Genomic DNA, 461,373 nt, shown 5'->3' with positions numbered 1-461,373 from the left:
CACAACACGTTCGGAATCGTCGATCGGTAGACCTCGGTATTGCTCGCGGCGGCGTAGGACGCGAAGTCGGCGGATACGAGCATCAGTACCCCTGCTGCCGCGGCCAGAAGGGGAACTGTGGCCGACCGGGTGACGAGGTACAAACTGCCGACGAGGGTCAGCAAGAACGCGTCGACGGTGAGGTATGCGGTTGCCGGCCACAGGGCCATGGCCTCCGAGAACGACCGGGTCGAGCCGTCGGAGATGACGAACACCCACGTGACGAGACCGAATCCGACGGCGACGATCAGGCACTCGTACAGTTCCTCCAGCCCGAACACCAGACCGTTCTCGTCGGCGGCCCGGGCGAACCCGATTGCGAGGATCGCGTAGCCCAGAAGGTAGGGCACGTCGGCGGCGGAGAACGTCGGCACCCGACCACCGTCGATCTTCATCACAGCTATCAGCGCGTCCCCGATGCCCCAGCTGCCGAAGCCGACGGCCATGTACTTCCACGTCCGCTTGTCCGGGCCGGGTTCACCCACGTAGCGATGCACGAAGGCGGCCACTGTGGCCGAGACCACGATTGCGTAGATCGCGTTCCGGGGTAATCCTTGCGGGGCAATTGCGTAGGCCACCACCGCAATCGCACCGAGGCCCAGGAAGCGCGTCCACAACATGGTGGGCCGATCCTTCCTAGGCCGCTCGGTGCGTACCCCGAACGTACGCAACAGCCGATCGAACCCGACGTTTGACCTCGATTCGTCACCGAATCATCCGTAGATGGGTCAATTAACGAACTATTTCAAACCTGACGATCGTTCGCCAGTCTCACATCGGGCCCCGCGTCTGTTCAGCCCTCCAAAGACGCATCCAAAGTGATGTCGACGCCGGTCAGCGCCTTGCTGACGGGACACGTTTCTTTTGCGGCCTGAGCAGCCTTCGCAAACCCGTCTGCGTCGAGACCGTCGACCTCGCCTCGAACGGTCAGCTTGATACCCGTCAACTTGAACCCGGGCTGGTCGGGACCGAGCGAGACGTCGGCGGTGACCTCGAGGCTCTGCGGGGTACCACCCGCCTCGGCGATCAGGGCCGACAGCTGCATCGCGTAGCAACTCGAGTGAGCAGCTGCGATCAGTTCCTCGGGGCTGGTGGTGCCGTCGGCATTCTCGGCGGCGCGCTTGGGAAACGACACATCGAAAGTCGCTGCGCCGGAACTGGACAGCTCGACCTGGCCGGAACCCTGCTCGAGAGTGCCGTTCCAAGCTGTGCGTGAGGTACGAGTTGGCATCGGACTTCAATCCTTTCGTTGTCGACCCTGTGTAGGACCGATACTCAGGCTAACGTCGGCGGCACGGCCGGGCCATCGAGTGCGGGAATCTCGACACGAAGGATGCAACAGATGAAGAAGTGCGTGTACGCACTCGCGATCGCGTCGACGGTGATCCTGGCGAGCGCAGTGGTGTCGACCCCGGTGGCGAGCGCCGATTCACTGCGAGACTTCTACGACGCGCCCGTCCCGACCATCGCCGCAGCGGCCCCCGGCGAGGTGGTGCGGACAAAACCGGTCACCTCACCCAAGGGATTCGGATTGGGCTTCGACATCGAACGCATTCTCTATCGGTCCAACGACACTCACGACGACCCCATGGTCGTGTCCGGGTACTCCATGACCCCCACCGCTCCGTGGCCTGGCCCCGGCCCGCGGCCGGTGATCGCCTACGCGCCCGGCACCTCCGGCATGGCCGAACGCTGCGCTGGATCGGCCGTTCTCGGCACCGTCGGGTCGTCCCCGGCCATCCTGCCGCTGCTCCTGGCCGGATACCGCGTCGTCGCAACCGACTACCAGGGGCTGGGCACGCCCGGCGGGCACACGTATCTGAACCGGCTCGCCTCGGGCCGCGCTCTGCTGGACGCAGCCAGAGCGGCAGACGCCGACCCAGCCACCCCGGTCGTGCTGTTCGGCTACTCCGAAGGCGGATTCGCGTCGGGCGCCGCTGCCGAACTCGCTGCCACGTACGCCCCGGACCTCGATATCGTCGGGGCGTATGTCGGTGCACCACCGGCAGATCCGAGGCTCAACATCGACAACCTGGACAACACGACTCTCGGCAGCGCCGTACTCTTCGCCGTCGACGGCATGATCAACTCCTACCCGGAACGAGCGGAGAGCATCCGCAGCTTCTTCGACTCCGACGGCGTCGCCGCGCTCGATGCCGCACAGAACTGGTGCACCACCGACCCCGCGGCCACCGAGATCGTGCACACCAGCGACCTCACCCGGGACGGCCGACCACTGATCGAGCAGCTGAGCAACCCAGCTTTCGTCGAGGTGACCGCAGCGAACACCGTCGGCCGCATCGCCCCCACCATGCCGGTGTACCTGTCGCATGCAGTCGAAGACGACACCGTGCCCATCGAGCAGAGTCGAACTCTGCGCGAGCGCTGGCAGGATCTGGGCGCCCAGGTCACGTACCGCGAGTACGAGTTTCCGGCCATCCCCTACAAGGGCGCGAACCACCTCCCCGGGTCTCTGGCCGCATACTCCGACGTCCTGCCCTGGATCGCCGACCTCGTGCGCTCGAGCTGATCTCAGGTGTGAAATCAGGGTGTTCACCGAGGCGTCGACCCCGGTGACGTTGATTCACTCCATCCATGCGCATCGTGCACGCCCTCTTGACCGTCGCAGCAGTCCTGACCGCATCGCCTACCTTGCCCGGTGGTGAGACCGCGTCGGATGTCGAGGTCGTCGCCCAGGAATTGGGCCTGCCGGGAGTGGCTTTTCGAGTGGTCTCCGAACGTGAGGTCATCGAGAACGTCGAATACGGGGTGGACGGACACGGTGCGCCGATCGATGACGGCACGCCGTTCGTCTGGGGTTCGGTGTCGAAGTCGGTGACGGCGGCGACGGTACACTCTCTCGCCTCGCAACATCGCCTCGATCTAGGTGGCACCGTGAATTCGGTTCTCCCGGAGAGCGATTCGATCCTTCCCGACGACGTCACGATCACCGACCTGATCCACCACACCAGCGGACTCCCCCACGACGTCGCCCGACTCGATGTGTGGGGACGAACCGACCGAGCACTCGACGTCGTACCCACCCTCGACGTCACCGCTGCCGAGCGCGGCACTTTCCGATACTCCAGCCTGAATTACCTACTGCTGCAGGCCATCGTCGAGAAGATCACTGCCGAACCGTTTGCGAACGTCGTGGCTCGTGAAACCGGGGTGCACACCGTGGGTGCCGTCGCGCCCGGACACGTTCCGTTCTTCGGATCACCCCGACGCGTCGACACCGGGATAGATGCCGCCGGACTCGGCTACGGCTACCTCGGTGGTTCGATCGACGAACTCTCGCGTTACGCAGCGCGGCAACTGACCGACCCGGCGTCGAACAGTCTCGATACGGTGCCGACCGGCTCGGGCACGGCATACGGAGACGGGTGGTACGTCGAAACGTTGCCCGACGGTACCGAGATGCGATGGCATTCCGGGGCGGTGCCCGGCTACTTCACGCACGTTGCGCTGATTCCCGAACGCCATCTGGCCGTGGTGTTCGCGGCCAACAGATACGGCGAACTGGAGGCCGAAAACCTGGCGTCGGCGGCCCGCTCACTCGTCCTCACCCGACTCGGGATCGACGAACCCCGCAGCACCGGCCTCGGCATGTACGAGATCGCGCTGATCGCGTCGAGCACACTCGCGGTGTTGCTGGCACTGTGCGCGGGCCGAATCCTGCTTCGCATCAGGACTGCCCCGGGTCGATGGGCACCTGCGCACATCCTGATGGCCGTCATTGCCGGCGGAACGCTGTACTTCGGGATGCCGATGCTCACCGGTACCCCCATCTCGACCCTTTCCCACTGGGCTCCGGATGTGACCCTGCTGTTCTGGATCGTGCTGGCCGAACTTGCGATCATCGCTGGTGCTCTCGCCGCCCGGGCCCTCCGTCAATGGACCACTGCACACGTCTGAGCGGTACAAAGGTTCATTCACCCACGGAACTGATCTGCGTGAATGGACCTCTGCATACGTCTGGGCGCTGCAGGGGTCCATTGACGCGAACGGGGCGGCGGGCAGACATACGACAACGGGCGACCCTCCGAAGAGGATCGCCCGTTGTGTGGAGCTGGTGGAACTTACTCGCTGTCGCTGTCTCCGGTGGCCTTGGCCAGATCGACCGGGACCTCGTCGGGGACGATGATGGCCTTCTTCTCACCGCGGAACGTGAACTTCGCGTCCTCGCCTGCGCCTTCGCCGTCCCAGTTCTCGACGTCGACCAGGATGATCTGGCCGGCTTCGATTTCGCCGAAGAGGATCTTCTCCGACAACTGGTCCTCGATCTCGCGCTGGATGGTGCGACGCAGTGGCCGCGCACCCAGGACGGGGTCGAATCCGCGCTTGGCGAGCAACGACTTCGCCTTCTCGGTGACCTCGATCGCCATGTCCTTGTTCTTGAGCGCACCTTCGACTCGGTTGAGCATGAGATCGACCATCTGGATGATCTCGTCCTTGGTGAGCTGGTGGAACACGACGATGTCGTCGATACGGTTCAGGAACTCGGGGCGGAAGTGCTTCTTCAGCTCGTCGTTGACCTTGAGCTTCATCCGCTCGTAGTTCGAGCCGGTGCCTTCACCCGAGGAGAAGCCGAGGCCCACTGCCTTCGAGATGTCCGAGGTACCGAGGTTCGAGGTGAAGATCAGCACGGTGTTCTTGAAGTCGACCGTGCGTCCCTGGCCGTCGGTGAGACGACCGTCTTCCAGCACCTGCAGGAGCGTGTTGTAGATCTCCTGGTGGGCCTTCTCGATCTCGTCGAACAGCACGACGGAGAACGGCTTGCGGCGAACCTTCTCGGTGAGCTGGCCACCCTCTTCGTAGCCGACGTATCCGGGAGGAGCACCGAACAGACGCGAGGCGGTGAAGCGGTCGTGGAACTCGCCCATGTCGATCTGGATCAGCGCGTCGTCCTCACCGAAGAGGAAGTTCGCGAGAGCCTTCGACAGCTCGGTCTTACCGACACCGGACGGGCCGGCGAAGATGAACGAGCCCGACGGACGCTTCGGGTCCTTCAGACCTGCACGGGTACGACGGATCGCCTTCGAGACGGCCTTGACTGCCTCGACCTGGCCGATGATCCGCTTGTGCAGCTCGTCCTCCATGCGAAGCAGACGAGTGGTCTCTTCCTCGGTGAGCTTGAAGACGGGGATGCCGGTCCAGTTGCCCAGAACCTCGGCGATCTGCTCGTCGTCCACCTCGGCGATGACGTCGAGATCACCGGAGCGCCACTGCTTCTCACGCTCGGCGCGCTGACCGACGAGGGTCTTCTCCTTGTCGCGCAGGTTCGCAGCCTTCTCGAAGTCCTGTGCGTCGATGGCCGATTCCTTCTCCCGGCGCGCGTCGGCGATCTTGTCGTCGAACTCGCGCAGGTCTGGCGGCGCGGTCATCCGGCGGATGCGCATCCGCGCGCCCGCCTCGTCGATGAGGTCGATTGCCTTGTCGGGCAAGAACCGATCGTTGATGTACCGGTCGGCCAACGTGGCGGCCGCGACGAGTGCACCGTCGGTGATCGAGACGCGGTGGTGTGCCTCGTAGCGATCGCGCAGACCCTTGAGGATCTCGATGGTGTGCTCGACGGTCGGCTCGCCGACCTGGACGGGCTGGAAACGACGCTCGAGTGCGGCATCCTTCTCGATGTACTTGCGGTACTCGTCGAGGGTGGTGGCACCGATCGTCTGCAGCTCACCACGAGCCAACTTCGGCTTGAGGATCGACGCGGCATCGATGGCACCTTCGGCAGCACCCGCGCCGACGAGCGTGTGCAGCTCGTCGATGAACAGGATGATGTCGCCACGGGTGTTGATCTCCTTGAGCACCTTCTTCAGGCGCTCCTCGAAGTCACCGCGGTAACGGCTGCCGGCCACGAGCGAGCCGAGGTCGAGGGTGTAGAGCTGCTTGTCCTTGAGCGTCTCGGGAACTTCGCCGTTGACGATGGCCTGAGCCAGTCCCTCGACGACGGCCGTCTTACCGACACCGGGCTCGCCGATCAGAACAGGGTTGTTCTTGGTACGACGCGAGAGCACCTGCATGACGCGCTCGATTTCCTTCGCGCGACCGATGACCGGGTCGAGCTTGCCTTCGAGTGCTGCCTGGGTGAGGTTGCGACCGAACTGATCGAGGACCAGTGACGTGGACGGGGTGCCCGCCTCGCCGCGGCCGCTGCCGCTCTCGGACGGCTCCTTGCCCTGGTAACCGGACAGCAGCTGAATGACCTGCTGGCGTACCCGGTTGAGGTCGGCTCCGAGCTTGACCAGAACCTGAGCTGCGACGCCTTCGCCTTCGCGGATCAGGCCGAGCAGGATGTGCTCGGTGCCGATGTAGTTGTGGCCGAGCTGCAGTGCTTCACGCAGACTGAGCTCGAGTACTTTCTTGGCGCGCGGGGTGAACGGGATGTGACCGGACGGAGCCTGCTGGCCCTGGCCGATGATCTCCTCGACCTGGCTGCGTACTCCTTCGAGGGAGATGCCCAGCGACTCGAGAGACTTGGCGGCGACGCCTTCGCCCTCGTGGATGAGGCCGAGCAGAATGTGCTCCGTGCCGATGTAGTTGTGGTTGAGCATCCGGGCTTCTTCTTGAGCCAGGACGACAACACGCCGCGCGCGATCGGTGAACCTCTCGAACATCGCTCTCCCTCACTTCTTGGTGGGTGGTAGCTCGCCCACCAGTTCTTCTAGCGCCGCAGTGTCCATACGCTGAGGTCGCTTGTGCATTTGAAGGTAAGACTGGTACTCACTGTAGTTGGCCGACGTTACGAACGCCGACCCTCCACCCCTGAAATGCTGCGCGACCGCCCGCAGATACGGACTGCCTTGCCTGCTTACTGTTCATAACGCAGGCACAATGCAAAACGTTTCCCATTCGATGTCCGCTGCTGGCGAACAGCGCTGTACCGACCGATCAGGCCTGGGAGGGCTTGACGATCGGAAACAGGATCGTTTCGCGGATGCCGAGGCCGGTCAGCGCCATCAACAGACGGTCGATGCCCATGCCCGTTCCGGTGGTCGGCGGCATGCCCTGCTCCATCGCGGCGAGGAAGTCCTCGTCCAGAACCATCGCCTCGTCGTCGCCCGCCGCAGCCTGACGAGCCTGGTCCTCGAAACGCTCGCGCTGGATGATCGGGTCGATCAACTCGGAGTATCCGGTCGCCAGCTCGAATCCGCGAACGTACAGGTCCCACTTCTCGGTGACGCCGGGCTTGCTCCGGTGCTGCCGCGTCAGCGGGGACGTCTCGACGGGGAAATCGCGAACGAACGTCGGCTCGGTCAACGCGTCACCCACCTGGTGTTCCCACAGCTCCTCGACCAGCTTGCCGTGGCCGTAGATCGGGACGCCGTCCTTGCGCGGCACGTCCAGCCCGACCTTGTCCGCGATCGCGAGCAGTTCGTCGACGGTGGTGTCGGGGGTGACGTCGAACCCGAGCGACTCCGACAACGACGGGTACATCTCCAGCGTCGTCCATTCTCCGCCGAGGTCGTAGGTGGTGCCGTCGGGCAACGTCACGACCGTGGATCCGAGCGCGGCCATGGCCACCTCTTGAACGAGCTCACGCGTCATTTTCGCCGAATCGTCGTACGTGCCGTAGGCCTCGTACGTCTCGAGCATCGCGAACTCCGGCGAGTGCGAGGAGTCGGCACCTTCGTTACGGAAGTTGCGGTTGATCTCGAATACCTTCTCTATGCCGCCGACGACGCATCGCTTGAGGAACAGCTCCGGCGCGATCCGCAGGTAGAGATCGGTGTCCATGGCATTGGAATGGGTGACGAACGGCCGGGCCGCGGCACCGCCGTGCAGCGTCTGCAGCATCGGTGTCTCGACTTCGAGGAAGCCGCGACGCTCGAGCGCGTTGCGTAGTTCGCGAACCACGGCGATGCGCTTGCGCGCAGTTTCACGCGAGGTCGGGTTGGTGATCAGATCCAGGTAACGCTGCCGGATGCGCGTCTCTTCGCTCAGTTCCTTGTGCGCGACGGGCAACGGCCGCAACGACTTCGACGCGATCTGCCACGCGTCTGCCATGACCGAGAGCTCGCCGCGACGGGAGCTGATCACCTCTCCGTGCACGAACACGAAGTCGCCGAGGTCGACATCGGCCTTCCATGCTGCGAGGGCGTCCTCGCCGACGCCGGCCAGGCTGATCATCGCCTGCAGCTGGGTACCGTCGCCCTCCTGCAGCGTGGCGAAGCACAGCTTGCCGGTGTTGCGGACGAAGATGACGCGGCCGACGACTCCCACGATGAGACCGGTGGTCGTGTCGGCCTCGAGCTCGGGAAACTCGGTGCGGATCTCGAGCAGAGAATGGGTGCGCGGAACCGACACCGGGTACGCCTCGACCCCGCGCTCGAGCAGCGCAGCGCGCTTGGCACGACGAATCCGTAGCTGCTCCGGGGTGTCGTCGGCGGGCTGGGTAGAAGCTGTATCACTCACGCGCAGATACTTTACAGTCCGAGCGTGTAACGACGGTCAGTGCGCTGCGACGGCCTCTGCCTCACGAACACAGTGCTTGGCCTGCGTCAACACTCCGAGCAGCCCGGCCGATTTGAGGGCCTGATAGCCGCCGACCAGATCGGTGGCCTTGTGCAGACCCAGCAATTTGAGCGACGCGGCCGCGAGCGAGGAGGTGTAGCCCTCGGAGCAGATGACGATCCACTCGACGTCGTGGTCGGTGGCGATCGCCAGCCGCGCGTCGCTGGTGGGATCCAGACGCCATTCGAGAACGTTGCGTTCGATGGCCAGCGCGCCGGGCAGCGTTCCCTCGACGGCACGCTGGGCCTGCGGGCGAATGTCGATCACGACGGCACCGCGGTCGACTGCGTCGCGCAGCTCGAAGACGGTGATGCGGTCGATGGTCTCGCGAGCGGATTCGAGCATGTCGACGATGGTCATGGTGTGGATGGTCATCGTGTGGCCTTCTCGGGTTCGTCGGTGAGCTCGCTGCGGGTGCGGCGCAGAGTCGCGCGCTCTGTCACTTCGTAGTAGGACATTGCCGTCAGTGGCGGTGAGTATGCGTGCACGCTGAGAGTGGGCCCGGCCGTGGTCGACGCCGGATCGTGCATCACGTCGTGCACCCATCCCAGCGGGAAGGCCGCCTGATCTCCAGCGTCGAGATGACGCTCCTTCAGTTCGGTTCCTGCCCAACGATATTCGAGCAGCGACCCACTCAGGACGGTCAGTGCACCGAGCGATCCGGCGTGATCGTGCAGTTCGGTGGATCTCTCGGGAACCCAGCTGATCAACCAGAGGTCCAGATCGTCGTCGGAGTGCAGTCGAGTGGCCCAGCGCTCGTCGGTAGGCCACAGCCCACCGCCGGGCAGCAGGTGGTCGAAACGACCTTCGAGGACGTCCGATGCGCCTTGGTCGGTGATCCGCAGCAGGTCGGGAGGACGCAGCCGCGTCGGCAACGTCGAGACCGATCGCGAGGACAATGCGGGTCGGGAGGGTGCAGAAAATACAGGTGTGGAAAGCATGAAGCTCTACTCCAGGGTGTGTGACGAACGAGGCAGCGGTCAGCCTCGACAACACTCCTGGGTGGCCATGCACGTCATCACGCCGACGATTCTGACACACGAACGCCCGATGCGCTACCCACTCACCGAAACATTCAGCGCGGACGCCGTTTTGCCATGTTTCGTTCGTAGACCAGTCGCAGCCCTTCGAGCGTCAGGTCCGGTTCGTGGTGCTCGATGGTGGTCGACTCGGGCAGGATCAGCGCCGCGATGTCTCCGGTGCCGATGACCGCGACGTCCGTACCCGTAACCTCCGGCACCTCGCGCCTGATCCGTCCGACGAGACCGTCCACCAGGCCCGCGAACCCGAAGATGGTGCCCGACTGGATGCATTCGACGGTGTTCTTGCCCAGCACCGACCGCGGTCGGATCATCTCCACCTCGCGCAGCGTGGCGGTGCGGGTCGACATCGCCCACGCCGACATTTCGAGTCCGGGCGCAATGGCACCGCCGAGGAATTCCCCTTTGGCGGATACTACGTCGACGCAGGTGGTGGTCCCGAAATCCACCACGATGCACGCCGAGTCGTACAGATCATGCGCGGCAAGGGTATTGACGATCCGATCGGCTCCGACTTCTTTCGGGTTGTCCACCAGCAGCGGAACGCCGGTCCGGACGCCGGGTTCGACGACCACGTGCACCACATGATCCCAGTAGCGCGTGAGCATGGTGCGCATCTCTCGAAGCACCGACGGCACCGTCGACAGCGCGGTGATGCCGGTGATCTGTTCCGAATCGGCTCCGAGCAACCCACGCAACATCAACGCCAGCTCGTCGGCCGTCACATGAGGGTCGGTTCGAATGCGCCAGTCCCGCAGCAGCTTCGAGTGATCACCGGTGCCGGTGAACAGCCCGACCACGGTGCTGGTGTTGCGCACATCGATCGCGAGGAGCATCGAATCAGACCAGCACGGAATCGGCCCGGAGATCGCGCGGCGTGATCAGACCCGAGCCCGCAGGCGCATGAGCCGGGTCGCTGCCGAGTTCGACCGGCCGGTTCTTCTCGTCGACGAACACGACCCGAGGCGCGTAGTCGGCGACTTCCTGCTCGTTCATCACTCCGTAGGCGATCAGAATGACCAGGTCACCTGGGTTCACCAAATGCGCTGCAGCTCCGTTGATTCCGATGACTCCGCTGCCGCGTTCACCGGTGATCACATAGGTTTCCAGCCGAGCCCCGTTGTCGATATCGACGATGGTGACCTGCTCGCCTTCGAGCAGATCGGCGGCCTCCATCAGATCCTCATCGACAGTCACCGAGCCCACGTAGTGCAGGTCTGCATGCGTGACGGTGGCGCGATGGATCTTGGACTTCATCATGGTACGAAACATCGTGTCACTCTCCACTTTTCGGATCGTCAGGACTGTTCTTTTCTGGTCGTTCCGCAGGCTCCACTCCTGCCTCCAAAAACCCGGTGCCGACTGCGACACCGACGTTGTCGATCAATCTCGTGGTACCGACCTTGGCCGCCACGAGCAGTCTGCCGTCTCCACGTTCGGGAGCCGGCCCGAGATGCGGGTCTCGTACCTCGAGGTAATCGACCTGAACCAGCGGTGCCTCGTCCAGAACGGCACGCGCAGTGGCGATGATGGCCTCGGTGCCGCCTGCCGCAGCGTGTGCCCCGGCCACCAGCGCGGCCGACAGCGCCATCGCCGCATCACGCTGCTCGGTATCGAGATACCGATTACGCGAGGACAGTGCAAGACCGTCCTGCTCGCGGACCGTCGGTACCCCGATGACGGCGACGTCGAAATTCAGATCTCGCACCATCTGCCGGATCAGAGTCAGCTGCTGGTAGTCCTTTTCCCCGAAGTACGCGCGATGGGGAGCCGCGATCTGCAACAGTTTGGCGACGACGGTGAGCATGCCCGCGAAATGCGTTGGCCTACTGCCGCCTTCGAGTTCTGCGCCGAGCGGTCCGGGATTGACGGTGGTGCGCGGTCCCGACGGATACATGTCCGATACCGACGGCGCGAAGACCAGCTCGACGCCCTCCTCGCGGAGCAGCGCGACATCGGCGTCGAGGGTTCGTGGGTAGGCATCGAGATCCTCGCCGACCCCGAACTGAAGGGGGTTGACGAAGATCGACACGATGACCACCGCACCGGTGAGCTTGGCCTGACGCACCAATTGCAGGTGACCGGCGTGCAGCGCGCCCATGGTCGGCACCAGCGCGACCTGCTTCCCGACACCCCGTAGGGCCTTGGACACCGACGTGATCACCGCGGGATCGTGGTGAACTGTCAACTGCCCCTTGGTGTAGCTACCCGCGAGGGTCATTGCTTCCCTTCCAGAAGTTCGATCAGGTCTGCCCTGGCACCGATGCGCTGCGCGGAACGAAGAGACAGCGCCCGATACCCGGCAGCGATGCGAGGATCGACGGTCCCCAGCACGTCGAGGTGCTTACCGACGGCGGCGGTATCGCCTCGGGCCACCGGGCCGGTGAGCGCCGATTGCCCGTTGCGCAGTGCATTGTCCAGCGCAGCTTCGAGCAATGGAGCCAGAACACGCTCGGGCACACCACGTTCGGTGTCGGAACCGGGAAAACCTGGTCCGGCCAACGCAACTCGAAGCGCTTCGACCGCGTCGACCACAAGGGTGACGAGGTGATTGCTACCGTGCGCGAGCGCAGCGTGGTAGAGCGCCCGATTGTTCTCGGCCACATGCACCGGCTCGCCGCCGATCTCGAGCACCAGAGCCTGCGCGACGGCGTATCCGATCTCGTCACTCGCGGTGATCCCGAAACACGCCGCCGTCATCCGGTCCGTGTCCTCGGCTCTGCCGCTGAACGTCATGGCCGGATGGATCGCGAGAGGCACGGCACCGAGGGCGGCCAGTGGTTCGAGGACCGAGACGCCGTTCGCACCGGAGGTGTGCACCACCAATTTGCCGGGCGCCACCGCTCCCGTTGCTGCCAGTCCGGCAACGATCGATGCCAGTTCACTGTCCGGCACAGCAAGAATGAGCAGTTCTGCGCGGCGAGCGACGTCGTCGACCGGCAGAACCTGCGACTCGGGCAAACGGTCGCGCACCCGAGCGAGCGACGCGTCCGACACAGCGGCAGCACCGACGACAACGTGACCGACGCGTTCGAGCGCCTCACCGAATGCAGTACCTACCCGCCCGGCCGAGACGACACCCACCGTCAATCGAGCTGGAGACAGACCACCAGTGAACCCTGATGAGGTCACCGAAAACTTCCTCTCGTTCGTTCCAGTCCCGCTCGGCGGGTACCAGACGTCCTGCAGGGAACAATAGCGACAGCGGCACCGACGGTGCCATGGAAAACCGGTGTGATCTGGTTCTCAGTCTGCGCGACGGCGACGACGCCGCGTGCCTGCGTCGGTGGTCGTCGTGTCGGCCGAGTCGCCGCCGGCCAGACCGGCCATGATCTCGGCGACGGAACGGCCGTTCGAGTGTGCGCCGGTGGCATCCTCGTCGGTCGCCTCTGCGCGCCTACGACCGCGCCGAGGCGAACTGGAAGTATCCACGGCCGAAGTCTCGTGGTCGCGATCGGCCGAGAAGAACGCATCCGCCGATTCACGCAACGCACTGCGGGACGCCGGGTAGGCGTCGCCGTCCTGGGCCGAGTCCGATCCGTACGCAGGACCGGAAACGTAGTCCGCTGCAGGCTCGGTCTCGGAATACTCGGGCTGATCAGGCTCGACGGGGGTCGAGAACTCGGGGGCCTGAACTTCGGGGGCCTGAAACTCGGGGGCCTGGTACTCCTCGGCCACGTCGTTCTCGGCCTCGTACGTTTCCGCGGCGGGCTGAGGTTCGTAGTCCTGCGCGTCCGGCTCCGCTGCCGGCGGACGCGTCTGCTCGAAGTTGTACGCCGTGAACGGCGAGCTGGGCGGAGTGACTCGCGCGGCCGGCCTCGGCGCGCCGTACGGACGCGGTCGCGCTGCTGGGCGCTCGAAAGCATCGACCTCGTCCACCGCTGTAGCCGTCGCGTCGTAGCTCGGCTCCTCGGTCTCGAACGAGTTCTCGGCGTACGAACCCTGCGCGGCGGTGGCCTGCGGCATCTCGTCCGGTCCTTCGGGGTACACCACCGACGTCTCGGCCGTGACCGGCTCGTCGTACGGAGTTCCGACACCGTTGCTGTTCCCACCACCGGGGATGTACAAGCCGGACGGCGCAGGCTGGTAGCTGTCGTATCGCCGACCGCCGAGTTCCTGCATTCTCATCGCCTCGGCCCGCAACGCGACGCGTTCGGTCGGCAGATTGCCGTCGAACAGCACCTGCAGGTTCTGGCGGAGCGCGGCGAGTTCGTTGCGCAATGCTGCGACTTCGTCGATCTCCATTCGCGATTCGCTACGAACCCGGGCCTCGACGCTCATCTCGTACTCGCGTCGCGCCGAAATTTCACGGGCCAACTGCAACTCGTAGACCGTCTGCAGATCCTTGGCCTTGGTCTGGTCCGCAGCCGATTCCCGGCGGTACTTGGTCATTGCGAAAGCACCGATCACGGCAGCCCACAGCGCCGAGAGAACACCGACCCTCATCCACTGCACACTCTCGGTGAACAACAGGAACACGCTGGCGACGATGCCGAACACGACGAGCGCCGCAAGAAACAGCTGGCTCGCACTACGCCTGTTTCGGCGCCCCTTCTTTGCGCGAGTCTGATCTGTCATGTTCACAAGGGTAACTGGCAACCCGTTCGCAAATAGTCATCCTCGGCCGATCGCTTACACAACCGAGGTAACAATCAAATGTTTCGTGCGTTACCGGGAACGCTCGCCGTCCCGATCTTTCGGGGTTCGGCAACACTGCTCGAGCCACACCGCTGCACCGACGACGGCCACTCCCGCAACCAGCGCCACCATCGCTCCGACCCGATCGGACGACGCGGCCCGCACCGTCGTGGCACGCGGCATCACATACACCAGAAATCCGACACACACCCCGACGACAGCCGTCCCCACCAGCATCGATGCCTTCGCCAGCACCAGTGCCCTGTACACCGTCAACGGATTCAGATCGTGCAGACCGGTGCCCACGCGGTGCTCCGCGATGCGATTGCGGACGATCACCGCGGTCACCACTTCCACCACCGCCACCAGATACAACGACGCCCCGGCGTACACCGGAATCGGCGGTAACGAACCGTAGAAAACCCGGACCAGCAGCCAGGTGCCGACCGAGGCGACCAGGAAAATACCCAAGACATCCCCGACCTTGGTGGGATTGGTCACCACAGGCGATCACCGATGCCGTCGAGACGTACGACTCCGGCACGCTCCTCCGCACTCAATCGCGACAGCAACTCGGTCACCGGCACATCCTCGTCACCGACGCGCAAGGTGGCGTCGGGTTCGACATCCAGCCACGGCAGCAGCACGAACGCCCGCTCGTGCGCGCGGGGATGCGGCAGTAGTAGTCGAGGGTCCTCGCTGATCACGTCGTCGCACACGATCACGTCGACGTCGAGGCTGCGTGGCCCCCATCGCTGTACTCGAACGCGATCCGCCGCTTCCTCGAGTTGCTGCCCCAGGCGCAACCAGTCCCAGGGGTCGTACGCGTCGTCCTCGGCCACCAGGGCCGCATTGAGAAAATCCTGCTGCTCGACGCCACCCCAGGGCGCAGATCGATACACGGCCGAACAGGCCACCAGTCGCGATCCCAATTCTGTTGTCACAGAACGCAAGTGACCGAGCGAGTCGCCGATGTTACTGCCGATCGACAGCACCGCACGCGTCACGTCCGCTCCCGGTACGCCACCACGGCCACGTCCTCGAACGACAGTGGGATGGGGGCAGACGGCTTGTGCAGCACTACTTCCACCGCGTCGACGCGGGAATCGTACGCCAGCACCACCTCGGCGATCTCGGCCGAGACCGTCTCGATCAGGTCCCTGGAAGGTCCCGAGATCACGGCCGCGGCACGTTCGGCCAGTTCGCCGTAGTGCAGCGTCTCGGTCAGATCATCGGTCTCGGCTGCGGGACGAAGACTCATCCACACGGTGATGTCGACGACGAAGTCCTGACCGTCACGCTTCTCGAAGTCGAAGACTCCATGATTACCGCGGACCGTCAGGCCACGTAGTTCGATGCGGTCGCCGCGACGCGTTCCGAGACCGTCGCGGCCACTGATCTCGCTCATGCCCGATCACCCTGCCATGCCTTGACGACGGCGACCGCGTCGAGTGACGCCTGGACGTCGTGCACCCGCACGCCCCAAGCGCCACCTGCGACAGCGAGTGCCGATACGACAGCCGTGGCGATCTCGCGTCCGTCCGGTGGTCGAGGCGAACCGTGTTCGTCGGCCAGAAGCGACCCGAGGAAGCGTTTGCGAGAAGCACCGACGAGTACCGGAAAACCGGCCGCCACCAGCTCGGGTAGGCCGCGAAGCAGTTGCCAGTTGTGCTGGGCGTTCTTGGCGAAGCCGAGACCGGGGTCGAGCACGAGCGCCGATTCGTCGACGCCCGCGGCCATCGCACGATCGACCTGTTCCAGTAGTTCGCTGCGTACGTCGGCAACCACGTCGTCGTACCGGTCGGCCGGACCGGAGTGCCGATACTCGGACCCGGCGGCCCGCCAGTGCATCAGGATCCACGGCAACCCGCCGTCCGCGACCACCCCGGCCATGGCCGAATCGGCTCGTCCGCCCGATACGTCGTTCACTATCGACACGCCTGCCTCGATGGCGGCCTCGGCGACCGAGGCGCGCATCGTATCGACACTGGTCACCACGCCTTCTGCGGCCAGCGCAGCGATCACCGGCACCACACGCTCGGCCTCGAGAATCGGATCGATCCGGTCGGCCCCTGGACGCGTCGATTCACCACCGATGTCCACGACGTCGACTCCGCGGCGATGCATCGCCAACCCGTGCTCGACGGCGGCGTCGACGTCGAGGTACCGACCGCCGTCGGAGAAGGAATCGGCAGTGACGTTGAGAACGCCCATGACGACGGGGGCCGACGGGATACTCCTCGCAGGACTCATCGGGTATCGACCGGTCGCGTCATTTCCGCAGAATCAGGTCCAGTGCTTCCGAACGCGATGCCGCGCTGGACTGCAGCAGACCGCGCACGGCCGAGGTGGTGGTGCTGGCCCCCGGCTTGCGAATTCCGCGCATCGCCATGCACAGGTGTTCGGCCTCGATGACGACGATCGCTCCGCGCGGGTCGAGCTTGCGCATCAAGGCGTCGGCGATCTGACTGGTCAGACGTTCCTGCACCTGAGGGCGCTTGGCGTACATGTCCACCACGCGCGCCAGTTTCGACAGGCCGGTGACCTTGCCGCTCTTGCCGGGGATGTATCCGACGTGTGCGACGCCATGGAACGAGACCAGGTGGTGCTCGCACGTGGAGTACATCGGGATGTCGCGGACGAGTACCAGTTCCTGATGACCCTCGTCGAACGTCGTGTTCAGCGCCGTGTCCGGGTCGGTGTAGAGCCCGGCGAAGATTTCGCGGTAGGAACGCGCGACGCGGGCCGGGGTGTCGAGCAGGCCGGGGCGATCGGGATCCTCGCCGACGGCGATCAACAACTCACGTACTGCGGCCTCGGCGCGAGGCTGGTCGAAGACTGCCCCGGTGGCGTAGGCAACCGTCTGCTCGACCGCGCGCTGGTCGACTGCCGGGACTTCTGCCGAGTCGCTGGTCGACTCGTCGGTCCGATTGACTGACACGTGAACGTACCTCCGTTTGGGCTTCACGAATGTGACGGCTGGGCCCACCTGCAACGGTCCGAAGAGAACAATTGCGGATGAGCCCAACACAGTTCGAACGACGTGCTGGGCCGACCGTCACGATCGACCCAGCAAGCCTAGTGACAGGCCTAGCGGTACGAACCCCCCGGCCCTTCCCAGCGGTGCGTCTGCGGACCTTCGTCGCCGTCGTCCTCGGCTCGCTCGTCGCGCCGCGAATCCTCGGACGAAGTGTCGCCGGAACGGTCGTCGCCGGGAAGCGGGTAGTTCTGCGACGGACCGGGCACCTGCCACGACGGGGCCGACGGCTCCTCGTGGGCGGAACCGTCCGGGTTCTCGCCGTACGGAGGCGCGTGTCGAGACGTCCGACCTTGATCCCGCGTATCCGGCCGGAACGGATCCGGCTGGTACTGCGGCGGTTGGTACGCCTGTTGGCCGGTCGGCGGTTGGTACGACGGCGGCTGCTGATACGTCGGGTGCTGTCGGTAGGTCGGCTGGCCCTGAGGAGGCTCGTACCGATTCTGTTCCGGCCGATCCGATTCCGGCTGCTCACGACTCGGCTGGTTCTGGGCCGGCGGAGTGGTCGGGCCTTGGTAGCGCGGGACCGACGGCTGATCGCGCGGCGGCCAGCCCGGAGCAGACCATCCTGCCGGAGCGCCGTAATCGGGCCGTGAACCCGAGTTGGGGGCCGGCCGTGGTTCCGGTCTGCGATAGCCCTCGGAGTAGCCGCCCTCGTTGGGAGCACCACCGTTGGGAGCACCACCGTTGGGAGCGCCACCGGTGGGAGCACCACCGTAATTGCCGTTGGGGCCACCGCCGTTGTAGCCGCCACCATGCACCGGGCCGCCGTTGCTCGGGGCACCGTTGCTCGGAATCCCGTTGGTCGGGACACCGTTCGTGGGAGCGCCGTTCGTGGGAGCGCCGTTCGTCGGGGCACCGTTGACCGGGCCGCCGTTGTATCCGTTGCTTCCGTTCGGGTAGCCGCCCTTGCTCAGCTGCGGCGAACCGGAGTAGCTGGGCTGCGGAACCTGTTGCGGCGGAAGCTGTTTCGGAGCCGGCGGTACCGGGGGCCACGGCTCGCCGCGCTCGGCAGCGAGTTCGCGCGGAGTCTTCACCGGCGGCTTGTCCGAGGGCTTGCGGTCACCGAAGTCGTTGAACAAGGTGATCCGCGGGCGCTTGGTGACGCTGTGGAAGATCTTCTCGAGGTCCTTGCGGGTGAGCGTCTCACGTTCGAGCAGCTCGGACGCGAGCGTGTCGAGCAGGTCGCGGTACTCGTTGAGGATGGCCCACGCTTCGGTGTGCGCAGCTTCGATGAGCTTGCGCACCTCCTCGTCGATCTCGCGGGCGACCTCGTGCGAGAAGTCGGACTGCTGGCCCATCGAACGGCCGAGGAACGGGTCGCCCTGTTCCTGCCCGTACCGAACGGCTCCGAGCTTGCTGCTCATGCCGTACTCGGTCACCATCGCGCGGGCGATCTTGGTGGCTTGGTCGATGTCGGATGACGCACCGGTGGTCGGCTCGTGGAAGACGAGCTCCTCCGCCGCGCGGCCGCCCATGGCCATCACGAGACGAGCGATCATTTCCGACCGCGTCATCAGGCCCTTGTCGTCCTCGGGCACCGTCATCGCATGGCCGCCGGTACGGCCGCGCGCGAGGATGGTGACCTTGTAGACCGGCTCGATATCGGGCATCGCCCACGCGGCGAGTGTGTGTCCACCCTCGTGGTACGCGGTGATCTTGCGCTCGTGCTCGCTGATGATGCGGCTCTTGCGACGCGGACCACCGACGACGCGGTCCACCGACTCCTCGAGGGAAGCCTCGGTGATGACGGTGCCGTTCTCACGCGCGGTGAGCAGTGCCGCTTCGTTGATGACGTTGGCCAGGTCTGCACCCGACATTCCGACGGTTCGCTTGGCGAGACCCTCGAGGTCGGCGTCCTGAGCAACGGGCTTGCCTGCCGAGTGCACCTTCAGGATTGCTCGACGGCCGGCCAGGTCGGGGGCACCGACCGGGATCTGCCGATCGAAGCGGCCCGGACGCAGCAGCGCGGGGTCGAGGATGTCGGGGCGGTTGGTCGCGGCGATGAGGATCACGCCGGTGCGCTCACCGAAGCCGTCCATCTCGACGAGCAACTGGTTGAGCGTCTGCTCGCGCTCGTCGTGCCCGCCGCCCATACCTGCACCGCGCTGGCGACCGACGGCGTCGATCTCGTCGACGAAGATGATGCAGGGGCTGTTCTGCTTGGCCTGTTCGAAGAGGTCGCGTACGCGGGATGCACCGACACCGACGAACATCTCGACGAAGTCCGAGCCCGAGATGGTGAAGAACGGGACGCCCGCCTCGCCTGCGACGGCGCGTGCGAGCAGCGTCTTACCGGTTCCGGGAGGGCCGTAGAGCAGCACGCCGCGCGGAATCTTGGCACCGAGCGCTTGGTAGCGCGCCGGGTTCTGCAGGAAATCCTTGATCTCGTACAGCTCTTCGACAGCCTCGTCCGCACCTGCTACGTCGGCGAAGGTGGTCTTGGGCATGTCTTTCGTCAGCTGCTTGGCCTTGGACTTGCCGAAGCCCATGACTCCGCCGCGACCGCCACCCTGCATGCGGCTCATCACGAAGATGATCACGCCGAGGATCAGCACCATCGGAAGGATCAGCAGCAGGAAGGAGCTGAACCAGCTTTCCTGGGTGACGGTGGTGTTGTAGCTGTCGAGGCCCTGTGAGTCGACCTTGTCGAAGATCTGCTCGGACGCCGAGTCCGGGTACTTCGCGATGATCTTCGTCTCGTTGTCGGTGGCGTCGGAGGCCTCTTTGAGTGTCAGCCGAACCTGTTGCTCACGGTCGTCGATCTGCGCGGACTCGACGTTGCGATCATCGAGCTGGGCGATCGCCACCGAGGTGTCGACCGTCTTCCAGTCCCGCGTGTCGTTACCGAAGTAACTGAAGGCATAGATCACCAACAGAATGCCGAAAACGATGGCAAGATTTCGTATTACTGTCTTCCGATTCATACAGCTTCAGCCGACTCGGCCGTGTCCTTTCAGTCCGCTCCCGCGCGCTGGCTGCTCCCTGCCCGCCGGATACTCCAGGCTAGCGCGAGACTCGGACATCTGACTCGCTCATACCTGGCGCTCTGCGTCCACGCACCTGTTTGCGTCGACGCTTCTTCCCCTCCAACGACCGCACTCCCCCGGCAGTTCCCCACCTCTTCGGCACCCTATCCGCATCGATGGACCATTGCATACGTGTCGGCGCGGCAATGGTCCATTCACGCGGGGCGGTTCACTCGAACCGGGTGGACCGAACGACTCGGCTCAGCTGTAGACCTTGGGGTCCAGCAGGCCGATGTACGGCAGATCTCGGTAGCGCTCGTTGTAGTCGAGGCCGTATCCCACGACGAACTCGTTGGGGATGTCGAAGCCCACGTTCGCGACCTCGACGTCGACCTTGATGGCGTCGGGCTTGCGCAGCAGCGTCACCACCGACAGCGAGGCAGGCGAGCGGGTCGCGAGGTTGCGCTTGAGCCAGCTCAGCGTCAGACCGGAGTCGATGATGTCCTCGACGATCAGCACGTGGCGTCCGGTGATGTCGCGGTCGAGGTCCTTGAGAATCCGGACGACGCCGGAGGACGACGTCGACGATCCGTAGGAGCTGACCGCCATGAACTCGAGCTGCGCCGGGATGGGCAGCGCCCGGGCGAAGTCGGTCATGAACATGATCGCGCCCTTGAGGACGCCGACCAGGAGCAGGTCGCCTTCCGGGGAGCCTTCGGGATACCGCTTGGCGATCTCTTCTGCGAGTTCCGCAGTGCGCGCTTTGATCTGTTCCTCGGAAATGAGAACCGATTCGATGTCGCCCTCGTACACGGGGTTTCCCTTCATTCGTTCTCCAGGCCGACGCTCAGCCTGCCACGTCGACGCGAGCACACCAACCTGGCGTCGGGCGTTCCTCCTGGCAGCGCAACCCCGCCCTGGCCAGTCCACCGTCCGACAAGGGCGTCGACGGCTCGGAGCTGTCGATCGGTCGACGACGTCACTCCCCGGCCGAGCAACCATCGGCGCAGCACTCGGCGGCGTACTGCGGGGGCTAGCGACTCGATCGCCGACACCTCGATGTCCGGCCCATCGGTGTCTGCAACGGACCCGGCAAGCGAGTCGAGCACGTCGCCGTCCTCACGCAACTGCTCGGCCGTCCGAGCCAGCGCAGCGGCGACGCCGCCGCCCAGCACGTCCTCGAGCAACGGCAACACCTCGTGGCGCAGCCGCACCCGAGTGAAATCGGTATCGGTGTTGTGCGGATCCTCGAACGGCTCCAGCCCCAGCTCGACGCATGCGGCCCGGGTGATCGCCCGCCTGACTCCGAGCAGCGGACGGCCCCACGGTGCGGCGAACGCCGTCATGCCCGCAATCGACCGCGGCCCCGATCCGCGGCCCAACCCGAGCAGCACCGTCTCGGCCTGATCGTCGAGAGTGTGCGCCACCAGCACCGACGCGTCGCCGCGGGCGAGATTCAACGCGTCGTACCTGGCTCTGCGGGCCGCTGCTTCCGTCCCTCCGGAACCGGTGACGTGCACCGGCAGAACCCGGGCATCGACCACACCCAACTCCAGCGCCCGTGCCGCCGCCGTCGCCGCGACCTCGGCCGAACCTTCCTGAAGTCCGTGGTCGACTATCAGCGCACGCACGTTCGGGGCCTCGGCCACGGTCGCGGCCGTCAAGGCGAGCGAATCCGCGCCACCGGACAAGGCAACGGCAACCGGACCGGGGTGCGCAGCGAGCCACGCCCGCACCGCATGCCGAATCTCCAGCAGGGCTGGGCCCTCGGGCAATCTGGGTCGTTCCGCGGGCTCCACTCCCTCGGGCAAGAGCACTAGCCCAGAACTCGCGCGATCCACGCGTCCGGGTTCTCGATCTCCGACAGCAGCGGCAGCGTGTCGGGACCCGTCCACACGGTGTTGAAGCGCTCCATCCCCACCGCGGCGACGACGTGATCGACGAATGCCTTGCCGCGGACGTACTGCGCCATCTTCACGTCCATCCCCAGCAATGCCCGGACGACGCGTTGGAGCGGGTTGACCTTGCGTCGTCGCCGTTGGTCGAATGCACCGCGAATCTGCGTCACGGTCGGCACGACGGCCGGCCCGACGGCGTCCATCACGTGGTCGGCGTGGCCTTCGAGCAGAGTACCGAGCACCAGGAGCCGATCGATGGCGTCGCGCTGCGGCTGGGGTTGGGTGGCGCGCAGCAGGCCGACGATGCCCGCGTCCTCCGATTTTGACGTTCCGCTCGGATTCTTGCGGGCCTTCAACGCACCGGTCAACCGATTGGCGACGTCCGACAGTGGCTCGTCGGTGCCGTCGGAGAGCACCCCCACGTTCTCGCGCATGTAGCCGCCGAGCCACGGCGCGGAGGAGAACTGCACTCGGTGCGTCACTTCGTGCAGGCACACCCACAGGCGAAAGTCGCTGGGCGAGACGCGCAGTGCGCGTTCGACGGCAATCACGTTCGGTGCGACCAGCAGCAGAGTTCCGTTCTCCCCGGTGAACGGATCGTATTGTCCCAGAATGGCACTGGAGAGAAACGCCAGCATCGCGCCCGCCTGAAGTCCTGCGGGTTTTCCGCCGAGGAGCCCCGACGGTGGCGTGTCGTCGTCGTCCCCGGTGAGGTGCTTCATCGACGACGCGGCCGCGGCGATCCAGCCTGCTCGATCGACCACCTGGGCGTCGGGCACCGGGAGTCCGTCGGCCAGACCGGTGGTCTCGCGAACCGGTCCCTCGGCTCGAATCGACGCGGCGGCAAGCTCTTCCACGGCCGCATCGGCGGTGTAGCGCGAGGTGGCCGGACCCGGCCGGGCCAGCTTTGCCCCGGCCTTGGCGGCTACCGACCAATCGACCGCACCGGCGAACCCGGACGTGCTCTCGTTCTCGTCGGCACTTGCCGCTGATGCTGACTTCACTGGCATCCACACAATCTCAAGGTCGATGCCACGGCATCGAGGGCGGGGCGACTGACCTCGGGTGGCCGGTCGTTCGACATCAGCGCGAAGGTCAGCACACGGCCGTCGACATCGACGACGTATCCCGCGAGAGCGCTTGCATTGGAGAGGGTTCCGGTTTTGGCCCGCACCCAACCCGCTCCGGTTCGATCCCCCGAGGCATACCGATCCGACAGCGTTCCGGTGGCCCCGGCGACGGGCAGGTAGTCGAGCATCGGACGCAATGTCGGCTGTTCGGTTCCGGCGGCCGAGGTCAGCACCTGATCGAGCAGTCGGGCCGGGATCTTGCCGTCCACCGACAGCCCACTGGCATCCTCCAGGGCCAACCCGGCCATGTCGAAACCTGCCGTGTAGAGAGTCTGTCCGATGGCCGCCACCGCGCCGGAAAAGCTTGCTGCCGTGTTCATGTCGATCGACAGTTCGCGGCCGACCGCCTCGGCGAGGACGTTGTCGGAGCGATAGATCATCTGCTGCAAGCGGTTTCGCAATGGGGCGGACTGCACCGACGCCAGCTGGTCGGCGCCCTCGGCGGCCGTACCCGTCGTCACCGCCGCCGGATCGACGCCCAGTCCTGCCGCCAGTGCGCGGCCCACGTCGAGCGCCGGAGTGGTGCTGCGGGGTGACTCGTCGACGAGCGGATCGGACCTTCCGCCGTCGAGCATGATCGGTTCGATCGGGGTGATGGAACCGGCGGCGATGTCGGCTGGAAACCAGCCCTGCGCCATGGTGTCGCCGGAGTAGATCGAGGTGTCGACGCTGATGCTGCGTACCGTCGTTCCGCTGCGGCGGATCTGCTCCACGAGATCGTCGATGCGGGCCGCACCTGGATAGAACCCGACGGTGCCGACCGGCAGTGCGGTGAGCGTGGGGTCTCCGCCCGCGATCAGCACGATGTTTCCTTCGCTGCTGCCCTGGACGACGCGAGTGGTGACGCGGTGGTCGGCGGGGAGCGCGAGCATCGCCGCGGCTGCGGTGAGCACCTTGGTCGTCGAGGCCGGAGTCATCGGTGCATCGGGGTTCCGGGACCACAGAACCTGGCCGGTCCGTGCGTCGGCGACGGTCCCGGTGAAGGTGCCGAGATCGGAATCGTCCACCACACCGGCCAGTGCGCCGGCCAGTCCCGCCGAGCTGGGCGACGGGGCGGACTCGGGAAACGCAGTGATCTTCGGGTTCGGCAGCACGGTGTCGGGCGGCGGCGCGATCGCGGTCTCCGCGCCGTCGGACACCGACGGGAGCACGAGCGCCGCGGTGGTCACGGCGAGGATCACCACGAACACAGCGCACAGCGTCAGGATCAACCGCTTCTTCCTGCGCCGCCGGCCCGCTGTGGGACCGAGGAACCGCCGTGTCAGCCCCGCCACCGTTCCTCCGTCATTGCCGTGGTCGTACCCATGATCGTCCAGTCAACAGTATCCTCGGGTCCGGTAGCCTTGCGCCGCCACCATCGAGACATTCGCAACCGCTCGGGCCCCTGCGGCTCGACGAAGACAGTAAGGACTGCACGTGCCGTTCGACGTCACCATCGAGATCCCCAAGGGGCAGCGCAACAAGTACGAGGTCGACCACGTCACCGGACGTGTACGCCTCGACCGCTACCTCTACACCGCGATGGCGTATCCAGCCGATTACGGTTTCATCGAGAACACGCTCGGCGAGGACGGCGATCCGCTGGACGCACTGGTGCTGCTGCCCGAGTCGGTCTACCCGGGTGTCATCGTCGAGGCGCGACCTGTCGCGATGTTCAAGATGGTCGACGAAGCGGGCGGCGACGACAAGGTGTTGTGCGTGCCTGCAGGTGACACCCGCTGGGATCACATCCAGGATCTGAGCGACGTATCGACGTTCGAACTCGACGCGATCAAGCATTTCTTCGTTCATTACAAGGATCTCGAACCCAACAAGCACGTCACCGGGGCAGACTGGGTGGGGCGCGCAGAGGCCGAGGCCGAAATCGCCGCATCGTTCAAGCGCTTGACGGACAATCCGGGTCACTGATCGTTTCGGCACTACACACTTCGTCTCGGCCGCGCGCCGACGAAACACAGTTTGGGGAGACCTATGACCGACAGCAGTTCCAACGGCGCCGCCGGTGATCGGCGCAATCTCGACTCGCGGGCGATCTCGGATCCGACGCAGTTCCCCGATCTGCCGGTGACGGTCGTTCTCGACCGAATTCCGGTGCCGATCCTCGCTGTCGATCCCAGCGGTGCGATCGTGTTCGCAAACGAGGCCTTCGACGATCTGTTCGGTCTCGACCGCACCGAACGCGTGGACTTCCACCTGCACGACATCTTTCCCGACCGGGCACCGGAGGGGGTCAACGTCGCCGACATGTTCCTGACGACGGTGGCCACCCGCGCGGATTCGCTGTGGCGGATGACCGACAAGACCGGTGACGTCGTTCAGGTACGCGCCAGCAAGTCGATCCTGCGCCGCACCGAGGACACCATCGTTCTCGTCGCGCTCGAGGACTTCACGGACCAGTTGTGGAACGACCCCAAGAGCGCCTTGCGCTGATCGTTCTCCCCGAACGAATGACGGTGTGTGTCGGCTGATCAATCGCCGGCATACACCGTCGTTCTGTTTCCACCCGCGTGCTTGGACTCGTACATTGCCGTGTCGGCATCGAGCAGCACGTTGCGCACCAGCTCGGCTGCGGCGTACGAGGACACGGCCGCTCGCCACCGATCGGCATCGAGTACGGCGACACCGATGCTGACCGTGACCGGCACGTCGTCACTCGCATCGTGCACCGCCTCGCGAATATCGTCTGCGAGGTGGTCGGCCGAGTCGCCGCAGACCGGTACCGCGATCGTGAACTCCTCGCCCCCGGTGCGCGCCACGCAGGGCCGTCCACCCGTCGCGGCGGTGAGGCGCCGGGCCGTTCGGCGTAGAACTCGGTCGCCCACGGCGTGACCGTAGGTGTCGTTGACCAGCTTGAACTGATCGAGATCGACCACCATCAGCGCCGCCGACTGCTCCTCGGTCAAACGGGCCATCATTCGGTCCAGCCGAAGTTCCAGGCCTCGCCTGTTGAGCAGGCCCGTCAGAGAGTCGGTATTGGCGAGGTCGAGCTGGCGCTGAATGACGGCTCTGAACGCCAGCACCGAGTTGACCACCAACACCGTCACCAGTGCCCGCGCGACGATCGACGCGGGATCGCCCGGCTGCTCGACGACGGCCAGCACGGCGAGCAGAAGAATCACGGCGTTGACGAATGCGGTATGAAATTTGAGGACGTTGCGCCGGGAGAAGTAGGCGATGTAGGTGCCGATCACCGAGAACAGGGCTGCACCGTACAAAGCCAAGCTCCGGTCGGCAAAGGTGAGCAGCATGACCGCGACGCCCACGTCGGCGTAGATCACGAACCACCCGGGCATGTGCGACGCATCGACCGAGCGCAGCCACCACCACGCTCCCACCGGCACGGTCGAGAGCAGCACGATCATGCAGATCACGACGGCCGTCGCGCCGACCGGGCCGTCGGCGGACAGCATGATGATCGAGCCGATCAACCCGAAGGACGGAACGAGAAATGCGATTCCTCTCGCAACGCGGCGTTCGAGCCGAACCGAACCCGATCCTGGTCCCCGGTCGGAGGACCGGGGAGGTCTGTCGTGATCGGTTGGCACCACATTCCCTCCGTCCGTTCGGGCAGTTCGAGCGTCCGGGTAAGGCATCGCCTGCGTCCCGATCGTCGCTGGGATCACGAGCACGGGACGAACTCGCGATCCGACGTTGTTCAGGTTCCTCGCGGCTCAGACGTTACCCGTGCGCTGATCGGGTAGGTCCGGCCTGACGGTTTCGTAATCGGTCAAGAATCGGTCCAACAGCCCGACCAGCGCCGATCTGTCGTCCCTGTCCCATTTCTCGATGACTCGCCCGAGCGCCTCGGTTCGGCGTTGCTGAATCGCCGCGGCAACTTCCTGGCCCGACTGCGTCACCGCGAGGACGAAGGCCCGACCGTCCCGTTCGTCGGGCAGCCGCTCGACGTGTCCCAGTTCGACGAGCTGAGCCACCTGCCTGCTCACCGTCGACGGATCCGAATTCACCATGGCGGCAAGCTCACTGGACCTCATGGGCCCGTCACGCAAGAGCCGGAACAGACAGACGTAGGCGGCACCCTCGACGCCACCCGACGACGAGATCTGCGCGATGTTGCGCTCGCGTAGACGCTGCAATCGAACCAGCTGGGTGCCCAACTCCTCGGCGAACTCGACCACGTCAGCTACCGGTGAACTGAGCCGGCCGCTTCTCGAACACGGAGGTGATCGCCTCGGTGAGATCGTGCGAGGCGAGGAAGGCGGCGTTCCAGGCCGCCACGTACCGCAGCGAGTCGTCGACGCTGGAGGACCGGGAGTGGTCCAGTACGGTCTTGATGCCCTGCACCACCAGTGGCGGATTGGCGGCGATGGCGGCCGCGCACTCACGGGCGGCGGCGAGGGTGGCATCGTGGTCCTCGAACACGTCGTTGACCAGGCCGATCTTCTCGGCGCGGGCCGCGTCGATGTCCTTGCCGGTCAACGCGAGCTCACGCAGGTGGCCGTCGCCGATGATCGCGGGGAGCCGGGCCAGAGAACCCATGTCGGCGACGATCGCGACCCGCACCTCGCGCACGCTGAACTTCGCGTCGGCGCTGGCGTATCGCACGTCGGCGGCGGTGATGAGGTCGACGCCACCGCCGATGCACCAGCCTTGGATCGCTGCAACGACGGGCTTGCGGCAGTCCGCGACGGCGTTGATCGCCTTCTGCATCGTCTTTATGGTGTCGTGGAAGGACGTTCGAGGACCGGCCAGCGCCTTGTCTGCCATGAGAGGACCGAACGTACCTGCCATCGCGGCCAGATCCAGTCCATAGGTGAAGTTCTTGCCGGAGCCGGCGAGCACTACTGCCCGAACCTCGGGATCGGCGTCGAGCTGCGCGAACAGCTCGGTGCTCTCGCTCCAGAAGTCGGGGCCCATTGCGTTGCCCTTGCCGGGCCCGAGAAGTGTCACTTGCGCGATGTGGTCCGCGATCTCGACCGAGAAGGCTTTCCAGGTACGTTCCGTCATGCGTGCGAGCCTAGCGGGATCGCCCGAGATTGCCGCACCGCATGTTACGGCGCGTAACGTCTGCGCTAAGTCCCTGCTCAGCTCTGGTACATCCGGCGCAGTCGGCCCACTATCGACACATGCTGATGCACCAGGGATTGGGACTTGAAACGTTCAACGACCTGCCGCGTCGCAAAGCGGTGCACGCACTGTACGAGTGCTGCTGCTCGGTGGCGTGGGCTTCACGGGTGGCCGACGGCCGCAGCTATCGCTCCCGCGCCGACCTGTTCTCCGCAGCCGATGCCGAACTGGCCGAGTTGTCGGACCAGGACGTCGATTCGCTCGCCGCTAATCTTCCGGAGCCCGGCAAAGTGTGCGCCGCCATGGATACAGATACGCGAGGAGCGCTGGGAACCGCCGCTCGCGCCTACGGCGAGCGATTCGGATTTCCGTACGTGGCCAGTGTGATGTTCGGACCCGAGGGGTTCGAGCCACGCGAGATCCTGGTGGATCTGGGACACCGACTCGACAACGACGACCGCACCGAGCGCAAGATCATGCGCAACGAGCTCGCGGAAATCAACCACATCCGACTGAACCGACTTCTCGGCCCCGAGGGTGGTTGGCCCCTGTTCTGAGCGAGATCAGCCGAACAGGCCGACGACGCGACCGATCAATCCACCGGCGATCAAAATGGCCAACAATGCGACCACGCAGATGATCACAATCGGCATCACTCGGCTGCGCTGCGGCGGTTCGTGGTTGGGTCCGCCGATACCTGCCTCGGCGGGCGGGGTGTCTCCTGGGGTGACGCCGCCACCCGCTTCGAGTCCTGCTGTGACGTCCGGATCCGGATTCTGAGCATTCATCTTGCGTGGTTACCCGGTGCGGTCGCCCTCAATCGAGATGTGCCCTAGCTATCGCTCCGGCGAACAATTCGGACACCGCGTCGGCGATGATTCCCTCGTCGATGTCCTCCGGATCCACCGAATGTTCGACGGCCAATCCGGAGATCAAGGCCGTCAGTGACGTCGCGACGCGTCGGGCATCGAACTTGTCGCCGACGCCCCACTGGTCCGCGCGTTCGGCGATGAGACGTTCGAGCTCACGCCGCAGCGCGCGACGGTCGGTGCGGTAACGCTCGGCGACGGCCGGGTCGCGTCCGGCCAGGATGCCGAACTCGACGGTGAGCAGCGGCCAGCGGGGTTCGGCGACCACCCACGAGGCGATCTCGTTGCCGCCTGCTCCTGCTGCGGCACCGGAGTCCAGATCGGAGATGTGGGCCAGCACGCGGGCCGCGAGGTCGAGTGAGCGTTTGGCGAGCAACTCGGCGAACAACGCCTGCTTGGACTCGAAGTTCGAATACACGGCCCCCTTGGTGAAGCCGGCGCGGTCCGCAATGTCAACGAGTTTGGCTGCGGCATAACCACGTTCGGTGAACTCGTCGGCAGCGGCGGCGAGCAATCGGTCTCGTACGTCGGCACGCTGCGGTCGTCGCTGCGACTGTGTCGACCCCCACTTTTCTTGCTCCTCGGCAATCACGATACCTAGAGTATTGAATACCTCGGGTATCGACAAGACTCACGGGAATCGACCCCGCAGATTTCACACCGTTCAGGAGTTCACCCATGCGCAAGATGTCTTTGCTCGCCGCCGCAGTCCTGGTGCTACAGCTCGGCTTCATCCTCAGCTACGTCTCGGCGTTCCATCAGCCGACGCCGCACGCGATCCCGATCGCGGTGGTGACCGAAGCCGGCCTCCCGGAAGGACTCGATCAGCAGACCGCCGATCGTCTGGACGCCATCGACGGTGCGCCGCTCGACGCACGCACCGCGGTCGACACCGCCGAGGTTCGCTCGCTGCTCCGCGACCGCGACATCATCGGGGCCTATGTCGTCGGCGCGAACGGAACGGACACGCTCATCACTGCCAGTGCGGCAGGCAGTTCCGAGGCCACCGCGTTGCAATCGATCTTCACCGAAGTGGACGCCGCGCAGGGCCGTCAGTTCGTGGTTCGCGACGAGATCCCGGTCGGGGTCCACGACAACCGAGGGTTGTCCGGTTTCTACCTCTCGGTCGGCTGGGTCGTCGGCGGCTATCTGCTGGCCGCGGCATTCGGATTGCTGATCGGGGCACCGTCCTCGCGCCGCGAAACCTGCGTGCACGTCGGCATTCTCGCGGTGTACTCCCTCGCATCCGGAGCGTTCGGAGCTTTCCTCACCACCCACGTTCTGGAAACCTTTGCCGGCCACTGGTTCCCACTCACCCTGCTGGGTACCGGCGTGGTCTTCGCCACCGGACTGGTCACCATGGGCCTGCGCGCACTGATCGGCGTCGCTGCGGTGCCTGCCGCGATCGTGCTGTTCGTGATCCTCGGAAACCCGAGCGCAGGAGGAGCTTTCGGAGCCGATGTGCTGCCGTCGCTCTACGCCTCGATCGGGCGCTGGATCACCCCGGGCATCGGCACCGAGGGCGTGCGCAGCATCGTGTACTTCTCCGGCACCGGGCTGGGGCAGCCGGCACTCGGACTCGCGCTCTACATCCTGGCCGGTACGGCACTCCTTGGTACCGCGGCACTGCGGCGTCGGCGGGCACACAACCCGGTGAGCTCACCCGAGACCAGTAAAGTGTGATCCCATGACTGCCACCTTCCCCCTGCCACTGCCAGATCTCGCCGTCCGCACTCTCGGAGGCGCAGTGGTGTGGGCGAACGACGAGACGTTCGCGGAGAAGGAGAATCTCGTCAGTCCGGGCCAAGCCGACTATTCGACGGCGACGTTCGGACACAAGGGTCAGATCTACGACGGTTGGGAGACGCGTCGGCGCCGCGAGGCCGGATACGACGAGGCCATCGTGCGTCTCGGGGCACCCGGCGTCGTATCGGCGATCGTCGTCGACACCTCGTGGTTCACGGGCAACTATCCGCCGGAGATCTCGATCGAGGCCGCCGAGGTCGAGGGGTTTGCCTCCCCGGACGAGCTACGCACGCAGACCGAGTGGACCACCATCGTCGCCCGTAGTCCGGTCAACGGTGACAGCGAGAACAGATTCCAGGTCGCCTCCGACGCTCGGTGGACGCACGTGAAGCTGTCGATCTATCCCGACGGCGGAGTTGCTCGCCTGCGAGTCCTCGGCCGCGGCAAGCCCGACCCCAAGTTCCTCGCGGCCGGGCCGGTCGACCTGGCCGCACTCGAGAACGGTGCCTACGTCTCGGCGTGTTCCAACATGTTCTACAGCTCCCCCAACAACCTCCTCTTCCCCGGTCCCCCGCGGTCGATGGGTGAGGGCTGGGAGACCTCACGTCGACGCAACGACGCGAACGACTGGGTCCAGGTGCAGCTGGCGGGCACCGGACTCGTCCGCCTCGCCGAGCTCGACACCACGTGCTTCCTCGGCAATGCGCCGGGTGCCGCATCGTTGCGCGGCCGGCTCGGTGACGGCGAATGGATCGAGCTGTTGCCGCGAACGACGCTGCAACCCGACACCCGGCATCGCTTCGTACTCGACCACGAGACTCCGGTCTCCGAGGTTCGGATGGACATCTTCCCCGACGGCGGCATGGCGCGATTGAGACTGTTCGGTGATCTGGACGCATCTGCGTAAACGGTCACGGGGCAATAGGGTTGGGTCATGTCCCGGCTACTTCATCCGAATGCAGCCCACGTGGCCGACACTCTGATTTCACGTGGTCATCACGGAGTGGTGGTGAACAGTCCGGAGGGCACCCACACTGCCGCCGATGCCGCTGCGGCACTGGGTGTCGAGGTGGGTGCGATCGTGAAGTCGATGGTGTTTCTACTCGACGACGAGCCGGTGCTGTTGCTCGTGTCCGGAGCGCACAATGTCCATCTCGAGCACACGGGTGAGCGTCTCGGTGGCAGGTTGGCACGGGCGGATCTCGACACGGCCAAACACGCGACCGGGCAGCCGATCGGTGGTATCGCACCGGTCGGCCACCCCACGAACCTGGACACCTTCGTCGACCAGGATCTGGCCGGTCACGCCGAGGTGTGGGCCGCGGCAGGCCACACCAACACGATTTTTCGGTCGACGTACACCGAGTTGTTGCGGATCACCGCGGGCTTGGCGATCGACGTCACCTGACCGTCTGGTCAGGATGCGAGCGTCGGGGCGATCGGTGCGCCGAGGACCGTGTCGACGACGTCGATGTCGAGTCTGGTCCCGCGGGATTCGAGCAGCGGCAGTACTGCGTTGTTGACCAGAACCGCCTGGCGAGCCACATCGCCGAGCACTGTCAACGTCACCCCGTCGGCGACGTCGGCCGCGGTGACGTCGGAGATCAGACTGGCCAATCCCGACGGTGTGCCGACGTAGCGGATGGACGACGGGCTGATCGGCGCGTCCAGTCCGGCGAACTCGCGACGAGCCGTCCGAGCCTCGGCCGCGATGTGGATCTCGAGGTCGAGGAACACGGCCGTGCTGTCGGCCGACTCGCCGCGCTCGACGGCTTCTGCGCGTAGCCGCGCGCGTTGCTGCTGCGCTTCCCGCAGGTCGGAGGCCTGGATTCGGACGATGTCCGCATCCGGAGCCACGGTCAGTTCGGACCAGATCGCATCGAATTCGACGGCGACGCGAGTGTGGTTGTGCGACATGAGTGGTGGTCCTGATTCTAGAAGTCGGAGAACGCATTCGGTCGGAGCGGAGCCGAAATCGAACACGAGCCGGACGCAGTGCGGCACAGATCCACGTATCTGTTGCACCAGTGGCGGTTGCCCAGCCACGCGACACTCACGGTCATGACGCCATGCTAACCGTCCGAGGGGGTGCACGGGGATCCAACCCCGGCCGCCCCATCGGCGAGGTCTGGGAACGGTCGCGGGTCGGGTACGGGGTTCCACCAGCCGGCGTCCTCCGCGTAGTGCCAGTTCGGTCCCGACTCGACCAGGGCGGCGAGTGCGTCGACGAGTCGATCCACATCGGCCGACGAGCTGCCGAGGCCGATGCTGGCTCGAACCGCGCCGTCTGCATGGCCCAGTCGGCGGAGCAGTGGATGCGCGCAGAACTTTCCGTCCCGCACTCCGATGCCGTGCTCGGCCGAGAGGTACGCGGCCACCTCACCCGGGTCGCGTCCGGCCACCGTGAAGGTGACGATGCCGACGGTGTCGGGCGCGTCGGCCCACACCTGCAGTAATTCGACACCGTCCAGAGCAGCCAGGCCGGCCCGCAGTCGGGACGACAATTCGTGCTCGTGTGCCTGCAGCTCGGCGTCGTCGAATCCCGCGATGGCCTCACAGGCTGCAGCCAGTGCGGCAACTCCGAGCACGTTGGGAGTGCCTGCCTCGTGCCGCTGAGGTGCTGGGGCCCACTCCGTGTGGTCGATGCTCACGCTGCGTACCGCGCCGCCACCGGCCAGGTGCGGCTCACCGGCGTCGAGCCAATCACGTGCGCCCACAAGCACTCCCGCACCGAACGGCGCGTACAGCTTGTGCCCGGAGAAGGCGAGGTAGTCCACGCCGAGGGCAGCGATGTCGATGCGGCGATGCGGAACCAGCTGAGCACCGTCCACCGCGATCCGCGCGCCGTGCCGATGTGCCAGAGCTGCGAGTTCCGCAATGGGAAGAACCTCGCCGGTGACGTTCGACGCACCCGTGATCGCCAGCAGTGCAGCAGGTTTCACGGCCAGCTCGGCGTCGAGTCGGTCGATGGTCTCGGCCAGTGTCGACGCGGCCACCACCACGCGGCGATCACGCCACGGCAGCAGGTTCGCGTGGTGCTCGATATCGAGCACCACGGTGTCGCCCGGCACACACGCGGCCAGCAGATTGAGCGAGTCGGTGGTGTTCCGCGTGAACACCACCACCGAATCCTTCTGCGCACCAACAAAATCGGCAACGGTCACCCGAGCCTTCTCGTAGGCAGCCGTCGAGACGCGCGAGGCGTAGCCGGCACCTCGATGCACGCTCGAGTAGAACGGCAGCAGTTCCGCGATCCGATCGGTCACTGCCGCCAGGGCCGGCGCGCTGGCCGCGTAGTCGAAGTTGGCGTAGGTGCACGTGCCACCCTGCACCAGGGGTACCTGCAGATCCGTGCCCGAAACAGGGGCAAAAGGAGCACAGGGGCGGGAAAGTACAGATGTCATGACAGATCAAGCCCTCACGTTCGAGGGACCCGCAACCGAAGAGTTCGTGAACGAGTCCGCGCTTGCCGCGCCGGTTTTCCGGCAACAGCCTGGTCGTCACCCGGAGCACCCCACCGCGGAGGAGGGTTGCCGACCAGCGAGCCGGGGCTTGATGCTGGTACTCGTGACCGTGGACAAAACCTTTGCAAACCCGCTGCGGTTTTGTCAACCCGGGACTCACACGTGTGCAGCAGTAGGATTTCCGCGGTGGGAACGCGCGCTCGTTCACCTGCTGGCAAACAGAACGTGAGATAACCAACGGCGCTGCTGCTCACCAGCACCACAGAGTCACTTGCCAACGAATCGATAAGGACGCCCGGTTGTCTGTGCATCAAGAGAACGATCTGCCGGGTTCGAGCGCGGACATCGCGCCTGCACCGGCGGCGTTTCTTCGCTCGTCTCTCGCTCCTCCCGCCCGGACGCTCATCGACGTTCTCCGCGACACCGCCCATCGTTTTCCCGACGCCCCCGCCATCGACGACGGTGCCGTGTCGGTCAGCTACTCCGAATTGTTGGACGACATCGCCGAGGGTGCCAAGTGGCTCGCCGATGCCGGCGTCCGGCGCGGCGATCGCGTCGGCATCCGCATGCCGTCGGGTTCTTTTTCGCTCTACGTGGCCATTCTGTCCATCCTCGCGGCCGGTGCTGCCTACGTTCCGGTCGACGCGGACGACCCCGAAGAGCGCGCCGAGCTGGTCTTCGGGGAGGCCAAGGTGACGGCCATCGTCACCGCAGGCGGTATCGCGGCCGGGACCGCCCCCAAGCAGGACATCCCTCAGGACGAACCCGAACACAATGCTGTGCCACCCACTCCCGAGGACGATGCATGGGTCATCTTCACCTCGGGTTCCACCGGCACACCCAAGGGCGTTGCGGTCAGTCATCGCAACGCGGCGGCGTTCGTCGACGCCGAGGCGCGCATGTTTCTGCAGAAGGATCCGCTGGGCCCCGGCGACCGCGTGCTCGCCGGCCTGTCGGTGGCGTTCGACGCGTCGTGCGAAGAGATGTGGCTGGCGTGGCGACACGGTGCCTGCCTTGTGCCCGCGCCGCGTTCGCTGGTGCGATCCGGTTTCGATCTCGGTCCGTGGCTCGTCTCCCGCGACATCAGTGTCGTCTCGACGGTGCCGACCCTCGCGTCGCTGTGGCCCGCGGTCGCACTGGAGGCGGTACGGCTGCTCATTTTCGGCGGTGAAGCATGCCCCCCGGAGCTGGCCGAACGACTCGCCGTCGAGGGCCGCGAGGTCTGGAACACCTACGGCCCCACCGAAGCAACGGTCGTCGCGTGCGCGGCCATCATGGACGGGAAGGGTCCCGTCCGCATTGGTCTGCCCCTCGACGGGTGGGACCTGGCCGTGGTAGACGCGTCGGGCGCTCCGGTACAGGTCGGTGACATCGGAGAACTCGTCATCGGCGGCGTCGGACTGGCGCGGTATCTCGATCCGGCCAAGGACGCCGAGAAGTACGCGCCCATGCCCTCACTCGGATGGGAGCGGGCGTATCGGAGCGGCGATCTGGTCAAGCTCGAGCTCGAGGGCCTGCTCTTTCAGGGCCGCGCCGACGATCAGATCAAGCTCGGTGGTCGACGCATCGAACTCGGCGAGATAGACAATGCGCTGCAAGCACTTCCGGGCGTCAGCGGTGCTGCTGCGGCCGTGCGCAAGACCGGTGCGGGAAACTCGGTTCTGGTCGGCTATCTCGCCAGCACCGACCCCGATTTCGATCTCGAGGCCGCCCGAACACTGTTGGCCGAGCAGCTTCCGTCGGCGCTCGTACCGCGCCTCGCGTTGGTCGACGAGATGCCCACGCGCACCTCGGGCAAAGTCGACCGCAATGCTCTGCCGTGGCCACTGCCCGGATTGGCGGGTGCGTCGGCGCTCGGCGGCACAGCAGGGTGGGTGGCGCAGCTGTGGACCAACATCCTCGGTGCTCAGGTATCGGACGAGAACGCCGATTTCTTCGCCAACGGCGGCGGATCGCTCTCGGCCGCGCAGCTGGTGACGGCGTTGCGTGAGCGGTTCCCCGAGGTCACCGTCGCGCAGTTGTACGACCATCCCCGATTGGGTTCGCTCGCACAGTATCTCGACGACCTGAAGCCAGTGGTCGAGGCCGTTCCACGTGAGGTGCCCCCGACGTCGCGCACCGCTCAGTGGGCGCAGATTCTGGCGACGGTTCCGTTGACCACCTTGACCGGGTTGCAGTGGGTCACCTGGCTGGGGCTGCTGTTCAACGTCATGTCGTGGTTCGGCGACGTGTCGTGGGCTCCGACGCTGTCGTGGTGGTGGATTCTGCTCGCATTCGTCCTGTTCATCACGCCGGTCGGGCGGATGGCGATTTCGGTGATCGGATCTCGCGTCCTGTTGGCCGGGTTGAAACCCGGTGCATACAAGCGCGGCGGGAGCATGCACATAAGACTCTGGGCGGCAACACGATTGACCGATGCCAGCGGTGCCTCCAATCTTTCGGGGGCGCCGTGGATGGTCTATTACGCGCGCGCTCTCGGTTCGAAGATCGGCAAAGGCGTCGACCTGCATACGCTGCCGCCGGTCACCGGCATGCTCGAGCTGGGCGACGGATGTTCCATCGAGCCCGAGGTGGATCTGTCAGGGCATTGGATCGACGGCGATCTCGTCTACATCGGCGGCATCGAGATCGGTGCCGGTGCCACTGTCGGTGCCCGCTCGACACTTCTGCCCGGAACCAAGGTCGGCAAGAACGCGGTCGTCACCGCCGGCTCTGCCGTCGTCGGACGAGTCAAGGCCGGGCAGATGTGGTCCGGTTCGCCGGCGCAGAAGGTCGGCAAGGCCGATCATCCGTGGCCCGCCGAGACACCTCCGCGCGCGACCCATTGGGTGTTCGCGTACGGCGTCGCATCCCTGTTCCTCTCGGGCATGGCACTGTTCTCCATCGGTGTCAGCCTGGTGCTCATGGGCTGGTGGATTCACACTGCCGACTCCGTGCTCGACGCCTTCCAACGTGGACTGGTGATGTTGCCCGTCGCCACTCTGGTGTCACTGGCGGTGTTCGCACTGATCACCGTTGTCGCAGTCCGGTTGCTCAGCATCGGACTCGTCGGCGGATACCACCCGGTGCGCAGCCGTATCGGCTGGCAGGTCTGGGCCACCGAACGGTTGATGGACTCGGCGCGCACGTTTCTCTTTCCGCTCTACGCATCGTTGCTGACACCGCACTGGCTCCGACTCCTCGGCGCGAAGATCGGCAAGGACGTCGAAGCGTCGACCGTGCTGATGATCCCCAAGTTCACCACCGTCGCCGACGGTGCCTTCCTGGCCGACGACACCATGGTCGCCAGCTACGAACTCGGCGGCGGCTGGATGCATCTGGGCGACGCCAAAGTGGGCAAGCGGGCGTTTCTCGGTAACTCCGGCATGACCGGGCCAGGGCGAACCGTTCCGAAGAACGGCTTGGTCGCGGTGCTGTCGGCGACGCCGGACAAGGCGAAGTCGGGCTCGTCGTGGCTCGGCAGCCCACCGGTGCGATTGCGTCGGGCGGCCGGTAGCGCGGACTCGTCGCGCACGTTCGATCCGCCCAGGAAGTTGAAGATCGCCCGTGCACTCGTCGAGACATGCCGGTTGATTCCCGTCGTCGTGACGTTCGGCATCGGGCTCGGGGTGCTGTTCGGGCTCACCGCCATCGCCGACTCCGTCGGCTACTGGTTGGCTGCGCTGCTCAGTGGCGTCGTGCTGCTCGTCGCCGGTTTCGTGGCTGCGGCAGTGTCGGCGTTGGCGAAGTGGTTGTGGGTGGGCCGGATCGGCAAGACCGACCACCCGCTGTGGAGCTCGTTCGTCTGGCGCAACGAGGTGGCCGACACGTTCGTCGAGACCGTCGCCGCGCCGTGGTTCGCACGCGCAGCCGAGGGCACCGCCGTGCTGAACATGTGGCTGCGGTGGCTCGGCGCGGACATCGGCCGCGGTGTCTGGTGCGAGACGTACTGGCTGCCGGAGGCCGATCTGGTGACGTTGGCCGACGGTGCGACGGTCAACCGAGGGTGCGTTGTGCAGACGCACCTGTTCCATGATCGGATCATGTCCATGGACACTGTCGATCTCGGCGCAGGCGCAACTTTGGGACCGCACTGTGTCGCATTGCCCGCTTCGGGTATAGGTGAAGGTGCGACGGTGGGGCCTGCCTCCCTGGTGATGCGCGGCGATACGGTTCCCGCGCATACTCGTTGGCAAGGCAATCCGATCGCGCCGTGGGCCAAGGGTGATCCCTTTCCGCGTATTCGCGACGACCGAAACGAGGGGTGATCGTGGGAGGCAGATTGGTGGCACCGGTGTTCGACGTCGATTCCAGCGACAACCCGATCGACACGTATCTTCCGCAGAACGGCAACCGCGGCTACCGCGTCTCACGCTACGAGCTCGGCCTCGAGTACAAGGTGGAGAGCAACCGGTTGACGGGCAAGGCGAAGATCACGGCGGTCACCACTGCGACGGTGTCGAAGTTCGCGTTCGATCTCGGCCCGGCAATGAACGTGACGAAGGTATCGGTCAACGGTTCGCGTTCGGTGAAGTTCACCCATCAACGCGGCAAGTTGAAGATCACGCCCGCCAAACCGATCGCCTCGGGTGCGGCATTGGTGGTGACGGTGGCGTACGGCGGAACTCCCAAGCCGATCAACGGTTTGTGGGGTGAGGTCGGCTGGGAAGAGCTCACCGAGGGATCGATCGTCGCCAGTCAGCCGAACGGTGCTGCGTCGTGGTTTCCGTGTGACGATCATCCGGTGTCCAAGGCCAGCTACGGCATCACCATCACCACCGATTCGCCGTACTACGCGGTGGCCAACGGAACGTTGGTACGCAAGCAAACTCGCGCCAGCCGCACCACCTGGGTGTACGAGCAGCCCGAGCCGATGGCCACGTATCTCGCGACCATCCAGATCGGTCCGTACGAGCATCGCATCGTCAGCCCGGGTCCGGTGCCGATGAAGGCGATCACTCCCCCGCGACTGCGCGCACAGTTCGACCACGATTTCGGCCGTCAACCGCAGATGATGGACACTTTCGTACGGCTGTACGGCCCTTACCCTTTCGCGTCTTACACCGTGGTGGTGACCGACGACGATCTCGAGATTCCGATCGAGGCGCAGGGGCTGTCGATCTTCGGGGCCAATCACTGTTCGGGTTCCCGGTACTACGAGCGTCTGGTGGCGCACGAGTTGGCGCACCAGTGGTTCGGCAATTCGCTGACCCTCGGCAAGTGGGCCGACATCTGGCTGCACGAGGGATTCGCGTGTTACTCGGAGTGGATCTGGGCCGAGAACTCCGGCGGCGCAACAGCTCACGACAAGGCCAAGCGAGCGCACACCATTCAGCGTGGTCTGGCCATGGATCTGCAGCTCACCGATCCTGGGCCCGAGCGCATCTTCGACGATCGCGTCTACAAGCGCGGTGCCCTGGCACTGCATGCGGTACGACGCACCATCGGCGACGAGCGCTTCTTCGGACTGATCCAGGAGTGGACCTCCAAGTACCGCTACTCCACCGTAGCGACCGCGGACTTCACCGACCTCGCCTCCCGCTTCGGTTGCCCCCGAACTCTGTGGGACGCATGGTTGATCGACAAGCAGTTGCCGTCGTTGCCGTAGGTCGCGCCCTCGAATCGGCCGGCGTCAGCGATACCCGAGCGACACCGTCAACCCAGCAACCGCGTAGCCGTACAGTGCCGTCGTTGCCAGTGCTTGACGCCAGAAGCCGTGCGGGAACGACGCCGCCCAGCGTCCCTTGCCGTCCAGTTGCAGATCGCAGGGGAAGTCGCTGATGGCCATGGCAGACGACGGCTGCTTGGAGTGCGCGAGGACGACCCCTGTGGTGAACGGCAGTCCCCGAACGAACAGGTGACCGCGCGCGTCCCCGACTCGATACCGCACCGCTGACTCGGCGACAACGCCTGTGTACCAACGTCGTTGGACATTCCAGCCGGTCGCGTGCGCGAGCCGAAGGTTGCGGTCGCCGCGCAGTGCCGTGTCCACGGTCTCGACGTCTGCAATCACTCCCCATCGCAGCATCGACATCCACTGACCGATCCGTCTCCAGCGACACACCAGCGCCCCGAACAGAACGATCGCGAACAAGTACGGCACCAGCTCGGGATACCTCGACCAGCAGGCAGCCGGCACGATCACGGCGATCAGAAACCAGTACGCCTCGCGTCTGTTCCACACGGTTGCACACGCGAGCACCGCCGTCGGCGGTACCCGATGCGGCGGGGCAATGCGCGCGGACTGCAGCATGATGCCGCTGATCCTAGAGCCGAACCGCCCCTACGCGCTCGGCAAGTGCGCAGACGACTTCGACCGCACCACCAGGCCACACAGTGCGGCCATCACCGCGCCGAATCCGAAGATGATGGGGTACGTGACCACGCCGGGCCAGGTCTCGGTGAGCGCCGACAGAACGGCAGGCACCGCGAAGCCCAGATACGTCAGTGAATAGAACACTGCGGTGAGGCCGGCGAGGTCGTCGGGGCCCGCAATGCGTTGCACCTCTTGCAGACCCGAGACCAGCGCCATGCCGTACCCACATCCGAGTACCGCTGCCGCGATCAGCGCTGCGGCAATGGTCAGCACCGACGCCGCCCACGCCGCGACAGCCATGCCGACCACCAACAGAGTCAGTGCAACCAGAGCGCCTCGCGCATTGGCGGGTGTGTCGATCCGTCGCCCGACGGCCTGGATCGCAAATCCGGAGCCGAGGGCGATCACCGCCATCGCCGCCGAGAGGGCCACGGGATAGCCGCCCCCGGGCTCGTCGGCCAACGCATCGGCCATCAGTGACGGCAACACCGCGTACGCGACGCTCGCCGCACCGAACACCCACGGTGCCAACGGCAGCACGACGAACAGGAACCGGCGGTGCGAAGCAGACGGGATCCTCAGGTCGTCGAGCAGCTTCTTGCTCTTCGATGCCACTGTCGCGGTGCGTGTTTCGGGAACGGAGAGCATGCCGACGCCGGCGACGATGCAGATGAGCACGTGCACGCTGTAGGCGAGGTGCGTCGGCCACGGTGCCCATTGCGCGAGCACACCGGCAACTCCGGCACCGAGGGCAAAGCCCGCCGTCAGCGACATCGCGGCTCGGCGCGCTCCGGCACCGGGCTTGGCGGTGGCATCGCGGCTGGAGAGTTCCTTGACCCAGCTGCCGCCCACGGCCATGCCGATTCCGAGTGCGATGCCGCTGAGCACACGGCCACCGAAGAGCATGAAGGCGTTGTCGGGTCCGAGTGCTATCAGAATGGAACCGGCCGCGGCAATTGCGGGGGCGGGCAACATGATCGGGCGTCGGCCGAGTCGATCGGACAGCGGCCCGCAGATCAGCATCGCCGGAATGATGCCCAGGACGTAGGCGAACAGGAACGTATCGACCACCACGGCCGAGAAGCCGTGATCGAGCCGGTACATCACCAACAACGGCGTGAACTCGTTACCGCCCCAGGCGACGGCGAACATGCCCGACGCCACCAGCAGCCAGCGTCGCGCAGTCAGCTCGATGTCTCGATCGTTCGTGAGCGTTTCACTCATCGTGCTCCCCCCTGTTTGCTCTGACTGACCTGTCCGGTCGTAGGCCGTGCACCCCGAGCATGTGTTGTTCGACGGCCCGCTCGAATCCGTCTGCGTCGCCGGCCTCGATCAGGTCGGTGAGTCGGCGATGGTCGTCGACGATGCGCGAGATCTGACCCGGATCGCGCGTCACCGAGGCTGCGGTCATCCGGCGCTGACGCTCGCGAAGTCCGTCGTAGAACGCGTCGAGCAAGGGATTGCCACCGGCTCGGACGACGGTGCGGTGAAAGTCGGCGTCGACTGCACTGAACTGGGCGGCGGTGCCGTCGACCGCCAACTTCTCCTGCAACTGCAGGTTCTCGCGCAGCGCGTTCACCACAGATGTCCGGGCGGTGACGTCGCCGATGAACGCGCGAACACTTCCTGCCTCCACGAGGCGACGCGCATCGACGACACTCTCCGCCTCACCCACCGCGATCGGCACCACCAGTGCCCCGCGCTTGGGGTACAGACGCATCCACCCCTCTACCTGAAGACGCAGAAACGCCTCGCGCACGGGCGTGCGACTGATCTCGAGCCGGGTTGCGATTTCACCCTCACTGACGAGCTCACCGCCGGGCAGATCACCCGAAACGATGAGCTCTTTGACCGTCGCATACGCCGTATCGGCGGCAGATTTCGTCTCGAGCACAACATAGATACTAGATGCACCTCAACTGTGCACCAATTCGGGACCCGAAAAAGTCCACTCGACGTGACATTGACTACCGAAAAGGCCACCGAACGTCACATTGACTCCCCAGGGGAAGAACGGTCAGGGCACCCAGTGGCGTGCGGCGATGTCGTCGATCACCGGATCCCCGTCCTGCGCCGACTCGAGTGCCTCCAGGTCGTCGCGCAGTGCGTTGAGCCGCGGGTCGTCGCCCTCGGCCTGCTCGGCGGCCGTTCCACCGTCGTCGGCGAGTTGTGCGAGCAGCTTCGCTCGCACCCGGTCCTTCAGGGAATCGCTCATTCGTCGTCACCTTTCTTGAACACGCGTCGGGCAGTGGGGATGAGCGCGATGAGTACGCCCAGCAGCACGATGATCGAGAAGATTTCCAGCAGCACAGCATTTCCTTCGGTTCAGGTCGGGGCGATTGCGCTGCCCCACGAGGTGTTGCGCACCACCGTGAAGGCGGCGAGAACAGCGATCAGGACGATCACCGTCGGACGGGTGAAGCGCGGGCGCGGCAGCGAACGGCCGGTCCAGCGCGCTCGAAGCCACAGCGCCCACACCCCGACCGCAACGATCGCAAGGACAACCGCAACGACATTGCTCGACGCGGCCGCTGCGACGTCTCCGCGGCTGAGGTCACCCAGAGCACGGGTGGCTCCGCATCCGGGGCACCACAGTCCGGTCAGTGCATGGAACGGGCAGGGAAGGTAGGTCGAGGTGCGAGGGTCGCGAACGTGCAGCAGCACTGCACCACCGGCAGCCGCAGCGGCCACACCGAGGGGTGCGGCGATGCTGCGCGATCGGGTCGGTGCCGTCATGCCCCTGAGCCTAGGAGTTTCAGGGCTCGACGACGATAGATGCCGTCATGTCCGGATGCGGCGTGCAGTGGTACGTGAAGGTGCCCGCGGTGTCGAAGGTATGCGTGAACTGGCCGGTCTCCATGAGTTGACTGCGAAACGAGTTGTCGTCGGCGACGACGTTGTGTGCCATGCCTTTGTCCGCGAACACCCACGTCACGGTCTCTCCCACGGAGATGGTCAGTGTCTTCGGCGAGTACATCCGATCGGCGACGGTGACCTGATTCTCGGCAACGGGTGCGGTGGACGCGGCCGGGGTGGTGGCGGTGGAGCAGGCAGTCAACGTGATCAGCAGTGCCGCGAACAATCCGAATGCCTTCATGACCTCGACGGTACCGAAAGGGCTCATTCCCTCCGGCCGAGGATGTACTGGGCCGTCAGGGCAATCGATCGGTCCGCGTCGCCGGTCAATTCCTGCAGCGCCTGCAGTGCTGCCGCTCCCGGGATGCTCGCCAATGCCTGCGTCACTCGCAGCCTCACGGCGACATCGTCTAGCCCGTCCATCAACGCCGCAACTGTCGACGCGTCGGATCCCAGCACCCCGAGTGCGTCTGCGGCGTCGACATCGTTCGTTCCGTCGTGCACCATCTCGATCAGCGTCGGGACGGCGTCGGCCACTCCCCGGGCCGCCAGCTCCACCGCAGCGACCCGCCTGACCTGCTCGTCGTCGTGGACCAGCGCCTCGCGCAACACGTCGGTGGCGTCGGGGTGGGCAATCTCGACGACGGTATCGACGGCCCGGCGGCGCACCTCGGGGTCCGCTGAGTGCAGGCCCTGGCGCAGCGGCCCCATCGCATCGCCACCCGTCTGTGCGAGAGCCCACCGAAGTGCGCCGGCCACGTTGGTTGCGGGTTCGCGCAGCACTGCCTCGGCCAGGGCCTCCGCCGGAATGGGTCGATCTCCGACGGACGCCAGCGCCGCCGACTGCCGCTTTCCCGCACTCACCGACTGCAGATCGCCGAGCATCGCGACCGTGCCGAGTACGTCCTCCCAATCGTCGGGTCGGGCACTGCCGATGCGACGCAGCCGGGTGAGCAATTCGGTGTCTCGCGCGATGCGTTCTTCGGCTCGGGCCGCGAGCTCGTCGACGAGTCCCGAGGCCGCGAAACTCGGATCGTCCAGCGCACGACCGACGTCGTGCAGCGACAGACCCAGCGAGCGCAGGGATTCGACGTGGAACAGGCGTCGAACATCCTCCGGGGAGTATTCGCGGTAACCGGTACTGCTCCGCGATGTCGGCTGCACCAGCCCGAGACGGTCGTAGTGCCGGAGCATGCGCGCACTGACCCCGGACCGCCGCGCCACCTCACCGATCAACATCGTCCTATCTCACCCTGCCGTGTCGACTACGCCAAGGGCATCGACACGCTTGGCCTCGAACACTGCGAACCCGGCATCCGGGTCTCGGAGCAGCGACTCGGTGGCCAGCGCGTGGGCACGAACAGCAACATCCTTGCTCGACGCGGCGCGCACCAGCATCGGCTCGATCACCGAACCCAGTGCGACCAGAGCGCGACTCAGGCTCCGCTGGACGTCGTGCCCACCTCGCCCGAGGTGCGTGCCCAGCATCGCGGCCAGCTGCTCTTCGCTTCCGGTCGGAACCAGAACCACCGCAGCTCGCCACGCGCTACGTGCGACTTCGTCGTCGGGGTCGGAGATCAACGCCTCGGTGATGACCTGCCACGCCGCCCGATCCTTGATCTTGGACAACGTATGCAACGCCTGGCTGCGAGCCTGGGCCCCGCCGGATCGCACTTCCTCGATCAACCGCGGAACCGTCGACGACGCGGGTAGCCGAATCAGCGCCCACGTCAACATTTCCCGAACCTGGAAATCCGGTTCGACGGCGCACCGCTGCAGCAGTGCGTCAAGGAACTGCAGATCCGGTGTCGTACCGAGGTCGAGCGCGGCCCGCAGCCGGGCCGACGGATTGCTGTGGTGCAGTGCCCCGTTTACCGAATTCATCGAGTTCATGCGGCCCAGCCAAGACCTTGTCACCGTGCCAAGGTCAACCCCGACTCAGCACGTCCGCAAGAGTTCGGTTCATCGTGTTCAGCGCGCGCACCGCACCCCGCAGTGGACCGGGCGCGTTGGTGGAGGTGAGCATGACATCCAGGACTGTCGTCTCGGTGACCTTCTCCGGCGGCTCGACGTGCTTGCCCGCCGCGGCCGCCTCGACGTGACGTACGGTCTCGCGCACCAGAGCCGCAGCATCGCGCAGAGCCCGGGCCGTGTCGTCCGACGGGGCCGTCTGCGCATCGGCGCGAGTGGCCAGCACGCCTGCTCGAGCCAATGCATGGGCAGATCGGCTACTGACGGCCAACACTCGAAGCAGTCGTTTCGCGCCTCGCCTGCTGCGGGTCGTCGGCCCCAGTACGAGTGGCTTTCCGGCCGTCACGACGTCCTTCAACGCGTTGTCGAGCGCGCGGGTCGACGCCACCAGGTCGGTCTCTTCTCCCGGCGCCACCACCGATTCGACACTGGCCTCGATCAACGCGTCCAACTGCTCGAGGTAGGTATCGACCTTGTCCACCATCGTCTTTCGAGTTCCGGTCGAGAAGATGAAGTACGCGGAGACGATACCGACCACACCGCCGACGGCGGTCTCGGTGATACGAAGCTCGAGCACCTCGATACTGAAGGTGCCCAACAGCCCGTAGAGCATCGCGAGCAGAATGGTGACGAAGAACGAGAGCAACGCGTACGCCACGGTCACCAGGTAGAACGCGAAGAAGACGCAAACGACGATCAACACCAGCTGCAGGGGTTGATTGTTGCCCACCAGTGCGGCGATCACCACTCCGGCCAGCACGCCTGCAATGGTTCCGAGAACGCGTTGGCCTGCGCGCGTGAGGATTTCGCCCCGAGTCGACGCCCCGGTGAACACCAGGAACGCCGTCAGCACCGCCCAGTACCAGCGGTCGGGCGAGACCAGTTCACCCAACACGGTCGCCGCGCTGGTGGCCACGGCAACCTGAATTGCGGCCTTGGTGCTGGGGTTCAGTCCGCTCGGCTCGTCCTTGGTCGCGGGCTCGGTCGATTCGGGCTCGGGGCTCGCGGCAACCGAGACTGCGTTGGTGGTGATGTGATGAATAGCGATGTGCGCCTGCACGGCTCGCTGCGCGGAGACCGTAGCGATGCCTGCGGGGGTCGACGGATCGGCACGTTCGGCGGCCGTTGCGGCCATCCGACGGGCGGCCCGAAGCTGTTCCGAGGACGGCGTGTTCTGCAGGACCGACCCGAGTGCCGTTGTTGCCTGGCCCAGCGCTTTGGGCCATGGCTTGGCCGGATCGAGAGCCCAGAGCGAGCTGACGAGTTGTTCGGTTGCGATCTGGGCGTCGAACACGCGGAGCGACAGATCGGTGCTGGTGACACTGAGCAACTGACCGGCGTCGTGTCGGTCGAGCCAGTCGTCGATCATCAGCGCGGTGTTGCCGAGCCGGTCGAGTCTGCGGCGCAACAGGTTCAAGTCACGGTCTTCTCGCCTCGACGCCGCCTCCAGCACCGATACCGACACCGCCCGCATGGCGAACAGCAACCGACGGACTTCCACGATCGGCCGATCCGGGAAGATCACCGCTCGCACGAACAGCGCAATCGCCAAACCGCCGAGGATCGCTGCGATGAGCATCGGCAGCTGCCCCGGGGTCGCGCGGAGAAACAGTGCGAAGAAGTACGAGATGAACGCCACCATCCCCAGCGCAGTGCCGCGAGGACCGAACCTGCGGACCCACACGGCCGCGAACAACACCGCAATGAAGCCGGCGTCGGCCACCTTGCCGAGCTCGGAGAGCAACGCCGCCAACGTCACTGCCGCCGAGGCAGGCAGCGCCATCAGCGCGGTAGTGATGAGCCGACTGTGCTGGTCTTTGTCCTTCACTGCCGCCGAAGCCTGCATCGCCACCACGGTTCCGAGCATCGCGACCGTCACCGGCTGCCCGATGGCGCGCGTGGTCAACACCAGCGTCACCATCGCCAGCAGCACCGTGAGCGTGGTCGCCGACGCACTGCGCAGCCGTACCTGTCCCGGATCCGAGGCATCGAGGATTCGGGCGAGGCGGTTCATTCCTCGATTCTGCGCTACGGCTCAGCCCCGTGCCGCCCGGATCGCCGGGGCCGACGAATGCGGTAGCAACCGACTCATGTCCGACGGCGTGATCACCTCTACGGTCGCCGATTCGTCCAACCGATACGGCTGCGTGGAGATGATGCCGGCGAGGTGTTTGCGCAGTCGCGACATCTCGGCCCGTACGGTGATCGCACGGCCGTCGTCGCCGAACAGATCTGCGGCCATCTGGGCGGCCGTTCGTCCGTGCCGATTCGTGGCGAGAAGGTACAGAATCTCGGCGTGCCGGGGCGTCGGCTCGTGGGTCCACTCCCCCACTTCGCTGCGGACCTCGATGCGAGGCTTCTGCGAATTGCGCAGGTCGATGCGAATTCTCGTCGACCCCACATCTGCGACGCCGGAAGTGGAGCCTGCGGAATAACTCTCGGGGGTGGGTCGCACCAGCCATCCACCGGGCAGGGGCTCGAAGTCGCACACGCCGAGGGTCGGCAACCAGAATCGGCCCGTCGCCAGATCTTCGGGAAGCAGGATGCGATTGCGCAGTGCCACCGATTCGACGGCCGCAACCCATCCGTTCGCGTCCACGGCCAGCGCCGGGGACTGCAACCGCGCGAGCATCGGTGCGGCCACCGAACGCAGTCGATCGAGGGTGGACCGATGAATCTCGCGTAGTTGGGACTCGGCCAACCGTGCGACGGCGTCGACCAGCGCGATGGTGGTGGGGTGCACCGTCTTGGCCGGACCGCTGACGTCGATGGCTCCCAGTACCTGACCGGTTCGCGGATCACGGATGGGTGCTCCGGCACACGTCCACGAATGATGGCTCCGCACATAGTGTTCGGCCGAGAAGATTTGCACCGCGCGCCGCGAGACCAGCGCAGTGCCGATGGCATTCGTGCCCACCGAGTCCTCCGCCCAGTTGGCCCCCTCGACGAATCCGAGATCGTCGGCGCGGTCGAGGACGGCCGTCGATCCGCTCCGCCACAACACGCGGCCGTGACGATCGGCGACGACGAGGATGTTGTCGCCGTCCTGCACCACCGATTCCAGGCCGCGGGCCAGATCGTCCAGGATGTCGAACAACCCCGATTCTCGACGGCTGAGCTCGAGATCGGAAACGTCCATCTGCGTCTCGGCGGGGTTGCCCAGTTCGGGGTCGATGCCCAGGGTCTGCAACCGCCGCCACGAGTCACCGATGACCTCGCGGGGACGCGCGGGCGACTTGCCGCCGGTCATGGTCGCGTCGTACACGGCAGTGAGAATCTGCGCGTAGCGGCGCGGGTCTTCGCCGGCCGCCAGCGCAGGTTCAGGACCTGTCGACTGCGTCATCACAGTCAATTGTGCTCCAGCTCACAGATCGACATCAACGGGGGTTACCGATAGACCAGCCCACCGTCGATCAACGGTGCCTGGCCCGTCATGTAGTCCGAGTCGGGTCCAGCGAGATACGAAACGAACGCTGCCACGTCCTCGGGCGTCTGCGCCCGACCGAGAGCGATACCGCCGACGAACTTGTCGTAGGTTTCGCCCTCCGCGGCGCCGGTCAGCTCGGCGAACCGTTTGTCGATGGTCACCCACATGTCGGTGCCCACCACTCCGGGGCAGTACGCGTTGACGGTGATGCCCTCAGCGGCATATTCCTTGGCCGCAGCCTGGGTCAGTGCCCGAACCGCGAATTTTGTTGCGCTGTAGACCCCGAGCATCGCGAATCCGTCGTGACCCGCGATGGACGACGCGTTGATGATCTTGCCCTTCTGACCGAGAGACTTGAATCTCGCTGCGGCAGCTTGGATTCCCCACAGCACACCGTCGACGTTGACGGCCCAGATCGTCGCGACGTCCTCGGGCCGAACATCGTCGAGCGGGGCCACTTGCGCAATTCCCGCATTGTTGACGATGACGTCGAAGCCGCCGAGCTCGCTGTGCGCGTGGTCGACGGCCGCGAACACCTGGTCGCGATCACTGACGTCGGCCACGAATGTCGTTGCCTTCGAGCCAGTTCGACGCACCTCGTCGGCCACGCCGGCAATCTTGTCCTCGTTCAGGTCCGCCAGGGCGATGTCGTGACCGTCGTTCGCCAACCGCAACGCGATGGCCCGGCCGATGCCCTGACCCGCTCCGGTCACCAACACCGCGCTCATGCGGATGCTCCAGTCGAAGGATCGACCAAAACCTTCATCTTCGTGCCTGCGTGCAGCGCCTCGAACCCGTCGTCGATGACGCCGTCGAGCGCAATCTTGTCCACCCAGCCAGTCGTGTCGTAGTGGCCCTGGCTCATCAGATCGATGACGGCCTCGTAGTCGGCGGAGGTGTAGCACAGCGAGCCCTGAATTCGGGATTCGTTCATCACCAGCTTCTGCAGCGGCGTGGTCAGAGGCTTTTCGTAGATAGCGACGCTGATCAGCGGCTTACGCGCACCGATACAACCGAGCGCGGCCTCGACGGCAGGTTGCACGCCGGCTGCGTCGTAGATGGCGTCGGCACCCTTGCCGTCGGTGAGGTCGGCAATGTAGGCCGGGATGTCGAGAGCTGTCGGATCGAGGGTCTTCGCTCCGAGGGCCTCGATCGATGCTCGACGCGTCGGCGACGGTTCGACCACGTAGACGTTGTCGAGTCCTTTGCCGCGCAGCGCGAACCACAGTCCGATGCCGATGGGCCCTGCTCCGAACACCATCGCGGTGTCCTCGGTCTTCGGATCTCCCAGTGTCGCAGCGTGATAGGCGACCGACATCGGTTCGACGAGCGCACCGAGTTCGAGCGAGACGTTGTCGGGCAAGGCGTGAATCATGTCAGTGGGGACCACGGTGTATTCGGCCATTCCGCCGTCGGACATCAGTCCGTGGAAGCCGATCTGCGCGCAGATGTTGTAGTTGCCCGCCCGGCACGGCCCGCAGTGTCCGCACCGATAGAGCGGCTCGATGGCGACGCGGTCGCCGACCGCGATGCCGGTCACGCCCGCGCCGAGCTCGGTGACGGTTCCCGAGAACTCGTGCCCGAGGATCAGCGGCATCTCCTGACCGGTCAGCGGATGCGGCGAGGTGGGGATGAAGATGGGGCCGGCGTAGTACTCGTGCAGGTCGGTTCCGCAGATTCCGTTGAACCCGATCTTGATCTTGACCTGCCCTTCACCGGGATGAGGCTCGGGGACGTCGGTGATCTCCACCTTGTTGGGTCCGTAGTACATAGCTGCGCGCATCGGTTTTCACTCCTGACTGGATTGGATGCACTCAGGTTTATGTGACCCGGAGCACAACCGCCAGGGTTGCACCACGTTGCACTGCGCCGGCCGCAGTGCAACCTCCCGCAACCCTGACGGTCGGGTGTGATTCAGCTCATAGTGACGGCGTCACCTTCGCCTCGAACGAAACGAGCAGCACATGACCGCTACCGCAGACCGCCCACTGAGCAAGCCGAAAATCACTCCACCACAGGGTAACTGGCTCGTGTTCGGAGTTGCCAACCTCGCCGTCGTGGTGGCCGTGTCGCTTGCGACGTGGTATCTGCTGGCCGACCCGACCACCAGTCCGTGGAACTTCTATCCCCTCCCCTTCAACGCCGCGCTGTTCTGGGCAATTCTGTTCATCGTGTTCATCGGATTCGATTGCGAATTCGCCGGATTCGACTCACTGAAGCAACCGATACGCGGGCTCACCATCCTGGCCTCGACGGCAGTGTTCGCCGTGGCCGTCACCTGGATCCTCGGTAGCGGCCTCGGGTCGTTGTATCCCGATTTCGCCGGCTCTCGGGAGGGCGGACTCGGCTATTTCGCCGGTGCGCTGTTCGTGCTGTTCGGTTTCGGAACCTGGGTGATGGTGGTCCTGAACTGGCAGCACTGGCCGTGGACCGTACTGCGTATGAAGCAACCGCTGATCGGGCTGTGCGAGATCGCCTTCGTTGCCGTCCCGACTCTCGCGCTGTACTTCGTGTTCGGACTGCCGTCGGTCTCGCTCTCGGCCACCGATCCACTGATGTCCGTCGACACCGCACTGGGCTGGTTCTACTCGATCGTCGTCTCGGTGATCCTCACCGGCCAGACCCTCGACAACTGGCCGTGGAAACTGGCCGGTGGCGGCGGACGGACCGCCCTGGCGGCAACGGTCGGCAACGCGGTTCTCGGCACCGCGATCTACTTCCTGATGGTTCCCCTGGCGAAGCTCCTGGTCGGGTCCGACGCCACCGCCGAGCTCGGCTCCGTCATCAAGCAGTTCCCGGCGCAGATCGGCGTGTGCTGGGCCTTCTGGATGATTTTCTGGGCCAACGGCTTCGGTAATCGCTTCCCCGCGGCGGGGCGCGCGGTGCTGACCTTCGCCTTGGCCATCGGCACGTTCCTGGCCTACTACTACGTCGTCGCGGAGCACATACTGCACGAGCCCACCGTCGCCGCCGGGATCTCCGGGAACGCACTGGGATTCATCGACTGGCTGGTGCTCTGGACCTTGATCTACGTCGTCGGATTCCAGTCGTTGGGGTTGAAGAAGCTCTCGCCCGCCTGAGACGAACAGCCGAGACACGACCGGCGATCGACGTCGGTCGTGTTTATGCTCCGAGAACAACAGATGAGCCGATCTCTGGCCTCGCGAGCTCTATCGACACCCCCCTTCCGTCACTAGTGTCGTGGATCACAGCACTAGCGAGGGGATCCACACATGACGGTCATCGGGTACTTCCCGTGGCGTTCTTCGGCCGAAAGAGCAGATCGACCGTGCGTTCGCGACGACCACTCCGAATTGACGTACGCCCAATTCGCAGGGCGCGTAGATGTTTTCGCGTCACAGTTGGCCGCACACGGGGTCCGCACGAGCGACGTGATTGCCGTGATACTTCCCAACCGAGTCGAACTGATCATCGCGATCATGGCCGCGTGGCGTATCGGTGCGGTCGCAACTCCGGTGAACCCCACCTTGACGCCGTCCGAGGCCCATCATCAGATCACGGACTCGCGTGCGGTCATCGCGATCACCGACAGCGGCAGTCCGCGCGTCGACGGCATCGCCTGCCTCACCGTCGACGACATCTCGGCCGACGAACTCGGCTCCACCACATCATCGTTCGATGATCTCGGCTCGGTCGAACCCGGGTCCGACGACCTTGCGCTGCTGATCTATACCTCCGGATCCACGGGGCGTCCGAAAGGCGTCGAGCTGACCCACGCCAATCTGCAGTACATGGCGTCGGCGATGGCAACACATCTCGATCTGACCGCCGACGATCATTGCCTGCTCGTCCTGCCGCTCTTCCACGTCAATGCCATCTGCGTCAGCGTTCTCGCTCCATTGATCGCCGGAGGCCAGGTCAGCATCACCGGACGGTTCAGTCCAACGAGATTCTTCGAGGACGTGAAAGAGCTTCGCCCGACCTATTTCTCGGCCGTCCCCACGATCTACGCGTTGCTGGCCGCGCAGCCACCGGACCTCGAATCGGACTTCTCGTCCGTCCGATTCGGCGTGTGCGGGGCCGCACCGATCTCCAAGGAACTACTCGACCGCGCCGAGTCGAGATTCGGTTTCGCCCTCGTCGAGGGGTACGGCCTCACCGAGGGGACCTGCGCATCGGCGTGCAATCCTCCCACCGGACTCCGAAAGTTGGGAACCGTCGGTCCGGCACTGCCGGGCCAGAGCATCGCCATCGTCGACGAGGACGGCCACCACCTGCCCGTCGGAACCGTCGGTGAGGTGCTGATCTCGGGCCCGAATGTCATGCGCGGCTACTTCGGTCGCCCGGAGGAGACCGAACGGACCGTCGTCGACGGATGGCTGCACACCGGCGACGTCGGACACCTCGACGTCGATGGCTACCTCACCCTCGTCGATCGCATCAAGGACATGATCATTCGCGGTGGGGAGAACATCTATCCGAAGGAAATCGAGAATGCCCTCGCCACACATTCCGATGTGCTCGAAGTTGCCGTCGTGGGCGCACCGGACGAGGTGTACGGCGAAGTCCCCGTCGCGTACGTGGTGACCTACCCGGCCGCAACCGTCGGATCCGCCGATCTTCTGGACCATCTCCGTGATCTCGTCGCGAAAGTCAAACTGCCCGTTGCGATTCACCTCGTCGACGCGCTCCCGAAGAACCCCGTCGGCAAGATCGACAAACCCCGTCTGCGCACCGAACTCCGCTCCGCCGCCGCACCCGTCGGCTGACATTTCCAGCTCCGAACATCTCACTCACCAGCGTCCGATGCCGGTGAGGCGATCACCCGTACCCACACCACCCACACAGGAGTAACGACATGGGATTCAAAGAAGGAAACTTCCCGCCGGTCGACCCGGCCACCTTCCTCGATCTACCGTTCCGCGACCGACTGCGGACGATGTCGACCCACTGGGCCGACCACGGCTTCGGAACCCCGAAGATGGTGCACACCATCTACATTCTCAAACTCGCGGTCCTCTACCTCGCCATCGGCGTATCGATAGCCACCTTGACCTCCGGGCACAATCCTCTCGACTTCTCAGCGTGGTGGAACGAACCGATCGTGTACCAGAAGATCCTGCTGTGGACGCTACTCCTCGAAACGCTCGGCCTGGGCGGATCCTGGGGCCCGCTTGCCGGTCACTTCGAGCCGATGATGGGCGGCGCGCTCTTCTGGTTGCGCCCCAACACGATTCGCCTGCCACCGTGGCCGGGAAAGGTGCCCTTCACCTCCGGTGACAGCCGGACGGTCTTCGATGTCATCGTCTACGCCGCGATCGTGGGCAACATCGTTGCCGCACTGATCCTTCCCGGCGTGCACAGCAGCTCGATCGACTCTGCGATCGCGGACAACAACGGCCTGGTGCGGCCCGCACTGATGATCATCCTCGCCGCCCTTCTCGTCGTGATCGGGTTGCGCGACAAGGTCATCTTCATCGCCGCCCGCGGTGAGCAGTATTTCCCAGCCGTGCTGTTCTTCGGGCTACTGCCGTTCGTCGACATGATCATCGCCCTCAAACTGCTGATGGTCTCGGTGTGGGTCGGTGCCGGAATCTCCAAGCTCGGCCACCATTTCTCGATGGTCATTCCGCCGATGCTCTCGAACACCCCGTGGATCACCTCGACCCGTCTCAAGCGCGCGCATTACCGCAACTTCCCGGACGACCTTCGCCCGTCCACCATGGCCGGCGGCATCGGCCACGTCCTCGGAACGTTGGTCGAGGTCGCGACTCCGCTGGTCCTGCTCTTCACCACCAATGCCGTCGTCGCTCTCGCTGCCGCCGCACTGATGGTCGCGTTCCACCTGTTCATCACCTCGACGTTCCCGCTCGCCGTCCCGCTGGAATGGAATCTGTTCTTCGCGTTCGCGGCGGTGTTCCTCTTCCTCGGATTCCCGAACGCCGACGGTTTCGCCGTATGGAACTTCTCCTCTCCGGTGCTGCTGGCCGTCATCGTCGTTGCGCTCGTGTTCTTCCCGATCGTCGGCAACCTCCGACCCGATCTGGTCTCGTTCCTGCCCTCGATGCGTCAGTACGCCGGCAACTGGGCGTCGGCGACGTGGGCGTTCGCTCCCGGTTGCGAGGACAAGATCGACGAGTTCATCAAGCGGCCGAGCCAGAACACTCGCACTCAACTGCTGGCGACCTATCCGGCCGATGTCGCCGACGTGGTGATGCACCAGCTGCTCGGCTGGCGTTCGATGCACAGCCAGGGTCGCGCACTGTTCTCTCTGATGATGAATCACCTCGGCGAGGACATCGACACCTACACGTTGCGTGACGCCGAGTTCTCGTGCAATTCGATCGTGGCGTTCAACTTCGGTGACGGCCATCTGCACGACGCCAAGCTGATCGCGGCGATTCAACGCCGATGCAATTTCGCGCCGGGAGAATTTCTCGTGGTCTGGATCGAGTCGCAGCCCATTCACAAGAACTACCAGCAATATCAGGTCATCGATGCGGCTCTGGGAGTCATCGAACGCGGTACGTACAAGGTCTCCGATGCCATCGAGGAGCAGCCGTGGTTGCCGAACGGCCCGATTCCGGTGACTGTGACGTGGACACTGGACATCGACGCGAACCGCGCCGCCACCGATGCCGGCACCGTGAAGGAACCGAAGATGCGCGAGAACACCGCACGCCCCGCAGGCGACTCCGTCGTCGCGCCCACTCCGCAACGCGGCGAGCAGGTATGACCACAGCCGTGGTCGTCGGCAGCGGGCCGAACGGGCTCGCTGCCGCGGTACGCCTCGCTCGCGCCGGGGTCGATGTTCATGTTCTCGAGGCCGCGGACACCATCGGCGGGGGAACGCGCAGCGCCGAGATGACAATGCCGGGTGTGACCCACGATCTGTGTTCGGCGTTCCATCCGATGGGTGCGGGTTCGCCGTATCTGCGCACGCTCGACCTCGAGCGTTACGGTCTGCGGTGGCGACTGGCGGACATCGACTGCGCGCATCCGCTCGACAACGGTGATGCAGGATCGATCCACCGGTCGATAGAGGCAACGGCCGACGGTCTGGGTGTCGACGGGGTGCGCTGGAACCGGATGTTCGGGGACCTGGCCCGTAATTTCGACGTCCTCGCTGCCGACTTGATGCGCCCGATTGCGAACGTGCCGCGGCACCCGCTGGCCCTTGCGGCCTTCGGTCCACGCGCACTGCTACCGGCCACCGTGTCGGCGAAGTGGTGGCGAACGGACAAGGCGAGAGCGATGTTCGGCGGGCTGGCGGCTCACGCCTACTACCGATTGGACCGACCGGCAACGTCGGCCGTTGGGTTGATGCTCGCGGCCTCGGGTCATCGCTACGGCTGGCCGGTGGCCGAGGGCGGTTCCGGGGCGATAACGCAGGCGTTGGCGTCGATGCTGGCCGATCACGGCGGCAAGATCGACACCGGCGTTCGGGTACGGACGGCCTCGGACATTCCCCGATCCGACGTGGTCCTGCTCGATACGTCACCGCGCGGCGCTCTCGACATCTACGGCGATGAGGTGCCCTCTCGTATCGCGCGCTCCTACCGCAAGTTTCGTCGTGCTCCGGCCGCGTTCAAGATCGATTTCGCGATCGACGGACACGTACCGTGGACGAACGCCGCGTGCGGGCGCGCCGGCACCGTTCACCTAGGAGGTTCCTTCGAGCAGATCGCGGCGAGCGAGAAGGCGATCAATCTGGGCGTCATGCCGGATCGGCCGTTCGTGTTGGTAGGCCAGCAGTACGTGGCCGACCCGACGCGATCTGCCGGGTCGATCAATCCGCTGTACGCGTACGCCCATGTGCCCAACGGATTCACCGGCAACGCGACCGAGGCGATCATCGCCCAGATCGAACGATTCGCACCTGGATTCCGGGATATCGTCGTCGCCACCGTCGTCACCTCCCCGACCGAACTGGAGGCGTCGAATCCGAACTACCTCGGCGGCGACATCATCGGGGGCGCGAACACCGAACTTCAGGTGGTACTTCGACCTCGAGTTGCGTTGGATCCCTACAGTATCGGAGTTCCCGGCGTGTATCTGTGTTCCGCGTCGACTCCCCCGGGTGCCGGCGCACACGGAATGTGTGGATACAACGCAGCGGAGTCCGCGTTGCGACACCTACGGCGGCAGAAGAAGGACGTGGGGTGACGAACCTCGAACCCGAGGACCGTCGGGCGGTTGCCCGCAGCCGGCTTGCTCATGTGCCTGCGACGGCCCACGAGGACGTTCTCGCCGCCGTCGCACAGGTCGCACGGTCGCTGTCGGCGCGAGAACTCGACATGGTCCGGGCGATGACCTCGCTCATGGCGCACGATATCGATCATCTGGACGACGACCCCGTCCTCGTGCAGCTTCTCGAGGCCTCTGTCCACGGCAACATCTCGACGATCGTGCATGTACTGGCCAACGACATTCCGGTCGACCGCCTGCAGCCGACCACCGCAGCCGTCGAGTACGCACTGCGCCTTGCTCAACGCGATGTTCCGTCGAATTCGCTGGTGCGGGCCTATCACCTGGGCCAGAACGAAATGATGAGTATCTGCTTCGAGGAAGTGAAGAAGAACTCGAACGATTCGGAGCTCGATTTCGCTGTCCTGAAACATATTTCGGACGTCGTCTACAACTACATCGACTGGATAACGCTGTTCGTCTTCGACGCCTACGAGACCGAACGCATTCGGTGGATCGGTGCCAAGGGAACCGTTCATTCGTCGACCATTCACACACTGCTGGCCGACCGGAGCGGAACCACAACGACGTTCGAGGCCCACACCGGTTACCTGCTGAACCAGAATCATCTCGGTGTCGTCGTGTGGAGCGATGGATCGGACTCGACGACGACCCTCGGATCGATCGACGTCATTTCCCGCCGCGCCGCCGCGGCGATGCGCTCCGCAGGTCCGCCGATCGTCACCGCGATCGATCGCCGAACCGCGTGGGCCTGGATCCCCCTGGGTACCCGCACGCCGACGGTCGATACGGCCGAACTCGCCGCGGCCCTTCGCCTCGACCAGTCCACCCGCATGGCCGTCGGGCTACCGGGCAAGGGCGTCGACGGGTTCCGCCGGACCCACGAGCAGGCACGCGCCGCCTACTCCATCGCGTCGATACCCGGGACACCGGTGCGTGAGGTTCTCGGCTACGGCGACAAGAATGTGGCCATCGTGTCGCTGCTCGCCCAGGATCTCGATTCGGCCCGGTACTGGGTCTGGGAGACGCTGGGCACGCTCGCGGACGACACGCCCAACGCGGCCGTGCTGAGAGACACCCTGCATGCATATTTCGCGCACGACGAGAGTCATCTGCACGCCGCCCAGGAACTCAACGTCCACCGCAACACGGTGAAGTATCGGGTGACCAAAGCTCTCGAACTACACACGACCAGCGGGGACAAGCTCGATCTCGCGCTGGCACTGCAGGTGTGTCAGTTTCTGGGAGCCCTGGTCCTCAGGCCCAGTCAGACGTAGGCAGGTCACCCGAGCTCTCTTCTCGACGCGGTCGATACCTCGGCGCGCTGCAACCCACTGCAACTCTCGACTTCGCCACGGCGCGGGAGTGTGCTGGGTCACACAACGAGCACACTTTCGCCACGAGGAGTTTTCATGACGCAGACCATCGAACCGGTCGACATCACCCGCACACACACCCCGCAGGAACGGGTCGACGCCTGGCTGTCGAAGTTCGAGGACGCACTGGTCGCACGAGACATCCCCCGCGTTGCCGGCATGTTCGCCATCAGCAGCTTCTGGCGTGACCTCGTCACCTTCACCTGGAATCTCAAGACGGTGGAGGGCCGGGACGGCGTTTCCGACATGCTCTCCGAGCGGCTCGACGACACCGATCCGACGGGCTTTCACACCACGGAAGTACCCGACGAGGCGGACGGCGTCGTCTCGGCGTGGATCGAGTTCGAGACCGCAACGAGCCGAGGTAAAGGGCACTTGCGCCTGACGGTCGATGCCGACACCGGCGACGACGTGGCCTGGACTCTGCTGACGACCATGCAGGAGCTCAAGGGCCATGAGGAGCGTCAAGGCAAGTCCCGTATCAAAGGCGCGGTGCACGGCTCGAACGCCGATACCCAGAACTGGGCGGAGAAGAAGGAGATCGAGGAGAACGAGCTCGGCTACAGCGTGCAGCCGTACGCCCTCGTGATCGGTGGCGGTCAGGGCGGTATCGCTCTCGGCGCCCGGTTCCGGCAGTTGGGGGTGCCTGCGATCGTCGTCGATCGCGCCGAACGCCCCGGCGATCAGTGGCGTGGACGCTACAAGTCGCTGTGCCTGCACGACCCGGTCTGGTACGACCACCTCCCCTACCTGCCGTTCCCGCCGAACTGGCCGGTGTTCGCGCCGAAGGACAAGATCGGCGACTGGCTCGAGATGTACACCAAGGTCATGGAAGTTCCGTACTGGAGCAAGACCACCGCGAAGTCCGCCACCTACGACGAGGTGGCGAAGGAGTGGACGGTCGTCGTCGACCGCGACGGTGAGGAAGTGATCCTGCGGCCCAAGCAGTTGGTGATGGCCACCGGGATGTCCGGCAAGAAGAACGTCCCGAACTTCCCCGGCATGGACGAGTTCGAGGGCGAGCAGCACCATTCCAGCGAACACCCCGGTCCCGACGCATATGTCGGCAAGCGCGTAGTGGTCGTCGGTTCCAACAACTCCGCGCACGACATCTGCAAGGCACTGTACGAGACGGGCGTCGACGTGACGATGCTGCAGCGCTCGTCCACACACATCGTCAAGTCCGATTCGCTGTGTGAGATCGCCCTCGGGGATCTGTACTCCGAGCGGGCCGTCGAGTCCGGAATGACTACGGGCAAAGCTGATCTCACGTTCGCGTCGCTGCCGTACCGGATCATGCACGAGTTCCAGATCCCGGTGTATCAGCAGATCGCGGAGCAGGACAAGGACTTCTACGATCGCCTCGAGAAGGCCGGCTTCCAACACGACTTCGGTGACGACGGTTCGGGACTGTTCATGAAGTACCTGCGCCGCGGCTCGGGCTACTACATCGACGTCGGTGCCTCGGAGCTGGTCGCGGACGGCAAGATCAAACTCGTTGCCGGACAGGTGGAGCGGATCAGCAAGACCGGCGTCGTCCTCGAAGACGGTACCGAGCTGCCGGCCGACCTCATCGTCTACGCCACCGGCTACGGCTCGATGAACGGCTGGGTCGCCGACCTGATCGATCAGGAGACCGCGGACAAGGTCGGCAAATGCTGGGGCCTCGGGTCGGACACCACCAAGGATCCCGGCCCCTGGGAGGGCGAGCAGCGCAACATGTGGAAGCCGACGCAGCAGGAGAACTTCTGGTTCCACGGCGGCAATCTGCATCAGTCGCGACACTATTCGCTCTACCTCGCGCTCCAGATCAAGGCGCGCTACGAGGGTATCGATACCCCGGTCTACGGGCTGCAGGAAGTGCATCACCTTCGGTGACCCATGTGCGCGGAACCTCGTAGCAGAGTACGAGGTTCCGTGCACATGCGGCGCAGCCGCTCAGGTGCTCAGCGTATCCCGTCCCACACCGCGCGAGTCGCCGGCCGCGGGTCCAGAACGACTCCCGGCTCGTCCCCGAACATCATCACCGCACGGTCGGTGCCGTACGAGTCCCATCCGGGAGAGCCGTCGCGCACGAATTCGACCCAGGCACGGTGCATCTCGTCGGCAACCTTCTGCGGCGGATTCGGGCCGGTGATTCGTGCGGTCTCGGGCTTGTGCAGCATGTCGAACACGAACGGTATCTCGAGTGCATGGCAGGCCCCGAGCGCGCCGTCGAACAGTGATGAGCGCCAGGTGAATTCGTAGACGAAGGCGTTACCGGAGCGGGCCTCGACCAGTCGCGTGGCCGGGATACGAAAGAACCAGTCGGTCATGACGGCGATCATCAGCTCGCCGGCCGAGGCGTCGGGCAGCTGTTCGCGGTACCGGTCCAGCGCCGACGGGTCGGCTCGGTACCCGGCGAGGACCATCTTCACGTAGTCCTCGGTGAGGTGCGGGACAATCCCGGCCGGGACGATGAAGAACGCATGTTCCTCGCTGGTGGTTCCGATCAGCACGTCCACCTGTGCGCTCGCGCCATCACTGATGATTCGCGAAAACGGCAGCGCCGGAACGATATCACCGTCGATGTACGGCTCGAATGCCATCACGTTCAGGGCGAGCTCACCCCAGGCTCCGGTCGGAGCCTCGGCCGTGATTCGATCGGACAGTTCACGCTGAGCATCGACCAAGGCATCCACCGGCACCGACCCCAGGCTGTCGACCGTCGCCTCGACGCCGAGCGAGGCCGCCAACGCAGCGGATACCTTGGCGGCAGTCTCGGCGGTGATGACGTGGTGGCCGGCTCCGCTCTGCAGAATCGCCCGTTGGAAGAGTCCCTCGGCACGAGGCATCGACATCAGGGTGCCGACGCTCATCGCGCCGGCCGACTCTCCCGCGATGGTCACCCTGGCCGGGTCGCCGCCGTAGGCAGCGATGTGGTCGCGTACCCATTCGAGGGCCGCGACCTGATCGAGCATCCCGCGGTTGGCCGGGGCACCGTCGATCAGTGCGAAACCGTCGACGCCGAGTCGGTAGTTGATCACCACGGCCACGACGCCGTCGCGCGCGAAGGCGGATCCGTCGTACGTGGGAATGGCGTTGCTGCCGTTGACGAATGCGCCACCGTGGATCCAGACGAACACCGGTGCCGAGCCGCCGGCATCGGGGGTGAAGACGTTGACGTTCAGGCAGTCCTCGCCGGGCACCACCGGCTCACTGAGGATCTCGCTGGTCGGCGGACGGTAGCCCACCTTGGGAACGGTCGCCCCCAACTCGAGCGCGTCGCGCACTCCGTCCCACGTGGGCGGCGGCGACGGAGCCTGAAATCGGCGGGGTCCGAACGGAGCCTCGGCGTACGGCACTCCGAGGAACGAGGTGACGCCTGCGCCGGTCCGACCGCGAACTTGGCCCTGAGGTGTATCGACGGTGATCGTGTCCATACGTCCTTATTACCCTGTTCGCTTCGCCTTGTCGGTCGGACCGGCAACTTCGGTGCTCAGACCAGACGTGCCTCGGGCGAGCCCGTCTTGCCCGCGTCACGCTCGACGGAATCACCGAGGGCCTCGTCGATCTTCGCGAGCACGTCGGCGTCGAGGGTGACCTCGGAGGCCTTGATGTTCTCGGCGATCTGCTCCGGCCGCGAGGCACCGACGAGCGCGGCGGCGATGTTGTCGTTGGCCAACACCCATGCAACGGCCAACTGCGCCATGGTGATTCCCAGATCGTCGGCTATCGGCTTCAGCTGCTGCACCCGGGTGAGCGTCTGATCGTCGAGGTAGCGCGCGATCATCTTGTCGCCGCCCTTGTCGTCCTTGGCGCGCGAACCGTCGGGCAGAGGTTGACCGGGAAGGTACTTACCGGTGAGCACACCCTGGGCAATGGGCGACCAGACGATCTGCGAGATGCCCAGTTCCTTCGACGCCGGAATCACCTGATCCTCGATGACACGCCAGAGAGCCGAATACTGCGGCTGATTCGAGATGATCGAGAAGCCGTTCTGGCGGGCGAGTTCCTGCCCGGCGCGGAGCTGGTCGGCGGTCCATTCCGAGACGCCGATGTAGAGCGCCTTTCCCTGGCGGACGACGTCACCGAAGGCGGCGATGGTCTCTTCGAGCGGGGTCTCGACGTCGTAGCGATGAGCCTGGTAGAGGTCCACGTAATCGGTGCCGAGCCGACGCAGCGAGGCGTCGATGCCTTCGAGAATGTGTTTGCGGGAGAGTCCGGTGTCGTTGGGGCCCTTGGGTCCGACGGGGAAGTAGACCTTCGTGAAAATCTCGAGCGATTCCCGACGCTCGCCTTTCAACGCGTCGCCCAGCACCGTCTCGGCAGCTCCGTTGGCATAGACGTCGGCCGTATCGAACGTGGTGATGCCCGCATCGAGAGCCGCGCGTACGCACTGGGTGGCGATATCGTTCTCCACCTGTGATCCGTGCGTCAACCAGTTGCCGTAGGTGATCTCCGAGATCTTGAGTCCACTGTTTCCGAGGTATCTGTAAGCCATGCAGAAAACGGTACTCCGGTGATCAATTCAGTAGTGGCCGACGACCGAGGGCCCACATCCCGACGCCGGCGAGCACCACCGTCGTGAAGGCAACTCCCGTCGAGAGCCACAGGTCGATGCTGGGAGAGAACGTGCTCGTGTCGATCGACGTCAACGGTGTGTAGGCAGTCCAGCCGTAGGTGACGACCATCGGGACCGTGATCGCCACCGGAACCGCGAGGCCTAGCGTCAAGGTCGTGGGGGTCGAGGTCGTGGGGGTCGAGGGGGTGCACGAGACGTACAGGTAGGCCGCAGCTGCGGGGAAAACCACCAGACTAGCCACGTAGTGCACGTTGTCCAGCGGCGGGTACTCGAACAGTGCGGTCACACAGACCAGTGCCAGAGCAGTGATGCCGATCCACGAACGCCCCCAACGCATTCCGAGTGCCACACCGACTGACACGGCGAGTGCCGTGACGGCCACCAGCCCGAGTACCCAAACTCCCTCCGACACATCGATACCCACACCGGAAGTGGTGTTCGAGGTGAGCAGGACGGCGGTCCCGGCGAGAACGAGCCTGCCACCGCGGCCCGGCAGCAGAGCAGCGGCCGCGAACAGTACGGGTACGACGAGGATTCCGAAGTACCAACGACCGACGAACCCGTATTCGCTCTCAAACACGCTGAGCCCGAACAGTACATCGAGCAGAAGGCCACCGATCGAGACCAGCAGTATCGCCCCGACCGTACGGATGTTCCGCTCGGGTGACGAACAGTCGTCACCGCGGTCGACACGAGCTGCCAAGAACACCGTCAGCACCACGAGGGCGCAGAGGACCGGTACGACCACCGGAGTGCCGAGATCGGACTCGGGGAGGTAGTCGGCGTAGCGACGCGGGACACTCGCGTAGTGCAGAGCCTCGACCGCGCCTGCACTGAGCAGGCCCAGAAGGAACGACCCGATCAGCAGCGCTTGTCGAACTCGTGCACCGTTCGCCCGTACTGCAGTGCATCCCAGAAGAACTCCGCCTGCCACCACCTCGGCGAGGTCGGAGGGCATCAGCAGTGCCGTCACCCCGGCGACAACGGCAGCGGCGATGGACAGGCCGGCCAGAATACTGCGCCGACGAACGAGCATCGCCAGACCCGACGCCAGAATCACTGCTGCCGCAACTCCCCCTCCACCGCTGGAGAGCAGCACGCCGCCGACGCTGGTGTCGCCGAAAATGTCGACCCCGTCGGATTGCGACAGCAAACCGGCCAGCAGTCCGGAGAGCAGTAGTGCGAGCACAGCCATTGCCGAATTATGCACGGCCACCGCGGTAGTGACGGGAGGCTGCGAGGATCTTCTCCAGAGTCTCCGCGAAAGAGCGTAATTCGTCCTCACCCACCGCGGCACCCACGGCGTCCGACCACGCGTGTTGAGCATCTCTCAGTGCGGCGACTGTCTCGCGCCCCTTGGAGGTGGGTTCGAGTAGCTTGGCCCGCCTGTGGTGAGGGTTGTCGACGTAGACCGCCCAGCCTTTGTCCACCAACAGATTTGCCGTCCGCTGCACGCTCTGCCGTGCCAATCCCAACCCGACGCGTCGCGCGATATCAGCGACCGACAATGGCTCGTCCAGGGTGGCCCCCAGAACCTGCCACCAGGCCGGAGTCAGGCCCGTCGGCTCGGTGATGTCCTGTGCGGCAGCGAGAAATTCGCCGTTGAGCTCGAAAACGGGCAGCACTACCGCCGTCAGCGCATCACCCTCCGGGCTGCGGTCGGTCATGCCCCCGCCAGCTGGTCGTAGTACTTTCGCTCGCCTGTCGTGTACAGGCCGTACCAGGCATCGACGACGGGTTGCGGAAACACGTTCAGCCGCTCGAATACCAGCTTGGCGAACTCGATGGGTGCCGTCGCGCCGGCAGTGATGACCGTACCGTCGGACACCGCTTTGTCGTCTCGGTAGTGCTCGGCTCCGCTGTATTGCTCTGCAGCAGTGAGAAATTCGGCAGCATTAGACGTATGTGGCCGGTCGTTGAGCAGTCCGGTCCGAGCCAGCCCGTAGGTGGCACCGCAGATCGCCGCCACCGGGGTCCCCGCCGCAACGAGTGCGGCGGCAAGCTCGAGTACCGTGTCGTGCCCGGACTCCCAACTGCCCGCTCCCGGCAGAATCAACGCGTCGAGTGTCGGCAGATCCGCCAAGCCGACGTCCGGCGTGATGCGCAATCCTCCCATCGTCGTCACAGCCTCCCCCGTCTCCGAGGCGACGATCAGCCGGTTGGCTTCCGGGTCTTGTTCACGGGCCATGGCCAGGCCGGCGGTGAGGTACCCGTATTCCCAGTCGGCCATGGTGTCGGTGGCGTAGAGCGCAATGGTGGTCATCGGAACGTCCTCGCATCGATTGACAGTATGCTGTCAATCATCACCCCATTGACAGCAGGCTGTCAATACCCGGCAGCACCCGAGTGGCTCGCGCGCGCGGATTCACCTCGTCCAGATAGATCCGGCACGCCGCGTGATAGCGCTGGTCGAAGGCCATACCCGCGGCCACTTCACCCCCGAGCGCATCCGCATCCCGGGCTGTACCGCGAGCCCGTGCGACGTCCATCGGGGTGTCGACGAAGACCGTGTAGTCCCAGTAGTCAGGCAGCGGCGGCCGGTGCAGAAACGTTCCGTCCACCACGACGATCGTGTCGGTAGGCACCGGCTCAGGCGGATCTTCCACCGGCTCATCGGACGCCAGATCGATGATCCGACGCCGGATTTCGCCGCTTCCGGTCGGGCCCAACGGGATCAGCACCTGCGTACACAGCGCGTCGAAGTCGTATGCGTCCTGGTAGTAACCGACAGCCGACGCTCGCCCCTGCCGATACCGATAGGCGCGCCGGTGATGGAAACCGTCCATGGTCACATGAATCGCAGGACGCCCCTGCGTTGCAACAGCACTCACCAGCCACCGCGCACAGGTCGACTTTCCCGATGCCGTCACCCCGTCGATCGCCACACGTAGCGGGTGCCCCAGATCTAGAGAGATCACGTCCCGCACCATGTCATCACCGATGCCCATCCGACGAGGGTAGGCCGAGGGAAGTACTCAACCAAATGGTTGACTATGCACGTCACGCGGCTTACCCTCGGCTTCATCGAGAAAGCGAGGAGCCGATGGAGGATCACACGGAGCAACTCGACAAGACGTTCGCGGCCTTGGCCGACCCCACTCGACGCGACATGGTGGCACGGCTCGCCGCCTCGGATGCGAGTGTCAGCGAATTGGCGGAGCCGTACGCCATGAGCCTGCAGGCCGTATCCAAGCACGTGAAGGTGCTCGAGGAGGCCGGCCTGGTCACCCGCAGCAAAGATGCCCAGCGTCGGCCGGTGCATCTGGACGCGGAGGTGTTCGGGCTGATGACGAAATGGATCGAGCGGTACCGACAGGAAGCAGAACAACGCTATCGACGCCTCGACGCCCTGCTGGACGGCATCGCAGACGACAAGACCACCGAGACGAAAGAGGTGTCATGACTGTGCACGAAACCGAGATCCTCGCAGACGAGAAAGTACCCACGATCGAGATCGTTCGAGAGTTCGATGCAGCACCGGAGCAGGTGTTCCGCGCTCACATCGATCCCGAGCTGTATCGGCAATGGGTGGGGCCCAGATCGTTGACCACGCGAATTCTGAAGTGGGAGGGACGCACCGGAGGGTCCTGGGCCTTTGCCAACGATCGGGGCGGCGAGGAGATCGCAGCCTTCTTCGGCAGTTTCCACGAGGTCAGGGACAACGAGCGGATCGTGTGGACGTTCACCTACGAGGGCCAACCCGATTCGGTCGCCCTCGAGACCCTCACCTTCGAGCGGCGCGACGGCGGGGGCACGCTCTTGAAAGTTCTCAGTGTGATGTCGGACTTCGCAACTCGCGACGGGATGCTGTCCAGTGGCATGGATGTCGGGGTGAAAGAGGGTTACGACAAACTCGACGAACTGCTCGGGCAACGAACAGGGCCGGCCCAGCAGCACCTACAGGACGCGGCGATGTTCACCGCGCTGGTCGAGTCCGCCTCGCCCGAGGACTGGTCACGCCCCAGCCCGGTATCGGACTGGGCCGCAATCGATGTCGTGAAGCACCTGATCGAGTGGTCTCGCGGCTTTCTCGCCGGCGGCGCGGGAATCGAGTTCGAGACCCTGGACATCGACGCCGACCCGAAAGCCGCATGGAGGCACCACGTCGCCGACATCCAGGCAATTCTCGACGACCCTTCCGACCGCGTGTTGAGCAACCCGCACACGGGAGACATGCCGGTGGACGAGGCGATCGCGATGTTCTACACCGCCGACATCTGGATGCACTCCTGGGACCTTGCGAAAGCCCTCGGCCTGGAACACGACTTGGGCCAAGATCGCTGCGCTGCGGCCCTCGACGCCATGCGACCGATGGAGCAGATGCTACGGGACAGCGGACAGTACGGACCCTCCGTCCCCGTCGGCGAGGACGCTTCCCCGCAGGACAAGCTGATGGCCTTCATCGGCCGTGACCCGGCATGGTCTCGCGTAGGTTAGCCACCTGAGCGCAAGCGGGGTGAATTAGCCATCCATCAACCGGCCGACTTTACGGCGGTCGGTCAACGTGGACACCTTGCGCAAAGCTAAAAATAGCCGGTCGTCTCCGAACGCCCAGCAGACGGGTAATTTTCGATGTACTTACTGATGCTATATCACTGGGAAGTATCACCGAGAGGTGTTCCCGCCCGCAGGCAGAGGCGTTCGAAACCGAGGACCGTTTTGTATGCTTTATGTCCAGTGAGTCCACCAGAGTCTTGATCACGCCCAGTCCGAAATCTTCCTGGGCAAACCGACTCGCAGGGAATCCTAATCCAATGCCTCAAAGACTTTGTGTTGGCGCAGAACTTCTACTGATCCCGCAGGTGGCGTACAGGCTGAGGCCGACGAGATCAGGTCACGGTTGTCGCGCAGATTGGCTACGAGACGGGAATCAACTCGATTGTTTGAAGGCTCGTCGTCGTCAATCCGAATGGTCCTGTCGGCGTTCGTGTCTGAGACACCCGGCCCAAGAACAAATGCCACGAGCTCACCGATCAACATCCTGCATCCCACCCCCCTGCTTTGCTTCGCCCGTCGAGGCGCTTGCTTCTTCACCGTCGTCCGCAGGCTGGTCCTGCGGGATCCGACTACCACTACCATAGACACACAGAGTATAAAACCACGCAAAACGTGTGATTCTTATCACAAATATTGCAACACTCAGTAGAGCCAAACTCAGCCCTGCGGCGAGGAGTGCGGTCCAAACCTCATCTGACCTCACCTTCATCCGGACATCATCATCCTTGGTCGCAAGCCCCACTACCAGCATCGACACCTCCCAAACTAGGAGTGCTGCGCCAGCCAGGCTCAGGCCACAGGCTGTGACAGAGACATTCAAAGTATTTTTCGCCCTGGCAGTGAAAACTGTAACAGCAGTCGTCAGCATAAGCGGGAATGCAATAGAGAAAGCCAAAAGGTTGCTAGTAACAACCTTGTCGTCAAGCAATGCCTGCTTCGCGACCGCGCTCACGCCCACCACTACAACCAACCAAAGGACTGCCAAGAGATCCGATCCATACGGCTTTTCGTATATGTTGAAACGGACTTCTTTCGCGTGGCCTAGGGAGTCAGCCGTTAGCTGAGAAGATCTTAGATAGAGATGCGCGCGAGATAGACCAAGGGTTGGCAAACGCACATAAGGAGACTGCCCGAGCATCGCCGGATGGCTCGAACGCTGTTCGGTCGATTTGTCTTCGTTAACGACTGTAGTTGAACCGATGTAAGAACCCGACGGGATGCTCATTTCCAAATGGAAGCTAGAACACCTATGGGCCCTTGACAAGGGAATTACTATGAATCCTGACGGTTCCAAAAAGCTTCGCCAGACGCGGTTAAATGATACCTTCTTCGAATCGGACCCTCGAGAAGGCAGAAGCTGCCTAGTGTTCAGTACGTAATCGTAAGAAATGTCATAATATTCCTGCCGTTGAACGCGAAGGACAATAGCATATCGTTTGATACATGTACCTGCCATAAATTTGGCTGACGCATGAGCGCCGGGATGAATACTAGCCTGCGAAAAACAGGCCTCTAACGCCGCTTTGCAATCGTCTAACTGTTTTTCGGTCTGCAACAAACTTAACGGAGTCATAAACTTGGACACTAAGGTGCTGAACTTAGTCACAAAGTCTTTACCCCAATCGCTAAACTCTTCTGGCAACTCATACGCCTCGCGATACAAGACGATGATTGCTGCCAGATAGCGAGTTTGAGACTCGTGATAGCTCAGCGATTCGACCGAATCTTCACCCTTGACCGAAATCGTCATTCCATCATATATATGACCTTTTTCCGGGTGTAGGACAGGAAGATATACGAGATCCTGCTGATCTTTCACATCACCATTGCGATCTCGCGCGAAATTACTTAAGTCCGTGCTAGCTCGACTATGGCGAACCACTTGGCGGACCGATTTCGATGTGATGGTGCGTTCTACCTTCAATTCTTCCACTACACGGCCACGGTGCGTATCCGGATTGACAACCATGGAAACGAATTCCACCACTGCCGGCCGCGGCCACGTCGACGAAATACTAAGGGCATCATCAAGCTGTTTACTTACCAGTCTGTACTTTTCGTCCTTCGGCAATATCTGTGCAGATATCTGCGGCGCGGATTTTTTCAAGCGAACCCGGGCGGCGATCTGAACGATCCAAGCTATCATCAATATTTTACTAGCGGTATCAGAGACAACCCCCGAGACAGCGAAGTAGCTCCACACAGCAGTTCCCGCCGCTAACAGGCCGCCGAAGTAGTTCGTCACCTGACGCCCGCGGGAGTGTGAACCGAGCAGCCATGCCAGGACCACAGACAACCATAGTATTAGGAGTGATCCCATAGTCCCCAACAGCCAAGAGAACAGGTCACCTAGGCTACTGTCTGGCGGAAAAATAAAATCTTGTAAGTCCTTTCTTATGAAAATTATTGTAGCTCCGCCTATGGCGCATAACGCGCTTTTTCTAAGAGAACTGTAGTTCATTCGGCACCCCCAGCCAGAAGTATCCTCGTTCAAGAGTCACGAGCAGTTGACGAATCTGATCACAAACCAGTCAATCCTGCCAGGTTCTCCGAAAATACAGCGAAAAATCATTTGTTCGGTGTACCTACAGCTGGGGGTGACGAGGATTGAATGTTGCACCTGGAGCGGCGGCTTAGTCCGGCCTAGCTGCACGCCGATCCATCACTGCAGAGGCGAAAGCCCGATTTCGCGGGCAACAATGCAGTAGGTCCGGTCACGAGGCCAGAGTTTTCGCATGATCACTAACAAATCCACGAAGATAGAGCAACTAGCGGTTCAGCTACAGTACGGGTGCAACAAGAACCGTCACCGTTGAATCGGGCGGCCTTGCTCGGTTGCCTCGCACAATCCTTGAAGACACTAGGCGCACAATTTGTTCACGAATCACGCTGTCATCGGTGTGACGGCGCAAGTGTTTCAGGTCGGGTAGTGAACGTTCAGAGGTATTTGCGCAGCTCCATCTTTGCGATCGACATCTTGTGTACCTCGTCCGGACCGTCGGCCAGACGCAAGGTGCGAATGTGGGCGTACATCATCGCGAGCGGGAAATCGTTGCTCACTCCGCCGCCGCCGTGCACCTGTATGGCACGGTCGATGATCTTCAGTGCCATCTCGGGTGCAGCAACCTTGATGGCGGCGATCTCGGTGCGCGCTTCCTTGTTCCCGACGGTGTCCATCAGGTACGCGGCTTTGAACGTGAGCAGTCTCGTCTTCTCGATCTCGATCCGCGCCTCGGCGATCCAGTCCTGGATGTTCGAGCGCATCGCCACCGGCTTACCGAACGTCACTCGCGATACTGCACGGCGACAGAGCAATTCGAGCGCCCGCTCGGCGACGCCGATGGTGCGCATCGCGTGGTGGATACGGCCGGGCCCCAAGCGAGCCTGACTGATGGCGAAGCCCTCGCCCGGGCCCTTCAACACGTCCTTTGCCGGCACCCGCACGTCCTCGAAGAGCACCTCGGCGTGACCTTCGCGGTCGATGTAGCCGAACACCGGCAGATTACGCAGGACGGTGACACCGGGTGCGTCGATGGGTACCACCAGCATCGACTGTTGACGGTGGGTAGCCGCCTCGGGATCCGTCTTGCCCATGACGATGAGAACCTTGCAGTTCTTGTGCATTGCGTTCGACGTCCACCACTTGCGCCCGTTGAGGATGAAGTCGTCCCCGTCGCGGTCCATCTTCATGGCGATGTTCGTGGCGTCGGAACTGGCCACGTCGGGCTCGGTCATCGCGAAGGCTGAGCGAATGGTGCCGTCCAGCAACGGCTTCAGGTACTTCTCTTTGTGCTCGTCGGTGCCGAATAGCGTGAACACCTCCATGTTGCCGGTGTCCGGTGCGTTGCAGTTGCATGCCTCGGGAGCGAGCAGGCTGCGGCCCATGATCTCGGCGAGCGGGGCGTACTCGAGGTTGGTCAGACCGGGGCCCCATTCGGGGTGCGGGTGGAACAGATTCCACAGTCCACGCGAGCGCGCTTCCTTCTTCAGATCCTCGATGATCGGCGGCTGAAAGTGCGGGTCACCGGAGTCGAGCATCTGCTGCTCGTACACTGCCTCGGCCGGGTAGATGTGAGAGTCCATGAACTCCAACAGATCCGACTCGTATTTCTTCGCACGGTCGGAGGTCTCGAAAAATGCCACGGTGGGCCCCTATCGGTTGTTGTCGAGCAAGCTGTCCTGGTAGCGACGCATGCCGCGCAACCACCGGTCGTAGTCGGCACTCTTGTTGCGGTACATGTCCAGTACGTTCTCGTGCGGCAGGATGAGGAACTGCTCGCGGTCCATCGCGTCGAGCACCACATCGGCAACGTCGAGGGGTTCGAGTACGGCACCGGCGCTCAGAACCGCCGCAGTTGCGGCTGCTCCCAACGCATCTCCCGACTCGCGTCCCTCGTACAGCAGTTTGGTGTTGACCCCCATGGGGCACAGGCAACTGACACGAATGCCTCGGTTGCCGTAGGTGACGTTCATCCATTCGGCGAATCCGACGGCCGCGTGCTTGGTCGTCGCGTATGTGGCCGAACCGATCTGGGTGAGCAGACCTGCTGCAGAGGCGGTGCTGACGAAATACCCCTCACCGCGCTCGAGCCAACCCGGCACCACAAGCTGCGCAGCGCGTATGTGTGCGCGTACGTTCACATCGAACGAGAGGTCCCAGTCCTGTTCGGTGGCGTCGAGTCCGGGTGCGCCACTGATGCCTGCGTTGGCGAAGTAGAGATCGACCGGACCGAACGAGGCCTCGGCCTGTGCGATCAGCCGCTCGATATCCGCGATGTTCGACGCGTCCGCAGCGACTGCGACGGCCGTCCCCGGCCGGTCTCGTTCGATGGCGTCGACCACTGCTCGAGCCGTCTTCCCGTCGAGGTCGGAGACGACGACGCGTGCGCCGTGCTCCGAGAGTCGAGCAGCGATGGCCCCGCCGATTCCGCCACCACCGCCGGTGACGATGGCAACCTTGCCTTCAACCTTCATTCCCCAGGTATAGTTGAAGTCAGATTCAAGTTCAACCCTGGTTCGGCGAACGGGCAGCTCAGGCGGGGTGTCATGCCCTCGGCCGCGTCGGATCGGTGATCCATCCCGACCACGAGCCCGGATACAACGCAGCGTCGATACCAGCCAACTCCAAGGCGAGAATCTGGTGTGCGGCGGTCACCCCGGATCCGCAATAGACAGCGACGTCTTTCCCTTCCGGCACAAGTCCACCGAATGTGCCATCGAGTACCTCGGGATCCAGGAACTTTCCGTCCGAATCGACGTTGTCGGTCGTCGGTCGGTTGATCGCGCCCGGGATGTGACCGGCCACGGGATCCACCGGCTCCACCTCGCCGCGGAATCGTTCGGGTGCCCGGGCGTCGAGCAGTACGTTGTCCCGGGCAAAATCGAGTACGTCGTCGACGTCGAGGACTCGTGCCAGGGATGGCCGGGCGGTGAACGATCCGGCTGCCACGATCGACGGTTCGGTGCCGATCGGGAATCCGGCGGCCACCCACTGAGCCAGACCGCCATCGAGGACTCGTACGTCTGCATGGCCGTAGTAGCGCAACAGCCACCAGCCGCGCGCGGCCGCGGTCGCCGGTCCTCCGTCGTAGACGACGACCGACGAGCCGTCGCTGACGCCGGCGCCGCGCATCGCTGCAACGAAGGTCTCCTCGTCGGGCAATGGGTGACGGCCGCGGTGATTCGGGTCGTTCCTGCTGGCTCCACTTCCGTGATCCGGCGGGGCGGCCAGATCGGCATCGAGGTCGACGAATTGGGCGTGCGGGATGTGCCCGGCCTCGTAACCTGCTCTGTCGCTCCCGGTCTGGAGCGTGAACCGGATGTCGAGGACGACGGGGGCCCGTCCCATCTCGAAGAGATCGTGCAGTTCGGCGGCAGAGATCAGCGGCGAAGGGCTCATAAGGATCCGACGCTAACAGCCCCGCACGGGGAATAGCTCGGGGTTGGTGCAGGTTGTGCGCAGGCGTGACCGAAACTGCATCCACAACTCAGCATCTGTCCACTACAGGGCTCTTCGAGCCGTTCGAGGTCAAGTCGCTGAAGCTGCGCAACCGCTTCGCCATGGCTCCGATGACGCGCGCCTTCTCGCCCGACGGCATCCCCGGCCCGGATGTGGCCGAGTACTACCGCAAGCGCGCCGCCGGTGGCACCGGCCTCATCATCACCGAGGGCACCTACATCCCCGACCCCGCCGCAGGTCCTCACACCCGCGTCCCACGGATCTACGGCGACGCCAGCCTCGAAGGCTGGAAGGGCGTCGTCGACGCGGTGCACGCCGAGGGCAGCGCGATCATCCCGCAGCTGTGGCACCTCGGCGTCGAGCGGGGCACCGAGCCTCGCCTGTTCCCCGACGTCACCACAGTCAGCCCGTCCGGAATCGCCCTCGACGGCTCCTCGGTCGGTAGAGCCTTCACCGACGCCGACCTCGACGAACTCACCTCTCAGTGGGTACAGGCTGCGGTCAACGCACAGAACACCGGCTTCGACGGCCTCGAACTGCACGGCGCTCACGGCTACCTGCTCGACGAGTTCCTCTGGGCTACAACCAATGTGCGCGACGACGAGTTCGGTGGCTCGCTCGAAGCCCGCACCCGTTTCCCCGCACAGGTCGTTGCTGCGATTCGTGCGGCCGTCGGCGAGGACTTCGCCATCGTGTACCGATTCTCGCAGTGGAAGAGCAATCACTTCGACGCTCGGATCGCGCAGAACCCCGAAGAACTCGGGCGCGTCCTGACGCCACTGGTCGACGCCGGAGTGGATGTGCTGCACGCGTCGACCCGACGCCACTGGGATCCGGCGTTCCCGGAGCTGGACGGTAACGACGGCAAGCTCGGCTTGGCCGGTTGGACCCGCAAGCTCACCGGAGTTCCGACGATCACCGTCGGATCGGTCGGCCTCGACTCGGTGTTCACGTCGGCATGGTCGGAGGATGCCGCGTCGGGTGTGACCGGATTGGACGCTCTCGTCGGCCAATTCCAGGACGGCGAGTTCGATCTGGTGGCCGTCGGGCGCGCGTTGCTGTCCGATCCGGAGTGGGTGAACAAGGTGGGCGACGGCCGCGTCGACGAGCGCATCGAATTCACGCGCGATCACATTCAGCACTTGGTCTGACCGAGCGGGCACGGGTCTGACGGAGCAGGCACAGGGATTCACGGCAGCATCGCCTAGAACGGCGGTGCTGCCGTGTCGTCTGTCTCGGGCTGTTCGTTGTCGGGTGGGTCGGGGTAGGCGATGATGCCGGATCGTCTGGGTTTGGTGGGGATGTGTGGCCTCAGGTCGTTTTCGAGGATGGGTACGGCTGTTCCGTTGGCGGGCAGGGTGATTCGGGTGGTCTTGGAGGTGGAGGTCCACAGGATGGCGCCGCCGGGGAGCATGACGGCTGTCCAGTAGCCGGCGGTTTTTACGGTGTGGTGGAACTCGCAGAGACATTGGAGGTTGTTGACGGTGGTCCAGCCGCCGCCGAGGGGGTTGGCGTGATCGAACGGGGTGATGTGGTCGAGTTGGCAGCGGTCGGCGGGGCGGTGGCAGTCGGGGAAGCGGCACTCTCGGTCGCGGAGGCGTACGGCGGCAGTGGTGAGGGTGTCGGGTCGGTAGATCAGGGCTCGGTCGGTCAGGGGGTCGCGCGCGACCGATTTTCCGAGGGTGGGGTCGGCGGCGATGGCGGCTTCGAGTGCCGCGGCCAGCGATGCGTTGCCGAGATAGAGGCCCGAGGGTGTGTGGATGGTTCGGTTGTTGCGCCGGATTACGGAGGACAGATCGAGGGCAGAGCTGTGCCGTGTGCCCCTGCCGACTGGGGTGTGGGTGCAGAACAGGGCCGCAGCGGAGGTCAGCGATCCCGCGCGACGCTGGCGTTGGTCGTTGCTGTCGGCAGCAGCACCTGTTCCTGGTCCCGGGCCTTCGGCTGACGTCGGACGCGATGTTGCGGAGCCGGATGCCGTTGTGGAGCCGGATGGCGTTGTGGAAGAGCGTGATTCCGAACAGCTCGGTGCGACATCAGGTGCCGGCGATGTCAGTTCCGCAGGTGATCGTGAATCCGACGCGGGTTCAGACGACGCAGCTGCCTCACGGTCGGTGTCCGACGTTGCCTCCGCTAACGGGTCGGACACCGGCGCCCCTGAGCGTGTTGCTGCATGCTTCCGGACAGGATCGGCGGCGTCCGGGTCGGGGGTTGCCAACGGGTCGGTCGCAGGTACGGGCGTGGACTCGTCGTTCTCCTCGGCATCGTCGAGCTCATCTGTCTGTGCCTCTGGTGCCGGTGCCGAGGTGTTCCCAGGCGCAGAAGCAGGAGCAGGAGCAGGAGCAGACGAACTGGACGAATTCGGTTCGGTCGAGGAATCAGCCTCTCTATCCCAATCCGTGGCCGACCCCGTTCCCTCGCCAGCATCAGCATCAGCAGCCGAATCCACGTCTGCGCCTGTGTCCGCGTTGGCGTCTCTGTCCCAGTCGGCGTCGGCGTGCGCATCTGTTTTCGTCTCGGGTCCTGTTGCAGCCCCAGCCTTCTCACTGTCCGGGCGTCGTTCCCATTCCCCGGTTTCCGGGTTCTGCACAGCCAGTCCCAGCTTCTCTGCGAGGGTGACAGCTTCGGTGAGCAGGATCTGCCACTGACTGTTGCGTGCGAGTTCCCGCGCGAGATCCGGGTCGATCGAACCGTGGCCGGCCAGGTATGCCGGGTTGGCGAGCAGTCCGATGAGGGTGGCGATATCGACGGTGATCATCGTCAACGGCACCCGACGATCCGGCAATGCTGCATCTTTTTTCGGGCAGTCATCACGTCGGCACAGGCATGCCAGGCGGGGTTCGCCGTGCATGCGCGCCATGAACGCATCACACAGGCGCTCTTTCTTGCCGCGAGGGTCCTTCGGGCAGAGGGTGTCGGCCATCTCCTCGAGCAACTGCCATGCGGCGGCAGCCTCGGGGGCGGTCAGTTCCGCTCGAATCCGCGCCAACTCACCGGCCGGGCTGTAGGAAACATGGCGGAACCGTTTCGCGAACTCCCGTAGTGCTGCTGCTTCCTCCGGCGCGACCCGCAGCAGGATGTCCCAGATCTCCTTCTCCAGCGGACCGGGCGAATGACGGCGGGCCGCCTCGACGATCTCGTCCTCGACGGACTTCACGATCTCGTCGGAGAGGTTGTCGAGGATTCGGCACACCGTCCGTACCCGCGGGAGGTCGATCTCCCCGGACTCGAATGCGGACCGCAGCAATGGAAGTCGGGTATGCAGGGCGACGCCCACGGAGACGTACGATTCGGCGACCGTCGCCGAACATCCCAACGCCACTGCCATCTCGGTGCGCCCGTACCGGCTGTAGTGCTTGTGCTCGGTGTCGTGGGTGATCCAGCTCCGATGGATGTCATAGCAGGCGAAAATCTTGCGAGCGGCCTGACGATTTTCTGCACACGCAGCAGCGGTCAACGCCTCCAGCGACACGGTCGGTACTGCACCCATTTTTCACCCCCCGGTGAGCAATATTTCAGAACATGCGTTCGAACTGAAAGAAGACTATCTCGACCCACCGACAAGAACGCACAGGCCGCAAAAAGGTCGGCTGGCCTGCCACTATTCGACGAATCGTTCTACACTCCGACCCATGACCGAGCCCGATTCCACCCCGGCCGAGCTGGCCGAGTTGCGTGCCCAGGCCAGCAGCGGCGATCAGGATGCACTCGACCAGTTGGTCGAACTCGCAGGCTCTCGAAACGACCTCGACGAACTGCGCTCCCTCGCCGACGCAGGCAGTACCGATGCCGTCGACATCCTGGTCGAACTTGCCGGTGAACGCGGTGATCGCGTCGAGCTGCACAGGCTGGCGGCCGCAGGCAGCCAGGACGCCGCGGACATCCTGGACGAGCTCGACAGCTAGCCGGGTGTGGGCCGCTCCCCCAGTTGCAGGGTGAGTCGGTGCGCCGCGTCGAGGAGCATCTTGCCCAGCTCCCGTCGTCGATCGTCGCGGAATCGTGTCTCGACACCGGTCAAGCTCAGCGCCCATGCCGGCTTGTCGGCGCGATCGAAAACGGCGGCACCGAGCCCCCAGCTACCCTCCACGAGCAACGCCGGGTTGACGGCGAATCCCGTGGAGCGGGTATTCGCTATCCGCCTGCGAATCTCCACGGCCGAGTGACTCTCTCCCCACTCCGGCACCAGGTTCACGGCATCGAGATACTCGTCGACCTCCCGATCCGGTAGGTGCGCAAGAATGGCCAACCCTGCGGACGCCACTCCGAGCGGCAGCCGGATTCCCTCGTACAGCACATGCGAGCGCAGCGGAAAACTTCCCTCCACTCGAAGCAGGCACACCGTCTCCGAACCCCGGCGGGCCGACAAAAACGCACTCTCACCACTCTCGGTTGCCAACGCCTGCACAACTTTTCGCGCCTGGTCGGTGATGTCGTACCGCAGGGCCGCCATGGACCCCAGCAGGTAGATCTCCGGCCCCAGCGACCAGCGGCCGGTCGCAGTGTCACGATCGACGAATCCCTGTTCGGCGAGCGTGGACAGCAGGCGATGGGTGGTGGGTCGCGCGATACCGGCCGCCCGCGCGAGGGCAGTGGTGGAGGCACCGGACGGCTCCTCGGCTCCCGCTGCCCTCAGCAACGAACAGATCTTCCCGATCACACTCGCGTTGGCATCCGATGACGTCACCCGAGGATCGTACGTCCATTCAGTGGACACCATGCCTCAATCCGTTCACCGACCGAGCAATCAGAGCCGTTCTTGCCACAACGAAGTGCAGCTCAGGTTCACTGAAGTCATCGTTTGCTCAACGAACACATCAGGAGTTCTTGTGACAGGAAAGACCTACGCGTCCGCTGCCGACGCGGTCGCGGACATCGGCCGTGGGGCGACCATCGCGGTCGGCGGCTTCGGGCTGTGCGGTATCCCGGACGCTCTCATCGAGGCCATCGCGAACACCGACGCCGACGAGCTGGAGGTGTTCTCCAACAACTGCGGCGTCGACGGCTACGGACTCGGAATCCTGCTGGCAGCGGGACGTATTCGCCGGGTCACCGCCTCGTACGTCGGAGAGAACAAGGAGTTCGCCCGGCAGTACCTCGCCGGCGAACTCGAGGTCGAACTGACCCCTCAGGGCACCCTCGCCGAACGACTTCGCGCCGGCGGCAACGGCGTTCCCGCATTCTTCACCCCCGCCGGGGTCGGCAGCCCTATCGCCGACGGCGGAATGCCGTGGCGCTACAACGCCGACGGCTCGGTATCCATCGCATCGCCGCCCAAGGAAACGCGAGTGTTCGGCGACAAGCGGTACGTACTCGAAGAGTCGATCAATGCCGACTTCGCTCTGGTGCACGCCGAAACAGGTGATACGGCAGGCAATCTCGTGTTCGACAAGACCGCGATGAACTTCAATCCTCTCGCTGCGATGGCCGGCAAGATCACCATCGCGCAGGTCGAGAACCTCGTGGAGCCGGGCGAGATCGACCCAGCCCACGTACATCTGCCCGGCGTGTTCGTCCAACGCGTCGTACACACCGGGCCACAGGACAAGCGCATCGAAAAGCGCACCGTCAGTTCAGGAGTGCGAGCATGAGTGCAGGATGGACCCGCGATCAGATGGCCGAACGCGCCGCAGCGGAGATGATCGACGGCGAATACGTCAACCTCGGCATCGGACTGCCGACGCTCATCCCGGGATACCTGACCGACGACGTCAAGGTGACCCTGCACTCCGAGAACGGCATCCTGGGCACCGGACCCTACCCCACCGAGGACAAGGTCGACGCCAACCTCATCAATGCGGGCAAGGAGACCGTCACCGTCAATCCCGGTGCAGCATACTTCGATTCGTCGCTGAGCTTCGGAATGATCCGCGGCGGCCACATCGACACGGCGGTGCTCGGCGGCATGCAGGTCTCCAGAACCGGTGACCTCGCCAACTGGATGGTGCCCGGCAAGATGGTCAAGGGCATGGGCGGCGCGATGGACCTCGTACACGGTGCCCGACGCGTCATTGTCGTCATGGAACACACCGACCGCGACGGCAATCCCAAGATTCTCGACGCCTGCACTCTGCCTCTCACCGGCCAGGGCGTCGTCGATCGCATCATCACCAACCTCGCCGTCATCGACGTCGTCGGCGACGGCACCCTCGAGCTGGTGGAACTGGCACCGGGCGTGACCGCCGAGCAGGTCACCGCCGCAACCGGATCGACTCTGAAAAGCTGAACGAACGACTGTTGGCCCGAAACACTGTGGGCCCGAACATCCGAAGACGTTCGGGCCCACAGTGTTACGTGCTAGTCCGGAATCATGTCGAACGTATCCGGATTCGGTCCGGTACGACCCTGCTCACCCTTGTCGAGAGCCGTGATGGCGTCGACATCGGCGGAGCTGAGCTCGAAGTCGAAGATCTCGAAGTTGGCCTTGACCCTCTCCGGCGTCACCGACTTCGGGAAGATGATGTTGCCGCGCTGAATGTGCCAGCGGAGCACCACCTGCGCAACGGATTTGCCTGCCGCATCGGCGATTCGCTGCAGTTCCGCGTCGTCGAGGACGTTGCCCTGAGCGATCGGCGACCACGCTTCGGTGGGGATGGCGTGCTCACGGCCGTAGGCCCATACGTCGTTGTTGACGAAGTACGGGTGCACCTCGATCTGGTTCACCGCAGGGACCGTATCGGTCTCCTGCGCAAGGCGATCGAGGTGGGCGGGCTGGAAGTTGGAGACACCGATGTTGCGGGCGCGGCCGTCGGCTGCGAACTCCTCCAACGTCTTCCACGTGGATACGAAATCACCGTCGTAGCGAGTGGGTAGGGGCCAGTGGATGAGGAAGAGGTCCACGTAGTCGGTTCCGAGGTCGCTGAGCGTCTTGTCGAATGCCTTGCGCGCGTCGTCGGGCCGGTGAAAGCCGTTGTTGAGCTTGCTGGTGACGAAGACCGATTCGCGATCGATTCCGGAGTTACGGATGCCCTCGCCGACCTGCTTCTCGTTGCCGTACATCTCGGCGGTGTCGATGTGTCGGTAGCCGATCTCGAGCGCCGTTTCGACGGCCTTCGCGGTCTCCTCCGGGTCGATCTGGAAGACGCCGAAGCCGAGCTGGGGAATCTGCTTGCCGTTTCTGAGCGTGACGTTGGGTACCTGAGTCATATCGCCGGGGTGCCCGCCCACTCTCGCCTTCAAACCGGGTGAAATGATGCGTGCGTGATAGTGCAGCGCATCCGGCGCATCGTAGACGGAGTTGCCGAGAAGTTCGGCCGGTCCACCTCCGCTCTGATTGCCCCCGAGCGCCACTTCGACCCCGCGCACCCGTGGTTTCTCACCGCGCCCGAGCGGGGCAACGACGACACCCGTATTTCGGCGTGGACCGAGGGCAACCGCGTCGAAAATCTGGTGCACGGCAAGACCTACTTCGCTGCACTCGCAGGAGCCCTCGAGCAGACCGAGCGCGACGATCTGGTGCTCTTCACCGATTGGCGCGGCGACCCGGAGCAGCTGCTCACCGACGACGGCGTGACCGTCGAAGATGCCCTGGCCGCCGTCGCGCACCGCGGTGGCATCGTCAAGGGCATGGTGTGGCGCTCCCACATGGAGACCCTCGGTTTCACCGGTCCGAAGAACCGCAAGCTCGCACTGCGGCTGGAGGAGGCGGGCGGCGAGGTCATCCTCGACCAGCGCGTGCTGACGCTGGGCAGCCACCATCAGAAGTTCGTGGTCGTGCGGTACGGCAGGAAAGATCTGCCCGACGTCGCGTTCGTCGGTGGCATCGACCTGGCCCGTGCCCGACGCGATGACGCCGATCACTTCGGCGATCCTGTCTCACGTCCCTTCCCGCCCGAGTACGGCGAGATTCCCGCGTGGCACGACGTGCAGGTGCAGATCGAAGGCCCGGCGGTGCGGGACGTGGAAGACGTCTTCCGCGAACGCTGGGAAGATCCGGCCGCTCTCTCCCGTTTGCCATGGCACGCGATACCCGACCTGCTACGCGGAGTCACGCGCGAGCCGTCGGAACTCCCTCCCGCGGCGGCACCCCCGGAGCCCCTGGGCACGTGCTCGGTGCAGCTGTTGCGTACCTACCCCCGCCGGCGCCCCGCCTACCCGTTCGCCACGAAGGGCGAGCGCAGCGCGGCCCGCGCGTACGCCAAAGCTCTCGACAGGGCCACCGAGCTGATCTACATCGAGGATCAATATCTGTGGTCGGTCGACGTCGCTCGCGTCTTCGCCGCGGCATTGCGCCGGAAGCCGAACCTGAAGTTGGTGGTGGTGGTCCCCAAGCACCTCGACGATGACAGCAACTTGACCATTCCCTCTGCGCTGCTGGGACACTCGGCGGCACTCGGGGTCATCCGCGCGGCCGGCGGCGACCGCGTTCTGGTACTCGACATCGAAAACGACCGTGGCATACCGGTATACGTGCACTCGAAGGTCTGCATCATCGACGACGTGTGGACCGCGGTGGGATCGGACAACTTCAATCGCCGCTCCTGGACCCATGATTCGGAGCTGACCGCGGCCATCGTCGACGAGCAGCGCGACGATCGGGCGCCGTTGGACCCGGCAGGCCTCGGCGACGGTGCCAGAACCCACGCACGGAACCTGAGACTCGAACTGATCCGCGAGCACCTGGGACGGGCCGACGGCGACGACGCAGACCTCGTCGACCCGCAGCAGTTCTTCGATGTGGTCTCGGCCAGCGCGACCGCTCTCGACAACTGGCATCGCAACCCGTCAGCGAAGTCCCGGCCCGTCGGCCGACTGCGCAGGCACGAGATCTCGGTGCCGCCCGTCTGGCAACAGCGACTCGCCGCACTCGCCTACCGCTTGTTCGTCGACCCGGACGGACGCCCCATCGGGATGCGCCTGCGTCGTCGATTCTGAAGACTTCTTCGACCGACCCTTCCCGCTCTATCCGTTTCGGACCTGACAAATCGGGCATTCGCGATCGGTGCCTTCCTCCTCTCGTACACCCACTGCCCTCGTCTTCGCACCGTCTCCACTGTTGACGGTCACTCTCGACGCCGCCCCGAACGGCAGTACCGAACTGCACGTCCACGCGGGCGGTCAGGGTCACTGGATCGCGCGAATGGCGTCGGTGCTCGGACTCGATGTCACGCTCGCCGGGGTCTTCGGCGGCGAGATCGGTGCCGTGCTGCGCGGCATCGTCGAGAGTGAGGGCATCTCCGTCGTCTCCATCGATATCGGCCAGGAAAGTGGCTCCTACGTGCACGATCGCCGCAGCGGAAAGCGTGAGGTACTGGCCACGGTGGACCCACCGCCGCTGGCCAGGCACGCGCTCGACGATCTGTTCGGTGCCGCGCTCGCCACCGGTGCCCGCAGCGACGTCGCGATCCTCGGCGGTCCGCATGCCGACGACATCGTGCCGGCCGAGGTGTACGAGCGGCTGTGCGCGGACCTACGCGCGCTCGATGTGCCGGTGGTAGCCGACCTGTCGGGACCGACGATGCAGGCCGCTCTCACCGGCGGTCTCACGGTGCTCAAGGTCAGTCACGAGGATCTCATCGCCGACGGCGGTGCCGAGTCCGAAGACCCGAAGCACCTGATCGACTCGATGCGAAAGATGCACGATGCCGGTGCCGAGGTCGTCGTGATCTCACGAGCAGGGGACCCGGCGTTGGCTCTGGTGGAGGGCGACGTACTCGAGATCGTCACCCCGGGTCTGCAGATGGTCGACCACCACGGCGCAGGCGATTCGATGAGCGCCGGAATCGCCGCCGGAATCGCCCAGGGAATGTCGATGCAGGAGTCGCTGCGGCTGGGCGGAGGCGCGGGCACCGCCAACGTCACCCGCCGCGGCCTCGGTAGCGGCCGAAAAGATCTGGTACTCGGGCTGACCGAATCGGTGGACGTGCGTCCGTACAGCAAGGCGGGCAAGAAATGAGAGCCCTGATCACCAATGACGACGGCGTGCACAGCGCAGGCATCGCCCTGCTGGCACGGGTCGCCCTCGATGCCGGCCTCGACGTCGTGGTGGCCGCGCCCCACGAGGAGCGCAGTGGTGCCAGCGCTTCGTTGACGGGAATGGGCGTCGACGACCACCTCGGTATCGAGATGACCGAGATCGACGGGCTACCCGATGTGACGGCCTATGCGGTGCAGGCCTCGCCTGCCCTCATCGCGTTCGTCGCCACGAGGGGGGCCTTCGGCGACGTGCCGGACCTCGTGCTCTCGGGTATCAACCACGGCCCCAATACCGGTGCTGCCATTCTGCATTCGGGAACGGTGGGTGCGGCGCTGACTGCCCTGACGCACGGGGTTCCTGCCATGGCGTTGTCGTCGCTCGCCACTCGGCCGTCGCATTGGGAGACCGCCGAACACGTCGCACACCTGGCCGTGACATGGATGGTCGCGCACCTGACGGTCGATGCCGTGGTCAACGTCAACATTCCCGACGTTCCCCTCGCCGACTTCGCCGGAATCGTCCCAGCGTCACTGGCTCGCTACGGCGCGGTACAGGCCGAAATAGGAGACCGCGGAGAAGATTTCGTCACCGTCCGGTTCGACGCGATCCGAGCCGAGGACGACGATTCCGACGCCTCCCTACTGGCCCGGAACTGGGCGACCGTCACCGCACTGCGTCCCCCGAGCGAGGTGGACCGCGTCGATCTGTCGACGATGTGCGAGTGAGCTCTGCGCCGAGGAACGAGAATTGTCGGTGCCCTCGGGCACACTGGAACACATCACCACATATGCCACGGACCTAGGGGGTCACCGCGTGACGTTCCATTCTGTAGTTCCACCGTTTCTGCTCGAACGGCTCCAGGGAGCCGGTGCCCGCGCCACGCTGCTCGCCGACCGTGAGATGCGGGAGGGGCGAGAAGTCGTCCAGGCACGTACCGCCATCGCGCCGCGGACCGGCGGCACACTCGAACGCACGATCTCCGACGCGAAATCGACTCGCGACCTCCCGGGCCAGCAGGTTCGCGCCGAGGGTGAGGATCCCACCGGCGATGCCGCGACCGACGAGGCATACGACGGTCTCGGCGCGACCTACGCGTTCTTCGACGAGGTCTACGGCTACTCGAGTCTCGACGGCAGTGGACTGCCCCTCGACGCGACGGTGCACTACGGCCAGGACTACGACAACGCGTTCTGGGACGGCTCGCGCATGGTGTTCGGCGACGGTGACGGCGAGGTGTTCGCTCGATTCACCGTCTCACTCGGCGTCATCGCGCACGAGCTCGCGCACGGGTTCACGCAGTACACCACTCCGCTCGAGTACAAGGACCAGGCCGGCGCACTGAACGAGTCGATCTCCGACGTCTTCGGCGCACTCGTCGAGCAGTACACCGCGAAGCAGAACGCCGAGGACGCGTCGTGGCTGATCGGTGAAGGTCTGTTCCTTCCCGCCGTTCAGGGGAAGGCTCTGCGCTCGCTGCTCGAGCCCGGCACCGCCTACGACGACGATGTGTTGGGCAAGGATCCGCAGCCGGCGAGTATGGACGATTTTGTCGTCACCACCGAGGACGAGGGCGGGGTGCACATCAATTCGGGTATTCCCAACCGGGCGTTCGCCGTTGCCGCGACCACCCTGGGAGGTCCGGCGTGGGACCGCGTCGGGCAGGTCTGGTTCGACACGATGACCGTCGGCGGACTCGCACCGACAGTGGACTTCGCCGGCTTTGCCGCCGCAACACTCGCGGCGGCGAACAAGCGATTCGGAGCCGGGTCCGACGTTGCCGAGGCTGTGGCCTCGGGTTGGTCTACCGTGGGGGTGAAGACAACCGGGGTCGAGCCCATACCGAAGCCGAACGACGATCGGGTGTGATCGAGGGCAGATGAGCCTGCGCATCGAGGTACTACGAACCGGCGGCGTCGCTGGAATGTCCAAGCGTGGCGTCGTCGAGACCGACGAGCCGGAATGGCAGTCGTTGGTCGAGGCCGCGCAGCCGTACCTTGCCGATCAGCAGGCCACCGACGCGGCCGAGTCCAACGCCCGCGACACATTCGTCTGGAGCGTGTCGGTGGGCGAGCATTCGTGCCGAGTCGGGGATTCTGCCCTGACCGGGCCCTTACGCGACCTCGCGGAGCGCACACTCCGCGAGGGCCGCGTCAGGTAGTTCAAGGCAGTTGTAGTCGACACAGACCTGTAGTCAGCCCAGCTGTCAGGCCTTCCACTCCTCGCTGCGTTCTTCGGTTGCCTTGCTCAGTGCCTCGACGGTGGCGTCGACTCCGAAGTCCTTGCCGTAGACCGGCGAACCCGGCTGCTGTCGCCAGGACTCTTCGAGGGTTCCGGCATCGACCGGGTCGAAGCCGAGCTCGTCGATGACCGAGAACACGAACTTCTTCGAGTCTGCGTCGTTGCCTGCGATCGGAAGCGCGATGCGCCGGTCGGTCCCGGCCGGTACGCCCTTCTCGAGCAAGTGCTTGTACCAAATTCCGTTGAAGGCCTTGATCACCGGCTCACCGAGTTGTTGGGCGACCCAGACACTTTCGGGTGTTCCGCCTTCGATCTCCTCGATCAGCCCGTCGCGCTGCTGCGGGTAGTAGTTGTTCGTCTCGATGATCGGCGCTCCGGGCTTGCGAGCACTGGTGATTCCTGGAGCGAGATCCGGAACGTTCTTCTGCGGGATGCTCAGAATGACGAGGTCGGCATCCTCCGCGGCATCCGCGGCCCACACCGCGGTCGCTCCGGTTTCCGCCGCCAGGTCGGCGAGAGTCTCCGGATCACGCGAGTTGGAGAACCGAACCTCGTGACCGAGTGCTGCGAGTCGGCGCGTGAGCGTGCCGCCGATCTGTCCACTTCCGATGATGCCAATTTTCATGTCCGGAACAAACGATCCCGGACGGGATCTATTCCCGTCAGGAACCGACCGCGACCTTCGAGCGGGGCCGCCCGAACTTCATCGCCTTGTCCACGAGCTTGCCGTACCGCAGAACCGGCAGGTCACGGAAGTAGTTCATCCGCAGCTTCCACGGAGTTTCGCTGCCCTGCCTCGGGAAATTGTCCACGGCCCGCAGCACGTAACCGGCGGCGAAATCGAGAAACGGTTCTTCGTCGACGGACGGATCGCGTTCGAGCTCGACGGTGCTGTATCCGTTCTCGTCCATGTGCGCGAGCAGTCGCATGACGTAGTTCGAGACCATGTCGGCCTTCAGCGTCCACGACGCGTTGGTGTATCCGACCACAAAAGCGAAGTTGGGGATGCCGGTGAGCATCATGCCCTTGTACGCCATGGTGCTGGGCAGATCCACGTCTCTACCGTCGACACGGAACGTCGCGCCGCCGAGTGCGGACAGGTTCAATCCCGTTGCAGTGACCACGATATCGGCGTCGAGGTGCTGCCCGGACTTCAGCTTCAGGCCGGTCTCGGTGAAGCTGTCGATGTGATCGGTGACGATCGAGACCTCGTCCTTGCGGATCGAGCGGAACAGATCGTTGTCGGGCACCAGGCACAGCCGCTGATCCCACGGGTTGTAGGACGGGGTGAAGTGGGTGTCGAGGTCGTATCCCTTGGGCAACCACCCCTCCTGGAGCTTCCGGATCCGCTTCTTCATGAACTCCGGGTACTTCTGACTCAAGGTGAAGATCAACATGGCCATCGACACGTTCTTGAGTCGAGTCACGCTGTACGCCAACTTCTTCGGCAGTCGCTTCCGCAATGCCTGCGCAATCGGGTCCTTGGACGGCAGCGAGAGGATGTAGCTCGGCGAGCGCTGCAGCAGGGTCACGTGCTCGGCATCGCGAGCGAGATTGGGTGCCAACGTGATCGCCGTTGCGCCACTGCCGATGACGACGATCTTCTTGCCCGCGTAGTCCAGATCCTCGGGCCAGTGCTGCGGGTGGATCACCTGACCACCGAAGTTCTCCTGGCCGGCGAATTCGGGACTGAATCCCTTGTCGTAGTTGTAGTAACCACTGCAGGAGAACACGAACGACGCGGTGATCGTGACGGTCTCGTCCGTGTCGCTACGCTGCGCAGTCACCGTCCAGAACTGCTGCTCGGACGACCATTCGAGGGCAATCACCTTGTGGTGGTACCGAATGTGCTTGTCGACGCCTGCTTCTCGAGCAGTCTCGACGATGTAGTTGCGGATGTCGGTGCCGTCGGCGATGGACTTCTCACCCATCCACGGTTTGAAGCTGTAGCCGAGGGTGTACATGTCGGAATCGGACCGAATACCGGGGTAACGGAACAGATCCCACGTGCCACCGATCGCGCCGCGGCTTTCCAGGATGGTGTACGTCTTCCCGGGCAGATCGTGCCCGAGGTGACGCGCGGCCCCGATACCGGACAGGCCGGCACCGATGATGAGGACATCGACCTCGGGGGTAGTCAGTACGGCAGTCATATCAGCAACGATTCCTTCGGTGGGGGGTCAGCTGGTCTTGTTGCGAGCGCTCTCGGACCTACCGAGGCGAGCTACTTCTTCGTCCATCTTGGGCAGGATGGTCGGCACGTGCGCCAGCATGCTGCGATCGCCGACGCGCGAGGTGATGACGGCCTTGAACCAGGACGCTGCACCCACCCAGCGCGGTACGTACACGCGACGCTTGCGCTTGGCCAGGCCGTCGACGAAGGCGTCGACGCACTGCTCGACGGTCATTGTCTTGCCGAGGGGGCCGGGCAGTACCGCAAGCAAGTCCTGGAATGCCGTGAGATCGGATTTGGCGTCCTGCACCATCGGGGTGTCGATCCACGCCATGTGAGCCGAGCCGACGTCCACACCCCGGTAATTGACCTCCAGCCGAAGCGCATTCGCGAAATGCTCGGCCGCAGCCTTGCTCGCGTTGTAGGCCGCCAGACCGGGGCAGGGGGTGAACGCGGCCAGCGAGGAGACGACGAGGATGTAGCCGTTGCGTTCGATCAACGACGGCAACGCAGCGCGGACGGTGTTGAACACGCCGATCACGTTGATGTCCATGACGCGTTGGAACGTGGCCGGGTCCACCTGCATGATCGAGCCGTAGCTGGCGATTCCTGCGTTGGCGAGCACCAGATCGATGCCTCCGAACGCCTCGATCCCGCCGTCGACGGCGCGCTGCATGTCGTCCAGATTTCGGACGTCGGCGACGAACGCCTCGGCCTTCAGCTGCGTCGCCAGCTCTCGCAGCGGGGCCTCGTCGACGTCGACGAGGACCAGCCGGGCACCTTTGCCGGCCAGGTCGCGCGCAGTGGCGGCACCGATTCCCCGTGCTGCTCCGGTGATCAGAACCACCTTGTTCCGTAGCGTCGACGCCGCCATGTGCTCCCCCTCGATCCGAATGCTTGTCTGCGAACACTTTGCATCTGATACCGAGCGGTGTCAAGATCTGTGTGTGACCATCCATCACAGTGAAGTCGGCCGCACCTACCGAGGTGCCGATCCGCAGCAGCGGCAACAGGAGCGTCGGATCCGCCTGCTCGACGCAGCCGTCGAAGTATTCGGCACCACCGGATACCGGACGGCGACCGTGGAGAAGGTGTGCAACGAGGCCGGGCTGACCAAGCGCTATTTCTACGAGTCCTTCACCAACAGCGAGGACTTGTTGATGGCCACCTACGCCCGGGCGACCGACGCGATGCGCGAGAGCATCCTCGTCGGAGCAGCCGCAGAGCGGGATTCCAGCGAACAGGTGCTCAGAGGGGCACTCACCGGCTTCTTCACGTTCGTAGCCGAGCAGCCGAAATCGGCTCGCATTGCCTTCGTGGAAATCCTCGGCGTGTCCCCTACCGTCGACGCGCTGTACCGCAAGACCACCACCTCGTTCTCCACGACGGTGCTACAGGTGGCCGAGACCGTCGGGGCCAGCCGCGGCCTGGCCGGGCCGAACCGTCGAACATTGGCGATGGGACTCGTCGGCGCGGTCCTCACCATTGCTCAGCAATGGTTGCTGTCCCCCGAACGCGAACCTCTCGAATCCGTGATCGCGAGCGCCCACACCATCCTGGCCGCGGTGGTGTTCGGACGCGTCGACGGCTAGCGGCAGGGTCGGAGCCAGAAAGCTCAGGCTCTGCTCTGCAGCGGCTCCACCGGGGCATCCGCGGTGGATCGTTCGCCGGATTTGACGACGACTACACCGAGCAGGATCAGCGCGCCACCGGCGAGTTGGATCGGCGCCGGCGCTTGACCGAGTAGCAGCCATGCGAACACCAGTGCCGCAACAACTTCCATCAAACCCATGAACGACGCCAACCGCGAACCGAGACGTCGACCTGCTGCGATCCCGAGGACGTAGGCAAGCGCTGCCGTCACCACTCCGAGCCCGACGATCGGAACCCACCACGGAACGACGGCATCGACGAAGGTGACGTCGGTCAGCGGGGCTGCGAACGGCACGATGCCGACGAGTCCGGCGACGAGCAGGATCAGCCCGCCCGTGAGCAAGCCTCCGCCTGCGAGCACGATCGGCGGAAGTCCGTTGGTCTCGTCGGCGGAGAGCACCCAGTAGACGGCTGCACCGGCCATCGCGCCGAGCGCCCACAGCACGCCGACGGTGTCGACGTCGGCACCGGAGATCAGGTCGAGCACGAGCACCAGACCCATTGCGGCCAACAGCGCGCCCACCAGGGTCGAGCGGCCGGGGCGTTGGTGATGGCGGAACCACATCCACCCGATGACGGCCACCGGCGAGGTGAATTCGATGAGCAGCGCCACACCCACTTCCATACGCCCGACCGCGTTGAAGAACGCGAGCTGGCAGCCGGCGACCGCGAACGCTCCGTACGCCGCGATCAGCTTCCAGTTCTTGGCCAGCAAGCTCCAGCGTCCACGCAGCGCCAGGATCGACGGAATCAGCAAGACCGCGGCGGCGAGCAGGATGCGCGCGGTCACCGCTGCGCCTGCAGTCCAGCCGGCATCGAGCAATCCCGTGGCCAGCGAACCGGAGAGCCCGAACGACGCGGCCGAGAGCAACGCGAACCCGAGCCCCGAAAGCCGGCGCGAGCGCGCAGCAGCGTCATGCGTGGCCGCGAGGTCCACCGTCGTGTCATGAGTGTAAGCCGTCATGACATGTGACAGTAGAGACCGACTTGGTAAGGTGTCAACATGCTTTTTGCTCATGACGCAGAACTGTCGCTTCTGTCCGCCGTGGCATTGGTCAATTCCGCCGAGGATCCGGACACGTTGACCACACGCAACGAGCTGGCCGAGTTCTTCACCGAGCAGGGCTACTCCGGCCGCTTCGACGGCGACGACGCCGAGCTCGAGGCGGTGAGGGCATTACGGCCGACCCTGCGCGCTCTGCTCACCAGCAGCCGCGAAGACGCCGTGGTCGAGGTCAACCGACTGCTGGCCGAGTCCTCGGCCCTGCCGCGACTGGTCCGCCACGGAGACCTCGACTGGCACGTTCACGCTGTGGCCGACGACAGTCCGCTCGCCACCCGCATCGTTGTCGAAACTGCGATGGCGATGATCGACGTCATCCGCGCCGACGAGCTGTCCCGCTTCGACGTCTGTGCAGATCCGGACTGCAACGGGTTGGTTCTCGATCTCTCACGCAACCGCTCACGCCGGTTCTGCAGCACGACCTGCGGCAACCGAGCGGCAGTTGCCGCCTACCGCGCACGTAAGGCCCAGTAGCGGAGCGCTTCGCAAGGCCGACGGCATAGTCGACGGACTTCCGGGTATCCGGGGATGGAACTTAGCGAGAGGAACATCCCCCATGGTCGAGAAAAGGCCTTCCAAGACAAGCTGGGCACGTGCGGTCGAGAACATGTTGGCCGTCATCCTGATTTTCGCTGGAATCGCGGCCGCAGGCGGTCTGATCGCCGCCTTGGCGGGCGGCTTCGAAGGGTGGGCCATCGTTGCCGGTGTCACCGTCGTCGTGCTGTTCGGTGCCGCGTTCTTCGCCGTTCGAGACGGTGCCCGACGCCGCGCTCGTGAAATCGACACGGTCGTCTACGCACCCGACAGCACCGACCAATTGTTCGACGTCGACCCGAACACCGGTGAGCGAACCCCGCACCGCGACTAGCGCTATGGGTGTGGGTTCGCCCGGCCAGGTCGATCAGAACGGATACTTCTGGATGTCCGACTGCATCGTGACCCACTGCAGGTCGCAGAAGGTGTCGAGGTTGACGGTGGTGCCGAAGTGCCCGCCCGAACCCGAGGCCTTGACGCCACCGAACGGGGCAACCGCCTCGTCGTCGACCGTCTGATCGTTGATGTGCACTGCGCCGGAACGGATTCGGTCCGACAACTCGTACGCCGCGAACGGATTTGCAGTGACGATCGCAACGGACAGACCGTATTCCGAGGAATTGATGATGTCGATGGCTTCGTCGACGGTCCGGTAGGTGGTGATCGGGGCGACCGGGCCGAAGATTTCCTCGGTGAACGCCGGCGAATCCTTCGGCACGTTGCCGAGCACGGTCGGCCGGTAGTGGAGACCGTCGAACGTACCGCCTGACGCCAGTTCGGCACCGGCCGTCACCGTGGCCTGCACGATGCTGTCGACTCGCTTCAACTGGTTCTCGTCGATGATGGGCCCCAACGCATTCGACGGGTCGGTCGGATCTCCGACAGTGATGCGTGCGGCGATCTTCGCGAGCTCCGCCGTGTACTGCTCGGCGAGATGCTCGGGAACGAGATGCCGACCCGACGCCATGCAGATCTGTCCCTGGTGCAGGAACGAACCCCACGCGCCCGCCGATGCAGCGGCCTCGATGTCTGCATCGGGCAGCACGAGGAACGCGTTGTTTCCGCCGAGTTCGAGGTGGACCTTCTTGAGGAGCGGCGCAGCGGCTTCCGCGATTCGGCGGCCGGCCGCTGTGGATCCGGTGAAGGAGATGCACGGGACGTCGGGGTGCGAGACGAGAGCCGCTCCCACATCGGCACCCGAGGGCAGTACGTGCAACAGACCGTCCGGCAGGCCCGCTTCGGCGAAGATCTCGGCGAGGACAAGCCCACCCGAAATCGGCGTTCGCGGATCGGGTTTGAGAACGACGGCGTTGCCGACGGCCAGAGCAGGCGCGACCGACCGCATCGACAGTACCGCTGGGAAGTTGAACGGGCTGATCACGCCGATGACGCCCATCGGAACGTAACGACCCACCGAGAAGCGTGACTTCGCGCTGCGCAGCACCTGCCCGTACGGCTGCGACGCCAGAGTGGCCGCCTCGGACAATTCGGCAAGAACCAAGCCGACCTCGGCCCCCGCCTTGCCGTGACTGGATCCCGATTCGGGGATCAACCACCGCGTCAGACGCTCGGGGCTTTCCGCGAGAAGCGCCGCAGCCTTCGTCATGACCGACGCCCGCTCGGGGTAGGGAATGGCGGCCCATTCTCTCTGCGCGCGTGCAGCTTTCGCGACAGCCCGATCGAGATCGGCGACGTCGGCGGCACCGACGGTGGCCACGACCGACCCGTCGGACGGCGCGGTCACGTCGAGGGTTCCACCCCCGCCGTCCACCCATCCGCCGTCGAATATCTTCGCCGTCCACGCCAGTGTGTTCGCCATGTCAGTCCTGCTCTTTCTTTCTCGGTGTTCTTTTTTCGTTATCCCTGGGCTGCGATCGCTGCGTCGAGCACCTCGGCCTCGGCCCAGGATCCATGGAACGCGAACGGAACTCGGACGGGAAGCTTGACGCGTGCAAGAGGTTCGCGGGTGAACGCGTCGGCCTCGTGAACCAGTAGCTCGGACAGGCCGGTCGCCGGATTCCACCACAGGGTCAGCAGATATCCATCGTTCTCGGCGCTCGCTCCTCGACGCTGGACGAATACCGGTTCGCTGGGGCTGGTCAACCCGTCGGGCCCTTCGAGCACGATCGTCTGGCCGGTGGAGAAGTCATGGCGCGCAAGCCCATCCGTCAGGGTCAGCGGCGACAGATCACGGGTGGTGGCGAAGTAACCGAAGCGATTCTCCTTGCCCAGCCACGCGTCGTTGATCTTCGGGAATTCACCCGCCACCCCGCTGTGCATGTGCTGGGTGGTCGTCCTGGTCGCGGTATCGAGCACGAACCGCCAGGCCATCGCAGGTGGAAACCAGGAGTGCGAGTCGATCGGCTCGTCCGAGTCGTCGGCCGGATTGCCCAGACGCGCGATGACGTGCAGATCCACCACGATTCCTGTGGCAGTTTCGTGCGCGTTGAAGAAGTGTGTCGGGGCCAGCATCAGGCCGGTGTCGTACCAGGTCACCTCGTGGGTGCGCCGGTCGAGGACGGCGAACCGGCTGCCGTTCGGTGTAGCCGATTCGTCCCAGAGCACACCCGGCCGCCCCGCCATGATGCGGTCGAGGCGGAACTGGTTGGGCGAGATGAGGAAGATCGCGAGGTGTTCGCTCACGATGTAATCGTGCACCATTGCCGGACAACCCATGTCGAAAGTGACGGTATCGACGACGGTGCCGCTGGTATCGGCCTCGTACCACGTCAGATTCGGCCCGATGGCGGAGTAGAAGAGCATGTTGCCCGTCGACGGTTCGATCTTGTAATGCGCCGTGCACAGGATGTCGAGTGCGCCACCGAAATCGTACGTGCCCTGCGTTTCGAGGGTTTCGGGGTGCATCGAATGCGGAAGTCCGCCTTCGTAATACACCAGCAGATGGTCGGCGAACAGGCCGACGTTGGTGTTGGCGACACTCTTGGACGGCGGCGCGCCCACGGGCAGATCCCGCCTGGCTTTGCCCGAGCCGTTGACGAAACCGCTGTACAGCGCTTCCCCGGCCTCGACCTCGACCTTCATGGTGTCGGTGTGCACCCACTTCATCCGGAACGACGCCTTGCCGTCGCGGATGTAGGTGCCCGCGACTCCGCCATCGCCCTCCCACCAGTGGTAACGGTCGGTGTCGAGTGGCTCGAAGCGTGGATTGTCGGCTATTCGGAACAGCGCGCCGGCGAGGTCGTCGGGGAGTTTCCCGATGACCTCGAGGTCGAATGCCTCGGTCTCCTCGTGCCACGGCGCGAACGGCCCGTTCAGGAACTTGTTGGACGTGTTCCAGTCGACGTCCGCCTCGTGCCGAGGAGTCGGTGGCGCGGTGCGCCGGACCAGTGTTGTCGGGAGAGGGGTGGGTAGTTCACGCATAGCTGATGCCTTTCGTCTCGATGTCGGACAGTTCGGAAGGGCTCGGGGAACATCCGGTCCACGACGCCACTGCGGCTCGAACGTCGTCACCATCGTGCGGATGCCACACGGCCGCGACGAAGCGGTCGGGCCGGATGAGAACGAATCTTCCGGTGTACGTGCGCATCTCGTCGTCCAGCCGGCCGTCGACATCGAGTAGAACGTTGATGCCGTCGATTCTCGGTACCGTGCGATCGGTGGGCACGGCGGCCTCGACCGCATGCAGGCCGCGCGCGATATTGCGAGCGTGCGTCCAATCCGCCGTGTCGTGCACGTCGACTCCCACCAGCGCCCAACCGGTTCCGAGGATCTCGTCGAGCGGGCGGATGGTTCGGGTCGCCGAGTCGAAGGCCCGAGGTTGCCCGATCGCGCTCCCGGTGTCGTCGCCGGGGAGCACGAGTCCGTCGGAGAATCGGTACGGAGGGCGGTAGGCCATGGTCTCGAACCAGCGTCGCCCGTTGTCGGTGGCCAATGCGGCTCGGACCAACTCGTCGCGCCTGGCCGCGATACGAGGATTGGTCGTCATCACCACGCGGCCCAACCGCTCGGATGCGCGAACCACCGCGGCGGCATGCGGGCCACGCTCGGATCGGTATGTGGCCAGCACACTTTCGTGCAGGCAACCGTCGAGCACGCCTGCCAACTTCCACGCCAGGTTCGCGGCGTCGCGAATGCCGGAGTTCAGACCCTGACCGGCGAACGGCGGCATCATGTGTGCGGCGTCGCCGAGCAGGAAGCAGCGCCCCAGCTGCCATCGATCGGCTACGAGACCGTGGAATCGGTAGTTGACGGCTCGTTCGACTTGATCGGGTGTGATCGGCCGGTAGCGCGAGACGAGTCTTTCGATGAGTTCGAACGGTGGCGCGTCGGTGGCTGTGCCCTCCCCCTCGAACAGGCGGAATTCGTATCGACAGCGGCCACCGAGACCGGGCACCACCACGTGCGGCCTGCTCGGATCGGCGTGGTGCATACCGTAGCGCTCGGTGTGGGGGTCGCCGAGCGTGTCGACCACCAACCACAGTTCCGGGTGGCTGCGTCCGATCATGCCGATACCGAGCAGGTTTCGGACGGTCGATCGTCCGCCGTCGCTTCCGAGGAGATAACGGGCTCGCACGGTCCGTCCGCCCGCTTCGATGGCCACGGCGTCCGCGTCCTGCACGATCGACGTGACCTCGGTGTCGAACCGAACGGTGACATTGCGCGCCGTATGCAGCGCCCCGGCCAGCACACGCTCGAGATCCGGTTGCGCGAACGGGTTCTTGAAGGGGTAGCCCAGTCGGTAGGCGCTCTCCGCGCCGCCGTGGAACAGCGGTTCGTCATCGAGGCCGTAGTAACGGGTTCCGGTGCCGGGCAGGACGATCGGCAGGATTCTATCGATGACGCCTGCCTGCTGATAGGTGCGCAGTGCCTCGTCGTCGATGCTGATCGCTTTGGGTTCGTCGCTCGTCGTCGAGCGCCGCTCGAGAACGATGACGCGGAGCCCTCGTGCAGCGAGCAGCAGGCCCGCGGTCATCCCGACCGGACCGGCACCGCAGATCGCTACGTCGTAGAGGGTGTCGAATCTCGTGTCCACACCCCCAAGGTAGCGCGCATCACGTTAAATAGGAATGGTGTCCCATAAAATAGGACACACTACGAGCTGACGACGGCCAATCTCGTCGACAGAGTCTGCGCCGCGGCCCGCACTGCGGTGACGAGCACGTCGGTCCGGTCCTCCGGGACGCGACGCCTGATCGCGACGATGCTCAATGCAGCTGCCACCGAACCGGACTCGTCGAAGATGGGAGCGGCGATTCCCATCGCATCCGGGTCCACCTCGGCGACGGTCACGCCGTAGCCGGTAGTGCGGATGCGCTCGAGGCGGTCGACAAGACGATCGACGTCGGTCAGTGTTCGATCGGTGAAGCGTTGCAGATCGTGCCGCCCCAGAATGGAGCGAATCTCCTTCTCCGGCAGCCAGGCCAACAGCGTCAATGCCGATGCGCCGGCGTTGATGGGCAGCCGGCTCCCGCGCTCGTAGCTCAGACGCACCAGTTGCTTGGCTCCCTCACACCGCTCGATGCACACGGCCGTGTCGTCGACGAGCCTGGTGAGCAACACGGTTTCCCCCACCTCGTCGGCCAGTTCACGCATCACCGGTTGGGCGATCGTCGTCAATCCGTAACCGCGCCGGGCCAATCGAGCAAGCTCGAGTACTGCGACACCCAACCGAAAGCCCCCATTGGGAGCCTCCTCGAGAAACGATGCGCCGACCAACGTCTGCAGATATCGGTACGCCGTGGAGCGGGCACTGCCGAGGGCCTCGGCGACGTCGTTCGCACTGATCTGCAGGCGATCCTCGGTGAACATTCCCAGGATTATCAGCGCACGGTCGGCCGTGCTGTTGCGTTCTCTGTATCCACTCGTCTCCTGTGCCATGCCGCCATCCTAGTTCTGATTGTCAGGACTGCTGTGTCATCAAATGAATCTTCACCCTTGACAGCTGTGATCCAGGCCATGAACACTGTCCTGTAATAGACAACAGTCGTCCTGCATTACAGGACACGGCCTCCGAACGAGGAACTCATGAAAACCACCCAACCCACGCTGGATCGCGGCACGCTGATCGCCTGCTGCCTCGCGATCGGCGTCGCCCAGATGGGCGTCTCGCTCGCAGCGCCCATTCTCGGCGTGATCCAACGCGACCTCGGAGCGAGTGCTGCGGCGCTGGCCTGGATCCCGGCCGCGTTCATCCTTCCCACCGCCATACTCGAGCTCAACTTCGGCGTGCTGGGCGACATGTTCGGCCGCAAGAGGCTGCTCGTCTGGGGTGGTGTGCTCGTCTTCGTCGGAGACGTCGTCGCCGGAACCTCGGGAACTCTGACGCAACTGATCGCCGGGCAGGCCATCGCCGGACTCGGTGCTGCCGCAATCTTTCCCACGTCACTGGCGATGCTGGTCTCGGCAACCCCCGAACGTCAGGAGCGAGCCCGCGCGCTGTCTCTCTGGGCAGTCAGCCTGGCGTTCGGTGCCATGATCGCACCGCTGATCAGCGGCTTCGCGGCCGAACACTTCAGCTGGGGCTGGTCGTTCGCCATTCCCGCCGTTCTGGGTCTCGTCACCGCCGCGGTCAGCGCCGCGGTGATCGTCGACTCGCGTCATCCCGCCGGACGCGGACTCGACTGGCCCGGCCAGATCACCATCGCCGTCGCGTTGCTCGCCCTGCTGTACGCCGTGATCCAGGGCTCCGTGGACGGCTACTCGAGCCCCGTCATCGTGGGCGCATTCCTTCTTGCTGTCACATCGTTTGCCGCGTTCGTGGTCAGTGAGCAGCGAGCCCGCACCCCGATGCTGAACCTCGCGCTGTTCCGTACGCCGGCCTTCGCGGCGGCCGCCCTGATCGGATTGCTCGCGATGTTCGGCTTCATCGGAACCGCCTACGCGCTCAGTGTGAAACTCGAAGCGATCCTCCACGTCAGCCCGCTGCAGGCCGCGCTACCGTTCGCCCTCATCCAAGCCGTACCCCTGCTCCTCACGCCGTTGCTCCCACGCCTGTTGATGCGCGTCGCGGCCCGCACGCTGCTGGTCACCGGACTGTCGGCACTGGCCATCGGTCAGATATGGATGGCTCAGCTACCCGGCGACTCCACCTCACTGCTCGCGATGACCGGCCCGATCCTGCTGCTCGGCACCGGCTTCATCACCATGTTCACCGCACTGACGGCCGTCGCCGTCGGAGCCGTCGCCATCGATTACGCCGGAATGGCCAGCGCGGTCACCAGTCTCGTTCGCGAAACCGGCCAGAGCCTCGGCCCCGCGATCGTCAGCGCCGTGGCCTTCGGAGTTGCCGGAGCCACCCTCACCTCCAACCTGTCCGACGGTTCCCTCCCTCCCGAGGCGGTGGGCGTGGCCTCCGGCGTCGCCGAGCAGGGTGGACCGTTGGCGGTGGCCAACGCCGATCTCGGCCCGATCTCCGATCTGGTTGCACCGCTTGCCCGTACGGCTCTCGAGACCGGCCTGGACATCGGCATCTACGTCTGTGCCGGAGCCACCGTCCTGGCTGCGCTCATCGCCCTCGTCATCCCCGGCGGAGCCCCGAAGGGCCTCGATGCGGCCCCGATCGACGCGGCAGCCTCACCTGCGGCCGGGCGACTGCTGCCGGCAGGTGAGTGAGATGTCCAAGCCCACTATGAATCACGTCTTCACCCTCGACGTCGAACTGGCTCCTCCCGTGGTCATCGGGTCCACCCCGCACGGAATGCGTCGGGTCATACCGATCACCGGCGGCCGATTCCAGGGACCCGCCGGATCCGGAACGATCCTGCCCGGCGGTGCGGACTGGAACCTCGTGCGTACCGACGGCGTCACCCATCTGTGGGCCCGCTACACGATCGTCACCGACGACAACGTGCCCATCATGGTCACCAACGAGGGCTGGGGCACCCAGGACGACGCCACCATGGAGCGCATCTTCTCCGGCGGCGGTGCCGACCTCGACCGCTGGTACTGCTCCACCAACCCTCGATTCGAGGTGGCCGACCCAGAATGGAACTGGTTGAACCACAGCGTGTTCCTCGGTCAACTCCTGCCACCGAACCGCGGCGACCAGGTTCGGATCACCGTCTACACCGACGCCCCCGTTCCCACCCCATCGACGCTCCGAAAGGCGGATCACTGACATGACCACTCCCACCCGGAACCGACTGCAGGAAGGCGGTGCCGTGGGCACGCTGCGACGCACCGCGGTCTCGCACATCGGTTTCACCGTTCCCGACGTCGCCGCCACCGCCGACTTCTACGGCCGCACCGTCGGTCTGACGGTGCAGGGAGAACTCGCGGGCGGCGGCCTGCGCCTCGGCTGGGGCCTCGGTCACCACGTTCTCGACCTGACCGAGGGTCCGAAAGGACTGTCTCACTACGGCTTCGAGGTACGCGATGTCGACGGCCTCGACGGTATAGCCAAGAGACTCGTCGACGCAGGCCACCCCGTCACCGAGCTGGACCCCTCCGTGCTCGACCATGCGGTCGGGGTACCGTCGGGCATCTCGGTGGTGGATCCCGACGGAACCACCGTGCATTTCCACGGAGCCGTGCAGCGGCAGGGCGAGAACGCTGCCGATCCAGGACGACGTCCGATCAAGTTCCAGCACACCACTCTCGGCACCGACAACGTGGCGCAGATGGTCTCGTTCTTCGTCGACACCGTCGGGTTCCGTATCTCCGATCAGCTCGAGGACGGCAAGTTCGCGTGGCTTCGCAGCGACCGCGATCACCACACCCTGGCCGTCGTCGAGAACGGCAAACCCGGCGATCTCGACCACTACTCCTACGACCTCGCCGAGTGGGAGGACTTCAAGTCCTGGTGCGATCGTCTCACCGAGATCGGCGTCGACGTCGTCTGGGGCCCGGGACGTCATGGCCCCGGCAACAACCTGTTCGTCTTCTTCGACGATCCCGCAGGCAACCACATCGAGCTCTCGGCCGAGATGGAGAAGTTCCACGACGACCGAGCCACGTACGTGACGCGGCAGTGGCGTCCGGTACCCGCATCGGTGAATCTATGGGGCGGACAGCTGGCGAGCTGGCGCAAGACGAGTGAGAGCGAGATCTGACAGATGGCCTACATCAGCTACGAGCACAACGGAATTCGCGGGGTCGGCGAGGTCGACGGCGATGCACTGATTCCGCTGCAGGGCATTGCCGCGATCGGACGTTCCAGTTCGCTCGGGGCACTTGCCGGCGCGGATCGACTGACCGGGGAGCGCCTACCGATCGCCGACGTGCGCGTTCTCCCCGCAGTCACCGACCCGGCCCGAGTGATCTGTGTCGGTCTGAACTACCGCGACCACATCGCCGAGACAGGACGCGAGTTCCCTACGTACCCGGTCATGTTCCCCAAGTACGCCTCCAGCCTGATCGGGGCCTACGACGATATCGCCGTACCGCCGGAGAGCTCCGAGGTGGATTACGAGGGCGAGATGGCGGTGATCATCGGACGCACCGGCCGACGCATCACCGAGGAGAACGCGCTCGATCACGTTCTGGGTTACACCGTCGCCAACGACATCACGATGCGTGACTTCCAGTACAAGACGCACCAGTGGATGCAGGGAAAGGCATGGGACTCAAGCACTCCCCTCGGCCCCAGCATCGTCTGCCCCGGCGAGGTGGACCTCGCGAGCTGCGGCATTCGTACCGTCGTCAACGGCGAGAAGGTACAGGAATCGGATCTCTCGCAATTGCTGTTCACGGTGCCGAACCTGATCGCGACCATCTCCACGTTCACCACCCTCGAGCCCGGTGATGTCATCCTCACCGGCACACCCGGTGGCGTCGGATATCGCCGTAAGCCGCAGCTGCTGTTGAAGCCGGGCGATCAGGTATCCGTCGAAATCGACTCGATCGGCACCGTCGAGAACCTACTGGTGGCCGAGAAGATCTGAACTTCAGGTCGGAACCGATTCGAGACGCACCATCGAATCGGTTCCGAGGAAGAACACCCCCGACGCGGTCTCGACGATCGAACCCGACTCAGTGAATCCGTCGGACCGTTCGGGCAGTGGCCATCGCCACCGCACGTCGTTCGATTCCGTGGTGGCCACGAGCGCGTTCTCCTCGAACGAATAAGCGGTGTTGCCGACGGTCGTCTCGGACGCGTACGGGTCGCGCAGCGTCCACACGTCCGCACCGCCTGCGTCGACGACGGTTGCGTCGGAGGTCAATTCGAGACCGTCGAGCGGCGTTCCGGTACGGGGATCGAAGAATGTGGCCTCACCGCCGAGGGTGACAAGGCCTCGTCCGTCGGACACGTGAATCAGCGGGCCCTCGACGCCGTCCCAGCCCGCGAAGGACGTGATCGGGCGCGACCACATCCGATCGAGGGCATCGATGGAACCCCCGTGCAGCACCGATTCGCCGTCTTCGGGGTTGCCCTCGAGCAGAAAGACGGACTGCCCGTCGCTCTCGATGGCGTACGGGAACCAGGCTTCGGGGATCGGCGTTCTCCGTGCCTCCCCGTCGTCCACGCCGATCCTCACGATCGACGGGACGTCGGAATACGAATCCAGACAGACGATGTCGTTGCCCATGCGCTCGCTTGCGCACTGGTCGACATTGCCGGGTGACTTCTTCCAGCGGACATCGCCGCCCTCGGCATCGATCGCCACGAACTCGATCGAATCCACGGAATACGAACGAGGATTCGGCAGTCCCGCGGCAGTGACGAGAACATCACCGGCGTCGATCACCCCGGCGACACTCGAATCGAATTGCAGATTTGCTGCGGGAGAACGAAATGCGGCGAACTCGCGTCCGTAGACGGTCTCCGCGTCGATCTGCCACGTCGGGTCGAGGATGGGCCCGGTCGGTGCCTGCGTGGTTGTCGTCTCCTCCGAGAACGTCGGTGTCATAGCCTGGACGTCCGACGGCTGTTCGACGGGAACGTCCTGCATCGATACCACGACGACTGCGGCGACGACGGATACGGCGGCAACAGCCACCGCAACTCCGGCGCGAATGGTGGACCTTCTCTGCGAATCGGTCATGGCCACTGCGCAATCGGAGCCTGCGCCACAGCATCGAGCACCTCGAAAGACAGTGGTTCCGGCAACACCAGCGGTGCGTACTGGGTGGGGTCGAGGTCAACCGTCGAGCGAACCGACACCTGCACCCCGGACGGTCGTGTCACTGTTACCGAACGCGTGAGCTGTGTGGTGCCGTCCTCGGAGACGAAGCTGTTCATGATGTCGGCGTCATAGCTTTCGACCACCGAACCGTCGGGCAACGTTCGTGTTTCGATGACGGGTCCGTACGCGGACTCTGGATCGTAGGGATCGAGTGGCACCGGAAGTTCCACACCCCCGGATACCGAGATGTACAGCCCCACGCGAGTTCCGACCACCTTCAGGTCGGTGCACACACCCGAGCTGTATCCGCCGGGAACGAGGGACCCGATCGGTCGATTCAGTGCGGGTGTGTTCGGAATCGCCTGCCACGCTGCCGCCAACGCGTCGTTCGCCGCGGCCACAGCCTCCGGGCGTACGTCGAGTTCGGTCCCGGAGCCCTGCGCCGCGATATAGCAATCCTGCCGAGGCGCAACACTTCCCTCCGGGGCGGGCACCGTGACACGCAGCTCCGGCAACGCTGCGATGCGAGCCAACTCCGATGACTCGAGCGGAAGTTCGGCCGACTCCGTGCCGGTGAGATTCGCGATCACCTGCGTTCCATCCGGGTGATATGCGGTGGCCGTACGGAAATTCGTTCGGTCGCCGGCATATTCGTACCAACTTTCGTCGGTATCGATGACCGTGCCGTCCGACTGGGTGGTTCTGGCATCGAGCGCGCCTGCGACACAGGCCGGCACGCCGGCGTCAGAGGGTCGGACACTGATGCTTGCGAACGCCGACGTACCAGACCTTTCCAACTCGCCCATGGCATCGGTGCTGGGTTGTAGTCCCACCGGAACATCGTCGCCGTCATCCTCCACTGGTTGAAACACGAGTGACATCGACGGCGTCGCCAAACTGATTGACACATCGCCGGGCAAGGCTGCAAGCACGGCGTCGGACATTGCACCGGCTTTGCCCGATGTGAGCCACGGATAGTCGGGGTTGTCATATGACGGAGACCCCTGAACGATCGACGACGTCATGAACGCCCCGCCCTCACCCGACGGTGGCGGCTCGACCTCCGCGCACCCCGGGATGTCCACCGGATACTCGATCGGCTCGGACACAACTTCGGAATCACTGACGGCGACAGCCGACTCCGGCGATCGAAGCAGACCCGCCGCAGCGACCCCGAGGGCCACGACCGTGACGATGACGGATGCGTCGATGATGGCGTTGTATCTTCTTCCTTCGGGCACGAGGAAACAATACAGACCCAGCGGAAGGTTTTTCAGCTGTAGCGCTCTTCGACATCAGCCGGTGGTCAGCACCGCCAGCATGCTCGAACTCGGCGCGTATCGACTGATCCACGTCGCTTGGACGGCGTGATAAAGATCGGGTTTGCCGCTCCACACCGTCGCCGCTGGAACATTGTCGGAATCGAGTTCGTGGTGCCAGGAGCCGCCGACGCGGTCGATGAAGGAGTCGGCCGCAACGTCCCACCATTCGCGATAGTCGTTGTCGTACCGATCTTCTCCGGTGTGACGACCCAGCGTCGCGGCGGCGGCGATCGCCTCGCACAGCACCCAGTGCAGTCGCTCGGTCACCACAGGGCGTCCGGACCAGTCGGTGGTGTACACGAACCCCGGGGTCGGGCCCGGCTGCCAGCCATCCTGCGCCGCTCGGTGATACAGAGACTTCGCCGACTCGACGTAGTCGTGGCCGTTGGCGCTGGTCGCAACCATGCTGGCCTGCACCAGAAGTCGTGCCCACTCGAATCCGTGACCCACCGTCGCCCCGTACGGCTTGAACTGGTTGGCGGTGTCGTCGCTGTTGTACTCGAGCTGCGGGATCCATTCTGCGGTGAAGTGTTCCGGAATGCGCCAGTCGTTGGCCGCAGCCCACGTGCACACGTTGTCACAGATGCGTACTGCACGTTCACGCCAGATCGTGGGCGCACCCGCATCGACGGCAGCCAACAGCGCTTCGACCATGTGCATGTTGGCGTTGATTCCGCGGTAGTCGTCGAGTTCGGTCCAGTCGGCAGTCCATGTGTCCGCACACATTCCGTAGTTCTCGTCCCAAAAACGTGCGGCCACGATGTCGAGGGCTTCGTCGAGAAGACCCCGACCATCAGGGTGGCCCGCGGCGGCGGCAGCCGAAGCTGCCAGCACCACGAACGCATGCGTGTACGCGTTCTTGACAGCATCGGGCGAGGTCGCGTCGGCGCTGGACTCGAACCACCCGCCGTTCGTGCTGTCCTGCAACGTCGTCAGTAGGCCGTCGAACACTCGATCGGCTTTCCTGCGAGACCCGGGATACCCCTGGACCGACGCCAGGAAGTGCACGTGCGCCATCCGTGCGGTGATGTAGGTCAGCGCCGGGTGATCGAGATCGGGGTTCCCTCGATTGTCCAACCACACAGCGCCACCGGCCGGGTGGTCGAGTGAGGTTCCGAAATCGAGAAGACGAGACGATTCGGTGTCGAGCCACAACTGATGCGAGAGAAGGGTCCACCAAGTGCGACGATGTCCGGAGCTCATGTGTTCATTGTGCGCTGTGCCCGATGCACTGGGCCGAAGTCAGCGAGAGACGCTGTAGCGCATGTAGACCCACCCGGAGGCCGCGAACACCCGGTGCTCCACCAGAGTCAGATCGAGGTGCTGCCCGACCGGAAAGTAGGGCTTCCCGCCGCCGAGGATGGTCGGCAGGAGGATGACCTCGAATTGATCGATCTCGTCGACCAGCGACTTCGCCAGTGCGGCACCGGCGACGGCTACGGTGCCCTCGGTCTCTCGTTTGATCCGCTGCACCTCGGCGACTGCATCGGCACTGCGCACCAGCCGACAGCCGTCGGCAACGGAGTCGAGGGTGTCGGAGAAGACCGTCCGCGGCGTGTCGACGTACAGCCGTGCGAACTCCGCCTCGATCTCCTCGCCGTCGGCGCGTTCCGGGGCCGTCCAGAAGTCCTCCATGGCCTCGTACATTCGACGGCCGAACAGGAAGGCCGCGGTCTCCTCCGTCTGACGATTGAAGAATCGATGCGTCTCCGCGTCGGGCATGGCGTAATCGAGACTGCCTGCGGAGTCCTCGACGTAGCCATCGAGGGAAACGATCATGTTGTACGTCAGAATGGCCATGTCACTCCTGAGGTCGGGTCGGTTTGTCAGTATCGACCTACGCGCCGACGCGAAGTCACCGGTCGGCGGGTCAGTCCAGAATGGCCGTCGCCTCGACCTCGACGAGTACGTCGGGCTCGAACAAATAGTCCACTCCGATCAGCGATGCCGGGGGCATCGGAGTCGGCAGTCCGATCTCGTCGGCGACGCGCGTGACGCCGTCCATGAACTCACCGATCAGCTCGGGAGCCCAATGCGTGACGTAGAACGTCAACCGCAGAACGTCCCCGAATGTAGCTCCGGCACCGGTCAATCCGATCGCGGTATTGCGGAGCGCCTGCGCGACCTGCCCGGCCAGGTCGTTCTCGGCGACCGCCGACCCGTCACCGTTCCGCGCAATCTGGCCGCTGACGTAGATATGTCGAGAACCCTGACCCACCGCCACGTGGTGATACGGGGTGGGTTGCATCATGCCGGACGGGGTGAATCGGGTGACGCTCAAGGTGATCCCTTCGTCGTAGAAATTCAGGTATAACGTTGATACCTGGTACACAAAGGACACTTCAAGGGAACCTGGTTTCATGACCGATACCGCCGACGGCAACGCAGAACTGACGATCACCGCCCCGCATCGTGAACTGCTGGATCAGGTGCTCGACAAATGGTCGCTGCAAGTACTGAACGAATTGTGCGAGCGCCCCTGCCGATTCAACGATCTCCGCCGCGCGATTCCTGAGGTGACTCAGAAGTCCCTCACCGCAACTCTGAGGAAGCTCGAACGCAACGGGATCATAGAACGCACGGTTCTGAGCACCCGCCCGGTGGCGGTGGAATATCGAATCACTCGACTGGGCAAAACACTTCGGGCTCCCGTCGACGTCCTGCTGGCGTGGGCAACCGCGCATATGGACGACATCGAGCGAGCGCGAGACCGATTCGATGCCCTATGACGGCACCGATGACACCTCGGCGCGCTCGGACAAACGGGTGATGAAGCGCGCGATCTCTGTCGGCTTCTCCTCCGCCATGAAGTGGCCTGCGTCGATGGCCTCGTACGTCAGATCAGGTGCCCAGGCACCCCAGAGCGCGGCCGCGTCGAAGCCCAGTTGCGAACCCCAGTCCTGAGATATCACCCCTACGGGCATGGCGAGACGCCTGCCGTCGAAGCGGTCCTGTAGATCCATCTCGAGGTCGATGCCGGCAGTCGCTCGGTAGTCGGCAACGATGGAGTCGACTGCGGCCACCGAGCTGTCGATGTAGTGCTGACGGACTTCGTCCGAGAACGTCGAGCCGTCGGGGTCCCACGCGTCGAGAAAAGAACCGAAGAATTCGGCAGCCACTGCCCGAATCATTCGCTCCGGCAACCCCGCAGGCTGCGCCATCAAGTACAGGTGCCAGGCCACCTTCGCATCGATTCCCCGCAGAACTTCCCATGTATCCGCCGTCGGCAACACATCCAGAATGCCCAGGTACTGCACCGTCGACGGGTGATCGAGTGCCGCACGAACGCCGACGAGCGCGCCGCGATCGTGTCCTACCAACCCGAACTGCTCGAACCCGAGTGACTGCGTCACCCGCACGACGTCCCCCGCCATGGTGCGCTTCGAATAGGTCGCTGCATCGCGCTCGGCCGGCTTCGAGCTGGCCCCGTAGCCCCGGAGATCGGGCACGATGACGGTGAAGCGGGACGCGAGTTCACGCGCGACATCTCGCCACATGTAGTGGGTCTGAGGAAAGCCATGCAGCAGAACCAAAGCGGGACCACTGCCTGCTACGGCGACGCTCGATTCGATCTCTTCGTCGACCGGAATCATCGTGTAGTCGAAATCGTCGATCTTCATGTCGGTCATCGTTGCTCCTCGTTCGTTCTGTGATCGGGGTGGCCGGAGAAGATCCCGGGTGGAAGCCGGCGGGTCGTGTGTGCCGAGGCATTCAAGGCGGGGATGACAACTGAATCGATCAGTGATTCGAGGTAGCTGTCATCGATCGAGAGCCCATTGAGGCGCCGAAGCAGAACCACCGAGCCGACCACTTCCTCGAATGGAAACGGGTCTGCCCCCTCGGGTAGCTCACCGCGACGTATCGCAGCATCGAGTACCGAATTCGGGAGCCGCGAACCGGTGGGGCCGGTCGCTCGCTCGATCTCCTCGCACAGGTCAGGGTCCTCGAGCCCGGCTTGGAGGAGTAGTAACGGCATCGAACTGTCGGCGGCGGTCATGCTGTGCCGCAGGCGTGCACACAGCGCCAGGAGGTCACCGCGCAAGGTTCCTGTGTCGATCTCGTCCGAGTCGACGCGCTGCGCCGGACCGGCTTTGACAGCTGCGATAACCATGTCGCGCTTGGTCTTCCAGCGTCGGTACAGAGTTGCTTTCGACGCTCCTGCTCGACGTGCGACCCCCTCGAATGTCACGGCGTCGTAGCCGACTTCACCCAGCAGGCCGATGACGGCGTTCAGAATTTCGGCTTCCCGTTCCACGTCCCGCGGACGCCCGACAGACGTGGACGGCTGCTCACGTTCTTCGTTCCCATTACGATACGGCACGTTTCGTACCGTATCACGTGACCGCTGCTGCCACCGCGTTCAATCAGTTCACGTGCTCCACGACCCGTGAGATGGTGAACATCCTCATCGACGATCAGAAGGGTCAACCGTGTCTGCCAGCTCGACCGACCGCACCACGAACGCACCCGAGGTCCTCGCCGCGCTGGCGGCAATAGTTCGACCACAACGGATTCTGATTCTCGCGTCCGCGAGCGCCACAATTGCGCTGACGCGGGCGGTCGAATTGTCCGCACCCATGGTCTCGACCCGAATTCGGAGCGTTGTCACCGATCCCAACGATTCGAGCGTCGAAGATTTCGTTCGAGGGAACCAGCCCAAGTTCGATTTCCTCGAACCCATCTCGGGTTCCGTGTTCGACCTACCAGCGAAGCATCTACACGACATCGGTCCGTTCGACCTGGTCTGGGTCGGTAGTGATTCTCTGGTGAACGATGCTCGGTTCCTGCATTGTGTGTGGCCCCACGTCGCGGCAGGCGGAGTTGTCGCTATCGACAATGCGATGCAGCACGCTGACGCGAACCCGCTGTGGAACGCCATCCTGCGTTTCGCCGCCGACGACATCGAGACGTTGACGCTACCGGCACTCGGCATGGGCGACGCGACGGCGATCGGCCTCCTCAGGAGACGAACCGATGCCCTCCGCCCCGTGAATTTCACCGACGAGATGGTCGCCTCGACCGGCGTTCCGGTGCGATTCGAGTCCATCGGCATTCACGACGATCCGTCGTTGCTGGATCACGCAACCGGCGTTCTTCACGTTCTCGCGGACGCGGATCTTCGAGCGGTGCTGTTCGCGATCGGCGGTGGAGTCTCGACATTGGGCGCGCTTCGATCCCACACCTCGCTGGCCGAGCGTGCGCTGAACAAGGCGGTCGCGCGTCTGCTCGCCCTGTCGATCGTGTCTCGCACCGACGATGGGCTAGCCATCGACCGATCGACGTTCGAGAGCTTTCTGCAACTCCCGCGTAGGACTCCCCCACCGACGGAGATGTCTCGATACAGCCGTGATCGACCCGCGTTCCTGAAGGCGATCGCAGACCAGATGAGCGAGACGACCTGGGCCACAGAGCATCACGTCAACGAGCTGTGCAGTCTCTTCGACGACGACTACGCAACACTACGACGCGAGCTTGTCGACACCGGATTCCTCGAGCGAAACAGCACGGGATCGATGTATCGGTCCAGCGGTCGAGTCCACAGTCAGCCTTAGCACCCGCATAGGTCCGAAACGTCCGAGGTCGGGGTACTTCAGGTCCAGTAGAGCAGCTGTGCGTCGGGCAGGACGCCGCGAAGCTCGTCGGTGAACCAGCTGCGCATCTCGGCCATCGTGTCCTTGGGATAGACGTATTTCACTCCGCCGAACTTGTTTCTCTTCGCGGTGCGCGCATGTTCGTCCATCTCCAGTTTCGTGCCCGGATACCAGCTCAGCAGCACGTCTTTGCTCGACGGCGTGAACCGATGAGTGATGATTTCGGCGGTCAGATCGAGATCGGGGACATCACGCAACGCGTCGGCGACATCGGTGAGCAATCGCCCGTACTGCTCTCGCCACTCCGGGATGGGCATGATCGGGGCAATGGTGAGCCCGACTCGGTAACCGGCCAGCGCCAACTGCCGCAGTGCCTCGATCCGAGCCGGCATGCGGGCGGTTCCACCCTCGAATCGGTGTGCGATGTCATCTGCGTTGACCGACAACCGAACTCGGGTGCGGCGACCATGGTCCAGCGTCACCAGCTCGTTGACGTCGTCGAATTTCGTGGTGAAACGCAGCGAAACGTCGTCGCCGTACACACCCGCGCCCACTCTACGAACGGCCTCCGCAAGGGACCCTGTCACGTGTTCGATCCCCAATGGGTCGGTGTAGCAAGACAACTCGAAGGTGGTGCCCTCGTGGCCCCGCTCCTCGGTGCCGGAGGTGATGGAACCACGGCCCGCATGAGTGCCGATACCGGCCAGGACGTCGTCGAGGTTGGCGAACACTCTGGTGATCGGCGGCCCCGACAACGAGCCCGCCAGATAGCAGTATTGGCAGTGCGCCGGGCACCCCTTCGCAAGATCGATGCGCCAGTCCGCACTGGGCGGAATGGGTTGGGGTTTCAACACACTCGGCGGTGCCACCACCACGGCCATCGTCGTCTTGGCTCGCGCGTAGGTCTCTCGCTCGGACTCACCGCGCAACCCTGTCAAGCGATCGCCTGGGAGGATGTCGATGTCAACGACCCCGGCCGCCTCGCAACGGCGAAGAATTTCTGCGGTGTGCGGTAATTCGGACGCGGATTTGGTGACCAGGACACGAGAGGGCGTCCAGAGTCGGGTGGGGGCAACCAGAAGATCATCCATTACTTCTCTTCAACGCACCGGCGAGCGCAATGCTTCCCGGTTGCCGCAGCTCGGGCGAGAAATTCAGGAACCCCACGTGTCAGCGGGGACCTTCGAAGGCCGGCCCAACAGATAGCCCTGTCCCTGAACCGAACTCGGCAGTGCGTCGAGTTGGTCGAGAGTCTCGATGCCCTCGACCACACAACCCAGATTCAGATCGCGGGCGAGGTTGATGATCGCCCGAACGATGCTGCTGCTCGTCGAATCGCTGGTCATGGTGGCCGTGAACGAACGATCGATCTTCACCGCGCTGACCGGGAGAGTGGCGAGATACCGCAGGCTCGCAAACCCGGTGCCGAAGTCGTCGATGGCAATTCCAACGCCCAGTGCGCGCAGTTCGCCCAGCTGACGCAGCATCGAGGAACCGGATTCGAGAAGCACCGACTCGGTCAGCTCCAGGACGAGATCCACCGGTGCCATGTCGTGCCGAGCGAGGGCAGCACCCACCGCCGCTGACATGTCGACGTGCTGAGCCTGCCGGGCACTGAAGTTCACCGCGATAGTGACGGGGGCGTTCGACACGGAGGTGGGCGGGTTCGCGAACCGCCACTGCGCGAGAGTTCTGAGCGCATCGTCGAGCACCCGCTCGCCCAGCTCCGAAATGAGCCCCGTGTCCTCCGCAACCGGGATGAATCTGTCGGGCGTGATCTCTGCGCCGCTGTCGTCACGCAAGCGGGCCAGAGCCTCGAAACTCGCGAGTTGCCAGCTCTCGAGATCGTAGACGGGCTGATACGCCACGCTCAGCGTCGCGGCACCACGTCGTCCGGAATCGAGCGCACTCCGCAGAGTCTGCTCGACGTAGGACCGCTCGAGTGCGTTCGCGCGCAACGCATCGTCGAACAGCTCGATCCTGTCCTTGCCGAGCTGTTTGGCCCGGTACATCGCGGAGTCCGCGTCCCGCAGCACTTCCTGCGCACTGGCACCCTTGCGAACCAGCACCATCCCGACACTGGCCGACACCACGTACTGCCGACCCCGGTGAACGATCGGTGCCGCGAGCACCGTCCGGATTCGCTCGGCGACGCGTTCGGCCAATCCACCGCCCACTCGCGTGCCGAATCCACTTTCGGCGGGCAGCGCTTCGATGACGAGAACGAACTCGTCACCACCCACTCGGGCGATCGAATCATCGGCTCGCAGCACCGACCGCAAACGTCGAGCAACCTCTACGAGGACCGCGTCACCGGCAGCGTGGCCGCCGGTGTCGTTGACTCGTTTGAATCCGTCCAGATCACAGAAGAGCACCGCAGCCGCAGCCCCCGTACTCGCGCCGCGCTCGATCGCCGAGCCGATTCGGTCCAGCAACATCATCCTGTTGGGGAGACCGGTCAGCGGATCTTGCAAGGCTGCCCGCTCGAGGGCGCGCTCCGCCTCCACGACGTCGGTCACCTCTCGCACCACCGAGAGCACCTCCGCCACTGCACCCGACGGCCCGTGCCGAAACGGGGTGGTGCGTCGTGAAAGCCACCGCAGGGTGCCGTCGGACGCCCGTACCCGATACCGAATGCTGACGCTTTCCCCCTCCGGCAGCGATGCCGCTTCCCGGTCCGCGGCACGAACGACATCGATATCTTCTTCCACCACCCCGTCCAGTCGATCGTCCCCTTCGGTCGCGTCGTCGGGCCTACCGAGCCCGCTCCACGACGGCCGATCGTCGTCTACCGACCCGTCCGCATTCGGCCCGTCCAGCAGCGATCGAAGACTACGAGAAGCCCACGTCACGCGGCCGGTATCGACAGCGGTCACCGTGGTGATGTCCGGTGACGCCGTCAATACTGCGTCACGGAAAGCTCGCGCCCGCTCGAGCTCGGATCTTGCCTGCCGCTCGGCGGTGACGTCCTCGGAGAGCACCATCGCACCGACGATCCGGCCCGAACCATCGCGCAAAGGTCTGGTCTTGACCTGGAAGATCGCGCCCGTTCGGTGGCCGACGGTGTCGAACGAAGACTCGTTGCCCTCCACCGCAGCTCGGTAGTGCGGTTCGAGTTGGGTGTAGACGTCCGGTGGCACCGCATCCCGCAACAGCTGGCCCTCCATCCGCTGCGGGTCGTAACCCTCCGTGACGAGTCCGCCACCTTCGACGAGGACGAACCGCAGATCACAATCCACGAGCAGCACCGACGTGTGCGGTAAGTTCGCCGCCAATTGCCGGTACCGCGCCTCGCTCGCATGGTCGAACATCGCCGGCGAGCCGAGCAACGGACCGTAGAAGCGACGCATCCCCAGGTAGATCACACCGGCGAGCGCGGTCGACGCCGTCACCGCAACGTCGACGCTTCCTCCCATCGACTCGCGCATCGCGTCGAGCATGCCCGTGTCGGAGCCTGCGGCGAGATGCGAGGCATGACTGTCGAACCCCGCCAGCAAGTGCACCGCATGAACCAGGTGATGAGCGGCGCACGTCAGAAAGATCGCTGCCGTCGCGACCGCCAACCGGTTGGTTCGGAGCTGCCCTGTGCGCAGCAGCCCCCGGACGATGAACAGCACGATCCCCAGATACGCAGCAGCGGTGATCCCGTTGAGAATCACCACCGAAAGCCACCCGCTCACAGTGAAGGCTCTCCGGAACGGCGCCGGGAACACGCAACCCGATGCAACTCGACACGGACGACGGGCACGACGCGACCCCCCAGGGTTATGGCCCATGGTGCACAGGGGCCGGTCCGGCCGGAGAACTCCAGTCGACCCGCAGCCCAGCGCATGTTGATCCGCGAAGGTTATCCCAGTCCGATTCGAAGCGCTGATGTTCGCGCGGCCCGAATTTGTGTGTCGCTGGGAGCATTTCGGACCTCAATATGCCCGACGACGACGATCGGAGCCGATCTCGCCCCTCAGCCCAATTTACCGCAAACAGCTAGCATCCCTACGATGTCACTGCTTCGGGGTAAGAACCTCTCATGCCCTTTGCCGACGAACTCATCGGACCGGACACAGCCCGCTCGCTGTTCCGCGCCATACACAGCGCCGCACCGAGCGCTGATCTGTCGTTACTCGACGCCTCGCCAGGTCTTCTGGGGCCGCTCACGCTCAGAGCGCGCGCCGATCTACTACGTGATGCACTGCTGACGGGACTGCCGGGCACCTACGTCCAATTCGCCGGCACCATCCGACGGGCAGCCACGGATCCGGACTTCCAGGGTTGGTTGGTCTGGCCCGTCACGAGCGCTGTTGCATCGAAGGCCGTAGAGGAGAAGACCTCGAGCGCCTTCGACGACGGGATGTCGTTGCTCGCCGAGCTCACCGGCCGACTCAGTTCGGAATTCGCCATCCGCACTTTCCTCCGAGCCGATCTGGATCGCTCTCTCGCCATCGCGCTCGAATGGACGCAATCCTCGGACGAGCACGTGCGCCGTCTGGCATCGGAAGGGACCCGCCCGTACCTTCCGTGGTCGGTGCGGGTCCCCGAGATCCTCGAGCGTCCGGGCGTCACGGTGCCGATTCTGGACAGGCTGTACCGAGACGACAGTGAGTACGTTCGGCGTTCGGTTGCCAACCATCTCAACGACTTCAGCCGAGATGTCCCGGACATCGTCGTCCAGGCCGCAGCGCGGTGGCTCGACGACCCGGATGCGAACACCGGCCGGCTCGTTCGACACGCGCTTCGGACAGTGATCAAGAACGGAAACACCGATGCGCTTGCTCTACTGGGGTTCGCGCCGGCCGAACTGGACGTGACAGGCCCGGCCCTCGACGTCGCGGAGCTGCCCATCGGGGAAAGCCTGGAATTCAGCGCATCGATCCGCAACCTCGGCCTCGAACCCGCAAAGGTAGTGATCGACTACATCGTTCACCACACGAAGGCCAACGGTGGGGTGACCGGAAAGACGTTCAAACTGAAGACAACAACGATCGCGCCCGGTGAGAGCATCGACGTCCGGCGGAACCATTCGTTCAGGACCTTGACCACACGCAAGTACTACCCCGGCCCGCACGCGATCGAGCTCCAGATCAACGGCGTGAATTACGGTCGCGCGGACTTCGAGCTGGTGAGCTCTCACCAGCGGTGACACCACCGGACGGATGAGTGATCACTCGATCTCTACCCCAGGATGTCGTCCAGTTCGGTCAGGAATCGATCGGCGTCGCTGAGCCCGAAGGTCATGGGGGGCCTGATCTTCAGTACGTTCGCGTGCCTTCCCGACGCGCTGATGAGGATGCGGCGATTGCGTAGCTCGTCGACGACGAAGGCGGCGATCGCAGGGTCGGGGGTGAGACCGTCCTCGGCGACGAACTCGGCAGCGACGAACAACCCACATCCACGCACATCACCAAGGGCCCGATGGCGTGCTGCGATGTCTCGAAGCCCGGTATCGAGGTGCTCTCCGACGCGGCGAGCGCTGTCCAGCAACGACTCTTCCTCGATGACATCGAGGACCGCTGTGGCGGCCGCGATGCTGACGGGGTTTCCACCGAAGGTGTTGAAGTATCGGATGTCACGACCGAAGCTGTCCATCGCGTCTTCGGTTCCCACGACAGCGGCGACGGGGACTCCGTTCCCCATGGGCTTTCCCAACACGACCATGTCGGGTGCGATGCCGTGGCGAGCGAATCCCCACCACTGCACCCCGAGTCTTCCGAAGCCCGGCTGCACCTCGTCGGCGATCCAGAGACCACCGGCTTCGTGAATGACGTCGACCGCTTCGCGAAGGAGATCGGTTGGGTGCGACTGCACTCCGTCGCTGGAGAGGATGGAATCGACGATCATCGCAGCGACACCGACTCCGCGAACGTTCAACTCGTCCACCGCCAGGCGGACACGGGAAGCGAAGTCCGCCGCGGCGGTCTCGCGGTTGTCGCGCAGAAGATCCGGGGCATCGACCAGCACCACGTTGGGCCCGATCAGGTTGTTCGGTCCCAGGCTGGGTGACACCTCCGCTGCCGCGGCAGTCGTACCGTGGTAGGCGTGTCTCGTGCAGATCACTCCGGTCGCGCCGGTGCGGTACCGAGCCATGCGTAGCGCGAGGTCGACCGATTCGCTACCGGTACAGGTGTATACGACCTTCGACAGCTCCTGTGGGAACAGCGCGAGCAGTCGCTCGGAGTAGGCCACCACAGGTTCCGTCAGGTAGCGCGTGTGCGTGTTCAGTACGCCGAGCTGTTCGGAGACCAGCCGCTGAACGTGTGGATGACTGTGCCCGATCGCGGGAACGTTGTTGTAGACGTCGAGGTACTCACGTCCATCTGCGTCGTAGAGGTGTACACCCGAACCTCTCACCGGGACAACAGGATCGCGGTAGAACAGGCGATAGCTCGAGCCGAGTACGGCGTCGCGTCGCTCGATCAGCGCCCGCGTGTTCGGATCGAGCGCGGCCAGGTTGGATCCGTCGTATGCGTTGGCCATGTACATCTGTTTGGAATTCATGTTCTCTTCCTCGTCGATTTCCGGAGGTGGGGCGTCCTGCACGATTCGGTCAGTCTCGGGCAGCGCGATAGAGCCGTTCGATGCGTGCACCGCGTTCACGTCGTGCGCGTAGGGCGTCGTCTATGCCGATCTTGGAAAGACGAACGGAATCCGGTGCTTTCATCTGAGCAAGGCGGTCTATGTCGCAATTGATGATCGTGCCGACCGTGGCGTATCCACCTCCGGTGACACCGTCCCGAAGCAGGCAGATCAGTTCCTCGCCGCCCGGTACCTGGATGGAGCCGACGGGGTATCCCAGATCGACCACGTTGCTCGGGTTGTCGCCGGCTCCGAACGGCGGTTCTCGTTCCACGAAGTCCAACTGCGGACCACTGAGGCGGTATCCGACGCGATTCGCTTCTGTTCCGACCGTGAAGGGCGATGTGAACATGCGTTCCAAGCTCTCGGGCGTGAAGCGGTAGCTGCACAGGCCGAGCACCACTCGTACGTCCTGTGTACGTCGGAGATTGGGTCGGTCGTCGTCGTCGACCGAAAATCCGAGCTTGGGGTACGGACCGAGGTCGACTCCGGTGGGGAGGACATCACCGGCACGAAGGGCGCGTCCGTCGAGACCGCCGATAGCCGAGGACAGGTACGTCGACCGGCTACCCATGACCGGTGTCGTCCCGATGCCGCCGCGCACCGCCACGTAGCTGCGGGCACCACGGAGGGCGGAGCCGACGGTCAGGACGGATCCGGCCGTGATGGGCAGAGTCGTCCACGTCGGCATCGACCTACCGTTCAGACGCAGATCGACATCGGCCCCGGTCACCGCAGCAACGGTGTCGCGACGGAAATGCAGTTCAGGACCCACGTACACCGATTCCAGGGTCGCGGCGTCCGGTGAGTTGCCGACCAACGCGTTGGCCGCATGGTGAGACCACAGATCCATCGGGCCCGATGGCGGCAGACCGATGGCGAAATGACCGCTGCGACCGGAGTCCTGAACGAGTGTCTGCACACCGGGCGCGCCGACATCGATCACGAGTTCAGCTCCTCGAGCAGAGTTCGGTTGTATTGCAGCGGATCTCGAGTGAACGCGGCCAACGAGAACGACACCGGCCGCCGTAGATAGCGATACGAGCAGGCGTCGACTTCTCGTCTGATGTCGTCGTACTCGTCTCGGTCGATCGGGCGGTACTTCACCAGCATGCCGGCACGGGCGAGAACCGGATTCTCGGCGAAATCCGGGAGCGACTGCGACAGGTCGAACACCGGCGTGGCCGCGCGGCCGACCAGTTGGTAGCCACCCGCTCCGCGTGCCGGGTAGATCGTTGCGAACGCACCTCCGTGCCCGAGAGCGCGTTCGGGTGTGTCGGTGCGTGGCCTGATGTACTTCGGTGCCTGCAGCTGCATGTCGTGGTTCACCAGTTGCATCGACTCGGCGTTCCCGGGGACGAAGCACATGAACGTCACGATGTAGGGATTCTGCGAGTGGGCCACCACAAAATCGGCTGTGGTGTCGAAACCGTTGATGCGCGTGATGTATTCGAGGTCGGTCTCTGTTCGAGACTGATGTCGATCGCGGAATCGCATGACCGTTTCGGTGCTCCACGGGTCGTCGTACAGCACCGGCACTTCGAGGATCTCGGTCTCGAGTACGACGTCGGAGGTGTCTTCGAAGCGTCGGTGTAGGTCACGCAGAGGATCGACGAGCGATCGTGGATCACACATGTCGGGATCGACGCGGAGCATGTAGCTTGCGTTCGACGGGCAGATGTCCAACACGCCTTCGATCGCGGCAGTGGTCAGGGAGTCGGTGATGGCCTGTATCCGGAGTGCACCCGACAGCGACATGTGTTCGGTGAGTTCGACGAAGACGAACTCCTCACCACCGAACGAGAGACGAGACCCGTCGTGCAGGTGGATCACGACGTCCCTCGTGCCGTCGGTGCGCCGGTGCGATCGGAAGTCGCTCGGACATCGACTCCGGCACCGTCGAGCGTACGCCTCACGGCTCGAGCGACCTCCACGACGTTTGGGCGGTCTCCGTGTACGCACACCGAGTCCACCGGCATGTCGATCTCGCGGCCGGAAACGGTCAGCACCTTACCGTGCGCCATGCGAAGAGCCTGCGCTGCAACGACTTCGGGGTCCCGGTTGCCCGGCCTGGACTCGATGATGTTGTTGCCGTCCTCGTCGAAATCGAGATCGCACGCGTTGTCGGCGACGACGGGAAGTCCGGCAGCACGAATCGCATCGAACCCGACGCCCGGAGCGATCAACATCGGTAGCCCGAGCTGGAGAGTTTGAAGTGCCGTGGCGATCGCAACGGCACGATCAGCACTTCGGGCGATCGACCCGTAGAACGCACCGTGCGGTTTCACATGGGTCAGTGACGCGCCGGCTCGCGAGGCGACGCCCATCAGCGCTCCGACCTGATAGAGCGTGTAGTCGACCGCGTCACTGTCGGAGATCACCATTGCGCGACGACCGAACCCCAGCAGATCCGGAAACCCGGGATGGGCGCCGATGTCGACGCCTGCACGGACACCGCTCTCCACGGACTCGCGCATCGTGGACGGGTCACCGGCGTGCCAACCGCACGCCACGTTCACCGACGTGACCAGCTGCATCAGTTCGCTGTCGGAACCGAGGTTCCAGCGCCCGAAGCTTTCACCGATATCTGCATTGATGTCGATTCGCTTGTTCATTTGCTGCCCTTTCACGGACGTTCGGGTCGAGCGGTTCAGGATCGAACGCAGCCGGTCAAACCGGACGGGTTCTGGCCGTCGGTCACGGTTCCCACCGTCCAGCCTTCATCACACGATTTTCGGGTGTACATCCGACGAGACTCCGGTTGCGCAAATTGCGAAATGTCGCCGAGCGGTTCGAGGCCCTCCATCGGCTCCCCGGTCAGCGCAGCTGTGAGGGAGCTCTGCGGCAACAGATCCCGCTGGAAGATCTCGGTGACGAACGTGTCGGACTCGTTCGGGAAGAAATTGCATCCGTCGACGAATTCGCTTCCTGGACAGGCTTTTGCCGTGTCCGTGGTCACCCAGGGTAGCGGCATTTCGATGTCGTGGGGGACCGAGTCGGGCCCGTTCTCGAGAATACGAAGACCCACTTGCATCGCGACCGCTGCCTGGGCCGGTGGCGAACCGGAAGACACCCCCGGCCACCCTTCGCTCAGCATCTTGCGGAAGTAGTTTCCGTTCTCGCCGGTCACGGGGATCTTCAACCCCGCCGCCTGCAGTGCTTTGACAACCCCCACTTCGCCGTCCTGCGACCACACCCCGTCGACGTCGGGGTGCGCCGCCAGTGCTTTGGCGGTTTCCTGTTGGCTGACCGCGCTGTCCCATTTGCCGTAGTACTCGGACACCACGTCGATATCGGGGTATCGATCGAACACCGCCTTGGCGGTGTCGTAATGGACTTGATCGGTCGACGTGCCGGCGACGCCGCGATTCATGAAGATCTTTCCCTTGCCTCCGAGTAGGTCGACGAGGGCTTGGGCAGTCTGGGCTCCGAAGAATGCGTCCTGCGGCGCATCCGCGCGTGCGCCGGTGATGAACGCGACGTTGTATGCGCACGGTTCTCGCACGGTCGAGTCGTAGACGACGAAGGTGACACCGCGCTCACACCCTTGGCGAATGGTCGGGTTCAGAGCGGTCGGTGACAGCGGGTACAGAACGACGAGCTTCGCCTCGGCAGCGATCATGGACTGCACATCCGAAATCTGTTTCTGGATATCGGTTCCCGAAATCTGTTTCGTGACACTGTATCGGTCGGCATACGGCGCGGAACGAGCCACGGACAGTGCGAGATTGGCGGCCTCGTCCTGCCAGTTGTTCCCGCTGTAGCTCAGGTCGAGATAGATTTTGTCCTTACCGGTCTCCGGAGCCGAGCACGCGCTGAACGGAATGATCGCGGCCAGTGCGGCGAGCGCCGCGAGGTGTCTTTTCGTGAGGATGCGTCTCATCGTGAGTGCCTGTTCTGTTGAGTCCGAAATCGAGTGGTACTCATCGACGCCGCCCGGCGAGTCTCGCTCCGAGCAGCGCGAGGACGATCACCAGTCCGTACACGACCTGCTTGTACCCTTCGGCAAGTCCGGTGGCGCTGATGTCGATGCCGATCAGCGTGAGCAGCAATGCTCCTGCCAGCGTGCCGCTGAAGGAACCGGCACCTCCTCGGATGGAGGATCCACCCACCACCACGGCCGCGATACTCGGCAGCAACCACGGCTCACCGACGTTGAGATCCGCTCCTGACGAGTACCCCAGTAGCATCACTCCGCCCAAGCCGTAGGCCACACCGGACACGCTGTAGACCGAGACGGTCGCGCGGTGGACACGCACACGTGCGTTCTTCGATGCGGCAACACTGTTCCCGAGTGCGTAGGTACGCATGCCGAGGGTCGTGCGGTGTTGCACCACGAGACCGACCGCGGCAATCACGACGAAGAGCCAGATCGCGACCGGAATTCCCAACAACGTCGTCGATCGAGCGAACAGCTCGCTCAAACCGGCCGGGGACGATTGCGCCGGGGCGCCACGCGCCATTCCGAGCAGCACGGACGCGAGCACGGTCCCGACAGCCAGCGTCACGATGAACGGGGGAAACCCGAGCCGGGTGACGAGAAGACCGTTGGCGGCACCGACCACTCCGCACAGGGCGAGGGCCGCGAGAGCCGCGCCCAGCACCGGCACTCCGTTCTCACACAGCGACCCCGTGACGAAGGCACCGAGGGCAACCTGTGAAGCCACGGACAGATCGATGCCACCGGACAAGATCACCAAACCCTGGCCGAAGGCGATCACCGCAAGGAACAAACCGAGCACCAACACGTTGACGACGAGATTGACGGACGGGAAACTGTCACTCACCAACCGCGACAAAGGGAAACACACGATCAGAAGTGCCCAGATCACGAAGGTCTGACTTCGCATCCACTGTGGCACACCGGCTCGGCCCGGCGAACTCACCCTGCTCGATGCTCGATCGGGAACAAGAGTCGGACTCGCGCTCATCGAATAGTCCCTTCCGCGAGACGCGTTCGCGCCGTGCGCACCTTGGTGTAATACGTTGCGGCCAGTGGGAGAGCAAGAGCGATGAGAATGACGGCACCCTGCACGGCACCCGACCAGAAGTCTTCGACGCCCGCAGCGAACAGTAATTTCGGGAGCGCAATGAGGCTCGCGGCACCGAACACCGCGGCAACGACGCTTCCCGACCCGCCGCGAAAACCGACCAGGCCGAGTGCCATAGCGGCAAAGCACGTCAGCAGGAACGGGCGACCGGAATTCGGGTCCCCCGAGGCAGTGATGGCAGTCAGATACAAACCGGCGGCCGAATACAAACCTCCGGCAAGGGTGTAACTCAGAATCTCGACCGCGTCGACTCGAATCCCCGACATGCGCGCAGCCTGACGATCTGCACCGATGGCAAACGCTGAGATGCCTGCGGTGGAAGTGCTGAACCACCACCAGCTCGCGGCCAACAACACGAGGACGATCAGCGCAACCGGAACGGGCCCGAGCGGATCGGTCAAGGCCAGAGCGTACGACTCGGGGACCTCACCGCCCGGTGCCGGTAGCACGATGAGGGCGATTCCGGTCAGCACGATGAACGCTCCGAGTGTCACCGCCAACGACTGCAGTCCCAGGCGGACGATCAGGAGTCCGTTGATCAGGCCCACCGCCAGGCCGAGAACGACGACCCCGATGATGACAAGCCACAACATATCCGGGTTCTTGGCCATGGTGGTCGCCGCGACGACGTTGGACAAGCTCACCGTTCCCGCCACCGACAGATCGAATCCGCCTACCAACAGCACGAGTGTGGTTCCAGCGGCGGCAAGCGCCAACGGGGTCAACAGCACGACGTAGTTGTTGAACGCGTACGCATTTCGCTCGTACGGATTCACGAACAACACCGCCCCGTAGCACGTTGCGAAGATTGCCAGTGCGACGAGGGTTTCCTTGCGGCTGCCGTAACTTCGCCTCGTCAGTGAATTCAGGAGAGTCATCGCGCCAGCTCCTGGCTGCGTCCCAGAATTGCGCGCAACACCGATGCATCATCGAGGTCACCGGCGGAGTGTTCGGCGACAATTCGGCCGTCGTAGAGCGAACACACGCGATCACACAGTCCGACCAGCTCGGGTATCTCTGTGGAGTAGACCAGAACGGCATGCCCGGCAGCCGCGAAATCTCGTGTCATCTTGTAGATCTCCAGTTTCGTGGCGGCATCGACACCGCGGGTCGGGTCGAAGAGAAGAAGACAGCGTGGCGATTGTGCGACCGCGCGTCCGAACACGATCTTCTGTTGGTTGCCGCCCGATAGGTTCGATACGGTGCGTTCCAGCATCGCCTCGGGGAGGTTGATCCGTGCAGCCAACGAGCGGGCGACGTCGCGTCGGCGTCTGGTGGAGATGACCGAAGCGGTGGCGAAGCTGCTCGACAGAGGCAGCGTCAGGTTGAAATCCGACCGCATCTCCAAGAACAGTGCTTCCGTCTTGCGCTCCTCGGGCACCAGCGCGAAATCCACGCCGCCGTTCGCGTCGGAGACCGTCACCGAACCGGACTCGGGGGGCAGTTCGCCGGCCAGCGTGTAGAAGAGGTCTCGTTGACCTTGGCCTTCGAGTCCGGCGACACCGACAACTTCGCCTGCAGCGACCTGGAGGGAGACATCGGTGAGGTTGCCGACCGTGAGGTTTCGGACTTCGAGTACTGGTTGCGCAACGCCGGCCGTGCCCTTGGCCGGGAAAGCGTGGTCGAACGACCGTCCGATCATGAGCTCGACCAATTCGTTCTCGGACAGGTCGTTTCGGCCGAACTGCCCCACTGTTCGTCCGTTCCGAAGGACGGTTCCCCGCGAACAGATCGTCCCGATCTCGTTCATTTTGTGGCTGATGTAGATCACGGAAGTTCCGGTGGCAGTGATACGTTCGAGCTGGCGGAAGAGCCAAGACGGGTCCGGGAGAGCTGCGGTCGGCTCGTCCAGAACGAGCAGTCGAGGTGCACCGGACAGAGCAGCAACTATTTCGACTTCCTGTCGGGCGGCCAGGCTCAGTTCACCCATGGTCGCCGTGGGGTCGAGATGTGCTGCGTCCCACTGCTGCAGGCGATCCACCGCTCTGGCGACGAGTTCGCGTTGCGAGACAGTGAAACCGAACCGAGTCGGCAAAGACGGCAGACACAGCTTTGTCGCGACCGTGATGTTGGCGGGTGAGCTGAGCTCTTGGTAGGCCATCGCCAGGCCGATGTTTCGGGATGCCTGCGGTGAACCCAGAGTCAAGGGCTTGCCTGCGATGGTGACGGACCCGCTGTCGGGCACGACGATGCCCGACAGGACTTTCATCAGAGTCGACTTCCCCGCACCGTTTTCACCCAGAAGTCCGTGCACCTCACCGGCATCGACGGCCAAGGACACCTCGGACAAGGCTGCGGTTGCTCCGAACCGCTTGCTGATGTTGTCGATAAGTATGTGTGTCATGTCCTGTCCCTACGATGAGCTGTCGGTGTCGGCGGGACGGATGTCCGCCATCGTGAAGACGTCGGCGAGGCGAGCAACGAGGAGATCGACGTCGGTGTGAGAGAAGGTCATCGGTGGGTCGACGGTGAGGACGTTGCCCCCCTTACCCGACTGCCCGATCAACACACTGTGTTGTGCCAAGCGGCGGCGCACTGCGCGGGTGTACGACGCGGCAGCGACGCTCGTCATCGACCCTCCGCTCAACTCTATTCCGGCTATCAGTCCGTAACCACGCACGTCGGACACCGCTGATACGTCCGATGCCAGAGTGGTCAACTCGGTCCTCAGATAAGCTCCGACCGCATGAGCGCGTTGTAGCAGACCGTCGTTCTCGATGATGTCGAGTGTCGTTGCGGCGATGGCAGCGGGGACCGGGTTGGCGTTGTAGCGGTTGCCGTCGCCCTCGATGTCGTGCGCGATCTCCGACGTGGTCACGACGGCGGCAATCGGGTGTCCGTTGGCCAACCTGCGGCCGAGCACGACGATGTCGGGAACGACGTCCCACGCGTCGAACTGCCACAGGTGAGTTCCGCTTCGACCCGGGCCGCTGGTTGTCTCGTCGACGATCACCACACTGCCTGCGGCTTTCGCACCGGCACAGAGGGAAGCGCACAACTCGTGCGACGTGGGGTGCACGCCGTCGGCTACGACGGCTTCCACGATCACTGCGGCCGCAGGAGCCGACGGGTCGGATTCGCCCGTCGAGTATTCGTTCGGTCGCACGGTCGAGGTGCGCCCCGTAGCGCGCCTGGCCAAGCGTTCGGCTAGGCGTAGTGCCTGATCAGCAGTGTCGGTGAACAGCACGGTGTCCAGGCTTGCGGGCATCGTGGACAGGATTCGCCGGGTCAGAAGTCGACTCGCCATCGTGACATCGCTCGCTACGTCGAGAGAGAGCATCTGCCTATTGGCCGCAGCAACGATGCGCCGGTCGCCGTGCGCTAGGTGGACGCCTCCCTCCGATCGTGCGTCCAGATAACGCACTCCACGGTTGTCGTACAACCAGACACCCTGACCGCGCACGAAGCCGGAGACGTCGTCGGACTTCTCACACCGAGTCCGACCGAACCACGGTGCGGGGTCGACGCATACGTGCGCCCAGTACGGCGCGTCCGTTGCCGACACGTACGACGGCAGCCGCAGGGCGAGATCGCGCGTGGCCACGATCTGCACGCGCAGGATGGGAGTCCCCGAGGAGTGTGGGTCGATTGTCTCGCCGAGGGGCTCTCCCGCTGCCACAATCCGACCGGCACCGGCCAACGGCCGCACGCCGGACCACACCGAGTACGCGAACGGTGCATCACCGACGCCGCCGTGTTCGATGACCAGGGGCTCGGTCTCGACAACACGCCCCTCGATAGGTGCGTAGACCACGGTGCCGTCGGCCAGCCAGAACGTCGAGCCGAGCGACACCGTCTCCGGCTCTCCGATTTCCGGTCGCCAGATATCCGCCCGGTGGTGGTGTACCGACAGGTGAGGTGAGTAAGTTGCTGGCTCACCCACAGCGGGTCGAACCGGGCTATCCGCGGTGTCGCCCGGAAACGATGTCCGGGAATAGCCCAAAATAGTTGCCGCCGTTGCGTTCGCAACGAAATGCCGGGCGTCGTCGGTCGCAGGCGACGCGACTCGACCGCACACCGAGCGCAGATGCGCCGACGCCACCGCGGGGTCCAGGCGCGCGACTGCGAGAAGAGTGGGAAGGGTGTACTGCATTCGCATGCGTCCGTACGCGGTCGGGTCGACGCGCCCACGGCTCGTCCAGGTCAGGACCTGCACACACAGTCGAGCAGCGGAGAGTGGGAATATGACATCGATCTCGTTGTCCGTCAGGGGCGCGACGTCGTTGTATCCCGTCACCACGAGGCCGAGAGCACCGAGCGGATCGGGCTTACGCAGCATCGCGTAAGCCCCCGCTACAGCGAGTTCGGCAACTCGGGCACTGCGCAACGCATCGTTGAAGTCGAGTACACCGGATACGTGTTGATCGTCCCCATCGACGCTCACCAATACGTTGTTGTCGTTCAAGTCGTGGTGGACCACTGCCGTCGGCAAACTCGCCAGACGCGGCTCGACCGAGTCGAACCAAGCAAGGACGGTGCGCACGTACTCGAGGTCGGCCAGGCCGGGATCTTCTGCGATGCAGGACTCGATTGCAGCCCGAGAATTCGTCACGTCCCAGTGGTGCGTCGGTAGGAGGTCGGAGGCCGTGAAGCCGTCCAGGGCCGCAGTGATGTGAGCGGCGGTGGAGCCGAGCTCAGTGAGCAGCACATCGGTGTGCTCGGCAACCTTGGCCAGCTCGGTACCGTGCACCCACTCGAACACGCGAAGCGTTCCGAGCTCGGGACCGGAGTCGACCGCGAGGTTCGGGGCACCGGACACAGTGCGCACGACGGTCGGAACGGGTACGTGCAGATCCTGCTCCGCAAGGTGCAGCAGGATATCTTCCTGCCACTGCAGCTCGGCTCTGTCGGCTGCTTGCAGCTGAAATTTGGCGAGGTACGTCGCATCCGGAGTTCGGACCCGGTAGTTGCGATCCAACTCTCCGCCCAGAAACTTCATGGACGTCACAGTCAATCCATACCCGTCGCGCAGAAGTGCTTCGAGGGTTGCCGTCGATTCGGCGAGCGAGTCGGTGGGCCGTGCCGGGGCGTCGGTCATGGTCGAACTTTTCCTTTCGGACCACGCGTATGGCGAGAGTGTCTTCAGCCGGTGCGTGAGTGATACACATCATTGAAGTGGCGCAAAACGCTGAGGTCAATGCGAATATCGACGCGCGGTTTGGGCATATATGGTGCACACTGCACTACGGGGTCCCGATTTTGCCGTTCCCGTCACGGACCCGATAACACTGTGTTGCCGCAACGTTTCGGGCGCGGGGACGCGACCGAGGAGCACTGATGAGTACCGAGACACACACCGCTCGCCTGGTGCGCGCCGCCGCGATGCAAGTGCTGACATTGCACTTGGACGAACTGACCGACCTCGCCGTCGAACGCACCCTCGGGGACGAGCCCGGATACACCGGTGGTCCGGTGAGCAAAGACGATCTCCGCCATCACATGGACCGCACGTTGAGGTTGGCCCTGACGCGACTGGTCGGCAGCCCGGTGCCCGAAGCACTGGCAGGGGCTGCATTCGACGTCGGCACCCTCCGCGCTCGACAACGCGTTCCACTCCCGACGGTTCTGCACTCGTTCCGTATCGATCTGCGGATGCTGTGGGGGGCGTTGGTAACGGAGGGACGGCTTCTGTCGCCGATGGAGCGTTTGGACTTTCTCGAGTTGTCCTCCGTGATGGTGTGGGAGACGGTCGAGGCGAGCACCGAAGAGGTGGTACGTGGCTACCAGGTAGCTCAAGAAGGCATGGAAGAACTGCGGTCGGCAGCCTTCGACCAACTGCTCATCGAAGGTGCGCAGAACGAATTGACTGTCGACAACGCTTCTCAGCTTCTCGGACTGCCCGTTCTGGGGTCGTACCTGTGCATCGTCGGCAGTTTCCCTGTTCCGCGCCCCGATCTCATCGCAGAGTGCACCGACCGATTGCACTCTGCCGGTCTTGCACATCATTTCGGTTGGTACGGGCACGAGTTGCGCGCGATCGTGCATCTACCGGACGATCGGCCGGACGTAACCTCGCACCTGACCGCGCTGAGTGGTCATATCTGTGCGGTAGTCGACGCGAAAGGGCTGACGCGGGTCCCCCGTGCCATCAGACTTGCCCGCACAGCGGTCGACGGTCGCGGCGATCCCGGAGTGAGGCATGTCCGCGACACCTGGTTGCAAGTGATCGCGGCAGGCAACTCCGAGATCTCCGACGCTGTCTACCAAGCAGCCTTCGGGCCCCTGACCACGCTGACCGACTACGAGCGCACTGCCATTCTCGAGACGGTTGGGGACCTGGTTGCGCACGGCGGAACCATTGCCGACATCGCCGGCCGCACGTACCGCCACCGAAATACTGTTCGGCGACGACTCAAGGACTTCACCGAACTCACTGGACTGGATCTTGCCCGCACGGCCGATCTGGCAACGACCGCACTCGCATTCTCGGTGTGGCGCAACCAGAATCCTGTTCGCAATCAGCAGGACACAGTGCCCGGGACCGCTACGCGACCACCGCAGGATCGAACGTTCACAATGTGATCACACACGGCATCTGTGCATCCATAGAAAAACCCCCGACATGCTGGTGCATATCAGGGGCCTTCCAAGTGAGCCGCCTAAGAGAATCGAACTCTTGACCTTTTCATTACGAGTGAAATGCTCTACCGACTGAGCTAAGGCGGCGTGCCTTTCGGCGTTGGTGAGTCTAACGGAGCATCACATCGAAACGAAAATCGCCTCCCCTCGGCGGTCAGCCTGCGAGGCCCAGGCCCTCCGCCGGTCCGCTGAGGATCGACTTGACGTGCCGGGTCAGGTCGTCGGCGAGCACTTCGGTCTCGCCCGCTTCGACGGCGTCGAGAACCTGGCGCACCACGTCACGTGGGTCGTTCTTCGGGACGTCGAGTTCGGCGATCATGTCGGTGTCGGTGTATCCCAGATGGACTCCGACGACCAGCGTCCCCTGCGGGGCCAGCTCGAGCCGCAGCGAGTTGGTCGCCGACCAGATCGCCGCCTTGGATGCCCCGTACGCGCCCGCACCGCCCAGCCACGACAGCACCGAGTGGATGTCGATCAGTGCTCCGCCCCCGTTCACCTTCAGGATCGGCGCGAATTCCTGCGCGATCCGCAGGGCCCCGAACACGTTGGTCTCGAACACCGCGCGAACGTCGTCGATCGATGTCGCCAGCAACGGTGTTGTTCCTGGAGCGCCTGCGTTGTTGAACACGATCGACACATCGGATGCGATATCACCAAGCGCTGCAACAGAATCCGCGTCGGTGACGTCGAGTGCTACCGGGACGATACGAGGATCCGAGTCCTCGCGTGGGTTCCGTGCAGTCGCGTACACCTTCGCTGCCCCACGCTCGAGCAACGCATCGACCGTCGCCTTGCCCAGACCGCGCTGACCGCCGGTCACCAACACCGTTGCTCCCGAAATCGACACCATCGAACTCATCCTTACGACAGAGGTTAAAAGCTTTTGACTATGTCAGTCTTAGTTGACCAGTTCGACATAGTCAAATACTGTTCACTTATGTCACAGTCGCCGACAGAGCGCTTTCACCTCGCACCGGCACCCGACGGCCTGCAGGTGGTTCAGAATCTGTTGAACACGCGAGCTATCGACGTGTACGGACTTCCCGACCTCATCGCAGACGGTGAGGCAGCGTCCACAACCTGGAAAACGCCGCTGTCGGACGACGACGCGGCGGCCCTCCGAACGCTGCGAGCGAACGTCGAAGCAGCCGTCGCCGGAGAACTACCGCCGATCCCAGCGGTGAGCGTCGAATTGATACCGGGCACCGATGGCATCGTCCGACTCTCGCCCACCGGCAGCGGGGTCCAGTACATCGCGTCGGAGATCTGGTCCGAAGCGCTTCTCGCACAACAAGCAGACACGTGGCGTCGACTCAAGCGATGCAAGAACGCGTTGTGCGGATCTGCCTTCTACGACCGCTCCCGCAACAACAGTGGCGTCTGGCACGACGTCAAGACCTGCGGCAACGTTGCCAATCTCCGGGCTTCGCGGGCGCGGAAAAAAGCGAAGGACTAACGCAGCACGTCGCCCAGAGTCGCCACCATCGCATAGATCGCGAACTTCGGTTTCGCGTTGACCGCCAATGACTCTCGGCATTCGAGGATCGCTTCGATGCTCTTCAGCAATGCCTCGGGCGAGACAGCTTTCGCCATCCGCTCGACTTGCTCGGCCATGTCGGGGTGAGTGGCCGTCGCGGTCGATCCGTACGAGCGGGCGAGTGCATCTCGATACAGGCCGACGAGATCCATCAATGCCCGATCCAGTGAATCGCGACCGGTTCTGGTGGCCCGAGACTTCTGCCGCTTCTCGAGGTCCTTGAGCACACCGGCAGACCCGCGCAACGCCCCCGCTGCACCCTTGCCGGTTCCGCCCGCGCCCAGAGCCGTTCGCAGTTCCTCGGTCTCGGCCTCGTCGCGGGAGGCGCTCATCTCCTTGGCCTCGTCCTCGGCGGCCTTCACCAGTTCCTCTGCCGCGAGGTAGGCCTGATTGGGCCGGGCCGCGGCCGACGCCAGAGCCAGCGCACGTTTACGACGCGCCCGTGCGTCCTCGTCGGTGGCGAGCCGACGCGCTCTGCCCACATGCCCGCCGCTGATCGATGCGGCCCACGCCGCCGTCTCGGCGTCGAGCTTGTCGCGGGTCTGCAACACCTGAGCGATCGCGGGCACCGTAGGCGTCACCAACGAGACATGCCGGCATCGCGAGCGCAAGGTCACCGAGATGTCCTGCGGATCGACCGACGGCGCACACAGCAAGAACACAGTCCGCGCCGGCGGCTCCTCGACCACCTTCAGCAACACGTTTCCGGCACCCTCGGTGAGACGGTCGGCGTCCTCCACCACGACCACCTGCCACAGACCTGTGCTCGGCCGACGCGAGGCGATGGACACGATGTCGCGCATCTCCTTGGTGCTGATGCTCAGGCCCTCGGGTACGACGCGTCGCACATCGCCGTGGGTACCGGCCATCGTCGTCGAACACGCCTGACAGTGACCGCACCCGGGAACACCCTCGGTGGTGCACTGCAGGGCCGCAGCGAAGCACAGAGCAGCTACGGAGCGCCCCGATCCGGGAGGGCCGGTGAAGAGCCACGAATGCGTCATCGCCGAGGAGTCGACACCGGTACGAGCAGCCACCGCGGCAGCCGTCAGATCGGCCTCGACATCTTCCTGACCGACCAACCGATCGAACACACCCGCCATGACGCCAACCCTAATGGTTGGGACCGACTACTTCGGCGCGGGCAGGTACGGCTCGAGCGATCGCAGGATGCCCTCGGTCGTCGCGCATGCATCGATCGGTTCCGCGGGCTCGAAGTCGATCTCGAACACATTCAAGCTCACGTTTCCCCCGGACGTCGTGGTCTGTGCATTGCACGACTGACTCTTCCCGTCGTCGTCGAGGGTCGAACCGATTCGAAACACGTCGAAGGTGAAGGCACCCACCTTCTCCGACCGCACGTCCTCCAAATCCGGAGTCGACTTCGGATCGGAGAAAATCAGGAATTCGGTAACGGACATGGTCACCGACAGCGAGTAGTCCGAACTCGTCCACACACAGACGCCGGATGTATCGGGTATCCCTGGAGTGAGCGAGTCCTTCAACTCGAGCGCGCCCTTCGGATCCAAGCTCGCGAGCGGCAACGAACACGGATCGAACAGCTCACCTGCCGGCACGTCCGGCCTGGACACCGACGGAGTCACCGAACCCTGCTCGGCTGCCGTCGCTCGGCCCTGGACCACCTGAGAGCAGCCCGTCGACGTTGCAACGACGCATCCGAGTGCTACGAGACCGATCAATCCGCGCTTCACGGCGGTTCGACGCATCCCGTCGACCGAATGTTCCCGCCGATCGCCGAACTCGAAGTTACGGCGGCTTTCGGCTGTCTTTCCGTCCACAACTTCGAGTTCGTGAGGCTATTCGCTCTCGGTCTTCTTCGCAGGAGCCTTCTTGACCGGGGCCTTCTTCGCGGCAGTGGTCTTGGTGGCGGTCTTCTTGGCAGCAGCTTTTTTGGCCGGAGCCTTCTTCGCCGCAGTCTTCTTTGCCGGGGCTTTCTTGGCGGCCGCCTTCTTGGCCGGTGCCTTCTTCTTCACCGGGCCGCGAGCACGCCTGTCCGCCAACAACTCCGACGCACGGTCGTCGGTGATCGACTCGACCTCGTCGTCCTTGCGCAGGCTCGCGTTGGTCTCGCCGTCGGTGACGTACGGCCCGAATCGGCCGTCCTTGATCACCATCGGCTTCTCACTGATCGGGTCGACGCCCAGCTCTCGCAGCGGCGGCTTGGCCTCACCCTGACGGCCGCGACGCTTGGGCTCGGCGTAGATCTTCAGAGCCTCTTCGAGACTGACCGTGAACATCTGATCCTCGTCCGCGAGCGAGCGAGAGTCGGTGCCCTTCTTCAGATACGGGCCGTAGCGGCCGTTCTGCGCGGTGATCTCTTCCTTGGACTCGGGATCGACGCCGACGATGCGCGGCAACGACAGCAGCTTGAGGGCATCCTCGAGCGTGATCGTCGCCAGATCCATCGACTTGAGCAACGAGCCGGTCCGCGGCTTGGGGCCGGTGGCCTTCTTCGCGGCGGCCTTCTTGGCCGGTGCCTTCTTGGCTGCAGCCTTCTTCACCGCAGTCTTTACGCCACCGCCACCATCACCGTCGTTACCGGTCGGGATCGGCATGATATCGGGCTGAGGCGGCGTCGGCTCGGGTTCCGGCTCGGGCAGGATCTCGGTGACGTACGGGCCGAAACGGCCTTCCTTCGCGACGATGTCGTGGCCGGTCAACGGATCGACACCGAGCTTGCGGCCCTCTTGTGGTGTGGCGAAGAGCTTTTCGGCGAAGTCGAGGGTCAACTCGTCCGGCGGCAGATCGTCGGGCAGGTTGGCGCGCTGGCTGATCGGGTCGCCGTCGGGATCGTCGTCGTTCTTGACCATCCGCTCCAGGTACGGACCGTAACGGCCAACGCGCACATGGATTTCGCGTCCCTCGGAGTCGTCGAACAGACGGATCGAGTTGATGGTGCGCGCGTCGATCTCCTCGAGATTCTGGCCCACCATCTTCTTCAGGCCACCGGAGCGCGCCACCGAACCCTCGGCTCCGGTCTCGCCGCCGAAGTAGAAATTCTGCAGCCAATCGCCGCGTCGCTCACGGCCTCCCGCGATCGCGTCGAGATCGTCTTCCATGCCGGCGGTGAAATCGAAGTCCACCAGACGCCCGAAGTGCGCTTCCAGCAAAGCAATCACCGAGAACGCCACCCACGACGGCACCAGAGCACTGCCACGCTTGTAGACGTAACCGCGGTCCAGGATGGTCTTGATGATCGACGAATACGTCGACGGCCGACCGATTCCCAGCTCTTCGAGCGTCTTGATGAGCGACGCCTCGGTGAAACGAGCCGGCGGGTTGGTGGTGTGACCGTCGGGATCGAGCTTGGTGGCCGTCACTGCCTGGCCGGCCTTCAGCGCGGGCAGACGCGACTCGGCGTCGTCGGTCTGACCACCCGCCTCGTCGTCGACGCTCTCGACGTAGGCCTTGAGGAAGCCGGCGAACGTGATGGTGCGACCCGATGCGGAGAACGTGCACTCCTCGCCGGTGCCTGCGGTTCCGGTGATGCGCAGCGTCAGTGTGGTGCCGCGCAGATCCGCCATCTGCGACGCCACCGTGCGCTGCCAGATCAGCTCGTACAGCCGGAACTCGTCGGTCTGCAGCGCCGAGTGCAGCTGACCGGGAGTCTGGAACACGTCACCCGCGGGGCGGATGGCCTCGTGCGCCTCCTGCGCGTTCTTGACCTTGCGGGTGTACTGCCGCGGAGTCGGATGCACGTACTCGGGGCCGTAGAGCTCGGTTGCCTGCGCCCGTGCCGCGGAGACCGCCGACGCGGACAGCGACGTCGAGTCGGTACGCATGTAGGTGATGTAGCCGTTCTCGTACAGACGCTGCGCCACACGCATGGTCCGTTCGGAACTGAAGCGCAGCTTGCGGCCGGCCTCCTGCTGCAGCGTCGACGTCATGAACGGCGGGTACGGCTTACGGGTGTACGGCTTGTCCTCCGCCGACGCGACCGTCAGATCGACGCCTTCGAGAGCCTCGGCGAGGCGTCGGGCACGCGGTTCGTCCAGCACGGTGACGGACTCGGTCTTGAGCTTGCCGTCGGCACCGAAATCCCGACCGGCGGCGACGCGATTGCCGTCGACGTTGACCAGCCGGGCTCCGAAACTGCGCGGGCTCGCCTCGGCACCGGCGTCGAGCGTGGCGGAGATGTCCCAGTACTCGGCGCTGCGGAATGCCATCCGCTCGCGCTCACGCTGGACGATGATGCGGGTGGCGACGGACTGCACTCGGCCCGCCGACAGCTTCGGCATGACCTTCTTCCACAGCACCGGGCTCACTTCGTAGCCGTAGAGACGGTCGAGGATACGACGGGTCTCCTGGGCGTCGACCAGGTCTTGGTCGAGGTCGCGAGTGTCGGCGGCGGCCGCGAGGATCGCCGGCTTGGTGATCTCGTGGAAGACCATGCGTCGAACAGGGACTTTGGGGTTCAGGGTCTCGAGGAGATGCCAGGCGATGGCCTCACCCTCGCGGTCGGGGTCAGTGGCGAGATACAGCTCGTCGGCGTCTTTGAGCAGGCTTTTCAGCTCTGCGACCTTGCCCTTCTTCTCGGGCGAGACTACGTAGAGGGCCTCGAAGTCGTGGTCGACGTCCACACCGAGACGCGCCCAGGGCTCGCCCTTGTACTTGGCGGGGACGTCCGCGGCACCGCGGGGAAGGTCGCGAATATGGCCGACGGAGGCCTCGACGACGTAGTTGCTCCCGAGGTACGGGGCGATCTTCTTTGCCTTGGTCGGAGACTCGACGATGACCAGACGACGCGGCTCGGCGGAGCTGTCCCCCGTGCCGTTCTTACGTGCTGCCACCTTGCTGCCGAACCTTCCCTAGTGCGTTTTCACAGGCAGATTTGCCTGTCCCACTACTAACAGACTGACATACGTCGACCAAATACTCGCAGATCAGTCACATATCGGCCTACTCCGCGCGCGGCCAAATGGTACGTGCGTCCACGTTCCGGGGAGCCTCACCGACGTTCTCGGTGAGACGCAACAGCCGTCGTCGACCGGTGATTCTCAGCCCCGGATTGGAGCCGCGAGTGCCGATCAGCGTCGGCGCGATGCCAGCACGCATCAACGACTGCGCGAGGACGGAATGGGTGTCCGGTGCGTGAGGATCGAGTCCGAGCACGTACCGCTCACCCTCGGCCTCGGGACGACCGGCCGCCAGCACCCAGGCGCGCAGCTCGCGCGAACCCGGTATCCACCCGGGAGGGACGGCTTTGACAGCACCCTTGGTCCACAGAGACGCCAGTGCGAACAGTTCGGGCACCGACGCGGTACGCACCAACGGCCGGTTCTCCTCCGATCGCCCCAACTCTGCAGTCAGACCGCACTGCGCGATGAGTTCGGCGATGGCCTCCGCGCGCCACTGCGCGTCGACGACGACAGAAATACGGGCCGAGCCCGCGGAGGTGACGACGTGGCCGGTGGCAGCCAGCAGCCCACTGAGATCGGTCACCGCGGGCGGCAACGATTCGGCGGAGAAGAAGGACAGCTGGTTCACAGCAAGGACATTAGGACATCGGCGGCCACGCTCACGGCTTTCGCAGCACTCGGGTGGTTCGGATACGAGTCATCCCCCTCCCACGATCGACTCCACCGGAGCCCACCGCGAAAGGGGGATGACAGTTCTCGACTCGGATCAGACTGCGCGAACGCCCGTTGCCTGAGGACCCTTGGTGCCCTGGCCGACCTCGAACTCCACGCGCTGGTTCTCCTCGAGGGTGCGGAAACCGCTGCCCTGAATCTCGGAGTAGTGGACGAAAACGTCAGCGGAGCCGTCTTCTGGTGCGATGAATCCAAAGCCCTTTTCGGCGTTGAACCACTTCACAGTTCCCTGTGCCATGCTTTTCCTTCTCTTTCTAACACCGGATTCGATGGAGCGCACTTTCGATCCATCGGGCCGGTTCCGACCGCTGCACTTGTACGAATCCCCCTCAGGATTCCCCCTGATGGACGAGCTCTCCCAGTACCGCGCCCGCAACATGAGATCCTGCGAAGCGTAGAACGAACACAGAAGCTGCGACCGCGTCAAGTGAACCATGAACTCCACGTTCGCAACAGTCGAAAACCGACCCTTTTCGAACAATTTGCCCATGTTGTGGAAACGCACAACACGAGACGGATGAATTGCGGCTCCCACCAGGGCACGAACGAGCCGTCGATGGCCCGCGATAGCATGGGGATCCCAGGTCGCGAAGAGCCCGACGGCGCTTGTAGATCGAACGAATGCATGGAGACCGGCAGTGAGCGAGAAGCATCCGCTGGACGGTGCGGATGGCGCGAGCTACGGGCAGCGTTTGTTGGATCGGGTACTGGCGGGTTCGCCCGCGAACGAGAGCCCGCTGACCCACGTCGCCGAACTGCCGGCACGGGCCTCGCAGTTCGCCTCCTGGCCGTCGTGGGTGGGCCCGGAAGTGGTGCAGGTGATCACCTCTCGTGGGATCGCACAACCGTGGACGCATCAGGCACGTGCGGCAACGCTCGCCGCCGAGGGCAATCACGTGGTGCTCTCGACGAGCACCGCGTCGGGCAAATCGTTGGCGTATCAACTTCCCATTCTGACGACGCTGTCTGCCGACGCTCGGGCGACGGCGCTGTACCTGGCTCCCACCAAGGCCCTCGGTGCCGATCAGCTACGCACCACCATCTCGATCACCGACGAGTTGCGGGAACTGTCAGGCGAACTCGCAGAGGTGTTCCCCAGCGCCTACGACGGTGACACTCCGATCGAGATTCGCCAGTGGGCACGCACCAATGCGCGGTGGATCTTCACCAACCCCGACATGCTGCACCTGGGCATTCTCGGTTCGCACGAGCGCTGGTCTCGGTTTCTCCGCAATCTTCGTTATGTGGTTGTCGACGAATGTCACTACTACCGCGGCGTTTTCGGATCCAACGTCGCGTTGGTGCTCCGCAGGCTACGACGCCTCTGCGCTCGCTACGGTGCATCCCCGGTGTTCGTGCTCGCCAGCGCCACCACGTCCGAGCCAGGGCGGGCTGCGAGCCGCCTCATCGGAGCGCCGTGCGAAGAGGTCACCGAGGACGGCTCCCCGCACGGAGCCCGCACCGTCGCACTGTGGGAACCACCGCTGCTGAAAGAGATCACCGGCGAAAACGGTGCTCCGGTAAGGAAATCCGCAGGCGCGGAGGCGTCGCGCATCATGGCCGATCTGTTGGTGGAAGGTGCCCGTACGCTGGCATTCGTACGCTCCAGGCGCGGAGCCGAGGTCACCGCACTGGGCGCTCAGAGGATTCTCGCCGACGTCGACCCGCAATTGGTGCGACGCGTCGCCGCTTATCGCGCAGGGTATCTGGCGGAGGACCGGCGAAAACTGGAATCGGATCTGTCCGACGGCACGTTGTTGGGCGTCGCCACCACCAACGCACTCGAGTTAGGCGTCGACATCGCCGGTTTGGACGCGGTGATCGTCGCCGGCTTCCCCGGTACCGTGGCGTCGTTCTGGCAGCAGGGCGGCCGCGCCGGACGTCGCGGAGAAGGATCGCTCCTGGTTCTCGTGGCGCGGGACGATCCACTCGACACGTATCTGGTGCATCACCCGGCGGCCCTGCTGGACAAGCCCGTCGAGGCCACCGTCACCGACCCCACGAACCCCTACATTCTGGCCCCGCAATTGCTTTGCGCTGCAGTCGAACTGCCGATCACCCTGCCCGAGGCCGAGGAACTGAGCGCGGAATCGGTGCTCGAAGAGCTCGAGCTGAAGGGCTACGTACGCAAGCGGCCGCACGGATGGTTCATCACGCCCGAGGGCCAGCAACTCTCGCCGCACGGTGCGGTGAACATCCGCGGCGGCACCGGTGTGCAGGTCGCCATTGTCGACGGTGAGTCCGGCCGCATGCTCGGTACGGTCGACGGCGGACGAGCGCCCGCCACTGCACATCCCGGTGCCGTCCACATCCACCAGGGCGAGTCGTTCGTGGTCGACGAACTCGATCTCGACGCCGGTCTGGCGTTGGTGCACGCGGAGCAACCCGAATGGAACACCTCGGCCCGCGAGATCACCGACATCTCGATCACTGCGGTGCACGAATCCGTCGACTACGGCGAGGTGCGCGTCGCGCTGGTGCAGGTGAACGTCACCCATCAGGTCGTCGGATATCTCCGACGCCTGCTCTCGGGCGAGGTTCTCGATTCCATCGAACTCGACATGCCTGCGCAGACCCTCGACACCCGAGCCGTCATGTACACCATCACCCCGGAGTTGTTGGAGCACAGCGGGGTTCCGTACGAACGATTCCCCGGATCTCTGCACGCAGCCGAACACGCCGCCATCGGATTGCTGCCCTTGGTCGCAACGTGCGATCGATGGGACATCGGCGGAGTGTCGACGGCTCTACACCCCGACACCGGGCTGCCGACGGTCTTCGTCTACGACGGATACGACGGCGGAGCCGGATTCGCCGACCGCGGCCACGTGGCCATCGCAGATTGGCTCGCTGCCACCAAGGACGCCATCGTCTCCTGCGAATGCCAGACCGGCTGCCCATCCTGTGTGCAATCCCCCAAATGCGGAAACGGCAACGATCCACTGGACAAAGACGGTGCCGTTCGAGTGTTGACCGCGGTATTGGCGGCCGTCACTCGAGAGGGTTGACCCGGCTTGGGTCCTGGGCGCTGGGGTGTGAGTGCAGGGGGACGGAGTGCGGGGTTCGCCCGCAAACGCGCGCGCATTCGCTGAACGCGCGCAAAATCGCGGCCAGAACGGAGCGATTCCGCGCGCCTCTGGCAAACGCGCGCGCATTTGTCAGAGGTCTGGACGCGACGCGCGCTGTCATCCGCACCCGGCAACAAGAGGAGCCCTGGCGAATATCCAGCACACCGTCGACTCGACTGTGATCGATCGCAAATGTGCGCAACTCTGACGGCGTGTCAGTTCTGAGCCTGTTCCAATTCTGGTGACTCGGCACAGGCTCGGAGCCTCTGGAGGTTCGACATGACGGTGATCGACCAAGTGACTGTTCCGGCCATTGTCGAAAAAGTGGGGTACCACTACCTTCCACCGCACGATTACGAGGTCGGTCGCGAACAAATTCGCGAATTCGCCCGTTCCGTCCACGACGACCATCCCGCCCATCGCCTCGAAATCGCGGCCGCTGCGCTCGGCTACGCCACGTTGATCGCTCCGGTCACCTTCGTCAGCGTCATCGGCACCCGATTGCTGCCCGAACTGTTCGGGAACCTCCTGATCGGCTATTCCGTCAGCGATGTCCTGCACACAGATCAACAAATCCTGATCCGCCGACCGATGCAGGTCGGCGACCGCGTCAGCTCCGACCTGTGCCTGGAATCGTTTCGGCAATCCTCGGGAAGCGACGTGATGGTCACCAGTAACACCCTCACCGATCAGCGAGGCGACGTACTGGCAGTCACCCGAACGACTTTCGTGGCCCGGACCGGTGGATACACCGATCCCGACATCGCCGATGCGCTGCACAAGGTGATGCGGAGCTGACGTGCCGGGGCACGGGCACGCCACCCTGCTCGTCGTTGCCAACACCTCGGGTGGTGTGGTGGGGAGAGGATCAGCCCACAGAATCGAGACCGTCACATGCCCATCACCCGGCAGATACCCAACCCCTCCGATCTCCGTGACCTCTTATCGTTCAAGAAGCCCGATCTGAATCTGCGTCGACGACGCCTGAACGCCGCACTCACCATCGACGATCTCCGCACCATCGCCCGTCGACGCACCCCGCGCGCGGCATTCGACTACACCGACGGTGCCGCCGACGCCGAGATCTCGCTGTCGAGAGCTCGTCAGGCCTTCCGCGACGTCGAGTTCCATCCCTCGATCCTGCGCGACGTCTCCCACGTCGACACCTCGACGACGGTGTTCGGCGGGCCGTCTGCGCTTCCGTTCGGCATCGCCCCGACGGGCTTCACTCGACTCATGCAGACCGAGGGCGAATACGCCGGCTCTGCCGCAGCCGGAGCTGCGGGAATTCCGTTCTGCCTCTCGACCCTGGGCACCACGTCGATAGAGGACGTCAAGGCCACCAACCCGAATGGGCGAAACTGGTTCCAGCTCTACGTCATGCGAGATCGCGCAATCTCGTTCGGGCTGGTCGAACGCGCAGCAAAGGCAGGCTTCGACACACTCCTGTTCACGGTCGACACACCCGTCGCCGGAGCTCGCCTACGAGACAAGCGCAACGGGTTCTCCATCCCGCCGCAGTTGACCGCGTCGACGATCGCCAACGCCATTCCGCGTCCGTGGTGGTGGGACTTCCTCACCACGGCCAAGCTCGAGTTCGCGTCGTTGTCTTCTACCGGCGGCACGGTCGGAGAGCTGGTCAATTCAGCGATGGATCCGTCCATCTCGTTCGAGGATCTGGACGTCATCCGTGATGTCTGGCCCGGCAAGCTGGTCGTCAAAGGTGTTCAGTCGGTGGCAGATTCGGTACGTCTTGCCGAACTGGGAGTCGACGGGATCATTCTGTCGAACCACGGAGGTCGACAACTGGATCGCGCTCCCGTCCCCTTCCACCTGCTGCCTCAGGTCGTCCGGGAGGTCGGCTCCGAATTCGAAGTAGCCGTCGACACGGGCATCATGCACGGTGCCGATATCGTCGCCTCCATCGCGATGGGTGCGTCGTTCACACTCGTCGGCCGGGCGTACCTCTACGGCCTGATGGCAGGCGGTCGCGAGGGCGTCGACCGCATGATCGACATCCTGCGCGAAGAAATCGTGCGTACCATGCAACTGCTGCAGGTCAATTCGCTTGCAGAGCTGACCCCGGAGCACGTCACCCAGCTCACCCGACTCGCTCCTCTGCAGTCCGGGGCCCGCACAGTGACGCCACACTGAACGCTGCAGGCGGAACGTCGAGGTCGGGGTTCGAGGCAAACGCCCGCGCATTCGCTGAACGCTCGCGAAATCGCTGGCCAGACGGGGCGATTCCGCTCGCACCTGGCAAACGCGCGCGCGTTTGCGGATTCGGGCAGTCCAGCGGGCGGACGGGCGGACCCTCACCCCGGACCCGCCCGCGCCGAGGCGATGGCGTCGGACATTCCGAAGCGCCCGAGGAACACCGGCTGCCCCACCGTCACGATCACGTCCCACTCCTCGATCGTGCACTTCCGCAAATCGGTCGACATCCTGCTCGCCACTGATCGCGCCGACTCGCAAGCGTCGGCCACCCCACGATCCAGTGCGCCCGCACCCGCCAACGCAGCGAGATCGGCCGCCGACTGCGCCTGATGACGAGCACCCACCGCCGAGCCGACGTGCATCACCATCGCCACGACCGCAATCAATGCCGACATTGCGAGCGCCGCCAACACCGTCGCCCCACCCTCGTCATCACGCGGCGCCGACCGGAAAGCGAGCCTCATTCCACAGCAACCGGTTCCACAGCAGCAACCGCCTCAGCCGACAATGTCAACCCCGGCAGCGGACTCTCCACCTCCACCCGCGCGACGAAGAACTCTCCGTCCTCGGTCACCGTGATGCGCGCCCCCTCCGGCGCAACTCTCTCCCCCACCGACACAGCCCGGGCCCCATCACCTCTGGCCGCCAATCGAGCCGCCTCTCTGGCAGCATCGACGCAGCCGATGTGCATCGTCACCGACACGATCGCCCCGATGCACACCACGATCACCGCGACGATGGACGCGATCGCGAACGCCGCCTCCACCGTCACGGCACCGTCATCATCGGTCGCGATCAGACGGCAGTGTTCAACGCTCGATCGATGATCCCCGTCAACGCGGACACGATGCTGTCCCCCGTCACCACCGTGTACAACACCGCCCCGAACGCCGCGGCGGCAATGGTGCCGATCGCGTACTCCGCGGTCGACATGCCATCGTCCTCCACACCGAACAGCACGATTCGAGTCTTCAACTCCTGCAATGCGTTCTCGATCATCTCGATTCCCCTCCCTGTTCTCCGACGCGGCAGTTCCGCAACGGAAGATTGTCGGCGCGGCGGTCACAGCAGACCGCCACCCAGTACGTTGCCCGCCAGTCCGATCACCACGGGGATGATCCCGAGACAGATGAAGGCAGGCAGAAAGCACAGACCCAGCGGCCCGCTGATCAGCACGCCCGCGCGTTCGGCCGCAGCGGCCGACGCGTCCTCGGCGCGAGTTCGTTGTGTCGCAGCCAGTTCCGTCATCGCCGACGCCATGGACGAGCCCGCCCGTGCAGATCGGCGTGCCATTCGCGCCAACGCCTCGGTTTCCGGATCGTGAGCGACGGCGTCCCATGCGGTCTCGGCATCGGCCCCGAGTTCGAGCAGATCGGCGGCCTTGCGCAACGCGATCCCGAACGAGGCGGGAGCGGACTGCGCTGCCGCTGTAGCGGCCGTTGCGATCGGAAGGCCCGATCGCAAGCACGCGGCGAGCAGGTCGAATGTCGTTGCCACCGCGAGTGGGTCGGGTCTCGAAACATCGACAGTGTCGGTCTCGGCGCGGCCCTCGGCTGCATGTCTGCGTAGTCCGCCGCCGACCGAAGGGACAGCGACCAACGCCGTTGCCAGGCAGAGGACTGCAGCCCACATCATGTGGTCACCTTGCCGGTGATCGCGTCGGTCCACAGCAGGCCCGCGCAGCCGAGTGCCGTTCCGATACACAGCAGAATGCCGCCCACCCCACCGCCGAGCAGAATCTGCAGCGGATTCGCACCCATCAACTGGCCGAGCGCAACACCGAGGATCGGCAGGCCTGCCAGCACCAGCGCGGTAGCCCGCGCACCGGCCAGCGACGCCTCGGTTCTTTCGCGAAACCGTCTGCGTCCCAGCATGTCGTCGCGAACAGCGTCCAGAAGTTCAGCGAGCGCGAGCCCATGCTCGTCGGCCACGTGCCACGCTGCGGCCAGCCGGCCGAGCTCGGCGTCCAGCAGCGAATCGGACGCGGCAATACCGTCGGCAGCCCTGCCGCCGAGCCTGGACCGCGATGCCGCACCGCGCAACGCAGCCGAGGCAATTCCGCCGCATTCGTCGGCCGCCACCGCACTGGCCGTGGCGGGGTGGGATCCCACGCGAAGCTCGCCGACGATGACCTCGACTCCGGTTGCCAACCACTGCAATTCGATCGCACGCCGATCGCGCTCCAGCCGCCGCCTGTAGCGACTCCACCCGGTACCTCCCGCCACCGCCGCTGCGCCCACGGCCCAGACGCCGCCGAGCCACCACACCGCGACAACCGCAACCAGCGCAGCGCAGCTCGGCACCAGCCATTGCGGCACCGTCGATACCCTGCGCTTCCCTCGCGCCAGTCCCCTGGAACTGTTCGGCCACAACAGAACTGCGACTGCGAAGAGCACCAGTACGGCCGTCATCGGGCATCGCCGCAGCGTCGGTCCAGCAGTTCGACCAGTCGTCTCTCACCCGGCAGTGCGTCGCTGTCCACAGACCAGGCCGGCACGATGTGCACCCGTCCGGTCGGATCGACGTCGACCACCCCGATCTCCCGCAACCGTCGCGTACCGTCCGCGCTGCGATGAACGTGTAGCACCACCTGAACGGCCGCGGCAAGCTGACTGTGCAGCGCATCGCGTCCCATTCCGCCCAGCGCTGCAAGGGCTTCGAGACGCGCCGGCACTTCGGCGGGAGAGTTCGCATGGATCGTTCCGGCTCCGCCGTCGTGCCCGGTGTTGAGAGCCGTCATCAGGTCGATGACCTCGGCCCCGCGTACCTCACCGACGACGAGCCGATCGGGGCGCATCCGCAGTGCTTGACGCACCAGCTGCCGCACCGATACCTCCCCCACCCCTTCGACATTGGGTGCACGAGCCACCAGACGAACCACATGCGGATGTGCCGGTGCCAACTCGGCCGCGTCCTCCACGCAGACGATCCGTTCGGCCGGATCCACCTCACCCAACATCGCGGCGAGGAGTGTGGTCTTTCCAGCGCCGGTACCACCGACGACCAAGAAGGCCAAGCGTCCGAACACGATTCGACGCAGCAGCTCGTAGCCGGCGTCGGTCACGGCGCCCGATGCACGCAGCGCTGCTAGTCCCTGTGTCGCGGGTCGCAGAACCCGAAGCGACACACACGTTCCCCCGCTCGCCACCGGTGCCAGCACAGCGTGCAGCCGGACTCCGAACACGTCCCGACCCACTCCAGGCAGCCGACCGTCGACCCAGGGTTGCGCGTCGTCCAATCGCCGACCTGCCGACAGTGCGAGCCGCTGCGCCAGCCGACGCACGGCCGCTTCGTCGGCGAAGCGAATCTCGGTGCGTTCGAGTCCGCGCCCACGATCGATCCATACCTGATCCGGCGCGGTGACCAGCACGTCGGTCACTCCCGGCTCGGACAGCAGCGGCTCGAGCGGGCCCGCTCCGGTCAGCTCGGTCTGCAGAACCCGCAGCGCCGCAAGCATATCCGTGTCACCGATGACACCACCTGCCTCGGCTCGGATGGCCGCGGCCACGGTCGCCGGAACGGGAGCGGCGGCAGACAGAGCAAGGCGATCACGGACGCGGTCCAACAGATCCGCAGTGACAACGGCGCTCATGCCGCCCACCGCCCTGCGCCGGGCTTCTGCGCGAAGGTCTCCAGCACGCCGCTCGCCGCTGCCGCCAAGGGCGAACGTCGACCGAGAACGAGGCCGCCCCGCTCGAGTCGTTCGGCCAATCCCGGCTCGGCACGCATCGACGTCAACAGCGGTAGATCGAGGGCAACGGCAATATCATCGGCCCGCAGCCCGCCCGGTGCAGGTCCTCGAACGACAATGCCGACGTTGGCATTTCGATCTGCCACGTGCGCTGCAATCGCTTCTGCGGACGTGACGGCGCGCAGCTCGGCCGGCAGCACCAGAACCACCAGGTCCGCGGCGGCGTACAGAGCGTCGGAGGTGTCGCCGGGATGACGCGGGACATCGCACACCACCAGATCGCCCGCTGCGCGTCCTGCGTCGAGCACAGCCGTCACAGCGACGGCAGTCAGCCCGAGGCTCCGGCTCTCGGATCTGCCGAGGGCCAACACGGACAGCCCGTCCCGCGAGGGCAGCGCACCGTGCAAGGCGTCGGCGGATACTCGACCACCTTCGACGACCAATCCGGACCACCGCAGACCGGGCGTGTTCTCCCAGCCGAGCAACAGATCGAGTCCACTGCCGTACCGGTCGCCCTCCACGAGCAATGCACGCCGACCCGCGCTGCTACCACTCAGACCGAGCGCAGCGGCGAGCGTCGACGATCCTGCTCCACCCCGCGCGCCGACCACGGCGATGACGCCACCGTCTCCTGTCGGTGCCGACGCCGGTTCGCCCAGCAGGCGCACCAATGCATCCTCGTCCGAGGGCAGCGAGATCACCTGTTCGGCACCGAGCGCGGTGGCGGTTCGCCAGTCGTCGAGTGTCGGCGTTGCAGCAGTCACGAGAACGACACCCGCTCGTCGTGGATATCCGATCGACAGAGCAGTCTCGGCGGAAGCAAAATCGATCAAAACAGTCCCGGCGTGATCCCAGATCGACCGTGTCGAATCGATACCGACCAGTAAGTTCTGCTCTTCCACAACACAATCCGCGGCCGCCGCAATTCGATACACGTCCTCGCGCAGACCGCGAAGTTCGATCGACATCGCGACGGACGAGTGTGCGCTGTGCTGTAACCGGTCCGTTTTCATGAGCCAAGCCTGCGTGAGAATCTGCTCGAGATGCGCGCGACTTGGGGAAATGTGGATAGATTCGGCCTTGTGGATGAATACCGGTACCTCTGTACCACTTTTCGACCTACCCCTGAAAAGAGGACGACCCTCGCCAGGGGGGGAGGAGGCGAGGGTCGTCTGGTTCAGCCCCGGGGGGTCGGGCTGAACACCGCCCGGAATGAACCGGGCTCATAGAAAATACTACACCCGTGGATGTCCTTGTTTGCAAGTTCAACTGTCGGATTTTCTGGACGAACTTCGGCCGAGTCCGCCAGTGCCACCACAGGACATCCTCCGGTCACCACCTGCCACTATGGTGACAAACGTGACCCAGAGCGCGAGCAACGACGACGCCCCCGCCGGCCGACGCCCAGCGCGCGTCGCGGCATTCTTCGACCTCGACAAAACGATCATCGCGAAGTCCAGCACGCTGGCATTCAGCAGGCCGTTCTTCGACCAAGGTCTGATCAACCGGCGGGCAGTGCTCAAAAGCAGCTACGCGCAGTTCCTGTTCCTGCTCTCCGGGGCCGATCACGACCAGATGGAACGCATGCGCGCCCACATCGCGAGCATGACGGCCGGGTGGGACGTCGAACAGGTACGGGCAGTCGTTGCAGAAACCCTGCACAACATCGTCGATCCCCTCGTGTTCGCCGAGGCGGCCGACCTCATCGCCGACCACAAGCTCAGAGGGCACGACGTCGTGATCGTATCGGCGTCCGGCGACGAAATCGTGCATCCCATCGCAGAACTGCTGGGAGCCGACCACAGCATGGCGACCACGATGGTGACCGTGGACGGCAAGTACATCGGCGAGGTCGACTTCTACTGCTACGGCGAGGGCAAGGTCGACGCCATGAACTCCCTGGCAGCGCAACATGATTACGACCTGGCCTCGAGCTACGCGTATTCGGATTCGATCACCGATGTACCGATGCTCCGCGCTGTCGGGCACCCGACTGCCGTCAACCCCGACCGCGCACTGCGCAAGGAAGCCGCCTCCAACGGATGGCCGATTCTCACGTTCTCCAACCCGGTCTCGCTACGATCGCGTATCCAGACCCCGTCCGGAAAGACCGTAGCGGTCAGTGCCGCAGCAAGTTTCAGCGCTCTTGCCGCAGGTGTGATCACCTACGGGCTGCTTCGTAGAAAACGATGAGGCACAAACCCTTGATGTGAGGCGCGTCACGGGGTACAAAGGACGTACGGAAGAACGCAAGGCCAAGAACGAATCGGAAGAGAAGATTCGCTCTCCCGACCGGGATTCCCAGCACGGACACCGGCACCCACGCGGAGCTTGCCACCTAATGGCAGAAGCGCTGTGGGCCTGCGAAATTCGCCAATGATCAGCAAGAACCCTGCACCGGTTGCAGGGATGACCTCATCACTGTCGAATCCTCGCCGAGGCCACGTGGTAGTCCATCACAGCCCACCTGTGCACGCTTGGTAACCAGGCGCTCCGTGCTAACGGGCGGCGACGTCGACGCAAGTCGGCATCGCCGCCCTTTTACGTGCTCACTACTGCGCAGCCTCGGCAATCGAAGTCGCCTCTGCCGCACCGGCTTCGAAAGCTCCACAGCACAGAATCACCCAACTTCCTACGCCGGTCGCGGTGCCCTCGGCAAATCCGGATGCGCCGTCTCGGTACGCGTTCGCTCGGCGCATCCAGCTCACCTCGGGCACGCCGAGGTTGTGTGGATCGAATCCCGACGATGCTGCCACCAGTCTCGATGCAGCGCGCGCAACGATGCCGTCGGCAGATCCGAAAGCTTTGAGCGTCAACAACTCACCGTGCACCACCGCTGCGATCACCGGGGCGGGTGCAGAGGTGCCACCGGTCACCAGCTGAGCGAGCAGATCGAGTCGCTCGCCGACTCCCGCATCGCCGCGAGGGCGACCGAGGGCGGAGGCGTCGTCGACGAGGTCGGCCGCGGCCAACAAGTGCAGACGAGCAAGGGTCTGCAACGGGGCGCGCTTCCAGGTCGACAGTGTGTTCTGCAGAGCGTCACCGTCCAGGGCGGCGGCGACGCGGAGTGCGCCGGCAAGGATGGGGTCGCCTTCTTCACCGTCGCGGGGAAAATCCATCGAACCGCCCTCGAGCGAGGACGACGACCGAGCTGCACGCACAGCAGCCTCGGCCGCGTTGGCCGGCCAGCCGCGCCGGTTGGTCTTGTGTCGATGCACTGCGCCCAGAGCGTCACGCGCGCGTTCGGCGGAGTCGACAACACCGGGCAGTTCCAACAGCGGGGCGAGGGGGTCCGTCACGACAGACGACGGTACCCCCTCCCCTCACCCCTACTTTGCCCCTGCCGCCAACAGCTCGGCGCGGGCCTGGCGACGCTTGGCCTGTTCGGCCGGGTCCGGCACCGGGACGGCCGCGAGCAACCGCTTGGTGTACTCGTTGGTCGGACGACGCAGGATCTGGTCCGTCGTACCGAATTCGGCCAACTTGCCCTTGTTCAATACCGCGATGCGCTTGGCCAGCACCTCCACCACAGCGAGGTCGTGACTGATGAACAAGCACGCGAAACCGTACTCACGCTGCAGTTCCTTGAACAGCTCGAGCACCTTCGCCTGCACCGACACGTCCAACGCGGACGTCGGTTCGTCGGCCACCAGCAGCGTCGGCTCCAGGGCCAGCGCCCGTGCGATACCGACTCGTTGGCGCTGCCCACCGGACAACTGGTGGGGGTACCGATTGCGCATGGTTCGCGACAGGTGCACCTGGTCGAGCAGCTCCTCGACCTTCTTGTTCCGCTCGGATGCGCCGAGTTCGGTGTGCAACAGCATCGGCTCGGCGATCGACTGACCGATCGGCCAGCGCGGGTTCAGCGACGAACCCGGATCCTGGAACACGATGCCGACCTTGCTGCGCACCGCGCGCAGTTCGCGGTTCGACATGTTGGTGATGTCGACGCCGGCAATGGACAACGAGCCGCCGGTGAGCTTGTTCAAGCCCACCACGGCCTTGCCGATCGTGGACTTGCCCGAGCCGGACTCGCCGACGAGACCGACCACCTCACCCATCTCGATATCGAGACTGACCCCGTCGACAGCCCGGAAGACCGTGCGGCCCGGGTAGTCGATGACGCCGTCGACGATGCTCAGTGCGCGGGTGTCCTCGACGGCGCTCGGCTCGGCGATGGTCCCCGCGGCCACCGACTCGATGCTGCTGCCGAGGTGCGGAACCGAGGCGAGCAACTGCTGCGTGTACGGATGCGACGCATCCTTGAAAATCTTCTGCGCAGCATCGGTTTCGACGATGACGCCGTCCTTCATCACCGCGATGCGGTCGGCCATGTCGGCCACCACACCCATGTCGTGGGTGATCAGGACGATCGACGCGTCGATGCGGTTCCGCAGGTCGCGCATCAGGTCGAGGATCTCGGCCTGCACCGTGACGTCCAATGCGGTAGTCGGCTCGTCCGCGATCAGCAGCGACGGATCCGAGGACAGCGCCTGGGCGATCATGGCGCGCTGACGCTGACCACCGGAGAGCTGGTGCGGGTAGTAGTCCACCCGAGTCTCCGGATCAGGCATCTCGACGAGCTTCAGAAGCTCGACGGCCCGCGCCTTCGCTTCCTTCTTCGACAGCGAGGTGTGCGCGCGGATGGCCTCGGTGATCTGCCAGCCGATCGAGTACACCGGGTTGAGCGCCGTCATCGGCTCCTGGAAAATGACCGCCACGTTCTTGCCGCGGATCGGTGCCAGCTGCTTCTCCGGCAGCCCGACCAATTCTTTGTCGCCGAGCACGATGCTGCCCGAGACGCGCGAATTGTCCGCCAGCAGACCAGGAATGGCCATGGCGGTGGTCGACTTACCGGATCCGGACTCACCGACGATGGCCAGTACTTCACCGGCCGCGACGGTGAACGAGACGGAATCGGCGGCCTTGCGCCACACCTTCTCGACCTCGAACTCGACCGTCAGATCGGTGACGGTCAGGACCGTGTCCTTCTGGATACTCATGTCAGTTCCGTTTCGGATCGAGTGCGTCACGGAGTGCGTCGCCGAGCATGATGAACGCGAGCACCGTGACGGAGAGGAACGCGGCCGGGAACAGCACCAGGTACGGTGCCGTCAGGAACACGTTCTGACCGAGGTTGATCTGTAGGCCCCACGAGATCTCGGGAGCTTGCAGTCCGATTCCGAGGAACGTCAGCGTCGCCTCGGCCGCAATGAACGTACCCACCGAGATGGTGGCGTAGATGATCACCGGCGCAAGGGCATTGGGCAGAATGTGCCGCACCAGAATTCGGTACGTGGACGCACCGAGCGCCTGAGCGGCCTGGACGTACTCGCTGTTCTTGATCGCGATGACACTCGATCGGACCAGTCGCATCGCCGTCATCCAGCCGAACACGATCAGAGCGAGCGAGACGGTGAAGATCGTGCGCTGTGCGGTCACCGTCAACAGAATGAGAGCACCGAGCAGCAGCGGGATTCCGAAGAACACATCGGTGAACCGAGCCAGGATGCTGTCGATGAAACCGCCGAAATACCCTGCGAGAGCACCGATCAGCACACCGACGATGAGCACGCCGATGACCGACAGCACACCGATCGACAGCGAGATCCGCGCACCGTAGATGACGTTGGCGTAGTAGTCGCACCCCTGAATGTCGGTGCCGAACCAGTGTTCGGCGCTGGGGGTCTGGCGCGAGTCGGACAGCGAGCACACCCGTGGGTCGATCCCCCGAGCGAACAGTTGCGGGAACACCGCCATCACCAGGAGCACAGCGAGCAGGAACGACCCGATGATGAAGAAGGGGCTCTTGCGCAAGAACTTCCACGCGTTGCCCCACAGGCTGGCCTGGCCGACCAGATCCACGGCCTCGCCGGTGATGACGTTGCCCGGCTGGCCCTCGTCCGCGGCGTGGTGAGCTGCGTTCGTATCTTCCTTATTCATAGCGAATCCTTGGATCGAGAACCGCGTAGAGAACGTCCACCACGAGGTTGAAGAAGATGTAGAAGAACACGAAGAGCGTCACGATGCCGACGACGACGGCACCTTCCTGACGCGCCAGTGCGTCGTAGATAGCGCGGCCGAGACCCGGCAGGTTGAACACCGTTTCCGTCACGATCGCACCGCCCAGCAGACCGCCGACGTCGGCACCGATGAAGGTGACGACGGGAATCAGCGAATTACGGAGCGCATGGCGAACGATGATGCGGCGGTTGCTGATTCCCTTGGATTTTGCGGTACGGATGTAATCCGCCGCCATCGACTCCGCCACGGACGTACGAGTCAATCGGGCGACGTAGGCCATCGACAGCGACGCGAGCACCAGGCCGGGGAGCAGGTAGCTCGACCACCCGTTGTTGATACCGGAGATCGGGAAGACACCCAGCTTCACCCCCAGCGTGAACTGCGCGATGAAGCCGAGCACGAAGACCGGGACGGAGACCAGCAACGTCGTCGAAATGAGCACGAGGTTGTCGAAGAACGACCCCTTCTTCAGGGCCGACAGGACACCGGCTGCAATGCCCATGACCGTTTCGAAGACCACGGCGACAATCGTCAGCTTGATGGTGACGGGCAGGGCCCGCTCGATGGTGTCGAGCACGGGGCGGCCGGAGAAGTCGGTGCCGAAGTTGCCCTGGAAGAATCCGGCGATGTACTTGAAGTACTGGACGAACAGGTTGTCGTCGAGGTTGTACTCGTCTCGCAGCTGCGCGACGACGGCAGGGGCGAGCGGGCGATCACCGGCAAGGGCGCGGATGGGATCACCGGGCAATGCGTACACCATGGCGAAGATGAGAAAAGAGGAGCCGATCAGGACGGGAATCGTCAACAGCAATCGGCGGGATATGTAGCGACCCACTGTGGTTTCTCCTTGGATGCGGCGATCCTGCGAATCGGGTCTCGCTTACGCAGGTCTTCGGCGGGCGTAGAGCCCACCGCCGAAACGAACCGATGGGTGGCAACGGAGTCACATCCGTTGCCACCCACCGGTGTCCGTTATTAGCTGACTACGACGTCCTCGAGGACGATGTCGCCGGTGTTGTCGATCTTGACGTCGGAGACGCGATCGGACCAGACTGCCTGATTCAGGCCGTAGAACAGCGGGGTAGCGGGCATCTGCTGGAACAGAATGTCCTCTGCCTTCTGGTAGTCCGCCGTCGCAGCTTCGATGTCCTCGGCGTTGTTGCCCTCTGCCAACGCGGCATCGAATGCCGGGTCACTGAAGAAGGTGGCGTTGCTACCGGCCGGCGGCAGTGCCGCGGACGAGTACAGCGGGGACAAGAAGTTGTAGATCGACGGGTAGTCCATGATCCAGCTCGAGCGGAACGGGCCGGTCATACCCTTGGCGTCCTGCAGCGGCAGGTACTGAGCGAACTGCAGATCGCCGCGCAGTGCGTAGTCGACGCCCAGGTTCTCGCGAATCTGGTTGCCCACGGCCGTCATCCACGAGTCGTGGCCTGCACCGGCGTTGAACCACAGATCGACCGGCTGGCTGCGGTCGAAGCCGGCCTCGTCGAGCAGGCGGTTGGCCTCGTCGGCGTTGAGCTCACAGGTAGCACCACACGCGTCCGCGCGGTAGCCCTCGACCACGGGAGAGGCGAAGGAGTCTGCGGGGGTGCGGGTGTCGGTGAAGATCGCCGTCGCGATGGCCTGGCGATCGATGGCCATCGAGAATGCCTTGCGCACGTTCGGGTTCTGGAACCGCGGGTCGTACGTCGGGAAGCCGAGCGAGGTGATATCGGGACGAGCGCGGTCGGCGTAACGATCACCGAACTGATCACGCGCAGTGGCCCAAGCATCCTCGGGCAGATCGAGCATGATGTCGAGTCCACCGCCCTGGATATCGTTGTAGCCGGTGTTCAGCTCCGTGTAGACCTTGAAGTTGACGCCTGCGGACTTGGCCGCGTTGTCGCCTGCGTAGTCGTCGTACTTGGTGACGGTGAAGCCCTGTCCGGGGACGAAGTCCGAGTCGGCCTTGAACGGGCCGTTACCGATCGGGCGCGCACCGAATGCGGTCGGGTCGGCGTAGAACGCCTCCGGCAGCGGATCGAACGCGGTGTAGCCGAGCGTCAACGGGAAGATCGCGAACGGTCCGTTGAGCTTGACGGTGAAGGTCGTGTCGTCGACGACGTTCAGTCCGCTCAGTTCGGTCGCGGCGGGCGCGGCGGTGTCGCTGCCCTGCAGATCTGCGTAGCCTTCGATGTTCTCGAAGAAGTAGGAAGCACCGAAAGCGTTGGTGCTCAATGCGTTGTAGCTCCACGCCTTGGTGAAGGACTCCGAGGTGACCGGCGTGCCGTCGTGGAAGGTCCAGCCGTCCTTGAGCTTGACGGTCCAGGTGACGTTGTCCTCGGACTCGACGGACTCGGCGACGCCGTTGTACTCGACGCTGTTGTCTTCGTCGTTGAACGTGACCAGCGGAGTGAAAAGTGCCTTGAGGACCTGGCTGCCTTCGCTCTCGGTGGTGTTGCCGGGAACCAGCGGATTCTCGGGCTCGCCGATGTAGATGCTGTAGATCCCGTCGGCGCTGCCGCCGGAGCTCGAGCCACCACCGCCACAGGCGGCGAGCAGGCTCGCACTCATCAGCACAGCCGTGGTGACTACCGCGGCACGTTTGATACGCAAGGAAATCCTCCATCCAGATGTGAACACGGGGTCATCCGTGCTCAGTTCCTCGGGCGCGACGCCCGGGGGTTTCGTGGGCGACCGCATGGCACGGCATGTGAGCCGTTCCAACGATCTGATGGGATGGACTTTAGACACATCCTGAAACGAACATGTGAACTCCCCCAGATTTTGCTGACCCGCGAGTAAGTCGGAAACATGATCGAAACGTTTGAGCAAGTCGATTTCTCACAGTGCGGACTCCAGCCTTGCCGAGCCGACTCCCCGAGCGCCCTGATGACCGCCCATCGTGCAGAAACTACCGATCACCGCAGATCAGGGGGTTGCAGGCGATTGCAACGGTGCGATCGCCATCACATGTGACTACCCTCACTAGGGGCTCGAGACCGGCTGTTGAGTGCCGTTTCATGGGCGAAAAGCATCGGACGAAAGAGAGCTATTCGAGATGACGACCAGTACCTCCGGAACCGACGAGACCGCGGTTGCTTCCTACGCACCCTCGGCCGAGTTCACGGCTCAGGCGAACGCTCAGGCGGATCTCTACGCCGCCGCGGAGAAGGATCGACTCGGGTTCTGGGCCGAACAAGCCCGCCGGCTCCACTGGCACACCCCGTTCACCGAAGTGCTCGACTGGTCCGACGCCCCCGTCGCCAAATGGTTCGCCGACGGCGAGCTCAACGTCGCCTACAACTGCGTCGACCGCCACGTCCTCGACGGCCACGGCGACCAGGTCGCCATCCACTGGGAAGGCGAACCCGGCGACAGCCGCGACGTCACCTACACCGACCTGCTCGCCGAGGTCAGCCAAGCCGCCAACACCCTGACCGAACTCGGCCTCGTCTCCGGCGACCGCGTCGCGATCTACATGCCCATGATCCCCGAGGCCATCGTCTCGATGCTCGCCTGCGCACGCCTCGGCCTGACCCACTCGGTCGTCTTCGCCGGCTTCTCCGCCACCGCACTGCGCTCCCGCATCGACGACGCCGAAGCCAAACTCGTCATCACCACCGACGGCCAATGGCGACGCGGCAAACCTGCCCCCATCAAGGACACCGTCGACGAAGCAGTCGACGGAGCGGCCTCGATCGAACACGTCCTCGTCGTCAAGCGCACCGACTCCGACGTCGCGTGGACCGACGGACGGGACCTGTGGTGGCACGAGACCGTCGCGAAAGCGTCGACAGAGCACGAGGCGCAGCCGTTCCCGGCCGAGCACCCCCTGTTCATCCTCTACACCTCCGGCACGACGGGTAAGCCCAAGGGCATCATCCACACCTCCGGCGGCTACCTCACCCAGACCTCGTACACCCACCACAACGTCTTCGACCACAAGGCCGGCACCGACGTCTACTGGTGCACCGCCGACATCGGCTGGGTCACCGGACACTCCTACATCGTCTACGGGCCGCTCTCGAACCGCGCCACCCAGGTCGTCTACGAAGGAACTCCCAATTCGCCCGACGAGCACCGGCATTGGAACGTCATCGAGAAGTACAAGGTCTCGATCTACTACACCTCCCCCACCCTCGTACGCACGTTCATGAAGTGGGGCAAGGAGATTCCCGAAGCCCACGACCTGTCCTCGATCCGCCTGCTCGGATCCGTCGGCGAACCGATCAACCCCGAGGCGTGGCGCTGGTTCCGCGACGTCGTCGGCGGCGGCACCGCCCCGATCGTCGACACCTGGTGGCAGACCGAGACCGGCGCGATCATGATCTCCCCGCTGCCCGGCGTCACCGCCACCAAACCCGGCTCCGCCATGACCCCCCTGCCCGGTATCTCGGCCAAGATCGTCGACGACGACGCCAAGCCACTGGGCAACGGCGGCAACGGCTACCTCGTCCTCGACGAGCCGTGGCCGGCGATGCTGCGCGGCATCTGGGGCGACATGGACCGCTACAAGGACACCTACTGGTCCCGCTACGCCGAAGAAGGCTGGTACTTCGCCGGTGACGGCGCCAAGTACGACGACGACGGCGCCCTGTGGGTCCTCGGCCGCGTCGACGACGTCATGAACGTCTCCGGCCACCGCATCTCCACCTCCGAAGTCGAATCGGCACTGGTCACCCATCACAGTGTCGCCGAAGCCGCCGTCGTCGGAGCGGCCGACGACACCACCGGACAGGGCATCGTCGCATTCGTCATCCTGCGCGCCGGCGAGGAGAACACCGGCGATGCGTTGATCGCCGAACTCAAAGCGCAGGTCTCCAAGGAGATCTCGCCGATCGCCCGGCCGCGCGAGATCTCCATCGTGCCGGAGTTGCCGAAGACGCGTTCGGGCAAGATCATGCGTCGACTGCTGCGCGACGTGGCCGAGGGCCGCGAACTCGGCGACGTCTCCACCCTCGTCGACCCGAAGGTGTTCGAGGCAATCAAAAAAGGCCGCTGACGGCCAGTGGTGCGGTTGAGTGCCCCCTGAGGCACTCAACCGCACCACTGCCTCAGGAACTCAGATCGAACACCGTGTAATCACCGACGGTCCTTGGCGCGAAGGTCGCGGCCACCCAGTCACCGATCGCCGACGGCCTGGTCTTGCCGGTTCCCGCGATGAAGTAGTGAATCTTTCCCGCGGCCACGTCGGCCTCGAATTGGTCGAGTGTGGGCGACGGGTCGGTTCCGGAGAATCCGCCCACCGGCATCACCGGGTCGTCGGTCGCGAGCTGTAGGACCGCGGCGGCATTGGATCCGATCGTCGCCGCCGCCCAGGTGTACTTCTGCGGATCTGCCTCGAGGAGTGCGGTCAGCTCCGCGTCGGGAGCCGATGGAGAGCCGAATTGCGTTGACCGCTCGGCATCTTCACCCCCTCGACCACTTCGATTCGCGGCCTGGTCGGACGCAACCGCGGGCCCGGCCGACGGGCCACCTCCCGTGTGCGGAGTGACCACGGTATCGGCGACGTACGCGACGGGGCCGGCAAGAGCGACCGCAATTGCCATCGCCCCCAGTGCAATCGAGATCGATCGGGACCGGCGGAACACCAGGGCCACTGCGACGAAAACCCCGACTCCCAGCACCACCCACCGCAGCCACGGCAGAAATTCGGGGGTGCGGGCGAGAAAGACGAACGAGGTAGCCGTCGTGATCGCCGAAGCCAGCACCAGAACCGCACGCCACGCGGCCTTTTCGCGCCTCACCCACAGCTCACGGACAGCCGCTCCGACGATGGCGGCGATCGCCGGAGCGACGACGATCGTGTAGTAGGGGTGGAAGGTGCCCGACATGAAGCTGAACACCACCGAACACCCGACGAGCCACAGCCCCCACATCACGAACCAGGCACGCTGAAAGTCCCGCCGAGGAGCTCTGCCGCGCAACACGATTCCCGCGACCACGAGCACCAGTGCGGCCGGAATCAGCCACGAGATCTGACCACCCTGGGCGGCAGCGAACATTCGGGTGATGCCCGTCTGCGGTCCGTGCCCACCCGGCCCGAAACCGCCTGCCTGCGCTGCATCACCGGCAGACGATCCGGCGGTGCCCGCGTGTTCGTTACCGGTCAACCTACCCAAGCCGTTGTAGCCGAAGGTCAGATCCAGAATGCTGTCGGTCTTCGATCCACCGACCCACGGCCGGTCCGCCGCAGGCACCAGTTGCACGATCGCCACCCACCATCCAGCCGAGACGAGCACGGCGGCACCGGCGGCCAGCAACTGCAGAAGTCGAGTTCCGAGCTTGGGCGGACCGAACGCCGCGTAGGCCACGGCAAGAGCCGGAACGACGAGGAACGCCTGCAGCTGTTTGGTCAGGAATCCGAGACCCATGACAGCGCCGGTCAACACCAGCCAGCGAGTGCGTCCGTCTTCGAGAGCACGCAGCATCGCCCACGCTGCCCCCAACAGGGTGAGGGTGAGCAAGGCGTCGGGATTGTCGTAGCGGAACATCAGTGCGAAGGTCGGGGTGGTGGCCAAGACCGCGCCCGCAATCAGCGCTGCCCCGTATCCGAATCGACGGGCGACGATCGCGTACATGATTCCCACGCTCAGCACGGCCATCAGCACCTGCGGCAACAACAGCGACCACGAGTTGAGGCCGAAGATTCGTACCGATAGCTCCATGATCCACAGCGACGCAGGCGGTTTGTCCACCGTGATGGAGTTCGCGGCATCGGACGAACCGAACAGGAACGCCTTCCAACTGATCGAGCCGGCTTGAACGGCCGCCGCATAGAAGGAATTACCCCAGTGCTCGCGGTTCAGATCGAGGGCGTAGGCCCCTGCTGTTCCGACGAGAAGGGCAGCGAGAGTGGGCATCGCCCAACGCGGTCGACTCACGTCGAGTCCGGAATCGGCGCTCACAGATTGGATGGTCACAGTCGATCACTGTCGACCTCGATCCTGAGGATGTGCGGTCAACTTCCTGAAAATCGACCGTCAATCATCACCGTCACCCGAATAATGCCCGAATTGTCTGCACTGCAACGACTTCGAGGCCACCACGTGAGCGGAAACTCGACCCCTGCTACGAATTTCCGCTCACGTGCGGCGCAGCCGCTCTCATATGGATGTCGGTCTGTCAACCACGGCATGGTGAAGCGGTGGCACGCACCGTCGTGTGTGCCACCGCTTCCTGTTGCCGGGATGGTGATCGATGCGAGTGGGAGGTGAGCGTGTCGTAGTGTTCGACGCGTCGTCAACTCTCATATACGCGGGTTTGTTACCGCAGGACGGACTGTTTCGGCTGGAGTGGATCGCAAGTCTGTAAGTCGAGCGTGATCCCAACGCGCAGTTGAGGATTGCTCATAGGCGGCTAGCGGGTCACTCCCAGACGCTCGGCCACATCCCACATCGTCGTCGACCGTTCATCCCGGACATCTATCCCGACGCAGATCGCTACTTCGGCGTCGACGCTCAGCTCATTCCTCGAGTGTGGCCAACGACCAGCACCAGCCGGCCAGCTCTCGTGCGATCCCGGCATTGGCGACCACCGCACGTTTGCCGCGTTCGTCGAAATGTTCCCACCGTGCGTGCAGCCGCCGGTTCGCTTGATGTCCTCGTGCTTTGGCTTTGGGAGTCGAGGCCTTCCATCGTGCCACCAGTTCACGCCCCGGCCGATACGGCTTGCGATGATGCCAGGCAGCCTCGACCAGCAGTCGGCGCACGTGAGCATTGCCGGTTTTGCTGACACCGCCCTGCGACCGGGATTCACCGGAAGAATGCTCGGTCGGGATCAACCCGACGAACGCACCGATCGAGCGGCCGGTCAACCGGTCCCACTCACCGATCTCGGTCGCCAAACCGAACGCTGTCAACGTCGCCACCCCACGAAGGCACCCCAGCCGGGTCACCACCGGAGTGAACGACGAATGCGCAGCCATGTCCGCGATGGCGGTATCGAGACGATTCAGGCGTTCGGTGGTGGCGATGACGGTCTCGTAGGCGGTGTCGTAGGTGATCTGCAGTGCACGTGAATCGAACCGCTGGCGACGTAACCACAGATCGTGGGCTGCGGTCCAGGGTTTGCCGCCGCTGTAGATGATCCCTTGACGCAGCAGCACATGTGTCAGGCGATGCTGTGCGGACACCAGATCGCCGCGGCAGTCCTCCCTCGCTCGCACCAGATCACGAGCGGACTCCTGTTCGGTACTCGGAATCAGCACCGGCACAATAGAACTCAAATGAAGCAACCGTGCCAGATGTCGGGCGTCACGGGCATCGGTCTTGATGCGGTCACCAGGGGGACGTTGAATTCTCGATGGTGCCGCCACCACGCAATCGACACCGGCGGCCAACAGAAAACGGGCCAGACCGAAACCGGTCGGGCCCGCCTCGTAGACGACATGTACCGATCCTGGCAGCGCACGGATCCACTCCAGGATTTCTTTGTGATCAGGCGACATGCGACGCTCGAACAACTCGCCGCTCTCGCCATCCAAACCGCACGCCACCACCGATCGTGCGTGCACATCCAAACCGACACTCGTACGATGAGTCTTCACTGGGGCCTCCCACATCTGTGGCTCTACCGGCCAGGACCCACTCCTGTCGGCAACCCACGCTTACATGCGGAGAGGCCCCAGCCAAGACCTCCATACCGTCTACACGCTGTCGAGCGACTGGTCTCGTGTTTCCTTCATGATGATCAGCGAGATCAGTGTCAGGGCTGCAGCGATGGCCAGGTAGACGCCGACCCAGCCGACGCCGTAGCTGCTCACCAACCAGGTGGCGATGAACGGTGCCACTGCTGCTCCGAGGATCGACGCGGTGTTGTACGAGATTCCCGAGCCGGTGTAGCGCACGTTGGTCGGAAACAGCTCGGGCAGAACGGCACTCATGGGTCCGAACGTCAGGCCCATCAGTCCGAGGCCGACGCACATGAACACCAGCATCTTGCCTGCCGACGCGGACGACGGGTCGGCGAACCAATGGAACGACAGACCGAACAGCACGATCGCCGCGGTGATGACGATGAGCGTCGGACGTCGGCCGTACTTGTCGGCGAGCAGCCCGGCGACCGGGATCAGGGCCGCGAAGAACAGCACCGCGATGAGCTGGAGCTCCAGGAAGTCCGTGTACGGGATGGCCAGCTTGGGACCGTTGACGTCGGCCACCTTGCCCGTTCCGTAGCTGACCACCCACGTGGTCATGATGTAGAACAGCGTGTAGGTGGCGAGCATGACGAAGGTACCGATGATCAGCTGACGCCAGCTGGTCTTGAACACCTGAGCCAACGGGGTCTTGACCTTCTGGCCGCGCTCGACGGCCAGCTTGAACACCGGCGTCTCCTCGAGCTTGAGTCGGACGTACAGGCCGATGATCACCATGATCGCGCTGAGCAGGAACGGGATACGCCAGCCCCACGTGAGGAACGCGTGGTCGGTGCCGGAGTTCGCGGAGTCGTAGCCGGTCGCGATGACGATGAGCAGGAAGATGCCGTTGGCGAAGAAGAAGCCGATCGGAGCGCCCAGCTGCGGGTACATCGCCGCCCAGGCTCGCTTGCCCGGCTTGGCGGTTTCGGTGGCCAGCAACGCCGCACCGCTCCACTCACCGCCGAGGCCGACGCCCTGGGTGAAGCGCATGATCGCAAGCAGAGCCGGTGCCCACAGACCCACCGCGGCGTACGTCGGCAGGAGTCCGATCGCGAATGTCGCGACACCCATCGTCAGCAGGGACCCGACGAGGGTCGCCTTTCGTCCTATGCGATCGCCGAAGTGGCCGAACAGAATCGAGCCGATGGGTCGCGCCACGAACGCCAAACCGAACGTCGCGAACGACGCGAGCAACGCGGTCGTGTCGTTGCCCGCGGGGAAGAACAGGCGGGGGAAGACGAGCACGGCGGCGGTGGCATAGATGTAGAAGTCGAAGAACTCGATCGACGTGCCGACCATCGAGGCGATCACGATGCGCGACCGAGGCACCTGAGGTGCGGGAATTGCGCCGTCGTCCGTGACGGCGTGTGGTGAACTCACGAATTGCTCCTGAAGAGGGAAGTTCCCTGGAAATTACCTGATGAACACCTGAGAATTTCACGCCCCCGGTCTGTTCGTTGCCGATTGGTGCAACATTTCCGTGTTTGTCTCGACGGGCGGGGAGGTAACCATCGGCGGGCCGAGCATCGCTCGGCTGCCGCGTAGCGGTTAACCTGCTACCTAGGCACTACTGTCGATACGATCTTCCGCAACACCGAGCAGAGCGATTACAAGGGGTCGAGAGTTGAGCGTCAGCAATGACAAGGGATACGGAAACGGCGTCCCGAATACGATTTCGTCGATACCTCTGACCGATGTCGATGCCCGCACCCCTGGTAGCGCCAGCATCGGAAATCTCGTCAAGGACGCCACCACCCAGGTCTCGACGCTCGTGCGCGCCGAAGTCGCTCTCGCCAAAGCCGAGGTCACCGGCGAGGTCAAGAAGGGTCTGCAGGGCAGCGTCTTCTTCATCATCGCGTTGACGGTGTTGCTGTTCAGCTCGTTCTTCTTCTTCTTCTTCGCCGCGGAGCTGCTCGACGTGTGGCTCTACCGCTGGGCGGCCTTCCTCATCGTGTTCGCCGTCATGGTGTTGGCCGCGGCGCTGTTCGGTTTCCTGGGCTATCGCAGAGTCAAGAAGCTGCGCAAGCCCGAGAAGACCATCGACTCGCTCAAGCAGGCGTCGACGGTACTGCCGAACCAGCACGAGTCCATCCCCGGAATTCCCGGCTACAAGAAGTAGTCGACGCCCGGCGAGTCGAGCAGTATGAATCAACCCGATCCGTCCACGGTCCGCTACCCGGGACAGTGGATCCATCGCGATATCCATGCCAACGGAATCCGGTTCCACATCGTCGAAGTCGGCGAACACGAACCGAACGCGCCGCTGGTGGTCCTACTGCACGGCTTCGCCGATTTCTGGTACTCGTGGCGACACCAACTCGACGCACTCGCTCGGTCCGGTGTGCGCGCCGTCGCCGTCGACCTGCGTGGGTACGGCGACTCCGACAAACCCCCACGCGGATACGACGGGTGGACCCTCGCCGGCGACATCGTCGGCCTGATTCGAGCCCTCGGCTACCCGAACGCCACGTTCGTCGGCCACGCCGACGGCGGACTGGTCTGCTGGGCCAGCTCGGCTCTGCATCCACGTCTGGTGCGCTCGATGGTGCTGATCAACGCCCCACACCCCATCTCCCTGCGCCGCGCCGTGTTGAAGGATTCTGCACAACGCGCGGCTCTGCTGCCGCACTTCGTTCGCTACCAGGTTCCGCTGCGGCCCGAGAGGCTGCTCACGCGTCGAGGCGGCGGCGCGGTGGAAGAGCTGATGCGTAGTCGAGCCGGGTCCGCCTGGAAGAGCACCGAGGATTTTGCGGACACCGCAGCCAAGATGAGCTCTGCCATCCGCATTCCCGGTGCCGCACATTGTGCGCTCGAATATCAGCGCTGGGCGTTCCGCAGCCAGTTCCGTTCCGACGGCCGCCGCTTCATGGATGCCGTCGACGTGCGCACCTCGATTCCCGTCGCGCAGATCATCGGCGACCTCGACCCGTACGTGCTGCCCACCACCCTCGATCGGGATCGGCACTGGGCCCCGGGCCTGACGCGTCGAACAGTGCGGGACGTGGGGCACTACGTGCACCAGGAAGCACCGGACGTGGTGTCCGAGGAGATCCTGCGCATCGTGCGCGACGGCTAGACGACAGGGTCAGACGATGCAGTCGCCGGTACCCACGCTGACCGGCGCATCGAAGCTCCTCGCCAGCTCGTCCGCGATCTCCGACGCGGTCAGCACGAATCCGGTGTCGGGGTCGTCGACAGCGGCACCGAACACGACACCGAGAACCTCACCGGACGAGTTGACCAGCGGTCCACCGGAATTGCCCTGCCGCACCGATCCGCGCACCGTGTAGACCTCGCGTTGGACGGTTCCGGTGCGGTAGATGTCGGGGCCGCTGAGGTTGATGATCTCGCGGATCCGGGCCGGGCTCGCCGTGTAGGGACCGCCGCCGGGGTAACCGAGCACGATGGCGTCGGATCCGGATTCGGCCGGCGTCGGCGCGAAGTTCAGCACCGGTGCCTGCAGCTCCGAAACACGAAGCACGGCAACGTCTTCTTCGGGGTCGAAGAGTACGACGTCGGCGTCGAGTGGGCCGTTGGGAGAATCGACGGTCACCTCGGACGTGCCGGCCACGACGTGCGCGTTGGTCATCACCAGGTCGGAGCCGACGACGAAGCCGGAGCCCTCCAGTGCTTTCTGGCAGCTCGGCGCGATGCCGTTGATCTTGATGACGCTCGACTGCAGCGCCACCGGAATCGGACCCGCGGCGATGCCGGAATCCGGAGCAGCGACGTCGGCAACCGGCGTGCGACCGAACGGTCCGATGACGTCCGGCAATCCGGAGGTATCGAGCAGCGCCGAGAATTCCTTGGGCACCTGACGCAACCAGTCGGGTGCCACCTCGTCGACCTTGCCCAGGACCGTCGAGCCGCGAACCGCACTGGCGACCTCGGGCTGCGACGACGACGTCAGCGGAATGGCGAGCAACCACGCGGCAGCCAGAACGGCCGCGGCCTGCAGACCGGCCCCGATAGTGCTGTCGACGGATCTGGCTGCGCGCGAATGTATTCCGCTGCGCAACGCGCGCCCCAGAACCATGCCGGCCACCTCACCGACGATCACCAACACCACGATCAACGCGATGCCGACGAAGACCCGCATTCGCGAACCGGCGACGTGCTCGAGCACGTGCGGTGCCACCAGAATGCCGGCAACGGCCCCGAGCACGACGCCGAGAAACGCCAGCGCCGACGCCACCGCACCCTGCCGCCATCCCGATGTTGCTGCCAACAGTGCGATGGCGACCACCGCGATATCGACCCACCCTGAACCCGTCACCGATCGAGCCTCGCTCCTACCGCAGTCAAGCTGGCCTCCAGATCGCGTATGTCCCCCGTGTCCCACTCGGACTCCCAGCCCGACACAGCGAGCAGGCCCGCCAGAATACCGCCCGTGAATCCCCACACCAGCATTCCCTGTACCGAGAAGGCCGGGCCCTGGTAGCCGGCGGGATGGCGCACCTGGAATCTGTTGTCCGGATCGAGCAACTCTCGCAACGGAACTCGCACCACCCGCTCGGTTTCGCCGGCATCGACCACCCGAACCGGACTCGGGGCCTGCCAGTACGAAAGCACCGGAACCACATCGAAGCGCGACGGCGGCACGTAGATCCCGGGCATCGTTGCCAGCGGGACGACGCCTGCGGGGTCGAGCCCGGTTTCCTCCTGCGCCTCCCGCAGTGCCGTACCGATGGGACCGTCGTCGCCGGGATCGGTGGCACCACCGGGGAAGGCGATCTGTCCGCTGTGATCACGCAGTGTCGACGCGCGCTGGGTCAGCAGTACGTCGGCGTCGGCTGGTAGCCCGCCGGGAGCGGCCGGGTCAGCGGCTGCCGGCCCGCCGAACAGCACCAACACCGCCGCGGAACGGGTTCGGTCGGCAGGCTGCGCGTGCCGCTGCAGCACCGGGTTGATGCCGGTAGTGTCGGTCAGTCCGTTCGCGCTGCCGGCGACGTCGAGCATGCGCCCGAGCCACTCGGGTGCGCTCACGACGCGACTCCGAGGTTCTCGCGCACCGCGTCGGCGATGTCGTCGACGCTTGTGAAGGGTTGAGGTAGCACCTTGGCGACAGTGCCATCCGCAGATATCAAAACGGATACGGGCAGGACGTTCGGTGCTCCCACCGCGGCCGCGACGCGGCCGCCGCCGTCCTGAACTCCGGGCAGAGTGACCCCGTAATCGGTGAGCCGAGTGAGGCCGTTCGCCTCGTTGGCGTCGTTGTGCACCGTGAGGACAGTGATGGCATCACCCGCCCGCTCCGCGTATTGCTGCATGTACGGCAGTTCCTCCGCGCAGGGTCCGCACCAGTAGGCCCAGATGTTCAGCAACGCGGGGCGGCCGGCCAGGGCTTGGCCGAGGTCGACGTACGAGCCGTCGCCGATGCATTCGAGTGTGATGCCCGTCAACGGGCCCGTTGACGTGCCGGACGGCGTCGGACATGCGGCAAGACCGGCGTTCTGTCGCAACGGTGCGAGAGCTTCGGGTGTGTCGGCGGCGCGGCGTTCGGCCGTCGACGGTCCTGCCTGACCGAGGCCGGGACCGTCCGAGCGCTGAGCGCCGGGAGATTCACTGCGGGGCCACAGCGCGTAGACCATCCCGACGACGAGAATGAGCGCAACCAGAGACCAGCGAAGAGCGGCCTTGTTCACGACACAATTCCGGCAAGGGCGAGAAGATGTTCGGTTTCGGGACCCTTCACCAGGGCTGCAGCGGCGGCCGGATCGGTCGGACCGAGGCCGAACGACGGGCAGTCCTTGGCGAGGACGCACACTCCGCACGCCGGAGTACGGGAGTGGCAGACGCGTCGACCGTGGAAGATGACGCGATGCGAGAGCACGGTCCACTCTTTGCGCTCTATCAGTGCACCGACCGCGTGCTCGACCTTGACCGGGTCCTCTTCCTCCGTCCACTGCCAGCGCCGCACCAGCCGACCGAAGTGGGTGTCGACCGTGATGCCGGGTACGTCGAACGCGTTGCCGAGAACGACGTTGGCCGTCTTGCGGCCGATACCCGGAAGGGTGACGAGGTCTTTCAGACTCGCCGGCACGTCGCCGTCGAAGTTCTCCAGCAGCTTCTGCCCGAGACCGATCAACGAGTTGGCCTTGTTCCGATAGAACCCCGTGGTGCGGATGAACTCCTCGAGTTCGGTGCGGTCCGCTTCGGCGTAGTCGCGGGCTGTGCGGTATCTCACGAACAGTGCCGGGGTGACCATGTTGACGCGCTTGTCGGTGCACTGAGCGGACAGGATGGTCGCCACGGCCAGTTCGAGGGGCGTGGTGAAGTCGAGTTCGCAGTACACGTGCGGAAAGGCGACCCCGAGCGTCCGATTCATTCGCCGAGCTCGACGCACGAGCCCGAGGTGCGTCTCCCCGCGTTTGCGCACGTCGGGGCGTTTCGGAGCTGTCGAATCCACTCCACAACTGTACGGACAAGAATGCGTAACGAACTACGCGACCGCACCGAGCTGTGTTTGTATCGAGACCTTTTCGGTGTTAACTGGCCGGTATGCAAGGACTCGCCGTGGTGCTCTTTCCGGTACTACTCATGCTCTTCGCACTCGCGATGGAGCGCGTCGAGTTCCGGCTCAGCAAGCTCGGCGTCCGGGAGCACGAAGTAGAGGAGTTCCTCGATCAGGCGAGCAAGTCCGAGGTCGCCACACTGGCCAACGAAGGCTTCCCGCACGCGCTGGCTCGTTTCAACACCCGCAAGCGTCGGCAGGCCCCACCGCGGACCATCGACACGCGCGACGGCATGGTCGACCAACGCGCCAGCTGAGCAACCAATTTGTCCGATAGGCCGCGATTTCGATGAATTTTCGGTGAACGGGAACACACACTCAATAGCTCTGGCAACCTGTGGTGGCGTCGATCACTCGGTTTCGACCGAGTCGAAGTAGACTCCCCTGAGGTAATTGTTGTGTTTGAACATTGCACCGGCTTCGACGCCTGAACTGCCCACGCAGTTCGGTGGGTGGCACGACTGTGTACAAACGCCTTCGGTGGTGCGGGTTTGCCGCATCGTCGACATCCCTAAAGGAGCGCAAGTGGACGACGTCCTGGCACGGGCCGGCATCTTCCAAGGAGTCGAACCCTCTGCGGTTGCGGCCCTGACGAAGCAGCTGCAGCCTGTCGATTTCCCCCGCGGACACGTCGTGTTCAACGAGGGTGAGCCCGGAGACCGGCTCTACATCATCGTTTCCGGCAAGATCAAGCTCGGACGACGCTCTCCCGACGGCCGCGAGAACCTGCTGACGATCATGGGACCGTCGGACATGTTCGGCGAGCTCTCCATCTTCGATCCCGGCCCCCGTACGTCCTCGGCCACCACGGTCACCGAGGTGCGCGCGGTCAGCATGGACCGCGCCGCGCTCAAGGACTGGATCGACCAGCGCCCCGAGATCGCCGAGCAGTTGCTGCGCGTTCTGGCTCGCCGGTTGCGCCGCACCAACAACAACCTGGCCGACCTCATCTTCACCGACGTCCCCGGACGTGTCGCGAAGGCACTGCTGCAGCTCGCGCAGCGCTTCGGCACACAGGAAGCGGGATCGCTTCGCGTGACCCACGACCTGACGCAGGAAGAGATCGCTCAGCTCGTCGGTGCCTCTCGCGAGACCGTCAACAAGGCACTCGCCGACTTCGCACACCGCGGATGGTTGCGCCTCGAGGGCAAGTCCGTGCTGATCTCGGACTCCGAGCGTTTGGCCCGAAGAGCTCGCTAGGCCGAGTTCCGTCGGGACAGCAGCTCGCTAGCTAGCTGCTTTCACGAAGGTAGGCCAGCTGCGTCTTGACCGACATCCGCGCAGCCGGCCATAGCTTCTTGTCCACGTCCGAATAGACGTGGCGTACCACCTGCATCGGTTTCGCGTTCTCGCCGATCTCGACCAGCGCCGCGCGAACCTGATCCAACCGCTGCTGACGGTGGGCGCGATACGCTCGCGCCACCTCGGCGGCGTCCGGTAGTTCGGGTCCGTGCCCGGGCAGCACCGTCTTTCCGGCACCTGCTGATTCCAGTCGGTCCAACGACTCGAGGTAGTCCGCGAGGGAGCCGTCCTTCGGGTCGAGCACCGTGGTGCCGCGGCCGAGGATCGTGTCTCCGGTCAGGATCGCGTCATCGAGCACGAAGCTCACCGAATCCGCTGTGTGTCCGGGCGTGTGCAGGACCTCGATCCGCAATCCGGCCGCCTCGATGACCTCGCCGTGGGCCAACGTCGCGCCGTCCCCGTGCAGAAACTTCTCCCCCAGAGCGCGCACCGGAGCGGATGTCTTGCGGTGGAAGCGCTTCACTCCGCCTGTGTGATCAGTGTGGCGATGGGTCACCAGCGTCAGCACCACCGTGCCCGACGCGGCGACGGCGTCGAGATGTGCTCGGTCCTTCGGACCCGGATCGACGACGATGCATTCCTCGGCACCCGGTGCACGCAGGATCCAGGTGTTCGTTCCGTCGAGAGTCATCTTGCCCGGGTTGTCGGCGAGCAGAACCGACGCGGTCGGCGTCACCTGCCGAAGAAGTCCGTACGCGGGATGCTGGGGGTTCGAGTCGGCCATTGAAACACTGTAGGTCGCCCGCCCCAGGCCGCGGTGACGAGGACTACCGTCGACTCTCATGAAGATCGGACTCGTCGGAGCGGGCCCATGGGCTCGCAAGACTCAAGCCCCCTCGCTGCTCGCTCACCCGGGTGTGGACTTCACCGGCGTGTGGGCACGCAGACCGGACGCCGCGGCCGAACTGGGAGCGCCGGTCTTCGACTCGTTCGACGCATTGTTGGGCGCAGTCGACGCGGTGGCGTTCGCAGTACCGCCCGCCGTGCAGGCCGGGTACGCATTGCGCGCAGTTCAGGCAGGCAAACATGTGTTGCTGGACAAGCCGATTGCGGCAACCGTGGCCGAGGCCGAGGAACTTGCCGCGGCCGTCACGGCGGCCGGAGTGCGGTCGATGGTGACCTTGACTCTCCGATTCGCTCCGGAGACAAGACAATTCCTCGACGCGACGGCCGGACGTACCTGGGCAGCAGGATCGGGAACCTGGTTCTCCGGGGCGATTCTCGGCGGGGCATACGCCAATTCGCAGTGGCGACACGACGACGGGGCGATACTCGACATCGGGCCACACGTGTTCGACCTACTCGACGCTGCGCTGGGAACCATTGCACGCGTTGCCTATTCGCACCGCGAGGTGGCATCGGACAGTTGGACGGTGCTGCTCGAACACGAGGGCGGTGCCCGCAGCACAGTGCAGTTGTCGCTGCGGACGCCGATCATGCCGTCGCTCATGCGCATCGAGCTGAGCGGCACCGACGGAGTCGAGACCCTCACCGATCGATCGACCTCGTCGACCGATTGCTTCGCCGTGTTGCTGGACGAATTCCTCGAGTCGGTCGAGTCGGGTGTCGATCACGAATGCTCGGTACACCGAGGCCTGCATCTGCAGAAGGTGATTGATCGGGCGCGGGAGTGGGCACCCTGAATCCATGACCATGATGGACGTCAAGGACGCGATGTTTCATTTCGCCTCGGCTCCTCACCGTTCGATGGATCAGTACACGGCGATCGTTTTCGACTCCGGAGACGCCGATCCACCGAGTTTTCACCAGGTGGCGGCGCATGTCGAACATCGCGCTCGGCTCGTTCCGAGGTTGGGGATTCGCATTTGCGAAGCACCGGGGCACTGGGAATTTCCTCGATGGATCCGTGATCCGCACCCTGTTCGCGACCATCTGGTGGATCACGACCTGTCCGATGGCCGGCACACGGTCGAGTCGTTCCTGGCAGAACTGTCGAGCGTTCCGATCGACGCGACGGATCGGGCGTGGAAAATTCATGTCGGCCGGGGACTGTCGCAAGCCGAGGGAGTACGGGGAGCGGCCACTGTCGTCGTCGTCCAGATCAGTCATGCGATGTCCGACGGATCGGTGGGCACCCACATCGCCCGCGCCCTGTTCGGTCGCGGCGAGAACACCGAGAACACGGCTCTCCCGGACCCGGTGGCGTCGCGTGCGCGCCCTCGGTACGACGCTGCGAAAGGTGCCGTGCTGCTGCCGCTCCGTTGGGCGAGGTCGCAGATCCCGATGGTGCGCGCCCAGAAGAAGTACTTGGCCGCGGTGCGAGACGGGGAGCTGGTGGTACCCGCGCCGGTCGAGGCCGCGAGATTCAATGCCCATCCCGACGAGACCAGGGCCGTGCACGTGCTGCAGTTCCCGAAGTCGCAGTGGACGGGTGGGCCGGCGACCGTGACGGTCACCGCACTCACCGCCGTCGGGGCTGCGCTGGCCGAGTACTGCGCGGCCCACGGAGAACCGGACCGAGACGACCTCCGAGCGCTCGTCCCCACCGCCCTCTCGGCGTCGGTACCGTGGCCTGCCGTCAATCGCACCCTGCCCGCGGCCGTGACTCTGCACCCGCAGCTTGCCGATGCGACCCGACGAGCGTCGGCCATCGGGGAATCACTGGCACTCCAGCGCGAACACGTGACCGATCACCGCCACCTCGATGCAACTCGATCCGCCGAGGTCTATCCAGCGGCTCTGATGCTCGCCTTCGGCCGCCACGGTCGGCGCACGGCCCCTCGCACCGGGACACCCGATCGGGTCACCACTCATACGGTCGTGACCAGCGTCAACCGCACGAGCCTCGACCTCACACTGGGCTCGGCCCGAGCGCAGTCGTGTTCGGGCGTCGCCGCGCTCGGGCCCGGCTGCAGCGTCAGCCACGCCGTCTACGGGTACGGCGATCTGGTCACCGTCTGCGTGGCGGCATGCCCGACGACCGTCCCCGACCACGCCGACTACGCGAACATGCTGCGTTCGGCGATCGACGAGACCTGCGCCGCCCTCCACGGAACGGCGACTACCGCAGTTCGACGATGAGCTCCACTTCCACCGAAGCACCGAGGGGCAATTCGGCTACACCCACAGCCGAGCGGGCATGCTTGCCTGCGTCACCGAAGATCTCACCGATGACGTTCGACGCCCCGTTGATCACCCCGGGCTGACCGGTGAACCCCTGGGCGGACGCCACGAATCCGACGGCCTTGACCACGCGTGCGATCGAGTCGATTCCGACGAGCGCATGGACCGCGGCGAGCGCGTTCAACGCACAGATGCGCGCCGCTGCGGTGGCGTCCTCCGCCGAGACGTCGGAGCCGACCTTGCCCGCGGACGTCAGATTCCCGTCCACGATGGGCAGCTGACCCGAGGTGTAGACGAGGGAACCCACCTGCACTGCCGGGACGTACGCCGCCAACGGCGGAACCACGTCCGGCAGGTCGATGCCCAGCTCGGAGAGCCGTTCGCTCCAGTCGGTCATCTGCGCTCAGGCCTTCGGACGCTTGAAGTACGCGACCAGCGTGTCGCCGCCGTTCGGTCCCGCCATGATCGTGACGAGTTCCCAGCCCTCGGAACCGTAGTTGTCGAGAATCTGCTTGGTGGCGTGAATCAGCACCGGCGCGGTGAAGTACTCCCAGATGATCTTTTCGCTCATGACTGTTGACCCTATCGTTCGGCCGAACACGAGGGGCGCGTCACTGCGAAGACGGGATTGCCGGTTCCGTCGGACGACCGGCATCGAGTCTCTATATGGTCGAGACGTGGGTACATCGAACGAAGAGGGATGGCCGGCGAAGGCAGATGCCGCGCGGCTGCATTTCGTGTCCGGTAAAGGCGGCACCGGCAAGTCGACGGTCGCCGCCGCGTTGGCGTTGGCGCTCGCCGCCGGCGGCCGACGGGTACTGCTGGTGGAGGTCGAGGGACGGCAGGGAATCGCGCAGCTGTTCGACGTGCCGCAGCTGCCACCCGTGGAGACACGCGTGGCCTCGGCGGACGGCGGCGGTGAGGTCTACGCGCTGGCCATCGACATCGAGACCGCGTTCCTCGAATACCTCGACATGTTCTACAACCTCGGTTTCGCCGGCCGCGCGATGCGCAAGATCGGTGCCATCGAGTTCGCGACGACCATCGCACCAGGTCTGCGCGACGTGCTCCTGACCGGCAAGGTCAAGGAATGTGTGGTGCGGACCGACAAGAAGGGAAACCGCGCGTACGACGAGGTCGTCGTGGACTCGCCGCCGACCGGTCGAATCGGGAACTTCCTCGACGTCACCAAGGCCATGGCCGATCTGGCCAAGGGCGGCCCGGTGCGTTCGCAGAGTGAGGGCGTGGTTCGGTTGCTGCACTCGGCGGACACCGTCGTGCATCTCGTCACACTGCTCGAAGCCCTGCCGGTTCAGGAGACCGCCGACGCGGTACGTGAACTCGAGGCGGCAGATCTGCAGCTGGGCACGGTCATCGTCAACCGCACCGAACCGACGTTCCTGCCCGACGACTCGCTCGAAGCCATCGCCGAGGGTGACATCGACGCCGCTGCCATCCAGGACGGCCTCGCCAAAACCGGAATCACGCTCTCCGAGGCCGACTTCGCGGGTCTGCTCACCGAATCGATCGAGCACGCGTCGACACTCTCGGCGCAGGTGGAGAGCGCAACTCAACTCGACGAACTCGACGTCGCACGCATGTCGTTGCCGATGTTGGCCGACGGTGTCGATCTCGGCGGCTTGTACGAGCTCGCCGCCAAGCTGGCAGAACAGGGTGTCCGATGACTCGACCAGTAGCAACCGAACTCGACGTCGATCGCATTCTGACCGATCCCACGTCGAGGATCGTCGTGGTCTGCGGGGCAGGCGGGGTCGGTAAGACGACGACGGCCGCCGCGATGGCGTTACGTGCCGCCGAGCAGGGCAGGCGCGTGGTGGTGTTGACGATCGATCCGGCCCGCCGCCTGGCTCAGGCTCTCGGTCTCGGCGATTTGGACAACAGCCCGCAGCCGGTGAAATTGGGTGCCGGCGCCAAGGGCGAGCTGCACGCCATGATGCTGAACATGCGGCGCACGTTCGACGAGATGGTCATCGAGCATTCGACGCCGGAGAAGGCCGAGCAGGTCCTGGCCAACCCGTTCTATCAGACTGTGGCGTCGTCTTTCTCGGGCACGCAGGAGTACATGGCGATGGAGAAGCTGGGGCAGTTGTCCCTGGATTCGTCGTGGGATCTGATCGTGGTGGACACTCCCCCGTCGCGCAATGCACTGGATTTCCTCGATGCACCGCAGCGGCTCGGCTCTTTCCTCGACGGCCGGTTCATCCGGCTTCTCACCGCTCCCGGCCGTGGCATCACCCGGGTGGTCACCAGCGCGATGAGTTTGGCGATGCGCGGTGTCTCCACCGTCATCGGAAGCCAAATGCTTTCGGACGCATCGGCTTTCGTCCAATCACTGGATTCGATGTTCGGCGGATTCCGCGAACGTGCGACGCGCACCTACCAGTTGCTACGCGAGGACGGCACCAGCTTCCTCGTCGTTGCTGCCGCGGAGCCCGACGCATTGCGGGAGGCGGCGTTCTTCGTCGAACGCCTCTCGGCGGAGAAGATGCCGTTGGCCGGGCTCGTGGTGAACCGGACGCACCCGACTCTGTCTTCGGTGCAGGCCGATCATGCTGCCACTGCCGCAGACCTGCTCGATCGGATCGACGACCCGGGCTCGACGCTGACCGCTGCGGTTCTCCGCATTCACGCGCAACGTGCTGTGACGGCGGCGCGTGAGGTGCGGCTGCTTCGACGCTTCACCGGTGCGCACCCCCGCGTCCCGATCGTCGGTGTTCCCTCCCTGCCCTTCGAGGTCTCCGACCTTGCCGCGCTACGTGCGGTGGCCGATCAGCTGACCCGCAAGGGTTAGATCGGCCGCGCTCGGCAGGCTGTGGACCTGCCGGGCCCGGCGGGGGCTAGATAGCCGCTTGCTGCTGGCGCTGGGTCTCGAAGAATTCGGACCAGGAGTCGACCTCGGGGTGCTGCTTGAGCAGCGCCCGACGCTGGCGTTCCGTCATGCCGCCCCACACGCCGAACTCCACTCGGTTGTCGAGTGCATCCGCACCGCACTGCATCAGCACCGGGCAGTGCCGGCAGATCGTCGCGGCCTTGCGCTGCGCCGCGCCTCGGACGAAGAGCTGATCCGGGTCCGTGCCCTTGCAGCGGGCGTGCGACACCCAGGCGATGCGTGCTTCTGCTTCTTCTACATCGAGTCGCGTCGGCGCGGTTGTCGTATGCATGCGGATACCCCTTTGCGTGTCGGTCGTCCTCGCTGGACGTCCCGGAGGCTCCAAGAAGGTTTGTACCTCGCTGGCGAAGCACAAATTCTAAGAGCTGCCCCACAATCATTATCAAGTGTTACGTGAATCACACCGTGCTCATAATTTAGGTAAAGCGAGCCGCGAATGCAAGACGGCGAGGTCACATTTCTGGTACGGCCGTCCCGAGCAGGGGCGCAGCACACAGCGCATGCGGGCCTGATGCCGGTCCGAGCAGTACCCACGTACGCTGTGCTCTGTGTCAGTCGGAAAAACCGTGGCGAAGCTCGCCGGATGTTCAGCACTCGCCGGTGCGTTGCTCGCCGGCGTGATGTTCCCCATGGCCGGAGGATTCGGGTACGCCTCGAACCGAGCCGCCGATACCGTCGACAACGTGTCGGCCGAGCTGGTCGAGGGAGCAGTACCTGCCGTCTCGACGATGACGGACGTCAACGGCACACCCATCGCCTGGCTGTACGAGCAGCGCCGTTTCGAGGTACCGAGCGACAAGATCTCCAACGAGATGAAGCTCGCCATCGTCTCGATCGAGGACCGACGCTTCGCCGAACACCGAGGTGTGGACTGGCAGGGCACGCTGCGCGCGTTCCTGACCAACACCACCAGTGGCCAGGTGGAGCAGGGTGCGTCCACCATCGATCAGCAGTACGTGAAGAACTACCAACTGCTGGTGGTGGCCAAGACCGACGCCGAGCGTCGTGCCGCGATCGAGACGACACCCGCCCGCAAGATCCGCGAGATCCGGATGGCGCTGACGCTCGACAAAGAGCTCACCAAGGACGAGATCCTCACCCGGTATCTCAACCTGGTGCCGTTCGGTAACGCGTCCTTCGGCATCCAGGACGCGGCCCAGACCTACTTCGGCATCGACGCCAGCCAGCTCAGCGCCGTCCAGGCCGCGATGCTCGCCGGAATGGTGCAGTCCAGCTCGGCCCTCAACCCGTACACCAACGAGGAGGGCGTGCTCGAGCGCCGGAACACCGTGCTCGACACGATGATTCAGAACCTGCCCGAGCGTGCTGCAGAACTGACGGCCCTCAAGTCCGAGCCGCTCGGTGTACTGCCGGTCCCCCAGACCCTGCCCCGCGGATGTATCGCGGCAGGTGACCGCGGATTCTTCTGCGACTACGCATTGCAGTACCTCGCCCAGGCCGGAATCAGTCAGGAACAGATCGACAAGGGCGGGTACCTCATCCGCACGACGCTCGACCCCGCAGTGCAGAACTCCACCAAGGCCGCGCTGGTCGAGAACACCAGCCCGAACCTCGACGGCGTCGCCACTGTCATGAACGTCGTCGCCCCCGGCCAGGACCAGCACCGAGTTCTGGCGATGGGCAGCAGCCGTACCTACGGCCTCAACGCCGACGACGACGAGACCGTGCAGCCGCAACCGCACTCCCTCGTCGGCAACGGAGCGGGCTCGATCTTCAAGATCTTCACCACGGCCGCAGCCATGGAGCGTGGACTGGGCACCAGCGCAACGCTGCAGGTTCCCAAGCGCGTGGAGGTCAAGGGAGTCGGCGACGGCGGTGCCAGAAACTGCCCCGCTTCCACGTACTGCGTGGAGAACGCGGGCAACTACCCACCCGCGCTGTCCATCACCGACGCGCTGGCTCAGTCCCCCAACACCGCGTTCGTCAAGCTGATCGAGTCGGTAGGCGTCACGCCGACGGTCGATATGGCCGTTCGCCTCGGCCTGCGCTCGTACACCGACCCGGGTTCGTCGGGCACCGACCAGTCGATGGCCGATTTCCAGAAGAGTCAGAACCTGGGCTCGTTCACCCTCGGACCGACCTGGGTCAACCCGCTGGAACTGTCCAACGTGGCTGCCACCCTCGCCTCCGGCGGCAAATGGTGCCCGCCCACCCCGATCGATTCGATCTTCGACCGAGACGGGAAGCCCGTTCCGGTCGCGCACCAGGCCTGCGAGCAGGTCGTCGAGCCTGGCCTGGCGAACACCCTCGCCAACGCGATGAGCAAGGACGACCAGGCAGGCGGCACATCAGCGTCCGCCGCCGCATCCGCCGGCTGGAACCTGCCGATGTCCGGTAAGACCGGTACCACCGAGTCGAACCGATCCTCGGGCTTCCTCGGGTTCACCAACAACTACGCCGCCGCCGTGTACACCTACGGTGATTCGCCGACGCCCAGCGAGATCTGCTCGTTCCCGCTGCGGCCATGCGGCTCGGGCAATCTGTACGGCGGTAACGAGCCGGCGCGGACGTGGTTCGACGCCATGACCCCGATCGCCAACAACTACGGTCCCGTCGCGTTGCCACCCGTCGACCAGAAGTACGTCCGTGGCTCCGCCAACGGTCAGGTTCCCGATGTCACCGGTCAGAGCCAGTCGTCTGCGACGTCCACGCTGCAGGGTGCGGGCTTCCAGGTGACGGCGGTGACGACGGCCGACCAGGCTGCACGCGGCACCGTGGTGTCGACCTCACCGTCGGGTTCGGCGGTACCGGGGTCCAACATCACGATCTACGTCAGCGACGGCTCGGTTCGACCGGCCCCGGCTCCGGCCCCTGCGCTGCCGAACATCCAGATACCGGAACTACCGCCGGGCATCCAGATTCCGGCGATCCCCGGTCTGACGGCTCCTCGCTAGTGCCTGCGGCAGTGGTGCGGTTGTGTGCCCCAGAGGGGACATGACCGCACCACTGCGCGGAGCGCACTACAGGCGGTCTTTGACTGCCTTCGAAAGTCGCGATCCGTCGGCCTTACCCGCTGCGAGTCCCGACGCGATCTTCATGACCTGACCCATTTGCTTCATCGCCGGTCGCTCACCGAGGTCCTCGGCCACCTGCGCGATGGCGGTGTCGACGATGGTGGCCAGCTCCTCGTCGGTGAGCGGGGTGGGCAGGTATTCGTTGATGATCTGCGCCTCGGCATGCTCGTTCGCCGCAAGTTCGCCGCGGCCGTTCTGGGTGTAGATCTCGGCCGATTCGCCGCGCTTCTTCGCTTCCTTGGCAAGCACTTTCAGCACGTCGTCGTCGGTCAACTCGTGGGCCTCCTTACCGGAGACCTCCTCGGTCTGGATGGCGGCGAGAATCATGCGCAGCGTAGCCAGGCGGAGTTTGTCCTTCGCCTTCATCGCTGCGGTGAGGTCGGTACGGAGGCGGGCCTTGAGTTCGGACATGGCGGAAACGCTACGCGGCGCAGTCGTCGGCTCGCACGTCCATATCCGGTTGCTGCCGTATCGTGGATGAGGTGTCCGCACAATTCAGTCCCTCGTTTCTCCGTACCTCGGCGCAACTGCGCAGCGCCTCCACGCAACTGCGCACTGCTGCAGAACAGGCTCGCGATGCAGTCCGAGCAGCTCCGCTGAAGAGTTCCGTGATCGGGACTGCAGGCGCGGCGGCGTTGGGGCTCGGATACGCCACCCTCATCGAGCGCAATGCCTTCACTCTGCGCGAGACATCCATGGCCGTGTTGGAGCCGGGTTCGGCGACCCTGCGGGTGCTGCACATCAGCGACCTGCACATGATGCCGGGCCAGCGGATGAAGCAGAACTGGCTGCGTGAACTGGACCGGCTCGAGCCCGATCTGGTCGTCAATACCGGCGACAACCTCTCCCACCAGCGCGCCGTCCCCAGCGTCGTGCAGGCGTTGGGGCCGATGCTCGCCCGGCCGGGCCTGTTCGTGTTCGGCAGCAACGACTACTTCGCACCCAAGCCGAAGAACCCGTTCAAGTATTTCGACAAGAACCACAAGCGCACGACCGGTGAATCGCTGCCGTGGCGCGATCTGCGGGCGGCGTTCTCCGAGCGCGGCTGGCTCGACGTCACTCACGTGCGTCGTGAGCTCGAGGTCGCTGGGGTACGCATCGCGGCGGCGGGCGTCGACGATCCCCACCTGAAGCGCGATCGATACGACACCATCGCCGGTCAGCCCAATCCGTTGGCCGACCTGCGCCTGGGCATCACGCATTCGCCGGAGCCGCGGGTGTTGGACAAGTTCGCTCAGGACGGTTACGACCTCGTCCTCGCCGGTCACACGCACGGTGGGCAGCTGTGTCTGCCGTTCTACGGCGCACTGGTGACCAACTGCGAGATCGACCGTTCGCGGGTCAAGGGCCCGTCCAAGTGGGGCGCGCACACCCAGCTGCACGTCTCCGCGGGAATCGGAACCTCGCCGTACGCGCCCGCACGCTTTTGCTGCCGGCCCGAGGCCACCCTGATCACGCTGACTCCGGCCCCAAGAATGGGTCCGAAAAACGTCTCCGACGAGGGCGTTTCGCGTTCCGAGGCAGTCGTGAGTTAGACTTCTCCAGCGGTACACGGGGTGTGGCGCAGCTTGGTAGCGCGCTTCGTTCGGGACGAAGAGGTCGTGGGTTCGAATCCCGCCACCCCGACAGTTGGACCACCGAAAGGGACCCACTCGATTCGATCGAGTGGGTCCCTTTTCTTTGCTCTGTCGACGCTACTGTGAGTCGACTCTGCCGACCCCGAGCGAACGGACTTCACGACCATGCCGACCCCGACCCGCGTCCACGTCACCCACCGGTTCGTTTCCCCACCCGAGGTCGTGTTCGCGGCGCTGTCCGAACACGAGAACCTCGGGCCGCTGTTCATGGCGAAGATCGACCGCGTGCGCGACGGCGATACATCGCGCAACGGAGTCGGCTCCACCCGCAGCCTCAAGCTCGGGCCGATGCCCGCGTTCGAGGAAACCACCATCGTCTCCGAGCCGAACTCTCTGATCGAGTACCGCATCACCAAGGGTGGTCCACTACGCGGCCACTGGGGCGTGCAGAGGTTCACCCCCACCACCGACGGCGGCACCGAACTCGATTACACGATCGGATTCGACGCGCCCGTCCCCGGACTCGCCGCGATCGTCGGTAAGGCATTGACGTCGAGCATCTCGAAGAACCTGTCGCGCCTGGCTCCGTAGCCAGTTCTGCGCCCTGCCCGAACAGCACGGCCCGTCAGTGGCGGGAAAGGCAGCGACGGGGCTCGTGAAGAGCCGCGTCGACGGGAGGTGTCGTAGTTTCCGACGGTAGCGACGTGACCCGAATGCGCTTGTCCAGTACGGTATCGGGCGATGACGGTGATCGATGATGCCCGGTCGAGCCGGCGCAATCACAGGTTTCTGGACTGCGCTGTCGCAGCTGCGGTCTTTGCCTACAACCTGCCCGTGCAGGGATTCGCGGTCCCTGACAGTGCGGTCTCTTGGATTGCATATGCCCTGCCGGTCGGACTGTGTCTGCCGTATGTCTTCCATCGCCGTCGCCCCTTGTCGATGTTCTCGGTGATTGTGGCGACCGCCTATCTGCAACTCGCGCTCGGGGTGGAGCTGCTGGTCGCAGATGTGATGCTCGTTCCCGCTCTGCACGCCGTCGCTCGAAGTCGGCCGCCGTCGAACTCGGTTCCTGCGGCCGTCGCGGTGGCGGTGTGGACGATCACGATGACGATGCCGTCGATGGAGCGGTACAGCATGTCCCTCGGTGACGTAGGGCTGCTGGTGCTGATCGTGGCGATCGCGTGGCTGACCGGAATGCTGGCGCGCGTCCGCAACGAGTACGTCCACAGCCTGCAGCTCCGCGCCGAGCAGGTGGAGCGGGACGCTGCCGCGGCCGAACGAACCCGGATCGCCCGCGAGATACACGACATCGTGTCCCACAGCCTGAGCGCGATCGTGTTGTTGTCGGAGGGTGCCGCAGGCACCGTCCGGCAGGATCCCGATGCGGCCGCCGCGGCAATGGAGACCGTTCGAGACACCGGGCGAGAAGCAATGACCGAGATGCGGTCGATGCTCACCGTTCTGCACTCCGACGATCCGGTCGACCGGGTACCTGCACCGGGTGTCGTCCAGCTCGACGGGCTCGTCGAGCGATCGCGGGCGGTGGGCATTCCGGTCGACTATCGCGTGACGGGCGAGCCCGTCGAGTTGCCGCCCGGTCTGCAGCTGGTGATCTACCGTGTGATTCAGGAATCGTTGACCAACGTAGGCAAACACGCGGGACCGGAGGTTCGAGCCGTGCGAGTGCATCTGAACTACGGACCGGCGACGATCGAGTTGACCGTCGCGGACGACGGACGCGGAACCGATTCGTCGTCCGCGTCCGGGTGGGGGCTGATGGGTATGCGGGAGCGAGTTCTCGCGCAGGGCGGCACCTTCGACGCAGGCCCGACCGCGGACGGATTCCACGTCGCGGTCTCACTACCCGCCGAGGCGGTACGGTGACGATATCGGTTGTGCTGGTGGATGATCAGAACCTCGTGCGAGCCGGACTGAAATTGGTGCTCGGCTCGCGCGCCAAGGTGCGGATAGTCGGCGAAGCTGCCGACGGACGCGAAGGCGTCGACGTGGTTCGGGCGACCAACCCCAACGTCGTTCTCATGGACGTCAGAATGCCGGTGATGGACGGCATCGAAGCAACCCGTGCAATCGTGCAAGCCACGAACTCGAAAGTACTGATACTGACCACCTTCGACCTCGACGAGTACGTGTTCGACGCCCTTCGAGCCGGTGCCGGTGGCTTTCTCGTCAAGGACGCTCCGATCGACGAGCTGATATCGGCGATTCAGCATGTGCACGAGGGAGATTCGGTGGTCGCCCCGAGCACCACGCGGCGCTTGATCGAGCATTTCACTTCCGCTCCCGCACCCCGAGCGCGGCAGGTGCGCACCTCCGCCGAACAACTCGCCGATTTGACTCCACGTGAACGTGAAGTCCTGGTCCACCTCTCGAGCGGGCTGTCCAATGCGGAGATTGCCATTGCGATCGCGGTGTCGGAAGTAACCGTGAAAGCCCACGTGGGACGCATATTGTCCAAGCTGGGGGTACGTGATCGCACCCAGGCAGTGATCGCCGCTTACGAGTCGGGACTGGTCGGTCCGGGTACCGGCGGCTGAAGGGAGGGTATACCTGGGTATACCCTCCGAAATACTCCTGCAGGCGGACGATTCTCCAGGCCGAATGCGGAACAGTCGGGGTATGGACATCGTCAGAACTCACAGCCTCGGCAAGCGCTACGACACGCATACCGTCGTCGACGACGTGAACCTTCGCATTCCTGAGGGCTGCGTCTACGGCTTTCTCGGTCCGAACGGATCGGGCAAATCGACGACCATGAAAATGCTGCTGTCCCTGATTCGACCGACCTCGGGTGAGGTGGAGATCCTGGGTAGGCCGATGAATCACGGCACCCGCCGCGAATTGCTCTCACACATAGGATCACTCATCGAATCTCCACCCGGATACGGACATCTCACGGGTGCGGAGAACCTTCGTATCGTGCAGCGCTCTCTCGGGCTGCACGCCGAACAGATCGAGCGGGCAGTAGCCACCGTCCGTCTGCAGAAACACCTCGACAAGAAGGTGAAGAACTACTCGCTGGGAATGAAACAGCGCCTCGGCATTGCGATGGCACTCGCGCGCGAGCCACAACTTCTGATCCTGGACGAGCCCACCAACGGCTTGGACCCGGCCGGAATCGAAGAGATCCGCGGCTTGCTCCGTCATCTCGCCGAACACGGTGTGACAGTGATGGTCTCGAGCCATTTGCTCGGCGAGATCGACAAGACGGCGAACATGCTCGGAATCCTGAGCCAGGGCCGCCTGATTTTCCAAGGCACCCGCGACGAGCTGTTCGCCGCCTCCACTCCGGACGTGCTCATCGACGCGATCGATCCTGGACGCGCGAGTTCGGTTCTGCAACAGAAGATCCCGGTGCAGGTCGACGACCACACGTTGAGGCTGTCCGGCATCGACGATCGAAGTACCGCACAGGTGGTGGCGGAACTCGTCGGCGCAAACGCAGGCGTCTACGGCGTTCGGCGCGACGATCAGTCGCTCGAAGACGTATTCATGAATCTGACGAAGGGTGGCCGATTGTGACGACCGTACGCAACGAATTCGCCAAACTCAGGCACCTGCACATCGGCGCGATCGCCGCATTGTTGGTCGCCGCGATCGTAGGGTTGACCTTCGTCGGCGCTCTCACCGCGGCGACGTCGAACGATTCGACCGCGGTCTCCTGGGCACTGCCACTGGCCGGTCTGTCCCTTGCCGTCCCCATCGCGTCACCACTGCTGATCGCAGTGATGGCAAGCCGCACAGTGGAAGTCGAGCACCAGTCCAACGGCTGGTTACTGAACCAGACCAATGGAGCCGACCGCGGAGCCCTCGTGCGGGCGAAGCTCGTCTCGACGGGCCTCGTCGTCGGTGGCGCGACGGTGGCGGCCAGCGCTGCAGGTGTATTTTTGGGGACCGCCATCGGGGTGACCCAACCGATGCCTGCCGGTCTGTGGTTGGGCTACACGGCGGCAGCGGTGACGGCCAACCTGGTGATACTCGGTCTGCACCTGGTGATCTCAGCGCGAGTGGACAACCAACTGGTCGCGCTGGGAATCGGCATCGTGGGTACCGTCATCGCGATCTGCGCCTCCGGATTCCCCTCCTGGGCAGCACACCTGACGCCGTGGGGGTATTACTCCTTGGCGTCGGCCGCCGACTACCGAGGCGAGCAGGTGGTGACACTGAACCCGTCCTACGCCAGCATCGTCGCCCTCGGAGTTGTCGGGGCAGTGTTGTTCTGGCTCATGACCGTTCGACTCGATCGACAGGAGGTACGAGCATGAATGCGTTTTCAGCGGAAATGATCAAGCTCAGGCGCTCGCAGGCATGGGCGGTCGTCGTTCTCCTCCCTCTGATCATCGCGGGGGTCGGAACGTTCAACACGATCGCGTCGGGCGCAGAGTTGGCAGAGGGATGGCGCACATTGTGGTTGCGCACAGTCGTGTTCTACGGCCTGTTCCCACTCGCACTCGGCGTTGCCGTACTGGCCTCGCTGGCGTGGAAATCCGAACACCGAGGAGGGAACTGGAATGCCCTGATGAGTGGGCCGGTTCCGTCGACGCGCATCGTGATCGCCAAGACGGCCGTGGTGGCAACGCTGACCGCGGTCATGAACATCGTCATGCTGGCAGCCGTCGTCGTTCTCGGCAAGGTGGTCTTCTCGCTCGACGGCATGCTTCCTTCCGAGCTCTTCGCGACCAGTGCACTCATCGTGGTGGGGTCGCTACCGGTGGCGGCTCTGCAATCCGGTCTGTCGATGACGATCAGGTCGTTTGCGGTGCCGATTGCCATCGCTCTCGCCGGGGCCGGTATATCGGTGTTCCTCCTCACCGCCGAGGTGACCGAGGCAATCTTCGTGTTGCCCTATGCCCTGGCAACTCGCGCAACCCAACTGGCCTCCGGAACTTTCGGTGACTCGGGTTCGCTGACCACCGGAGCCGCACTGTCGGTCCTGACGGCCACGGCACTGCTCACTGTCGTAGTCGTCGCACTGACCGGCAGGGCACTCGACCGCAAGGACATTCACGTTCAGTGACAGCGCGAGACCCCGATCGACAGTCTCGATCGGGGTCTCGTCGGTTGTGCTCAGCTCGACGCCGCGCGCAGTTTCTCCAACAACGGGCCTGCAGCCTCGGCGAGGAACCGTTCTTGGGTTTCGTCGCCCACCTGCACGAGGGCGATGTCGGTGTACCCGGCCTCCCAGTACGGCTTCACGGCCTCGACGATGGCGTCCAGGTCGGGTCCACACGGAATCGTGTCGGCCACATCTTCTTTCCGCACGAACTTGGTGGCTCCAGCGAATCCCGCCGTCGTCGGCAGATCGGCGTTGACGGCCCAGCCGCCGGCGAACCAGCGGAATCGGTCGTGTGCGCGATCGATGGCGGCGTCCTTGTCCGGATCCCAGGAGATGGGGATCTGTCCGATGGAGCGCGCCGGTCCTTCGTGGTTGTCCGACCATGCCTTGACGAGGTCGGCGTCCGGCTCGGTGGCGATGAGGTGATCGCCGTACTCGGCGAACCGCGCCACTGCCTTCTCGCCACCGGCGGCGATGCCGATCGGCACGCCACCCTCGGGCAGGTCCCAGATCCGAGCCGAGTCGACGCGAAAGTGCTTGCCCTCGTAGGTGACCAAGCCGCCTGCGTGCAGGGCACGGATGATCTCGAGTGCCTCGACGAACATGTCCTGACGCTTGTCGATGGACGGCCATCCCTCACCCACGACGTGCTCGTTGAGGTTCTCCCCGCTGCCGAGGCCGAGGGTGAAGCGTCCGTCGGCCAAGATCTGCAGCGTGGCGGCCTTCTGCGCGACGACGGCCGGGTGGTACCTGATGATCGGGCACGTCACGTACGTCATGAGCTCGACGCGCTCGGTGGCCTGAGCCACCGCACCCAGCGTCGTCCAGGCGTAGGGCGAGTGACCCATGGACGAGAGCCACGGTGAGTAGTGATCGCTGCTGACCTCGAAGTCGAAGCCGACCTTCTCGGCTCCGACGGCGTACTTCACCAGCTCCTTCGGGCCACTCTGCTCGGTCATCAACGTGTATCCGAAATTGGTCATGATGTTCTCCTAAATTGTTGCGACGGAACCGGCGTCGACTCGGTAGTTCGATCCGTTGACGAAGGACGCGCGATCCGAGCACAGGAACGTGATCACCGCGGCGACTTCCTCGGGCTCACCTCGACGTCCCAGCTCCATGTACGGACGCTCCTCGTCGAGGAAGCTCTCGATGGCACCGTCGCGGTCGGTGCCCTTCTCCTCGGCGCGCTTGTCCATCATCGCGTCGGTCATCGGGGTGTGGATGAACGCGGGAGAGACTGCATTGACCAGCAATCCCTCCGACGCATAACTGCGCGAGAGCCCCTTGGCGAGGGCCAATACGCCGGCTTTGGCTGCGCAGTAAGGCAATTCGTCGTCGTACGGCTGCACGGCATCCTCGGAGGTCAGCAACACGACGCGTCCCCAACCACCACGGCGTAGCGCCGGCAGAAATGCCCGCAGTAGCCGGACGGGACCCATCAGGTCGATGTCGAGGGTGGAACTCCACCCCTCCTCGTCGATCTCGTGAAACAGTCCTTGCGCGCCCGTCACTCCCGACGACTGGACGAAGATGTCGATGTCGCCCACGGCCCGCTGTGTCTGCGCCGCCAAGTTCTCGACCGCCTCAGTGTCGGTCACGTCCGCAGCGAACGCGAACAACTGCCCATCGGGCGCTTCGAGCTGCGCTGCTGCGTCGTCGAGCGAGGTCTGATCCTTGTCGCTGATCACAACCCGAACACCCTCGGCCAGCAGCATTTTCGCGGTGTACCAGCCGATACCGGAGTCTGCTCCGGTCACCAGTGCTGTCTTACCGTCGATTCCCAAATCCATGAAATCCCACCTTGCGTTCGTGGTCGTTGTCAGGCTGTGGCGTCGTGCGAGCGCGCAATGGTCAGCGCCGCGTTCACCAGGGCCAGGTGGCTCAAGCCCTGCGGGAAGTTACCCAGAAACGACCCATCCGAAGCATCGATCATTTCGCTGTACAACCCGACGTCGTTGGACAGCGCCACCAGCTGGTCCATCAGAGCTGTGGCCTCGTCGTCTCGGCCGACGCACGACAATGCCGACACCCGCCAGAAGGCGCAGGCCACGAAGGTCGCTTCTTCCTGTGCGACTCCGCTGTAGCGATACATCAGCGGCCCGGCACCGAGCTCGTCGACGAGAGCATCGATGGTCGACGAGAGTCGTTCTCCACGATCGAAATCCATCTCGGCGGCCAACAGCACGGACGCGTCGAGTCCGTCGGCGCCCGGGTACGCGAGGTAGGCCTGCCGCTCGTCGGACCAGCACTCGGTTTCGATGTAGCGCCGAATGCATTCTTTCTCGGCTTTCCATCTATCCGGTATGCCCGGGATCTCCCCGGCTTCCGCCAGGTGCACGGCGCAGTCCAGCGCCTGCCAGCAACCGAGCTTGGAGCTGGTGTAGTGCTGCTCGTCCTCGAGCTCCCAGATTCCGGCGTCCTTGCGCTGCCACGAATCGCATGCCTCGTCCGCGATGGTGGCCAGCAGTCGACCGGTCTGCGCGTCGAGGATGTTCCCCGCGTCCACGTACTGCCGAATGATCGAGAACAGATCCCCGAAGATCATCAACTGCAGTTGATCTGCCGCGGCGTTACCGTTCACCACCGGCCCGATGCCTCGCCATCCGGGCACGTCGGGCTGCTCGGTCCCGCCAGGCAATTCACCGCCGAGGGTGTAGAAGACGTTGACCAAGGGATCGTTGGATCGGATGACTTTCAGCAGCCACGCCACCGCCGCGTGGATTTCCTCACGAAGACCGAACCGTTGCAGGGCGCGAATCGTGTACGCGGCATCGCGAACCCACGCGTAGCGGTAGTCCCAGTTCTTGCCACCGGTACGGTTCTCGGGCAGTGAGGTCGTTGCGGCGGCTGCTATCGCGCCGGACGGGCTGTGCAGCAACAACTTCAGTGCCAGCGCACTGCGAGCGACATGCTCCGACCACGGGCCCTGGTACGAGAACTCGTCCGACCACACACGCCAATTGGCGATGGTCCGGTCGATTCCCTCGTCGAGGTGCTGCGGATCCGGCAGCGGCAGCGGTTCGTTCTCGGTTCCCACCACACCGAGTACGTGCCGTGAGCCCGGGTGGGTGGTGAAGACACCGCTGATGTCGCGGTCCGCGAGCTGCACGTCCTCTATGCCCAATGTCCTTACCGCCAAGGTCAATCCGTCGACGCGCAGGACGGTTCCGTGCTCGGTGTCGTACGCCCACGGCGAGGCGATCCCGAGCATGGTCCCCGGCGCGACCGCCCACGTCAGCTCGACACTGCCGGCGAGACCCTCGACGCGACGTGCCAACTCCACCCAGGGCAACCGTCCGGCCACGCCGGTGTTGAGCGAGTCGGTGATGCGCACGGTGCCGGAGTCGGTACGGAATGTGGAACTCAATACGTTGGTGCCAGGGACGAATTCACGCTCGACGGTGAATTCGTCCCGCGGCGCGAGTTCGATGTAACCGCCGTGTGGCGCGTCGAGCAGCGCCGCGAACGGAGGCGGTGAATCGAGATTCGGAACCGGAAACCAGTCGATGCGGCCGTCGTCGGCGATCATCGCCACGGTCCGGCCGTCGCCGATCGCACCGTAGCTCTCGATGGGGACGTAGCCGTCGACCCTGGGGTGCGGCTTACGGAACTCGCTCAAGCACTTGCCTTTTCGTCGGAGTAGATGGGGCTGGTCTCGATGTTGGCGAGCAGATCGGCGGGGTCGTCGAACACGGCTACCGCTCCCGCGTCGAGCAGTTCGCTGCGCGAGATGCCACCGCTCAGCACACCGATGGCGCGTACTCCCGCACGTCCGGCCGCTTCGATGTCCCACACACTGTCGCCGACCATCACCGCACGCTCCGCCTGAACACCGGCACGCTCCAGCGCAACCGCGACGATGTCGGGCTCGGGCTTGGCCACCTCGGCGTCCTCACCGGACGTCACAACCGCAACCGAGTCCTCGACGTCGAGCAGATCACGCAGAGTCGAGAGCTCGCTCTCGGGGGCGGATGTGGCCAGCACAACGGTGAGTCCACGGGTATTCAAGTCCGCCAACAGTTCACGGGCATCCGGGAGCACTTCGAGATCGGACGAGGCATCGGCGTAGTACTCGCCGTGCAGCTTCTTCGCTTCCTGAGCCACCGCACTGTCGGACGAGCCGACCAGTGCCTCCAGCAACTTCGACCCGTCCATCCCGATGCTGCGATGAATACGCCACGACGGCACTTCGTGCCCGGCTTCACGAAACGCTCGCGACCAGGCGTCGACGTGCACGTAATTGGAATCGACGAGGGTTCCGTCGATGTCGAACAGAACAGCCCCGACGGTGGGGTTCGAAACACGCATGGTTCTCGGATACCCGGGGGTGGTGCACGCAAACAACAAGCCCCCCGCTGTGCGCGAGGGGCCTGTCGGGTGGAAAGAGACGTCAGCTGGCCTGCGCCTGCCACATCCAGTGCAACTGCTCGAGGCGCGCGGTGATGCCGATGAGCAGGTCCTGCGTCACCGGATCGGCTTCGCCGGTATCGGCGATGCGTCCGCGAAGACGCTCGACGACGGCAGCGATGTTGTCGACAACGGCGGGCACGACCTCACTGTCCTGAGTCCACCCGGCACCGAAGCCCTTGGTGCCTGCGGTCGAGGAGACGGTAGCTGCGCGGCCGTCGGGGCTGACGCCGATGGCAGTGGCGCGCTCGGCCGCCTGATCGGTGAACTCACGTGCAGCAGTGACCAATTCGTCGAGCTCGAGGTGAACGGAACGGAAGTTCTTGCCGATCACGTTCCAGTGCGCCTGCTTCGCGATGAGCGAGAGGTCGATGAGATCGACCACGGTGCCCTGAAGCGCGTCACCCGCAATCTTCTGCTGGCCTGCGTCGAGAGTGCTGGTGATGGGGTTCGTCATGATGTGGCCTCCCTGCCGTTGGACGACGGTATGCATCGCACACCATTATTGTTCTTTCGTCTGTACTACACAACGGCACGTCGGCCCACGTTGTTCCGGATCGACGCCATCATCGCTGTGACGCCGATCCCAGGGTCGGTCGGATCAGACCTTGGCGGCCTCGTCGGACGGATCGTCGATTGCGCCGGCACCGGTGGTCGGTGCGGTCTCGTTCTGCTGCGACCGAACACCTTCTTCGACCTTCTTGCCGAGCTCGGGGTCGACGTTGGTCCAGTACTCGAACACTCGGCTCAGGACGGGCTCGCTGACGCCGTTGAGAACGTGTCCGACGATGTTCCCGACGAGACGCTCACGCTGGGCGTCGTCCATGACCTCGCGGACCAAGGCTCCCGCTTGCACGAAGTCGCCGTCCTCGGGGTGCTCGATGTACCCGGTGCGTACGAAACGAGGCTCGAAGTCCCACGCTCCGTCGTCGCCGTACTTGTTCGTGTCCGCCGATGGGCCGCCGAACGAGTTCGGGGCGTAGACGGGCGTCTCCGGGGAGTTGAACGAGTACCGCATGTTGCCGTCCTTGGAGTACGAGTTGACCTCGGACTTCGGGGCGTTGACCGGCAGCTGCGCGTAGTTCGCTCCGATGCGGTACCGGTGCGCGTCGGCGTAGGAGAACACACGGCCGAGCAGCATCTTGTCGGGGCTGAAGCCGATGCCGGGCACGGTGTTCGACGGCTCGAACGAGCTCTGCTCGATCTGAGCGAAGAAGTTCTCCGGGTTGCGGTTCAAGGTCATCTTGCCGACCTCGATCAGCGGGTAGTCCTTCTGCGACCAGACCTTGGTGAGGTCGAACGGGTTGTACTTGTAGTTCTCGGCATCGTCGTACGGCATGAGCTGCACCTTGAGGGTCCAGCTGGGGAAGTCGCCGTTCTTGATGGATCCGAACAGGTCCTGACGGTGGTGGTCGGGCGACGTACCCGCAACCTCGTCCGCCTTGTCCTGCGTCAGGAAATCGATACCCTGATCGGTCTTGAAGTGGAACTTCACCCAGGTCTTCGTGCCGTCCTCGGCAATCAGCTGGTATGTGTGCGAGCCGAATCCGTCCATGTGGCGGAACGACTTCGGAATGCCGCGGTCACCCATGAGCCAGGTCACCTGGTGTGCCGACTCGGGCGAGAGGGTCCAGAAGTCCCACTGCATGTTGTTGTCGCGCAGGCCGGAATCGGGCATGCGCTTCTGGCTGCGGATGAAGTCCTGGAACTTGATCGGGTCCTTGACGAAGAAGATCGGGGTGTTGTTGCCGACCAGATCCCAGTTGCCTTCCTCGGTGTAGAACTTCAGCGAGAAGCCACGCGGATCGCGCCAGGTGTCGGGGCTGCCCTGCTCGCCCGCGACCGTGGAAAAGCGTGCAAGCATCTCGGTCTTGGCACCGGGCTGCAGAGCCTTCGCCTTGGTGTACTTGCTGATGTCTCCGGTGATCTCGAGTTCCCCGAACGCGCCTGCGCCCTTGGCGTGCACGACGCGCTCCGGGACCCGCTCACGGTTGAACTGGGCCATCTTCTCGATCAGGTAGTGATCGTGCAGGAGGATCGGACCCTGCGTCCCGGCGGTGAGCGACTGGTCGTCGCTGGGTACTGGAATTCCCGAGTTGCTGGTGGTGGGCTTATTGATCGGCTTGGTCATACGAAACCTCCTGATGGCTGGAGTAAAACCGGGAGGGCTGTCCCGGGGACGCACTGAACGGCCGGACGCTGGACCGCTTCGTGGAGAGAATGCCTCGCGGGGCTGCGACATAAACCCCTGACGCGGCGACGTCTCCGGCTTTCAGCATGCCATCAATCTGGACTAAGTCAAGAAAAGGGCGGCTTTCAGGGCACCAGCTGCGCTTCACCGGTTCGCATCGACCCCGACACGATCTGCAGTCCGAAATAGGTGCCCGACGGCATCCAGCAGCTCAACGTCGGTCCCGTCGCTTCCACCCGGACCCGGGCCAACCTGGCCTTACCCTTCAGACGAGCGATACCGACGGCCGAGCCGCCGTCGACCGGTTGCGCGAATCCGATGGACCCGAGCATCGGAAACTGCGGTCCGTAGCCGCGAGAATCGGTGTGCACCGACCACTCGCCGCTGCTCACTCCGGCCTTTCCCAAGACTTCGCCGTCGAACTCGGCCAGCACCTTGGGCAGGTGCCAGTTGGTCCTACCGCCGTGTACGGACGTGGCGGAATCGACGGCGATGAACGGAACCGCCATCCGAGGAGTGCGACCGACGTCTCGGCGCAGAACTGGGCTCGCCAGAATCTCGCGGTACGGACCGACGGGTGATGTCACGTAATCGACCACCATGGCCATCGTGATCGGCAGGGTTGTAGCTCCGGACGGACCGAACTCCGACGACCGTGCTCGATGCCACCAGATCGTGGCCCGGACGTTGGCAGGCCATGGCGCTGCAGGGCTGACCGGCCAATCGGTGCGCTCGGTCTCGGACTCGGGCACGCTCCACATCAGGAATCCCTCCCCACCACGGTCAACGGAAGCCGCAGCGCACCCGGCGCGGACACCGGCACCACCGGGCGGACCGGCTGTGTGGGTGTAACTTCCCGGTACTCGCTACCCGCCGCGGGGCGCTTGTCGGTCTCACCCTTGTTGGGCCACAACGCCATTGCACGCTCGGCCTGCGCGGTGATGGTCAGCGACGGATTGACCCCGAGGTTGGCGCTGACGGCCGAGCCGTCGAGCACATGCAATCCGTCGTAGCCGTACACACGCTGGTAGCCGTCGATCACACCGGTCTTCGGCGAGTCACCGATGGCGCAGCCACCGAGGAAGTGCGCCGTCATCGGAATGTTGACGATCTCCGCGATCGACCCGCCCGGGTCGCCGCCGATCTTGTCGGCGAGCAACCTGATCGCTGTGTGTCCCTGCGGAATCCACTGCGGCGGTGGATCGCCCGCACCGGGCCTACTGGTGAGCCGGCGACCGAACGGGCCCTTCTTCGAGCCGAGTTCGAGCGAGTTGTCGTCGGTCTGCATGACCAACGCGATGACGGTTCGCTCCGACCACCGGTGCACCGACAGGCTCCGCACCGCAGCGCCGGGATGGCGCAGGGCGACGCCGAGGGTCTTGAGCACCCGGGGCATCTTGCCGCCGCCGTCGCTCAGCACCGTCTGCAACAGTCCGATCGCGTTGCTGCCCTTGCCGTATCGCACCGGCTCGATGTGAGTGTGGTCGTCGGGATGGAACGACGACGTGATCGCCACACCCTCGTGGTAGTCGACCTCACGGCCGCGGGCGGTCGCGGCGAGGACCGCCTCGGAATTGGTGCGCACCAACGAGCCGATCCTGTCCGACAATCGCGGCAACGAACCCTTCTCCTTGGCTGCGAGCATCAGCTTCTGCGTGCCGTAGGTGCCGGCCGAGAAAATGACCTGATCGGCGGTGATGGTCTTCTCCTTGCGGCGCAGCTTCCCACCGGTCCGACGCGTCACCACGTCGTAGCCTGCGCCGTTCGGCCGCACGTCGACAACCGTGGTCAACGGAAGAACATGCGCGCCTGCATGTTCGGCCAGATAGAGGTAGTTCTTGACGAGTGTGTTCTTCGCGCCGACGCGGCAGCCCGTCATGCACGATCCACATTCGGTGCAGCCGGTGCGCTCGGGCCCGGCACCACCGAAGAACGGGTCGGGTGCCGTCTTGCCGCGGTCACCGAAGTACACGCCCACCGGCGTCGAGGTGAACGTGTCCCCCACTCCCATGTCCTCGGCCACTTCTTTCATCACCTTGTCCGAGGCGGTGATCGTGGGATTGGTCTCGACGCCGAGCATCCGGCGCGCCTGGTCGTAGTACGGATTCAACTCGCGCTGCCAGTCGGTGATCGAACCCCACTGCGGGTCCTCGAAGAACTTTGCCGGTGGCTGGTACAGCGTGTTCGCATAGTTGAGCGAGCCGCCGCCCACGCCGGCTCCCGCCATCACCAGCACATCGGGCAGCAGGTGGATACGTTGCACGCCATAGCAACCCAGCGCCGGAGCCCATAGGTACTTGCGTAGCCGCCAGCTGGTCTTGGGCAGCTCGTCGTCCTCGAATCGGCGACCGGATTCGAGAACTGCCACCCGGTAGCCCTTCTCGACGGCCCGCAGCGCGGCAACGCTGCCGCCGAAACCGGAGCCGATGATCAATACGTCGTAGTCGCTCATGCGGATACCACCTCGTGGTCTGATTCGGGGTTGTCTGGTTCGAGAGTGTCGGAGACGATTCGGTAGTTCGAGACGTCGAACTCTCGCGTCTTGTTGCGGAACCGGAATGTGTAGGTGGGCCACATCGTGGAGTTGCGACCGTTGGCGTCGAGGTACCAGCTCGAGCAGCCGCCGGCATTCCACACGGTGCCGTCGAGCGCGGAGTCGACCCATGAATTGTGCTGCCGCTGAGCCGATTCGTTGACCTCGACGGCCGCAATCCTGCGATCCCTCATTTCCTTCAGCGCGGAGACCACGTAGTTGGCCTGCGACTCGAGCATGTACACGATGGAGCTGTGCCCGAGGTTGGTGTTGGGGCCGTACATCAGGAACAGGTTCGGGAACCCGGCGACGGTGGTACCGAGGTGCGCCTGCGGGCTGCCGCCCCAACGTTCTGCGAGGGTACGACCGTCGTTGCCGCGCAACAGATGCGACACCGGCGGCTCGGTGGGAGTGAACCCCGTCGCGAAGATGATCGTATCCACCTCGTGATTGCGACCCGAGGCGTCGACCACGCCGTTCTCGGTCACCGACGTCAGGCCCGACGTCACGAGATCGACGTCCGGACGGTCGAGCGTGCGGAGCCAATCGTTTGACAGCAGAAGCCTTTTGCAGCCGGGTGCGTAGTCGGGGGTCAGAGCGGCCCGCGTCGCGGGGTTCTTGACCTGCCGCTTCAGGTTCGCCTTCGCGAAGACCTTCACCGCGGGCAGCATCCACGGATTGTCGGCCAGAACCGTCACGTAAGCCTCGCGATAGCCGTAGATGATGCCGCGCACCGCACGATGGGCCGCAGGAATCTTCTCGTACAGCGTTCTTTCGAGCCGGCCGATGGTGCGATCGAGTCGCGGGATGACCCAGGCGGGGGTGCGCTGGAAGACGGTGAGCCGCTGCGCGCGGTCGACGATCTCGGGGACGAACTGCACCGCAGACGCTCCGGTGCCGATGACGGCGATGCGTTCACCGGTGAGGTCGTGCTCGTGATTCCACGTGGCGGAGTGGAACACGGTGCCGGAGAACGTGTCGATACCGGGCACGTCCGGAATCTTCGGGGTCGACAGCGCGCCGGTGGCGGCAACCAGAACCCGCGCGCTCGTTGCGCCCTTAGACGTCTGCACCGACCACCGCGAGGTGCTCGAATCCCAGGTGGCGCTCTGCAATTCGCAGTCGGTGACGATCCTGCGCTGCAGTCCCAGCCGCTCCACCACCGATTTCAGGTAGGAGAACAGTTCCGGCTGACGCGCGAAGGTATGACTCCACTCGGGGCTGGGAGCGAACGAGAACGAGTAGAGCGAGGTAGGCACATCGCAGGCGCACCCCGGATACGTGTTGTCTCGCCACGTGCCGCCCACATCGGACGCACGCTCGATGACGGTGACGTCGGCGGCCGGATCGGCGGCGAGGATCTTCGCCACGGCTGCCAGACCGGCGAACCCGGCTCCCACGACGAGGATGTCCACGCGCTGCTCGAGACTCATGACGTCATCACCTTTTCGGACCAGATCGGAAGGAGCCGCTCACGCAGTTGCGCGTCGGCCTCGGGAGTACGGAACAGCGCCGAGACGGCCAGGCCGCGGGCGAGTTCGACACTGAGCTCGATGGATTCGGGCGACATCTTGCTACCCATGACGATCTGGGCACCACCCTGAATTGCCTCGGCGACGCGTCGTTCGAGGGGGATCATCGCCTCGTGCAGCGCCGGATCGGTACGGGCCGCTACCCAGAGTTCGAGGGCGGCATAGAAGAGGGGCCCGGAAAACGCGTCGGCGAGAATCTCGGGTCCGCGCGCCGGATCGGGCTCGGCCTCGAGGATCTCCGAGAGCCTGCGGTCGACCAGGTGCTCGACGGCCGCGATCACCAACGACTCCTTGGACGGAAAGTGGTGCAGTTGCGCTCCCCGAGACACACCGGCGCGCCGCGCTATTTCCTGCGTGCTGGTCTTGGCGAAGCCCAGTTCGACGAGGCAGTCGATCGCGGCGTCGAGCAACTTCGCGCGGGTGCCCGCGGTGCGCTCGGCCTGCGTACGCCGCCCGGTCGGCTCGGCGTCGTTCAATCCTGTGTCGGTAGTCACACTTCGCACAGTAGCGCTAAAACAACAAACAGTCCAGCCTGACTTTAAGTTTTGGTTCGGACCGTCAGATGCAGGCCTGGGCCCCGTCCATCACTCCGTGCCGGAACGCCTCGACGCGCAGGAACCCGCTCCCCTGCCGTGATTCGTCACCGTCGCCGCGAAAGAGCAGCAGCGACGCGATCGCCTCGTCCAGGTCCCCGGGCGAGAGGGTGTATCCGCTGGTGGGACGGTTCTGCAGCAACACGCTGGCCGCCCAACTCCCGGCAAAGCAATCGCCCTGCAAGGACGTGTCCTGGGTGTCGGCGTCGATCCCGGCGTGTGCCATCCCCGCCAATCCGTACTGGGTTGCGATGAGCGCCGCAACGGCAAAGTCCCCACCCTGCTCGTAGAACCGCGGCATCGCATCGACGGCATCGAACCCCACATAGTCGTCGGGCACGCAGTAGAACAGCACATAACCCGAGGCAGATTGGCCGCCGCAGTCGGGAGCATCGGACGGGTCGAACGCAACGACCGGCTTCAGCGGCTCCCACGGCCGGCCCGTCAACTCCGGAAAGAGCACGCTCCAGTAGTCCTCGAGATCTTTCGGAACGCCGTCGATGATCTGCTCGAGCGGAGCGTCGCCGCCCCGATCGGCGTCGGACTGGCTGGTGAACGGCAGCTGCAGGACGGGAGGGGAGCCGTCGACGTACGGTTTGCAGTCCATCGGGCCGCCGTCGAACCCGGTCTGAAACGAACTGACGCGGTCGAAGCCGCTGCCGTGCGCGGAATCGCTCTCGGCCGAACTGCCCGGCTCATCACGTAGATACAGGAAACCGGCCAGAGCACTGTCGAGTTCGGCCTGCGACGGATCGAAGGCGGTGGCGTCGGACACCGCATGAGCCGCCCACGCTCCCGCGAAGCAGTCGGCCTGAATTTCACTGGTGACGGTCATGCCCTCGAAATTGGCTCTGGCCTGGATCGCGTGCCCCCACTCGTGAGCCATCACGATGGGAATCACGAAGTCGCCGAACCGTTGCTGCAGATCGGGGAGCAAACCTTCGCTGTCCCACGCCACTACGTCGGCGCTGGGGCAGTAGAAGGCGTTGCCCGCGATGTCGTCGGCCGACGACGCGCACGGCGGCACATCGCCGGAAGACGGGACGACGGCATAGAAGCCACCGCTGACGGGTGTGTAGTCGCTGCCGTAGACAGCGGGGAATTGCTCGGCCCAATACGACTGCAGATCATCGATCGCGGCCGCGACGATCTCGTTCACCGGATCGGACGCATCGCCCACCATTCCGGCGGTTGCGGGCGCGTCGCCTGCCACCGCCTGGGGTGTCGATTCTGTTGTGCTGGAATCGGATTGCGCCGAGCCACCGCACGCGGGCAAGGCCAACGCCACTACCCCGACCACCGCGAACGTCTTCACTACTGACCTCATAGCTGCAGACGCTAACCAGCGAGGATTGGAAATCGATTGGAAGGTGCACCCGATCTTCCAATCCATTTCCAATGTCACGGTTCTACGATCCGGTCGGTTCGATCCCTGCTGTAGCGACCTGAATGCTGTATCCGAACGAACGAAAGAGGACCGATGACACTCTCTACTATTGGCGTTCGTGGGGCCGCATGTGCTGCCGTGGTGATACTCGGGCTCACCGCCGCCGGATGCAGCAGTAGCTCCGACACGGCAACGGCCACGACCTCGGCAGCCGCAACCACGACGACAGAGGCAGCCGCGACCACGACGGTCAAGAAGCTGGCACCCGCCACCACCACCGAAGCCCCCGCCGGCCCCAACCCCACCATCGCCGACTACATCGTCGACGCGGGCCTGACCGAAATCCCCGTCACCCGTGACGATCCCACCGCGCCCACCATCAACCTCGCCATCCCGGAAGGCTGGGTGGACGCGGCCGAACAGACCCCCGAGTGGGCCTATGGTGCGATCATCTACCCGGAGGTCGCCGCCGACGAACGCACCCCGAGCATGATCGCCATCGTTTCCAAGCTCGAAGGCGACGTCGATCCTCAGGCCATCATCGACTATGCCCCAGGCGAATTGATGAACCTTCCCCAGTTCACTCCATCCGGGGAAGGTGCCGTGTCGACTCTGTCGGGCTTCCCGGCGTACCAGATCGCCGGAACCTACGTCGACGAGACGGGGGCCGAACTGGTGTCGGCGCAGAAGACCGCGATCATCACCGGGCAGGACGGCTACTACATCCTGCAGATCAACGTCGACGGCAGCGTCGATCAGTTCGACCTACTGGTCGACGCCACCACCCAGGTGGACGACCAGACTGTCATCACCCCGTAATTCGTTGCCGAGCATGGTGATCGGAGCTGGGATGCTCCGATCACCGTGAGACAGGTTTGCCAATGTCCACAGCACCGCCGAGCACTGTCTCGCCACTGAGCATCGGACCCGACGAGCCGTATTCGGAGCCCAAACGCTTTGTCCGCAAGATGAATCCACTGCGCTGGCTGGCGCTGGCGAACGGCACACCCGTGGTGCTGAAACAGATACTTCAGCTGGGGCTGCTCATCGTGTGGCCGGTGTGGTTCGTGTGGGTGATCATCCGCGCAGTCTGCTTCTTCGCCTTCTGGCTGCTGCTCTACCCCGTCCGAGCGAATCAGAAGAAGAACCACCCCGAGGACTACGCCCGAGCACAAGCGCGACGACTGCCCTGACGCGATCGGCTACTGCCGAATATCATTGCTCAGTAACTTGTTTCATCGAATACCCGCGGCCGAAAGTACGGCCGCGAAGCCCTCTTGCAGATCCCTGACGAAGTAGGTGGGATCTTCAAGCGAAGGAAAGTGTCCCCCATTCTCGGGAGCCTTCCATCGAACGATCTGCCGAAAGCGGTGCTGAGCCCACGAGCGAGGATTCTTCTCGATGTCGTGGGGGTACGTCGTGATCGCCGCAGGAACGTCGACCCGCAGGTCCGGATCGAGCGAGTTGTGGCTCTCGTAATAGATCCGAGCCGACGATGCACCGGTGCGCGTGAGCCAGTACAGGGTGACGTTGTCGAGGATGGTGTCCCTGGAGATCGCCTCGAAGGGGGTGTCGTCGGTATCCGTCCATTCGGCGAACTTGTCGAGAATCCAGGCGAGTAGCCCCACCGGGGAATCGACGAGTGAGTACCCGATCGTTTGCGGCCGGGTCGCCTGCTGCTTCGCGTACGCACAGTGGTGCCGCCGGAAATTTTCGGAGTCCTCGGTCCAACGGCGCTCGTCGGCCGTCAACCCTTCCGCGGTCAGCCCGGGCGGTGCCTGCGCGAGCGTTGTGTGAATGCCGAGGACCTGCTCCGGAAACCGGCCACCGAGGATCGTGGTGATCACGCCTCCCCAATCGCCACCGTGGGCCAGAAACCGGTCGTAACCCAGCCTGTGCATCAACTCGACCCACGCGGACGCGATCTTCTCGGTTCCCCACCCGGTCGCACTCGGCTTGTCGCTGAAGCCGAACCCCGGCAGCGAGGGAACGACGACGTGGAACGCCGGTGCCTCGGCATCTCGGGGATCCGCCAACTCGTCCACGATGTCGACAAATTCGACGCAACTGCCCGGCCAGCCATGGGTCATGATCAGCGGGGTGGCGTCTGCGCGTGCGGATCGTCGGTGCAGAAAGTGAATGCCGACGCCGTCGATCGTTGTGCGCCACTGGCCTACTCGACCGAGTCGTTCCTCGAACGATCGCCAGTCGTACTCGGTGCGCCAATAGTCGACGGTCTCGACGAGGTCGGCCAGAGGGACGCCTTGTTCCCATCGGCCCGTGCCGAACGACACCGTCTCCGCTTCCGGAAGGCGTGCAGCCTTCAATCGCGCACGTAGATCGTCGAGGTCCGCGTCGGACGCCCGGAACTCGAATGCGTGCACCTGCGTGGAGTTGAGTGTCGTCATGGGGTCTCCTCGATTGGAACCGGCTAAGCCAGTTCTACATCTCGAGGTGACCTCTGCGCAACCGGCTAAGCTGGTTCCCATGGCCGCCGAGTTCCCCGAGTTCCGCCCCGGCAGCGTGCTGTCCACCGCGTTCACCGGGACACTGACCGAGCGACGCGGCGACCCGCTGGAACGAATCCCGGTGCCGCACCGGTTCGTCGACTGGTTGGCACTGAATGGACTCCCCGTGGACAACTGCACCGCGGCCCAACTGGACCTGGCCCTGGAACTGCGAGAAGCGATACACCTCGCCGCGACGGCAGCAGCAGTCCACGAGGCTCTGCCCACGTCGGCCATTCAGATCGTCAACGACCACAGCGTTCGGGGCAACGCGTCGTTGGTCCTGACGCCCGAGGGCAACAGGCAATGGAAGTTGAACTCGGACTCAGCCGTCGAAGACGCCCTGGGAGTCATCGCTGCCGACGCCATCAGCATCATCGCCGGCGATCGGGACGGAAAGTTGGCACTGTGCGCATCGCCCACCTGCCGAGCCGCGTTCTTCGACACCAGCCAGAGCCGCAGCCGGAAATGGTGCGACATGAATACGTGCGGAAATCGTCAGAAGAAGGCGCGGTTCGTTGCCAATCAGCGTCGTAATTCCGTGTGAGTCGATCGACCGTGAAGCAGTTTGCGCCGACGAGCCGTGGGCAATTCTGCCGGTATGCCACTCGCCTCTCACGGACGCTTCGACTACTCCCCCATCGTCGATCGGCCACAGTTCGACTGGCCGGGTGACGCGCGCCTCGCGGTGTACGTCGCCGTCAACTGCGAACACTTTCCCTACGACGACGGCGAACCCGGGCTCGGATACACGCCCGCGATGGAGCAGCCCAATACCTACAACTGGGGCTGGCGCGAATACGGGAACCGCGTGGGTGGTTTTCGGATCGCAGAGACGTTGCAGCAGAGCGGAGTTCGTCCGACTCTCCTCGTGAACACCGAGGTGTACGAGCATGCCCCACGGCTGGTCGACGCTTTCCGTGGGCTCGATGCCGAGATCGTCGCGCACGGCCGAACCAATGCCGTCCAACCGAACGATCTGGACCAGGACGCCGAGCGCCGCTCGATCGACGAGGTGACGACAGCTATCGAACATCACGAAGGCTCGCCGCCTCGCGGGTGGATGAGTCCCGGCGCCAACCCCAGCCGCGTGACCGAAGACCTGCTCGCCGAACGCGGTTACGAGTACACCTTGGATTGGCCGATCGACGATCAACCCGTGTGGCTAGAGACCCGGGGCGGCCCATTGCTGAGCGTCCCGTATCCCCACGAGGTCAACGATCTCCCGGTGTTCGTTCACCACCACCAGACAGCAGAAGCGTTCGAGCACAACATCATCGACAGCTTCGACGAGCTGAAGGAGAACTCGATCCGCCAACCGGTAGTGCTGGCGATCTCCCTGCACACGTTTCTCACCGGACAGCCCTACAGACTTCGACGGTTCCGCGCGGCTCTGAAGCACATGACCGACAACAGTGACGGCGTCTGGTTCACCACTCCGGGCGACATCGCGGCGCACTACCGAGGGCTGGTACCTCCGCCCTAGGTCGGTCGTCGACCCCTGACCGACGGGTACACGACGGACAGTCCACCGCTGGAGCGGCGAGCGACTAGTCCCTGGGCGGCCACCGATTGGCGAGGTGCTCAGTTCTCTGGTCGACGCGGCGTTGGCCCGAATGACCATGCATGCCGGTCGTGCCCCGCGGAAGCCAGCCCGGCGAAGGCGATCGGGTGAGCGAGAGAACCGCGGATACAAGCGATGTCGGGCCCGTCCGTGCTCATCGACAGCGCCGTGCATACGGGGAGGCCGCACGCCGAAGCCTCACCGATGGCCGCGCGGCCGACGCAAGGCTCCGATGGGGAATGGCTGGGGCGCTTCAGCGGCGCGACCATAAGTGGTCAGGCTGCGCGTCGTTTTCGTCGGTGGTAGCTGGGGATGGGTTGTCTTCGGGGGTCGACGGATTCGGGTGGGATGGCGTACGGGTGTCCGTCCTCGCCCATGATCAGTTGCCAGTCGCCGTGGTGGACGAGTCGGTGGCATTCCCCGCACACCAACGCGAGGTTGTTCAGATCGGTTGCGCCGCCGTCTTCCCAGAACTTCACGTGGTGGGCCTGGCACCACTGCGCCGGTCGGCCGCACATCACGCAGCAGGTATCGCGGATGGTCAGGGCGATGCGTTGGTCATCGCTGGCGAGTCTGGTGGTGCGCCCGAGCGCGAGGGGAACGCCGTGGTGGTCGACGATGACGGGGGTCAGGTCGGCGTCGCAGGTGAGAAGTTCGGCAAGGAAGCGACTGATCGGGCCGGTCCAGTCGAGGTGGAACGGCCAGTCGGCGTCGCCCGGCTCAGGCGCAGACTTCTGCCCGGTAGCACGGGCACCAGCACCATCACCATCACCGCCGGCTGTTGCTCCGCCGCGAGCGTCGGTATGGCCTCGGGCAGCGCCATCGGAACGCGGGCCGGTGGGACCGGTGCTGTCGCCCTCTTCGTGGCGCACTGCATCAACGCTGGAACCGACCCTGTCGTGGCCGGCACCGGTTCTCGTCGAATCCGTTGTTGTACTTCCGGGTTGCTCTTTGCCGCCGTGGGCGAGCAGGTCCCGCAGTGGGACGATCAGGTGCACCGACGCCCGCGACCCGCCCGCCGACCCGCGGGTGCTGCCGCGCAGGTGCCGGTCGAGAATGTGATCGAGTGCATCGGCCCGCCGCTTCGACGGGCTACGTGGATCGCGTTCGCCACCGGGACCTAGCCGCGGCGCCGTCAACGCCGACAGGGCGGTGAGCAGTTTCTCGGCCAGCAATCGGTCGGCGTTGCCACCGAGCTGATAACGACCGTTCGCGAGAGGATGAAGATCGAACCGGTTCAGGTCCGGGTTCTCCGACACCGGCACCGGCGGTGGTCCCGTCGGAACGGGTTCGGGCCCAGCAGGTTCGGGATCGCCTGCGGCACCCGAGCCACCTGCATCACCCGAGCCACCTGCTCCCGAACCACCCATAGTGTCGGTGGCGCGCGACCCTGCGTCGTCCCTGCCCGCCTGTTCCCGCTCGCGTCGTTCCTTCTCCGCCTTCTCGTGACGAGCACGAACATCGTCGGCCGCTGAATGCGCCAAGGCTTGCGCACGCGAAGTGACCGAGCCTGCGGTGCTCCGTCGAGCGGTGTCGAGCAGTTCCGCGACGACGGCCGCGCGTCGATCCTCACCCAACGTCGGGTCGGCCACCAGCACGACGTCGTAACCCTCGGCGATTGCTGCGGCGTGAGCGGCGTGAATCTCACCGCAGGCGAGGGCGTCGAGCACAATGTGGTGATCGTGCAGCCAGTACCCCAGTGCGTTCTGGCGGGCCGCTGATCCGTCGGTGATCCGGACCGATCGGGCGTACCAGCGGGTGACGGACGAGTGCCCGAGTTTCATCGCCAAGCCACGTCGGTCGATTTCGGCAAGCAGCGTCAATCTGGTTGCAGCGAGTGCGTTTTCGAGGGAGGTCACGTCAGCGAGCTCGGAGACCAATTCCTGGTCCGCGAGCCCGAACACATCCCCCCATGTCTTCACACCCCGAAAGCTATACCCACCCACCGACACACTTTTTCGATGACCGCTCTACAGGGCACGCATGCTGTTGTTCCGGGCGTTGTGAGTGAGCTCGGCCAGGCCGAGCTCTTCGAGGAGCGGCGGCAGGTACATCCCGAACCGGCCGCGGTATCCGTTCCTGAGCCCGTACCAACCGCCGACCGGGTTGTCCTCTGAGCGCCCCCACGCTTCGACCGTGTCAGGAGCAGCCGGCTTCTTCTCGTCTGCGGCACCGAGCAATACCCAGTCGGCACGTTCGGTGAGCCAGCCGTGCAAATCCTCGATTGCCTCGATGCGGTATCGCAGTGTCGTCGAACCCACCTGGCATACGAGGGCAGGTGGCTCGTGGTCGGGATCGCGGTACATGGTGTACGCCGAGGTGCCGGGGGCGGTGGTGAGAGCCCACGGGTCGGATTTGGTTCCGCTGGTCATGGCCGGGGTCCGTTCCGTTGTCGCGGTCAGCCGATGGGCAGAAAGATCGACCGAGCACGGTGATTGCCTTACGCGGCTCGGTCAGTGTGGGCCGACCGGACGGTGAACGCAACAAGCTCCCGACCCCGGACAGGTTCGGGTGACTACGTCACGGAGCGACGGTGCGGTACCGCAGCATCATTTCGTGGTCCTCGTGATCGAGCATGTGGCAGTGCCACATGTACCCCTGCAATTCGGATGGACCCGAAGCCGGCATGTCATGACCGCCCATATCGTGGCCGCTCATATCGCTACCGCCGTGGTGTGCTGCCGGTCCCGCGAAGGTGGCGTCGGGGTCGAACCCGAGTTCGTCGGCCGTCGGGAATCGGACGAGGATCTGGGTGACGGTGCCCGGGTACGTGTTGACGGTGTCCTTCCACCCGGCTTCCCAGGTGGCCGGCGGCACCGATGGACCGGTGAGGAACTTCTCCACCGGCGGAGCCCATCTGGTGCCGAACGTGGGCCGGGGAAAGTCGCGTTGGTACGCTGCGAGGTCGATCGGAATACGTCCCAGCGTCCGAAAGTGCGCCAGGTGCAGGTGAATCGGGTGTGGTTCGACCGTCGTGTTGACGATGTTCCACATCTCCACGGTGCCCTGCTTCGGCATCTCGATGTCCGGGTCGGAGTACCGCAGGTTGTTCAGGTTCATCAGCGTCATGTCCAGGTTCAGCCCACTGGAGGGCTGGTTCACGGTGACGGTGCGGGTAAAGGTGGGGGTCGGCAACGGCGGCAACACATCCGGCTGCCCCTTTCCTCCGCGCAGCAACGACGGCATACCGCCCCGGAACCCCGCCGCGGACGCGACGCGGAACTGGCAGAACATCGGCATCGGGACAGCTCCGAGCGACGCCGCCTGAGCCGGTGGCGGTTCGTCGTTGAGCAACTCGACCAACGCCCCTGCTTCGACGGCACCGAAGTCGACCAGGATGTCGGCGCGTTCGGCAGGCGCAAGGCGGATGCTGGTGGTTTCCACCGGGGCGTCGAGCAATCCGCCGTCGTTCCCGATGACCCAGAAGCGTAACTTGTTGGTGAAGAACAGGTTCCACACACTGTACGACCCGGCGTTGACCAGGCGCAGCCGGTACATCCCGCGGGCGACTTCCATCGTCGGCCAGATCTTGCCGTTCACGACGCCCACGTCGCCGGTGCCGCCGCCTTCCCACTTACCCTGCGGCACGGTGATGTTGGAGCGGATGCTCATGCTGCCGTCGGGATTCATGATCTTTTCCTGCAGCACCAGCGGCAGCTCGAACTCACCCGAGGGCAGTCCGAGGGCGTTGTCGGAAGTGCCGGTGTCCCAACGGTCGCGGACGAGGTTCATGCCGAGCAGGCCCGCGTAGACGTTGATGCGCGTCATCGACATGGCGTGGTCGTGGTACCAGAGTCCTGCGGCGTCGTTGAGACCCGGGAAGTTGTGCGTCATCGACTCGCCCGGGCGCACCAGCATCTCCGAGTGACCATCGCTCGCCGGCTCGGTGATGCTGCCGTGCAGGTGCAGCGACGTCGGCGTCATCGTGCGATCCATCTCGCTCATTCCGTGCAGCGAGGTGTCGATGTCGGCGGCGAGAGGGTTACCGGCGGTGGTGTTCGAGTACTTCAGCGTCCATGGCTGGCCCTGCTGCGACTCTATGGTGGGCCCGAGGTAGTCGCACTGGCCGTAGCCGAATGTGGGACCGGGGCGCAGATCGGCATGGAAGGCGTGGGTGGAGCTGTGTGCGTCGAGCGTGACCTCGGTACCGCTGATGAGCGGCAATCGCGGCAGTTCGTCACGGAACGGCGTCAGCGGCGGCGAATGGAAGAGGAGAGGACTCTGCCCACGGAGGAAGTCGTCGGCCAGTGCTCGACGGGTCGTCGATGCCACGGGTAGTGCTGCTGCGCCGGCTGCCACTGCGGCCGCCGCCAGCCCGCGTAGGGCGGTTCGTCTGGACACGGAGCCGCTCACCCGGCCACCTTCCTCCTGGTTGTGATTGGGCCCATACTATGTGCTGGTCGGCTCCCGCCGTCACCCCACACTCGGATCGTCCGGCACGTTCCTGCCGGTGGAGGGATCTATTTCGTCATGGCAACAATCTCGTTCGAGCGCACGACCAGGCTTTTTCCCGGCTCCGACACCCCCGCGGTGAACGAGCTCGACCTGCACATCGAGGACGGTGAATTCCTCGTTCTGGTCGGCCCCTCCGGCTGCGGCAAGTCGACGTCGCTCCGGATGCTCGCGGGGCTCGAAGAGGTCAATTCCGGTCGCATCCTCATCGGCGGCAAGGACGTCACCAATTCCGAGCCCAAGGATCGCGACATCGCGATGGTGTTCCAGAACTACGCGCTGTACCCGCACATGACCGTCGCCGAGAACATGGGGTTCGCGCTCAAGCTGGCGAAGGCGAACAAGGAAGACATTCGCACTCGCGTCGAGGAGGCCGCGAAGCTGCTCGACCTCGAGCCGTACCTGGATCGCAAGCCGAAGGCCCTCTCCGGCGGTCAGCGTCAGCGAGTTGCCATGGGCCGCGCCATAGTCCGGCAACCTCAGGTGTTTCTGATGGACGAGCCGCTGTCCAACCTCGACGCCAAACTGAGGGTTCAGACGCGGACGCAGATCGCACAGCTACAGCGTCGGCTCGGCACGACTACGGTGTACGTCACCCACGATCAGGTCGAGGCCATGACGATGGGCGATCGCGTCGCGGTGCTCAAAGGTGGTGTGCTGCAACAGTGCGCCACGCCGCGCGAGCTCTACCGCACCCCGGTCAACGCATTCGTCGCCGGGTTCATGGGCTCGCCGTCGATGAACCTGTTCCGTGCTCCGGTCACCGACGGCGGCGTCCGCCTGGCCGATCAGGTGATTCCGGTGCCGCGTCAGACACTCGGTTCTGCGACCGAGGTGATGTTCGGTATTCGGCCCGAGCACATCGAGATTGCCGACAGCGGAATAGCTCTCGAGATCGACGTCGTCGAGGAGCTCGGTTCCGAGGCCTTCGTGTTCGGACGAGCGGACATCAACGGCAAGTCCGAAACCATTGTCGCTCGGGCCGATTGGCGTAGCCCGCCCGAGAAGGGCGACCGCGTCCATGTGCGCATCGACGACGCGCACGCGCACATCTTCGACGCCTCCGCCGAAGGTCACCGCCTGAACTGATCACCCTCCTCGTGCGCGTTGTGCGTAATTCAAGCTACGCACAACGCGCACGACCTCAGACCAGCAGCTCGGCGATCTGAATGGTGTTGAGCGCGGCACCCTTACGCAGGTTGTCGCCCGAGACGAACAGGGCCAGTCCGCGGCCCTCGGGAACGCCCGGGTCCTGACGGATGCGGCCGACGAGGGAGTCGTCTTTGCCTGCGGCTTGCAACGGCGTCGGCACATCGACCAACGAGACACCGGGTGCCGAGGCCAGCAATTCACGAGCACGCTCCACCGAGAGCGGACTATCGAACTCGGCGTTGATCGACAGCGAGTGCCCGGTGAACACCGGCACGCGCACGCAGGTGCCACTGACCAGCAGGTCGGGCAGTCCGAGGATCTTGCGCGATTCGTTGCGCAGCTTCTGATCCTCGTCGGTTTCGCCGGATCCGTCGTCCACCAACGCGCCGGCCAGCGGCAGGACGTTGAAGGCGATGGGCGCGACGTACTTGTTCGGGGCCGGGAAATCCACCGACGAACCGTCGTGCACCAGCTTTTCGACGTCGCCGATGACGGCGCGCGCCTGGGTGGCGAGTTCCTCGACACCGGCGAGTCCGCTGCCGGAGACGGCCTGGTAGCTCGAGACGATCAGACGCTGCAGGCCTGCTTCGTCGTGCAGCACCTTGAGCACCGGCATCGCGGCCATGGTGGTGCAGTTGGGGTTGGCGATGATGCCGCGCGGCGGGTTCTTCGCTGCCTCGGGGTTGACCTCGCTGACCACCAACGGCACGTCCGAGTCCTTGCGGAACGCGGACGAGTTGTCGATGACGGTGGCACCTGCAGCGGCGAAGCGCGGTGCCTGCTCACGGGAGAGCGTGGCTCCTGCCGAGAACAGTGCGATATCGATGCCGGTCAGATCGGCGGTGGAGGCGTCCTCGACGATGATCTCCTCGCCGCGGAACGGCAGCTTCTTGCCCGCCGAGCGTGCGGAGGCGAAGAATCGAACGGTGTCGGCGGGAAAGTTGCGCTCCTCCAACAGGGTTCGCATGACGGCACCGACCTGGCCGGTGGCTCCGACTACTGCAACTGTGGTCATCGTTATCGTCCTGTTCCTGCGTGTACTACGGCTTCTTCGTCGCCACCCAGATCGAAGGCGGCGTGCAACGCGCGCACTGCTTCGTCGAGCTGGGTGTCGCTGCACAGCACCGAGATACGGATCTCGGAGGTGCTGATGAGATCGATGTTGATACCGGCGTCGGCGAGGGCCTCACAGAACGTCGCGGTGACGCCGGGGTGGCTCTTCATGCCGGCACCGACGAGCGAGACCTTGCCGATGTGATCGTCGTAGAGCACCTGCGCGAAGCCGATTTCGGCCTGCAGCTTGGTGAGCTTCTCCACTGCCGTCGGGCCGTCGGCCTTGGGGCAGGTGAAGGTGATGTCGGTCTTACCGGTGTCGATCTTCGAGACGTTCTGCAACACCATGTCGATGTTGATTTCCGAATCGGCGACGGCGCGAAAGACCTTGGCGGCGTAACCGGGGGTGTCGGGCAGACCGACGACCGTGACCTTCGCCTCGCTGCGATCGTGTGCGACGCCGGTGAGAATTGCTTCTTCCACTGGAATGTCCTCCATAGATCCGGAGACGATCGTTCCGGGTTTTGTGGTGTACGACGAGCGCACGTGTACGGGAACGTTGTAGCGACGGGCATATTCGACGCAACGCAGCATGAGCACCTTCGCGCCGCAGGCGGCCATCTCCAACATCTCCTCGAACGAGACGGTGTCGAGCTTCTGAGCGTTGGGAACGATGCGCGGGTCGGCGGTGAAGATGCCGTCGACGTCGGTGTAGATCTCGCAGACATCGGCGTTCAACGCCGCGGCGAGGGCGACGGCGGTGGTGTCGGACCCACCACGACCGAGCGTGGTGACGTCCTTGCTGTCCTGGCTGACGCCCTGGAATCCGGCGACCAGAACGATCGAGCCTTCGTCGAGCGCGCTGCGCACACGGCCGGGGGTGACGTCGATGATCTTGGCGTTTCCGTGCACGCTGGTGGTGACGACGCCTGCCTGGGAACCGGTGAACGACCGCGCCTCGGCACCGAGCGAATGAATGGCCATCGCGACCAGCGCGTTGGAGATGCGTTCACCCGAGGTGAGCAGCATGTCCATCTCGCGAGCCGGCGGGGCCGGGCACACCTGCTGTGCCAGGTCGAGCAGTTCGTCGGTGGTGTCGCCCATCGCCGACACGACGACGACAACGTCGTTGCCCGCCTTCTTGGTCTCGACGATTCGTTCAGCGACGCGTCGGATACGTTCGGCGGTCCCCACCGACGATCCACCGTACTTCTGGACGATGAGAGCCACGCGTATTACCTCCGCTGGATAGCCGACAATCGTTCGATTGTCCGCGGGTCACCTTACCGAGCGAGCGGCCCGAACAGTGGTCCGGGTAGCTCCGAGCTGGGATTTCAGGGTGGTCTGCCTGCGGCTTCGCCTGTCCTAACATGTTCGAGTGACCGTTCCAGAACATCTCCCACCACCGCCGGCCCGAGGTCTGCGGGTGCTCTTCGGGCTGCCCGCTGTCGGCCGTCGCTGGCCGGGTGGTCTGCGTTCGGCGCTGGCGTTCGGGGTTCCGGCGATCGTGGCGTGGCTGCTCGGGTTCCACACCGAGGCACTACTGGTGGTCTCGGGCAGTTTTGCGGTGATCTACGGCGAGGGTCGCCCCTATCGATCGCGCTGGTGGGTAGTACTGATCGCAGGCGGCGCGCTGGTGGCCTCGGTGTGGCTCGGCGCGACGGCCGGGCAGCTCGCCCTCGACTTCGGCGAGACCGGGTGGGCACGGATGATTCCGGTGGCCGTGCTGTCGATTCTCGCCCTCGTTGCGGTCTACGTCGTGGCGGCGCTTCGACTCGGTCCGCCGGGAGCCTTCTTCTTTGTGCTGGTGTGCGCGGTCGCGTCGTACCTCCCTGCCGCCGACATTAGCGCGACCCGCGGCGCCGTCTGTGCGGCTATCGGCGTCGCGTCGGCGCTGGTGGTCGCGATGTCCGGGGTGGTGCGGGATCCGAAAGGACCCGAACGAGCGGCGGTCGGTGCGGCGGTGGCCGCGATCGAGAGATACACGAGCGCGCCGACGGCCTCCGTCGCCGATCGGCACACTGCCGCCTCCCGTCTGCACGCGGCGTGGGCCGCGGTGTACGAGGCCGGATCCGCGCGCGCGACCTCGCGCCCTCCGCTGGTACAGACGCTGTTCGACGCCCATCTCGCGTTTGCGGCTGCCACGTCGGCGCGCGCCGGCACCGTGCCGGACCCCGAGAACGAGGCAGAATCGGCACGAGATCAACTGCCGCTGGCTCGTCCGAGCATCGGCTATCGGTTGAAGCGGTCGTTGCATCGAGATTCACACGCGGCGTCCACGGCGATCCGGGTGTTCTGCGCGGCGCCAGCTGCGGGCGGGATCAGTGTGGCGCTGGGTCTGAGCAGGCCGGATTGGGCGATCCTCGGCGCAGTCCTGGTGCTCCAGCAGGGGCCGGATCGCGTCCACGGGTCATACCGCGGCATGCAGCGACTCGGCGGCACTCTGGCCGGAGTGGTGTTGTTCTCGGCAATCTATCTCTCGCCGCTGACCGGTCTCGCCGTGATCGTGGTGCTGATGGTGCTGCAGTTCGCGATCGAGATCAGCGTGGCGCGCAACTACGGTCTCGCCGTCACATTCATCACCCCGCTCGCGTTGTTGATGGGCACCATCTCGCATCCGGGTGCTCCGCTCGGCGGCATCGTGGTGGATCGGGTGGTCGAAACCGCGGTGGGGGTTGCCCTCGCGTTCGCGGCCCTGTGGTTGTTGTTGCCGGGCGCTTTTCGACGCGCACTGTTGTGGTCCGATCGGCGGGTTCTGGACCTGACCGCCCGTTTGCTGACCACGCTGCGAACCGAGACGGTCACGGCGGCAGCCACTCTGACGCTTCGAAGGGACGTGCAGTTCGAGCTGGTCGGCGCAGCGCTCGCGGGAGCCGAAGCGGCGCACAACGATCGCCGCTGGGCGCATCGCGTGTGGACCCGCCATGCAGAGGTCGATCACCTCGGATACGAACTGCTCGCACAGTGTTGGACCGCGGCCGATGTCGGACGGCTGAACGACATCGAGCAGTGGCAGCGCAGGCACGACACCGTCGCCGAAAAAGTCGACTCCTGAACCCTCGGGTAGGCGGTCGGTCTGCGGTAGTACACTCACCCCATGCTGCGAGCTCTCCTTCTTAACAGCCGCGACGGGGTCTGAGACCAGACTGGCTTCCCGTCGCGGGGTTCGTTGCGCCGGTCGAACACATTGTTTTGATCTGTACGGAGAGACGAAGACCATGTCACCAGCCGACGCATTCACCTCGGGATCTCGCACCATCACCCCGCCCTCGCGGCCCGCGCCCAGCGACCAGCCCGCCTGGAACACCCAGAAGAACTCCTCGATGCCCACGTTCCGCTATCGGCCGTTCGCCGAGGAAGTGGAAGCCATCACCCTCCCCGACCGCACGTGGCCGGACAAGATCATCGACCGGACGCCGCAGTGGTGTGCGGTGGATCTGCGCGACGGCAACCAGGCTCTGATCGACCCGATGAGCCCGGCCCGCAAGCGCCGCATGTTCGACCTGCTGGTCCGGATGGGCTACAAGCAGATCGAGGTCGGCTTCCCGTCGGCCAGCCAGACCGACTTCGATTTCGTCCGCGAGATCATCGAAGACGGCGCGATCCCCGACGACGTCACCATCCAGGTTCTGACGCAGTGCCGTCCCGAGCTGATCGAACGCACCTTCGTCGCCTGCGAGGGTGCCCGAAGCGTCATCGTGCACTTCTACAATTCCACCTCGATCCTGCAGCGCCGAGTGGTGTTCCGCGCCGATCGTGATGTCATCAAGAAGATCGCCACCGACGGTGCCCGCAAGGTTCTCGAGGAAGCCGCCAAGTTCCCCGATACCGATTGGCGCTACGAGTACTCCCCCGAGTCCTACACCGGCACAGAACTTTCCTACGCCAAAGAGGTGTGCGACGCGGTCACCGCGATCATCGATCCCACGCCCGACAAGCCGTTGATCCTGAACCTGCCCGCAACGGTCGAGATGGCGACACCGAATGTCTACGCCGACTCGATCGAGTGGATGAGCCGCAACCTCGATCGCCGCGACAGCATCGTGCTGTCGCTGCATCCGCACAACGACCGCGGAACCGGTGTTGCCGCAGCAGAACTCGGCTACCAGGCCGGCGCAGACCGCATCGAGGGGTGCCTGTTCGGAAACGGCGAGCGCACCGGCAACGTCTGCCTCGTCACGCTGGGTCTGAACCTGTTCACCCGCGGCGTCGATCCGCAGATCGACTTCTCCAACATCGACGAAGTCCGCCGAACCGTGGAGTACTGCAACCAACTTCCCGTCGCCGAGCGCCACCCGTACGGCGGAGATCTGGTCTACACCGCTTTCTCCGGCAGCCACCAGGACGCCATCAACAAGGGCCTGGATGCAATGAAAGTCACTGCGGACGAGCAGGGTACGGATATCGGCGACGTCACGTGGCAGGTTCCGTACCTGCCCGTCGACCCCAAGGATGTCGGCCGCACCTACGAGGCCGTCATTCGCGTCAACTCGCAGTCCGGAAAGGGTGGCGTCGCGTACATCATGAAGTCCGATCACGGACTGAACCTGCCGCGTCGTCTGCAGATCGAGTTCTCCCAGGCCGTGCAGCGCATCACCGACGGTGAGGGCGGCGAGGTCTCGCCCAAGGAGATGTGGGACGTCTTCGCCGAGGAGTACCTGACGCCGATCCGTCCGCTCGAGCGCATCAAGCAGTCGGTCGTCGCGGCCGAGCACGACGGCGGCACCGACACGATCACCGCGACGGTCAAGGTCGATGGCGTCGAGCAGGAAATCTCCGGATCCGGCAACGGACCTCTCGCCTCCTTCGTCGACGCGCTGTCCACCATCGGCTACGACGTCAGCGTGCTGGACTACTCCGAGCACGCCATGTCCGCGGGTGACGACGCCCAGGCTGCGGCCTACGTCGAAGCTTCGGTCACCTCGCCTGCGGGCGTCGCCACCACCGTCTGGGGCGTCGGAATCGCGACGTCGATCACCACCGCATCACTGCGTGCCGTGGTCTCGGCCGTGAACCGCGCTCTGAAATAAGTTCTCTGCACGACGTAAAGCCGCCCATTCGTTGCGAATGGGCGGCTTTGTCGTATTGGTTCGACGCCCGGTGGCGGTCGCCATCGAAAGCAGGTCGTCGTCGACCGGAAGAACAGCTAGCGCAAGCAGGCTGCTCCCTGGTACGCGACCAATTGCTTCTGTATGTCGGTGGGCACCGGGATCCGCGCGTACACCGGCTTTTCGTCGCCGAAGGCAAGGTAGATCGGAAAGACGAATGGCTTCTTCGAGTCCGCGATCACGTGCGCTTCGCACGACGCTGTGGTGATGGTGAGCGGAATGACCAGGGAATCGTCGTCGGACTGCAGTGTTCGAGGGAGCGCACCGGTCAGGTCGTAGAGGACGCTGCCCCGCAGTTCGTCGACCCGAATCGGTCCGTCGAAAGACCCACGAGACACCACCACACTGGCGAACAGCGGATCGGTCGAGACCAGAGGGGGTGACGAAAGCGAAAGCTCCACCGAGACTTTCGACAAGACTTGCTCGGCCGTGCACTCTTCCGAATGGATGCGGTCGATGATGTCGTACGGTTGCTCGAGCGGAACCTCGACATCCTGCTCCGGTTCTCCTTTGCGGGTCACGGACAGGCGCGCAGCCAACGGTCCTACAGTCGAGTCACATCGGGCCCCGCCGTACGGAGTCGGTATATCGATCCGGCCGCCCTTCTGCAGCTCGATCTCGCGCACAGTGGGCGCGACGGGTGCAAATCCAGGAGACGCGAGTGCGATGGTGTGCACCGCAATCGGTCGTTCACCGGTGTTGGCGATCGTGATCTGGAACTGACCACCGATCGCATCGTCGACGCGCGACCGGTAAGCAGAGGCGGTCATGTCGATTGGGGTGTCCTGCTCGGGGGGATTCGAGCACCCTGCCAGCGTCAGAACCACTACTGCCACGACACCGCCGGCGCGGGAAGCGGCGACCGCAGGTCCGACCGACCGGCGTCGAGTACCCGGGTCCGCCGCATGCGCTGGGGCAGCGGCGTCCGCGCTCCCGTATGACCGGTCGCCGCGGAATCCACAGCGCGGAATGCAGCGGTCCATGACGCCGGCAAGGATCCTGCCTCGGCCTTCGAACCGAAGAACCGCCCCTGAACTCGCTGACAGGTGTCCCATTACCGAACCTCCGGTTGCGCGGCTCCTTGCACAAACCTATGCGCGCTTCGCACCGATGGCAGTCATCGGGTCGCGATTGGATCTACGGACTCAACCGATCAGTCACCCCGAACTCATCGATTACAACGAAGCGGCCTGAACCCGACGAACCAACAGCTCAGACCATCAAGCGCCGAACGGGCGGCTTCTCGCACGCACCGTGAGCTATCCGGTCGATCTTGCGGGGGAGACATAGCGCAGGTACAGCCACGTCAGCAGAGTGAACACCGCTCCCGCAACGACCGCCTGCAGCAGGGACTCCCAGACGGACCCGCTGTCGAGAAGAACGAAAATGGCGAACATCAACACGGTGTACACGCCACTGGCCACGAGTAGTTTCATTACGCCTCCCCTGGTTCTCGTCGATCAGGATCGTTACCCACGCTAACTCAATGCACGACAAAGAGAAACCTCTCAACCGACGTCATCGCCGGTACGCCGCATGGGACAATCATTCTGCCGTCGGGGCACACAATGGAATGGAAGTTCGCCATGGACTCTTTCTGGGATTTTCTTTGGCTTCTCATCGTCGGATTCGCCTTCGTGGCGTACCTGATGGTGATGTTCTCGATCATCGGAGACCTTTTCCGTGACCACAAGACATCCGGGGTTCTGAAAGCGGTGTGGGTGTTCTTCCTCATCGTTGCGCCGTTCCTCACCGCGCTGGTGTACCTCATCGTGAACGGCAGCAGCATGGCCAAGCGTCAGGTCGCTGCCCTACAGCACGCGAAGGACCAGCAGGAGGAGTACATCAAACACGTCGCCGGACATTCCGCGTCCGAAGAGATCGCACACGCAAAGGCATTGCTGGACAACGGAACCATCGATCAGGACGAGTTCAGGACACTGAAGGCCAAAGCGCTGTCCTGAACTCGGCTTCTAGTCGGAACGCGTCGAGCACAGCGGCGATCGCCGGTAGTCGACGCGCACCGGGCCTCGTGGCGAGTTCGTAGATGCGGCCGGCCCGCACACCGGACAGTTCTCGCCGCACCAAGCCCGGATGAACGACGGCATAGCGCGGCATCAGCGCTACCCCGTGCCCGGCGGCTACAAGAGTCTCGGTCACTCGAAAGTCGTTGATACGCTGCGCTACTCGTGGCTCGACGCCAGTGACGGCGGCAACAGAGAGCAGCACGTCGTCCACAGGGAATCCGCCGCGGACGCTGATCCACCGCTCGTCGGTCAGCTCTCTCAGGTCAACCGTTTTGTGCTGCGCCAGTGCATGATCGGGAGGCAACACCAGATCGATGGGTTCGCGCATGAGGGTCGTCACTTCGATGCGCGGGCCTGCCGTCGACGGAGCCCGATCGTCCCGGTGGGTGAGCACCACGTCGTAGTCGGCGAGTAGTTCGGGCACCGACGATGCCGGCAGATCTTCGTCGCGCGCATCGATGTCGACGTCCGAGCCCGCGAGACGGGTCAACACTCCGGGTAGGAGCAGCGCGGCACCGGACGGGAACAGTGCCACACGGACGCGTCCCTGCGGGGACGCTCGGTATCGATCCATCTCTGCAGTGGCGCGGGCGAGGGCCGCGAGCACATCGTCGGTTCGCAGCACCAACGCGCGGCCGGCGTCGGTGAGGCGCAGCCGACGCCCATCGGGTTCGAGCAGTGTCACGCCGGCCTCGCGAGCCAGCAACTTGAGCTGTTGAGACACCGCCGACGGCGTCATCGACAGGGCCTCGGCGACGGCGGCCACGGTTCCGCGGTCGGCAAGTTCCGCCAGGATCCGAAGCCGCTCCACGTTCATACAGAAAATCTTAACTGTTGATGCGGATATATTCGATTGTGCTCATCATTTGCTCCAGTCACGATTGACGGCATGACCACTCGCGACCGCCTGCTCGGATTGACCGTCGCCGTGCTGTGGGGGCTGAACTTCCTCGCCATCCGCGTCGGGCTCGATCACTTTCCACCCTTCTTCTTCGCCGCGCTGCGGTTCCTGGTCATCGCAATCCCCGTCGTGTTGTTCGTCCCACGCCCGAACGTCCCACTGAAGTGGTTGCTGCTCTACGGCTTCGGCTTCGGCTTTCTTCAGTTCGCCTTCCTGTTCGCAGCGATGGCGGCGGGCATGCCCACCGGATTGGCGTCGCTCGTGCTGCAGTCGTCCGCGCCGTTCACCGTCGTTCTCGGTGCGGTTCTGCTGCGCGAACACGTCACCCGCAGGCAGGCCATCGGCATTGCGATCGCCGTGGTCGGCATGGTGCTGATCGGGTGGGACCGTGCCCAGAACGCCACCCTGCTGCCGGTGATCCTCACCCTGCTCGCCGGCCTCGGCTGGGCGTTCGGCAACCTGGGGAACCGACTCGCCAAATCCGATTCCCCGATGACGCTGATGCTGTGGATGACCGTCATCCCGCCGGTGCCGATGCTGGCGCTCTCGGCGATCGTCGAGGGTCCGAGCACCGGCTGGCAGGCCCTCGCCGAGTCGTTCGGTCCGCAGGGCTGGCCCGGCCTGGTCGCGTTGGCCTACATCGTGATTCCGGCCACCATCATCGGCAGCGGCCTCTGGAGCATTCTGATGAGTCGCAACCCCGCCGGACTGGTCGCACCGTTCTCACTCCTGGTTCCCGTGGTGGGCATTGCCGGTGCATGGATCTTCCTCGGCGAGAACCCGTCCGTGCTGGCGTTGATCGGCGGAGTCGTCGTGATCGGCGGCTGCCTCGGCGGTATGGTCGTCCGCCGACCCGCCGAAGTGCGGGAGAAAGTGCCGGTGTGAGGGGCGGGAGTGGAGCCTGCGGAATGACCCAGGGTTAGCGGGAGTGGAGCCTGCGGAATGACCGAGGGGCAGCAACCGCCGACGTGAAACTGCATGCTCTTCTGTGCCAGACTCGGCGGATGGTTGAAGTGGGTGAGCGCAGGCGTATCGGCGCACGGGGCCGCGTGGCACTGCGCGCGGCGGAGCTGGCGACCTGGGCGTCTCGCAAAGCAGGCCGAGGCAAGGGCTCGATGATCGGCGGACTCGTCGCACTCAAGATCGACCCCAACATCCTCGGCGGGCTCGGCCGGGGTCGACGCACGGTCATCGTCACCGGCACCAATGGTAAATCCACCACCACCAGAATGACCGCCGCAGCCCTGGCCACTCTCGGCGATGTCGCCACGCAGGCGGACGGCGCGAACATGGACGCCGGCATCGTCGCCGCACTGCACGCGCACTTCGACGCCGAGCTGGCTGCCCTCGAAGTCGACGAGCTGCACGTCCCCCACGTATCCGACGCTGTGGACCCGGCAGCCATCGTGTTGCTCAACCTCAGTCGCGATCAGCTCGACCGTGTGGGCGAGATCAACATGATCGAGCGCAAGCTGCGCGCCGGATTGGCCCGGCACCCGGAGACCGTGGTCATCGCCAACTGCGACGACGTACTGGTCACGTCGGCGGCATTCGACGCACCGAACGTAGTATGGGTCGCCGCCGGTGGCGGATGGGCAGGCGACTCGGTCAGCTGCCCCCGCACGGGCGAGCCCATCCTGTGGGAGGGCGAGCACTGGTACAGCACCGGCAGCGACTTCAAGCGTCCGACGCCGGATTGGTGGCTCGACGACGAGAATCTCTACGGTCCCGACGGGCTCGTCCTGCCGATGACGTTGTCGCTGCCAGGAAAAGCCAACCGCGGCAACGCAGCTCAGGCAGTAGCCGCTGCCGTGACGCTGGGCGCGAACGCAGAAGATGCCGTCGCGGCCGCGTCGAGCGTCGACGAGGTGGCCGGGCGCTACTCCACCATCCAGTACGGATCCCATTCCGTCCGAATGCTTCTCGCCAAGAACCCTGCCGGCTGGCAGGAGGCGCTGTCGATGATCGACCCCACCTGCGACGGACTCGTCATCGCAGTCAATGGTCAGGTACCGGACGGCGAGGACCTGTCGTGGCTGTGGGACGTTCGCTTCGAGCACTTCGAGAACGTCGCCGTGGTCGCCGCCGGTGAACGCGCGACCGACCTCGGAGTCCGACTGCTCTACGCGGGCTCGCAGCACACCACCGTCGCAGATCCGTTGCAGGCCATTGCTTCCTGCCCGCCGGGACGCGTCGAGGTACTCGCCAACTACACCGCGTTCCGCGACCTCGGTCGCGCGCTGGCACGTGAGGTGAAAGATGTCTGAGTCCACCGTTCGCATCGGCCTCGTTCTGCCCGACGTAATGGGCACGTACGGCGACAACGGCAACGCGCTCATTCTGCGACAGCGGCTGCGCATGCGCGATATCGACGCCGAGGTCGTGCAGATCACCCTGAGCGATCCGGTTCCCGATTCACTCGACGTGTACACCCTTGGCGGAGCAGAGGATTCGGCTCAACGCCTGGCGACGCGTCACCTCACTCGGTACCCGGGATTGCAGAACGCAGCCGCTCGCGGTGCCCCCGTGCTGGCGATCTGCGCCGCGATCCAAGTACTCGGCCACTGGTACGAGACGTCCGCCGGCGAACGCGTCGACGGCATCTCCCTGTTCGACGTGACCACCGCACCACAGGCCACCAGGTCCATCGGCGAGGTCGTCACCGAACCCGCACTCGACGGCCTCACTCAGAAACTCACCGGATTCGAGAACCACCGCGGTGGAACAACTCTCGGCCTGGACGCGTCCCCATTGGCCAAGGTCACCCACGGGGTGGGCAACGGCGTCGGCGACGGACGTGAGGGCGTCGTACAAGGGTCGGTACTGGGCACGTACATGCACGGGCCGGTACTTGCCCGAAACCCGGAGTTGGCAGACTACTTGTTGGAGCGTGCCTTGGGCACCACGCTCGCTCCGCTCGAGTTGCCCGAGGTTGCGCAACTCCGCAAGGAGCGGCTGCGATAAGTGCCTACGGCAGTGGTGCGGTCAAGTGGCCTGGGCGGCACTTGATCGCACCACTTCCGTGGGCACTCACATTCGTCGACGTCCGGTCAGAGCGCGGCCCAGCGTCAGTTCGTCGGCAAATTCGAGGTCTCCGCCCATGGGCAGGCCGGAGGCGAGGCGGGTAATGGCCAAGCCGGGGAAGTCTCGCATCATGCGCACCAGGTACGTGGCCGTTGCTTCGCCCTCGGTGTTGGGGTCGGTGGCGATGATGACCTCGGTGACGTCCACTCCGTCGTCCTGAGTTCCCACGCGGGTCAACAACTCTCGGATGCGGAGCTGATCCGGCCCCACTCCGTTCAGTGGGTCGAGCGCTCCGCCGAGTACGTGGTAGCGGCCCTTGAACTCTCGTGTACGTTCCACGGCCTGCACATCTTTGGGCTCTTCGACGACGCAGATCATCGATCTGTCTCGACGCGAATCGGCACAGATCCGGCACAGTTCCTTGTCCGAGACCGTGCCGCAGACGATGCAGAACTGAACGCCGTCGCGAATACGCTGCAACGCGCGCATGAGCCGATCCACCTCGGGAGGCTCGACGCCGAGGAGATGAAAAGCTATGCGCTGAGCGCTCTTCGGACCGACCCCGGGAAACTTGCCGAGTTCGTCGATCAGATCCTGAACCGGACCTTCGTACACCGCCTAGAACCCGGGCAGGCCGGGCATGCCACCGAGACCACCAGCGAGGGGGCCCATCTTCTCGCTCGCGACGGCCTGAGCCGCGCGAGACGCATCGGCGATAGCGCCGATCACGAGATCCTGGAGGGTCTCGATGTCTTCGGGGTCGACGACCTTGGGGTCGATGGTCAGACCGACCACCTCACCGGTCCCTTTGACGGTGGCGACGACGAGTCCACCGCCCGCCTGGCCGGTCACTTCGGTCTCCGCGATCTCCGCCTGCGCCGCCATCAGCTGCTGCTGCATCTGCTGGGCCTGCTGCAGGATCGATGCCATGTCGGGCTGCTCACCGGGTTGCACTGTGCCGTCCTCTCGCGTGGGTTCGAAGCGCACACCAGCGTAGCCGCACCTTGGATCGCTGTGATTCACTGCGCGTCGAATCGACGTACCGACCTGAGTGTCCACAATTTCGCGGCAGACACGGGATCGCGCCTGCGGTGACGAATAGTGGACACTCAGCGCAGTGCCTTCCGGCGATGTCGCACGAAGTGGTTGCCGACGGCCACGATATGAGTCGGCTCGGTCGCACCGGCCGCCCGAGCCGCCGCAAGCGCGACGGTTTCTGCGCACGGGCCACCGGTGAAGTGATAAAGATTCACCCCGGCAAAAGTGCGGCCGTCCGCCACTCTCACCGCGGCACCCATCGTGTGGATGCCGTCCTCACCAGGGCTTGTATCCGTCGTCGAATCGATTGTTTGCCTGGCCAGTTCGACCAGCGTCCGATCCCCGTCGGTCACGGGTAGCGCGGAAGTGAAGGACACGACGCGATTCTAGAGCCCCGCGTCCGAACATTCGTCAGTACTGAGCGCACGTAGTCTTACGGAATGGATCAGCCGGCGACCTCCCCGGAACGCGGCTCTCCTCGCAAGCGTCGGGTGACTGCCGAGACCATGGCCGAGGCGGGCATCGCGCTGACTCTGCCCAGGGTGACGGTGAAGTCGGTGGCCCAGAGCCTGGGTGTTTCGATCGTCGCGATCTACAACAACATCGAGGATCTGTGCGCGCTCAAGGCCCTGGTGGCGGAGGAAATTCTGCGCCGGTGGTCGCCGCCGCTTCCCGGTGACGACGAATCGATGCACGACGCTCTGCTGACACTCGCCTCCGCGATGCGCGAGCTGGTTCACTGCAACCCGGGCATCGCGGAGTATCTGATCGGCCTGACTCCCAGTTCCATCGACGCGCTTCGGATGGCCGATGTGGTGCAGACGCGCTATCGACTGCGCTACGACCTCACTCCGAAGCAGGCGACGTGGGCCGTCATCACCGTCGTCGAGCACGCTCTGGCCTTGGCGGAGATCGTCTACAACGATGCCCGACGCGATCGTGAGTACGACGACGCGATTGCCGCGCGCACCGACCTCGACACCCTGCCCGGGGCCTACGACACGGTCGACCGCGGACCCGATGGGATGTTTGTGTGGTCGATGCGCACCGTGGTGGTCGGGACCCTGGCGCTCATCCAGGCCCCCGACTTCGAGCAGACTTAGATCAACTCGCGACGCAGGTTCTCCAGCGTTGCGGCCTGGATCTTCTTCAGTCCGAGCGGTGCGAACGTCTTCTCGAAGAATCCGCCGATGCCGCCCGCGCCCTTCCATTCAGTCGTTGTGGTGACCGCGGTGCCGCCGCCGTCCGGGGCTACCGACCAGGTGGTGACCATGGAGGAGTTGGCGTCCCGTTCGGTGATGGTCGATCCGGCGACGGAGACCGTCGCGGCGACGTTGCGTACTCGCTTCTCGGTGGCCTGCAGTGTCCACTTCGCCACCGTTCCGTCTCCCTGACCGCCCTGGACCACCTCGTAGTCGCGGTACTGCTGGGGCAGGATGCGGGGGCGCACCGTCTCGTAGTCGGCGAGAGCGGCAAGCACCCGATCCGGTGTGGTTGCGATGGTGACGGAACTGGATGCACTGACCTGAGCCACGGAAACGTTCTCCTTCGATAGCGAGCGGGATGTGCATCCATCCTGCCTCGCCGAGCGGTCACGCCCGGCATCGCGCCGAACGTCATGTGGCATGCATCACAAAAAAATCGCACACCGGGAAAACACATGCATGCTGCAACCATTTTGTCTGAATTATGGCGATTCCCGGCCCTGTTTCGGCAACAGTTGCGTGAAGTTTCACCGGTCGGACGCCCACGCCGGTGGATACCGAGCAGTACGAGATATAGCGTCTGTACGTGGCTTCAGTGAATGCTCTTCTCGGACGACGGCCAGAACCGAGGGAGAGCGGTTACGCAGCGCACCGATCGGGTGTCGAGCAGTTGCTTCGCAGCTATCGAGCGATCCCCGCCGATGCGATGGTGCGTCTGGCGAAGAAGACGTCCAACCTGTTCAGGGCCAGGACGACATCGAACACCCCGGGACTCGACGTGTCCGGCTTGAGCAAGGTCATCACGGTCGATCCCGCCGCAGGCACCGCCGACGTCGCGGGCATGTGCACCTACGAGGACCTCGTCGACGCGACGCTTCCCTACGGTCTCGCTCCCCTCGTCGTCCCGCAGCTCAAGACGATCACCCTCGGCGGAGCCGTCACCGGCCTCGGCATCGAGTCGACGTCGTTTCGCAGTGGGCTCCCGCACGAGTCGGTACTCGAGATCGACGTCCTCACCGGCAGCGGCGAGATCGTCACCGCAACGCCGGAGGGCGAACATGCCGACCTCTACTGGGGCTTCCCCAATTCCTACGGCACCCTCGGCTACTCGACCCGACTGAAGATCCAGCTCGAGCCCGTACTGCCGTATGTCGCGTTGCGCCACCTACGATTTCACGATCTCGAGACCCTTCAGTCCACGATGGACACCATCGTCACCCAACGCGAGTACGACGGCATCGAGGTCCATTACCTCGACGGCGTGGTCTTCAGCGCCGACGAAAGTTACCTCACGCTCGGCGTTCAGACCGACGAACCCGGCCCGGTCAGCGATTACACCGGTGCAGACATCTTCTACCGCTCGATCCAGCACGATTCGGACACACCGAAAACCGATCGGCTGACCATTCACGACTATCTGTGGCGCTGGGACACCGACTGGTTCTGGTGCTCTCGCGCATTCGGGACCCAGAACCCGACAATTCGACGCTTCTGGCCGCGCAAGTATCGACGCAGCAGCTTCTACTGGAAGCTGATCGGCCTCGACCGTAAGTACGACATCGCCGATCGACTCGAGAAGCGCAAGGGAAATCCGCCGCGCGAACGCGTCGTGCAGGATGTGGAAGTTCCGATCGAACACACCGCAGGCTTCGTGGCGTGGTTCCTCGGCAATATTCCCATCGAGCCGTTGTGGTTGTGCCCGTTGCGACTTCGCGAGCCGGCGGCCCCCGGTGCCAATCCGGCCCGACCGTGGCCGCTGTACCCACTCGAGCCCAAACGCACGTACGTCAACATCGGCTTCTGGTCCTCGGTACCCATCGTCGCCGACGAACCCGAGGGTGCAGCGAACCGCGCGATCGAGAAGAAGGTCACCGACTTCAACGGCCATAAATCGCTGTACTCGGACGCTTACTACACCGAGGATGAATTCGCCGTGCTGTACGGCGGCGAGAGATACCTCGAGCTGAAAAAGAAATATGATCCCGAAACCCGATTGTTGGATTTGTACTCGAAGGCGGTGCAACGCAAATGACGACGTTCAAGGACTCCGGTAATCGAACGGCGAACGGCAACCAGAAGCTCAAGATCTCCGAGATTCTGGAGCTGATCTCCGACGGCAACATCCCACTGCGTTTCACCGCGTACGACGGCAGTACCGCCGGACCCGAGGACGCGAAGATCGGCCTCAACCTCAAGAGTCCGCGCGGAACCACCTATCTCGCAACCGCTCCCGGCGATCTGGGCATGGCGCGGGCGTACGTCTCGGGCGACCTGGAGGCCACCGGCGTCCATCCCGGCGATCCGTACGACTTGCTCGCACTGATGGGTGACGAGCTCCACTTCCGTCGTCCCTCGGCCATGACACTGGCCTCGATCACCCGCTCCCTCGGCTGGGATGTGTTGCGGCCCATCGCTCCTCCACCCCAGGAGGCGATTCCGCGGTGGCGTCGTATCGCCGAAGGCTTGCGCCACTCCAAGACCCGGGACGCGGAAGCGATCCATCACCACTACGACGTGTCCAACGCGTTCTACGAGATGGTGCTCGGCCCGTCGATGACGTACACGTGCGCCGCGTTCGAGTCCGCCGACAGCACACTGGAAGCGGCGCAGGAGAACAAGTATCGGCTGGTGTTCGACAAACTCGGCCTGAAGCCGGGCGATCGTCTGCTCGACATCGGCTGTGGCTGGGGTTCGATGGTGCGCTACGCGGCCCGCCGCGGCGTGAAGGTGATCGGCGTGACGCTCTCCCAGGAGCAGGCGTCGTGGGCCCAGAAGGCCATTGCCGAGGAGGGCCTGTCCGAGCTCGCCGAGGTGCGCTTCTCCGACTACCGCGACGTAGCCGAGACCAACTTCGATGCCATCTCGTCGATCGGGCTGACCGAGCACATCGGTGTGCACAACTACCCGTCGTACTTCTCGTTCATCCAGTCCAAGCTGCGCGACGGCGGCCGGCTGCTCAACCACTCGATCACCCGTCCGGACAATCGCGCACATGCCAAGGCCGGAAGCTTCATCGACCGGTACGTCTTCCCAGACGGGGAGCTCACCGGCTCCGGACGCATCATCACCGAGATCCAGGACGTCGGCCTCGAAGTCCGCCACGAGGAGAACCTGCGCGAGCACTACGCACTGACCCTCGCCGGATGGTGCCGGAACCTCGTCGACAACTGGGACGCATGCGTCGCCGAAGCCGGCGAAGGAACAGCCCGCGTGTGGGGTCTGTACATGGCCGGATCCCGTTTGGGATTCGAGCGCAATGTGGTTCAACTACACCAGGTTCTGGCCGTCAAGCTCGGGCCGAAGGGTCAGGCGAACGTGCCGCTGCGGCCTTGGTGGAACGGCTGACGCAGGTGAGCGGGATAGGAGTGGAGCCTGCGGAACGACCAGGAGACACTTCGTAGCAGGGGTCGAAGTTGCGCTCACATGGGAGCGTCAGCGACCTGTCGCCCGCAGGATCACGCGAGCGGTTTCGACGGGCTGATCCCAATGCGGGAAGTGTCCGCACTTGTCGAACCAGTGCAGGGTGGCGTCGGGGAATCGCTCCAGCGCCACCTTGGCCTGGCTGGGAGTCGTCACCTTGTCCTGACGACCCCAGCCGATGAGCAACGACCCCTGCAACGACCCCTTCGGTGCACCGAGCTGCTTCGGCCCGTGGATCAAGGCCTTGCGTGCGGCGTCGAGTGACGGCGAAGTCTTGGCCGAGAAGCCCTTCAGCTCCCGTTCGACCAATCCACTCGGCAGCTTCCACGGCGCAGCCGAGAACTGCGCCAACGCAGCCGTTCTCGTCACTGGGTTACCGGCCAGGAACGGCACCAGCGGCTGAACGTTCTTCATCAGCGCCAAGGACGCGGTGATCGTGGCTCCGAAGATCTTCACCTGACGGTCGTTCCAGAACCCGCCGGGATCGAGTGCCACCATCGACCCTCGGTGACCACGGCGGCCGAGCTCGACGACCATGCGTGCGCCCATCGAGCTGCCGACGAGATCGGCGTCGGACAGGCCCTCGTCGTCGAGGTACGTGCGCAGCGCATCGGTGAGCGACGCGATCGAGACCTCGGGCAGCGGCGGAGTCTGCCCGAATCCGGGCAAATCCAGGGCGATGACCTCTCGGTGCGCAGCGAGTGCGGGAACGATCGGATCCCAATTGCGGTGCGAGGATCCGAGCCCGTGCACGAGAACAAGCGGCTTACCGCGTCCGGTTCTGACGTTGTACATACCCCGCCATGTACCCCGAGCCCGTCGAACTACACCTTCGGGCTGTAGTGCGACGGGTCGGAGCGACGCGTGAGAGGCGGCAGATTACGAGCCGGCGTGTGCACCAGCGGTGATGTCGCCGGAATTCGGCCGAGAGCGCGATCCCACCCGGCCCGGCCACGCGGATGCAGCCGACGACGCGGCGGCACCAGCCCGAACGCCAGGTTCACCGCCCTACCGAACAGCACGAACCGCTGCTCGTCCCGCGCAGACCAGCGGTAGCCGAGGAGTTCGCGCACCGGCTCGTCGTAGAGCCCGACGGTGATCCACACGAACAACGCGGCCACCGGACGCCGCAGTACCGCCCAGACCCGATCCGGCAGCCAGGCTGCGTACGGCGGTGGTCCCAGCTTCGACAGGTCCAACACCCCGCGGGCTGCCATGTTGTCTTCCAACACGGTGCTGCACATGTGCCTCCAGTACTGCTGAAACTCGGGCCAGGTCGCGGGGACCGGACGCATGCTCATGCCGTAGAGGCGATACCACTGCACGTGCTCGTCGAACAGTTGCACTTTCTGTTCCTCGGTCAGACCGCCCATGAAGTGATCTGCCGTGAGCACCGTGCCCATGAAGAAGGTGGCGTGCGCCCAGTAGAACGTGTCGGGATCGAGGGCGTGGTACTTGCGGCCCTTGGCGTCGATTCCCTTGATGTTCGTGTGGTAGCCACGCACTTCGAGCGCGGTCTGCTCGGCGCGATCTCCGTCGAACACCACCCCGCCGATGGGATACAGCGACCGGTAGAGACGCTGCCAGCGCTCGTCGAAGAACGTCGAGTGCTGCTCCACCCCGGCTCCGAGGCCGGGGTGCATGTTCTGCATCGACCCTGCCCAGACGCCCTGCAGCATCCCCCGCCAGTCGCCGAAGTACTTCCAGGTGAGCGAATCGGGACCGAGCGGGACCGGACGATCACTCTGACTACGCATGTTGTCAGACTAGAGTTGACAACATGCGTAGTCAACAGTTGGAGGAGCGTAGATCCAAGCGGTACGACGCATTGCTCGCCGCAGGGGTCGAGCTTCTCGGCTCTCCGGACGGTCCGGCGGTCAACGTGCGCGCCGTCTGCCGAACCGCCGGGCTGACCGAGCGGTACTTCTACGAGAGCTTCACCGACCGGGACACCTTCGTCCGCGCGGTGTACGCGTGGGTCGGTTCGCGAGCGCAGACCGCTTTGCTCGATGCCGTCACCGCGGCGGACACCCCCGAGGACACCATCGCCGCGCCGGTCCGAGCGTTCGTCGAACTCATCATCGACGAACCGCGAACCGGACGGGTGCTGCTCATCGCGCCGTTGGCGGAACCGGCGCTGAGCCGACGCGGTCTGGATCTGCTCCCCGGTTTCGTCGAGTTGGTGCAGTCACAACTTCCCGACACCGAAGACCGACAGCTGATCGCCGTCGGAACCGTCGGGGCACTGACCGCCCTGTTCATCGGCTACCTCGACGGCACCGTGACCGTCACCCGCGAAGCCCTCGTGGCGCACTGCATTCGGCTGATTTCCGACGCCTCCGTGCGAGGATGACACCACCTCTAACCGAAGGAGTTTTCATGTCCGATCTCGATCAGTCGTTCGCCGATGCGCAGGTAGACGTCAAGAAGCTCACGTCCAAGCCGAGCAACGACGATCTGCTGAGCCTGTACTCGCTCTACAAGCAGGGTTCGATCGGTGATGCCTCGGGTAAGCGGCCCGGGCGACTGGACATGGTGAACCGCGCGAAGTTCGATGCCTGGGCGAAGCTCGAAGGTACGAGCCAGGATTCGGCGAAGCAGCAGTACGTGGATCTGGTGACCAAGCTCCTCGCCGGCTGAGCCTACGGCTATGGTCGAGTGCGGGGGTAACGCAACGAAGGGACCCGCATGAGACGCACCGACAGCGACGTCGACGAGGCCGAGCTCGACATCGAGAAGCCGAAGACCCACGCGGCGGGCCCCGTCGCCGTCGCGGTGTCGATGAAGCGAGCACTGGGGCACATGGGCCCGAAGCGCACTGCGCAGACGCTGCTCAAGCTCAACCAGGCCGAGGGTTTCGACTGCATGAGCTGCGCGTGGCCCGATCCCGATCCGGGCCACCGGCACGCGGCGGAATTCTGCGAGAACGGTGCGAAGGCCGTTGCGGAGGAAGCAACGACGACGCGGGCGACCCCGGAGTTCTTCGCGCAGCACAGCATTGCCGAGCTGGACGCCCACACCGAGCACTGGCTCGGCCAGCAGGGCCGGATCACGCACCCGATGATCAAGCTGCCCGGCGGCAGCCATTACGAGCCCATCGAATGGGACGACGCTTTCCGTCTGATCGGTGACGAGCTGAAGAGCCTGGCCAGTCCGGACGAGGCCATCTTCTACACCTCGGGTCGCGCGTCCAACGAGTCCGCGTTCACCTACCAGTTGTTCGCGCGGTCGTTCGGCACCAACAACATGCCCGACTGCTCCAACATGTGTCACGAGTCGACGTCCATCGCTCTGCAGGAATCCATCGGCATCGGCAAGGCCAGCGTCACGCTCGACGACGTTCACACTGCCGAACTGATCATCCTGGCCGGCCAGAATCCCGGCACCAATCACCCCCGTATGCTCTCGGCGCTCGAGATGGCGAAGCAGAACGGCGCAAAGATTCTGTCCATCAACCCTCTTCGCGAAGCGGGTCTGCTGAATTTCAAGAACCCACAGACCCCGCGCGGCATGGTGGGACCGGGAACGGACCTGTCGGATCTGCACCTGCCGATCAAGCTCAACGGCGATCTCGCTCTGTTCCAGGCCATCGGCTCGCTGCTGGTGAAATGGGACGCACTCGATCACGAGTTCCTCGACAGCTACACCATCGGCTTCGACGCGTGGAAGGCACACGTCGCCGAGGTCGACTGGGATCTCGTCACCGAGGTCACCGGATTGTCGGTAGCGCAGATCACCGAGGCCGCCGAGATGCTGCGCGACTCCAAAGCCACCGTCTTCTGCTGGGCCATGGGCCTGACGCAGCACCGCAACGCCGTCGCGACCATCAAGGAAGTCACCAATCTCGCGTTCGCGCAAGGCAACATCGGGAAGGCAGGTGCCGGGTTGTTGCCGGTGCGCGGCCACTCGAACGTGCAGGGCGACCGAACGATGGGCATCTGGGAGCGCCCACCGGTGGCCTTCCTCGACGCGATGGCTGCAGAATTCGACTTCGAGCCACCGCGTGAGAACGGCTTGGACACCGTCGATTCCATCCGTGCCATGCGCGACGGCAAGGCACATTTCTTCCTCGGACTCGGCGGCAACTTCGTCCAGGCGACGCCGGACAGTGACGTGACGTTCCAGGCGCTGCGCAAGATGCGGATGACGGTGCAGATCTCCACCAAGATCAACCGATCCCATCTCGTCTGCGGTGAGACCGCCTTGATTCTGCCGACCTTGGGGCGCACCGAGAAGGACGTGCAAGCCAGTGGTGAGCAGTGGATTTCGGTTGAGGATTCGACGTGCTCGGTGCACTCGTCGCGTGGTCCACTGAAGCCGGCCAGCCCCTACCTGCGCTCGGAGGTCGCGATCGTCAGCGGTATCGCCGAGGCGACGCTCGGCACCCGATACGGTCTCGACTGGCAGGGTTTCCGCGACGACTACCGCAACATTCGCAAGCACATCTCTCGTGTCGTCGCCGGTTGCGAGGGCTACGAGGTCAATGTTCGACGTCCCGGCGGCTTCGTGCTTCCGCACCCGCCGCGCGACAGTCGGACGTTCGAAACCAAGAGCGGCCGAGGCGAGTTCGCCGTCTCACCGATCGACGTGTTGCACGTTCCGCCGGGCCATCTGATACTTCAGACGCTGCGCAGCCACGATCAGTTCAACACCACGATCTACGGCCTCAGCGATCGGTACCGCGGCATCGAGAACGGCCGACGCGTCATCTTCGTGCACCGGGAGGACATCTCGTCTCTCGGTTTCCGCAACGGCGACATGGTCGACCTCGTCACCAAGTGGGACGACGACGACGTGGAACGATGTGCGCCGTCGTTCCGCATCGTCGAGTACGACACCCCCCGCGGGTCGGCCGCTGCGTACTACCCCGAGACCAATCCGCTGATTCCATTGGATTCGACTGCGCTGCAGAGTAATTGCCCTACATCGAAGTCGGTCATCATCTCGATGGTCCCGGCGGGAACGGGTGTGCAGGGAACCGCGAGCGGCCATCAGGACAACGAGGGATCGGACGAGGGTCACAAGTCGCACCCGCAGCCGCATCACCTGAGCTGAGGCTCGAACTAGACCAGTGTCCGCCCCGAGCGCATCCGACGCTGGACATCGTGCAGCAGGATGTTGAACGGCAGTGCTCGCACGACAGGCGGCAACACCCGGTTGAGCAGAGACGCGCTGCGCACCAGTAGCGCAAACCGTCTCTGCTTGACCGGGTCCCAGGGCAATTCCATCTCGTCCCGGAATCGCTGGGGGAGGAATCCCGTGGTCACGAAGCGAAAGAACGGCCCGATCAGCGGATGCAGTACCGAGGGTCTGGCGAACGTGGCCGAGGCGATGCCGTACAGGTAGCGCCTGATGGTCGGGTCGATGTGAATGTCGTCCAACGCTGCTTCCCAGTACTTCTCGAACGCCGCTCGATCTGCGGGCCACATCTCGGGTGGCATCTGCAGTGTCGAGCCGAGTACGTGGCACGCCTGATACATCTCATCCGCAATGGCCGGACCGGGTGGCCCGTACATGGCAACGTACACATCCTCGAAACCGCGGTAGAGGCACGCCGCCACCCACAGCTGCAGGTTGGGATCGAAGGCGTTGTACTTCACCGGACTGTCGGCCGTCGACCGCACGGCTGCATGAGATCTGTTGGTCGCCTTTCGGTATGCGGCCTTGATCTCGTCGTCCCCCATGCCCGCGACGGCGAGGTAGGACAACGTGGTTCGGGTGCGCTTGATCGGGTGCCGATTGATCTGTCCGGATTCCACGCGGCTCTCGAACACCCCGTACCCGACAGCGGGATGCCCGAGTTGCATGATGACGTTCGCCGACCCGGCGAGCAGGCCGAACCCCGTCATGGACTTGCGCAGAAAGTCGGTGTCGACAGTCATGATGCAATCGATCCCTTCACTGGCGGCAATCTGAGTACATCCGTGTTCAGATCAAGCTAGGCGTGGATGTCAGGGGATGTCAAGATGTATCCATGCCCGATTCACCCCGCACCTACGGCGGCGTCGACGGTTCGGCGCGAGTCGCCGAGCGCCGGCGCATCCTCATCGAGACCGGCCTCGATCTTCTCGGAACAGCGAAGCCCGACTTGACCGTTCGCGGGGTATGCCGCCAGGCCGGCATCGTCAGCCGCTACTTCTACGAGAGCTTCGCAGACCGGGACGCGTTGATAAAGGCGGTGTACGACCACGTCGTCGACGATGTCGCAGCCATCGCGCTCGACGCGGTCGCCGCAGCACCGAAGGACGACCGCGAACGGGTACACGCCGGGATCCGTGCGATCGTGCGCGCTGTCGCGGAAGACCCGCGCCGTGGGTTCCTCCTCTTCTCGACCACGACGGTCGGCGACATCCTGGTGGCCAAACGGGCCGAGTCGACGAAGATGTTCGCCCATCTGCTGGCCACTCAGGCCACCGAGTTCTACGGCACGACACGAGACCACAATCTCGATCTGACAACACATTTCGTCGTCGGGGGCTTCGCTCAGGTCCTCACCGCGTGGCTCGGCGGAGAACTGGAACTGAGCGAGGACGCCGTTGTCGACCGGTGCACCGAACTGTTGTTGGCCACCTCACCGGTGAAACCACCTCACCCGTGAAGCCCGTGAACCAAGGTCGCACCGACGAGGAACTGCGTGCACATCAGGTCTGCGACACCGTCTGCGTCCCGTCGACGAAATGCCTCGATCAGTTCCTCGTGGCTGCTGAGCGCATGCTCGCACCACTGCCGGTTCGACGCGTACAGCCGGGACGGCGTGTATCTGACGGCACCCAACAGAAACCATGCCAGCTTGGTCCCACCGGCGACTTTGTTGATGTACCTGTGGAATTCGAACTCACAGGATTCGATCCCGTCGAGGTCGCGTCGGAATACCGCATCACGTAACCGATCGTTCAGCGCGCGCACCGCGTCGATCTGTTCGTCGGTGATGAGGTGAGCCGCGCGGCGAGCCAGTGTGCCCGCAATCGTGCCCTGCAACCAGAAGATGTCGTCGATGTCCTGCTGCGTCAGTTCGCTGACGCGGTAGCCGCGCCGCGGTACCAGCTCCACCAGTCCTTCAGCGCGGAGAGACACCAACGCTTCACGCACCGGTGTCGCACTCACACCCAGCTCGGTAGCCGTTTCGTCGATTCGTACGAAGGCACCCGGCTCGAGCGCACCCGTGACGATCTGCTGGCGGATACTTGCGGCGACATCCTCCGAGAGCTGCGGGCGACGACGCAACACGATGACCTAGAGTCCGTACGTCTTGCCGATGATGTCACGCTGAATCTCGTTGGTACCGCCGTAGATCGAAGAGACCAGAGTCGTTCGGACGTGCTTTTCCATATCGAACTCGGTGGCGTAGCCGTAGCCGCCCATCATCTGCATGCCCTCGAGGGCCACCTTCTTTGCGGTCTCGGTGAGCTTGAGCTTGGCCATCGAGGCCTCGCGGGGAAACAGCTTCGTCGGGTTCTCGTCGACAAACCGAGCCACGTGGTAGACCAGCAGCCGTCCGCACTCGATCTCGGTGGCCAGATCGGCAATTCGATGTCGCAGTGCTTGGAACGTCCCTACGGGCCTGCCGAATTGCTGTCGCTGGGTGATGAAGTCGAGTGTGTCGTCGAACGCTCGTTGCGCAGTACCGAGCATCATCGCCGCGAGAATGAGGCGCTCGATGTTCAGACCGGTCATCAGCTGAGACCAGCCTTGCCCTTCCACCCCGACCACCGCGTCCTCGGGAAGCACGCAGTCGGTGAAGTACAGGTCGTTGACTTCCTTTCCGCCCATCGTGTCGATGCCGACGATGTTCAGGCCCTCGATATCGGCCGGGACGTCGAACATCGTCAGACCCTCGTGCTTGCCACCTTCTCTGCCCGTACGTGCGACGAGCAGGATCCGATCGGCGAAATGCGCATTCGAGCACCAGGTCTTCTGGCCGTTGATCAGCCAACCGGAGTCGGTCTTCTCGGCACGGCAGGTCAGATTTCCCACATCCGAGCCGGCCTCGGGCTCGGACATCGAGATCGAATAGCTACGCCCGGCGACGATGCCGCCGAGCACAGTGTCCTTCTGCGCGGGCGTGCCGAACTTCTCGTACGCCGCGCCGGTGATCAAGGTGGGCCCGATACCGCCGATGGGAGCCATGGCCTTGGCAGATTCTTCGAGCAGGATGCACAGTTCGACGGTGCTGCCGCCCGCTCCGCCGTGTTCCTCGGAGATGATCGCGCCGAGCCATCCCAGCTCGGCCATTTTGTCGTACAGCACCTGATTGTGGCTGTGTTGCCCGTGTTCGGTGAGGGCATCCCGCTGGGACCTGGTGCCCGCCTCTTTGGCACAGAAGGACGCGACTGCCTTCGCGAACGATGTTTGCTCTGGGGTGAAGTCGATACTCATGGATCCACTCCTGCACTTGCTTCTGCACGGCCGGGCAACGGGGGTTGTAGCAACCGGACACGACGCATAGTGTGTCCTGGACAACATTGAATCACATCAAATATATGTGATGCGATCCGCTGGAGGATAGAGCCCATGACGGACCAGATCGAACGAACTACCGAGAGCACCTTCGAAAGCCTCGACCCCAGAACAGGTGTCGCGCTCGCTACGTATCCGATCGCGGGCACCTCCGACGTCGACGCTGCCGTCGAACGCGCCCGGTCGGCCGCCAGATGGTGGGACATACAAGGCTTCGTCGGGCGCAAGCGGTGGTTGCTCGAATTCAAATCTGCCATTGCGCGTGACGCCGCGAGCCTCGCCGCCGTCATCGCCGCCGAAACCGGCAAGCCGGACGAGGACTCCCTGCTCGAGGTGATGTTGGGCGTCGAACATCTCGATTGGTCGGCCCGCAATGCCGAGAAGATTCTTCGGCAGCGCAAGGTCGGATCGGGTCTGCTCGCCGTCAATCAGAAGGCCTACGTCGGATACCGCCCGTTCGGCGTCGTCGGAGTCATCGGGCCGTGGAACTATCCGCTGTACACCCCGATGGGGTCGATCGCCTACGCACTCGCGGCCGGCAACACAGTCGTGTTCAAACCCAGCGAACTCACTCCGGGCGTCGGGGTGTGGCTCGCCGAGAAGTGGGCGTCGCTCGCCGCACCGCACCCCGTCTTCCAGACCGTGACCGGCGACGGTTCCACCGGCACGGCCTTGGTCGAATCCGGCGTGGACAAGATCGCGTTCACCGGCTCCACCGCCACAGCCAAGAAGGTCATGGCCACGTGCGCGAAATCGCTGATGCCACTGGTCGCCGAGTGCGGCGGCAAGGACGCGATGCTCGTCGACGCGGACGCAGATATCTCTGCCGCAGTGGAATTCGCGACGTTCGGGGCGATGGGCAATGCCGGCCAGACCTGCGCGGGTGTCGAACGTATCTACGTCGCGGAGCCGGTGTACGACAGGTTCGTCTCCGAGTTCACCACCGCCGTACGGGCACTGAAGCCCGGAGGAACCAAGACCTCGTCCTACGGCCCCATGACGCTGGGCAAGCAGAGCGACATCGTGCGCGGCCAGATCGAGGACGCCTTGGCCAAGGGCGGCAAAGCTGTTGTCGGCGGTCTCGATTCACTGCACGGGCCGTACGTCGACCCGGTTGTTCTCACCGACGTGCCCGAGGACTCGACTGCGATCACCGAAGAGACGTTCGGCCCCACGGTCGTGGTCAACAAGGTGCGCGATCTGGACGAGGGCATCGAGCGAGCCAACGCCTCCAAGTACGGACTCGGCGCATCGGTGTTCACCAAGGACGGAGCAGTGGGTCGACGCGCCGCCGAGAAGCTCGATTGCGGTGTGGTGACAGTCAATTCGGTCCTCGGATTCGCCGGCGTTCCGGCGCTGCCGTTCGGCGGTACAGGCGACTCGGGATTCGGCCGAATCCACGGGGCCGACGGCCTTCGTGAGTTCAGCACCGTCAAGTCGATGACGGTGCAGAGCTTTGCAGCTCCGGTGAACCTGCTGACGATGAAGCGCAAGGCACGAAACATGAAGCTCTCGGTTCTGGCACTGAAGCTTCGGCACGGACGGGGCTGAGCATGGACATCACGCCGAAGAAGGGGCGCTTCGGCTGGCTGCGGCGCATCGAGGAACTCGACCCGGTGCGGGATTGCCATACGATCCACCGCATCACCGCCGGCTACGAGTTCCCATGGGATTACCAGCGCGCGCTCGAGTTCGCGTTGTTCCGCACGTACTGCGTGCCGACCATCTCGGCGCTGCTCGCCCGCACGGGCGAATTCGAGAACCGCCCGCAGAAGCGCTACGACGACACCTCTCTGCTGATGGCCGAACTGCTCGAGCACGGGTACGACTCCGAGCGGGGGCGTGAATCGCTTCGGATGGTCAACCGGATGCACGGGCAGTTCGACATCTCGAACGACGACATGCTCTACGTGTTGACGACGTTCATCTACGAGCCGATCGAGTGGATCGACACCTACGGCTGGCGTCGCCTGCACCCCAAGGAACGGCTCGCCACGTTCCACTTCTACTGCGAGGTGGGAAAACGGATGGGTATCAAGCACATTCCGGAGTCGTACACCGAGTTCGCGCAGTTCAAGCTCGACTACGAGGAGCGAACATTCCGCTTCACCGAGGACAATCGGCGGATCGGCACATACACGCTCGATCTGTACTGCTCCTGGTACCCCGCTGCTCTGACCCCCACCGTGAAGCAGGCAGTGTTCGCACTGTTGGACGACAGGATGGCCGGTGCCTTCGGCTTCCCCGCAGGCTCGGCGACGGTCGAGCGGATGGCCGTGCGGGCTCTTCGCGCCAGGGCCCGCGTCGAGCGGTTCCTACCCAAGCGGACACAATCGCGGGCCACCGCCGACGCGTCGAACAAGACCTACCCCGGCTATCCCGTCGGCTATCAGCCGAGCGATCTGGGCACCCTCGCCTCACCGCGAATTCGCAGTTGTGGTGCAAAAACACCGGAAGTCTCGGTGTAACTGCGAACTCGACGAGTCAGAGTCCGTCCACCCACCTGCCGAACGCATCGCGAAACTCCGACGAGAGCGGCAGCGGCGCGAGAGCGATGTTCGGATCCGCGGGCAGCGGCCCGAGCTCGCCCAACATGTGCGAGCTGTTGGCGAAGTGCGCGAAGTCGAGGTCGGTGTGCCCCAGGGCCACTCGCACGTTCTCGACCTGTCCGCAGGAGACGTTGAGGTCCTTGTCCGAGCAGGTCAGGAACGAGGAGTACGTATCCGGCAGTGCGGCAGCCAGATTCGCGGGGTCCGTGGCATCGGCTTCGCGCAGGAAGGTGGCGCTCTGCCGCAGTCCCAGACCGTCGACGATCGGGTCGGGCTCGGCGGACAACGCCCGTCCCGCGCGGATATCGGCGACGGCCTGGGCAAAGCGATCCCGGGACGTAGCCGCCTGCTCCTCGGTGAACTGGCCCGTTGCCACGGCTTCGCCGATATTGCGATCGACCTGCGCGGTCAGCAGGTCGAGGTATCGGATCGACAATGGCTCGAGCAGGCCGACATGGGCGAACGCCGCACTGTCGGCATCGGCCAGACGCAGTGCCGTGAGCGCGCCCTCGCTGTGCCCGATCACCGTCGTGCGATCCGCCCCGACACCGGTCCGCTGTTGCAGGAATGCCAGTGCGTCCGCAGCATTGTCGACCTGCGCGTCGAAGTCGGGAGGGTTGTTCGGATCCGCACCGGCCAGTCCGGTACGACCGCTACCGAGCTTGTCGAATCGCAGGCTCGCAATGCCGCGCCTGGACAGCTCGTCGGCAACGTACGCGGTCGTGTTCAGGTGCAGATCACCGGAGTTTCCGTTGCGATCGGTCGGCCCACTGCCCGGCAGCACCAAAGCGACACCGCGGGTTTCGCCGACGGGCATACGAAGGCTTCCGTACAGGGTGATGCCGCCGGACTCGAAGCTCACTTCGGAGTCGAGCGCATCGTCCGGCGACCACGGAACATTGATCGGAGCAGCGGCAGCGGTACCCGCGCCGACGAGAAGGAGCATCGACGCGGCCAGTGCGGCCAGCAGTTTTCCTGTACGCAGCATGCAGCCAGAGTAACAATCCGACCGCCCGTTCGGGTACTGCTCGCTACCGATGCGCGACCGACGAACACTGTAAGCTGCATCACATTTCACCGTTATCGACAGGCCCAGAGGAGCAGTCCATGAGCGAACGGTCCGGCGTTGCCGAGTACATCGAGCAACCCCATCTCGCACGCCGGAACAATTGGAACAATCAGGTTCGACGACACGCCCTGATGCAGCCTGCGGCCGTGGCGCTTCGGTTCCAAGGGCGATCGATCAGCTGGCGCGAACTCGACGACAGAGTGTCGCGGTTCGCCGGCGCACTCGCCGGTCTCGGCGTCGGATTCGGTGATCGCGTGCTGATTCTCATGCTCAATCGACCGGAGTATCTCGAGGCGGTGCTGGCGATCAACGCACTCGGCGCACTGGCCGTGCCGGTGAATTTCCGTATGACTGCACCGGAGGTGGCGTTCCTCGCGCAGAACAGCGGGTCCACCGTAGTGATCACCGACGAGACCCTTGCACCTCTGGCCGAAGCAGTGGTCGCACAGAATGATTCACTGAACGCCGCCGTCACCGTCGGGGAGTCGTACGAGACCATGCTCTCGGGCAGCGAGCCTGCGCACATCGTCGACGTCCCCGACGACGCTCCGGCACTGATCATGTACACCTCGGGTACCACCGGCAGGCCGAAGGGTGCGGTGCTGACCCACGCCAACATGCAGGCACAGGCGCTCACCTGCATTCGGGCACTGCAGATGAACGCCACCGACGAGGTCGGCTTCTGCGCGTCGCCGATGTTCCATATCGCCGCACTGGGCAGCCTCGCCCCCAGTCTGCTGCTCGGCATTCCGACCGTCGTCCACCCGGTGGGCGCTTTCGATCCGGGAACGCTGCTGGACGTCCTTGCGGCCGAAGGGGTCACCAACCTGTTCCTCGTCCCGGTGCAATGGCAGGCCATGTGCGCCGAGCAGGCGCGTAGTCCCAGAACGCTTGCGCTGCGGGTTGTTTCCTGGGGCGCCGCACCGGCGTCCGACACAGTCCTGCGAGCGATGTCGGAGACCTTTCCCGATGCGCTGAACGTGGCGGTGTTCGGACAGACCGAGATGTCGCCCATCACCTGCGTGCTCGACGGAGTCGACGCCCTGCGCAAGATCGGCTCGGTCGGCCACGTGATCCCGACCGTGTCGGCGCGCATCGTCGACGACGAGATGAACGACGTGGCTCCAGGCGAGATCGGCGAAATCGTCTATCGGGGACCGACAACGATGCGTGAATACTGGGAGAACCCGGACGCGACGGCCGATGCCTTTCACGGCGGATGGTTTCATTCCGGCGACCTCGTGCGTCAGGACGAGGAGGGCTTCGTGTTCGTCGTCGACCGCAAGAAAGACATGATCATCTCCGGCGGCGAGAACATCTACTGCGCCGAGGTCGAGAACGTCCTGTTCGCTCACCCCAGGATCCGCGAAGCCGCGGTGATCGGCCGGCCCGACGAGCGTTGGGGCGAGGTACCCGTTGCGGTGGTCGCTCTGCACGATTCCGAGGGTGCGCCCGATCTCGTGCTCGACGAATTGATCGTGTGGCTCGGCGACCATCTGGCGCGGTTCAAACACCCCAAGGAATTGGTCGTCGTCGACGCGCTCCCACGCAACGCGAGCGGCAAGGTTCTCAAGGTCGCCCTCAGGAAGTCTTACGCTCCGGCAACAGTCTGACGACCCCCATACGATGCGTCGAACACCCGCCGTTGCGGGGTCCCGACGGGCCGATGTGCTGGTCGGGGCACACCACGAATCGGATAGGACGTAGCCTGGCTGGGAAGGTTCGGTGGTTCGACCGTGAATGACACCCGTGTTGTTCGGTTAGATTGGAAGAGCCACCAGGCACGATGCAAGAGGGTCGAGACCTGTCAACGAGCGACGGGTCACCACAATCGAGGAGAACAGGCCATGGCTTTACCAGTACTGACACCGGAACAGCGCACCGCGGCGCTGGCCAAGGCGGCCGAGGCACGCACTGCGCGGTCGAAGCTGCTCGCATCCGTCAAGTCCGGCGAACTCAGCGTCGCTGACGTTCTCGCCAAGGCGGAGAACGACGAGATCGTCAAGAAGACCAAGGTGTCCGCCCTGATCAAGGCCCTGCCGGGTGTTGGATCCGTGCGCGCCGCACAGCTGCTCGAGCAGCTGTCCATCGCCGATACCCGCCGTATCGGTGGCCTCGGTGCCAACCAGCGCGAAGCACTGCTGGCTGCCGTCGCATCCTGATTCGCAACTTGCGATAACGCGCTACCCGCAGGGCTAGCATTTCGACCATGAACGTCGAAGTGACCCTGCTGCCGGGAATCGGGGTGCGGAAAGATTTCGCCCTCGCTTCCGGGCGTCGCATAGGCGTCATCACCCGCAAGGACGGCGCGAACGAGTTGATCGTCTCGCGCAAGGACGACCCCGATGCGACGCAGGCATCGATCACGCTGAGCAATGAGGAAGCGGCGGCCCTGGGCAATCTGCTCGGGTCGCCGCAACTCATCGCTCAGCTCGGGGAAGAGCATCGTGACCTCCCCGGAATCAACACTCGCCAACTTCCCATTCGCGCGAATTCGCGGTTCGTCAGCCGCACACTCGGTGACACCGCGATGCGCACCAAAACCGGGGTGTCGGTCGTTGCTGTCATGCGCGCCGGCCAGGTACAGCCCTCCCCCACCCCCGACTTCACACTGGCCGCCGGTGACCTGCTGGTCGCCGTCGGTACCGCGGACGGACTGGACGCAGCAGCCAAGTTACTCGGCAATGCCTGAGATCAGTCGGGGCTGAGCAGTGGCCGAGAGCGCCCTTGCCCTCACCGAGCTGGGCGCAGTGTTCTTCGTTCTCGGACTTCTCGCCCGTCTCGCGGGACGTATCGGTGTCTCCCCCATCCCCTTCTATCTGCTCGGCGGTCTCGCATTCGGCAACGGCGGCATCATCGACCTCGGCGGCATCGGCGAGTTCAGTGAGATCGCCAGCGAAATCGGCGTCATCCTGTTGCTGCTTCTGCTCGGACTCGAATACACCGCCGCCGAACTCGTCACCGGACTCCGCCGATCCTGGATGGCTGGACTGGTGGACATCGCACTGAACTTCGCGCCGGGTGCAGTGGCCGCGCTGCTCCTCGGCTGGGGCGGGGTCGGAGCGCTCGTGCTGGGCGGCGTCACCTACATCTCGTCGTCGGGCATCATCGCGAAAGTGCTCACCGATCTGGGCCGACTCGGAAACCGCGAAACGCCGGTCGTGCTGTCGATCCTGGTGTTCGAGGACCTGGCGATGGCCATCTACCTGCCGATCCTCACCGCGGTACTGAGCGGAGTGAGTTTCCTCGGCGGTCTGGAAGCCCTCGGAATCTCACTGTTGGTCATCACCTTCGTGCTCGTGGTCGCGCTGCGCTACGGCAGGTTCGTCTCCGCCATCGTCGACAGCCCCGACCGCGAGGTGGTCCTGCTCAAAGTCCTCGGATCGGCATTGCTGGTAGCAGGCGTCGCGTCGGAACTGCAGGTCTCCGCGGCTGTCGGTGCGTTCCTGCTGGGAATCGCGATTTCCGGATCGACGGCCGACAACGCCACCCGCATTCTCGAACCGCTCCGCGACCTGTTCGCGGCGATGTTCTTCGTGGTGTTCGGGCTCGGTACCGACCCCGCAACCATCCCACCGGTGCTCGGCTGGGCCGTCGTGCTCGCGGTCACGACGACAGCCACCAAGGTCGCTACCGGCTGGTGGGCGGCGGGGCGTCAGGGAATCGGGAGACCGGGCCGACTACGCGCCGGTGCGGCTTTGGTGGCGCGCGGAGAGTTCTCCATCGTCATCGCCGGATTGGCCGTCGCCGCAGGCGCGGTCGAAGGCGAACTGGCAGCCCTGGCGACGGCATACGTGCTGCTGATGGCCATTCTGGGACCGATCGCCGCCCGCGTCGTCGAACCGGTCGCGCGGGTAGTACTACGCACCAAGCCCGCGGTGTGATTGGCTTTTCGACATGGCAGAGAAGCGGACGGCTCTGAGGCGACGGCCGCAGTTGTCCGAGGAAGTCGCAAGCCACGTCCGGCATCGCGTGATGTCCGGTGAAGTGAGCCCGGGCGACTTCATCCGACTCGACGAGACCGCCGCCGAACTCGGGGTCAGCGTCACCCCGGTCCGCGAGGCCCTGCTGACCTTGCGAGGTGAGGGCATCGTCGAGCTCGTCCCACACCGCGGGTACAAGGTGTCACCGCTGACGCCGAACGACATCGTCGACATCTTCTGGTTGCAGGGACGGATCGCCGTCGAATTGGTGCGGCGCGCCGCACCCAAAATCACCGAGACCGAGCTGGATCAGCTCGCTGAACTCACCGCAGCGCTGTCGACTGCCGTCGAGAACGGCCGGGTCGAGGACGTCGAGAACATCGAATTCGAGTTCCATCGTGTGCTGAACCGTCTGGCCGACTCGTCCAAGCTGGCGTGGTTCCTCAACAACGCCACCCGATACACCCCCACCCGCCTGTACGCGACCGACCGCGAGTGGGGACGAGCAGCAGTGCGCAACCACGAGGAGCTCATCGAGGCACTGGTTCGAAACGACATCGACGCCGCCTGCGAATTGATGAAGCAACAATTCACAGACGGCGCCGAGAGGTTGATCGCGCACCGCGGGTGAGCGCTACGCGCAGGTGAGCGGAACCTCGTAGTGGCTACGAGGTTCCGCTCACATGGGTCAGCGCAGCGACGCGGGAACCTGGAAGCGATCGCCGTACTTCTTCGCCAATTCGTCTGCACGAGTGACGAATCCGGCCTGACCACCCGGGTAGCCGACGACGTACTGGTGCACGCCGCCTGTCCAGGCCGGGAAGCCGATGCCGAAGATCGAGCCGATGTTGGCGTCGGCGGTGGTGTTCAGCACACCCTCGTCGAAGCACTTCTGCGTCTCGATGGCCTCGATGAACAGCATGCGCTCCTTGAGGTCCTCGAACGGGATGTCCGCCGAACCCGACTTGAACGCATCACGCAGTCCGGGCCACAGTCCGGTGCGCTTGCCGTCCTCGTACTCGTAGAAGCCCGCACCCTTGGCCTTCGACGGACGCTCGAACTCGTCGACCATCTTGTCGATGACTGCACCGGCCGGATCCTCGGGAGGGGTCTGACCCGCGGCGATGAGCGCGTCGTAGGTCTCCTTGCGAATCTTCTGCATCAGGTTGAGCGTGAGCTCGTCCGAGAGCTGCAGCGGCGCAGCCGGGTAGCCGGCCTGCAGACCTGCCTGCTCGATGGTCGACGGCTCGACGCCCTCGCCCAGCATCGCGATGGCCTCGTTGATGAACGTGCCGATGACCCGCGAGGTGAAGAAGCCGCGACTGTCGTTGACGACGATCGGGGTCTTCTTGATGAGCTGCACCAGGTCGAATGCCTTGGCCAAGGCTGCATCCGACGTCTTCTCGCCACGAATGATCTCCACCAGCGGCATCTTGTCCACGGGGGAGAAGAAGTGGATTCCGATGAAGTCTTCCTGACGCTTGATGCCCTGAGCGAGGCTCGTGATGGGCAGCGTCGAGGTGTTGGAACCGAGCAGCGCCGTCGGATCGACGAGGTCCTCGATCTCCTGGAACACCTTCTGCTTCAACTCTTCCGACTCGAACACGGCCTCGATGACGAGGTCGGCTCCCTCGACGTCCTTGGCATCGGCCGTCGGGTGGATACGCGCGAGCAGTGCGTCGGACTTCTCCTGGGTGGTCTTGCCACGCGAGAGTGCCTTGGCCTCGATGGCCTCGGAGTAGGCCTTGCCCTTCTGCGCCGACTCGAGGGCAACGTCCTTGAGCACCACGTCGATTCCGGCCTTGGCGCACACGTACGCGATGCCCGCGCCCATCATGCCTGCGCCGAGAACCGCGACCTTGGTGAAGGTGGTCTTCTCGATGCCGTCGGGACGGGACTTGCCTGCGTTGATCGCCTGCAGGTCGAAGAAGAACGCCTGAATCATGTTCTTGGACACCAGACCGGTGACCAACTCGGTGAAGTAACGCGACTCGATGGTGCACGCGTTGTCGAAATCGACCTGCGCACCTTCGACGGCGGCGGCGAGAATCGCACGCGGAGCCGGCATCGGTGCGCCCTTGATCTGCTTGCGCAGGTTGGACGGGAACGCAGGCAGGATCTGCGCGAGCTTCGGATTCGACGGCGTGCCGCCGGGGATCTTGTAGCCCTTGACGTCCCACGGTGCGACGCCACCCTCGGGGTTGGCCTTGATCCAGGCCTTGGCGGTGGGCACCAATTCGTCGATGCTGCCGACCAATTCGTGAATGAGACCGATCTCGAGAGCCTTTGCCGGACGGAACCGGGTGCCCTGGGCGAGGACGGTCATGAAGCCGGTCTGGATGCCGAGGAGTCGCGTGATGCGGGCAACGCCACCGCCACCGGGCAGCAGTCCCAGCGAGACCTCGGGCAGACCGATCTGGACACCGGGAACGTCGGCCGCGATGCGGTGATGCGTCGCGAGGGCGATCTCGAGTCCGCCGCCGAGTGCAGCGCCGTTGATGGCGGACACGACGGGCTTGCCGAGCTTCTCGATGCGACGCAGCTGGCTCTTGACTTCCTGGACCTCGTCGAACACCCGCTGGGCGTCCTCGGGTTGAGCGGCGATGAGGGTGTGCAGATCGCCGCCTGCGAAGAACGTCTTCTTGGCGGAGGTGAGCACGACGCCGGTGATGGAGTCGACCTCGGCCTCGAGGCGGTCGACGGTCGCTCCCATCGAATCCTTGTACAGCTGGTTCATCGTGTTGGCGCCCTGGTTGGGGTCGTCCATCGTCAGAACGACGATACCGTCGGCGTCCTGGTCCCACTGAATCATGTTGTCAGACATCGTAATACCTCAGACTCGCTCGATGATGGTGGCGACGCCCATGCCGCCGCCGATGCACAGGGTGATCAACGCGTATCGACCGCCGCGGCGCTCGAGCTCGTCGAGCACGGTGCCGGTGATCATCGCTCCGGTTGCTCCCAACGGGTGACCCATGGCGATGGCACCGCCGTTGACGTTCAGCTTCTCGTTCGGGATCTTCAGATCCTTCTGGAAACGCAGCACCACGGAGGCGAACGCCTCGTTGAGCTCGAAGAGATCGATGTCGTCGACGGTCAGGCCTGCGGTTGCGAGAACCTTCTTCGACGCCGGGGTCGGCCCGGTCAGCATGATGGTCGTATCGGCACCACTGGTCGCGGTCGCAACGATGCGGGCGCGCGGAACCAGGTTCAGGTCCTTACCGGCCTGCTCGCTACCGACGAGGACGAGAGCCGCGCCGTCGACGATGCCGGAGCTGTTGCCGCCGGTGTGGACGTGCTCGATCTTCTCGATCCAGTGGTACTTCTGCAGCGCGACGTCGTCGAACCCGCCCATGGCCGCGATACCCGTGAAGGCCGGGTTCAGCTTGCCGAGCGAGTCCACGGTGCTGCCCGGACGCATGTGCTCGTCCTGATCGAGGATCAGCAGGCCATTCTGGTCGGTGACCGGAACGACGGATTTCGCGAAGTAACCACCCGACCATGCTGCAGCGGCACGTTCCTGGGACTGCACGGCGTACGCGTCGACGTCCTCGCGGGTGAAGCCCTCGATGGTGGCGATGAGATCGGCACCGATGCCCTGCGGGGCGAAGTAGGTGTCGTAGTTGGTGACGGGGTCCATGGCCCACGCGCCACCGTCACTGCCCATCGGCACGCGCGACATCGACTCGACGCCGCCGGCGATGACCAGTTCGTCCCAGCCCGAACGCACCTTCTGCGCGGCCAGGTTGACCGCTTCGAGGCCGGACGCGCAGAAGCGGTTGAGCTGAAAGCCGCCGACGGTGTCGGGCATCTTCGCAGCGAGCACAGCCGTACGAGCGATGTCGGCACCCTGATCTCCGACGGGTGAGACCACTCCGAGAATGAGGTCGGAGATCCGGTTCTCGTCCATGTCCGGGAAACGTCGACGAAGCTCGTCGATCAGGCCGGTCACCAGGGAAATGGGCTTCACCGAATGCAGGGAGCCGTTCTTTCCCTTACCTCGGGGAGTCCTGATGGCCTCGTAAATGAATGCCTCTGTAGTCACAGCGCGCAGTTCCTTCCAGATACTCGATCTTCTCGCGGCCGCCGTCGCGGCCGACCGCATCGGTGCGAGGCCATGGCAGACCTCAGCTCATGCCACAGTAGGGCCGCGAGAAGACCCGGCGTAAGGACCGAAACGAGCGTTGTAGATGACCCGACGCTCCGGTTCAGGTTTGAACGACCTGTGCGTGGGACACTCCGAGAGATCAGATTTACCGAGCGTGGAAGAAGACCGACCATGGAAACCGACAACGAATTGACCGTGGGTTCGCGCGTCAAGGTACACATTCGCACCCCCGGCACCGACGAGAACGCCGGCCAGGAAGCCTACGAATCGGGCGCGATCGTCGAGGATTTCGGCGTTCAGGCAGCCGACGCCACGTCACGAGAGTGGGCAGTGGCCAGGCGCTGGGCCGTGGCATTGGACAGCGGGCGACTCGTGTTCGCCGACAACGAGGATCTCACCGTCGGCTGAATCGGCTGTCTGTCAGGTCTCCTTGAGCGGTACCGCTCCCAATTCACTGACCAACAGCTCCATCGCCACCGTTTCCGGGTCGCGGCGAACCGTCGGATCCGCAGGCTCGGCCGCAGCCTTGAGCAGTTCTTCCTCGTCCTCCGGCGTCTCCGGTGGCGGTGGGCCTACCGGCTCCGGCTCGTCGGGATAATCCGGTGCCTCGGGCATCGGTATGTCGGCGTCGCCGGTCGATCCGTCGCCCGCTGATCCGAAACCGTCCGACGTGGGACGGGAAGCCCCTGCCTGGCTCGGCCTCGAGAACTTCGGCAGCGACGCGGGTTTCGCTGCCGGTTCATCTTTTTTTGCTGATGCCGCTTCCGGTGGGGCCGCTGCCCCGACCAGACACACCACCGACCACTCGACCCCGAACACATCACGCAGGGCGTCGCGAATGACGTCGGCGTTGCGCGGTTCCTCCAGCCGTTTGGCCAGCGGTGCCGAATCGTGGCCGAGCGTGATGGTGCCGTTCTCGACGGTGCGCACCGAAGCGCCGGAGAGCATGACCTCGACGGTCCTGCTCCGGTCTCGCACCTTGGTGCGTACCTCGGACCACACCGCGCGCACCGCAGCCGCGTCGGGCTCGTTCGACGCAGCAGCAGGAGCCGCCACAGGTTCGGGTTCCGGCTCGAATACGGGTTCCGGTTCGGGGCCGTAGTCGTCCTCCGGTTCCGGGGGAAAGTCCTCGTGCGGCACGGAGGCAGCTGGGCTCTCGGTCTGCTGCGCTGCAACGGAATCCGACGGCGTCGAATCGGGGTCGGGTGCTGCTGTCGGCTCTGGTTCCGCGACGGGCTCCGGTTCCGCGACGGGCTCGGGGGTCGGAGACGGCTCGGGCGTCGCGACAGGTTCCGGAGTCGGAGCGGCGGGCACCGGTTCCACAACGGGCTCGGGTGCCACAGCAGGCGTGGGGGTAGGAGCCGCCGGCGGTGGTGTCGGTGGTGGTGTCGGTGCCGGCGCGGGTGTCGCTTCGGCAGCCGAGGGCCGTTGGGACGGTCGCTGGAACTTGCTCGGCGGGGCTGAACTGGGCGGGGTGACACTCGATGGTGCCGAGCTCGACTGCGCCGAATCGAACGCGGACGGCTGCTCGGCGGCGTGCACCTGCGGTCGCGTCGCATCGGCCGCTGCTTGCGCGACGGCTGCCTGCTCCCCTGCCGGCAGGGTGACATCGAGTCGACGTTCCACACGCTCGAGTCGTTGCAGCACAGCCGATTCCGCGTCGGAGGCCGAGGGCAGCAGCATCCGGGCACACATCACTTCGAGAAGCAGACGCGGCGCAGTGGCACCGCGCATCTCACCGAGGCCCGAGTGCACGATTTCGGCATAGCGGGTCAGCGTCGCCGAACCGAGCAGATCCGCCTCGTCACGGAGTCGTTCGAGGACGTCGCCCGGCACGTCGACCAGCCCGCGCTCACCGGCGTCGGGCACGGCCTTCATCAGGATCAGATCTCGCAGCCGATCGAGGAGATCGACGGCGAAGCGGCGCGGGTCGTGGCCCGCGTCCATCACCTTGTCGACGGTGCCGAACAGTGCGCCGCCGTCGCCCGCAGCCAATGCGTCGACGGCCTCGTCGATGAGTGCGACGTCGGTGACGCCGAGCAGCGACAGAGCCCGTGGGTACGTGACGCCCTCGGGCCCCGCTCCGGCCAGCAACTGATCCATGACGCTGAGCGAGTCACGGGGCGAGCCGCCGCCTGCGCGGATGACCAACGGATAGACCGCATCCTCGACCGGGACCTGTTCCTGGCCGCAGATCTTCTCCAGCAGAACGCGCATCGTCGACGGCGCGAGCAACCGGAAGGGGTAATGGTGGGTACGCGAGCGGATGGTGGGGAGCACCTTCTCGGGCTCGGTGGTCGCGAAGATGAAGACCAGATGCTCCGGCGGCTCCTCGACGACCTTGAGCAGCGCGTTGAAGCCCGCCGGGGTCACCATGTGGGCCTCGTCGATGATGAAGATGACGTAGCGCGATTCGGCCGGGGCGTAGACCGCTTTGTCGCGCAGATCTCGGGCATCGTCGACGCCACCGTGGCTGGCCGCGTCCATCTCGACGACGTCGAAGTTGCCGGGGCCACCGGGTGCGAGTGCAACGCAGGAGTTGCACACTCCGCACGGCGTCGACGTCGGCCCTTCCGCGCAGTTCAGCGATCGGGCGAGGATGCGCGCCGAGGAGGTCTTTCCGCAGCCACGCGGGCCGGAGAAGAGGTAGGCGTGGTTGATTCTGTTGCTGTCCAACGCCACGCTGATCGGCTCGGTGACGTGCTCCTGGCCGACGACTTCGGCGAACGTCGCGGGACGGTACTTCCGGTAGAGGGCCACGCCCGAAAGGGTACCGGCGACCACGGACACAGTTGCACCGCGCGTCACCGTGGGCCGGTGGAGACCGCTCTGATGTTCATGATTGCGAAGCTCTCCCTGGTACCGGTGGAATCGGAGAGCGCGAACAGCCAGTTGCCGTCTTGCAGGGCATCCGAGATCGCGTGCCGCACGATGGCACCCTTGGAGTTCTGGTAGTCGATGGAGACAGGCGTGCCCCGAGCTGCGGCATCGGTCAACACATCGAGCTCCCTCGGCAGCAATCGGCTGTGATGTTGCAGCGACGCCCGCACTCGGGCCTCGTCGACGCGGCCCGAGTCGCCGGTGCGCAACAGCCGTGCCAGCTCCCGTGGATCGTGTCGACGCGGTGCAGGGTGGCCGGCCTGATGCGTTGTCCTATCGGTCGCCGCGCGCACCCGAGGTGCGCTGTCGAGTTCGAGCTGCCCGGTATCGGAGTGCCGCACCGGGGAGTATCCGTGCCTGCGAAGGACGGCGATCGTGTCTATCGGTGTTGCCGAACTGACCAGGACCGTGGGCGCGAGCCGATGGAACTCGAGCACCGCCAGCGCCTCGTCTTCCTCGATGGTGGTGAGCAGTACGACGTCCTCGGAGACGATGGCGCAGGGAATCCTGCGCACGGCGAGCGCGCCGTAGGTGCGCCAACAATCCTTGATCGTGTACGCCAGCGCTTGGGGGACGTCGCCCTCGGCCATCCCGGTCAAGGCCTCGATCAGCTCGTCGCCGGAGCCGCCGGTGTCGAAGAAGCTGCGGATGGTCGCCGGAGTGAACCGCCAGACCGACGCCACTTCCCTCGATTCCGGCTGCGCGGCCGCGCCGAGTATCGACGCCACCTCGGTGCTCGGTGGTCCGGTGACCACTGCTGTCGAATCGGGCAGCAACCGCACCGAGAACGGCACCCGGTCGGCCATGTCCTGCAGCTGCTCGGTCAGAGCCGCGGCGATCTGACGGCGATCACCGTCTCGGCCGACGGGAAACTCCGCGAGGATGCCGCACAGATCGGTCGGTGCACCGCCGGCCAGCACCCCGAGTCGAGTGGCCTCGGTCCAGAGCGCACGCACATGACCTGCCCCGGCGCTCGTCGAGACGACAGGGATGTGCCAGTCGAGGTAGCAGGCGAATTCGTCCTGGCCGGACAGCACGGTCGTCCGAGCGTCGGGACCGGCGTGTCGCAGGAGAGCCGTCAGTGCCGTCGCGCGCAGGTCTGCCGCCGCAGGATCGTCGAGCATCTTCTTGAGCACCGGCACGGTCTTCTGCGAGGCTCGCGGTACCCGATGGGTGGGCGTGAACGGTGAACACCACCAGGCAGCCAGCAACGCGGCCGCCTGCTCTGCTCGCGTGCTCGTCGACCACGTTTCGTACGCCGAGGTCAAAGCGACGCCGGTCTTTCCTCGTTCAGCGATCAATCCGGCCTCGCGCGCCAGCATCAGCATCAGCGCGGTGTCGTGCTCGTCGGCAAATCCCAGGCGCGTCGTCAGCGAACGGAGCTCTTTAGCGCTGACACCACCGGTCTTCATCATCGTCAGGCCGTCTGTATCGACGGCCGTCAGCAGCGCCTGTGTGTGCTCACAGAACTGCAGCAGCGCAATGGAACGTGCGCGCCGTACGTCGTCCTGCGAGAGCACGCTCGCGGCAGAACTCGGCGGACCGAGTTCGATGGGCAAGCGCCAGCCCTGCCCTCGCAGCGCGATGCTCACCTCCAGCGGCATCTCGACGCGATGCCCGTCCAGTCGATACAGCAACCCCCGTTCGAAAGCGGCAGCACCTGCGGTCGGCGGCACATCGAAGATCAGCGACACCGGATTGCCATCGACGAAGCGAGACAACATCTCTCGCATCTCGACCGGGCCGTCGTCGTACAGGGCGCGGATTCGTTCGGGGGTCATCGCGGCTGCGACGGCGTCCGCGCGTGCAGCCCGGTCCAGCGAAGGGTCGACGCCAACACGGGTCAGCACGGCCAACCGATCCTGTTCGACGGCGCAGCGCAGGAACAACTTTCGCTGCCGCAGAGCCAGTCCGAACGGATGCGAGAACACCCCGGACAGATCGACGGGACAGAATTCGACCGTGTCCGAGCCTTCCGAAGTGTGCGGCCGGATCAGACCGTAGGACATCAGCTCGGCCAGTGCGGCTTCGATGTCCGGCGTGTGGTTCGCCGTTCCCTCGCAGACCCAGTGACCGACCTCGGCTCGAGTGAGATCGCCCATGAGGGCGAACAATTCGAGCAGATCCAGCGCACCCCGGTCGAGCTTTCGGGGCAGGGCCGCCACCCGCCACGGCGAGCCGAGCAACTGTGCGAGCAATCCGAACGAGCGCGGTGGCGGGTCGGTGACCACATCCGGTCGACGGCGGAGCAGACCGGTCAGCTCGTCCTCGCCGAGCGACGCCAGCCACCCCTCGTACGTTCCGATACCCTCGGTCATTTCTTCCCCCCGGTGAAAGTTCTGCCGAAGGTACCGCCGGGCACCGACAGACTTACTTCTTCTTGGCTGCCGCTTTCGCTGCCTTCTTGAATTCGCGCACCTCGAGCAGCGACTTCTCGTCCACTACGTCGGCGATGGATCGACGCGCATCCTCGTCGCCGTACGCTCCGGCGGCCTTTCGCCACCCGTCGGGCGTGACGCCCATCTGCTTGCCGAGCAGCGCGAGGAAGATGCGTGCCTTCTGATCGCCGTATCCGGGGAGCGCCTTGAGACGCTTCAGCACCTCGGCACCGTCGGGGTTCTCGCGGGTCCAGATCTCCTGCGGTGTGCCGTCGTAGTTCTCGACCAGAAACGCTGCGAGCCCCTGGATGCGCTTGGCCATCGAGCCGGGGAACCGATGCACGGCCGGGGTCTGCGCGCACAATGCAGCGAATTCGTCCGGATCGGCGTCGGCGACGGTGTCGACTTTCAGATCACCGAGACGGTCGACGAGCTTCTTCGGGCCGGCGAACGCCGATTCCATCGGCACCTGCTGATCCAGCAGCATGCCGATCAACAGCGCGAATGGATCCTCGGCGAGCAGTGCATCGGCCTCAGGATCGCCGACGAGGTGCAGAGTGCGAGACATGGCTCCGATCCTGCCATGCACCGTCCACGCCGGATGACGATTCCCCGGGGAGGCGTCCAGTGCGACGGGATCAGGGTGGTCATTGCACCGAGTCTGCGAAAAGACAGACGGAAGCCGAACCCATACAGGCCGGCGGACACGTCGCGCGCTCACGACCTCGCACGGCATTCGCGTAGTCCGAGAAGCGCCGTTCTCACTACGACGACAGCCAATGCAACCACCGCGCAGGTCAAGGCTGGATACACGATCATCGTCGTTCCCCAGCCGGTGTGCTCGACGATCACTGTGCCGGTATCGGAGTCGCGGCCGACGCATTCTCGACCGAGAGGCCACCACGTCTGCCGGTCCTTTACTGGAAAGGGCACCACCTCGTAATCCGGTGGACGATAACCGAAATGCTCAGGAAAGGCTTCGCGACAACCTGATTGGTTTGCCCACCGATGGCTGAACACCCAACTGGTCAGGAAAGCAACGCCGAGGGGGAGCCACACCAGCGCGACGGCGGCCCTGCAAAGGCCGTCACCTGAACGAACTGCCGAAATCGATACCACCACCACGAACATGAATCCGGCAATGTAGATCACGATTTTCAGTCGACCGAACCGGCGACTGCCAACGCGATTGCCTGCAGTAGGGGCCGGTCCACAGTGGTTGCCAATGCTGCGATCTGCACGTCCACCCGGGTCCCCGACGGTTTGACCAACGTGACCTCCTCGATCGGGTCTCCGTCGAGAGTCATTGTGCTCGAACCCGGGTTGTCGTCACGAAATTGTGAACCGTCCGCCAATGTCACTGCACGACCGGGGTTCTCGGACGGCTCGTAGTCCGCGTCGATCACTCTGATCAAGAGGGTGCCGTCGCCTGCCTTCACGGCTCCGCACGCTCCAGCCGAGCCTGAGGGAGAGGTTCGCATCGAGCCGAGAGGTCTGTCGAGTTCTACTGGAATCTCGGCCGCTTGCCAGAAGTCGTCCAGTGAAGCATTGACGCGATCGACGGTCCGAGACGAGAACTGCCCTGTGCCCTCGGAATTGGTGTCACACGAAATCGGGAGCGGCAGTATTCCATCCGGAACTGGTGTGGACGAGAGCAATTCCGGCCGCAACGCTATCGTGCGCAACTCCTCGATCGACAGTGGCACGGAACCGGTGGACTCGTAATCGGCGTTCCGGTCCGACGACGACGCTACGACGACTGAACCGTCGCGCGCATACATGCGCACGATATTGGACTGTGAGCGGTCCCCGTCGAATTCATCCCAGGTGTCCCGGGTGTCGACGACGGTTCCGTCGGGGAGTGTTTCGCGAGCATCGAGCCATCCGGCCTGGCATGGCTTCGGTCCATCTGCGACACGGGTGACGTTGACGGTCAGCGAACCTTCGACACCGTTGCGGACGAGAACACTGTCCGCCGATGTGCCCGGGTCGTACGCTGCGTCCGCACTGGCTACGGGTTGAAAGACCAGCGGATCACCGCCGGACCGGAGCGACGAGCCGGCCACGACCTCGACCTGAGGGGGAAGGGCCTCGCGCACTGCGATCGACATCGCATTCGCTTTTCTCGACGTCAGCCAGGGGTAGCCGGGATTGTCGTAGTCCTCCTCGCCTGTGGTCAGCACTCCGTAGAACTGCTCTTCCTCGGGCGGTTCCACGGACTCGCACCCAGGAATATCGACGGGGTATTCGACAGGCTCACTGAGATAGCCCGATCCCGACTGCCCCATCGGTTGGTGGGTGAGACCCGCGGCAACGACACCGACAGTTACGACAACGCCGACGAACACCCCATCGGTCCGCACACCACCACGTCGCACAGAGACTCGCACGGCCGCAGCCTAACGCGGCTCCGACTCGACCCGATCAGGAGCGACCCAGTCAGGTAATCGAGACCAGCTGGGTGATGTCGTCGAAGGGCAAGGGGCCGTCGACGACGGCTCCGACGACGGCGCTGTTGAGGATGATCGATCCGCCGTGGTTGTCCAGGAACGCGGTATCGGCTGCGTCCCGTCCGGTGGCGATGCGGACCAAGGTCGATCGCGGCGCGAGGCAGGTCGCGTCCACCACTCGCCATTGGCCTTCGACGAATGCTTCGGCGACCGCGTGGAAGTCCATCGGATCGCAGCCCGGCGCGTACACCGCTACCAGGCGAGCAGGGACGTTGACCGCACGAAGCAAGGCCACCACGAGGTGGGTGTAATCGCGGCACACTCCGGCACCGGCGAGGAGAGTGTCCACAGCGCCGTCGATGGGGTCGCTGCTGCCCGGGACGTAGCTCAGCCGCGCCCCGACCCAGGACGAGACCTCGGCGAGCAACTTCTCCGACGGCGGGTAGGAACCGAATTCGGTTGCTGCGAAGCCGAAGAACTTGTCTGCTTCGGAGTAGCGGCTGGGACGCAGGTACAGCGAGAGATCGTAATCGGAGACCGGGGCCGGCTCGGTGTTGCCGTAGATGGTTGCCGAGTACGAAGCCTCGAGCTTCCCGACTCCGGCGTACAGCTTGTGGATACGGGTGCCGTGCGCGCCGCTGATCTCCTGCGCTTCGACCGGTTGACCGTCGAGTGTGAACGACAGAGCTTCCCACACTTCGGTTCCTGGATGCGGTGCGATCGCGATCTGGAACTCGAGGGTGCTGGCCTCGGTCACGTCGACATCGAGGTACGCGGAGACGTCACGTTTCATCGTGCCGATCCTGCCATCTCCGAGCCGTTCGCGCAGATCATGACTCGTCGGTGAGACGTTCGCCCGTCACCAGGAATATGACTCTCTTGGCGACCTCGACCGTGTGATCGGAATAGCGCTCGTAGAACCGGCCGAGCAACGTGATGTCCACTGCGGCAGGCACGCCGTGCGGCCAATCGGGTGCGGAGGTCAACATGAACAGGCTGCGATGCAGTGCGTCCATTTCCTCGTCCTGAATGCGCAGACTTGCGGCGAGTTTGGCGTCTCTGGTATCCAGCACGCGTTGTGTGGCCTCGGCCTGCGCGACGGCAACTCGACCCATTTGCTCGAACACACCCTCGACTTCGGGCGGCAGTACGTGCGCGGGATGGCGGCGACGAGCCAGTTCGGCAATATGCACTGCAAGGCCGCCCATTCGCTGCAGATCGGCGACGATGTTGATGCCGGAGACGACTCGGCGTAGGTCGTGAGCAACGGGTGCCTGCAAGGCGAGGAAGCCGAACGCTCCGTGCTCCCATTCGACCGCGAGTGTGTCGATCTCATCGCGGTATTCGATGGTCTGTTCGGCGAGGACGATGTCTGCCGTCAGCAATGCCCGGGTGGCGTCCTCCATTGCCTTCTCGGCAATTCTCGACATTTCGGACAGGTCCGACGCCAAAGTGTCGAGCGCCTCCGTGTAACTGTCCCTCATGTACTACTCACCCCTACCGAATCAGCCCTCGACGCGGGGCCTGTAGGCCTGTACCCCCAAACGCATCCTTCTACACCGGGTCGGTGCCGTGGGAGCCTTTGTTGCATGAACATTGTGAAGTCGGTCATGTTGTTCGCGGTAGCCGCCCTGTTCGAGATCGGCGGGGCATGGCTGGTGTGGCAGGGAATTCGCGAGCATCGAGGATGGCTGTGGGCCGGAGCCGGGGTGATCGCCCTCGGCGCCTACGGCTTTGTCGCAACCTTGCAACCCGACGCCAACTTCGGCCGCATCCTCGCCGCGTACGGCGGAGTGTTCGTGGCTGGGTCGCTGCTCTGGTCCATGGTGCTCGACGGCTTTCGGCCCGACCGCTGGGACATCACCGGCGCGTCGATCGCCTTGATCGGTGTCGCGGTGATCATGTACGGCCCGCGCTGACTCGCGCGGGCCGTACTTCAGCAGATCAGCAGTTCGACGGTGCAGGCACTCCGTAGAACCGATCCTTGATCCAATTCTGCGCCTCGCCGAGGCCCAAGATATCTGGAATGAGGTGTCCTGCACCGGATCCCGGAACAATTGCCGGAACCTGCGCGGAGCTCAGCTGCACGGTGGCACCCTTGCCGCACCAGTCACCGGCAAGACCGACTGCCTGTCCGTGAGGCACGATGTCGTCGGACGTACCGGACTGGATCAGCACCGGAGCATTCGGCGTACGTTCACCGATCTTGTTCTTGGCCAGGATCTCCTGAGCGACGGGCAACCTGTCCAGCACCACCGACAGCGGCTCGCCGGTCTTGGTGTACTCGTTGGTGCGGTGCAGCCCGACGTTCAGAATCGTTTCTCCCACACACTGATTCGCCACCAAGTTCAGCATGGCCTTGCCTGCGTCGTTGATGTTCTCGTCGACGATCGGCCGCAGACCGGGGTCGGAATTGAGCAGACCGTTGAGGGTGTAGCCGATGACGCCCGTGAGGATGGTGCCGTCCACCTGCTCGAGAGTGGCCTTCAGATCCGCCGGCGGTGCGCCTGCGTAGGTGCCGACGAGGTTCATCTCGGGTGCGTAGTCATCCGCGAGTTCCGCTGCGGCAGCGGCTGCGCCACCACCCTGCGAGTAGCCGTACGCGGCCACCGGACCGTCCCCGGAGATCTTGGTGCCCTGCAATTTCTGGGCCGCGCGGGCCGCGTCGAGCACAGCGTGCGCCTCCGAGGCGCGGTTGACGTACGTGTGCGCACCGGGCGTACCGAGGCCCTCGTAGTCGGTGATGACGACGCCATAGCCCTGGGACAGCAGCGAGTACGCCGCGAGCACCTCGTACTCGACCATGAAGCCGAGCGGCGGGGTGTAGGTGATGACGTTGTTGAGCATCTTCGACGGCGCGCACTGATCGCCCTGACCCTGAGTTCCCGGGGCGAGTACCACCAACGGACGCGGACCCGGGCCGGTCCATTCCGCGGCAGGATCGATGTAGGTGCCGGTGACGGCGTTGGGCGCATCGTTGGAGTCGGTGCTGCGGTACATGATTCGAGTAGCGGCACCGGGAAGCGGGCCGCCGATCCCGGGGACCGACAGAGCGAGATGCGAAGGCTCCGAACGGATCACGTCACCCGGCGAACCTGTGGGCAGCGGGCTCGGCGGTACGTAGAAATCGGATTCGACCGTGGAACCCGTGGACGGAGCAGCCGACGCAGTCGGTGCCGTCACCCCGATGATTACTGCCGCTACTGCGACAGCCGAACCGAACACGCGCTTGTACCGCACCCTGGAAACCCCCAACGTCGATCACTTGTCTTCAAGTGAGCGCTACCCCGTGTAGCACTTATCGTGACGCACCTTACGTGATGCGTCACACAACGCATAGGGCTAGTTTGGATTCCTCACCGTCAGCGTCGTCGCCGATGCATCGCGGCTTTGGCCACGTCGACTTCCTCGCTGGTGAACGGGCGGCCTGGCAACGTCGATCGCGGGACGCCGTCACCGCGCAGACCGTCGAGCAACACGGTGAAGTAGCGACGCCAGTTGGCGGCATCGACAGCGCTGGAGAACTCGACGGTCGCGCCGATCATGCCGAGCACCGGATAGAAGTCGTTGACCGCGACGTCCGGCCGCAGCTGCCCTGATGCCAGTGCCCGATCGACGATCTTCTCGAAGAACGGATCGATGCGCGACCGAACCTGCGCGATGCCGCGGCAGCCCTCGTCCGTGCCGAGAACGACGTCGCCGAGACCACGGTCCGCCGACATTCCCTCACAGACCTGGGCCAGGAACTGCACCAGCCCTTCCCATGGATCCTTCGCCTCCAGCGCCCGCTTTGCGGTTGCGAGCATGTCTTCGAGGCGTTGCTCGAATACACCGTCGATCAGTTCTTCCTTGCACGAGAAGCGTCTGTACACGGTTCCGACGCCCACCTTGGCGTGCGCAGCGACGTCGTCGAGCGTGATGTCGATGCCATGTGAGGCGAACAGCTCACGGGCCGCATCCACGATGCGACGTCGATTGCGTTCGGCATCTGCCCGTAGGGGCTTCGATGCCGTTGTGTCCGCTCTCACACTCATTCGATGTCCGTTTCACCCGATAAGCGGAGGACATTCCTCCACTTAGCTGCTACCTTTGCCCTACAACCGGAGGGTACACCTCCGCATAGTCGAACCGAGGACACTATGACCACCATTTCATCGGAGAACGTGGGCGACGCCACGTCGACCACTTCGCCGGTCGACGAGCGCGCGCATCGGAATCGTTGGCTGATTCTCGCGACGCTCGGACTGGCCCAGCTCATGGTCGTGCTCGACGCGACCATCGTGAACATCGCACTCCCCGCCGCCCAGCTCGACCTGGGCTTCGACAACGCCGACCGCTCCTGGGTCGTCACCGCGTATGCACTCGCGTTCGGCAGCCTGCTACTGCTCGGAGGCCGGCTCAGCGACCTGTTCGGACGGCGCAACACCTTCCTCATCGGACTCGTCGGCTTCGCGCTGATGTCGGCCGTGGGCGGCGCAGCCGTCAACTTCGGCATGCTCGTCGCTGCCCGCGCCGGTCAGGGCCTCTTCGGCGCTCTTCTCGCGCCTGCGGCTCTGTCACTGCTGGCCACCACCTTCACCGATACCAAGGAACGCGCCAAGGCATTCGGCATCTTCGGTGCCATCGCCGGCGGCGGCGGCGCACTCGGCCTGCTGCTCGGCGGCATGCTCACCGAATGGGCCAACTGGCGCTGGAGCCTGTACGTCAACCTGATCTTCGCCGCGCTCGCATTCGTCGGCGGCTTCCTGTTCCTGGCCAAGCACAAGGTCGACGTCCGACCCAAGCTCGACATCCCCGGCACGATCGCCGTCTCGGCCGCGCTGTTCTCGATCGTCTACGGCTTCGCCCACGCGGAGTCCGACGGCTGGGGCAACTCGGTCACCCTCGGATTCCTCGCCGCAGGTGTCGTCCTGCTCGCGGTGTTCGTGACCATCCAGATGCGCGTCGAGCACCCGTTGCTGCCGTTGCGGATTGTACTTAACCGCACTCGTGCGGGATCGTTCCTCGCTGTATTCGTCACCGGCGCAGGCATGTTCGCGGTGTTCCTGTTCTTGACGTACTACCTGCAGAACACCCTGAAGTACACACCCATCACCACCGGGTTCGCATTCATGCCGATGATCGCGTCGCTGATTCTCACGGCGACACTGTCCACGGCACTGATCCTCCCCCGCTTCGGACCCCGCATCCTGATGACGACCGGCCTGGTCGTGGCTTCCGTCGGAATGGGACTGCTGACGCAGATCGACATCGACAGCAGCTACGTCACGCACATCCTGCCCGGCCTGGTCATCATGGGCCTCGGACTCGGAGCCACCATGGCACCGGCCATGCAGGGCGCGATTTCGGGCGTCGACCCGGACGACTCCGGCGTCGCGTCGGCCACGGTGAACACGATGCAGCAGGTGGGCGGCTCGATCGGCACGGCGCTGCTGAGCACCGTCGCCGCCAACGCGGCCACCAGTTACGTCAGCACCAACATGGCAACGGCAACCGATGCGGCTCTGCTGCAGGCCAATGCCGAGATCGCCAGCTACACCACCACGTTCTGGTGGGCGTCGGGAATCTTCCTGCTCGGCGCAGTGCTGTCGGCCACGCTCCTGAAGAAGGGACCGTTGCCCACCGCTCCCGAAGGTGCGGTAGTCGTCGGTCACTGAGCGGCTTCGCCGCATGTGAGCGGAACCTCGTAGCCTGCTACGAGGTTCCGCTCACGTGCGTTCAGCTTTCGAGCAGCTTTTCCGTCGCGGCCAGCAACACGCAGGTCGCGACGCCGTCCATCGACTTCTCCAGCTCACCGAGCGAGGGGAAGCTCGGGGCGAGGCGAATGTTCTTGTCTTCCGGATCTTTTCCGTACGGGAAGGCCGAGCCGGCGGCCGTCAACGCAATTCCGGCGTCCTTGGCCAGCGCGATCGAGCGAGCGGCCGTGCCCTCGAGCACGTCGAGGCTGATGAAGTAACCGCCCTTGGGTTCGGTCCACGAGGCGATCTTCGACGCCCCGAGCCGATCTTCGAGGATCTGCTGCACCAGGGCGAACTTGGGCTTCAGGATCTCGCGATGCTTGGCCATGTGAGCCCGCACCCCCTCGGCGTCGCCGAAGAAACGCAGATGCCGAAGCTGGTTGAGCTTGTCCGGACCGATGCTCTTCTTGCCGAGGTGCTTCTGATACCAGGCGAGGTTCTCCTCGGAGCTACCGAAGAAGCTGACGCCCGCACCGGCGAACGTGACTTTCGACGTCGAGGCGAACACGAATGCACGATTGGGGAAACCTGCCTCGGCTGCCATCCCGATGACGTCGTAGGACGGCGCGAACTCCTCGGTCAGCGGGTGCACCGCGTAGGCGTTGTCCCAGAACAGACGGAAGTCGGACGCTGCAGCGGGCATGGTGGCCAGCGCGCGAACGATTTCCTCCGAGTACACGGCACCCGTGGGATTGGCGTAGTTCGGCACCACCCACATGCCCTTGATCTGCGGATCCGACGCCACCAGAGTGGCGATCTCGTGCACGTCCGGGCCGTCGGGCCCCATCGGAACCGGGATCATCTCGATGCCGAAGCTCTCGGTGATCGCGAAATGTCGGTCGTAACCGGGAGCCGGGCAGAGGAAGCGAACGTTGGGCTCGGCCGACCACGCGCGCGGGGAATCCGGTAGTCCGTGCAGCAGTGCCCAGACCACCAGGTCCTGCATGATCTCGAGGCTGGCGTTGTTACCGGCCACCAGGTTCTTCACCGGGATGCCGAGCAGTTCGCCGAAGATGGCACGCAATTCCGGCAGACCCGCGAGGCCGCCGTAGTTGCGGCAATCGGTGCCGTTGCCGTCCTTGAAATCCGCGCCGGGAAGCGTCAGCAGATCGGCAGCGAGATCGAGCTGCTCGGGTGACGGCTTGCCGCGGGTGAGATCCAGCTTCAGATTCTCGGCCTTGAGCTGCGTGTACTTCGCGCTCTGCCGCTCGTGCTCGGAGGCGAGCTCCTCATGGTTCATCAGACCCAACTGGGTTTGCGCTGGCATGCGGAGCGGCCTCTCGGTGACTGGGTTCCCCGGACAGTGTTGATGTCACTGAAATAAAGGGGACCCCGCGCACCCGGCAGAGCCCATTGACCCTTGCTGCCTTCCGGCCCTGGGGGAGTTCACAGGATGCGCGCCGCGCGGGATCCGTTAGGAAGTGTAGCCGTCCCCGAGATGAGAACGCATCACCACCCTTCGCGCCTCCCGATTTGGGAGATGGTGGGGGTAACCGGGTAAGCTCCCCCACGGAGGATTCGCCTAGTGGCCTATGGCGCTCGCCTGGAACGCGGGTTGGGTTAACGCCCTCAGGGGTTCAAATCCCCTATCCTCCGCCAGAGAAGCCCCCGTGACATGTCACGGGGGCTTCTTGCCGTTGAGAGGTGTCGCACCCCTGACCTTGACGTCTCAGCGTACGCCGCACGAACAGCGGCTACCGCCTCCAGAGCACACTCACTGTTCGCTTCGAGCCTGTGATGTCGAGGAGGAAGCTCTGGCGACCGTGCGATACCTCGACGGCCAAGGGATGCGCATTGGAGAATCAAGGGCGTTTGAATCGTGTTCGCCTTCACCTGAACTCTGAAGCAGACGCCGGCGCTAAGCACGTTGCCCTCAAGCAATCGTCAACTTCGCGTTGCCTACACGGCCAGCGATAGGGCTATTGAGTCGACCTCAAACTTGGACAGAACGTACACTGGGCGTCTCGAAACCGACAATGAATGCGTAGCGCACCTAGAACCGTTAAAACGCCGGAACCCACGCCTCGCGTTGGATTTCACCCTGCTGCTTGCGGAACCGGACAACTCGTTGGGAGTTCAATCTCTCGTATGCGCTCGACAGGGAAAGCCAAAATCCCTGTCGCAGAGTTTATTTCGATCAAACCCGACTTTGGACCTGCGGACAATCCACATACAGTTAGTCCGTCTAATGTTTCCACGCTCATCAGCCGCTCCGCGTCGTCGATTGGCGTGAAGGCCATGACTGCAAATCCAGCCAGGTAAAGCGGGAGAACTCCAAGTGCAAGAAGGCGGCTAATGAAGAGCTTGGTTCGAGCAGACTCCGCCTCAGTAGCGGAAAGAGTTCTGAGTTCTGGTCCCGTAAGCACCACACGCGAAACCTTGCCTGCGCCCGCCGATGCCGCGAGTCCGACAGAAATCACCGCGAGGATCAGGCCTGCACCGATCAAGCCTGCCGACCAGATCCTTGGAATGGTGCCCGAAAGACTGGCAAGCCCATCAGGAGCAGCAATGGCAGACGCAGACGACAGCAACCCGGTGACCGCCAACATCACTGTCGCCCATTGGCTCGCTGCACGACGGATCGATTCTAAGCCAACGTAACGCAGGCGTTCTGCCTCGCGTTGCCAGGTAGCGTCCGATGGAATTGCCCCCTGCGCCGATGGTCTCACTGTGAATGGCGCATTGCCTGACGTCATGGTGCACCGACCGTGACTCGCGCCATTGCTCCGCACCCCTGAAGGCCCTCTGGCTGGCCGGGGTGTGCCTCGCTGCAGCTACAGATGACGACGTGGTCAACTGGACTGGCCTCCAGCTGGGCGTTACCACCCATCCCGGTAACCCCGGCCCCTGGGACTACATCAGACTTGGTGAGCGGTAGCTCGGCGGTAAACGTATGGTCGCATCGTGTGCACTTCCCCGTTAGGAGCACGTAGGTCGCGGTCGTTTCTTGCGCGAACTCTGAAGCAACAGCGTCTGCCAGTTTGCCGTCATCTGTCGATGCATACGATACGAGATCTAACATTGCCCTCCTCAGCCTCGGTGACGATACCATCGAACAAGGACGCTAATCGCTTGCTGGGAACGGAGGTCTCGTGGCTACAGCCGAGCACGTCAGACGGCTAATGGACGACCACGGGAAAGGGAACATGCCCTCCTTCAGACGAGCAGTTCAGCAAAGTGTGTCTGATGCTCGGAGTCAGGGCCAGGACACGCTGGCTTTTGAACTGGAAACCCTGGCGAGCCGTGCGGCGAAGCCTGACCCGCTAGGCGTCTCAAGCCTGAGACCGTTGCCCACGGGGCGAGACGACATACCGCTCGTCAGCGTGCGCTCCCCAGTTCACAGACTCAACGATCTGGTTCTTCGCAGCGACCAGGATCAACTACTGGAGGAAATACTTCGCGAACATCGCCACAAAGAACTGTTGCTTTCGCGGGGCTTGTACCCCAGACGACGCCTCTTGCTTACAGGCCCAAGCGGTACCGGAAAGTCGAAGACTGCCGAGGCTCTTGCGTTTGAACTTGGGTTACCATTGCTCGTGGTGAAGCTTTCGGCTGTGGTGTCATCATATCTCGGAGAGACTTCACGCAACCTGGACCGTGTTATGGACTATGCCGACTCTGGCTCATGGGTGCTGCTATTCGATGAGATAGATATGCTGGGTGCCGATCGCGCCCGGGATGACCACGGGGAAATGCGCCGCATTGTGACGGCACTTCTGCAAACTCTCGAAGAAAGCAGTGGCAGCAACTTGGTTATTGCCACTACGAACTATCCGTCAATGCTGGACACCGCTTTATGGAGACGGTTTGACGAGGTCTGCGGGTACCGCCTTCCCACACAAACTCAGATTGAAAAATTACTCAGCATAAAGTTACGCAAGACCAGAGGGCGAATAAACCGCCGTGAGGTTGCGAGGAGTTTGGCCGGCCTATCTCCTGCAGAAGTTGAGATGGTGTGCAACGACGCAGTTCGCGCTTCCATTCTCGACCTAAGAACGCAGTTGCAAACATCTGACTTGGTGCTTGCGGCTCGGCAACGCCGGGAGCGCTTCGCGCAGAGCGGCAAATTTCTCCGATGACACGGCCCGAAGACTTCAAACATCTCAAGCTCGAAAGAGTATCGGTTCAGGGCCCTAGGCGACCTCAAAAGAATGGATTCGGGGGCTCAGGCAGGAACGCGTCGTCACATTCCTCCGCACTCGCAGATGCCGCTAGGCTTTTAATTACCGCAACTAAGGCGCGGCCACCCGTTCTTGGGATTGATCCTCAACTGGTCATGGTCATCGAAACAGAACCCACGAAAACGGGGGTGGACCAAGAAAGCAGTTGGTCGCGGTCCGGCCTTAGGGTAGTCGACTCTGCAACCGACCATCAGGTGGTGGCCTTCTCCGAGGATGCGGAACTCGGAGCCTTCCTCGATCGACTGAAGCAGTACGGCGAAATGCCGCCGGAAGGACAAAAGAACCACCGCTACGCCTCATTCTTTGACAGCATTTCGGAGATAAGACAATTTGGCCGGGTTGACCGTATTGGCCCCGAACTCGCTCAAGCGCTTCCGTCTGTAACGGATGCGGACAAGTATCTCGCCGATATCGAGGTGTGGTATCACGGCGAATCCGAAACTAGCTTCAGTTGGCTGACCGAAGTATCGGATGCCGTCTCCAGAGGCGGAGGTACGGTTCTTGATCAATTTATTTCTGATACTGCAGGAGTTTCTTTACTCCGAATCGAAGCGACGATCGACATAATCAGCGTTCTTGCGGATCTCGACCTAATCGCTGATATAGAACTCGTTGTCGAGGCCACCTTCGACGTCGCCTCATTTGCGAATCTGGAGGCCGACGACTTAGTCAATGTTCCTCAAGTCGGCAAAGACGCGCCTGTTGTAGGCATCCTGGATTCTGGCGTGATGGCCGGGCATCCCTTACTTGCAGGTAGCGTTCTGGATGCCGTTGCACTATCGGTTGAGTTCTCGTCCGGAAGTGACGAAAACGGCCACGGCACAGCCGTTTCTAGCTTAGTTTCACACGGCCCCCTTGAAGCCGGGCTGGCCTCGGGCGACTGGTCTCCTACAGTGTGCGGTGTACTTTCCGTGAAGATTTTGGACGCAAACAATCAACTCCCTTACAGCAGCTTGCCAGCCAGAGAGATCGACCAGGCAGTGAGATACCTGGCCGCCCGGGCAGTTCGTGTAATAAATCTCAGCATCGGCGACCAAGGTGCCATCTTTGGAGGGCGGCGCGCCGCCCAGCTAGCAGCAGTACTTGACTCGCTGTCGCGTGAACTTCAAATTGTGTTGATCGTTCCTTCAGGGAACATCACCCCAGCCTCATACTATATTCCGTTTGATAGCCAAATTTCCCAACAGTACGCAGGAAAATTAATCGATAGCCCTAATTCAACCATTCTCGACCCAGCACCAGCAGCGCTGGCCCTCACGGTCGGTGCCACTGTTCCACCGCATGGCCCGCTCGCTATCGATCGCCGCGCGCTCGGAGGCAACGGATGGCCTGCGCCGTTTAGCAGGCGCGGACCTGGACTCGGGGGAGCCACGAAGCCGGAATTAACGGCACCTGGAGGCACTCTGACGGTTCAGCTCGGCACGAGCGCACTGCTGCAGGATCCCATCACATCGATCGCTGTTGCAGATGGACGTCCTGGCACAGCGACACTCGTAACCGGCATGTGCGGGACAAGCCTTGCTGCTCCGTTGGTTGCGCGAGTGGCCGCAATTATTGAGGCAGCATATCCATCGACTTCATCCAACTTAATCCGGGCCCTTACGCTTCAAGCAACAACCCCCGCCGAAGCCAATTTCGACGAATCAACAATCACAGGTGAGACTCGAAATGAGCGTTCGCGCCAGTTGCTGGGTTACGGCTCCCTTAAAGAAAGTGCCGCGATAGCAGGCGACGAATTCGATGTAACCTTGATGGCCCAGGATACGATCTCGGTTAATGGGGTACACCTGTACGCAATTCCTATCCCGAACTCGTTCTTTGTATCCGGAAACTCGCTAAGTCGCGGCATTACCGTGACTTTAGCCTTCGACCCCCCTACCCGTGCTCGCAGGCTGGACTACACCGGCAGCAGAATGTCTTTCGAGGTTGTGAGAGGAATTCCGCCTCAGCAGGTTCTGGAATTATTCCTGAAAGATATGGAGGCTGGCGACCAGGGGACCTCACGCGTGACAGACCTAGGTGCGACACAGCGGCTTAGACTTTCCCCGAGTGCCACTCAGCGAAAACTGGGCGCCAACCAGGTGGGGCGATTATCGTGGAAGAGGGCATTGAAGAGATCCGGCGGCGAGGAACTACTGCTCGTTGTTCAGAATATCAATCGGTGGGACTCAACCTTTGCATTGCAGCCATACGCTGTAACCACTCGCCTATGGTCGGCGCCGGCACTGGGACAAATTCGTGACGAAATGCGACTGCGCGTAGATGCTGCTAGAGCACGAGTGTCCGTCGAGATCGAACTCTGAATTTGTGTCGAGCCCACCTTAACGAAACATCAGCCATTCAACTGCCGGTTGGCCCGCCAGTATCGCGTCTAAACCAGTCGATACCGCCGATCCCACTCAGAGAGGCACCCACGGCTGTGCACGTGAGCCGAGAGCGCTTGGAAGGACAAACTGCACACCGTCTAGCGAGTACCCGCTCATCGAGCCGACCAACCACCATCCATCGTGTACGACGCTCCGGTGACCATGCCCGCGTTCTCGGAGGTCAACCAGCCCACCAGTGAGGCGACTTCGGCCGGTTCGACGAGTCGCTTGATGGCAGCCTCCGTCAGCAGCACCTTTTCGAGTACTTCGTTCTCGGGAATCCCATGTGCCTTGGCCTGGTCTGCGATCTGCTTCTCGACCAATGGCGTACGTACGTATCCCGGGTTGACGCAGTTGCTCGTCACTCCGTGGGCTGCGCCTTCGAGGGCCGTCACTTTCGACAGTCCTTCGAGTGCGTGTTTGGCGGTGACGTACGCGACCTTGAACTCCGAGGCCCGCAGTCCGTGCACCGACGACAGGTTGACCACCCGCCCGAAGCCGCGAGAGTACATGTGCGGCAACGCAGCCCGAACCAAAAGGAACGGAGCCTCGACCATCAGCGTCTGGATTCTGCGGAACGCGCCCGGGTCGAAGTCGACGATCGGTGCGACGGTTTGGATACCCGCGTTGTTGACCAAGATGTCGATGTCCAAGCGAAGATCGTCCAGCGCGGTGGTGTCGAGCAGATCCACCGACCACACCTCACCGCCGATCTCCGACGCCAATTCCTTTGCGGCAACGTCGTTCACATCGGCGAGGGTGACGCGTGCACCGCGGCCGGCGAGCTCTCGCGCACACGCGGCCCCGATGCCGGACGCTCCCCCGGTGACGAGGGCGGAGCGTCCGGTCAGGTCGGTCACCGCTGTGCATTCTGATCGAGCAGACCGGCCTTCGCCAACTCGGCCTCGGTGGCCAGGTTCTTGGCGTCGGCGATGTCGATGCTTTCGAGCGCCAGTCCCTTGGTCTCCCGAGCGACGACGACGGCCACCACGGTGATCGCGCAGGCCACGGCCAGGTACACCGCGATCGGTACGGACGAGCCGTAGATGTCGAGCAGCTTGACCGCGATGATCGGAGCCAGTGAACCTGCGACGATCGACGTGACCTGGTAACCGAGCGACACTCCGGAGTACCGCATCCGCGTCGGGAACATCTCGGCCATGATGGCGGGCTGCGTTGCGTACATGAAGGCGTGGAACATCAGGCCGATGATGATGGCCAGCAGGATGACGACGTTGTGTCCGCTGTTCATCATGGGGAACGCGAAGAAGCCCCACGTGGCCGCGGTGAGCGCACCGGCGAAGTAGACCGGACGACGACCGATGCGGTCGGCGAGCCTGCCCACCAACGGAATTGTGCAGAAGTGGATCGCGTGGGCGATCAGCATCCACCACAGGATCGTGCTGGTGTCGGTGCCCACCTCGACCTTGAGGTACGTGATGGAGAAGGTGACGACGAGGTAGTACATGACGTTCTCACCGAAGCGCAGGCCCATCGCAGTGAATACGCCACGCGGGTAACGCTTCACGACCTCGAAGACGCCGTAGGACGCAGCCTTGATGACCTCGGCCTGCTTGTGTGCCTCGAGGAAGATCGGGGCGTCGGAGACCTTGGTGCGGATGTAGTAGCCGACGAAAACGATGACGGCAGAGAGCCAGAACGCGACGCGCCAGCCCCAGCTGAGGAAGGCTTCGTCGGACAGTGTGGTCGTCAGCACCAGCAGCGCGACGGTGGCGAGCAGGTTACCTGCGGGCACGCCTGCCTGCGGCCAGCTGGCCCAGAATCCGCGAGACTTGTTCGGGCTGTGTTCTGCCACAAGGAGAACCGCGCCTCCCCATTCGCCGCCGACGGCGAAGCCCTGAATGAAGCGCAGCGTCACCAGCAATGCCGGTGCCCAGTAGCCGATCGCCTCGAACGTCGGCAGGCAGCCCATGAGGAACGTGGCTCCGCCGACGAGGACGAGGCTGAACTGCAGCAACTTCTTTCGGCCGTACTTGTCGCCGTAGTGGCCGAAGACGATGCCGCCCAACGGTCGAGCGACGAAGCCGACGGCGTAGGTGACGAAAGCCGCGAGGATCGCGTCGAGCTCACTGGTTCCGGCAGCGAAGAAGATCTTGCTGAACACCAGCGTTGCGGCGGTGCCGTAGAGGAAGAACTCGTACCACTCGACGATGGTGCCTGCCATCGACGCTCCGACGACCTTCTTCAGGCCTGCGGGGGTGGCATCGGGATCCGGTGGTTCGGGTCGTTCGGTCAGCGGCTGATCGACGCTCATATCTTCTCCTGTGTTGCTCGGCACTGCGTGCTCGTATCTGTGACAGACCACACATGTAGCGGGGTTGCTCTGAGTATTGGTGCAGATGTTTCTGGGCGCAAGAGCCATGAACGCAGGTGGGATCTGCAAAACTGCACACATGACACGCGGTGGCGCGAAGATCCCCAGTGCAGACGACCTGCTGGTGCTGCTCGCCGTGAGTCGAACCGGTCGTTACAGCTCCGCAGCCGACGACCTGGGTATCAACCACACCACCATTTCCCGACGCATCGCCACACTCGAGGACACGCTCGGCGGCCGGGTCCTCACCCGTGGTGCCGGCGGCTGGGAGCTGACGCAGCTGGGCCACGGGGCGCTGGCCGCCGCCGAGGCCGTCGAGGATGCGCTGCGCACCCTCGTCTCGAGCGATGCAGGCGCGCTGGAAGGTGTGGTCCGTATTTCGGCGACCGACGGATTCAGTGCCTACATCGCAGCCCCGGCCGCGGCGCGGGTGCAGCGCGCTCATCCGCGGGTGTCCGTGGAAATCGTCGCGGTCACCCGGCGCGCGTCGCAGCAACGATCGGGACTGGACATCGAGATCGTCGTCGGACAACCGCAGGTGCATCGCGCGGAGGCCATCCGGCTCGGGGACTACCTACTCGGCCTCTACGCCTCCGAGACGTATCTGAACGAACACGGGACGCCACAGGTGCCGGCCGACCTCTCCGCACACCCGTTCATCTATTTCATCGACTCGATGCTCCACGTCGACGACCTCGATCTGGCCCCCAACTTCACCCCGACGATGCGCGAATCGGTCACTTCCACCAACGTGTTCGTTCACGTCGAAGCCACCAGAGCATCAGCGGGCATCGGACTGCTGCCGTGCTTCATGGCCGACCGTCACCCCGACCTCCACCGAATCCTGCCCGACGCCATCGCCGTGAAACTGACCTACTGGCTCGTCACCCGCACCGAAACACTGCGACGACCGGAGGTGTCGGCAGTGGTCGACGCGATCCGCGCGGTCGTCACCGAGCAGCGCTCGGCTCTGTTGGGAGAGAGCTGACAGATGGCCGCGTCATATTTGTGTCATGACTGAATTCGCAGGCGTAAAGGATCCGTAAGGATCGTCTTCGGGCCAGTTTCGACGGCGTAAACATATCGGTGACCGGAGGGTCATAAGCCCTCCGACCAGCGCTGATGAAAGCGCTGAACCACCAGCGCTGATGAGGCGCTGGACCGCCAGCGCTGAAGATGCGTTGGACCGCACTATGTCGAAGAGGCTTGAACGTTCATGGCTGATTTGGGTTATCTCCTCGTCACGGCCGCGGGGTTCGGTGTGTGTGCACTGATCCTGCGGGCGTTGGCGACCACTGCCACTACGAAGGCGAAGGCGAAATGACGCTCGACGGAACCATCAACGTCGTACTCGTGGTGATCGCCGCCGCGGTGGTCATCTATCTGTTCGTGGCACTGCTCGACCCGGAGAGGTTCTGAGAACATGACCGCAGCTCTGGCAGCATCGCTCCAGATCCTCGTGGTCGTCGTCGTGCTGGCGATCGCGTACGTACCTCTCGGTGACTACATGGCGAAAGTCTTTGCCACCGAACATGATGTCGATACAACAGCAGAGAGCCTCGGCGCCGCCGGCAGTACAGCCACCCTGCAGCGCACCCGCGGCGGCACAACCGTGTGGGCAGATCTTCGTATCGAAAAGCTGATCTACCGCCTCTGCCGAATCGACCCACGCTCCCAGCAGACCTGGGTCGGATACGCGCTCTCGCTGCTTGGTTTCTCCGCTGCGAGCGTCCTCTTTCTCTATGTGCTGCAACGAGTTCAGGGCGTTCTCCCACTGAACGGAGGACTGCCGGGAGTGAGCCCGTCGGTCGCGTTCAACACCGCGATCTCCTTCGTCTCGAACACCAACTGGCAGTCGTACACACCCGAGACGACGATGTCGAACCTGACGCAGCCGCTTGGCTTGGCAGTGCAGAACTTCGTTTCTGCCGCAGTCGGCCTCGCTGTCGCCATCGCCGTCATCCGAGGGTTCGTGCGCGTGCGGACCGGCGGCGAGATCGGAAACTTCTGGGTCGACCTGGTCCGCGGAATCCTCCGTATCCTGCTACCTCTGTCGTTCGTCATCGCACTGATCATGCTGAGCCAGGGCGTCATTCAGTCGTTCAACACAGGTTTCGCCTCGACGGGACTCGACGGGTCGTCGGTCTCGAACGCTTTGGCTCCTGTCGCATCGCAGGAAGCGATCAAGGAACTGGGCACCAACGGTGGCGGAATCCTCGCCGCCAACTCCGCGCACCCGTTCGAGAACCCGACCCCCTTGACCAACGTCGTGCAGATCATCTCGATCCTGCTCATCCCGGTCGCACTGACTCGCACCTTCGGCACGATGGTCGGCGACCGTCGTCAGGGCCTGACCCTGCTCGCGGTCATGACGGCACTGTTCGCAGCCCTCCTCACGGTCACTGCCGTCGCAGAATCCGGAGCTCGCGGCGTCGCCGCGCAGGCGGCAGGTTCGATGATGGAAGGCAAGGAAGTTCGATTCGGCATTCCCGGATCGACTCTCTTCGCCGTCGCGACTACGGGAACTTCCACCGGCGCAGTCAATTCCGCGCACGACAGCATGTCCCCACTCGGCGGAGGAGCCGTCCTGCTCAACATGCTCTTCGGCGAAATCGCTCCCGGTGGTGTCGGAACCGGTCTGTACGGACTGCTCGTGCTCGCGATCATCGCGGTGTTCGTGGGTGGACTCCTCGTCGGCCGTACGCCCGAATACCTCGGCAAGAAGATCGGGCAGCGCCAGATCACCCTCGCCGCACTGTCGGTACTGGTGATGCCCGCATTGGTCCTGATCGGCACCTCGATCACCGTGATCCTGTCCTCCACCACCGGATTCCAGGGCAACTCGGGTGACCCGGGTACGCCAGGGTCGATTCACGGATTCACCGAGGTCCTCTACGCCTACGCCTCCGCCTCGAACAACAACGGCAGCGCGTTCGGCGGGTTGACCGTCACCAGCGACTGGTTCCAGACCTCACTGGGCATCGCGATGCTGCTCGGCCGCTTCCTTCCGATCATCTTCGTACTGGCGCTGGCAGGTTCGCTCGCAACATCCAAACGCACCGCTCCGAACCCGGGCACTCTTCCCACGACCGGACCGCTGTTCACCGGACTGGTACTCGGAACCGCCGTTCTCGTCGCGGCACTGACCTTCTTCCCGGCCCTGGCTTTGGGCCCGATCGCAGAGGCACTGCAATGACCGTCACCTCATCCAGGCTCGTCGACGACGAATCCGACGTCGACGACTCCCCCACCCCGGTCCGATCCGGTTACTTCAGCCCCCGGCAGATGTGGACGTCACTGCCGTCCGCGTTCGCAAAACTCGACCCACGGCATCTTGCCCGCAACCCGGTCATGTTCGTCGTGCTCATCGGCTCCGTCGTCACCACCGTGCTCGCGGTCCTCGATCCTTCGGTCTTCTCCTGGCTCGTAGCGGCGTGGCTGTGGTTCACGTTGTTGTTCGCCAACCTTGCCGAGTCCGTGGCCGAGGGCCGTGGCAAGGCCCAGGCTGCGAGCCTGCGTGCGGTCAAGCGAGACACGGTCGCGCGCCGTCGGACATCGAACGGGACCATCGAAGAGGTTCCCGGCACCGAATTGAAGGTCGGCGACGAGGTCGTCGTCTCCGCCGGCGAGATCATTCCGGGAGACGGCGATGTCATCGAAGGCATTGCCAGCGTGGACGAGTCGGCCATCACCGGCGAATCTGCGCCGGTCGTCCGCGAATCCGGCGGTGACCGTTCCGCGGTGACCGGCGGCACCGGAGTGCTCTCCGATGAGATCGTCGTACGAATCACCGCCGCTCAGGGCGAGACGTTCGTCGACCGAATGATTGCCCTCGTCGAGGGTGCATCGCGCCAGAAGACCCCGAACGAGATCGCGCTGAACATCCTGTTGGCTTCGCTGACGATCATCTTCATGCTGGCCGTTGTCGCGATCGGACCGATGGGCGCGTACGGCGGCGAGGAGCAGGACCCGATCAAGCTGATCGCGCTACTGGTGTGCCTGATTCCGACCACCATCGGAGCATTGCTGTCCGCCATCGGAATTGCCGGCATGGACCGACTGGTTCAGCGCAACGTCCTGGCGATGTCGGGCCGCGCCGTCGAGGCGGCGGGCGACATCGACACGCTCCTGATGGACAAGACCGGCACGATCACCTTCGGCAACCGTCGTGCGACCGGGCTTCATCCCGCACCCGGCACGACGGCAGGCGAACTCGCCGCAGCAGCACGGTTGTCCTCCCTCGCCGACGGCACACCCGAAGGCCGCAGCATCGTCGATCTGTGCGGAGTCGAATACTCGTTGCCCCTGCACGCCACGGACACCGAAAAGACCGGCGAGTTCGTCGCCTTCACCGCCCAGACCCGCATGAGCGGAATCGATCTCGACGGCACCCAGGTCCGCAAGGGTGCTTCCGATTCGGTACTGGCATGGGTCCGCAGCAACGGCGGTCCCTCGATCTCCCTGGAGATCGACGACATCTCGAACAGCATCGCCGAAATGGGCGGGACACCGCTGGTGGTCGCTACTGCGCCCCAGGGCGGTCCCGCGCGCGCACTGGGCGTCATCGAACTCTCCGATGTCGTCAAACCCCACATCGCGGAGCGATTCGCTCAATTGCGGGCCATGGGAATCAGGACCGTCATGGTCACCGGTGACAATCCGCGGACCGCGAAGGCCATTGCGGCCGAGGCAGGTGTCGACGACTTCCTCGCCGAGGCCACACCCGAGGACAAGCTTGCGTTGATCCGCAAGGAGCAGGAAGGCGGCCGACTGGTCGCGATGACGGGCGACGGCACCAACGACGCCCCCGCGCTTGCGCAGGCCGATGTCGGTGTCGCGATGAACACCGGCACGTCGGCAGCAAAAGAGGCCGGCAACATGGTGGATCTCGATTCCGATCCGACCAAATTGATCGAGGTCGTCGAGATCGGTAAGCAGTTGTTGATCACCCGCGGTGCGTTGACGACGTTCTCGCTCGCCAACGATCTCGCGAAGTACTTCGCGATTCTGCCGGCGATGTTCAGCGTCGTCTACCCACAGCTCGACGGCCTCAACATCATGCGGCTCGCCACTCCCGAATCGGCGATCCTGTCTGCGGTCATCTTCAACGCTCTTGTGATCATCGGGCTGATTCCGCTGGCACTCAAGGGTGTTCGTTACGTCCCGTCGAGCGCTTCGACACTGCTGCGCCGCAATCTGCTGCTCTACGGAGTGGGCGGCGTCATCACCCCGTTCATCGGGATCTGGCTCATCGACCTCGTCGTTCGTTTCATCCCAGGGATAGGCTGACATGCGTTTCTTACAAAGATTTCTCGGTCAGATCGTGGCAGGACTGTCGGTGCTGCTGGCGCTGACGGTCATCGTCGGTATCGGGTATCCAGCGGCGGTATGGGCGGTGAGCCGCATCGGATCCAGCTCTGCCGAGGGGTCGCCGCTGCGTGACGCGAACGGGTGCGTCGTCGGTAGCAGTCTGATCGGGGTCGACCCGCAGGTCGAAGCCGGAGCGCCGGATCCGTTCTTCCACAACCGAGTGACCGGATCCATCTCCGACGAGGATGCCTTTGCCGCGAGCGACCCGGCCGCGTCGTTGCCCACCAACCAGGGCCCCAGCAGCGAAGCACTGGCTGCATTCATCGAGGAACGTCGTGCCGTCATCGCCGAGCGTGAAGGCGTCGACCCGGCCGCTGTGCCGGTCGACGCGGTCACCGGATCCGGCTCGGGTATCGATCCCGATATCAGCCCCGCCTACGCGGCGATCCAGATCCAACGCGTCGCGCAGGTCAACGACATGAGCGTCGACGCGGTGACGGCTCTGGTGGCCGAACACACCGACGGCAGGCAGCTCGGGTTCCTCGGCAACGAGACGGTGAACGTGCCGGAGCTCAATGTCGCTCTGGGACTGACGGCACCGGGGTGCGGAACGAGCTGAACCTCGACGGTTCAGGGCAGCAGGTAGACGATATGGGAAAAAAGACCGGCAAGCGGGGGTCCGGCGGACTCGATCGCGGTGAACTGCGCATCTATCTCGGGGCCGCGCCGGGGGTCGGTAAGACCTTCGCGATGCTCGGTGAAGCGCACCGCAGGCAAGAACGAGGATGCGACGTGGTCGCGGGCGTGGTGGAAACCCACGGCCGCGCCCGCACCGCGGCACTACTGGACGGCATCGAACTGATTCCTCCGCGGATAGTCCACTACCGCGGATCGATCGCTCAGGAACTCGATGTCGCAGCGATCATCGAGCGTGAACCTTCGCTGGTGCTCGTCGACGAACTCGCCCACACCAACACCCCGGGTAGCGCCCACGAGAAGCGCTGGCAGGACGTCGAGGAATTGCTGGCAGCGGGAATCGATGTGGTCTCGACCCTGAATGTGCAGCATCTGGAAAGCCTCAACGATGTCGTCGAGCAGATCACCGGTGTGCCGCAACGAGAAACCGTCCCGGATTCGGTGGTACGGGCAGCGGAACAGATCGAACTGGTCGACGTGGCTCCAGAAGCACTGCGTCGCAGGCTCTCCCACGGCAACATCTACGCAGCCGAGAAGGTCGACGCAGCGCTGAGCAACTATTTCCGCCAAGGCAATCTGACTGCCCTGCGCGAACTGTCGTTGTTGTGGATCGCCGATCAGGTCGACGCTGCGTTGGCGAAATACCGCAGTTCACACGACATCACCGATACGTGGGAGGCACGTGAGCGTGTTGTCGTCTCGGTGACCGGTGGACCGGAGTCCGAGACCCTGTTGCGTCGCGCAAGCCGGATCGCCTCGCGGTCCAGCGCGGAGCTGATGGTGCTGCACGTGATCCGAGGAGACGGCCTCACCGGCGTCTCGGCACCGCAGATGGGGAAAGTCCGCGTACTCGCAGCGAGTCTCGGCGCAAGTATGCACAGTGTCGTCGGTGACGACGTGCCGACCACGCTGCTCGACTTCGCACGGGGGGCCAACGCAACCCAGCTCGTCATCGGAACCTCGCGGCGGTCTCGCTGGGCTCGAATACTGGACGAGGGCATCGGCGCTGCGGTCATTCAGAACTCGGGCAAAATCGACGTGCACATGGTCACCCACAACCAGATCAGTCGAGGTTTTCGGCTCGGCCGGCTGATCCCGCCCAATCCGAAGCACCGACGAATTCTGTCCTGGGTTGCCGCCGTGGTCGTGCCCGTTGTCTCGGCCCTGGCGATGCTGTTGGTGGATCCGTATCTCGATCTCGGCGGCGAGAGCGCCCTGTTCTTCATGGTCGTACTTGCCGTTGCGCTCCTGGGCGGCGTTGCGCCCGCAGCACTGTCGGCGTTGATCGCAGGACTGTTGCTCAACTACTTCTTCGCCGACCCGCGGTACAGCTTCACCATCGCCGAACCCGACAACTTCGTCACCACCGTGGTGCTGCTCATCATGGCGGTGGCAGTGGCATTTCTCGTCGACGCGGCTGCCCGACGCACCCGCGAAGCTCGGCGAGCGTCACAGGAAGCCGAGCTCCTGACACTGTTCGCCGGAACTGTGTTGCGCGGCGGCGACATTCGAACGCTGTTGGAACGAGTCCGCGAGACGTACTCCCAGCGCGCGGTCTCGATCATCAGAGGTGCTGGTGTCATCGTCGAATCGGTCGGTGATTCTCCACCCGCCGTGCCCGATGACGCCGACACCGCAATCGACACCCCCGACGGTTCCTTCACGTTGCTCCTGTCCGGTACCAAGACCGGTGCGCACGATCGACGTGTGCTCAGCGCAGTAGCCAACCAGGCAATGGGTCTGATCCGGCAGACCGAACTCGCCCAAGAGGCGAGCACCGCCGCAGGACTGAAGGAAGTCGACCGTCTTCGGCGGGCGCTGCTGTCTGCCGTCAGCCACGACTTACGAACACCGCTCGCCGCGGTCAAGGCTGCGGTGTCGAGTCTGCGCGCGACCGATGTGGAATTCTCTGCCGAGGACACCGCTGAACTGTTGGCGACCATCGAGGAATCGACCGACCAGCTGACGGGTCTAGTTGGGAATCTGCTCGATTCATCGCGGTTGGCCGCGGGGGTCATTCAGCCGAGCCGGTCCATCGTGTACGTCGAGGACGCGGTGGACGCAGCGCTCGTCGGAACGCACACCGGTCGCGAACTCGTCATCGTCGATGTCGACGACGTCGCCGTCTCCGCCGACGCGGGTCTGCTCGAGCGCGTGCTGGCGAATCTGATCGACAATGCGCTGCGACACGCACCCGGATCGCCGGTGCGGGTCGGGGCCGCCTATATCGGCGACCGAGCGGTGATCACCGTTGCCGACAGCGGCCCTGGGATCGCTCCCGGAAGCGAAGAGGCCGTCTTCGAGTCCTTCCAACGATCGGGCGACCGCGACAACACCACGGGCGTCGGGCTCGGACTCTCCGTTGTGCGTGGGTTTGTCGAAGCCATGGGAGGCTCGGTGACGGTGTCCGATACTGCAGGTGGTGGGGTGACCATGACCGTCGAATTGTCCCGAGCGAAATCGACTGCCAGAGTCGACTTCTCCGAGCAGACCCATGAGTGAATCCCGTTCCGCGATCAAGGTTCTGGTTGTCGACGACGAGCCGCAGATCGTGCGCGCACTGCGCATCAACCTCACCGCTCGCGGTTACCACGTCGTCACCGCGGCCACAGGGACCGGCGCGCTACGCGCAATTGCGTCCGAGCACCCCGATGTCGTGATCCTCGACCTCGGACTGCCCGATATCGGCGGCCTGGACGTGCTCGCCGGTGTTCGAGGATGGAGCGAGATTCCGGTGATCGTGCTGTCCGCGCGCACCGACAGCGGCGACAAGATCGAAGCCCTCGACGCCGGTGCCGACGACTACATCACCAAACCGTTCGGGATGGACGAATTTCTGGCCCGGCTGCGCGTTGCCGTCCGAAGACGAGCCATCAGAACGTCCCCTACGGACCCGCTCGTGACCACCTCGTCTTTCACGATCGATCTGGCCTCCAAGAGGGTGACCAGGGACGGGGAGATCGTGCATCTCACGCGCACCGAATGGGGAGTCCTCGAGATGCTGGCCCGCAATGCAGGCAAGCTGGTGGGGCAGAAAGAACTACTCCGAACTGTCTGGGGCCCAGGGCACGATCACGGCTCCAATTATCTGAGGATCTACATGTCTCAACTTCGACGCAAGCTGGAAGTCGACCCGGGCAAGCCTCGGCATCTCATCACCGAGACGGGAATGGGGTACCGACTCGTGGAATGAACCGGACCGGAGAAGGCATCGCGGGGAGCAGATCCAGATGGTGGGCTTGTCCGTCGGACAGTGTCAGGACGCTCGGGCAGTCTCCGGGACCGTCGGCGATCGCGAGAACGTCACCGACCCGAACATCCGCCGGGAGCGACACTGTCGAGTCGATCACGCACCGACGCAAAGGATCACTGCCGTCGGCGAGTACGAACAAATCGTCGCCGGCCTGGCTGTGACGGTTGGCGATGACCGCCGCGACCGGACCGGCCGGGGCGCAACCGGTTCCACCGTCCACCACCACGACGGCTCGTTGCGAATCCGTCCGGTCGATCGACCGGACACGGCACACCGTCACCATGGACGCGTCGGTGATCGACTCCCCGGTCTCGACGGCAAGCTGCGGACGCGGAAAGCGATGCCGAATGCAGCCTTCGTCGACGGCGTCTTCGACGACGTCGGACAGGAGCGCAGTATCGAGTCCCGTCCGAGAATCGATCCGTAGATGGAGCCGATTGCCGAGCACACCGTGATCTCGGTAGGCCTGAGCCATCACCCCGAGAGACTCGACGATCCGTGCGAACACCCCGTCGAGAGTGGACGCGCTGCATTCCACACCGTCGAATTCCGTTGCGGGGCAGTCGACAACCTGAGCGATGACGTTCTCCGCGTATTCACGATTGCCATCGGTGCTGACCAGAGTCGACTGTGCGACGGCTACGGTACGGTCCACATCCGGAACCCGGTGAAGACCTGCGGCGACGACGATTCGGCCCACTCGCTCACCCACCGGAAGTGACAGCAGGAGATCTGCAGCCTGCGCGCTCTGCGCTCGGCCGACGATGTGGGAGGGATCGACACCGAGCTGCCGGGCGGATGACAACGCTGCCATCGAGTCGACAACCATGGTCAAGTGCTGCTCCCCTATCCAGCGCACGACAATCGGGGCCAGCACACTGCCTGGCTGGTAGAGCATTTCGGCTGTGAACGACCCGAGCGCGATGCGATTGCACCTACCGCGCAGGCTGGTTTCATCGATCACGCACACCGGCGTCGAGTAACGATCGGCGATGTCATCGAGGAACATTCCTGCCACCGTCACTCGACCGTGTCGATAGTGCGTCGTACTCGGCCACACGGCGTGATCCAACCGCGGCGACAGAGCACCTCTGAGCGACGGCAGATAATCCAACAGAGTCATCGAACACATCTCCTCGTCGATCCTGGACCGAGTGCGGGCCCTCCAGTCGATCATCGTCCCGAATCGAGGCGAACAGCTCTGCCTTGACGGGAAATTGACGCTGCGGACCACGACCTTGACGCCGCGGTGACAGATGCGCCTCGACCATCTGCACCCCGTAAGAATCTCGGTACGTCGCGTCAAAACTCCGTCAACGAACTGCCCGAGCGGTTCGTGCGGGCGTATATCTGAGTGCATGACACTCTCGCTCGAAGCGACCGATCACTCGACACAACTGCACAATTCGATCCACCTCATGCGTCGGGTCATGCCGGGGGTCGGTTTCGGTATCCGCGCGGCCGAGCTCGGCGACCGAGCTCTTGCCACCTGGGTACGGAACTCCGGTGTCACCGTCCTCGCGCACGATGACGACGAGCTCGATCGTGTGCAGCTCAGCGGGATTCGACCGACCCAAATAGTGTTTCGATGCGGAGCCGGCACCGACGGTATCCGCAGTGCCGTGCACCGCGGGGTGTTCCGTTTCGTCGTCGGCACGGAGCCGCAGATCGCTCGATTGACAGAGTGCGCGCAACGAACGAAATATGTCTACCTCGACAGCGATGCGCCGGCAGCACTCTGCGGTCACCGAGTGGAGGTGGTCGGCCTCCACAGCGACGTCAGCAACTCCGGCGACGCGGACGAGTGGGCCTCGGCGGCCGAAAGACTGCTGCGCCGAGCATCCGAGTCCACGACGTGCGGATCGCCGGTGCACCGGATCATTCTGAGCGGCGGATCGACCGAGGAGTGGATGACCTGTTCCGCCCCGTACCTGACGTCCGTCGTGCGCTCTGTGGACGCTGCACTGGATGAGGGGTGCACCCGATGGAATCTGCCACGGCCTGCCGTCTCGGTGATACCGGCGCAGGCGGCGGCCCACTGATGCTCCGGGAGGCGTATACCGTCGAGTGGACAGAACTTCCGTCCCGAGAAGGAGCGTCCACTCGATGGCCGATATCGATTTCTACTTCGATCCGGTGTGCCCGTTCGCCTGGATGACCAGCAAGTGGGTCCGCAAGGTCCAGGCCCAGCGCGAGTACACCGTCGACTGGCGGTTCATCTCGCTGCGCCTGCTCAATTCGCACATCGACTACGACGCGCACTTCCCACCCGAGTACGAGGCCGGCCACACCGCGGGTCTCCGACTGTTGCGGGCCGCTGCCTCTGTTCGTCGTGAGCATGGGTCGGACGCTGTCGGGCCGCTGTATCAGGCCCTAGGAACCCACATCTTCGACACCGAGATGGTGCCCGACGACGCTGCGAGCCACGGACATCGCGGCACCGCGGCATTCCTCGGACCGATCCTCGAAGAAGTCGGGCTGCCCACCCATCACACTGCAGCACTGGATGATTCGACGATCGACGACGAGATCCAGGCCGAGACCGATCATGCGCTCTCGCTCACCGGCAAGGATGTCGGCACGCCCATCATCGCCTTCGAGCCGCCGGACGGCGTCGCCTTCTTCGGGCCGGTGATCAGCCGGCTCCCCAGCGACGAAGAGGCAGTAGCGCTGTGGGACAACGTGATCGGCCTCGCTCGCTTCCCCGGCTTCGCCGAGATGAAGCGCAGTCTGCGTGAGCTCCCCCAGCTGAAGGCGCTGGGCGTTCAGGAGGACGAGGCAGGAGTGCAACAAGACTGGCACGCCGGGAGCCGACGACAGAAGAAGTGATGCGACGGCCGGATCAGCCGCCTCGCACGTCGTCCATGTTGCCGACGTCCGGGGTTCCGTCGCCGAGGCCGTAACGCAGGTAGACGGTGCCTTTGCCGCCGACGGCCGGAGGCTCGAGCAGCGTCAGGTTGCTGGGCACGGTGCCGTCGGCGAAGACTCTCTTTCCCACTCCGAGAACGATGGGATGCACCCACAGATCGAGTCGATCGAAGAGCTTCTCGCGCAACAGAGTCTGCACCAGATCGAGACTTCCGACGACCTTGATGTGGTCGTGCCTCTCTCGGATCTCACGCACAGCATCGGCCAGGTTCGATCCCAGTTGTGTCGAACCGTCCCACCGCAGATCGGGTATGCCACGCGAGGCCACGTATTTGGGGATCGCGTTGAACAACGTGGCAAACGAATCGTTTTGGTTCGGCCAGTACGCAGCGAAGATGTCGTAGGTGCGTCGACCGAGCAGGAGCGCATCCGTGCCCTCGTATGCGGCGACAACTTGCGCCCCGGAGACCTGGTCGAGCAGAGGAACCTGCCAGCCACCGTAGGGGAAATTCTCTGGATCTTCTTCGGGGCTTCCGGGTGATTGTGCGACGAGGTCGAGGGTGGCGAAAAGCTCCAAGGTGATGAGGCCCATGATTACTCCTGGTTCGGTGGGGATCTCTTTGAGACGAAATCTTCTTCAGCCCAATACTTTCCGCAAGCTCTCGGCAAATTCTGTCGGCTTTCCGGTCTGACCGAATTCTCCGCCGAGGAATCCCGAGTGGCCGCCGGGAAAAACGATCGGCTCCGATCCGAGCAGCACCGCAGTCGAATACGCTGCGCGAGCTGCGATGTGACCGTCCTCGGGACCGCCGGATTCTTCCCCTACGCCGATCACCACAGTGGTGGGTGCTGCACGTAACGCATCGACGTCCGGTGCAAAGTCCACTCCGCCCCCGCGCATGTTGGACATCAGCGCATCGTCGCGGGTTCCGTCATCCTCGGCCGAGAGACCGAACTGCGCCGGGTCCGGTGCCGGGCGATCGAAGTAGGTGTCATCGATGGGTCCCGCGTGCATGAGCAGAGACATGAATTCGGCCATTGCCGGCCCGCGGCCGTGAGCGTCGTAGGTGGCCACCATGTTCGCGCACACTGTCGAGATGTTCTCGCGGTCCGGCAAAGCGCCTCCGGCGGGTGGTTCGTGGGCCACCAACGTCCGAACATCGGACGGGTACTTGCTGACGAGCACCAGCGCATTGACCGCACCCCCGCTCGAGGCGAACACATCGACAGGCCCGTGGCCGACGGCGGTGAGCACTGCATGCAGGTCGTCGGCATGTTCGCCGAAGGTGACCGCGGCGGTCGTGTCGTCACGTCGACTACGTCCCACATTTCTCGGGTCGTACGTGACGACCACCCGGTCGCCGAAGTGCGATGCCAACGTGCCGAACCCACCCGCATCCATCGGCGAGCCGATGAGCAACAGGGGTGTGACCCCGGGCTCGAGCTCGCCGATCACGTCATAGGTCAAGGTCGCACCGGGAACGGAAACTGTCTGTGTCGTCATGCTCGTGTGGACCTCGGTCCGAGCGAAAACTCACCGGACGGTGTCGCCTAGTCGTAGAGAACCGCCGTGCCCGTCTGTCTCAACTTCTCGAGACCGTCTCGGAAACGCTGCAGGTATTCGGGCGAATGTCCGACCCAGTCGGTCGTCTCCTCGACTATGCGCACCGGTTCTGCGCTGCGATACGAGTGCGTCGGGTTGCCGGGAAACTTCTTGTCCGTCACGTTCGGGTCGTCCTCCACACTGCCGGTCGGCTGCACGATGTAGACCCGCGGATTCCCCTCGCCGACGGCCATCTCCGCCGCGAGCACAGCACCGTCCAGCACCTTGGTCATGTAGATGTAGTTCGAGATGTGCTCGGGGCGGTAGTTCGAGCGATAGCCGGGGACCAAGAAGTCACCGGCCTCGAGATCGGCCTTGGTGCCATGAAAGTAAGCACCGGACTCGTGCACTCGAAAACGCTCCGGTGTGTCAGCCATGTCTGCCATAGAAACTCCTCCGTGTCGGTAGCCGGAAGAGTGTGCACGCCCGACGGGGTCTTGCCGCAAGCCCCCACCCCGGCGATACACTGAAGGCAGCGCAGACGAGTTCGTTTATGGATTCCGCTCTGCCAGGCGAGGGCTCACAGTCCCGACTCGAACCTGGATGTGGCCTCCGCGAACAGGACGAGTCGACAGATCCTGAAGCAATGGCGTCATCGCCGTCCACGGATGTGCCTCGATATCCGACCCACCGAGTCGACACGCAAGCTTCGCCAGCGGGGTCCACACCGCCGCCCGTCCGACGGGCCGCTGCATGTCGACGACGGCCACGACGCCGCCCACTCGCGTAGCCGCGATCATCGCATCGAGGGCCGTCCGCCACGGCGTCATCAGCGACAGCGCGTAGGTGCTCAGAGCCGCATCGAACGGGGCCTGTTCCCCCAGATCCGCCGACGTCAGGGCGGTGGCGTCGGCGGGGATCAATGTGACATTCATCCACCCCGCGCGGGCAGCTCGAAGTCGGGCCTGTTCGAGCATCTGTGGGCTGGCGTCGACCCCGGTGATCGAACCGGTCGGGCCGATCATCCGCTGCAACCCGGCGAAGTTCAGCCCCGTTCCGCAGCCGAGATCCAGAACATGGCTTCCAGCAGGCAGATTCAGCAACTCGAACGCAGCCTCCCGTCCGGCGCGATACACCGGCCATTCGAAGGAGATCACGTCGTACAGGCGCGCCGACGTCGTGTACTTGGTCGGTCGTTTCATCGTCGGGTCCGTTCAAGGGCGGGGCATAGTGGGAGGTATGGGAATCCGTCGTTCGTCTTCGAGTGTGCCCGAGAGCCGCGCCGACGTGGTTGTGGTGGGCGGCGGTACCGCAGGCATCGTGGCGGCGAAGACCGCGGCCGGCTTCGGCATTCGCGTCGTATTGATCGAGCGGGACCGCACCGGCGGCGACTGCCTGTGGACCGGATGCGTACCGTCCAAAGCACTGCTCGCGGCGGCGTCGGTGGCACAGACGGTTCGATCCGCGTCCCGCTTCGGCATCGTCACCCAGCCGCCGATTGTCGATTTCGGGCGCGTGATGCAGCACGTGCACGGGTCGATCGCCGAAATCGCGCCGATCGATTCATCGGAGGCCCTTACCGAGGCCGGAGTGCGTGTGATCCACGGTGACGCCGTCTTTACCGGGCCGAACACGGTGAGCGTCGGTACGCGGACGCTTCATTTCGGTCAGGCAATCGTGACCACCGGCGCGCATCCGACGGTGCCTGCGATCGACGGCATCGAGCACGTGGACTACCTGACCAGCGATACCCTGTGGGATTTGAAGGTATTGCCGGAGCGACTGCTGATCGTCGGAGCCGGATCGATGGGTTGCGAGATGGCGCAGGCATTTTCGCGCCTCGGGTCCGACGTGACCCTCGTCGGACGGTCGTCCACGATCCTGCCGCGTGAGGACGCGTCGGCGACCTCGATTCTCACGCAGGCCCTGACAGACGAGGGCGTGCGCGTCCTGACCTCCACCGCTGTTGTGCAGATCAGGGAGGGTTCGGCGATCACCGACACGGGCGTCGAACTCGACTTCGATCGGGTGCTTGTCGCCGCCGGGCGGACTCCACGAACCGCGTCACTCGGCTTGGACACGACCGGTGTGGAATTGGACGACACCGGATTCGTTCAGGTCGATGAGCATCTGCGAACCACCAATCCTCGCATCTGGGCGGCCGGAGACCTCACCGGACATCCGCAGTTCACGCACACTGCCGGCGTGCACGGCAGTCTGGCCGCGAGCAATGCAGCACTGGGCCTGAACCGAAAGGTGAGCGCGACGGGAACCCCGCGGGTGACGTTCACCGATCCCGAGATCGCCTCGGCCGGAATCGATGTGCGGACCGCGCGGCAGCGTGGATTGCAGCTGCAGACTCTCGACCACCATCACGTCGACCGCGCCGTCACCGAGAATGCAACGAACGGATCGACGACGCTCCTGCTCGACGCCAAGCGTCGCATCGTCGGGGCCTGTGTGGTGGGACCGCGCGCGGGCGAGACGATCGGGGAGCTGATAATCGCCATCGAGCAGGGCCTGCGTACCCGAGATCTTGCCGGGGCCACGCACCCGTATCCGACGTACAACGACGGGCCGTGGAACGCAGCGATCGCGGACGTGAAGGCGCAGTTGGGTTCTCCGGTGATTTCCCGAGCAACGGCCGCACTGGCGAAGGTGCGCGGCACATGGATTGTCAGGAAAGAGCGCGATACCCGGCGATGATCCGTTGGGTGGAGCTCACCGCGACCACCGCCGCCCAGATCACAGCGATCTGCCACGAGATACCAGGCAGCAGCAGCCAGAGACTGTGCACTGCAATGGTTTCGGCACCCTCGGCCAAACCGCCGAGGAACGACAGCGAGCGACCGTCGTCGATGGTGCGACCCGTGCGCTCAGCAATCGAGGAGAACGCGAGAAACGCGGTGCCGTTGATGTAGTACGCCAAGAGCACCAGAAGAAACGGCCACCACGGGGCGTCGTATCCGGCGGACGCACCCACAGCGACACCCACCACCGTGGTGCCGTACACCACGAAATCGGCTGTGATGTCGAAGAATCCGCCCGCGCCGGCTGTTGTCGCCCGCCTGCGCGCCAGCGGTCCGTCCAGACCGTCGGCGATGCGGGAGACGATCCAAAACGCCAACGCAAGCCACCAGAACTGCAGGCCCGCGGCCAGTGCACTACCGAGGCCCAGTACGAGTCCGGCGGCGGTGATGCGGTCCGGTGTGATCGCGGGCCGGTCGAGCGCGCGGGCACAGCGATCGAGCGGGCCTTCGAGGTGGCGGCGCAGAAAGCTGTCGATCATTCAGCAGCTCCGGTCAATCCGAGACGTCGGGCCAACAGGGCCGAACCGGCCGCGACCGCCAGCACGGCGAGCAATGCGATGGCGAACGGCCACGACAGCGGCGAGGTCCCGTAGGCCCCGAGCGCGGTGTACGCGACGGTCGCGGGCACGATGCCGATCATGGTGCCCACCACGTAGTCACGTTGCCCCACGGCACTGACTCCGGCCGCGTAGTTGACCAAGGAGAACGGCAGCGGCACGAGTCTCACGAGCAGAACCGACAGCAATCCGCGTCGCCCGAGCATGGCGTCGAGCCGGCGGAGCCTGTCCCATTCGGTGCGGGCCACCTGGCCGCGTCCCAGCGCCCGCGCTCCCCAGTACCCGAGATATGCCCCCATCGTGGCGGCGAACACCACGACGGTTGCGCCCACCGCCAGTCCGAACAGCAGTCCCGACGCGATGGTCAACGTGCTGGCGGGGAATGGAGTGGCCGACAGGACGGCATAGAGCACGACGAACAACGCGATACCCCAGGGCCCGGCCGATGCCACTCGGTCACGGATGAACGACGGATCGGGTAGATCGACGGTGCCGAGCACGATCACCAGAGCGATGACGACCACGGCAGCCGCGGCCAATTTCAGGGTGGTGCCGCGGCGACTTCGCGTCGGGCGGTCCTGCGTCACAGTGTGTGCCTCTCGTCCGGCGGTCAGGATCCATTGTGCACACGACCGGTGTGCCCGCGTGTTCAGCGGTTGTCCCATACGACCGATTACGGTGGTGAGGGCAGCGTCGACGACGGCTGCTTCGGTTGATCTGGAGGCCCACGGTGATTCGATCGGTACGGCGCGCAGTGACGATTGCGGCGAGCGCAGGGCTCCTGCTGACCGCCTGCGCAGCACCATCATCGGAGGCTCCACGCGCCGAGGACTTGTCCTGGAGCGAGATCCAAGAGCAGGCACAGGGGCAGACGGTGTCGCTGTGGATGTACGGCGGCGACGAGCAGGGCAATGCCTATGTCGACGACGTACTCACCCCTGCGGCCGCCGCGGAGGGCGTCACGCTGCGCCGGGTGCCGGTGGAATCGACGACCGACGCCGTCAACCGCATCCTGTCCGAGCGGCAGGCCGGGGTCACCGACGGCGAGGTGGACCTGGTGTGGGTCAACGGCGCGAACTTCGGCACCGGTAAGCAGGCCGGCGCGTGGCTGTGTGGGTGGACGCAGAATCTGCCGAACATGGAACTGACCGATCCCGAGGATCCGCTGCTGCTCGACGACTTCGGCACACCGGTGGAGAACTGCGAATCACCATGGCACAAAGCTCAATTCACACTGGTCTACAACGCGGCAGTCATCCCCGATCCGCCGACGACATTCGACGGCGTGCTCGACTGGGCGAAGGCCAACCCGGGCCGCTTCACCTACCCTGCTCCCCCGGACTTCACCGGCTCGGTGTTCGTGCGTGAGGCGTTGATCAACGCTTCCGGCGGCGTCGACGAGGTTCCCGCTCAGTTCGATCAGGACTCCTACGACCGCCTGGCCCCGGCATTGTTCGACCGACTGAACGAGCTCGCCCCGTCGCTGTGGCGCGAGGGAACGACGTATCCGCAGTCCTCCTCCGAGCTCGACGCCCTCTACGCCGGTGGCCAGGTGGACATGACGATGACGTACGGCCCCGCGACCCTCCCGAAACTTGTCGCCGACGGCACCTTCCCGCCGGAGACCCGCGTCCTGACTCTCGACGAGGGAACCGTCGGGAATGCGAGTTTCCTTGCCATTCCCTCGACGTCGGGGAAGTCGGCCGCTGCGCAGGTGGTTGCCAATCTCGCGTTGTCGCCCGAGCAACAGCTTGCAAAGGCGACGCCGGACGTGTGGGGGCAGTTCACTGCGTTGGACATCGCGCGTCTGACCCCGGAGGAGCGGGCGCAGTTCGAGCAGCTCCCGTCCTCGCCGGTGGTTCCTTCGTACGAGGTGATCTCGGCGAACGCGCACCCGGAGCTGTCCGCGGAGTGGGTCACCCCGCTCGACGAGGGATGGCGTCGAAGCGTGCTCGCCGGTCAGTGAGCGCGTCCACGAGGAGCTTTCGCGGCACAGCGGCGGTCCTGCCCGCCGTCGTCTTGGTCGTTCTCGTCGTCGGCGGCGGTCTCGGAACCGTGGTGCTGCAGAGCCTGGGTCTGATGCCGTTGGTCGGAACCCCCGAACTATCGGTCGACGCGTACTCCGCTCTGGGCGGTGACCTGTGGCGCTCGGTGGTGCTGACGCTGTCGATCGCCGTCGTGTCGACCGCCTTGGCCACGGTGATCGGGCTAGCGGCTGCGCTGACGGCGTTGTCGGGTGGACGCGCCGCATTGGTCGCTGCCGGGTTAACGGTCACGGTGCCGCACCTGATCGGGGCGGCCGCGATGGCCCTGTTGCTGGCGGATTCGGGGATGCTGCCCCGCATCCTGGGCATGACCGGCGGCGGCTGGCCGGAGTTGGTCGGCGGGCGGTGGTGGATCGCCGTCGTCGCCGAATATGCCTGGAAGGAATCGGCTTTCCTGGCCGTCGTCGTGGCCGGGACTCTCGCTACCCGAGTAGCCGCATTCGACGAGACAGCGGCGACTTTGGGCGCAGGCCGGTGGGCTCGGCTGCGACTGGTCACGCTGCCGTTGGCTCGGCCCGCACTGATCGCGTCGGCGGCCATCGCGTTCGCCTACACCGTCGGATCGTACGAGGTGGCCCGCATTCTGGGTCGCCCGTATCCGGAGCCGTTGTCGGTCATGGCAATTCGCCTGTTCACCTCGATTGATCTCGAGACGCGTCCACAGGCAGCAGCTGCCGCGACGGTCGCCACCGCGCTGACGGTGATCGTGGCCGCGGTGGCACTGCACTATCTGCGCAGATCGGCAGCGTGGAAATGAACAAGGTGGAAGTGAACAAGGTTGCTCCGGCTGTCGGCAGGTCCGTGCTGGTCCTGTGGTTCCTACTGCCGCTGATTCCGGTTGTCTTGTGGGCCATCAGCAATCGCTGGTCGTTTCCCGGTTCGGTTCCCCAGGAATGGGGATTCGACGGCGTCCGCAGCGCCCTCGATGCCGGGGGCGTCGATGCGTTCGTGCGGTCTACCCTGCTCGCTCTGGCCGTCGCCGCCATCGCAACGCCATTGGGCGCGTTGGCCGCTCGAGCCCTGGTGAACGGTACTGTGCGCTTCCCCGCTTTGGTGGCCGGAGTTCTCTTCGCGCCGCTGGCCCTGCCGCCGTTCGCCGTGGCGTTGGGACTCGATGTCCTCGTGTTGCGCTCGCGCATTCCGAGCACGGTGGCGGTGATCGCGTTGCTGACGGTCGCGGCCATTCCGTACACGACGTATCTGATGCGAGTGGCGTTCGGCGCGTACGACATCGGCTACGAGGAGGAGGCGCGCACCCTCGGCGCGCCGAGTGCCATGGTGCTGCGGCGAATTCGCATTCCGCTGCTGGCTCCAGCCTTGGCGGGTTCGGCGTTGCTCGCGTTCCTGGTGGCGTGGAGCGACTACGTGATCACCCTGCTGATCGGTGGAGGCAGACTGGTCACCGTGCCCATTCTCGTCGCCTCGTTCGCCGCCGGGACCGGCAACGATTCGGTGGTGGCTGCACTGTCGGTCGCCGCCGTGGTGCCGCCGTTGTTGCTGGTGCTCATGCTGGCCCGGCTGCGTCGTAGGAGTGCCCGATGAGCGTCGAACTGTCCGTTCACGGACTCACGAAAGTCCATGCCAGTCAATCGGTTGCGGCTCTAAATTCGTTGGATCTCACCGTGTCGCCGGGATCGTGCACGGCAATTCTCGGACCATCGGGCTCGGGCAAGAGCACAGCACTGCGGCTCATTGCCGGTCTCGATTCGCCCACCGCCGGCACGGTGCGCATCGACGGCCGCGAGGTGAACGGCGTTGCGGCCGAGAACCGCGGGGTGGGGATGGTCTTCCAGCGTCCGATGTTGTTCCCGCACATGTCGGTACTGGACAACATCGGCTTCGCCTACCGCGCGGCCGGGGACAGTCGTAAGCGGTCGCGCGAACGTGCCCGGGAGTACCTCGACCTGGTTCATCTGGGTGACATCGGCGATCGCGCGGTCTCCGAGGTGTCGGGCGGGCAGGCCCAGCGGGTGGCGTTGGCGCGTTCACTCGCCGGATCCCCGCGAGTGCTGTTGTTGGACGAGCCCTTCAGTGCGCTGGACCCTGTGTTGCGCACCGAGATGCACGACCTCGTCCGGGAATTGCGCTCGACGTTGGATCAGACTCTGCTGCTCGTCACCCACGATCAGCAGGAAGCGGCGGTACTGGCCGATTCGGTGGCGGTGCTCATCGACGGGCGATTGGAGCATCACTCCGATATTGCGACGGCCTACACGCGTCCGAGCACGTTGTCAGTCTCGCGACTGATGGGCGGGATGAACGAAATCGAGGGGCAGTGGGATGGGGTTGGGGTGCATCGCTCCGAGCTCGGGGAGTTGGAGGTGGAGGGGGTTTCACTTCCCGCTGGGCCGGCCGTGTTGCTGGTTCGACACGAGCTGATCACTTTAGATGACAACGGGATTCGTGGGGTTGTTTCGGACTTGAGGCCTACAGGATTTCGCAGCATTGCTGACGTGACCGTGGGTGGTTCGACGGTTGTGAAGGTGGAGCTGGCGGCGGGGTCGGATGTGACGGACGGAGACGCCGTGGGTTTCAACATCCCACTTGGGGCGAGATTTGTTGTGGTGACGGGTGAGGGATGTTGACGGGCGTCCTTCTGCCCTGTGCCGCGGCCCCCAACGAAAACCACAGTTGTCGAACCGTCATGGTGGGTTGACAGGCTCGCCTTCACGCGCGGGTCAAATGTGAATTCGATACTGCACCCAGATGTCGCACAAATGTGGGTGGAAGGCAGGTATCCCAGGTACCGGCCAGAGGTGACGCGGCTGCTGCTATTCCACGCCAGCCACACGCGTGAGCAAAGCCTTGTTGTTTGCAAGGGTTCGACTCGACAACGGACGGTCCGGATTGGACAGAGCACCGTCAAGGTAGTCGCGAAACCGGATTGGCCACGTGGTCAGAGTGCACGCGTGTCTCCACTGCACCACCGTCTTGACAGGGTCGGGGAATTGGATGCGCCCTGCCATGCCTTCGAGTATCTGTAACTCGGTAATAGTCACGGCCACGGGTGCGAGGATCCGGCCGTCGAACTCTTCGAAAAACGGGCGGCTTCGGAGCTGAAAATCTAGGTCCGTTGTGTCGATGTTGGGTATCCCGCCAGATGGAAGAGCGACGATCGGTAGGAAAACAGTTTTTGGATCAAGGTCGAAGTCGTCAACGCCTCGGTCTCGGAGCTTCCTCATGGTCTTGGCGAGTTGTCCAAACTTGCCGTCGTTCGAAGCAAAGATTTTGTCCATGTCTTCCGCATAGGCCTCCGGTGTTCCTAGTCCCTGAGATAAGAAGGCATCGAGCGAGTAGTTAGTGGCGTCGATGATGATGCATGTCTTCCCAGCTTTGATGACCCAGTCACACGCAGATGCGGTGGCTCGACTGCTCGTCGTCCAGGCTGTTTGCATTTCGTTTTCGGTAATGAGTTTGTCAGCAGATGCACTTCGGGCGACCAGCGTTTCCAAGATGTCGCCGACCGACCGTTCGAAGACGTGATTCATGCCGCTGCTGAAAGCCTCAGCCTGCGACTTCGGCTTTGGTGCTGGCATTTTGAATCCGGGCATGCCCGCGAAGGTCGACCAATACAGAAGATTTCCGTAGAACCTGTCGATGCCCCACTGGTAGCGAAGCAGAATGATTGTGTCGCTATCAATTCGGAGGAAAGGGAAACGGGTCATGGTGTACCGCTGCTGGTGCACCGAGCCACGTCGGCGATCACCAGCGAGAGCATCTCGATACTGATCAAGAGGTCGCGACATCTCCTTGATGCACAGCTCGACAGCAGCTTCGGTGCCACCTTGCGCGAGCAGTTGGGCTCGAGAGAACTCCGCAACTCCCTTTCGCGTTAGGTCATCGATGATTTTGCCGAGTGCAAGGATCTCGACGAGCGCGACGCCATGGACTCTAGCGAAAGACTCTGCAGGACAATCCCCGAGCCCAGGGTGAACGACTTTGTCCGGCCATGACCTGAACCAGGTATCCTCGGCGTCCGCTCGAAGGGCAATCGGGCTGAGGGTGGCATCTGCGAGGGTGTTTGCAATTTCACCTGGCATCAGTCCCCGGAGCATCGCGATGCTGTCCTCTGCACTCATTCCTGACAACTGCTGAGCCATTACACGGTGGCCATTGTCAGTTATCAGGCCGGTGGCGCTGTACTCCGGGTGGCGGTAGTGCTCGGTATTTATAGACAGGAGATAGTGGACCAGTGTCGGCAACGTGATCTCTGGTGCGTCCGGGTCGACAGAGGCATACTCTAGAACTTCGCGCATTAGCTGCCCTAGAGACCTGGCAGTGAGCAGGTGATCACCAGCGTTGACGCGGGCTATCAGTGCGTTGCTCCACGGCTTATGAACTGAGCGGAGCAGATCGGTTTGTACCCGCTTCTGAGACCAATCGATCATCAGCGCTAAATCGAGACGTGAGAACAGCCGGGACAGTTCCCGTACTGCCACAAGCCCCGCGACACCCGCCAGAGCGCTGCGCCGGCCAGGTTCTTCGACAGGCTCTAGCTCGGCGTCTGCTGCCATCAGAACGAAGTTCTGGTGGCGCATTGCCTCCTGCACGGCAGCCATGTCTTGGTCAGCTTGTGATGGGGTCGGCTCGGTGGGCGCGTCCACTGTCGGGTTACGACGCGGCGGGCGACTCTGATTGCGGCGGCCGTTCTTCTTGCCCATTGTTCGCCTGCTCCTCGCTCGGTCTCGTCGCTGCAGCATACGGAAGAGGATCGACAGACGTCTTCGGCCATGCGGGTGCCCCGGCCGGTCCGTGCCCGTGGAGTCGGCGACAAATACCTGGTGCCCCTTTACGCTCTGGATACGCTGGCTGAGGGCACTGATTCAGAGCGGTAAGGGCCGCGAAACTCATCATGCGGCACGCGAGCGATCGGCGATCATTGCTTCGTACTTCTAGGGCGCTACGAATCACGTCAAGTCGAGCTGCTACCGGCGGTCCATTGTCAAATTACTCGCCCGGAGAGTCACTGAATGCAATCAGCAAACGCACATCGAACTTGCCCATCGAAACTACGATTGAGGCCATCGTCGGTGATGGTGGGCGACTCTTGAGTCGACACCGAGAGCGATGTCAGGAACTGCTCTCGGCTTCGTCGCTTTTGCTCTGCGTGCTGCTCAGTAGGTTGACGAACGCAGAACACGTCACCAGTATGTATCGCGCGAGATCCTGATCGGCCGCTGGAGCCTGCTGACCACCATGGCGCACCCCATCGGTGTCGCTGACCCACCCGTAGATCTTCTTCCACCCGTCGATTAGCGCGGGATGCGTGAAGGTGCCGGTCTTCTTGATCTCATCCAACGCCGCACCGAGTGTGGTCTTGCCGGTCAGCTCACGAGCCTTAGACTCGACCGCACTGATCGACTCCTTGATCGAGTTCGCATAGTCCGGCGCTTCACGATCCGCGAACAGTTCGAGTGCTCGCGTGAAGTGGTGGCTGACACCGGAATGATCGGTAGCGATTGCGCATTCGACCTCCGCGATTTCATCATTACTGGAAATCGGGGCGATTTTCCCATCTACAACGCGGTAGCCTGACCGCACCGATTCCAGCAGCGGGTTGACGTACTCCGCGAAGGCATCATTTTCTGGGTAGAGGGCCTCGATTAGGTCGTACACCTCGTACCACGGTCCAGACTTGATCTTGGTCTTTACATAACCCTCGATGTAGACGTCCCCGTATTCGTCCGCGTCGCATTCGAAGGTGTACACCCAGATGGGGCGAAACAGGGCGTCAATTTGATACTCGTCGAGCTCGTCGAAAACGAGCAAATAGATCAGATTCCAAATCTCAGTTCGCGCACCATCGTCCAACCCCGCGAGCTGGATTGCAGATCTGACCGCGACGTGGCCGTGGCGTTGTGAGAAGCGCATTCGACGATCATGCCCCAGCCGTCATCGTCGCGCCCAAGATCTGTCCTCTGCGGTATGGATGTAGGCGAGGTGGACGGCCTGAGGTCAAGACGTGTTGTGGAGCGAGGGGGACGATCGGAGTCGGACCGTAGACTCTGCTCATGCCGACTGAGTGGGGTGACGAGCGCGGGTCTCAGCCCGACATCCGGTCACGTCCCGAGCTGTCGATCGCGGCCTCGTTGGTTTCCAAACTGCGGAGTCCTCGATCGTGACATATCGACTTCTGCGCGTCGAACGGGTGGGTGCCAATGATGCCGCACTGGATAACGTGGCGAGCTGGTACACGACTCCCGAGCTTAGGCAGTGGATGGGCAGTGGATTCAACTTCGATACCTACCGTCAGAAAATTGGAACCATCGGCGAGAGGCACGACCCCGGACCGTACCTTCGATGTGCCACCCTCGCTTGGGTCGGTTTCGACCCGGACAATCGGCCCGTCAGCTTCATAGGTGGTGATCTGAACATCTGGAAGGCAGGCAGTCAGTTCAACGACATGACACCTGATATCGACGGGCCTCGTACCCTGGGGTTCTTTTACGCGGTTGCCGCGACCGACCGGCATCTCGGTTATGGGAGACGGACCGTTAGCGCGGTGATCGACTCTCTCGAAAACATAGATGGTGAGGCAATTGAATGCTCGGTTGCCACTGACAACGGCGCCAGCCTTAACTTGCTGCGAAGCCTCTCCGAGCTGCGTGAGCAACGTCTACTGGCGAGTGACCGCATCCTATTTAGATACACAACTCACAGATATGGAATCGAATCGCGCCAGCAGGGTTGAGGACGCGAACACCACCAAGACAGCCAATCTTCCGCTGCGGGCAGGGGCAGAGGGCTACCGTCCAGTTCGACCCATGAGCTAATCCGAGCAGAGGTGCCAAATGAGCGCAAGTGACTCAGTGAAGTTTCGTGGCGCACTAGAGGGACACGTCGGCCTTGCCCTGAGTCTATTTGCGCGGCCTGGAAATTCGGTCATAGTTGCAGGAGCGGGACTATCAGTGGGTGCCGGAGTACCGGCGGCTTGGCAGATACAAGAACGTCTGCTGACGAGAATCGCCGCCGCCAGCGGCGAGCAGCCGGATGACGTGTTCGTTTGGTGGAAGAACCGAACAGGAAGGGACGCTGAATACGATGAGTTGCTGCATGCAGCGGCTCCAACGCCGCTCGGACGCAAAGACTTGCTGCGCGAATTCTTTGAACCCACTGACGGTGAGCGTGAGGCGGGCCTGAAGGTGCCGTCGGCCGCGCACAGGGCCATCGCACAGATGATGGCTGAGGGCCTCGTGAGGATTGTGGTCACTCTGAACTTCGATCTACTGATTGAGACCGCCCTGCGTGACCTCGGCATCGAACCTACTGTCGTATCCACCGCTGCCGACGCGGCAGGAATGGAACCACTACACGCACAGCGGCACCTAATCTGGCACCTTCATGGCGACTACACGAACCCTGAAATGCTCAACACACCAGACGAGTTGAGGACCTACCCCGCTCACATCGGTCTTCGTCTAGACGAGGTGTTCGACCAGTACGGACTACTGGTCGTCGGTTGGTCCGCTCGATGGGACTCCGCCCTGATCGCCGCATTAGCGAGGTGTTCGAGTCGTCGATACCCGACGTTCTGGCTCGATCGCTTCCCCCTCAACGGGGATGCCGCGAAACTCGCTAAAGCACGGGACGCGACTGTCGTTATCAAGGATGCCGGTGAGTGGCTGCCGATGGTTACCGAAGCATGTGGCGCTATCAAACACCTCGAAACTGACCCGCTTACCACGGCCGGTGCCATCGCAACGGTTAAACGAGATCTGAGCTTCGGTCGCATACCCGTCGGGGCGCATGATCTCTTGCTAAAGGAGGTTCAGCGGATTCGCGAATTGCAGGCCTTTTCGACCAACGAAGATATTTGGAGGTCGCTGTCGTATCACGACAGGATCCCGGCCATCGAAGACGAGCTAGAGCTCTGGGCGGCGCTGATCGCGACCCTGGCCTATTGGGGTAACGCTAGGACCGACGATTGGTGGATCTCAAGCGCTGCCCACCTTGCCGACGTCCCCACTTTCGCCGGGTCCAGTGACGCGAACAACGCGCTGAAGGTACCAGCGATCTTTGCGCTGTACGCGGGCGGTGTTGCGGCTGTAGCTGCAGGCAGGTGGACAACAGTGGTGCGGCTCCTAACTGACATTCCGGTCCTCAATCCCTTCTCGGGCCAACGCTCCCCCGCTGCAGCGCTTTACAAGCCAGACGATGTGTACCCGCACACCCGGTGGCCAAGCCGAGCACTGTTTGGGCTGTTGCGCCCAGTTTTGTCTGATGCCGCCGGTCTCGGTGTCCTGGTCGAAGAAGCGTGGGAACAGTTCGAGTATCTAAGTTACGCATTGGATCTCGCACGCCACACCGAGGCCAAAGCGGTCCCGTTTCCGTACGTGCGCGTGGACGATGATCGCACCGATAGCGGCCGAGAGGTCGTCCCCGTAGTAAGCGCTGCTGTCAGGAGTCGTAGCGCTCTACTCGACGAGCTGAACGCTCATGTCGACAACAATCGATACGCGAACTTCGCGGCAGCGCTGGATGCGGCGGACGCCCGTATCGGCGCTGCTGTCGAAGATGCGGAGCGCCGTTCGATACCTATGGGACGAGCGGTTCGACTCCCTGGTGGCCGACGTTTTGCTCCCATTGCGGGCGAATCTCAATAGGTTCGCCGGGACGTGCAATTACCGAATACCCTTTAGCTTGAAGGAACTATGGCGCACAGGGCCACAAACCGATCTTGTTTGAACTTATTGCCAACGAGCGAATGTTCGCGGCGGTAGGCCTCGACCGAGTCGAGACTGGCGTGACCGATCTGTCGGCGATGGCGGCTCCGTGGTGGGTGCCTTGGGTGACGAACCCGGCGCGAAGGGAATGCCCGACCAGTGTGTCTATCGCGCTGGATTCATAACCGGCGTGTGCGGCGTGACGACGGCTGGCCTGGTGGATCGCACTGATGGACAGCGATCGCAATTGGCGGCTGCTGGTAACGATCCACTAGGCACAATTGTTTGAGCTCCTGACCCTTCCCGTCGCCTCCAAACTAAGCTGTCCCCATGCCCTCCGGACGCTTCGCTCCCAGTCCCTCCGGCGACCTTCATCTCGGGAATCTGCGCACCGGATTACTGGCCTGGCTCTTCGCCCGCTCCACTGAACGACGTTTCGTGATGCGCGTCGAAGACCTCGACCGCGTGAAACCCGGCTCGGAGCAACGCCAACTCGACGACCTCGCCGCCATCGGACTCGATTGGGACGGGCCGATCATGCGGCAATCCGAGCGACGAGAAACTTACGACGCCACGATTCGCACGCTCACCGCCGCCGGGCTGACGTACGAATGTTTCTGCACGCGTCGGGAAATCCTCCAGGCCGCATCCGCGCCCCATGCTCCCGACGGCGCCTATCCCGGCACGTGTCGAAATCTCACTGCAGACCAGAAAGCAGCGAAGGACCGCCCACCGGCCATTCGATTACGTTCGCAGGTAATGCAATTCACCATCGTCGATCAGTTGCACGGCCTGTTCCGAGGCCAGGTGGACGACTTCGTCCTGCGCCGCTCCGACGGTGTGCCCGCCTACAACCTCGCCGTCGTCGTCGACGATGGAGCACAAGGCGTCGACCAGATCGTGCGCGGCGACGACCTGCTCACCTCCGCGCCACGGCAGGGCTACCTCGCTCAACTCCTGGGCCTCACCCCCGCGACGTACGTCCATGTTCCCCTCGCTCTGAACGTCGAGGGCAAGCGTCTGGCCAAGCGAGACGGTGCGGTGACACTGCGCGAGCAGCCCGACGCGTGGGCACTCATCACAGCCTCCCTCGGTATGCCCGATGCCAAGAATGCCGAGGAATTGCTCGAGCAGTGGAAGCCGACACGGGTACCGCGCGAACCGTGGGTGTTCGACCCCGCGGATCTCTGATCTACGAACCGATCGAGATCACGTTGCAACGCGACAGGACCCAACTGCGCACGAATCGGACGTACAGTGACCGCGACAACTCATCCCGAGGGAGAAGGACACCATGACCTCAGGCGGTTACGACCCCGACAAGGATCCACAGAACCCCGGTGGTTATCCCCCGCCGCAGGGCGGCGGCTACCCACCACCCGGCAACTATCCACCACCCGCGCAGGGGAACTACCCGCCACCCGGCAGCTACCCGCCTCCTCCCGGCGATTACCCCCAGCAGGGCGGCTACCCACCACCCGGCGGCTACCCGCCTCCGCCACAAGGCAGTTACCCGCCGCCTCCGTCGTTCGGTGAGGCACCGATGCCGACGCAGCTGTCCGTGGGAACGGCCATCGGCTACGGCTTCGAGAAGTTCAAGCAGAACGCACTCGTCTGGGTCGGCATCGTCCTGATCGCCGCGGTCATCCAGGTCGTACTGAACTACGTGTTGAGCTCCAACAACATCGTCTTCAGCTTGATCTTCAGCGTCATCATCGGTGTCGTCTCACTCCTGATCCAGGCGGCACTCGTTCGCGGCGCTCTGCACGAGGTGGACGGGGTCAAGCCCGCGTTCGGGTCCTTCTTCCAGTTCGGCAACGTTGCCGCCGTCATCATCGCCGGCATCCTCGTCGGCATTGCAACCAGCATCGGCTTCGTCCTACTGATCGTCCCCGGCATCGTCATCACGTTCTTCACGTGGTGGACCTTCCAGTTCGTCATCGACCGCGGCGACGAGCCGATTCCCGCCATCAAGGCCAGCGCGCAGGCAATCGCGTCGAACGGTGGGACCCTCTTTGTCCTCGCGCTCGCCCTGGTCGGCATCAATATCGTCGGCGGTCTCCTACTCGGCATCGGCCTGCTGGCGAGCATTCCGATTACGATCATTGCCGGCACCTACGCCTACCGCGTCACGGTGCGTGGCCGCGTCGCCTGACCTGTAGTCCGCCTCGATGGGCGCGCATCCCTCACTCGGGGATTCGCGCCCATCGTCGTCTCGGTGCTTGGATCCAGGGGTGACTACTACCGAACACACCGCCGCCAACGGCGGCACCGAGTCTGGGCAGGCCACGTTCGCTCACATCAGCCGGGGCTACTACCCCACCATCGTTGCGCTTTTCGTCGCGACCCTGCTGATCTCGAACGTGGCCGCCAGCAAAGGTGTCGCCTTCTTCGCCTCGTCCGACGTCATGCTCGGACCGTTCCAAATCCTGCCGATCAATACCGACGGCGCATTCTTTCTCTTCCCCCTCGCCTACATCCTCGGTGACGTCCTCAGCGAGGTCTACGGCTTCAAAGCCACGCGCCGCGCGATCTACCTCGGCTTCGGCTCCCTGCTGCTCACCTCCGTGTGCTTCTGGATCGCCATCGAACTCCCCGCCGCCTCGTTCTACGAGAACCAGGCCGCCCTCGAGAGCGTCGTCGGCGTCGTGCCCCGGTTGGTTCTCGCCGGTCTTGCCGGCTACACCGTCGGGCAGCTCCTCAACTCCGTCGTCCTGGTCAAGATCAAGGAACGCACCAAGGAAAAGCACCTGTGGGCGCGACTGATCGGGTCGACCATCGTCGGCGAATTCTTCGACACGCTGATCTTCTGCTCCATCGCCGCCGGAGTCATCGGCATCACCACCTGGACCGACTTCATCAACTACGTCATCGTCGGATTCCTGTGGAAGACACTGGCCGAGGTCATCGTCATGCCGATCACGTACCGCGTCATCTCGTACATCAAGAAGCGCGAGCCGTCGTACCAGGATGGCTAGGACGCGACCCATCCAAGACTGAGGTCGAAGTAACGCTCCCGGGCCGTCTCGAACGTGGCGACGGCCCGGGTGCCCGGCCAGTCTTCCGGCGTCATGGACGGCGGAAGACCAGGGTCGACGTAGGGAATGACGCGCCATTCGTCGAGCAACGGGACGAACGTGACAAACGCGTCCCGGGCATTCCGAGCCGAGGACCCGCCGTCGAAGGCCTCGAGAAATGCCCGATGACGATCGGCGATGCCGGCCAGATCCCACCACAGCTCGGCACTCTCACGCAGCGTGGTCGGCGGCGCGACCTCGGAGGCGACGAACGTGGTCACGTAGGGCGAGAGCTCCAACGCGTCGACGATGGCAGCGGCCTCGGGCGCGAGATACTCGGGTGCAATCCACAGACCGGGTGAGACTGTGCCGCATCCTATTCCAGTGAGTCGACGCCTCAGTTGGTGCCGGGCGGCACGTTGCGTCTCGGGAATGGTGAACGAGATCAACCGAAACGGATCGCCGTCGGCCATCCGCCGGAAGCCGAAGATCCGGCCGTCTCCCCGAGCGAACATCGCGTCGGCCTGCTCGGTGATGCGATAGCCGGTGCGACCCTTACGAGTACTCGATTCGATGACGCCCTTCTTCTTCAACCTGGTCACCGCGATGCGCGTGCTCTCCGACGGCACTCCGATCGCTTCCATCCAGACGACGAAATCGGCGATGGCGAACCACCCTCCGAGGGGACGAACGTAGGCCCCGAGCACCGTGCGCACCAACGAGGTGGTGCTGCCCGGACGGGAATCGAAATCGTCGAGGATCGCCCCGGCGGCGCTAGGCGCGGAGTTCGTCACGGATCGCCACGATACCCAGATACACCTCGCGGTACGAGGTACTCAGTGGGCTCAACCCCAGGCGAATACCGTGTGGCGCTCGGTAATCCGGGATGACACCCTGCTCCCACAGACGAGCGGTGATGGCCTTGAACTCGGGATGGTCGATGGTGACGTGCCCGCCGCGTCGATTCGAGTCCTCGGGTGAGGCGATCTCGACCCCGAGCGGAACCAGCATCTCTCGGACGAGCTCGAGGGCGTATTCGGTGAGCGCAACGGACTTCGCGCGTATTGCGTCCATACCCACCTCGGCGATCATCTCGATGGTGTCCTGCATCGCGATCATTCCGAACACCGACGGTGTACCGCTGATGACGCGTCGAATACCCTGTGCCGGAACGTAACCCTGCGCCATCTCGAACGGATCGGCCCGGCCCATCCACCCCCAGATCGGCTGAACGAAGTCGTCCTGAAGATCACTGCGCACGTACGCGAAGGCCGGTGACCCCGGACCTCCGTTGAGGTACTTGTAGGTGCACCCGACGGCCAGATCCACTCCCCAGGAATCGAATTCCATCGGCACCGATCCGACGGAATGACACACGTCCAGCAGCATCAGAGCGCCGGCCGCGTGTGCGATACGCGTCGCCTCGGCAACGTCGACGAGGAAGCCCGACCGGTAAGCGACGTGAGTGATCACCACCAGGGCGGTGTTCTCCCCCACCACCTCGGCGAGCTGTTCCGGCGTGATGCCACCACGGCGGTCCGTCTCGATCCACCGCAGCGTCATATTCAGCTCTGCTGCAATACCTTCGAGCAAGTATCGGTCGGTCGGAAAGTTGTCGCGGTCGATGACGATCTCGGTGCGTCCCGGCCGCATGGCGATAGCCGCCCGTGCCAGTTTGTACAGCAACACCGTCGTCGAATCGCCGATCGTGGTCTGCCCGGGCGCTGCCCCCAGGGTGGCGTCGGCCAGGGCGTCGCCGATGGTGAAGGGGAGATCGAACCACTGCTCGTCCCAGCCGCGGATGAGGCGTCCGCCCCAGGCCTGCGTCATGAAGGTGTTGATCCGTTCGACGCTCGCCTTGGTGGGCCGGCCCAGCGAGTTGCCGTCGAGATACGCCGTGATCGACGGGTCGTCGCTACCGAGAAATTTGTCGCGGTAGCTGCGGAGGGGATCCTTCTCATCGAGCTCGAGTGCACGTTCCATCATCGTCCGATTTCCGTTCTGACAGCCAGTAATTCGGGGAAGAACGTGAGCTCGAGCGCCTTCTGCAGAAATCCGACGCCGCTCGACCCTCCGGTCCCGCTCTTCATTCCGATGGTTCGCAGCACGGTGCGCATGTGACGGAAGCGCCAGAGCTGGAAGTTCTCCTCCAAGTCAACGAGTTCCTCGAATGCCTCGTACACCGCCCAATGCTCGGTGTGGTTCTCGTAGACGAACTTGATCAGCGGCATCAGGTCCTCGTTGAACGTGTATGCCGTCGTGACATCGCGATCGAGCGCTGACGCCGGTACGTCGTACCCCTGCCGCGCCAGGGACTGCCAGAAGGCGTCGTACAGGCTCGGCTCGTGCAGCAGAGTCGAAAGCTGTTCGTGAGCAGCAGGATCGGACTCGAAGACTTTGAGCATGCCCGCATTCTTGTTGCCGAGCACGAACTCCACGGCCCGGTACTGATAGGACTGGAAGCCCGACGAGTTGCCGAGGAAGTCGCGGAACTGCGAGTACTCCGTCGGCGTCAGAGTGGCCAGGACGGACCACTGCTCGGTCAGCGTCTTTTGAATGTGCTTGACCCGGGCCACGCACTTGAGCGCGGTGCCGATGTCGTCGGCATCGAGAGCCGCACGCGCGGCCAGCGTCTCGTGCAGCACCAGCTTGAGCCACAGCTCGGTGGTCTGGTGCTGAATGATGAACAGCAGTTCGTCGTGATGCTCCGGGGTGCTCACCGGCTTCTGGGCGCTGAGCAACGTGTCGAGGTCCAGGTAGGAGCCGTAGCTCATGCGGTCACTGAAGTCGGTGACGACAGTCTTCTCTATCGCGCGAGTATTGGCTTCGACGCTCATCGCTGGTCCTCGAGGTGGTGGGCTGGTGAGTCCACCGTATTACATATCCGTGTCGACCGCTAGGTATTCGTAAGCTATCGAATTCCGCGGATCCGCACTGCGCCGATGAGCCCAGCAATGCTGACCAGGGACACCGCGAGGATGTAGTAGCCCGGGGACACTGCTTGTCCGGTCGCGGCAACCAGAGCGGCCGCGATCGTCGGAGTGAATCCACCGAAGATCGCCGTGGTGACGTTGTATCCGAACGACAGTCCGGTGGCCCGCGAATGGACCGGGAACGCGTCGGACATCACCGACGGCAGCGCGCCGAAGTAGAGCGCTTTCAACAAACCCAGAATGGTCATGACGAGAGCGAGCGTGAGGAACGACGGCACCGCGATGAGCCACATGAACAGCGGAACGACGCTCACGCCGATCGCAATTGCCGACGGCAACATGATCTTGATACGGCCGACCTTGTCGGACAGCTGACCGACGAACGGCGTCACCACCGTCAGGATCACACCGGTGATCATCAGTGCGACGAACGACAGCGAGTTGTTCAGTCCCAGTTGCTTGATGCCGAAGGTCGGCAGGTATTGCAGAATGAAGTTGAGCGCGGTGGACACCACCAGCACACCGCCGGCAATGAGGATTCCTCCCCATTGGTTCTTGAACAGATCGCGCACAGGCGATTTCGGCACGTCCGACGTGGCGACCACAGCCGGTGATTCGTCGACGTGCCGGCGAATGAACCATCCCACCGGGCCCACCATGAGCCCGAAGATGAAAGGGACGCGCCAACCCCAGTCCACCATGCTGGCCTCGGACAACACCGCGGTCAGTCCGGCTGCGAACGAGGCCGCCATCAGCGTTGCGAGCCCCTGGCTGGCGAACTGGAAGCTGCCGAAGAATCCGCGACGTTTGCCGTTCTGTTCGACGAGAAAGGATGTGGCCGCGCCGAATTCGCCGCCTGCAGCGAAACCCTGAATCAGGCGCGCCACGATGATTCCGATGGGGGCGAGGATGCCGATGTCGTCGTAGTTGGGCATGAACGCGATCAACGCGGTTCCGAGCACCATCAGGCGAATGCTCATCACCAGAGCCTTCTTTCGCCCCTTCCGGTCTGCGTAGGACCCGAGGATCAGCCCGCCGAGGGGGCGAATCAGATACGAGACTCCGAAGACTGCGAACGTCTGAACCAGTTGCACGCCGGGGTCGGCCGAGGGAAAGAAGTTCTGTCCGATGTAGATGGCGAACAGCGCATAGATGGCGATGTCGAACCATTCGAGTGCGTTGCCGATGGTGGCGGCCGCGATGGCACGGACCGGATTCTTCACGGACACAACGGCTTCACCCGCGTCGTCACGATCGGGGGTTCGATGGACGTGTGCAGTGGACATGTCGGATTCTCCGGTGATGTTCAGGAGCGCGAGGCGCTGGCGGATTCGAGCGGTGCGTCATGACCACCGGCGACACTGCCGATGTCGTAAAACAGGCCGGCGGCCATCGCGAGACCTTCACGAGCGATGGATGCGAGCATGTGCTCGTCGGGTGCGTGCTGACGGCATCCCGGGTAGGAGTGCGGCATCCAGACCGTCGGAATGCCGAGAGTGTCGGTGAACACATGGTTGGGCAGGGACCCACCGATGTTGGGCAGCACGGTCACCGGAGAACCGACGGTGCGCTCGACGGACCGCGCGACCGTGCGGACCCAGCCATCGTTCGGGTCCGTTCGGCTCGCGGGAAACGAGATGCCGAGTTCGACGGCGACCATCGAGTAGCCGTGCGCATCGAGGTGGCGTCGTAGCCGCGCGTCCAGATCGTCGAGGTCGGTACCCACGACGTACCGCAGTTGAAGCCGCGCTCGCGCCCGGCCGGGGATCGCATTGACCGGTTCGGCGATGTTGCCTGCGCTCATGGCGATCACTTCGAGTGTGTTCCACCCGAAAACCCGCTCTGCGGGCGACAATTCGGTGGCCGACCAGCCGGAGTCGACAACCGGATCGCCCGGGGTGCAGCCGACCTCGACGTCTCGCAGAGCCTCGATGATGGACTCCGGAATCTGCTCGGGCACCAAGCTGTCCAACAGAATGCGGCCGTGGCCGTCGACGAGCGTTCCGATGGCACCGGCCAGGGTGGTTGCCGGGTTGCGGAGCAGTCCACCCCAGTTGCCCGAGTGGTAGCCGCGCTCACGCAGGTCGACGACGAGATCGAAGTCCACTCCCCCACGGGCACCGAGAAACAGTGTCGGCGTGTGGGCATCGAGACGTGGTCCGTCCGAGGCGATCAGCACGTCGGCGGTGAGTTCTTCGCGGTGGTCGGACGCGAATTGTTCGAGTCCGGGTGATCCGATCTCCTCCCCCGTCTCGAACAGGAGCGTCAGATTGAACCCCAAGGAGCCGCGGGCATCGAGAACGGTCCGCAGTGCGGCGAGGTTCACCAGATGCTGGCCCTTGTTGTCGGCGGTTCCTCGGCCGTAGAGCCGGCCGTCCCGTTCGACGAGAGTCCACGGCGACAAACCGTCAGACCAGTCCTCGGCCATACCCAGAACCACATCGGCGTGGCCGTAACAGAGCACGGTCGGCAAATCGGGGCTCTCGTGACGGGTGGCGATCAGGAAGGGGCCACCGTCCGCGACCGGGTTGGGGTGCGTCTCGACCGCACACCCGAGTGCCTCGAGCCGCGGCACCAGAAGATCCTCCAGATATGCCGACAACGCAACCCGTCCGGCCGCCGACTGACTCTCCGACGGAACGGACACGAGCTCGGACAATTCGCGGTGGAACTGACCCGAATCGTAGAAGTCCTGGGCCTGCGCGATCACATGGTCGCGTTTCATCGAATCTCCCTCGCCGTCGGCCTGGTGTTCGCCTGACAGTAGCGAGCCCGATACCGTCTACACCATTGCCGATTGAGGCCTCCTGTGTTGCCTTCGAAGCAACGCTCGGACCGACAGAGGCTCGGTGACGATCAGGTGTCGCCGCTGTGACCGTGCTGTGAAAGAAGGAGCGATCTCGTTGCATTTGATGCCCTCTGCTCTCACGTACTTCTGCGAAGTAGCGCGAACCGGCTCCGTCACCGAGGCGGCTGCGGCACAACATTTGGCTCCGTCGGCGGTCAGTAGGCAGATCGCCAAGCTCGAACGCGACGTCGGAGTGCCGCTCTTCGCACGCCATGCCCGCGGAATGACGCTCACCGAAGCCGGCCATCGCCTCCTCGCCCACGCACGCCGACACGAAGTGGAGTCCTCGACCCTTCTCGCCGAAATACGCAGCGTCGACGCCACCGAGCACGGAACCGTCACCGTTGCCTGTACCGAGGGGTTCTCGCAGTCCGTGGTTCCACGGGCCATGGCGTCGGTCCACCGGACTCACCCGTCCGTCACGTTCACCTTGGACGTGGTGGGGCGAGAGGAGGCCAGCCGACGGGTAGTCGACGCCCGAGCGGACGTCGCGGTCACCTTCTCGCTCGGTCGCCGCACCGACGTGACGGTCGAACACTCCATCACGGTGCCCATCTGCGCCGTCGTCGCACCCGGCCACCCACTGACCGACCGAGACAGTGTCGACCTGACCGACATCTGCGCATATCCCCTTGCGCTGTCGACCACCGGTTCGAGTCAACGCGAACTGTTCGACGCGGGTGTACGGCTGGAGGGACTGTCGCCGCACGTGGGCCTACAGTGCGAGCGGCTGGCTCCGATTCTGGAGTTCGCACGATCGAGCGATGGCGTCGCACTCGTCAGCGACCTCGGCGGCGATCGTAAACTGGGCCTGACCTACATCCCGCTCGTGCATCCGGTGTTTGCCCAACGTCGCGCCGAGATTCACACCATGCAGGGCCGACCGCCGTCACCGCGCACAGTTGCCCTGATCGACGCGTTGACCGACATTCTCGAGGCCGCGGGATAGTGGCGGAACCTCGAACTGGCCTATCCTCGAAGTACCCGACTCGAGTGAGGAATCGCAGTGCGTAGAGCGTCCGGACAGTTGGAGGAGTCGATCCTCGAGTTGCTCGGCGAGCACACGGAATTGTCGGTGGCCCAGGCGCGCGAGCATCTGGGTTCGGAGCTCGCTCACACCACTGTCATGACCGCGCTGGTGCGCTTGCACGGCAAAGGCCTCGTCGATCGCGAGCGGCGCGGGCGTTCCTTCGTCTACACCCTCAATGCCCCGGTCGATGAAATCCCCGCATTGCGGGCCGCGATGCGGATGCGTACCGAACTCGGCGCGAGAGCCGAACGTGCGGACGTACTGGCCAACTTCGTGGCCTCACTCGACCCCGAGGACGAGGCCACGCTGCGAGAGCTACTCGCCAAGTCGGACGCAGCCGAGCAGCATCGATGACCCTGCTCCTGATCGTGGCCGTGCTGCCGTGGGTGCTGTCGCTGCTGCTGGGGTTCGGAGCCGCCCACATCGACCGCCGACTCAACCCGTCGACCGCAGTCGTTCTGCTCCCCATCCTGTCGATGGTCACCGCGTTTGCAGTCGCCGCGTCCCTGGCCGCGCTGGCCGCGGTCCTTCTGGCGTCGGCTCAGGTTGTGTGGGTATCGCTGGGAATTGCACTCTGCGCGTTGATGTTCTGGCGCTCGGTCGAGGTGGCTCGCCATGTTCGACGCGTTGTGGTCAGTACGTCCATCGCATCCGAATTCGGTGACGAGGCGCGAGCGACAGGCGGCATCGTCGTGGTCGACTCCGACGTTCCCGACGCCTTCGCCGTCCCCACCGGCGGAGGTGCCGTCGTGATCACGACCGGCCTGGCGGAAGCGCTGTCGAACAACGAATTACGCGCGGTGATCGAACACGAACGCGCTCACCTGCGGCACCGTCACAGCGTGTGGATCCAGATGTGCGAGATCGGAGCCCTGATCGATCCGATTCTCAGGCCGCTGTCCGCCACAGTACGACATGCCGCGGAGCGTCAAGCAGACGAGAGCGCGGCCGCTCTGGGCCGTCGAGATACGTTGTCTGCCATTGCCAGAACTGCTTTGCTGCGGGCCCACCTCGACCATGGAACCCGCACTCTGGCCAGTACCGGGGGCGACGTCGTGCGCCGCGTGCAGGCCCTCAGCGAACCACCACGGCACCGTCCCGACCGCGGAATCCTCGCCGCCGGACTGGTTCTCGTCCTCGCGTTCTCCGTCATCTCGGTGGCGTTGTTCGACGTCGTCCAAGATGTGGTGGCACCCGAAACCGGAGAAGCCGCCACCTCGATCTTCCGCTGACCTCAAATACCCGCGACGCCCGCGAGTTGGCCGATCGCATAGGTGACAGCCATCGCGATTGCACCACCGATGACGACCCGGGTCACTGCCGGCCGAGCGGGCGCACCGCCGAGACGCGCGCTGATACTTCCGGTCAGTGCCAGAGCTACCAAGACCACGACGAATGTCACCGGGACGCGCAGCGACGCGGAAAACAGCAGGATGGACAGTAGCGGCAGCAGCGCGCCACTGACGAACGACACCGCCGACGACCCGGCCGCCTGCCACGGATTCGTCAGCGCATCCGGGTCGATTCCCAATTCGACGTCCACGTGTGCGGCAAACGGATCGTGTTCGGTGAGTTCGCGAGCGACGGTCTGCGCGGTGTCGGCCGAGAGCCCCTTGGCCTCGTACAGAGCCGCGAGCTCCGCCAGTTCCTGCTCGGGTTGCTCTTCCAACTCCCGGCGCTCTTTGATCAGCAAGGAACGCTCGGCGTCACGCTGCGTGCTCACCGAGACGTACTCACCGAGTGCCATGGATACGGCCCCCGCAACCAGACCCGCGAGACCGGCAGTCAGCAGCGATCCTCGGTCGGTGGTGGCGGCCGCGACACCGACGACCAGACCAGCCGTGGACACGATGCCGTCGTTCGCCCCCAGCACCCCGGCTCGTAGCCAGTTCAGGCGACCGGACAGATCTCCGTGCGGTTCGTGCTCGTGCAGGCTCGGCTCGGGCTCACTCATCGACGGCCGTTGCCGATACGTCGTCCCACGCGGCGCGAGCGCCGGACTCACCGATTCTGTACACCTGGACGATTGTGGTCGCTCCGATCACCACTGCCAAGACCACTACCGCGATCGACTGCCACCGCACGGCCGGGTTGCCGCGACGCTCACGCAGATGCAGGAACACGAGTGCCGCGGCAACGATCACCAAGCCGACGGAGAAGTAGATCATCCAGTCACCGATCTCGGTGTGTTGTTCGACCGCCGCGGTCTCGGGGACGCGCTTCTCGAGCCACTCGCCCGCCTCGGTCGTCAGCGGAGTCAGCACCAGCGTGAACACCGCCAGGGCTGCAATGGGCCAGACGAGCCTGCTGCGCACACCGGACCAGATGCTGGCGGCGATAGCGAGGATCGCGGTGAGCGGTGCCAGGACCACGATGAAGTGAACGAGCAGAATGTGGGCCGGTAGGCCGTTGAAGGTGGACATGCGTTCTCCCGCTGGCTTCGAAGTCGCGTGCGCCTCACGCACCGCACATGCTACACACCATGTAGTAGTTGCGTCGACGGTTCTCGTGCTGCCAGAGCTCGCCACACCGAGTGGGGTTCTACGACCATCGCATGCACGATCCGCTCGAGACGCTCCCCCAGTGCGACAACGGTATTCGCGTCGAACAATGCTGTGGGATAGACGATATCGATGTCCGTACAGATAGCCTTCCCTTGGTCGTCCCGCCGTTCGGTGACGTGAAGATGAAGGTCGCACTTGGCGATGTCGATCGGCCGAGGCGTGATCTCGAAGCGCACGTCCCCGACGTCGAAAGTCGAGGCACTGAAGACGTCCAACGACAGCGCCACCTGAAAGATCGGGTGCCGGCCCTTCGTCGAGTCAGCAGCGAGGTCGGCGACGACATGCTCGAACGGAACGGAGGCATGATCGAAGGCCCGTAGTTCGCTCGCACGGGCCAACTGCACTACGTCCTCGACCGTCGTGGCCGCGGCGATCTTCGTTCGAATGGCGACGGTGTTGGTGAAGGTTCCGACGAGCTGCTCGAGTCGCGGGTCGTCGCGACCGGCAACCGGGGTCCCGATGACGATGTCGGTGGATTCCGTCGTCTGGGCGAGCAGAATCAGCAGTGCTGCGCGAAGCACGGTGAATCGTCCAGTCCCGCAACGCTGTGCCAGATCGGTCATTCTCTCGGTGGTGTCTGCCTCGAACCGAAGCGACGTGCGAGCGCCGGAGAAGTCCCAGTCCTGCGTACGAGTGCGGTCCAACCGCAAGCCCCTCGAGCTGGGTATGTCCGCCAATTCCGTGCGCCAGAAGTCGAGATCGGCCGAGACGTCGCGGTCGGCGGCCCAGACGCTGTAATCAGCGTACTGCAAGGGCAATTCGGGCCAGGACGGTGCGGTGCCGGCAATCCTGGCGTGATACGCCAGTACGAAATCCGACGCCAACAGCCCCAGCGACCAACCGTCCGCTGCACTGTGGTGGACAGCGCATGCGAGCACGTGGTGATCGGGCGCTACTGCGAAGAGGCGAGCTTGGATCGGAAACTCGGTGCGCACGTCGAAGGGGTGCTCGAGCGTTTGCACCACCGCGGCGTCATCGAAGTCGACAACGTCCAGGTTCGGTACCGCCCCCGACGAATCGGGCTCGACTATCTGCACCGGAACCCCGTCGATATCCGGGTAGCGCGTTCGCAACGTGCTGTGCCGATCGATCAGGTCGGTCATCGCCTGCACAGCTGCCGCTGAGTGGAACTCCCCAGAAATCGTGACCGTGAACGGCAGGTTGTACAGCGGAAGCCGTGCGCTTCGATCGATGTGGCGTTGCTGTGGAGCGAGCGGAATTGTGGCCACCCCGTCCGACATTCCACATTCGGGTCGCGAATTCTGCTGCTGCCCAGTAAGTCGACGTTCGTCGATCCGTGCGGCCAAGGCATGAACGGACGGGGCATCGGCGAGGTCACGCACGCCGATGTCCACCGAGGCCTCGGCTCGCACCGATGCGACGACCCTGGTCGCCGCCAACGAGTCGCCCCCGAGATCGAAGAACGAGGCGGCACAATCGATGCCGTCGATGTCCAGCACGCGCGCGAACGCTGCCGCCACCATCTCCTCGGTGGCACCGGACGGTTCGATCGGAGTACCGGTCGTCGGAGTGGCCAGGCTCGGAACAGGAAGGGCACCGCGGTCGACCTTTCGATTGATCGTCAGCGGGATCTCGTCGAGGATCGTGATGGTCGCCGGCACCATGTGGGCAGGCAATCGCCCGACGAGATCCCTGCGGATATCCTCGGTGTCGAGCACATGTTCGTCGAGTGCGGCAACGACGTACCCGTCGATACGCAGGTCCCCAGCTCGATTGCGGCGCAAAGCCGATGATGCCGCAGCGACATCCGGATACGCCCGCAACGCCGCGTCCACCTCGCCCAGTTCGACGCGATTTCCGCGAATCTTGATCTGATCGTCGGTGCGGCCCAGGAACTCCAGCGTGCCGTCACCGCGCAGACGCGCCCGATCTCCACTGCGGAACATTCGAGTCCCGTTGCTACCGAAAGGGTTTGCTACGAAGCGTGCCGCTGCATCCGCGGTGCGACCGAGATATCCGCGTGCGACGCCAGGTGTCTCGATGTAGATTTCGCCGGCTGCCCCCGACGGAACGGGCCGCAGCGTGCGATCGAGAAGGTGAATCACCGCCCCCACCATGGCTCGACCGATTCCGTCCGCGCTGGCCGGGTTCAGTGGCGCGGTCATCGTGACGCTGCACGTCGTCTCGGTGGGGCCGTAGGCGTTGAGCAGTCGTCGCCCCACCGACCAGCGGTCCACCGTGTCCTGCGGCGCCGCCTCACCGCCGATGATGATTGTCCCGACACCCGACAGTGCTGCGGGATCCAGCGTCGCCAGCGCCGAGGGTGTAATGAGAAGATGCGTAATCGACTGCTGCGCAGCCAGATCCGACAGTTCAGCGCCCGCGTAACTCCCTGCCGGCGCGATCACCACTGCCGCGCCCGCGGTTGCTGCGGCCAGCACCTCGACGATGGCGGTGTCGAATCCGGGCGAGGCGAGGTGACAGACTCGTGAGTCGACGTCGAGGTGGTAGCTGCTGCTGATCTGTTGCACCAACGCGGCGATGCCATCGTGGGTGACGACAACGCCTTTGGAAGTGCCGGTGGAGCCGGAGGTGTAGATGATGTACGCCGCGTGGTGCGGTGCCGTCGGCGCAGCTTCGTCACCCGGGGCACCCTCGGCGAGAACGTCATCGAGGTTCAGCCACTCCACGTCGCCGAACTCGCCGCCGCCCGTGCACAGGCCCAACACCGCCCCACTGTCCCGCACCACGAACTGCACTCTCTCGCGTGGGTGATTCGGGTCGACCGGAACGTACACCGCACCCACTCGTGCGATCGCCCAGAACGCGACGACCCCCTCGAGGGATCGGCCGACGCGCACGGCGACCCGGTCCTCGGTGCAGATTCCTCGGGCACTCAAGGCGGATGCGAGTGCGGAGACTCGTGCGGCCAATTCTCCGTAGGTGATCGAGAAGGCCGCATCCTGGATCGCAATTCGATTGCCGTGCTCCGCGATTGCCGTCGCGAACACATCGTTCAGAGATCCCTGCTCGGTCACGGCCGCGCCCACCGAGGCGGGTGTCGTTCGTGGCTCCTCGGGCAGGAACAGGTCGAGGTCGGCCACTGCCGTATCACCGCAACCGGATTCGGCGAAGCGGTCGAGAAAGTGCAGGAACCGTTCGTGGTGGCGAGCAAGGTCGCTCGGTGTGTAGGCGGCAGGATTGGCTTCGAAGTCGATGCGAGGACGCGCTCCGCCTCGCCCGGGATAGATGTTGACGGCGAGGTCCGAGACCGGTCCCGTGGTCAGAATGTTGATCTCGCCGTCGAAGTCACCGACGGCCACGGTGTTCGCGAACATCATCACGTTGATGGTCGGACCGAAACGCCCTGCGTGCAAGGCACTCCCGCTCTCGGACACCGGCGGCCTGCTGCGCTGGTGTCGGAGGACGGCCCCGATTGCGACCTCGGCCGACTTCACCACGTTGTTCACCGTCGCCGATCCGACGCTCGGCAACCGCAGCGGCACCACATGCGACAACGACGATCCGGCCCCGCGCAGCAGTGCCGTCGGCCGTGCCGAGACCGGAAGCGAGAGATCGACGTCGTCTACATCGTTCATGCGCGCGAGGAAGGCAGCGAATGCCGCGATCACCACGGTCGACGTGGCGTGGCCGGGGGCGGTCACAGAAATCGATCGATCCTCCCCGACGACGATCGGCACCGACGCAGGCTGAGCACTCCGACCCCAGGGTGCGGCATAGCCCAGGTCCGCGGACTCCCAGTGCGATCGATCGCGCCGCGCACGGGCGGATGCCTGGTAGCGCTCGTCCTCGGCGAGAAGTGCCGCCGGAGTCGTCGGATCGACCCGTGGCGGCTCGACGCCATCCTGCGCCGCGGCGTACAGAGCCGCCGCCCGCTCGAGCACCTTCATCGAGGCATAACCGTCGAGCGCGATGTGGTGTGCTCTGGTGTACCAGAACACGCGATCGTCGCCGACGCGGAGGACGCGGAGTCGCACCAGCTGGCCGTACATCGACAAGGGCGTTCGACAGTCGTCGTTCATCCATTGAGTGGCTATTTCTTCTGGACGGTCGTGTTCACGGAAGTCGAGAATCTCCACCGCCTCGGTCTCCGCGTCCACGAATCGCTGCATCGGAGTGCCGTCGACCTCCAAAATCCGCATTGTCGACGACGAGAACTCGCGATGCGCCCGGCTACCGCAGATGGCTAACGCGTCGACATCGACGGCACCGACGATGTCGACGTAGTACGCAATGGTGAAGGGCACGTCGGGCATGAACTGCTGGGCCAGCCAGATGTCGGCCTGAGACGAACTCACAGGTATGGCGTCGTCGAACATAGTGGTCCCCCCACGGCAATCCAGTTACTACACACTCGGTAGTACCAGAGTACGCGCCGGTCCGGCGAGGTGCCGTAGAGGACGTCGTGCACCGCTGTGGGGCCGCGAAACGCACGGATTGCCCTAAGGTGACACCCGTGCCGCAGAGCAACCACTATCACCATCTGATGTTCGGTCCTGCTGCGATTGCGAGGCAGAAGGTCGACGGCAGCTACACCGCCTACGGCTCACAGACCGAACGACCCGACGACGGCCCGACGCCTCTCGACACTCGCGAGAAGGCCATGATTCGTGCGGTGGATCAGTTCCAGATCGCCACGGTCGCCGAGTCGGGTTGGCCCTACATCCAGTATCGAAGTGGCCCGAGGGGGTTCCTGCAAGTACTCGACGACCGCACACTCGGCTTCGCCGATTTCGCCGGCAACCATCAGTACGTCACGGCGGCCAATCTCGATCACGACGATCGCGTCGCCGTGTTCTTGGTCAATTATCCTCTGCGCCAACGCCTCAAGCTCTACGGCCGGGCACGGACCGTCGAGGCCGCAGATGATCCACAATTACTGGACCGACTGAGAAAGATCGGTGACCTGACCGTCGCCGCCACGTGCGAGCGCAGCGTCGTCATCGATGTCGAGGCATTCGACTGGAACTGCACCCGCAGCATCATCCCCCGCTACGACGCGGCCTACCTCGCGGACCTGTCCGAGGTGTACCAGCGCAAGGCTGCCGAGCGGGAACAGGAACTGCTACAGCGCATTTCGGTACTCGAAGATCAGCTCACGCAGTCTTCGGCGCATAGAAGCGACCCAGAAACTCCGTCTTGAACTCCGTGAAACGTCCCTGTTCGATCGAGGCGCGGATGTCGTCGACCAGTTTGACCGTGAAGCGCTCGTTGTGGATGGTGCACAGCGTCGATGCGAGCATTTCCTTGGCCTTGAACAGGTGATGGATGTATGCCCTGGTGTAATGCGCGCAGGTGTAGCAGTCGCAGTTCTCGTCGATCGGGGTGAAATCGCGTCGATGCTTGGCGGTGTTGATGTTGAAGCGGCCCGTCGGCACGTAGATCGCCGCATTACGCGCTACCCGTGAGGGATTGACGCAATCGAAGGTGTCGGCACCGTTCTCGATGGCGGTGAAGAAATCGTCCGGCTCGCTGATACCGAGCATGTGACGCGGCTTGTGTTCGGGCAGTTCCTCGTTCACCCACCGAGTGATGGTGCCGAGGTTCTGCTTCTCGAGTGCACCGCCGATGCCGTAGCCGTCGAAGCCCCGGCCTGTTTCGCCGGTGATCGTCTCGAGGTCGTGTGCGGCCTTGCGACGTAGATCCTCGTACTGCGCGCCCTGCACCACTCCGAACAACGCCTGGTACGGCTTGTCGGCGCGCTCTACCGTGAGCCGTTCGTGTTCGAGGACGCATCGCTTTGCCCATGCCTGGGTTCTGTCGACCGACATCTCCTGGTAGCCGCGGGTATTCATCAGCGTCGTCAGCTCGTCGAACGCGAACATGATGTCGGCACCGAGCCTGTGCTGAATCTGCATCGACACTTCGGGAGTGAAGCGATGCTTGGAGCCGTCGAGATGGGATTTGAACGTCACGCCGTCGTCGTCGACGTGGGCGAGGCGCTCCTTACCCTCGGCGATGACGTCGTCGGACTGCACGCGCGTGGCATCCATCGAGATGACCTTCTTGAACCCGACGCCGAGCGACATGACCTGGAATCCGCCGCTGTCGGTGAACGTCGGCCCGTCCCAGTTCATGAACTTGCCCAGCCCACCCGCCTCGTCGACGATGTCCGAGCCCGGCTGCAGATACAGGTGATACGCGTTGGCGAGTACGGCCTGCGCGCCGAGTTCCTTCATTGCCTCCGGCAGCACCGCTTTGACGGTCGCCTTGGTACCCACTGCGATGAACGCGGGGGTGTTGATGTCACCGTGCGGGGTGTGGATGGTGCCGGTGCGCCCGAGCTCACCGTCGAGCCGGGTGCCGATATCGAAGCCGAAACTGGAGGAACTCACCGCGTCAGTATGCCGCTGCGCGGCAGTGGCGCGGTTAAGTGCCCTCTGAGGCACTTATTCCTGCCACTGCGGCGCCAGCCGCATTGAGGCGGAAGTACGCACCCCTGGCCTCGAGGAGTTCCTCGTGATTACCCTGCTCCACGATGCTGCCGTTCTCCATCACCACGATCGTGTCCGCGTCGCGGATTGTCGAGAGGCGGTGCGCAATAACAAAACTGGTGCGATCGCTGCGCAGTTTCGCGGTGGCCTTCTGCACCAGTAGCTCGGTTCGAGTGTCGACGGAGCTGGTGGCCTCGTCGAGGATGAGGATCAACGGCTTGGCCAGGAAGGCGCGGGCGATGGTGATGAGCTGCTTCTCGCCGGCGCTGACGTTGTTGCCCTCCTCGTCGATGATCGTGTCGTAGCCGTCGGGCAGCGAGTGCACGAATCGGTCCACGTAGCTCACCCGCGCAGCCTCGAGGATTTCCTCTTCGCTGGCACTCGGGTCGCCGTAGGCGATGTTGTCGCGAATGGTTCCGCCGAACAACCAGGTGTCCTGCAGCACCATGCCGGTGCGAGCGCGCAGTTCTTCGCGGGTCATCTTCCTGGTGTCGACGCCGTCGAGAGTGATGCGGCCCGAGTCGATCTCGTAGAACCGCATGATGAGGTTGACCAGTGTGGTCTTTCCTGCACCGGTGGGACCGACGATCGCGACCAGGTGACCGGGATCGGCGACCAGCGAGAGGTTTTCGATAAGCGGGCGATCAGCCGAGTAGCCGAAGGAGACATTCTCGAATTCGACGCGTCCCCGTCGCTCGATCGGCCGTACCGCATCGGCCGGATCTGCATCCTCTTCCTCGGCGTCGAGCACCTCGAAGATGCGCTCGGCAGAGGCCACACCGGACTGGATGAGGTTCACCATCGAACCGACCTGAGTGAGCGGCTGAGTGAACTGACGCGAGTACTGGATGAAGGCCTGTACTTCACCGAGGCTGAGCGTGCCGGACGCGACCCGCAGCCCTCCGACGACGGCGATGACCACGTAGTTGATGTTTCCGAGGAACATGATGACGGGCATGATCATGCCGGAGATGAACTGGGCTCGGAAGCTGGACTGGAAGAGCTTCTCGTTGCGATCGCCGAACTCGCGTTCTACGTCTTCCTGTCGACCGAAGGCCTTGACGATCTCGTGGCCGGTGTAGGTCTCCTCGATCTGGGCGTTCAGCTTTCCGGTGTGCTTCCACTGTGCGACGAAGTGCGGCTGCGAACGCTTGGCGATGACGGCGGTCACCGCGAACGACGCCGGAATGGTCAGCACCGCAACGAGAGCCAGCAGTGGAGAGATCCAGATCATCACACCGAGGATGCCGAGCACGGTGAGAATGCCGGTGATCAACTGACTGAGTGTCTGCTGCAGGCTGGTCGAGACGTTGTCGATGTCGTTGGTGACGCGGCTGAGCGTCTCACCGCGCGCATTGTTGTCGAAGTACTTCAGCGGCAGTCGATGCACCTTGGCCTCGACGCTGCCGCGCAACAACAGGATTCGACGCTGCAGCGCGATGTTGAGAATGTAGCCCTGAGCCCAGGCGAGCAGTGACGACAGCACGTACAGGACGAGGACCCACATCAGGACGGTTCCGACAGCACCGAAATCGATACCTGCACCGGGGATGACATTCATACCTGACAGCAGATCGGCCGTCGAATCGTTCCCGGCTGCCCGAAGCCCGTCGATCGCTTGCTCTTTCGTCTGACCGGGCTCGAGCCCCCTCCCGACGACGCCGTCGAAGATCAGGTCGGTCGCGTGGCCGAGCACGGTCGGCGCGGCAACGGTGAGCACGGTGCTGGCGATACCGAAGGCCAGCATCACCGACAGGAGCACCTTCTCAGGAGCGAGTAGGCCGACCAATCGCTTGAACGAACCCTTGAAGTTACGGGCCTTGGTACCCGGCATCACAGTCTTGGCGACGGGGGCGTCGTCCTTCTCTTCCGTCTTCTCCACCTGTGCGGTCACAGTGCACCGGCCACGGCGCGCTGCGAGTCGACGATCTCGGCGTAGGTGGGGCAATCGGCCATCAATTGGTCGTGGGTACCCACACCTACCGGCTTTCCGTCGTCGAGTACGAGTATCTGGTCGGCATCGATGATGGTCGAGACGCGTTGAGCGACAACGATCATGCATGCATCTCGCGTCACCGGCCTCAGTGCCGCGCGCAGATTGGCATCGGTCGTCAGATCCAGTGCGGAGAACGAGTCGTCGAACAGGTAGATGCTGGGTTTGCGCACCAGCGCACGAGCGATGGCCAGGCGTTGACGCTGACCACCGGACACCGTCGTACCACCCTGTGCGACGGGTGTTTCCAGTCCCTCGGGCATTGCGCGCACGAAGTCGGCACCCTGTGCGATCTCGAGTGCCTCCCACAGTTCCGCGTCGGTGGCGTCGGACTTGCCGTACCGCAGATTGCTGGCGATGGTGCCCGAGAACAGATATGGCTTCTGTGGGATCAGACCGATCTCGGAACGCAGCAGATCCAGATCGAGTTCGCGGATATCGACTCCCCCGACGCGTACCTCGCCGCCGGTGACGTCGATCAATCGCGGAATCAGGTTGACCAGCGTGGACTTTCCGGAACCGGTACCGCCGATGATCGCGGTGACCTTGCCTGCTTCGGCCCGCAGGTTCACTCCACAGAGCACCGGATATTCGGCACCGGGGAAAGAGAATTCGGCGTTGACGAGCTCGACCGTTCCCGGCGAGGATGCGAAAGTCTTGGGCTTGTCCGGCAACACGACCGACGATTCGGTGGCGAGTACCTCACTGATGCGATCGGCACACACCGACGCGCGGGGCACCATCATCGCGATGAACGAGGCCATCATCACCGACATCAGGATGAGCATGATGTAGCTCAGAAGAGCTGTGAGAGAGCCGATCTGCATGGTGCCCTGATCGATGGCATGGCCACCGAACCAGATGACGGCCACGCTGGTGACGTTGCTGATGAGCATGACCGTCGGGAACATCAAGGCCATGAGCCGCCCGACGCGTAGTGCGGTTTCGGTGAGTGCGGTGTTGGCCGCTCCGAACCGGTCGACCTCGAAGTCCTCTCGGACGAACGCCCGCACCACGCGAATTCCGGTGATCTGTTCACGCAGAACACGATTGACGGCGTCGATGCGCTTCTGCATCGAACGGAAGGCCGGCACCATCTTGATGATGATCAGGCCCATGGAGATCGCCAGCCCCGGTACCGCGATCAACAGGATCCAGGACAGGCCGAGATCTTCGCGCAGCGACATCACGATGCCGCCGACGCACATGATCGGAGCCATCACCACGATGGTGAACCCCATGACGATCACCAACTGCACCTGCTGAACGTCGTTGGTGTTGCGGGTGATCAGCGACGGCGCACCGAACTGGCCGACCTCACGAGCCGAGAACGTGCCGACGCGGTGCAGGATCGCCCCACGCAGGTCACGTCCGACGCCCATGGCCGCGCGAGCACCGATGAACACTGCGGCCACCGAGCTGATGATCTGTACTGCCGAGACCACCAGCATCAGTCCGCCGGCGGAGAGGATGTAACCCGTGTCGCCGGTGGTGACGCCCTTGTCGATGATGTCGGCGTTGAGGCTGGGCAGGAACAGCGCCGCCAACGTGGCGACGAGTTGCAGCAGAACCAACGCGACGATCGGCAGCTTGTACGGGGCCAGATACGTGCGCAGCAGGGGAATCAGCATGATGGCCGAAGATTACTCGTACACATGGATGACAGTCTCTCCGTTTTTCGAGTGTTGCGGGCAATCTTCGGCCGACCGGTTAGGACCTAAGCAGGTACAGAATCCTTCTCCGGAGCCGTCTTCAGCTTGGCACCTTCGATGTCGACGTTGGGCAAGATCTTGTCCAGCCACTTCGGCAGCCACCAGGCCTTGTCTCCCAGCAGCGCCATCACCGACGGAATCAGCACCATGCGCACGACGAACGCGTCGAAGAACACGGCAGCGGCGAGCGCGAAGCCGATGGACTTGATGAACGAGTCCGGCTCGGCGATGAACGCAGCGAACACCGAGATCATGATCACTGCAGCCGAGGTGACGACGCGTGCGCCGTACTTGAAACCGTTGACGACGGCATCCTTGGCGGCGGCTCCGTGGACGAACTCCTCACGCATACGCGAGACGAGGAACACCTGGTAGTCCATCGCGAGACCGAACACCACACCGATGAGGAAGATCGGCATGAAGCTGACGATCGGCTGCGGGTTGGAGATCAGGCCGAGTCCGCCCTCTTGGAAGATGAACACCGTGGCACCGAAGGTCGCGAGCACGCTGAGCAGGAACCCGAGCGTTGCGGTCAGTGGCACCAGGATGGAGCGGAACACCAGCATCAGCAGTACGAATGCCAGGCCGACCACCACTGCGAGGTACGGGATCAGGGCGTCCTGCAGTCGTTCCGAGACGTCCAGTTCGAGTGCCGTCTGACCGGTGACTCCGTAGGAGACGCCGTCGCTGGCCACGACGCCGGGTTCGGCGTCGCGCAGATTCGCCACGAGGTTCTTTGTCTGCTCACTGTTCGGCGAGGACGACGGGGTGACCAGGATCTGTGCGGTGTCCCCAGCCTGGTTGACGGCGATGATCTGGGCGTTGGTCACGTCGGATTGCCCGGTGATGGTCTCGACGACCTTGCCGAACGACGCCGTCCGATCGGCCTCGGCGACGTTGGACGCGTCGGCGATGACCAGCAGTGGGCCGTTGCGTCCCGGCCCGAAGCCCTCGTCGACGATGTCGTAGGCCTGACGTGCGGGCGTCGACGGGTCGGCGGTAGCGGTGGACGGCAGCGCCAACGACAGACCGGTGGTAGGTCCTGCGATGACGCCGAGCAGGACGATGCCGCCGATCAGTCCCAGTGCGGGCCTCTTCACCAGGAACCGAGCCCAACGCAGTCCGTTGGTGGGGGTGGCGTTGGGGTCTTCCGGGTCGGTGGTGTTGACGAACTTGATCTTGCCTGCGAAGGCCTTGCCCTTGTACAGACCGAGCATCGCCGGCAGGAAGGTGAGCGCGATCAGTACCGCGACGAACACTGCAAAACCTGCGGCGAGACCCATCTGCGACAGGAACGGAATACCGACGACTCGCAGGGCGACGAGGGCGATGAGCACCGTGGCACCGGCGAACACCACGGCCGATCCCGCCGTTCCCACGGACCGTCCGACGGCTTCCTCGCGGTTGTCGGTGAGCGTCAGCTCGTGTCGGTAGCGGGCGAGGATGAACAGGGAGTAGTCGATCGCGACGGCGAGACCGATCATGATCGCGAGCACCGGAGTGAACGACGACAGGCTCGCGAAGCCGGACGCCGTGGTGATCGCGAGGCTCGAGATACCGATTCCGACGATGGCGGTGATGAGCGGCAGGCTGGCAGCCGCAGCGGATCCGAACATGATGAGCAGGACGACGGCGGCGACGGCGAGGCCGACGATTTCCGAACTGCCACCGGGCGAGACGTTCTCCTGCGCGACGGTACCGCCGAGGAGGACGGTCAGTCCGGCGTCACGAGCGGGCTGTGCCGCCTCGTCGAGCTGGGTGCGGATCTGGTCGGTGACGTCGGCCAGTTCGACGTTGATCGGCACGGTGATCGTGCCGACGTTGCCGTTGGGGCTGAGCGGGGACGTGGCCGCTGCGTCGGCTGCTACCTGGTCTGCGGGAGTGCCCGCGTCCGTTGCCGCCTGGGTGTACCGCTCGATGATCGACTGGTTGGCCGCAACCGGATTCGCCAGTGGCTGAGCACCTTCGGCGGGTTTGGCGGCGTCGACCTTCTCGATCTCGGCGATGGTGGCGTCGATCGCCGAGGTGTACTGCGGAGTGTCCAGCGACTGCCCGTCGGGTGCCTGGAACACGTACTCGGCGCTGACCGCGGTCAGCGGATCCTCGGCGGTGCCGAAGCGCTCGGACTGCAGGTCCAGTGCAGCCTGCGCGGGCGTGCCCGGGATGCTGAACGAGTTCGCGGTGGGACCGGACAGCGTCGCGGCACCCACTCCGGCGAGGACCAGAATCGCCAGCCACAGTCCGAGGACGATGCCCTTGCGTCGGTACGCGAATCTTCCGATTCGGTAGAGATAGGTGGCCACTGTCAAGCTCCTCGGTTGGGTTCGGACGTGGGGGTGTGTGGTTCGGGTTCGGGAGTGGAGCCTGCGGAACGACCCTTGGGCTCGGGAGTGGAGCCTGCGGAACGACCCTTGGGCTCGGGAAGTCCCGCGCGGAGTTGGTCGAAGGCGTCTTCGATGAGGGCCCTGGGCGTCGATCCTCCCGCCGGGTCGTTCATCCAGATGTTCAGCGCTGCTGTGACGGCTCCACCGACAGCCATTTGCAGCAAGTTGGGGTAGAGATCGGTGTCGATATCGGTGCCGGTTCGTTCGGCGATGGCCTCGCCGAGTTTGCGGGTCAGTGAGTGGTGCATTTCGAGTCTGCGGGCCATCAGGGCGGGGTTGGCCTCGATGAGCCGCGCTGCCGCGAAGGTATCGTCCAGATCCCGGCCGGGGTCCGCGACGAGGTTGATTGCTATGTGCCGCAACGAGTCCCAGATCGGCTCTGTCGACGGCCTGGCGCGCAGGAGCTCGAACCATTCGAGGGCCGAGACCTCGATGTGGTGCAGAACCGCTTCCTCTTTGTTGGAGAAGTAGTTGTGGAACGTGCGGGTGGAGACTCCCGCCTCGTGCGCGATGGCGTCGGCGGTGACCGCGTCGAAGCCGTGCAGCTTTCCCAGACGCACGGCCGCCAGACCGAGAGCGTCGCGGGTAGCGGCCTTCTTCAGATCACGAAGGCCCGTCGGAGAAGTCACGATTACCAACGTACGGAACTTGCACGGTTCTGCAAGTTTGCAGAGACGTGCAATTTTGTCGATCGCGCCACACCTGACCGTCGGTGTGACTCAGGTCATCGACGAGCCCACGCCGTTGGCTCGTTGACCAGCTCTTTCACGAATCCCGGCAGATCGTCCTCGACGATATCCGCGAGCGACACTGCCTCGAGGACCGCGCGCAAATTGACGCGCACCGCCAGCCACACCCGGGTGAGCGGCTCGGCCGGGCCGGCATACTCGGCGTCCTCGGGCCGTTGACCACGCACCGACGCCAGCGGCCCCTCGACGGACCTGATCACATCGGCAACAGAAATGTCCGACGCCTCCCGCGCCAACCAATAGCCGCCGTCGGGCCCCCGCCTGCTGCAGACCAGGTCCGCGCGACGCAGATCCGAGAGCACCGACTCGAGAAACTTGTGCGGAATACCTTGCGCGGCGGCCAGCGCCTCGGCTTTCGCGGGGCCCTGCCCGCCGACCGCTGCCAGTTCGATGAGCGTCCGCACCGCATAGTCCGCCCTCGCCGTGATGTGCACCCATCAATTCCTATCATTTCGGTAGGAAATTAGCGAGCAGTCGCCGGTCAGGAACCTTCCGGTACCACCACAACCACCTCGTTGCGACGCAGTGGCGCCAACGTCCAGGGCGGATCGTAGAACCAGGTCATCGGCTCACCCAGCATCTCGATGTCGTGTGCGCGCAGCGCTGCGGTCAACGCCGCCATCTGAGGTTCGACGTCGTCGCGGCCGCGCCCACCGCTGAAGCGCAGCACAGCCACCGTCTCCGCCGGAACCGACGTCAACGTCACGCGGTCGTCGTCGGGCTTCGGAAGCGTGTCCATCGTCCACTTCGACGGCATGAAGAACCGGACGACCCAGCCGTCGCTGCCGGGTGTGCTCGACACGGGAGCCGTCATCGCGATCTTCTGCGAGCCTGCGGACGACTGACTGACAGGAGCGGTCATCGCGACCTTCTGCTTACCCCCGTTTGCACCGAAGATGTACCTGGCCAGGCGACGAAATCCCTCCTGGCGTGCCTCTTCTTCATCTGCGTCGACGGTGGTCTGGGCCGCGATGCGCGGTTCGTAGCGACGAATCTCCACCGCATCGGTCAGTCGACGGCTCGTGTGCGGCGGCTCCTCCGTACCGACCCGAATTCCGACGACACCCAACGCGGCCTCGCCCACCTGTCCGATCGTGGACGTGATCTTCTTCAACAATGTTCCACTCCGCTCTCTCGGCCGACAGGTGCGCACATTCCACGGTACGAGCTGTGGGAAACCTGGTCCGACAGCGTTACACTTCCTCCGTTACTGTCACGCACTGGAGGTTCGATGAGCGAGTGGATCGGCTCGGCGTGGAATGCACTGCCTGAACCGCTGCGCGATCCCGTCGCGCTGGCCATCCCCGCGTTCGCGCTGCTATTGACGATCGAATGGATCGCAGCGGCGAAGCTCGAAGACGGTGCACGCGGCGGTTACTCCGGCAGAGACGCGCGGGCCAGCCTGAGCATGGGCCTGGTGTCGATCGTGACCACCACGGCATGGAAGGCGCTGGCGTTGGTCGGCTACACGGCCATCTACGTCTACCTCGCACCGTGGCACCTTCCCGCAGACGCCTGGTACACCTGGGTGATTCTGATCCTGGGCGTCGACCTGCTGTTCTACGGATATCACCGCATCGCGCATCGAACTCGAATCATCTGGGCGACGCATCAGTCCCACCATTCGAGCGAGTACTTCAACTTCGCCGCGGCGCTGCGACAGAAGTGGAACAACAGCGGCGAGGTCATCATGTGGCTGCCACTCCCCCTGTTGGGCATGCCGCCGTGGATGGTGTTCGTCGGATTCTCGATCAACCTCGTCTATCAGTTCTGGGTGCACACCGAGCGCATCGACCGGCTCCCGCGCCCGTTCGAGTACGTCTTCAACACGCCCTCCCATCACCGCGTCCATCACGGCCGCGATCCGCAGTACCTCGACAAGAACTACGGCGGAATCCTCATCGTCTGGGATCGGTTGTTCGGAACGTACGCCGAGGAGGTCGAGCGGCCGAACTACGGATTGACCACGCCTGTCGACACGTTCAACATCTGGACCCTCCAGACACACGAATACCGCAACATCGCACGGGATGTTGCGGCATCGCGGTCGTGGAAGGAACGCGTCGGATATCTCGTCGGACCGCCGGGATGGACGCCGGAGGCCCCACGAGAACGAGCTACTGCCGGCTCAGATTGATCAGGAAGTCGACGGTGCCCGAATCCTCGACGGTGACGAAACCGAGCGACGGCGGTTCGACGCCGTAATCGGCCCATGTCGTCGGAATGGCACCCGACGCGATGAGCGTGTCACCGGATTGCAGTACCTGCATCTCCACCGAGACGGGGCGAGTCTGATCCTTGAGCGTCAACGTGCCCTCGGCCGTGACGGTTTCGGAGGTTCCATCCTTGGGGAGGCCGGACAGATCGATCGGCGAGTCGATCGTGAACGTCGCCGTCGGATACGTCGCGGTGTCGAAGATGTTGCCGCGGAACTGGTTGTCTCGGCGATCGCTGTCGGTGGTGATCGAATTGGTCTGCACCACAACCTCACCGGTGGTCAAGGAGTTGTCGGCGATGCTGACCGAACCGCTGACCTCGGGCGTCGACCCGACAACGGTCACGTCCGAGCCGTTGAGTACCTCGTCGACGGTGTAGCCCGCCGCGGTGGTGTTCGACGCGTCGCCTGGGGTGACGGTCCATGTTCCGTTCAGATCCTCGGTCGTCGCCGCCTGCGCGCCCGAGGTGTCGACGGACGCCGCTGGGGCGGCGTCTTCTTGAAACGACGCGTAGATCTTGGGCCCGAAGTACAGCCCGAGTGCCACGAGCACAACGACAACCACGCCTACGATCCACCATTTCTTGGTCATGACTGCCGATGATAGTTGCAGCTTCAAGCCCATGGGAGATGAGCGACCTGGTAACTCCCTGAGAGTTTTGTCCGTTTACCCCGTGCGCACGTGTCGGTACCGGCAGGCACAATGGAACGCATGGATCCGGTGGACGCACTTCGAGAGATCGGATACTGGCTCGAGCGCTCACGCTCGGACACCCACCGCGTCAAGGCCTATCGGCGAGCCGCCGATGTCGTCGAATCTCTCGGTCCTGCACAACGATCCGAGCACGAGAAGGCCGACAGTTGGTCCTCACTGGCCGGCATCGGAGCCAAGACCTCGCTGATCATTCGTCAGGCTCTGACGCAGGACGTTCCGGACTATCTGGCCGAGCAACGAAACGCTGCCGAGCCCATCGGCAACAACGACCTCCGCGCCGCGCTCAAGGGTGATCTGCACACCCATTCCAACTGGTCCGACGGCGGTAGCCCCATCGAGGAGATGATGCGTACCGCGGCCAGGCTCGGCCACGAGTACTGCGCGCTGACCGATCATTCCCCGCGCCTGAAGGTCGCGAACGGCCTCACCGCCGAGCGTCTGCGCGCCCAACTCGACATCGTCGCCGAACTCAACGAACGGCTCGCACCGTTCCGCATCCTCACCGGAATCGAAGTCGACATCCTCGACGACGGTTCGCTCGACCAGGACGAAGGCCTGCTCGCCGAGCTGGACGTGGTGGTGGCGAGCGTGCACTCCAACCTGCGTGCCGATTCGAAGGCGATGACCAAACGCATGGTCACCGCCATCGCGAACCCGCACGTCGACGTCCTCGGCCACTGCACCGGACGGCTCGTCGAGGGCGGTCGCGGCACCAGGCCCGAATCGACATTCGACGCGCCCGTGGTGTTCGAGGGCTGCCGCCAATTCGGCACCGCGGTGGAGATCAATGCCCGACCCGAACGACAGGATCCACCCGAGCGCCTCATCGACATCGCGCTCGAACGCGAGTGCCTGTTCTCCATCGACACCGATGCGCACGCACCAGGCCAGCTCGACTGGCAGGGGTACGGCTGTATCCGCGCCGAGGCCCGCGGTGTGCCCGCGGAGCGAGTGATCAACACCTGGCCGCTCGACGAACTGCTCGATTGGACGGCACAGCGCGCGTGAACCGTCGCCACTTCCTCTCCGGCCTGCTCGCGGTGGCGCTGGTCGGCTGCAGCTCCACCGACACCGATTCCTCACCGAGTACGGCCGAGACGTATTCGGCTGCGCTGCAACCGGTCTCGGGCCCTGTTGGCGACCCTGTCCGATTGAAGTACGGATACGATCCGGACAACATCGGCGATCTCTACCTCCCCGACAACAACGCCACCTCACTACCGGTGGTGATGATGATTCACGGAGGCGGATGGCAGGAGGATCTCGACCTGTCGTACTTCGAGCAGATGTCGGCGGCCATCGCCGACGAGGGCATCGCCGTGTGGAACGTCGAATATCGGCGCGGTCCGAACAACTGGGCCAACACCCTCTCCGACGTCGACGACGCCACCGAGGCATTGGCAACCGTCGTACAGGACGCAGCAGGCGGAAGGCTCGATCTCGATCGCGTCCACGTCGCCGGACACTCGGCCGGCGGGCAGCTGGCCGCATGGGTGGCCGCTCGACACCTGATGCCCGTCGACGCGCCGGGAGCGGAACCGAGAATCAAGCCGCGTAGCGCCACCATCATGGCCGGCGTGTTCGACATGAAGCGGGCGGCCACACTCGGAAACGACAAGTTCGTGCCGGTCTTCCTCGGCGGCATGCCGAACGAGGTACCGGGCCGCTACAAGATCGCGTCGCCCATCGAATATCTCCCCCTCGACGTTCCGCTGACTGCGCTGCACGGTGACGCCGATCAGACGGTGTCGGTCAATCAGAGCCGCGTCTACGTCGATGCAGCGACCAAGGCGGGCAGCACCGACACCGAACTCGTCGTACTTCCCGGAGCCGGACACGGCGCGTTTCTCGACCCGAAGAACCGGGCCTGGTCGACGGCATTGAGCACCATCACCGGACGTGCGCAGACCCTTCTCTGACGTCGGTGGTTCTGGCGGGGTGGTACACAGTTGCGATGAACGGAAAAATCGCGACCGGATTGCTCGGGCTGATCGTGGCAGTCTCGATTGCCGGATGCAGCGACGATGCGTCGACCGAGGCCGCGTCGACCACCTCCGCCGCGACCAGCACAACGACGTCTGCCGCGGCCTCCACGACAGTCCCCGCCAGCACCACGCTCGACGCCCCGGCACCCGCGGACACTTCTGAGTCCGAGGCACCTGCTGCCGAACCCGCCGCCCCCACCGATCCAACCTCGGGCGTCACCGGCGAAGCGCTGTACCAGCAGACCTGTACCCAGTTTTTGCCGTCCATCGATGCACTCGAACAAACCGGAATCTCCGATCGCGCCAAGTCGGTCGAGGGTCTGCGCAACGAAATGACCACCGCGCCGAGTTGGAACACCGTGCCGCCCAGTGATCAGGAACAAATTCTGCGTGGACTCGACGCCGCGGGTACGGGGCAATGCTGAGCGTCTGAACCGCTGGAGTTCGGCAGCCCCGGCGATCCCGGCCCCGGTGATCCCGCCCGGTGATCCCGCAAACGCGCGCGCACTTGCCAAGAGCGCGCGAAATAGACCCCGAAACGGTGGCGAATCCGCGCGCATACGACGAATGCGCGCGCGTTTGCGACAGAGTTGGCCGCAGAGAACCGAAACCCTGCACCCGTGTACCAGCACCCGTGAACTCCTGAGTGCGCCCACTTCTGCCCACCTCCGCCCGGCGATCCCGCCCGGTGATCCCGCAAACGCGCGCGCACTTGCCAAGAGCGCGCGAAATAGACACCGAAACGGTGGCGAATCCGCGCGCATACAACGAATGCGCGCGCGTTTGCGGCGGACCCCAACCCGGCCGCACACCCATGCCCCCAGCACACAAAAAAACTCCCCACCCGACGGATCGGGTGGGGAGTTCTTGGCGGTGGCGGAGGGATTTGAACCCTCGGAGGGGGTGAACCCTCACACGCTTTCGAGGCGTGCTCCTTAGGCCGCTCGGACACGCCACCGCAGAAGACTGTACCGGAATGACGGCCTGAGGCTAAATCGCCTGCTCAGCACATAAAACTAGTTGCCGGTGAGCTTGTCCTTGATGTTCGACGCTGCGTCCTTGACCTTCTCGACGCCGTCCTTCACTGCGGCCGACGTCTGATCGCCCTTGCCCTCTGCTTCGAGGTCCTTGTCTCCGGTGGCCGAACCTGCGGCTTCTTTCGCCTTGCCGCCGAGGTCTTCGGTCTTGTTCGAAATCTTGTCGCCGAGTCCCATGAATGTCTCCTTCGCAAGTTCGGAGCGCAGCGTTGCGCTCTGCCCTCCACCCTCCACAAAATTGGACATCGGGGCCACCGTGTGACGAGATCGTTATCTCTGGCGAGCGAAGAACCTGGTCAACACTTCGGCGCATTCGGCTTCGAGTACCCCGCCGCGAACCTGAGGGCGATGAGTGAGTCGACGATCCCGCACGACGTCCCACAGCGAGCCGACGGCTCCGGTTTTGGGTTCCCACGCGCCGAACACCACAGCGCCGACGCGGGCCAATACCAGCGCCCCCGCGCACATCGTGCAGGGTTCCAGCGTGACGGCCAGGGTGCAGCCCTCGAGTCGCCAACCGTCACCGTGCACCGCCGCTGCTCGACGCAACGCGATCACTTCCGCGTGTCCGGTGGGGTCGCCCGACGCCTCCCGCGCATTGCAGGCCCGGGCGATCTCGCGTCCCGAGGCGTCGAACACGACGGCTCCGACGGGTACATCGGCATCCGATGCCTCGGCCGCGGCCGAGAGCGCTGCGCGGATCATGTCCGCGTCGGACACCACCATCGGTCAGCGTCGCAGCTTGTTCACCGCTGCGGCGAACTCGTCCTCGAAGCCCAGACGTTCGGCGATGGACTGCAATTGCTCGTCGGGGTAGTCGTCGGTCTCGGCGACGATGATGCCCAGCACGGCCTCGGGTAGTCCGAGGTCGGCGAGCAGGGCGAGGTCGCCTTCCTCGTACGGTTCGATGTCGTCGAGCTCGTCGGGGTCGACGTCGGGGATCTCGATGTTCAACGCATCGAGAACGTCCGCAGCAATTTCGTAGTCCACTGCGGCGACCGCGTCGGACAGCAGCAGGCGCGTGCCGTTCGGTGCCGGACGCAGGATCACGAAGAATTCCTCGTCCACGTCGAGCAGCCCGAACACGGCACCCGAGCTGCGAAGTTCACGCAATTCGGTCTCCGCCGCCGACAGGCTGGTCAGTGCATCGTCGGACAGCGGCGTCACGGTCCACTTGCCGTCCTCTCGGACAACTGCAACGCCGAATCCCTCGAGGTCGTCGTACTCCGATGCGGATGCGCGATTGTCTTTCGCGCGCTGTGCGGCCATGGCCGCAACGGTAGTCCGGTATGGGTCGGTATTCGAAGTCCACCTCCCATCGACAGCACCCACCTGTGCCAATCTGATCGGGTGACTTCTTCCTCGGTGTGCGTTCTCGGTCTAGGACTGATCGGTGGGTCGATTCTGCGCGCAGCACACGGTGCCGGCCGTCAGGCGTGGGGATGGAACCGATCGGCCGACGCGATCGCCGGTGCTACAGCCGACGGATACGACGTCGGCACCGACCTGACAGCTGCTTTGACCAGGGCATCCAAGGAGGATGCGCTGATCGTCATCGCCGTCCCGATGCCCGCTGTCGATTCCATTCTGGCCGCCGTCGCCGAGCACGCACCCTCGGCTCCGCTGACCGATGTGGTCAGCGTCAAGGCCGAGGTCGCTGCCGCTGTGACTGCTCGCGGACTGCAGGCGCGCTATGTCGGCGGGCACCCGATGGCGGGCACCAATCATTCGGGCTGGTCCGCCACCGACCCCACGCTGTTCGCCGACGCGGTGTGGGTGGTGTCCACGGACCCCGACGTAGACGCGGACGTATGGGTCCGCGTGGCCCGGCTCGCCCTGGACTGCGGCTCGGTGGTGGTGCCGGCCGAGAGCATCGAGCACGATCGCGCCGTGGCCCGGATCTCCCACCTACCGCATCTGCTGGCCGAGGCACTGGCGATCGTCGGAGCGGCCGGCGGACCGTTGGCGTTGGGCCTGGCTGCGGGCTCGTTTCGCGACGGGACGCGGGTGGCGTCGTCGTCACCGAATCTCGTCCGGGCGATGACCGAGGGCAACGCAGCCGCGCTACGGACTGCACTCGACGAAGCGATGCATGCGCTCACCGCAGCGCGCGAAGAACTGGACAAGAACTCGACGAAAACGCTGGTCGACGCCGGAAACGCAGCGCGGCTGCAGTACGAGCAGCACCAGCGTTTCGAGATCACCGACATCACCCCGGGGGAGCCGGGGTGGCGAGAAAAACTGCAGGACGCGGGTCGACGCGGCGGCGTCGTGCGTCAGATCCGTTCGGCCAGTCCGGGGTAATCGAGAACGAATCCCTCGGCATCGACCGTGACTGACGACGTCGACACCGGCGAGATGACGTGGATGCCCTCGGAACCACTGCTGTAGGTCAGCGTGGCCTCCTGGATGCTGAGGTCGAGGAGATTGACGTACACCGTCGGCACTTCGAGGTCCTGGACCTGGGTGTGCAGACCGAAGCGACGGATCGGCAGCGTGTTGAAGAACGGACTGAGAACCATGTCGACGTCGAGAGCGCCGCTGTAGGTCGAGCGCTGATGGCTGGCGCTGTTCTCCACCATCCAGTAGCCCTCGTCGTCTCGGCTGACGGACGCCTGCCGATCACCGGAGGCGAGCGAAGTGCGCACCGACAGCCGCTTGGTGACGCCGTACTCGTCGGTCACCAGGTCGTAGGACGCGCTGAAAGCGGGATGATCGGCACACGCGGCACCGATGATGCGTCCGGCAGCCTTGATTCGGTTGCCGGAGAGCTGAACGCGCACCGACTCCATGCGGGGAACATCGTGGGCTCGCCACGTCAGGATCGAGGGCCAGGTTTTCGCGTCGGTGGAGTCGGACGCAGGGACGGAGGCATGCTCGGCACCCGATGCTTGAGTGATCACCCATCTACGGTAGGCGACGAGCCCCCCTCGAGAACAAGCGGACGTGCCTTTTCCCGCACATTACTTAAGGTGATGACCGTGACGACAGAGAACACAGGCGGCGGGCAGTTCGATTTCGCACATTCCGAACAGGCTGCCAAGAGTCGACAGGACAAGGCGACGGCATTGGCGCGCTATGTCTGGGATCGCGGTATCACCGGAGCCGAACTGCTCGACCTCACCGACGCCGTCCGCAGGAAACTCGCCCGCGCCGCCGACCTGCACCCGCCGAGCACGATGGAAACGTGGACCATCGTGGCCGAGCTGCTCGACCGCAAATCCTCATGGGCGGCCGAACACCCCGGTCACGACGGGGCGACGCCCCAGCACGCCGACGAGAAGATCATGTGGGTCAAGCCGCCCATCACTCCCTGGACGTGATCAGCCGGTCACCAGGCCGATCTCACTGGCGATAGATCTCCACGTGGGCACCGGTGACCACACCGAGAGTCGACGTCGGCTGGTCCCAGCTCGAACCGCAGTTACCCGACGCCTGACCTGTCGGCACGAAGTATCGGCTCGACGAGGTGTAGGGACCGACCGCCAGGAACGGAACGGCGGCGGTGACATGAAAGCCCCAACATTCGGTGATCAGTACGTACTCCCTCCCCGGAGGCGCACCGGTGTCGTGACACGTTGCAGACGCGCCGAAGGCATCGTGGGCGATGGAGCAATCCTGAGTGTCAGCATGGGAAACGCCTGCGCCGATGATTGCTGAAAAGGCCAGACCTGAGACGACGACGGTGGCAACTCGTGTTGCCGCTACAAATGTTCTTCTCATACAGGTCATTTCGCTGGGGACCGACGACGCGTTACGAAAATCAGACCAGCGAGTCTTCCCACGCCTCGTGCAGGTGCGCGAAGCGTCCCTCCCCCGCGATGAGATCCTCGGGAGTTCCGTCCTCGACGATGTCGCCGTCGGACATGACCAGAACGCGATCCGCAATGGCCACCGTCGACAGGCGGTGCGCGATGATCAGCGCCGTTCGCCCCTGCAGGATGGTCTCGAGTGCACGCTGCACCAGCCGCTCGCTCGGGATGTCCAGACTCGATGTTGCCTCGTCGAGCACGATCACCGACGGCGCCGCGAGGAACACCCGCGCGAATGCCACCAATTGCCTTTGCCCCGAGGACAATCGGCCACCGCGCTTGCGTACGTCGGTATCGATGCCGTCGGGCAGCGACGCGATGAACTCGGTCAGTCCGACGGCGTCGGCCGCAGCCCGCACGTCCGCATCGGTCGCCGTCGGGCGTCCGAGACGGATGTTGTCTGCCACCGAACCGGAGAACAGGAACGACTCCTGCGTCACCATGACGACGTTGCGGCGTAGGTCCTCGTCGCTGATCTCCCGCATGTCGATGCCGTCGAGTCGCACGGCTCCGGCCGTCGGATCGTAGAAGCGCGCCAACAGCTTTGCCAGTGTCGACTTTCCGGCTCCGGTGGCCCCGACCATCGCGACCACCTGACCTGCGGGCACGTGCAACGAGAACTCGGGCAGCACAACGCGCTCGGAGCCGTAGGAGAAGTGCACGTCATCGAACGTGATGTCGCCTTTCACGGTTCCGATCTCGACCGGATTCTTCGGCGCGATCACCGACGGTTCCTCCTCGAGCACACCGGAGATCTTCTCCAGCGCAGCCGCGGCGGACTGGTAGGCGTTGAACACCATCGCCAACTCGTCGAGCGGCCCGTAGAACCGTCGGAGATACAGCACGTAGGCCGCAAGCACGCCGATGTCCATGTGGCCGTTGATCACTCGCCAGCTACCGAACACCAGGATGATCGCGAGCGTGACGTTGCCGATCCAGCGCACGATGCCGGTGTAGCTCGCCATGCCGCGCAACGCCGCGGTGGTGGCGTCGCGATACTCCGAATCCTCGGTGCTGAGAATGGCGTCGTTGCGGCCCTCGCGTCTGAACACCTGTACTGCGCGAATGCCGCCCATCGACTCCACGAAGTGGACCACAACGCGCGCGATCGCCACCCGTGTTCGACGGTATCCCTGACGTTGGCGACGCTGCGACCACCGGGTGACGAGCACCAGCGGAACGAAGCCGGCCAGCACGATCAACGCCATCGGCACATCGAGATACACAAGGATGATCGCGATCGACACCATCGACAGGATGGCCGTCAATGCATCGTTGAGCGCACTCTCGAGCAAGGTCTGCAGAGACTCGACGTCGCTGGTCAGTCGCGAGATCAGCCGTCCCGAGGTGTATTTCTCGTGGAACGACAGGCTCAGCTTCTGTGCATGATCGAACACCCGGCCACGCAGGTCGTAGAGGATGTTCTGGCTGAGCCGCCCCGAGACGGTGAGAAACGCATAGGTGGTGAACATTCCGAGCAGACCGAAGCCGGTGTAGCCGCCGACCGCCCACAGCAACGGACCCCAATCGCCCTGCCCCGCAGCGCCGACGCCGTTGTCCAGTGCATAGGCGATGAACAGTGGGCCCGCCACGTAGGTGATGTTGTCGACCAGAATGATCAGGAACGACAGCAGGGCCTGCTTCTTGTACGGGCGCACCAGTGATGCCAGCAAGCGACGAGAACGTCCGGCCAGCACCAGGTTTCCGGTGGCGTCGACCTCGGATTCCTCCCCGCCGACGCCCCGCCAATCCTCGGTGGCGCTCTGATCACTCATGGACCGACCCCATCACCTCGCGGTACCGCGGCGACGACGCCAACAGTCCCTCGTGTGTTCCCTGCTCCACAATTGTTCCGTTCTCGAGATAGAGCACGCGGTCGGCCAACGCAGCGGTCGACGGCCGGTGTGCCACCAGCACTGTCGTCGAATGCGCCAACACGCGCCGCAACTCCTTCTGTACTTTCGCTTCGGTGTCCACGTCGAGCGCGGACAGCGGGTCGTCGAGCACCAGCACCCGTGGCTTGCCCAGCACCGCGCGTGCCAACGCGAGCCGCTGCCGCTGTCCGCCGGACAGGCTCATGCCCTGCTCTCCGATGCGAGTGGCCAAACCCCACGGCAGCCGCTCGACGAAATCCGTTGCGTGCGCGATCTCCAACGCCTCCGCAATCTCCGCGTCGGACGCCCCAGGAGAACCGAGTGCGATGTTCTCGCGCGCACTGGCCGAGAACAGCACCGGATCCTCGAAGGCCACCGACACGATGGAACGCAGGTCCGACAACCGCATCGAGGCCACGTCGATACCGTCGATCGTGATGGACCCCTCGGTGACGTCGAACAGCCGAGGAACCAGGTTGGTCAGTGCGGTCTTTCCGCTGCCGGTGTTACCGACGAGCGCAACGGTCTCCCCCGGCTCGACGACAAAACTGACATCCTCGAGCAGCGGCAAGGACGAGTCGGGAAAGGTGAATCCCACGCGGTCGAATTGCACTCGGCCACGGATTCTTTCGGGCAGTTCGACGGGATTGTCTGGATCGGTGACGGTTTCGGGAGTGTCCATGATCTCCCAGTACCGATCCGCTGCTGTACGTGCATTGTTCAGCTCGGCCAGCAGGTAGCCGAACGATTCGATCGGCCACAACAGGAACGTGACGATGGCGATGGCCGCAACGAGGGTGCCGACCGTCATCGTGCCCTGCACGATCGAGTACGTCCCCACGGCCAGAATCGCTCCGATGGTGATCGGTTGCAGCCCGACTATGACGGCCCAGATGATCGCGAGGTAGCGCACCTTCTTCAGCTCGGTTCCGCGAAGAGTACGAGCCTGCCGAAGAAACTGCTTGCCCAGGTGCGCACTTCGACCGAACGCCTTCAGGACGCGAATGCCCTGGATGGATTCCTCGACCGTCGTCGTGACATCTCCCGCCTGATCCTGAGCATCACGCGCTACGACGCGGTACAGCGTCTCGAACTTGGTGCAGGCGATCACCAGCGGCACCGACGTCACCAGCATGATCAGCCCCAATTGCCAGGACTGCACCAGCAATACGCCGATACCCACCACGAGCGTGACGGCGTTGATGATGATGAACGGGCCGATGAAGGCCATGAACCGGCGCAGCGAACCGAGATCGGCGATGGCGCGCGAGAGCAGCTGCCCCGATTCCCAACTTTCATGCGCCGCAACCGAGAGCCGTTGCAATTTGTCGAATACTGTTGCACGAGCTGTGATCTCGAATTGACTCGACGGCCTGGACACCAGGTAACGCCGCACCCAAATCCCGGCCGCGTCGATGGTGCCCAACAGCAAAATCAACGCTGCGGGCCACCACACCGCCGAGAAATTGCGATCGGTGATGGGTCCGTCGATGACGCGCTGTATCACCAGAGGAATGACCAGACCGGTCAGAGTCGCGATGAGCGAGACCACGATCGAGCCGATGTAGAACCACTTGTACGGGGCCAGGAACGGCGCAAAACGCTGCAGTGAGCTGGGCACCTTCGCCGTGTCCGGGTATGGCTGATCGCGGGTTCGGGTTTCGGGATCGAGCACACCCGTAGACACAGTTCTTCTCCTTATTGCTGTGCTCGAATGATTTCATTGCACAGGCTCAGTTTCCAACCGATTTTTCGGCGCTCGCATTCCAGTGTGAAACCTCGAGCTAGGTCGAGGTCAAGGCCGACCACTCTCGAGTACCGTAGGACCGTCGGGCGAGAGAAGGGCACACGTGAGCGCACGGTCGATGGTCGGGTTGTTCGCGGGAATCGGCGGGCTCGAGCTGGGGCTGGCCGAGGCGGGCTGGTCGACGCAGTTGCTGTGCGAGGTCGATCCCGGAGCCCAAGCCGTCCTCACCGCCCGTATGCCTCACGTCCCCCTGCACAGCGATGTCACCACACTTCGCAGCCTGCCTGCCGACACCGAACTGGTAGCGGCAGGCTTCCCGTGCCAGGACCTGTCCCAGGCTGGACGCACCGCCGGCATCACCGGTGCCCGATCCGGCCTGGTCGACGAGGTGTTCCGGCTGGTCACGCGGCGGCGCGGCCCGCGCTGGCTGCTGATCGAAAACGTGCCGTTCATGCTGCAACTCGGCCGCGGGGCCGCCATGCGGCACATCACCGACGCACTCGAAGATCTCGGTTACATGTGGGCCTACCGCGTCGTCGACGCCCGAGCGTTCGGATTGCCGCAGCGTCGGCAGCGGGTGGTGATGCTGGCCTCGCGCACCGACGATCCGCGCGAGGTGCTGTTCTCCCAGGATGCAGGCCAGTTGCCCGACGGCGACCCGAGCACCCAGCCGTGCGGGTTCTACTGGACCGAGGGAATCCGCGGACTGGGCTGGGCCGTCAACGCGGTCCCGACGCTCAAGGGCGGGTCCTCACTCGGCATTGCCAGTCCCCCGGCGGTGCGGTTGCCGTCCGGGGAAATCGTCACGCCCGGCATCATCGGGGCCGAGCGTCTGCAGGGATTCGATCCGGACTGGACGCTGCCTGCCGTCCAGCAGCCCGGCGTCCGCAGCGGACATCGCTGGAAGCTCGTCGGCAATGCCGTCAGTGTGCGGATGGCGTCATGGGCCGCGCGCGCTCTCGACGACCCGAAGCCCTACGACGCCTCGAACGATGCGACTGTTCTGCCTGGCCAGGCCTGGCCGACAGCAGCCTGGGGACGTGACCGGACGACGTTCAAGGTGACGATCTCGACCATGCCGGTGCACGAACCGTACGAGGACCTGGCCGGCTTTCTCGACGACTCGAAGCTGCTCTCCGCACGCGCGACCGCCGGATTTCTCAAACGGGCCCGGGCCGGCAGCCTCCGTTTCGCTCCGGGATTCCTCGACGATCTCGACGCCCACCTCGAGCGCATGGGCGGATACGCCGAGCGGGTTCCGGTGTGAGCGCTTCCCGGCCGATAACCGATGCGAAAACCAGCGCGAGACTGAGCAAGCAGAAACGCCGCGACACCAAACCGGAGGTGGCCCTGCGGCGGGCACTGCACCGGCGAGGTCTGCGGTATTTCGTCGATCGTGCTCCGCTGAAGGGCATGCGGCGTCGAGCAGATCTGGTGTTCCCCAAACGCAAAGTCGCGGTCTACGTTGACGGTTGCTTCTGGCACAGCTGCCCGGTGCACGCGACCAAGCCCCGCAACAACGCTCAGTGGTGGGCCGACAAATTGGCCGCCAACGTCGCCCGCGATCGCGACACCGATGAGAAGCTCCTCGCGGAGGGCTGGCGCGTGGTGCGCATCTGGGAACACGAAGATCCCGCCGTCGCCGCCGACCGCGTTGAGAACGAACTCCAAGCTGAATAATCTGGGTCATTCCGCGGGCTCCACTCCCGCCTGAAACCCTTTCCCGTCCCCGCGCGTCCAACCCCATGATCGGTCGATTCGAGTTCGGGGGAAAACAGTGCGCAGAAATTGGTTGCTCGCGGCAGTGGCGCTGGCGATGTCGGTATCGACGAGCGGATGCGCGGTGGTGTTGCTCGGCAGCGCCTTCCCCGCTGGCAGTTCGTCGCCCACCGGCAGTTCTTTACCGCCGAACAGGTACGGATTCGAGATGTCGGAGGCAGACCAATATCTGGCCGACACGGCAGCATTCGTACGCAGTCTCGATCCCTGTGGTTTTCTCACCGAGGCCGATCTCGCTGCCCTCGGCACCGTGGTCCAGCTCCGCCCCGATGGCGAGTTGAGCACGTGCTCGGCCAGCCTGAATTCTGGGAGATCGAGCGCCACCGACTCCGTCTCGATCGATCTGAACGGATATCAACCGACGTCCGACGACACGGACTACGAGCAGATCACGATCGGTGACGAACAGGTGTATCTGGACAACTCGTCGCAAGGGTCGTGCCGCATCGGGTTTCCGCTCCGCGACGAGTTCGAGGGCTCCGCCCCGGGGCCCATGGACGGTTTCCACACCGAATCCGGCCGCGGCTTCGCCACGATCGACGTCTATCGCGCCGACGCGGACGCCTGCTCCGCAGCAAAGTCGGCGACCGAGACCGCACTGCGTCTCTTGGAGGATCCACCGCTGCGCGCCGATTCGAAGTACAACCTCCCGCTTGCCTCGAGAGATGTATGCGCCGTCTTGGAACACTTGCCCGCAACCTGGACGGTGGACCGCTGGAACCCTCCCTCCGATCCGTACCGTTGCCACTTCACGGCGTCCTCGGCAACGTTCGAGGACAACGTGGCGATGCTCGACGTCACTCTCGACTACGTCGACGGTGACATGCGTTCGAATGACCGCAAGACCGTCGAGCAGGGCGGCTACACCGTCGAAACACGCGGCTCGGAATCGGCGTGCTTCGCGGACATCGTGTTGGGCAACCCCGTGCTCGGTATGCCCGAGAAAGACGACACTGCCGCCCTCTTTGCCCGCACGGTTCCCACACTGACCGTCCTGACCGACCAGTGCGAGTCCGCGGTCGCACTGGCGGTGGCAGCTGCCGATGTACTGACTGGCTAGCCTTGATCGGTGCGTTCGAAAACTGAAGGCGTTGATATCCGCAGCGTCGTAGTGGCGATCTGCTTGATCCTCGCCGGACTGCTGTACTCCGCGTGGGTGGCCGAATTCTTCATCGACACCGGTCTCGACCCCACCACATCGTTTCTCAGCGAACTCGACGCCCGCGATCAGCCGTACCGCGAATTCTTCTCCACCGCAGACGTCGTCACCGGTTCACTGATGATCGTCGCGGCGGTCCTCGGCTTCCTCGCCACCCAGCGTCGACGGCTCGTCGTCACCGGCTGGGTGGCGTCGGGCATCTTCGGTATCGCCACCATCGCCGACGCAAAACTTCCACTCGAGTGTGTGGCCGCCGACGATCCGAGTTGCCCGATCGAGCCCAGCGGATTGTTCCCGCAACTCCATCACCTGCACGCACTCACCAGCACCATCGCGGTGTTCGCGATCTTCACGGTCATGATCGCGTTCACGCTCGCTGCATTCCGCTATGAGCCCTATCCCCTGCTTCGGACGCTCGGTGTCGCGGTGCTGGCTGTCACGACCCTGGCAACGGCGTGGCTGATGATCGCCGACAACCTTCCTGGCGATCACGGCCTCGGTGTCGCCCAGCGAGTTCAGGTGGGCGGCATGTCGGCGTATCTGGTGGTGCTGGGGTGTGCGCTTAGACTCGGCGCATGTCCTTCACCGCGACCGAACTGAACGGGTCCAAGGTAGAGCAGTATCAGCAGCTGGCCGAGCAGGCCAAGGGCCTCGTCTACGACGAGTCGAACCTGATCGCCAATGCCGCCAATCTCTCCGCGTTGGTCTATCACGCTCTGCCGGAGGTCAATTGGGTCGGCTTCTACCTGTACGACGGCACCGAACTCGTCGTCGGTCCGTTTCAAGGTCAGCCCGCCTGCGTGCGCATCGCTCTGAGCAAAGGAGTGTGCGGCGCTGCCGCCACCACCCGCGAGACGCAGCGAGTTGCCGACGTTCACGCCTTCCCGGGTCACATCGCGTGCGATGCCAACACTCGCTCCGAGGTCGTCGTACCGCTGTACCAGGGCGACACTCTGATCGGCGTGTTCGACTTGGACAGCCCCGTGCCGAACCGCTTCGACGCCGACGATCAAGCCGGCCTCGAAGCGATCGCGGAGGTCTTTCTCAGTTCGATCCGTTAGAAGCTGCCGCCTCGAAGAACCACGCCATGACCAGCGCACCGGGGTCGACGACGCCTCGCGCGGCCTCACCGACGTAGCTGGCGCGACCGCGGTTGGCGGTGATGTCCTTGGTCGATTCGGCTCCGGTCTTTGCGGCGTCGGCGGCATGCTGCAGGGTGCCCCCGTCCTTCTCGAGCGCCTCGACGGCCGGGGCGATGGCGTCGACCATCGTCTTGTCGCCCACCCGTGCGCCGCCGAGTTCGGTGATGCTGTCCAGTCCCGCCCGTGCCGCCTCTGCGATCGCCGCAGCGGAGGGCTCGGATTCGAGCATCGTCCGGTAGAACTGGCGGAACCAGATGCCGAACAGTGCGCCGGACGTACCACCCGCGTGGCCCAGGTAGGCCTCGCTGACTGCTTCGAATACCGTTGCTGCCGAATAGGTTTCCTTCACTGCATCCAGATCGAGTTGTTCGAGTGCGGCCACCATGTTGGTTCCGAAGTCGCCGTCGCCCGCTTTGCGATCCAACTCGGTCAGAGCCGGCTCCTCGCCGAGCACACGCTGCGCCCACGACCCGATCCACTCGGAAACGAAGGTCGACTTCACACCGGTGTCGGACGGTGAGAACGTCGGCCCGAATGCGCCGCGTTCGGCCACCGGCTTCGCACCCCGGCTCTGGGCGTTGGGCCAACCGGGAGCGTCGGTCGGCTCGTCCCAGAGTTCGAGCATCTCGTCGTCGGCGCGCACGAGGGTGATCGACGCTCCGCCCATGTTCAACGCGGTGACGAAGCTACCGACGAGCGAGCGGGAGATCTCGATCCCTTTGCCGTGCAGGTACTCCGAGAGTTCACCGAACAGCAGGTGCAGCTCCAGCGGGTGCGTTGCCCGAGCCCGTTGACCACCGCGATCACCGATTCGCCCGAGTTCAACCCGAGTGAGTCCACGATGGGATCGGTCAGTTTCGCGACGATCTCCCGAGCAGGCAGCCCGGGCACGCGGTCGGTGCCGCGTTCTCCGTGGATACCGATGCCGAGTTCGATTTCCTCCTTGGGTAATTCGAACGACGGGCCGTCGGCGCCCGGTAGCGTCGGCGGGTTCAGCGCGACAGCCATACTGCGCGCGTTCTCCGCTGTTCGACGCCCAAGCGCAACGACCGCCTGCAAACTGTCACCGCGTTCTGCCGCTGCGCCGCAGACCTTTTCGACGACGATCGTCGCTGCGGTGCCGCGACGTCCCGGGCCGTCCTCGCTCTCACTGGCCACGTCGTCGTCGACGAGAATCACGTCGGCGACGATGCCGTCCTCCTGCAACAATTCTCGGGCGATCTTGAAGTTCATCACGTCGCCGGTGTAGTTCTTCACGATGTGCACCACGCCGCCGCCGGAGTCCACCGCCTTGGATGCCTCGTGCACCTGAAGGGCGTTCGGTGAGGTGAAGACCAGACCGGGGCACGCACCGGTGAGCATGCCGCGACCGATGAATCCGGCATGCATCGGCTCATGGCCCGATCCCCCACCGGACAGGAGGGCAACCTGACCGTCGGAGATGCGATAGCGGCGGGTGAGAAATCCGGGATCGGCATGCAAGGTGACGTCGTCGGTGGCGGCGACGAAGCCGCGGAGGGCGTCGGCAACGAATGTTCGAGGGGAATTGGAGAACATGGCTCCACCCTAACCACCTGCGCCGCGTCCCTTCTTCGGTTCTGCGGGACCGATACAGTCGGGGCATGACTACCGCGACCTGGACGCTCGACGCATCGGACGATGGACAGTTGGCCGTTCGGACGGATGTCACCGGACGGGCAGCCAAGATGGGCCATCGCCTCACGATTGCGGTGACCTCCTGGACCGCGACAGTCGAGTGGTCGGGGGAGGCACCCACCGCGGTCACCCTCGTTGCCGAGGTGAGTTCACTCGAGGTGGTCCATGGAGAGGGTGGACTCACACCCTTGATCGGACCGGAGAAAATTGTGGCGAAGGCAAACGCGCTCAAGAGTTTCGAGGCCGACCGATATCCATCGATTCGATTCGTTTCGGAAGAGATCACCGCCGTCGACTCCGGATTTCGACTGGCCGGCACGGCCGAGATTCACGGCGTGTCCAGGGAGATCACTGTGGATGTGACCGCCACCGACCTCGGTGATCGATGGCACATCGAGTCCGAAACTATTGTGCGCCAATCGGATTACAAGATCACTCCGTATTCGCAGATGTTCGGAGCCATGAAGGTGGTGGACGAGGTGACCGTGACGTTCGACGCCGAGTATCGCAAGGCCTGAGCCTTCCCAATTCGCCTGTCATGATGGACACTACGGCGATGAGTCGAAATCGATGGATGATCGGATCGTGCGCATCGGCCCTGTTGCTGACCGTGGCCCTGACCGCGGGGTGCAGCAGCCCAGCGACGTCGTCCCCCGATGGACCTCCCGGAGTGAACGTCAACGGCGTGGGAGAAGTCCAGGGTGCACCGGATACGTTGACAACCCAGATCGGTGTTCAGGCCACTGCCGAGGACGTCACCGCCGCCATCGAACAGGCCAATTCTGCCGTCAGTGAGGTCACGGACGCAGTGATTGCGGCCGGCGTCGCTCGCGAGGACATCCAGACCCAACAGGTGTCGATCGATCCGCAGTACTCGGGCGCATTGCCGGGCGGCACCTCGGCTATCTCCGGATATCAGGCCACCAACACCTTGCAGGTCACGGTTCGCGACCTGTCGAAGGCCTCCGCGGTGTTGGGCGACGCCACAACGGCCGGCGGAAACGCGACCCGCATCTCGGGAGTCTCCTTCAAGATCGACGACGATTCCGAGCTGATCTCCGATGCCCGGTCCAGGGCGTTCGCCGATGCCCGCGATCGCGCCGAGCAGTACGCATCGCTCGCAGGCGGAGAACTCGGTGACGTTCTGTCGATCACCGAGTCGATCACCGGCCAGGAGCAGCCGAGGTCGTTCGGCGAGTCCGCCACTTCGTTCGACACGGCGGTGCCCATCGAACCGGGACAGCAGACCGTCAGCGTGTCCGTGTCGGTGAAGTGGGCGTTGAACTAGGTCCCGGCGGGCGGTGGCAAGCGATAGTTCACCGGGGTGGCCGAGAAGTCCAGCGGATTACGGACGCCGTCGGCCACTGAACCCGGAACCTGCACTCGCGGTTCGAGACCGAGCGATTCCGCGAAGGCAAACGCCTCTTCGATGGAATTGACCGGCCCCGCGGGGACGTTGCGGGCCATCAGATCTCGGTACCATTCGTCCGCGGTACGTGCCCGCAGCGCCGAGGTCAACGCGTCGACCAGGTGATCGCGATGTTCGACGCGAGCAGAGTTGGTGGAGAAGCGATCATCCTCTGCCAGTCTCGGCTCGTTCAGCACCTCGACCAACGCCTGGAACTGCCGGTCGTTTCCCACGGCCAGCGCCAATGGACGGTCGGCGGTCTCGAACACCTCGTACGGCACGAGCGAGGGATGCTTGTTTCCCATCGGGACGGGCACAACGCCTGCCCCGAGGTACGCCGCCGACTGGTTGCTCAACGCGGACAGCACCGACGCCATCAGCGAGGTGTGCACCTGCTGGCCAGCACCGGTCTGTGATCGATGATGCAGTGCGGCAAGGATTCCGCTCAGTGCATGTAGACCGCTGACGATGTCGACCATCGCCACTCCCACCTTGGTCGGTGTCGAGGCGTCGGGGCCGGTGACGCTCATGAGCCCGCCGACGGCTTGGACCACCAGATCGTATCCGGGGAGCGCAGCTCCTCCCCCGGTGCCGAAGCCAGAGATCGAGCAGTAGATCAGGCCCCGATTCGATTGCGACACAGTCGAATAGCCCAGACCGAGGCGGTCCATCGTTCCGGCGCGGAAGTTCTCGATCACGATGTCCGCGCCCGAGACGATCTCACGTGCCTCAGCCACCCCGCTCTCGGACTGCAGGTCCAGGAACTTCGACGTCTTGTTGCGATTCACCGAATTGAAATACGTTGCTGTGCCTGCAGAGTCGTATGGCGGGCCCCAGGATCGGGTGTCGTCACCGATTCCGGGTCGCTCGATCTTGATCACGTCCGCGCCCATGTCGCCGAGCATCATCGTCGCGTACGGGCCGGCGAGCACACGGGAGAAGTCCGCGACCACGAGGCCTGCGAGTGGACCGGTGGCAGGTGTCATCGGTCCACTGTATTGCGCCACACGCTGCAGTTCAGTTCAGGTCCGGAACGAACGCTCCCAGAACGGCGACCATCGTCTCCACGATGTGCTCGATAGGTGGGCGAGGGGGCTCGGTGCGGGACCAGTCTGAGACGATCTCGGTGAGCGCACCGAGGAATGCCGTTGCGGCCAAACGGTATCCACCTGGCGGAACGAAATCGGAACCGACTTCCGAGCGCAGGGTGTTCTCGAAGAACTCCACCCACTGTGCACGACGGCGCGTCCGGTGCTGCTCGACGGCATCGCTGACACCCAGCATCTCCAGGTAGGAAATTCGTGCTCGGCGTGGGTCCCCTCCGATCGATCCGACCAAGGCCGTCATCGCAGCAGCCACAAGCGCGCGTCGATCTCGGTCGAGTTGCCCGTCGAGCGCGGCGACGACTGCAGCCAGGGCGTCGTCTTGAATCAGGTCGTACACATCCACGAGCAGCGCCTCACGGTTGGCGAATTCGCTGTAGAACTGACTGCGTGCCAGACCGGCTGCAGCGCAGATATCCGCGACCGAGGTGGCTGCGTATCCGCGTGCCCCGATGACCTCGATCCCGGCGTGCAAGAACCGTGCGCGGCGATCGGCTTTTCGCGCGGCGGACGATTGTCCCGCGTAGATGCGGCCCTGGTCGTCGGCGACTGTCACCGGCGGAGTCTACCGCCGGTGACACTGCGGCTTCCCGTACGCCGACCGGTTCCCTCACGCCCCGATCGGCTTACCGAACAGTCCGGCGATTATCTCGCCTACCGCATCGACGAAGAGCGGGTGTGCACTCGTGTCGAGCGCCATCGAGCCGACATCGTTCGTTCGGCAACCCGGTTCCACCGGAATCCCGGCAAAGCGATCACGCATCCACAGCACCGCGCTCGGAAAGGCGATCAATTCCAGGGTGATGTGCTCACTGAAATGGTCGCGGGTGTAGGTGACATCGGCACCCGGACGGCTGCAATACGAATCGACCATCGCGTTGACCGGTCCGACCGGCACCAGCCAGTCCGGGTTGGAGTGATAGACGTAGAGCGGCATGTTCGGAGTGGTGTCGCCGAGCCGCATCGCGGACAGAGCCTTCTTCACCACTGGTTGTTGGATCGGGTCGCCCTCGGTGTGCAGAAAGCCCTTCAGATTGACGAACGGCAGCAGCGCCGAGCTGTAACCGACGCAGAGATTGTCCTTGGCCGCGAACAACGCCCGGCCGAGCGGATCGATGTGTTCGTCGATGAAATCGGCCAACTCGGGATCTTCACGACTGGCACCGATGATTCCGGCAGCGACGATTCCCGAGCCTAGTGTGTTGTTCGCGTTGTCCACCAAAGCCCCGAGTTCAGCGGGGGTTCCGCCCTCGGTGACTCCGACGATGTCGAGCTCAGGGGCGTAGCGTTCGGCCAGTTCGGCTGCATGTCCGGTCGCTATCGCGCCACCGGAGTAGCCGCTCATCCCCACCTTGGTGGCCTCCCCGGCCAACTGCATCGGCGCGAAGTTCTCGGCCGCTCGGATGCCGTCGAGGGTGATCCGACCGGCGACCGGCCCTGCTGCGAACGAGTTGTTCGGACCTTGATGATCGGGTACCGATACCGCCCAGCCCTGCGCCAACGCTGCCTGCACCTCGAGGAATTGAGCACCCGACGTCACCGCGCCTGTGACCGGCCAGGGAATCGCACCCGCGCGCATCGCATACGAGGGCGCGCAGTAGGCAGCGAGAGAATCCTCGGCCAGCTGAATGGATATCAAGGGCCGCGATGCGGCAGGGACGCCACGTGGCTTGATGACCGTGGTCACCGCAGCGATCGGCTCGTCGCGACCGTTGTTGGACCGGAAAGACAACTGCCACGCGTCGACCTGCGTGGGGATGACGTTGAGAGTGGCCAGCTCGACCGGCCGCGCAGCGATGATCTGACCCGGCGCTGCCGCGGCCACCACGTCGGCGGGCGGAACGTAGAAGTCGGTGTCGAACTCCGGAATCTTCGGCCACGTGAACGGTGCCAGAGGCGGCTGAATTTCCACCTCGGGCGAATCAGGTGCAGCAGCAGCGGGCGTCGTCATGGCAGTAAAAGCCGCAGCGGCGGTCATCACGCTGATCGCTGTACGCAGCGTCCACGAGCGGGCAGAAGACACGGGTGTACTCCTTCGCGCCGGAGGACGGGATCCACAGGAGGCGCGCCCGGCGACGGTTCGTACAGCGCATCCGTCCATCTTGGACACCGATGTCCGAGATGGTGCTCAGAACTGTAGAGCGAAGTGGCGTGGATAACAATCCTCGAATCGAAAGAGATTCAGAAGTGAACCGATCCCAAGTGCACTGAGTTACGCCGGTTCGTCACGCGACCGCGAATGACCGCTTCGCCAAACCGAACTGGAAGCCGGTGATCGCCGTGGCGACCGGGGCTTCCGGGTTCTCGGCGGCACCGAGCGTGACGAACAGCGGCGTGAAGTGTTCGACGGTCGGGTGGGCATAGGGCATTCCCGGTGCGGCACTGCGGAAGTCCGCCAGTGTTGCGACGTCACCGCGCGCCAACGCGTCGGCCGCCCAGAGATCGAAGTCCTCGGACCACGTCGGGACCGTATTGGTGGTGAAGTTCGCGCGCGAGAGGAACGGCAACCCGTGCGTCATGAATCCGGATCCGATGACCAAGACTCCCTCGGCGCGAAGCTCTTTGAGTGCCGCGCCGATGGCCATCAACCGGTCGGGAGCATGGGTCGGCAGGCTCAACTGGAGAACGGGGACGTCGGCATACGGGTACATCACCTTCAGGGGAACCCAGGCACCGTGATCGAGTCCGCGAGAAGTGTGTCGGTGCAGATTTTCCGACGCCGGGATTGCCGCAGCAACGCGAGCGGCCAAGGCCTCGGCGTCGGGTGTGCGGTATTCCATCGAAAAGTACCGCTGAGCAAAACCACCGAAGTCGTAGACCAGTGGGGTCGCGGCCGCCGAGGCAGACAGGCTCAGCGGAGCCTCTTCCCAGTGCGCGCTGACGATGAGAATCGCCTTCGGCTTGGGCATCGACTGCGACCAGGTGAACAGCTGGTCCATCCAGAGTTCGTCGTCGAAGACCGGGGGCGCGCCATGGCTGATGTACAAGGCGGGCATCGGCCCGTCGCTCGGGGTCCACATCTGCTGCGACCGGCTCGCGGGTGCGGTATCGGCGAGAAATGCGTCGAACGCGGCTCCCGCGACGGGCGGGTTGACGACAGAGGTCATGAGGGGTCCTTCTAGGGCTAAGTTGAAGCTTCAACCTAGCACCCAATTCCATTTTGAACAAGGACGCCTCGCACGCCCCGCACGCCCTACAGTGACCAGGTGCCCAAGGTGACTCTGTCGCAGTACCCCACGCCACTGGAACCCGCGCCCCGGCTGGCTGCGGCCCTGGGGCTCGGCCCGGACGATCTGTGGATCAAACGCGACGACCTTCTCGGGCCGGGCGGCGGCGGAAACAAGGTCCGCAAGCTCGAATGGCTCATCGGGGCGGCGATCGAGGCCGGGGCCACCACACTCGTCACCAGCGGCGCGGCGCAGAGTAACCACGCCCGGCTCACAGCGGCCGCAGGTGCACGACTCGGCCTCGACGTAGTGCTGATCCTGGCCGGCGCACCCCAGGCGAACGAAAGCGGAAATATCGTGCTCGACGGCCTGTTCGGGGCGCGGATCGTCTGGGCCGGCACCGACCCGTTGGACGAGCGAGCCGCCGAGACCGCCGCCGAACTGGGCAAGGGGGCATCACTGATCCCGTTCGGCGGTACCTCGCTGGACAGTGTCGAGGGCTACGTCTCGTGCGCCGACGAAATCCTGGCCGAGATACCCGCAGTGAACACGATCGTCGCAGCGGTCGGATCAGGAGGAACGATGGCGGGGCTCGTCCGACGCCTCGGTGCCGAACGCGTCCTCGGCATCGACTGCGGCGCCGTATCGGATCCGGTGGATCGTGTACTTCATTTCGCCAATCGGCCGATCGATCGGGAGCAGTTGAGACTCCGGCACGATCTCGTCGGCGAGGGGTATGCGGTGCTGTCCGATTCCGTCGCCGCAGCAATGACGTTGGTCGCCCGCACCGAGGGGCTCGTGCTCGACCCTGTCTATTCCGGTCGAGCCGCCGCCGGACTCGTTGCTGCCGTGGAGGATTCGACGATCAAGGCAGGCGAGCGAACAGTCCTGTTGCACTCAGGCGGACTACCAGGACTGTTCGGCCACCGCGGCGCAGTCGAATTCGGCCTACGCCAGGCCGGTTACTCGACGGAAACTCGAACTCCAGACTGAGGTTCACACAGCTACTCCACAACGACGCGGCCACCACCGGGAAGGTTGGGAGTGTCCGTCGTGATCGTGAGATCGACACGGCCCGCACCGGTAGCGAGAGTGATCGGCTCGGTCGATATCCCACCCGCCGAACCGGATCGGCCGTTGTCGATGTTCGTCCACACCACGGTCACCGGAACCGGCAGCAGGCCGACCGCGGACGAGCCCATGTCACCCGCACCCGAAATCTTGCTCGCTGTCGTCACCGTGACTTCCCCTGCCTCGATGCCCACCGTCGCCGTTGCCTCGACCGGCCCCGACCCGAAGCTGACCCCGTGTTGGAAGAAGACGAATGCCTGTACCGGCCTGAGCTCCATAGTGGTCGCGGCCGACGCGATGCCCGCCGTTGCCAGCGTCAAGGCTCCCGCCATCAACGGTGCCGCAACGAGGCGAATAACTCTTTTTCTCGAAAACACGATGCTCCCCAGTTCGTCGAATTCGTCCGATGTCCGAGTACATCGTGCAACGGACCAGAAGGTCTGTAAACCCCTCGGGCTCTAGGCTCGGCGATATGCCGAATGTCTATCGCGCACCGATGCCGGACGGCGTCGAGCGTGCCCTTACCTATGGACTGTGCGGCATGGCGGCCGACGACGAACGATCGCTACGACGGGTCGAGCGCTTCGAACAGGTTCCGGACGGATCTTTCGTCTGGACGCGAACCGCGAGCGGGGAGTACTTCCTCGGCCGAATTTTCGGCTCACTGCGGGAAGATCACAGCGACGACGCAGTGGCGTCGAACATGATCTTTGTTCGTGACTGCGAGTGGACGGGCGAGCCCGTTCCCGAGCACGAGGTACCCGCCGCCACGCTCCGCACGTTCGCCCGCGGCGGCCGAAACTTTCAGCAGACACACGACCCGCGGGTCGCCGCAGAGTCGGCTAGCGCGTGGCGAGCGCGAGGTCGCTGACCTGGGGATCGACCTGAACAACCGAGTAGCCCTGGATCTCGAACTTGTTCTCACCCTCGGGCGGCCCGAGCACAGCACGGACGATCAACGTCGCGGCGGCAGCGACGAGTGCGATCACGATGACCACTGCCGCCACGATCAGCAGGGTCCGGGGGCCGCCGAACAGGTTCTTCGAGCTCATGCGTCCATCATGAACCCTCCGGGATGAGACACGAATCGCGCCCACTCAAGTAATAAAGGTGTTGATCAGATGATTTCGTGGATACAGTGAATCCGTGACCGCCGCACCCGAGCCCGATTTCTGGTCGTTCATCGAGACCGCCAACACCACGCTGGCCCGCGACTACGGGTTCGAGCATCAGTTGGCCACCGAGGTTCTGCTGACGCTCAACCGGGCGTCGAACATCGTCACCTACGACTTGGAGGCGACGGTTCATCGCCCCCGAGGCTGGTCGTGGTCGTCGTTCCGACTGATGTTCGTCACGTGGCTGGCAGGCCCGATCGAACCGCGACGAGCAGCCGAACTGACCGGCATGAGCCGCGCGGCCGTGTCGAACCTGTCCAAGACACTCATCTCCGGCGGCCTGCTCGCCAGTACGCCCGACGAGAAGGACGGGCGTTCGGTGCGCCTCGCCCTCACCGCGCAGGGGCACGACGAAATGGTGGAGACCTTCGCCGAACAGAACGAACGGGAGAACGCGTGGGCCAGCGCGCTCACCGAACCCGAACAGCGGATTCTGGTGATGCTGTTGACCAAACTCATCACTCACCGCAGCCAGTTCGACGTCCGGGGACGCAACTGAAGGTTGTGTAGATCACGTCAAAGTAGTTAATGTATTTATTATAATCGGTGAACAGAGCACAGGAGCGATGACGTGGCCTACTACCGGCAACTCGGATCGATACCGCCGAAGCGGCACACCCAGCACCGAACTCCAGAGGGCAACCTCTACTTCGAGGAGCTGATGGGCGAAGAGGGCTTCTCGTCGGACTCGTCTCTGCTCTATCACCGCCACATACCATCGGCCATCGTCGATGCCACGGTGTGGGAACTCCCTGATCAATCCACGACGCCCAACCATCCACTCGTGCCGCGGCACCTGAAGTTGCACGAGCTGTTTCCCGAATCCGCGGTGGCCGGCACCGACGTCGTCACCGGCCGGCGACTCGTCCTCGGCAACGCCGACGTCAGACTGTCGTACGTCGTCGCATCGAAAACCTCACCGCTGTATCGAAATTCGATCGGCGACGAGATGGTCTACATCGAATCCGGCTCTGCCACAGTGGAAACGGCATTCGGCGCGCTGCAGGCGCAGCAGGGCGACTACGTGCTCATTCCGCGCGCGACGACGCACCGCTGGATTCCTCACGGTCCACTTCGCGCGTACGCCATCGAAGCCAACAGTCACATCGCGCCACCGAAGCGGTTCCTGTCGAAGTACGGCCAGTTGCTCGAGAACGCTCCCTACTGTGAACGCGATCTGCACGGCCCCAGCGAGCCTCTGCTCGGCGAGGGAACCGACGTGGAAGTGCTTGTCAAACACCGCGGTTCGACGGGGATCGTCGGGACCCGATACGTCTACCCGCAGCATCCGTTCGACGTGGTGGGGTGGGACGGCTGCCTGTACCCGTACACGTTCAACATCTCCGACTACGAACCGATCACCGGCCGCGTGCATCAACCACCGCCCGCGCACCAAGCGTTCGAGGGTTCCAATTTTGTGATCTGCAACTTCGTTCCACGCAAGGTCGACTACCACCCGCTGGCAATTCCGGTGCCGTACTACCACTCCAACGTCGACTCGGACGAGATCATGTTCTATGTCGGCGGCGACTACGAGGCCCGCAAAGGTTCCGGAATCGGCCAGGGTTCGATCTCGGTGCATCCAGGCGGGCACGCTCACGGGCCGCAACCCGGTGCCTACGAACGCAGTATCGGTGCCGAGTTCTTCGACGAACTGGCCGTCATGGTCGATACGTTCCGCCCGCTCGAACTGGGCGAAGGTGCGCTGGCGTGCGAGGACACCGGGTATGCGTGGACCTGGGCAGGCCGGGGACCGAACCGATGATTCCAAAGTTCTTTCATCGCCTGTGCGACGATGCCGCTGTTTTCCCTCCCGGCAATGCGCCGCTCGATGTTGCTGCGGCACAACATCTCGAGTACCGGGGCAGCTCTTTCGCAGACCTCGTCGGCCCGTTGGTCGTTCCGATGGACCGGGTGAACGAGCTTGTCCTCGGTGCTCGGATGGAGGTGGCGTTGACCGCACCGGCCGGCCCGGGCAGCGTGGAGGCAGGCCTGCGAGTCGCCGACCGTACCGCCGGGGTGACGGTTGTTGCCGTCGAAGTAGCAGTACCCGACGGCACGAGCATCGACGCCTTGCGCAACATCACTCAGGACATCGACATCTATGTCGAAATTCCCCGAGACTCCCGACGAGACGACATCTTCGACGCCGTCGACGAGTTCGGGTATCGCGCCAAATTCAGGACCGGCGGTGTCACGGCCGACCAGTATCCGGACGAACAGGAGCTCGCCGCGTCCATTTACGAGGCGGCTCGGCGCGAGGTTCACTTCAAAGCGACCGCGGGTCTGCACCATGCCGCCCGTAACACCGATCCCCACAACGGGTTCGAGCAACACGGTTTCCTCAACGTGATCCTCGCGGCGCAGGCCGCACACAGCGGCGCACGAGTCGGTGAGCTCGAGAAGATACTGGCGATCCGGGACGCAGACGTCCTCGCCGGGATCGTCGCCGGGATCGAGGGCCAACGCGCCTTCGCATCTTTCGGCACCTGCAGCATTCGTGAACCCCTGGACGATCTCGTCCGCCTCGGACTCGTCCCACCTCAGTGAGCCCCACCCCCCGTGAATCAGGAGCGCCGTTCATGACGCACATCGATATCTCCGCCGATTCCGAATTCGGAGTCGACAACCTGCCCTACGGCATCTTCAGCACTCCGGGCACGGACGCTCGTGTGGGAGTCCGCTACGGCGACAACGTGATCGATCTATCCATAGCTCTGGGCGATCCAGATTTTTCCTCGCCAAGTCTGAACGCGTTCATGGCCCGCGGACGCAGTCTATGGGTGGAGGTGCGCACGTCCGTCACCGACATGCTCACCGGTGGCCAGACCCCTGCGGAAGCAATCGTGTCCGTTTCTGATGTCACGATGCACCTGCCGTTCGAGGTGGCCGACTACGTCGACTTCTACGCCTCCGAGCATCATGCGTCCAATCTCGGCCGGCTCTTCCGGCCCGATGCCGAACCGCTGCTACCGAATTGGAAGCACCTGCCCGTTGCTTATCACGGACGGGCAGGCACGGTTGTCGTCTCCGGTACCGACATCACCCGCCCTCGTGGCCAACGTAAGGCACCGGACGAGCCGTCGCCCACGTTCGGTCCGAGTCGACGACTGGACATCGAAGCCGAGATGGGCTTCGTCGTCGGCGTTCCGGCGGATGGTCCCATCTCGCCGGATCAGTTCTCCGAGCACGTGTTCGGAGCCGTCATCGTCAACGACTGGTCGGCTCGCGACATCCAAGCCTGGGAGTACGTGCCACTCGGGCCGAACCTCGGCAAGAGTTTCGCGACGTCCATCTCACCCTGGGTTGTACCCCTGCTAGCTCTGGAGCAGGCGCGAACCTCGACACCGGTGCAGGATCCTGAGCCGCTCGAGTACCTTCGCGAATCTCGTTCTTGGGCTTTGGATATCGACCTGACGGTCGAGTGGAACGGCCACGTCGTATCCCACCCGCCGTACAGTGCGATGTACTGGTCGCCGGCTCAGATGCTCGCGCACGAGACCGTCAACGGCGCGACATCGCGAACCGGTGACCTGTTCGCGTCGGGCACCATCTCGGGACCGGAGAAGAATCAGCGCGGCGCTTTCATCGAACTGACCTGGGGCGGAAAAGAACCGGTGTCACTCGGCGGCGAGACTCGAACCTTCCTCGAAGACGGTGACGAGGTCGCCATCGCCGCGAGTGCTCCAGGCGCGAACGGTGCCCGTATCGGATTCGGTGAGGTCCGCGGCCGCATCGTGTCGGCCTGACCCGCCCCCTACCACTCCGGCCGGACCGCGAGGGACTGCTCGATCTCCGACGCGGCATCGCACACGGCTTGCCCCCAGAGAAACCCTGCAGTCGTGGGTACCCGCTCGATCGGGCCTGCCACACAGACGGCCGCGACGATGCGTCCGTCCCGGCGGACCGGGGCGCTCACCGACGTCAGCCCCGGCGTGCGCTCCGATCTCGACTCCCACCAGCCGCGTTCCCGACTCTCCTCGTCGGCGTCGAAGTCCCCGGCCAGTACGTGGCCGGCCGAACCGGCACCGAGTGGAAGTAACGCGCCCGCAGGCAACGAGGCTCGCAACTCTTGCCGAGAATCCTCCGACACCAGACACAGCCGATTCGAGCCTCGCACTACCCACAACTGTGCAGACTCGCCGGTGTCTTCCCGCACCCGACGAAGAATCGGTACCGAGAGGTCGACGAGCGAGGACGTCCCGAAGCGGTCGCCGGGATGCAACAGACCTCCGTCCCCGCGGCGCAACATCGAGTGCTTCGCCATGTCTCCCACCAGGCGGTAGACCGTGGATGCCGACAGGCCGAGCCGATTTGCGAGGTCACTGGTGGTCTGCGGGCTTGCCTCGACTGCGTCGAGGATTGCGGCCGCGCGAGCCAGCACGCCCGTGGTGTCGGTGTTGTTCGCCGTCACTGCTCGACCTCCGCCATCGAATGCACCTTTCTCACCCTTCGATTGTGTCAGCCGACCCGAGCGTCGGTTTGCGATAGTTCGGATCACAGTGGTTGCGGAACGTGATCCACCGCACTATGGTCATTCCTACCAGGAGCGAATGCAATTATCAAATAATGATAATCAGCGATCCAGCCTCCACATCCTCAGGAGTGACGTCAGGTGCACACCGACAACCAGAACGGCCCGTTACACGGAATACGTGTCATCGAACTGGGCAACTTCATCGCCGCACCGTTCGCCAGCCGCCTTTTTGCGGACTTCGGTGCCGAGGTGATCAAGATCGAGCGCCCCGGCGTCGGCGACGAGCTTCGCGGCTGGCGCCGAAACCGCGGAGACACGTCGATGATGTTTCGCACGATAGCCCGCAACAAGCACTCGGTCACAGTCGATCTACGTACCGATGAGGGCCGCGACCTTGCGCTGAAGTTGGTCGAGACTGCCGATGTCGTCGTGGAGAACTTCCGTCCCGGCACTCTCGAGCGTTGGGGTCTCGGGCCCGACCGCCTGCACGAGGCCAATCCCGACGTGGTTCTGGTGCGGATCTCGGGGTACGGCCAAACCGGGCCTCATCGCGACCGAGCCGGGTTCGGCGGGGTCGCAGAGGCATTCGGCGGGCTGCGCCACGTCACCGGACACGCCGATCGCGAGCCGGTGCGGGCGGCTGCGCCCGTCGGAGACGTCCTGGCCGGGTTGCATGGAGCCGTGGGAGCTCTGGTGATGTTGTTGGCGCGTGAACGCAGCGGAGATCACTCTCGGCCGAAGGTGGCCGACGTCGCGCTGTACGAGGCCGTCTTCATGGCGATGGAGTCACTGGTTCCGGACTACGACGCGTACGGTGCCGTTCGCCAGCGGACCGCGGGCAACCTGCCCGGCGTGGTCCCCAGTGGGATCTATCCGACCTCGGACGGAAGCGTCATGATCGCGGGCAATTCGAGCAGCGTGTTCGGACGGCTCATGACGGCCGTGGACCGGCCGGACCTTGCCGACGACTCCGATCTGGCCGACGGCGTCGGGAGGTTCGAGCGTGAGACCGAACTCGACGGTGCCATTTCTGCATGGACCGGCGCACGCCCGACGAGCGTGGTCGTCGGCGAGCTAGGTGCCGCAGGCGTTCCCGTCGGAGAGGTGTTCGACGCCGCTCAGATCGCCGAGGACGAGCACTATCTCGCACGCGGGATGGTGCAGGCGCTGAAAGTCTCCGTCGAACCGGGCAGCACCGAGGAAGTGCGCTTTCCCGGGGTGGTTCCGCGCTTCGGCGATACCACCACGACCGTCAAGTGGGCCGGCCCGGATCTGGGCGAGCACACCGACGATGTCCTCGGCCGCACACTCGGTCTCACCGAAGAACAGCTCGACGACCTCCGCGCGCGGAAGGTCATCTGACATGCCACGCGTACACATCACCGACGTCTATCTCCGCGACGGTTTGCAGGACGAGAAGTGCATCGTCCCCACAGAGGACAAGCTCGCCGTACTCGACGCCACCCTTGCGTCGGGAATTACGTCCCTCGAGATCGCGTCGTTCGTCTCGGCCACCAGAGTGCCGCAGATGGCCGACGCCGAGGAGGTCATCTCACGCGCGCCCCGTCGAGACGGAACCCGTTACAGTGCACTGACATTGAACGGCCGAGGCGTCCATCGCGCCGCAGAGACGGACATAGACGTGATCCAGATCGTCACGTCGGCCAGTGAGGGGCACAGCCGCGCCAACGCCGGCCGATCCCCCGACGACGCGCTACGGGACCTGAGTTCCGCCGTCTCGACGTATCCGGACCGCTCGTTCATCGGCGGTGTCAGTACCGCGTTCGTGTGTCCGTTCGACGGCGTCATCACGCCCGAGCGGCTCGTCGAGGTGTGTGAACGAATGGCCGACACCGGCGTATCGAGCCTCGGTCTGGCGGATACTTTGGGGATCGCCACCACCGATCAGGTACTGACCGGTGTCGACGCCGTCCGAACAGCCCTGCCCGAGTTGACAATCAGCCTCCATCTGCACAACGCTCACGATCAGGCCCTCGAAACAGCAGTACGTGCCGTACTCGACCTCGAGATCGAACACTTCGACAGCGCACTTGCCGGCTACGGCGGTTGCCCCTTCGCGCCCGGCGCACACGGGAACCTTGCGACTGAGCAGCTCGTGGAAGCATTCCATCGTGCCGGAATCGACACCGGAATCGACCCTGTATCTCTGGGCACCGCGGCCGATCTGGCTCGCGATGTCGTCGCGAGAGCGCAACCTCTTTCCACCGCCACACACTGATTTCGTTGGGCAACCAGCCCACACCCGCCGCGCTCCCCGCGGCTCACCTCATCCCCCGTCCGAAAGGCCAGCCATGGTCTACGCAATCTCGATCATTGCCTTGATCGCAATCTTCACCGTCGCCACGATCACACCCATCAACATGGGTCTGCTCGCTTTCGCCGGCGCATTCGTCGTCGGTGGCGCAATATCCGGCATCCCTGTCGAGGATGTGATCGATGCCTTCCCAGGAAGCACTTTCATCATCGTCGGCGGCATCACCTTGCTGTTCGCCATCGCCAAAGCCAACGGCACCATCGATGTCGTCATCGATCGATCTCTCCGACTCGTGGGCGGACGGCGCTGGGCCATCCTGTGGATGATGTTCTTGCTGTCCGGTCTGCTGATGGCCCTCGGATCCGTTCTTGCCGTGGGCATGCTGGCACCGATCGCGATGCCACTGGCCAAGCGCAACAACATCAATCCCTTCCTGATGGGCATGGTCGTCAGCCATGGGGCTCTCGCGTGCTGCTTCTCCCCGATCAACCTCTACGGTGCCTTCGTCAACGGTTTGATGGACTCCACCGGCGTGGGCTCACATCCGCTGGCTCTGTTCCTCATCCCGTTCGTGCTCAACACCCTCATCGCCCTCGTGCTGTTCCTCGTACTCGGCCGTGACCTCATTCGTGATCGGACCCGCGCGTTCGATGTCCAGGACCTGCGCGACAACGAAGGCGGACTGCCCGTACCGTCGAGCCCGCGCCCGGGCTACACCGGACTGCCCGAGGGTAGCGGGGGCGGCACTTCCGTACAGGTCGAGGTCGATCACATCGAATCCTCCTCTATCACAACAGTTCCCAATGAGACCGTACCGCTCAACCGAATCCGAGTACTCACTCTGCTCGGCATCGCGGCCCTGGTCGTGTTGTCCGTGAGCCTGGGGCTCGACATCGGAGTCAGCGCAATCTGTGTGTCGGTCGTGTTGCTGCTGCTGACACCCAAGACTCACCCCAAGGTCGTCGACAACATCGCCTGGCCCGCCGTGGTCCTGGTCTGCGGTGTTCAGACGTACATGGCGGTCATGACCCAGAACGGCACGCTCGGATTCCTCGGCGACGCTGCGTCGGCCCTCGGTTCCCCCCTGTTGACGGCGCTCATCCTGTGCTACGCGGTAGCGATCATCTCGGCATTCGGATCGTCGATCGGAACCATCGGCATCGCTCTTCCTCTCGCCGCACCGCTGCTCGCCGCCGGTGAACTCGGAGCGATCGGATTCGTTGCTGCTATTGCCTTCTCGGCGACCGTGGTCGATGTCAGCCCGTTCTCCACCAACGGGGTCATGGTTCTGGCGGAAGCCCGAGTGGACGACAAGGCCCGGTTCCAGCGAAAGATGATGGGGTACTGCGCACTCGTCGTTCTCATCGCCCCACCGACGGTGTGGCTGCTGACGGTGGTCGCCCCCTCGGTCATCTGACCCGATCGCACAGCCCCTGCTCACCGACCCCTCACTCAGTAGAGGGTTGGTAGGCAGGGGCTTTCGGCGTCTCGGCGGTAGTGCGTGACTCGACCGGATCGGGCGATCAGCGTTCGGTGGCCGGCCTCGTGCGCCCAAGACCGCCTCGGTCCTCGTCGAAGATCAACCACGTGCGGGTCGCCCGAACGCCGTCGAGCGATTGCAGCCCCTCCAGCACCACTTGCCGCAGACTCTCGTTGTCAGGAGTCCTGATGAGCACCAGCACGTCGAAATCCCCTCCGAGCAAACTGAAATGGTCGACGAACTCCATCGATCGCAACCCCTCGGACACGCTGCGCCACGAATCCTGACGGATCGACAGCGCGATGAATGCAGAGGTCCCGAGTCCGGATGCCGCGTGGTCGACCTGCACGGTGAACCGCTCGATGACGCCCGCATCCTTGAGCCTGTCCACTCGCGTATAGGTATGTGCACGAGAGAGATTCAGTCGATCTGCCAGTACCCGCATGGAGATCCGACCGTCGGCGGTGAGTTCGGTGAGAATGCGGCGATCGGTATCGTCCAGTTCCACTCGCTTCGAGACCTCGTCCATTCGTCCGCTCCTCTGCGTCAGTTCACCGCCCCGATCGGACATATTTCAACTCTGATCCATCGTCGGCAGCCATATGTCTGCAATTTTACGCCGTTAGGTATTCCACATGACGCTATCGGCCAGAATCGCCCTACAAGCCAATTTCAGGAGAGTGCGCCATGACGACCGTCGAGAAGGTTCCGGCAACGTCCTACCAACAGTTCATGCCCGCCGACCGTCCCGTGCAATATCTCGCACCGGACGGGACGGGCGTCGACAGCGCCGCACGCTATGCGCGGCCGTCCGACGAACGCCTGTTGGAAATGTATGGCTCGATGGTGCACGGCCGCCGATTCGACCAGCAGGCAACAGCATTGACCAAGCAGGGCCGCCTCGCGGTCTACCCGTCGGCCCGCGGACAGGAGGCCTGCCAGATCGCGGCTGCATTGTGCCTGGACAAGCAGGACTGGATGTTCCCTACGTACCGCGACTCGATGGCTCTCGCGGCGCGTGGAGTCGATCAGGTGGAGCTGCTCGGCATGCTCGCCGGCTACTGGCACTGCGGCTACGATCCGGCCGCCTACAAGGTCGCTCCCCAATGCACGCCTCTGGCAACACAGTTGTTGCACGCGACCGGCTTCGCATACGCCGAGTCGAAGCAGGGACGCGACACCGTCGCCCTTGCGTTCTGCGGAGACGGTGCCACCAGCGAGGGTGACTTCCACGAGGCTCTCAACTTCGCCGCGGTGTTCCGCGCCCCGGTCATCTTCCTGGTCCAGAACAACGGATTCGCCATCAGCGTTCCGCTGGCGCGCCAGAGCGCCGCGCCGTCGTTGTCGCACAAGGGCGTGGGCTACGGCATCGGTAGCGAGCAGGTCGACGGTAACGACCCCGTCGCGATGATGGCGGTGATGGACGAGGCCGTGAAATACGTCCGCGCAGGCAAGGGACCGGTGGTCGTCGAGGCGCACACCTACCGCATGGACGCCCACACCAACGCCGACGACGCCACCCGCTACCGCAAGGCCGACGAGGTCGAGGGCTGGCTGGCCCGAGATCCCCTCTCGCGCCTAGATTCCTACCTGCGTGCCCAGGGGGTTCTCACCGACGAACTCCGCGAGCAGATGACCGTCTCCGCCGACGCGGATGCCGCGGCGCTTCGGGCAGGAATGAACGCAGAGCAGGATGTCGACCCCGAGGACCTCTTCCGGTTCGTCTATTCCTCCCCCACCCCCGGTCTGATCGAACAGCGCAATCAGATCGCCGCCGAGATCGCAGCAGGAGAACTGTCATGACCACGATGACCATGGCCGGAGCCCTCAACGCCGCCCTGCGCGATGCGTTGACCGAGGACGAGAAGGTCGTCGTGTTCGGCGAGGATGTCGGCACCCTCGGCGGCGTCTTCCGCGTCACCGACGGCCTCACCCGCGACTTCGGCGACGACCGCTGCTTCGACACCCCGCTCGCCGAGTCGGGCATCGTCGGATTCGCGATCGGGATGGCGATATCGGGCTACAAGCCCGTCGTAGAGATGCAGTTCGACGCGTTCGCCTACCCGGCTTTCGAGCAGATCGTCTCCCACGTGGCCAAGCTGCGCAACAGAACTCGTGGCTCGCTGACCGCACCGATGGTCATTCGGATTCCATTTGCCGGCGGCATAGGCGGCGTCGAGCACCACTGCGACTCGTCCGAGGCCTACTACGCGCACACTCCTGGCCTGAAGGTCGTCTCGCCGTCCACAGTCGCCGACGCCTACTCGCTGATGCGCGACGCCATCGCCGATCCCGATCCGGTGATCTTTCTCGAACCGAAGCGGCTGTACTTCTCCAAGGACGACATCGAGCTGACCAAGACCGAGCCGATCGGCACGGCCGTCGTGCGCCGTGCCGGTACCGACGTCACGCTTCTCGCCTACGGACCGACGGTGTCCGTGGCCATGCAGGCCGCAGAGTTCGCGGCGGAGGACGGCCGGAGCGTCGAGGTGATCGATCTGCGATCGCTCAATCCGTTCGACGACGAGACCGTTGCGGCCTCAGTGCGCAAGACCGGACGCTGCATCGTGATTCAGGAAGCGCAGGGCTTCTCCGGCGTCGCCGCGGAGATCGCCTCACGAGTATCCGAGCGCTGCTTCCATCACCTGCACGCTCCAGTACTTCGAGTGACCGGACTCGACATCCCCTATCCCGCACCGAAACTCGAACACTTTCATCTGCCGTCTGCAGACCGCGTACTCGACGCGATCGACCGACTGCAGTGGAACGACGCACCCGATCTCAGCAAGGCGGTCACAGTATGAGCATGCAGGTGTTCCTGCTCCCCGACCTCGGTGAAGGACTGACCGAGGCCGAGATCGTCGAATGGAAGGTCAAGCCCGGCGACACCGTCACCATCGACCAGGTCGTCGTCGAAGTGGAGACCGCAAAAGCGTCCGTGGAGGTGCCCTGCCCGTTCGAGGGCGTCGTCGGCGAACTGCATGCGGCCGAGGGCACCTCACTCGCGGTCGGCGCGCCGCTGATCAGCATCACCGGCGGTGCCGTCGCCGACGTTCCCGCCGCCCACGAGCAGTACCGCGAAGAGGAACGAGCCGGCTCGGGAAATGTGCTGATCGGCTACGGCACGGGGCACGGTCCCACCGGCCGTCGCAAACGGAGAGCGGCTGCGCCGCAGGTGAGCGGAAACTCGACCCAGGCTACGACTTTCCATGCACATGCACCGAAGGTGCTCTCTCCCATCGTCCGGAGCATGGCACTGCAGGGCGGTCTCGATCTGGGCAGTATCGACACAGAAGGCAGCCACGGCGTCATCACTCGGGCAGACGTCGAGCGCGCCTTGTCGACGAATGTTCCTACGGTTGCGTCCTCGACCGACGGAGTCACTCGAATCCCGATCACCGGGATACGTAAAGCCATCGCAGACAAGCTCTCTCGCAGTCGTTCGGAAATTCCCGAGGCCACCGTCTGGGTCGACGTCGATGCGACGGCTCTGCTGCAGGCCCGACGCGACCTCGACGCCTCCATAGACGGCGTCAAGGTGACGTTGCTGGCGGTACTCGCCAAGCTGACGATGATCGCGTTGGCGAAGTTCCCGGAGCTCAACAGCACCGTCGATACCGCTGCGGGTGAGATCCTGCGCTACGAGAACATCGGGCTCGGCATTGCTGCCCAGACCGATCGCGGACTGATGGTTCCGGTTGTGCCGCAGGCCGACAAGGCAGATCTGAAGGAACTCGCCGAGCGGCTGGCCGAGTTGACCGAGCTCGCACGGACCGGTTCCCTCCCCGCAGCTCGCCTGAGCGGAGGAACGTTCACCCTCAACAACTACGGCGTGTTCGGGGTCGACGGCTCGGCCGCGATCATCAACCATCCCGAGGCTGCGATTCTCGGTATCGGACGAATCATCGACCGCCCGTGGGTCGTCGACGGCCAATTGGCCGTGCGCAAGGTGGCGCAGCTGTCGTTGGCGTTCGATCACCGCGTGTGCGACGGCGGGGTGGCCGGCGGGTTCTTGCGCACGGTGGCGGACTATGTCGAAAACCCGGTCGTGGCATTGGGATCCGTCCGATGAGCGCTCATGACGTCGATGTTCTGATCCTCGGCGGCGGCTCGGGTGGATACTCCTGCGCGCTGCGTGCCGACCAACTCGGCCTCTCGGTCGCGCTGGTCGAGGAAGACAAGCTCGGCGGCACCTGTCTGCACCGCGGATGCATCCCCACCAAGGCGCTGCTGCACACCGCCGAGGTCGCCGATGCAGTTCGAGGCTCGGCGCATGTCGGCGTCACCGCATCGCTGACCGGGGTGGACATGCCCGCGGCACTGGACTACCAGCGCAGCGTGGTCGCCGGCCTGTACGGAGGTCTGCAGGGACTGCTGAAGCGGCCGGGTATCGAGATCGTCTCGGGCCGTGGCCAGGTCGTCGGTCCTCGCACCGTCGAGGTGGAGGGTCGACGCATCACCGGAGCCTCGCTGGTTCTCGCCACCGGGTCGTATTCGCGCACCATTCCGGGAATCGAACTGGGGCCGCGGGTGCTCACCAGCGACAGCGCACTGTCGCTGGATCGGGTGCCCGAGTCGGTCGTCGTGCTCGGCGGCGGTGTGATCGGCATCGAATTCGCCAGCATCTGGGCATCGTTCGGTACGAAGGTCACAGTCGTCGAGGCACTCGATCGCATCGTTCCGGGTGAGGACGAATGGTCCTCGAAACAGCTCACCAAGGCACTACGCAAGCGCGGCATCGACATTCGTACCGGTACCAAGGTCGAGACCGTCACCGAATCATCCGACGACGTCTCGGTGGCCCTGTCGTCCGGGGACACCCTCACGGCCGATCTGGTGCTGGTGTCCGTCGGCCGCGGACCCCGCACCGACGGTCTCGGTCTGGCCGAGCAGGGCATCGCCACCGAACGCGGTTTCGTCACAGTCGACGACAACCTGCTCACCACTACGGACGGCACCTATGCCGTCGGCGACATCGTGGCGGGATATCAGTTGGCACACCGCGGTTTCCAGCACGGCATATTCGTCGCCGAGCACATCGCCGGCCTCGCGCCCGCGCGCATCGACGGCGATGTCGTTCCGCGAGTAACGTATTCGCACCCCGAGGTAGCGTCGGTGGGGCTCACCGAGAAGGCCGCAGAGGAGAAGTTCGGCACGGTGACGTCGGTGGTCTACGACCTCGGCGGCAACGGCAAGAGCCGCATTCTGGCCACAGCGGGCGGTGTCAAAGTGATTCGTGCACGCGACGACGGTCCTGTCGTCGGGGTTCACCTCGTCGGCGACCGAGTAGGCGAATTGATCGGCGAAGCCCAACTCGCAGTCGCATGGGAAGCACTACCGTCCGAGGTCGGCAGTTTCGTCCATGCCCACCCCACCCAGAACGAGGCACTCGGTGAAGCGATGATGGTGCTGTCGGGTCGGCCACTGCACGCGCACAGCTGATCCGGGGGCAGCGGGCCTTTCTCGACGTGGCCACCGACACAGCACTTACGTCCGATGTCGGTGGCCCGTCAGGGGTCGTGTCCCGCTCACGGTTCGCCCTTCCGGAAAGCAGGTGCCTTGCTTGCTTTCTCGGTGTTCAGTGTTGCGATGAGAGGCAGTGTTCGCAACGAGATGATCTCCGACAGAGCGATCACGCTGGTCGACCTCGACACCACGCCGGACTTGTTCAGGGCGATCAGTGTGGCTTGTAGGCCGTCGTGGGATGCCGCAGCGATACGGCACAACACGTCTCCGGCCCCGGTCGTCGCAAAAGCCTCCAGCACACCCGGGATCGATTCCAATTCCGATGTGACCGAATCCAACGCACCCTGCACTATTTCGAGAGTCACGAAGGCTTGCACCCCGAAGCCCGCGGCCGAGAGGCCGATCCGGGGTTCGTATCCGGCCAGAACACCCGCATTCTCCAGCCTCCGGAGTCTCGAATGCACCGTCGCGCGAGCGACATTCACGAGTCGAGAAAGTTCCAGTGCCCCTGCGCGCGGGTGATGATGCATCGCAGTCAACAAAGCGAAATCCAACTCGTCGAGAGTCACCGCACCGTGCCCCGCCATCGCCTATCCCCTTCCGCACATTTTCTAGACACATCGTATAGCAACAACCGCCCTTTGCCGGTCGATCCAGACACACTGCCTAGCATCAGATGTGTTGATTGACTAGCGCCGCATCGTTGGGTTTGCTGAGTTCACAGCTACGGTCCTGCCGCCGGCTGGCCATCCACTCTTGCGCAGTCCGCCCTTCCAGCGATAGGAGCACAATCAATGTCCATCGAACAAACGCTCACCAACGAAGAGCAGCTCGCAGACCTCGACCTCGAGCAACTCCAGCAGCTCGTCGGGCTGGTGGAATACGACGGCGCACGTGACCCCTTCCCGGTCAGCGGGTGGGACGGACTGGTGTGGATCGTCGGTAATGCAACGCAGACCGCCCACTTCTTCCAATCTGCATTCGGGATGGAACTGGTTGCCTACTCCGGCCCGTCGACAGGTAACCGGGACCATCATGCCTTCGTACTGAAAAGCGGCGCAGTGCGATTCGTGATCAAAGGTGCCGTGGACCCGCAGAGCTCATTGATCGAACATCACCGCAAACACGGTGACGGAATTATCGACATCTCGCTCGCAGTCCCCGATGTCGACAAGTGCATCGCCCACGCCCGGTCGCAGGGAGCAACCGTCCTCGTCGAACCGCACGATACGTCCGACGACAACGGAACCGTCCGATCGGCAACCATCGCCACCTACGGGGACACCCAGCACACTCTCGTCGACCGTTCGCGGTACAACGGCCCCTATCTGCCCGGATACATCGAGCGAACATCTGCTTACGTCAAACGAGACGGCGCACCCAAGCGCATCTTTCAGGCACTCGATCATGTCGTCGGAAACGTCGAGCTGGGCAAGATGGACCAGTGGGTGGACTTCTACAACCGGGTCATGGGCTTCACCAACATGGCGGAGTTCGTCGGCGCGGACATCGCCACCGACTACTCGGCATTGATGAGCAAGGTCGTGTCCAACGGGAACCATCGCGTGAAGTTCCCGCTCAACGAGCCTGCGATCGCCAAGAAGCGATCCCAGATCGACGAGTACCTCGACTTCTACCAGGGCCCCGGCGCACAGCACCTGGCATTGGCCACGAACGACATTCTGACCGCAGTGGACCAGCTCCGCGCCGAAGGAATCGAATTTCTCACCACCCCAGACAGCTACTACGAGGACCCGGAACTCCGCGCGCGCATCGGCGAAGTTCGAGCACCCATCGAAGAACTACAGAAGCGCGGAATTCTCGTCGATCGTGACGAAGACGGCTACCTGCTGCAGATCTTCACCAAGCCCATCGTGGATCGACCCACGGTCTTCTTCGAGTTGATCGAACGCCACGGCTCGCTCGGTTTCGGACTCGGCAACTTCAAAGCATTGTTCGAGGCCATCGAACGTGAACAGGCCGCACGCGGAAACTTCTGAGCCTCGACCGGACTGCGTCGACAGACAACAATGGTGTGTCCCCACTGAACCGGGGACACACCATTGTCAACTACGACCCGCTGGTCGGCGGTCAGGTACAGAGTCGGACTTCACGCATCCACGGTGACAGCCGCACGTTTGACCGTAGTGATCACTCCGCTGGGGATACCACCTCGAAGGACCGTATCGAAGTTGTGCCACACGGTCTCGATTCTGCGCTGGACATTCTCCCAGCCGACTCCGGCCATATGCGGCGTGCACACGACCTGATCCAGCCGAAGCAATTCGCTCGATAGGTCGAGCGGCTCGCTCTGGTAGACATCCAGGCCGGCACCGGCGATGCGGCCATCACGCAGGAGTTCGATCAGTGCGGTCTCGTCCACGACTTCGCCGCGTCCGACGTTGACGAGAACCCCGCTGCGTTTCATCATCGCCAGTTCGTCTCGGCCGATCATCCGATCGGATTCCTCGTTCAACGGGACACTGAGGCAGACGACATCTGATACGGCCATCAGTTCCGACAGTGAGACCTGCCGAGCCGAGATGAGTTCGGAAACGGTGAGGGGTATTTCGGCGTTGTCGTAGAAGACGACGTTGGCTCCGAACCCGTGATGGACTATCTTGCCCACCCAGCGACCGATATTTCCGAGACCGACGATTCCGACGGTCTTCCCGTAGAGCTCCGAGTACGAGGTCTCGTCCAGCTCTTGGCGCCACTTTCCTTCTCTCATCAGCTCCATCGACGCCGGAATTCGCCTGAGCAACGTCAACATCAACGTGAGCGCATGTTCAGCGACGGAAATCGAGTGCGTCTTCATTTGCGCAACCGGCACACCCAGATCGTTCAATACGGGGAGCGAGAGTTGCCCGTAGCCGGAACTCATGTACTGGATGAACTTGACGTTCTTTGCTGCGCGGAACACGTCCTCCGGAACGTCGACGCCCGAGATGATGAAGTCGGCATCGGCCGCTTCCTCGCACATCTCGGACACGTCGGAATCCAAAGACATGATTTTGACCTCGAATCCATCCGGAACGGATTCGGTGATTCGGTCGATGTAGTCCTTCAACGGATTGACAAACAAAATTTTCATTGTCGTGGCGTCACTTTCGGTGTTCGTTGTCGAACCGCGATCCGCGGTTCTCGTCGATCTCTACGCAGCACGCGAGGTGCCGCACTGGATCAGGCCGGCAGAGCGTCGACGACCGCTCCCACTACATCTTGGGTACTTGCCGATCCGCCCAGATCACGCGACCGCGGGCCCGACTCCAGCGCGGACTCGACAGCATCCTGGATACCCCGTGCGGCGGCGATGCATCGATCGTCTCCGCGTCGTTCGCCGAGCCACTCCAGCATCATGGCGGCAGAGAGAATCATCGCGATCGGATTTGCTATGCCTTTGCCCGCGATATCGGGCGCGCTCCCGTGCGAAGGCTGGAACACTCCGCGCTCCAAACTGACATCGGCCGACGGCGCGACACCGAGACCTCCGACGAGACCTGCTGCGATCTCGGACACGATATCGCCGAAAATGTTCTCGGTGACCACGACGTCGAAGCGCCCGGGGTCGGTGACCATCAGCATGGATCCCGCATCGATGTAGAGCTTTGCGCTCCCGATATCGGGGTTCTTCGCCGCAACCTCGTCGAAGACTTTCTCCATGAGGACATTGCTGCGCAGGGCATTCGACTTGTGCAGCAACGTCACGTGCCCCGGCGTTCCCCTCTTGCGGCGCTCCCGCGCCTGCCCGAAGGCCATTGCGAAGAGCCTCTCGCAATTGGCCCGGGTGATCGTCATCCGATCGCTCGCCTGCTCGTCGCTGGGCTCGTGCACGTCGGCCAATCCAGCGAACATGCCCTCGGTCGTCTCGCGAATCACGAGCATGTCGATGTGTTCCGCCTTCACAGCACTATCGACTCCTCGGAACAGCCGAACCGGCCGGAGACTCGAGAAAAGTCCGTAGTGCGCGCGCATTTCGACCTGAGCGCCGAGCTCGAGCCCTTCGGGATCACGGACATCAGGTAGGCCCATCGCGCCGAACAACACGGCGTCGGACTTTCCTATCTCGTCCATGTCCGCCTCGGTGATCCTGCGCCCCGTGCGGCGGTACAGATCTGCACTGAAGTCATGGAATGCGTATTCCATCTCCAACCCGTAGCGCGCTTCACATTTTTTCAGGACGGTCAGGGCGGCATCCACCACTTCGGTTCCGATTCCGTCGCCGGGGATGACGGCAATGTCGTATCGAGTCACTGTTCTCCTGCTTCGCTTGTCGCACGTGCCTGGACTGTCGGATGGAAAAGGAGAGGTTCGTCCGATAACCCCTACTGGTTCTCATTAAATGAGAATTAGATTACTGTCCTCTGGTAAGAAGGGTAACAGCGCGTGACTCGCCTCACAAGCGACCGTGTACAGCGATGGGAACCACGCTCCGCACTGACGAACGACGGCTTTCCTTCGTGCGCCCTTGCGGTACACGCTGGATACTGATCGGTAGGTTCTAGGAACGCGGAGTCCGAGCAGGGGGCGGTTTCGACATGGAGATCAAGCAGCTCAGGTACTTTCTAGTGGTCGCCGAAGAACTGCATTTCGCCCGTTCGGCGGAGCGATTGCACGTGGTCCAGGCCGTGGTCAGTCAACAGATACGAAGACTCGAACACGAGCTGGGCCAGCCGCTGTTCGACAGGTCCAAACGCCAAGTAGCGCTGACCGCCGCGGGGTGCAGGCTGGTCCCAGAAGCTCGAGCAGTGCTCGATGCTGTGTCACATGCCGCTGCGGCTGTGCGATCTCGCTCCGACGAGTCCGACGCACCACCGCATCTTCGATTGGGAATAGCAGGCGGGTCAGGCAAACGCGTCGACCTACTGCTGGACCACCTCGGAACACATTTTCCCGATCTGCTCGTCACACTGGAAATCGGGCAGGTATGGGAACAACTCGACGCCGTCCGTTCGGGTGCACTCGACGCCGCACTGGTTCGCCTGCCCAGAAACGACCAGGACCTGAACCTCATTCCGGCCTGGGTCGACCGGATCGTCGTCGCGATTCCCACGCGCCATCCGCTGGCTTCCAAACCCGATCTAGCGCTATCGGATCTGGCGGACCTTCCGCTGCGCCTGATTCCGTCCGAGCAGAACCCCGCCTTCGCCGCCACCGTGCTCCGTGCCTGTGCGGACTCCGGGTTCGAGCCGGGCACGGGAATTCCATTCCGAGACCTACAAACAACAGTGCTCGAACTCGGCTCGGGACCACCATCGTGGACAGCGATGTACGAGGGCTCAGCACAAGCGATGTCGACCGAACGCGTCACCTTCCGGCCCGTGACCGATCCCGGCATGGTCGTACAGATGTGGCTGGCGGTACGAGAACGGACCACGCTCGTCGACGCCCTGGCCGAAGCGTGCGCCCACATCTGACCTCCGATTGCTTTTCGTGAACGCTGAGTGCACGAATTGCTTCTGGTTCACACCGACGGATCGGCGTTGACTCGTCGTCGTACAGATTCACACCCTCTCGGTGTGACCACACGACGAGATCGGATACGCCGATGTACACGACGATCAACACCCCTGACTCTGATACTCCCATCCAACGTCTCGAAGCCGAAGATCCGAAGCCGGCCGCCGATGAGGCTCTCGTGCAGATCCATTCGTTCTCTGTCAACCGCGGGGAACTGTCCCTCATGGCCGCGAGAGGCCACGGCTGGCGACCCGGCCAGGACATCAGTGGCGTCGTGATCGATGCGGCCGCAGACGGGAGCGGACCCAAAGCAGGCACACCCATTGTCGGAATGGTCGACGGAGCCGGATGGTCCGAACTCGCGGCCGTGCGCACCGATCGAATGGCAGTTCTCCCGGATACACTGGGCACCAACATCGCTGCCGCTCTGCCAATGGCGGGACTGACCGCGCTACGCACCGTACGTTTGGGCGGCGACCTGCTGGGACGCAAGGTTCTCATCACCGGAGCCAACGGCGGCGTGGGTCGGTTTCAGATCCAATTGGCCAGTGCCGCAGGTGCGTCGGTCACAGCGATCACGACAGCCGGCGAGAACGAAGCCAGTGAACTGATCGAACTCGGGGCAACCGAGGTGACCGATACCCCGTCGGATGCATCAGGTCCCTTCGATCTGATCATCGAATCCGTCGGCGGTGCAGCACTCGAAGCCGCACTGTCCGTGCTGGCCCCCAAGGGCACGCTGGTAATGATCGGCAACAGTTCCGGCACCAAGGCCGAGCTCGATGTCTTCTCGTTCATGGGTCACGAGGGCGCGACGATCACCAACTACATGTCGTATGCAGTCGCGCACCCCGAACGCGAGGACCTCGAATTGCTCGTGAGCTTGGCCGCCGACGGCCGCATCGATCCGACACCCGGGTACTGCGTCGATTGGTCGGAACTCACTCATGTCATCGAACTGATGAAACGACGCGAATTGCCCGGCGGAAAAGCTGTACTCACGATCTCCCACTGACCTGCACTACTCGGTACTGACGAACAGGAACGGTGCGCGATGCGAGAACGACCGACAGATAGCGACAGTGATATCGAGGGCGGCATAGCAATCGTAGGTATGGCGTGCAGAGCACCAGGAGTTCACGGAGTGGACGAGTACTGGAACCTTCTGATCGAAGGCGTCGACGCAATCTGCGACGTTCCTGCCAACAGGTTTCGGGTCGATGACACTGACGATCCGCGGATGCGACGCGGTGGATTCGTGGACAACGTAGCCGGTTTCGACGCAGAGTTCTTCTCCATTTCACCCCGTGAAGCCGAGTCGATGGACCCGCAGCAACGCCTTCTTCTCGAATGTGTGTGGGAGGCGTTAGAGGACGCGGGCCACCCACGACAGAAGTGGCAGGGAACCAATACCGGGGTATTCGTCGGTACCGATACCTCGAACTACTGGGAGCGCCGGCACCGCTCCGATCCCAACGTGTACGGCGTCATGGGCGGCGGCGCGCGTTCGTCCATGGCAGGTCGCGTGTCGTACGTCTTCGACCTCAATGGTCCTGCACTGTCCATAGATTCGGCATGCGCCTCGTCGCTCAGTGCGGTCCACCTGGCCAGTCGCAGCCTCAGGGACGGCGAGTGTACCGCCGCGATCGCGGCCGGTGTGCACCTGATACTCGGGCCATGGGAGAGCCGGGCGTTCTCCGACGCGGGCATGCTCTCCCCCGATAACCGCTGCAAGTTCGGTGATGCCGACGCCGACGGATTCGTCCGAAGCGAAGGGATCGGCGTCCTGCTTCTGCGGCCCCTTGACGACGCTCTCGCAGACGGCGACCCGATCCATGCCGTGATCGCAGGCAGTGGAAGCAGCAACGACGGATCGGGCAGTGACCTATTCATGGCACCGGCTCGCTCGGGTCAACGACTGATGCTCGAACGTGCGTACGCCGATGCACGGATCGACCCACGCACCGTCGCCTTCGTCGAGGCCCACGGAACTGGGACCCAAGCTGGCGACCCCGTCGAACTCGGTGCCCTCCACGACGTGCTGGGCCGCGACCGGTCGACATCGAACCCGCTGTACGTCGGATCCGTCAAGACGAACATCGGACACGCCGAAGCAGCCGCCGGGATCCTGGGAACGATCAAAGCGGTGCTGGCGAGCAAACACCGTGTCATCCCCGCCAACCTCAACTTCATCCGCCCCAATCCCGAGATCGATTGGGACGCAATGTCGATACGAATTCCGACGGAAGCCACACCACTCGGCGACCACGCGGTCATCGGCGTCAACGCATTTGGCGTCTCGGGCACCAACGTCCACGTCGTCCTCGCCCCAGCACCGGCACCGGCACCGAACCCGACGCCTCGGACCGACGCCGCATGCAGCGAGTCCGGCACCGCCCACTTGCTGACCCTGTCCGCCGGCACCGAAGAAGCACTGCGCGACACCATTCGCTTCCACCTCGCGTACTTCGGTGCGGGTGGCTCGGGTGCCGATGTCGCCCTGGCAGATATATGCCACACGGCGGCCATGCGCCGCACACATCACGTCGCGCGCGCCGCGGTCGTGGGCGAGACCCACGACGAGATCAGCGACGCGTTGCGCGCAATCCTGCACGATCCACCGGAACAGCTCCGACGCATTCCGCGTCGAGTTGTCTTCGTCTTCCCCGGGCAGGGATCTCAATGGTTCGGCATGGGGAGAGATCTCCTGGAGACCTCGCCTGCGTTCCGATCCGCCGTACTCGAATGCGAGCAAGCGATCTTCGACGCCGCCGGGTGGTCCTTGATCGACGCGTTGACCGACGATACGCAGCAGTGGGACCGCATCGACATCGTGCAACCGAGCCTGTGGGCCATGCAGGTGGCGCTAGCGCGAACCTGGCAGCGTTTCGGAGTCGATCCAAGCATCGTCGTCGGCCATAGCATGGGAGAAGTTGCGGCAGCATGCATTTCGGGCGCTCTGAGCGTCGCTGACGGTGCACGTATCATGTGTCTTCGATCGTCCGCGATGAGCACGGTGGCCGGCGAAGGAGCAATGCTCGTGGTCGGTGCTCCGGCCACCGTCATGGAACAGTGGATCACGGACAACAACACCGACGTCGTGGTCGCGGTCGTCAACAGCTCGACCTCGACGGTGATCTCGGGCCCAACTACGCACATTGACGACGCCGAGAAGAACCTCGACGACGCCGGTTACTTCGTCCGACGCGTTGCCGTGGACGTGGCCAGCCACAGTCCGCAGATGGACCCACTGACGCGGCCGCTTGCTGCCGATCTCGCCGATCTCACGCCACGCACCACCGAGATCGACTTCTTCTCCACGGTCGTGGCAGCACGAATCGACGGCGATGAACTGGATGCGGACTACTGGGCCTCGAACCTGCGCAACCGAGTTCGATTCGAGGAGGCTATTTCCAACATCGCCTCCGACCGACCCACCGTCTTTGTCGAAATTTCACCGCATCCTCTACTGAGCAGCGCAATTCGTGACAACGACTCGGGCACCGACAGCGTGACGGTATCCACCACCACCCGCAACCAACCGGAACGTGCCGAAATCCTGCAGAATGTGGCCGCGCTGTACGCGGCCGGCATCGACATCGACTTCGCCGCTCTGTACGAAAACGGACGATGCGTGCCCATGCCCCGCTACGCGTGGCAACGAGAACGCTTCTGGCTAGACGATGCGTTCGACAGGAACTTGATACCAACGGCAGACACCCCGAAGCAGACCCACCCGATCATCCTGAATGCAGCACAGTCGCCGTATCTGGACGAACACGTGCTACTGGGATCGCCCATGATCTCGGGTGCCACCATGATCGAGCATGCTCGACGAGTGGCGGTGTCGATTCTGGGCACGGATCACGTGACGATCCGAGATGCGCACTTCTTCGAGCCGCTGTTCACCGCCGATTCTGCGTTGTTCATCGATGCACACGTGCAGTCCGAGAACGAAGTTCGATGCGAACTGATCGACGACCGCGGAGTTCGATACTTCGAGTGCACCATCGACGACTCGGTGGACTCAACTCCGGTGACGGTGACACCCGTGCACGGATCGACGGTGGTCGGATCCGATTTCTACTCCGCAGCACAGGCGGGTGGCCTCGATTGGGGCCCTCGACTACGCGGCGTGCAGGCGGTGCACCGGGCACGTGGTGCCCTGTCTGCCAACGTCGTTCGCCCTGATGTTCTCGAGGACGACGGATCGCCGTTGCACCCCGCGTTGATCGAAGCATGCCTGACTCCGCTGCTTGCATTGCTCGAACGACCGGGCTGGATGGTGGCCGAACACATCGATCGAATACGCATCCTCGGATCGGCAACCACTATGACCAGTCACATCACCCTTCGCGACAACGGTGTCGACGGAACCACCCGAGCCGACGTCGTCGTACTCGACGAAAGGAATGAAACGATGGCCGAACTCACCGGCGTGAACGTCCGAACATCCGCACCGATCGACAGTCATTGGCGTCACAACGAGGTCGCCGGCCCACTTGCACCGCAGGTGACCATCGCACCGGCTCCCTCTGCCGGGTCGTCGATCGTGCTGTCCGGCGACCTCGACATCGTCGAGCCCACCTCCGGACTGCACATTCGATTGTCCGGGCGTATCGAGGTGAACCCCGTCGGCATTGCCGACACGCGACTCCCGGCGTCGACCCCTGCACGTACCGCGACCGCCCCCGCGCAACCCTCGGCACCCCAGCCTGCCGCCCCTCGTTCCGCCGAGCCTGCCCGCTCGCCTGTGCCTCCGGCAGCTCCGGCTGCTTCGTCCGCCCCGGCGGCGAAAACGTCTGCTGCCCAACAGAACAGTGCGGAGACTGCCACGGACGTGGACGTACTAGACCTGTTGATGACCACAGTGGCGAGCACACTGCGCAAGCCCAAGGCAAAGCTGTCGGCCGATTCGCGCGCACGCGACATCGGACTCGACTCGATTATGTCGCTCGAGGTGAAGACACGGCTGCAATCCGACCTCACCGTCGATATTCCGGCGAAATTGCTGCTGCAGGCAGCGTCTCTACGCGATGCGGCCGACACCATTGCCGCGCTGCGAGATTCCCGTGAGCTCCGACAATGACCGACCAGATCCACCGTCCACGGCGTCTCGGTACATCGAAGCAGGCAACTGCGCTCGTGACGTTGATACTCGTCGGATCTCAGTTCATGGTCTCGATGGACGCCACGATCGTCAACGTCGCCCTACCGTCCATGCAGGACTCCCTGGGACTCTCCGGATCCGCCCTCCCCTGGGTCGTCAACGCGTACGCTCTACCCTTCGGCGGACTGCTCCTACTCGGCGCACGTGTGGGCGACTACATCGGCCGCAGGCGGGTGTTCATCGCCGGCATGCTGTTGTTCACCCTCGCCTCGCTCGCATGCGGATTGGCCTCCACCTCCATCGAATTGATCGCAGCTCGCGGTGTTCAAGGCGTCGGTGCCGCGGCGATGTCTCCGGTTGCCATGGCGATCCTGGTGGCAGAGTTCGAAGGTTCGCAGCGCAACAGGGTGCTCGGACTGTGGGGAGCCATGTCCGGACTCGCAGGAGGCGTCGGGATGCTGGCGGGTGGACTCCTCACGTCCGCATCGTGGCGGTGGAACTTCTTGGTCAATGTCCCTGTGGGCGTTGCCGTTCTGGCAGGCTCCGCCCTCCTGCCAGCAGGCCGTTCTCGTACTGTCGGTCGGCCCGACGTGCTCGGTGCAATGCTCGCGGCCGTGGGACTGTCGACAATCGCCTACGGGGTCGCGATCGCCGGGGACAGTGGATGGACGGCGTTCACCACGCTCGTCTTCCTCGGATCGGGAGCTGTGGTCGTGGCTCTGTTCACGCTGTGGCAGCGCCGGGCCGAGGCCCCGCTGGTCGACCTCGGCATCTTCCGCAACCGCTCGGTCTCGATAGGGATTGTCATCGTTGCGATCACCGGCGCGCTGGGACAGGTCACCTACTTCACCTACACGATCTATCTGCAGCGTGAGCACGGATTCGACCCCGTAGCAGCAGGCTTTGCGTTCCTCCCCATCAGCATCATCCTGTTCGCCGCGTCCACCCGCGTTCAAATGCTGATCGAAAAGGTGGGCCTACGGCAATCGCTCGGTGCGGGTTTGATGCTCTCCGCCGTGGGCCTGCTCTGGAGCACTCAGATCGGATCCGACGACAGTTTCGCGTCAGCGTTCCTCGGACCGTCCATTCTGTGGTCGCTGGGTTGGGGCATCGCGCAGGCGACCTCGTTCATCGCCGGCGCACAAGGCACGTCGAGTGCCGAATCGGGCACCGTATCCGGATTGATTTCGACCACATACCGTCTCGGCGGGGCCATCGGACTCGCAGCCATCCTGAGCGTCGCCGCCGCCAGTTCGACCGTTCTGCAATCGGGCGGCACCGGAGGCGACCTCCTCGACGGTCTCCGAGCCGCGTGGTGGGCAGGAGCCGGGCTCGCCTTCATCGGTGCGCTGCTGTCCTTTGCCCTGCCATCCCCCCAGCGCACTTCCACCCACATCGGATAGAAAGTCGAAAATCATGGATTTCACACCCACCCCCGAAATGATTCATTGGCGTGACGTAGCGAGAGATTTCGCGACCGAGGTCATCAGACCCGTTGCGGCGGAACTCGATGCACAACCCGACCCGGAGGCCGCATGGTCGTGGGCCATCGTCGAAGAAGCCGATGCCCGTGGCCTTCGACAGGCTCCCCTACCACCGGAGTTCGGCGGCTCGTCCACCGACTATGTCACCAACACAGTCATTCTCGAAGAGATTGCCGCGGCAGACCTGGGCAGCGCCGTCGTGCTGGCGCAACACTGGAAGTTCGGACAGATGTTGCACGAACTGGGCACAACGGACCAGCACGCGCGCTACCTGGCTCGTAACGCTGCCAACCCCAGAGGCCTGTTCGCGGCATCGTTCACCGAACCAAACGCTGCATCGGACAATCTGCTGCCGTACCGAGCTCCGGGCGCGGGGATGCAGACCTTCGCGCAGAAGGTCGACGGAGGACACGTCATCAACGGGTTCAAGCACTACATCTCCAATGCCAACCGATCGGACACCATTCTGTGTTTCGCGCGAACCGATCGCGAAGGGCCCATCACGGAGTCGGTGACAGCATTCGTCGTCCCCGCCGACTCACCGGGACTGCGAATCGGGAAAGTGCACGACAAGAGCGGGGAGAGAATCGCGAACAACTCCGAGATCTTCTACGAGGGTGTGTTCGTTCCCGACGGGGCGACGCTTGGCGAGCCTGGCCTTGCCCTGCAGAGCGTGGGTCGGCTTCTGCGCGCCAGCAATTCGTACGCGGCTGCGTGTGCACTCGGCATCGCCCGTGAATGTTTCGACCGCACACTCGATTGGTGTCGACACCGAGTGCAGGGTGGCAAGCCCATTGTCGAACATCAAGCTGTCGGGTCTTACCTCGCCGACATGTACGTCAACGTCGACCTCACCCGCAACTACATCTGGCGAGCGGCGTGGCAGGCACGATCGCCCGAGACATTCGACCCCATCCTCGCCATCACGCCCAAGCTCGTTGCCTCCGAGCGAGTCTTCGAGTCCGCACGCAAGGCGATGGAGTTGTGGGGCGGTGCGGGCGTGATGCGCGAGAACGGAATCGAGAAGCTTCTGCGCGACGCCTCCATCTGGCTGCACTCGGATGGGACCAACATCATCATGCGTGAACGCCTGGCCAACGTTCTTCGGGCGGGCGGCCGGAATTCCGCAGCCTGGGATCGGGTGCAGGAGAACGCGCCGATGGTCGGCATCATTTGATTTCCGAGACCGAGCAGACGGGAAGGCACATGGACCTGCGCGACAAGGTGGCAGTGGTCACCGGGGGAACCAGCGGTTTGGGAGCGAGCATCGCCGAGTCGCTACTCATCGCCGGAGCACATGTCACGTGCGCCGCACGCCGCGAGCACCACTTCACTTCCATCGCACAGCTGAGCCCCGCCCGGGCCCGCTACGCGCCGGTCGACATCCTCGACCGGCACTCGATCGACGACTTGTTCGCTGGAGTCGTAGCTGAGTTCGGACGGGTGGACATCGTCGTCGCCAATGCCGGCATCACCAATGACGGACTCATCGAGACAATAGATCCGGACGATTGGCGAGCCGTGATCGACACCAATGTGACCGGAACATTCAACTGCATTCAATCGGCCCTACCGCATCTGCCGAACGGCACCGGACGCATCATTATCGTCTCCTCTGCTCTTTCCACCCGACCCTCGGTGGGGGCGAGTGCGTACTGCGTCTCCAAGGCTGCGCTCGACATGTTGACGAAGGTATGCGCCGAAGAGACCGCAGAGCGCGGGATCACCGTCAATGCGGTGGCCCCGGGATTCATCGATACCGGGATGGGACAGCGCTTGACGTCGAACGACATCGCCTGGGACGAGGTCAGCCCGCGCTTGCTCTCGAACAGAAAGGGAGCGGGACACGAAATCGGTGACAGCGTCCGATTCCTTGCATCCCACCGCGGGAACTACATCAACGGTCACGTACTCGAGGTAAACGGGGGTTTGCGATGGTCCTGACAGAAGTCCAGCCGAAAGCATCTACATCGCAACAGAATCCGAGGATCCTAGGAGCATCTTGTGTGATCCCGGACGGAAGAATGGTGATCGATCCAAGCCGGACAGCCTCTGTTGCAACGGTGTCCGGACCAGAATTGGCCGCCCAAGCCGCAGCCGCCGTCATCGAATCAGCAGGGGTCGACCCCGAAGACATCTCCCTGGTGTTGCATGCCTGGAGTCATTACCAAGGTCACGACTTCTGGTCGCCAGCTCACTACGTCGCCCACTGTGTCGGGGCGCTGTCTGCGATGCCCATCGGCATCAATCAAATGTGCAATGGTGCTGCTGCAGCAATCGAACTCGCGCACGACCGATTCGGAAGACAACACCGGTCCGGCGGAGGCGGGCTCTGCCTCATCACCACAGGCGACTCGTTCAAGTCGCCCGGTTTCGATCGGCAGGCCAGCGATTACGGCAGCGTCTACGGAGACGGAGGCACGGCGCTACTCCTCGGCCCCGGTGCTGTCCGAACGACTGGAGGACTGTACGTCCGGGCAGTGGCAAGTGATGCCGCGCCCGAACTGGAGGTGATGAACCGCGGCTCGGATCCGTTTGCGCCGGCCGCACGGTGGTACCGCGGAACAGTCGATGTGCGCGATGCCAAGAAGCGACACCTTCGCACAGCTGAACCGGGTACCTACGCAGACCGAGAATGTCGTGCCATCGACACAGTGGTGCAGCGCGTTCTCCAGGAGATCGGAATCGACGGCAGCAACAGTCGAATCCGTGCTGTCTTCACACCCAGACTCAACAGCGACATCCTCGAATCGACGTACCGCCCGCTTTTACAACAGTGGTTTCGTGCACCCGTGGTGGATTACGGCGCACAGACTGGGCACCTAGGGGCCGGCGACATCATTTGCAATCTGGCGGACGCGATCGGCGATGGAACCATCGACGATGTGGATGGGTTATATCTCTTCCTGAGTGCGGGTGCCGGGTTCACATGGAGTGCAATCGTCATCGAAAAAATTCCTGACTGAAGCAGTCTTTCGACAGCAACCACAGCGCTCCAACGGCAAGCGAAGCATCGACATTCGTACCGGAATCGAGTTCGAGAGTGTCCGCGAATTTTCCAACGCAGTTTCGGTGTCCATGTCATCCTGGGACACCCTCGCGGCCGATGCTGTACTCGATTCGTAAACACAGACGACCATCCGCTCACCGCGGACGGTGGCTATGCCGTCGGCGAAGTCGCGGACGAAGTGATCGGCGAAGCGAAACTCGCGGTCGCGTGGGAAGCACTGCCGTCGGATGTCGGAAGTATCGTGTGCGCTCACCCCGTGCAGAGCGAAGCACTGGGCGAGGCCATGATGGCGCCGTCGGGGAGGCCACTGCACACGCACAGCTGAGGTCGCGGGACTCAACCCTTGACGCCGCACTTGCATTTTGCAAGCATCAGGGCATGAGCCTGTTCATCACCTGTCCCGTCGAGAACGTCGAGCGCGCAACCGCCTTCTACACAGCCCTCGGCTGGACGCTCAACGCCGAGATGTCCGACCACAACGTGTCGTGCTTCGCTATCACTCCGGGGCAGTACGTCATGCTCGGCAGCCGCGAGATGTACGCGAGCGTGGGCGGCACAGAGGAGCTCATCGGCGGACCCGACACACGGTCGAAAGTCACTGTCTCGTTCGACCTCGGCAGCCGCGAGGCAGTCGACGAGCTCATCGAGCGTGCCGGCGCTGCAGGTGGACGGATCGGAGACACCGATGACTACGCCTTCATGTACCAACGTCAGTTCGACGACGTCGACGGCTACCACTACTCACCGTTCTGGATGAAGGTGGACACCGATACGGCCGAATGAGCGACCTCGCTTCCGCCCTCGACATCGTCGGCGCTCGGTGGGCACTTCTCATCGTCGAGCGGCTACTCGAGGAGCCGCAACGGTACGGCGATCTGCAGCGCGACCTCGGAGTGCCGACGAACATGCTCGCTACCCGGCTACGCGAACTCGAAGCGGCGGGGGTGTTGACTCGTCTCCCCCTTCGGCACAACACTCGGGCCTACGCGCTGACCGACCGCGGACTCGCTTTGCGCGGAGCAATCGTCGCCCTCGAGCAATGGGGCAGAGATGCTGCGCCACAGGTTCGTTGAGTCCTGGAGAGCGCGAACACCGTATGGGCCACGTACACGACGGGTCGGACGTTCAGATCCTCGTCCCTGCGGTTACTGATTTGCGAGGTCGAAATGAAGGAGGTTACGGCCAGGATCATCAGGTAGATCGAGATCGAGATGCCGGTTCCCTTGAACAGTGCATCGGAGATCGCCGGAACGAAAGCACCACCGAGCACCGTGCCGATCGCGTAGCCGATGGACACACCACTGAATCGGACTGCAGCAGGGAGCATCTCGGCGTACCGAGCCGGCTGCGGACCGTTAGACAGTCCGAGTCCGACGGCGAACAGTCCGAGGGCAACATGGATCCAGTGCAACTCACCGGTGTCGACGAGCCACGCAGAACGAGGCACTCGGTGAGACGACGATGGTGCTCTCGGGACGACCGTTGCACGCGCACAGCTGACCACGACGACAACCGTCTCCGCCCCCAGAACCGCACTGGTTCCGGGGATTCGTTGCACCGCGGTTCAGCTTCAGTTCTCCTCGGGGACCGCGCGCCCGGTCCCCACCACCACGTCCACGGCTCGAAGGAACGCCTCGATGGTGGGGGCCGGTTTTCCTTCACGACGCAGGAGTCTGATCGGACGGGTCAACGAGGGTTCGATCGTGTGAAGAACACACGCCCCGTTGTCCATCGGTGTCCACCACAGCGCATATCCCGCACCGGTGGTCACCAACGGCACGATGCTGTCGGAGGAGCTCAATTCGACAGCAATGCTCGGTCGAAGCCCCACAAGGCCCAACTGCGTCTCGAGCCACCTTCTCGACGTCGAACTGTGCATGGTGATCAGGTCCATCGACACCAGATCTCGCAGCGCTATCGGAGCTTCCTGTTGTGGTGTACCGGGCGGGAGCAGGGCCTTGAGCTCCTGAGTCCCTACTTCGACGCCGTCGATACCTGCGTTGACCGTCGACTCGACTGTCAGTCCGACATCGTGACTGCCATCGGCTACACCGTCCGCGATCGCCTGGCTGTCGATGTCGGAGTCAACAGAAACCTGCACCGCTGGATACAAGCGTCTGAATTCGGCGAGTACTTTTGTCAGCCAACCGAACCCGATAGCCGGTACGGTCGCTATCGATATCCGGCCGCCGCTCAGACCCAGGACGTCTTGCACACTGTCGGCCGCGAGATCGAAATCGCGAAGGACACGCCGCGCCGGTCCGATCAACGACGCTCCGGCCTGGGTGAGCAGGAAGCGGCCCGGACCGCGCTCGAAGAGCTGGCCCCCGAGCTCCTTCTCCAACGATCGCAGCGCCGCGGAGATCGTCGGTTGAGCAACGTGTAGGCGCGTGGCTGCTCTGGTTACACCGCCGTATTCGACGATTGCCAGGAAGTACTCGAGTTGACGACGCTCCACTCCTGCAGCCTTTCATGAAAGCAGGCGACGGATCCTGAGAATTGCAACTTCGAGAAGTATTGCGCGCCAATGTGTGTGCCGCCATTCACAGCACTTGTCCGGCCGGGACCCGGATAGGCGAGAGCTATTGAACCGATCAACACAAACAGTTCGACTCTATCGAAGGCTCTTTGTAACGTAGACCACACCAACGACCGAATGGTCGGCGGATCAATGGATCCGGTGAACAGCGAGGTTTTTCCATGTCAGCCAATTTCCTGATCCTGATGTCGGATCAACACACGCCTGCCGTGTACGGCGCGTACGGCAATCGCCTTGCCAGGACACCCAACCTGGATCGCTTCGCCGGCGGAGGGACGACTTTCGATGCTGCGTATTGCAATTCACCTATCTGCGTGCCGTCGCGAGCCGCAATGGCAACTGGTCGGTACGTCCACACCACCGGCAACTACGACAACGCGTCTCCGTACCTCGGATCGGAGGCAGCCAGCTGGGGACACAGAGCCGAGTCCGCAGGCATCACCGCAACCACGATCGGTAAGTTGCACTACCGGGCCGTCGAGGACGAGACGGGTTTCTCCGACCAACGGGTGCCCCTGCATGTCCGGGACGGCGTCGGAGACCTGTTCCACGCACTGAGGGATCGACAACCACCTGCGTACCAGTTGCGTGAGGCTGTTCTCGATGTCCGCGCGGAGGAGTCGAGTTACAGCGCGTTCGACCGTTCCGTGGCGGAAGAGGCATCGAAATTTCTGCACGACAAGGCCGCTGACGACACACCCTGGCTGTGCAAAGTGTCGTTCGTGACTCCGCACTATCCGTTCGTGGTCCCCGAGGAATACCTCGATCTGTACGACCCGGACTCCCTTCCCACTCCGGTGAGGAACTCGCCAGAAATGTGGAACGGACATCCGGCGGTGGACATCTACCGGACTGCCTGCGGACTCGACGAACCCCTCTCCGAAGCTCAGACCCGCGAGGCGGTCCGGGCCTACTACGGCCTGGTGACTTTCATGGACGCTCAGGTGGGCATTGTGCTCGACGCGCTTCGCGACAGCGGGCAGTGGGAGGACACCGTTGTCCTCTATCTCTCCGACCACGGTGAGCTGCTCGGAACCGATGGATTGTGGTTCAAAGGAACCATGGGAGAAATGTCCGTCCGCGTCCCGATGGTACTGTCCGGACCCGGTATCGCTGCGGGAGTGTGTTCGACACCGGTCACCCTCGTCGACGTGTTTCCCACCGTCGTCGACGTCATGAACCTGCCCGAGCACGACGCCGACCGAACTCTGCCCGGTCGATCCCTGGTCGAGATCGCCGCGCTACCGGCGGACACAGACCGAGTCGCGTTCTCGGAATACCATTCCGCGAACTCACATTCCGGCCTGTTCATGATTCGACAGGGCAGGTGGAAGTACATTCACTGCGTCGGCTTTCCCGAACAGCTCTTCGACCTCGAGTCGGACCCGACGGAGTCACACGACCTAGCGAGCGATCCCGACCACGCCGCCGTACTCGAGCATTGCCGAAAAGCCCTGTCGGACATCTGCGATCCAGAGCGGGTGGACGACGAAGTCCGCCGAGCCCAGGATCTCCGCGTCGCCGAGTACGGCGGCGTCGGAAAGGTCCTGGAGAAGCCCCTCATGGCGTACTCACCGACCAGCGGTTCCTGAGCCGCTTCACCTATCGAAACACCCTTCTACCAAAGGTAGTGACATGTCCGTCGTCGACAAACCGACACACTCTCTTCGCATGGTCCGCAAAGCCGCCTCCGGGAGTGCGGTGGGTAACGCCATCGAAGCTTACGATTTTCAGATATACGGCGTCGCTTCGGCGCTGGTGTTCAGCCAAGTGTTCTTCTCCAACGTCCCGACCTCGGTCGGCATCATCCTTTCGTTCGCATCGCTTGCCGTGGGGTTTCTCGCACGCCCTTTCGGTGCGATCATCTTCGGGCACTTCGGCGACAGGATGGGACGTAAGAAGCTGCTCATCATCTCTCTGCTGGGTGCAGGCGGATGCACCACCGTGATGGGCTTGCTACCCACTCATGCGCAGGTCGGCGTCCTCGCACCGATCCTGCTCACCTTCTTGCGCCTGCTTCAGGGCATCTTCCACGGCGGAGAGCAGGGCGGCGCAGTACTGATGGCAGTCGAGCACGCGCCCGCACACCGTCGCGGCTGGTACGGCAGTTGGGCATTTCTGGGTAACCCCGGCGGCACCCTCCTGGCAGCCGGAGTCATGTCCATCACCATTGCCGCGACCGGCGACAGCTTCCTCGATTGGGGGTGGCGCATCCCCTTCCTGATCTCCTTCGTGCTGCTGGGCGTCGGCCTTGTCATCCGGGCCACCGTCTCGGAGAGCCCGGAATTCGAGAAGGCAGGCGGTACCGCTCACGCCGTGAAGGCACCGTTGAAAGAGGTCTTGAAGAATTCCTGGCGACTCGTGCTCTCGGCCATCGGCGTCAACCTCGGCTTCAATGCATTCATCTGGGTTCTACTGTCGTACAGCCTGGCCTACGGCACCGAGTATCTAGGACTCACCCGAGAAATCATGTTGCGGGGCACCCTTATCGGGGCAGTGGCCATGATGATGTCCATGCTGTTCTTCGCACGACTTTCCGACAGCCTCGGTCGAATGACAGTGATGATCGGCGGCGCACTGTTCATTGCTTGCTACCCGTTCGCCCTGTTCGCCTTCATGGACACTGCCGACCCCACGTGGGTGCTGACCGGAATGATCATCGGTTTCATCGGAGCTTCCGCCCTTTTCGGTCCACTTGCGGCGTTCCTGGTCGAGCTGTTCCCGACCAAGGTTGCCTACAGCGGCGTATCACTCGGATACGCGGTGGGCGCAGTCCTCGGCGGCGGCTTCGCTCCCTTCGTCGCAAGTCTCTTGATGCAGGCCACCGACGGAAACTCCTGGAGCGTCTCGCTCTACCTGACGATCGGAGGCATCATCACTCTCACTTCGTTGCTCTACCTGCGACAGACGTCCGCGTCCTCCCGGCGACTCGAGCAGGGGTCACCGATGGCGGCTCCGGCAGCAAGCAAGGTAAGCCACGGGGCATGACCAGATCTTCCGAATCGACCCCATGTTGCGCCTCCGGGCGCAGCATGGGGTCCTCGTCCCCAGTCGAAGTGACGGCGTCGACCGAGTTGCCGGCACGCGAGGACGTTCACCTGTCGGCGTCGACCTTCCACATGGGTGATGCCTGGGATGAGGGATATTCGGCCGACGGTGAACGGCCTGTGCATCCGGTCACCTTGTCGGCCTACCGAATCGATTCGACCGCCGTCACAAATCTCGAATACGCCTCGTTCGTCGCAGCCACGGGCTACCGCACCGAGTCCGAGCGTTTCGGGTCATCCGCGGTGTTCCATCTCTTGGCTCGGGCAGAGAGCTCCGACGTTCTCGGTCGAATGCCGGGCGCTCCATGGTGGCTCGATGTGAGAGGAGCCGACTGGGCGCACCCGGCGGGTCCGAAGTCCAACTGGGAGAACGTTCCCGACCATCCGGCCGTACATCTGTCGTGGGCCGATGCCGAGGCGTATTGCACGTGGGCCGGTCGACGCCTCCCCACCGAAGCAGAATGGGAGCACGCCGCCCGCGGCGGGCTCAGCGGTGCCAGGTTCTGCTGGGGCGACGAACTTTTCGACGCCGAGGGAGCACTTCGGTGCAACATCTGGCGTGGTTCCTTTCCGAACCAGCACGACGACGGCCTGGAGTTCTCCGGCACCAAGGCCGTGAAGTCTTTCGCTCCCAACGGATTCGGCCTGTACGAGATGAGCGGGAACGTCTGGGAATGGTGCCACGACTGGTACCTGCCCAAGTACTATTGCTCCTCGCCGACGCACGACCCTCAGGGTCCCAAGGTCGGTCGTGGTCGCGTGATGCGCGGCGGCTCCTACCTCTGCCACGACTCGTACTGCAACCGCTACCGAGTCGCCGCCCGCAGCGCCGCACCTGCCGACTCCGCCAGTGGAAACTGCGGCTTCCGCACCGTGGCTCTCGACGCCGCAGACTTCGAGCCGGCGCAACGATGACCGACCCGATCAAGCGCTTCCCCCGCACCCTGTACACCGTGGGCACCGAGCCCGATCCTCGATTCTCGTTCGCGAACGAGCGGACTTTTCTCGCGTGGATTCGGACTTCCCTGGCACTACTGGCCGGAGGAATCGCACTCGAAGCGCTGCCTCTGGACATCGACGACGTCCTCACCGCTACCATCGCAGCAGCCCTGATCATGACTGGAATCCTGTCGTCGGTACACGCATGGTGGTCCTGGTACCGCTCGGAAAAAGCGATGAGGACCGGGCAGCCGCTGCCCGCCGCGACGGGTACCGCTCCTCTCGCCGCGTGTCTCACGCTCGTCGGAATCGCCATCGGCGTGGCGGTACTGAGTCGATGAACGCCAGTCGTGTCCACTTCGACCCCGGCCTCCAACCGGAACGCACCTCGTTGGCCTGGCGCAGGACCGTCTTGTCGATCGTCGCCGGCTCACTTGTCTCGATGCGACTTCTGCACGAGTCACTGAGCCTGTCAACGCTTCTCGCGTCGATACCTCTCGCCGTGGCAGCTGGCTGCTCGCTCCACCTCGTCCACCGCCGACATACAGCGGTGACACTGGCACTCACCGACGACGAACACGGCAGCTACCAACCGGACGGCCGCCTGCACGCGGCTGTTTCCGCGCTGACAGTCCTACTGGGGATGGTCGCTGCCGTGTACGTGTTGACCCGATGAGCAGGCTCGACTCAGACGTTCAAATCCTCGTCCCGACGGTTCTTGATGCGAGAGGTAGCCACGAAGGAAATGGCGGCCAGGATCATTAGGTAGATCGAGATCGACATCGAGGTACCGGTTCCCTTGAACAGTGCCTCGGAGATCGTGGGAACGAAGGCTCCACCGAGCACCGTGCCGATGGCGTATCCGATGGATGCGCCGCTGAATCGGACTGCTGCGGGGAACATCTCGGCGTACAGAGCCGGCTGCGGACCGTACGACAGCCCGAGTCCGACGGCGAAGAGACCGAGGGCCACGTAGATCCAGTGCAACTCACCGGTGTCGACGAGCAGGAAGAACGGGATGGCGCACAGCACCATTGCCGCGTTTCCGAGGTTCATGATGGTGGTCCGGGCGTAGCGATCGGACAGATACGCGCCGAGGAGGGTGAAAATTCCCCACACGATGGCCGCGAACAGGCTGGCCACCAACACATCCACGCGAGCAAGTCCGTGTTCACGCGTCGAGTACGCCACGATGAATCCACCGACGATGATGTAGCCGTTGCCGTTGGTGCCGATGAACGACAGCGCAGCCAGCATGACCTGCTTCTTGTTGGTACGCCACAGTGCGCGAACTGGAGTGTGGTTGCGCTCCTTGCGTTCTGCGAGCTCCTTGAACACCGGAGTCTCCTCGACGCGGCGTCGGATGTAGAAGCCCACGAGGATCAGCACGAAGCTGATGAGGAACGGAATGCGCCAGCCCCAGGCCTCGAACTGCTCTTCGCTGAGCAAGCCGGTGCACAGTGCCAACGTTCCCACCGCAATGAGCATGCCGAGCGGAACACCCATCTGGGTTGCTGCGCCGTAGATTCCACGCTTGCCCTTCGGGGCGTGCTCGACGGCCATCAGCGCTGCGCCGCCCCACTCGCCGCCGGTGGAGAACCCCTGCAGAATGCGCAGCACTATCAGAATGATCGGAGCCCAGATGCCGATGGTCGCGTAGGTCGGCAGCAGTCCCATACCGACCGTGGCAGCACCCATCAGGGTGAGGGTCGCGATGAGGACCTTCTTGCGACCGATCTTGTCGCCGAAGTAGCCGGCGACGATGGCCCCGAGAGGACGGAAGACGAAGCTGATACCGATGGTCACGTAGGCGACCAGCTGTCCGGACGAGCCCATGGGCGCAAAGAACAGTTGGGCGAAGATGAGCGACGCCGCCTGCGCGTAGATGAAGAAGTCGTACCACTCGACGGTGGTACCGACCATGCTGGCCATGGCGGCGCGGCGATGCTCACGCGACACCCCGGTGGGCGTCTCGACCTGAGTTGACATCGACTTGTCTCGTTTCGTTCGGGCTCCGGCGCTCGGGCATCGAGCGGCCGTTCGGAGTGGGGCGGGGCGGGTTGCGATGGGTGAAGGACGGCGATTAGGTGCAAGCGCAGAATCGGATAAAACTCACCGTCCATTCGGTCGGTAATTACTGTGACCGGCGCCACCGTAGTTTGTCAAGGTGGTCGCGTACATAACAAGGCGATGGACGCACTTCGTCGGAAACTACCGATCGGGGCCTGTCGCTTCGTCCGAAACGACGCAGACGTCCACAGTGACGCCGGTCATACTCGAACTCATGGCCGCACCCACGTCGACTCTCGTTCACCACTCTCACGTCATCGACGAACTGATGCGCGCCCTCGGTGCCGACGCGGTGGTGACCGACCCGGACATTCTCGCCGGTTACCGGCACGACGCCGCAGCGTTGTGCGAATCGACCCTGCCACTGGTGGCGGTATTGCCGACCACGGAATCGGACGTGCAGGCCATCATGAGCATCGCGTCGGCACACCGCATTCCCGTTGTGCCACAGGGAGCATTGACCGGCCTGGCTGGAGCCGCGAACGCCAGCGTGGGAGCCATCGCCCTCAATACCCGACGCATGAACAAGATCGTCGAGTTGGACGTCGTCAACCGCACCGCCGTCGTGCAACCAGGTGTCACCAACAAAGAGTTGAAAGATGCCGCCTTGCAGCAGGGACTGACGTACCTCCCTGATCCATCCAGCTGGGAGGCCTCGACGATCGGCGGCAACATCGCCACCAACGCCGGCGGCCTGTGCTGCGTGAAATACGGCGTCACAGCACGATTCGTCCGTGGGCTGCGCGTCGTACTCGCCGACGGCCGCGCGACGTTCGTCGGTCGACGCACCGTCAAAGGTGTTGCAGGCCTCTCTCTGGCCGAACTGTTCGTCGGCTCCGAGGGAACGCTCGGCATCATCACCGAGGCAACCGTCGGCCTCGATTTCCCCAGCGCCGTACCACTCACGATGGCTGCGACTTTCCCCTCCACTGTCGCTGCAGGAGAAGCAGTGTCGAGGATTCGTGCGGCAGGTATCACCCCGAGCCTGTTCGAGCTGTTGGACCGCACCACTATCGCCGCGATCGACGCCTACGCCCGGATGGACTTCGGCACCGACGCAGCCGCAGTGCTGATCGCCCAATCCGACATCGGCGCAGGCGCTGTGGAGGAGCTCGAGGCTATCGCCGCACTGTGCACCGCAGCCGGTGCGACCGATGTGGCCGTTGCCGAGGACGAGGTCGAATCGGAGCAGCTCGTGCAGGCCCGTCGACTGGCGTACCCGGCACTCGAGCGTCTCGGCTCGCCGTTGGTCGACGATGTGTCCGTTCCCATTTCACAACTCGCCACGATGATCGACGAGGTGGGTCGGGTCGCAGACCGGCTGGGTATCGTCATCGGAGTCGTCGGCCACGCCGGTGACGGGAACATCCATCCGACGGTCATCGTCGACCCCCTCGACCCCTCATCATTGACGAAGGCGCACAGCGCGTTCGACGAGATTGCGGCATTCGCCCTCTCACTCGGTGGAACCATCACCGGCGAGCACGGGGTGGGACTGCTCAAGCGGGACCTTCTCGAGACCGAACTCGACTCGGTTGCAGCGGAACTGCAGCGCGGCATCAAAGAATTGCTCGACCCGCACTACCTGCTCAACCCCGGGAAGGTCCTCACCGCCCGGCCCTGAGCCGTAGCGACATCCAGACCAGCAACCGGGTGTCCGCGTCGTCGAGATCGAGACCGAACAACTCCTTGGTACGCCGGAGTCGGTAGCGGAAGGTGTTGGGGTGCAGGTACAGCGATGCAGCTGCGGCGGCAACGTTGGACTCGTGCGCCAACAACGCCAGCACCGTCGCGGCGTACTCGGTACCTTCCGAAGCATCGCAGGAAAGCATCCGTTCGACGGCAGGCAACGCCAACGACACCTCCGACAGAGCTGCCCCTGCCCTGCGCAGCGTGGCTTGGACTCGGACGTCCTCGAACATGATGGTCGGAGAACCGTCCTCGCAGGCGTCGAGCGCCCACTGCGCATGCACCCGAGCAGTCATCGGGCGTTCGTCCGGCCCACCGAGCGCGAACGTCACCGGAATTCCGAGGGCAGATACAGCCCTGCGTCGAACATGCTCGAATTCGTCTACGGTGATTGGGATTTCGGAACGCATCACGAGGAACGCAGCGCCGTCGATCACGACAGCACCCGAGTCGAGCTGTTGCCCGAAGGTCAGGTCGAGCATCCCCCGCAGTCGCGACGCGGTGGCTTCCGGCCTGTCCGACTGCACCCGGGTCGCCAGCACCGTGTACAGCTGCCCCTCGGGTGTGACGGCTGCTGGATCGGTCAGTAGTGTACGTGCCCTAGGTTTTTCGACACCCACAGCCTGCGGTCGCTGACTCAGCAACGGTATTGCTTCGGCTGCTGCCCGTAGCAGTGCAGCCATCGCGGCCGGCTCGGGCCGCGATACCGCCGCGGTGGGGACAATGCACCAGATCGAACCGAGATATTCGCCGCCACTGGTTACCGGCACGGCCAGGCGAGGTAGCACCCCGGCTACGGCGACGATCCGCACAGTGGAACTGCGCCGGAACTCCTCGTCGGTATGGTGCGCCATGTACTCGGCCGGAACCTGCTTGCCGAGAATCCCGTCGCGCCGCACGTCGTCGATCGGTTGCCCGGGCAGCGACGAGTAGGCCACGACGTAGCCGGCCGGGTCCATCACCGATACCGCGCCGCCCACAGCAGCCGCCGTGGCGTCGGCCAAGGCAGACAGATCGGCAGTGGTCATCGACTCACCGTACTTCCGAGCAGATCCGACTACCTGGCCACGGTGCGACTGTCACCTCGGAATTCGGCGACCAGCTCGTCTCGACACGTCACCGACACGTCGTAGAGGCCGTTCCGGCCGAACCGGGCACGTTCGACGGCATCTGCAACCAGCACGTCCCCGGCCTTCGTCGGACGGAGGTATCGGATGTCGCAACGTGCCGCGACGGCCGAATCGTCGTGCGAATTACAAGCCATTGCAAACGTTGTGTCCGCCAGCAGGAAGACGTAGCCGCCGTGGGTGATGGCATAGCCGTTGACCATGTCCTCGGTCACGACCATCGACATCCTCGCGTGGCCGGGTGACAGCTCGATCAATTCGATGCCGAGCTTGCGGGACGCGGCGTCGACCTCGAACATCTCTCGCGCGATCATCGAATCCGTCACGGCTGCAACACCGACTGCTCGTTCTGGGTGAACATCGTGACGCCACCGGTTGCGAAGTTGCGCAAGTCCTTGCCCGCGGTCTTCATCTCGGGCGAGGCCAATCCTGCCTTCAGCGATGTCTCGTCCGCGAAGTACAGGCTGGCGATCGCGTAGTACGGCGGCGGTGAATCGTCGAGCGAGTCGAGCGTGCCCCAGGTGAAATCGACCAAACCGGGGACAGCCCGCGCGAGGGGCATGTGCACGTCGGCGTAGTGACGATCGAATGCGGCAGTGTCCTCGGGCATCCCGTAACAGACGGCTACTCGTACGCTCATGATGCGGCCTCGGGCTTCGCGACCAGGGTCAGCACGTCGTAGGTCGCGACGGGGTCACCGTCCTGGTTGACAACCACTGCATCCCAACGCACCTCGCCGTAATCGGCACTCTGACGCGGTGTGATGAGCTTGGCCGTCAACGTGACCGTCAACGAATCCTCGGCCTTGACCGGCGTCAGGAAGCGAAGGCTGTCGACGCCGAAGTTGGCCAGGACGGGGCCCGGTGCCGGGTCGACGAACAGCCCGGCGGCGAGCGAGACCACCAGGTAGCCGTGCGCGACGATGCCGCCGAACAGCGGATTGGCCGCTGCCGCTTCAGGATCGGTATGAGCGTAGAACGTATCCCCGGTGAACTCGGCGAAGTGATCGATGTCCGCACGGGTGACCTGCCGTGGTCCACCGATGATGGTGTCGCCCAGTTTCAGCTCGCCGAGGTTCTTACGGAACGGGTGGACGTCGCCGGTCGTCTGCTTCGACCCGGCGACCCACTTGTTGCCGATGGCCGTCAGGACATCCGGTGTTCCCTGAATTGCAGTGCGCTGCATGTGGTGCAGGACGCCGCGCATACCGCCGAGTTCTTCACCGCCGCCTGCTCGGCCCGGCCCGCCGTGCACCAGTACCGGCAGGGGCGACCCGTGGCCGGTCGATTCTTTCGCGTCCTCGGCGTTCAGCACCAGGATGCGGCCGTGGTACGGGGCACTGCCCAGAACGATCTCGCGCGCGACGGTCGAGTCCTTGGTCACGAGAGATGCAACCAGAGAGCCCTTTCCGCGGGCTACGAGATCGAGCAGGTCTGCGGTGCCGTCGTAGCCGATGACGGTCGATACCGGCCCGAACGCCTCGATCTCGTGCGGTTCGGGCGCGGCCTTGTCGCCGGCCTTCAGCAGCACCGGTGCCATGAACGCGCCTGCTCGCTGATCCACCGCGTCGGGATCGCCGAAGACCACCGATGCGGACTTGGTCAGTCCACGAATGGATTTGAGGACTTCGTCTCGCTGATCGATGCTGGCGAGGGCACCCATGGTGACCCCCTCGTCGGCCGGATCACCGACGACGACCTTCTCCAGCTTGGTCTTCAGTGCCTCGATGACGAGCTCGACCGAGTCCTGCGGAACCAGCACCCGGCGAATGGCTGTGCACTTCTGCCCGGCCTTGGACGTCATCTCGGTGAAGACACCCTTGACGAAGAGATCGAACTCTGGATCGTCCTGTGCCACATCGGATGCCAGTATCGAAGCATTGAGGGAATCCGCCTCGGCCGTGAAGTGCAGTCCTTCGCCCACGACGTTGGGATGAGAACGCAGGGTCGCAGCGGTATCGGCGGATCCGGTGAAGGCCACCGAGTCCTGGCCGCCGAGGTGGTCGAGCACACCGCGGGCACTGCCGCACAGCAACTGCACCGAACCCTCGGGCAGCAACCCTGACTCGATGATCCGGCGGAACACCAGCTCGGTGAGGTACGCAGTTTGGCTGGCAGGCTTGACGATCGACGGCACGCCCGCGATGAACGCGGGGGCCAGCTTCTCGAGGAAGCCCCAGACTGGGAAATTGAACGCATTGATCTGGACGGCGACGCCGCGCCTCGAGGTGTAGATGTGCTGACCGAGGAAGGTGCCCTTCTTACCGAGCTGCTCGATCGCGCCATCGAGATAGACCGTCTCGTTAGGGAGTTCGCGTCGGGCCTTGCTCGCGTAGCTCAGCACGGTTCCGAATCCGCCGTCGATGTCGACGCCGGAATCGCGGGTGGTGGCTCCGGTGTGCCGGGAGAGTTGGTAGAACTCCTCCTTGCCTGCCATCAGCGTCAGGCCCAGTTGCTTGAGCAGGGCTGCACGCTCGTGGAACGTCAGGGCTGCGAGCGCGGGCCCTCCGACGGTACGGGCGTAGTCGATCATGCCCGCAACATCGAGTCCACTGGATGACACCCGGGCGATCTCGCTGCCGTCGACGGCGCTCAGCAGCGGCGCGCCCTCATCGGTTGCGGAATACCACGTGCCCTGGGCATAGCTTTCCAGAAGTCTGCTCACAACGCCTCCATCTCACCGTACGTTCGGTCGGTAATTACCATCGCCGTCGAACGCCGAGATGTCAAGACTTGTCGCCCTACGTGCGGCGCAGGCCGTCGAAGGTCAGGGCCACGACAGCGTCGGCCAATTCCTCGACCGATCCGCCGGTGCGCGGGCGGTACCACTCGATGAGCGAGTTGACCGTGCCGAACACGAGCTTGGACGCCAGTGCCGGATCCACCCCTGGACGCAGGTCGCCCTCCTCGGCGGCGGCCACCACGAGCCCGGTGACGAAAGAATCGAACTCGCGTCGACGGGCGAGGGCCCGGCGCTCGACGTCGGTGTTGCCACGGACTCGCAGCAGCAGCGTCACGTAGGGCAGCTCCGCACACAGGATGTCCACGCTGCGACGCACCAGGTATTCGAGGCGGTCGATGTATCGCCCGGTCGTGGCGCGATCCTCGGTCGTCACGGCGAACAGCGCATTGAGAGCCCGCGACAACGCGAGTTCGAGCAACTCGGACTTGCCGGACACATGGTGATAGATCGAGGACTTGGTGATGCCGAGCCGCTTCGCCAGAACTTCCATGCTGGTGCCGTCGTATCCACGGTCGTTGAAGACCTTGACCGCCACTGCCAAGAGCGAGTCCAGGTCGTATCCCGGCCGCCCTGGCTGTCCGGTCTTGCGCGGCGCGCGTGCGGTTGTCATTGCCACATCTTCTCAGTCGGCGCCCGATTCCACAGCACCGTGGGCAGCAAACCTTGCCAAACGACCGAATGTTCGGTTATTAATGACGCAACCGTACGGAGGAGATTTCAAGTGGGCGAAGTATTTCTCGTGGCCGGCGCACGCACGCCGCACGGACGCTACGGCGGAGCACTGGCGTCGGTGCGCCCCGACGATCTGGCCGGGCTGGTCGTCGCCGAGGCGGTCCGGCGCGCGGGTGTGCCCGTCGACCGGATCGACGAGGTGATTCTGGGCGCCGCGAACCAGGCAGGCGAGGACAATCGAGACGTAGCGAGAATGGCGGTTCTGCTCGCAGGTCTTCCGCACACGGTGCCGGGATATACCGTCAACCGCCTGTGCGCGAGCGGACTGACTGCGGTTGCGAATGCCGCCAGCACCATTCGCAGCGGTGAGGCCGACATCATCGTCGCCGGTGGCGTCGAGTCCATGACCCGCGCGCCGTGGGTCATGGCCAAGCCGGGAACCGCGTGGGCCAAGCCCGGAGAAATCTTCGACACCTCCCTCGGCTGGCGATTCACCAATCCGACCTTCGCCTCCCACGACGCAGGAACCGATCACAAGATCACCCTGTCGATGGGCGAAACCGCCGAAGAAGTGGCGCTCAGCGAGGGCATCACCCGCGAGGAGTCCGACGCCTTCGCGTTCCGCAGTCAGCAGCGTGCCGTCGCCGCCCAGGACGCCGGACGCTTCGCCGACGAGATCGTGCCCGTCACGACCAAGAGCAGCGAGGTCACCGAGGACGAGACGCCGCGACGCGGAACCACACTCGAGAAGCTCGGCACGCTGAAGACCGTGTTCCGCAAGAACGGCATCGTCACCGCCGGAACGTCCTCACCGTTCACCGACGGTGCGTCGGCGCTGGTCGTCGCATCCGAGGAGGCCGTGAACAAGTACGGCCTCGAGGTGCGCGGACGCATCGTCACCAGCGCGAGTGCCGGTATCGCGCCGCACATCATGGGGCTCGGGCCGGTGCCCTCCACACAGAAGGCGCTCACCCGCGCAGGATGGTCGGTCGAGGACCTCGGTGCCGTCGAACTCAACGAGGCCTTCGCGGCACAGTCCCTCGGCGTCATCCGCCAGCTGAAGCTCGACGAGAACATCGTCAATGCCGACGGCGGTGCCATCGCCCTCGGACACCCTCTCGGCTCGTCGGGTGCTCGAATTCTGTTGACGCTGTTGGGCCGGATGGAACGTGAGAAAGCGTCCCGCGGACTCGCGACGCTCTGCGTCGGCGTCGGGCAAGGCGCGTCGATGTTGATCGAGGCACCGTGAACACGCTCGTCGTCGAGGAGCTGACGGACCGCGTTGTCGTCACTCTGAGTCGCGAGAAGCAACGCAACGCAATTGATTCCGAGATGATCGGCGAGTTGCACGAGGTGTGCGCGCTCGTGGAGCAGGATCCGAGAATCGTCATCCTGACCGGCGCGGGCGAGCACTTCGCCGGGGGTGCCGACATCAATCAGCTGCGGGCCCGCACCCGCGACGACGCATTGCGCGGCATCAACCGAAACCTGTTCGACCGCATCGCCGCACTGCCCCTGCCGACGATCGCAGCAGTGCGCGGTTACGCGCTCGGCGGTGGAGCAGAGTTGTCCTACGCCTGCGACATCCGCATCGCGTCGCCGACGGCCGTGTTCGGCAATCCCGAACCGGACCTGGGCATCATGGCTGCCGCCGGGGCCAGCTACCGGTTACCGACACTGGTGGGAGTGTCCGTCGCGAAGCAGGTTCTCCTCGGTGGCCGGACGCTCGACGCCGAGGTGGCACTCCGCTCCGGCCTGGTGCTGGACGTCGTCGACGAGCCCTTGGCCGCAGCGCATTCCCTCGCGGATCGCATCGCCAAGCAAGCACCGTTGGCACTGAAGCTGACCAAGAAGATTCTCGATGCGCCCGGTTCGCACCCGTGGGCCGACGACATCGCGCAGGCCGTGCTGTTCGAGACCGAAGACAAACAACGCCGGATGACGGCATTTCTGGAGAAGAAGAAATGACAGTTCCCTCTAACGTGGCCGTCGTCGGTGGTGGACGCATGGGCGCCGGTATTGCCCAGGTGTTCGCGGCTCTCGGCTCGAACGTCGTCATCGCCGAAGCCGCCGACCAGCAGGCCGCCCTCGGACGAGTCTCCACCGGACTCGACCGGGCGCACGAGCGCGGCAAACTCAGCGAGGATCCCGCTGCGATTCTCGCCCGGGTCTCCACCGTCGCCGGGCCCGCGGATCTTCCGGCCGACCTCGACCTGATTGTCGAAGCCGTTCCCGAGATCCCGTCACTCAAGGTCGAGGTGCTTGCTCTCGTCGACAAGATCGCCGGGCCTCAGACCGTCATCGCGTCGAACACGAGCTCGATCTCCATCGCCGAACTCGGCGCAGCACTGGGTGATCCGAGCCGCTTCATCGGGATGCACTTCTTCAACCCGGTTCCGGCGTCGACTCTCGTCGAGATCGTGCGCGCGCCTGCCACCTCCGCGGACGTGGTGGAGCGAGTACAGCAGTGGGTGTCGCTCCTGGGCAAGACCGAAGTGCTCGTCAACGACTCCCCCGGCTTTGCGACGTCACGGCTCGGCGTCTGTCTCGGACTCGAAGCCATTCGGATGCTGGAGGAGGGCGTCGCCGACGCCGAATCCATCGATCGCGCCATGGAACTCGGCTACAAGCACCCGATGGGTCCGCTACGGTCGACCGACCTCGTCGGGTTGGACGTCCGGCTCGCGATCGCAGAACACCTGGCGTCGACCCTCGGCGACAGGTTCACTCCCCCGCAGTTGTTGCGAGACATGGTTGCTCGCGGCGACATCGGACGCAAGTCCGGTCGCGGCTTTCACGATTGGACGAACGCATGACGGTACGGTTCGACATCAAAGACGGCCTGGCGACCATCACCCTCGCGCGCCCCGAGGCACACAACGCCCTCGACGTCGCGACGAAGCTCGCGTTGGCGGAGGCCGTTCAGAACGCCACCGCACCCGAGGTGCGTGCCGTGTTGATCACCGCCGAGGGCAAGAACTTCTGCGTCGGCCAGGATCTGGGTGAGCACGTCACCGCGCTCGAGGCCGATCCGGCCACGGCGATGGATACCGTCGGTGAGCACTACAACCCGGTCATCCGAGGGTTCGCTGCGCTCGAGGTGCCGATCGTCGTCGCCATCCCCGGCGCATGCGTCGGCGCAGGTCTCGGGATCGCACTGGCCGGAGACATCCGAGTGGCCGGCACCAAGTCGTCGTTCGCGACGGCATTCACCGGCATCGCCCTGGCCAGTGACTCTGGATTGAGCTACACGTTGGTCCAGGCACTGGGATCGAGCCGGGCCGCGGGTCTGATGCTGCTCGGCGACAAGGTCACCGCCGCACAGGCCCTCGACTGGGGCCTTGTGCATCGCGTCGTCGACGATGCGGATGTTCTCGAGACAGCGCGCACACTGGCCGCGTCACTCGCAGCCGGACCGACCCAGGCCTACAAACAGGTCAAGGCACTGATCGCTCGATCCGGACTGTCCGACGCACTGGACCGCGAGGCGCAGGCGCAGACCGCCCTGGGCCAGACGCAGGACCACAAAGCGGCTGTCGACGCGTTCCTTGTCAAGAAGAGAGCCTCCTTCGTCGGCATGTGAGCGGGAGTGGAGCCTGCGGAACGACCCATGTGAACAGAAACTCGATCCCTGCTACGAAGTTCCGCGCACCTGCGGCGCAGCCGCTCTTGTGCACGGAGCTGCACTCGAGGCATACTGGTTACCAACCGATCATTCGGTAATGAAAGTAGGACTTATGACCACGTCAAACACCTTGTCCGCCGAGACGCTGCAGGACGGGTTCGACGACACCGTTGCCCGCGAACAGCGCGTCGAGCCCCGCGACTGGATGCCCGACGGCTACCGCAAGTCGCTCATCCGCCAGATCGCCCAGCATGCGCACTCCGAGATCATCGGTATGCAGCCGGAGGGCAACTGGCTCACCCGTGCGCCGTCACTGCGCCGCAAAGCGATCCTGATGGCCAAGGTGCAGGACGAAGCCGGCCACGGCCTCTACCTGTACTCCGCCGCAGAGACGCTCGGTGCAGACCGCGCCGATCTGACGGTCAAGCTCATCGAGGGCAAGCAGAAGTACTCCTCGATCTTCAACTACCCCACCCTGACGTACGCCGACGTGGGTACCATCGGCTGGCTCGTCGACGGTGCAGCGATCTGCAACCAGGTTCCCCTGTGCCGCAGCAGCTTCGGCCCGTACGCACGCGCGATGATCCGCGTCTGCAAAGAGGAGTCGTTCCATCAGCGACAGGGCTACGAACTGCTCGCCACGATGATGCGCGGCACCGACGAACAGCGCGCCATGGTTCAGGAATCAGTCAACCGCTGGTGGTGGCCGGCTCTGATGATGTTCGGCCCGCCGGACGACGAGTCCCCCAACACCGAGCAGTCCATGAAGTGGGGCATCAAGCGACACACCAACGACGAACTGCGCCAACGCTTCGTCGACATGTCCATCCCGCAGGCGAAGGCTCTCGGAGTCACGTTCCCCGACCCGGACCTGAAGTGGAACGAGGAGCGCAAGTCGCACGATTTCGGCGAGCCCGACTGGTCCGAGTTCATGCAGGTGATCAAGGGCAACGGTGCCTCCAACGTCGAGCGCATCGCGAACCGGCGCGCAGCTCACGACGGCGGAGCCTGGGTCCGTGAGGCCGCAACCGCATTCGCCGAAAGGAACGCAGCATCATGACCGAATTCACCGCCGAGGGCGGCCACGGAGCGGTGCCCACCGAGGGCGTTCCGGTCGAGCCGAAAAGAGAAGCGGTCAAGGCCGATTGGCCTTTGTACGAGGTATTCCTCAGAGGCAAGCGCGGCCTGAACCACGTGCATGTCGGATCGCTGCACGCCGCCGACGACCACATGGCGCTGCGGCATGCTCGCGACGTCTACACCCGACGCAACGAAGGCGTCAGCATCTGGGTAGTTCCGTCCAACTCGATCGTCGCGTCGTCGCCGTCGGAGAAGGATCCGTTCTTCGCTCCGAGTGGCGACAAGGTGTACCGCCACCCGACGTTCTACGAGATCCCCGACAACGTTCCCCACATGTGAGACCCACACTTCAAGAGGACAAGCACTCATGACTGATCACGACAGCGCCTACGAGGGCCTCGTCGACGAGGATTCGCACGGGCAGTGGGCATTCGGGACGAGCTTCGACGACCCGCTCGCCGGAGTCGACACCACCGTGCCCGACGACGTCGACCTGAAAGCCCTTGCCGCGTACTGCCTCATGCTCGGCGACGATGCGCTGATCAGCTCACAGCGCCTGGCCGAGTGGAGCACCCGCGCACCGGAACTCGAAGAGGAAGTGGCACTGGCCAACGTCGGCCTCGATCTCCTCGGCCAGGCCCGGCTACTGCTGGCCCGCGCCGCCAAGGCCGACCCGACGGTCGTGCCGTTCATCTCGGACACCTCCCCCGCGCCGGCCGAGGACGCGCTCACGTTCTTCCGCGACGAGGCCGACTTCCGGAACGTACGACTCACCGAGCTCGACAACGGTGATTTCGCCAAATCTCAGGTGCGCCTTCTGGTGTTCTCGACGTGGCGTCTCGCACTCTTCACTCGGCTGCAGGATTCCCGGGATCCCGTTCTCGCCGCGGTTGCGAACAAGGGCGTCAAAGAGCTGACGTACCACCGCGACTACTCGGCACGCTGGGTCGTCACTCTGGGCTGCGGCACGGAGGAATCGAAGCGACGCGTCCGCGACGCGGTGGCTCGGATCTGGCCGTACGTCTCCGAACTGTTCGTGCCGACGGACGAGGAAATCGCACTCGCGAAGGTCGGTGTCGGCGTCGACCCACGCGACGTGCGCGAGGAGTTCGATTCCGTTCTGGCACAGGTGCTGCACGCCGCCGAGTTGGAGACACCCGAGGGCAAGTCCGTGGGCACCATCGGCGGCCGTGGAGGCAGGCGAGGTATCCACACCGAGGCATTCGGGCCGCTGATCGCCGAGATGCAGGTCGTGGCGAGAGCGCATCCGGAGGGAGTCTGGTGACCACTCTCGAACGAACGGCACGCGAGATCGCCGCCACCGTCATGGATCCCGAGATGCCGCTGCTCACTCTCGACGACCTCGGCGTCCTGCGCGACGTCGAGGTACGCGAGAACGGCAGTGTGCTCGTCACGATCACACCGACGTACTCAGGATGCCCGGCGATGGCGACGATGCGCGACGACATCGCGCACAAACTCGCCGACCACGGCTACTCCGAGGTCGAGATCGTCACCAGCCTCTCCCCCGCGTGGAGCACCGACTGGATCTCCGAGGAGGGCCTGCGCAAGCTTCGCGAAGCCGGCTACTCCGTACCCGGCCCCGCCCCGGCGCGGACGAGTGGTCCGGTCCCGTTGACCCTGACAGTGAAACCGCGGCAGATCGCCTGCCCCCAGTGCACTTCCACCAATACCCGCCTCACCTCCGAGTTCGGTGCCACCCTCTGCAAAGCCCAGTACCGGTGCGACGACTGCCTCGAGCCCTTCGACCACGTGAAGGAAATTTGATGACCGTCACCGCTGAACCCGTACAGAAGAATCTGCGGAACAAGCCTTTTCACACGTTGACCGTCGCGGATGTCGAGTCACTGTGCGACGACGCCGTCGCCGTCACGTTCGACGTACCCGAACACCTCACGGACGAATTCGACTTTCGCCCAGGGCAATCCCTGATGCTCAGCCGCACCGTCGACGGCGTCGAGCACCGTCGCTCCTACTCGATCTGCGCACCGGTGGGCGCGCGTCCCCGCGTCGGTGTGCGGGAGGTGAGCGACGGCCTGTTCTCCTCGTGGTTGGTCCACGACGTCAAGGCAGGCGATCGAATCGACGTTCAGGGGCCCACCGGCACCTTCCACGCCGATCCGGCCGAGGCGGGCAGGCATGTTCTCATCGCGGCCGGCTCGGGCATCACCCCGATGCTGTCGATCGCCGCCTCGGTCCTGACCAACCCCGACGCCGAAGTGGTTCTGCTGTACGGTAATCGGCGGACCCGAACGGTGATGTTCGCCGAGGAGATCGCGGACCTGAAGGACCAGTACGGCAGCCGGTTCGACGTCATTCACGTCCTGTCCAGGGAGCCGCGCGAGGTCGAACTGTTCAGCGGAAGACTCGACGCCGAACGACTGCGCGAGATACTCGACACCGTCGTCGCCACACCGGAAATCGATCATTTCTGGTTGTGTGGCCCGTTCGGGATGGTCACCGATGCCCAACAGGTTCTCGGAGACCTCGGTGTGGCGAAGACCAGCATCCACGCCGAGCTGTTCTATGTCGACGACGTGCCCCCACCGCAGGAGAAGCATCGCGAACCGGGCATCACCGGCCCGAGCAGCGAGGTCACGATCATACTCGACGGCCGTGAGGTGACAGGTGCACTGCCGCAGGACGAGTCGATCCTCGACTCCGCCGAGCAACTGCGCTCCGATCTTCCCTTCGCGTGCAAGGGCGGGGTGTGCGGCACCTGCCGCGCGAAAATCACGTTCGGCGACACAGATATGCGGCGCAACTACGCATTGGAAGACAACGAAGTCGATGCCGGCTTCGTGCTCACCTGCCAGACCTACCCACTCAGCGACACCGTCACCGTCGACTTCGACGCCTGAGACCACGAGAGAGCAACCATGACCAGTGTGCTGTCCGCCCCCACAGACACCCCCGACATCGAATTCGCGTCCCGGGATCGAATCTCCACTCTCCAGTTGGAGCGCCTGCAGTGGTCACTGCAGCACGCCTACGACAACGTTGCGCATTACAAGAAGGCCTTCGACGACGCCGGTGTGCATCCGACCGATCTGAAGGATCTGTCGGATCTGGCGAAGTTCCCGTTCACCGCGAAGAAGGATCTGCGCGAGAACTACCCCTTCGGCATGTTCGCCGTCCCGCAGAACCAGGTCTCGCGCATTCATGCGTCCTCGGGCACCACCGGCCGACCGACCGTCGTCGGATACACCGCGAACGACATCAGCAATTGGGCGGACCTCATCGCGCGTAGCCTTCGCGCCGGCGGGGTGAAGCCGTCCGACAAGGTGCACGTGGCCTACGGATACGGACTTTTCACCGGCGGTCTCGGCGCGCACTACGGCGCAGAACGACTGGGCTGCACCGTCATTCCGATGTCGGGTGGTATGACCGATCGTCAGATCCAGCTCATCGAGGACTTCGAGCCCGACGCGATCATGGTGACGCCGTCCTACATGCTCACCATCGTGGACGCGATGGTCAAGAAGGGCATAGATCCGGCCAAGACCTCGTTGAAAACCGGTGTCTTCGGCGCGGAGCCGTGGACCGAGGAGATGCGCAAGGAGATCGAGAAGACCCTCGACATGGACGCCGTCGACATCTACGGCCTGTCCGAGGTGATGGGGCCGGGCGTCGCGATGGAATGCGTCGAAACCAAGGACGGACTCCACATTTGGGAGGATCATTTCTACCCGGAGGTCATCGACCCGGTGACCGGCGAAGTCCTGCCCGACGGTGAGGAGGGTGAGTTGGTGTTCACGTCCTTGTCCAAGGAAGCCATGCCGATCATCCGGTACCGCACCCGCGACCTGACTCGTCTGTTGCCCGGCACTGCCCGCACGATGCGCCGGATGCAGAAGGTCACCGGCCGCACCGACGACATGATCATTCTGCGCGGCGTCAATCTCTTCCCTACGCAGATCGAAGAGCTGATCCTGACGGTTCCCGCGCTGGCACCACAGTTCCAGTGCGTGCTCGAGAGGGCAGGCCGCATGGACTCGTTGACTGTTCTCGTCGAGGCCCGCCCCGACGCCGCACTCGACTCGCATGCACCAGCAGCGGCGACACTGAAGAAGCTCGTCAAGGACCGCATCGGCGTGAGCGTTGCGGTCGATGTCGTCGCACCGGCAGCTCTCGAGCGTTCCATCGGTAAAGCCCGCCGTCTGATCGACAACCGCCCAGCCGTATGACATGAGCCCGGTGGCACAGAGTTTCGAGCAATGGCGCGAGAACGTCTCGACGGCGTTCGTGCCGCTCGACGCTGTGTCCACTGGGCCGTCGTCGTTCGAAGGCACGCTGGTCTCGTCGACGCTGGGGGCCTTGCAACTGAGTGAGGTCACCGGCCGAGAAGTCGACGTCAGGCGCACGCGCGCAACCATCCGGCGGTCCGACCCCGGATTGATCAAGGTGGGTCTGCAACTGACGGGGTGCGGCACGATCGTCCAGAACGAGCGCGAGGCCGTGCTGCGTCCGGGCGACTTCGCGGTGTACGACACCAGCGCACCGTACGAGCTGCATTTCTCCGGCAATTTCGAGATGTTCGTCGTGATGTTCCCGCGTCGAGAACTGCGCATCGACGCCCGGGAGTTGACGACCGTGGCTGCACGGCGCATCGAGGGTGCCCGGGGAGTGGGTGCGTTGGTGTCACCGTTTCTGCATACGCTGCGCCGCAACGCTCTCGATGGCACTCTGCCCACCACACCGATGCTCGAGCACGCTGTACTCGACCTTCTCGGTGCCGCTCTCGACGACGCAGCGCCGCACGAGGCTCCAGGTTCGACTCTGCTGATCGAGGCCAAGGCTCTCGTCGAATCGCACCTGTCCGATCCCTCGCTGTCCACGGCGTCTCTCGCTGCGCGTCTGCATATTTCGACGCGCTACCTACAGAAGCTCTTCGAGTCCGACGGTCGCACGGTCGCCGGCTGGATCAGATCCAGGCGACTGGATCGATGCCACCGCGATCTGCGTGACCCTCGTTTCGCCGCGGACAGCATCGGAACCATCTGTGCGCGTAACGGTTTGATCGATTCCTCGAACTTCTCGAAACTGTTCAAGGAGACGTACGGCATGTCGCCCCGGGAGTATCGAACCGGGTGAGCCGACGAGCTCAGGCCATCCCGGACGCAGCGAGTGGATCCCATCCCGCAGTCCGCATCAACTCGTGCATCTGCCGACGTCGAACACCGGTGTTGCTCCCCTCGATGATCGGGTATGCAGTGGCATCGGCGAGATATCGCAGTATCGGAAAGCTCGGATTGTATGCTTCGACGCCGACGATCTTGACCAAGTCGTTGATCACTGCGACCGCCGTCTCGGATCCGAAAATCTTGGCGTGCAGGGCCATTTCGAGCGCGCTGGGATGTTGCGACAGCACCGCGTCGAGCGCACGCCACGACAGCAGTCGGACCGCTTCGATCTTGCCTTTCGCATCGGTGAGTACGTCGGCAACCGCTTGATGATCGATGATCGGCACCGTCCCGCCCCTCTTCTCCGACGTGGCGAACGCAAATGCCGCAGCGAAGGCCTGGCGCATGGCAGCGACGGAGAACGTTCCGATCGATGCACCGCTCGCCAAGAAGGCATTGCGAGTCAATTGCACTCCCTGTCCCTCTTCCCCGATCAGGTTGGACCTCGGGATGCGGACGTTGTCGAATGTGACGCGTGAGGTCAGGCAGCCCTTGAGGCCGGGCAGGTCGTACACCTCTTCCACCGAGAATCCGGTCGAGAGCTGTTCGCGCTCGACGACGATGATCGACACGCCGCCGGGAGTCCGGCAGACGACCGTCATGATGTCCGGTCCGAGCCCGTCCCACCCTCCCAGGTGTGACGCCCAGATCTTTTCGCCGTTGAGGACCCAGTGGTCTCCGTCGGGGATTGCGGTCGTCCGGGTGCCTTCGGCAGGCGGCGGCGCGTCGAAATTGGCACTGCCACCGGGTTCGCTGTAGGCCATGGCCGCGACCGGGCTGCCGGCGTCGACCAGGAACGGTGCGACGAAGCGAGCGATCTGCTCCGGGGTCCCGGCCTCGTACACGGGTGCGAGCGCAATCAACGGCCCCGCAAGACTGATCGTGAAATCAGGACTGGCAGAGGCGAATTCCTCGACGAACAGCGCCGCGTCCACACCACTCGAGGCGAGTCCGCCGAAGGGTACCGGAATCAAGCCTTTGAGGAATCCCGCCTCCACCGCTTTTTCGAATACCGGTCGGGCCAACAGGGCGCGTTCGAGTGGGTCGGGCGTGGATCGCACCTGTGCGGACAGGTCGTGGAGATAGGTGTCGGCGAACTGACGCGCGCCCTTCTTCAGTGCTTCCTGCTGGTCGGTGAGATCGAAACTGATGGGCATGGGGCGTCCTCTTCCAGTCGGCGGGTTGCAGACTCCCATCACACCGCCGGAGGGAACCGATGGTCTTGCTGTGCAGCGCAAGACTCTGTGCCGTGTGCGCAACGCCCACGCGCCCTCACGCCGAGCAGCGCGCCTGTGCCCGATAGTCACGTGCAGACATGGAGTACTTCTGCCGGAAGGCTCTACTGAACGAACTCGCGTCGATCATGCCGTGGCGCGCCGCAATACGTGAGATGCCGGCCGAGTTGTTCGGATCTCGCAGCACAGCGGCAATCGCAGCCAGTCGGTGCTCACGCACCACCGTGGCGAACGATGCGCCCTTGGAAAATGCGTAGTGGACGGTCCGCGGCGACACGGACAACGCGCGCGCGACGACCGAAACAGACAAGTCGGGGTCACTCAGATGGGTACGAATGTACTCGGTTGCCGACGCCGCGATCGAGCTCGACGAATCTGCAGCAGTCCCCCACGTGTCGCCGAGAACTGCCGCCACCGTGGCGTGAAAGGCGCGCTCGAGATGAGCGCCTGACGACCATGGCGTCGACTCGCCGGAACTGTGCTCCCACAGCGCTTTCATGACCGACGCCACTGCCAGACCGGTACCCGAACCCGTATCCATGGATCGCCCGATCGCCCCGGTATGCAACAGGTCGGACTCCGCCAGGCAGCTGTGCGGCACCTGGTAGGACATGACGCGCCAAGGACCCTCGTAGTCGAACCAGAACGGGCGAGTGGTGTCCACAACTGTGAACTGACCAGGGACGACACTCGTCACACCTGCAGATTCCGTGCGGACCCGACAGGTACCGGCCAATTGGATGTTCACGTAGAACACCCCTTCACCGGTGTGCGCTACTTCTTTCTCTCCGTGCGCGATCCGTTGCCCGACCGATTCGAGTACGGCGCGATTGGTGGAACCCAGTGGCCTCAATTCGACGCGGGCGTCGAAACCGCCGTCGACGGTCAGCTCAGTCTCGGGTGTGAGCGGAGTGAATTCACGGCAGATCACCTCCCGCCACACCTCGAATCGATCGCTTCGACGGTGGGTGGACAAATCGTGCACGACCACGTCGACTCCGCTCGAATACCGATGACCTCCGTACGAGGCATGCACCATCCATGGTGACGTCACCGCACTTCGGTGACGTCACCTCCACGTTTCGCGGGTGCAACAACCCAGTCCGTTCCCTAGCTTCCCAGGATCAGATCCGACGCCCGCTCACCCACCATGATCGACGGCGCGTTGGTGTTGCCCGACGGCACGGTGGGCATGATCGACGCATCCGCGACTCGCAGTCCTTCGACGCCTCGCACTCGAAGATCGCCTCCGACAACAGCATTGACATCCGATTCGGTACCCATCTTGCAGGTGCCGACCTGGTGGTGGTACGTGCCCGCGGTTTGGCGTACGTAGGCTCGCAGGTCGTCACGAGTACGCGCGCTCGGTCCCGGAACCACCTCGGCCTTACGCCACGGTGCGAAAGCGTCGGACGCACCGATCTCGCGGCAGATCTCCACCGCATCGACCATGGCCTCGAGATCGTACGGATCGGCCAGTATGTTCGGATCTGCCAGCGGCAGTTCGCTGGGGTCCGAGGACGCCAACCGCAGCGTGCCGCGCGAACGCGGAGCCACGATTCCGGGTGCGATCGTGTAGCCGTGCTCGGGCACCGGATATCCATCGGCGGGGTAGGGAATGTGCATGAACAGGGGCTGCAGATCGGGTGCAGCGCCGGCCCATCCCGTGCTGCGGGCATACAGCTGCGCCTCGAGCAGGTTGTTGGTGCCGGCGGCGAGCGGCTCGAGTGACTCGTAGATGTTGCTCAGCAGCAAATGGTCGTGCAGGTTCTCGCCGACGCCTGGCAAGTCCACCAGCGTGTCGATACCGAGTGCACCCAGATGGCCGGACGGCCCGATTCCACTGAGCATCAACGTCTTCGGTGAACCGAGGGCTCCGCCACACAGGATCACCTCGTGATCGGCGAACGATCGCTCCAGCTCGGAACCGCCGAGGCTGTACTCGATTCCCACCGCGCGGCCGTTCTCGAGCACCACCTTGTGCACCAGAGCCCCGGTGGTGACGGTCAGATCGGGATTGTCCAGTACCGGGCCGACGAAACTCCTCCACGCACTCATTCGTTCACCGTCGCGAGTGGTGGTGTGGTTGTAGCCGGCACCGACCATCTCGTCGGCGTTGAAGTCGTCGATCAGCTTGTGGCCGTGCTCGACGGCCGCATCGACGAAGGCCGCCGCCAGCGGATGCGGGGTACCCATGATGGACACCGGCAGTGGCCCGTCGCCGCCGTGGAACTCGTTGGCACCGAGCTCGTGTGACTCCGAACGCTTGAACAGTGGCAGCACGTTCTCCCAGGCCCACCCCGCATCGCCGGTCGCGGACGCCCATCCGTCGTAGTCGCTGGAATGCCCTCGCACGTAGATCATTCCGTTGAGGGACGAGCTGCCGCCGAGTACGCGTCCGCGCGGCCAGAAGATCCGTCGATCGTTGGCGTGCTTCTGCGGAGTGGTGAACAGTCCCCAGTCCTGCGAGCCACCCAACAGCGTGGGCCAGCCCTGCGGTGAGTGGATCGCCGGATCTGTATCCACAGGCCCGGCCTCGATCACGTGCACGGTGTGCCCAGCATCGAGCAACCGCCGGGCGATGACGCTTCCTGCTGATCCTGCTCCCACTACGATGTAGTCCGTCGACATGTGCTGCCTCTTTCTGTTGTGACCGTCGACACAACAGTGGCCGAGTCCGCGAACACATACTTGTGACTGCGCGCACACATTGTGGGTCAGATGCGCACCACCATGAGCGAGCTCGGTCAGAACGCCATCGGTGCCATTCCCAGGATCATCAGTGCGGAGCCTGCGGTCACTCGTCGCCCGGGCGGGTTCGTGCGCAGCAGGTGGATCGTCACGGCCATCCACCCCACCAGGAGCAACGCGGCGATGATTCTCGGATCGGCCTCGACTCCATGCTCGTGCCGCATCGGCGTCTGCGGTGCCGCATGGGAGTGCATCGGCGGCAGCAGCATCAGTAGCACGGCCATGCAGGTCAGGTCCACAGCGCACGGGATCGACCGTGTTCTGTTCGGCCGATCTGCGGTGACGTGTACGGCAGCCGCAACAAGAGCGAGTATCGAGATCAGCGCCATGGACGGGTCGGTGCCGAACACCACCATGGCGGCCATGACGGTGCCCATGCACAGGTGAGCCGACCGGACCCGCCCCGTATGGCTGCCGCGTCCGAGCAGCGGAAGAACGGCACCCACTGCACCGAGCGCCATCAGCACCGTCATGACCATCGGCGTCAGACCTCCGTCGTCTCGAGGGTTCGACTCCGAGTCACTCGTGCCGTCACTGTTCCTCCCACGAAGAATGCCACCACGACGATCAGCAACAGGGCGGCGAGCACTTCGGAACCACCGATCAACAGCGTGAAATTGTCCAACACGAGACCGAGGATCGCCACCAGACCCAGGGTTCCGAGCGCCGGGGCGACCAGAGTGTGCCAGGTGCGTCTATCCACGGTCGATCGACGAAAGAACGCGATGATCGCTGCGCCTGTCAGGATCATCAGGACCAGGATGCTCACGGTGGCCAGTCCCGACATCCAGGTGAACAGCTCCAACACCGGATCTGCGCCTGCGGCCGCGAAGACCACGAGAACCACCGTCGCCGAGGCTGTTTGGAACAGCGACCCCATGTGCGGGGAGCCGTGCCGCGAGTGCGTGCGCGCCAGCATCGACGGGGCGACACCTTTGCGAGCGAGCGCGAAGACGTACCGGCCGATGGCGTTGTGGAACGCGAGAAGGGCGGCGAAGAGACTGGTGACCAACATTATTTCCATGATGTCCGCCGACATCGGGCCCAAGTACTGGGCTGCAGCCGTGAAGGTCAATCCCGCCGTGCCGTCGGCAGCGGCCTGCGCGACGGACGCACTGCCGAAGGCGAGTACCACGGCCCAACTCGACACCGCATACACCAATCCGATGGTGATGACGGCGGCGTAGGTCGCGATCGGAACGGTCCGAGTGGGGTTACGTGCCTCCTCACCGTAGATCGCGGTGGCCTCGAAGCCGATGAACGACGCAATGGCGAACATCAGGGCGATTCCCGGGGATCCACTGAGGAAGGCCGAGGGAGTGAAGGATTCGACGTCGATGCCGGCGGCACCACCCTTGGCGAACACCGCGACCGACAGCATCACGATGATGCCGATCTCGAGCACCAGCAGTACCCCGAGGACCTTGGCACCGAGATCGATGCTGCGGTACCCGAGCGTCGCGACGATCGCGAGGAGGCCGAGCGCCCAGACCCACCACGGCAGGTCGGGACCCCCGTACTTCACCACCAGGCTGTCGACGGTCGATGCAGCGAGGCCATAGATCCCCGCCTGAACAGCCGTGTACGTCAGCAGCGCCAGACCCGCGGTGCCGAGGCCCATGGTTCTCCCGAGCCCCTTCTCCACGTACGCGTAGAACGCGCCCGTGTCCACCATGTGTCTGCTCATGGCCGCGTATCCGACGCTGAAGATCAGCAGGACGATCGCCGCGACTATGTAGGCGAGTGGAGCGCCCGCTCCGTTGCCGGTCGCGATCATGACCGGTAAGGCTCCACCGATGGCGGTCAGCGGTGCCGCAGCGGCGATGACCAGGAACACGATCCCGACGACGCCGATGGAACCGCGCAGTACGCCTGCCGAACTCGACTGTGTATCAGACATTCTGCTCGCCGCCCTCGCAGCTCGATGCGGCGCAGTGCGAAGAACTCGAGCGGGGCACGTCGAGGGTGGGGTTGCGGTCGAAGAATCCCGCAGGCTTCAGTTTGAAGCCGGTGTAGTCCACCGGCATGATCGGCCAATCCTCGGGCCTCGGGAAGTGGGTCAGCCCGAAGGTGTGCCACAGCACGATGTCCTCGTCGACGAGGCTACGGTTCGAGGCGACGAAGGCCGGCAGGCCCGCTCCCCCGTGGTGCTGATTGACGAAATCACCTGCGGCATACCGTTCGCTTCGGTCGAACTGCGTCACCCAGAGATGCTTGGTGGCGAACGTGGCGCGTCGCGCGATCGACGAGTTGTCGTCGGCCAACAGCAGCGGCTGCCCCTCGGGATGCAATGTATATCCGACGGGCTTTCCGAGCCGGCTCGAGGAGGTGGGATTGGTGACGTGCCAGACGCGGCCGACCCTGCCGTCGGCGACGCGTTGGGCCTCCGATTCCGTGGCCAGCGGGGTGTGTTGCAGAGCAAAGGCATTGCCGTGCAGGTTGTCCGGGCCCATCGGTACTCGGCGGGTCTCGATCTCCTCGACGGAGTTGCCGATGCCGTCGATCATCATGTCCAGTCGCGCACTGAACAGGTGCTGGTGGCACGGCGCACCGAGCCCCGGGGCGATCTCTGTCGCGTAGGGGTAGTCGCCACCGGGATGCCCGGAGGTGAAGACGATTCCTGTTGCCTTGACCTCGAATTCGATGCTGCCGTCGAGGTACAGGTACCAGAAGAATCCGTAGTCGTAGTTGCCGATGGTGGTGAAGAAGGAGATCACGAGACGTCGCTGACGCCGGGTCTCCTGCGAACCCGACCACAGATCGGTGTGCTTCCACAACACCCCGAAGTCCTCCTCATGCATGCACACGGCATTCGGCAGCGTCTTCGGATTGCCGAATTCATCCGCGATCACAGCATCGAAATACGTGATGTCCCCGACGCAGTCACAGCCGAGTTCGAGTGAATTCGCGTACCGTCCCACCAGATACTCACCGGTGTCGAAGTAGTTCTGCCACGACCGCACCGGGGATGGGTCCCCATAGGGCACAACCATTTCGGCGATCGAAGCGCGGTGGATGATCGGCCGGACGATACCGTCGTCCTCGAACCCGATCTGGTGCAGAACCAGACCTTCACGCACATCGAAGCCGACTCGGAAGGACCACTTCTCCCAGTCGACGCGATTGCCTCGAACCGTGAAGCTCGGACCCTCGGGTTGAGTGATCTCGATCGGCTTCTGCGTGGTGCGCAGCGGACCGGTGACGGCCGGATCGTCGAAGTTTCCCGACTCTTCCGGGATGGGAACCACGCCCAGGTCGACAACCTTGTCCACCGTCCGATTCATCACGTCCACGAACGCGACCAGCCCGTCTATGGGATGGGCCCACGCGTGATCGGCGGGGTGGTCCTGCCGAAAAGCCAGGCCACGGAGTATGCGTCGGCCATGCTCGCCCGGGTAGTCGAACACGCCTGCCGACAGGGGTGCCACTCGAACGTCGGCCACGTCGAGTCCGCGCGCGGCCAGTGCGGCGAGCCAGTCCGGGTCGGTGGAGAGCACATTCTCGACGAGCTCGAATTCCTCGTCGAGAACCGGCATCTGGCCGTCACGGATGGCGTCGAGGCGGGTGGAGCCGATCACCCGACGCTCGTCGAGGGAGACCAGAAGGTCGACGGCATCGGGCGTCGAGATGTCGTGCAGCAGCACTCGATAGGTGCGTCGGGTAGTCGGTTCGGCGACGTACAGCTCGGACTTGTCCGGTTCGTCGAGTCCGACGTAGACGAACCGGGTTGCGGCCGTGACGAATCCGGCGGTGTCGACGATGTCTCGAACCTGTGCGATCTCGTCTTCGGTGGGCAACGACAGAGCGTGGTCGATTGCGTGGGGCGTGAGGGTTGGCATGGGTGGTCCTCGGGGTCTGGTTTTGATTCTACGTACGTTGAATAACGAAGGCATGCGGCATTGCAGGATTCGCCTGCCGGCAGGGGTGGCTACAGCTGAGCTATGAACCGGTCGAGCATCTCGAACTGCCGGTCGGCAGTGGTGTCGTCGGGGGTGAGCACGCCGAGAATCTGCATACCCATCATCATGTTGAGCAACATTTCGACGGCGAGATCGACATCGAAGTCGCCGGCGTCGCCTTCTGCGCGAGCCTGCTCGAGAAATTCCGCCATCCGCGCCCGCCACGACACCAGGGATCGACGGTTCGTGTCGTCCATGTGCTCGTCGTACATCGCGCGCTGCCACAGCGAGACTGCAATTCTCGCCTCGAGCAGAGTCTCTTCGGTCGTCGGCATCACTTCTCGGCAGAAGATGCGGAGGGCATCGAATCCCGTTGCGTTGCCGAGAGCTTCGTCGATCCGTCGGTTCGTAGCCTCGAAGACGTGCTCGAACGCGGTTCGGAGAATCTCGTCCTTACCCGCGAAGTAGTGGCTCAGCGCGCCGTTCGTGTATCCCGCCTCGGTCGCGATGTCCCGCATGTTCGCGGCATCGATCCCCTTGGCAGCGATCAGACGCCACGTTGCCGCGGTGATCGCGCGGCGGCGTTCGTCGTGATCCACGAGCTTGGGCACAGCCCTACGGTAGCGGCTCCCTGCTCGGACCTAGGGTTCGGGCATCGTCATCATCGCCTTCCGATCCGTTCGCACGTTGTTCTACGTCCGTTGAATCAAAGCTTGAGGCCTACTCGTTACGAATCGAGTTTCCTTCGGTAAACACCGCGTTACCCCAGGTGAGCGGAACTTCGACCCCTGCTACGAAGTTCCACTCACATGGGTCGTTCCGCAGGCTCCACTCCCGCTCACCTGCGGGGGCTCTACAGAACGATCGTCACGACCTTCTCCTCGGTATTGGCCTCGATGCCCGCCCACCCGAGCTCACGGCCCGTGCCACTGGATTTCATGCCGCCCCACGGGAGTGCGGGATCGATTGCCGCCCAACCGTTCACCCATACCGCGCCGGAGCGGACCTGCGCGGCCAGGGTGTGCGCCCTCGACACGTCTCGGGTCCAGATCGAGGCGGCCAGTCCGTACACGGTGTCGTTGGCGATGCGGATCGCTTCGTCCGCGGTGTCGAACGGAATCACCGTACCGACGGGCCCGAAGATCTCCTCCTGGGCGATCTTCATGCCGTTGTCGGCGTCGGCGAAGATGGTCGGCTCGACGAAATACCCGGCCCCGTCGGGACGGCCACCTCCGGCCGCCACTCGGGCACCGCCGTCGCGTCCGGCCTGGATGTACCCCAGAACCGTGTCTCGCTGCGTGGCGTTGACCAGCGCACCCATCGTCGTCGACGGATCGAACGGATCGCCCAGAACCTGAGCCGATGCCGCGGCGGCCAGGCCGTCGACCACCTGCGAGTACAGCGAGCGATGCACCAGAACTCGGGTTCCGGCCGCACACACCTGGCCCTGGTTGAAGAACAGTCCCATCGCGGTTCCGTTGATCGCCGCCTCGAGATCCGCGTCCTCGAGGATGATCTGCGGCGACTTACCGCCGAGCTCGAGTGTGGTCCGCTTGAACGTGTCGGCGGCTTTCTTGGCGATGAGCTTGCCGACCCGCGGGCTGCCGGTGAAGCTGATCTTGTCGACGTCCGGATGGCCGACCAGCGCGTCGCCCGCCACTTCACCCAGTCCCGGAACAACATTGACCACTCCGGCAGGTACGCCCGCCTCGTCGATCAGACGAGCCAGATGCAGGATGGACAACGGTGCATCCTCCGGCGGCTTGATCACCACGGTGTTTCCCGCCGCCAGCGCAGGCGCGAGCTTCCACCCGGCGATCATCAACGGGGTGTTCCACGGGACGATCATGCCGATCACGCCGACGGGCTCGCGAACGGTGTAGGAGTGCGTCGGCTGCCCGAAGTAGCCTGCAGTGGGGATGGAACTTCCGGTGATCTTGTCGGCCCAGCCGGCAAAATGCCGGAAAGTGGCTGCAGCATTGGGAATGTCGAGCATGGCCGGCTGACCCACCGGCTTTCCGACATCGAGAGCCTCGAGCCGCGCCAGCAGATCCCCGTCCCGCTCGATGAGGTCGGCGATCCGGTTGAGCAGCTTCCCCCGAGTCGCACCGGGGGTTGCTCCCCACTCGCCACCCAGTTGTGCGCGGGCCGCACGCACCGCGGCATCGACGTCCGACGCGGTGGCCGCAGCAACCTCGGCCAGAGGCTGTTCCGTGGTGGGGTTGATATCGGTGAAGGTGCCTCCGTCGGATGCACCGCGCCACTGCCCTGCGATGTAGAGCTCGGTGGCGGTGCCGGTCGGCAACGACGGTGCGGCCGATTCCTGTACTGCGGTCATATGTCAAAGCTCCTTCTCGGGTGCCGATCGCGGCACCTGTGGCGTGTCCGTTCCCAGATTGCGCCCGCGGCGGCAGGAAGGTCTTGTGTGATCGCGCACACATTGTGCGGTAGATGCGCACCGCCGATCGACCTCCGCGCGTGACGATCGCGTGTCGAGACACCGGGACCCGGTTACCACTGTGTTTCGCCGCCCGGGCATGCGACGGAGAGTCAATTTTTCCGACACGACGAGGCCATCGAACGGTCTTTCAGCAGGCAAAACTGGGGCACTCCCCAACGAAAGGCCCTTCCATGAACCACCATCAGTTCCGCGCCGCAGCAGTCCAAGCCGCGCCGATCTTTCTCGATCTCGACGCCTCGATCGACAAGGCGATCGGCCTGATCGAGGACGCAGCTCGCGCCGGAGCCGAGCTCGTCGCGTTTCCCGAGACCTACCTGCCCGGCTACCCCTGGTACATCTGGCTCGACGCACCGGCATGGGGATTCCAGTTCACGCAGCGCTATTTCGACAACTCACTCGAGTACGGGACACCGCAGGCAGCTCGAATTGCGCAGGCCGCCAAGGACAACCACATCATGGTCGTGATGGGTCTGAGCGAGCGGTACAAAGCCAGCCTTTACATCGCCCAGTGGATCATCGACGCGGAAGGCAAGACCGTCGCGATGCGCCGCAAGCTCAAGCCGACTCACGTCGAGCGCACCGTCTACGGCGAGGGCGACGGATCCGATCTGTCGGTGTACGAGACCGACCTCGGACGCGTCGGCGCACTGTGCTGCTGGGAGCACTTGCAGCCGCTGTCGAAGTACGCGATGTACGCCCAGAACGAGCAGGTTCACATCGGAGCGTGGCCCAGCTTCTCGCTGTACACCGGGGCGGCCTATGCCCTCGGGCCCGAGGTCAACACGGCCGCCAGCCGCATCTACGCCGTCGAAGGCGGCTGTTTCGTCATCAGCCCGTGCGCGACGGTCTCGCCCGAGATGATCGACATCATGTGCACCGACGACGCCAAGCGCGCGATGCTCACCGCAGGCGGCGGTCATGCCCGCATCTTCGCTCCCGACGGCCAATTGATGCACGAGCCGCTTGCACACGATGAGGAGGGCATCGTCTACGCCGACATCGACACCAGCCTCATTTCGATCGCCAAGGCCGCCGCCGACCCGGCCGGCCACTATTCGCGTCCGGACGTGACGAGACTGTGGCTCGACAAGACTCCCGGCGACCGCGTCGTGTCGGGTGCGCAGCCTGCCGCGAACGCCCGGTACGACTTCACCGAGGACGTCGCCGCCGAGGTACGTCTCGAGATCGCCGAGCACCTCGCTCTCGACGAGGACGCTGCCCGTGTCTGAGCTCGAATCTGCGATCCCCGACCATCTCGTCGTTCCACGGTCGTGTCCGCGCAGAACACCCGAGAGCTATCAGCCGCCCTTCCCGTCGTACGTCGCCCGCTTTCCGGTGTCCACCGAGCGAGTCGTGATGGGCTACTTCGGAATACAGGGCATGCCCGACGCCTCCCCGTGGGGTGACGAAGGCCCATCCCGGACGGACCGGGCGCGCTACACCGACGAGGAGAGTATCGACACGACGGTGTTCATCGGCTACTGGGACGACGTGGCAACGTTCGACCGGTGGTTCGACACCGTCGGCCACCACTGGACGAGCGTCCGAGGTCGCTTCGTCGAAATCATCAGACCGACCGTCGACCGGTACGAGACACTGTTCTCCTCCACCGGACGGATGGAAGGTGTTGCCACACTGACCGATTCACTCAGTGGGACCATCGAGGAGCATGCCTACTGGGGCGGGGTTCGCGATCGAATCCCGTTGTCGCAGAATGACTCACTCGCTCCCATCGGGGAGCCTCGGGTCGTACGCGACGGCGACAGAGTCAGGATCGTGCCGCAGGAGAACCTCTGCCTCATCCGATCCGGGCAGGATTGGGCCGATACCGCCGGGTCCGAGCGGGAGATGTACCTGCGAGACGTCGAACCGGTGCTGCGTGCCGGCATGGACTTTCTCCGCGACGACGGACTGGCCATCGGCTGTTTCGCCAACCGGTACATGACCGTCGTGACCGACGACGGCACCGATACCGACAAGTCGTTCGGCATGAGTTGGTGGCGCAGCCTGAGCGACCTGGAAGCATGGGCCGAGTCGCATCCGACGCACGTGGCGATCTTCGGTGCTGCGCTGAAGTATCTGTCGACGATGGGGCCCGCGGCGTCGCTGAGGCTCTATCACGAGGTCACCGTGGCAGCGGCGGACGAGCAGTACTTCGAGTACTTCGGCTGCCACGACCGCACGGGTCTACTGCGTACCGCTGCGGAGCGTTCTACTCTGTGAGGAGACGGGAGGTACCTGACATGGCCGATCCGCTGCGCACCGACTCCGTCGACCGAGCCGACAGCGTCGATTTCTGGACCGCTGCGGTGAGTAGGACGTACGTCGATCTCGAGTGCACGATTCCCGAGGACGCGTCTGCGATCACCGGGCATATCGAGTCCACCGGACTTGCGACTCTCGGATTGTCGCGAGTGTCTGCGACGGCTCAGAGCGTGCTGCGGACGCCTGCAGGTATCTCCCGAACCAGTGACGACTACTTCCTGGTCAGTGTCCAGACGTCGGGCACCGGTTTCGTCGTCCAGGACGAGCGAACGGCAGTCCTGCAACCGGGAGACTTCGCGCTCTACGATACCACCCGGCCATACAGTCTTCGCTTCGACGACCCGTTCGCCCAGTACGTCCTGATGCTCCCCGGAGCAACGCTGAGGACGCTCGTCCGGGATACGGGTTCACTGACCGCGCGGGCTGTGTCCGGACGACACGGCGCGGGAAAACTGCTCGTCAGCATGATCTCGTCGATCATGGACGACGCCGACATGAGTGCCGCGTCGGCCGAGGCAGTGTCGCAGAGCGTCGAGTACATTCTGGTCGCAGGCCTGGTCGGCCTCACCGGGGTCGAGAAACCGGCACCGTATGCGGCGTCCGAGAGACTCGGTGAGATCAAACGCGCGATGACCGCACGGCTGCGAGATCCTGATCTGACCGTGACGGAAGTGGCTGCATCCCTGCACTTGTCGCTGAGCACGGTGCACCGCGCCTTTGCCGGTGAGCCGTGTACCGCCAGCGAGTGGATCTGGATGCAGCGACTCGACGGCGTCAAACGTGCTCTGTGCGAACCGCAGAATGCCCGCACGACCATCGGAGCCCTGGCTGCATCATGGGGGTTCACCGACCCGGCCCACTTCAGCCGCGCCTTCCGGGCGCGCTTCGGCTGCACCCCCAAGGACTTTCGCGACAGCAACCGCGATTGAACCGGCGAACTCAGATCCCGAGCGAGCCTGCCAGCGTCGGCCAACTCTTGGGCAGCTGGTCCACCCAGTACGGCCACGAGTGGGTTCCGGTCTCGGTGAAGTCGAATGTCGCCGGGATGTTCAACTGGCCGAGTCGGTCCGCAAGTCGGTGGGTGCAGTAGTTCGCGCCCACCTCGATGAGACCGCCGACCACCACGACATCCAATGCTGCTGCGCTGTCGAAACTTTCGTGCGGGCCCGGCGCTCCGGTTCCCACCGACACGTATACGTCGGTGCCGCGCAGACTCTCTGCATTGACGACCGAATCGTGCTCCGCCCAGGCAGGATCGAGGGGCCCGCCCCACATGTTGTCGGCATTTCCACCGAAGGCTCCGACGATCGCCCGAATACTCGCCTGGCCCAGCGGCTCCGAGGACGCGAAGCACCCGCTGTACGACGCCACCCCGGAGTAGACATCCGGGTTACGTGCGGCCAGCATCATGGCCGATTGAGCACCCATCGACAGCCCCGCGATCGCGTTGCGTCCGTTGCCATCCACTGCTGCGTCGATCAACGGCGGAAGTTCCTTCGTCAGGAACGTCTCCCATTGGTACCGGCCGAGCTTCGGATCGTCGCGCTGCCAGTCCGTGTAGAAGCTGCCGGGGCCTGCCAGCGGCAGGACCACGTTGACATTCTTGTCTGCGAAGAATTCGGCGGCTCCACCTTTGCGCAGCCACATACTGTTGTGCGGATCCTCTTCACCGATGCCGCTGAGCATGTACAGCGTCGGGCGCGATCCGGTCTTCACGGCCGGAGTCAACACCTGCACCTCGACGATTCCGCCCATGGCAGGCGAGTCCACGCTCAGCGTGCGCAGGGTGTCGGACGCAATCGCGGTGTCGACGATGCGCGCAGCAGAGCCGACCGGGTCGGCGGAAGCAACGACGACCGAGGACAACGACAGCGCCGCGGCGACGACGAACGTGGTGAAGATGCGTCGACGACGCATGGCGATCCTCTCGGGATATGTCACAGGAAACAGCGAATCGACACGGAGCATCGCACAAGTTCGGACGGGATATGACGTCGAATGCGAAGTCCGTCGAATTGGACCGACCGGGACTCTGCCGTCGCATCACCGTGGGAGCTGTTTCCCTGTTTTGCAGCGCTTTTCGGGCGCAACTCTCGATTCGACCGCGATTGTTATTGCACGAACCATTCGTGCACTAACTGAATCTGCTAGCCTGGTTGTCGTGAACACCACCGACGATCCACTCGCACTCGATCGGCAAGTCTGTTTTGCGCTCGCCGTCGCCAACCGTGCTGTGCTGTCGGTGTATCGGCCACTGCTCGAGCCGATGGGGCTGACGCATCCCCAATATCTGGTGATGCTGGCACTGTGGGGCGAGTCGCCGATGTCGGTCAAAGCCATCGGATCGGCGTTGCAGCTCGACTCGCCCACGCTTTCACCGCTCCTCAAGCGTCTGGAATCGATGGGGCTGCTGTCCCGCAAGCGCAGCCCCGAGGACGAACGCGTCCTGCTGATCGCGCTCACCCCGGCTGGGACCGCACTGAGAACGAGAGCAGAGAAGATCCCGCCCGCCGTCGTGCAGAAGCTCGGCGCGTCACTGGCCGAACTGGACGATCTTCGACGCGTCCTCACCCGTGTCAACGACGCGGCCATCGCAGCAGGAGCACTGTCATGAACACGAACCGGAACCGACCGTCCTTCGGCCAATGGCTGGGCTACGCCGTCCTCGGCCGCAAACTACCCGACTCCCTGCAGGATTGGGTTCGACGCGACCTCGTCGGGCCGGGTGCGACGCCGCGTCACATCCTGCGGTCGATGATTCCGTTCCTGCCGATCTTCATCGGATTCTTCGTCTTCTTCCCCGGAGCGATCTGGCTACGCGCGTCGATGGTGTTGCTCAGTCTGCTGCTCGCGCTGTTCTACACCGCCGCCTACATGGACCAGAACCGCGCCCGTCGCCTCGAAATCCATGGGCTACCGGCAGATTTGAAGAGTGAGAAGAAAATGGCCGAAATGCAACGCGAGCGCGAGAACTACCGCCGCAATCACTGACCCTCGCGGCTGAGCCCAGCGGTGAAGTCGTCGGCGATCATGGTTGCCAGGTCACGGGTTTTGCGGTTGGTGTTCTGCGACAGTTCGGTCAGTTGCGCGAAGGCCGCGTCGGCGTCGATGCGGTACACCGACATCAGAATTCCGACGGCACGGCCGATGGCCGCGCGGGTGTCGAGGGCGCTGCGTAGTGTCGCGGCCTGGTTGTCGCTTTCTTCGAGCAATTGCTCGCGCATGCGGGACAGTTCGAGGTGCACCCGAACTCGGGCCACGAGCTCGCGGTCGTGGAACGGTTTGACGACGTAGTCGTCGGCACCGCGCCCGAGGCCGCCGAGCACGAAGTCGGTTCCCGCCCGTGCAGTCAGCAGGATCACCGGTACTCGCCGCAGGGCGTCGTCGCCGCGGATGTCGTCCACCAGATCCAGTCCGCTGCGTCCGGGCAGCATGACGTCGGTGAGCACCAGTCCCGGTGTCGTCGAACGCGCGCGATCGAGCGCGGTCTCGACATCACCTGCGGTGGTGATGGTCCATCCTTCGTCGGTGAGCAGCCGGACGAGATAATTGCGCATGTCGATGTTGTCTTCGACGAGCAGAACGTCTGCGCGGTCGGTGGTGACCGTTGCCGGTTCGTGCGGTGCGAAGATCGCGGACACCGAATCCACGGCCAGGATCGGTCTCTCGACGCCCGCGATCGACTCGACGGGCAATCGAGGTACCACCACGGTGAAGGTACTACCGACGCCCACCCGGCTGTCGACGTCGATCCGTCCGTCCAGGACCGTGACCAGATCCGACACGAGCGCGAGTCCGATCCCGGACCCCTCGATGCTGTGAGCACCGGACCGTTCGACACGGTGGAACCGATCGAATATTCGGGGCAGATCGTCTTCGGGAATGCCGAGGCCGGTGTCTGCGACCACCAAGCGAATCGCGTCCGGGTCGGCACCGAGGCGAACGGAGATGCGGCCGGACGGGGTGTACTTGACGGCGTTGGCGACCAGGTTGAAGACGACCTTCGCCCACATCTCTCCGTCGGTGAGAACGACCACGTCCTCGGCCGCGTCGACAACGAGCTCGAGGCCCTGCTTCGACACGACCGCCGCGAACATCGACGCACAGTCACGCGTCACCGCGGCCAGGTCGGTGGGCTCGAGACGGGCGCGCAGCCGGCCGGCGTCGGCGCTGACGACGTCCAGCAGATCGTCGACGAGACGGCGGAGCCGAGTCGACGCACGGTGGACGACGTCGAGGGAGTCGCGGTCGGAGTCGGTCAGGATCGACGTGGTGCTCTCGCGCACGGCGTCCAGCGGGCCGGCCAAGAGCGTGAGCGGAGTCCTGAACTCGTGTCCCACGTTCTCGAGCAGTCGAGTCTTGGCCTCGTCGGCCTCGGCCAGCGCCGCGACGCGACGCCGTTCCATTTCGAAAGCATGCGAGGCGGTCAATGCCGTGGACACTCGCTCGGCCACTGCGACGAAGAACGAAATGGCCGAATCGTCGCGGGCTCGAAATGCATCGACTCCGACCAGCAATGCACCGATGGGTCGAGCGTGTCCGGCCAACGTCAGCGGAACGATCACCGCATTCTCGACCGTTCCGTCCACGTCGACGGTCGCGCGAGTGATCCGTCCGTCCGAGACCTCGACGACGTCGGCGAGGTCCCAGGTAGCGGCCTCGCAGCCGAGTGCACCCGCGGTCGCGATGTGCTCGAGTTCTCCGTCGTCGGCAAGATCACGTCGTAGGTACGCCGCCACCAGAGGGAATTCGCGTGCTTCGTTACCCAGCGCATCCACTGCGGCGCGGCAGATGCCGACGGGCCCTCCGGTGGCGTCGCCGGTCAACGATCCGAGGGCGAGGAGCGCATGCATGCGCCGCTCGCCGAGCACCTGCATCGTCACCTCCGTCGTGGCAACGAACACACCCAGCACCGTGCCGCCCGGTCCGAAGATCGGGCTGTACGAGAAGGTCCAGTACGTCTCTTCGGGGTAGCCGTACCGCTCCATGACGAACAGCTGGCGAACACCGTGCACGGGCTCGCGGCCGTCCACCACCTGCGCACACAGTCCCCCGACGTAGTCCCACATCTCGGACCAGCTTTCGCTGGCCCGCTGACCTGCGGCCTGCGGAAACTTGTCGCCGAGAAAGTTCGTGTAGGAGTGGTTGAAGATCTGCACCAGGTGGGGACCCCACCAGATCAGCATCGGAATCGTCGACGGCAGGACGGTGCGCACGGCCGTCACCAACTCCTGCGGCCAACTCTCCACCGGCCCCAGATCGGTCGCCGTCCAATCCAGCTCACGAAAACGCGCGTCGGTGGCGTTGTCACCCGGGAACAGCTCCTCCAGCTGGGCCGGACTGCCATCGGGTTGTGGGGAATTCATCGCCTCGTCCTTCGTAACCTGCGTTCCGCTGGAACCCGGCGGGCGCGATCTCGGCGTCTATAGTAGCCGAACGACCGGTATGCAGGCGTTTCGCGCACCCGCCGCGGGGGTACTGGGCCGTGCATGCCCTCCTCATCAAGTCTCCCGTACCCCTTGGGCGTCTCGCGTCTGTCGAACGACGGTGCCAACCTTGCCGTCTACTCCGAAACCGCGGACTCGGTGTCCGTGGTCGTCCTGAACGACGACGGAACAGAGCGCAGTACAACGCCGTTGACGCTCCGCACCGGTCATGTCTTTCACGATCTGGTTCCCGATGTGACGCCGGGGGCCCGCTACGGACTGCGGGTCGACGGCCCGTGGGATCCCGCCTCGGGCCTGCGGCACAATGCGGCGAAGCTGCTGCTCGATCCGTATGCCACCGCTATCACCGGTCAGGTCGACTGGAACGAATCGGTGTTCAGCCACCTGCACGCCGAGCCGGAGACCCGCAACGACGAGGACTCGGCTCCGTACATGCCGTATTCCGTTGCGGTGCAGTCGAATTTCGATTGGTCCGGTGACGAGTCGCCGCGAACACCGTTGGATCGCACGGTGGTCTACGAGGTACACGTCAAGGGTTTCACCGCCACCAATCCTGATGTACCCGAGGATATTCGGGGGACGTACGCCGGTTTGGCCCACCCCGCCGCTATTGCGCATCTCAAGCGCATCGGGGTCACGGCAGTGGAGCTGCTGCCGATCCACCAGTTCGTCCAGGATTCGCATCTGCTCGAGGAGGGGCGACGCAATTACTGGGGATACAACTCCATCGGCTTCTTTGCACCGCACAACGAATACAGCAGCACCGGCGACACCGGCGGCCAGGTGGACGAGTTCAAGGCACTGGTCAAAGCCATGCACGACAACGACATCGAGGTCATTCTCGACGTCGTCTACAACCACACCGCCGAGGGCAACCATCTCGGACCGACCCTCTCGCTCAAGGGAATCGACAACGGCTCGCACTACCGATTGGTCGACGACGACCGGAGTGCGTACTACGACACCACCGGCACCGGCAACAGTCTCAACGTCGGCCACCCCGCTGCGCTGGCGCTGATCCTGGACTCGCTGCGGTACTGGGTGACGGAAATGCACGTCGACGGCTTCCGGTTCGACCTTGCGAGCACACTGACCCGTCAGGACTCGGACCTGGACGTGCACAGCGCTTTCCTGAGCCTCGTGCATCAGGACCCGACGCTCGCTCCGGTCAAACTCATCGCCGAGCCGTGGGACACCCAGGGCTACCAGGTGGGCGGCTTCCCGGCTCGCTGGTCGGAGTGGAACGGCAAGTTCCGCGACGACGTTCGAGACTTCTGGCGCGGTGAGAGCGGCGCGCTCCCGGCTCTGGCGCAACGCGTCACCGGCAGCCCCGACGTCTACGAGAGCACCCGGCGCCCCACGTTGGCGAGCGTCAACTTCATCACCGCACACGACGGCTTCACGTTGGCGGACCTGAACTCCTACGACGACAAGCACAACGAGGAGAACGGCGAGGACAGTCAGGACGGCGAGTCCGACAACCGCTCGTGGGGTTGCGGTGCCGAGGGACCCACCGACGACGAGGGTGTCAATGCACTGCGCGCTCGTCAGCAGCGCAACCACTTGGCGACGCTGCTGTTGTCGGCCGGAGTGCCGATGATCCTCGGTGGCGACGAGCTGGGCCGGACGCAGAACGGCAACAACAATGCCTACTGCCAGGACAACGAGGTCTCCTGGTTCGACTGGAGCGCAGCCGATCAGGAGCTCATCGACTTCACGACGCATCTGATCGCGCTACGTGACGAGCACCCGGCTCTGCGTCCCACGTGGTTCCGTCACGACAGCGATTCCGACGAGGAGGGGGCCGGACCCGACACCGTCGACTTCTACCGCGCGGACGGCGAGAAGCTCTCCGACGAGGACTGGACCGACGGCAACGCGCACAGCATTCTGGTTCTCATGCGCGGCGGCGAGGGAGATGCGTCGTTCGCCTGGATGGTGAATGCTTCTCCGTCACCCGTCGAATTCACTCTGCCCGACGGGAAGTGGGCTCAGTCGACCTCGAGCGACCCCGATCAGGCGTACGAGGCGGGCGGTCCGTCGATCCTGATTCGTGAGCACTCGTTCACGTTGCTGCAGGGCTGACCGGTCCATCGTTCGAGAATTTGTTGCCACTCCTCCGATTCGGAGCGTCCGGCCCACGCGATGTAGCCGTCGGGCCGGACGAGGACGGCTGGGCCCCCATCGGTGCGACGAGCGATACCTGCTGCGCTGCAGTCGCTCTCACCGATCAGCAGAAAGTCGTGCGCACGAAGCCGGTCGGTGACCGTGCCCTGGTTCAGCGGGATCCGTACGGCTCGGGTCCCCACCAGGGCATGTTCACCTCGGGTGCGCGCGTACGAAATCCCCACCCCCGAGAACATGCCTGCAATCTTGCCGACCGCACGTTGCCTACGAAGCACCCGTGCAGACACGATGTTGCGTAGCTTCTGCGCCACCACCGAGCGCAGCAGCAACATGCGGATCGTCGCGCCGCTACTGCGCAGCACCAGCTTTCCCACAGGATGCCGCTCGTCGTGATAGGTGTCGAGGATCTTCTGGTCGGCACCGCCGAGGACGGCAGCCAGCTTCCAGCCGAGGTTCATCGCGTCCTGGATTCCGGTGTTCATGCCCTGTCCCCCGGCAGGCGAATGTACGTGCGCAGCATCGCCGGCCAGGAATACCCGGCCCACTCGGTAGCTCCGGACTTGCCTCTCGTCGCAGGAGAAGCGCGAACTCCATCGCACGTCGGTCCAGCCGTAGTCGGTTCCGATCGCACGGCGCACCACGTCGCGAAGCCGCGTCTCGTCGACCGATGCAGCTACATCTGCCGTGTCGGTACGGTCGCAGGCGATCACTCGGAACCACCCGTCGCCGAAGGGCGCCACGAACGCAAAGCAGTCCTTGCCTGCGCCGATGTTGATCAGACCGTTGGGCGGATCGGTCAACCGGACATCCGCGAGCATGATCGACCGCAGCAATTCCTTGCCCGGGAAGTCGAGTCCTATCGACGCGCGGACGATACTGTGCACTCCGTCGGTGCCGGCCGCATACGACGCCGTCCATTCCTGCGAGCTGCCGTCGGCCGCCCTCCCACGCACCACGACTCCGTCGGCGTCCTGTTCGAGGCCGGTGACCGTCACCCCGCGCAGAATCCGCGCACCGGATACCCGCGCGTACTCCTCGAGTCGAGAGTCCACGTTGGTCTGTGGCGTGACCAGCAGATACGGAAACTGCGACGGTAGTACGCCGAGGTCGAGGGACAGCCCGTTCCAGAGTTTCAGTCCCGACGCGTGCGCTCCGGTGGAGAGCAGGTCCTCGGCCAGACCACGACTGTCGAGAACCTCCAGCGTGCGGGCGTGCACTCCGAAAGCTCGCGACAGCGGTGACGGTGCATCGTGTTTCTCGAGCACCGTCACAGAGCGGCCGGCACGCGCGAGCTCCCCCGCCAGCATGCAGCCCGCCGGACCTGCACCGACGACGATCACGTCCGAATGGTTCATGACGTACTCCCACTGTGGTCAGCGAATTCTCGGTCAACGCTTGTTGACTTCCGACGATAGCCCCGTCGAGCGCAGTGGTCAACGGTCGTTGACTTAGGCTGCGGAGATGACCGAACGACAACCTCGATCCGCGACCGCCACCCGGGCTCGCATTCTCGACGCAGCCCGCGCACAATTCGCGGCCGACGGCTACGACCGCACCACCATGCGGTCCGTCGCCGGCACTGCAGGCGTCGACGCGGCCATGGTCGTCCGGTATTTCGGAACCAAGGAAGCGCTGTTCGCCGAAGCCGCCACATTCGTACTCGACATTCCGGATCTGACCGACATCGCACCCGAGAGAATTGCAGAAGTGTTGATGCCCAGGTTCTTTCAGATCTGGGAGGAGGACGGCACATTCCTTGCCTTGATGCGCGCGGCCGCCACCAACGCCGCCGCCGCCGCGGCCATGCAACAGGTGTTCGCCACGCAGGTAGCGCCTGCCCTGGCCGCCGTCACGGTCGACCGGCACGCAGAACGCGCTGCGCTCGTCGGAACCCAGGTACTCGGCCTGGTATTCGCTCGCTACATCCTCCAGGTGTCGCCACTGGCAGGGATGAGCCACGAGCAGTTGGTCCGGTGGGTAGGGCCGACACTGCGGCGCTACCTCACCGAACCACTCGACCGATAAGGTCAGCTCACCCCGGCGCGCACGTCCGGTGCCCCGAGTCGGGCTGCATCGGCAGTGTCGTCATCGGGCTGCTGCTGCGAATCCCGTTCTGCCAGAACACGAAGCCGATAGTGCTCGATCTCCTCGGCGACGTGCTGATCGTCCCATCCCAGGATGGGTGCCACCAGCCGGGCCACCTCGTCGGCGGCCGCTTCACCACGATCGGGAACCTCGATGGAGATGCGGGTACGACGCGTCAGAATATCATCGAGGTGCCGCGCGCCTTCATGACTCGCGGCATAGACGGCCTCGACCTTGAGGTACTCCGGCGCACTCTCGAGAGGCTTGCCGAGCTCGGGATCGGCGTCGATGAGATCCAACAACTCACCCATCAGAGTGCCGTACCGACCCAGCAGATGCTCGACGCGTGAGACGCGCATCCCGGTGCGTTCGGCCGTGAGAGCACGAGAGTTGAACGCCCCGAGGTAGCCGTCGGCACCGACCAACGGGATGTCTTCGGTGACGCACTTCGGCACTGTGCGCTCGAGTCCGTGTACCGCGGAATCGACTGCATCCTTGGCCATCACTCGATAGGTGGTGTACTTGCCACCCGCGATGACCGTCAGCCCGCGTACCGGACTGGACACCGCGTGTTCCCGGGAAAGGGTGCTGGTGGAATCGGATTCGCCGAACAGCAACGGACGCAGACCTGCGTAGACCCCGACGACGTCGGTCCGGTCCAGCGGATCCGCCAGCAACTTGTTCACATGGCCGAGGATGTAGTCGATGTCGCTCTGGCTCGCGGCCGGGTGAGCCAGATCGAGCTTCCAGTCGGTATCGGTTGTCCCGATGATCCAGTGACTGCCCCACGGGATGACGAACAGCAGACTCTTCTCGGTTCGCGTGATGATGCCGGTGGCACTGTTGATGCGATTGCGCGGCACCACCAGGTGCACACCCTTGGATGCGCGAACCTGGAATTGTCCACGCCCACCGACCATCTGCTGCACCTCGTCGGTCCAGACACCCGCCGCGTTGATGACCTGCTTGGCCCGTACCTCGAAGGAGCGGCCCGTTTCGAGGTCGCTGGCCACGACGCCGACAACCTTGTCGTCCTCCCGAAGGAAGCCGGTGACGCGAGTGCTGTTGGCGCACAACGCGCCGTAGGCCGCTGCGGTACGGGCAAGCATCATCGTGTGCCGCGCGTCGTCGACCTGGCCCTCGTAGAACTTCACCGCACCGCGGATAGCCGAACGCTTACCGGACGGGAAGGACTCGAGCGTCTTCTTCTTGCCGAGGTGCTTGTGATGACTCGGCACGCCGCGTCCGGCACCCATGACGTCGTAGACGCCGATGCCGAGCCCGACGTACGGACGGTCGATCACCTTCTCCAGCGGATAGATGAACGGCACCGGGCGAGCGAGGTGCGGGCAGAGCTTGTTCAGTACCAGCGAACGCTCCTTCAGCGCCTCGAACACCAACGCGAAGTTGAACTGCTCGAGGTAGCGCAAACCGCCGTGGAACAGCTTGCTGGAGCGGCTGGACGTGCCGGCCGCGTAGTCCCGCGCTTCGAGCAGGCCCACCTTCAATCCGCGGGTCACCGCGTCCAATGCTGTTCCCGCGCCGACGACGCCGCCGCCGATCACCAGGATGTCGAGCTCTTCCGACTCCATCCTCGCCAGCGCATCCGTGCGCGACTGCGGACTCAAAGCCGTTGTGGTGGAACTCATTCTTCATCAACCCAATCGAGAGTACGTGTTACTGCCTTCTTCCAGCCGGCGTACAACTTCGCCCGCTGGTCTTCGTCCATGGACGGGGTCCATGTCTTGTCCTCGGCCCAGTTCTGGCGGATGTCGTCTTCGCTCTCCCAGTACCCGACGGCGAGGCCGGCCGCGTATGCCGCTCCGAGAGCAGTGGTTTCGGCCACGACGGGACGAACCACATCGACGTTGAGGATGTCGGACTGGAACTGCATCAGCAGTTCGTTGACGACCATTCCGCCGTCGACCTTGAGTACCTCGAGATCGACACCGGAGTCGGCGTTCATCGCCTCGATCACCTCACGTGTCTGATATGCGGTGGCTTCGAGTACGGCGCGGGCCAGATGCCCCTTGTTGACGAACCGCGTCAATCCCACGATGGCACCGCGGGCATCCGCGCGCCAGTGCGGAGCGAAGAGTCCGGAGAACGCGGGCACGAAGTACGCGCCGCCGTTGTCGTCCACCGAACGTGCGTCGGTCTCGATGTCCGCGGCGGAGGAGATCATGCCGAGGTTGTCACGCAGCCACTGCACGAGCGAGCCCGTCACGGCGATGGAACCTTCGAGCGCGTACACCGTCGGCTGGTCGCCGATCTTGTAGCAGACCGTGGTCAGCAGTCCGTTCTTGCTCATGACCTTTTCGGTGCCGGTGTTGAGCAGTACGAAATTGCCTGTGCCGTAGGTGTTCTTGGCCTCACCGGGAGACAGGCAGGCCTGCCCGAAGGTGGCTGCCTGCTGATCGCCGAGGATGCCTGCGATCGGCACTCCACGGAACGGTCCGCGCTCGCGGCCGGTGCCGTACACCTCGGAGCTCGAGCGGATCTCGGGCATCATCGACATCGGGATGTCCATGTCCGCGCAGATGCTCTCGTCCCACTGCAGGGTGTCGAGATCCATCAGCAGGGTGCGTGAGGCGTTGGTCGGATCGGTGTAGTGCAATCCGCCGTCGGTGCCACCGGTCATGTTCCACAGCACCCAGGTGTCCATGTTGCCGAAACACAGTTCTCCCGCTTCGGCTTTCGCCCGTGCACCGTCGACGTTGTCGAGGATCCACTTGATCTTCGGGCCGGAGAAGTAGGTGGCCAAGGGCAGTCCGGTCTTGGCGGTGTACTTGTTGGCGTCGCCGCCGCCGAGCGCGGTGGCGATGCGATCGGTGCGGGTGTCCTGCCAGACGATGGCGTTGTAGATCGGCTTGCCCGTCTCGCGTTCCCACACCAGCGCCGTCTCACGCTGGTTGGTGATACCCACTGCGGCGATGTCCTCGCGCGTCAGGTCCGCTGCGGCCATGGCACCGGCCGCGACGGCGCGCACGTTGTCCCAGATCTCCGACGCGTCGTGCTCGACCCAGCCGGCCTGAGGAAAGATCTGCTTGTGTTCCTTCTGATCGACGGCGACGACGGTGCCCGCGTGATCGAAGATCATGCAGCGTGAGGACGTGGTTCCCTGATCGATCGCGGCGACGTACTTTCCTGCGAACTCGCTCATGGCTTTTCTCCTGTGGTCTGGGTGTCGGCTGGGAGTCGTGATGGCGGCTCGGGCGTCGAACCTTCTTGCTTGCGTAGGTTCTTTCCGATCAGCAGGTCGTACAGGAACACTCCTATCGGTCCGCCTACGAGAGGTCCGACGATCGGGACCCAGAAGTACAGGCCGCCGTATTGATCACGCCACGCTCCACCGTATCCGGTGATGTACGACGCCAGGCGAGGTCCGAAATCTCGGGCCGGATTGATCGCGTATCCGGCGTTGGTGGCCCAGGCGAAGCCGATGGCGACAACGATGAGACCGACGATCAGTGGAGCCATGTTGGCCATGGGTGCGGTGCCGAGCGAATCGGTGACGGCCACGATGAGGAACAGCAGGATCGCGGTGCCGATGATCTGATCGATCAGCGCCGAGGACACGCTGACCGGCAGAGTGCCGTTACCGGGAAGTGTCGAGAAGATCGTCTGGGTGGCCGTGGTGTGTCCCGGGTCCACTGCATTGATCATGTCGTTGTAGTTCCAGCGCACCAGCAGCGCGGCCACGAAGGCGCCTGCGGTCTGCGCGAGGATGTACGGCGCAACCATCTTCCAGCTGAATCCACGGAAGAGCGCGAAGGTGATCGTCACCGCAGGGTTGAGGTGTGCGCCGGTGATGCGACCCGCAACGTAGATGCCGAACATCACGCCCAGTCCCCACGCCCAGGCAATCGAGTCGTGGTCTCCGAGACTTCCCGATTCACCCCCCGAGACGACCTGCGCGACGACGCCGACGCCGAACAGAATGAGAATCATGGTTCCGGCGAACTCGGCAGCCATGTGCGCCGGCAGTCCCCATTCCGGTTCCTTACGAGCCATTGTGTAGCCTCCGCAAAGTTGGTGATGCACGCCACATTGCGTGCTGTTTGCCACGCTAGACGCCCTGCACTGCGTTGCACAGCTGATGCACATATGTGCAATTCGGTCGTACACTGGTGCCGGTGACGGACCCCGGCATCACTCCCGAATCAGACCTGCGGACCGGCCACGCCACCCAGGCCGCCCGGCTGTACTACTTCCAGGACATGACGATGGCGGCAATCGGCCGTGAGCTGGGAGTCTCTCGTTCGACAGTCTCACGACTGATCACCTTCGCGCGGGCGTCGGGACTGGTGGAGATCAAGATCTCCACACCGCTCGGGCAGGCACCGCGGATCGAGCGCGCATTCGCCGACCTGTACGACATCCGTGCACACGTCGTCCCGGTCTCGGAGACGGTGGACGAATTGCAGCGCCTCGATCGCGTCGCGACGTTCGCCGGTCGATTGCTGACATCGTTCTTCGAGTCCGACATGGTGATGGGCGTTGCCTGGGGAACCACAGTCAGCGCCGTCAGCCGCAAGCTGGCACCCAAGAGAACCCACAACTCGACCGTCGTGCAGCTCAACGGAGCGGCCAACACCCGCACCACCGGAGTCTCCTACGCAACCGACATCATCAGAACCTTCGCCGACGCCTACGGCGCTGTGGCACAGGGTTTTCCGGTCCCAGCATTCTTCGATTACCCCGAGACCCGCCGACATCTGTGGCGTGAACGCAGCATCAAGCGAGTACTCGAGCTGCAGGATCGGATGAACCTGGCCGTGTTCAGCATCGGCGTCATGAGCGGAGCCGTGCCGAGCCACGTGTACAGCGCCGGCTACCTCGAACCCGAGGACGGTGCCGAACTCCGACGTGACGGCGTGGTCGGCGACATCGCCACCGTGTTCCTACGCTCCGACGGCAGTTACGACCGTATCGCGTTGAACGACAGATCCAGCGGGCCGAGCCTCGACCGACTCAAAGCCGTTCCGCGCCGGGTCGCGATCGTGGCCGGGGAATCCAAACTCGACGCCCTCACCGCGGCCCTGCGCGGTGGTCTGATCACCGATCTGGTGATCGACGACATCAGCGCAGCGAACCTGGTGCTGCGCTCACGCCGGCCGTGAGTGATTCGGCGCGCTGTACGACGTCGTAGGACTCGATGTCGAATGTGCGTAACTGCTTTCGGAATCGAAAGCTGAAATCGGGCCACAGCGCCACGTTTCGCCCGGTGCTGTCCAGGAACCAACTTCGACATCCACCGGTCACCCAGACACTCTTGCTCATCTTGCGCTGGAGATCGCTGTTGTAGCGTTCCTGCACCTCCGGACGCACCTCGACGCTGGCAATCTGCTGATCCTGCACAGCGGCTACCGCGTCGACTATGTACTCGATCTGCGACTCGATCATGTAAATGGCCGAGGAGTAGCCCAGCCCGGAATTCGGCCCGAGGATGACGAACATGTTCGGGAACCCGGCTACGGCGGTGCCCTTGTACGCCGAAACTCCCCGTTCCGCATACAACTCGGCCAACGTTCGACCGGCCCGGCCGCGAAAGAGATCGAACGCCGGCGAGTCGGTGATGCGAAAGCCGGTGGCGACCACGATCGCATCGACCGGACGCACGGTGCCGTCGGCCGTCACGATCGAATCCTTCTGCATGCCGGCAATTCCGGAGGTGACGACATCGACGTTCTCGCGACCGAGGGCCGGATAATATTCGTTCGAGGACAACATCCGCTGGCATCCGACACGATATTCGGGAGTGACCCGAGCTCGCAGGGCGCGGTCTCGAACCTCGATCCTCATCTTGACCGCCGCGATCAGTCCGAGGCCGACGGTCGCCGGGGGAAACTTGATGAGCACGATCGCGTAGATCTCTCGCAGCAGATAGAGAATCGACCGAAAGGCACTTAGGAGACCGGGAACTCGACGAAAGGCAAACCTCTCGAGCGTGCTGTACTTTCGGAGCAGCCTCGGGAAGATCCACGGTGCCGTCCGCTGAAATACGTCGAGATGAGCGACCGTGCTCGCAATTGCGGGAACGATCTGAATGGCCGATGCTCCGGTACCGATCACCGCCACCCGTTTGTGTGCGAGGTCGATGGTGTGGTCCCACTGCGCCGAGTGGAAGACGGGGCCGTCGAAACGGTCGAGCCCCTCGATGTCGGGCATGTTCGGCTCGCACAGTGCACCCATGGCCGAGACGACTACCTTCGCACTGATCGGTCCGCGGGTTGTGGCCAGCATCCAGCGCGACGTCGATTCGTCCCAATCGGCTGCGATCAGTTCGTGATCGAAGGAGAACTTCTCTCGAATGTCGTGCCGCTCGGCGACGCCGAGAATGTAGTCCTGGATCTCCGGCTGCGTCGAGAACGATTGCGACCAGTTCGGGTTGTGATCGAACGAGAACGAATACAGATGCGAGGGAACATCGCACGCGGCACCCGGATACGTGTTGTCGCGCCAGGTTCCACCGAAGTCGTTGCCGCGCTCGAGCACGACGAAGTCCTCGATACCCCGCCTGCGCAGTGCCACTGCAAGCCCGATCCCGCCCACACCTCCGCCGATCACCGCAACCTCGACCTCTCGCACAGGGGTCGGCGCAGAATCGGACAGGTGCGGACCAGTTACTGCGGTGTCGTGGACGACCATGGTGTGGAGTCACTTTCGGTAGTGCGTCGAATGGTGTCTTCGGATCGCCCGGTCGCGGCACGTGGTGCCGTTCGGCGTAGCGCGCGCATCGGAGACGGAAAGAACGCCGGTACCCGAGCGGCGTAGGCACGGTACGAACTGCCGAACCTCGCCAGCAAGTCCCGTTCCTCGAGCGCGGTCCCCAGCAGGATGTAGCCGGTGAGACCAGCGGCCCACAGCAAATGGCCGGCCGTCATCTCGCTCGCAGCCCAGAAGGTCAGCAGCAGTCCGGTCATCAACGGGTGACGCACCAACCGATACGGCCCGTGGACCTGCAATCGATCCGCGGTGGCGTCGGGAATCCGGATCACGTACTCGCGGTACGCCTGTCGCAGGCCCAGCAGGTGAAAGTGGTCGAGCAACAGGGTTGCCGCGTAGACCAGACACACGCCCAGCCAGAAGGCGGAGTCGAGAACACGACCGGCAGTACCGTCGACCGACCAGATCCGGTACGGGATGGGCTGCCAGGCCAGGACGAGAACCCAGACCACCGCGCTCACCATGAAGATGTAGACGGTGCGTTCGAGCGCCTCGGGTACCCGCCGGGTGAGCCACGCCTTGAACGACGGTCGGGCCATCCCCGAGTGCTGCAGGCCGAACAGCGCGATGAGCGCCAGATCGATGGGGATTGCAACCCACGGCGACAGATGCGGTCCGTCGTCGACCGTTTTGGGTAGCAGCCGACCGCCGGAGAAGAGCAACAGCAACGGAACCGTGATTCCGGCGATCACGTACCCGGTCAGGGCAACGAGGAAGGGCAGCAGCCGAGCTCGATCGCTCAGCGTCGCGCGGACCTGCTGCCCGGTAGTCAGATCCATGCAAACCAGCGCAGAACTCGCGGCCGTACGGTCCCTGCTTCTATCCTGCTCTCCAGCTTGGTTTTCCAACGCTCACCGTACTTCGCGTCGAGGAACGCGCCCGGGATTGCCAGTCGCCATGCGGACTGGATCGTCATCCAGTACGGAACGATGACTTCCGGCTCCACGTCGCGCATGAACACGAGCTTGTCCGGAATGACACTCCAGTGCACACCGGGATAGCGATGGTGCACACTGTGATACCCCTGATTGAAGATGAAGAAGTTGAGCCAGTTCCCGGCAGTGTTCAGCGACTTGCTCGGGTCGTCCTCGAAGCCTCGGGCAGGGGCATGGGTGAGCCACGCGAAGTACCCGGAATTGACCTGCGTGATCAGGAACGGGATCCAGTAGAACACCACGAACGGACCCGTCCCGGCGAGGTACCAGGTACCGACGATAAAGGTCAGTGCAACAGCGCAATCGAACACGAACTGACGCCGTCGTTTACGTCTGCCGTCCGACACCCCGGTGGCGAACAACTCACGGACCGTGTGCATCTTGACGATCGAGCCGTACCGGATCCAGTATTCGACGGCACCCAGACCGTGCTCCCGACCCTCGGTGGATGTCACGTCTCCCGGGCCGTCGTTGTATCGGTGATGATTGAGCACGTGCACCTCGCGCATCTCGGCCGCCGTCAAGGAGGCAGGGAGGGAACACAGGATGTCCACCACTCGATTGGCCCGGCGCGAGACGAACAGCGGGCGGTGGGTGTGCATGTGCATCACCCCGATGGTCAAGGAGAAGCTCAGCAGGGTCAGGACGAGCACGAGAGGCATCGCGATGTACCAGCGCTGGGCGATCGGCGCGAACAGCCCGAAGGCAAGAAGCCCGAGCCACAGCGCGATGTGGACGAGCGGGCCCACATTCGCCGGATTCTCCAGACGGAAGATGCGTCTGCTGATCGGATCTTTCGGCTCGCCGGTCGTACCGGTCTCGTTCCGGGGTGTCACCGCAGTCATGGTTGCCTTTCAGAATCGAGTGGGAGATGCGGTGCCATCCGGGACATCGCAGCCGTCTGAAACCGAGTGCCGAGAAGGTGCATGGCGTTGCTGTCGCCGGGGTGCATTCGCTCCAGCGATCCGAACGCGAGGTGGTCGGCGATCATCATCCGGCGGATCTGATCGTCGGGCAGCTCGCCACGCATCGCTCCGGTCGGCAGCCCGTCGACGAGCGCCATTGCCGAGTCCACGACAATCGCCCCCATCGAGGTGCCATGGGAGTGCGCATCGACGCGCGGAAACAGGTTGTCCGGCGACTCTCGACTTCCCTGGGGCGACGAGTCGAGCAGGAACTCGACCGTTGTGTCCACCGACTCACGCAAGCGATCGAGCATGGCCTCCCATCGGCCGGTACCGGTGGCCGCGACCAGGGCACCGACCAGACGCAGCCTCCTGGAATACGGACTTCGCACTCCCACCGCGCCGCAGAAGAAGGCGGTCGTGGTGATCGACATATAGGCGACGGCCGCCCGAGCACCCTTGCTCCGGATTCGCCGACCGAGATGCGACAACAGAGCGAACGCCCCGAGTGCCGGTGTCAGCAAACGCAATACGATCTCGTGCGTCAACTCGGCACCGGTACCCACTCGGTAGAGCTCGAGTTCCTGATCGCGGAGATCGTTCGCCAGTTGCGCCGCGGCTCCCACACAGTGGGCCAGCTCGGCAACGTCCTCGCTGCCGACGTCCTGATCGTTCTCGCAGATCACCGCGCACGCATGGACCACGACACGTCCGAGCACTCTCTCGCCGTACGTCACCCGCGACATCGGCACGTCGAGATTGTCTGCCATCGCAGTGGCAACGTCGATCAGCAACTCCTGCACCCGCGTACGTCCGGCGGCCGGTAGCCGACCGACCAACGTCCGCACGTCGGTGATCCGTTCGGCGAGAATCGAATCCACCGCGTCGCTCGCACGCAGGATCCGTGCGCGCAACGGGGGTGGCGGAACCGGGTTCTCGCCCACGAGATAGCGGGCCGCCCAGAGCACCGTCGTCGCCGCGCCCTCGGAACCGGAGTAGAGATCCTCGTAGGCGTCGAGTACACGGCAGGCCAGCACGGCCGCAGTCGATTCGGCGCGCTGCAGGTCCGGCAACAGGTTGATCGCCACGGCCAGATTTCGGGCGGCGGGTATCAAGGCCGATTCGGCGAGTTCTTCCGGCGAACCTGCGCGCACGAGCGCGGCCGGATCGACTGCACGTCGAAGATCCCGAACACCGCGGGCCAGTATCAGCAGACGGTCGGCCTTCACCGGAGCACGACTCGTCGGGCCAGTGCGCGCAAGTGCTCTCGCGCAGGCGAATCGACGAAGCACTCGGTCGCGATGCAGGCCTGCCGCGTCGCGGAATCGGCGAACTCACGGGCACTGGCCATCGCTCCGCTGTGCGTCAATGCGACCTGCAGGTCACGGCTGGACACCGATTCGTCGAGCCACATCGTCCGCGCTTCGGCATCGGTGCACAGCCATTCGATCACGGGCCAGGTGGGCACTCTGCGTTCGAGATCTCCGCAGGCATCCTTACCCAGGTTCGGCCCGCCCTCGATGTCGCGGACGTCGTCCATGATCTGGAATGCCAATGCCAGATGATCTGCGTAGTTCATCAGACTGCGCAGTCCGTCGTCGTCGACTCCGCCTGCTGTACCGCCATAGGCGCAGGCGACTCTGAACAGCGTCCCGGTCTTGGCTCCCGCGACCGCGCGGTAGTGCCTCCTGAGCGCATCGTCGTCGAGATCCGGCGGCAAGGTCTCGATCAACTGACCGTACGAGAGCTCCGACAGCTCATCGAGATACGTCACACCGACGGCGTACCCGATTCGGGCGAACACCGAAGGGTTGGCGTCGAGCACTCTCGCGACTTCCCGCAGCGCGGTTCCGGCCAGATGGAAGCCCGCGTACGCCGCCACTCGAACACCGAATGCGGCTGCAATGGAATCGTTGTCGCGGCGAAGTACCGACCCGTCACAGATGTCGTCGTGTATCAGAGAGGATTCGTGCAGCATCTCGACCGCCGCCGCGATGTCGACGGCGTCGTGCAGCGGCACCGCATGAGCGCCCGGCGCGAGCTGCGCACACGCAAGTACCATCCCGGCACGCACACGCTTTCCCGGTATCGAGAGAACATGATCATAGATCGAGCGAAAAGTGCTGTGTTGCTCGAGAATACGGTTCATCGCGGCGTCGACGTCGCGCAGTTGCGCCGAGATGACGATGACATCCGGCTTGGCCGGAGACGCCCATTCCAGACCCATGGCATCAGCAACCATCGACAACACCACTCGAACGTAGAGCGTTGTCAGGCAACATTTTCGATAGAGATATCAGACGTGCGTACGTATCGAAACACACCTGTCTCCGGAATTTTCCGTCCATGAATACTCCCCCGCCGATCGCCCCCTGATCCTGCTGCGCGCCACATTAAGTGACACAGGGCACCGACAGCCAGCCGAGGCAACCGAATGACGCAAAGCCATAGCCAAAACGCACAAACGGTCACGAATGGTTCGTTTTTGTACCTACTGACTGGCCACGATCAAGTTGATCGATTGACGAATTAATAAGCGGTGCTACCCAATTGGGAGAATAGACAATCCTCGTGCGCTCCGACGGCGGCACCGGCCAGGGGACGACCGAACCGCCCGCGGCAGCTACCGAACGCGCCATCGACTCACTCATGACCGCCGCGCCGATACCGTGGGCGACGAGTCCCGGCAGTGCCTGCTGCGGCACCCCGCTCAGCACCACTGTCGCCACGATGCCGAACCCTGCCAGAGCGTCGACGACCCCCACGCCTACACGATGCGTCGGCGCGAGCACCGCCAACGGAACCGCCGCGTCGAGTTGGTCGAGGGTGCCGACATGTCCTGATCCGGGCGGAAGTGCAAGCACGAGAACCCCATCGGGCAAGTATTCGTTAACGAGGTCGCTGGGCGCGTCGGAATCGGGAACCACCGCGCAGTCGATCTGCCCCGTCCGAACCTGCGCCAGCGCTTCTGCAGGATCGGCGATCGTCACGACGTCGATTCTCGATCCGGGTCGTGCAGCGACGAATGCCGCGATCAGTTCCGGCGTCGTCGAACGGTCCGACAGTGCGATGCGTACAGTCGGTGCCGCGCCGCCAGGATTCGTCGTCCGGAGTTCGTCGACCACTCGCTCGGCCGCTCGATGGTCGAGTACAGTTCGACGCGCAAGCGGTAGTAGGGCAGCACCTTCGGGGCTCAGAACCAACGTATTGGCCTCACGGCGAAACAACTCGACACCCAGTTCGGTCTCGAGACTTCGCACGGTGCCGGACACCGTCGGTTGGCTTACCCCGAGTGCACGAGCCGCGTTACCGAGTCCATGCTCGTCGACGATGGCCACGAAGCACTCGAGCATCGAAGTGGTGACGTTCACGGCATCAGTGTGAACACTTCGGTGGAGCTGCAGCATCACGGGGGTACGTCGGGTTCCTTCCGGTGTCATCGATCGACGGGACGCGATGGAACTTTCTTCACGACAACTGCGGCAGTGCGTTGCGGTCGCCGACGCTGGTTCGATGAGCGGTGCGGCAATCGAACTCGGACTCAGTCCGTCCACTGTCTCACGCGCTCTCGCCCGATTCGAGGAGCAGACCCACGTAACCGTTTTCGAGCGGCGGGGTATGCGACTCGTGCCGACCGATGCGGGACGGGAAGTCGTGCGCGCTGCCCGGCGCGTCGTCGATGATCTGGACCTGTTCTCCGCCCTTGCCGTCGACGCCGCCCTCGGTCGAGTGGGGGCAGTAGTGGTGGCGGCTCCTGCCGACGACACCGGGCCCGTTCTGCCGACCATGATCGCGTCGGTGACACGAGGGCGACCGCGCCTGAATGTGCACATCGCACGCGTCGAGACCGCCACGGCAGCAATGGAATCTCTGCGATCCGGTGCTGCCGAGCTGGCGTTGATTCCGCGTCTTCCCACTCCGCCCGATCTGCTCGGCATCCACGTCGGACGCCAGGAGTTGACACTGATCGTCCCTGCGGCGTGGACGCAGTCGAATGCCCGGATCACCGATCGGCACGGACTCGACTGGCTGGGCGAGTTCCCCTTCATCGCCGGTGTCGTCGAGACCACCAGTGCACATGCGCTGGAACGACTTCGACGCTCGGGCGCTCGACCACACACGGTGCTGACCGGTACGCCGGTTCTGACGATACCGAGCCTGGTGGATGCCGGCGTGGGTGCTGCACTCGTACCGAGTTCGATGCCACTCGACACGTTTGCCCATCTGCGGCCGATCGATCTGACGCCGCCGCTGACGTACTCCATCACCTTGATGCACAGGACCGGCGAGCAATCCCCCGCAACCCGCCAGTTCATCGATTGGGCTCGATCCGCCACCGGAGAGTGAGCTGCGTCTCATATTTCCGACGGTGATATGTGCATCTCACAAGCAGTCGTGCAGTAGTAAGTGTGACGTCATGTACCACTAATGTTCGCGGCATGGTTGACGCTCTCGATCCGTGCTTCCCGTGACCGGCACCCCCTCGCCGCTGCAGAACCGGCTTCTCGGAATTGCCCTCGTGGTACTCATCGTCGTGTTCGTCGGGTGGAGCGTCACGTCGTACAACAAGACGTTCGAGGACGTCGTGACCGTCTCCCTCGAGACCGACAGCGTCGGCAACGCGCTCCCCCGCAATGCCGATGTCAAGGTGCGCGGCATGATCGTCGGCGAAGTCCGATCGGCGACGACGACCGATGGCGTCGTGACCTCCGAGTTGGCGATCCAGCCGGACATGGCCGAGATGATTCCGTCGAACGCCACCGCACGGCTTCTCCCGAAGACGCTGTTCGGCGAACGCTACGTATCGCTGATACTCCCGGACGGCGCACCGGCCTCGCCGATCGGTGAGGGCACTGTCCTGAAGCAGGATCGCAGCGGCAATGCCATCGAGGTGGGACAGCTGCTCGACGGCCTGTTGCCGTTGCTCCAAGCCGTGCCGCCGCAGGACCTGTCGAACACGCTCGGGGCGTTGGCGCAGGGTCTGAGCGGTCGCGGCGAGGAACTCGGCCTCACCATCGACCGCCTGGAGAACATCTTCGCCGGGCTCAACACCGAACTTCCCGCGATCCAGCAGGATCTGCGTGGTCTCGCAGACTTCTCGCAGACCTACTCCGATGCGGCCCCAGAGTTGATCAATGCTCTGGACAATCTGCGGACCACCGGCAACACCGTCGTCGAGAAGCGCCCGGCCCTCGAGACGCTCTACGCCTCGGTCACCTCGGCCGCGGGCACGACCGCAGATTTCCTCGACGCCAACTCCGCCGACGTCATCGGACTGGCCTCGAATTCGCGCGAGGCGCTCGAGGTGTTCGCCGAGTTCTCACCTGCTCTCGGCTGCACCGTTTCACAGTTCGCCGAAGGCGCCAGGCGCGGCAAGGTCCTGCTCGGCGACGGTGACGAGTATCCCGGTATCAACGTTTCGATGCCCTTGGTCAATCCGAAGGGGCGTTACCTGCCCAACCAGGACGAACCGAGGCTGTTCGAGCAGACCCGAGGCCCGAGCTGCTACTCGTCCCTCGATCGCTATGCCGGCGAGTACTTCCCCCAGTATCCGGGCGGTTCACCGAACGACGGCTCGTACCAGGTGCCGACGAGGAACCCCGGGGAACAGAACGTTCCCGTCCTCCCGGCACCACAGCTCTCCCCCGTACCCGCCTCGTACGCCGGCTCGGTCACCGAGCAGCAGACCTTGGCGGTCATCTACGGCGGGGCCACCGGAATCGAGCCCGACGCAGTGCCGTCCTGGACGACGACGGTCGGAGCTCCCGCCCTCAGAGGAACGCAGGTCACCTTCCAGTAGTCCCTACTGATTGAATGGTGCGCAACCCCGTCGACGAGCGCGGCGGGTAACGATTCAGGAGTACATATGTCTGCCGATACGAACGCCGGGTTCTCGATTCAGTCCAGCAACGATGGCCGAGTAGCCGTCATTGCGGTGTCCGGCGAACTCGATATCACCACCGCACCGGCTCTCTCGACCGCCATCCAAGCGCAGATCGAGTCCACGCCCTCGGCCTTGATCATCGATCTGTCCGCCGTCTCGTTCCTGGCCTCGGCCGCGATGACCGTGCTGGCAACAACGCAGAAAGATCACGGAGACGCGGTGGCATTCTCGGTCGTCGCCGACGGACCGACCACCAGCCGTCCGATCAAGCTGATGGGCCTGGACCAGGAATTCGCACTGCATGCCGATCTGGCGTCAGCGCGCGCTGCTCTCGACTGACGAGACTCCCAATGCCATGACGGCCGCGTCGTCGACCAGACCGTCGCCGAAGCTGTTCAGCAGTTTCCGCAAATGGTCGATCAGGACGGCCGGCGCTGCGGGAGCATGCTCGGTTGCGAAATCCAGCAGTGCGCCGTCGTCGTCGTAACGGCCTGTGCCCACCCGAGCCTCGGTGAGGCCGTCCGTGTAGAGCATCAGGGTGTCGCCGGCATCCAGCGTCACCGTGGCCGAGACGAACCGTGCGTTGCGCAGTATTCCCACCAGCTGCCCGCCGGTCATGAGTACGTAGTGCGCGCTGCCATCGGCCCGAATCACGAGCGGCGGCGGATGGCCACCACTGGCCATGCACACCTCGAATCCGTCTGCCGAACGGCTGAGAACACCGAACACAGCCGTACAGAACTGCGCGTTGTTCTCGCGAAATTCTTGACGCAGAACCGAATCGAGGTTGTGCAGAACTGCCACCGGATCGTGGTCGTATACCGCGGCCGCGCGCAACGTGTACCGCGTCAGCGATGTGACGGCTGCGGCCGACGCACCTTTTCCGCACACGTCGCCGAGGAAGAATCCCCACCGGTCGTCGGAGAGCGGAAACAGATCGTAGAAATCGCCGCCCACCTCGTCGCTCGATGCCGCGTGGTAATGAGCAGCCGCGGTCATTCCCGACGGCGGTAGCAGACTCGGCGGCAACAGCGACCGCTGCAGTGTTTTCGCGAGCAGTTCTGCCCGCGTGCGGGATTCGAGCAGTTCACGCTCGTAGGTGCGGCGATCCCGGGCATCGAGCGCAGTGATACGGATCAGCACCGGGGTGCCGGACTCGTCGGTCTTGACGTTCGCGGTCATGAAGACGGGCAACCGACGACGATCCGACGTCACGAAGTCCAACGCGATGCCGTCGAGCTGGCCGTACATCCGCAGGATGGGGCCGAAGTGCGTCTCGTAGTGAATGCGTCCACCACCGGTGAGCAGCTCGGTGAAGTCCGTACCGATCAACGCGTCGACGTCGAAACCGAGCCAACCCGCCAGCGTCGCGTTGAGTCGGGCGATCCGCATGTCGGGATAGACCGACAGGTAGCCGCACGGCGCGTTCTCGTAGAGATCCTCGATGTCGAGTTCGTTGATCACGACGATCTCACGAAGGTCGCAATCGCCTCGGCGGTCTGCTCCGGTTCGGTGACGTGCGGGCAGTGGCCGCTCGCGTCGAGAGTCTTCAGGGTGCTGCCCGCAATGTGTTCGTGAACGTACCTGCCGACCTGAGGCGGGGCCAGCGAATCTCTGGCGCAGTCGACGATCATCGTGGGCAGGGTGACCCCGGCCAGATCAGCGCGATTGTCGGACAGGAACGTGGTGCGGGCGAACACCCGTGCGCACTCGGGATCGGTTCGGCAGAAGCTCGCGGTCCACATGTTCTCCAGATCGGGTCGATCCGGCGCATTCACCACGATCGGTGCCATCGATGCGGACCAGCCGAGATAGTTGCTGTCCAACGACTCGAGCAACTCGTCGATGTCCTCACGGCTGAAGCCGCCACGGTAATCGCCGTCGTCGATGTAGCGCGGAGACGGCGTCAGGAGAAAGAGCTTGGAAAACCGCTCGGGAGCCGCCTGAACCGCAAGAACACCCATCATCGACGCCACCGAGTGACCGACGAACGTCACGTCACGAAGATCGAGTTCCTCCACGATGTCGACGATGTCGCGGGCGTAAGCGTCCAACGGCACGTACTTCTCAGCATCCCAGGCGGCCGGGTCCGACGCTCCCGACCCGACGTGATCGAAGAGCACGACACAAAAGTTTGCCGCCAGGATGTCGGTCACCGAACGCCACAGCGTCTGGTCGCAGCCGAACCCGTGAGCCAGCATCACCACGGGACCGTCGGCGGCTCCGACGACCCTGACGTTGTTCCTGGTTCGTGCGTTCACCCGCACAGTCTGTCATCTGTCGCCGACAGCGGGGAGTGAGACTGCTCCGACCGGGTATCGCATATACCTACAGAAACGAGATTCATCATGCGAGTACTGGTCACCGGCGCAACCGGATACATCGGGTCTCGGCTGATCCCCGTGCTCCTCGAGCAGGGCCACGAGGTCCACGCAGCGATGCGTGACCCCGCGAAGAAGTCGCGCTTCGCATGGGGTGCCCAGGTCACCGCCGTGCATTTCGACCTCGACGAGCACGAGACCTTCGACACCGCGACGGCAGATGTCGACGCTGTCGTCTACCTCGTGCACTCGATGGACGAGGGAGACTTCGTCGAGAAAGATCGCCACGCGGCACAGTCCATGGCCGCCGCAGCCGAACGCAACGGCCTACAACGGATCGTCTACCTCTCCGGTCTCATCCCCGACGATGACACGCCGTTGTCGGATCATCTGCGCTCACGACTACAGGTCGAGGAAACGTTCCTCGACAGCTCCGTCGATGCCACCGTGCTGCGCGCAGCCATCATCCTCGGCTCCGGATCGACGTCCTTCGAGTTGGTTCGACGTATGACCGAGCGGCTGCCGCTCACTCCGATACCGACGTGGATGCGCAGGCAGGTCCAGCCCATTGCCGTCGGCGATGTGGTTTCGATCATCGCTCGCGCCCTCGGCGACACCGCCCGTCCCGGTTCCTTCGACATCGGGGGCACCGAAACGATGAGCTACCCGGAACTGCTGCAGGCGTACGGCAGCGTCGCCGGCCTGCGTCGCGCCCAGATACCGGTCCCGCTGCTGCCGACCGGATTGGTGGGCCGCGCCGTCGCTATCATCACCGGCATGCCCCCTGGCACGGTGATCTCGTTGGTGGACAGCCTCACTCACGACATGGTGGTACGTCGAGGCAACGCCGCTACGGACGTGTTCGCCGATCCGGATACGACGCCGATGAAAGTACGAGAAGCCTTGCAGCGTTCCATCACCGTGGTGGCCGACGAGGGTACCGACGCCCACGCCGATCCCCAGGCTGCCGCCGACACCGATCCTGATTGGGCCGGTGGCGTCGTCGACATCGTCGATGGGCAGGTGCGGCAACGGCCTTCGGGAATTTTGGGCAAGGCCCAATTGGGAGCGACCCGCTAGTCGAGGGCCTCGTAACGATGCGCCCAGGGTGCTGCTCGTTCGATCTGGCCGGCGAGTTGGACGAGCAGCCCTTCTCCACCCAGAGGTGCGGTGAAGTGCGCGCCCATCGGGAGACCGTCCGGTGTCCAGTACACGGGAAGCGACAGCGCCGGACGTCCGGTGACGTTCGCCAACTGGGTGTACGGAATCCACGAGATGTTGTCGTCGATCATCTGATCGACGATGCCCGTGTATCGCAGGACCCCAGCAGTTCTGCTGCGCAACAACAACTCCGACGCCAGCTGCAGCGGCTTCGCGAGCTCGAACGCGCCGATCTTCGGGGGTAGCTCGGCAAGGGTGGGCGTCAGCAGCAGATCGTACGTATCGAAGTACGTTGCCAGCGCGCGCACATGCTTGTGCCGGCCTTCCACCGCCTCGAGGTAGTCGACACCGCTGGCGGATCTGCCCAGCGCAGCCATGATTCGGGTATCACGCTCGAATTTGTCGTCGCCGCAACCGGTTCTGCGCTTGACTTCGTCCATCTCCCAGGCCATGTAGGTGAACCAGGCCAGCAGAAATTCGCGGTTGAGGCTCGTGTCGTCGTACGGCGAGGCATCGAGAAGTTCGACGGTGTGGCCGAGGTCGGTCAGAATCTTCGCCGCCTGTTCCATCGCGGCGACAGCCTGCGCGTCCGGCGCTGGATTCACCGACGTGGCCGCATACATTCCGATGCGTAAAGGCTTGGGGTCCTTGTCCGTTCGAGACAGAAACGTGCCATCCGGCCGGGCAGGCGAGTAGCCGGACGTCGCCTCGCCGCCCGCCAGTACGTCGAGCATCGCTGCCGTGTCTCGTACCGACCGCGAGACCACACCCTGTACTGCTGCCCCGTGCATCGCCTCACCGAACGTGGGGCCCGACGGCACCAGTCCGCGGCCCGGCTTGAGTCCGACCAGTCCGCAGCACGCCGCAGGAATGCGAATCGAACCGCCGCCGTCGTTCGCTCCCGCCACCGGGACGATTCCGGCCGCGACCGCCGCGGCGGATCCACCCGAGGAACCACCGGGAGTTCTGCTGTGGTCCCACGGGTTCCGAGTGGGGCCGAACATCGTCGGCTCGGTGATCCCCTTGGCACCGAATTCCGGGGTGTTCGTCTTTCCGAAGATGACGAGGCCTGCATCGAGCCAGCGCTGCACCACCGTCGAATGCTCGGGCATCGGCAGGTCCGTCAACGAACGGGAACCACTCGCAGTAGGTAACCCGGCGTAGTCCTGCGAGAGATCCTTGATCAGAAACGGCACTCCTGCGAACGGGCCTTCGAGCGTTCCGGTCAGCTGCTCGTCGGCTTGCTCCCGCATCGGACGTACGATCGCGTTGAGAGCCGGGTTCACCGACTTCGCTTGCGCCGATGCACAATCGAGTAGCTCACGGGGCGTGACCTCGCCGTTGGCCACCAGCTCTGCCAGCCCGAGCCCGTCGTACTTCCGATACTCGTCGATACGTATAACGGCCACAGTAACCGAGAACACCTGCTCCACGACTGCGAATTCAGTGTCGGGAATTCGACCCCGGAAGTGGTCGCAGCGCTCCCATCACGAGCAGCGAACATGCGAGAAGACCCGCAACGACGAGCAACGCGTGGAGGACATCACCATGACCGCCGAGGAAACCGATCAGGGGCGGGCCGCCCAGGAAGGCGAAGTATCCGATGGAGGCCACCACACTCACGCGCGCGGCTGCGGCAGCGGGCTCGTCGGCGGCTGCGCTCATGGCAACGGGGAACCCGAGCGAGACGCCCGATCCCCACAGGAATGCGCCCAGAAATGCCAGCGGCACAACCGGACTGAGTACGAACAACAGCACTCCGACCACCGAGACGGCTGCCAATCCTCGGAGTACGACGACTCGACCGTAGCGATCCAGCAATCCGTTACCGAACCACCGCACAGCGGTCATGGCAACCAGAAACGTGGTGAACGCGAGGGTTCCAGCCACGGCCGACGCATCGTATCCGTCGATCAATGCGATGTTGAGCCAATCGTTTCCGCTGCCCTCGGCAAACGCGAACGACAACGCAACGACGCCGATCAGCAGGGTGCGTGGCTCCTTCCACCGCGCGAGGGCGTGCGGCCGCGAGGCATCGGCCGCCGGCTGTTCGGGTTCGGCATCGTATTCGTTCAGGAAGCTGCGCACTCCCCACGGAATGGTGCAGGCGATCATGGCTGCGACTGTCAGCAGATGCACCGTGACCGAGATGTTCAGCGCCACCATCGCAGTGCCGATCAAGGCTCCCACCACAGTGCCGGCGCTGAAACCCGCGTGGAACCGCGGCATGATCGAGCGCCCGAGCCGACGTTCGGCCACCGCACCGTGGACGTTCATGGCGACATCCCATGCTCCGTTGGCGAATCCGAGCACGAACAGTCCGATCAGCAACGGCACTACACCCACGAGATAGCCGGTGGCGATGATCGTCAGACCGGCCGCGAGAACGAGGGACATCACGGTGACCGTGAGCCGAGACCCGAAGCGGTTGATGATGATTCCGGACATCGGCAGCGCGAGCAGGGATCCGACTGCGATGGCGAGCAACACGATTCCGAGTTGAGATGAGGTGAGTTCGAGGCGATCGCGCACCTGCGGGATCCGAGAAGCCCAACTGGCGAAGGCGAAGCCGGCTCCGATGAACGCAATATAGGTCGCCCGCACCGCCACGGCCGTGCGCGCCGAGGCGGCGTCGATATCAGACACTGTGAATTACCCTGTTCTCTCGCTGTTCTTCAAGGGTAACGAAGGACAGCGCCAACTCCGCAATGGCCGCCGAACTCGAAGTTATGGATGGATTCCAGGCAGATTCCGTCCATAACTTCGAGTTCGTCAGGTCAGGGGGTCAGAACGGGAACGGATGAGCGTGGTCGCGGACGGTGAGCCACTGCCACTGCGTGAACTCGTCCCAACTGCTCTGAGTTCCGAATCGAGCGCCGTTGCCCGAGGCCCCGGTTCCTCCGAAGGGCGCGTATGCGTCGTTGTTGAGCGTCTGATCGTTGACGTGGACGATTCCTGTGGTCAGGCGGTCTGCCAGATGCCTGCCCCGATCAGCCGATCCGGTCTGGATCGCGGCAACGAGACCGTACTCGGTGTCGTTGGCGACGGCAACAGCCTCGTCCTCGTCGCGCACGACGACGACGGGTGCCACCGGCCCGAAGATCTCTTCCCGGAAAGCCGCCATCGACGACGTCACTCCCGCGAGAACGGTGGGCTCGTAGAACAATTCGCGATGGCTGCCACCGGCGCGAACCTCCGCTCCGGCCGCCACGGTTTCGGAGACGATGCGGTCGACGTTCTTCAGCTGCGTCTCGTTGATCAGCGGTCCGAGTGCTACCTGCTCGGTGAACGGGTTACCCACCGGAAGGTTCTTCGCCCGAGCGGCAAGGCGATCGAGATACTCGTCTGCGACGAACTCGAGCACGATATGTCGGCCTGCCGTCATGCACACCTGCCCCTGGTGCAGGAACGAACCCCACGCGCCTGCGGAACTGGCCGCCTCCAGATCGGCGTCGTCCAGGACGATCAGTGCGTTGTTGCCGCCGAGTTCGAGGGAGACGCGCTTGAGCGTGCGTCCTGCTGCCTCACCGACTTTCCGGCCGACAGCCGTGGATCCGGTGAACGAGACCATGCCGATGCCCGGATGCTCGGCCACCGCGGCCCCGGGCTCGGCGTCACCCGGCAGCACGTGGAACAGGCCGTCCGGAACTCCGGCCTCCTCGAAGAGCCGCGCGAACAAGACCCCACCGGACACCGCGGTCTGCACGTCCGGCTTGAGGACGACAGCATTGCCGAGGGCCAGAGCAGGAGCAACGGCGCGAATCGACAGAATCTGCGGAAAGTTCCACGGACTGATGACGCCGACGACGCCGATCGGCACCCGACGGCCGATGCTGGACCGTCCGGCTTCACTGGTGGGCAGCAGATGGCCGTAGGGCTGAGTGGGCAGCGCCGCCGCTTCCCACAGCTCACTCAGCACGAGACCGACCTCGAACGAAGCCTTTCCCGGTACCGATCCGCCTTCTCGGATGAGCCATTCCTCGAACTCGCCGCGATGAGCCTCGAGCACCTTCGCGATCTCTCGGATCACGGCCGCACGCTCGTGTCCCGGTGTTGCCGCCCACGCCGGCTGTGCGGCGCGAGCCCTGCCGACGGCGTCGTCGACGTCTCCGGCATTCGCCAGACCGATCTCACCCAAGCTCGTACCGGTGGCCGGTTCGACGGTGCTCGTGGTGCCGCCACCACCATTACGCCAACCGCCACTGTAGATCCGGCCGTGCCAGTCGGTTCCCAACAGAGTGTTGCTCACGCTTGTTCTCTCTTCTCGCTGGTAGTTCAAGGTCTCGACATTGTTTGTGGCTCAACCGATGAGATCGGCAGCCTTCTCCGCGACCATCACAGTCGCGGCATTGGTGTTGACGCAGACGACCCTCGGGATGACGGACGCATCCACGACGCGAAGGCCGTCGATGCCGTGCACTCGAAGATCCGGTCCGACGACGGAATCAGGCCCGGTTCCCATCGCACAAGTCCCCACCGGGTGGTAGTAGGTTCCCGTACCGCGAGCAACGTAATCCCGGAGTGCTGCAGTGGAATCCGCCTCTATCCCCGGAAGAACCTCGGTCAGGCCCCATGCTGCGAAAGCGTCCGTCGCAGCGATGGTGCGTGCCACCGCAATGGCGTCGACCAGTCGGTCCACGTCCGAGGTTGCGGTCAGATAGGCCGGATCGATCAGGGGTGGATCGTCCGGATCCGCCGTCGCCAGGCGAACGCTACCGCGACTGTCGGGCACGGTGGTGACGCCGAACGTGATGCTGTTCTGAGGCGCGACCAGTGTCGGCTGATGGAACGGCACGTGAATGAACATCAACTGCATGTCCGGACCGTCGAGCTCGTCGTCGCTGCGCCACAGCATCGACACTTCGGCATGATTGTCGACGGCGGGTGGAATCGGTTGCGCTGCTTCGTAGACCACGCTGCACAGGGGATGATCGTGCAGATTGCGTCCCACGCCGGGAAGATCGTGGACTACCGGGATGCCGAGCTCTCGCAGTTCCTCGGCCGGGCCGATTCCGGACAGCAGCAGCAGGCGTGGCGAGTCCACGGCACCGGCGCTCAGAATCACTTCGTGCCGAGCGGACACCGACACCGGTTGCCCGTTGCGTCGATATCTCACTGCAACGCAGCGGCCGTCCTCGACCACCACGGACTGCACCCGTGAACCGGTCGCCACCGTCAGGTTGGATCGATGTGCCTCGACGGGAGCGAGATAGGCCGACGCCACGCTGAGGCGGGCACCGTCGGAAATGGCCAGATCGTGCCAGCCTGCACCTTCCTGCTCGGTACCGTTGAAGTCGTCCGTGATCGGATGTCCGGCCTCCGCTGCCGCATCGAGAAATGTCTGCGATACCGGATTCGGCGAGGACGACGGGGCCGGCCGCAACGGACCCTTGTCGCCGCGGACCTTCGCGTCCTTGCCGACCACAGTCTCGGACTTCATGAAGTACGGCAGTACCGCGTCGTACGACCACGATTCGCCCGCAACCTCTGCCCAGGTGTCGAAGTCGTTTCGGTGTCCTCGCAGGTGGACCATCGCATTGATCGAGCTGCTGCCGCCGAGGGTATGGCCCCGCGGCCAATTGTGGGCACCGCCGCCTGCCGCTTTCTGCGGAACCGTGTTGTACGCGTAGTCGACGTTGCTACCCCAGAGCGACGGCCAGGCCGGAGGTACAGCCAGGTCCGGGTGATCGTCACGACCACCGCTCTCCAGCAGCAACACAGTGACATCGGGGTTCTCGCTCAGTCGTGATGCGAGTACACAGCCGGCGGATCCGCCACCTACGATCACGTAGTCGAATGCTTCGTCCATCGTCTTCAATCCCTTCGAAGTGACCGGCCCCACACCGGTAGGACTTCAGTGTGCGCAGCGAGCCGGCGTCGCGATTGACGATTTCCGACGCAGTTCTTGCCGATTTCCGCCGAGTATTGCCGGAACCGTTGTTGGACAGATGTGTTCGCAGAGCCGAGGTCAGCGCAGTGCGGCACGTTCCGCCGACGGACTGCTTCCGAACCTGCTCTTGTACAGCCGACTGAAGTGCGCCGCGTCGGAGAAGCACCAACGCCCGGCAACAGCGCCGACAGTGGACCTCACCCCTCGGGCTGCGAGCAGATCGCGTCGGGCACCGTCGAGCCTCATCTCACGAATAGTGGCTGTCACAGTGGATGTTTCGTCACCGAACAACCTGTCGAGACTGCGTACGGACATGCCGAATGCAGCCGCTACGGAGTGGTGACACAGATCGGGGTCGAGGAGGTGCCGACCGATATAGGTGAGGACGGCCAGCTTCCTCGCCTGCTCCCCTGGTTCGTCGAGATCGATGTGTGAGTCCGCGGTGAGGGCACTGCTGATGAGGCTGAGACCGGCATCGGCGAAGCGCAGAGCCGAGCCGGTATCGACCGCGTCGGCCGTCTGCGCCAGCGCTGCCCGTACGAAGGATTCGAGCACAGCACCGGGACCGGAGCCGATATCGTGCGCACGCTGCATGGTGGCCTCGATCAACTTCTGCGGCATCCGAAGGGCGTTGGGCGGAAACACCATCACCGCACAACGCCAGTCACCCTCCAGCCGCAGATCGTAGGCTCGCCGAGTGTCGTAGATTCCGAGCTGGCCCGGATGTATGACCAGCTCGTGATCACCCTGCCGCACGACGGCCCAACCCTGCAGTTGCACACAGACTTTCACTGCATCAGTGGGTCTCCTGCGCACAGCCGAGCGGGTCCGTCGTACCGTCTGCGGCGAGCCGGCGACCTGAAATGCGCCCAGTTCACCGACGGTGGTGCCCTCTATCCATCCGGTCAACGGACGATCGTCGCCACCTTCCGGCACCAACCCCGCGAACGCCTCGCCGAGCTCGTCACGCCAGTGTTCGTCTCGCCACTGCTCGATCTCCCGGGTCATCTCACACCGCAGAAATGTCCGACGGGTGCTGGGCCAGCGGGCTCACGTCGATGCTCATGTACGGGAACAGCGGTAGATTCCACAGGATCTCGTGGAGTCGCTCGTTGTCGCGCACGTCGAAGATGCTGAGGTTGGAGTACTGGCCGACGATGCGCCAGATACTCACCCATTCACCGTCGCGCTGCAGCTGCTGCGAGTACGCCTTCTCTCGTGCGAGAGTGTCGGTTCGTACGTCCGCGTCGAGATCCTGCGGCAGCGCGACATCCATCTTCACGGCAAAGAGCATGTGCTTCAGGCCTTGTCGAGGACGAAGTCGTACGTCACTTCTTGGCCACCGTCGACGTCCTTCGGGTCCAGGATCAGCTCCGGCTTGACGGCGTTGGCAACGTCGTCGTCGTTGTGCGCATCTCCGGGGAAGTAGAGCTGAGTGGTGACCTGTTGGTAGCCGTCGGCCGCAATCTTGAGGTGCAGGTGCGCCGGACGCCACGGGTGCCAGCCGGCGGCGGAGATGAGATTGCCGCATGCCCCGTCGGTCGGGATCTGATACGGCGCAGGCTTCATGGTGTGAATCCAGAACTGGCCCTGATCGTCGGTGGTCACCGTGCCGCGCAGATTCCACTCCGGAATTCCGGGCGCGAACTGGGAGTAGAAGCCGTCGGAGTCGGCGTGCCAGATCTCGATGACGGCGTGCGGTAGAGGGGTGCCGTCCACAGCTTTCACCTGGCCCTGGAACAGCAGCGGGGTGCCCTGCTCGCCGTCTCGCGTCGGTACGATCGCAGCCGATCCGAGCTCGGGGGCATCGGGGACATAGAAGGGGCCTTCGATGGTGCCCTTGCTGCCCTCGCGGGATTCGCCGGCGACTTCTTCGACGACGTGCTCCACCCAGACGTCGAGGAACAGCGGCCACTCGCCGGTCTGTCCCACGTTGATGAGCCAGGCCTTGAGGGCGTTGTACTCGTCGTAGGTGACCTTGTGCTCACGGATGGTGTCGTGGACAGCAGACAGCACCTGGCGGGCGAGCAGACTGACTCGCTCGGGCGGGGTGTTCGCCGCCGCCTGCTTGTCGGAGGTGAAACGCTCGGTAGCGTTCGCGCCGGTCGCGGCAGCTGTTGCCACCTCGCCCGACAGGTGGTTCGTCTCTACGTGGTCGACACTCATGTCTACTCCTTGCGGTGAAGTTGGATTGCTGAACTGAAAATCATTGGTCGGTGCGGTATTTCGCGAGCTTGTCCGGATCGATGCGAACACCGAGTCCCGAGCCGGGTAGGACGCTGAGCGTGCCGTCCCGAATCTCGAGCTTTTCGGTCAGCAGGTCGTCGCTCATGTCGAGGAAGTTGGACAGCTCACCTGCTCGACGCGACGTCAGGTCGAACGCCGCGCCGAAGGCAACGGTGCAGGCCGTGCCGAGCTGTCCGTCGATCTGGTTCCCCATCACCACGTCGATGCCGAGGCCCTCACACAGATGGTGGGTCCGCTGCGACGTCGTGAACCCGGTGCGCGCAGTCTTGATGCTCACCGCAGTCGCGGAACCACCGAGAATCTCACGGGTGACCTCGGCCGGGGTGGTCGCGGATTCGTCTGCCACGAAGGGGATGTCGAGTTGCCGAACCAGCCAGCGGCGGCCGAGGACGTCGTCGGCCGGGCACAGTTCCTCGGCGAGAGTAAGACCCAGATCCGACATCTCTTTCATGGCACGCGCAGATTCGGCGGCGGTCCAGCCTCGATTGCCGTCCACGTAGAGTTCGACGCCCTCGCCCAGTCCTTCTCGGAGAGCGCGTACGACAGCCGTGTCGAGGTCGACGGGCCGACGGCCCACCTTGACCTTGAAGACCTCGATTCCGTACGTCTCCCGCATCCTGGTGGCTTCGTCGACCATCGCAGCCGGGGTGTCGAACCCGAGCATGTGGCTCACACGCATCCGGTCGGTGTATCCGCCGAGCAATTCGGTGACGGGAAGGTCGAGGGTCTGACCGAGGGCATCCCAGATCGCCATGTCCACTGCCGACTTTGCCACCGGATTACCCACGGTACGAGCCAGTTTCGCATGTACCACCTCGCGCTCGACGAGGGTGAGGCCGACGATCGCCGGAGCGAAGATGGTCTCGATCACCGCAGCCACTCCCTGCTGCGTCTCGCCGTAGGTGAACGGCCGGGGCGGAGCGTCTGCGATACCCACGACTCCGTCGTCGGTATGTACCCGAACGAGTACGTGCTCGGCCGCAGAGACCTCACCGCTGGCGAACTTCAGCGGCTTGCGGTATGGGATCGAGTACGGGATCGCCTCGACTGCAACGATTTTCATGACACGCCCTTCGACTGTGCAGACGGTACGGATGATTCGAGTCGAGGAAGCACGCCCGCGTCCTCCAGAGCGCCGACAAGGGCATCGACGAGGGCCGACGGCCGGTCTCGGCACCAGGCCAACGCCAGATCGATGGTGCTCGCGCCGGCGATGTCGCGGAACACGACGCCGTTCAACTGCAGCGCTCGGACGGATTCGGGAACCAACGCAACGCCCAACCCGGCTGCGACGAGCGCGAGCAACACCGAGGTGTCCGGAGCCTCGTGTTCGCGCCTGGGGCTGAAGCCCGCGGCGCGACAGCTCGTCACGACGGCTTCGTTGACCACCGAATGCGTGTCGGCGTACATGACGAAGTCCTCGTACGCGAGATCGGCGACGTCGAGCGCCGGTTCGGTGGAGAAACGATGATCGACGGGCAATGCGAGCACCAACGATTCCGTGGTGATCGTCCGCAACACCAGATCGTCACCGGCAACAGGGGGCCGCAGCACCGCAACGTCCAGATGTTCCGAGCGCAGACCGTCCACCTGGGCAGGGGTGAGCAGGTCCCCGTGGATCTCCAACGCGATACCGGGCAGACGCTGCTTGATCGCACGCGCGATCGGCGGCAGTTGATCGAAGGCCGCAGTACCGGTGAAGCCGATGCGTACCAGTCCGTATCGGCCGTCGGCGATCCTTCGTACTCCCCGCGCACTCTGCTCGAGGTTGTCCAGATTGCGCAGCGTCTCTCGATAGAAGAACTCCCCCGCCGGAGTCAGGCTCACCTGACGGGTCGTCCTGGCCAGCAGCGTCACACCCAGCTCGGCCTCCAACTGGCGAACCGATTGCGACAACGCCGGCTGAGCCAGGTGCAGCCGCGTAGCGGCCTGCCCGAAGTGCCGAGTCTCGGCCACGGCCACGAAGTGGTAGAGGTGCCGAAGTTCCATGAACGAGCCTCTCTGTACGTGGTGGGGTGACCCTGACCACAGTATGGAAGTAATCCATCGTTGACAAAGACCTATTTTGCGTCGATTGATAAGTGTCAGCGATCAATGTCCACCCAGGTCGGGCCTAGGCAAAGCCCTGGTGTGACGGCGGCCACTCCCTGACACAGTCGCTTGTAATCGAACTCGAAGCGCCTGGAGGAACCCGATATGACCGACATGCTGGATCACGTACAGAACACGATCGACGGAGCGGTGATCGACGATGTCGCGGCGGGCATCTACCGCGCCAACCGCAGCATCTTCACCGACGAGGAGGTCTTCGAGCTCGAGATGAAGCACATCTTCGAGGGCAATTGGATCTATCTCGCCCACGAAAGTCAGCTCCCGAACAACGGCGATTACTTCACGGTGCACATGGGTCGGCAGCCCGTTGTCATCACCCGCGACAAGGACGGCGAGCTGCATTGCCTCATCAACGCGTGCGCGCACCGCGGTGCGATGCTGTGCCGACGCAAGACGGACAACCGCACCACGCTCACCTGCCCCTTCCACGGCTGGACGTTCCGTAACGACGGCACGCTGCTCAAGGTCAAAGATCCCGACGGCGCCGGCTACCCCGACACATTCGACGTCGACGGATCGCACAACCTCACCAAGGTCCCCCGATTCGAGAGCTACCGCGGTTTCCTCTTCGCGAGCCTGAACGACGACGTCTCGACCCTCGCCGAGCATCTCGGTGACACGACGAAGGTCATCGACATGCTCGTCGACCAGTCTCCCGAGGGCCTCGAAGTTCTACGCGGATCCTCGTCGTACACCTTCGACGGAAACTGGAAAGTGCAGGCGGAGAACGGGGCCGACGGCTACCACGTCAGCGCCGTGCACTGGAACTACGCCGCGACCACCTCACGCCGCAACAACGGTGAATCCAAGAACACCACCAAGGCGCTCGACGCCGGCGGCTGGGGCAAGTCCGGCGGCGGTTACTGGTCCTACCCCAACGGCCATCTCTGCCTGTGGACCTGGGCGGCCAACCCCCAGGATCGCCCACTGTGGGACCAGATGGACTCGCTGAAGGAGAAGTTCGGCGACGCCAAGGGCGAATTCATGGTGAAGGGTTCACGCAACCTGTGCCTGTACCCGAACGTCTACCTGATGGATCAGTTCAGCACGCAGATCCGGCACTTCCGGCCGATCGCGCCCAACAAGACCGAGGTCACCATCTACTGCATCGCACCCAAGGGCGAGAGCAAAGAGGCTCGCGCACATCGGATCCGGCAGTACGAGGACTTCTTCAACGCCTCCGGCATGGCGACACCCGACGACCTGGAGGAGTTCCGCTCGTGCCAGCTGACGTTCCAGGCGACCAATGCGCCGTGGAACGACATGAGCCGCGGCGCGGAGCACTGGCTCACCGGACCGGATCCGGTGGCCGAGGCACTCGACATGCCCGGTGTCATCTCGGCGGGTGTCAAGAACGAAGACGAGGGTCTGTTCCCCGTCCAACACGGCTACTGGCGCAAGACACTGCTCGCTGCCCTCGACAAGCAGCGCGCAGCCGACTCCGTACCCGCTGCAGCACAGGAGGTCTGACATGACTGCCACCGTCGACAACACCGATAGCCGGCAGACCGCCCCGTCGCGCCTGATCACCCAGTCATCCATCGAGCAGTTCCTCTACCGCGAAGCGCGCTACCTCGACGATCGCGAGTTCGAGAAGTGGCTCACGTGCTACGCGGACGACGTCGAGTACTGGATGCCCTGCTGGGACGACAACGACCTGCTCACCGAGGATCCCCAGACCGATATCTCACTGATCTACTACGAGAACAAGGGTGGGCTCGAGGATCGTGTGTTCCGCATCAGGACCGAACGGTCCAGTGCCACGTCGATACCCGAACCGCGGACCAGTCACAACATCAGCAACGTCGAGGTCATCGAACGTCGGGGAGATATCGTCGACGTCCGATTCAACTGGCACACCATGTATTTCCGGTACAAGACCATCGATCCGTATTACGGAACCTCGTTCTACACGATCGACTTCTCCGGCGACTCGCCGCTCATCCGGCGCAAGACCGTGGTGCTGAAGAACGACTACATCCACCACGTCGTCGACATCTATCACTTCTGATCGACCTGCCGTCATCCCGAGGAGTTCCATCGTGAGCCATTCCGTCGCACTGTCCTTCGAGGACGGCGTCACCCGCTTCATCACCTGCGAGGACGACCAGACCGTCGCCGACGCCGCGTACCGCTCGCGGATCAACATCCCTCTCGATTGCCGAGACGGAGCGTGCGGAACCTGCAAGGCTCTGTGCGAGTCGGGTGAGTACGACGGCGGTACCTACCTCGACGACGCGCTGTCGCAGTCGGAATCGGACGAGGGCTACTGTCTGCCCTGCAGCATGAAGCCCACCTCCGATCTGGTGCTGCAGATCGCGAGCACGTCGGCGGTAGCGAAAACCCAAGCGGCGACCCACGACACGGTCGTGACCGCCGTGGAGAAACTCTCCCCCACCACGGTCAGGCTCGCCGTCGAGGCACCGGCGGGTGGCACGCTCGCCTTTCTCCCCGGCCAGTACGTCAACATCACTGTCCCCGACTCCGACGAAACCCGGTCGTACTCCTTCAGCTGCGTCTCCGGATCGGCCGAGTTGGAATTCCTGGTCAAACTCACCCCGGGCGGGTTGATGTCCACGTACCTGAGCGACACGGCGGCCGTGGGCGACAAGATCTCGTTCACCGGCCCACACGGCAGTTTCTTTCTGCGCGAGGCTCAGCGACCTGCGCTACTACTGGCGGGCGGAACCGGATTGGCTCCGATCCTCTCGATCCTGCGCACCATGGCCGGCGAATCCAGCACTCGTCCTGTGCATCTCGTGTACGGCGCCAGTACCGACGACGACGTCGTCCAGCTGGACGAGCTCGCCGGCCTGGCCTCGACACTGGATGGATTCACGTGGGATCACTGCGTTTCGGACCCCTCGACCACCGCTGCGAACAAGGGGTACGTCACTGCCCTGTTGACCGACGCTCATCTCAACGGCGGCGATGTCGCGGTCTACCTGTGTGGTCCGCCTCCCATGGTGGAGGCCGTCCGAACGCATTTCAGCGAGGCCGGCATCGAACCGACGGGCTTCTACTACGAGAAGTTCGCGCCGTCCTCGGCAGCTGCGAAGGAGAGCATCGGCGACGAAAACGATTCGGTTGCAGCGGCGCTGGTGGACGACGAGCCGACGCCGGTCCACGAACACGCGGAAGCGACGATCGAAGCAGCTGACGCACCCGCGGAGAACCCCGCAGACGACGTCGACCCCGCCCTGGACGGCAGGAACATCTTCGGTCGAGCCGTGTTCGGCAGTCGCATGGCGGAGCCTCTGTACTCGCACGGCGCGAGCTTCTCGGACTCCGAGGAGGCAGACACCATGCGCGCGATCGCGGGTCAGCGCGTTACTGTCGCCGGCTCGGCCGCCGACCGGACCGGGTTGGACGACAGCTCCGATCTGCTCCTCACTCCCGAGGCACACTCCGTTGCAGCACAACACATCTGGCCTTCGCGGGATATCCAGCCGCTCGTCACGCGCAGTCCCGAACCTGCCCCGGCCTCGAGTTCGGGGTACGAGATCGGCGAGGAGCATCCATCGGTACACGAGTCGGACGCGGTGTTCGAGGCCAGGCGCGCCCTCGAACTCGGTGCCCTCGAACTCGTGATCGGCCGGCTGTCCTCGCAGCAGATCTCCGGATACCGACTGTTGGCCGAGACCACCACTCGCTACGTCGACGGTGACCGATTCGTCGATGCCGCCGCGTACACCGAGACCAATGCCGCTTTCCACGACTACCTCTTCACCCAAACAGGCAACGAGCATCTGCTGCAGGCCTATCGGGCTCTCGGCGTCAAGGCCGCAATGGAGGACGTGCTGCGCAACGCGACGTGGTGCGATCCGCTCTGCGCCCAGGATCACCTCGACATAGTCGACGCGTTCGAGGCCGGAGACCGTGAGCGCGCACGGGCATTGATCGCCGATCACGCCGACCGTTCGAAGGCGACGATGAAACGCGCCATGAACGAATCCCGGGCGAACAAAACGCCCAAGTTCGTCAGCCCGGGTCGATTCGCAGGCAAGGTCGTGCTGATCACCGGCGCGGCCCAGGGCATCGGAGAATTCGTGGCCCGGCGGATCGGTGCCGAAGGCGGAGCACTGATTCTGGCCGACCGGTCCGAGCTGGTCGAATCCCTCACCGAGGAATTTCGGCGAGGCGGTGTCGAGGCCACCCCAGTGATCGCCGACCTCGAAACCTGGGAGGGCGCTTCATCGGTGGTGGACGCCGCACTCACTGCACACGGACGCGTCGACGTGTCCATTCACGTCGTCGGCGGCACCATCTGGGCCAAGCCGTACGCCGAGTACCCGCCCGAGCAGATCGAGAAGGAAATCTCCCGGTCCCTGTTCCCGACGCTGTGGTCCTGCCGCGCCGTGATCCCGCACATGATCGAACGCGGCGGCGGCACCATCGTCAACGTCTCCTCGGTCGCAACCCGCGGCATCCACCGGGTTCCCTACGCAGCTGCGAAGGGGGGCGTCAACGCCATCACGGCAACTCTGGCCCTCGAGGCAGCACCGCACGGCGTTCGGGTGGTTGCCACGGCCCCCGGCGGTACCGACGCACCACCGCGACGCGTCGCTCGTGGACCCGCACCCTCGACGGAGCAGGAGAAGAACTGGTACCAGGCCATCGTCGACCAGACCGTGGACTCCTCGTTGCTCAAACGCTACGGAACACTCGACGAGCAAGCCGCGGCGATCTGCTTCCTCGCCTCCGACGAGGCGTCGTACATCACCGGTACCGTGCTCCCGGTCGCCGGCGGCGACCCGGGCTGAGTCATGACCGTGTTGGTTCGATCGCCGGACGCACTCGTACGCCGCGGATACGGTGACGTCATGTCCCCTTCACCGTTGATCGGCCGCGGTGAACTGCTGGACGTCCTGATTCGGGCTCTCGACGGCTCCGCGACGACGTCGACCTTTGTGGTGCTGACCGGCCCGGCGGGCATCGGCGCATCGTCGATTCTGCGTGAAGTCGAACGGACGGTCGGAAGCGAGGGGCATCGCACGGTGGTGCGCCGCGCAGGTGCGGTGCCGTGGGAAACGCACGTGCCGTTCGGCCTCGTCACGCAACTCGTCCCGGGCGTCGGGATCGAAGGGACGGACCCGGTCGAATGGGGACACCGCATCGCCGACGCGTTGGCGGCGGACGCCGTGACGATCCTGCTGATCGACGACGCGCACGACTGCGACGCGGACTCGCTCCGTGCACTCGCCTCCGCCGTCAGGCACCACCGATCCGCGAGACTCGCGGTCGTCTGTACTCGAAAGCCGTTGCCCGACGGCTTCATCGAGTCGCACCGGGTTCTCGATCGCGCAGCCGACCTGTCCGTGGCAGTACCGGCGCTGACGGTGTCGGCCGTTGCCGAAATCGCTGCCCTGCAGGGGATCATCCTGTCACCGTCCTCGGCTGCTCACCTGACGCGTCACACCGGTGGACGTCCCCGACACGCCTTGGCGCTGCTGGACGAGGTGCCGCGCGAGACCTGGAAGGGTGTTCGCCCCGACCTGCCTGCGCCCGCCTTCGTCGAGGCAGACGTTCGGACCACTCTCGCTCTCTGCACGGACGAGGCTCGGCGTCTGGTCTCGGCCGTCACCGTTCTCGAAGACGGCCGACCATTGACCACGGTGTGCGAGGTCGCCGGCATCGACGATCCCTGGCCTGCTGTCGATCTCGCAGAACGATTCGCACTGGTGACCGTCCGACGCAGCTCCGCAGCGACCATCCTCGAGATCCACGATCCCACGGTCCGCGCCGCGGTGCTCGCGACGATGAGCAGAGTCGAGCGCGCGCAGGTGCATCGAGCCGCTGCCGCAGCCGAGGCCGACCCGGCCGATCAGCTGGCGCACCTGGTCCACGCGTCGCCACTGCCCGATCCACTGGTCTCGGACCGCCTGGACGCGCTCGCGGCGACACGTGCAGGAATCGGCGAATGGGCCACGGCAGCACGGCTGTACCTTCTGTCGAGCCGGTCGACCCAGGAACCGCATGCCCGCGAGGATCGGCTCGTCCGCGCGGTGGACGCCCTCATCGGCGCCGGTGACATGCGGACGGCCTCGGACTACATCGCCGAGATCGAAAGTCTCCGTGAAACCCCTACGCGTAATGCCGTACTCGGCTATCTGGCCATCCTGCGCGGCCGCCCCAACGAAGCCGAAGCTCGACTCACCCGGGCGTGGCAGCTCGTACGGACGCGGCACGACCCCGAGGTCGCCGCTGTGATCTGTCATCGGCAGGTACTGCACAATCTGGCGCGCTGCGACGGTGCCAACCTCGTGCTGTGGGCCGATCGCGCAGTCGAACTCGTCGGAGCCGACCACGCAACCGCGGTCGAGGCGCAGTCCATTCGAGGCCTCGGTCTGGCGGGCACCGGGCGTGTCGCAGAAGCACTGAGCAGCTACCGAGACCTGTGGGGTCACGCCAGTACCGGGGCCGTCGGACAACGGGTGCAGATGGGTGCGGGCTGGCTCCACTTCGCAACGGACCACATCGATCTCGCGCGCTCGGAACTCGAAGCCGCAGCACCGACCGACTTCCTCGGCGGTTCGACGCGAATCTCGTTGTGGGCTCACGGTTGGCTGGCGCGCACCTATTTCGTCACCGGCGAGTGGGATGCGGCGCTTCGGTTGGTCGGAGCTGGTTCCGACTTGGCCGACCGTTCCGGTGCCGCATTGATCGTTCCGCTGCTCCAGTGGACCGCGACGCAGATCCACGCACTACGCGGAGACTGGGTGGCCGCCGCAACCAGCGCACACCGCGGTGATTCCGGTGCCCGCGACTACGAGATCATGAGGGTACCAGCGGCTCTCGGTCGTGCGGCCATCGCGGAGGCACAAGCGGACTATGCCGGGGTCCTCCGCGCTCTTGCCCCCTTGACCGAGCAGTGGGCTCACGCCGACGTGTCCGAACCCGGTTTCTGGGCGTGGCCGGATGTGTACGCCAATGCACTGATAGTCGAGGGCCGACTCGACGAGGCAGACGAGTTTCTGATTCCACACGAGGCCAGGGTGCGCGATCGTGGTCACCGCTCCGCACACGCACGCCTTGCCTGCGCTCGTGGCCGACTGCACGGCGCGATGGGCGATCTCGACTCTGCCCGAGCATCATTCGAGGACGCCCTCACTTCGTTGGCACCGCTGCCCCTCACGTACGACCGCGCCCGAGTCAACTACGCCTACGGGCAGACCCTGCGCAGAGCCGGGAAGCGGCGCGAGGCCGATGCCGTCGTCAGCGCGGCACGCGAAGGCTATCTGGCACTGGGGGCAACCACGTACGTACGACGGTGCGACCGTGAACTCAAAGCCGGTGGTGTGCACGCCGTTCTGAAGGACAGAGCTCACGATGCACTGACCCCGCAGGAGGACGCCGTCTCGAGCCTGGTCGCCACAGGAATGACCAATCGCGAGGTCGCGGCCGAATTGTTCTTGTCGGTCAAGACAGTTCAGTTTCACCTCACCAGGGTGTACGCCAAGATGGGCATTCGCTCGAGAGCGGAGCTGGCCGCTGCGCGGTCCACCGACGACGGCTCGACGACATGATCGCAGCGCACCCACTTTCGCAATGCCGAGGTAAGCACTAGGCAAAGCCCTGGTGTGACTCAGCCCACGATTTGGGACAGTGATGCAACCCGCTCGGCCGTCAGCGCCGATTCAGCCTTCAAGCGGTACTCCCTGACCGAAAAGGATCCCCGATGACTGCACCGGACTCCCTGAAAACCGGCACATCAGCCAGCACTGCCTGGGCCAGCGATCGGCACCGCCGCAGCGTGTTGTGGATCGTCGCACTGTCTACGGCAGCAATCGTTTTCGACGGCTACGATCTCGTCGTCTACGGCACCGTCCTGCCGACGCTGCTTGCCGATTCTGCCCAGCTGGGCGCGCTGGATCCGCAAACTGCGGGCGCGCTGGGTTCCTACGCGCTGATCGGGGTCATGGTCGGCGCTCTGACCGCCGGGGCCTTCGGTGATCGGATCGGCCGTCGCAGAACGATGTTGACATGCATCGTCTGGTTCTCGGTGGGAATGGGGGCCACTGCACTCGCACAGAACGTCACGATGTTCGGCGCACTTCGGTTCCTGACCGGTATCGGAGTCGGCGGCCTCGTCGCCACGGTAGGTGCCATGATTGCCGAATTCGCACCACCCGGACGTCGAAACTTGTTCAACGCCATCGTCTACAGCGGCATTCCGGCCGGTGGCGTCCTGGCGTCGTTGGCCGCGATCACCCTGCAGGATTCGATCGGCTGGCGCGGACTGTTCTGGATCGGCGCACTCCCACTGTTCGTATTGCTACCGCTGGCTCTGCTGCGGATGCCGGAATCCCCGCGGTGGCTGTTGGCGCACGGACGCGTCGCCGATGCACAGGAGATCTGCGCACGGACCGGCATTCCGATGCCCGACGCAGAGCCGGTCGTCGCCGGCGATCGCGTCGGATTCGCAGCACTGGCCCGCAAGCCACTACTGCGCCCGACGGCTCTCCTCGGGCTGATGAGCTTCTCCGGCCTACTGCTGACCTACGGCCTCAACACCTGGCTGCCACAGATCATGTCCGAGGCCGGTTACAACGCCAAGGGTTCACTGTCGTTTCTGTTGGTGCTCAACGGTGGTGCCATCATCGGTGGCCTGATCGCGTCTCGCGTCGCCGACCGCACCGGACCACAGCGCGTCATCGCGGTCACCTTCTGCCTCGCCGCGCTGTCGTTGGTTCTGCTGACGCTGAACTTCCCGCTCGGAGTCCTGCTCGTCGCCGTGGCCGGTGCAGGCATCGGTGCCATCGGCACTCAGGTGCTGATCTACGGATTCGTCTCGAACTACTACCCCACCACCGCCCGTGCAGCAGGAGTTGCGTGGTGCGCCGGATTCGGCCGGCTCGGCGGCATACTCGGACCGCTGCTCGGCGGAATCCTGCTCGGAGCCGGCATCGCGTCGTCCACCGCGTTCTACATCTTTGCCGTCGTAGCGCTGCTCGGCGCACTGGTCACCACCGCTGTTCCCGCGGTTCGAGCCCTGCGCCGATCCGATCCAGTACCCATCGAGCCGGTGAAAGTGGCTGAATGACAGATAATTTCGAGCGTCTCGTCTCGGGCGAACTACCGGAGCGTCGCCCGCCGAGTCTGCGTGCTCTACGCGCCGACTTCGGCGGGCAGTACGTCGGTGCAGGGGCAACCGGCGTGCTGTTCAGCGCAACCGGGCCGGTTGCGGTCATCATGGGTGCCGCCGCAGCGGGCTCGCTCACCGCCGCACAGACAGCGTCGTGGGTCTTCGGAGTATTCGTACTCAACGGCACCCTCACCGTGGTGGCGAGCTGGGTGTATCGGATGCCGCTGAGCTTCTTCTGGACCATTCCGGGCACTGTTCTGGTCGGACAATCGTTGGCGTCGCTGACCTGGCCCGAGGTCGTCGGGGCCTACCTTGCTACCGGGGTCCTCATCATCGTGCTCGGAGCCACCGGGGTGGTGACGAAACTGATGGATTTTCTGCCGCACAGCGTGGTGATGGCGATGGTGGCCGGTGCATTTCTGTCGTTCGGAACCGGACTGGTGCAGTCTGTTTCGTCCAATGTGATCGTCGCCGGTGCCATGGTCGTGGCGTGGTTGGCGCTGACCCGATCCGCGACGTGGTCGAAGCGGGTACCGCCGGTGCTCGCTGCATTGGTCACGGGGCTCGCTGCACTCGCAGTAACAGGCGGATTCACACGGATGACGGGGCCTGCGGCAGAGCTCCCCCTGATCGGCTTACCGGAGCTCGTTGCGCCGGCGTTCAGTGGTGCGGCACTGGCGCAGTTGGTGATACCGCTTGCCATCACCGTGGTCGCGGTTCAGAACGGTCAGGGTGCAGCAGTATTGAACTCTGCGGGCCATCGAGCACCGATGACCGTCGTCACCATCGCGTGCGGCATCTGGTCACTTCTCGTCGCGCCACTGGGTGCGGTATCGACGTGTCTGGCCGGTCCGACCAACGCGTTGCTCGTTGCCGTCGGTGCACGGTCACGGCAGTACATCGCCGGAATGACCTGCGGCGCACTCGCCATCGTGGTGGGTGTGGCGGCACCACTGCTGGTGCGCGGCCTGTCCGTGGTGCCCGCAACGTTCATCGCGGCCCTCGCCGGTCTGGCAATGCTCGAGGCACTGCGCGGTGCATTCACCGCCGCGTTCTCCGAGTCGTCCGGCCGCCCGATGCTCGCGCCCCTGATCACCCTGCTGGTCACCATCTCCGGCACCGACGTCGGAGGCCTCGGCGCTCCGTTCTGGGGATTGGTCGCCGGTGTTGCAGTTACTTACCTGCTCGATCGCCGACGGTAGTTCCCAAGAGGTCAGAACCCGATCGGCAAACCGGCGTAGTTCTCCGCCAGTCCCATTGCGCCCGCTTCGCTGGAAGCCACCCACTTCAGCTGCGAGAGCTGCAACTGCGCATCGAACGGGTCGTCGCCCGTGTGCAGCATCGTCGTCATCCACCACGAGAAGTGCGTGCAACGCCAGACGCGTCGAAGTGCCGTGTCGCTGTACGTGTCAGCACTGTGTGTCCCCTTCCCCTGCAGCAACTGCGCCAGTGCAGGTGCGAGCAGAGCCACATCGGCAACCGCGAGGTTGAGACCCTTTGCGCCCGTGGGAGGCACAATGTGCGCTGCGTCGCCTGCCAGAAACAGATTGCCGTGTCGCATCGGTGTCTGCACGTAACTGCGCATCGGCAGCACGCTCTTCTCGGTGATCGGTCCCGGGTTCAGCGCCCACCCGTCCTGACCGTGTCCGAGCCTGTCTGCCAACGCATCCCAGATTCGATCGTCGGACCAGGTGTCGATATCGGTGCCGTTCGGCACCTGCAGATACAACCGACTGACCGTCGACGATCGCATCGAGTGCATGGCGAAGCCGTCCTGATGCCAGGCGTAGATCAACTCGTCCGTCGACGGCGCGACGTCGGCGAGAACTCCGAGCCAGGAGTACGGATACACCCGTTCCCACGTGTTGCGGACAGCATCGGGCATGGCAGCACGACTCGGCCCGAAGGAGCCGTCGCATCCGGCGATGACGTCGGCGTCGATCCGCATCGCGTTGCCCGACGCGTCCGTGAAAGTGACGTAGGGGTCGTCGGATTCGACGTCGTGCAGCGCGGTATCGGAGACGTCGTAGTAGATCTGCTGGCCGGCCTTCTCGCGTGCCGCCACGAGATCCTTCGTGACCTCGGTCTGCCCGTAGACCCACACGCTTCTGTCCACCAGATCACGAAAGTCGATGTGGTGCCGCTCTTCCGGCCACTGCAGATAGATACCGCGATGCTCGTGGCCCTCGCGGTGCAGGCGCTCCCCGAGTCCATGTTCGTCGAGCAACTGGACCGTCGAATGCTCGAGAATTCCGGCGCGGATCCGGGCGAGCACGTAGTCCTGAGTACGCGACTCGATCAGGATGGAGTCGATCCCCTGCTCACCGAGCAGGTGGGACAGCAGCAGACCCGCGGGCCCTGCACCGATGATGGCAACCTGTGTACGCATGAGTCGAGTACACCGCGGTGATCCACGTCTCTACAAGCCAGAGCTTCCACTGAGTGGAAGAGGCTATCCAGTTCTCAGGCTGCGGCCGATTCCCTGGGCCGCAACCTGTAGCGCCGCAACCAGTCTGACGCGATCACGCCCGATACTCGGAACCACGAGTCCCAAGGATGCGACCACGTTCTCGCCGTCGCGAATCGGAACGGCCACAGAACAGGCCCCGAGGGTCATCTCCTCGACCGTCTGGGCGTATCCCTCGCGATGCACCCGGCGTAGTTCGTTCTCCAACTGCGCCGGTCGAGTCACCGTGAACGGGGTGATGCGAGTCAGGTTTCGAAGTACGCGATCGTGCACCTCCCTCGGCGCGTACGCCAACAGCACCTTGCCCACCCCGGTCGAGTACAACGGCAATCGCGCACCCACCCGACTGATTGCAGGCACGGACGCATGGCCTGCCAGCCTGTCGAGGTACAACACCTCGTCTCCGTCCCGAATGGCCAGGTGCACCGTCGCGAGAGTCGCACCGTAGATGTCGTGCAGAAACGGCGACGCGATCTCGCGCAGATCGGACTGATCCGGTGCCAACAGTCCGAGTTTCCACAGTCGACGCCCCACTACGTACCGACCGTCGTCCGAGCGCACGAGCGCTCCCCAGTCGACCAGTTCACGTACCAGGCGGTGGGCCGTGGCAATGGGAAGGTTTGCGCCATCGGCCAATTCGGTCAACGTCAACGCAGGGGCATGTTCGTCGAACACCGACAGCACAGCCAGCAGCCGCGAGGCCACCGAGGCCCCGGGATCCCGTACGTTCCCAGCCATCAGCACGACGATAGCGCCAATCGACGACCTTCCCGCTCAGGATGGCGTTCGCGCCGCCCAGCCGTCGACGGACTCGGGGGTACGGGGTTCGGGGCCGGTGTACAGGGCGGCCGGGCGGACGAGCTTGCCCAGACGCTTCTGTTCCAGGATGTGGGCGCACCAGCCTGCGGTGCGTCCGCAGGTGAACATGGCGGGCATCATGTGGGCGGGGACCTCGGCGAAGTCGAGGATCACCGCGGCCCAGAATTCGACGTTGGTTTCGATGGCGCGGTCGGGGCGGCGTTCACGTAGTTCGGTCAGCGCGGCTTGTTCGAGGGCGGCGGCGACTTCGTAGCGGGGTGCGTTCAGTCTCTTGGCGGTGGCGCGTAGGACGCGGGCGCGGGGGTCCTCGGCGCGGTAGACGCGGTGCCCGAAGCCCATGAGCTTTTCTTTGCGGTCGAGGATGCCGGTGATCAGGGCGCGGGCGTCGCCGGTCTTCTCGACTTGTTCGATCATCGGTAGGACGCGGGCGGGGGCGCCGCCGTGCAGGGGCCCGGACATGGCGCCGATGGCACCGGACAGGCAGGCGGCGACGTCGGCTCCGGTGGAGGCGATGACGCGTGCGGTGAAGGTGGAGGCGTTCATGCCGTGTTCGGCGGCCGAGACCCAGTAGGCGTCGATGGCGGCGACGTGGGCGGGGTCGGGTTCGCCTTTCCAGCGG

The 461,373-nt window shown here is 64.2% G+C and carries 421 protein-coding genes, 4 tRNA genes, 1 other RNA gene, 5 pseudogenes and 1 riboswitch (1 of these 432 only partly in view); of the genes and pseudogenes, 187 read left to right on the top strand and 244 right to left on the bottom strand.

Annotated features, from left to right (window positions below):
- Window positions 1–659, bottom strand: the start of a protein-coding gene (locus CH294_RS13445; RefSeq protein ID WP_052058239.1) for a bifunctional diguanylate cyclase/phosphodiesterase. It extends 1,654 nt beyond the left edge of the window; 659 of the gene's 2,313 nt are visible here — the first part of the coding sequence; its start codon is at window positions 657–659; its stop codon lies beyond the left edge, outside the window.
- A gap of 173 nt (window positions 660–832) precedes the next feature.
- A complete protein-coding gene (locus tag CH294_RS13440) occupies window positions 833–1,270 on the bottom strand; it encodes an OsmC family protein (RefSeq protein ID WP_032401489.1) in 438 nt (145 codons plus the stop codon).
- 111 nt (window positions 1,271–1,381) lie between these two features.
- Between CH294_RS13440 and CH294_RS13435 the strand changes: the two genes are divergently transcribed.
- Together CH294_RS13435 and CH294_RS13430 are read left to right on the top strand one after the other, a co-directional pair.
- Entirely contained in the window at window positions 1,382–2,569 is a 1,188-nt protein-coding gene (locus CH294_RS13435) for an alpha/beta fold hydrolase (protein WP_094738406.1), read from the top strand.
- A gap of 65 nt (window positions 2,570–2,634) precedes the next feature.
- Complete coding sequence (locus CH294_RS13430) at window positions 2,635–3,957, top strand: serine hydrolase domain-containing protein (RefSeq protein WP_094738217.1); 1,323 nt, start codon at window positions 2,635–2,637, stop codon at window positions 3,955–3,957.
- A gap of 164 nt (window positions 3,958–4,121) precedes the next feature.
- Here CH294_RS13430 and CH294_RS13425 read toward each other — a convergent pair whose 3' ends face one another.
- The 19 genes from CH294_RS13425 to dacB form a co-directional block, all read right to left on the bottom strand.
- Window positions 4,122–6,662: an ATP-dependent Clp protease ATP-binding subunit gene (locus CH294_RS13425; RefSeq protein ID WP_032380134.1), complete on the bottom strand. Its 2,541-nt coding sequence runs from the start codon at window positions 6,660–6,662 to the stop codon at window positions 4,122–4,124.
- Between the two features lie 274 nt (window positions 6,663–6,936).
- A complete protein-coding gene (gene lysS, locus CH294_RS13420; protein ID WP_032380133.1) occupies window positions 6,937–8,460 on the bottom strand; it encodes a lysine--tRNA ligase in 1,524 nt (507 codons plus the stop codon).
- Window positions 8,461–8,496: 36 nt separating this feature from the next.
- Window positions 8,497–8,919 carry a rhodanese-like domain-containing protein gene (locus tag CH294_RS13415; protein ID WP_032380719.1) on the bottom strand — a complete coding sequence of 141 codons (423 nt, stop codon included), beginning with the start codon at window positions 8,917–8,919 and terminating at the stop codon, window positions 8,497–8,499.
- A gap of 11 nt (window positions 8,920–8,930) precedes the next feature.
- Entirely contained in the window at window positions 8,931–9,500 is a 570-nt protein-coding gene (locus CH294_RS13410) for a cysteine dioxygenase family protein (RefSeq protein WP_094738216.1), read from the bottom strand.
- A 134-nt stretch (window positions 9,501–9,634) separates the two neighbouring features.
- Entirely contained in the window at window positions 9,635–10,435 is an 801-nt protein-coding gene (locus CH294_RS13405; protein ID WP_032403767.1) for a type III pantothenate kinase, read from the bottom strand.
- A 4-nt stretch (window positions 10,436–10,439) separates the two neighbouring features.
- Complete coding sequence (panD, locus tag CH294_RS13400) at window positions 10,440–10,871, bottom strand: aspartate 1-decarboxylase (RefSeq protein WP_032403785.1); 432 nt, start codon at window positions 10,869–10,871, stop codon at window positions 10,440–10,442.
- Window positions 10,872–10,875: 4 nt separating this feature from the next.
- A complete protein-coding gene (gene panC, locus CH294_RS13395; protein WP_094738215.1) occupies window positions 10,876–11,820 on the bottom strand; it encodes a pantoate--beta-alanine ligase in 945 nt (314 codons plus the stop codon).
- Entirely contained in the window at window positions 11,817–12,731 is a 915-nt protein-coding gene (locus tag CH294_RS13390; RefSeq protein ID WP_037149003.1) for a DUF2520 domain-containing protein, read from the bottom strand. Before CH294_RS13390 ends, panC begins: the two co-directional genes overlap by 4 nt.
- A 114-nt stretch (window positions 12,732–12,845) precedes the next feature.
- On the bottom strand, window positions 12,846–14,177 hold the full coding sequence (locus CH294_RS13385) for a DUF6779 domain-containing protein (RefSeq protein ID WP_212709794.1): 1,332 nt from the start codon (window positions 14,175–14,177) through the stop codon (window positions 12,846–12,848).
- A 90-nt stretch (window positions 14,178–14,267) separates the two neighbouring features.
- The gene (locus CH294_RS13380; RefSeq protein WP_094738405.1) at window positions 14,268–14,738 is read right to left on the bottom strand and encodes a DUF3180 domain-containing protein; all 471 of its coding nucleotides are present in this window, start codon (window positions 14,736–14,738) and stop codon (window positions 14,268–14,270) included.
- Complete coding sequence (gene folK / locus CH294_RS13375; RefSeq protein ID WP_032380128.1) at window positions 14,735–15,244, bottom strand: 2-amino-4-hydroxy-6-hydroxymethyldihydropteridine diphosphokinase; 510 nt, start codon at window positions 15,242–15,244, stop codon at window positions 14,735–14,737. Before folK ends, CH294_RS13380 begins: the two co-directional genes overlap by 4 nt.
- On the bottom strand, window positions 15,241–15,645 hold the full coding sequence (folB, locus tag CH294_RS13370) for a dihydroneopterin aldolase (protein WP_094738214.1): 405 nt from the start codon (window positions 15,643–15,645) through the stop codon (window positions 15,241–15,243). Before folB ends, folK begins: the two co-directional genes overlap by 4 nt.
- On the bottom strand, window positions 15,642–16,490 hold the full coding sequence (gene folP / locus CH294_RS13365) for a dihydropteroate synthase (protein WP_170944710.1): 849 nt from the start codon (window positions 16,488–16,490) through the stop codon (window positions 15,642–15,644). The genes folB and folP overlap by 4 nt, the downstream gene beginning before the upstream one ends.
- A gap of 19 nt (window positions 16,491–16,509) precedes the next feature.
- Window positions 16,510–17,178, bottom strand: coding sequence for a GTP cyclohydrolase I FolE (folE, locus tag CH294_RS13360; RefSeq protein ID WP_032403781.1), 669 nt, complete (start codon window positions 17,176–17,178; stop codon window positions 16,510–16,512).
- Between the two features lie 149 nt (window positions 17,179–17,327).
- Window positions 17,328–20,201 carry an ATP-dependent zinc metalloprotease FtsH gene (gene ftsH, locus CH294_RS13355; RefSeq protein WP_094738213.1) on the bottom strand — a complete coding sequence of 958 codons (2,874 nt, stop codon included), beginning with the start codon at window positions 20,199–20,201 and terminating at the stop codon, window positions 17,328–17,330.
- 303 nt (window positions 20,202–20,504) lie between these two features.
- Window positions 20,505–21,056 carry a hypoxanthine phosphoribosyltransferase gene (gene hpt, locus CH294_RS13350; RefSeq protein ID WP_032380712.1) on the bottom strand — a complete coding sequence of 184 codons (552 nt, stop codon included), beginning with the start codon at window positions 21,054–21,056 and terminating at the stop codon, window positions 20,505–20,507.
- Window positions 21,057–21,067: 11 nt separating this feature from the next.
- Window positions 21,068–22,054 carry a tRNA lysidine(34) synthetase TilS gene (gene tilS, locus CH294_RS13345; protein ID WP_249305266.1) on the bottom strand — a complete coding sequence of 329 codons (987 nt, stop codon included), beginning with the start codon at window positions 22,052–22,054 and terminating at the stop codon, window positions 21,068–21,070.
- Window positions 22,055–22,059: 5 nt separating this feature from the next.
- Window positions 22,060–23,151, bottom strand: coding sequence for a zinc-dependent metalloprotease (locus CH294_RS13340; protein ID WP_170944709.1), 1,092 nt, complete (start codon window positions 23,149–23,151; stop codon window positions 22,060–22,062).
- Window positions 23,142–24,545, bottom strand: a complete 1,404-nt coding sequence (gene dacB / locus CH294_RS13335; RefSeq protein WP_094738210.1) for a D-alanyl-D-alanine carboxypeptidase/D-alanyl-D-alanine-endopeptidase — start codon at window positions 24,543–24,545, stop codon at window positions 23,142–23,144. The genes CH294_RS13340 and dacB overlap by 10 nt, the downstream gene beginning before the upstream one ends.
- Before the next feature lie 142 nt (window positions 24,546–24,687).
- On the opposite strand from dacB, the gene CH294_RS13330 reads away from it, so the two are divergent.
- Window positions 24,688–25,179: an inorganic diphosphatase gene (locus tag CH294_RS13330; protein ID WP_032380124.1), complete on the top strand. Its 492-nt coding sequence runs from the start codon at window positions 24,688–24,690 to the stop codon at window positions 25,177–25,179.
- A gap of 63 nt (window positions 25,180–25,242) precedes the next feature.
- Window positions 25,243–25,701, top strand: coding sequence for a PAS domain-containing protein (locus CH294_RS13325; protein WP_032380123.1), 459 nt, complete (start codon window positions 25,243–25,245; stop codon window positions 25,699–25,701).
- A gap of 38 nt (window positions 25,702–25,739) precedes the next feature.
- Here the strand turns inward: CH294_RS13325 and CH294_RS13320 are convergent, their stop codons facing one another.
- The 3 genes from CH294_RS13320 to CH294_RS13310 form a co-directional block, all read right to left on the bottom strand.
- Window positions 25,740–26,816 carry a GGDEF domain-containing protein gene (locus tag CH294_RS13320; RefSeq protein WP_249305265.1) on the bottom strand — a complete coding sequence of 359 codons (1,077 nt, stop codon included), beginning with the start codon at window positions 26,814–26,816 and terminating at the stop codon, window positions 25,740–25,742.
- A 126-nt stretch (window positions 26,817–26,942) separates the two neighbouring features.
- Window positions 26,943–27,407 carry a MarR family transcriptional regulator gene (locus CH294_RS13315; RefSeq protein WP_032403760.1) on the bottom strand — a complete coding sequence of 155 codons (465 nt, stop codon included), beginning with the start codon at window positions 27,405–27,407 and terminating at the stop codon, window positions 26,943–26,945.
- Between the two features lies 1 nt (window position 27,408).
- Entirely contained in the window at window positions 27,409–28,236 is an 828-nt protein-coding gene (locus CH294_RS13310) for a crotonase/enoyl-CoA hydratase family protein (RefSeq protein ID WP_032380121.1), read from the bottom strand.
- Between the two features lie 119 nt (window positions 28,237–28,355).
- On the opposite strand from CH294_RS13310, the gene CH294_RS13305 reads away from it, so the two are divergent.
- A complete protein-coding gene (locus CH294_RS13305) occupies window positions 28,356–28,853 on the top strand; it encodes a 2-oxo-4-hydroxy-4-carboxy-5-ureidoimidazoline decarboxylase (RefSeq protein ID WP_094609369.1) in 498 nt (165 codons plus the stop codon).
- A gap of 6 nt (window positions 28,854–28,859) precedes the next feature.
- Here CH294_RS13305 and CH294_RS13300 read toward each other — a convergent pair whose 3' ends face one another.
- Both CH294_RS13300 and CH294_RS13295 read right to left on the bottom strand, forming a co-directional pair.
- Window positions 28,860–29,084 (bottom strand): DUF6480 family protein, encoded by a 225-nt coding sequence (locus CH294_RS13300; protein WP_094738209.1) that lies wholly within the window; start codon window positions 29,082–29,084, stop codon window positions 28,860–28,862.
- Between the two features lie 28 nt (window positions 29,085–29,112).
- The gene (locus CH294_RS13295) at window positions 29,113–29,757 is read right to left on the bottom strand and encodes a TetR/AcrR family transcriptional regulator (RefSeq protein WP_094738208.1); all 645 of its coding nucleotides are present in this window, start codon (window positions 29,755–29,757) and stop codon (window positions 29,113–29,115) included.
- An 86-nt stretch (window positions 29,758–29,843) separates the two neighbouring features.
- Between CH294_RS13295 and CH294_RS13290 the strand changes: the two genes are divergently transcribed.
- Genes CH294_RS13290 through CH294_RS13280 form a run of 3 tightly spaced genes read left to right on the top strand, consistent with a single transcriptional unit; the run spans window position 29,844 to window position 32,319 of the window.
- Window positions 29,844–30,848 carry a hypothetical protein gene (locus tag CH294_RS13290; RefSeq protein WP_094738207.1) on the top strand — a complete coding sequence of 335 codons (1,005 nt, stop codon included), beginning with the start codon at window positions 29,844–29,846 and terminating at the stop codon, window positions 30,846–30,848.
- A gap of 4 nt (window positions 30,849–30,852) precedes the next feature.
- A complete protein-coding gene (gene alc / locus CH294_RS13285) occupies window positions 30,853–31,818 on the top strand; it encodes an allantoicase (protein ID WP_094738206.1) in 966 nt (321 codons plus the stop codon).
- 27 nt (window positions 31,819–31,845) lie between these two features.
- Window positions 31,846–32,319, top strand: coding sequence for a YbaK/EbsC family protein (locus CH294_RS13280; protein ID WP_032403756.1), 474 nt, complete (start codon window positions 31,846–31,848; stop codon window positions 32,317–32,319).
- An 8-nt stretch (window positions 32,320–32,327) separates the two neighbouring features.
- Here CH294_RS13280 and CH294_RS13275 read toward each other — a convergent pair whose 3' ends face one another.
- The 3 genes from CH294_RS13275 to CH294_RS13270 are packed head-to-tail and all read right to left on the bottom strand — an operon-like array spanning window position 32,328 to window position 34,315.
- Window positions 32,328–32,828 carry a hypothetical protein gene (locus CH294_RS13275; protein WP_094738205.1) on the bottom strand — a complete coding sequence of 167 codons (501 nt, stop codon included), beginning with the start codon at window positions 32,826–32,828 and terminating at the stop codon, window positions 32,328–32,330.
- 17 nt (window positions 32,829–32,845) lie between these two features.
- Complete coding sequence (locus CH294_RS28005; RefSeq protein WP_254925613.1) at window positions 32,846–32,974, bottom strand: hypothetical protein; 129 nt, start codon at window positions 32,972–32,974, stop codon at window positions 32,846–32,848.
- A 9-nt stretch (window positions 32,975–32,983) separates the two neighbouring features.
- Entirely contained in the window at window positions 32,984–34,315 is a 1,332-nt protein-coding gene (locus CH294_RS13270) for an aminotransferase class V-fold PLP-dependent enzyme (protein WP_094738204.1), read from the bottom strand.
- A gap of 53 nt (window positions 34,316–34,368) precedes the next feature.
- A riboswitch (SAM riboswitch) is annotated at window positions 34,369–34,484 on the bottom strand.
- A 196-nt stretch (window positions 34,485–34,680) separates the two neighbouring features.
- On the opposite strand from CH294_RS13270, the gene CH294_RS13265 reads away from it, so the two are divergent.
- Complete coding sequence (locus tag CH294_RS13265) at window positions 34,681–38,622, top strand: Pls/PosA family non-ribosomal peptide synthetase (RefSeq protein WP_170944734.1); 3,942 nt, start codon at window positions 34,681–34,683, stop codon at window positions 38,620–38,622.
- Between the two features lie 2 nt (window positions 38,623–38,624).
- Window positions 38,625–39,962, top strand: a complete 1,338-nt coding sequence (locus CH294_RS13260; RefSeq protein WP_094738402.1) for a M1 family metallopeptidase — start codon at window positions 38,625–38,627, stop codon at window positions 39,960–39,962.
- 24 nt (window positions 39,963–39,986) lie between these two features.
- Here CH294_RS13260 and CH294_RS13255 read toward each other — a convergent pair whose 3' ends face one another.
- The 12 genes from CH294_RS13255 to CH294_RS13200 form a co-directional block, all read right to left on the bottom strand.
- Complete coding sequence (locus CH294_RS13255) at window positions 39,987–40,607, bottom strand: hypothetical protein (protein ID WP_094738203.1); 621 nt, start codon at window positions 40,605–40,607, stop codon at window positions 39,987–39,989.
- 30 nt (window positions 40,608–40,637) lie between these two features.
- On the bottom strand, window positions 40,638–41,894 hold the full coding sequence (locus CH294_RS13250; RefSeq protein WP_094738202.1) for an MFS transporter: 1,257 nt from the start codon (window positions 41,892–41,894) through the stop codon (window positions 40,638–40,640).
- A complete protein-coding gene (locus CH294_RS13245; RefSeq protein WP_094738201.1) occupies window positions 41,887–42,564 on the bottom strand; it encodes a GntR family transcriptional regulator in 678 nt (225 codons plus the stop codon). Before CH294_RS13245 ends, CH294_RS13250 begins: the two co-directional genes overlap by 8 nt.
- A 123-nt stretch (window positions 42,565–42,687) precedes the next feature.
- Window positions 42,688–42,885, bottom strand: coding sequence for a hypothetical protein (locus tag CH294_RS13240; protein ID WP_032380110.1), 198 nt, complete (start codon window positions 42,883–42,885; stop codon window positions 42,688–42,690).
- A 110-nt stretch (window positions 42,886–42,995) separates the two neighbouring features.
- A complete protein-coding gene (locus tag CH294_RS13235; protein WP_094738200.1) occupies window positions 42,996–43,406 on the bottom strand; it encodes a DUF2752 domain-containing protein in 411 nt (136 codons plus the stop codon).
- 19 nt (window positions 43,407–43,425) lie between these two features.
- Window positions 43,426–43,767, bottom strand: coding sequence for a plastocyanin/azurin family copper-binding protein (locus tag CH294_RS13230; protein ID WP_032403774.1), 342 nt, complete (start codon window positions 43,765–43,767; stop codon window positions 43,426–43,428).
- A 23-nt stretch (window positions 43,768–43,790) separates the two neighbouring features.
- Entirely contained in the window at window positions 43,791–44,765 is a 975-nt protein-coding gene (locus tag CH294_RS13225) for a HEAT repeat domain-containing protein (protein WP_094738199.1), read from the bottom strand.
- A 9-nt stretch (window positions 44,766–44,774) separates the two neighbouring features.
- A complete protein-coding gene (locus CH294_RS13220; RefSeq protein WP_094738198.1) occupies window positions 44,775–45,419 on the bottom strand; it encodes a HEAT repeat domain-containing protein in 645 nt (214 codons plus the stop codon).
- A 34-nt stretch (window positions 45,420–45,453) separates the two neighbouring features.
- Window positions 45,454–47,511: an FUSC family protein gene (locus tag CH294_RS13215; protein ID WP_094738197.1), complete on the bottom strand. Its 2,058-nt coding sequence runs from the start codon at window positions 47,509–47,511 to the stop codon at window positions 45,454–45,456.
- Between the two features lie 21 nt (window positions 47,512–47,532).
- A complete protein-coding gene (locus tag CH294_RS13210; RefSeq protein WP_032403747.1) occupies window positions 47,533–48,840 on the bottom strand; it encodes a GAF domain-containing protein in 1,308 nt (435 codons plus the stop codon).
- Window positions 48,841–48,884: 44 nt separating this feature from the next.
- The gene (locus CH294_RS13205) at window positions 48,885–49,652 is read right to left on the bottom strand and encodes an acetoin reductase (RefSeq protein ID WP_094738196.1); all 768 of its coding nucleotides are present in this window, start codon (window positions 49,650–49,652) and stop codon (window positions 48,885–48,887) included.
- Window positions 49,649–50,707 (bottom strand): 2,3-butanediol dehydrogenase, encoded by a 1,059-nt coding sequence (locus tag CH294_RS13200; RefSeq protein ID WP_094609356.1) that lies wholly within the window; start codon window positions 50,705–50,707, stop codon window positions 49,649–49,651. The genes CH294_RS13205 and CH294_RS13200 overlap by 4 nt, the downstream gene beginning before the upstream one ends.
- A 181-nt stretch (window positions 50,708–50,888) precedes the next feature.
- Between CH294_RS13200 and CH294_RS13195 the strand changes: the two genes are divergently transcribed.
- From CH294_RS13195 to CH294_RS13170, 6 genes are all read left to right on the top strand, one after another.
- Entirely contained in the window at window positions 50,889–52,004 is a 1,116-nt protein-coding gene (locus CH294_RS13195; protein WP_094738195.1) for a hypothetical protein, read from the top strand.
- Window positions 52,005–52,157: 153 nt separating this feature from the next.
- Entirely contained in the window at window positions 52,158–53,654 is a 1,497-nt protein-coding gene (locus CH294_RS13190; protein WP_094738194.1) for an AMP-binding protein, read from the top strand.
- Window positions 53,655–53,743: 89 nt separating this feature from the next.
- Complete coding sequence (locus CH294_RS13185; RefSeq protein WP_094738193.1) at window positions 53,744–55,621, top strand: DUF3556 domain-containing protein; 1,878 nt, start codon at window positions 53,744–53,746, stop codon at window positions 55,619–55,621.
- Window positions 55,618–57,051: an NAD(P)/FAD-dependent oxidoreductase gene (locus CH294_RS13180; RefSeq protein WP_094738192.1), complete on the top strand. Its 1,434-nt coding sequence runs from the start codon at window positions 55,618–55,620 to the stop codon at window positions 57,049–57,051. The genes CH294_RS13185 and CH294_RS13180 overlap by 4 nt, the downstream gene beginning before the upstream one ends.
- Window positions 57,048–58,370 carry a helix-turn-helix domain-containing protein gene (locus CH294_RS13175; protein WP_094738191.1) on the top strand — a complete coding sequence of 441 codons (1,323 nt, stop codon included), beginning with the start codon at window positions 57,048–57,050 and terminating at the stop codon, window positions 58,368–58,370. The genes CH294_RS13180 and CH294_RS13175 overlap by 4 nt, the downstream gene beginning before the upstream one ends.
- A gap of 135 nt (window positions 58,371–58,505) precedes the next feature.
- Window positions 58,506–60,347, top strand: coding sequence for an NAD(P)/FAD-dependent oxidoreductase (locus CH294_RS13170; RefSeq protein WP_094738190.1), 1,842 nt, complete (start codon window positions 58,506–58,508; stop codon window positions 60,345–60,347).
- 68 nt (window positions 60,348–60,415) lie between these two features.
- Here CH294_RS13170 and CH294_RS13165 read toward each other — a convergent pair whose 3' ends face one another.
- The 6 genes from CH294_RS13165 to CH294_RS13140 are packed head-to-tail and all read right to left on the bottom strand — an operon-like array spanning window position 60,416 to window position 65,981.
- Window positions 60,416–61,891: a carboxylesterase family protein gene (locus CH294_RS13165; protein ID WP_094738189.1), complete on the bottom strand. Its 1,476-nt coding sequence runs from the start codon at window positions 61,889–61,891 to the stop codon at window positions 60,416–60,418.
- A 56-nt stretch (window positions 61,892–61,947) separates the two neighbouring features.
- A complete protein-coding gene (locus CH294_RS13160) occupies window positions 61,948–62,952 on the bottom strand; it encodes an aldo/keto reductase family protein (RefSeq protein WP_094738188.1) in 1,005 nt (334 codons plus the stop codon).
- A gap of 22 nt (window positions 62,953–62,974) precedes the next feature.
- The gene (locus CH294_RS13155; protein WP_094738187.1) at window positions 62,975–64,228 is read right to left on the bottom strand and encodes a hypothetical protein; all 1,254 of its coding nucleotides are present in this window, start codon (window positions 64,226–64,228) and stop codon (window positions 62,975–62,977) included.
- A gap of 7 nt (window positions 64,229–64,235) precedes the next feature.
- Entirely contained in the window at window positions 64,236–64,700 is a 465-nt protein-coding gene (locus CH294_RS13150; RefSeq protein ID WP_094738186.1) for a helix-turn-helix domain-containing protein, read from the bottom strand.
- Window positions 64,697–65,296, bottom strand: coding sequence for a DJ-1/PfpI family protein (locus CH294_RS13145; protein ID WP_094738185.1), 600 nt, complete (start codon window positions 65,294–65,296; stop codon window positions 64,697–64,699). Before CH294_RS13145 ends, CH294_RS13150 begins: the two co-directional genes overlap by 4 nt.
- A gap of 40 nt (window positions 65,297–65,336) precedes the next feature.
- Window positions 65,337–65,981, bottom strand: a complete 645-nt coding sequence (locus CH294_RS13140) for a hypothetical protein (RefSeq protein ID WP_094738184.1) — start codon at window positions 65,979–65,981, stop codon at window positions 65,337–65,339.
- 95 nt (window positions 65,982–66,076) lie between these two features.
- Here CH294_RS13140 and CH294_RS13135 point away from each other — a divergent pair, with 95 nt between their 5' ends.
- On the top strand, window positions 66,077–66,436 hold the full coding sequence (locus CH294_RS13135; RefSeq protein WP_094738183.1) for a metalloregulator ArsR/SmtB family transcription factor: 360 nt from the start codon (window positions 66,077–66,079) through the stop codon (window positions 66,434–66,436).
- On the top strand, window positions 66,433–67,470 hold the full coding sequence (locus CH294_RS28075) for a TIGR03086 family metal-binding protein (RefSeq protein ID WP_094738182.1): 1,038 nt from the start codon (window positions 66,433–66,435) through the stop codon (window positions 67,468–67,470). Before CH294_RS13135 ends, CH294_RS28075 begins: the two co-directional genes overlap by 4 nt.
- Before the next feature lie 529 nt (window positions 67,471–67,999).
- Here the strand turns inward: CH294_RS28075 and CH294_RS27240 are convergent.
- The 4 genes from CH294_RS27240 to CH294_RS13110 all read right to left on the bottom strand — a co-directional run bounded on the left by CH294_RS27240 (window position 68,000) and on the right by CH294_RS13110 (window position 73,429).
- Window positions 68,000–69,820: a hypothetical protein gene (locus CH294_RS27240; protein ID WP_141216505.1), complete on the bottom strand. Its 1,821-nt coding sequence runs from the start codon at window positions 69,818–69,820 to the stop codon at window positions 68,000–68,002.
- Between the two features lie 647 nt (window positions 69,821–70,467).
- Window positions 70,468–71,673: an acyl-CoA dehydrogenase family protein gene (locus CH294_RS13120; protein ID WP_094738180.1), complete on the bottom strand. Its 1,206-nt coding sequence runs from the start codon at window positions 71,671–71,673 to the stop codon at window positions 70,468–70,470.
- Between the two features lie 9 nt (window positions 71,674–71,682).
- The gene (locus CH294_RS13115) at window positions 71,683–72,504 is read right to left on the bottom strand and encodes an SDR family NAD(P)-dependent oxidoreductase (protein WP_094738179.1); all 822 of its coding nucleotides are present in this window, start codon (window positions 72,502–72,504) and stop codon (window positions 71,683–71,685) included.
- 70 nt (window positions 72,505–72,574) lie between these two features.
- On the bottom strand, window positions 72,575–73,429 hold the full coding sequence (locus tag CH294_RS13110; RefSeq protein WP_094617898.1) for a sulfurtransferase: 855 nt from the start codon (window positions 73,427–73,429) through the stop codon (window positions 72,575–72,577).
- 65 nt (window positions 73,430–73,494) lie between these two features.
- On the opposite strand from CH294_RS13110, the gene CH294_RS13105 reads away from it, so the two are divergent.
- Window positions 73,495–74,640: an NADH:flavin oxidoreductase gene (locus CH294_RS13105; protein WP_170944707.1), complete on the top strand. Its 1,146-nt coding sequence runs from the start codon at window positions 73,495–73,497 to the stop codon at window positions 74,638–74,640.
- Between the two features lie 53 nt (window positions 74,641–74,693).
- On the opposite strand, the gene CH294_RS13100 is transcribed toward CH294_RS13105, so the two are convergent.
- On the bottom strand, window positions 74,694–76,976 hold the full coding sequence (locus tag CH294_RS13100) for an HNH endonuclease signature motif containing protein (RefSeq protein WP_094738178.1): 2,283 nt from the start codon (window positions 76,974–76,976) through the stop codon (window positions 74,694–74,696).
- Between the two features lie 142 nt (window positions 76,977–77,118).
- Here CH294_RS13100 and CH294_RS13095 point away from each other — a divergent pair, with 142 nt between their 5' ends.
- A complete protein-coding gene (locus tag CH294_RS13095) occupies window positions 77,119–77,391 on the top strand; it encodes a hypothetical protein (protein WP_094738177.1) in 273 nt (90 codons plus the stop codon).
- Here the strand turns inward: CH294_RS13095 and CH294_RS13090 are convergent.
- On the bottom strand, window positions 77,388–78,203 hold the full coding sequence (locus CH294_RS13090; RefSeq protein WP_094609339.1) for an IclR family transcriptional regulator: 816 nt from the start codon (window positions 78,201–78,203) through the stop codon (window positions 77,388–77,390). The two genes, CH294_RS13095 and CH294_RS13090, sit on opposite strands and share 4 nt — an antisense overlap.
- 109 nt (window positions 78,204–78,312) lie before the next feature.
- On the opposite strand from CH294_RS13090, the gene CH294_RS13085 reads away from it, so the two are divergent.
- Window positions 78,313–79,074 carry a CoA transferase subunit A gene (locus CH294_RS13085; RefSeq protein ID WP_037149076.1) on the top strand — a complete coding sequence of 254 codons (762 nt, stop codon included), beginning with the start codon at window positions 78,313–78,315 and terminating at the stop codon, window positions 79,072–79,074.
- The gene (locus tag CH294_RS13080) at window positions 79,071–79,709 is read left to right on the top strand and encodes a 3-oxoacid CoA-transferase subunit B (protein WP_094738176.1); all 639 of its coding nucleotides are present in this window, start codon (window positions 79,071–79,073) and stop codon (window positions 79,707–79,709) included. Before CH294_RS13085 ends, CH294_RS13080 begins: the two co-directional genes overlap by 4 nt.
- A 71-nt stretch (window positions 79,710–79,780) precedes the next feature.
- Here CH294_RS13080 and CH294_RS13075 read toward each other — a convergent pair whose 3' ends face one another.
- The gene (locus CH294_RS13075) at window positions 79,781–80,629 is read right to left on the bottom strand and encodes an aldo/keto reductase (RefSeq protein ID WP_094617904.1); all 849 of its coding nucleotides are present in this window, start codon (window positions 80,627–80,629) and stop codon (window positions 79,781–79,783) included.
- Between the two features lie 54 nt (window positions 80,630–80,683).
- Here CH294_RS13075 and CH294_RS13070 point away from each other — a divergent pair, with 54 nt between their 5' ends.
- From CH294_RS13070 to CH294_RS13050, 5 genes are all read left to right on the top strand, one after another.
- A complete protein-coding gene (locus tag CH294_RS13070; RefSeq protein WP_094738175.1) occupies window positions 80,684–82,357 on the top strand; it encodes a phospholipase D-like domain-containing protein in 1,674 nt (557 codons plus the stop codon).
- A 121-nt stretch (window positions 82,358–82,478) separates the two neighbouring features.
- Window positions 82,479–83,378, top strand: a complete 900-nt coding sequence (locus CH294_RS13065) for a PfkB family carbohydrate kinase (protein WP_249305263.1) — start codon at window positions 82,479–82,481, stop codon at window positions 83,376–83,378.
- The gene (locus CH294_RS13060) at window positions 83,375–84,124 is read left to right on the top strand and encodes a 5'/3'-nucleotidase SurE (protein WP_037149093.1); all 750 of its coding nucleotides are present in this window, start codon (window positions 83,375–83,377) and stop codon (window positions 84,122–84,124) included. The genes CH294_RS13065 and CH294_RS13060 overlap by 4 nt, the downstream gene beginning before the upstream one ends.
- A gap of 88 nt (window positions 84,125–84,212) precedes the next feature.
- The gene (locus tag CH294_RS13055; protein ID WP_249305262.1) at window positions 84,213–85,265 is read left to right on the top strand and encodes a M4 family metallopeptidase; all 1,053 of its coding nucleotides are present in this window, start codon (window positions 84,213–84,215) and stop codon (window positions 85,263–85,265) included.
- A 10-nt stretch (window positions 85,266–85,275) separates the two neighbouring features.
- The gene (locus tag CH294_RS13050; RefSeq protein ID WP_052058257.1) at window positions 85,276–85,557 is read left to right on the top strand and encodes a protealysin inhibitor emfourin; all 282 of its coding nucleotides are present in this window, start codon (window positions 85,276–85,278) and stop codon (window positions 85,555–85,557) included.
- Window positions 85,558–85,602: 45 nt separating this feature from the next.
- Here CH294_RS13050 and CH294_RS13045 read toward each other — a convergent pair.
- The 3 genes and pseudogenes from CH294_RS13045 to CH294_RS13035 form a co-directional block, all read right to left on the bottom strand.
- A pseudogene (locus CH294_RS13045) lies at window positions 85,603–86,277 on the bottom strand (NAD(P)-binding domain-containing protein); the annotation flags it as partial.
- 22 nt (window positions 86,278–86,299) lie between these two features.
- The gene (locus tag CH294_RS13040; RefSeq protein ID WP_037149099.1) at window positions 86,300–87,790 is read right to left on the bottom strand and encodes an NAD(P)/FAD-dependent oxidoreductase; all 1,491 of its coding nucleotides are present in this window, start codon (window positions 87,788–87,790) and stop codon (window positions 86,300–86,302) included.
- A gap of 27 nt (window positions 87,791–87,817) precedes the next feature.
- The gene (locus CH294_RS13035; protein WP_094738173.1) at window positions 87,818–88,684 is read right to left on the bottom strand and encodes an SDR family oxidoreductase; all 867 of its coding nucleotides are present in this window, start codon (window positions 88,682–88,684) and stop codon (window positions 87,818–87,820) included.
- A gap of 73 nt (window positions 88,685–88,757) precedes the next feature.
- Here CH294_RS13035 and CH294_RS13030 point away from each other — a divergent pair, with 73 nt between their 5' ends.
- On the top strand, window positions 88,758–89,402 hold the full coding sequence (locus tag CH294_RS13030; RefSeq protein ID WP_032404618.1) for a TetR/AcrR family transcriptional regulator: 645 nt from the start codon (window positions 88,758–88,760) through the stop codon (window positions 89,400–89,402).
- A gap of 23 nt (window positions 89,403–89,425) precedes the next feature.
- Here CH294_RS13030 and CH294_RS13025 read toward each other — a convergent pair whose 3' ends face one another.
- Entirely contained in the window at window positions 89,426–90,427 is a 1,002-nt protein-coding gene (locus CH294_RS13025) for a DMT family transporter (RefSeq protein WP_032404617.1), read from the bottom strand.
- A 39-nt stretch (window positions 90,428–90,466) separates the two neighbouring features.
- Between CH294_RS13025 and CH294_RS13020 the strand changes: the two genes are divergently transcribed.
- Both CH294_RS13020 and CH294_RS13015 read left to right on the top strand, forming a co-directional pair.
- Window positions 90,467–91,000, top strand: a complete 534-nt coding sequence (locus CH294_RS13020) for a CGNR zinc finger domain-containing protein (protein ID WP_032404616.1) — start codon at window positions 90,467–90,469, stop codon at window positions 90,998–91,000.
- Window positions 91,001–91,082: 82 nt separating this feature from the next.
- The gene (locus CH294_RS13015; protein ID WP_141216504.1) at window positions 91,083–91,394 is read left to right on the top strand and encodes a hypothetical protein; all 312 of its coding nucleotides are present in this window, start codon (window positions 91,083–91,085) and stop codon (window positions 91,392–91,394) included.
- A 33-nt stretch (window positions 91,395–91,427) separates the two neighbouring features.
- Here CH294_RS13015 and CH294_RS13010 read toward each other — a convergent pair whose 3' ends face one another.
- Genes CH294_RS13010 through CH294_RS12995 form a run of 4 tightly spaced genes read right to left on the bottom strand, consistent with a single transcriptional unit; the run spans window position 91,428 to window position 96,898 of the window.
- Window positions 91,428–92,879 carry an aldehyde dehydrogenase family protein gene (locus tag CH294_RS13010; protein ID WP_094738171.1) on the bottom strand — a complete coding sequence of 484 codons (1,452 nt, stop codon included), beginning with the start codon at window positions 92,877–92,879 and terminating at the stop codon, window positions 91,428–91,430.
- Between the two features lie 38 nt (window positions 92,880–92,917).
- Window positions 92,918–94,441 (bottom strand): carotenoid oxygenase family protein, encoded by a 1,524-nt coding sequence (locus tag CH294_RS13005; RefSeq protein ID WP_094738170.1) that lies wholly within the window; start codon window positions 94,439–94,441, stop codon window positions 92,918–92,920.
- Entirely contained in the window at window positions 94,434–96,053 is a 1,620-nt protein-coding gene (locus tag CH294_RS13000; RefSeq protein ID WP_249305260.1) for an FAD-dependent monooxygenase, read from the bottom strand. Before CH294_RS13000 ends, CH294_RS13005 begins: the two co-directional genes overlap by 8 nt.
- A gap of 59 nt (window positions 96,054–96,112) precedes the next feature.
- Window positions 96,113–96,898: an IclR family transcriptional regulator gene (locus CH294_RS12995; protein WP_094738169.1), complete on the bottom strand. Its 786-nt coding sequence runs from the start codon at window positions 96,896–96,898 to the stop codon at window positions 96,113–96,115.
- Window positions 96,899–97,045: 147 nt separating this feature from the next.
- On the opposite strand from CH294_RS12995, the gene CH294_RS12990 reads away from it, so the two are divergent.
- From CH294_RS12990 to CH294_RS12975, 4 genes are read left to right on the top strand one after another with little or no spacing between them, the layout of a single operon-like run.
- A complete protein-coding gene (locus CH294_RS12990; protein WP_094738168.1) occupies window positions 97,046–98,632 on the top strand; it encodes an MFS transporter in 1,587 nt (528 codons plus the stop codon).
- A gap of 1 nt (window position 98,633) precedes the next feature.
- Window positions 98,634–99,137: a DUF3237 domain-containing protein gene (locus CH294_RS12985; protein WP_170944706.1), complete on the top strand. Its 504-nt coding sequence runs from the start codon at window positions 98,634–98,636 to the stop codon at window positions 99,135–99,137.
- A gap of 1 nt (window position 99,138) precedes the next feature.
- Window positions 99,139–100,071 carry a VOC family protein gene (locus tag CH294_RS12980; protein WP_094738166.1) on the top strand — a complete coding sequence of 311 codons (933 nt, stop codon included), beginning with the start codon at window positions 99,139–99,141 and terminating at the stop codon, window positions 100,069–100,071.
- A gap of 3 nt (window positions 100,072–100,074) precedes the next feature.
- Complete coding sequence (locus tag CH294_RS12975) at window positions 100,075–100,902, top strand: fumarylacetoacetate hydrolase family protein (protein ID WP_094738165.1); 828 nt, start codon at window positions 100,075–100,077, stop codon at window positions 100,900–100,902.
- A 3-nt stretch (window positions 100,903–100,905) separates the two neighbouring features.
- On the opposite strand, the gene CH294_RS12970 is transcribed toward CH294_RS12975, so the two are convergent.
- The 5 genes from CH294_RS12970 to CH294_RS12950 form a co-directional block, all read right to left on the bottom strand.
- Window positions 100,906–102,003: a hypothetical protein gene (locus tag CH294_RS12970; protein WP_094738398.1), complete on the bottom strand. Its 1,098-nt coding sequence runs from the start codon at window positions 102,001–102,003 to the stop codon at window positions 100,906–100,908.
- On the bottom strand, window positions 102,000–103,325 hold the full coding sequence (locus tag CH294_RS12965; protein WP_094738164.1) for a hypothetical protein: 1,326 nt from the start codon (window positions 103,323–103,325) through the stop codon (window positions 102,000–102,002). Before CH294_RS12965 ends, CH294_RS12970 begins: the two co-directional genes overlap by 4 nt.
- 54 nt (window positions 103,326–103,379) lie before the next feature.
- On the bottom strand, window positions 103,380–104,609 hold the full coding sequence (locus CH294_RS12960) for an AGE family epimerase/isomerase (protein WP_094738163.1): 1,230 nt from the start codon (window positions 104,607–104,609) through the stop codon (window positions 103,380–103,382).
- A 39-nt stretch (window positions 104,610–104,648) separates the two neighbouring features.
- The gene (locus CH294_RS12955; protein WP_094738162.1) at window positions 104,649–105,206 is read right to left on the bottom strand and encodes a dihydrofolate reductase family protein; all 558 of its coding nucleotides are present in this window, start codon (window positions 105,204–105,206) and stop codon (window positions 104,649–104,651) included.
- Between the two features lie 70 nt (window positions 105,207–105,276).
- Complete coding sequence (locus CH294_RS12950; RefSeq protein ID WP_094738397.1) at window positions 105,277–105,687, bottom strand: RidA family protein; 411 nt, start codon at window positions 105,685–105,687, stop codon at window positions 105,277–105,279.
- A gap of 79 nt (window positions 105,688–105,766) precedes the next feature.
- Between CH294_RS12950 and CH294_RS12945 the strand changes: the two genes are divergently transcribed.
- Window positions 105,767–106,135 carry a helix-turn-helix domain-containing protein gene (locus CH294_RS12945; RefSeq protein WP_032404607.1) on the top strand — a complete coding sequence of 123 codons (369 nt, stop codon included), beginning with the start codon at window positions 105,767–105,769 and terminating at the stop codon, window positions 106,133–106,135.
- Here CH294_RS12945 and CH294_RS12940 read toward each other — a convergent pair.
- Together CH294_RS12940 and CH294_RS12935 are read right to left on the bottom strand one after the other, a co-directional pair.
- Window positions 106,130–107,035 (bottom strand): alpha/beta hydrolase, encoded by a 906-nt coding sequence (locus CH294_RS12940; RefSeq protein WP_094738161.1) that lies wholly within the window; start codon window positions 107,033–107,035, stop codon window positions 106,130–106,132. The genes CH294_RS12945 and CH294_RS12940 overlap by 6 nt on opposite strands.
- Complete coding sequence (locus CH294_RS12935; RefSeq protein ID WP_094738160.1) at window positions 107,032–107,727, bottom strand: TetR/AcrR family transcriptional regulator; 696 nt, start codon at window positions 107,725–107,727, stop codon at window positions 107,032–107,034. Before CH294_RS12935 ends, CH294_RS12940 begins: the two co-directional genes overlap by 4 nt.
- 109 nt (window positions 107,728–107,836) lie before the next feature.
- Between CH294_RS12935 and CH294_RS12930 the strand changes: the two genes are divergently transcribed.
- A complete protein-coding gene (locus CH294_RS12930; RefSeq protein WP_094738159.1) occupies window positions 107,837–108,958 on the top strand; it encodes a DUF2087 domain-containing protein in 1,122 nt (373 codons plus the stop codon).
- 38 nt (window positions 108,959–108,996) lie between these two features.
- On the opposite strand, the gene CH294_RS12925 is transcribed toward CH294_RS12930, so the two are convergent.
- Both CH294_RS12925 and CH294_RS12920 read right to left on the bottom strand, forming a co-directional pair.
- Window positions 108,997–110,088 carry a spore photoproduct lyase family protein gene (locus CH294_RS12925; RefSeq protein WP_094738158.1) on the bottom strand — a complete coding sequence of 364 codons (1,092 nt, stop codon included), beginning with the start codon at window positions 110,086–110,088 and terminating at the stop codon, window positions 108,997–108,999.
- A gap of 63 nt (window positions 110,089–110,151) precedes the next feature.
- Window positions 110,152–112,677, bottom strand: coding sequence for an EAL domain-containing protein (locus CH294_RS12920; RefSeq protein ID WP_170944705.1), 2,526 nt, complete (start codon window positions 112,675–112,677; stop codon window positions 110,152–110,154).
- A 347-nt stretch (window positions 112,678–113,024) separates the two neighbouring features.
- On the opposite strand from CH294_RS12920, the gene CH294_RS12915 reads away from it, so the two are divergent.
- The gene (locus CH294_RS12915) at window positions 113,025–114,134 is read left to right on the top strand and encodes a DNA alkylation repair protein (RefSeq protein WP_094738156.1); all 1,110 of its coding nucleotides are present in this window, start codon (window positions 113,025–113,027) and stop codon (window positions 114,132–114,134) included.
- A gap of 32 nt (window positions 114,135–114,166) precedes the next feature.
- Here the strand turns inward: CH294_RS12915 and CH294_RS12910 are convergent, their stop codons facing one another.
- The 9 genes from CH294_RS12910 to CH294_RS12870 all read right to left on the bottom strand — a co-directional run bounded on the left by CH294_RS12910 (window position 114,167) and on the right by CH294_RS12870 (window position 125,656).
- The gene (locus CH294_RS12910; protein ID WP_094738396.1) at window positions 114,167–115,474 is read right to left on the bottom strand and encodes an aspartate aminotransferase family protein; all 1,308 of its coding nucleotides are present in this window, start codon (window positions 115,472–115,474) and stop codon (window positions 114,167–114,169) included.
- 64 nt (window positions 115,475–115,538) lie between these two features.
- Window positions 115,539–116,513, bottom strand: coding sequence for a biotin-dependent carboxyltransferase family protein (locus CH294_RS12905; protein WP_094738155.1), 975 nt, complete (start codon window positions 116,511–116,513; stop codon window positions 115,539–115,541).
- Window positions 116,510–117,400: a carboxyltransferase domain-containing protein gene (locus CH294_RS12900; protein ID WP_249305259.1), complete on the bottom strand. Its 891-nt coding sequence runs from the start codon at window positions 117,398–117,400 to the stop codon at window positions 116,510–116,512. Before CH294_RS12900 ends, CH294_RS12905 begins: the two co-directional genes overlap by 4 nt.
- A complete protein-coding gene (locus tag CH294_RS12895; protein WP_094738154.1) occupies window positions 117,397–118,182 on the bottom strand; it encodes a 5-oxoprolinase subunit PxpA in 786 nt (261 codons plus the stop codon). Before CH294_RS12895 ends, CH294_RS12900 begins: the two co-directional genes overlap by 4 nt.
- A gap of 35 nt (window positions 118,183–118,217) precedes the next feature.
- Window positions 118,218–119,450, bottom strand: coding sequence for a sugar ABC transporter substrate-binding protein (locus CH294_RS12890; RefSeq protein ID WP_094738153.1), 1,233 nt, complete (start codon window positions 119,448–119,450; stop codon window positions 118,218–118,220).
- A gap of 40 nt (window positions 119,451–119,490) precedes the next feature.
- Window positions 119,491–120,354, bottom strand: coding sequence for an ABC transporter permease (locus tag CH294_RS12885; RefSeq protein ID WP_249305256.1), 864 nt, complete (start codon window positions 120,352–120,354; stop codon window positions 119,491–119,493).
- Between the two features lie 140 nt (window positions 120,355–120,494).
- Entirely contained in the window at window positions 120,495–121,496 is a 1,002-nt protein-coding gene (locus tag CH294_RS12880; protein ID WP_094738151.1) for an ABC transporter permease, read from the bottom strand.
- Window positions 121,493–122,962 carry a sugar ABC transporter ATP-binding protein gene (locus tag CH294_RS12875; protein WP_094738150.1) on the bottom strand — a complete coding sequence of 490 codons (1,470 nt, stop codon included), beginning with the start codon at window positions 122,960–122,962 and terminating at the stop codon, window positions 121,493–121,495. Before CH294_RS12875 ends, CH294_RS12880 begins: the two co-directional genes overlap by 4 nt.
- A 9-nt stretch (window positions 122,963–122,971) precedes the next feature.
- The gene (locus tag CH294_RS12870; RefSeq protein ID WP_094738149.1) at window positions 122,972–125,656 is read right to left on the bottom strand and encodes an aminotransferase class III-fold pyridoxal phosphate-dependent enzyme; all 2,685 of its coding nucleotides are present in this window, start codon (window positions 125,654–125,656) and stop codon (window positions 122,972–122,974) included.
- 239 nt (window positions 125,657–125,895) lie between these two features.
- Between CH294_RS12870 and CH294_RS12865 the strand changes: the two genes are divergently transcribed.
- A complete protein-coding gene (locus tag CH294_RS12865; protein WP_094738148.1) occupies window positions 125,896–127,140 on the top strand; it encodes a helix-turn-helix domain-containing protein in 1,245 nt (414 codons plus the stop codon).
- A gap of 71 nt (window positions 127,141–127,211) precedes the next feature.
- Here CH294_RS12865 and CH294_RS12860 read toward each other — a convergent pair.
- Window positions 127,212–127,284, bottom strand: a tRNA-Thr gene (locus CH294_RS12860).
- Between the two features lie 67 nt (window positions 127,285–127,351).
- Window positions 127,352–128,047 carry an SDR family oxidoreductase gene (locus CH294_RS12855; RefSeq protein ID WP_037149332.1) on the bottom strand — a complete coding sequence of 232 codons (696 nt, stop codon included), beginning with the start codon at window positions 128,045–128,047 and terminating at the stop codon, window positions 127,352–127,354.
- A gap of 87 nt (window positions 128,048–128,134) precedes the next feature.
- Here CH294_RS12855 and CH294_RS12850 point away from each other — a divergent pair, with 87 nt between their 5' ends.
- Window positions 128,135–128,653: a CGNR zinc finger domain-containing protein gene (locus CH294_RS12850; protein ID WP_094703822.1), complete on the top strand. Its 519-nt coding sequence runs from the start codon at window positions 128,135–128,137 to the stop codon at window positions 128,651–128,653.
- On the opposite strand, the gene CH294_RS12845 is transcribed toward CH294_RS12850, so the two are convergent.
- The 5 genes from CH294_RS12845 to CH294_RS12825 form a co-directional block, all read right to left on the bottom strand.
- A complete protein-coding gene (locus tag CH294_RS12845) occupies window positions 128,650–129,837 on the bottom strand; it encodes a DNA polymerase III subunit delta' (RefSeq protein ID WP_094738147.1) in 1,188 nt (395 codons plus the stop codon). The genes CH294_RS12850 and CH294_RS12845 overlap by 4 nt on opposite strands.
- Before the next feature lie 27 nt (window positions 129,838–129,864).
- A complete protein-coding gene (locus tag CH294_RS12840) occupies window positions 129,865–130,533 on the bottom strand; it encodes a DUF3558 family protein (protein WP_094738146.1) in 669 nt (222 codons plus the stop codon).
- An 18-nt stretch (window positions 130,534–130,551) separates the two neighbouring features.
- On the bottom strand, window positions 130,552–133,545 hold the full coding sequence (gene topA, locus CH294_RS12835; protein ID WP_094738145.1) for a type I DNA topoisomerase: 2,994 nt from the start codon (window positions 133,543–133,545) through the stop codon (window positions 130,552–130,554).
- A 109-nt stretch (window positions 133,546–133,654) separates the two neighbouring features.
- Window positions 133,655–134,242 (bottom strand): hypothetical protein, encoded by a 588-nt coding sequence (locus CH294_RS12830; RefSeq protein ID WP_032404600.1) that lies wholly within the window; start codon window positions 134,240–134,242, stop codon window positions 133,655–133,657.
- Window positions 134,243–134,380: 138 nt separating this feature from the next.
- On the bottom strand, window positions 134,381–134,584 hold the full coding sequence (locus CH294_RS12825) for a cold-shock protein (protein WP_005248460.1): 204 nt from the start codon (window positions 134,582–134,584) through the stop codon (window positions 134,381–134,383).
- Window positions 134,585–134,984: 400 nt separating this feature from the next.
- Between CH294_RS12825 and CH294_RS12820 the strand changes: the two genes are divergently transcribed.
- The 3 genes from CH294_RS12820 to CH294_RS12810 all read left to right on the top strand — a co-directional run bounded on the left by CH294_RS12820 (window position 134,985) and on the right by CH294_RS12810 (window position 139,568).
- A complete protein-coding gene (locus CH294_RS12820) occupies window positions 134,985–137,354 on the top strand; it encodes a DEAD/DEAH box helicase (protein ID WP_170944704.1) in 2,370 nt (789 codons plus the stop codon).
- Window positions 137,355–137,693: 339 nt separating this feature from the next.
- A complete protein-coding gene (locus tag CH294_RS12815; RefSeq protein WP_094738144.1) occupies window positions 137,694–138,212 on the top strand; it encodes a MaoC family dehydratase N-terminal domain-containing protein in 519 nt (172 codons plus the stop codon).
- Between the two features lie 96 nt (window positions 138,213–138,308).
- Window positions 138,309–139,568: an alpha-hydroxy acid oxidase gene (locus CH294_RS12810; protein WP_094738143.1), complete on the top strand. Its 1,260-nt coding sequence runs from the start codon at window positions 138,309–138,311 to the stop codon at window positions 139,566–139,568.
- Between the two features lie 161 nt (window positions 139,569–139,729).
- On the opposite strand, the gene CH294_RS12805 is transcribed toward CH294_RS12810, so the two are convergent.
- The 7 genes from CH294_RS12805 to ssd all read right to left on the bottom strand — a co-directional run bounded on the left by CH294_RS12805 (window position 139,730) and on the right by ssd (window position 144,335).
- Window positions 139,730–140,095: an Rv3654c family TadE-like protein gene (locus CH294_RS12805; protein ID WP_094738142.1), complete on the bottom strand. Its 366-nt coding sequence runs from the start codon at window positions 140,093–140,095 to the stop codon at window positions 139,730–139,732.
- On the bottom strand, window positions 140,092–140,403 hold the full coding sequence (locus CH294_RS12800) for a TadE family type IV pilus minor pilin (protein ID WP_094738141.1): 312 nt from the start codon (window positions 140,401–140,403) through the stop codon (window positions 140,092–140,094). Before CH294_RS12800 ends, CH294_RS12805 begins: the two co-directional genes overlap by 4 nt.
- A gap of 23 nt (window positions 140,404–140,426) precedes the next feature.
- Window positions 140,427–140,630, bottom strand: coding sequence for a DUF4244 domain-containing protein (locus tag CH294_RS12795; RefSeq protein WP_032380048.1), 204 nt, complete (start codon window positions 140,628–140,630; stop codon window positions 140,427–140,429).
- Window positions 140,631–140,693: 63 nt separating this feature from the next.
- Window positions 140,694–141,266 (bottom strand): type II secretion system F family protein, encoded by a 573-nt coding sequence (locus tag CH294_RS12790; protein WP_094738140.1) that lies wholly within the window; start codon window positions 141,264–141,266, stop codon window positions 140,694–140,696.
- Entirely contained in the window at window positions 141,263–142,042 is a 780-nt protein-coding gene (locus tag CH294_RS12785) for a type II secretion system F family protein (protein ID WP_037149928.1), read from the bottom strand. The genes CH294_RS12790 and CH294_RS12785 overlap by 4 nt, the downstream gene beginning before the upstream one ends.
- Complete coding sequence (locus CH294_RS12780; RefSeq protein ID WP_094703976.1) at window positions 142,039–143,223, bottom strand: TadA family conjugal transfer-associated ATPase; 1,185 nt, start codon at window positions 143,221–143,223, stop codon at window positions 142,039–142,041. The genes CH294_RS12785 and CH294_RS12780 overlap by 4 nt, the downstream gene beginning before the upstream one ends.
- Complete coding sequence (gene ssd / locus CH294_RS12775) at window positions 143,220–144,335, bottom strand: septum site-determining protein Ssd (RefSeq protein WP_094738139.1); 1,116 nt, start codon at window positions 144,333–144,335, stop codon at window positions 143,220–143,222. The genes CH294_RS12780 and ssd overlap by 4 nt, the downstream gene beginning before the upstream one ends.
- 334 nt (window positions 144,336–144,669) lie before the next feature.
- On the opposite strand from ssd, the gene CH294_RS12770 reads away from it, so the two are divergent.
- Complete coding sequence (locus CH294_RS12770) at window positions 144,670–145,515, top strand: HAD-IB family hydrolase (protein ID WP_230592590.1); 846 nt, start codon at window positions 144,670–144,672, stop codon at window positions 145,513–145,515.
- A gap of 359 nt (window positions 145,516–145,874) precedes the next feature.
- On the opposite strand, the gene CH294_RS12765 is transcribed toward CH294_RS12770, so the two are convergent.
- The 5 genes from CH294_RS12765 to CH294_RS12745 all read right to left on the bottom strand — a co-directional run bounded on the left by CH294_RS12765 (window position 145,875) and on the right by CH294_RS12745 (window position 151,902).
- Window positions 145,875–146,621: an oxidoreductase gene (locus tag CH294_RS12765; RefSeq protein WP_094617950.1), complete on the bottom strand. Its 747-nt coding sequence runs from the start codon at window positions 146,619–146,621 to the stop codon at window positions 145,875–145,877.
- Between the two features lie 30 nt (window positions 146,622–146,651).
- Entirely contained in the window at window positions 146,652–148,325 is a 1,674-nt protein-coding gene (locus CH294_RS12760; protein WP_037149938.1) for an ABC transporter ATP-binding protein, read from the bottom strand.
- 1 nt (window position 148,326) lies between these two features.
- Window positions 148,327–149,265: an ABC transporter permease gene (locus tag CH294_RS12755; protein ID WP_094609308.1), complete on the bottom strand. Its 939-nt coding sequence runs from the start codon at window positions 149,263–149,265 to the stop codon at window positions 148,327–148,329.
- Entirely contained in the window at window positions 149,258–150,181 is a 924-nt protein-coding gene (locus CH294_RS12750; RefSeq protein WP_032380042.1) for an ABC transporter permease, read from the bottom strand. Before CH294_RS12750 ends, CH294_RS12755 begins: the two co-directional genes overlap by 8 nt.
- Window positions 150,182–150,321: 140 nt before the next feature.
- Window positions 150,322–151,902, bottom strand: a complete 1,581-nt coding sequence (locus CH294_RS12745; RefSeq protein ID WP_080730760.1) for an ABC transporter substrate-binding protein — start codon at window positions 151,900–151,902, stop codon at window positions 150,322–150,324.
- Window positions 151,903–152,389: 487 nt separating this feature from the next.
- On the opposite strand from CH294_RS12745, the gene acs reads away from it, so the two are divergent.
- Window positions 152,390–154,333, top strand: coding sequence for an acetate--CoA ligase (gene acs / locus CH294_RS12740; protein ID WP_094738138.1), 1,944 nt, complete (start codon window positions 152,390–152,392; stop codon window positions 154,331–154,333).
- 52 nt (window positions 154,334–154,385) lie between these two features.
- Here the strand turns inward: acs and CH294_RS12735 are convergent, their stop codons facing one another.
- The 3 genes from CH294_RS12735 to CH294_RS12725 form a co-directional block, all read right to left on the bottom strand.
- Complete coding sequence (locus CH294_RS12735) at window positions 154,386–156,194, bottom strand: glycosyltransferase family 39 protein (protein ID WP_094738394.1); 1,809 nt, start codon at window positions 156,192–156,194, stop codon at window positions 154,386–154,388.
- 602 nt (window positions 156,195–156,796) lie between these two features.
- On the bottom strand, window positions 156,797–157,894 hold the full coding sequence (locus CH294_RS12730) for an IS110 family transposase (RefSeq protein ID WP_094738137.1): 1,098 nt from the start codon (window positions 157,892–157,894) through the stop codon (window positions 156,797–156,799).
- A gap of 84 nt (window positions 157,895–157,978) precedes the next feature.
- Complete coding sequence (locus CH294_RS12725; protein WP_032380039.1) at window positions 157,979–159,349, bottom strand: MFS transporter; 1,371 nt, start codon at window positions 159,347–159,349, stop codon at window positions 157,979–157,981.
- A gap of 244 nt (window positions 159,350–159,593) precedes the next feature.
- Between CH294_RS12725 and CH294_RS12720 the strand changes: the two genes are divergently transcribed.
- Both CH294_RS12720 and CH294_RS12715 read left to right on the top strand, forming a co-directional pair.
- Entirely contained in the window at window positions 159,594–160,088 is a 495-nt protein-coding gene (locus CH294_RS12720; RefSeq protein ID WP_032404590.1) for a phage holin family protein, read from the top strand.
- Between the two features lie 24 nt (window positions 160,089–160,112).
- Window positions 160,113–161,045: an alpha/beta hydrolase gene (locus CH294_RS12715; RefSeq protein ID WP_032404589.1), complete on the top strand. Its 933-nt coding sequence runs from the start codon at window positions 160,113–160,115 to the stop codon at window positions 161,043–161,045.
- 9 nt (window positions 161,046–161,054) lie between these two features.
- Here CH294_RS12715 and marP read toward each other — a convergent pair whose 3' ends face one another.
- From marP to nth, 4 genes are read right to left on the bottom strand one after another with little or no spacing between them, the layout of a single operon-like run.
- Entirely contained in the window at window positions 161,055–162,245 is a 1,191-nt protein-coding gene (marP, locus tag CH294_RS12710; protein WP_094738136.1) for an acid resistance serine protease MarP, read from the bottom strand.
- The gene (locus CH294_RS12705; protein WP_094609307.1) at window positions 162,242–162,928 is read right to left on the bottom strand and encodes a CoA pyrophosphatase; all 687 of its coding nucleotides are present in this window, start codon (window positions 162,926–162,928) and stop codon (window positions 162,242–162,244) included. Before CH294_RS12705 ends, marP begins: the two co-directional genes overlap by 4 nt.
- 23 nt (window positions 162,929–162,951) lie before the next feature.
- Window positions 162,952–163,560, bottom strand: a complete 609-nt coding sequence (locus CH294_RS12700) for a TlpA disulfide reductase family protein (RefSeq protein WP_094738393.1) — start codon at window positions 163,558–163,560, stop codon at window positions 162,952–162,954.
- 50 nt (window positions 163,561–163,610) lie between these two features.
- Window positions 163,611–164,297, bottom strand: coding sequence for an endonuclease III (gene nth, locus CH294_RS12695; RefSeq protein WP_249305293.1), 687 nt, complete (start codon window positions 164,295–164,297; stop codon window positions 163,611–163,613).
- 173 nt (window positions 164,298–164,470) lie between these two features.
- Between nth and CH294_RS12690 the strand changes: the two genes are divergently transcribed.
- Together CH294_RS12690 and CH294_RS12685 are read left to right on the top strand one after the other, a co-directional pair.
- Window positions 164,471–164,740 (top strand): hypothetical protein, encoded by a 270-nt coding sequence (locus tag CH294_RS12690; RefSeq protein WP_032404586.1) that lies wholly within the window; start codon window positions 164,471–164,473, stop codon window positions 164,738–164,740.
- Between the two features lie 268 nt (window positions 164,741–165,008).
- Window positions 165,009–165,683 carry a Crp/Fnr family transcriptional regulator gene (locus tag CH294_RS12685; RefSeq protein WP_027494494.1) on the top strand — a complete coding sequence of 225 codons (675 nt, stop codon included), beginning with the start codon at window positions 165,009–165,011 and terminating at the stop codon, window positions 165,681–165,683.
- A gap of 31 nt (window positions 165,684–165,714) precedes the next feature.
- Here CH294_RS12685 and CH294_RS12680 read toward each other — a convergent pair whose 3' ends face one another.
- Window positions 165,715–166,509, bottom strand: coding sequence for an MBL fold metallo-hydrolase (locus tag CH294_RS12680; protein WP_094738134.1), 795 nt, complete (start codon window positions 166,507–166,509; stop codon window positions 165,715–165,717).
- A 58-nt stretch (window positions 166,510–166,567) separates the two neighbouring features.
- On the opposite strand from CH294_RS12680, the gene CH294_RS12675 reads away from it, so the two are divergent.
- Both CH294_RS12675 and CH294_RS12670 read left to right on the top strand, forming a co-directional pair.
- Window positions 166,568–167,428 (top strand): Gfo/Idh/MocA family oxidoreductase, encoded by an 861-nt coding sequence (locus tag CH294_RS12675; protein ID WP_032404584.1) that lies wholly within the window; start codon window positions 166,568–166,570, stop codon window positions 167,426–167,428.
- A gap of 4 nt (window positions 167,429–167,432) precedes the next feature.
- Window positions 167,433–168,827: a wax ester/triacylglycerol synthase domain-containing protein gene (locus tag CH294_RS12670; RefSeq protein WP_094738133.1), complete on the top strand. Its 1,395-nt coding sequence runs from the start codon at window positions 167,433–167,435 to the stop codon at window positions 168,825–168,827.
- On the opposite strand, the gene CH294_RS12665 is transcribed toward CH294_RS12670, so the two are convergent.
- Complete coding sequence (locus CH294_RS12665; RefSeq protein WP_094738132.1) at window positions 168,808–169,266, bottom strand: RidA family protein; 459 nt, start codon at window positions 169,264–169,266, stop codon at window positions 168,808–168,810. The genes CH294_RS12670 and CH294_RS12665 overlap by 20 nt on opposite strands.
- Window positions 169,267–169,272: 6 nt before the next feature.
- On the bottom strand, window positions 169,273–169,440 hold the full coding sequence (locus CH294_RS12660) for a DUF4177 domain-containing protein (RefSeq protein ID WP_094609297.1): 168 nt from the start codon (window positions 169,438–169,440) through the stop codon (window positions 169,273–169,275).
- Between the two features lie 106 nt (window positions 169,441–169,546).
- Between CH294_RS12660 and CH294_RS12655 the strand changes: the two genes are divergently transcribed.
- Both CH294_RS12655 and CH294_RS12650 read left to right on the top strand, forming a co-directional pair.
- Complete coding sequence (locus CH294_RS12655) at window positions 169,547–170,554, top strand: ArsA-related P-loop ATPase (protein ID WP_032380028.1); 1,008 nt, start codon at window positions 169,547–169,549, stop codon at window positions 170,552–170,554.
- Window positions 170,551–171,681: an ArsA-related P-loop ATPase gene (locus tag CH294_RS12650; protein ID WP_032380027.1), complete on the top strand. Its 1,131-nt coding sequence runs from the start codon at window positions 170,551–170,553 to the stop codon at window positions 171,679–171,681. The genes CH294_RS12655 and CH294_RS12650 overlap by 4 nt, the downstream gene beginning before the upstream one ends.
- Window positions 171,682–171,727: 46 nt before the next feature.
- On the opposite strand, the gene CH294_RS12645 is transcribed toward CH294_RS12650, so the two are convergent.
- Entirely contained in the window at window positions 171,728–172,051 is a 324-nt protein-coding gene (locus tag CH294_RS12645; RefSeq protein ID WP_008712729.1) for a WhiB family transcriptional regulator, read from the bottom strand.
- 295 nt (window positions 172,052–172,346) lie between these two features.
- Between CH294_RS12645 and CH294_RS12640 the strand changes: the two genes are divergently transcribed.
- Window positions 172,347–174,695 (top strand): penicillin-binding protein, encoded by a 2,349-nt coding sequence (locus CH294_RS12640; RefSeq protein WP_032380683.1) that lies wholly within the window; start codon window positions 172,347–172,349, stop codon window positions 174,693–174,695.
- A 66-nt stretch (window positions 174,696–174,761) separates the two neighbouring features.
- On the opposite strand, the gene CH294_RS12635 is transcribed toward CH294_RS12640, so the two are convergent.
- The gene (locus tag CH294_RS12635) at window positions 174,762–175,226 is read right to left on the bottom strand and encodes a GatB/YqeY domain-containing protein (protein WP_032380026.1); all 465 of its coding nucleotides are present in this window, start codon (window positions 175,224–175,226) and stop codon (window positions 174,762–174,764) included.
- Between the two features lie 185 nt (window positions 175,227–175,411).
- Between CH294_RS12635 and CH294_RS12630 the strand changes: the two genes are divergently transcribed.
- From CH294_RS12630 to CH294_RS12595, 8 genes are all read left to right on the top strand, one after another.
- Window positions 175,412–176,350, top strand: a complete 939-nt coding sequence (locus CH294_RS12630; RefSeq protein ID WP_032380682.1) for a metallophosphoesterase — start codon at window positions 175,412–175,414, stop codon at window positions 176,348–176,350.
- A gap of 17 nt (window positions 176,351–176,367) precedes the next feature.
- Window positions 176,368–176,441, top strand: a tRNA-Pro gene (locus tag CH294_RS12625).
- Window positions 176,442–176,557: 116 nt separating this feature from the next.
- Window positions 176,558–176,983, top strand: a complete 426-nt coding sequence (locus CH294_RS12620) for an SRPBCC family protein (protein ID WP_032404581.1) — start codon at window positions 176,558–176,560, stop codon at window positions 176,981–176,983.
- 150 nt (window positions 176,984–177,133) lie between these two features.
- Window positions 177,134–178,276: a sensor histidine kinase gene (locus CH294_RS12615; protein ID WP_094738131.1), complete on the top strand. Its 1,143-nt coding sequence runs from the start codon at window positions 177,134–177,136 to the stop codon at window positions 178,274–178,276.
- Window positions 178,273–178,947, top strand: coding sequence for a response regulator transcription factor (locus tag CH294_RS12610; protein WP_094738130.1), 675 nt, complete (start codon window positions 178,273–178,275; stop codon window positions 178,945–178,947). Before CH294_RS12615 ends, CH294_RS12610 begins: the two co-directional genes overlap by 4 nt.
- Before the next feature lie 82 nt (window positions 178,948–179,029).
- Window positions 179,030–179,932, top strand: a complete 903-nt coding sequence (locus CH294_RS12605) for an ATP-binding cassette domain-containing protein (RefSeq protein WP_094738129.1) — start codon at window positions 179,030–179,032, stop codon at window positions 179,930–179,932.
- Complete coding sequence (locus CH294_RS12600) at window positions 179,929–180,675, top strand: ABC transporter permease (protein ID WP_032404577.1); 747 nt, start codon at window positions 179,929–179,931, stop codon at window positions 180,673–180,675. The genes CH294_RS12605 and CH294_RS12600 overlap by 4 nt, the downstream gene beginning before the upstream one ends.
- On the top strand, window positions 180,672–181,427 hold the full coding sequence (locus CH294_RS12595; protein ID WP_094738128.1) for an ABC transporter permease: 756 nt from the start codon (window positions 180,672–180,674) through the stop codon (window positions 181,425–181,427). Before CH294_RS12600 ends, CH294_RS12595 begins: the two co-directional genes overlap by 4 nt.
- Window positions 181,428–181,477: 50 nt before the next feature.
- On the opposite strand, the gene CH294_RS12590 is transcribed toward CH294_RS12595, so the two are convergent.
- The 12 genes and pseudogenes from CH294_RS12590 to CH294_RS27995 all read right to left on the bottom strand — a co-directional run.
- Entirely contained in the window at window positions 181,478–182,449 is a 972-nt protein-coding gene (locus CH294_RS12590) for an LLM class F420-dependent oxidoreductase (protein WP_027494506.1), read from the bottom strand.
- Between the two features lie 9 nt (window positions 182,450–182,458).
- A complete protein-coding gene (locus tag CH294_RS12585) occupies window positions 182,459–183,259 on the bottom strand; it encodes an SDR family oxidoreductase (RefSeq protein ID WP_094738127.1) in 801 nt (266 codons plus the stop codon).
- Between the two features lie 29 nt (window positions 183,260–183,288).
- Complete coding sequence (locus CH294_RS12580; RefSeq protein ID WP_094609288.1) at window positions 183,289–185,088, bottom strand: glycoside hydrolase family 15 protein; 1,800 nt, start codon at window positions 185,086–185,088, stop codon at window positions 183,289–183,291.
- Window positions 185,085–185,777, bottom strand: coding sequence for an HAD family hydrolase (locus CH294_RS12575; protein ID WP_037149984.1), 693 nt, complete (start codon window positions 185,775–185,777; stop codon window positions 185,085–185,087). Before CH294_RS12575 ends, CH294_RS12580 begins: the two co-directional genes overlap by 4 nt.
- An 82-nt stretch (window positions 185,778–185,859) precedes the next feature.
- Window positions 185,860–186,333 carry a DNA starvation/stationary phase protection protein gene (locus tag CH294_RS12570; protein WP_032380678.1) on the bottom strand — a complete coding sequence of 158 codons (474 nt, stop codon included), beginning with the start codon at window positions 186,331–186,333 and terminating at the stop codon, window positions 185,860–185,862.
- 144 nt (window positions 186,334–186,477) lie between these two features.
- Entirely contained in the window at window positions 186,478–187,995 is a 1,518-nt protein-coding gene (locus tag CH294_RS12565) for a catalase (RefSeq protein WP_094609303.1), read from the bottom strand.
- A 197-nt stretch (window positions 187,996–188,192) separates the two neighbouring features.
- Window positions 188,193–188,828, bottom strand: coding sequence for an acetoacetate decarboxylase family protein (locus tag CH294_RS12560; protein WP_094738126.1), 636 nt, complete (start codon window positions 188,826–188,828; stop codon window positions 188,193–188,195).
- The gene (locus CH294_RS12555; RefSeq protein WP_094609286.1) at window positions 188,828–190,519 is read right to left on the bottom strand and encodes a GMC family oxidoreductase; all 1,692 of its coding nucleotides are present in this window, start codon (window positions 190,517–190,519) and stop codon (window positions 188,828–188,830) included. Before CH294_RS12555 ends, CH294_RS12560 begins: the two co-directional genes overlap by 1 nt.
- Window positions 190,516–192,033: an NAD(P)/FAD-dependent oxidoreductase gene (locus tag CH294_RS12550; RefSeq protein WP_094738125.1), complete on the bottom strand. Its 1,518-nt coding sequence runs from the start codon at window positions 192,031–192,033 to the stop codon at window positions 190,516–190,518. The genes CH294_RS12555 and CH294_RS12550 overlap by 4 nt, the downstream gene beginning before the upstream one ends.
- A complete protein-coding gene (locus tag CH294_RS12545; RefSeq protein WP_094703791.1) occupies window positions 192,030–192,635 on the bottom strand; it encodes a TetR/AcrR family transcriptional regulator in 606 nt (201 codons plus the stop codon). The genes CH294_RS12550 and CH294_RS12545 overlap by 4 nt, the downstream gene beginning before the upstream one ends.
- Before the next feature lie 55 nt (window positions 192,636–192,690).
- Window positions 192,691–193,908, bottom strand: coding sequence for a neutral zinc metallopeptidase (locus CH294_RS28070; protein ID WP_349290434.1), 1,218 nt, complete (start codon window positions 193,906–193,908; stop codon window positions 192,691–192,693).
- Window positions 193,909–193,953: 45 nt separating this feature from the next.
- Window positions 193,954–194,151 (bottom strand): annotated as a pseudogene (locus tag CH294_RS27995) (hypothetical protein); the annotation flags it as partial.
- Window positions 194,152–194,205: 54 nt separating this feature from the next.
- On the opposite strand from CH294_RS27995, the gene CH294_RS12535 reads away from it, so the two are divergent.
- Both CH294_RS12535 and CH294_RS12530 read left to right on the top strand, forming a co-directional pair.
- Window positions 194,206–194,931, top strand: coding sequence for an LpqN/LpqT family lipoprotein (locus tag CH294_RS12535; RefSeq protein ID WP_032380005.1), 726 nt, complete (start codon window positions 194,206–194,208; stop codon window positions 194,929–194,931).
- 62 nt (window positions 194,932–194,993) lie between these two features.
- Window positions 194,994–195,305 carry a hypothetical protein gene (locus tag CH294_RS12530; protein ID WP_094738123.1) on the top strand — a complete coding sequence of 104 codons (312 nt, stop codon included), beginning with the start codon at window positions 194,994–194,996 and terminating at the stop codon, window positions 195,303–195,305.
- A 42-nt stretch (window positions 195,306–195,347) separates the two neighbouring features.
- On the opposite strand, the gene CH294_RS12525 is transcribed toward CH294_RS12530, so the two are convergent.
- Complete coding sequence (locus CH294_RS12525) at window positions 195,348–196,520, bottom strand: epoxide hydrolase (RefSeq protein ID WP_094738122.1); 1,173 nt, start codon at window positions 196,518–196,520, stop codon at window positions 195,348–195,350.
- A gap of 79 nt (window positions 196,521–196,599) precedes the next feature.
- Between CH294_RS12525 and CH294_RS12520 the strand changes: the two genes are divergently transcribed.
- Complete coding sequence (locus tag CH294_RS12520) at window positions 196,600–197,166, top strand: CGNR zinc finger domain-containing protein (RefSeq protein WP_094609282.1); 567 nt, start codon at window positions 196,600–196,602, stop codon at window positions 197,164–197,166.
- A gap of 54 nt (window positions 197,167–197,220) precedes the next feature.
- A complete protein-coding gene (locus CH294_RS12515) occupies window positions 197,221–198,105 on the top strand; it encodes a polysaccharide deacetylase family protein (RefSeq protein WP_094738392.1) in 885 nt (294 codons plus the stop codon).
- Window positions 198,106–198,458: 353 nt separating this feature from the next.
- On the opposite strand, the gene CH294_RS27830 is transcribed toward CH294_RS12515, so the two are convergent.
- The 3 genes from CH294_RS27830 to CH294_RS12495 all read right to left on the bottom strand — a co-directional run bounded on the left by CH294_RS27830 (window position 198,459) and on the right by CH294_RS12495 (window position 202,536).
- The gene (locus tag CH294_RS27830) at window positions 198,459–200,105 is read right to left on the bottom strand and encodes an HNH endonuclease signature motif containing protein (RefSeq protein WP_249305254.1); all 1,647 of its coding nucleotides are present in this window, start codon (window positions 200,103–200,105) and stop codon (window positions 198,459–198,461) included.
- 48 nt (window positions 200,106–200,153) lie between these two features.
- Entirely contained in the window at window positions 200,154–200,555 is a 402-nt protein-coding gene (locus tag CH294_RS12500) for a DUF6855 family protein (protein ID WP_032380001.1), read from the bottom strand.
- A 148-nt stretch (window positions 200,556–200,703) separates the two neighbouring features.
- Entirely contained in the window at window positions 200,704–202,536 is a 1,833-nt protein-coding gene (locus CH294_RS12495) for a multicopper oxidase domain-containing protein (protein WP_094738121.1), read from the bottom strand.
- Between the two features lie 117 nt (window positions 202,537–202,653).
- Here CH294_RS12495 and ugpC point away from each other — a divergent pair, with 117 nt between their 5' ends.
- Window positions 202,654–203,724 carry a sn-glycerol-3-phosphate ABC transporter ATP-binding protein UgpC gene (gene ugpC / locus CH294_RS12490; protein ID WP_032379999.1) on the top strand — a complete coding sequence of 357 codons (1,071 nt, stop codon included), beginning with the start codon at window positions 202,654–202,656 and terminating at the stop codon, window positions 203,722–203,724.
- Window positions 203,725–203,779: 55 nt separating this feature from the next.
- On the opposite strand, the gene CH294_RS12485 is transcribed toward ugpC, so the two are convergent.
- Both CH294_RS12485 and CH294_RS12480 read right to left on the bottom strand, forming a co-directional pair.
- Entirely contained in the window at window positions 203,780–204,802 is a 1,023-nt protein-coding gene (locus CH294_RS12485; RefSeq protein WP_094738120.1) for an aspartate-semialdehyde dehydrogenase, read from the bottom strand.
- Between the two features lie 2 nt (window positions 204,803–204,804).
- Window positions 204,805–206,070: an aspartate kinase gene (locus tag CH294_RS12480; RefSeq protein ID WP_032379997.1), complete on the bottom strand. Its 1,266-nt coding sequence runs from the start codon at window positions 206,068–206,070 to the stop codon at window positions 204,805–204,807.
- A 148-nt stretch (window positions 206,071–206,218) separates the two neighbouring features.
- On the opposite strand from CH294_RS12480, the gene CH294_RS12475 reads away from it, so the two are divergent.
- On the top strand, window positions 206,219–207,895 hold the full coding sequence (locus CH294_RS12475) for an FUSC family protein (protein WP_141216503.1): 1,677 nt from the start codon (window positions 206,219–206,221) through the stop codon (window positions 207,893–207,895).
- A 163-nt stretch (window positions 207,896–208,058) separates the two neighbouring features.
- Complete coding sequence (gene leuA / locus CH294_RS12470) at window positions 208,059–209,870, top strand: 2-isopropylmalate synthase (protein ID WP_032404554.1); 1,812 nt, start codon at window positions 208,059–208,061, stop codon at window positions 209,868–209,870.
- Window positions 209,871–209,986: 116 nt separating this feature from the next.
- Here leuA and CH294_RS12465 read toward each other — a convergent pair whose 3' ends face one another.
- The gene (locus tag CH294_RS12465) at window positions 209,987–210,718 is read right to left on the bottom strand and encodes a hypothetical protein (RefSeq protein WP_141216502.1); all 732 of its coding nucleotides are present in this window, start codon (window positions 210,716–210,718) and stop codon (window positions 209,987–209,989) included.
- Window positions 210,719–211,207: 489 nt separating this feature from the next.
- Window positions 211,208–211,384 carry a hypothetical protein gene (locus CH294_RS27470; protein WP_170944703.1) on the bottom strand — a complete coding sequence of 59 codons (177 nt, stop codon included), beginning with the start codon at window positions 211,382–211,384 and terminating at the stop codon, window positions 211,208–211,210.
- 150 nt (window positions 211,385–211,534) lie between these two features.
- Here CH294_RS27470 and CH294_RS12460 point away from each other — a divergent pair, with 150 nt between their 5' ends.
- Complete coding sequence (locus CH294_RS12460) at window positions 211,535–211,912, top strand: SHOCT domain-containing protein (protein WP_094617997.1); 378 nt, start codon at window positions 211,535–211,537, stop codon at window positions 211,910–211,912.
- On the opposite strand, the gene CH294_RS12455 is transcribed toward CH294_RS12460, so the two are convergent.
- On the bottom strand, window positions 211,881–212,792 hold the full coding sequence (locus CH294_RS12455) for a LysR family transcriptional regulator (protein ID WP_037150015.1): 912 nt from the start codon (window positions 212,790–212,792) through the stop codon (window positions 211,881–211,883). The genes CH294_RS12460 and CH294_RS12455 overlap by 32 nt on opposite strands.
- A 72-nt stretch (window positions 212,793–212,864) precedes the next feature.
- On the opposite strand from CH294_RS12455, the gene CH294_RS12450 reads away from it, so the two are divergent.
- The 3 genes from CH294_RS12450 (at window position 212,865) to CH294_RS12440 (ending at window position 215,840) form a co-directional block, all read left to right on the top strand.
- Window positions 212,865–213,761, top strand: coding sequence for an EamA family transporter (locus CH294_RS12450; RefSeq protein ID WP_094703779.1), 897 nt, complete (start codon window positions 212,865–212,867; stop codon window positions 213,759–213,761).
- A gap of 119 nt (window positions 213,762–213,880) precedes the next feature.
- Window positions 213,881–215,143, top strand: coding sequence for a Mur ligase family protein (locus CH294_RS12445; RefSeq protein WP_094703778.1), 1,263 nt, complete (start codon window positions 213,881–213,883; stop codon window positions 215,141–215,143).
- Window positions 215,136–215,840 (top strand): glutamine amidotransferase, encoded by a 705-nt coding sequence (locus CH294_RS12440; RefSeq protein WP_032404549.1) that lies wholly within the window; start codon window positions 215,136–215,138, stop codon window positions 215,838–215,840. Before CH294_RS12445 ends, CH294_RS12440 begins: the two co-directional genes overlap by 8 nt.
- A 66-nt stretch (window positions 215,841–215,906) precedes the next feature.
- Here the strand turns inward: CH294_RS12440 and recR are convergent, their stop codons facing one another.
- The 3 genes from recR to CH294_RS12425 form a co-directional block, all read right to left on the bottom strand.
- On the bottom strand, window positions 215,907–216,515 hold the full coding sequence (gene recR / locus CH294_RS12435; protein ID WP_032379989.1) for a recombination mediator RecR: 609 nt from the start codon (window positions 216,513–216,515) through the stop codon (window positions 215,907–215,909).
- A gap of 3 nt (window positions 216,516–216,518) precedes the next feature.
- Window positions 216,519–216,830 (bottom strand): YbaB/EbfC family nucleoid-associated protein, encoded by a 312-nt coding sequence (locus CH294_RS12430; RefSeq protein WP_217901741.1) that lies wholly within the window; start codon window positions 216,828–216,830, stop codon window positions 216,519–216,521.
- A 179-nt stretch (window positions 216,831–217,009) separates the two neighbouring features.
- Window positions 217,010–217,315 carry a hypothetical protein gene (locus CH294_RS12425; protein WP_212709793.1) on the bottom strand — a complete coding sequence of 102 codons (306 nt, stop codon included), beginning with the start codon at window positions 217,313–217,315 and terminating at the stop codon, window positions 217,010–217,012.
- Between the two features lie 63 nt (window positions 217,316–217,378).
- Between CH294_RS12425 and CH294_RS12420 the strand changes: the two genes are divergently transcribed.
- Window positions 217,379–218,041: a hypothetical protein gene (locus tag CH294_RS12420; protein WP_094738118.1), complete on the top strand. Its 663-nt coding sequence runs from the start codon at window positions 217,379–217,381 to the stop codon at window positions 218,039–218,041.
- On the opposite strand, the gene CH294_RS12415 is transcribed toward CH294_RS12420, so the two are convergent.
- A complete protein-coding gene (locus tag CH294_RS12415; RefSeq protein ID WP_032379987.1) occupies window positions 218,038–218,472 on the bottom strand; it encodes an SRPBCC family protein in 435 nt (144 codons plus the stop codon). The genes CH294_RS12420 and CH294_RS12415 overlap by 4 nt on opposite strands.
- 257 nt (window positions 218,473–218,729) lie before the next feature.
- On the opposite strand from CH294_RS12415, the gene CH294_RS12410 reads away from it, so the two are divergent.
- Together CH294_RS12410 and CH294_RS12405 are read left to right on the top strand one after the other, a co-directional pair.
- The gene (locus CH294_RS12410; protein ID WP_094738117.1) at window positions 218,730–220,175 is read left to right on the top strand and encodes an FAD-binding oxidoreductase; all 1,446 of its coding nucleotides are present in this window, start codon (window positions 218,730–218,732) and stop codon (window positions 220,173–220,175) included.
- Window positions 220,172–221,488, top strand: coding sequence for a class I SAM-dependent methyltransferase (locus CH294_RS12405; protein WP_037150025.1), 1,317 nt, complete (start codon window positions 220,172–220,174; stop codon window positions 221,486–221,488). The genes CH294_RS12410 and CH294_RS12405 overlap by 4 nt, the downstream gene beginning before the upstream one ends.
- Before the next feature lie 87 nt (window positions 221,489–221,575).
- Here CH294_RS12405 and CH294_RS12400 read toward each other — a convergent pair whose 3' ends face one another.
- Both CH294_RS12400 and CH294_RS12395 read right to left on the bottom strand, forming a co-directional pair.
- Window positions 221,576–222,358, bottom strand: a complete 783-nt coding sequence (locus tag CH294_RS12400; protein WP_094738116.1) for an alpha/beta fold hydrolase — start codon at window positions 222,356–222,358, stop codon at window positions 221,576–221,578.
- Window positions 222,359–222,387: 29 nt separating this feature from the next.
- Complete coding sequence (locus CH294_RS12395) at window positions 222,388–223,320, bottom strand: oxygenase MpaB family protein (protein WP_094703776.1); 933 nt, start codon at window positions 223,318–223,320, stop codon at window positions 222,388–222,390.
- A 23-nt stretch (window positions 223,321–223,343) separates the two neighbouring features.
- Here CH294_RS12395 and CH294_RS12390 point away from each other — a divergent pair, with 23 nt between their 5' ends.
- Genes CH294_RS12390 through CH294_RS12380 form a run of 3 tightly spaced genes read left to right on the top strand, consistent with a single transcriptional unit; the run spans window position 223,344 to window position 226,618 of the window.
- Window positions 223,344–223,916 carry a TetR/AcrR family transcriptional regulator gene (locus tag CH294_RS12390; RefSeq protein WP_037150034.1) on the top strand — a complete coding sequence of 191 codons (573 nt, stop codon included), beginning with the start codon at window positions 223,344–223,346 and terminating at the stop codon, window positions 223,914–223,916.
- A gap of 26 nt (window positions 223,917–223,942) precedes the next feature.
- Window positions 223,943–224,203: an acyl-CoA-binding protein gene (locus tag CH294_RS12385; protein ID WP_032379982.1), complete on the top strand. Its 261-nt coding sequence runs from the start codon at window positions 223,943–223,945 to the stop codon at window positions 224,201–224,203.
- A 48-nt stretch (window positions 224,204–224,251) separates the two neighbouring features.
- Window positions 224,252–226,618, top strand: coding sequence for an FdhF/YdeP family oxidoreductase (locus tag CH294_RS12380; protein WP_094738115.1), 2,367 nt, complete (start codon window positions 224,252–224,254; stop codon window positions 226,616–226,618).
- Window positions 226,619–226,626: 8 nt separating this feature from the next.
- Here CH294_RS12380 and CH294_RS12375 read toward each other — a convergent pair whose 3' ends face one another.
- Window positions 226,627–227,445 (bottom strand): oxygenase MpaB family protein, encoded by an 819-nt coding sequence (locus CH294_RS12375; protein WP_094738114.1) that lies wholly within the window; start codon window positions 227,443–227,445, stop codon window positions 226,627–226,629.
- Between the two features lie 92 nt (window positions 227,446–227,537).
- Here CH294_RS12375 and CH294_RS12370 point away from each other — a divergent pair, with 92 nt between their 5' ends.
- Complete coding sequence (locus CH294_RS12370; RefSeq protein WP_094738113.1) at window positions 227,538–228,161, top strand: TetR/AcrR family transcriptional regulator; 624 nt, start codon at window positions 227,538–227,540, stop codon at window positions 228,159–228,161.
- Here CH294_RS12370 and CH294_RS12365 read toward each other — a convergent pair.
- Together CH294_RS12365 and CH294_RS12360 are read right to left on the bottom strand one after the other, a co-directional pair.
- Complete coding sequence (locus tag CH294_RS12365; RefSeq protein WP_249305252.1) at window positions 228,152–228,790, bottom strand: GntR family transcriptional regulator; 639 nt, start codon at window positions 228,788–228,790, stop codon at window positions 228,152–228,154. The two genes, CH294_RS12370 and CH294_RS12365, sit on opposite strands and share 10 nt — an antisense overlap.
- Before the next feature lie 6 nt (window positions 228,791–228,796).
- A complete protein-coding gene (locus CH294_RS12360; protein ID WP_094738111.1) occupies window positions 228,797–229,939 on the bottom strand; it encodes an acyl-CoA dehydrogenase family protein in 1,143 nt (380 codons plus the stop codon).
- A 135-nt stretch (window positions 229,940–230,074) separates the two neighbouring features.
- Here CH294_RS12360 and CH294_RS12355 point away from each other — a divergent pair, with 135 nt between their 5' ends.
- Both CH294_RS12355 and CH294_RS12350 read left to right on the top strand, forming a co-directional pair.
- Window positions 230,075–231,571 carry an aldehyde dehydrogenase family protein gene (locus CH294_RS12355; RefSeq protein WP_094738110.1) on the top strand — a complete coding sequence of 499 codons (1,497 nt, stop codon included), beginning with the start codon at window positions 230,075–230,077 and terminating at the stop codon, window positions 231,569–231,571.
- 2 nt (window positions 231,572–231,573) lie between these two features.
- Window positions 231,574–232,488 (top strand): oxygenase MpaB family protein, encoded by a 915-nt coding sequence (locus CH294_RS12350; RefSeq protein ID WP_094738109.1) that lies wholly within the window; start codon window positions 231,574–231,576, stop codon window positions 232,486–232,488.
- Between the two features lie 16 nt (window positions 232,489–232,504).
- Here CH294_RS12350 and CH294_RS12345 read toward each other — a convergent pair whose 3' ends face one another.
- Window positions 232,505–233,557, bottom strand: a complete 1,053-nt coding sequence (locus CH294_RS12345) for an alpha/beta fold hydrolase (RefSeq protein ID WP_094738108.1) — start codon at window positions 233,555–233,557, stop codon at window positions 232,505–232,507.
- 119 nt (window positions 233,558–233,676) lie between these two features.
- Here CH294_RS12345 and fadD5 point away from each other — a divergent pair, with 119 nt between their 5' ends.
- The 5 genes from fadD5 to CH294_RS12320 all read left to right on the top strand — a co-directional run bounded on the left by fadD5 (window position 233,677) and on the right by CH294_RS12320 (window position 238,192).
- Window positions 233,677–235,251, top strand: coding sequence for a fatty-acid--CoA ligase FadD5 (gene fadD5, locus CH294_RS12340; RefSeq protein WP_170944702.1), 1,575 nt, complete (start codon window positions 233,677–233,679; stop codon window positions 235,249–235,251).
- A 234-nt stretch (window positions 235,252–235,485) separates the two neighbouring features.
- Complete coding sequence (gene mihF, locus CH294_RS12335; protein ID WP_008712632.1) at window positions 235,486–235,800, top strand: integration host factor, actinobacterial type; 315 nt, start codon at window positions 235,486–235,488, stop codon at window positions 235,798–235,800.
- Between the two features lie 47 nt (window positions 235,801–235,847).
- Entirely contained in the window at window positions 235,848–236,330 is a 483-nt protein-coding gene (locus CH294_RS12330; protein ID WP_027494547.1) for a cation:proton antiporter regulatory subunit, read from the top strand.
- Window positions 236,331–236,349: 19 nt separating this feature from the next.
- The gene (locus CH294_RS12325) at window positions 236,350–237,522 is read left to right on the top strand and encodes a cation:proton antiporter (protein ID WP_032404541.1); all 1,173 of its coding nucleotides are present in this window, start codon (window positions 236,350–236,352) and stop codon (window positions 237,520–237,522) included.
- Between the two features lie 13 nt (window positions 237,523–237,535).
- Entirely contained in the window at window positions 237,536–238,192 is a 657-nt protein-coding gene (locus tag CH294_RS12320) for a GntR family transcriptional regulator (RefSeq protein WP_170944701.1), read from the top strand.
- Window positions 238,193–238,249: 57 nt separating this feature from the next.
- Here the strand turns inward: CH294_RS12320 and CH294_RS12315 are convergent, their stop codons facing one another.
- Both CH294_RS12315 and CH294_RS12310 read right to left on the bottom strand, forming a co-directional pair.
- Window positions 238,250–240,385: a 3-hydroxyacyl-CoA dehydrogenase NAD-binding domain-containing protein gene (locus CH294_RS12315; protein ID WP_037187762.1), complete on the bottom strand. Its 2,136-nt coding sequence runs from the start codon at window positions 240,383–240,385 to the stop codon at window positions 238,250–238,252.
- Between the two features lie 9 nt (window positions 240,386–240,394).
- On the bottom strand, window positions 240,395–241,606 hold the full coding sequence (locus tag CH294_RS12310; protein ID WP_094738107.1) for an acetyl-CoA C-acetyltransferase: 1,212 nt from the start codon (window positions 241,604–241,606) through the stop codon (window positions 240,395–240,397).
- A gap of 234 nt (window positions 241,607–241,840) precedes the next feature.
- Here CH294_RS12310 and CH294_RS12305 point away from each other — a divergent pair, with 234 nt between their 5' ends.
- A complete protein-coding gene (locus CH294_RS12305) occupies window positions 241,841–242,077 on the top strand; it encodes a hypothetical protein (protein ID WP_094738106.1) in 237 nt (78 codons plus the stop codon).
- A gap of 12 nt (window positions 242,078–242,089) precedes the next feature.
- On the opposite strand, the gene CH294_RS12300 is transcribed toward CH294_RS12305, so the two are convergent.
- The 7 genes from CH294_RS12300 to phoU form a co-directional block, all read right to left on the bottom strand.
- Complete coding sequence (locus CH294_RS12300) at window positions 242,090–244,429, bottom strand: DNA polymerase III subunit gamma and tau (protein ID WP_094738390.1); 2,340 nt, start codon at window positions 244,427–244,429, stop codon at window positions 242,090–242,092.
- A 44-nt stretch (window positions 244,430–244,473) separates the two neighbouring features.
- Window positions 244,474–246,867 carry a helicase-associated domain-containing protein gene (locus CH294_RS12295; protein WP_094738105.1) on the bottom strand — a complete coding sequence of 798 codons (2,394 nt, stop codon included), beginning with the start codon at window positions 246,865–246,867 and terminating at the stop codon, window positions 244,474–244,476.
- Window positions 246,868–246,919: 52 nt separating this feature from the next.
- A complete protein-coding gene (locus CH294_RS12290; RefSeq protein ID WP_094738104.1) occupies window positions 246,920–247,495 on the bottom strand; it encodes an HhH-GPD-type base excision DNA repair protein in 576 nt (191 codons plus the stop codon).
- 149 nt (window positions 247,496–247,644) lie between these two features.
- The gene (locus CH294_RS12285; protein WP_141216501.1) at window positions 247,645–248,058 is read right to left on the bottom strand and encodes a hypothetical protein; all 414 of its coding nucleotides are present in this window, start codon (window positions 248,056–248,058) and stop codon (window positions 247,645–247,647) included.
- Between the two features lie 26 nt (window positions 248,059–248,084).
- Window positions 248,085–249,317 carry a hypothetical protein gene (locus CH294_RS12280; protein ID WP_141216500.1) on the bottom strand — a complete coding sequence of 411 codons (1,233 nt, stop codon included), beginning with the start codon at window positions 249,315–249,317 and terminating at the stop codon, window positions 248,085–248,087.
- Window positions 249,318–249,366: 49 nt separating this feature from the next.
- Window positions 249,367–250,170, bottom strand: a complete 804-nt coding sequence (locus CH294_RS12275) for a transglutaminase family protein (RefSeq protein ID WP_052058346.1) — start codon at window positions 250,168–250,170, stop codon at window positions 249,367–249,369.
- Window positions 250,171–250,207: 37 nt separating this feature from the next.
- Window positions 250,208–250,861: a phosphate signaling complex protein PhoU gene (gene phoU, locus CH294_RS12270; RefSeq protein ID WP_094738101.1), complete on the bottom strand. Its 654-nt coding sequence runs from the start codon at window positions 250,859–250,861 to the stop codon at window positions 250,208–250,210.
- A 105-nt stretch (window positions 250,862–250,966) separates the two neighbouring features.
- Here phoU and CH294_RS12265 point away from each other — a divergent pair, with 105 nt between their 5' ends.
- Window positions 250,967–251,296 carry a YnfA family protein gene (locus CH294_RS12265; protein WP_094738100.1) on the top strand — a complete coding sequence of 110 codons (330 nt, stop codon included), beginning with the start codon at window positions 250,967–250,969 and terminating at the stop codon, window positions 251,294–251,296.
- A gap of 25 nt (window positions 251,297–251,321) precedes the next feature.
- Here the strand turns inward: CH294_RS12265 and CH294_RS12260 are convergent, their stop codons facing one another.
- Both CH294_RS12260 and CH294_RS12255 read right to left on the bottom strand, forming a co-directional pair.
- A complete protein-coding gene (locus tag CH294_RS12260; protein ID WP_094738099.1) occupies window positions 251,322–252,617 on the bottom strand; it encodes a lipase family protein in 1,296 nt (431 codons plus the stop codon).
- Between the two features lie 122 nt (window positions 252,618–252,739).
- A complete protein-coding gene (locus CH294_RS12255) occupies window positions 252,740–253,411 on the bottom strand; it encodes a TetR/AcrR family transcriptional regulator (protein ID WP_094703763.1) in 672 nt (223 codons plus the stop codon).
- 105 nt (window positions 253,412–253,516) lie between these two features.
- On the opposite strand from CH294_RS12255, the gene CH294_RS12250 reads away from it, so the two are divergent.
- The gene (locus CH294_RS12250) at window positions 253,517–255,034 is read left to right on the top strand and encodes an MFS transporter (RefSeq protein ID WP_094738098.1); all 1,518 of its coding nucleotides are present in this window, start codon (window positions 253,517–253,519) and stop codon (window positions 255,032–255,034) included.
- Window positions 255,035–255,095: 61 nt separating this feature from the next.
- On the opposite strand, the gene CH294_RS12245 is transcribed toward CH294_RS12250, so the two are convergent.
- Together CH294_RS12245 and ffs are read right to left on the bottom strand one after the other, a co-directional pair.
- A complete protein-coding gene (locus CH294_RS12245; protein ID WP_094738097.1) occupies window positions 255,096–256,382 on the bottom strand; it encodes an aminotransferase class I/II-fold pyridoxal phosphate-dependent enzyme in 1,287 nt (428 codons plus the stop codon).
- Window positions 256,383–256,436: 54 nt separating this feature from the next.
- An RNA gene (gene ffs / locus CH294_RS12240) (signal recognition particle sRNA small type) lies at window positions 256,437–256,531 on the bottom strand.
- A 95-nt stretch (window positions 256,532–256,626) separates the two neighbouring features.
- Here ffs and CH294_RS12235 point away from each other — a divergent pair.
- A tRNA-Ser gene (locus tag CH294_RS12235) sits at window positions 256,627–256,714 on the top strand.
- 437 nt (window positions 256,715–257,151) lie between these two features.
- Here CH294_RS12235 and CH294_RS27230 read toward each other — a convergent pair.
- A complete protein-coding gene (locus tag CH294_RS27230) occupies window positions 257,152–257,811 on the bottom strand; it encodes a hypothetical protein (protein ID WP_141216499.1) in 660 nt (219 codons plus the stop codon).
- A gap of 396 nt (window positions 257,812–258,207) precedes the next feature.
- Here CH294_RS27230 and CH294_RS12225 point away from each other — a divergent pair, with 396 nt between their 5' ends.
- Both CH294_RS12225 and CH294_RS12220 read left to right on the top strand, forming a co-directional pair.
- Entirely contained in the window at window positions 258,208–259,194 is a 987-nt protein-coding gene (locus CH294_RS12225; RefSeq protein ID WP_141216498.1) for an ATP-binding protein, read from the top strand.
- 299 nt (window positions 259,195–259,493) lie between these two features.
- Complete coding sequence (locus tag CH294_RS12220) at window positions 259,494–261,599, top strand: S8 family peptidase (protein ID WP_170944700.1); 2,106 nt, start codon at window positions 259,494–259,496, stop codon at window positions 261,597–261,599.
- A 176-nt stretch (window positions 261,600–261,775) separates the two neighbouring features.
- Here CH294_RS12220 and CH294_RS12215 read toward each other — a convergent pair whose 3' ends face one another.
- Window positions 261,776–262,522 carry a 3-hydroxybutyrate dehydrogenase gene (locus CH294_RS12215; protein ID WP_094738093.1) on the bottom strand — a complete coding sequence of 249 codons (747 nt, stop codon included), beginning with the start codon at window positions 262,520–262,522 and terminating at the stop codon, window positions 261,776–261,778.
- The gene (locus tag CH294_RS12210; protein WP_032404528.1) at window positions 262,519–263,937 is read right to left on the bottom strand and encodes an MFS transporter; all 1,419 of its coding nucleotides are present in this window, start codon (window positions 263,935–263,937) and stop codon (window positions 262,519–262,521) included. The genes CH294_RS12215 and CH294_RS12210 overlap by 4 nt, the downstream gene beginning before the upstream one ends.
- Window positions 263,938–264,076: 139 nt before the next feature.
- Between CH294_RS12210 and CH294_RS12205 the strand changes: the two genes are divergently transcribed.
- The 7 genes from CH294_RS12205 to CH294_RS12175 all read left to right on the top strand — a co-directional run bounded on the left by CH294_RS12205 (window position 264,077) and on the right by CH294_RS12175 (window position 273,196).
- Window positions 264,077–264,985 (top strand): LysR family transcriptional regulator, encoded by a 909-nt coding sequence (locus CH294_RS12205; RefSeq protein ID WP_094738389.1) that lies wholly within the window; start codon window positions 264,077–264,079, stop codon window positions 264,983–264,985.
- Window positions 264,986–265,317: 332 nt separating this feature from the next.
- The gene (gene kdpF, locus CH294_RS12200; RefSeq protein ID WP_080734555.1) at window positions 265,318–265,416 is read left to right on the top strand and encodes a K(+)-transporting ATPase subunit F; all 99 of its coding nucleotides are present in this window, start codon (window positions 265,318–265,320) and stop codon (window positions 265,414–265,416) included.
- Window positions 265,417–265,420: 4 nt separating this feature from the next.
- A complete protein-coding gene (kdpA, locus tag CH294_RS12195; protein WP_094738092.1) occupies window positions 265,421–267,193 on the top strand; it encodes a potassium-transporting ATPase subunit KdpA in 1,773 nt (590 codons plus the stop codon).
- Window positions 267,190–269,286 carry a potassium-transporting ATPase subunit KdpB gene (gene kdpB, locus CH294_RS12190; protein WP_032404525.1) on the top strand — a complete coding sequence of 699 codons (2,097 nt, stop codon included), beginning with the start codon at window positions 267,190–267,192 and terminating at the stop codon, window positions 269,284–269,286. Before kdpA ends, kdpB begins: the two co-directional genes overlap by 4 nt.
- A gap of 1 nt (window position 269,287) precedes the next feature.
- Window positions 269,288–269,926, top strand: a complete 639-nt coding sequence (locus CH294_RS12185; protein WP_094738091.1) for a potassium-transporting ATPase subunit C — start codon at window positions 269,288–269,290, stop codon at window positions 269,924–269,926.
- A gap of 32 nt (window positions 269,927–269,958) precedes the next feature.
- Window positions 269,959–272,505, top strand: coding sequence for a sensor histidine kinase KdpD (locus CH294_RS12180; RefSeq protein ID WP_094738090.1), 2,547 nt, complete (start codon window positions 269,959–269,961; stop codon window positions 272,503–272,505).
- The gene (locus CH294_RS12175; protein WP_094738089.1) at window positions 272,498–273,196 is read left to right on the top strand and encodes a response regulator; all 699 of its coding nucleotides are present in this window, start codon (window positions 272,498–272,500) and stop codon (window positions 273,194–273,196) included. Before CH294_RS12180 ends, CH294_RS12175 begins: the two co-directional genes overlap by 8 nt.
- Here the strand turns inward: CH294_RS12175 and CH294_RS12170 are convergent.
- Window positions 273,159–274,379 (bottom strand): diaminopimelate decarboxylase, encoded by a 1,221-nt coding sequence (locus tag CH294_RS12170; RefSeq protein ID WP_141216497.1) that lies wholly within the window; start codon window positions 274,377–274,379, stop codon window positions 273,159–273,161. The genes CH294_RS12175 and CH294_RS12170 overlap by 38 nt on opposite strands.
- A 235-nt stretch (window positions 274,380–274,614) precedes the next feature.
- On the opposite strand from CH294_RS12170, the gene CH294_RS12165 reads away from it, so the two are divergent.
- Both CH294_RS12165 and CH294_RS12160 read left to right on the top strand, forming a co-directional pair.
- The gene (locus CH294_RS12165) at window positions 274,615–275,298 is read left to right on the top strand and encodes a hypothetical protein (protein ID WP_094738087.1); all 684 of its coding nucleotides are present in this window, start codon (window positions 274,615–274,617) and stop codon (window positions 275,296–275,298) included.
- A 64-nt stretch (window positions 275,299–275,362) separates the two neighbouring features.
- Window positions 275,363–276,085: a hypothetical protein gene (locus CH294_RS12160; protein ID WP_094738086.1), complete on the top strand. Its 723-nt coding sequence runs from the start codon at window positions 275,363–275,365 to the stop codon at window positions 276,083–276,085.
- A gap of 13 nt (window positions 276,086–276,098) precedes the next feature.
- Here the strand turns inward: CH294_RS12160 and CH294_RS12155 are convergent, their stop codons facing one another.
- The 4 genes from CH294_RS12155 to CH294_RS12140 form a co-directional block, all read right to left on the bottom strand.
- Window positions 276,099–276,716, bottom strand: a complete 618-nt coding sequence (locus tag CH294_RS12155) for a dihydrofolate reductase family protein (RefSeq protein WP_094738085.1) — start codon at window positions 276,714–276,716, stop codon at window positions 276,099–276,101.
- A gap of 45 nt (window positions 276,717–276,761) precedes the next feature.
- On the bottom strand, window positions 276,762–277,628 hold the full coding sequence (locus CH294_RS12150; RefSeq protein WP_094738084.1) for an alpha/beta hydrolase: 867 nt from the start codon (window positions 277,626–277,628) through the stop codon (window positions 276,762–276,764).
- Window positions 277,629–277,675: 47 nt separating this feature from the next.
- Window positions 277,676–278,104 carry an NAD(+)--rifampin ADP-ribosyltransferase gene (gene arr / locus CH294_RS12145; protein ID WP_094738388.1) on the bottom strand — a complete coding sequence of 143 codons (429 nt, stop codon included), beginning with the start codon at window positions 278,102–278,104 and terminating at the stop codon, window positions 277,676–277,678.
- Window positions 278,105–278,218: 114 nt separating this feature from the next.
- Window positions 278,219–278,869 (bottom strand): class I SAM-dependent methyltransferase, encoded by a 651-nt coding sequence (locus CH294_RS12140; RefSeq protein WP_094738083.1) that lies wholly within the window; start codon window positions 278,867–278,869, stop codon window positions 278,219–278,221.
- A gap of 37 nt (window positions 278,870–278,906) precedes the next feature.
- On the opposite strand from CH294_RS12140, the gene CH294_RS12135 reads away from it, so the two are divergent.
- A complete protein-coding gene (locus tag CH294_RS12135; RefSeq protein ID WP_094738082.1) occupies window positions 278,907–280,373 on the top strand; it encodes an FAD-dependent oxidoreductase in 1,467 nt (488 codons plus the stop codon).
- Here CH294_RS12135 and CH294_RS12130 read toward each other — a convergent pair.
- A complete protein-coding gene (locus CH294_RS12130; RefSeq protein WP_094738081.1) occupies window positions 280,345–280,956 on the bottom strand; it encodes a CDP-alcohol phosphatidyltransferase family protein in 612 nt (203 codons plus the stop codon). The genes CH294_RS12135 and CH294_RS12130 overlap by 29 nt on opposite strands.
- Window positions 280,953–281,621: a VTT domain-containing protein gene (locus CH294_RS12125; RefSeq protein WP_249305250.1), complete on the bottom strand. Its 669-nt coding sequence runs from the start codon at window positions 281,619–281,621 to the stop codon at window positions 280,953–280,955. The genes CH294_RS12130 and CH294_RS12125 overlap by 4 nt, the downstream gene beginning before the upstream one ends.
- Before the next feature lie 143 nt (window positions 281,622–281,764).
- On the opposite strand from CH294_RS12125, the gene CH294_RS12120 reads away from it, so the two are divergent.
- Genes CH294_RS12120 through CH294_RS12105 form a run of 4 tightly spaced genes read left to right on the top strand, consistent with a single transcriptional unit; the run spans window position 281,765 to window position 285,664 of the window.
- The gene (locus CH294_RS12120; protein ID WP_212709792.1) at window positions 281,765–283,000 is read left to right on the top strand and encodes an ABC transporter substrate-binding protein; all 1,236 of its coding nucleotides are present in this window, start codon (window positions 281,765–281,767) and stop codon (window positions 282,998–283,000) included.
- On the top strand, window positions 282,997–283,836 hold the full coding sequence (locus tag CH294_RS12115) for an ABC transporter permease subunit (protein WP_094738080.1): 840 nt from the start codon (window positions 282,997–282,999) through the stop codon (window positions 283,834–283,836). Before CH294_RS12120 ends, CH294_RS12115 begins: the two co-directional genes overlap by 4 nt.
- Complete coding sequence (locus CH294_RS12110) at window positions 283,833–284,621, top strand: ABC transporter permease subunit (RefSeq protein WP_249305248.1); 789 nt, start codon at window positions 283,833–283,835, stop codon at window positions 284,619–284,621. The genes CH294_RS12115 and CH294_RS12110 overlap by 4 nt, the downstream gene beginning before the upstream one ends.
- Window positions 284,618–285,664 carry an ABC transporter ATP-binding protein gene (locus CH294_RS12105; RefSeq protein WP_094738078.1) on the top strand — a complete coding sequence of 349 codons (1,047 nt, stop codon included), beginning with the start codon at window positions 284,618–284,620 and terminating at the stop codon, window positions 285,662–285,664. The genes CH294_RS12110 and CH294_RS12105 overlap by 4 nt, the downstream gene beginning before the upstream one ends.
- 186 nt (window positions 285,665–285,850) lie before the next feature.
- On the opposite strand, the gene CH294_RS12100 is transcribed toward CH294_RS12105, so the two are convergent.
- Window positions 285,851–287,740, bottom strand: coding sequence for a hypothetical protein (locus tag CH294_RS12100; protein ID WP_141216496.1), 1,890 nt, complete (start codon window positions 287,738–287,740; stop codon window positions 285,851–285,853).
- 409 nt (window positions 287,741–288,149) lie between these two features.
- Entirely contained in the window at window positions 288,150–288,950 is an 801-nt protein-coding gene (locus CH294_RS12095) for an AbiJ-NTD4 domain-containing protein (RefSeq protein WP_094738076.1), read from the bottom strand.
- A 247-nt stretch (window positions 288,951–289,197) separates the two neighbouring features.
- Here CH294_RS12095 and CH294_RS12090 point away from each other — a divergent pair, with 247 nt between their 5' ends.
- The 5 genes from CH294_RS12090 to CH294_RS12065 all read left to right on the top strand — a co-directional run bounded on the left by CH294_RS12090 (window position 289,198) and on the right by CH294_RS12065 (window position 294,720).
- A complete protein-coding gene (locus CH294_RS12090; protein WP_141216495.1) occupies window positions 289,198–289,770 on the top strand; it encodes a GNAT family N-acetyltransferase in 573 nt (190 codons plus the stop codon).
- Between the two features lie 217 nt (window positions 289,771–289,987).
- Window positions 289,988–291,682, top strand: coding sequence for an SIR2 family protein (locus CH294_RS12085; RefSeq protein ID WP_170944699.1), 1,695 nt, complete (start codon window positions 289,988–289,990; stop codon window positions 291,680–291,682).
- Window positions 291,683–292,072: 390 nt separating this feature from the next.
- Window positions 292,073–292,933, top strand: a complete 861-nt coding sequence (gene gluQRS, locus CH294_RS12075; protein ID WP_094738073.1) for a tRNA glutamyl-Q(34) synthetase GluQRS — start codon at window positions 292,073–292,075, stop codon at window positions 292,931–292,933.
- Between the two features lie 103 nt (window positions 292,934–293,036).
- Window positions 293,037–293,897, top strand: coding sequence for a hypothetical protein (locus CH294_RS12070; RefSeq protein ID WP_094738072.1), 861 nt, complete (start codon window positions 293,037–293,039; stop codon window positions 293,895–293,897).
- Window positions 293,898–293,976: 79 nt separating this feature from the next.
- Entirely contained in the window at window positions 293,977–294,720 is a 744-nt protein-coding gene (locus CH294_RS12065; RefSeq protein ID WP_094738071.1) for a queuosine precursor transporter, read from the top strand.
- Here the strand turns inward: CH294_RS12065 and CH294_RS12060 are convergent.
- The 5 genes from CH294_RS12060 to CH294_RS12040 all read right to left on the bottom strand — a co-directional run bounded on the left by CH294_RS12060 (window position 294,717) and on the right by CH294_RS12040 (window position 300,417).
- Window positions 294,717–295,553 (bottom strand): PaaX family transcriptional regulator C-terminal domain-containing protein, encoded by an 837-nt coding sequence (locus CH294_RS12060; protein WP_094738070.1) that lies wholly within the window; start codon window positions 295,551–295,553, stop codon window positions 294,717–294,719. The genes CH294_RS12065 and CH294_RS12060 overlap by 4 nt on opposite strands.
- Window positions 295,534–296,742: an aminotransferase class V-fold PLP-dependent enzyme gene (locus CH294_RS12055; protein WP_094738385.1), complete on the bottom strand. Its 1,209-nt coding sequence runs from the start codon at window positions 296,740–296,742 to the stop codon at window positions 295,534–295,536. Before CH294_RS12055 ends, CH294_RS12060 begins: the two co-directional genes overlap by 20 nt.
- Window positions 296,742–297,596: a tryptophan 2,3-dioxygenase gene (gene kynA, locus CH294_RS12050; protein ID WP_094738069.1), complete on the bottom strand. Its 855-nt coding sequence runs from the start codon at window positions 297,594–297,596 to the stop codon at window positions 296,742–296,744. The genes CH294_RS12055 and kynA overlap by 1 nt, the downstream gene beginning before the upstream one ends.
- Before the next feature lie 74 nt (window positions 297,597–297,670).
- A complete protein-coding gene (locus CH294_RS12045; protein ID WP_094738068.1) occupies window positions 297,671–298,978 on the bottom strand; it encodes an MFS transporter in 1,308 nt (435 codons plus the stop codon).
- A gap of 20 nt (window positions 298,979–298,998) precedes the next feature.
- Window positions 298,999–300,417 carry a M20 family metallopeptidase gene (locus tag CH294_RS12040; RefSeq protein WP_094738067.1) on the bottom strand — a complete coding sequence of 473 codons (1,419 nt, stop codon included), beginning with the start codon at window positions 300,415–300,417 and terminating at the stop codon, window positions 298,999–299,001.
- Between the two features lie 187 nt (window positions 300,418–300,604).
- Here CH294_RS12040 and CH294_RS12035 point away from each other — a divergent pair, with 187 nt between their 5' ends.
- The 3 genes from CH294_RS12035 to CH294_RS12025 are packed head-to-tail and all read left to right on the top strand — an operon-like array spanning window position 300,605 to window position 302,802.
- On the top strand, window positions 300,605–301,489 hold the full coding sequence (locus CH294_RS12035; RefSeq protein ID WP_141216494.1) for a LysR family transcriptional regulator: 885 nt from the start codon (window positions 300,605–300,607) through the stop codon (window positions 301,487–301,489).
- Between the two features lie 57 nt (window positions 301,490–301,546).
- A complete protein-coding gene (locus CH294_RS12030) occupies window positions 301,547–301,924 on the top strand; it encodes a BlaI/MecI/CopY family transcriptional regulator (protein WP_094609243.1) in 378 nt (125 codons plus the stop codon).
- Entirely contained in the window at window positions 301,921–302,802 is an 882-nt protein-coding gene (locus tag CH294_RS12025; RefSeq protein WP_094609242.1) for a M56 family metallopeptidase, read from the top strand. Before CH294_RS12030 ends, CH294_RS12025 begins: the two co-directional genes overlap by 4 nt.
- 2 nt (window positions 302,803–302,804) lie before the next feature.
- On the opposite strand, the gene CH294_RS12020 is transcribed toward CH294_RS12025, so the two are convergent.
- Genes CH294_RS12020 through CH294_RS12010 form a run of 3 tightly spaced genes read right to left on the bottom strand, consistent with a single transcriptional unit; the run spans window position 302,805 to window position 308,414 of the window.
- Window positions 302,805–303,524, bottom strand: a complete 720-nt coding sequence (locus CH294_RS12020; protein WP_037154698.1) for a VIT family protein — start codon at window positions 303,522–303,524, stop codon at window positions 302,805–302,807.
- Window positions 303,517–303,993 carry a DUF2231 domain-containing protein gene (locus CH294_RS12015; RefSeq protein WP_094738066.1) on the bottom strand — a complete coding sequence of 159 codons (477 nt, stop codon included), beginning with the start codon at window positions 303,991–303,993 and terminating at the stop codon, window positions 303,517–303,519. Before CH294_RS12015 ends, CH294_RS12020 begins: the two co-directional genes overlap by 8 nt.
- Window positions 303,994–304,043: 50 nt before the next feature.
- On the bottom strand, window positions 304,044–308,414 hold the full coding sequence (locus tag CH294_RS12010; protein WP_249305246.1) for an amino acid adenylation domain-containing protein: 4,371 nt from the start codon (window positions 308,412–308,414) through the stop codon (window positions 304,044–304,046).
- Window positions 308,415–308,572: 158 nt separating this feature from the next.
- Between CH294_RS12010 and CH294_RS12005 the strand changes: the two genes are divergently transcribed.
- The gene (locus tag CH294_RS12005) at window positions 308,573–309,259 is read left to right on the top strand and encodes a pyridoxamine 5'-phosphate oxidase family protein (RefSeq protein WP_249305245.1); all 687 of its coding nucleotides are present in this window, start codon (window positions 308,573–308,575) and stop codon (window positions 309,257–309,259) included.
- On the opposite strand, the gene tgt is transcribed toward CH294_RS12005, so the two are convergent.
- The 7 genes and pseudogenes from tgt to CH294_RS11970 all read right to left on the bottom strand — a co-directional run bounded on the left by tgt (window position 309,213) and on the right by CH294_RS11970 (window position 318,505).
- Window positions 309,213–310,451 (bottom strand): tRNA guanosine(34) transglycosylase Tgt, encoded by a 1,239-nt coding sequence (gene tgt / locus CH294_RS12000; protein ID WP_037154708.1) that lies wholly within the window; start codon window positions 310,449–310,451, stop codon window positions 309,213–309,215. The two genes, CH294_RS12005 and tgt, sit on opposite strands and share 47 nt — an antisense overlap.
- Window positions 310,452–310,485: 34 nt before the next feature.
- Window positions 310,486–312,384 carry an ABC transporter ATP-binding protein gene (locus CH294_RS11995; protein ID WP_170944731.1) on the bottom strand — a complete coding sequence of 633 codons (1,899 nt, stop codon included), beginning with the start codon at window positions 312,382–312,384 and terminating at the stop codon, window positions 310,486–310,488.
- Between the two features lie 56 nt (window positions 312,385–312,440).
- Window positions 312,441–314,174: an ABC transporter ATP-binding protein gene (locus CH294_RS11990; RefSeq protein ID WP_094738064.1), complete on the bottom strand. Its 1,734-nt coding sequence runs from the start codon at window positions 314,172–314,174 to the stop codon at window positions 312,441–312,443.
- An 86-nt stretch (window positions 314,175–314,260) separates the two neighbouring features.
- Window positions 314,261–316,558: an MMPL family transporter gene (locus CH294_RS11985; RefSeq protein WP_094618057.1), complete on the bottom strand. Its 2,298-nt coding sequence runs from the start codon at window positions 316,556–316,558 to the stop codon at window positions 314,261–314,263.
- Between the two features lie 110 nt (window positions 316,559–316,668).
- Window positions 316,669–317,268: pseudogene (locus CH294_RS11980) on the bottom strand (TetR family transcriptional regulator); the annotation flags it as partial.
- A gap of 95 nt (window positions 317,269–317,363) precedes the next feature.
- Window positions 317,364–317,822 (bottom strand): Rrf2 family transcriptional regulator, encoded by a 459-nt coding sequence (locus tag CH294_RS11975; RefSeq protein ID WP_094738062.1) that lies wholly within the window; start codon window positions 317,820–317,822, stop codon window positions 317,364–317,366.
- 47 nt (window positions 317,823–317,869) lie between these two features.
- Window positions 317,870–318,505, bottom strand: a complete 636-nt coding sequence (locus CH294_RS11970; RefSeq protein ID WP_094738061.1) for a heme-binding protein — start codon at window positions 318,503–318,505, stop codon at window positions 317,870–317,872.
- A 114-nt stretch (window positions 318,506–318,619) separates the two neighbouring features.
- Between CH294_RS11970 and CH294_RS11965 the strand changes: the two genes are divergently transcribed.
- The gene (locus CH294_RS11965) at window positions 318,620–319,525 is read left to right on the top strand and encodes a sterol desaturase family protein (RefSeq protein WP_094738060.1); all 906 of its coding nucleotides are present in this window, start codon (window positions 318,620–318,622) and stop codon (window positions 319,523–319,525) included.
- Here CH294_RS11965 and CH294_RS11960 read toward each other — a convergent pair.
- Window positions 319,506–320,195 carry a YceI family protein gene (locus CH294_RS11960; protein ID WP_037154725.1) on the bottom strand — a complete coding sequence of 230 codons (690 nt, stop codon included), beginning with the start codon at window positions 320,193–320,195 and terminating at the stop codon, window positions 319,506–319,508. The genes CH294_RS11965 and CH294_RS11960 overlap by 20 nt on opposite strands.
- A 120-nt stretch (window positions 320,196–320,315) precedes the next feature.
- On the opposite strand from CH294_RS11960, the gene CH294_RS11955 reads away from it, so the two are divergent.
- The 3 genes from CH294_RS11955 to CH294_RS11945 are packed head-to-tail and all read left to right on the top strand — an operon-like array spanning window position 320,316 to window position 322,728.
- Window positions 320,316–321,326, top strand: coding sequence for a PHP domain-containing protein (locus tag CH294_RS11955; RefSeq protein WP_094738383.1), 1,011 nt, complete (start codon window positions 320,316–320,318; stop codon window positions 321,324–321,326).
- Window positions 321,323–322,237, top strand: a complete 915-nt coding sequence (locus tag CH294_RS11950) for an alpha/beta hydrolase (RefSeq protein WP_094738059.1) — start codon at window positions 321,323–321,325, stop codon at window positions 322,235–322,237. The genes CH294_RS11955 and CH294_RS11950 overlap by 4 nt, the downstream gene beginning before the upstream one ends.
- A gap of 35 nt (window positions 322,238–322,272) precedes the next feature.
- Complete coding sequence (locus CH294_RS11945; RefSeq protein ID WP_094738058.1) at window positions 322,273–322,728, top strand: hypothetical protein; 456 nt, start codon at window positions 322,273–322,275, stop codon at window positions 322,726–322,728.
- 443 nt (window positions 322,729–323,171) lie between these two features.
- Here CH294_RS11945 and CH294_RS11940 read toward each other — a convergent pair.
- The 4 genes from CH294_RS11940 to CH294_RS11925 all read right to left on the bottom strand — a co-directional run bounded on the left by CH294_RS11940 (window position 323,172) and on the right by CH294_RS11925 (window position 324,609).
- Window positions 323,172–323,261, bottom strand: a tRNA-Ser gene (locus tag CH294_RS11940).
- A gap of 58 nt (window positions 323,262–323,319) precedes the next feature.
- On the bottom strand, window positions 323,320–323,517 hold the full coding sequence (locus CH294_RS11935) for a CsbD family protein (protein ID WP_032404959.1): 198 nt from the start codon (window positions 323,515–323,517) through the stop codon (window positions 323,320–323,322).
- 93 nt (window positions 323,518–323,610) lie between these two features.
- The gene (locus tag CH294_RS11930; RefSeq protein ID WP_032379928.1) at window positions 323,611–324,066 is read right to left on the bottom strand and encodes a nucleoside deaminase; all 456 of its coding nucleotides are present in this window, start codon (window positions 324,064–324,066) and stop codon (window positions 323,611–323,613) included.
- A gap of 3 nt (window positions 324,067–324,069) precedes the next feature.
- The gene (locus tag CH294_RS11925; RefSeq protein ID WP_008712456.1) at window positions 324,070–324,609 is read right to left on the bottom strand and encodes a tRNA adenosine deaminase-associated protein; all 540 of its coding nucleotides are present in this window, start codon (window positions 324,607–324,609) and stop codon (window positions 324,070–324,072) included.
- Window positions 324,610–324,690: 81 nt separating this feature from the next.
- Here CH294_RS11925 and CH294_RS11920 point away from each other — a divergent pair, with 81 nt between their 5' ends.
- Window positions 324,691–325,644 carry a prephenate dehydrogenase gene (locus CH294_RS11920; RefSeq protein ID WP_170944698.1) on the top strand — a complete coding sequence of 318 codons (954 nt, stop codon included), beginning with the start codon at window positions 324,691–324,693 and terminating at the stop codon, window positions 325,642–325,644.
- Here the strand turns inward: CH294_RS11920 and CH294_RS11915 are convergent.
- The gene (locus CH294_RS11915; protein WP_032380655.1) at window positions 325,617–326,132 is read right to left on the bottom strand and encodes a putative glycolipid-binding domain-containing protein; all 516 of its coding nucleotides are present in this window, start codon (window positions 326,130–326,132) and stop codon (window positions 325,617–325,619) included. The two genes, CH294_RS11920 and CH294_RS11915, sit on opposite strands and share 28 nt — an antisense overlap.
- A 189-nt stretch (window positions 326,133–326,321) precedes the next feature.
- Between CH294_RS11915 and CH294_RS11910 the strand changes: the two genes are divergently transcribed.
- Window positions 326,322–326,663: a hypothetical protein gene (locus tag CH294_RS11910; protein ID WP_249305243.1), complete on the top strand. Its 342-nt coding sequence runs from the start codon at window positions 326,322–326,324 to the stop codon at window positions 326,661–326,663.
- Between the two features lie 22 nt (window positions 326,664–326,685).
- Here CH294_RS11910 and CH294_RS11905 read toward each other — a convergent pair whose 3' ends face one another.
- From CH294_RS11905 to CH294_RS11895, 3 genes are read right to left on the bottom strand one after another with little or no spacing between them, the layout of a single operon-like run.
- Window positions 326,686–327,063: a hypothetical protein gene (locus CH294_RS11905; protein ID WP_230592581.1), complete on the bottom strand. Its 378-nt coding sequence runs from the start codon at window positions 327,061–327,063 to the stop codon at window positions 326,686–326,688.
- Between the two features lie 40 nt (window positions 327,064–327,103).
- Complete coding sequence (locus CH294_RS11900; RefSeq protein WP_094703704.1) at window positions 327,104–328,927, bottom strand: ABC transporter ATP-binding protein; 1,824 nt, start codon at window positions 328,925–328,927, stop codon at window positions 327,104–327,106.
- On the bottom strand, window positions 328,920–330,713 hold the full coding sequence (locus CH294_RS11895) for an ABC transporter ATP-binding protein (RefSeq protein ID WP_037154742.1): 1,794 nt from the start codon (window positions 330,711–330,713) through the stop codon (window positions 328,920–328,922). Before CH294_RS11895 ends, CH294_RS11900 begins: the two co-directional genes overlap by 8 nt.
- A gap of 178 nt (window positions 330,714–330,891) precedes the next feature.
- Here CH294_RS11895 and dcm point away from each other — a divergent pair, with 178 nt between their 5' ends.
- The 5 genes from dcm to CH294_RS11865 all read left to right on the top strand — a co-directional run bounded on the left by dcm (window position 330,892) and on the right by CH294_RS11865 (window position 334,772).
- Window positions 330,892–332,040, top strand: a complete 1,149-nt coding sequence (gene dcm, locus CH294_RS11890; protein ID WP_094738382.1) for a DNA (cytosine-5-)-methyltransferase — start codon at window positions 330,892–330,894, stop codon at window positions 332,038–332,040.
- Window positions 332,037–332,453, top strand: a complete 417-nt coding sequence (locus tag CH294_RS11885) for a very short patch repair endonuclease (RefSeq protein WP_037154744.1) — start codon at window positions 332,037–332,039, stop codon at window positions 332,451–332,453. Before dcm ends, CH294_RS11885 begins: the two co-directional genes overlap by 4 nt.
- 97 nt (window positions 332,454–332,550) lie before the next feature.
- The gene (locus CH294_RS11875) at window positions 332,551–333,612 is read left to right on the top strand and encodes a hypothetical protein (protein WP_141216493.1); all 1,062 of its coding nucleotides are present in this window, start codon (window positions 332,551–332,553) and stop codon (window positions 333,610–333,612) included.
- 9 nt (window positions 333,613–333,621) lie between these two features.
- Window positions 333,622–334,311 (top strand): DUF998 domain-containing protein, encoded by a 690-nt coding sequence (locus tag CH294_RS11870; RefSeq protein ID WP_094738053.1) that lies wholly within the window; start codon window positions 333,622–333,624, stop codon window positions 334,309–334,311.
- A complete protein-coding gene (locus CH294_RS11865) occupies window positions 334,287–334,772 on the top strand; it encodes a GAF domain-containing protein (protein WP_094738052.1) in 486 nt (161 codons plus the stop codon). The genes CH294_RS11870 and CH294_RS11865 overlap by 25 nt, the downstream gene beginning before the upstream one ends.
- Here the strand turns inward: CH294_RS11865 and dhaL are convergent.
- A pseudogene (dhaL, locus tag CH294_RS11860) lies at window positions 334,756–336,410 on the bottom strand (dihydroxyacetone kinase subunit DhaL). The gene CH294_RS11865 and the pseudogene dhaL overlap by 17 nt on opposite strands.
- A 65-nt stretch (window positions 336,411–336,475) precedes the next feature.
- Here dhaL and CH294_RS11855 point away from each other — a divergent pair.
- A complete protein-coding gene (locus CH294_RS11855; protein ID WP_094738051.1) occupies window positions 336,476–337,027 on the top strand; it encodes a YceI family protein in 552 nt (183 codons plus the stop codon).
- Between the two features lie 38 nt (window positions 337,028–337,065).
- Entirely contained in the window at window positions 337,066–337,797 is a 732-nt protein-coding gene (locus tag CH294_RS11850; RefSeq protein WP_212709791.1) for an SIMPL domain-containing protein, read from the top strand.
- Here the strand turns inward: CH294_RS11850 and CH294_RS11845 are convergent.
- The 4 genes from CH294_RS11845 to CH294_RS11830 form a co-directional block, all read right to left on the bottom strand.
- The gene (locus CH294_RS11845; protein ID WP_094738381.1) at window positions 337,794–338,903 is read right to left on the bottom strand and encodes a CoA transferase; all 1,110 of its coding nucleotides are present in this window, start codon (window positions 338,901–338,903) and stop codon (window positions 337,794–337,796) included. The two genes, CH294_RS11850 and CH294_RS11845, sit on opposite strands and share 4 nt — an antisense overlap.
- A gap of 31 nt (window positions 338,904–338,934) precedes the next feature.
- Window positions 338,935–339,576, bottom strand: a complete 642-nt coding sequence (locus CH294_RS11840) for a TetR/AcrR family transcriptional regulator (RefSeq protein WP_094738050.1) — start codon at window positions 339,574–339,576, stop codon at window positions 338,935–338,937.
- A gap of 54 nt (window positions 339,577–339,630) precedes the next feature.
- Window positions 339,631–340,998 carry a lipase family protein gene (locus CH294_RS11835; protein ID WP_094609234.1) on the bottom strand — a complete coding sequence of 456 codons (1,368 nt, stop codon included), beginning with the start codon at window positions 340,996–340,998 and terminating at the stop codon, window positions 339,631–339,633.
- Between the two features lie 247 nt (window positions 340,999–341,245).
- On the bottom strand, window positions 341,246–342,127 hold the full coding sequence (locus CH294_RS11830; RefSeq protein ID WP_094738049.1) for a class III extradiol ring-cleavage dioxygenase: 882 nt from the start codon (window positions 342,125–342,127) through the stop codon (window positions 341,246–341,248).
- A gap of 99 nt (window positions 342,128–342,226) precedes the next feature.
- On the opposite strand from CH294_RS11830, the gene CH294_RS11825 reads away from it, so the two are divergent.
- Window positions 342,227–343,180 carry a pyridoxal-phosphate dependent enzyme gene (locus CH294_RS11825; protein WP_094738048.1) on the top strand — a complete coding sequence of 318 codons (954 nt, stop codon included), beginning with the start codon at window positions 342,227–342,229 and terminating at the stop codon, window positions 343,178–343,180.
- Window positions 343,181–343,191: 11 nt separating this feature from the next.
- Here the strand turns inward: CH294_RS11825 and CH294_RS11820 are convergent, their stop codons facing one another.
- Window positions 343,192–343,635, bottom strand: coding sequence for a hypothetical protein (locus tag CH294_RS11820; protein WP_141216492.1), 444 nt, complete (start codon window positions 343,633–343,635; stop codon window positions 343,192–343,194).
- 95 nt (window positions 343,636–343,730) lie between these two features.
- Here CH294_RS11820 and CH294_RS11815 point away from each other — a divergent pair, with 95 nt between their 5' ends.
- The gene (locus CH294_RS11815) at window positions 343,731–344,129 is read left to right on the top strand and encodes a hypothetical protein (protein ID WP_037154763.1); all 399 of its coding nucleotides are present in this window, start codon (window positions 343,731–343,733) and stop codon (window positions 344,127–344,129) included.
- Here the strand turns inward: CH294_RS11815 and CH294_RS11810 are convergent.
- Window positions 344,101–344,310, bottom strand: coding sequence for a hypothetical protein (locus CH294_RS11810; RefSeq protein ID WP_032368666.1), 210 nt, complete (start codon window positions 344,308–344,310; stop codon window positions 344,101–344,103). The genes CH294_RS11815 and CH294_RS11810 overlap by 29 nt on opposite strands.
- 94 nt (window positions 344,311–344,404) lie before the next feature.
- Between CH294_RS11810 and CH294_RS11805 the strand changes: the two genes are divergently transcribed.
- From CH294_RS11805 to fahA, 4 genes are all read left to right on the top strand, one after another.
- Window positions 344,405–344,932: a MarR family transcriptional regulator gene (locus tag CH294_RS11805; RefSeq protein ID WP_032404472.1), complete on the top strand. Its 528-nt coding sequence runs from the start codon at window positions 344,405–344,407 to the stop codon at window positions 344,930–344,932.
- 72 nt (window positions 344,933–345,004) lie between these two features.
- A complete protein-coding gene (locus CH294_RS11800; protein ID WP_094738046.1) occupies window positions 345,005–346,198 on the top strand; it encodes a homogentisate 1,2-dioxygenase in 1,194 nt (397 codons plus the stop codon).
- On the top strand, window positions 346,195–346,983 hold the full coding sequence (locus tag CH294_RS11795; RefSeq protein ID WP_094609228.1) for a hypothetical protein: 789 nt from the start codon (window positions 346,195–346,197) through the stop codon (window positions 346,981–346,983). Before CH294_RS11800 ends, CH294_RS11795 begins: the two co-directional genes overlap by 4 nt.
- A gap of 32 nt (window positions 346,984–347,015) precedes the next feature.
- A complete protein-coding gene (gene fahA, locus CH294_RS11790; protein ID WP_094738045.1) occupies window positions 347,016–348,182 on the top strand; it encodes a fumarylacetoacetase in 1,167 nt (388 codons plus the stop codon).
- An 8-nt stretch (window positions 348,183–348,190) separates the two neighbouring features.
- Here the strand turns inward: fahA and CH294_RS11785 are convergent, their stop codons facing one another.
- Window positions 348,191–348,847, bottom strand: a complete 657-nt coding sequence (locus tag CH294_RS11785) for a helix-turn-helix domain-containing protein (protein ID WP_094738044.1) — start codon at window positions 348,845–348,847, stop codon at window positions 348,191–348,193.
- A gap of 201 nt (window positions 348,848–349,048) precedes the next feature.
- Between CH294_RS11785 and CH294_RS11780 the strand changes: the two genes are divergently transcribed.
- From CH294_RS11780 to CH294_RS11770, 3 genes are all read left to right on the top strand, one after another.
- Window positions 349,049–350,272, top strand: coding sequence for a CaiB/BaiF CoA-transferase family protein (locus tag CH294_RS11780; RefSeq protein WP_094609226.1), 1,224 nt, complete (start codon window positions 349,049–349,051; stop codon window positions 350,270–350,272).
- Between the two features lies 1 nt (window position 350,273).
- Complete coding sequence (locus tag CH294_RS11775) at window positions 350,274–351,149, top strand: hydroxymethylglutaryl-CoA lyase (RefSeq protein ID WP_094609225.1); 876 nt, start codon at window positions 350,274–350,276, stop codon at window positions 351,147–351,149.
- Window positions 351,150–351,222: 73 nt separating this feature from the next.
- Window positions 351,223–352,602, top strand: coding sequence for an SLC13 family permease (locus CH294_RS11770; protein WP_094609224.1), 1,380 nt, complete (start codon window positions 351,223–351,225; stop codon window positions 352,600–352,602).
- A 106-nt stretch (window positions 352,603–352,708) separates the two neighbouring features.
- Here CH294_RS11770 and CH294_RS11765 read toward each other — a convergent pair whose 3' ends face one another.
- Window positions 352,709–353,194 (bottom strand): Lrp/AsnC family transcriptional regulator, encoded by a 486-nt coding sequence (locus CH294_RS11765; protein ID WP_052058764.1) that lies wholly within the window; start codon window positions 353,192–353,194, stop codon window positions 352,709–352,711.
- 158 nt (window positions 353,195–353,352) lie between these two features.
- Between CH294_RS11765 and pdhA the strand changes: the two genes are divergently transcribed.
- From pdhA to lpdA, 4 genes are read left to right on the top strand one after another with little or no spacing between them, the layout of a single operon-like run.
- Window positions 353,353–354,468: a pyruvate dehydrogenase (acetyl-transferring) E1 component subunit alpha gene (pdhA, locus tag CH294_RS11760; protein WP_094609223.1), complete on the top strand. Its 1,116-nt coding sequence runs from the start codon at window positions 353,353–353,355 to the stop codon at window positions 354,466–354,468.
- Window positions 354,465–355,469 (top strand): alpha-ketoacid dehydrogenase subunit beta, encoded by a 1,005-nt coding sequence (locus CH294_RS11755; protein ID WP_094738043.1) that lies wholly within the window; start codon window positions 354,465–354,467, stop codon window positions 355,467–355,469. Before pdhA ends, CH294_RS11755 begins: the two co-directional genes overlap by 4 nt.
- On the top strand, window positions 355,466–356,737 hold the full coding sequence (locus CH294_RS11750) for a dihydrolipoamide acetyltransferase family protein (RefSeq protein ID WP_094703689.1): 1,272 nt from the start codon (window positions 355,466–355,468) through the stop codon (window positions 356,735–356,737). Before CH294_RS11755 ends, CH294_RS11750 begins: the two co-directional genes overlap by 4 nt.
- Window positions 356,734–358,107 (top strand): dihydrolipoyl dehydrogenase, encoded by a 1,374-nt coding sequence (gene lpdA, locus CH294_RS11745; protein ID WP_094738042.1) that lies wholly within the window; start codon window positions 356,734–356,736, stop codon window positions 358,105–358,107. The genes CH294_RS11750 and lpdA overlap by 4 nt, the downstream gene beginning before the upstream one ends.
- Window positions 358,108–358,193: 86 nt before the next feature.
- Here the strand turns inward: lpdA and CH294_RS11740 are convergent, their stop codons facing one another.
- Window positions 358,194–358,718 (bottom strand): Lrp/AsnC family transcriptional regulator, encoded by a 525-nt coding sequence (locus CH294_RS11740; RefSeq protein WP_094609220.1) that lies wholly within the window; start codon window positions 358,716–358,718, stop codon window positions 358,194–358,196.
- A 207-nt stretch (window positions 358,719–358,925) separates the two neighbouring features.
- Here CH294_RS11740 and hppD point away from each other — a divergent pair, with 207 nt between their 5' ends.
- Window positions 358,926–360,131, top strand: coding sequence for a 4-hydroxyphenylpyruvate dioxygenase (hppD, locus tag CH294_RS11735; RefSeq protein WP_037154790.1), 1,206 nt, complete (start codon window positions 358,926–358,928; stop codon window positions 360,129–360,131).
- A gap of 110 nt (window positions 360,132–360,241) precedes the next feature.
- Here hppD and CH294_RS11730 read toward each other — a convergent pair whose 3' ends face one another.
- Both CH294_RS11730 and CH294_RS11725 read right to left on the bottom strand, forming a co-directional pair.
- Complete coding sequence (locus tag CH294_RS11730) at window positions 360,242–361,225, bottom strand: NAD(P)-dependent oxidoreductase (protein WP_094703687.1); 984 nt, start codon at window positions 361,223–361,225, stop codon at window positions 360,242–360,244.
- An 89-nt stretch (window positions 361,226–361,314) separates the two neighbouring features.
- Window positions 361,315–362,385, bottom strand: a complete 1,071-nt coding sequence (locus tag CH294_RS11725; protein WP_094738041.1) for an isocitrate/isopropylmalate family dehydrogenase — start codon at window positions 362,383–362,385, stop codon at window positions 361,315–361,317.
- Window positions 362,386–362,669: 284 nt separating this feature from the next.
- Between CH294_RS11725 and CH294_RS11720 the strand changes: the two genes are divergently transcribed.
- From CH294_RS11720 to CH294_RS11680, 10 genes and pseudogenes are all read left to right on the top strand, one after another.
- Window positions 362,670–363,548: a LysR family transcriptional regulator gene (locus CH294_RS11720; protein WP_094738040.1), complete on the top strand. Its 879-nt coding sequence runs from the start codon at window positions 362,670–362,672 to the stop codon at window positions 363,546–363,548.
- Between the two features lie 131 nt (window positions 363,549–363,679).
- On the top strand, window positions 363,680–364,606 hold the full coding sequence (locus CH294_RS11715) for a zinc-binding dehydrogenase (protein WP_094738039.1): 927 nt from the start codon (window positions 363,680–363,682) through the stop codon (window positions 364,604–364,606).
- Window positions 364,607–364,645: 39 nt separating this feature from the next.
- Entirely contained in the window at window positions 364,646–368,680 is a 4,035-nt protein-coding gene (locus CH294_RS11710) for a type I polyketide synthase (protein WP_094738038.1), read from the top strand.
- On the top strand, window positions 368,677–370,104 hold the full coding sequence (locus tag CH294_RS11705) for an MFS transporter (protein WP_094738037.1): 1,428 nt from the start codon (window positions 368,677–368,679) through the stop codon (window positions 370,102–370,104). The genes CH294_RS11710 and CH294_RS11705 overlap by 4 nt, the downstream gene beginning before the upstream one ends.
- 13 nt (window positions 370,105–370,117) lie before the next feature.
- Window positions 370,118–371,362, top strand: a complete 1,245-nt coding sequence (locus CH294_RS11700) for an acyl-CoA dehydrogenase family protein (RefSeq protein ID WP_094738036.1) — start codon at window positions 370,118–370,120, stop codon at window positions 371,360–371,362.
- Between the two features lie 29 nt (window positions 371,363–371,391).
- On the top strand, window positions 371,392–372,129 hold the full coding sequence (locus CH294_RS11695; protein WP_032368676.1) for an SDR family NAD(P)-dependent oxidoreductase: 738 nt from the start codon (window positions 371,392–371,394) through the stop codon (window positions 372,127–372,129).
- A 119-nt stretch (window positions 372,130–372,248) separates the two neighbouring features.
- Complete coding sequence (locus CH294_RS11690; RefSeq protein ID WP_170944696.1) at window positions 372,249–373,151, top strand: ketoacyl-ACP synthase III family protein; 903 nt, start codon at window positions 372,249–372,251, stop codon at window positions 373,149–373,151.
- A 189-nt stretch (window positions 373,152–373,340) separates the two neighbouring features.
- A pseudogene (locus CH294_RS27825) lies at window positions 373,341–373,520 on the top strand (dihydrolipoyl dehydrogenase); the annotation flags it as partial.
- A 53-nt stretch (window positions 373,521–373,573) separates the two neighbouring features.
- Window positions 373,574–373,978 (top strand): VOC family protein, encoded by a 405-nt coding sequence (locus CH294_RS11685; RefSeq protein WP_094738034.1) that lies wholly within the window; start codon window positions 373,574–373,576, stop codon window positions 373,976–373,978.
- A complete protein-coding gene (locus CH294_RS11680; protein ID WP_094738033.1) occupies window positions 373,975–374,268 on the top strand; it encodes a helix-turn-helix domain-containing protein in 294 nt (97 codons plus the stop codon). Before CH294_RS11685 ends, CH294_RS11680 begins: the two co-directional genes overlap by 4 nt.
- A gap of 497 nt (window positions 374,269–374,765) precedes the next feature.
- Here the strand turns inward: CH294_RS11680 and CH294_RS11670 are convergent, their stop codons facing one another.
- Window positions 374,766–375,653: a LysR family transcriptional regulator gene (locus CH294_RS11670; protein ID WP_094738032.1), complete on the bottom strand. Its 888-nt coding sequence runs from the start codon at window positions 375,651–375,653 to the stop codon at window positions 374,766–374,768.
- Window positions 375,654–375,895: 242 nt separating this feature from the next.
- On the opposite strand from CH294_RS11670, the gene CH294_RS11665 reads away from it, so the two are divergent.
- The 5 genes from CH294_RS11665 (at window position 375,896) to CH294_RS11645 (ending at window position 380,396) form a co-directional block, all read left to right on the top strand.
- Entirely contained in the window at window positions 375,896–377,326 is a 1,431-nt protein-coding gene (locus CH294_RS11665; protein WP_094738031.1) for a sulfatase-like hydrolase/transferase, read from the top strand.
- Window positions 377,327–377,405: 79 nt separating this feature from the next.
- Window positions 377,406–378,722 (top strand): MFS transporter, encoded by a 1,317-nt coding sequence (locus CH294_RS11660; protein WP_094738380.1) that lies wholly within the window; start codon window positions 377,406–377,408, stop codon window positions 378,720–378,722.
- On the top strand, window positions 378,719–379,696 hold the full coding sequence (locus tag CH294_RS11655) for a formylglycine-generating enzyme family protein (protein WP_094738030.1): 978 nt from the start codon (window positions 378,719–378,721) through the stop codon (window positions 379,694–379,696). The genes CH294_RS11660 and CH294_RS11655 overlap by 4 nt, the downstream gene beginning before the upstream one ends.
- Window positions 379,693–380,061 carry a DUF202 domain-containing protein gene (locus CH294_RS11650; protein ID WP_094738029.1) on the top strand — a complete coding sequence of 123 codons (369 nt, stop codon included), beginning with the start codon at window positions 379,693–379,695 and terminating at the stop codon, window positions 380,059–380,061. Before CH294_RS11655 ends, CH294_RS11650 begins: the two co-directional genes overlap by 4 nt.
- Window positions 380,058–380,396 carry a DUF202 domain-containing protein gene (locus tag CH294_RS11645; protein WP_094738028.1) on the top strand — a complete coding sequence of 113 codons (339 nt, stop codon included), beginning with the start codon at window positions 380,058–380,060 and terminating at the stop codon, window positions 380,394–380,396. The genes CH294_RS11650 and CH294_RS11645 overlap by 4 nt, the downstream gene beginning before the upstream one ends.
- 11 nt (window positions 380,397–380,407) lie before the next feature.
- Here CH294_RS11645 and CH294_RS11640 read toward each other — a convergent pair whose 3' ends face one another.
- On the bottom strand, window positions 380,408–381,709 hold the full coding sequence (locus tag CH294_RS11640) for an MFS transporter (protein ID WP_037154805.1): 1,302 nt from the start codon (window positions 381,707–381,709) through the stop codon (window positions 380,408–380,410).
- A 295-nt stretch (window positions 381,710–382,004) separates the two neighbouring features.
- Here CH294_RS11640 and CH294_RS11635 point away from each other — a divergent pair, with 295 nt between their 5' ends.
- Window positions 382,005–383,414: an FAD-linked oxidase C-terminal domain-containing protein gene (locus CH294_RS11635; protein WP_094738379.1), complete on the top strand. Its 1,410-nt coding sequence runs from the start codon at window positions 382,005–382,007 to the stop codon at window positions 383,412–383,414.
- Here the strand turns inward: CH294_RS11635 and CH294_RS11630 are convergent.
- The 5 genes from CH294_RS11630 to CH294_RS11610 form a co-directional block, all read right to left on the bottom strand.
- Window positions 383,398–384,507: a helix-turn-helix domain-containing protein gene (locus tag CH294_RS11630; protein WP_094738027.1), complete on the bottom strand. Its 1,110-nt coding sequence runs from the start codon at window positions 384,505–384,507 to the stop codon at window positions 383,398–383,400. The genes CH294_RS11635 and CH294_RS11630 overlap by 17 nt on opposite strands.
- Window positions 384,508–384,536: 29 nt before the next feature.
- Complete coding sequence (paaI, locus tag CH294_RS11625) at window positions 384,537–384,905, bottom strand: hydroxyphenylacetyl-CoA thioesterase PaaI (protein WP_170944730.1); 369 nt, start codon at window positions 384,903–384,905, stop codon at window positions 384,537–384,539.
- Window positions 384,906–384,928: 23 nt separating this feature from the next.
- Window positions 384,929–385,246, bottom strand: coding sequence for an EthD family reductase (locus CH294_RS11620; protein ID WP_037154811.1), 318 nt, complete (start codon window positions 385,244–385,246; stop codon window positions 384,929–384,931).
- On the bottom strand, window positions 385,243–387,270 hold the full coding sequence (gene paaZ, locus CH294_RS11615) for a phenylacetic acid degradation bifunctional protein PaaZ (protein ID WP_094738026.1): 2,028 nt from the start codon (window positions 387,268–387,270) through the stop codon (window positions 385,243–385,245). Before paaZ ends, CH294_RS11620 begins: the two co-directional genes overlap by 4 nt.
- Before the next feature lie 76 nt (window positions 387,271–387,346).
- On the bottom strand, window positions 387,347–387,958 hold the full coding sequence (locus tag CH294_RS11610; RefSeq protein WP_032380646.1) for a TetR/AcrR family transcriptional regulator: 612 nt from the start codon (window positions 387,956–387,958) through the stop codon (window positions 387,347–387,349).
- A 111-nt stretch (window positions 387,959–388,069) separates the two neighbouring features.
- On the opposite strand from CH294_RS11610, the gene CH294_RS11605 reads away from it, so the two are divergent.
- The 11 genes from CH294_RS11605 (at window position 388,070) to CH294_RS11555 (ending at window position 397,840) form a co-directional block, all read left to right on the top strand.
- Window positions 388,070–389,269, top strand: coding sequence for a thiolase family protein (locus CH294_RS11605; protein WP_094738025.1), 1,200 nt, complete (start codon window positions 388,070–388,072; stop codon window positions 389,267–389,269).
- Entirely contained in the window at window positions 389,266–389,988 is a 723-nt protein-coding gene (locus CH294_RS11600) for an enoyl-CoA hydratase/isomerase family protein (RefSeq protein ID WP_094738024.1), read from the top strand. Before CH294_RS11605 ends, CH294_RS11600 begins: the two co-directional genes overlap by 4 nt.
- Entirely contained in the window at window positions 389,985–390,836 is an 852-nt protein-coding gene (locus CH294_RS11595) for a 3-hydroxyacyl-CoA dehydrogenase family protein (protein ID WP_094738023.1), read from the top strand. Before CH294_RS11600 ends, CH294_RS11595 begins: the two co-directional genes overlap by 4 nt.
- A complete protein-coding gene (locus CH294_RS11590; RefSeq protein ID WP_094738022.1) occupies window positions 390,833–391,603 on the top strand; it encodes an enoyl-CoA hydratase-related protein in 771 nt (256 codons plus the stop codon). Before CH294_RS11595 ends, CH294_RS11590 begins: the two co-directional genes overlap by 4 nt.
- Window positions 391,604–391,757: 154 nt before the next feature.
- Window positions 391,758–392,705 carry a 1,2-phenylacetyl-CoA epoxidase subunit PaaA gene (paaA, locus tag CH294_RS11585; protein ID WP_032379887.1) on the top strand — a complete coding sequence of 316 codons (948 nt, stop codon included), beginning with the start codon at window positions 391,758–391,760 and terminating at the stop codon, window positions 392,703–392,705.
- Window positions 392,702–393,064 carry a 1,2-phenylacetyl-CoA epoxidase subunit PaaB gene (gene paaB / locus CH294_RS11580; RefSeq protein ID WP_032404451.1) on the top strand — a complete coding sequence of 121 codons (363 nt, stop codon included), beginning with the start codon at window positions 392,702–392,704 and terminating at the stop codon, window positions 393,062–393,064. Before paaA ends, paaB begins: the two co-directional genes overlap by 4 nt.
- Window positions 393,065–393,092: 28 nt before the next feature.
- A complete protein-coding gene (paaC, locus tag CH294_RS11575) occupies window positions 393,093–394,010 on the top strand; it encodes a 1,2-phenylacetyl-CoA epoxidase subunit PaaC (protein WP_094738021.1) in 918 nt (305 codons plus the stop codon).
- A gap of 41 nt (window positions 394,011–394,051) precedes the next feature.
- Window positions 394,052–394,513 (top strand): 1,2-phenylacetyl-CoA epoxidase subunit PaaD, encoded by a 462-nt coding sequence (paaD, locus tag CH294_RS11570; RefSeq protein WP_094738378.1) that lies wholly within the window; start codon window positions 394,052–394,054, stop codon window positions 394,511–394,513.
- Window positions 394,513–395,607 carry a 1,2-phenylacetyl-CoA epoxidase subunit PaaE gene (paaE, locus tag CH294_RS11565; protein WP_094738020.1) on the top strand — a complete coding sequence of 365 codons (1,095 nt, stop codon included), beginning with the start codon at window positions 394,513–394,515 and terminating at the stop codon, window positions 395,605–395,607. The genes paaD and paaE overlap by 1 nt, the downstream gene beginning before the upstream one ends.
- Before the next feature lie 18 nt (window positions 395,608–395,625).
- Window positions 395,626–396,933 (top strand): phenylacetate--CoA ligase PaaK, encoded by a 1,308-nt coding sequence (gene paaK, locus CH294_RS11560; RefSeq protein ID WP_094738019.1) that lies wholly within the window; start codon window positions 395,626–395,628, stop codon window positions 396,931–396,933.
- A 1-nt stretch (window position 396,934) separates the two neighbouring features.
- On the top strand, window positions 396,935–397,840 hold the full coding sequence (locus CH294_RS11555; RefSeq protein ID WP_037175745.1) for a helix-turn-helix domain-containing protein: 906 nt from the start codon (window positions 396,935–396,937) through the stop codon (window positions 397,838–397,840).
- Window positions 397,841–397,850: 10 nt separating this feature from the next.
- On the opposite strand, the gene CH294_RS11550 is transcribed toward CH294_RS11555, so the two are convergent.
- The 8 genes from CH294_RS11550 to styD form a co-directional block, all read right to left on the bottom strand.
- A complete protein-coding gene (locus CH294_RS11550; protein WP_094738018.1) occupies window positions 397,851–399,086 on the bottom strand; it encodes an acyl-CoA dehydrogenase family protein in 1,236 nt (411 codons plus the stop codon).
- Between the two features lie 115 nt (window positions 399,087–399,201).
- Window positions 399,202–400,218, bottom strand: a complete 1,017-nt coding sequence (locus CH294_RS11545) for a helix-turn-helix domain-containing protein (RefSeq protein ID WP_141216491.1) — start codon at window positions 400,216–400,218, stop codon at window positions 399,202–399,204.
- 56 nt (window positions 400,219–400,274) lie between these two features.
- Window positions 400,275–401,795 (bottom strand): GMC family oxidoreductase N-terminal domain-containing protein, encoded by a 1,521-nt coding sequence (locus CH294_RS11540; RefSeq protein WP_094738016.1) that lies wholly within the window; start codon window positions 401,793–401,795, stop codon window positions 400,275–400,277.
- Between the two features lie 116 nt (window positions 401,796–401,911).
- Window positions 401,912–402,394: a DUF5134 domain-containing protein gene (locus tag CH294_RS11535; protein WP_094738015.1), complete on the bottom strand. Its 483-nt coding sequence runs from the start codon at window positions 402,392–402,394 to the stop codon at window positions 401,912–401,914.
- Between the two features lie 5 nt (window positions 402,395–402,399).
- Window positions 402,400–403,815 (bottom strand): APC family permease, encoded by a 1,416-nt coding sequence (locus CH294_RS11530; protein WP_094738014.1) that lies wholly within the window; start codon window positions 403,813–403,815, stop codon window positions 402,400–402,402.
- Window positions 403,808–405,754, bottom strand: a complete 1,947-nt coding sequence (locus CH294_RS11525; protein ID WP_094738013.1) for a primary-amine oxidase — start codon at window positions 405,752–405,754, stop codon at window positions 403,808–403,810. Before CH294_RS11525 ends, CH294_RS11530 begins: the two co-directional genes overlap by 8 nt.
- An 89-nt stretch (window positions 405,755–405,843) precedes the next feature.
- Window positions 405,844–406,413, bottom strand: a complete 570-nt coding sequence (locus tag CH294_RS11520; RefSeq protein ID WP_094684862.1) for a TetR/AcrR family transcriptional regulator — start codon at window positions 406,411–406,413, stop codon at window positions 405,844–405,846.
- Window positions 406,414–406,667: 254 nt separating this feature from the next.
- Window positions 406,668–408,152 carry a phenylacetaldehyde dehydrogenase StyD gene (gene styD, locus CH294_RS11515; RefSeq protein WP_094738012.1) on the bottom strand — a complete coding sequence of 495 codons (1,485 nt, stop codon included), beginning with the start codon at window positions 408,150–408,152 and terminating at the stop codon, window positions 406,668–406,670.
- A 293-nt stretch (window positions 408,153–408,445) separates the two neighbouring features.
- Here styD and CH294_RS11510 point away from each other — a divergent pair, with 293 nt between their 5' ends.
- From CH294_RS11510 to CH294_RS11500, 3 genes are read left to right on the top strand one after another with little or no spacing between them, the layout of a single operon-like run.
- Window positions 408,446–409,504: a carbon-nitrogen hydrolase family protein gene (locus CH294_RS11510; protein ID WP_094703667.1), complete on the top strand. Its 1,059-nt coding sequence runs from the start codon at window positions 408,446–408,448 to the stop codon at window positions 409,502–409,504.
- Window positions 409,497–410,498, top strand: coding sequence for a phenylacetaldoxime dehydratase family protein (locus CH294_RS11505; RefSeq protein ID WP_032404438.1), 1,002 nt, complete (start codon window positions 409,497–409,499; stop codon window positions 410,496–410,498). The genes CH294_RS11510 and CH294_RS11505 overlap by 8 nt, the downstream gene beginning before the upstream one ends.
- A 20-nt stretch (window positions 410,499–410,518) precedes the next feature.
- Window positions 410,519–411,469 (top strand): helix-turn-helix domain-containing protein, encoded by a 951-nt coding sequence (locus tag CH294_RS11500; RefSeq protein WP_094703665.1) that lies wholly within the window; start codon window positions 410,519–410,521, stop codon window positions 411,467–411,469.
- A 10-nt stretch (window positions 411,470–411,479) separates the two neighbouring features.
- Here the strand turns inward: CH294_RS11500 and CH294_RS11495 are convergent, their stop codons facing one another.
- Window positions 411,480–412,457 (bottom strand): alpha/beta hydrolase family protein, encoded by a 978-nt coding sequence (locus CH294_RS11495; RefSeq protein WP_094738377.1) that lies wholly within the window; start codon window positions 412,455–412,457, stop codon window positions 411,480–411,482.
- A gap of 244 nt (window positions 412,458–412,701) precedes the next feature.
- Between CH294_RS11495 and CH294_RS11490 the strand changes: the two genes are divergently transcribed.
- Window positions 412,702–413,154: a MarR family transcriptional regulator gene (locus CH294_RS11490; protein ID WP_094738011.1), complete on the top strand. Its 453-nt coding sequence runs from the start codon at window positions 412,702–412,704 to the stop codon at window positions 413,152–413,154.
- Window positions 413,151–413,531: a DUF5313 family protein gene (locus CH294_RS11485; RefSeq protein WP_037154862.1), complete on the top strand. Its 381-nt coding sequence runs from the start codon at window positions 413,151–413,153 to the stop codon at window positions 413,529–413,531. Before CH294_RS11490 ends, CH294_RS11485 begins: the two co-directional genes overlap by 4 nt.
- Here CH294_RS11485 and CH294_RS11480 read toward each other — a convergent pair.
- Complete coding sequence (locus CH294_RS11480; protein ID WP_094738010.1) at window positions 413,525–415,906, bottom strand: ATP-binding protein; 2,382 nt, start codon at window positions 415,904–415,906, stop codon at window positions 413,525–413,527. The genes CH294_RS11485 and CH294_RS11480 overlap by 7 nt on opposite strands.
- A 123-nt stretch (window positions 415,907–416,029) precedes the next feature.
- Here CH294_RS11480 and glgX point away from each other — a divergent pair, with 123 nt between their 5' ends.
- The gene (glgX, locus tag CH294_RS11475; protein ID WP_094738009.1) at window positions 416,030–418,072 is read left to right on the top strand and encodes a glycogen debranching protein GlgX; all 2,043 of its coding nucleotides are present in this window, start codon (window positions 416,030–416,032) and stop codon (window positions 418,070–418,072) included.
- Here the strand turns inward: glgX and CH294_RS11470 are convergent.
- Entirely contained in the window at window positions 418,003–419,469 is a 1,467-nt protein-coding gene (locus tag CH294_RS11470) for an FAD-dependent oxidoreductase (RefSeq protein WP_094738008.1), read from the bottom strand. The genes glgX and CH294_RS11470 overlap by 70 nt on opposite strands.
- 106 nt (window positions 419,470–419,575) lie before the next feature.
- Between CH294_RS11470 and CH294_RS11465 the strand changes: the two genes are divergently transcribed.
- Window positions 419,576–420,139 (top strand): TetR family transcriptional regulator, encoded by a 564-nt coding sequence (locus CH294_RS11465; protein WP_032379868.1) that lies wholly within the window; start codon window positions 419,576–419,578, stop codon window positions 420,137–420,139.
- Between the two features lie 2 nt (window positions 420,140–420,141).
- Here the strand turns inward: CH294_RS11465 and CH294_RS11460 are convergent, their stop codons facing one another.
- The 3 genes from CH294_RS11460 to CH294_RS11450 are packed head-to-tail and all read right to left on the bottom strand — an operon-like array spanning window position 420,142 to window position 424,213.
- Window positions 420,142–421,848, bottom strand: coding sequence for a glycerol-3-phosphate dehydrogenase/oxidase (locus CH294_RS11460; protein ID WP_094738007.1), 1,707 nt, complete (start codon window positions 421,846–421,848; stop codon window positions 420,142–420,144).
- On the bottom strand, window positions 421,845–423,362 hold the full coding sequence (gene glpK, locus CH294_RS11455) for a glycerol kinase GlpK (protein WP_032379866.1): 1,518 nt from the start codon (window positions 423,360–423,362) through the stop codon (window positions 421,845–421,847). Before glpK ends, CH294_RS11460 begins: the two co-directional genes overlap by 4 nt.
- The gene (locus tag CH294_RS11450) at window positions 423,359–424,213 is read right to left on the bottom strand and encodes an MIP/aquaporin family protein (protein WP_032379865.1); all 855 of its coding nucleotides are present in this window, start codon (window positions 424,211–424,213) and stop codon (window positions 423,359–423,361) included. Before CH294_RS11450 ends, glpK begins: the two co-directional genes overlap by 4 nt.
- A 122-nt stretch (window positions 424,214–424,335) precedes the next feature.
- Between CH294_RS11450 and CH294_RS11445 the strand changes: the two genes are divergently transcribed.
- Window positions 424,336–425,322 carry a sugar-binding domain-containing protein gene (locus tag CH294_RS11445; protein ID WP_094609254.1) on the top strand — a complete coding sequence of 329 codons (987 nt, stop codon included), beginning with the start codon at window positions 424,336–424,338 and terminating at the stop codon, window positions 425,320–425,322.
- Here CH294_RS11445 and CH294_RS11440 read toward each other — a convergent pair.
- The 6 genes from CH294_RS11440 to CH294_RS11415 all read right to left on the bottom strand — a co-directional run bounded on the left by CH294_RS11440 (window position 425,282) and on the right by CH294_RS11415 (window position 432,139).
- Entirely contained in the window at window positions 425,282–426,850 is a 1,569-nt protein-coding gene (locus CH294_RS11440) for an NAD(P)/FAD-dependent oxidoreductase (protein WP_094738006.1), read from the bottom strand. The two genes, CH294_RS11445 and CH294_RS11440, sit on opposite strands and share 41 nt — an antisense overlap.
- Window positions 426,826–427,707 (bottom strand): isoprenylcysteine carboxylmethyltransferase family protein, encoded by an 882-nt coding sequence (locus CH294_RS11435; RefSeq protein WP_094609195.1) that lies wholly within the window; start codon window positions 427,705–427,707, stop codon window positions 426,826–426,828. Before CH294_RS11435 ends, CH294_RS11440 begins: the two co-directional genes overlap by 25 nt.
- Window positions 427,698–428,708 carry a fatty acid desaturase gene (locus CH294_RS11430; protein WP_094738005.1) on the bottom strand — a complete coding sequence of 337 codons (1,011 nt, stop codon included), beginning with the start codon at window positions 428,706–428,708 and terminating at the stop codon, window positions 427,698–427,700. Before CH294_RS11430 ends, CH294_RS11435 begins: the two co-directional genes overlap by 10 nt.
- Complete coding sequence (locus CH294_RS11425) at window positions 428,705–429,997, bottom strand: hypothetical protein (protein WP_094738004.1); 1,293 nt, start codon at window positions 429,995–429,997, stop codon at window positions 428,705–428,707. Before CH294_RS11425 ends, CH294_RS11430 begins: the two co-directional genes overlap by 4 nt.
- Window positions 429,994–431,010 carry a polyprenyl synthetase family protein gene (locus CH294_RS11420; RefSeq protein WP_094738376.1) on the bottom strand — a complete coding sequence of 339 codons (1,017 nt, stop codon included), beginning with the start codon at window positions 431,008–431,010 and terminating at the stop codon, window positions 429,994–429,996. The genes CH294_RS11425 and CH294_RS11420 overlap by 4 nt, the downstream gene beginning before the upstream one ends.
- Window positions 431,011–431,236: 226 nt before the next feature.
- Window positions 431,237–432,139: a LysR family transcriptional regulator gene (locus CH294_RS11415; RefSeq protein WP_170944695.1), complete on the bottom strand. Its 903-nt coding sequence runs from the start codon at window positions 432,137–432,139 to the stop codon at window positions 431,237–431,239.
- 85 nt (window positions 432,140–432,224) lie between these two features.
- On the opposite strand from CH294_RS11415, the gene CH294_RS11410 reads away from it, so the two are divergent.
- The 3 genes from CH294_RS11410 (at window position 432,225) to CH294_RS11400 (ending at window position 434,991) form a co-directional block, all read left to right on the top strand.
- The gene (locus tag CH294_RS11410; protein WP_094738002.1) at window positions 432,225–433,115 is read left to right on the top strand and encodes a LysR family transcriptional regulator; all 891 of its coding nucleotides are present in this window, start codon (window positions 432,225–432,227) and stop codon (window positions 433,113–433,115) included.
- A gap of 121 nt (window positions 433,116–433,236) precedes the next feature.
- On the top strand, window positions 433,237–434,568 hold the full coding sequence (locus CH294_RS11405) for an MCE family protein (protein WP_094738375.1): 1,332 nt from the start codon (window positions 433,237–433,239) through the stop codon (window positions 434,566–434,568).
- Between the two features lie 66 nt (window positions 434,569–434,634).
- Window positions 434,635–434,991, top strand: a complete 357-nt coding sequence (locus CH294_RS11400; RefSeq protein WP_094609191.1) for an STAS domain-containing protein — start codon at window positions 434,635–434,637, stop codon at window positions 434,989–434,991.
- On the opposite strand, the gene CH294_RS11395 is transcribed toward CH294_RS11400, so the two are convergent.
- On the bottom strand, window positions 434,968–436,116 hold the full coding sequence (locus CH294_RS11395) for a SpoIIE family protein phosphatase (RefSeq protein ID WP_080737334.1): 1,149 nt from the start codon (window positions 436,114–436,116) through the stop codon (window positions 434,968–434,970). The two genes, CH294_RS11400 and CH294_RS11395, sit on opposite strands and share 24 nt — an antisense overlap.
- Window positions 436,113–436,913: an alpha/beta hydrolase gene (locus CH294_RS11390; RefSeq protein ID WP_094738001.1), complete on the bottom strand. Its 801-nt coding sequence runs from the start codon at window positions 436,911–436,913 to the stop codon at window positions 436,113–436,115. The genes CH294_RS11395 and CH294_RS11390 overlap by 4 nt, the downstream gene beginning before the upstream one ends.
- 87 nt (window positions 436,914–437,000) lie before the next feature.
- Here CH294_RS11390 and CH294_RS11385 point away from each other — a divergent pair, with 87 nt between their 5' ends.
- Window positions 437,001–438,053 carry an NAD(P)H-binding protein gene (locus tag CH294_RS11385; RefSeq protein WP_094738000.1) on the top strand — a complete coding sequence of 351 codons (1,053 nt, stop codon included), beginning with the start codon at window positions 437,001–437,003 and terminating at the stop codon, window positions 438,051–438,053.
- Here the strand turns inward: CH294_RS11385 and CH294_RS11380 are convergent.
- The 9 genes from CH294_RS11380 to CH294_RS11340 all read right to left on the bottom strand — a co-directional run bounded on the left by CH294_RS11380 (window position 438,050) and on the right by CH294_RS11340 (window position 448,260).
- Window positions 438,050–439,534 (bottom strand): amidase, encoded by a 1,485-nt coding sequence (locus CH294_RS11380; protein ID WP_094738374.1) that lies wholly within the window; start codon window positions 439,532–439,534, stop codon window positions 438,050–438,052. The two genes, CH294_RS11385 and CH294_RS11380, sit on opposite strands and share 4 nt — an antisense overlap.
- A gap of 43 nt (window positions 439,535–439,577) precedes the next feature.
- Window positions 439,578–440,780, bottom strand: coding sequence for an MFS transporter (locus CH294_RS11375; RefSeq protein ID WP_094737999.1), 1,203 nt, complete (start codon window positions 440,778–440,780; stop codon window positions 439,578–439,580).
- A gap of 139 nt (window positions 440,781–440,919) precedes the next feature.
- Complete coding sequence (locus CH294_RS11370) at window positions 440,920–442,383, bottom strand: benzaldehyde dehydrogenase (protein WP_094737998.1); 1,464 nt, start codon at window positions 442,381–442,383, stop codon at window positions 440,920–440,922.
- Between the two features lie 51 nt (window positions 442,384–442,434).
- Window positions 442,435–443,943 (bottom strand): GMC family oxidoreductase N-terminal domain-containing protein, encoded by a 1,509-nt coding sequence (locus CH294_RS11365; protein ID WP_094737997.1) that lies wholly within the window; start codon window positions 443,941–443,943, stop codon window positions 442,435–442,437.
- Window positions 443,944–444,102: 159 nt separating this feature from the next.
- Window positions 444,103–445,032, bottom strand: a complete 930-nt coding sequence (locus CH294_RS11360; RefSeq protein ID WP_094737996.1) for a helix-turn-helix domain-containing protein — start codon at window positions 445,030–445,032, stop codon at window positions 444,103–444,105.
- A gap of 1 nt (window position 445,033) precedes the next feature.
- Window positions 445,034–445,318, bottom strand: coding sequence for a muconolactone Delta-isomerase (gene catC / locus CH294_RS11355; RefSeq protein ID WP_037154910.1), 285 nt, complete (start codon window positions 445,316–445,318; stop codon window positions 445,034–445,036).
- A gap of 5 nt (window positions 445,319–445,323) precedes the next feature.
- The gene (gene catA / locus CH294_RS11350; RefSeq protein WP_052058768.1) at window positions 445,324–446,190 is read right to left on the bottom strand and encodes a catechol 1,2-dioxygenase; all 867 of its coding nucleotides are present in this window, start codon (window positions 446,188–446,190) and stop codon (window positions 445,324–445,326) included.
- Window positions 446,191–446,230: 40 nt separating this feature from the next.
- On the bottom strand, window positions 446,231–447,334 hold the full coding sequence (locus CH294_RS11345) for an enolase C-terminal domain-like protein (RefSeq protein WP_094703648.1): 1,104 nt from the start codon (window positions 447,332–447,334) through the stop codon (window positions 446,231–446,233).
- Window positions 447,331–448,260, bottom strand: coding sequence for a LysR family transcriptional regulator (locus CH294_RS11340; protein WP_094703647.1), 930 nt, complete (start codon window positions 448,258–448,260; stop codon window positions 447,331–447,333). The genes CH294_RS11345 and CH294_RS11340 overlap by 4 nt, the downstream gene beginning before the upstream one ends.
- A 207-nt stretch (window positions 448,261–448,467) precedes the next feature.
- Here CH294_RS11340 and benA point away from each other — a divergent pair, with 207 nt between their 5' ends.
- The 6 genes from benA (at window position 448,468) to CH294_RS11310 (ending at window position 458,670) form a co-directional block, all read left to right on the top strand.
- Window positions 448,468–449,853, top strand: coding sequence for a benzoate 1,2-dioxygenase large subunit (gene benA / locus CH294_RS11335; RefSeq protein WP_094737995.1), 1,386 nt, complete (start codon window positions 448,468–448,470; stop codon window positions 449,851–449,853).
- A gap of 1 nt (window position 449,854) precedes the next feature.
- Entirely contained in the window at window positions 449,855–450,394 is a 540-nt protein-coding gene (benB, locus tag CH294_RS11330; RefSeq protein WP_037154920.1) for a benzoate 1,2-dioxygenase small subunit, read from the top strand.
- Window positions 450,395–450,425: 31 nt separating this feature from the next.
- Window positions 450,426–453,146 (top strand): benzoate 1,2-dioxygenase electron transfer component BenC, encoded by a 2,721-nt coding sequence (gene benC / locus CH294_RS11325; RefSeq protein ID WP_094737994.1) that lies wholly within the window; start codon window positions 450,426–450,428, stop codon window positions 453,144–453,146.
- 60 nt (window positions 453,147–453,206) lie between these two features.
- On the top strand, window positions 453,207–455,909 hold the full coding sequence (locus CH294_RS11320; RefSeq protein ID WP_094738373.1) for a LuxR family transcriptional regulator: 2,703 nt from the start codon (window positions 453,207–453,209) through the stop codon (window positions 455,907–455,909).
- A gap of 152 nt (window positions 455,910–456,061) precedes the next feature.
- Complete coding sequence (locus CH294_RS11315; RefSeq protein ID WP_094737993.1) at window positions 456,062–457,426, top strand: aromatic acid/H+ symport family MFS transporter; 1,365 nt, start codon at window positions 456,062–456,064, stop codon at window positions 457,424–457,426.
- Window positions 457,423–458,670, top strand: coding sequence for a benzoate/H(+) symporter BenE family transporter (locus CH294_RS11310; RefSeq protein ID WP_094737992.1), 1,248 nt, complete (start codon window positions 457,423–457,425; stop codon window positions 458,668–458,670). The genes CH294_RS11315 and CH294_RS11310 overlap by 4 nt, the downstream gene beginning before the upstream one ends.
- Before the next feature lie 11 nt (window positions 458,671–458,681).
- On the opposite strand, the gene CH294_RS11305 is transcribed toward CH294_RS11310, so the two are convergent.
- The 3 genes from CH294_RS11305 to CH294_RS11295 form a co-directional block, all read right to left on the bottom strand.
- Window positions 458,682–459,857 carry a 4-hydroxybenzoate 3-monooxygenase gene (locus CH294_RS11305; RefSeq protein WP_094737991.1) on the bottom strand — a complete coding sequence of 392 codons (1,176 nt, stop codon included), beginning with the start codon at window positions 459,855–459,857 and terminating at the stop codon, window positions 458,682–458,684.
- A gap of 63 nt (window positions 459,858–459,920) precedes the next feature.
- A complete protein-coding gene (locus tag CH294_RS11300) occupies window positions 459,921–460,673 on the bottom strand; it encodes an IclR family transcriptional regulator (RefSeq protein ID WP_094609249.1) in 753 nt (250 codons plus the stop codon).
- A 36-nt stretch (window positions 460,674–460,709) separates the two neighbouring features.
- On the bottom strand, window positions 460,710–461,373 hold a 664-nt coding region (locus CH294_RS11295), incomplete at its 5' end, for a citrate synthase 2 (RefSeq protein ID WP_141216490.1).

The organism is Rhodococcus sp. 14-2483-1-1 (assembly GCF_002259335.1).
Taxonomy (GTDB): Bacteria; Actinomycetota; Actinomycetes; order Mycobacteriales; family Mycobacteriaceae; genus Rhodococcoides.
Note: the sequence above shows the minus strand (reverse complement) of the source record. Positions and strands in the feature narration are given on the sequence as shown.

Excerpts from the sequence above, each read along its gene's own strand:
- CH294_RS13440 (WP_032401489.1), bottom strand. The coding sequence starts at position 1,270 with ATGCCAACTCGTACCTCACGCACAGCTTGGAACGGCACTCTCGAGCAG.
- CH294_RS13435 (WP_094738406.1), top strand. The coding sequence starts at position 1,382 with ATGAAGAAGTGCGTGTACGCACTCGCGATCGCGTCGACGGTGATCCTG.
- CH294_RS13430 (WP_094738217.1), top strand. The coding sequence starts at position 2,635 with ATGCGCATCGTGCACGCCCTCTTGACCGTCGCAGCAGTCCTGACCGCA.
- CH294_RS13425 (WP_032380134.1), bottom strand. The coding sequence starts at position 6,662 with ATGTTCGAGAGGTTCACCGATCGCGCGCGGCGTGTTGTCGTCCTGGCT.
- CH294_RS13415 (WP_032380719.1), bottom strand. The coding sequence starts at position 8,919 with ATGACCATCGTCGACATGCTCGAATCCGCTCGCGAGACCATCGACCGC.
- CH294_RS13410 (WP_094738216.1), bottom strand. The coding sequence starts at position 9,500 with ATGCTTTCCACACCTGTATTTTCTGCACCCTCCCGACCCGCATTGTCC.
- CH294_RS13405 (WP_032403767.1), bottom strand. The coding sequence starts at position 10,435 with ATGCTCCTCGCGATCGATGTGCGCAACACCAGCACCGTGGTCGGGCTG.
- panD (WP_032403785.1), bottom strand. The coding sequence starts at position 10,871 with ATGTTTCGTACCATGATGAAGTCCAAGATCCATCGCGCCACCGTCACG.
- panC (WP_094738215.1), bottom strand. The coding sequence starts at position 11,820 with ATGACCCTCGCGGGTAGCTACACCAAGGGGCAGTTGACAGTTCACCAC.
- CH294_RS13385 (WP_212709794.1), bottom strand. The coding sequence starts at position 14,177 with ATGACAGATCAGACTCGCGCAAAGAAGGGGCGCCGAAACAGGCGTAGT.
- folB (WP_094738214.1), bottom strand. The coding sequence starts at position 15,645 with ATGAGCGAGATCAGTGGCCGCGACGGTCTCGGAACGCGTCGCGGCGAC.
- folP (WP_170944710.1), bottom strand. The coding sequence starts at position 16,490 with ATGAGTCCTGCGAGGAGTATCCCGTCGGCCCCCGTCGTCATGGGCGTT.
- ftsH (WP_094738213.1), bottom strand. The coding sequence starts at position 20,201 with ATGAATCGGAAGACAGTAATACGAAATCTTGCCATCGTTTTCGGCATT.
- CH294_RS13340 (WP_170944709.1), bottom strand. The coding sequence starts at position 23,151 with ATGCCAGTGAAGTCAGCATCAGCGGCAAGTGCCGACGAGAACGAGAGC.
- CH294_RS13325 (WP_032380123.1), top strand. The coding sequence starts at position 25,243 with ATGACCGACAGCAGTTCCAACGGCGCCGCCGGTGATCGGCGCAATCTC.
- CH294_RS13310 (WP_032380121.1), bottom strand. The coding sequence starts at position 28,236 with ATGACGGAACGTACCTGGAAAGCCTTCTCGGTCGAGATCGCGGACCAC.
- CH294_RS13305 (WP_094609369.1), top strand. The coding sequence starts at position 28,356 with ATGCTGATGCACCAGGGATTGGGACTTGAAACGTTCAACGACCTGCCG.
- CH294_RS13300 (WP_094738209.1), bottom strand. The coding sequence starts at position 29,084 with ATGAATGCTCAGAATCCGGATCCGGACGTCACAGCAGGACTCGAAGCG.
- CH294_RS13290 (WP_094738207.1), top strand. The coding sequence starts at position 29,844 with ATGCGCAAGATGTCTTTGCTCGCCGCCGCAGTCCTGGTGCTACAGCTC.
- alc (WP_094738206.1), top strand. The coding sequence starts at position 30,853 with ATGACTGCCACCTTCCCCCTGCCACTGCCAGATCTCGCCGTCCGCACT.
- CH294_RS13280 (WP_032403756.1), top strand. The coding sequence starts at position 31,846 with ATGTCCCGGCTACTTCATCCGAATGCAGCCCACGTGGCCGACACTCTG.
- CH294_RS13275 (WP_094738205.1), bottom strand. The coding sequence starts at position 32,828 with ATGTCGCACAACCACACTCGCGTCGCCGTCGAATTCGATGCGATCTGG.
- CH294_RS28005 (WP_254925613.1), bottom strand. The coding sequence starts at position 32,974 with ATGACCGTGAGTGTCGCGTGGCTGGGCAACCGCCACTGGTGCAACAGA.
- CH294_RS13270 (WP_094738204.1), bottom strand. The coding sequence starts at position 34,315 with ATGACATCTGTACTTTCCCGCCCCTGTGCTCCTTTTGCCCCTGTTTCG.
- CH294_RS13255 (WP_094738203.1), bottom strand. The coding sequence starts at position 40,607 with ATGCTGCAGTCCGCGCGCATTGCCCCGCCGCATCGGGTACCGCCGACG.
- CH294_RS13250 (WP_094738202.1), bottom strand. The coding sequence starts at position 41,894 with ATGAGTGAAACGCTCACGAACGATCGAGACATCGAGCTGACTGCGCGA.
- CH294_RS13240 (WP_032380110.1), bottom strand. The coding sequence starts at position 42,885 with ATGAGCGATTCCCTGAAGGACCGGGTGCGAGCGAAGCTGCTCGCACAA.
- CH294_RS13235 (WP_094738200.1), bottom strand. The coding sequence starts at position 43,406 with ATGACGGCACCGACCCGATCGCGCAGCATCGCCGCACCCCTCGGTGTG.
- CH294_RS13230 (WP_032403774.1), bottom strand. The coding sequence starts at position 43,767 with ATGAAGGCATTCGGATTGTTCGCGGCACTGCTGATCACGTTGACTGCC.
- CH294_RS13225 (WP_094738199.1), bottom strand. The coding sequence starts at position 44,765 with ATGTTGATCGGTGAGGTGGCGCGGCGGTCCGGGGTCAGTGCGCGCATG.
- CH294_RS13220 (WP_094738198.1), bottom strand. The coding sequence starts at position 45,419 with ATGAACTCGATGAATTCGGTAAACGGGGCACTGCACCACAGCAATCCG.
- CH294_RS13215 (WP_094738197.1), bottom strand. The coding sequence starts at position 47,511 with ATGAACCGCCTCGCCCGAATCCTCGATGCCTCGGATCCGGGACAGGTA.
- CH294_RS13210 (WP_032403747.1), bottom strand. The coding sequence starts at position 48,840 with ATGACGCAGTCGACAGGTCCTGAACCTGCGCTGGCGGCCGGCGAAGAC.
- CH294_RS13205 (WP_094738196.1), bottom strand. The coding sequence starts at position 49,652 with ATGAGCGCGGTGTTGGTGACCGGAGCGGGTCAGGGCATCGGCCGGGCC.
- CH294_RS13200 (WP_094609356.1), bottom strand. The coding sequence starts at position 50,707 with ATGCGCGCAGCTATGTACTACGGACCCAACAAGGTGGAGATCACCGAC.
- CH294_RS13195 (WP_094738195.1), top strand. The coding sequence starts at position 50,889 with ATGACCGCTACCGCAGACCGCCCACTGAGCAAGCCGAAAATCACTCCA.
- CH294_RS13190 (WP_094738194.1), top strand. The coding sequence starts at position 52,158 with ATGACGGTCATCGGGTACTTCCCGTGGCGTTCTTCGGCCGAAAGAGCA.
- CH294_RS13185 (WP_094738193.1), top strand. The coding sequence starts at position 53,744 with ATGGGATTCAAAGAAGGAAACTTCCCGCCGGTCGACCCGGCCACCTTC.
- CH294_RS13180 (WP_094738192.1), top strand. The coding sequence starts at position 55,618 with ATGACCACAGCCGTGGTCGTCGGCAGCGGGCCGAACGGGCTCGCTGCC.
- CH294_RS13170 (WP_094738190.1), top strand. The coding sequence starts at position 58,506 with ATGACGCAGACCATCGAACCGGTCGACATCACCCGCACACACACCCCG.
- CH294_RS13165 (WP_094738189.1), bottom strand. The coding sequence starts at position 61,891 with ATGGACACGATCACCGTCGATACACCTCAGGGCCAAGTTCGCGGTCGG.
- CH294_RS13160 (WP_094738188.1), bottom strand. The coding sequence starts at position 62,952 with ATGGCTTACAGATACCTCGGAAACAGTGGACTCAAGATCTCGGAGATC.
- CH294_RS13155 (WP_094738187.1), bottom strand. The coding sequence starts at position 64,228 with ATGGCTGTGCTCGCACTACTGCTCTCCGGACTGCTGGCCGGTTTGCTG.
- CH294_RS13150 (WP_094738186.1), bottom strand. The coding sequence starts at position 64,700 with ATGACCGACCGCAGCCCGGAGGGTGATGCGCTGACGGCGGTAGTGCTG.
- CH294_RS13145 (WP_094738185.1), bottom strand. The coding sequence starts at position 65,296 with ATGACCACCATTGCGCTCTACGCCACCGACACCATGGCCGACTGGGAA.
- CH294_RS13140 (WP_094738184.1), bottom strand. The coding sequence starts at position 65,981 with ATGGGCATCGGTGATGACATGGTGCGGGACGTGATCTCTCTAGATCTG.
- CH294_RS13135 (WP_094738183.1), top strand. The coding sequence starts at position 66,077 with ATGGAGGATCACACGGAGCAACTCGACAAGACGTTCGCGGCCTTGGCC.
- CH294_RS28075 (WP_094738182.1), top strand. The coding sequence starts at position 66,433 with ATGACTGTGCACGAAACCGAGATCCTCGCAGACGAGAAAGTACCCACG.
- CH294_RS13115 (WP_094738179.1), bottom strand. The coding sequence starts at position 72,504 with ATGAAGGTTGAAGGCAAGGTTGCCATCGTCACCGGCGGTGGTGGCGGA.
- CH294_RS13110 (WP_094617898.1), bottom strand. The coding sequence starts at position 73,429 with ATGAGCCCTTCGCCGCTGATCTCTGCCGCCGAACTGCACGATCTCTTC.
- CH294_RS13100 (WP_094738178.1), bottom strand. The coding sequence starts at position 76,976 with ATGGGTGCAGTACCGACCGTGTCGCTGGAGGCGTTGACCGCTGCTGCG.
- CH294_RS13095 (WP_094738177.1), top strand. The coding sequence starts at position 77,119 with ATGACCGAGCCCGATTCCACCCCGGCCGAGCTGGCCGAGTTGCGTGCC.
- CH294_RS13090 (WP_094609339.1), bottom strand. The coding sequence starts at position 78,203 with ATGGTGTCCACTGAATGGACGTACGATCCTCGGGTGACGTCATCGGAT.
- CH294_RS13080 (WP_094738176.1), top strand. The coding sequence starts at position 79,071 with ATGAGTGCAGGATGGACCCGCGATCAGATGGCCGAACGCGCCGCAGCG.
- CH294_RS13075 (WP_094617904.1), bottom strand. The coding sequence starts at position 80,629 with ATGACTCAGGTACCCAACGTCACGCTCAGAAACGGCAAGCAGATTCCC.
- CH294_RS13060 (WP_037149093.1), top strand. The coding sequence starts at position 83,375 with ATGAGAGCCCTGATCACCAATGACGACGGCGTGCACAGCGCAGGCATC.
- CH294_RS13050 (WP_052058257.1), top strand. The coding sequence starts at position 85,276 with ATGAGCCTGCGCATCGAGGTACTACGAACCGGCGGCGTCGCTGGAATG.
- CH294_RS13040 (WP_037149099.1), bottom strand. The coding sequence starts at position 87,790 with ATGACTGCCGTACTGACTACCCCCGAGGTCGATGTCCTCATCATCGGT.
- CH294_RS13035 (WP_094738173.1), bottom strand. The coding sequence starts at position 88,684 with ATGGCGGCGTCGACGCTACGGAACAAGGTGGTTCTGATCACCGGAGCA.
- CH294_RS13025 (WP_032404617.1), bottom strand. The coding sequence starts at position 90,427 with ATGACGGCTTACACTCATGACACGACGGTGGACCTCGCGGCCACGCAT.
- CH294_RS13020 (WP_032404616.1), top strand. The coding sequence starts at position 90,467 with ATGCTTTTTGCTCATGACGCAGAACTGTCGCTTCTGTCCGCCGTGGCA.
- CH294_RS13015 (WP_141216504.1), top strand. The coding sequence starts at position 91,083 with ATGGTCGAGAAAAGGCCTTCCAAGACAAGCTGGGCACGTGCGGTCGAG.
- CH294_RS13010 (WP_094738171.1), bottom strand. The coding sequence starts at position 92,879 with ATGGCGAACACACTGGCGTGGACGGCGAAGATATTCGACGGCGGATGG.
- CH294_RS13005 (WP_094738170.1), bottom strand. The coding sequence starts at position 94,441 with ATGCGTGAACTACCCACCCCTCTCCCGACAACACTGGTCCGGCGCACC.
- CH294_RS12995 (WP_094738169.1), bottom strand. The coding sequence starts at position 96,898 with ATGGCACAGGAGACGAGTGGATACAGAGAACGCAACAGCACGGCCGAC.
- CH294_RS12990 (WP_094738168.1), top strand. The coding sequence starts at position 97,046 with ATGAAAACCACCCAACCCACGCTGGATCGCGGCACGCTGATCGCCTGC.
- CH294_RS12985 (WP_170944706.1), top strand. The coding sequence starts at position 98,634 with ATGTCCAAGCCCACTATGAATCACGTCTTCACCCTCGACGTCGAACTG.
- CH294_RS12980 (WP_094738166.1), top strand. The coding sequence starts at position 99,139 with ATGACCACTCCCACCCGGAACCGACTGCAGGAAGGCGGTGCCGTGGGC.
- CH294_RS12975 (WP_094738165.1), top strand. The coding sequence starts at position 100,075 with ATGGCCTACATCAGCTACGAGCACAACGGAATTCGCGGGGTCGGCGAG.
- CH294_RS12970 (WP_094738398.1), bottom strand. The coding sequence starts at position 102,003 with ATGACCGATTCGCAGAGAAGGTCCACCATTCGCGCCGGAGTTGCGGTG.
- CH294_RS12960 (WP_094738163.1), bottom strand. The coding sequence starts at position 104,609 with ATGAGCTCCGGACATCGTCGCACTTGGTGGACCCTTCTCTCGCATCAG.
- CH294_RS12955 (WP_094738162.1), bottom strand. The coding sequence starts at position 105,206 with ATGGCCATTCTGACGTACAACATGATCGTTTCCCTCGATGGCTACGTC.
- CH294_RS12945 (WP_032404607.1), top strand. The coding sequence starts at position 105,767 with ATGACCGATACCGCCGACGGCAACGCAGAACTGACGATCACCGCCCCG.
- CH294_RS12940 (WP_094738161.1), bottom strand. The coding sequence starts at position 107,035 with ATGACCGACATGAAGATCGACGATTTCGACTACACGATGATTCCGGTC.
- CH294_RS12925 (WP_094738158.1), bottom strand. The coding sequence starts at position 110,088 with ATGGATGATCTTCTGGTTGCCCCCACCCGACTCTGGACGCCCTCTCGT.
- CH294_RS12915 (WP_094738156.1), top strand. The coding sequence starts at position 113,025 with ATGCCCTTTGCCGACGAACTCATCGGACCGGACACAGCCCGCTCGCTG.
- CH294_RS12910 (WP_094738396.1), bottom strand. The coding sequence starts at position 115,474 with ATGTACATGGCCAACGCATACGACGGATCCAACCTGGCCGCGCTCGAT.
- CH294_RS12895 (WP_094738154.1), bottom strand. The coding sequence starts at position 118,182 with ATGAACAAGCGAATCGACATCAATGCAGATATCGGTGAAAGCTTCGGG.
- CH294_RS12890 (WP_094738153.1), bottom strand. The coding sequence starts at position 119,450 with ATGAGACGCATCCTCACGAAAAGACACCTCGCGGCGCTCGCCGCACTG.
- CH294_RS12880 (WP_094738151.1), bottom strand. The coding sequence starts at position 121,496 with ATGACTCTCCTGAATTCACTGACGAGGCGAAGTTACGGCAGCCGCAAG.
- CH294_RS12875 (WP_094738150.1), bottom strand. The coding sequence starts at position 122,962 with ATGACACACATACTTATCGACAACATCAGCAAGCGGTTCGGAGCAACC.
- CH294_RS12870 (WP_094738149.1), bottom strand. The coding sequence starts at position 125,656 with ATGACCGACGCCCCGGCACGGCCCACCGACTCGCTCGCCGAATCGACG.
- CH294_RS12865 (WP_094738148.1), top strand. The coding sequence starts at position 125,896 with ATGAGTACCGAGACACACACCGCTCGCCTGGTGCGCGCCGCCGCGATG.
- CH294_RS12855 (WP_037149332.1), bottom strand. The coding sequence starts at position 128,047 with ATGGTGTCGATTTCGGGAGCAACGGTGTTGGTGACCGGCGGTCAGCGC.
- CH294_RS12850 (WP_094703822.1), top strand. The coding sequence starts at position 128,135 with ATGTCACAGTCGCCGACAGAGCGCTTTCACCTCGCACCGGCACCCGAC.
- CH294_RS12845 (WP_094738147.1), bottom strand. The coding sequence starts at position 129,837 with ATGGCGGGTGTGTTCGATCGGTTGGTCGGTCAGGAAGATGTCGAGGCC.
- CH294_RS12825 (WP_005248460.1), bottom strand. The coding sequence starts at position 134,584 with ATGGCACAGGGAACTGTGAAGTGGTTCAACGCCGAAAAGGGCTTTGGA.
- CH294_RS12815 (WP_094738144.1), top strand. The coding sequence starts at position 137,694 with ATGACGGTGATCGACCAAGTGACTGTTCCGGCCATTGTCGAAAAAGTG.
- CH294_RS12810 (WP_094738143.1), top strand. The coding sequence starts at position 138,309 with ATGCCCATCACCCGGCAGATACCCAACCCCTCCGATCTCCGTGACCTC.
- CH294_RS12805 (WP_094738142.1), bottom strand. The coding sequence starts at position 140,095 with ATGAGGCTCGCTTTCCGGTCGGCGCCGCGTGATGACGAGGGTGGGGCG.
- CH294_RS12795 (WP_032380048.1), bottom strand. The coding sequence starts at position 140,630 with ATGATCGAGAACGCATTGCAGGAGTTGAAGACTCGAATCGTGCTGTTC.
- CH294_RS12790 (WP_094738140.1), bottom strand. The coding sequence starts at position 141,266 with ATGATGTGGGCTGCAGTCCTCTGCCTGGCAACGGCGTTGGTCGCTGTC.
- CH294_RS12785 (WP_037149928.1), bottom strand. The coding sequence starts at position 142,042 with ATGACGGCCGTACTGGTGCTCTTCGCAGTCGCAGTTCTGTTGTGGCCG.
- CH294_RS12780 (WP_094703976.1), bottom strand. The coding sequence starts at position 143,223 with ATGAGCGCCGTTGTCACTGCGGATCTGTTGGACCGCGTCCGTGATCGC.
- ssd (WP_094738139.1), bottom strand. The coding sequence starts at position 144,335 with ATGAAAACGGACCGGTTACAGCACAGCGCACACTCGTCCGTCGCGATG.
- CH294_RS12770 (WP_230592590.1), top strand. The coding sequence starts at position 144,670 with ATGGTGACAAACGTGACCCAGAGCGCGAGCAACGACGACGCCCCCGCC.
- CH294_RS12760 (WP_037149938.1), bottom strand. The coding sequence starts at position 148,325 with ATGAGTATCCAGAAGGACACGGTCCTGACCGTCACCGATCTGACGGTC.
- CH294_RS12755 (WP_094609308.1), bottom strand. The coding sequence starts at position 149,265 with ATGAATAAGGAAGATACGAACGCAGCTCACCACGCCGCGGACGAGGGC.
- CH294_RS12745 (WP_080730760.1), bottom strand. The coding sequence starts at position 151,902 with ATGAGTGCGAGCCTGCTCGCCGCCTGTGGCGGTGGTGGCTCGAGCTCC.
- acs (WP_094738138.1), top strand. The coding sequence starts at position 152,390 with ATGACGACCAGTACCTCCGGAACCGACGAGACCGCGGTTGCTTCCTAC.
- CH294_RS12735 (WP_094738394.1), bottom strand. The coding sequence starts at position 156,194 with ATGCCCACTCTCGCTGCCCTTCTCGTCGGAACAGCAGGGGCCTACGCC.
- CH294_RS12730 (WP_094738137.1), bottom strand. The coding sequence starts at position 157,894 with ATGTGGGAGGCCCCAGTGAAGACTCATCGTACGAGTGTCGGTTTGGAT.
- CH294_RS12715 (WP_032404589.1), top strand. The coding sequence starts at position 160,113 with ATGAATCAACCCGATCCGTCCACGGTCCGCTACCCGGGACAGTGGATC.
- CH294_RS12705 (WP_094609307.1), bottom strand. The coding sequence starts at position 162,928 with ATGCTCGACGTCGCCGGCAGCGCGAACGGACTGACCGACACTACCGGC.
- CH294_RS12700 (WP_094738393.1), bottom strand. The coding sequence starts at position 163,560 with ATGGTCTACGCGCTGTGGCCCCGCAGTGAATCTCCCGGCGCTCAGCGC.
- nth (WP_249305293.1), bottom strand. The coding sequence starts at position 164,297 with ATGAATCGGACGCTCGGGGTCGCCTTTCCGCACGTGTACTGCGAACTC.
- CH294_RS12690 (WP_032404586.1), top strand. The coding sequence starts at position 164,471 with ATGCAAGGACTCGCCGTGGTGCTCTTTCCGGTACTACTCATGCTCTTC.
- CH294_RS12680 (WP_094738134.1), bottom strand. The coding sequence starts at position 166,509 with ATGGCCGACTCGAACCCCCAGCATCCCGCGTACGGACTTCTTCGGCAG.
- CH294_RS12675 (WP_032404584.1), top strand. The coding sequence starts at position 166,568 with ATGAAGATCGGACTCGTCGGAGCGGGCCCATGGGCTCGCAAGACTCAA.
- CH294_RS12670 (WP_094738133.1), top strand. The coding sequence starts at position 167,433 with ATGACCATGATGGACGTCAAGGACGCGATGTTTCATTTCGCCTCGGCT.
- CH294_RS12665 (WP_094738132.1), bottom strand. The coding sequence starts at position 169,266 with ATGACCGACTGGAGCGAACGGCTCTCCGAGCTGGGCATCGACCTGCCG.
- CH294_RS12660 (WP_094609297.1), bottom strand. The coding sequence starts at position 169,440 with ATGAGCGAAAAGATCATCTGGGAGTACTTCACCGCGCCGGTGCTGATT.
- CH294_RS12650 (WP_032380027.1), top strand. The coding sequence starts at position 170,551 with ATGACTCGACCAGTAGCAACCGAACTCGACGTCGATCGCATTCTGACC.
- CH294_RS12645 (WP_008712729.1), bottom strand. The coding sequence starts at position 172,051 with ATGCATACGACAACCGCGCCGACGCGACTCGATGTAGAAGAAGCAGAA.
- CH294_RS12635 (WP_032380026.1), bottom strand. The coding sequence starts at position 175,226 with ATGTCCGAACTCAAGGCCCGCCTCCGTACCGACCTCACCGCAGCGATG.
- CH294_RS12620 (WP_032404581.1), top strand. The coding sequence starts at position 176,558 with ATGCCGACCCCGACCCGCGTCCACGTCACCCACCGGTTCGTTTCCCCA.
- CH294_RS12615 (WP_094738131.1), top strand. The coding sequence starts at position 177,134 with ATGACGGTGATCGATGATGCCCGGTCGAGCCGGCGCAATCACAGGTTT.
- CH294_RS12605 (WP_094738129.1), top strand. The coding sequence starts at position 179,030 with ATGGACATCGTCAGAACTCACAGCCTCGGCAAGCGCTACGACACGCAT.
- CH294_RS12595 (WP_094738128.1), top strand. The coding sequence starts at position 180,672 with ATGAATGCGTTTTCAGCGGAAATGATCAAGCTCAGGCGCTCGCAGGCA.
- CH294_RS12590 (WP_027494506.1), bottom strand. The coding sequence starts at position 182,449 with ATGACCAATTTCGGATACACGTTGATGACCGAGCAGAGTGGCCCGAAG.
- CH294_RS12585 (WP_094738127.1), bottom strand. The coding sequence starts at position 183,259 with ATGGATTTGGGAATCGACGGTAAGACAGCACTGGTGACCGGAGCAGAC.
- CH294_RS12575 (WP_037149984.1), bottom strand. The coding sequence starts at position 185,777 with ATGCGTGTTTCGAACCCCACCGTCGGGGCTGTTCTGTTCGACATCGAC.
- CH294_RS12570 (WP_032380678.1), bottom strand. The coding sequence starts at position 186,333 with ATGACGAACCCCATCACCAGCACTCTCGACGCAGGCCAGCAGAAGATT.
- CH294_RS12560 (WP_094738126.1), bottom strand. The coding sequence starts at position 188,828 with ATGTGGAGCGTGCCCGAGTCCGAGACCGAGCGCACCGATTGGCCGGTC.
- CH294_RS12555 (WP_094609286.1), bottom strand. The coding sequence starts at position 190,519 with ATGAGCGACTACGACGTATTGATCATCGGCTCCGGTTTCGGCGGCAGC.
- CH294_RS12550 (WP_094738125.1), bottom strand. The coding sequence starts at position 192,033 with ATGAGTCTCGAGCAGCGCGTGGACATCCTCGTCGTGGGAGCCGGGTTC.
- CH294_RS28070 (WP_349290434.1), bottom strand. The coding sequence starts at position 193,908 with ATGGTGGGCGATGCGTCCGATCCGGTGAACGAGATCGTCGCGGCCGCG.
- CH294_RS12535 (WP_032380005.1), top strand. The coding sequence starts at position 194,206 with ATGACACTCTCTACTATTGGCGTTCGTGGGGCCGCATGTGCTGCCGTG.
- CH294_RS12530 (WP_094738123.1), top strand. The coding sequence starts at position 194,994 with ATGTCCACAGCACCGCCGAGCACTGTCTCGCCACTGAGCATCGGACCC.
- CH294_RS12525 (WP_094738122.1), bottom strand. The coding sequence starts at position 196,520 with ATGACGACACTCAACTCCACGCAGGTGCACGCATTCGAGTTCCGGGCG.
- CH294_RS12520 (WP_094609282.1), top strand. The coding sequence starts at position 196,600 with ATGGCCGCCGAGTTCCCCGAGTTCCGCCCCGGCAGCGTGCTGTCCACC.
- CH294_RS12515 (WP_094738392.1), top strand. The coding sequence starts at position 197,221 with ATGCCACTCGCCTCTCACGGACGCTTCGACTACTCCCCCATCGTCGAT.
- CH294_RS12500 (WP_032380001.1), bottom strand. The coding sequence starts at position 200,555 with ATGACCAGCGGAACCAAATCCGACCCGTGGGCTCTCACCACCGCCCCC.
- ugpC (WP_032379999.1), top strand. The coding sequence starts at position 202,654 with ATGGCAACAATCTCGTTCGAGCGCACGACCAGGCTTTTTCCCGGCTCC.
- CH294_RS12485 (WP_094738120.1), bottom strand. The coding sequence starts at position 204,802 with ATGACCACAGTTGCAGTAGTCGGAGCCACCGGCCAGGTCGGTGCCGTC.
- leuA (WP_032404554.1), top strand. The coding sequence starts at position 208,059 with ATGTCACCAGCCGACGCATTCACCTCGGGATCTCGCACCATCACCCCG.
- CH294_RS12465 (WP_141216502.1), bottom strand. The coding sequence starts at position 210,718 with ATGACCGCCTCTGCTTACCGGTCGCGCGTCGACGATGCGATCGGTGGT.
- CH294_RS27470 (WP_170944703.1), bottom strand. The coding sequence starts at position 211,384 with ATGAAACTACTCGTGGCCAGTGGCGTGTACACCGTGTTGATGTTCGCC.
- CH294_RS12460 (WP_094617997.1), top strand. The coding sequence starts at position 211,535 with ATGGACTCTTTCTGGGATTTTCTTTGGCTTCTCATCGTCGGATTCGCC.
- CH294_RS12455 (WP_037150015.1), bottom strand. The coding sequence starts at position 212,792 with ATGAACGTGGAGCGGCTTCGGATCCTGGCGGAACTTGCCGACCGCGGA.
- CH294_RS12450 (WP_094703779.1), top strand. The coding sequence starts at position 212,865 with ATGACCACTCGCGACCGCCTGCTCGGATTGACCGTCGCCGTGCTGTGG.
- CH294_RS12445 (WP_094703778.1), top strand. The coding sequence starts at position 213,881 with ATGGTTGAAGTGGGTGAGCGCAGGCGTATCGGCGCACGGGGCCGCGTG.
- CH294_RS12440 (WP_032404549.1), top strand. The coding sequence starts at position 215,136 with ATGTCTGAGTCCACCGTTCGCATCGGCCTCGTTCTGCCCGACGTAATG.
- CH294_RS12430 (WP_217901741.1), bottom strand. The coding sequence starts at position 216,830 with ATGGCATCGATCCTGCAGCAGGCCCAGCAGATGCAGCAGCAGCTGATG.
- CH294_RS12420 (WP_094738118.1), top strand. The coding sequence starts at position 217,379 with ATGGATCAGCCGGCGACCTCCCCGGAACGCGGCTCTCCTCGCAAGCGT.
- CH294_RS12405 (WP_037150025.1), top strand. The coding sequence starts at position 220,172 with ATGACGACGTTCAAGGACTCCGGTAATCGAACGGCGAACGGCAACCAG.
- CH294_RS12400 (WP_094738116.1), bottom strand. The coding sequence starts at position 222,358 with ATGTACAACGTCAGAACCGGACGCGGTAAGCCGCTTGTTCTCGTGCAC.
- CH294_RS12395 (WP_094703776.1), bottom strand. The coding sequence starts at position 223,320 with ATGCGTAGTCAGAGTGATCGTCCGGTCCCGCTCGGTCCCGATTCGCTC.
- CH294_RS12390 (WP_037150034.1), top strand. The coding sequence starts at position 223,344 with ATGCGTAGTCAACAGTTGGAGGAGCGTAGATCCAAGCGGTACGACGCA.
- CH294_RS12385 (WP_032379982.1), top strand. The coding sequence starts at position 223,943 with ATGTCCGATCTCGATCAGTCGTTCGCCGATGCGCAGGTAGACGTCAAG.
- CH294_RS12380 (WP_094738115.1), top strand. The coding sequence starts at position 224,252 with ATGAGACGCACCGACAGCGACGTCGACGAGGCCGAGCTCGACATCGAG.
- CH294_RS12375 (WP_094738114.1), bottom strand. The coding sequence starts at position 227,445 with ATGACTGTCGACACCGACTTTCTGCGCAAGTCCATGACGGGGTTCGGC.
- CH294_RS12370 (WP_094738113.1), top strand. The coding sequence starts at position 227,538 with ATGCCCGATTCACCCCGCACCTACGGCGGCGTCGACGGTTCGGCGCGA.
- CH294_RS12360 (WP_094738111.1), bottom strand. The coding sequence starts at position 229,939 with ATGAGTATCGACTTCACCCCAGAGCAAACATCGTTCGCGAAGGCAGTC.
- CH294_RS12355 (WP_094738110.1), top strand. The coding sequence starts at position 230,075 with ATGACGGACCAGATCGAACGAACTACCGAGAGCACCTTCGAAAGCCTC.
- CH294_RS12350 (WP_094738109.1), top strand. The coding sequence starts at position 231,574 with ATGGACATCACGCCGAAGAAGGGGCGCTTCGGCTGGCTGCGGCGCATC.
- CH294_RS12345 (WP_094738108.1), bottom strand. The coding sequence starts at position 233,557 with ATGCTGCGTACAGGAAAACTGCTGGCCGCACTGGCCGCGTCGATGCTC.
- fadD5 (WP_170944702.1), top strand. The coding sequence starts at position 233,677 with ATGAGCGAACGGTCCGGCGTTGCCGAGTACATCGAGCAACCCCATCTC.
- mihF (WP_008712632.1), top strand. The coding sequence starts at position 235,486 with ATGGCTTTACCAGTACTGACACCGGAACAGCGCACCGCGGCGCTGGCC.
- CH294_RS12330 (WP_027494547.1), top strand. The coding sequence starts at position 235,848 with ATGAACGTCGAAGTGACCCTGCTGCCGGGAATCGGGGTGCGGAAAGAT.
- CH294_RS12320 (WP_170944701.1), top strand. The coding sequence starts at position 237,536 with ATGGCAGAGAAGCGGACGGCTCTGAGGCGACGGCCGCAGTTGTCCGAG.
- CH294_RS12315 (WP_037187762.1), bottom strand. The coding sequence starts at position 240,385 with ATGTCTGACAACATGATTCAGTGGGACCAGGACGCCGACGGTATCGTC.
- CH294_RS12305 (WP_094738106.1), top strand. The coding sequence starts at position 241,841 with ATGGAAACCGACAACGAATTGACCGTGGGTTCGCGCGTCAAGGTACAC.
- CH294_RS12295 (WP_094738105.1), bottom strand. The coding sequence starts at position 246,867 with ATGACCGAGGGTATCGGAACGTACGAGGGGTGGCTGGCGTCGCTCGGC.
- CH294_RS12290 (WP_094738104.1), bottom strand. The coding sequence starts at position 247,495 with ATGTCTCGCACTCTGCACCTCGTCGGCGATCCTGAGGCCGATGCACTG.
- CH294_RS12285 (WP_141216501.1), bottom strand. The coding sequence starts at position 248,058 with ATGTTCGTGGTGGTGGTATCGATTTCGGCAGTTCGTTCAGGTGACGGC.
- CH294_RS12275 (WP_052058346.1), bottom strand. The coding sequence starts at position 250,170 with ATGAAACGTGACGTCTCCGCGTACCTCGATGTCGACGTGACCGAGGCC.
- phoU (WP_094738101.1), bottom strand. The coding sequence starts at position 250,861 with ATGAGGGACAGTTACACGGAGGCGCTCGACACTTTGGCGTCGGACCTG.
- CH294_RS12265 (WP_094738100.1), top strand. The coding sequence starts at position 250,967 with ATGAACATTGTGAAGTCGGTCATGTTGTTCGCGGTAGCCGCCCTGTTC.
- CH294_RS12255 (WP_094703763.1), bottom strand. The coding sequence starts at position 253,411 with ATGAGTGTGAGAGCGGACACAACGGCATCGAAGCCCCTACGGGCAGAT.
- CH294_RS12250 (WP_094738098.1), top strand. The coding sequence starts at position 253,517 with ATGACCACCATTTCATCGGAGAACGTGGGCGACGCCACGTCGACCACT.
- CH294_RS12245 (WP_094738097.1), bottom strand. The coding sequence starts at position 256,382 with ATGCCAGCGCAAACCCAGTTGGGTCTGATGAACCATGAGGAGCTCGCC.
- CH294_RS27230 (WP_141216499.1), bottom strand. The coding sequence starts at position 257,811 with ATGACGTCAGGCAATGCGCCATTCACAGTGAGACCATCGGCGCAGGGG.
- CH294_RS12210 (WP_032404528.1), bottom strand. The coding sequence starts at position 263,937 with ATGAGCGTCGATCAGCCGCTGACCGAACGACCCGAACCACCGGATCCC.
- CH294_RS12205 (WP_094738389.1), top strand. The coding sequence starts at position 264,077 with ATGACACGCGGTGGCGCGAAGATCCCCAGTGCAGACGACCTGCTGGTG.
- kdpF (WP_080734555.1), top strand. The coding sequence starts at position 265,318 with ATGACGCTCGACGGAACCATCAACGTCGTACTCGTGGTGATCGCCGCC.
- kdpA (WP_094738092.1), top strand. The coding sequence starts at position 265,421 with ATGACCGCAGCTCTGGCAGCATCGCTCCAGATCCTCGTGGTCGTCGTC.
- kdpB (WP_032404525.1), top strand. The coding sequence starts at position 267,190 with ATGACCGTCACCTCATCCAGGCTCGTCGACGACGAATCCGACGTCGAC.
- CH294_RS12185 (WP_094738091.1), top strand. The coding sequence starts at position 269,288 with ATGCGTTTCTTACAAAGATTTCTCGGTCAGATCGTGGCAGGACTGTCG.
- CH294_RS12180 (WP_094738090.1), top strand. The coding sequence starts at position 269,959 with ATGGGAAAAAAGACCGGCAAGCGGGGGTCCGGCGGACTCGATCGCGGT.
- CH294_RS12175 (WP_094738089.1), top strand. The coding sequence starts at position 272,498 with ATGAGTGAATCCCGTTCCGCGATCAAGGTTCTGGTTGTCGACGACGAG.
- CH294_RS12170 (WP_141216497.1), bottom strand. The coding sequence starts at position 274,379 with ATGACTCTGTTGGATTATCTGCCGTCGCTCAGAGGTGCTCTGTCGCCG.
- CH294_RS12165 (WP_094738087.1), top strand. The coding sequence starts at position 274,615 with ATGACACTCTCGCTCGAAGCGACCGATCACTCGACACAACTGCACAAT.
- CH294_RS12160 (WP_094738086.1), top strand. The coding sequence starts at position 275,363 with ATGGCCGATATCGATTTCTACTTCGATCCGGTGTGCCCGTTCGCCTGG.
- CH294_RS12155 (WP_094738085.1), bottom strand. The coding sequence starts at position 276,716 with ATGGGCCTCATCACCTTGGAGCTTTTCGCCACCCTCGACCTCGTCGCA.
- CH294_RS12150 (WP_094738084.1), bottom strand. The coding sequence starts at position 277,628 with ATGACGACACAGACAGTTTCCGTTCCCGGTGCGACCTTGACCTATGAC.
- arr (WP_094738388.1), bottom strand. The coding sequence starts at position 278,104 with ATGGCTGACACACCGGAGCGTTTTCGAGTGCACGAGTCCGGTGCTTAC.
- CH294_RS12140 (WP_094738083.1), bottom strand. The coding sequence starts at position 278,869 with ATGAAACGACCGACCAAGTACACGACGTCGGCGCGCCTGTACGACGTG.
- CH294_RS12135 (WP_094738082.1), top strand. The coding sequence starts at position 278,907 with ATGGGAATCCGTCGTTCGTCTTCGAGTGTGCCCGAGAGCCGCGCCGAC.
- CH294_RS12130 (WP_094738081.1), bottom strand. The coding sequence starts at position 280,956 with ATGATCGACAGCTTTCTGCGCCGCCACCTCGAAGGCCCGCTCGATCGC.
- CH294_RS12110 (WP_249305248.1), top strand. The coding sequence starts at position 283,833 with ATGAACAAGGTGGAAGTGAACAAGGTTGCTCCGGCTGTCGGCAGGTCC.
- CH294_RS12105 (WP_094738078.1), top strand. The coding sequence starts at position 284,618 with ATGAGCGTCGAACTGTCCGTTCACGGACTCACGAAAGTCCATGCCAGT.
- CH294_RS12100 (WP_141216496.1), bottom strand. The coding sequence starts at position 287,740 with ATGGGCAAGAAGAACGGCCGCCGCAATCAGAGTCGCCCGCCGCGTCGT.
- CH294_RS12095 (WP_094738076.1), bottom strand. The coding sequence starts at position 288,950 with ATGCGCTTCTCACAACGCCACGGCCACGTCGCGGTCAGATCTGCAATC.
- gluQRS (WP_094738073.1), top strand. The coding sequence starts at position 292,073 with ATGCCCTCCGGACGCTTCGCTCCCAGTCCCTCCGGCGACCTTCATCTC.
- CH294_RS12070 (WP_094738072.1), top strand. The coding sequence starts at position 293,037 with ATGACCTCAGGCGGTTACGACCCCGACAAGGATCCACAGAACCCCGGT.
- CH294_RS12055 (WP_094738385.1), bottom strand. The coding sequence starts at position 296,742 with ATGGAACGTGCACTCGAGCTCGATGAGAAGGATCCCCTCCGCAGCTAC.
- kynA (WP_094738069.1), bottom strand. The coding sequence starts at position 297,596 with ATGAGCGTCGAAGCCAATACTCGCGCGATAGAGAAGACTGTCGTCACC.
- CH294_RS12045 (WP_094738068.1), bottom strand. The coding sequence starts at position 298,978 with ATGTCCACTGCACACGTCCATCGAACCCCCGATCGTGACGACGCGGGT.
- CH294_RS12040 (WP_094738067.1), bottom strand. The coding sequence starts at position 300,417 with ATGAAACGCGACCATGTGATCGCGCAGGCCCAGGACTTCTACGATTCG.
- CH294_RS12035 (WP_141216494.1), top strand. The coding sequence starts at position 300,605 with ATGCCCTCTGCTCTCACGTACTTCTGCGAAGTAGCGCGAACCGGCTCC.
- CH294_RS12025 (WP_094609242.1), top strand. The coding sequence starts at position 301,921 with ATGACCCTGCTCCTGATCGTGGCCGTGCTGCCGTGGGTGCTGTCGCTG.
- CH294_RS12020 (WP_037154698.1), bottom strand. The coding sequence starts at position 303,524 with ATGAGTGAGCCCGAGCCGAGCCTGCACGAGCACGAACCGCACGGAGAT.
- CH294_RS12015 (WP_094738066.1), bottom strand. The coding sequence starts at position 303,993 with ATGTCCACCTTCAACGGCCTACCGGCCCACATTCTGCTCGTTCACTTC.
- CH294_RS11995 (WP_170944731.1), bottom strand. The coding sequence starts at position 312,384 with ATGCCGGGTACCAAGGCCCGTAACTTCAAGGGTTCGTTCAAGCGATTG.
- CH294_RS11990 (WP_094738064.1), bottom strand. The coding sequence starts at position 314,174 with ATGCTGATTCCCCTGCTGCGCACGTATCTGGCCCCGTACAAGCTGCCG.
- CH294_RS11965 (WP_094738060.1), top strand. The coding sequence starts at position 318,620 with ATGAGCGAGTGGATCGGCTCGGCGTGGAATGCACTGCCTGAACCGCTG.
- CH294_RS11960 (WP_037154725.1), bottom strand. The coding sequence starts at position 320,195 with ATGACCAAGAAATGGTGGATCGTAGGCGTGGTTGTCGTTGTGCTCGTG.
- CH294_RS11955 (WP_094738383.1), top strand. The coding sequence starts at position 320,316 with ATGGATCCGGTGGACGCACTTCGAGAGATCGGATACTGGCTCGAGCGC.
- CH294_RS11945 (WP_094738058.1), top strand. The coding sequence starts at position 322,273 with ATGAACGGAAAAATCGCGACCGGATTGCTCGGGCTGATCGTGGCAGTC.
- CH294_RS11935 (WP_032404959.1), bottom strand. The coding sequence starts at position 323,517 with ATGGGACTCGGCGACAAGATTTCGAACAAGACCGAAGACCTCGGCGGC.
- CH294_RS11930 (WP_032379928.1), bottom strand. The coding sequence starts at position 324,066 with ATGGTGGTGTCCGACGCGGACATGATCCGCGCAGCGCTCTCGGCCGCG.
- CH294_RS11925 (WP_008712456.1), bottom strand. The coding sequence starts at position 324,609 with ATGGCCGCACAGCGCGCGAAAGACAATCGCGCATCCGCATCGGAGTAC.
- CH294_RS11915 (WP_032380655.1), bottom strand. The coding sequence starts at position 326,132 with ATGGAGTCGGTGCGCGTTCAGCTCTCCGGCAACCGAATCAAGGCTGCC.
- CH294_RS11905 (WP_230592581.1), bottom strand. The coding sequence starts at position 327,063 with ATGAGAAGAACATTTGTAGCGGCAACACGAGTTGCCACCGTCGTCGTC.
- CH294_RS11900 (WP_094703704.1), bottom strand. The coding sequence starts at position 328,927 with ATGAGTGATCAGAGCGCCACCGAGGATTGGCGGGGCGTCGGCGGGGAG.
- dcm (WP_094738382.1), top strand. The coding sequence starts at position 330,892 with ATGGTCGGGTTGTTCGCGGGAATCGGCGGGCTCGAGCTGGGGCTGGCC.
- CH294_RS11865 (WP_094738052.1), top strand. The coding sequence starts at position 334,287 with ATGTCCTTCACCGCGACCGAACTGAACGGGTCCAAGGTAGAGCAGTAT.
- CH294_RS11855 (WP_094738051.1), top strand. The coding sequence starts at position 336,476 with ATGACTACCGCGACCTGGACGCTCGACGCATCGGACGATGGACAGTTG.
- CH294_RS11850 (WP_212709791.1), top strand. The coding sequence starts at position 337,066 with ATGAGTCGAAATCGATGGATGATCGGATCGTGCGCATCGGCCCTGTTG.
- CH294_RS11845 (WP_094738381.1), bottom strand. The coding sequence starts at position 338,903 with ATGACACCTGCCACCGGTCCACTCGCAGGCCTCGTGGTCGCGGACTTC.
- CH294_RS11835 (WP_094609234.1), bottom strand. The coding sequence starts at position 340,998 with ATGACCGCCGCTGCGGCTTTTACTGCCATGACGACGCCCGCTGCTGCT.
- CH294_RS11830 (WP_094738049.1), bottom strand. The coding sequence starts at position 342,127 with ATGACCTCTGTCGTCAACCCGCCCGTCGCGGGAGCCGCGTTCGACGCA.
- CH294_RS11815 (WP_037154763.1), top strand. The coding sequence starts at position 343,731 with ATGCCGAATGTCTATCGCGCACCGATGCCGGACGGCGTCGAGCGTGCC.
- CH294_RS11810 (WP_032368666.1), bottom strand. The coding sequence starts at position 344,310 with ATGAGCTCGAAGAACCTGTTCGGCGGCCCCCGGACCCTGCTGATCGTG.
- CH294_RS11795 (WP_094609228.1), top strand. The coding sequence starts at position 346,195 with ATGATTCCAAAGTTCTTTCATCGCCTGTGCGACGATGCCGCTGTTTTC.
- fahA (WP_094738045.1), top strand. The coding sequence starts at position 347,016 with ATGACGCACATCGATATCTCCGCCGATTCCGAATTCGGAGTCGACAAC.
- CH294_RS11775 (WP_094609225.1), top strand. The coding sequence starts at position 350,274 with ATGCCACGCGTACACATCACCGACGTCTATCTCCGCGACGGTTTGCAG.
- CH294_RS11770 (WP_094609224.1), top strand. The coding sequence starts at position 351,223 with ATGGTCTACGCAATCTCGATCATTGCCTTGATCGCAATCTTCACCGTC.
- CH294_RS11765 (WP_052058764.1), bottom strand. The coding sequence starts at position 353,194 with ATGGACGAGGTCTCGAAGCGAGTGGAACTGGACGATACCGATCGCCGC.
- pdhA (WP_094609223.1), top strand. The coding sequence starts at position 353,353 with ATGACGACCGTCGAGAAGGTTCCGGCAACGTCCTACCAACAGTTCATG.
- CH294_RS11755 (WP_094738043.1), top strand. The coding sequence starts at position 354,465 with ATGACCACGATGACCATGGCCGGAGCCCTCAACGCCGCCCTGCGCGAT.
- CH294_RS11750 (WP_094703689.1), top strand. The coding sequence starts at position 355,466 with ATGAGCATGCAGGTGTTCCTGCTCCCCGACCTCGGTGAAGGACTGACC.
- lpdA (WP_094738042.1), top strand. The coding sequence starts at position 356,734 with ATGAGCGCTCATGACGTCGATGTTCTGATCCTCGGCGGCGGCTCGGGT.
- CH294_RS11740 (WP_094609220.1), bottom strand. The coding sequence starts at position 358,718 with ATGGCGGGGCACGGTGCGGTGACTCTCGACGAGTTGGATTTCGCTTTG.
- hppD (WP_037154790.1), top strand. The coding sequence starts at position 358,926 with ATGTCCATCGAACAAACGCTCACCAACGAAGAGCAGCTCGCAGACCTC.
- CH294_RS11730 (WP_094703687.1), bottom strand. The coding sequence starts at position 361,225 with ATGAAAATTTTGTTTGTCAATCCGTTGAAGGACTACATCGACCGAATC.
- CH294_RS11720 (WP_094738040.1), top strand. The coding sequence starts at position 362,670 with ATGGAGATCAAGCAGCTCAGGTACTTTCTAGTGGTCGCCGAAGAACTG.
- CH294_RS11715 (WP_094738039.1), top strand. The coding sequence starts at position 363,680 with ATGTACACGACGATCAACACCCCTGACTCTGATACTCCCATCCAACGT.
- CH294_RS11710 (WP_094738038.1), top strand. The coding sequence starts at position 364,646 with ATGCGAGAACGACCGACAGATAGCGACAGTGATATCGAGGGCGGCATA.
- CH294_RS11705 (WP_094738037.1), top strand. The coding sequence starts at position 368,677 with ATGACCGACCAGATCCACCGTCCACGGCGTCTCGGTACATCGAAGCAG.
- CH294_RS11700 (WP_094738036.1), top strand. The coding sequence starts at position 370,118 with ATGGATTTCACACCCACCCCCGAAATGATTCATTGGCGTGACGTAGCG.
- CH294_RS11695 (WP_032368676.1), top strand. The coding sequence starts at position 371,392 with ATGGACCTGCGCGACAAGGTGGCAGTGGTCACCGGGGGAACCAGCGGT.
- CH294_RS11685 (WP_094738034.1), top strand. The coding sequence starts at position 373,574 with ATGAGCCTGTTCATCACCTGTCCCGTCGAGAACGTCGAGCGCGCAACC.
- CH294_RS11680 (WP_094738033.1), top strand. The coding sequence starts at position 373,975 with ATGAGCGACCTCGCTTCCGCCCTCGACATCGTCGGCGCTCGGTGGGCA.
- CH294_RS11665 (WP_094738031.1), top strand. The coding sequence starts at position 375,896 with ATGTCAGCCAATTTCCTGATCCTGATGTCGGATCAACACACGCCTGCC.
- CH294_RS11660 (WP_094738380.1), top strand. The coding sequence starts at position 377,406 with ATGGTCCGCAAAGCCGCCTCCGGGAGTGCGGTGGGTAACGCCATCGAA.
- CH294_RS11655 (WP_094738030.1), top strand. The coding sequence starts at position 378,719 with ATGACCAGATCTTCCGAATCGACCCCATGTTGCGCCTCCGGGCGCAGC.
- CH294_RS11650 (WP_094738029.1), top strand. The coding sequence starts at position 379,693 with ATGACCGACCCGATCAAGCGCTTCCCCCGCACCCTGTACACCGTGGGC.
- CH294_RS11645 (WP_094738028.1), top strand. The coding sequence starts at position 380,058 with ATGAACGCCAGTCGTGTCCACTTCGACCCCGGCCTCCAACCGGAACGC.
- CH294_RS11640 (WP_037154805.1), bottom strand. The coding sequence starts at position 381,709 with ATGTCAACTCAGGTCGAGACGCCCACCGGGGTGTCGCGTGAGCATCGC.
- CH294_RS11635 (WP_094738379.1), top strand. The coding sequence starts at position 382,005 with ATGGCCGCACCCACGTCGACTCTCGTTCACCACTCTCACGTCATCGAC.
- CH294_RS11630 (WP_094738027.1), bottom strand. The coding sequence starts at position 384,507 with ATGACCACTGCCGATCTGTCTGCCTTGGCCGACGCCACGGCGGCTGCT.
- paaI (WP_170944730.1), bottom strand. The coding sequence starts at position 384,905 with ATGTTCGAGGTCGACGCCGCGTCCCGCAAGCTCGGCATCGAATTGATC.
- CH294_RS11620 (WP_037154811.1), bottom strand. The coding sequence starts at position 385,246 with ATGAGCGTACGAGTAGCCGTCTGTTACGGGATGCCCGAGGACACTGCC.
- CH294_RS11610 (WP_032380646.1), bottom strand. The coding sequence starts at position 387,958 with ATGACAACCGCACGCGCGCCGCGCAAGACCGGACAGCCAGGGCGGCCG.
- CH294_RS11595 (WP_094738023.1), top strand. The coding sequence starts at position 389,985 with ATGACAGTTCCCTCTAACGTGGCCGTCGTCGGTGGTGGACGCATGGGC.
- CH294_RS11590 (WP_094738022.1), top strand. The coding sequence starts at position 390,833 with ATGACGGTACGGTTCGACATCAAAGACGGCCTGGCGACCATCACCCTC.
- paaA (WP_032379887.1), top strand. The coding sequence starts at position 391,758 with ATGACCACGTCAAACACCTTGTCCGCCGAGACGCTGCAGGACGGGTTC.
- paaB (WP_032404451.1), top strand. The coding sequence starts at position 392,702 with ATGACCGAATTCACCGCCGAGGGCGGCCACGGAGCGGTGCCCACCGAG.
- paaC (WP_094738021.1), top strand. The coding sequence starts at position 393,093 with ATGACTGATCACGACAGCGCCTACGAGGGCCTCGTCGACGAGGATTCG.
- paaD (WP_094738378.1), top strand. The coding sequence starts at position 394,052 with ATGGATCCCGAGATGCCGCTGCTCACTCTCGACGACCTCGGCGTCCTG.
- paaE (WP_094738020.1), top strand. The coding sequence starts at position 394,513 with ATGACCGTCACCGCTGAACCCGTACAGAAGAATCTGCGGAACAAGCCT.
- paaK (WP_094738019.1), top strand. The coding sequence starts at position 395,626 with ATGACCAGTGTGCTGTCCGCCCCCACAGACACCCCCGACATCGAATTC.
- CH294_RS11555 (WP_037175745.1), top strand. The coding sequence starts at position 396,935 with ATGAGCCCGGTGGCACAGAGTTTCGAGCAATGGCGCGAGAACGTCTCG.
- CH294_RS11550 (WP_094738018.1), bottom strand. The coding sequence starts at position 399,086 with ATGCCCATCAGTTTCGATCTCACCGACCAGCAGGAAGCACTGAAGAAG.
- CH294_RS11540 (WP_094738016.1), bottom strand. The coding sequence starts at position 401,795 with ATGTCGACGGACTACATCGTAGTGGGAGCAGGATCAGCAGGAAGCGTC.
- CH294_RS11535 (WP_094738015.1), bottom strand. The coding sequence starts at position 402,394 with ATGGTCATGACGGTGCTGATGGCGCTCGGTGCAGTGGGTGCCGTTCTT.
- CH294_RS11530 (WP_094738014.1), bottom strand. The coding sequence starts at position 403,815 with ATGTCTGATACACAGTCGAGTTCGGCAGGCGTACTGCGCGGTTCCATC.
- CH294_RS11525 (WP_094738013.1), bottom strand. The coding sequence starts at position 405,754 with ATGCCAACCCTCACGCCCCACGCAATCGACCACGCTCTGTCGTTGCCC.
- styD (WP_094738012.1), bottom strand. The coding sequence starts at position 408,152 with ATGACCGCAGTACAGGAATCGGCCGCACCGTCGTTGCCGACCGGCACC.
- CH294_RS11510 (WP_094703667.1), top strand. The coding sequence starts at position 408,446 with ATGAACCACCATCAGTTCCGCGCCGCAGCAGTCCAAGCCGCGCCGATC.
- CH294_RS11500 (WP_094703665.1), top strand. The coding sequence starts at position 410,519 with ATGGCCGATCCGCTGCGCACCGACTCCGTCGACCGAGCCGACAGCGTC.
- CH294_RS11495 (WP_094738377.1), bottom strand. The coding sequence starts at position 412,457 with ATGCGTCGTCGACGCATCTTCACCACGTTCGTCGTCGCCGCGGCGCTG.
- CH294_RS11485 (WP_037154862.1), top strand. The coding sequence starts at position 413,151 with ATGAACACGAACCGGAACCGACCGTCCTTCGGCCAATGGCTGGGCTAC.
- CH294_RS11480 (WP_094738010.1), bottom strand. The coding sequence starts at position 415,906 with ATGAATTCCCCACAACCCGATGGCAGTCCGGCCCAGCTGGAGGAGCTG.
- glgX (WP_094738009.1), top strand. The coding sequence starts at position 416,030 with ATGCCCTCCTCATCAAGTCTCCCGTACCCCTTGGGCGTCTCGCGTCTG.
- CH294_RS11470 (WP_094738008.1), bottom strand. The coding sequence starts at position 419,469 with ATGAACCATTCGGACGTGATCGTCGTCGGTGCAGGTCCGGCGGGCTGC.
- CH294_RS11465 (WP_032379868.1), top strand. The coding sequence starts at position 419,576 with ATGACCGAACGACAACCTCGATCCGCGACCGCCACCCGGGCTCGCATT.
- CH294_RS11460 (WP_094738007.1), bottom strand. The coding sequence starts at position 421,848 with ATGAGTTCCACCACAACGGCTTTGAGTCCGCAGTCGCGCACGGATGCG.
- glpK (WP_032379866.1), bottom strand. The coding sequence starts at position 423,362 with ATGAGCGAGTTCGCAGGAAAGTACGTCGCCGCGATCGATCAGGGAACC.
- CH294_RS11450 (WP_032379865.1), bottom strand. The coding sequence starts at position 424,213 with ATGGCTCGTAAGGAACCGGAATGGGGACTGCCGGCGCACATGGCTGCC.
- CH294_RS11440 (WP_094738006.1), bottom strand. The coding sequence starts at position 426,850 with ATGGTCGTCCACGACACCGCAGTAACTGGTCCGCACCTGTCCGATTCT.
- CH294_RS11435 (WP_094609195.1), bottom strand. The coding sequence starts at position 427,707 with ATGGATCTGACTACCGGGCAGCAGGTCCGCGCGACGCTGAGCGATCGA.
- CH294_RS11430 (WP_094738005.1), bottom strand. The coding sequence starts at position 428,708 with ATGACTGCGGTGACACCCCGGAACGAGACCGGTACGACCGGCGAGCCG.
- CH294_RS11420 (WP_094738376.1), bottom strand. The coding sequence starts at position 431,010 with ATGGTTGCTGATGCCATGGGTCTGGAATGGGCGTCTCCGGCCAAGCCG.
- CH294_RS11410 (WP_094738002.1), top strand. The coding sequence starts at position 432,225 with ATGGAACTTTCTTCACGACAACTGCGGCAGTGCGTTGCGGTCGCCGAC.
- CH294_RS11400 (WP_094609191.1), top strand. The coding sequence starts at position 434,635 with ATGTCTGCCGATACGAACGCCGGGTTCTCGATTCAGTCCAGCAACGAT.
- CH294_RS11385 (WP_094738000.1), top strand. The coding sequence starts at position 437,001 with ATGCGAGTACTGGTCACCGGCGCAACCGGATACATCGGGTCTCGGCTG.
- CH294_RS11365 (WP_094737997.1), bottom strand. The coding sequence starts at position 443,943 with ATGGACGAAGCATTCGACTACGTGATCGTAGGTGGCGGATCCGCCGGC.
- CH294_RS11360 (WP_094737996.1), bottom strand. The coding sequence starts at position 445,032 with ATGACCCGGGAGATCGAGCAGTGGCGAGACGAACACTGGCGTGACGAG.
- catC (WP_037154910.1), bottom strand. The coding sequence starts at position 445,318 with ATGCTCTTTGCCGTGAAGATGGATGTCGCGCTGCCGCAGGATCTCGAC.
- catA (WP_052058768.1), bottom strand. The coding sequence starts at position 446,190 with ATGAGTGTCGACCACGTAGAGACGAACCACCTGTCGGGCGAGGTGGCA.
- CH294_RS11345 (WP_094703648.1), bottom strand. The coding sequence starts at position 447,334 with ATGAAAATCGTTGCAGTCGAGGCGATCCCGTACTCGATCCCATACCGC.
- CH294_RS11340 (WP_094703647.1), bottom strand. The coding sequence starts at position 448,260 with ATGGAACTTCGGCACCTCTACCACTTCGTGGCCGTGGCCGAGACTCGG.
- benA (WP_094737995.1), top strand. The coding sequence starts at position 448,468 with ATGACCGACATGCTGGATCACGTACAGAACACGATCGACGGAGCGGTG.
- benB (WP_037154920.1), top strand. The coding sequence starts at position 449,855 with ATGACTGCCACCGTCGACAACACCGATAGCCGGCAGACCGCCCCGTCG.
- CH294_RS11320 (WP_094738373.1), top strand. The coding sequence starts at position 453,207 with ATGTCCCCTTCACCGTTGATCGGCCGCGGTGAACTGCTGGACGTCCTG.
- CH294_RS11315 (WP_094737993.1), top strand. The coding sequence starts at position 456,062 with ATGACTGCACCGGACTCCCTGAAAACCGGCACATCAGCCAGCACTGCC.
- CH294_RS11310 (WP_094737992.1), top strand. The coding sequence starts at position 457,423 with ATGACAGATAATTTCGAGCGTCTCGTCTCGGGCGAACTACCGGAGCGT.
- CH294_RS11305 (WP_094737991.1), bottom strand. The coding sequence starts at position 459,857 with ATGCGTACACAGGTTGCCATCATCGGTGCAGGGCCCGCGGGTCTGCTG.
- CH294_RS11300 (WP_094609249.1), bottom strand. The coding sequence starts at position 460,673 with ATGGCTGGGAACGTACGGGATCCCGGGGCCTCGGTGGCCTCGCGGCTG.